Source organism: Aquabacterium sp. OR-4, assembly GCF_025290835.2.
Classification (GTDB): Bacteria; Pseudomonadota; Gammaproteobacteria; order Burkholderiales; family Burkholderiaceae_C; genus Pseudaquabacterium.
The window spans coordinates 1924391-2385763 of record NZ_JAOCQD020000001.1 but is presented as its reverse complement, the minus strand read 5'-3'; the positions used below and the strand labels follow the sequence as shown (position 1 = coordinate 2385763).

Genomic DNA, 461373 nt, shown 5'->3' with positions numbered 1-461373 from the left:
GCCGGGCTGCACCGAGATCATCGGCGCGGTGAAGGCGCCGCCGAGTGCCGCCAGCAGGATGCCGGCGGCGAACGCGCCCATGTAGACGCGCGACACGTTGATGCCCATGCTGGCGGCGATCTCCGACGAGTGGATGACCACCGTGACGATCTTGCCGATGCGTGTGCGGTTCAGGCACCACCACACCACCAGGCCCACCGCGGCGGCCAGGCCCACCAGCGCGAAGTCGTAGCCCACATAGCTCTGCTTGCCGATGTCGACATTGCCGAACAGGCCATAGGGCTCGCTCACGTAGTAGGGGTTGGCGCCCCAGATCAGCTTGGTGACGTCCTCCATGATCAGGAACAGCGCATAGGTCACCAGCACCAGCAGCACCTCGTCGCGGCCGTAGAAGAAGCGCAGCAGCCCGCGCTCGGTGAGCGGGGCCACCAGTGCGGCCACCGCCACCGCCGCCAGCAGCATGGCCACCAGGCTGAAGGCCGGTGCCCACTGCATGCTGGCCGCCCAGCCCACGAAGCTGGCCGCCGCATACGCCCCCAGCGCATAGAAGCTGCCATGCGCGATGTTCAGGATCTTCAGCACCCCGAACACCAGGGTCAGCCCCAGCGCCACGATGAACAGCCACGAGGCATAGGTGAGCGCGTCGATCAGGATCGTGATGAGTTCAGCCATGCGAGGCCCTCCCCGGGTGGATGTGCAGGTGCTGCGGCAGACCGCTCAGGGGCAGCCGCTGGCGCCCTGGAAGCCGGCCTTGATCCAGTCTTCGCTCTTCATGGTGGCCGGCGGGTTCACGCAGCTGGCCGGGAACCGCATGATGTCGTCGATGACCACCATCTTCTTGGCCGCGTCGTAGCGGGTCTTGCCGATGGCGGTGTCCTGCGTGGCCTGGTGGCCGCCGCCGTTGCTCATGCGGATGCGCCCGGCCGGCGAATCCCATTCGCTGTTGCGCAGCGCCGCGGCCAGTTGCTCGGGCGAGGGCTTCTTGCCGCCATTGGCGGCGATGGCCTTCTCGGCGGCCAGCTTCAGGCCCAGCAGGGCCTGCACCATGCGGTAGGGCGCCTGCACCGGATAGACGTTGTGCGCCTTGCTGTACAGATCCCACCACCAGTCGTTGAGCGCGCTCTTGGGCGACATCAGGCCGTAGGCGCCGCGCGCACCCAGGATCACGCCGTCGGGCATCTTGTCGCCCAGGCCCGGCAGCACATGGTCGGCCGCCGAGAACACCACCTGGGTGCGCTTGAACAGGCCGCGCGGGCCGGCCTGCAGCACAAAGGCCTGCAGGTCGCCGCCCCACAGGCTGCTGTGGGTGACGTCGGCGGTGGTCTTCATCAGCGCCGAGATCTCGCTGCCGTACTGGCCGGCGCCAAACTTGGGCAGCTGGTCCTCGCCCAGCTTGGCGGCCGGGTAGAGCTTCTCCATGGTCCAGGTGAAGTCCTTCTTCGAGTCCTGGCCCCAGGCGTAGTCCTGGTTGATCATGTTGAAGGTCTCGATCTTGACATTCTTGGCCTTCAGGTAGCGGCCCAGCGCCACGTTGTCCATCGCCGCATGGCTGGCGGTGCGGAACACGTACTGGTAGCTGCGCTCCTCGAAGATGCGCGGCGTGCCGCAGTCGTAGAGGATCAGGAACTTCTTCATCTCCTCGGCCACCGGCGCCACCGCCAGGCAGTCGCCCGAGCTCACGTAGCCCACCACGGCATCGACCTTCTCGCGGTCGTACAGGTTGCGCAGCTCCTGCACCTGCTTGGTGGCACCGCCGTTTTCGTCGACGTAGACGAACTCGAGCTTGATGCCGCCGAAGCCGGGCTTGTTGTAGGGCGCCGGCGCGGCGCCCTTGTTGAAGGCCTCGAGCAGCAGCTTGGCGCCGTTGACCGCCGGGATGCCGAAGCTCTCGGCCGCCTGGCCGGAGAGAAAGCTGACGACGCCGACCTTGAAGGTCTCTTGCGCCTGGGCGCCCGCGGCGGCGCACAGCGCGGCAGCGGCGGCCAGGCCGCGCAGCATGCGGTGGGCGGGGATGCGGATCTCGGGTCTTGCCATCGTGCGTCTCCTGCTGTTGTCGCCCCGGTCGGGCATTAGGTGGGCTGGGTGATCGGCGTGCCCATGTCGAGCCCGGCGAGCGCGAAGCCGCGTTGAAAGTCGATCATGTGCTTGTGCGTCCAGCGCTCGGCGCCGGCGGCATCGCGCTGCTCGAGCGCGGCCACGATCTGGCGATGCGCCTCGAGGTTGCGCGCCGCAGCCTGCGGCAGCTGGCCGAAGATGCGCTGCAGCGTGGGGTCGTAGAGCAGGCCCACCGGCTCGCGGGCCAGCATCAGCGGGCGGTTGCGGCTGGCGCGGCCCACCAGGGCATGGAAGGCCATGTCCAGCCGCACCAGCGCGGCGTGCGATTCACGGGCCAGGCCCAGGGCCTCGGTGGCGCGCAGGTTGTCGTGCAGCAGCGCCAGATCGGCGGCGTCGGCGCGTGTCGCGGCCAGGCGGGCGGCCAGCGGCTCGAGCGTGTTGGCCAGCTCCCAGAGCTCTTGAAACGTGGTCTGCTGCAGCAGCAGGGCGCGCGTGGCGCGCGGCGCCAGGTCGTGCACGCCGGGCAGGCACACGAACAGGCGCCGGCCCTCGCCGCGCTGCAGCAGGCCCTCGCGCTCGACCTGGCGGATGGCCTCGCGCACGGTGGAGCGGTGCACGCCGAAGCGATCGGACAGCTCGTGCTCGGTGGGCAGGGCGGCGCCGGGGGGCAGGGCGCCGTCGACGATGGCCCGTTCGATGGCCGCCGATACCGCCTTGTAGGCCGGCTCGACGACCACACGCTGGAACACCGCTGCAGGCCCCTGGGCACCCATGACTGCCTCGCCCCCGCGCCGCTGACAGGGCAACGGCGTGGCCGGATCTTTGTCCGACAAGCGGATCACCGGAACGAGACAAACCCGCAAGCGGTATGTCCACTGCGCGACAAGACGGCAGGCGCGCCAAGGCGCTGTGCAGGCTTGCGCAGGGCCCGGCCCGGCCCGGGCGGCGTGCGAGGACGGCGGGCGCGGCCAGCGCGTCGAACGCGTCGAACGCGGCCCGCGCTGCCTGCCCGGCCGCGGCTCAGGGCATGCTGGTGGCGGGCGTGGCCGTGGTGACAGCCGCCGTGTCCGCGTGCCTGTCGTGCTGGGCATGCAGGCGCTGTGCGAGCCAGCCCACGCGGGCCATGGCCTGCTGGTGCGGCAGGGTCCAGCCCTGGCCCACGCTCAGGCGCACGCAGTGGCGGTAGCGCGGGCCGGCGCTGAACATCGGCCCTGGCGCGATGCAGATGCCCTCGGCCTGGCAGTCGCGGAACAGCTGCATGGCGTCCACGCCGCTGGGCAGCTCAAGCCACAGCATCAGGCCGCCGGCCGGATCGGTGACCCGCGTGCCGCGCGGAAAGTGCTGGCCGATCAGCTGCCGTGCCTCGGCCAGGCGCTGCGCAAACACCTGGCGCAGGCGCCGCAGCTGGGGCTCGTAGCCCGGCTGCGTCAGCAGCTCGGCCATGGCCATTTCCACCACGCCGGTGTGCCCGCCCGAGCAGGCCATCTTGCGCCGGCGCAGCGCATCGCCAAAGCGCCCGCCTTCGGCCCAGCCCACGCGCAGGCCCGGTGCCACGGTCTTGGAGAACGAGGCCGCCAGCATCACCCAGCCTTCGGGGTCGAAGGACTTCACGGCGCGCCGGTATTCATCGCGCTCGGCCAGGTCGTTGTAGATCGCGTCCTCGATCAGCGGCACGCGGTGCTCGGCCAGCAGGGCGGCCAGGCGGCGGCGCTCGGCCAGCGGCATGCAGGCCCCCAGCGGGTTCTGCAGCGTGGGCACGGCCAGCACGGCGCGCACCGGCTGGGTTTGCAGGGCCAGGGCCAGCGCATCCACCGACAGGCCGTGCCGCGGATGGGTGGGGATCTCCAGCGCCTTGAGCTGCAGCGACTGCAGGATCTGCAGAAAGCCGAACGAGGTGGGTGACTCGAGCGCCACCGTGTCCCCCGGCCGCGTGACGGCCAGCAGGCACATCGTGACCGCCTCGTTGGTGCCGTTGGTGATGACGATGCGGCGCGGATCGAGCGCGCAGCCCAGCGCCAGTGCGCGCCGTGCGATGGCGCTGCGCAGCGCCTGCTCGCCATGGCCGGTGGGGTAGCGCGTGATCAGCTGGCGCTGGCGCAGCGTGGCCTGGCTCAGGGCGCGGCGCAGGCGGTCCTGGGCAAACAGCTCGGGATGCGGGCACACCGCACCGAACGAGATCACGCCGGGCGTGGCGGCCATCTCCATCACATGCTCGGAGAGATCGAACACGTCGACCTCCTGCGGCAGCGGCTGCGGCGCCGAGGTGGCGGGCTCGGGCAGCGCGGCCAGCGACCGGGCCAGCACCACATGGCCCGAGCGCGGCCGGGCCTGCACCAGCCGGGCATCTTCCAGCCAGCGGTAGGCCTGCACCACGGTGGACACCGAGACCAGCTGCTCGCGTGCCGCCTGGCGAACCGAGGGCAGGCGGGTGCCGGGGCGCAGCGCGCCTTGCTGGATGGCCAGCGTCAGGCGCTCGGCCAGCTGGCGGTACAGCGGCAGGTCGCCGCGCGAGGGGGAGTCGTCGGCAGGCGGCCCGGGCATGCGGGCATTGTGCTGCGCCGCCGCTGCCGCGCACCAGCACAGATCGGGGCGGATGCCAGCGGTACAGCCGGGCAGGCGCGGTGCGCTGTGCCGGTCGGGTGCGGTGGCCGGTGCGTCTGGCGCGCCCGGCGGCAGGCCGCCAGCATGGGGCCATGCACACCACCACCCCTGTCGATGCCCTGATCGAGCTGGCCCCGGGCCAGGCCCTCACCCTGCCGCGCGGGCACGGCCTGCTGCAGGTGCTCAGCGGCCGCGTCTGGCTGACCTGCCCGGGCGACCCCGACGATCACTTCATCGGCGCCGGCCAGGCCTGGCCGCTGCCGCGCCTTGCCGGCGTGGTGATCGAGTGCGATGGCGCCGTGCCGGCGCGCCTGCGCCTGCCGGCCGTGGCGCGGCAGCGCGCCGGGCTGCCACTCAGTGGCGGAAGTGCCGCGTGCCGGTGAACACCATCGTGATGCCGCGCTCGTTGGCCGCGGCGATCACTTCGGCGTCGCGCATCGAGCCACCGGGCTGGATGACGCAGCTGGCGCCGGCATCCACCACCACGTCCAGGCCGTCGCGGAACGGGAAGAAGGCGTCGCTGGCCACCGCCGTGCCGGCCAGGCTGAGGCCGGCGTGGCCGGCCTTGATGCTGGCGATGCGGGCCGAATCCAGCCGGCTCATCTGGCCGGCGCCCACGCCCATGGTCATGCCGTTGGCGCAGAACACGATGGCATTGCTCTTGACGAACTTGGCCACCTTCCAGGCAAACAGCAGGTCGTCCATCTGCTGCGGCGTGGGCTGCTTCTCGGTGACCACCTTGAGCTCGCTGGCGGCCACGTTCTTGGCGTCGTTCGACTGCAGCAGCATGCCGCCGCCAATGCGCTTGAAGTCGAGCGCATTGCCCAGCGGGCCACCGGCCGGCGGCAGCGGCACTTCCAGCAGGCGCAGGTTGGGCTTGGCGGCCAGCATGGCGCGCGCCTCGGGCGTGACCGACGGGGCGATGGCCACCTCGACGAACTGCTTGGCGGCGTTGATGGCCTCCACCACCGCGGCGTCGAGCGGCACATTGAGCGCCAGGATGCCGCCAAAGGCGCTGGTCGGGTCGGCCTTCAGGGCCCGGGTGTAGGCCTCCACCGCGCTGGCGCCGATGGCCACGCCGCAGGGGTTGGCGTGCTTGACGATCACGCAGGCCGGCACGTCGAAGGTCTTCACGCATTCCCACGCGGCATCGGCGTCGGCGATGTTGTTGAAGCTCAGCTCCTTGCCCTGCAGCTGCTGCCAGTGCGCCAGCGTGCCGGCGGCGGGCTTCAGTTCACGGTAGAACGCGGCGCTCTGGTGCGGGTTCTCGCCGTAGCGCATGTCCTGCGTCTTGACGAGCTGCAGCGTGTAGGTCTCGGGGTAGGCGGCGCGGGCCGGCACGGCCGCGGGCTTGTCCTCGGCGCCGGCCTGCAGCGCGCTGAGGTAGTTGGTGATCATGCCGTCATAGGCCGCGGTGTGGGCGTACACCTTGCGCGCCAGGCCGAACTTGGTGCTGCGGGTCAGGCCGCCGGCGTCGATCTCGCCCAGCACCTGGGTGTAGTCGGTGGGGTCGATCACCACCGCCACGTCCTGCCAGTTCTTGGCTGCGGCGCGCAGCATGGCCGGGCCGCCGATGTCGATGTTCTCGATGGCGTCTTCGAGCGTGCAGTCGGGGCGCGCGGTGGCCTGGGCGAAGGGGTAGAGGTTGATCACCAGCAGATCGATGGTGGCGATGCCGTGCTCGGCCAGCGCGGCCATGTGCGCCGGCACGTCGCGGCGCGCCAGCAGGCCGCCATGGATGCGCGGGTGCAGGGTCTTGACGCGGCCGTCCAGCATCTCGGGAAAGCCGGTCACCTCGCTCACCTCGGTGACGGGCAGGCCGGCATCGGCCAGCAGGCGGGCGGTGCCGCCGGTGGACAGCAGCTTGACGCCGCGCTGGTGCAGGGCCTGGGCAAATTCGACGATGCCGGTCTTGTCGGACACGGACAGCAGGGCGGTGGTCATGGGCGGAATGTCCTGGATCGAAAAAGGAGTGGGATCGGTGCGCGGGCTCAGACCCGCCGGGCCGTCCCAAGGGACTGAGCACCCCCTCGGGGGGCGGGAGCGCAGCGACGTGGGGGCGCCATCTCAGGCGGCGCGGCAGGCCGCCGGGCGCGGCATCACGGGATCAGCTTGTGTTCGAGCAGCTTGCGGCGCAGCGTGTTGCGGTTGATGCCCAGCCATTCGGCCGCCTTGCTCTGGTTGCCGTCGGCGTGCTTCATCACCACCTCGAGCAGCGGCTTCTCGACGGTGGCCACGATCATGTCGTGCACGGAATGGGGCTCGGTGCCGCGCAGGTCCCGGAAATATTGTTCCAGGCTGTCGCGGATGCACTCCTCGATCTTCTTCTTGCTCATGCGTTGGGTCAGGGTGTCGGTTCAGGCGCTGGCGAGCAGCAATTCGTCGTTGGCCGCGTGCGTGTGCGCGTCGGCGGCCGGGGCAAGCGGCAGCAGCACATGCTGCTCGGCCAGTTGGTCAAAGAAGCGGCCCACCGCGGCCACCTGGGCGTTGGTGGTGCTCAGCAGGTTCATCTCGGCGCGAAAGGCCTCGCCGCCCGGCAGCGCGCGCACGGCCCAGCCGATGTGCTTGCGCGCGCTGCGCACGCCGGCGTCCTCGCCATACAGGGCGTAGTGCTCGTGCAGATGCGCCACCAGCCAGGCGCGCACCTCGAGCACCGCGGGCGGCGGCAGCAGCTCGCCGGTGGCCAGATAGTGCTGCAGCTCGCGAAAGATCCAGGGCCGGCCCTGGGCGGCGCGGCCGATCATCAGCGCGTCGGCGCCGGTGGTGGCCAGCACCGCGGCGGCCTTGGCGGGCGAATCGATGTCGCCATTGGCCACCACGGGAATGCGCAACGCGGCCTTGACCGCGGCGATGGTCTCGTACTCGGCGGCGCCCTTGTAGCCCTGCTCGCGGGTGCGGCCGTGCACGGTGAGCAGCGTGATGCCGGCGGCCTCGGCGGCGCGCGCCAGCACCAGCGCATTGCGCTCGGTGTCGCACCAGCCGGTGCGCATCTTCAGCGTCACCGGCACGTTTCGCGGGGCACAGGCCGCCACCACCGCCTCGACGATGGCCAGCGCCAGCGGCTCGTTGCGCATCAGCGCCGAGCCGGCCCAGGTGTTGCACACCTTCTTGGCCGGGCAGCCCATGTTGATGTCGATGATCTGCGCGCCGCGGTCGATGTTGTAGGCCGCGGCCTCGGCCATCATCGCCGGCTCGGTGCCGGCGATCTGCACCGCGATCGGGCCCGGCTCGCCCTCGTGGTTGGCGCGGCGGCTGGTCTTGAGCGTGTGCCACAGCTCGCGCCGCGAGGTGATCATCTCGCTCACCGCATGGCCTGCGCCCAGGCGCCGGCACAGTTGCCGGAACGGCCGGTCGGTCACCCCGGCCATCGGGGCGACGAACAGCCGGTTCGGCAGCACGTAGGGGCCGATCTGCATGGGTGGGGGTGGGCGCGGGTGCTGAAAAAGGAGGCAGGAGTATAGCTGCGGGTCGGTGCCAGGCCGGCCGCTGCGGCGCGGCTGCGGCGGGCCCGGCCAGGGCGGCGCGATGCTGGTGCACTGATCGTGCCGCGGCGGCGCCGCAAGGCCCCGGGTCTGCCTATCATCGGCGCCGATGAATGCCTGGTTCGAGACCCACATGGCGGCCCTGCTGGCGGCCCTGGCGATGCCCAAGTACGGCCTCAGCACGGTGTTCGTGGTGGCCTTCCTGTCGGCCACTCTGCTGCCCATGGGCTCCGAGCCGGCGGTGCTGGGCCTGGTGAGCCTGAACCCGCAGCTGTTCTGGCCGGCGGTGCTGGTGGCCACCGTGGGCAATACGCTGGGGGGTGCCGTGTCGTGGTGGATGGGTTATGCCGCCGAGCGCGCGTTCGAGCAGGTCACGCACCACAGCGCGCCGGGCCGGGCGCTGGGCTGGTTGCGGCGCTTCGGCCCGCGGGCCTGCCTGATGGCCTGGCTGCCGGTGGTGGGTGATCCGCTGTGTGCCGTGGCCGGCTGGCTGCGCCTGCCGTTCTGGCCCTGCGTGGCCTGGATGGCGCTGGGCAAGCTGCTGCGCTATATCACAATGACAGCGGCCGGTCTGTGGCTTCTGCCGCAGCTCACGTGCCTGTGGCCGTGGCTGCAGTCGGCCTGGCAGCGCATCACCGGCGGCTGACGGCTGGCGGCGGGGCGCGGCAGGCGGCCCGCGCCCCCTGACCGCGATGGCAACACCCCCTGGAACCCACCCTAAGAGGGTGCCGCCGACCGGTGCACGGCGCCGAGAATCGCACCATCGCCCGCACCGGCCACCCGCCTGTTCCCCAGGCATCGACATGACCCCTGCTTCGTCCACCCCGGCCTACGACGGCCTGTCGCGCGTGTTCTCGCGCCTGCACCACCTCGATCACCTGCAATCCATCGCCTACTGGGATCAGGCCGCCAACATGCCGCCGGGTGGCGCGCCGGCGCGTGCCGCGGCGCTGGCCGAGGTGGCGGCCATCTCGCACCGGCTGCGCACCGACCCCGCGCTGCGCGTGTCGCTCGAGCAGGCGCAGGACGAAACGCTGGACGACCACCAGCGCGCCAACCTGCGCGAGATGTGCCGCGAATGGCGCAGTGCCAATGCATTGCCCGAGGCCCTGGTGCAGCGCCGGCAGATGGCCACCTCGCGCTGCGAGCATGCCTGGCGCCGCCAGCGCCCGGCCAATGACTGGGCCGGCTTTCTGGAGAACTTTCGCGAGGTGGTGGCGGTGGCGCGCGAGCAGGCCCAGCTGCTGTCGCAGACCACCGGTCTGGCGCCCTACGACGCGCTGATGGACCAATACGAGCCGGGCATGGGCTGCGCCCAGCTCGACCGCCTGTTCGGCGACCTGCGCCAGTGGCTGCCGGGCCTGATCCGCCAGGTGCGCGAGCGCCAGGCGCTGCAGCCGGTGCTGCAGCCGCAAGGGCCGTTTGCGGTGCCGGCGCAGCGCGCGCTGTGCGAGCGCGTGATGCAGTGGCTGGGCTTCGACTTCAATGCCGGCCGGCTCGACGTGAGCACCCACCCGTTTGCCGGCGGCGTGCCCGAAGACGTGCGCCTGACCACGCGTTTTGCCGAGCACGAGTTCATCACCAGCCTGTATGGCGCGATCCACGAGACCGGCCACGGCCGCTACGAGCAGAACCGGCCGCGCCACTGGCTGGGCCAGCCGGTGGCGCTGGCGCGCTCGATGGGCATCCACGAGAGCCAGAGCCTGGCCTTCGAGATGCAGCTGGGCCACCACCCGGGCTTTGTGGCGCGGCTGGCGCCGATGATCGCCGAGACCTTTGGTGCGCAGCCGGCCTTTGCGCCCGATAACCTGCAGCGCCTGATCGACCATGTGAGCCCGGGCCTGATCCGGGTGGACGCCGACGAGCTGACCTACCCGGCGCATGTGATGCTGCGCTACGGCATCGAGCGGCGCCTGATCGAGCGCGAGATCGAGCCCGAGGACATCCCGGCGCTGTGGGATGCCGGCATGGCCGAGCTGCTGGGCCTGGACACCCGCGGCAACTACAAGGATGGTCCGCTGCAGGACGTGCACTGGCCCGAGGCCATGTTCGGCTACTTTCCCAGCTATGCGCTGGGGGCCATGTATGCGGCGCAGTGGTTTGCCGCGATGCGCCGCGACCTGCCCGACTTCGACGCGCAGATCCACGAGGGCAACCTGGTGCCGATGGCCGACTGGCTGCGCGAACACATCTGGCAGCCGGCCAGCCGCTGGAGCACCGACGAGCTGGCCCGCCGCGCCAGCGGCGAAGCGCTGAACCCGGCGCACTACCGCGCCCACCTCGAGCAGCGCTACCTGGGCTGATCGGCGCTGGCTCGGCCGATCAGAGCAGGCTGGTCTGCGTGGGCTGGTCCAGCAGCAGCCGGCCGGTCAGCTCCCAGGTGCTTTCGCCCACCATCATGTGCTGGGTGGCCACGTGCACGTCGCGCAGCGCGCGCTGCAGCGGCGAGGTGCCGAACACCGCCGCCCCACCGGCCAGGCTGTAGACCCGGCCCACCACCTCGGCCGCGGTGTGGGTGAGGTGGGTGGCGGCCAGGCGCAGGTCGCGCCGGCTGGCCAGTGGCAGGGCGCCGGGCTGCTGCGCGGCGGCCCAGGCCTCGTCCACCGTGGCCAGCAGCCAGGCGCGGGCGCTGTGCAGCTGCGCGCTGCTGCGGGCAAAGGCCTCCTGCACCGTGGCCCGGCTGGCCAGTGGCCGCGTGCCGGCCTGCGGCACGCCGTGCGCCGCACTGTCGGCAAAGTGCGCCAGCGCGCTGCCCGCAATGCCGGCAGCCACCGCGGCGATGGCGATCGCCAGCAGGCCGAACAGCGGAAAGCGGGTCAGCGGCGTGGCCAGCACCGGCGCATCGAACAGGCTGGCCGCGCGGGCCGCAGGCACGAAGGCCTCGCTCACCTCGAACTCGCCGCTGCCGGTGCCGCACAGGCCCACGGCCTGCCAGTTGTCGAGCAGGTGCACCTGGGCGCGGTCGAGCAGCAGCGACAGCACGCGCGGCGTGCCGTCGGGCAGGGTTTGCGGCCGGCCGTCGGCACCGTCGACCAGGCAGCCCACGCTGATGACATCGGCGTTTGCCGTGCCCGAGCCCCAGGCCCAGCGGCCCGACACCCGCCAGCCGGCCCGGCCCGCCTGGGTGGCCGGCAGGGCGCGGCCGCGGGGCGCAAACACGCCGGCGGCCTTGAGCGCCGGGCGGCCGAACACGGCGGCCGCCTCGTCGGCCGGCAGCCAGGCGGCCAGCAGGCTGCTGGTGCAGGCGATGAAGCTGCACCAAGCGGCGGCGGCATCGGCGCGGGCCAGGCGCTCGATCACGCACCAGAAGCTGGCCGGCGGTGCCTCGTGGCCGCCGTACGCCGCGGGGGTGAGCAGGCGGTACAGGCCGGCCTCGGCCAGGGCGTTGGCAAGGTCGGCGGGCAAAGCCCGCTGCGCCTCGATGGCGGCGCTGCGGCCGGCCAGCAGCGTGGCGGCGGCCTCGGCCTGGGCCATCAGGGCCGCGTGGGCGGGCGTGTCGAGGGCGGCGATCGGCATGGCGGCAGGGGCCGTGAGGGGCGGTCGGGTGGCGACCGCCCCATCATGCCGGCTGCGCGGCTCCGGCGTCGATCAGGCTTTCCAGGGTCTGGGTGCGCACGCCGTAGAAGGCCTTCAGCTCGGCCACCTGCGTGCGCAGCGCCTGTTGCTGGGCGGCGGGCAGCGGCTGGGCGCGGCGCACGGCCAGCACCATCTTGTTCTTGGCGGTGTGCTCGGGCGAGACGAACTCGAACACCTGGGTGTCGTAGCCCACCGACTGCAGCAGCAGCGCGCGCAGCGTGTCGGTCAGCATCTCGGCCTGCTCGGTCATGTGGATGCCGTGGCGCAGCATGGGCCGCAGCGGCGCCGGGGCCAGCAGCTGGGGGCGCAGCTCTTTGTGGCAGCAGGGCGAGCAGACGATGATGGCCGCGCCACCGCTCACGCCACGGTGCATGGCCACGTCGGTGGCAATGTCGCAGGCATGCAGCGCGATCATGATGTCGATCGGGCCGCTGGCATGGCTGCGCACATCGCCGGCATCAAAGCGCAGGCCGGCCAGGCCCAGGCGCTGGGCCACGCCGTTGCACTGCGCCACCAGGTCGTCGCGCAGCTCCACGCCCACGATGTCGGGCACGCGGCCGGCGGCCACCAGGCGCTGCTGCACCGCAAAGGTGAGGTAGCCGCGTCCGGCGCCGAAATCGAGCACCCGCACCGGCTCGCCGGCCGCGCGCGCGGCCAGCGGCGATTGCGCGATGGCGTGGTCGAGCACCTCGACGAACTTGTTGATCTGTCGCCACTTGCGGGCCATCGCCGGGATCAGCCGCTGCTGGCCGTCGGTGACGCCCAGTTCGGCCAGAAAAGGCTCGCCGAGGCTCAGCGCATGCTGGCGCTGGCGGTCGTGCGCGGCAGCGGGCGCATCGGCCGGCGCCGGGTCTGCAGCCGCCGCAGCGCCGGTTTCGGTGGACGGGGCCGCCGGTGGCAGCCTGCCGACGCGCAGCCCCCACTGGCCGCGCTTGCCCATTGCCAGCTGGATGTCGTGGCTGCGCGTGACCAGGTGGCCGTGGTGGAAGGGTGCGCCGATCAGGCTGGCCACCAGCTCCACCGCCTCGGTCAGCGGCAGGTTCTTGGTGATGTCCTTGCTGCGGTGGCGCCACACCAGCGACAGGCATTCGCTGCCGCGCAAGGCCACTCGCCGCGCCAGCAGCTTCTCGAGCGTGGGCTCGCCACCCTGCGGCCGGCCCAGCGCCAGGCGCTGGAAGCTGCCGTCGTCCAGGCTGGCCTGCAGGCGGGCGACAAAACGGTCGATCTCGGTGCGCTCGCTGCGCTCGGGCGGGGCGGATCGCGCAGGGTGCTCGGCGGGGCTGGCCTGGGTCATGGCTGAAGTTCCATGCCCGGGATTGTCGCGCCTGGCTGGCCGCGGCCAGGCGCCGCCGGCCGCCTGCCGGTTTCAGCCCGGAAACTGCACCAGCTGCATCTCGTTGCCGTCGGGGTCGACCAGGGTGGCCAGCCAGCCGCCCCAGAACTGCCTTTCGGGGGCGCCGACAAAGCGCACGCCCCGGGCGGCCAGCTCGGCGTGGGCCGCCATCACGTCATCGACACCGAAGGACAAGCCGGTGAAGCGCCCGACCATGGCCTGTTCTTCGGGCGGCTCGTCGGCCGTGACCAGCTCGACCACCAGCTGCACCTGGCCGGTGTCGAAGCGGCAGAAGCCCTCGTCGGTGCCGTCGTGGCCCAGTTCGAGGCCTAGGCATTTTTCGTAGTAGTCGCGCGCGGCGACGATGTCGCGCACGAAGACACGGGCGGCGGCGAGTTGCATGGAGTCCCTCCCGATGCAGCGGTGATGCGGCAGATCTTGCCACCACCGATGGCCGCGCCGTGTGGGGGTTATCCGCGCTGGCACCCGCTGGCCTGGGGAGATCGCGCGCCGGCCGGGGGCCTGTGGCCGGTTGCTGTCCGTCACCCGGGTCGGCACCCGGGCGGGCCCTTGCGGCTAGGACCTGGCCCTGGGTTTGGCCTGGCCCTTGGCGGGCTGCGAGGCCTTGGCGGGCTTGCCGGCGGCCGGCCGTGTGGTGGCGCCGGCCTTGGCGCCCTGGCCCGCCTTGCCGGCCTTGCCTGACCGGGCGGCCGGGCCGGCCTTGGCGCCGGGTTTGCTCTTGGCCGCCTTGGCGCCCTTGGCCAGCTTGCCGCTCTTGGCGGCCTTGCCGTTGCGCCCGGTGCGGCTGCCGGGGCCGGCCTGGGCCAGCGCGGCGGTCTCGGCTGAGGCGGCCGGGTCGGTGTCGTTCGGCGCTGCGGCAGCCAGGCGGCGCTCGCCGGCCGTGCCTTGTTGCCAGGCCTGGCAGGCGCCCAGGCCGTCGGCCGTCGTGGCCGGGCGGTAGCTGGCACTGTCGCCACGCGCGCCGCTGCGAAAGCAGGGGCCCAGGCTGCTGTCGCTGAAGCCGAAGGGCACGCCGTCGTCGATGTGCCGGGCCAGCTCGCGCAGCGGCTGGTCGCCCAGGTCGCGGCGCAGCGCCGCGATCAGGCGATGCGTGGCCAGCGGTGCGCTCAGCGGGCCTTCGCGGCGCGACTGGGCGGCGGGCAGCATCAGCTTGCGCAGCGTGGCCTCCAGCCCGGGGCGGCCGGCCTGGCGCAAGGCGGCGTTCCAGTGCAGGGCCAGCCATTCGCCGCGCGCTGCGGGCAGGTCGGCCAGGGCGCGCGGGCCGGCCGCGCCGGTGGCCAGGCGCAGGTTGTCGGCGCCGCGCTCGGGTTCGGCCTGGTAGCGCCCGATCTTGCGGTTCAGGGCCTGGGCGTAATCGTCGGCCGTCCACAGGCCTTCACGCAGCAGCAGGCGATGGGCCAGGTAGTCGGCAAACCCTTCGGTGAACCAGGCGCGCAAGGGCGCGTCGCCGCGGCCCGCATGCGCCAGCGGGCCGAAGCGCTCGGGCGTCCAGCGGCGCAGCATCAGGCCGGCCAGCAAGGCGTCACTGTCGGCGCCGGGCAGGGCCAGGTCGGGCCGCGCCTGCAGCACCAGTGCGCGCTGCAGCGGCAGGCCGCCCGACACCATGCCGGGCAGCGCCATCAGCAGCAGCGGCGTGCGGTCGTCGTCCTGCCAGTCGCGGCGCAGGGCGCCCAGCAGGCGCGCGCTGCGCTCGGCCAGCGCGTCAACGCCGAAGCCCAATGCGGCCTCGCCGGGCATGGGCTCGGGCAGCACGGCGGTGAGGGTCTGGCCGGCCGCATCGGCCTGGCGCCAGGCCAGGGCGCCACCGGCATACAGCGCATGCTGTACCTGGGTGGCGCTGGCCTCGGGCAGCACCCAGCGCGCCGAGGGCCCTTCGGCACGGCCGTGGCTGGCCACCAGGCGGGCGCTGCCGGGGGCGTCGAGCGTGATGCAGGCGCTGAACGGCCGCCGGGCCAGGCCCTGCGTGGTGGTTGTGGTGGACGCGGTGGCCGCGGTGAGCGCGGCGGCCGGTGCGGCAGTAGTGTCGGGCCAGGGCAGCACGGCATCGCCGATCCAGGCAAACCAGCGTGGATTGAGGCGTGCACCCTGGCCGCTGGCAGCCTCGCCGCCATTGGCCAGGCCGGCGGGCGTGCGCCAGCGCAGCGTGATGCGCTCGCCGGCGGCATGGCGCAGCTCGCGCTGGCGCGGATCGGCCGCCACCGGCTGCAGCCGCGGGCCGCCGTCATCGGCCTGTTCAAGCAGATCCCAGCCGGCCGGCAGACTCAGGCGGGTGCTGGTGCGCGGGCCGGCATCGAAACTCAGCCGAACTTCGATCTGGCGCGCTGCGGTCGCCGGGCTGGCGGGTGCGCTGACGCCGGCATGGGCCGGTGCGGTACTGGCGGCGGCGCCAGGGGCGGCATTCGCGGGGCTGGCGTCGGCCGCCGGGCTCACCGTGGCATGCCAGTCCAGGGTGCAGGCCGGATCGCTGGACGCCCAGGCGGCAGGCAGGCCGCAGGCCAGGGCCACGGCCAGCAGGGCGCGCAGCAAGCGGGAAGGGGTTCGCAGCATCGTCAGGCTCAGGCGCGCGCGGGTTTCACCCGACTGCGCGAAGGGCGCGAGCATAGCCCAGGCCCCGGTGCGCGCCGCGCGCAGCCTGCGCCGCGGCGCGCCGCCGCGGGCAGCCCAGGCGGCAGGGCCGTGGTGAAGCGCTTGGCCAGGCCTGAACCAGGCTCAGCCAACGGGCACGGCCGATCCGCAGGTGCCAGCTTCAAGCCGATGTCTTGGCCAAAGGCGCGGGCAGGCGGCTGCCCAACGCCTGGGCGGCGAGGGTGCGGGCGGGAACCGATCAACCCGCCGCGCGGTGGTGGATCAGGACTTGCGCGCTTCAGTGCCGGCGCCGCTGTTGGCGCAGGGGCTGCCGGCACGCGAGCAGGCGCCGTCGAACACCTCGCGGGCGCAGTCGAGGCAGCAGCCGCAGGACGATGAGACGCGGGTCTCGTCTTGCAGCACTTCGAAGTTGCGCACGCCATCGCGCACCGAGCGGTGGATGTCGTGGTCAGAGACGCGGTGGCAGAGACAGACGATCATGGCGGGCATCCCAGGCGGATGCCCAAATTCTCATACAAACGAGAATGATTCGCAATGAATTTCAAGAGCCCCTGCGCTTGGCAGGTGCTCCCGCTGTCGGGCCGGGCCCTGGGCCGCATGGGCCGCATGGGCGGTATGAGCCGGATGAGCCGGATGAGCCGTTTGCGGCGTCTCGGTCGGATAGGGCGGCATTGGGCGGCATTGGGCGGCATTGGGCGGCAATAGGCCGGCTGGCCTGGGGCGCCCTCAGGCCCGCCCGGCCGCCGGCCGGGCACCCGATCAGGCGCCGACGCTGCCCATCTGGCTCTGCAGCCAGTTCTGCTCGCCGAGCTGGGCCACCAGACCGATCTGGGTTTCCAGGTGGTCGATGTGCTCCTCGGTGTCTTCGAGGATCTCGGTGAGCAGGTCGCGCGAGACATAGTCGCGCACCGTCTCGCAGTGGGCGATGGCTTCCTTGAGCACCACCAGCGAGCCGAGCTCCATCTTCAGGTCGCAGTGCAGGGTCTCGACGGCGTTTTCGCCGATCAGCAGCTTGCCGAGGTCTTGCAGATTGGGCAGGCCGTCGAGCATCAGGATGCGGTCCATCAGCTTGTCGGCGTGCTTCATCTCCTCGATCGACTCCTTGTACTCATGCTTGGCCAGCGCATCGAGGCCCCAGTTCTTCAGCATGCGGTAGTGCAGGAAGTACTGGTTGATGGCGGTGAGCTCGTTCTTGAGCTGGGCGTTCAGGTAGCGCAGAACGTCGGGATCGCCTTGCATGGGAGTGTTCCTTTTTTGTCGGTGGGAAAGGGTTGGGCAGCCCGGTGCGCGAGCACCGTGCCGCCGATGGCGGCTCAGCCCAAATGGCGGCCGAGAAAGGCAAAGCTGCGGTCCCAGGCCAATTGAGCCCAGGCGGCGTCGTACTGCGTGATCGCGATGCGCTGGTGGCCCTGCGCGGTTTCGTTGGCAAAGGCGTGGTGGGCCAGGTAGCGGTGGCCGGTGTAGCGGGTGCCGGCGGCGCGCAGCTTGTCTTCGAGCGCGTCGACGCTGGCGATCGGAAACGCACCGTCCTGCGTGGCCCAGTGGGCGATCAGCGGGGCCTTGATCTGCGTGGCATCCAGGTAGTCGAGCGGCGGCAGGCCGTACCACACCACGCCGGCATCCACCTCAGGCACCTTGGCCAGGGCCAGCAGCGTGAGCGCGCCGCCCATGCAGAAGCCGCTGACCGCCACCTTGCTGCCGCGGGCCTTCAGGTGCTGCACGGCGCCGCGCACGTCCTGGGTGGCGGCATCGGCAAAGTCCAGGCCGCTCATCAGGTGGTGGGCCTCCTCGGCCTCGACGGTGCTCTTGCCGCGGTACAGGTCGGGCACCAGTGCGGTGAAGCCGGCCTCGGCCAGGCGCTCGGCCACGCCGCGGATCTGGGGGTTGAGCCCCCACCACTCCTGGATCACCACCACGCCCGGCGTGCCGGCGCCGGCGTCGGCCAGGTAGCCGTTCACCGTCTGCCCGTCGGGGCGCTGGAATTGCACTGTCGAACCCATGGCTGGATGCTCCTCATGTCGGGCTGTTCTGCCGCGCCGATTGGGCGGCAGCCGACAGTATCGGCGCGCAGGGTAACGATCTGGCGACGGTGCAGGCCACTGAAACCTGCATGCCCGACTGCGGGGGAATGGCGTTCGAAACGCGGTGCATTCCCATTCAGTGGGCGTTTCGCCCGGCTCAGGCCAGTTTCTGCAGCAGTTCGCCCATCTTCTGGTGCACCGCATGCACGGCCTTCAGCGGCCGCACCATCACCTTGAAGTCGACGATGCGGCCTGTGTCGTCCCAGCGGATCAGGTCGATGCCGTTGACCTGGATGCCCTCCAGCTCGGTGGCGAACTCGAGCATCGCGTCGCGCTCGCCGACGATCTCGCGCAGGTAGTGGAAGGCCGGGGTGTTGAGCACCTGCATCGCGCCCATCAGGTACTTGAGCGTGATGGCCTTGCCCCGCTGCGGCGTGTGCACCACCGGCGAGTGGAAAACCACCTCGTCGGCCAGCAGGCGCTCGAGGGCGGCCATGTCGCGCTCGCGCACCACCTGGTGCCAGGCGGCCAGGGTGGCGGGTTGCTTGGCCGGGCTGGCCAGGGTGGACGGCAGGGCGGGTGAGGTCATGGCAGGCTCCGGCAGGAACGGAATGGCGGCAAGCGGCCGCCACGCGGGTGCGGGTTCGGGTTCGGGCGCTGCGTCAGGCGCCAGGTCAGCGGCGGAATCAGGCGCAGGAGGGCGTGCCGGCGGTGCTGCAGGTGGCCAGGCCGCCGGCCGCCGCGGCATCGGTATCGGCATCAGCCTGGGCATCGGCCAGCAGCACCCGGCCGCGGCCGGCCTGCTTGGCGTTGAGCAGGGCCTGGTCGGCCGCGCGCAGCAGCGCGGCGGTCTCGGCCGGCGTGGTGTGGGTGTCGGCGACGCCGGCCGAAAAGCTCAGCGGCGGGTTGAACTGCAGGCCGCCGTCCAGCGTGCAGGCGCGCCAGCGGCGCAGCAGGGCCTGCACCTTGCGTCGCGCCGCGGCGGCGCCCGAGCGCGGCATCAGCAGGCAGAACTCCTCGCCGCCGTAGCGGCAGGCCAGGTCGCTCTTGCGCAGGTTGCCGGCCAGCAGGCGGCCAAAGGCGGCCAGCAGCTGATCGCCGACCGGATGGCCCAGGCGGTCGTTGACCGCCTTGAAGTGGTCGAGGTCGATCAGCACCACCGCCAGCGGCGTGCGCGAGCGCTGGGCCATGGCCACCATGGCCGGCAGCACCTCGTTGAGGTGGCGGCGGTTGTGCAGGCCGGTCAGGGTGTCGATCACGGCCTGCTGGCGCAGCGCCTCCTGCAGGCTTTGCACCTCGGCAATGCGGTGGGCCAGCTGCTCGTTGATCTCGGCCAGCTTGGCGCGCGAGCGTTCGGTGATGCGGCGCTTGGCCTGGCTGTCCTGCAGCCGGTGGGTCAGGCGCAGCAGTTCGGTCTGCAGTGCCGCCGAGCGGTAGTGGGCGCGGTGGGCCTGGGCGTCCTGGCGCTGGTGCAGCACCTGCCAGCGGCGCAGGTCGGCCAGGGCGGCGGCGGCGTCACCGCGCTCGGCATGCAGGCTCGAGGCCTGCTGGAAATACTGGCAGCGCACCCGCAGGCTCTGGCCCTCGACGCCATCGTCGTCGGCCTGGGCCTGCACCGTGGCCAGGTGGGCATGGGCCTGTGCCAGCCGGCCCTGCATCCAGGCCAGCATGGCCAGCGCCACGGCCCGCTCGATGCGCTCGTCGGGCAGCAGCGGCGCCGGGCCGGCCAGCATGCACTGCACCAGTTCGGCACCCAGCGCATGCTCGCCGGCCGACAGCGCGGCGATCGCCAGTGGCTCGAAATGCAGCGCGTTGTGGCCGCGGCCGCTGGCATCGGTGGGCATGGCCAGCACCGCGGCAATGTCGGCCAGCGTTTCCTCGGGGCGGCCCAGGTCGGTGAGGATGATGATGCGGTTGATCAGCAGCGCGCTGCGCAGGTACGGGTTGCGCATGCCCTCGCAGCGCACCAGGCCCTGGTTGGCATGGCGCAGCGCCTGTTCGCAATCGCCCAGCTGGGTCAGCTCGTTGGCCAGGTTGCAGTGCAGCACCGCGTCGAAGCCATGGCCACGGCGCGGGCCGGCGTCGCGCAGGGCCTCGTGCATGTAGGCCATGGCCTGCTCGCTCTGGCCCAGCGCCGAGTAGCAGCCGCCGATGGCATTGAGCAGCACCGCGCGGTCATGGTGGCGCAGCACGCGCAGGCCTTCGTCGCGCACCGGCAGCACCAGATCGACCGCCTGGCGGAAGTGGCCGCCGCGCCACAGCGTGCGCGCCAGCCCCGCGGTGGCCAGGATCTCGCCGGCCCGGTCGGCCAGCGTGGCAAACAGCGAGGCCGCCTGACGCAGCTCGGTTTCAGATTCGGCCAGCGTACCGTAGTAGTGCAGGTGCAGGCCGCGGGTCATGCGGGCCCAGGCCTCGGCACGGGGGTCAGCCTCTTGCAGCGCCCGGTCGAGCGCCCGGTTGGCGGCGACGAAGGCGCGGGCCGCGTCGGTGAGCAGCGTCGACCAGGCCCGGCGGGCCTGGCGCAAGGTCGGGTGAACGGCGGCCGTCGACGGCAGAGGCGGCATGCGCTGCATTATCAGCGCAGGCCGGGCGGGCTGGAAACGCCTGTTGCGCCGCGCCGGGCCGCAGCGGCCGCGCTGGTGATCCAGGCGCAGGGCCGCCACGCGAGCCCACCCGCCAGACCCGCCAGACCCGTCACATCAGCCGAGCGTCGGCCACCTTGCGCAGCCGGCGGCCGAAGCCTGCGTTGTTGCCGCGCAGCGGCACCACGAACAGCGGCAGCGGCCAGTCGGCCGTGGCCAGGCGCTGCACGATGGCCTTTTGCCGCCCCAGGCGCCGCTGCCACCAGCCGATGTCGACGCCCAGCACCCAGCTGCCCAGCTGCGCATCGGCCGGCAGCACGCGGCGCACCAGGTACAGCGCCTGGATGCCGCGGCGGTCCAGCCGCTGCAGCGTGGCCTGGACCTGGTGCTGCACTGCCTCGTCCAGTTGCGCCGGGGCCAGCGCATGGCGGGCGTCGAAGTGCTCGGCCTGCTGGCGCCGGGCCTGCTCCATGGCCGCTCGCTCGCGCCAGCGCGTGCCGTAGGCCTCGGCGCGCTGCAGCTGGCCCTGGGCGCGGCACCAGGCATGGGCGCGCTCGCAGGCCGGCAGGGTGGCCTCGGGGTCTTGCACCATCAGGCGCTCGAGGCGATCGAGTCCGCCGGCGTCGCCGTGCTCGAGCTCGGCCAGGGCCAGCAGGTACTGGGTGGGGCCGTGGCCGGGCTGGCGCGCGGCCAGCGCGGCAAGCTCGTCACGCAGGTCGAGTTGCGGCTCGAGCTGGCCGCTGAGCTGCAGGCGCTCGAACTCCTCGTCGGCGCTGCGTTCGGCCTGGGCGCGCAGCCCGGCCAGGCGTGTGCGCTGCTCGGCGATGGCCCGGTGGCGCTGCTGCCAGCCATCGGCCACCGCGTCGTGCCACTGGCGCTGGGCCTGCTCGCGCAGCGCCGGCAGCGCCTCACCCAGCCAGCGCTCGGCGGCCGAAGGCCCCTGGCGCCGGGCCGGTGCCTGGTCGGCGTCGGCCAGGTGCTGCAGGGCCGCCAGGCGCTGGCGCAGGGTGGGGTGGGTGTCGGCCACGTCGGCCACATGATCGAGGGCCTCGCCCAGCCAGCGTGCGGCCTGGGCGTCGTCGCCGGCCGCCTGCTGCGACCAGCGCAGCGCCAGATCGGCCGGCGGCCGCGGCTGGTCGCCGATCTGCGCGAACACCGCGCCCAGAAAGGCCTGGTGCTGCGGCGTGGCCAGATTGCTGCGCTTGAGCGCATCGGCCATCACGCCCGCGCCCACCAGGTCGGCGCCGCTGCGGTCGGCCTGGTACTCGTTGGCCCGCGCCAGCACAAAGGTGTAGGCATTGAACCAGGGTGCGTAGGCGCCCACCGCGCGGCCGAGCAGGCGGCCGAAGAAGCCCTGCCACTGCTGCGCCACGCCGGCCACGCTGGACCAGCTGCGGCGCAGCCGGTAGATGAAGGCGCCGAAGCGCCCGTGCGCGCCGGCCAGGTGGCCGTACTCGTGCGCCACCACGGCCAGGGCCTCGTCGGGCGTCATCGCCTCGAGCAGCGGCAGGCCCAGGATCAGGTGGTTGCGCGGAAAACCCACCAGGCCGAACAGCGGCCGCTGCACGACGGCGGCGTTCATCTCGTCGACCAGCAGTACCTGGTGCACCTGCGGGCCACGCAGGCGACGCCGCATGTCGTCCAGCGTGGCCCACAGCGCCGGCGCCTGCGCGCGGTCGATCGGCTGGCCCTGCGGTGCCGGCAGGCGCGTGAACAGCGCGGCGATGGCCTGGCGCATCAGAAACCACAGCGGCACGGCCACCAGCACCAGCAGCTTGCCCAGCTTGAACAGCAGCAGCAGGGCGGCACCGCCGCTGGCCACCACCGCCACCACCAGGCCCAGCAGCAGCAGCAGGCCCAGGCCGGCGCTGGCCACCAGGGCGGCCAGGATCAGGAAGCCGAGCATGGCCACCAGGCCCACCTTGGCCAGGTACAGCCGCGGGTGGGCGGCGCTGTCGCGCTCCAGGCGCGCCACGATCTGCGCAAAGCGCTGCTCATCCATCGTTGAATCCCCCTTGCGCGGCAAGACATCCGGTGGCCGCACCGTCTGGCACTTTACGGGCGCGGGCTGGCGGTGCCCGGCGTGGGTGCCCGATCCGGGGGGCGGGCCATCGACTGCCCGGTGGATGTGGGATGGCCGCCCGTCACAGGCTGCGCCTATCGTGCGCGCTGCCTGCACGCCATCCCGGCGCTGCATTGCCAAGGAGAGCCGAGATGCCAGGAAACTTCGTTTGGTACGAGTTGATGACCACGGATGCGGGGGCCGCCTGCGCGTTCTACCGCCAGGTGATCGGATGGGCCGCCGATTCGGCCCAGATGCCGGGCATGGACTACACGCTGATGGCCAACGCCCACGGCCAGGTGGCCGGCGTGATGGCCTTGCCGGCCGAAGTGCTGGCGGCCGGTGGCCGGCCGGCCTGGAGCGGCTTTGTCGAGGTGGCCGATGTGGACGCCAGCACCGCCGCAGCGCAGGCGGCCGGCGGCGGCGTGTGCGTGGCGCCGCAAGACATTCCGGGCGTGGGCCGCTTTGCCACGCTGACCGATCCGCAGGGCGCGGTGTTCAATGTCTACAGCAGCAACCAAGGCGCCGAGAAGCCGCAGCCGGCCGGCGCCGCAGGCTCGGTGGGCTGGCATGAGCTGATGGCCACCGAGCCGGCCAGCGCCCTGGCCTTTTACGCCGGCCTGTTTGGCTGGGTGGCGGCCGATGCCATCGACATGGGCGAGGCCGGCACCTACCAGCTGTTTCGCAGCGCCGCCGATGGCGAGGCCGTTGGCGGCCTGATGCGCTGCATGCCCGGCATGCCGGTGCCCTGCTGGCAGTACTACATCAACGTGCCGGCCATCGACGCCGCGGTGACGCGCATTGCCGGCGCCGGCGGCCAGGTGGTCAACGGCCCGATGCAGGTGCCCGGCGGCAGCTGGATCGTCAATGCCATCGATCCGCAGGGCGCCATGTTCTCGCTGGTGGCCCCGGCGCGTTGAGTGTGCGGCACCCTGCTGCCCCGCACCGTGCGGCGCAGCGGGGTGCCGCCGGCCTGGCGCTACATGCTGCGCCGGTACTGGCCACCCACCTCGAACAGCGCGCTGGTGATCTGGCCCAGCGAGCAGCAGCGCACGGCGTCCATCAGCACCGCAAAAACATTGCCGTTGTCGATCACCGCCTGCTGCAGGCGCTTGAGCATGGCTGGCGCCTCGGCCGCGTGGCGGGCATGGAAGTCGGCCAGGCGCTGCAGCTGGCTCTGTTTCTCGTCCTCGGTGCTGCGCGCCAGCTCGATGTGCTCGGGCACCGGCTCGCCATGCGGGTTGCGGAAGGTGTTGACGCCGATGATCGGGTACTCGCCGGTGTGCTTGAGCATCTCGTAGTGCATGCTCTCTTCCTGGATCTTGCTGCGCTGGTAGCCGGTTTCCATGGCGCCCAGCACGCCGCCACGCTCGGCGATCTTTTCAAACTCGGCCAGCACCGCTTCTTCCACCAGCTCGGTCAGCTCGTCGATCACGAACGCGCCCTGGTTGGGGTTCTCGTTCTTGGCCAGGCCCCACTCGCGGTTGATGATCAGCTGAATGGCCATGGCGCGGCGCACGCTCTCCTCGGTGGGCGTGGTGATGGCCTCGTCGAAGGCATTGGTGTGCAGCGAGTTGCAGTTGTCGTACACCGCGATCAGCGCCTGCAGCGTGGTGCGGATGTCGTTGAACTGGATCTCCTGCGCGTGCAGGCTGCGGCCTGAGGTCTGGATGTGGTACTTCAGCTTCTGGCTGCGCTCATTGGCGCCGTAGCGGTCGCGCATGGCCACGGCCCAAATCCTGCGAGCAACCCGACCGAGCACGGTGTATTCGGGGTCCATGCCGTTGCTGAAGAAGAAGCTCAGGTTGGGCGCAAAGTCATCGATGTGCATGCCGCGCGCCAGGTAGGCCTCCACAAAGGTGAAGCCATTGCTCAGCGTGAAGGCCAGCTGCGAGATCGGGTTGGCCCCGGCCTCGGCGATGTGATAGCCCGAGATGCTCACCGAGTAGAAGTTGCGCACGTTGTGGTGCACGAAGTACTCGGCGATGTCGCCCATCACCTTGAGGCTGAATTCGGTCGAGAAGATGCAGGTGTTCTGGCCCTGGTCTTCCTTCAGGATGTCGGCCTGCACCGTGCCGCGCACATTGGCCTGGGCCCATTCGCGGATCTTCAGCGTCTCGGTGTCGGTGGGCGCGCGGCCGTTGTCGGCGCTGAACTTCTCCACCTGCTGGTCGATGGCCGCGTTCATGAACATCGCCAGGATGCTGGGCGCGGGCCCGTTGATCGTCATGCTCACGCTGGTGGCCGGGTGGCACAGGTCGAAGCCCGAGTACAGCACCTTCAGGTCGTCGAGCGTGGCGATGCTGACGCCCGAGTTGCCCACCTTGCCGTAGATGTCGGGGCGGACGGCGGGGTCGTTGCCGTACAGCGTGACCGAGTCGAAGGCGGTGCTCAGCCGCTTGGCCGGCATGCCCTCGCTGACCAGCTTGAAGCGCCGGTTGGTGCGAAAGGCATCGCCCTCGCCGGCGAACATGCGCGTCGGGTCCTCGTTCTCGCGCTTGAAGGCAAACACGCCGGCGGTGTACGGAAAGCTGCCCGGCACGTTGTCGAGCATCAGCCACTTCAGCAGCTCGCCATGGTCTTCGTAGGCGGGCAGCGCCACCTTGCGCACCTTGCTGCCGCTGAGCGTGGTGTGCACGAGGCCGGTGCGCACTTCCTTGTCGCGGATCTTCACCACGTACTCGTCGCCGGCATAGGCCTTGAGCATCTCGGGCCATTGCGCCAGCAGCTTGCGGGCATCGGGCGCCAGGCGCGTGCTGCGCTCGTCGGCCAGGCGCAGCACGGTGTTGCGGGCGCCGTCGCGGGCGGGGTCGTCGGCATGCAGCATGTCGGCGGTGGCGCGCAGCTGCTGGATCTCGCGCGCCAGTGCGGCCTGCTGGCGCACACGGGCCTTGTAGCCGCGCAGGCTGTCGGCAATGTCGGCCAGGTAGCGCACGCGCTGCGGCGGCACCACCGGGGTCTGGTGCGTGCTGTGGCGGGTGGCCACGCCGGGCAGGCGGCCTTCGGGCACCGGCAGCTGCAGGCCCTGGGCCACCAGGCGCTCGCGCAGCGCCTGGTACAGCGCCGTGACGCCATCGTCGTTGAAGCGGCTGGCCATGGTGCCGTAGACCGGCATCTGCTCGGCCGCCACGGTGAAAGCCTCGCGGTTGCGCTGCACCTGCTTGGCCACGTCGCGCAGCGCATCGGCCGCGCCCTTGCGGTCGAACTTGTTGATGGCCACGAACTCGGCGAAGTCGAGCATGTCGATCTTCTCGAGCTGGCTGGCGGCGCCGAACTCGGGCGTCATCACGTACATCGGCACATCCACCAGGGGCACGATGGCGGCATCGCCCTGGCCAATGCCCGAGGTTTCGACGATCACCAGGTCGAAGCCCGCCACCTTGGCCGCGGCGATCACGTCGGGCAGGGCCTTGCTGACCTCGCTGCCGGTGTCTCGCGTGGCCAGGCTGCGCATGTAGACGCGCTGGCGACTTGCGACCCCGCCGCCGCCGGGCCGCCCCAAGGCGGCGGGCGCCCCCTCGGGGGGCAGCGAAGTCCGCGCAGCGGCGAGCGTGGGGGCTGACCATTCGGAGATGGCATTCATGCGGATGCGGTCGCCCAGCAGCGCGCCGCCGCTCTTGCGCCGGCTGGGGTCGATGCTGATCACGGCCACGCGCAGGGCGTCGTCCTGGTCCAGCCGCAGGCGGCGGATCAGCTCGTCGGTCAGGCTCGACTTGCCGGCGCCGCCGGTGCCGGTGATGCCCAGCACCGGCGTGGTGCCGGCTTTCGCCTGCGCGTGCAGCTGGGCCACCAGGGCCGCATCGGCATCGCCGTTTTCCAGTGCCGTGATCAACTGGGCCAGCGCGCGCCAGTTCGCTTCGCCATGGCCCTGGATGGCCGCCAGCGTGCCGGGCGCGTGGGCCGACAGGCTCTTGTCGCAGCGCATCACCATCTCGCCGATCATGCCGGCCAGGCCCATGCGCTGGCCGTCCTCGGGGCTGAAGATGCGCACACCGCGCTCGGCCAGCGCGCGGATCTCGGCCGGCACGATCACGCCGCCGCCGCCGCCAAACACCTGGATGTGGCCACCGCCACGGGCCTGCAGCAGATCGACCATGTAGGCGAAGTACTCGTTGTGCCCGCCCTGGTAACTGCTGACCGCGATGCCCTGCACGTCCTCCTGCAGCGCGGCGGTGACCACCTCGTCCACCGATCGGTTGTGGCCCAGGTGCACCACCTCGGCGCCCATGCCCTGCAGGATGCGCCGCATGATGTTGATGGCCGCATCGTGGCCATCGAACAGGCTCGCGGCGGTGACGAAGCGCACCTTGTGCTGCGGCCGGTAGTTGGCCAGCGACTGGTACTCGGCGGACAGGTCGGTCATGCGGGTCTCCTGGTGGTGGGGCGCGTGCCGCGCGCTCTGTCGAATGCAAGGGGCGTGGCGCTGCGCGCCGCCGCCCGACGACGAGTCTAGGCCGCTGCGGCCGGTCCGGCGATGGCGGCAACGATCACCAGCCTGACGGGTTTTGCCAGAATCAGCGCATGGCCGCCGCCGCTCCATCCACCAATACCACCGTGTCCATCGCCTTCGTGCGCGGCGCGGTGCAGCGCCTGGCGCCCGGCGTGATGGCCGCCGCGCTGCACGAGGCGAACATCGACCCCGGCCTGCTGGCCCGGCCCGACGCCCGTGTGCCCGCCGCGGCCTTTGCCCGGCTGTGGATGGCCATCGCACGGCGGATCGATGACGAATTTTTCGGGCTCGACACCCGGCGCATGAAGGTGGGCACATTTGCCATGCTGTGCCACGCGCTGGCCGCCCAGGCCACGCTGGGCAAGCCGCTGGCCGCCCAGGCCACGCTGGGCAAGCCGCTGGCGGGCCAGGCCACGCTGGGCAAGTCGCTGCGCATGGCGCTGCGCGGCTTCAACCTGTTCTTCGACGACATCGATGCCACGCTGCGCCTGGCCGGCGGCCAGGCCACGGTCAGCATCGCCAACCGCATCCAGCCCCCCGAGGCGCGGCTGTTTGCCGAGGAAACCCTGCTGGTGATGCTGCACGGCCTGGTGTGCTGGCTGGCCGGCCGCCGCGTGCCGCTGAGCCGGCTCGAGTGGGCCCACCCGCGGCCGGCGCATGCCGACGAATACCGCCGCATGTTCTCGCCGCTGCTGCACTTTGATGCGCCGGCCACCGCGATGAGCTTCGATGCGCGCCTGCTGCAGGCCGCCGTGCAGGTGGATGCGGCCGCGCTGAAGGCCTTCTTGCGTGACGCGCCGCAGAGCGTGTTTCTCAAGCAGGTGGCCGCCAGCGGCTGGAGCGATCGCGTGCGCCGCCATTGCCGCGAGGCCCTGGCCCGCGCCCAGCCCGCGCCCACGCTGGACGGCCTGGCCGCCGCCCTGGGCCTGAGCCCGGCCACGCTGCGCCGCCGCCTGGCCGACGAGGGCGCCACCTGGCAGCAGCTGAAAGACGCCGTGCGACGCGAACTGGCGCTGCAGCACCTGGCCGAGGGCCGGCTCACCGTGGACGAGATCGCCAGCCGCCTGGGCTTTGAAGACGCCAGCACCTTCTACCGCGCCTTTCGCAAGTGGACCGGCGTGGCGCCCGGCGTGTGGCGCGCCGGCGCGGGCGAACACCGGCCGGCCGGCGATGCTGCGCTGGGTAGCATGGCGCCATGAGCAAAGCCTTCACCAAGGAACCCAGCGGCGATGCCGACGACGAGGACGGCGAGGGCGCCGGCCTGCCGCCGTTGCCGCCGGGCACCAAGAACTACATCACGCCGGCCGGCTACCAGCGCCTGCGCGCTGAACTGCTGCAGCTGATCGACGATGAGCGGCCCAAGATGGTGGAGACGGTGTCGTGGGCCGCCAAGAACGGCGACCGCAGTGAAAACGGCGACTACCTCTACGGCAAGAAGCGCCTGCGCGAGATCGATCGCCGCATCCGCTTTCTGACCAAGCGGCTCGACATCGCCGAGGTGGCCGATCCCAGCGTGCATCACGGCAGTGACCAGGTCTTTTTCGGCGCCACCGTCACCTACGCCAACAGCCGGGGCGACGAGCGCACCATCACCATCAAGGGCATCGACGAATCCGACGCGCTGGCCGGCGAAGTGAGCTGGATCGCGCCGATCGCGCGGGCGCTGATCAAGTCGCGCGAGGGCGACGAGGTGCGGCTGCAGACACCGGGCGGCGTCGAGGTGCTGGAGGTGATCGCCGTGGTCTACCCGGCGCCCGGCCCGGCGGCTTGACCGGCGTCAAGCCGCGCCAGAAACCACACGGCGCCCGACTGCGAGTGCAGTGCGAGCGCCGCTGGCGATGTTTCCCTGAGCAAGTGCCGTGTGAACGGTCTGACTCCAATGTAGGGAAAACTCGACATTCTGTCGTGCTGCATATTGCCGAGCGCGCTTGGCAATAAATCACCAAACCGCGCGCGGCTTCTGTGCTGGGCTGGCGTTCAGGCTTTCAGGCGGCTGGCGCGCAGCACCGGGGGTGACCGCTTGAGCGTGCGCAGCACGTCGGCCAGGTGCTGGCGGTCGCGCACAGCCAGCAGCAGGCGCAGCTCTACCGCCTCGGCCTGCGGCTCGTTGTCCATGTCGAGGTGGCTGATGTCGGCCTCGGCGCTGCTGATGGCCTGCGCCACCTGGGCCAGCGCGCCCTTGCCATTGCGCAGCAGCAGCTTGACCGAGGTCTCGAAGTGCCGCACCGGCTGCTCGGCCCACTCCACCGCCATCCAGCGCTCGGGGTCGCGCTCGGCCAGTCGCCTGCCCACCGAGCACTCGGCGGTGTGCACCATCAGGCCCTCGCCGCGGCCCAGGTAGCCGCGGATCTCGTCGCCCGGGATCGGCCGGCAGCAGGTGGCCAGCTGCACCGAGGCGCCTTCGCTGCCATCAATGACCACGCCATGCAGCGCCGGCATGGCTTCTTCGGCGGCGCGAAAACGGTTCAGCGTCAGCGTCACCGCGTCGGGGCGCCGGCCATGTTCGCTCATCAGTTGCGCCAGGCGCTTGGCCACGATGGTGGCGATCTTCTTGCCCAGGCCGATGTCGACCAGCAGATCGGTGCGGCTGCGGTTGCCGCTCCAGCGTGCCAGCTGCTGCCAGACGGCTTGTGCGGGGCTGTCGTCCAGCTCGGCCGAGGGCAGGGCCATGCCCTCGCTGCGCAGCGCCTGGGCCAGCAGCTTCTCGCCAAGCGCGCGCGACTCTTCCTGCTCCATGGTCTTGAGGAAGTGGCGGATCTTCGAGCGCGCGCGGCCGGTGCGCACAAAGTTCAGCCAGCTCGGATTGGGCCGCGCACCCGGGGCGGTGATGACCTCGACCACGTCGCCACTCTTGAGCTCGGTGCGCAGCGCCACCGGCTCGCCGTTGACCTTGGCGGCCACCGTGTGGTCGCCCACATCGGAGTGGATGGCGTAGGCGAAGTCCACCGCCGAGGCGCCGCGCGGCAGGGCCAGGATCTTGCTCTTGGGCGTGAACACGTACACCGCGTCGGGCACCAGGTCGATCTTCACGTGCTCGAGAAACTCGCCGGCGTCGCGCGTCTCGTCCTGGATGTCGAGCAGGCTCTTGAGCCACATCGCGCCCAGGCGCTGGGCATCGGCCGGGCTGCTGCTGCCGCCCTTGTCCTTTTGCTTGTAGAGCCAGTGCGCGGCAATGCCGCTCTCGGCCACCGCATGCATCTGCTCGGTGCGGATCTGGAACTCCACCGCCGTGCCCAGCGGGCTCACCAGCGTGGTGTGCAGGCTCTGGTAGCCATTGGCCTTGGGGATCGCGATGTAGTCCTTGAAGCGCCCCGGCACCGGCTTGTACAGCTGGTGCAGCGTGCCCAGCGCCAGGTAGCAGTCCATCGTCTGCGGCACCACGATGCGAAAGCCGAAGATGTCGCTCACCTGGGCGAAGCCGGCATGCTTCTCGCGCATCTTGCGGTAGATGCTGTAGACCGTCTTCTCGCGCCCCGACACCAGCACCTTGAGCTTGGCCGCGCCGAAGGATTTGTCGACCTCGCCGCGCACCCGCTCGACGATGTCGCGCCGGTGGCCGCGTGCGCGCTGCACCGCCTTGGCCAGCGCGGCGTGGCGCCACGGGTGCAGAAACTCGAACGAGCGCTCCTGCAACTCGCGGTAGATCATGTTCAGGCCCAGGCGGTGGGCGATGGGCGCGTAGATGTCCAGCGTTTCGCGGGCGATGCGGGCGCGCTTGTTGGCCGCCATCGCGGCCATGGTGCGCATGTTGTGCAGGCGGTCGGCCAGCTTGATGAGGATCACGCGCACATCGCGCGCCATCGCCAGCAGCATCTTGCGAAAGCTCTCGGCCTGGCTTTCCTCGCGCGTGGAGAACTGCAGCTTGTCGAGCTTGGTCAGGCCGTCCACCAGCTCGGCGGTGGGTGCGCCGAAGCGCTGGATCAGCTCGATCTTGGTGACGCCGCAGTCTTCCATGGCGTCGTGCATCAGCGCCGCCATCACCGCCTGGGCGTCCAGCCGCCAGTCGGCCACCAGGCCGGCCACCGCCAGCGGGTGGGTGATGTAGGGCTCACCCGAGGCGCGAAACTGGCCCAGGTGCGCCTCGTCGGCAAACTTGTAGGCCTCGCGGATCTGCTTGACCTCGGCCTTGCTGAGGTAGTGCAGGCGGTCGGCCAGGGCCGCAAACGAGGCGGCCTCGGCCTTGGTTTCGGCGCCTGCTGCGGCCGGGGCCCGCGCCCGAGGTTGCAGCGAGGCCGGCAGCAACAACTCGGCGGCGAATGATCGAATGCCCATGGCCCGAATTTAGCCTGCTTTGTGCAGGTGCAACCGCCGCTGAACCGATCTCCCCGCCGTGCCTGCGACGCATGGCCGGATCTGGTGGCCCGCGTCGGCCGCAGGGGTTGCCGATGCGGCCCCCTCAAACGCCGAAGGGCGCCCTTTGGCGCCCTTCGATCAAGCCATGGGCTGTGCGCTTACAGCGGCACGCGGCGCAGCATTTCCACGCCCACCTCGCCAGCCGCCACTTCGCGCAGCGCGGTCACGCTGGGCTTGTTCTTGCTGTCGATCTTGGGCGCATGGCCCTGGCTCAGCATGCGCGCACGGTAGGTGGCGGTGAGCACCAGCTGGAAGCGGTTGGGCACTCGGTTCAGGCAGTCTTCGACAGTGATGCGGGCCATGATGGATGCCTTGGTGAGGTGGGTGGGCGCCGGGCCGGATCAGACCAGGCCAAGCGCGGAAAACACGGTGGATTTGTTGCGCATCTGCGCCGCGTAGCGCAGCCGCTGCGAGTGCACGACGGTTTTCAGATCGAAAAGCGCCGTTTCAAACAAGCCGTTGATTATAACGAAGTCGAAATGCCGGGCCTGGGCCACCTCGTGGCGGGCGTTCTCCATGCGCTGGGCGATGACCTCGGCCTGGTCTTCGCCGCGGCGGTGCAGGCGCTGGCGCAGTTCGTCCCAGCTGGGCGGCAGGATGAAGATCAGCACCGCGTGCGGAAACAGCGTCTTGATCTGCAGCGCGCCCTGGTAGTCGATCTCGAGCACCACATCTTCGCCCTGGGCCAGACGGGCCTCGACCGCGCGGTGCGAGGTGCCGTAGCAGTTGCCATGCACCTCGGCCCATTCGATGAAGTCGCCCTCGGCCACCATGCGGCGGAACTCGGCCGTGGCCACGAACCAGTACTCGCGGCCGTCCTGCTCCTGGCCACGCGGTGATCGCGTGGTGTGCGAGACCGACACCGCCAGATGCGAGTCGAGCTCAAGCAGGGCCTTGACCAGGCTGGACTTGCCGGCGCCGCTGGGGGCGGCGACGACGAACAGGTTTCCGGGGGCGTCGGCGTTCACGTTCATCGCTTGATTTTCGCTCAGCCGCGGCCGGGCGCGACATCTCACTCGATGTTCTGCACCTGCTCGCGCATCTGCTCGATCGCCACCTTCATTTCCACCGAGATGTTGGAGAGTTCGAGCGCGGTGGATTTCGAGCCCAGGGTGTTGGCCTCGCGGTGCAGCTCCTGGATCAGGAAGTCGAGTCGCTTGCCCAGTTCGCCACCGGCGGCGAGCAGGCGACTGATCTCGTCGAGGTGGGCGCTCAGGCGCGACAGTTCTTCGGCCACGTCGATGCGGATGGCAAACGCCGCGGCTTCGTTCAGCGCACGCTCTTGCAGGGCTTCGGCGGTGATGCTGCTGCCGGCGCCGGCCGTGGCCAGGGCGTCGCGCCAACGCTCGAGAAAGCGCTGCTGCTGGCGCTGTACCACCGCCGGCACCAGCGGCGCCGCCTGGGTGGCCAGCTCGCGCAGCCGGGCGATGCGCTCGCTCAGGATGTCGACCAGGCGCGCGCCTTCGCGGGCACGGGCTTCGCGCAGGCCGGCGATGGCGGCGCGCGCGGCGGCCAGCGCGGGCTCGTCCAGGCGCTCGGCGCTGCCGCCCTGGCGGCACCAGTTCAGCACCTCGTTGACGCTGAGCGGCCTAGCCTGCGGCAGCCAGGAGGTGACGCCGGATTCCATGCGCGACAGGCGGTTGAGCTGGTCGGGCTGCGGCTGTGGCCAGGCCCCCTCGGCATCGCGGCCGGTGGCCACGCGCACCTCGATCTTGCCGCGTCGGAACGCCGCGCCGATGGCCTCGCGCAGCGCCGGCTCGAGGCCGCGCAGTTCGTCGGGCATGCGAAAGGCCAGATCGAGGAAGCGGCTGTTGACCGAGCGCAGCTCCACCGTCACCTGACCGCCGCTGGCCGCCGCGGACACCGCGCCGGCCGTGCCGGCGCTGGCATTCGCGCCCTCGGCGCCGGTGCCGGGAGTGGCGCTGGCAAAACCGGTCATGCTGTAGACTGCCATCGCCGTCCGATCCAAGACAAAACCGCGATTATGTCGAAGCCGAAACCCGCCCCGTTGCCCCAAGGCACCGTGGTCGGAGGCTACACGGTCGTCAAGAAGCTGGCTGCCGGCGGTTTTGGCGTGGTGTACCTCGCCGAAGATGCCGACCGCCGCCCGGTGGCGGTGAAAGAATACCTGCCGGCCTCGCTGGCCGAACGCGCTGCCGGCGAGCTGACGCCGCGTGTCAAGCCCGAGAAGCAGCCGCTGTACCGGCTGGGCCTGAAGAGCTTCTTCGAAGAAGGGCGCAGCCTGGCGCAGATCAGCCATCCGAGCGTGGTCTCGGTGCTGAACTTCTTTCGCGAGAACGAAACCGTCTACATGGTGATGAACTACCTGCAGGGCGACACGCTGCAGGATTTCATCGTCACCGCGCGTGACTTGAAGCGTGACAAGGTGTTTCGCGAAAGCACCATCCGCAGCCTGTTTGACGAGATCCTGCGCGGCCTGCGCATCGTGCACCAGCACAAGATGCTGCACCTCGACATCAAGCCGGCCAACATCTTCATCACCAACGACAACAAGGCGGTGATGCTCGATTTCGGCGCGGCGCGCGAGGTGCTCAGCAAAGAGGGCAACTTCATCCGGCCGATGTACACGCCCGGTTTTGCCGCGCCCGAGATGTATCGCCGCGACGGCAGCCTGGGCCCGTGGACCGACATCTACGCCATCGGCGCGTGCATCTATGCCTGCATGCAGGGTTACCCGCCGAATGACGCGCCGCAGCGCATCGAGAAGGACCGCCTGGCGCTGAGCCTCTCGCGCCTGCGCAACGTGTACTCCGACAACCTGATCGAGGTGACCGAGTGGTGCATGTCGCTCGACCCGCTCTCCCGTCCGCAGAGCGTGTTCGCGCTGCAAAAGGAGCTGGCGCGCGAGACCGAGCGCCGCTACACCAAGCTGAGCTTCTCCGAGCGCATGAAGCTGCAGTTCGAAAGCCTGAAGACCGGGGCCAAGCCGTGATCCCCGCGAAGCCGATTCGCCAGGGAGCCGCCGCATGAGGTTTTCGGTCTACCAGGTCAGCCGCAAGGGCGGCCGACCCAAGAATGAAGACCGCATGGGCTATTGCTACACGCGGCACTCGGGCCTGTTTGCACTGGCCGATGGCATGGGCGGGCACCCCGAGGGCGAGGTGGCCTCGCAGCTGGCGCTGCAAACCCTGTCGGCGATGTTCCAGCGCGATGCCAAGCCCACGCTGAAGGACCCGCTGCGCTTCCTGCACGACGCCATCCTGGCCGGTCACCATGCGCTGCTGCGCTATGCCACCGACCGCGGCCTGCTCGACACCCCGCGCAGCACCATCGTGGCCTGCGTGCTGCAAGGCCAGGCCGCCTACTGGGCGCATTGCGGCGATTCACGCCTGTACCTGGTGCGTGGCGAGAAGCTGGTGGCGCGCACCCGCGACCACAGCTACACCGAGCTGCAGGACGCCATGACCAGTGCCGGCGCGTCGGCTAGCGTGGTGCCCAACCCGCACCAGTTCAACCGCAACGTGCTGTTCACCTGCCTGGGCAGCCCCGGCAAGCCGGTGGTCGATACCGCCGGCCCGCTGCTGCTGCAGCCCGGCGACAAGGTGATGCTGTGCAGCGACGGGCTGTGGAGCAGCGTCAGCGACGCCATGATCACCGACGTGCTGCACGAGCGCCCGATCTCGGACGCCGTGCCCGAGCTGGCCGAGCGCGCCCTGCGCAAGGCCGGTGCGCGCAGCGACAATGTCACCGTGCTCGCGGTCGATTGGGAAGGCACCGAAGACGCCGACACCACGGCCGCGGTGTCCACCCGGGCGCTGGGCGACGAGGTGTTTGCGTCCACCATCCAGGCCAGCCTGGCCGCCGGCGAGGCGCCGGTGGAAATGGACGAGGCGGAGATCGACCGCTCGATCCGCGAGATCAACGAGGCCATCCGGCGCGCCTCGGAGAAGCCACAGAAACGACCCTGAAGGGGGCCCCCATGAGTGATTTTCAACGCGCCGACGGTCGCGCGGCCGATGCGCTGCGCCCGGTGGGCCTGCAGCGCCAGTTCACCTGCCATGCCGAAGGTTCGGTGCTGGTGAGCTTTGGCCGCACCCAGGTGCTGTGCACCGCCTCGGTGGAAGAGAAAGTGCCGCCGCACAAGCGCGGCTCGGGCGAGGGCTGGGTCACGGCCGAGTACGGCATGCTGCCGCGCGCCACCCACACCCGCGGCGACCGCGAAGCCGCGCGTGGCAAGCAGAGCGGCCGCACGCAGGAGATCCAGCGCCTGATCGGCCGCAGCCTGCGCGCGGTGTTCGACCTGAAGAAGCTGGGCGAGCGCAGCATCCTGATCGACTGCGACGTGTTGCAGGCCGACGGCGGCACGCGCACCGCCGCCATCACCGGGGCCTGGGTGGCCGCGCACGATGCCGTGAGCTGGTTGCTGGCCCAGGGCAAGATTGCCGAAAGCCCGATCAAGGACGCGGTGGCCGCCATCAGCGTGGGCATCGTGCAGGGCCTGCCGGTGCTCGATCTGCCCTACGAGGAAGACTCGGCCTGCGACACCGACATGAACGTGGTGATGACCGGCTCGGGCGGCTTTGTCGAGGTGCAGGGCACGGCCGAAGGCGCGCCCTTCACGCGCGCCGAGATGGATCGCCTGATGGCGCTGGCCTCCAGCGGCATTGGCGAGCTGGTGCAGTTGCAGCGCAAGGCGCTGGGCCTGGCTTGAGCGGTCTGCAGGAGTTGCCGATGCGCCTGGTGCTGGCCTCGAACAATGCCAAGAAGCTGGCCGAGCTGCGTGCGCTGCTCGGCGGCTTGCCCGGTGGTCTGAGTCTCGACATCGTGGCACAGGGCGAACTGGGCATTGCAGAGGCCAACGAGCCGCATCACACCTTCGTGGAGAACGCGCTGGTCAAGGCGCGTCATGCCGCCCGCGCGGCCGGTGGCGCGGCCCTGGCCGACGACTCCGGCCTGTGCGTGGGCGCGCTGGGCGGCGCGCCGGGGGTGATCTCGGCGCACTACGGTGGCGAGGTGGCGGTGATCGCTGGTGAAGAGCGCGAGGCGCGCCGCCGCCGCCAGGATGCGCGCAACAACGCCGCGCTGCTGGCCGCGCTGCAGGGCCAGGCCGACCGCCGCGGCCACTTCATCAGCACCCTGGTGGCCGTGCGACATGCCGACGACCCCGAGCCGCTGGTGGCCGTGGGCCGCTGGCCGGGCGAGGTGCTGGCTGCGCCGCGCGGCGACCAGGGCTTTGGCTACGACCCGCTGATGTTCATCCCGGCGCTGAACGCCACGGTGGCCGAACTGGACGCCGCCACCAAGAACGCGCACAGCCACCGCGCGCGCTCGGCCGCGCTGCTGCGCCAGATGCTGCAGGATGTGTGGCATTGGGTCTGACGTGACCGCCCCCGACCTCGTCAGCCGCTACCTGCGCCCGGGCACGCTGCGCCTCGAGGGCTCGCCGCCGCTGTCGCTGTACGTGCACCTGCCCTGGTGCATTGCCAAGTGCCCGTATTGCGATTTCAACAGCCATGCCCGGCCTGAACTGGCCGATGGCGGCCTGCCCGAGCAGCGCTACCTGGATGCGCTGATCGCCGATCTGGAGTCCGCGCTGCCGCAGGTGTGGGGCCGGCCGGTGATCAGCGTCTTCATCGGCGGCGGCACGCCCAGCCTGTTCTCGCCCGAAGCCATCGCGCGCCTGCTGGCCGACATCCGCGCGCGGCTGCCGCTGGAACCCGGCTGCGAGATCACGCTCGAGGCCAATCCCGGCAGCTTCGAGCGCGAGCGCTTCAAGGCCTTTCGCGCGGCTGGTGTCACGCGGCTGTCGATTGGCGTGCAGAGCTTCGACGACGCCATGCTCAGGAAGCTGGGCCGGGTGCATGACGGGGCCCAGGCCCGCGCTGCGGTGGCCGAGGCCGCGCAAGCCTTCGACACCTTCAACCTCGACCTGATGTATGCGCTGCCCGGCCAGACGCTGGCGCAGCTGCACGCCGAGCTCGACACCGCGCTGGCGTTCCAGCCGCCGCACCTGTCGGTCTACCACCTGACCATCGAGCCCAACACCCGCTTTGCCAGCCAGCCGCCCACCGGCCTGCCCGACGACGACCTGGCCAGCGAGATGCTGGACGCCATCGTGGCGCGCACCGCGGCGGCCGGACTGGGCCGCTACGAGGTGAGTGCCTTTGCCCGCGAGCGCCACCGCTGCCGCCACAACCTGAACTACTGGCAGTTCGGCGACTACCTGGGCATTGGCGCCGGCGCGCACGGCAAGCTGAGCTACCCGCACCGCGTGATCCGCCAGGTGCGCTGGCGTGAACCCCGCGCCTACATGGACCAGGCCCTGGCCGCCGCCGGCTGTCAGGCCATGAGCAATGACGACGAGGTGGCGCGCGCGCAGCTGCCCTTCGAGTTCATGCTCAACGCGCTGCGGCTGAAGCACGGTTTTGCGATGGCCGATTTTCTGGCCCGCACCGGCCTGCCGCCGAGCGCCATCACGCCGGCACTGGCCAAGGCCGAGGCCCAAGGCCTGGTGGAGCGCCTGGTGGAAGACGGCGCCGAGCGCGTGCGCCCCACGGCGCGCGGCTTCGATTTCTTGTCGGATCTGCAGGCGCTGTTTCTGGCGGACTGACAGCCCTGGCCTGGCCGGTGCACGCGGCTACCCGCCGGGCGGTGCTCGCGGCCGCCCGCTGGGCGGTTGGCGGCGCGGCCCGCCGTTGCGCTGCGCTCAGATCAGGCCGTGGAAGGGCAGCACGTCGACCGGTTCGCCGGCCGCCACATTGCCCTGCCCGTGGTGCAGCACCACCATGCCGTTGGCCTCGCTCATGCTGCGCAGGATGCCCGAGCCCTGGCTGCCGGTGATGCGCACCGTGAGCCGGCCATCGGCGCCCATCGACACGACGCCGCGCTGGTACTCGGTGCGCCCGGGCTTCTTGCGCAGCGGTGCCTCGCTCACCGCGCGCAGCATCGGCAGCGGGGCGGGCGTGGCGCCGCTCATGGCCAACAGGGCCTCGCGCACGAAGGCGTAGAAGGTGACCATCACCGCCACCGGATTGCCTGGCAGGCCGAACAGGATGGCTTCATGGCCCGGCTCGCCGATCCGGCCAATGGCCATCGGCCGCCCGGGCCGCATCGCGATCTTCCAGAACAGCACCTCGCCCAGCTGGCGCATGACCTGCTTGGTGTAGTCGGCCTCGCCCACGCTGACGCCGCCCGAGGTGATCACCGCATCGGCGCTGGCCGCGGCCTGGCGGAAGGCGGCTTCCAGGGCGGCTGGTTCGTCGCGCACCACGCCCATGTCCAGCAGCTCGACGCCCAGGCGCTGCAGCATGCCGTGCAGGGTGTAGCGGTTGCTGTCGTAGACGCAGCCTTCATCCAGCGGCTCGCCGATCGAGCGCAGCTCGTCGCCGGTGGAAAAGAAGGCCACGCGCAGGCGGCGCCACACCGGCACCTCGGCCTGGCCCAGCGAGGCCAGCAGGCCCAGATCGGCCGGGCTGAGGATGCGGCCGGCGGCCAGCGCGGGTGTGCCGCGCTGCAGGTCCTCGCCACGCAGGCGGCGGTTGTCGCCGGTTTTCACCACGCCAGCCGGTACGCGGATGCGGCCATCGGCCTCGGTGCGGGTGAATTCCTGCGGCACCACGGTATCGAGCCCGGCGGGCATTACCGCGCCGGTCATGATGCGCAGGCAGTGGCCGGCCGGCACGCTGCCGTCGAACTGCGCGCCGGCCAGGCCGGTGCCGGCCACGGTGAACAGGCCGTCGGCATCGGCTTGCAGCTCGCTGCCGCGCAGCGCAAAGCCGTCCATGGCCGAGTTGTCGTGCGCCGGCACGTCGATGGGCGAGACGATGTCACGCGCCAGCACGCGGCCCAGCGCGGCCCGGATGGCCAGGCTTTCCACCGCCTGCACGCGCGGCACCAGGCGGGCGATGAACTCCTGCGCCTGGGCCACCGGCAGGGCATCGGGGTCGTAGCCCGAGACGCAGGAGGCGATCTCGGCCAGGGAAGCTTGGTTTGCGCTCATGGGAACCGGAACAGAGACAGAAACAGAAACAGTCAGAGGGCGATGGTGGCCGCTCAACCGCCGATATAGCTCATCTCGACACGGCGGCCGCCCGGCGCGGCGGCGGCATCGGCGGGCTGGGCGGCGCGCAGCTCGCTGTAGCGGTCGGCGCGGCCGGCCCACACGGCGGCCAGCGCGCTGGTGATGTCAGCATCGCTGGCACCCTGGCGCAGCAGGCTGCGCAGATCATGGCCCTGGGTGGCAAACAGGCACATGAACAGCTTGCCCTCGGTGGACAGGCGCGCGCGGTTGCAGTCGCGGCAGAAGGCCTGGGTGACGCTGGAGATCAGGCCCACCTCGCCGCGGCCATCGGCGTAGCGCCAGCGCTCGGCGGTTTCGCCGCTGGCGCTGGGATCGAGCGGTTCAAGATCCCAGTGCTCGCGCAGCCGCGCCAGCACCTGGGCCGATGGCAGCACCTCGTCCATGCGCCAGCCGTTGCTGGCGCCGACATCCATGTACTCGATGAAGCGCAGCACCACCCGGCCATCGAAACGCTCGCGGAACCAGCGCGCCATCGGCACGATCTCGTGCTCGTTGGTGCCGCGCTTGACGACCATGTTGACCTTGATCGGCGCCAGGCCCGCGGCATGCGCGGCCTCGATGCCGGCCAGCACATCGGCCACCGGAAAATCCACATCGTTCATGCGCCGGAAGGTGGCGTCGTCCAGCCCGTCCAGGCTGACCGTCACGCGCTTCAGGCCGGCCGCGGCCAGCGCCTGGGCCTTCTTGGCCAGCACCGAGCCATTGGTGGTGAGCGTGATGTCCAGCGGCGCGCCATCGGGCGTGCGCAGCTCGGCCAGCTGGGCGATCAGCAACTCGAGGTGGCGGCGCAGCAGCGGCTCGCCGCCGGTGAGCCGCAGCTTCTGCACCCCATGCGCCACGAAGATGCGCGCCAGCCGCGTGATCTCTTCAAAGCTCAGCAGCGAGCTTTGCGGCAGGAACACGTAGTCGCGGTCGAACACGTCCTTGGGCATGCAGTAGCTGCAGCGGAAGTTGCAGCGGTCGGTGACCGAGATGCGCAGGTCGCGCAGCGGCCGGCCCAAGGCGTCGGCCAGCAGGCCGGTGGCGGCTATCGGCTGCGCGGGAATGGCCGGCACCGGCGCGGCGTAGCGCAGATCGGCCAGCGGGATGACGGTTTCGCCCATGGGCGGCGATTGTGCCCGGCTTGGCCCGCGTGCTGCGTCGGCGCGCCGGGCATGGCCCTGGCCGCCACTGGCCGCCCCGCTGGCGCTGCGTGGTCAGCCGCCGGCGCTGGCCATGGTGCGGCCGGTGCCGCCAAAGCCGCCGCGCCCGCGCGCCGCCTGGGCGGCGCCGGGTTTCACCATGGCGGCGTCCGGGTGCGCCGCGGTGGTGGCGTAGCGGCCCGACGGTGCGGCGTAGATCTGCCGGGGTGACAGCGACTGGCTGCGCGCATGCACGGCGCCGGGCGGCAGCTGGCGCATCAGCTCGACACGGCCGTCGTAGCGGTAGACCACGCCCGAACGGCTGAAATACGGCCCCAGCCAGCGCACCGCGCTGCCTGACGAGCCGGAGCGGAAGCTGCTGCCGCCCCCGGAACTGGCGGAGCTGCCGGTGTTGCCGCTGGCGGTGCCCTGGCCGTCCATGGCCTCGGGGTTGAAGGTGGCTTCGCAGTCCCCCTCGCTGCCCCAGTCGCGGACGCAGTCGTCTACCACCACGTACTCGGCGCGGGCCACCTGCACCGGCAGGTCGGACACATCGGCCACCTCGGGCGCGCAGCCGCCCAGGCCGCCGGCGGTGGAGATCAGGACCAGGGCCAGCGAGCCCTGGCGGCGGTGTTTGGCACGGCTCATCGCGGGCGCCGCTCAGTAGGTGAGGCTGGCCGCATTGAGCAGGCCGAGCGCCAGCGACAGGCTGCCCAGCATGATGCCCACCGACTGCCGGTCGGCCTGGATGGCCTCGCGCAGCTCGGGCACCAGCAGCCGCCGCGCCAGCAGCCACAGCAGCAGCTGCGCCACCAGGGCCAGCAGCGCCCACACCGCCAGATCGACCAGCGACACCGCATGCGCCACCAGGCTGGCCAGCGGCAGCGCCAGGCCCAGCGCGGTGCCCGACAGGCTCCAGGCCGCGGCGCGGTTGCCCTGGCGCACCAAAGCCAGCTCGGCATAGGGCGTGACGGCCATGTACAGCGCCAGCGACAGGCCCCAGGCCAGCAGGGCGGTGCCGAAGTACAGCGCGAAGTTCAGGGTCAGTGAGACGGGCATGGGCGGTGGGTCACTCGAGGTTCAGTCGGCGGTCGATCGACGTTCAATCGATGTTCAATCGACGATCAATCGAAATAGTGCGGCACGAAGTAGGCGCTGTTGCTGGTGATCGGCGTGATGTCCTCGCGCACGCACAGGCCGGCGGCCTCGTCGGCCACCACCCAGCTGCCCAGCACCGCATGCACCGCCGGCAGCGGGCCGTGCATGAACGTGGCCTCGGGGGCCGGGTAGGCGGCGATCGGCGTGTGCGCCTGGTACACATGGCGCTGCCGGCCATAGTCGCCCGGCGTGGCCAGCGTGGCCTGGCCGCCGTCCACCAGCGTGACATTGGCGCCCTCGCGCGACAGCAGCGGCTTGCTCACGTAGGGGCGCTGGCCGAAGGGTTCGGCGCTGAAGTGGGCCTCCAGCAGGTTGGGGTGGCCAGGGTGCGCCTGCCACAGCAGCGGCAGCAGGGCCTTGTTGGACAGCAGCATCTTCCACGGCGGCTCCAGCCACAGCGTGGGGTTTCTGGGGTTGCTCTGCAGGTGCGCGGCCAGCGGCTCGCCCACCAGCCACTCCCAGGGGTAGAGCTTGAAGCACGCGGCAATCGGCTGGTCGTCGCCGTCGATGTAGCGGCCGTTGTCGAGCACACCGATGTCGCCGATGTCGAGCATCGACGCATACCAGCCGGCCTGCAGCGCCACATCCATCAGGTACTCGACATTGCCCACGTCCTCGAGCGAGTCGTACTGGCACGCCAGGTGCAGGCGCGGCACGTCGAAACGCTCGCCGATCTGGCGCAGCCGCGCCACCAGGGCCTCGTGCAGGGAATTGAACTGGTCGGCCTGCGGCTGCACATCCAGCTTCCATTGCCACTGCGCCACCGCGGTCTCGATGATCGAGGTGGGCGTGTCGGCGTTGTACTCGAGCAGCTTGGGCGGGCCGCTGCCGTTCCAGGCCAGGTCGAAGCGGCCGTACAGGTGCGGATCGCGCCGCTGCCAGCTGGCCTGCACCACGGCCTGCGCGGCGGGCGGGATGTCCAGGCGGTCAAGCTCGCCGCGGGTGATCAGGCGCTCGGCCAGCGCCATGCACATGGCATGCAGCTCGTTGGTGGCCTCGTAGACCTGCTCGATCTGGGCCTCGCTGAAGCGGTAGGCCACGTCTTCGCGCCAATAGGCAAAGCGCGGCTCGCTGGCCGACAGGTCTTCGCCCTCGGGCGAGATCGAATGGAAGCGAAAGCCCTGGGCGTCGAGCCGGGCGCGCCAGTCGGGGCGCGGGGTCTGGGGGATGCGATGCACGCTGCGGAACTGCCAACGAAGCCGGGGCGCTGAGGGTAACCGTGGCCCGGCCCGGCTGGGTTGCCTCAGTGTTTCAGCGTGTCACCTGACCGGGGGAGGTCACGGCGGCGGCCAGGTCGGCACGGCGTGCGCCGGTGAAGCGGCGGGCCCAGTACGACTCGCGCATGTCTTCGATGCGCACCTCGGCACCGGCGCGTGGTGCGTGGATGAACTTGTCGTCGCCGACATAGATGCCCACATGCGAGAAGGTGCGCTTCATGGTGTTGAAGAACACCAGGTCGCCCGGCTTCAGCTCGCTGCGGTTGATCGGCAGCAGGCCGGCGGTGGTGGCCTGCTCGTCCGCGCGGCGCGGCAGCACCAGGCCCAGGCTGTTCTCGAAGATGTGGCGCGTGAAGCCCGAGCAGTCGAAGCCCGAGTCGGCGGTGTTGCCGCCGCGGCGGTAGGGCACACCGAGAAAGTTCATCGCCGTCATCACCAGATCGGACGCCGTGTCGCGCACCGATTCGCGCAGCGACTGCACCATGGCCACCGGCGCGCCCAGCGGCTTGAGCAGGCCGCGGTCGCCCAGCAGGCGCATGATGGCGTCGTCGGCCGGCGTGGTGGCGGCGGCAGCCGGCTCGGGGCCCTGCGGGGCCGCGTGGGCCACCGGCTGGGCCAGCACCAGGGCCGTGGCCAGCACCAGGTACCGCAGGTGCGGCAAGCTGGTCAGCTGCTTTGGCGCCCGGGGGTCAGGCCGGCGAGGATGGAGGGGAAACGTCGACATCTTCAAGTGGCGAGGATACCACCCCCTTTTTCGGGGGATCTACGGGGTACTGCGCATCCGGCTTCACCCAGATCAAGCGGCGCCGGCCCAGGGCGGCCGCGGCGTGGGCGGGGCCCTGACAGAGTCAGTGTCTTGTCAGTGCGGCGCCTTGCAATGCGACGGCTGCGGTGGCACCCATGGCACCGCCCTCGAATTTGTGTGGAGGAGACCCACCATGACCCGTTACGCCGACTTTCACCGCCGTTCGATCACCGACCGCGATGCCTTCTGGCGCGAGCAGGCCGCGCTGATCGACTGGGAAACGCCGTTCAGCCAGGTCTGCGACTACAGCAACCCGCCCTTTGCCCAGTGGTTTGCCGGCGGCCGCACCAACCTGTGCCACAACGCGGTCGACCGCCATGCCAAGAGCCACCCCGAGCGCAACGCGCTGATCTGGGTGTCGACCGAGGTCGACAAGGAGATCACCTACAGCTTCGCGCAGCTGCAGGCCGAGGTGCAGCGCATGGCCGCCATCCTGCTGGCCCAGGGCGTGAAGCAGGGCGACCGCGTGCTGCTGTACATGCCGATGATTCCGGAGGCGGCCTTTGCGATGCTGGCCTGCACCCGCATCGGCGCACTGCACTCGGTGGTGTTTGGCGGCTTTGCCAGCGTCAGCCTGGCCAGCCGCATCGACGACGCCCAGCCCACGGTGATCGTCAGTGCCGATGCCGGCAGCCGTGGCGGCAAGGTGGTGCCCTACAAGCCGCTGCTCGATGAAGCCATCCGCCTGGCCCAGCACAAGCCGGCCGCGGTGCTGATGGTGGATCGCGGCCTGGCCGCCTACGAGCGCGTGCCCGGCCGCGACCACGACTACGCCTCGCTGCGCGAGCAGAACCTGCAGGCCCAGGTGCCCTGCGCCTGGGTGGACAGCACGCATCCCAGCTACACGCTCTACACCAGCGGCACCACCGGCAAGCCCAAGGGCGTGCAGCGCGACACCGGCGGCTATGCCGTGGCCCTGGCCGCCAGCATGAAGCACATCTACGGGGGCAACCCCGGCGAGACCTACTTCAGCACCAGCGACATCGGCTGGGTGGTGGGCCACAGCTACATCATCTACGGCCCGCTGATCGCCGGCATGGCCACCATCATGTACGAAGGCCTGCCGGTGCGGCCCGATGCCGGCATCTGGTGGCAGCTGGTCGAGAAGTACAAGGTCACCGTGATGTTCAGCGCCCCCACCGCGGCGCGCGTGCTCAAGAAGCAGGACCCGGCCTGGCTCAAGAAGTACGACCTCAGCTCGCTGCGCGCGCTGTTTCTGGCCGGTGAGCCGCTGGACGAACCCACCGCCACCTGGATTGCCGGCGAGATCGGCAAGCCCATCATCGACAACTACTGGCAGACCGAGACCGGCTGGCCCATCCTGGCCATCTGCAACGGCGTGGAGCCGGCGCCCACCAAGTTCGGCTCGCCGGGCAAGGCGGTGTATGGCTACGACGTGCGTCTGATCGACGAGACCACCGCCGAAGAGATCACCGAGCCCGGCAAGAAGGGCGTGATCGCCGTGGAAGGCCCGCTGCCCCCGGGCTGCCTGCAGACCGTGTGGCGCGACGACGAGCGCTACGTCAAGACCTACTGGTCGAGCATCCACAACCGGGTGATGTACAGCACCTTCGACTGGGGCGTGAAGGACGCCGACGGCTACTTCTACATCCTGGGCCGCACCGACGACGTGATCAACGTGGCCGGCCACCGCCTGGGCACGCGCGAGATCGAGGAAAGCATCTCCAGCCACCCCAACGTGGCCGAGGTGGCCGTGGTGGGCGTGGCCGATCCGTTGAAGGGCCAGGTGGCGATGGCCTTCGTGGTGCTGAAGGACGCCGGCCAGGCCGACACGCCCGAGGCGGCGCTGAAGCTCGAGGGCGCGATCATGAAGGTGGTCGACGAGCAGCTCGGCGCGGTGGCGCGGCCGGCGCGGGTGCGCTTCGTCACCGGCCTGCCCAAGACCCGCTCGGGCAAGCTGCTGCGCCGCGCCATCCAGGCGGTGTGCGAGGCGCGCGACCCGGGCGACCTGACCACCATCGAGGACCCCAGCGCGCTCATGCAGATCAAGGATCTGTTCACGCCGTCCTGAACCCGCGGGCGCCGGCGCGGCCTGGCCGCGGCACACGGCGCCGGGTCACACCCGCCGTTCGGCCGTCCGTCGCACCGCAGCGGCGGGCCGCAGGGCATCGCGTGCAGAATCGACGGCGCCGTTCACAAGGCGGCGCCAACCCACTTCTGCCCACGATGCAACGCCCACTCAATGCCCTGCTGCTGGCCCTGGCCGGCGCCGCCTGCCTGGCCCCCACCCTGGCCACCGCGGCCAACCCGGACGGCCTGGCCCTGCCGCGCGACACCGGGGTCGACTTTCCGCAGTACGCCAGCGCTCAGGCGCTGAAGACGGCCTGCGACCAGGGCCTCACGGCCACCCAGCGCGCGCTGGCGCGCATCGAGCGCCGCCCGGCCGACAAGGGCTGGCTGGCCGCCTACGATGCCTTCGCCGCCGGCGTGGAAGACCGGGCCAACCCGATCACCTTCGTCTCGGCCGTGCACCCCGACAAGGCGGTGCGCGAGGCGTCCGAAGCCTGCGAGCTGCGCTGGAACGACTTCTACTCCAGCCTGGGCCAGAACGAGAAGCTCTACCGCGCCGTCCAGCGGCTCACCAGCGCCGACGAGACCGACCGCCAGCTGCTGAAGAAGCTGCGCGAAGACTTCGAGGACGCCGGCGTGGGCCTGCCGCCGGCACAACGCGCGCGCGCCAAGGCGCTGAACGACAAGATTGCCGAGCTGGGCCAGAGCTTCGATCGCAACGTGCGCGACGCCAACATCAAGGTCGTCTTCACCGAGTCCGAGCTGGCCGGTGTGCCTGAGGGGGTGTGGAAGAAGGCCCCGCGCGATGCCGAGGGCCGCGTGCAGCTGGGCCTGTCATACCCCGAGTTTCTGCCGCTGATGCAGACCGCCGAAAGCGCCGCGGCACGCGAGCGCATGTGGCGCGCCAAGCAAAACGAGGGCGGCGAGGCCAACCTGAAGCTGCTGGACGAGATCGTCAAGCTGCGCAAGGAGTACGCCGGCCTGTTCGGTGCCGGCAGCTGGGCCGAGTTCGTGATCCGGCGTCGCATGGCCGAGTCGCCGCAGCGCGTCGAATCCTTCCTGGCCGATGTGAAGGGGGCGGTGCAGGCCCGCGAGCGCGCCGAGCTCGACGAGCTGCGCCGCGCCAAGGCCGACCACCTGGGCCAGCCGGTCGACGGTCTGCGCTTCGAGTGCTGGGATCTCAGCTACTACACCGAGCGCCTGCGCAAGGCCAAGTACAGCGTCGATCAGGAGGCCTTCCGGCAGTTCTTTCCGCCGCAGGAAAGCCTGGCCTTCACGCTGCGCCTGGTGGAAAAGCTGATGGGCGTGCGCTACCAGCGCGTGCAAGCCGCCAAGGCCTGGCACCCCGAGGTGCAGACCTATGCGGTGAGTGACGCGGCCAGCGGCAAGCCGCTGGGCCTGATGCGCGTGGATCTGTACCCGCGCGAGGGCAAGTACAACCACGCCGCGGTGTGGCCGATCCGCGGCGCCAGCACGCAGTTGAAGCGCAGCACGCAGGCGCACCTGGTGGTCAACTTCGACCGCAAGGGCCTCACGCTGGACGAGCTGGAAACCCTGCTGCACGAGCTGGGCCATGCGGTGCACACCAACCTGTCGGCCACCCGCTGGGCCCAGCATGCCGGCACCAGCGTGCAGCGCGACTTTGTCGAGGCGCCGTCGCAGATGCTCGAAGACTGGGTGTTCGACGCGCGCACCCTCCAGCTGTTTGCCGAGGTGTGCCCGAGCTGCAAGCCGGTGCCCGAGGCGCTGCTGGCCCAGGCCAAGGCCGCCCACCACTACGGCAAGGGCGTGCAGGCCTCGCGCCAGCACCTGTACGCCAGCTACGACATCGCGCTGTATGGCCCTGAGCCGCGCGATGCCATGGCGCTGTGGGCGCAGATGGAAGGTGCCACGCCGCTGGGCCATGTGGCGGGCACGCGCTTTCCGGCCGGCTTTGGCCATATCGCCACCGGCTACAGCGCCGGCTACTACGGCTATCTGTGGAGCCTGGTGGTGGCCGCCGACATGCGCACCGCATTTGCCGCCGACAAGCTGGATGCCAGGGTGGGCCGGCGCTACCGCGACACCGTGCTGGCCAACGGCAGTGCCCGCCCGCCGGCGCAGCTGGTGCGCGATTTCCTGGGCCGTGATTTCAACGCCCAGGCCTTCTTCGAGGACCTGAAGAAATGAGCGCGCCGCACCCGATTCAGGCCATCGGCCGCCTGGCCGCCGTGGCGCTGGCCTGCACGCTGATCGTTGCCGCACCCGGCGCATGGGCCCAGGCCGCCGCCAAGCCGCGCATCGACAAGGCGGCCGACATGCCGCGCTTCTCGTACCCGGTGCAGGGCTCGCTCGAAGACCTGCTGCGCTCGAGCGAGCGCTTTGCACCGCTGGCCGCGGCGCTGCGCCGTGACGCCGAGGCGGTGCTGACCGGCTACGACATCGCCGACCGCGCCACCCAGCGCGACCTGCTGGCCCGCCTGGCCACGCTGGACTACCTGGACGGCCGCTACGACGCCGCCGTGGGCCGCGCCGAGCAGATGCGCGCGCTGCAGGACAAGCCGGCCGACAAGCTGCTCTCGGGCCTGCGCCTGCGCGCCATGGCCACGGCCGCCAAGACCCATGCACGCGGCAGCGATGCCTGGCGCCAGGCGGTGGTGGCGCAGATGGCGCGCGAGCTGGCGGCGATGCCGTTTGCGGTGATCGAGAACGACATCAAGGGCGCCAAGGCCAGCGCCGAGCTGATGGGCGAGGGCCTGGTGCTGGGCGGCATCCGCGAGCGCCTGCAGCCCATGGCCGACAGTGCCGGTGCGCTGAGCAGTGAGTTCGCGCCGGCCCTGGCCGGAGCCCGGCTCACGCTGCTGGATGTGCTGCCGCTGAAGGCCGATCTGGTGACGGTGTACGGCGAGCTGCTGGCCCGGCACCAGGTGCTCAAGCCCGACATCTGGGCCGCCCGCGACTTTTCACTGCCGGTGGACGGCGCCGCTGGCGCCCACCGTCCGGTCACGCTGGCGGTGTGGGACAGCGGCGTGGACACCGCGCTGTTCAAGGACCAGGTGCAGCGCGATGCCGCCGGCCAGCCGGCGCTGATCGCCTTCGACAAGTACGCGCAGCCGGTGCAGGGCGAGCTGATGCCCATCCCCGAGGCCTTGCGCAGCCGATTGCCGCAGATGCTGGCCACCACCAAGGGCCTGTCGGATCTGCAGTCGGGCATCGACAGCGCCGAGGCCAGCCAGGTCAAGCAGCAGCTGTCCAGGCTGGCGCCGGCCGACTACAAGGCCACCATCGAGGAGCTGGGCCTGGCCGGCAACTACGAGCACGGCACGCATGTGGCCGGCATTGCGCTGGCCGGCAATCCGCATGCACGCCTGGTGGTGGCGCGCATCGAGTTCGGCCACACGCTGCGGCCCGACCCCTGCCCGTCGCTCGAGCTGGCGCGGCGCGACGCGGCCAACTACCCGGCGACGGTGGCGTTTTTCCAGCGCCAGGGCGTGCGCGTGGTCAACATGAGCTGGGGCGGCAGCGTGGGCGACGTCGAGCGCGAGCTTGAGCAGTGCGGCATCGGGGCCACGCCCGAGGCGCGCAAGGCCCAGGCGCGCGAGCTGTTCGACATCCTCAAGCAGGCGCTCACCCGCGCCATGGCGGCCGCGCCGCAGATCCTGTTCGTGGCCGCGGCCGGCAACAGCAACCGCGATTCGAGCTTCGACGAGGCCAGCCCGGCCGACATCGTGCTGCCCAACCTGCTGACCGTGGGCGCGGTCGACCGCGCCGGCGACGAGGCACCCTTCACCAGCTACGGCCCCACCGTGAAGGTGCATGCCAACGGCTACCAGGTCGAGAGCTACCTGCCGGGCGGCGCGCGCGTGGCCTTGTCGGGCACCTCGATGGCGGCGCCCCAGGTCGCCAACCTGGCGGCCAAGCTGCTGGCGGTGAAGCCCGCGCTGACCCCGCCGCAGCTGATCCAGGCGATCACCGGCACGGTGGATCGCTCGGCCGACGGCCGGCGCCTGCTGATGAACCCCAAGGCGGCGCTGGCGGCGGTGCAGGCCGGCCGCTGAAGCGGCGGCCGCCAGGGCGACACGACAGGTGGCGAGGGGCCGGCGCCCGGCGCGGCCTGGCCTGGCCTACAGCACCTCGCTGGCGAAATCGGCCAGGCGCGAGCGCTCGCCGCGGGCCAGCGTGACGTGGCCGCTGTGCGGCCAGCCCTTGAAGCGGTCGACCGCATAGGTCAGGCCGCTGGAGCCTTCGGTGAGGTAGGGCGTGTCGATCTGCGCCAGGTTGCCCAGGCACACGATCTTGGTGCCGGGGCCGGCGCGGGTGATCAGCGTCTTCATCTGCTTGGGCGTCAGGTTCTGCGCCTCGTCGATGATCACGAACTTGTTCAGGAACGTGCGCCCGCGCATGAAGTTCAGGCTCTTGATCTTGATCTTGCTGCGCACCAGATCGTTGGTGGCCGCGCGGCCCCACTCGCCGGCCGAGCCGTCGCCGCGCGCCAGCACCTCGAGGTTGTCGTCGAGTGCGCCCATCCACGGGCCCATCTTTTCTTCCTCGGTGCCGGGCAGGAAGCCGATGTCCTCGCCCACCGGCACGGTGACGCGGGTGACGATGATCTCGGTGTAGCGCCGGTCATCGAGCACTTGCGCCAGGCCCGAGGCCAGGGTCATCAGCGTCTTGCCGGTGCCGGCCGTGCCGGTGAGGCTGACGAAGTCGCAGTCGGGGTCGTTCAGCAGGTTCAGCGCGAAGTTCTGTTCGCGGTTGCGCGACGTGACGCCCCACACCGCGTTCTTGGCGTGGCTGAAGTCCTTGAGCGTCTTGAGCACCGCGGTCTTGCCGGTGATCTCGGCCACGCGGGCATACAGCGGTGCCGCGCCGGGCTGCTCGAGGTAGACGAACTGGTTGACCAGCAGCACCGGCACCAGCGGCCCGCTGATGCGGTAGAAAGTGTGGCCGCCCTGGGTCCAGCTTTCCATGGTCTTGCCATGGCGCTCCCAGAAATCGGCCGGCAGCGGCAGCACGCCGGTGTAGAGCAGGTCGCCGTCTTCCAGCACCTTGTCGTTGAAGTAGTCCTCGGCAGGCAGGCCGAGGGCGCGTGCCTTGACGCGCATGTTGATGTCCTTGGACACCAGCACCACCTCGCGGCCGGCGTTTTGCTCGCGCAGCGCCCGCACCACGCCCAGGATCTGGTTGTCGGCCTTGCCCTGGGGCAGGCCGTCGGGCAGCTTGATCTCGACCAGCGTGGTCTGGAAGAACAGCTTGCCCAGCGCATCCTTGTGACCGGTCTTGGCCAGCGGGATGCCTTCCTTGGGGTCGAGGCTGCCGTCGGTGGCCAGCGCGTCGAGCTCGCGGCTGACCTGGCGCGCATTGCGCGCCACTTCGCTCATGCCCTTCTTGTGGCCGTCGAGCTCTTCCAGCGTGATCATCGGCAGGAAGACGTCGTGTTCCTCGAAGCGGAACAGGCTCATCGGGTCGTGCATCAGCACATTGGTGTCCAGCACAAACAGCTTGGCCGGGCCGGCGTCGCGGGCCTTGCGCCGTGCGCGTGCGCTGGGCAGGGTCTGCGCCTGGCTGTGCGCTGCGCTGGGCAGCGTGGCCTCGGCCGGCGCGGCGGCCAGCGGGGCATCGGCCACCACGGACGCGGCCCTGGCCACCGGTGCGGCCGGTACGGAGGCCGCTACCGCTGCCGCGCGCGGCGGTGCCACGGCGGCCGGGTTGCCCTTGCCCTTGGCCGCCAGCTTGGGTGCCGGCACGGCCGTGCCGCCATCAAACAGGTCGAGCGACGCGGCTTCGGGCTGCTCGGCGCGGGTTTTCACGCGCTGCTTGCGGTCGGTGCGCGGGGCGGCCTGGGCCTCGAAATCGGCAGACGAAAGAACGGCGGCTTTGGTGGCAGGCGGCTTGGGCAGGGGCATCGGTGGGTCCGGTCTCGTGCAAACAAAAAAGCCGCACAGACAAGGACTGTGCGGCTTCTGGCCATCAGGGGGTGAGGTCTCGGCGACCTGCGTCGCAACTCAAGGGCATGAACCCATTATGCACAGGCCGTGCCGGGCGCCGAAGACAAGTGCGTGACGGATGGCAGGCCGGGCGGCCGGGCGGGTGCCGTGGCGCCCGGGCCGGCGCTCAGGCGGTTTTCTTCAGGTCCTTGACGGCCTTCAGCACCTCGTCGACATGGCCGGCCACCTTGATGCCGCGCCATTCGGCACGCAGCACGCCGGCGCCGTCGATCAGGAAGGTGCTGCGCTCGATGCCCTTGACCTTCTTGCCGTACATGATCTTGTTCTTGACCACGCCGAACATGTGGCAGAGCTTTTCTTCGGTGTCGGCGATCAGCTCGAAGGGCAGTTCGAGGTTCTGGCGGAACTTGTCGTGCGACAGCATGTTGTCGCGCGACACACCGAACACCACCGAGCCGGCCTTCAGGAATTCCTTGTGCTTGTCGCGGAATTGCAGTGCCTCGGTGGTACAGCCGGGTGTATGGTCCTTGGGATAGAAGTACAGCACGATGGCCTGCCCCGAGAACGCATGGGGCGTGAACTTCACGCCACTGGTGGCAAGGGCTTCGAAATCGGGCAGGTGCTTGTTGAGGACAGGCGTCATGAGCGGGCGGGGTGATCAGACGTAAAGGGCCTGGCTGCCGTCTAGGCGCATCAGGGGCGCTGAGCGACCTGAACTGACGTGAGGCGCAATCGCCGATTATAAAGTTAGCCTTCCCACCCGCGCCGGGCTGCCGCGCTAGCGGTATCCCGCAGGCTGTGGGCATGGGCCATCGTGGGCCTCAGCGCGCCTCGGCCGGGGTGGGCGACAGCAGCAGCGCCGCCACCGCCGACCGCCCCTCGGCCACCAGCACGTTATAGGTGCGGCAGGCGGCCGCGGTGTCCATGGTCTCGACGCCGATGCGCCGGTCGATCAGCGCGCGCATCAGCGCCGGGCGGATGAATTGCAGGCGAGGCCCGCTGCCGAAGATCACCACCTCGGGCGCCAGCGCCAGCACGGCCTCGAAGTCGGCCTCGGTCAGGTCGGCCGGGCTGCGCGGGGCCCAGGCCTTGACCTCGCCGCGCCACGGCACCAGCAGGCTGTGGTCGAAGCGGGTGCTGCCCACCCACAGGGCGTCGGCATCGTGGCGGCTGAGCACATTGGTGCCTGCAAGCGTGTCGGGCTGAAATTTCACGGCGGTGCCTGGGGCGCGGCTGCGCCTGCAAAAAAGGGTGCCTGAGGCGCCGGCCAGCGCCAAGGCGCCGGCTGCAGCGGGGTGGTGAGGCCCTAAAATTATAGGTTTTGCGGTGCGGCAGACAGCGCATCGCGGCTTTGCCGCCCGGGCCGGGGCGGGTTCAGGAGTGCCGTGTTGAAACCGATCGCCAAGTCCAGCAAGCTTGACAACGTCTGCTATGACATCCGCGGGCCCGTGCTCGACAAGGCCAAGCAGATGGAGGACGAGGGCCACAAGATCATCCGCCTGAACATCGGCAACGTGGCGGCTTTCGGCCTGGAGCCGCCCGACGAGATCGTGCAGGACATGATCCGCAACCTGCCCACCCAGGTGGCTGCCGGCTACACCGACAGCAAGGGCCTGTTCGCGCCGCGCAAGGCGGTGGTGCACTACACCCAGGAAAAGCACATCCAGGGCGTGACCGTGGACGATGTGTACCTGGGCAACGGCGCCTCCGAGCTCATCACCATGAGCATGAACGCGCTGCTCAACGCCGGCGACGAGATCCTGGTGCCGGCGCCCGACTACCCGCTGTGGACGGCCAGCGTGGCGCTGTCGGGCGGCACGCCGGTGCACTATCTGTGCGACGAGGGCGCCGACTGGTTTCCAGATCTCGACGACATCCGCCGCAAGATCACGCCCAACACGCGCGGCATCGTCATCATCAACCCCAACAACCCGACCGGCGCGCTGTACTCCGACGCGCTGCTGAAGGATCTGGTCGAGATCGCCCGCCAGCACGGCCTGATCATCTTTGCCGACGAGATCTACGACAAGACGCTGTACGACGGCCACACCCACACCAGCATCGCCTCGCTGGCCGGCGACGTGCTGTGCCTGAGCTTCAACGGCCTGAGCAAGAACTACCGCTCGTGCGGCTACCGCGCCGGCTGGATGGTGGTGTCGGGCGACAAGCGCCATGCCCGCGGCTACATCGAGGGCCTGAACATGCTGGCCTCGATGCGCCTGTGCGCCAACACGCCGGGCCAGCTGGCCATCCAGACCGCGCTGGGCGGCTACCAGAGCATCAAGGATCTGGTGGCCCCGGGCGGTCGCCTGGCGCGCCAGCGTGACCTGGCCTACAACCTGCTGACCCAGATTCCGGGCATCAGCGTGGTCAAGCCCAAGGGCGCGCTGTACATGTTTCCGCGGCTCGACCCGAAGATGTACCCGATCGCCGACGACCAGCAGTTCGCCTACGAACTGCTGGCCGAAGAAAAGCTGCTGATCGTGCAGGGCACCGGCTTCAACTGGCCCACGCCCGACCACTTCCGCCTGGTGTTTCTGCCCAACAGCGATGATCTGGCCGAGGCCATCGGCCGCATCGACCGCTTCCTGTCGCACTACCGCAAGCGCCACGCCGTCTGAGCGGCGGCGTCCCGTCTTTCTTCGGCGCCTGCGGGCGCTTTTCCTCGAGAGTCATCGTCATGAAACCCATCCAGGTCGGCCTGCTCGGCATCGGCACCGTCGGCTCCGGCACCTTCAAGGTGCTGCAGCGCAACCAGCAGGAGATCCGGCGTCGCGCCGGCCGCGGCATCGAGATCGCGATGGTGGCCGATCTGGATGTCGAACGCGCCAAGAGCATCGTTGGCGACGGTGTGCAGGTGGTGGCCGACGGCCGCCAGGTCATCGCCAACCCGGCCATCGACATCGTGGTCGAGCTGATCGGCGGCTACGGCATCGCCAAGACCCTGGTGCTCGAGGCCATTGCCGCCGGCAAGCATGTGGTCACCGCCAACAAGGCCTTGCTGGCCGTGCATGGCACCGAGATCTTTGCCGCGGCGCGCGCCCAGGGCGTGGTGGTGGCCTTCGAGGCCGCGGTGGCCGGTGGCATCCCGATCATCAAGGCGCTGCGCGAGGGCCTCACCGCCAACCGCATCGAGTGGATCGCCGGCATCATCAACGGCACCACCAACTTCATCCTGAGCGAGATGCGCGACAAGGGCCTGGACTTCGGCACCGTGCTGAAGGAGGCCCAGCGCCTGGGCTACGCCGAGGCCGATCCCACCTTCGACATCGAGGGTGTCGATGCGGCACACAAGGCCACGATCATGAGCGCCATCGCCTTCGGCACGCCGGTGCGCTTTGACCAGGCCCATGTGGAAGGCATCACCCAGCTGGCCGCGGCCGACATCCGCTATGCCGAGCAGCTGGGCTACCGCATCAAGCTGCTGGGCATCACCAAGCGCCGCGACGATGTGGCCGGCGGCGGCATCGAGCTGCGCGTGCACCCCACCCTGGTGCCGGCCAAGCGCCTGATCGCCAACGTGGAAGGCGCGATGAACGCCGTGGTGGTGCAGGGCGATGCCGTGGGCACCACGCTGTACTACGGCAAGGGCGCGGGCAGCGAGCCCACCGCCAGCGCCGTGGTGGCCGACCTGGTCGACATCACCCGCCTGGCCACCGCCGACCCCGACCACCGCGTGCCGCACCTGGCCTTCCAGCACGATGCGCTGGCCGACACGCCGATCCTGCCGATCGCCCAGGTGGTCACCGCCTTCTACCTGCGCCTGCAAGTGGCCGATCAAACCGGCGTGCTCAGCCGCATCACCACCATCCTGGCCGAGCACGACATCTCGATCGACGCCGTGCTGCAGCGTGAAAGCGCCGATGGCGAGACCAAGACCGACCTGATCATCCTGACCCACGACACCGTGGAAGGCCGCATGCGCGAGGCCTTGGGCCAGATGCAGGCCCTGCCCACGGTGCTGGCGCCGATCGTGGCGCTGCGCAAGGAAGAGCTGAGCTGAGCGCGACCCCGCGTGACCACATGCCGAGCCAGGGCGCTGCCATGACCGAACAGGACATCGAAGACCTGCTGACCCGGTTCACCAACCGGTTGCGCTTTGAGCAGCCGCTGGACGTGTCCAAGCTCGAGGACGAAGGCCTGTACGTCACCGGCCTGCATGGCGGCACCGATGCCGTCGCGCGCCTTCGCAAGGACATCCTGCGCGTGGCCGGTGAAGGGGTGTTCCTGTTCACCGGCCAACCCGGCAGTGGCAAGAGCACCGAGCTGCAGCGCCTGCGGCGTGACCTGCTGGAGCGGCCGGCCCACGACTGCAAGGTCTACTACTGCGATCTGGAGGAATGGCTCAACCTCAATGCGCCGGTCACGCTGTCGAGCTTTCTGGTGGCGCTGTTGTCGTCATGGGTCGATCAGGTGGGCAGCCTGCAGGGCCAGCGCTCGCCGGCCGAGCGCCTGATCGACTTCTTCACGGGCACACGCCTGGTGCCCGAGAGCCTGAAGCTTGATGCGGGCGCAGGGCCGCTCAAGGCGCAGATCCAGCTTGCCTTGCAAACCGACGACAGCTTCCGCAAAGAGCTCGAGGCCAACCTCAAGAAGCAGCAGTCGCGCATCGTCACCCAGGCGCATCAGCTGGTGGCCGACCTCAAGCATGATCTTTGTGCCAACGGTGAGCGCTGTGTGCTGCTGGCCGACTCGGTGGAAAAGATCCGCGGCTACGGCGACGAGGCGGGGCAGGTCTACGAAAGCGTTCAGCGGCTGTTTGTCAGTGAAGGCGCGGCCTTGCGCATGCCCGGCCTGCATGTGGTGTATTCGGTCTCGCCCTTTTTGCTGGAGCAGAACACGCAGCTGGCTGCGTCGCTGGGCACGGGCTTTGTGGTCAACATGCCCTCGGTGCATGTGTTTGCCGAGCGCAGCCGCGCGCCCGATGTGGCGGGGCTGGCGGCCATGCAGGCCCTGGTGGCAAGGCGGTTTCCCGAGTGGTCGCAGGTGTTCACGCCAGCGCAGCTGCAGCGCCTGGCCGAGAACACGGGCGGCGATCTGCGCGACTTTCTGCGGGCCATCCGCGTGGCGCTCAGCGACGACATTGCGCAACTGCCGGTCAGCGATGCCACGGTGGATTTCGCCTTGGGCCATGTCAGCCCGGGGCGGGCCATACCGGCCGAGCATGTGCGCTGGCTGGCGCGGCTGGACAACAGCCACGATGCCGAACTGGCCGCCGACATCGATGCCAACGTGTTGCAGCGCTACCTGGCCACCAAGCATGTGCTGGCCTATCTGAACGGCAGCACCTGGTATGCCGTGCACCCGATGGCGCGCGAGTGGGTGCACCAGCGTGCCGAGCGCCTCACGGCCGAGGCCGCCGCCCAGGCGCCCGTGCGTTGAGGCCTGGCATAGCGCGCCTGGCGCCGTCCATCGGCCCATCCTGACGTGTCGTCTGCCAGCGCCGAACATTTGCTGCTGCTGCGCCGCCTGCGCCGGCTGCTGCTGCGGGGCGATCATGGCCAGGTGCTCTACCTGTGGGGCAATGACCCGCGCAGCCTCGCCTGGCTGCAGGGCGAGTTGGATCGCAGCCTGCGCGTGCGCAGCCGGCGGCTGCTGGCGCATCCGGCCGAACCCCAGGCCCCGTTCGATCTGGGCAAGGCACTGTCGGCCGCGCTCCAGCCGCTGGCCGGCACACGCCAGTTCGGCCTGTGGCTGGATCTGGGCCAGGCCACGCCTGACCAACGCCGCCAGGGCCTGGCCCGCCTGAACGAGCGCCGTGCCGCACTGCTGGCCTTGCCGCGTGCTGTGCTCCTGGTGGCGCCCCAGGGCGGTGAAGCTGACGCCGCTGGCGTGGCCCCCGACCTGTGGGCCGTGCGCAGCGCCAGCTTTGAGGTGCCGGCCTGGGTGGATGCCACCGCGCAGGCCCCTGCTGTTGAGCGCCCGAGCCTGGCGGCTGGTGTACCGGCACGTCAGCGCGGCACGGCGCGGGCGCTGTGGGCCCAGGCGCTGGGCCAGGCCCGCCCGCCGTGGTGGCGGCGGGTTCTGGGGCAGGCCAAAGGCCAGGCGCCAGGGCTGGCGCTGGCCTTTGATGCCATCGACGAGGCGCTGGCCCAGCGCCAAATGCCCGATGCCGAGCGCGTGCTGGCCGAGGCCCGGCCCTGGCTGCCCGACTTGGGGCCGGCCGCACCAGCGCCGGCCTTGCGCCTGGGCTGGCTGTGGCACTGGTGGCAGGCGCAATGGGCACTGGCCGCCCGGCGCCTGCCGGTGGCGCGAAAGGCCGCCGGCTTGGCCCAGGCCCTGGCGCTGCGGCTGGTGAAGCTGACGGGCGAATCGCCCGAGGCCTTGCGGGACTGGTCGGTGTCGCTGGAGAAAGTGGGCGATGTGCAGCGCGCGCTGGGGGATGTGGCGGGCGCGAAGGGTCGCTACGAGCAAAGCCTGGAGGTGAGTGAGCGGCTGGTGAAGCTGACGGGCGAATCGCCCGAGGCCTTGCGGGACTGGTCGATTTCCTTGAACAAGGTGGGCGATGTGCAGCGCGCGCTGGGGGATGTGGCGGGCGCGAAGGGTCGCTACGAGCAAAGCCTGGAGGTGAGTGAGCGGCTGGTGAAGCTGACGGGCGAATCGCCCGAGGCCTTGCGGGACTGGTCGGTGTCGCTGGAGAAAGTGGGCGATGTGCAGCGCGCGCTGGGGGATGTGGCGGGCGCGAAGGGTCGCTACGAGCAAGGCCTGGAGGTTCGTGAGCGGCTGGTGAAGCTGACGGGCGAATCGCCCGAGGCCTTGCGGGACTGGTCGGTGTCGCTGGACAAGGTGGGCGATGTGCAGCGCGCGCTGGGGGATGTGGCGGGCGCGAAGGGTCGCTACGAGCAAAGCCTGGAGGTGAGTGAGCGGCTGGTGAAGCTGACGGGCGAATCGCCCGAGGCCTTGCGGGACTGGTCGGTGTCGCTGGAGAAAGTGGGCGATGTGCAGCGTGCGCTGGGGGATGTGGCGGGCGCGAAGGGTCGCTACGAGCAAGGCCTGGAGGTTCGTGAGCGGCTGGTGAAGCTGACGGGCGAATCGCCCGAGGCCTTGCGGGACGGGTCGGTGTCGCTGGACAACGTGGGCGATGTGCAGCGCGCGCTGGGGGATGTGGCGGGCGCGAAGGGTCGCTACGAGCAAAGCCTGGAGGTTCGTGAGCGGCTGGTGAAGCTGACGGGCGAATCGCCCGAGGCCTTGCGGGACTGGTCGATTTCCTTGAACAAGGTGGGCGATGTGCAGCGCGCGCTGGGGGATGTGGCGGGCGCGAAGGGTCGCTACGAGCAAAGCCTGGAGGTTCGTGAGCGGCTGGTGAAGCTGACGGGCGAATCGCCCGAGGCCTTGCGGGACTGGTCGATTTCCTTGAACAAGGTGGGCGATGTGCAGCGCGCGCTGGGGGATGTGGCGGGCGCGAAGGGTCGCTACGAGCAAAGCCTGGAGGTTCGTGAGCGGCTGGTGAAGCTGACGGGCGAATCGCCCGAGGCCTTGCGGGACTGGTCGATTTCCTTGAACAAGGTGGGCGATGTGCAGCGCGCGCTGGGGGATGTGGCGGGCGCGAAGGGTCGCTACGAGCAAAGCCTGGAGGTTCGTGAGCGGCTGGTGAAGCTGACGGGCGAATCGCCCGAGGCCTTGCGGGACTTGCATGTCAGCCTGGCGCTTTTGGCAGAACTCTGCGATGCGCCAGACGACGCCCGCCACCTCTTCAGCCGCAGCCTGGCCGCCGCCCAGGCGGCTTTGCGACAATCGCCCCTCGACAAAGTTTTGCAGGACGATGTGGCGCGCGTGCAGGCCCGGTTGGATGCCCTGGCACCCACCGCAAAACCCGCCACCGGAAACGACCCAACATGAAATACATCAGCACCCGCGGCGACAAGACCGAGCGCGACTTCAGCGAGATCCTGCTCGAAGGCCTGGCGCCCGATGGCGGCCTGTACCTGCCCACGCACTACCCCAAGGTGGATGCGGCCACGCTGGCGCGCTGGCGCGGCCTGTACGGCAAGGGCCAGGCCGGTGGCTATGCGGCGCTGGCCTTCGAGATCCTGTCGCTGTACATCACCGACATCCCGGCCGCCGACCTGAAGCGCCTGGTCGACAAGACCTACACCAAGGCGGTGTACGGCACCGACGCCATCGTGCCGGTGCGCCCGTTGCAGGGTGAAGGCTCTGGCGGCCTGCTGATCGAAGCCTTGTCCAACGGCCCCACGCTGGCCTTCAAGGACATGGCCATGCAGTTGCTGGGCAACCTGTTCGAGTACGAGCTGGCGCGCCGCGGCGAGACGCTCAACATCCTGGGTGCCACCAGTGGCGACACCGGCAGCGCGGCCGAGTACGCCATGCGCGGCAAGCAGGGCGTCAAGGTGTTCATGCTGTCGCCCTTTGGCCGCATGAGCCCGTTCCAGCAGGCGCAGATGTTCAGCCTGCAGGATGCCAACATCCACAACCTCAGCGTCGAGGGCGTGTTCGACGACTGCCAGGACATCGTCAAGGCCGTGAGCAACGATCTGGCCTTCAAGCGCCAGTGGAAGATCGGCACGGTCAATTCCATCAACTGGGCGCGCCTGCTGGCCCAGGTGGTGTACTACTTTGCCGGCTACTTCCAGGCCACGCAGTCGGATGCCGACAAGGTCAGCTTCAGCGTGCCCTCGGGCAACTTCGGCAACGTGTGCGCCGGCCATGTGGCGCGCATGATGGGCCTGCCGATTGCCCAGCTGGTGGTGGCCACCAACGAGAACGATGTGCTCGACGAGTTCTTCCGCAGCGGGCATTACCGCGTGCGCGGCAGCGCCGAGACCTTCGAGACCTCCAGCCCCAGCATGGACATCAGCAAGGCCAGCAACTTCGAGCGTTTCGTATTCGATCTGCTGGGCCGCGACGCCGCGCGCACCGCGCAGCTGTTCGGGCCGGCCATCGCCAGCGAAGGCGGCTTCCAGCTCACCGCTGAAGAAACCGCGCGTTTGGCGCAGTACGGCTTCGTGTCGGGCAAGAGCACGCATGCCGACCGGCTGGCCACCATCCAGGCCACCTGGGCGGCGCACCAGGACATGATCGACACCCACACGGCCGATGGCCTGAAGGTGGCGCGCGATCACCTGCAGCCCGGCGTGCCGATGATCGTGCTCGAGACCGCGCTGCCGGCCAAGTTTGCCGCCACCATCCAGGAAGCCCTGGGCCGCGAGCCGATCCGCCCGGCCGCGCTTGAAGGCATCGAGGCCCTGCCCAAGCGCTTTACCGTGATGCCGGTGGATGCCGCTGTGGTGAAGGCCTACATCGAGCAGCACGCCAAGTGAGCGGCAGCGCCGGCGCGCCGCTGCGGCGGGTGGTGGGCTTTTGCGGCCCCTCGGGCGTGGGCAAGACCACGCTGGTCGAGCAACTGGTGGCCTTGCTGAAGGCGCGCGGCCAGCGCGTCAGCGTGATCAAGCATGCGCACAAGCGCTTCGACATCGACCACCCGGGCAAGGACAGCCACCGCCACCGCGAGGCCGGCGCCACCGAGGTGCTGATCGCCTCGGCCCACCGCATGGCCCTGCTGCGCGAGTTCGACCACGAAGGCATGCCCACGGTGCACGAGCTGCTGGCCGAGCTGTCGCCCAGCGACTGGGTGCTGGTGGAAGGCTACAAGCACGCCGCGCTGCCCAAGGTGGAGGTGTGGCGCGCCGCGCTGAACCAGGCGCCGCTGTACCCAGACGACCCGCATGTGGTGGCCGTGGCCACCGACGCGCCGGCCGCGCTGCCGCAGGTCACCGCGCGCCCGGTGTTCGATCTGGCCACACCCGAGGTGCTGGCTTCGTGGCTGATGGACACTGCCGAGCGCTTCACCTACCACCCCGACATCCATGGCTGAACCTGCTGCCCCGGCGCCCGCCAACCTGCCGCGCCCGACGCTGCTGACACTCGACGAGGCCCTGCAGCGCCTGCTGGCGGTGGCGCAGGACCGCGTGATCACGCAAACCGAAAAGCTGGCCACCTTTGACGCACTGGGCCGCGTGCTGGCGCGGCCGGTGGTCTCGGCGCTGGATGTGCCGCCGGCCGACAACACCTCGATGGACGGCTACGTGATGCGCGCCGCCGATGTGCCGGCCGCCGGCACGGTGCTGCCGGTCAGCCAGCGCATCCCGGCCGGCCATGTGGGCCAGCCGCTGCAGCCGGGCACGGCGGCGCGCATCTTCACCGGCGGGCAGATTCCGGCCGGCGGCGATGCGGTGGTGATGCAGGAGCAGTGCGAGGCCATCGCCGACGACACCGGCGCCAAGGGTTCAGAACTGGGCAGCGTGCGCGTGGGCGTGGTGCCCGCCGCCGGCCAGTGGGTGCGCCGCCGTGGTGAAGACGTGCTGCTGGGCGCCGAGGTGCTGCACGCCGGCCAGCGGCTCACGCCACAGGCGCTGGGCCTGGCGGCCTCGGTGGGCGCGTCGAACCTGCATGTGCGGCGGCGCCCGCGCGTGGCGCTGTTTTCCACCGGCGACGAACTGGTGATGCCCGGCGAGCCGCTGAAGCCCGGCGCCATCTACAACAGCAACCGCTTCACGCTGCGCGGCCTGCTGCAGGCCGCCGGCTGCGAGGTTGACGACCTGGGCATCGTGCCCGACAACCTGGCCGCCACCCGCGAGGCGCTGCGCCGCGCCGCGCAGGGCAATGACCTGATCCTCACCAGCGGCGGCGTGTCGGTGGGCGAAGAAGACCACATCAAGCCCGCCGTCAAGGCCGAGGGCTGGCTCGAGGCCTGGCAGGTGGCCATGAAGCCCGGCAAGCCGCTGGTCTTTGGCGGTGTGCGCCGCAGTGACGATGCGGGCAGCGAGGCCTTGTTCATGGGCCTGCCCGGCAACCCGGTGAGCAGCTTCGTCACCTGCCTGCTGGCGGTGGCGCCGGTGCTGCGCGCGCTGCAGGGCTGCCCGGCGGCGCTGCCGCCGGCCGTGCAGGTGCGGGCTGATTTCGACTGGCCGCGGCCCGACAAGCGCCGCGAGTTCCTGCGCGCCCGGCTCAACCCGCAAGGCGGTGTCGAGCTGTTTGCCAACCAGAGCTCGGGCGTGCTCACCTCGGCGGTGTGGGCCGATGGCCTGGTCGATCTGCCGGCCAATCAGGTGGTGCAGCGTGGCGACACCGTGCGCCTGCTGCTGCTGGCCACCTTGATCGGCGCCTGAACCGTTTCACCCCGTTTGCCCATGCCCACCATCACCGTTCGCTATTTCGCCTCGCTGCGCGAGGCCCTGGGCGCCAGCGAGTCCGTCGAGCTGGCCGAAGGCAGCACGCTGGGCGCCTTGCGCGATGCGCTGATCGCCCGCGGCGGCGCCCATGCCCAGGCGCTGGCGCGTGGCCGCGCGCTGCGCTGCGCGCTCAACCAGCTGATGGCCGACGAGGCCACCGCCGTGCCGGCCGGTGCCGAGGTGGCGTTTTTTCCACCGGTTACCGGGGGCTGATCGGCGCGTCGGGCAGGGCGGCCGCCAGCGCCGCCGCGTGCAGCGCCTGGCCGGTGGCGGGCGCTGCCGACTGCATGGGCGCGCGCAGGGTCGGGTGCAGCTCGCCGCCCAGGGCCAGCGCGGCCTTGATCGGCGCCGGGTTGGGCTCGGCAAACGCCGCCCGCGTGACGGGCGCCAGCCGCCGCCACAGGGCCCGGGCCTGCTCAAGCCGGCCCGCGCCGCGCAGTGCCGCCGCCAGGGCCACGAACTGGGCGGTGGCCAGGTGCGCGCTGGCGGTGATGGCGCCCGCCGCGCCGCGCGCCAGCTGGTCGAACAGCTCGTCGTCGTTGCCGGCCAGCAGGGCCAGGCGGCCGTCGGCCACGATGGCCTCGGCCGCCGCGCGGTCGGCGCTGCAGTCCTTCACGGCCACGATGCGCGGGTGCTCGGCCAGTGCCAGCAGCGTGGCCGGCTGGATGCGCACGCCGGTGCGCGCGGGGATGTCATAGGCCACCACGGGCAGCGGCGTGGCCTCGACCACGCGATGAAAGAAGTCGACGATGCCGGCCTGCGAGGGCTTCACATAGGCCGGCGCGGTGAGCAGCCAGCCGGCCGGTGCGCTGGCCGCGGCCAGTGCCTGCGCACGCTGGGCCACGCGCTCGGGCCGCACGCCGGCCAGGCCCATCAGCACCGGCTTGCCGCCTGCGGCGCCCAGCACCGTGGCCAGCACGGCCTGCTGTTCGGCCTCGTCCAGCATCGCGGCTTCGCCGGTGCTGCCGCAGGCCACGAAGCCGGCCACGCCCTGGGCGGCCAGGCGGCGCACCAGGCGGGCCAGGGCCGGGTGGTCCACCGCCGCAGCGTCGGCCTCGAAGGGGGTCACCAGCGGCAGCCAGATGCCCGAAAAATCAATCGCTCCATCACGCATTGCGCGCACTCCATTGCTTCGACCGCATCCGGTGCCGGCCGGCCGGGCAATCGCAAGGGGCAAGGGGTGCCTGGGCGGGGCACCCGGTGGCTGGCGTTGCGCGTCCGACGACGGCAACAGCCGCCCCGGTCAGACGAGCCGCTGTTTTTTCAAGGCTGCCCGGGCCGCCAGCGCGCGCGCGCCGCCGGCCATGCAGGGCATGGCGGGGTGCAGGGCCGGGGCGTCGAACAGCATGCGACGAGTGTAGCGGCCTTGTTCGGGCGCCCGGCCGCCGGGCCACCGGGCCACCGGGCCATCGGGCCATCGTGCCATCGTGCCATCGGGCCATCGGGCCAACCGGCCACCAGGCCCGGCCCGCCCACGCGACAGTGCGTGCCGGAGGCGGATGCGAGAATCCGCCGCCATGAACTCCTTGGCGCGCGTGCGCATCCAGACCGACGACTTTGACCTGTCCACCGAGGTGGCGGCGCTGCGCGCCGGCGATGGTGGCGTGGGTGCCGTGACCAGCTTCGTGGGCACGGTGCGCGACCGCAACGCCAGCGCGGGCGATGCCCGGGGCGCGGTGAGCGCGATGGAGCTCGAGCACTACCCCGGCATGACCGAGCGCGCCATCGAAGCCATGATCGACGAGGCGCTGCGCCGCTTCGACATCCGCGCCGCGCGCGTGATTCACCGCGTGGGCCTGCTGCAGCCGCTGGAGCAGATCGTGCTGGTGGTGGTGAGCTCGGCCCACCGCGGCAGCAGCTTCCAGGCCTGCGAGTTCTTGATGGACTACCTCAAGACCCAGGCGCCGTTCTGGAAGAAGGAAACCACGCCCGACGGCGCCCAGTGGGTGGATGCCCGGGTGGCCGACGACGCCGCGCTGGCGCGCTGGGGCATCCAGGCCAGCAACGGCGCGGGCCTGGGCGCATGAGCCCCCGGTCGCTTCCACGCCGGCCCGCCACCGCCGCGCGGCATGGCCTGCCCTGCGCGGCAGGCGGGGGCCGGGCATGAGCATCGCCATCGTCGAGCCCTCGTCGGCAGCGCTGCGTCAGGCGCTGGGGCGTTTTGCCACCGGCGTGGTCATCGTCACCTGCCGCGACGCCGCCGGCCGGCCGCTGGGCCTGACCGTCAACTCGTTTGCCGCGCTGTCGCTGCAGCCGCCGCTGGTGCTGTGGAGCCTGCGCCGCGCCAGCGCCGCCTTGGCCGCCTTCGAGGCCGCCACGCACTGGGCGGTGAACGTGCTCACCGAGGCGCAGCTGCCGCTGTCGCGCCGCTTTGCCTCGGCCGAGCCCGACAAGTTTGCCGAGGGCGACTGGGCCGACGGCCTGGGCGATGTGCCGCTGCTGGGCGGCGCGGCCGCGGTGTTCGAGTGCGGCGCCGAGACGGTGCACGATGGCGGCGACCACCGCCTGTTCATCGGCCGGGTGCTGCGCCTGGATTCGCGCACCGATGTCGATCCGCTGGTCTACCACGCCGGGCATTACCACGGCCTGAGCGGCACGCTGTAGCGCGCCGGCGCTCAGTTCAGGCTGCTGGGTGTGGGCCGGGCCGGCGGCACGGCAGCGGCAGCTTCGGCCGGCGCGGTCACCAGCCCCCATTCCGAGGCCAGCAGCGCCTTGTCGATCAGGCGCATCAGCGCGGTGGCCAGGTCGTCGTTCAGGCGCAGCTCGAGGCTGCGGCCATTGGCCTCGCGCACGCGGATGGCCAGGCCCTTGCCGCCGTCGCCATGGCCCAGATCCACCGTGTTGGGCAGCAGCGGCTCGGCGCCCAGCGGCTCGGCGGCCGGCTCGGGGTTGAACGGGGTCTTGAAATCGGCCGAGGGCAGCGGCCGCTCGCGCGCCGCCTGGGCCAGCATCTCGCGCGCCTCGGGCAGCACCGTGGTGGTGGGCGCCACCTGGGTGGCGATGCTGGCGGTGGTGACCAGCTGCGAGAACGGCGGCCACAGCCGGATCACCATGCGCCGGGTGAGCCACACCGAGAACAACTCGCCGCCACGGGTACGCACCTGCCAGATGATGCGATCGGCGTTCGGGTCGTACCGAACCTGCATTTGATGGATGTCCACCGGGCCATTGTAGGAAGCTGCGCCCGGTGTGCCCCCGCCGCCCCATGAACGCGGTGCAGCACACTCGGACATCGGCCTCGACCCTCACGCCACGTGAGGCTGGAAGATGCGCACGCCAGGCGGCGTGGGCGGCCGGCGCAGACGCAGCGAAAGGGTGGTCAATGAGGCTCAAGGTGGGTGAACTGGCGCAGCGCAGTGGCCTCACGGTGCGCGCGCTGCACCACTACGACCAGATCGGCCTGCTCAAGCCCTCGGCCCGCACCGATGCCGGCTATCGGCTCTACACCACGGCCGACGTGGCGCGGCTGCACGCCATCCAGGCGCTGCGTCACATGGGCCTGCCGCTCAAGGAGATCGGCAGCATGCTGGCCAGCGACGGCGAAGGCCTGCCCGCCATCGTGGCGCGCCAGATCCGCGCGCTGGACCACGAGATCGCCCAGGCCAGCGCACTGCGCGAGCGCCTGGCGCTGCTGATGGGCCGCTTGTCGGGCGGCGACCAGCCCGAGATGGCCGAGTGGCTGGCATCGCTGGGCTTGATGGCCGCCTGCGCCCGCTACTTCACGCCGGGCGAGATCCGCACCATCGTGGGCAACTGGCAATCGGTGCGGGCCGAATGGGCGCCACTGATGCAGCGGGTGCGCGCCTTGATGGACCAGGGGGTTGCCGCCACCGACCTGCGGGTGCAACCGCTGGCCCAGCAATGGATGGGCCTGATCCATCACTGGCTTGGCGGCGATTTCGACCTGATCGAGCGCTGGGGGCGCATGTACCTGCAGGAGCCCCTGGCCCGCCGTGACGGCGCCCCGGAACTGGCCATGGTGCGCTACATCGAGCAGGCCACTGCCTTGCGCCAGGCCGCCTGGCTGCGGCACTTCAGCCTGGCCGAGATGAGCCGCTTCCAGCGGCTGGACACATCCCAGTGGGCCGCGCTGGCCGCCGACGCCGAGGGCCTGATGGCCGCCCGGGTGCCTGCGTCGCATCCGGCGGCACAGGCGCTGGCGGGGCGTCTGCAGGCCTTGATCGCGCACGCCGTGGGCCACCACCCACCCTTGGTGCAGAAGATGTTTGCCGCCATGGCCGCCGAGCCGCTGCTGCGGGCGGGTGCCGTGCTGCCGGCTCCGACAGGCGATTACCTGCGGGCCGCCATGGCCGGAGTTGCAGGGGTGGCCGCGGCCGCCGCGGCCGCCGGAGTGGCCCCGGCCGACCTGGCTTGACCCTCACGCAGCGTCAGGGCTGACAGTGCCGGGCCATGACCCCTTCAAACCCCATCTCATCGGCCACCGGCGCCGCAACCGGCACTTCCGTCGCAGCCCGCCGCGCCGCGGCGGGCACGGTGCTGCTGGCCACGGTTGGCTCGGTCGGCGACCTGCACCCCTTTCTGGCCCTGGGCCAGGCGCTGCAACGCCAGGGCCAGCGTGTGCGGCTGCTGGCCTCGCCGGTGCACGCCGACCGCGTGCGGGCCTGCGGTCTGGATTGGCAGGCCCTGGGCAGTGCGGCCAGCTTCGAGGCCGTGGCCGACGACCCCGCGCTGTGGAACCCCCGCACGGCCATGGCGGTGTTCTGGCGCGGTCTGCGCAACAGCCTGCAGGCCCTGCCCGAGGCGGCACTGGCCCTGCCCACCGATCGGCCGGCCACACTGCTGGTGCACCCCTTGCTGTTGCCTGCCGCCGACCTGGCCCGTGCCCGCCGGCCGGGCCTGCGCGTGGTGGCCGCCTGGCTGGCGCCGCAGAACCTGCGCAGCTGCCACGACCCGATGATGCTGGGGCCGCTGCGCGTGCCGCGCTGGGTGCCGATGGCCTGGCGGCAGGCGCTGTGGCGGCGCATTGATCGCCGCTTCATCGACCCGGCCTGCCTGGCCGAGCTGAATGCCGCCCGGGTGGCCGCGGGCTTGCAGCCGGTGGCGCATTTCATGCCGCACCTGAATGCCCTGGCCGACCAGTCGATCACGCTGTTTCCGGCCTGGTTTGCCGGCACGCCGCCCGACTGGCCCCCGGGGCTGCTGCGCGGCAGCTTTCCCTTGTTCGAGCCCGCGGCCGAGGCCGGGCTCAGCACGACGGTGCAGGCCTTCCTGGCGGCGGGCGAGCCGCCCGTGGTGGTCACACTCGGCACCTTTCAGCGCCATGGCGGGCCGGTGCTGGCCCAGGTGGTGGCCGCAGCGCGGGCGCTGGGCCGCCGCACGCTGGTGCTGGCGGCCCAGCGCGCGCAGCTGCCGCTGCCCGCGGCGCCCGACCTGCTGTGGCAGCCCTATGTGCCGCTGCGACTGCTCTTGCCGCACGCGGCGGCGCTGGTGCACCACGGCGGCATCGGCACCACGGCCGAGGCCCTGCGCGCAGCGCTGCCGCAGCTGGTGCTGCCCTGGGCCTTTGACCAGTTCGACAACGCCCGGCGGGTGCTGGCCCTGGGGGCGGGGCAGACCCTGTCCTCGCGCCGCTTGCGCGTGGGTCGGCTGCAGCGGGCGTTGGGCGAGGTACTGCAGTCGCCGGCGATCGCGTCGGCATGCCAGGTCTGCGCCACGGCACTGGCGGCCGACCCGGAGCTGGACGAACTGTGCCAGCGGCTGTGGCCGGATTGCGAAGCTTGACGCCGCGCAAGCCCGGCCCGGCCGGGCCCGTCGATCGGGCTTGAAATGCCCCTGGACAGCCCAATGTCCTTGCCAATCGGAGGACATCCACCATGCGTGTCGACAAGCTCACCACCGCGTTCCAGCAAGCACTGCAAGAGGCCCAGAGCCTGGCCGTGGCGCGCGACAACCCCTACATCGAGCCCAGCCACCTGCTGGGCGCCATGCTGGCCCAGGCCGACGGCCCCAAGGCCCTGCTCGACCGCGCCGGCGCCAACACCGCCGCGCTGAAGACGGCCATGGACACGGCGCTCAACGCCCTGCCCAGCGTGCAGGGCGGTTCGGGCGTGCAGGTGGGGCGCGATCTGGTGCAGCTGCTTCAGGCCGCCGAGAAGGAGGCCGGCCAGCGCGGCGACCAGTTCATTGCCAGCGAGATGTTCCTGCTGGCGCTGGCCGACAGCAAGAGCGATCTGGGCGGCATCGTGCGCGGCCACGGGCTCACCCGCAAGGCGCTGGAGGCGGCCATCACCGCGGTGCGCGGCGGGGCCACGGTGGATTCGGCCGAGAGCGAAGGCCAGCGCGAGGCGCTGAAGAAGTACACGCTCGACCTCACCGAGCGTGCGCGCGCCGGCAAGCTCGACCCGGTGATCGGCCGCGACGACGAGATCCGCCGCGCCATCCAGGTGCTGCAGCGGCGCAGCAAGAACAACCCGGTGCTGATCGGCGAGCCGGGCGTGGGCAAGACCGCCATCGTCGAGGGCCTGGCCCAGCGCATCGTGGCCGGCGAGGTGCCCGACACGCTGCGCGACAAGAAGGTGCTGTCGCTCGACATGGCCGGCCTGCTGGCCGGTGCCAAGTACCGCGGCGAGTTCGAGGAGCGGCTGAAGGCCGTGCTCAAGGAAGTGTCGGCCGACGAGGGCCGCATCATCCTGTTCATTGACGAGCTGCACACCATGGTGGGCGCGGGCAAGGCCGAGGGCGCCATCGACGCCGGCAACATGCTCAAGCCCGCGCTGGCACGCGGCGAGCTGCACTGCATCGGCGCCACCACGCTCGACGAGTACCGCAAGTACATCGAGAAGGACGCCGCGCTCGAGCGCCGCTTCCAGAAGGTGCTGGTCGATGAGCCCAGCGTCGAGGCCACCATCGCCATCCTGCGCGGCCTGCAAGAGAAGTACGAGGTGCACCACGGCGTGGAGATCACCGACCCGGCCATCGTCGCCGCCGCCGAGCTGAGCCACCGCTACATCACCGACCGCTTTCTGCCCGACAAGGCCATCGACCTGATCGACGAGGCGGCGGCCAAGATCAAGATCGAGATCGACTCCAAGCCCGAGGTGATGGACAAGCTCGATCGCCGCATGATCCAGCTGAAGATCGAGCGCGAGGCGATGAAGAAGGAGCACGACGACGGCTCCATCCGCCGCCTGGCGCTGATCGACGACGAGCTGCTGAAGCTGCAGCGCGAGTACAACGACCTTGAAGAGATCTGGAAGGCCGAGAAGGCCGCGGCCCAGGGCTCGGCGCAGATCAAGGAAGAGATCGACCGCCTGCGCTTCCAGATGGAGGAGTTCAAGCGCAGGGGCGAGTTCAACCAGGTGGCCGAGCTGCAGTACGGGCGCCTGCCCGAGCTGGAAAAGCGCCTGAAGGAAGCCCAGGCCAAGGAGGCCGGCAAGAAGGCCGGCGGCCAGGGCCCGCAGCTGCTGCGCACCATGGTGGGCGCCGAGGAGATTGCCGAGGTGGTGTCACGCTCGACCGGCATTCCGGTGAGCAAGCTGATGCAGGGCGAGCGCGACAAGCTGCTGCAGATGGAAGACAAGCTGCACCAGCGCGTGGTGGGCCAGCAGGAGGCCATCGTGGCGGTGTCGGATGCCATCCGGCGCAGCCGGGCGGGCCTGAGTGACCCGAACCGGCCGCTGGGCAGCTTCTTGTTCCTGGGCCCCACCGGCGTGGGCAAGACCGAGCTGTGCAAGGCGCTGGCCGGCTTCCTGTTCGACAGCGACGACCACATGGTGCGCATCGACATGAGCGAGTTCATGGAGAAGCACTCGGTCAGCCGCCTGATCGGTGCGCCCCCGGGCTACGTGGGCTACGAGGAGGGCGGCACGCTCACCGAAGCCGTGCGGCGCAAGCCCTACAGCGTGATCCTGCTCGACGAGGTGGAGAAGGCCCACCCCGATGTGTTCAACGTGCTGCTGCAGGTGCTCGACGATGGCCGGCTCACCGACGGCCAGGGCCGCACGGTGGACTTCAAGAACGCGGTGATCGTGATGACCAGCAACCTGGGCTCGCACTTGATCATGTCGATGGCCGGCGAGGCCACCGAGGTGATCAAGGACGCGGTGTGGGGCGAGGTCAAGCAGCACTTCCGCCCCGAGTTCCTGAACCGCATCGACGAGACGGTGGTGTTCCACGCGCTGGATCAGGCCAACATCCAGGCCATCGCCAAGATCCAGCTGCAGCACCTCGAGGCGCGGCTGGCGCGCATGGAGATCCGGCTCGATGTCTCGGCCGAGGCGCTGGCCGAGATCGCCAAGGTCGGCTTCGACCCGGTGTTCGGCGCCCGGCCGCTCAAGCGCGCCATCCAGGCGCGCATCGAGAACCCGCTGGCCAAGCTGATCCTGCAGGGCCGCTTCGGCCCCAAGGACGTGGTGCCGGTGACGGTGGAGGCCGGGCAGTTCAGCTTCGGCCGCACGGTTCACTGACCGGGGCCGTGCCGGCTTGCCGAGCGCGCCTTCCGTCAGGGGGCGGCGGCGCGGGCGCGTCGGCGGCGGGCTACCGGCGCGCCGCCATCGCGTGGCGCGCCTGCACATAGCCGAACGCGAAGTCCACCGATTCGTGGATGTCGCGCGCGGTGGCCTCGCGCTCCTTGGCGGTGGTGAAGAAGGCCAGGTCGGCGGCGTGGCGGATGTAGCGCGGCTGCATGCGGTTGAGCGCCACGCAGGCCACGTCGGCCAGCAGGTCGGCGTTGTCGGCCAGCGCCGGGTACTGGGGTGCCATGGCCGTCACGGCTTCGTAGACGGCCTCTTCGTGCACGTTGTGCACCGAGCTGAAATCCATGGGAGCTGTCCTCTCGCGCTTCTGGGGAGTCGACACAGTATCGGCGCCACCAAGCCCATCTTGAGGCCAGTGCGATGACCGGCTGACGACGACGCCGCCAGCGGGTTTGTCAGCCCAGGCGCGAGGCGGCGTCGAGCAGCCGAAAGCGCAGCAGCGCCAGATTGGCGTGCGCGCGGTCAAGCACCGCCACGAAGCCCAGCCCCTGCTGGCCGGGCAGGCTGCGCAGCAGGCTTTGCCAGGGGCCGGCGGTGATCAGCACCTCATCGCTGGGCGGCATGTCGCCGGCCAGTGCGGCGTGGCCGCGGCGTGCGGCGCACAGGCCCTGGGTCACGGCCGCCAGGTCGGGCAGCGTGGCGGCGGCAGACTCGTGGCCCTCGGCCTGCTCGGTGGCCAGCAGGTCGCCGTCGCGCAGGTCGACGATGGCGCAGGCGCGCATGCCGTCGGTGCGGGCCAGCGGGGCCAGCAGCGCGGCCAGCGCGGCGGGCGACAGCGCCGGCCGGCGCGGCGCGGTGCCGGCACCGCCGTGCCAGGCGTCGGCAGCGGGGTGGGCGGCGGCATCGTCCAGCGCGTGGCAGGGCGCCTGTGCGCCGGTGGCCGCCGGCGCGTTGCCGGGCTCGGGTGTGTAGGCGCGCGTGGCCTCCCAGGCACCGAGCACGCTGTTCCACACGCCGGCCGGGTTGCCTTCGGCCTCGGTCACGGCCAGCACCCGCACATGGGCCGGCCAGGCCTGGGCCTCGATGCGCTGGCCCAGCGCCGCGGCCGACGGCGGCAGCACGAACACCAGCCACGGGCAGCACCAGCCGGGCGCCCGCGTGGCGGCCAGCAGCGCGCGCAGGTGGGCCAGCAGGGCATGCGGCTGCAACGTGCCCACGATCACCGCGGTGAGCGCGCTGCCCTCGGCCAGGGCGTGGGCAATCTCCTCGGCCGCGGCGCCTGGCACGCGGATGTCGGGATGCACCACCTTCAAGGGCTGCGCCCCCAGGCGCGGCACGGTGATGCGCTCGATCAGCGCCAGCGTGCGCAAGGTGGCGCGCTCGCGCAGGTTCAGGCGCTCGAGCGGGCGCGCGGCGGCATCTGACAGCGCATGCAGCACCTGCGGCGCCCACAGGCGCGAGGGGTCGAGCAGCGTGATCATCGGCCGCGTGGCCTCGCCATGGCGCTCGCGCAGCGCGGCAAAGTGGCTGCGCATGGCTTCGGCGGGCGAGGTGTCGACCACCACATCCACCACCGCGGCACTGGTGTCGGCCAGCACCGCCGTGGCGCTGTCCAGGCCGTTGTGCCGCGGCAGGCCGGCCGGGCCGCGTGCAGGGCCCGGCTCGGGCAGTCTTCGGGGGGCCAGGTCACCAAACAGGCTGTCGATCATCGCGTGCTCCCATGGGCTGTTGTGCGGCCCACTTTAGGCAGCGCGTTTGGCGCGCACGTTTCGCGATGTAGCGCCGGGGTTGCCCGCGCCCAGGGCCGCTGCCCGGCCGCGCCTACCGCTGCTTACAAGCTTTGCACGCCCATGCCCATGCCGGCACCGGCATCCGCGCCGGCACCGGCACCGGCCACCGCCCCGGCTGCCGCGGCCTGCGAGCTGGCGAAAAATCGGCTGGGCGGCTGGCCCACCGTGCGGCGCACCATGGCCGTGAAGGCGCTGGCGCTGGCATAGCCCAGCTCGGCGGCGATCCAGGCCACCGGCTGGCCGCGTGTGGCCAGCGCCAGGGCCTGGGCCAGCAGCACCTGTTCGCGCCAGCGGCCGAAGCTGGTGGCCAGCTCGTCGCGAAACAGCCGCGCCAGCGTGCGCGGGCTGGCGCCCACGCCCTGCGCCCATTGGGCCAGCGTGGCATGGCGTGCCGGCTCGTCGATCACGGCCTGGCACAGCGCCCGCAGGCGCTTGTCGCGCGGCAGCGCAATGCCCAGGCGCACGGGCCGGGCGCGCGCCAGCTCGTCGGCGATCAGCGCGGCGATCAGGGCCTGGCGGTCACGGTCTGGCGTGGCGCACGGCGCATCGTCGGGCTGGGTGTCGAGCTGCAGGGTCAAGGCGCGCAGCAGATCGCTGACCTCGAGCACGCGGCAGTGGCGCCAGGCGGCGTCGCCATCGTGGTGGCCATCGAGGTGTCCATCGTCGTGGCCGTCGCCGCTTTCGGCCGCGCCAGCGCCACCGGCCGGCGCGCGGGCCGGGTGGCGCCAGGCGGTGGGGCCGCAGCGGCCGGCGGGCTGGTGCAGGTACAGCGTGACCATCTGCACCGGCTCGAGCACGGTCACGGCATGCTCGATGCCGGGCGGAATCCACAGTGCCCGCGAGGGCGGCACCAGGTAGGTGCCGTGCTCCGCGGTGAGCCGGGTCACGCCCTCGATCGAGAAGGCCACCTGGGCCCACGGGTGGCGGTGCGGCACCACCGCCTGCTGCGGCGCGAGCCGGCGAGTCTTGGCGCGCACCGGGCGCGCCGGGGTGGGCGCGTAGAGCTGCGGCGTCAGCGGCGGCAGCTCGGTGAGGGCCGGGCGCGGCGACATGCGCGACGAAGCGCGTGGCGGATCACGCGGAGGGGGGGCAGGCTTTGGCACGATCTCGACAATGTTTGGCAGTTCATCGTAAACCTGCCGAAGCCTGGGCGCCTAGCATCCAGCGATGAATCCCGCATCGATCGACACACCGGCCGCCGTGCCCTTGCGCCAGGACGCCCGCACCATCGGCCTGATCGGCCTGGCGCATGGCAGCTCGCACTTCTTCCACATGCTGCTGCCGCCGATGTTTCCGTGGCTGATCGAGGCCTTTCACCTCAGCTACGCCGAGCTGGGTTTTCTGGTCAGCCTGTTCTTCGTGATCTCGGGCGTGGGCCAGGCGCTGTCGGGCTTTCTGGTGGACCGGGTGGGCGCGCGGCCGGTGCTGTTTGCGGCGCTGGGCTGCTTCATCGCCTCGTCGCTGGCGGCGGCCACGGCCCACAGCTATGGCGGGTTGATGCTGGCCGCGGCGCTGGCCGGCCTGGGCAATGCGCCCTTCCATCCGGTGGACTTCACCATCCTGAACAAGCGTGTGTCGGCAGCGCGCCTGGGCCATGCCTTCTCGGTGCATGGCATCTCGGGCAACCTGGGCTGGGCGCTGGCGCCGGTGTTTCTGGGCGGCATCGCGGTGGCCAGCGGCTCGTGGCGCATGGCCTACCTGGGCGCGGCGGCCTATGCCGTGCTGGTGCTGGTGGTGATGCTGCTCAACCGCGATGCGCTCGACGACCGCCTGGGCGCCTGGGCCCATGACAAGCCGGCCGCCCCCGGCAGGCCGGCCAGCGCGGGCGCACCGGCGGGTGAGCACACGCTGGCCTTCCTGAAGCTGCCCTCGGTGTGGCTGTGCTTCTCGTTCTTCTTCTGGACCACGGTGGCGCTGTCGGCGATCCAGAGCTTTGCCTCGCCGGCCTTGCGGGCCATGTACGGCCTGCCGCTGGAGCTGACCGCGCTGGTGGTCACCGGCTACATGCTGGCCGGCGCCGCGGGCATGGTGCTGGGCGGCTTCATCGCGGCACGGGCCGAGCGCCTGGAGCGGGTGATCGCGCTGTGCCTGGGGTTTTGCGGCCTGATGCTGATGCTGGTGGGCAGCGGCTGGCTGCCGGGCCCGGCCGCCCTGGTGGTGGCCGCGCTGGCCGGCCTGGGCACCGGCCTGGCCGGCCCCTCGCGCGACATGCTGATCAAGCGCGCCGCACCGCCCGGCGCCACCGGCCGGGTGTACGGCACGGTGTACTCGGGGCTCGACCTGGGCTTTGCGCTGGCCGCGCCGCTGCTGGGCCGCTTGATGGACGCCGGCCAGGCGCATGCGATCTTCTTTGTCTCGGCCGGCGCGCTGATCGCCGGCGTGGCCTCGGCGGCGCTGGTCGGGCGCGGCATCGCGGCGCTGCGTCGTTCAGTGCCGGCTACAGTGGCGGCATGACAGCCAACCAATCAAACAACGCGAGCGGGCCGGGCGCCGGGCCGCAACGTATCGCCGGACATGTGCTGGTGGAAGCCCTCATCGCCCAGGGGGTCGAGACCGTGTTCGGTGTGCCCGGCGAAAGCTACCTGGCCGTGCTGGACGGCTTTCATGCGCACCGCGAGGCCATCCGCTTCATCGCCTGCCGGCAAGAGGGCGGCGCGGCCTTCATGGCCGAGGCCCAGGGCAAGCTGAGCGGCCGGCCGGGCGTGTGCTTCGTCACCCGGGCGCCGGGCGCCACCAATGCCAGCATCGGCCTGCACACGGCCTTCCAGGATTCGACGCCGATGGTGCTGTTCATCGGCCAGGTGGCCAGTGACCAGCGCGACCGCGAGGCCTTCCAGGAGCTCGACTACCGCCAGTTCTTCGGCCCCGGCACGCTGGGCATGGCCAAGTGGGTGGGCGAGGTGCAAGACCCGCACCGCCTGCCCGAGTACGTGGCGCGCGCCTTCCACACCGCCATGCAGGGTCGCCCCGGCCCGGTGGTGCTGGTGCTGCCCGAAGACATGCTCACCCAGGCCACCGCCGCGCCGGTGCTGCCACGCGCCGAAGCCGCGCACGCCTGGCCGGCGCCGGGGCCGCTGCGCGATCTGCGGGCCCTGCTGATGCAGGCCCAGCGCCCCTTCGTGATCGCCGGCGGCGGCGGCTGGGACGCCGAGGCGGCGCGTGCGCTGCAGCGTTTTGCCGAGAACTGGCAGCTGCCGGTGGGCTGCGGCTTCCGTTTCCAGGACACCTTCGACAACCGCCACGCGTTGTATGCGGGCGATGTCGGCATCGGCATCAATCCCAAGCTGGCGCGGCGCGTGCAGGACGCCGATCTGGTCATCGCGCTGGGCGTGCGCCTGGGCGAGATGACCACCGGCGGCTACACCCTGCTGAAGGCGCCGCGGCCGCTGCAAAAGCTGGTGCACATCCACGCCGGGCCCGAGGAGCTGGGCCGCGTGTATGCGGCGGATCTGATGCTGCAATCGAGCATGGCCTGCGCCGCCAAGGCGCTCGAGGCCCTGGCCGCGCCGGTGGACGTGCCCTGGCGCGATTGGGCCGCCGCCGCCCATGCCGACTACGAGGCCAACCATGTGGCACCGACGGTCGAGCCGCTGGACATGGCGGTGGTGATGAAGACCGTGCAGCGCCTGGCGCCTGCCGACACGGTCTACACCAACGGCGCCGGCAACTTCAGCGGCTGGCTGCACCGCTATGTGCGCTACCACGGCCTGCAGCACCATGGCCGCACCCAGCTGGCCTGCACCAACGGCGCCATGGGCTACGGCTTTCCGGCGGCGGTGGGGGCGGCGCTGCTGCACCCCGAGCGCACCGTGGTCAACGTGGCCGGCGATGGCGACTTTTTGATGAACGGCCAGGAGCTGGCCACCGCCACGGGCTACCTGCCGGCCGGGCGCAGCGGCCAGCTGATCAGCATCGTGGTCGACAACGGCACCTACGGCACGATCCGCATGCACCAGGAGCGCGAGTACCCGGGCCGGGTCAGCGGCAGCGACCTCTACAACCCCGACTTCGCCGACATGGCGCGCGCCTTTGGCTGGCGTGCCGCACGGGTGGAACGCACGGCCGATTTCGAGGCCGCGTTTGCCGAGGCCCTGCAGCCCGGCGCGCCCACGCTGATCCACCTGAAGCTCGATGCCGACGTGAGCACCTCGCGCAGCACGCTCACCGCCATCCGCGAGGCGGCGCGCCAAGCCGGGCGCTGAGCCCCGGCCGCGGCCAGCGGGTTTACGCCGTTCGCGGGATGACCCTGCTGGCTGCGCAGTTCTATGATGCGCCGTTGCCGGGTTGGTGCCGTCCGCAGCTGCTTGTGCCCCTTGTGTGGGCGAGCCCTCCGGCCCGCACACACGATGGAGGTCGAGATGACGCATGCATGCCCACCCCGCAACCCGATGCTGTTACGCCAAGGCGGCATCGCCGGCGCCAGTCTGCTGCTGGCCACCCTGATGCTGCTGTTGCAGCCCGGCCAGGCCCGCGCCGACGAGCCGGTCGACCTGGGCCAGCAGGTGCCCGATGTGCAGACCATCAGCGAAGGCCTGTTCCCTGAAGACGCCTGCGAAGAGCTCAAGAAGCAGGGCTTCAAGTGCATGGGCTTCAAGCCCGCGGTGCGCTTCTCGCTGCCCACCGCCACCTTCAAGATCGGCTCGGCCGAACTGCCTGACCTGCTGCGCCAGCAGCTCGACCGTTTTGCCGAGGTGCTGCGCGGCAAGAAGGGCAGCGGCCGCGTGGTGCGCATCGAGGGCCACGCCGACGCCAGCGGTTCCGACGACGGCAACCTGCTGCTCTCGCAAAAGCGCGCCGAGGCGGTGCGCGACTACCTGGTGAAGCTGGGGGCCGACCCGGCCATGCTGCAGGCCCTGGGCCTGGGCTCGAAGGCGCCCAAGGTCGGCAACGATCCCTTCGCTGCCGAGAACCGGCGCGTCGAGATCGGCCGCCAGGCCACGCCCTGAAACCTTTGCGCTGAGCCGGCCAGGCGAGCCGCCGCGCGAACACGCCGCCGGCCCGCGGCCTGGCCTGGCCCGATACGCGCAATGCACGCATGCGCCATGGCTGGCAACCCCCACGCTCATTGGCGGCCGGCTGTTACAGCTGCTCACGCCATTGGATAGCATGGGCCGACACCGTGACCGGGCTGCCAGCGGCCCGGTTGGCGGCGCGGCACATCACCATCCCACCGATCCAGCGCTGGAGCCCACCGCATGCCTGTTGCCCCTGCGGCAGCCCACCCAGCACGCGGCTTTGCGCCGCCCGGCGCTGCCGCACCACCAGCGCCCGGGCCAAGGCCAGCGCCGGCGCTGCGGCCGACGGCCTGGGTGGCTGCGCTGGGCCTGTGGGCCGGGGCCGCGCTGGCGCAGACGCCGGCCGTGGTGCCATCCGCCGAGCAGCTGGCGCCGCGGCCGGCACTGCGTACCGACAGCGAGCAATTGCCACCACGGCCGCTGCCGCCGCGCGAGCTCGAGAAGCCGCAGGACGAGCTGACGCTGGAGGTGCGCGGCTTCACGCTGCCGCCCGGCGCCCCGCCCGAGCTGGTGGCCGCGCTGCCGGCGCTCACCGCGCCTTATCTGGGCCCGCGCCGCAGCTACGACGATCTGGTCAACGCTGCGGCCGACATCACCCGCTTTCTGCAGCGCGAGCTGGGCTTTTACCTGGGCTATGCCTATCTGCCCGAGCAATCGCCGCAGGACGGGCTGATCCGCATCGAGGTGCTCGAAGGCCGGCTCGACCGCATCGAGCTCGACTGGCCGGCCCAGCTGCGGGTGCGCCGCGAGGTGGTCGAGGCCTACCTGGCGCGGCTGCGGCCCGGCGAGATCCTGCGCGTGGAGCTGATCGAGCGGGTGGTGTTCCTGCTCAACGATCTGCGCGGCATCACGGTGCGCTTCGATGTGCAGGCCGGCGCCACGCCGGGCACGGCGCGGCTCAAGGTCAGCGGCCGGCCCGAAGATCCGTGGTCGGGCAAGGTCGATGCCGATGCCAACGGCTCGCGCTTTCTCGGCCTGTACCGGGTGGGCGCGCTGCTGGCCGGCAACAGCCTGGCCGGGCGCGGTGATTCGCTGACCCTCAATGCGCTGAGCTCCGATACCGGCGGCCTGCTGTTCGCGCTGCTGGGCTATTCGCTGCCGGTGGGCCATGACGGCTGGAAGCTCGGCAGCTCGCTGTCGATGGTGCGTTACAAGCTCGACCCGGCGCAGTTTCCGCTGGGCGTCAATGGCGACGCGGTGAGCCTGTCGGTGAATGCGCTGTACCCCTGGCGGCGCTCGCGCAACCTCAATGTGTTCATGGTCGGCAACCTCGACAACAAGCAGCACGCCGACCGGCAGGACGTGGCCCGCTCGGTGCAGCGCCGCAGCATCAACAGCCTGACGCTGGGCCTGTCGGGCGATCTGCGCGACAGCCTGGGCGGCGGCGCGGTCAGCACCTTCGAGGCCAACCTGGCCCACGGCGAGCTGCGCCACCGCGGCGGCATGCCCGGTGGCCTGGATGATGCGCCGCGCTTCACCAAGCTCGGCCTGGCCGGCAACCGCCTGCAGAACCTGGTGGATGGCCGCATGCTGCTGTATGCCGCGCTGCGCGGCCAGTGGGCGCTCGACAACCTCGACAGCAGCGAGCAGTTCCGTGCCGGCGGGCCCGATGGCGTGCGCGCCTTCGCGCCCGGCGAGGGCACCGGCGACAGTGGCGTGGTGGCCACGCTCGAGCTGCGCCTGCTGCCGCCCGAGGCCTGGCTGGGCCGCTGGGCGCGCGAGCTGGTGGCCAGCGTGTTCTTCGACCATGCCGCGCTGCAGCTGCGCCACGAGCCCGCCACCCAGGCGGCCCGCACCGACAACCGCCAGCGCCTGGGCGGCGCCGGCGTGGCCTTGTCGTGGGAGCGCCCGCGCAGCTTTGCCGCGCGCCTGAGCGTGGCCGTGCCCAGCACCGGGCAGGCGCGGTCCGACACCGCCCAACGCAATCCGAGGGTGTATGCGCAGCTCTCCTGGTTCTACTGACCGCGGCGGGCGCCGCGGCCGGCGCGGGCGCTGGGCCCTGCGCCCGCTGAGCCTGGCCGCCTGCCTGGCGGTGGCGCTGGCCGCGTCACCATCGGGTTGGGCCCTGCCGCAGGACGGCACCGTCACCGCCGGCCAGGTGAGCGTGCGCGCCGATGGCGCCAAGCAGCTCGAGATCGTGCAGAGCAGTGCCCGCGCGGCACTCGACTGGCGCAGTTTTTCCATCGCCGCGGGTGAACGCGTGCGCATCCACCAGCCCGATGCCGCGGCGGTGCTGTTCAACCGCGTCACCGGGGCCGATCCGTCGCTGATCCTGGGCCAGCTGCAGGCTGACGGGCGGGTGTTTCTGTCCAACCCGCGTGGCGTGATCTTTGGCGCCGGCTCGCGGGTGGATGTGGGCGGCCTGGTGGCCACCACGCTGAACGCCGACACCACCGCGCTGGCCCTGGGCAACGCCGGGCGCTGGCAGCTGTCGGGTGGCAACGCCGGCAGCGGCGAGCTGCGCGCCGATGGCGAAATCCACGCCCCCGCCGGCACCGTGGCCCTGGTGGGCCCGCGGGTCAGCATCGGCGGCCAGGTGCTGGCCGGCCGCCTGGGCGCTGCCGCCGTGGGCGCGGTGCAGGTGGATGTGGACGGTGACGGCCTGATCTTCTTCAACGCCCGCAGCGAAGACCTGGCCACCCGGCTCGACCTGCTGGGCTCGGCCACGGCACTGGCCGGCAGTGCCGAACTGCGCGCCACGGCGCGCGCCGGTTTTGCCGACACCGTGCTCAACCTGGCCGGCACGGTGCGCGCCAGCGGCCTGGCCCTGCGCGATGGCCAGGTGGTGATCGATGGCGGTGGCGCCGGTCTCACCCAGGTGGCCGGCACCGTGGTGGCCAGCGCCGACGCCGCCGGCACGCGCGGCGGCCAGATCAGCGTGCTGGGCGAGCAGGTGCAGCTGGCGGCCAGCGCGCGGCTGGAGGCCAGCGGCACGGCGGCCGGCGGCAGCCTGCGCGTGGGCGGCGATCTCGGCGGGGCCAACGCCCAGGCGCTGCCGCATGCGCGCAGCGTGGTGGTGCAGGCCGGCGCGGTGCTGGCGGCCGATGCCACGCAGGCCGGCCACGGCGGCAGCGTGGTGCTGTGGTCGGGCGAGCGCACCCAGTTTGCCGGCCACATCAGCGCGCGCGGTGGTGCGGCAGGGGGCGATGGCGGGCTGGTGGAGGTGTCGTCGCACGGCGCGCTGCGCTACGAGGGCACCGCCGACCGCGCCGCCCCGCTGGGCCGCGCCGGCCTGCTGCTGCTCGACCCCGCCACCCTCACCGTGCAGGCCAGCGGCAGCGGCGACAACATCCTCACCGTCAGCACGCTGCTGGCGAACCTGGCCACCGCACCAGTGCTGCTGCAGGCCGACGACCGCATCACGGTCGACGCCGCGGTCAGCAGCCCGAGCGTGGCCGGTGCCGGCTCGCTGACGCTGAGGGTCAATGGCAACCAGGCCGGCGACACGATTGCCATCAACCAGCCGATCAGCCTGGCCGGCACCGGCCGCACGCTGAGCCTCGAGGCCAGCCAGATCGAGATCGCCGATGTCAGCCTGGCAGCCGCCGGCCTGGTGCTCAACGGCGCCACCCGCTGGACCCATTCCACCTCGCGCACGCTGAGCCTGCCGATCAGCGGCAGCGGCTCGTTCACCAAGCTGGGTGCTGGCGCGCTCACGCTCTCGGGCAGCAACAGCTACCTGGGCGGCACCACGGTGGCCGCCGGCAGCCTGCTGCTGGGCGCGGCCGGCGCGCTGCCGGCCGGCCAGGCCGTGACGCTGAGCGGTGGCGCCACGCTCGATGTCAATGGCCGCAGCCCCAGCGTGGGCCTGTTCACGCTGACCGGCGGCAGCCTGATCGACAGCGCCACCAAGCCCGGCGCACTGACCGCCACCGCGTTTGCGCTGAGCGAGGGCACGGTCTCGGCCGTGCTGGCGGGCAGCAGCGCCGCGCTCAGCAAGACCGGCAGCGGCAGCGTGAGCTTGAGCGCCGCCAACACCTACGGCGGCGGCAGCACGGTCAGCGCCGGCCTGCTGCTGGCGGGGCGCGACAGTGCGCCCGGCCCGGCGCCGGCCAGCGGGCCGTTCGGCTCGGGCCAGGTCACGGTCAGTGCCGGCGGCGGCGTCGATCTTGACGGCCACGCGGTGCACAACCCCTGGCAACTGGCCGGCAGCGGCCCCGACGACGCGGGTGCGCTGCGCCAGAGCGGCAGTGGCAGCGCGCTCAGCAGCGGCAGCGTGAACCTGGCCGCCGATGCCAGGCTGGGCGTGGGCGCGGCCGGCGCCACGCTGAGCCTCAGCGGTACGGTGTCGGGGCCCGGCCAGCTGGCCAAGACCGGGCTGGGCACCCTGGTGCTGCTGGGCGATGCCGCGCCAGCCGGTGGCACGGCCATCGGGCAGGGCAGCCTGCAGCTCGGCAGCAACGGCGTCAGCGGCAGCCTCGGCGGCCACATCGCCATCGCGTCCGGTGCCACGCTGCTGGTGCAGCGCAGCGACGAGCTGGCGCTGGCCGGCGTGATCAGCGGCGAGGGCGAGCTGCGCCAGGCCGGCAGCGGCACGCTGACGCTGCTGGCCGACAACACCTACACCGGCGGCACCACGCTGGCGGCCGGCACGCTGCGCATCGGCCGAGACGGCGATTCGGCCAGCATCCTCGGGCCGGTGGTCAACCACGGTGCGCTGGTGTTCAACCAGCTGGCCGACCTGGGGTTTGCCGGCGCAATCAGCGGCAGCGGCACGCTCGAGCAGGCGGGCAGCGGCCGGCTCACGCTCACCGGCGCCGTCACGCACCTGGGTGGCACCACGGTGAGCGCCGGCACGCTGCGCATCGGCGACGGCAACCTGGCCGGCGCGCTGGACGGCAACGTGCTCAACCATGGCCGGCTGGTGTTCAACCGGGCCGGTGAGCTGGTGTTTGCCGGCACCGTGAGCGGCACGGGCCAGCTCGAGCAGGCCGGCCCGGGCACCCTGGTGCTCACCGCCAACCAGGGCCACAGCGGCGGCACGGTGGTGAGCGCGGGCACGCTGCAGCTGGGCGATGGTGGCGGCGCCGGCAACGTGGGCGGCGCGGTCAGCGTGCTGGCGGACGCCCAGCTGCAGTTTCGCCGGGCCGGCAGCCTGACCTTCGACGGCCTGATCAGCGGCGCCGGCAGCGTGAGCCAGGCCGGCAGCGGCACGCTCAGCTTCAGTGGCGACCAGCTCTACACCGGCGCCACCCGCATCGCCAGCGGCAGCAGCCTGCGCCTGGGCGTGGGCCTCAACGCCGGCAGCGTGCTGGGCGACATCGACAACCAGGGCACGCTGTCGGTGCTGCGCAGCGACACGCTCACCCTGGGCGGCACGCTCAGCGGTGACGGCAGCCTGCAGATTGCCGGCGGCCAGCTGCGCCTCACCGGCGCGCGCAGCGCCACCGGCAGCACCACGGTGGCCGCCGGCAGCAGCCTGGTGATCGAGCGCGATGCGGCGCTGCGCTGGGCCGGCAACCTCGGCGGCGACGGCCTTGTCGACAAGCGCGGCAGCGGCACGCTCAGCCTGCTGGGCGACTGGTCGCCGGGCGGTGGCACGCAGGTCAGCCAGGGCACGCTGCAGGTGGGCGAGGGCGGTGCCGGCGGCAGCCTGGCCGGCGGCGCCATCCAGGTGCAGGCCGGTGCGGCCCTGGTGTTCCAGCGCAGCGGCAGCCTCAGCCTGGCCAGCGATGTGAGCGGCCAGGGCCGCTTCGAGCAGGCCGGTCCGGGCACCCTGGTGCTGGGCGCCACGGTGGCGGTGGGCGGTGGCAACCGGGTCAGCGGCGGCACGCTGCAGGTGGGCCACGGCGGCACCAGCGGCTGGCTCGAGGGCGCGGTGCTCAACGACGGCATCCTGGCCTTTGCCCGCAGCGATGACATCAGCGTCACGTCGGTCATCAGCGGCACTGGCCAGCTCAGGCAGCAGGGCAGCGGCAGCCTGAACCTGGGCGGCGCCAACACCTTTGCCGGTGGCACCACGCTGAGCGCCGGCACGCTGGCGGCCGGCCGGGCCAGCAGTGGTGCGGCCGGCGCATTGGGCGCCGGCCCGTTCGGCACCGGCGTGGTGTCGGTGAACGGCAGCGCGGCGGTTGATCTGGCCGGCTGGCAGGTTGACAACGCCTGGTTGCTGGCCGGCAGCGGCTCGGCCGAGCTGGGCGCGCTGGGCAGCCGCAGCGGCAGCGCCAGCAGCGCCGGTGCGCTCACGCTGGCGGCCGACAGCCGCATCGGCGTGGCCGGCGCCCAGCTGCAGCTCAGCGGCAGCATCGGCGGCAGCGGTGCGCTCAGCCTCAGCGGCCCCGGCACCCTGGTGCTGGCCGGCGACAACAGCGCCAGCGGCGGCACCACGGTGGCCAGCGGCACGCTGCAGCTGCTGGGCGGCAGCAACCGCGCCGGCCTCGGCCCGCTGCAGGTGGCCAGCGGCGCGGTGCTCGACCTGCACGGCGGCGCCAGCCTCAGCGTGCCGGTGCAGCTGGCCGGCACCGTGCGCGTGGCCAGCGGCGAAGCGGCGGCCACGCTCAGCGGCGCGCTCACGCTCAGCGGCGACAGCCTGCTGCAGGTGGATGGCGCCGGCCTGGCCCTGAGCGGCGGCCTGGCCGACCTGGGCGGCGCCTGGCGGCTGGGCAAGAGCGGGGCCGGCACGCTCACGCTGGCCGGCCGCAACAGCGGCCGCGGCGGCATCGACCTGCAGGCCGGCACCCTGGTGGCCAGTGGCGGCGAGGCACTGGGCGACGCCGGCACCCTGCAGATGGCCGCCGGCAGCACGCTGCGCCTGCAGGCCGACGAAACCCTGGGGGCGCTGGCCGGTGCCGGCCATGTGCTGCTGGGCCGCTTCACGCTGGCCACCGGCGCCGATGGCAGCAGCAGCAGCTTCAGCGGCGTGCTGCAGGGCACGGGCGGGCTCAGCAAGCTGGGTGGCGGCAGCTTCGCGCTGGAAGGCGACAACCGCTACAGCGGGGCCACGCTGGTGCAGGCCGGCCGCCTGGTGATCGGTGCCGCCGGCACGGCCGGCAGTGCCAGCGCCGTGAGCGTGGCGGCCGGCGCCCAGCTCGCGCTGCAATCGGCCCAGAGCTTTGGCGCGCTGGCCGGTGCCGGCGATGTGGCGCTGAACAGCTTTGCGCTGAGCGCCGGCAGCCTGGACACCAGCAGCCGCTTCGACGGCCGACTGAGTGGCAGCGGCAGCTTCACCAAGACCGGCGACGGCACGCTGATCCTCGGCGGCGCCAGCACCCACAGCGGCGGCACCGTGGTGCTGGCCGGCACCCTGCAGGCGGCCCGCGGCAGCAGCGGCGCGGCCGCGGCGCTGAGCGCCGGGCCCTTTGGCACGGCCGCGGTGAGCGTGGCCAACGGCGCGGTGGTCGATCTGGCCGGCCAGCAGGTCGACAACCCCTGGTCGCTGGCCGGTGGCGCCGTGCTGGCCAGCAGCAGCGGCCGCGCCGCCAGCGCCGGCGCGCTGAGCCTGGTGGGCGATGCCGGCATCGCCGTCAGCGGCGAGCGTCTGAGCCTGGGCGGCAGCATCGGTGGCGCCGGGGCGCTCAACGTGGCCGGCCCGGGCACCCTGGTGATGGGCGGCGCCAACCTGGCCAGCGGCGGCACCACGGTGAGCGGCGGCACGCTGCAGCTCAGTGGCGGCGTTGACCGCGCCGGCCTGGGCCCGCTGGTGGTGGCCCGCGACGCCACGCTCGATCTCACCAGCGGTGCGCAGCTGGGCGTGCCGCTGGCGCTGGCCGGCACCCTGGCCAACAGCGCCGGCACCGGCCTGGTGAGCGGGCTGGTCACGTTGCACGGCGATGCCGTGTTGCAGGTGGCCGGCGCCGGGCTCACGCTGGCCGGCACGCTGACCGACGCGGGCGGTGCGCCAAGCCTCACCAAGACCGGCGCCGGCACGCTCACCCTCAGCGGCCGCCATCTGGGCGCGGGCGACATCACGGTGCAGGCCGGCACGCTGGTGGCCGCCGGTGGCCAGGCGCTGGGCGACGCCGGCACGCTGCAGCTGGCGGCCGGCAGCCGCCTGCGGCTGCAGGCCGATGAGGCGGTGGGCGCGCTGGCCGGCGCTGGCGAGGTGCAGCTCGACCGCTTCACGCTCAGCGCCGGCGGCAACGATGCCAGCACCGGCTTCTCGGGCGCCGTGCAGGGCAGCGGCGGCCTGATCAAGCAGGGTCGCGGCAGCCTCACGCTGACCGGCTCCAACCCCTACACCGGCGCCACCCAGGTGCTGGGCGGCACGCTGGTGCTGGGCCCGGGCGGCACGGCCGGCGTGCTCAGCGCGCTGAGCGTGGCCGCCGGCGCCGAGCTGTTGCTGCAGTCGAACCAGGCCTTCGGCGCCCTGAGCGGTGCGGGCCAGGTGGCCCTGGGCGGCCAGGCGCTGAGCGTGGGCGGCGATGACGGCAGCAGCCGCTTTGACGGCCGCTTCAGCGGCAGCGGCGCGCTCACCAAGACCGGTGCCGGCACGCTGACCCTGACCAGCGCCCAGGCCCATGGCGGCAGCACCACGGTGGCCGAGGGCACGCTGGCGCTGGCCAGCAGCCAGGCCGGTTCGGTGGCCAGCGCCTATCGCATTGAAGGCGCGGCCACGCTGGCGCTGCTGGCCGATGTGGCGATCGGCTCGCTGGCCGGGGCCGGCACGGTCGATCTGGCGGCCGGCAGCCTGCGCGTCACGCCGGCCGCGGGCAGCAGCAGCGTGTTCTCGGGCGTCTTGCAAGGCAGTGGCGGCCTGGTGCTGCAGGGGGCCGGATCACTGACCCTCACCGGTGCCAACCTCTACACCGGCCGCACCCAGGTGCTGGGCGGCAGCCTGCAGGTGCAGGGCGATGCGCAGCTGGGCCGCGCGCCCGCAGCCCTGGTGGCCGACCAGCTGGTGCTCGATGGCGGCACGCTGCAGATCCTGGCCGACACCACGCTGGCCGCCACCCGCGGCATCACGCTGCAGGCCGGTGGCGGCACGCTGCTGCTGGCCGCCGATGTGAGCGTGCTGGCCCCGGCGCCGGTGGTGGATGGCCTGGCCGCCGGCGCGCTGCGTGTGGCTGGCGGCGGCAACCTGGCCTTCACCGGCGCGCAAGACAACCGCCACAGCGGCGGCACCACGCTGCTGGGCGGCAGCTTGAGCGTGGCGCGCGACGGCCAGCTGGGCGCGGCCAGCGGCGGCCTGCTGCTCGATGGCGGCACGCTGGCGCTGCGCGACAGCCTGCGGCTGGACGAGGCCCGCACGCTGAGCCTGGGCGCCGCCGGCGGCACGCTGCAGCTGCCCACCGGGGTGCTGCTGCAGCTGGGCGGGCGCATCGCCGACGCCGCCGGCGCCAGCCAGGGCGCGCTGCGCGTGCAGGGCGGCGGCACGCTCAGCCTCGAGGGCGCGGCGGCCAACACCCACACCGGCGCCACCGCGGTGCTGGGCAGCACCCTGCTGCTGACGCGTGACGATCAGCTGGGCCTGGCACCGGCCGCGGCCCGCGCCGGCCAGCTGCTGCTGGATGGCGCCACGCTGGCCCTGCAGCCGGGCGCCACGCTCACGCTCGATGCCGGGCGCGGCCTGGCGCTGGGTGCCGGTGGTGGCACGCTGCAGGTGGCTGACGGTGCCAGCCTGAACCTGGCCGGCAGCGTGGCCGATGCCGTGCCCGCATCGCCCGGCCAGCTGCGCAAGACCGGCGGCGGCACGCTGCTGCTGCAGGGCGGCGCCGACAGTGGCACACCCAACAGCCACAGCGGCGGCACACGGGTGCTGGCCGGCACGCTGGTGATCGGCCGCGACGCGGTGCTGGGCAGCGCCAGCGCGGCGCTTGAGCTCGATGGCGGCACGCTGCAGGTGCTGGCCAGTGTGGCGCTGGATGCGGCGCGGCCGCTGCAGCTGGGCGCCGCCGGCGGCCGCATCGACGTGGCCGCCGGCCACAGCCTGGGCCTGGGCAGCCGCGTCGACGAGCTGGCCGGTGCCGCCGTGCTCACCAAGACCGGCGCCGGCACGCTGGCCTTCGAGGGCGCGGCCGATTCGGCCCGCCTGGGCGCCACCCAGGTGCTGGGCGGCACGCTGGCCATCCGGCGCGATGGCCAGCTGGGCGCCGCGCCCGCCATGGCCACGCCCGATCACCTGCTGCTCGACGGTGCCACGCTGCGCCTGGACGGCAACACCACGCTGGCCGCCACGCGCGGCATCGCGCTGGGCGCCGCGGGCGGCACGCTGCAGGTGGCCGAGGGTGTGGCCGCACGCATCGACGGCGCCTTCAGCGATGCCGGCGCCACGCCGGCCAGCCTGCGCAAGACCGGTGCCGGCAGCCTGACCCTGGCCGGCGACAACCGCCATGGCGGCGGCACCGAGCTGCACGCCGGTGCACTGGCCACCGCTGGCGACGAACGCCTGCCCGACGGCGGCGCGCTGCAGCTGGCGGTGGACACCCGCTTCACGCTGGGCGGTGCCGAGACCGTGGGCGCGCTGGCCGATCTGGGCGGTGTGGGCGCCGGCCTGCCGGCACGCCTGCAACTCGAGCGCCATGTGCTCACCGTGCGCCAGGCCATCGACACGCAGTTTGGCGGCCGCATCGACAGCAGCGGCGGCCAGCTGGTGAAAGAGGGCGCGGGCACGCTGGCACTCACCGGCCAGGGCAGCGGCAGCAGCCTGTTCCAGGTCAACTCGGGGGTGCTGGTCAGTGCCTCGGCCGATTTGCTGGGCGCCGACACCACGGTGCAGGTGGCTGCGCGCGCCACCTTGCGCCTGGACACGCCGGTCACCGTGCAATCGCTCAGCCTGGCCGGCGAGATGAGCGGCAGCGGCAGCATGCGCGTCACCCAGGCCAGCACGCTGGACGGCGCCACCCTGGGCGTGGCCCTCGACACCCAGTCGCTCATCAGCCGCCACAGCGTGCTGGTGCTGGCGCCGCTCACCGTGGGCGCCACCGCGCTGGTGGATGGCGGCACGCTCAGCCTGGGCAGCGGCGGCCTGCTGCAGGCCGCCCAGCTGCAGCTGGGCGCCGGTGCGGTGCTGGCCACCAGCGTGGCCGGCCAGCTGGGCAGCGGCACGCAGATGGCGCTGGCCGGCGCCAGCCAGCTGCAGCTGGCCGGCGCCGAAAGCGCCGCCGCGCTGGCCCTGGCCGATGGCAGCCGGGTGGCCGGTGCCGGCCGGCTGGCGCTGTCGGGCGCGCTGAGCCTGGCCGATGCCGCGGTGGCGTTGCCGGTGCAGGCCGCGCAGTTCAGCAGCCGCGGCGCCAGTGCGGTGGACGCCGCGCTCACGCTGCGCGACTCGGCCACGCTGCTCGATGGCACGTTGAGCCTGGGCGCCGCCGGCGTGATCGACAGCCCGGTGCTGCGCCTGCAGGCCGGGTTGCTGCGCAGCACTGCGCCGCAGGCCCTGGGCAGCGGCGCCACGGCGCTGCGCATCGACGCGCCGGCCACGCTGCAGCTGGGCGCGGCGGCCACGGTGGCCTCGCTCAGCCTGGCCGGCACGCTGCAGGCGCCGCCGGTGGCGCTGGCCGGGGCCCCGGTGCAGGCACCGGGCCTGCAGGCCGGGAGTCCGCAGGCTGCGGCCGCGTCAGTGGTGCATCGTCAGGCCGGCACCGGTGAAACGGCCGCGCTGGCAGTCAATGTGGCCGATGTGGCCGATGTGGCCGATGTGGCCGATGCGGCCAGCGCGCTGGTCGCCACCGATTCGGTCACGCTCGATGGCGGCCGGCTGGGCGCGCCCCTCACCACCCGCAGCCTGCTGGCCAGCGGCAGCAGCCAGCTCGGCGCCGCCGTGCAGGCCACCCAGCAGGTCAGCGTGGGCGGCACGCTCACGCTGGAGGCCGGCGCCACGCTCACCACGCCGCTGCTGGCCTTGTCCAGCGGCGCGCTGCTCACCAGCGGAGCGGGCCAGTTGCTGGGCCTGCCGCTGCTGCAGATGCAGGCCGGCACCACGCTGCGACTGGCCGGCAGCGAGCGCCTGGGCGGCCTGGTGGATGCCGAGCCCGGCGCGCCGGCCGCAGCCGCCACGCCGGCCCGCGTGCTGCTGGCCGACGCCGCCGACACCACGCTGCAGGTGGGCGCCGCGGTGCTGGATACCGCCACGGTGCAGCAGTTCTCCGGCGTGGTCAGCGGCGGCGGCAGCCTGGTCAAGCAGGGCCTGGGCACCTGGGTGCTCGGCGCCGACCAGGCCCATGGCGAGACCCGCATCGAGGCCGGCACGCTGCAGCTGGGCCAGGGCGGCCGCAGCGGCAGCCTGGGCCGCGGCGCGGTGCTCAACGACGGCCTGCTGCGCGTGGTGCGCAGCGACACCCTGGTCATCAACAACACCGTGGCCGGCAGCGGCGCGCTCGAGCAGGCCGGCAGCGGCAGCCTGGTGCTGGCGGCCAGCGGCAATGCCTACACCGGCGCCACCCGGGTGCTAGCCGGCAGCCTGGCCACCAGCGGCAACGAGCGCCTGCCCGATGCCAGCGTGCTGCAGCTGGCGGCCGCGGCCAGCCTGCAGCTGGGGGGCCACGAAACCCTGGGCGCGCTCGAGGCCGATGGCGCGGTGGCGCTGGGCGGCTCGCTGGCCGCCACCCGCGGCGGCCTGCGCCTGGGCGGGCCGGTGACGGTGACGGCCGCCGTGCCGATCACGCTGCAGGCGCCGGGCCAGGCCATCGAGGCCCTGAACGAAGGCAATCAATGGGGCCTGCAGCCGCTGAGCGTGCTGGCCGGCCAGCTGCGCCTGTCGGCCGGGCGCGTGGCCGATGGCCGCTGGCGCGACCTGGTGCTGGGCGAGCTGCGTCTGGGGGTGCCGCAGGCGGCCCCCGCCGGCGCGGCCGGCCAGCGCCAGGCCAGCGCCGCGGCGCTGGCCGATGCCATCATCGGCGGTGGCGACAGCCTGATCGAAGCCGGCCAGGTGAGCCTCGGCCAGAGCACGGTGGCCACCGGCGATGCGCGGCTCGACGGCCTGCTGCAGATCGACGGCGGCACGCTCACGCTGCGGGCCATGGCCGCGCCGGGCTACAGCCTGCTGGCGCCGCTCGATTCGGGCCGCCAGGCGGTGGACCCGCTGCAGGGCCGGCTGCTGCAGGTGGCCGACGATGTCATCACCCAGGGCGCGGCCAGCCGCATCACCACGGCCGCGGGCTCCGGCCTGGTGTTGCAGGCCGTGGCCGGAGGCTCGATCAGCCTGGGCCAGGCCGACAACCGCTTTGCCGGCACGCTGCAGGCCTTGTCGGGCGCCGAGTGGAACAGCGCCTGGGCCCCGGTGGGCCTGGACGGCGCGCGTGCCGTCGGCCAGAGCCGCATCACCCTGGCCGGGCAGGAGCTGGTGGTGGGCGGCCAGGGGCTCGAGGCCGATCTGCTGCGCCTGTCGGCCGGCCGCCTGGCCACGGTGGACAACAGCCGCATCGCCGCCCGCCTTTGGTACAACGACGCCGGCTTCGGCCTGCAGAACTCGGCGCCCGGCCTGGTGCTCGAGCTGCTGCCGCAGGCCTTTGCCGCGGCGCTGCCTTTTGGCTCGGCCGATGCGCCGATCAACGCCAACGTGGGCGGCAAGAGCCTGGGCACGCGCACCGACGGCCTGGCCGCCGGCTACGTGCAGCTGCTGCCGCGCGATGCCGCGCCGGGCAGCACGGTGGTGTTTCTGGCCGGCCCCAGCGACAGCCAGGCCGGCGACAGCGGTTACCGCTTCTTCAACGACGGGGCGGGCGATCAGAGCCGGCTGCCGCTGTTCTACAACGGCGTCTTGCCTGCCACGCCGCAGCTGAGCGGCTCGCTGTCGGCGGTGGCCGCGGTGTCGGAGAACGCGCGCCGCGAGCGCTTCGAGGAAACCGTGCGCACCGAGAACGTGGCCATCCGCCTGCGCGCCGGCGTCATCGCCGAGGTGGGCCCGGGCCGCCCGGCCACCGGCGGTGCCGAGGGCCTGCGCCTGCCGTCGTCGTGCAGCGCCGAAATCGGCCGCCTGGCCTGCCCGCCGGCCGCGGCCGCCAGCGCAGCCCAGGGTGCGGCCGCACCCGCCGCGCCGGCCGCGCCGGCAGCCCCCAGCGCCAGCCGCCCGGGCGGTGCACCATGATCAATGCGCGCCGCCGCCGCCTGTGTGGCGCCACGCTGGGCACGGCGCTGGCCGGCACCTGGGCGCCTGCGCCGGCCCAGACCCGCGACGATGCCGCGGGCTCGGCGGCCACCGCGGCGGCCGCCACGGCCGCGGCCGCTGCCGCGCCGCTGCCACCCATCGACCCCGGCCGCCTGGCGCTGGTGATCGGCAACCGCAGCTACCCCGGCGATTTCGAACTGCCGCCGATCCACAAGAACGCGCGCGATGTGGCCCAGGTGCTGCGCCAGCGCGGCTTTGCCGCCACCCTGGTGCTCGATGCCGACCCGGCGCGTGCGCGCAGCGAGGTGGACGCCTTTGTGGCCCGCGCCGCCGCGGCGCCCGAGGACGCCACGGTGCTGTTCTACTTCAGCGGCCACGGCCTGCAGCTCAATGCCGAGAACCTGCTGCTGGGCGCCGGCGTGACCCCCGAGGCCTCGCCGGCGGGCCTGCAATCGGGCAGCCTCACGCTCAACCGCGATGTGGTGGCGCGCCTGCCGCGCCGGCGCAACGGCCTGAGCATCGCCATCGTCGACGCCTGCCGCAGCCAGCAGGGCGGTGGCGGCCGCAAAACCGATGCCATGAACCAGGAGGAGCCACCACTGGGCTGCCTGATCGCCTTTTCCACCGGCGCCGGCCAGTATGCGGTGGCCCCCGACAAGCCCGACCAGAACACCTTCTACACCCGCGAGCTGGTGCGCCTGATGGGCAGCGAGCCCGACGACCTGCCGCTGCCGCTGCTGTTCGAGGCCGTCAAGCGCGAGACCGAGCGGGCCATGCGCCTGGCGTTCAACACCCCCAGCCTGCGCTTTTTTGTGCAGCGCCCCTTCGTGGCCAAGAACGTGCCGGACGAGGGCGCCTTCCGGCTGGCGCCGCGCAGCGTGCGGCTCAAGCCCGCGGCCCCGCCCGTACCCACGCGCGCCGAGGAAGAAACCGACTGGTCAGCGCTGCAGACTGCCCTGTGGCCGCCCGATGTGCAGCGCCTGGCGGCCGGCTTCCTGCAGCGCCACCCCAATGCCGAACGCAGCCGCCGGCTGGCGGCCGAGGTGGCGCAGGATGGCGCGCGCCAGGCCGCCGAGATCCTGCGCCGGCCCGAGCTGCTGCTCAACCGCAACGCCTTCGCCAGCGACCCCGCGCGCGGCGAGGCCTACGACACCGATGTGCGCAAGGCCGGCCGCGGCGACAAGGACGCCGCCGCCCGCGTGGGCCGCCTGTGGCTCACCGCCGATCGCCTGGGCGCGGCCCGCTCGCGCTATGAAGGCTGGATGCAGCTGGCCGCCGAGCTGGGCAACGGCATCGCCAGCTACGAGCTGGCGCGCCACTTCCGCCGCCAAGACCAGCCCCAGTCGGCCGCACGCTGGGAGGCCCGCGCCATCGATCTGGGCTACACGCCGCCGCCCACGCTGGATCACTACCGCAAATAGCCCGTGTTGTGGCGCCAGCCAGCCGGCCGGGCGCTGCGCGTCGCGCAGGCAACAGGCCGCCGCAAGGGCGGCGGCTATCGTCGGCGATCCACCCCGCCAGCCGAGGCGCCATGAACCCCGCCCTGATCCAGGCCTTGCACGCCGCGCCCCAGGCCCGCGCCGTTGATGACGTGGCCGCCTGGTGGCAGGGCTGGCCCGGCCTGCTGCACGGCGCGGCCGACACCGCGGCGCTGGCCCTGGCCGGCGGCTTTGCGGCCGACCGCGTGGCCTGGGCCTTTGCCAGCGGCTACCAGGCGGCGCTGCGCGCGCTGGTGCCCGATCTGCCGGGCGAGGCGATGGCCGCCTTCTGCGTGACCGAGGCCGAGGGCAACCGGCCGCGCGACATCCGCAGCCGCATCACGCCGCTGGCCGATGGCGGCTGGCAGCTCGATGGCGCGAAGCGCTGGGCCACGCTGGGGCCGGCCGGCAGCGTGCTGCTGGTGGCCGCCGCGCTGGCCCCGGCGGCCGATGCCGCAGACGGCCGGCCGCAGTTGCGCGTGCTGCGCGTGCCGGTGCCCACGGCCGGCCTGCAGGTCGAGGCCATGCCGCCCGCGCGTTTTGTGCCCGAGGTGCCGCATGCCGCGTTGCGCATGGCGGCCGTGCGCCTGCCGGCCGCGGCCATGCTGCCCGGCGACGGCTACGAGCGCTACGTCAAGCCCTTTCGCACGCTGGAAGACAGCCATGTCACGCTGGCCGTGCTGGCCTACCTGCTGCGCGAGGCCCGCGCCCGCGCCTGGCCCGAGGCCTACCGCGAGCAGCTGGTGGCCGTGCTGGCCTTGCTGGCCGATCTGGCCGGGCGCGATCCGCAGGCCGCCGCCGGCCATGTGGCGCTGGCCGGCGCGCTGCAGCTGGCCCACGGGCTGTATGCCCAGGCCCAGCCGCTGTGGGCCGCGGCCGGCTGCGCCGCTGCCCAGCGCTGGCAGCGCGATGCGGCCTTGTTCGCGGTGGCCGGCACGGCACGCCAGCTGCGCGCGGCCAGCGCCTGGCGCCGGCTGGCCGATGGCCTCAGCGCAGCGCCGGCCCCCAGCGCGTGACGCGCACCGCCGCCAGCGTGGCCAGGCCGTAGACCGTCATCGACAGCGCCACCAGGCCGAACAGCGCGTTCACATCGGGCTGGGTGGCGTGGCTGATCCAGCCGCCCACGGCCAGCACCGTGGCCAGGCGTGCCGTGCCGGCCAGCACCGGCCCGAGCATCTTGCCGGCGCCTTGCGAGGCAAAGTACAGCGTCAGCCCCAGACCGAAAAACCCGAAGGCCGGGCCGGCGATCTGCAGAAAGCTGCGCGCATGGGCCAGCACCGCCGCATCGCGGCTGAACAGGCCGGCCCACAGATCGGGCCACAGCGCCACCAGCGCGCCGATCAGGCCCAGGTTGACGCCCGAGGTGAGGCCCGCAGTCCAGGCCACGCGGCGGGCACGGGCCACGTCGCGCGCGCCGATGGCCATGCCCACCATCGGCAGCGCCGCCACGCCGATGCCGAACGAGATCGGAATCAGCAAGAACTCCAGCCGCTGGCCGATGGCATAACCGGCCAGCGGCAAGGCCCCCAGCCGCGCCACGAAGCCGGTGAGCAGCAGCACCGACAGCACGCTCTGGAACGGCGAGATCATCGACACCGCGCCCACGCGCAGGATGTCGGCAAACATCTCGCGCCGCCAGGCCATGCCGCTCAAGGTGAGCGTCAGGCGGCCCTGGCCGCTGAACAGGAACCAGGCGAAAAATGCCACGCTGGCCGCCGTGGCCACGATGTTGGCGATGGCCACGCCGGCCATGCCCAGCGCCGGCAGGCCCGCGCCGCCCAGCGCCAGCCAGCCGCCCAGCACGATCTGCAGCAGCGATGCCGCCAGGATCACCAGCGAGGGCACGCGCATGTTGCCGCTGCCGCGCAGCACCGAGGCCAGCGTATTGCTCAGCCAGATCAGCAGCGCGCCGGAAAACAGCACCTGGCCATAGCCCACGGCCGCCGCCAGCACCTCGCCCTGGCCGCCCAGCCAGCGGTAGAACAGCGGGCCCAGCGTCAGCATGGCCGCGGTGAACAGCAGGCCCAGTCCGCCGCCGATCAGCAGCGGATGCAGGGCCAGCGCCTGGGCCCGCGGCAGATCGCCGGCGCCCAGCGCCCGGCTCACCGCCGACGACACGCCGCCGCCCATGGCCCCGGCCGAGAGCTGCTGCGCCAGCATCAGAAACGGAAACACCAGCGCCATGGCCGCCAGCGGCGTGGCGCCCAGGCGGCCGATGTACACCGTCTCGGCAATGCCCACCAGCACCTGCATGGCCATGGCCAGCACGCTGGGCGCGGCCAGCGCCAGCAGCGTGCGCAGGATGGGGCCGTGCAGCAGGCGCTGCACCTCGGGCGAGGCGGCGGATGCAGCCATGGCCTCAGTCCCGCGCCGCGGTCTGCGGCGTCGATTTGTAGATGATGGTCGTCATGCAGCTGCATGATAAATACAATCCAGAAATCCCGCTGTCCCCGATGGAGCATCCGCATGGGCCACTCGCAGGCCGACAAGGCGCAAAGCCGTGAACGCATCCTGGCCGAAGCCGCCGGGCAGATCCGCGATGCCGGCCTCGAGTCGGTGAGCGTGGCGCGCCTGATGCGCAGCGCCGGCCTCACCCATGGCGGCTTCTACGGCCACTTCGCCTCGCGTGACGAACTGCTGGCCCAGGCCCTGGAACGTGCGCTGGTGGACGGCGCCGCCGCCTCGCGCGCCGCGGCCGGCCGGCGCCGCAGCGCCAGCACTGCCAACACCGCCAGCACCGCCAGCACCGCCAGCACCGTGAGCACGGCCAGCACGGCCAGCACGGCCAGCGCCGCCAGCCGTTCGACCCAGCGCAGCGCCTACGACGACTTTGTGCGCCACTACCTCAGCCGCGCCCACCGCGAGGCCCGCAAGGACGGCTGCGCCGTGGCCGCACTGGCCGCCGACGCGGCGCGTGCCGATGCGCCGGTTCGCGAGGTGATGGCGGCGCATGTCGAGCGCTTTGTTGCGCGTGTGGCCGAGCTGGCCCGGACCGATGACGACGAGGCCCTGTTCGCGGTGAGCGCGCTGGTGGGCGGGCTGCTGCTGTCGCGGGTGATCGGCGAGCCGGCGCGCGCCGACGCGCTGCTGCGCGCGGTGCGCGAAGGTCTGCAGCAGCGGCCGTCTGGGCCGCTGGCTGACGCGCCCGCGGCCAGCGCCGGCTGAACGCGGCCTCAGCCTGCGGTGCCGGCGTGGGCCGGCGTGGGCCGGCGTGGGCCGGCTGAAGGGGCCGGGTGATTGCAGGTGCCGCCGGGTGTATCAGGGTGTCGCCGGGTGCCGCGCCGTATGCCGTCGGGCGCTTGCGGGTGCTGTGACCGGGCCTGTGCGTGCCTGGTGCGCGAGACGGGAATCGAACCCGTACGCCTTGCGGCTGCGGAGTTTAAGTCCGCTACGTCTACCGTTCCGTCACTCGCGCTGAGGGTGGGGCGGCGCCGATGATAGGCGGCAATCGGGCGCTGGCGCGGGCGCTGCCGAGCCGGGTCGCCCGCTGGGGCCGAGCCCCCATTCAGCGGGCTGCTGCGCGGCGATGCGGAACCGTATTTCAGCCCGGCGGGTCGGGCAGGGTCAGCGCCTGGGCCCGCGCATCGGCCTGCACCCAGCGGCATGCGGCCTGCTGCAGCAGTGCCGGGTCGCCGGTGGCCAGCAGGCGCAGGGCGCCGGGGGGCGGCGCCTGGCCCGTGTCGTCTGCCGGCTGCTGCGCCGCAGGCGCCAGCAGGCTGGCCACGCGCCGGGCCACGGCCTCGGCGGTGTCGATCAGCTGCACGCCGGCTGGCAGGCGCGCGGCCAGGCCCGGGGCCACCAGCGGGTAATGGGTGCAGCCCAGCGCCACGGTGTCGGCGCCGCTGGCCTGCAGCTCGGCGGCAAAGCGGTCGAGCAGGCTGGCCAGGCGGGGTGAATCGGGCGGCTCGGTCTCGATGGCGTCGGCCAGGCCGGGGCAGGGCACGCGGTGCACCTGGGCGCCGCCGGCATGCTGCTCGATCAGGCGGGCCACGCGCGGGCTGGCCAGCGTGCCGGGCGTGGCCATCACCGCCACCTGACCGCAGCGTGTGGCGGCCACGGCCGGCTTGATGCCGGGCTCCACACCCACGAAGGGCCGCTCGGGCCAGCGCGCGCGCAGCGCCGCAATGGCCTGGGTGGTGGCGGTGTTGCAGGCCATCAAGACCAGGTCCACCTGCTGCTGCTCGATCAGCCAGGCGGCCAGCTGCAGGCTGCGCCCCACCACCCAGTCGGCCGGGCGCTCGCCCCAGGGGTTGAAGCGCGAATCGGCCAGGTAGGTGCAGCGCGCCGCCGGCAGCTGCTGGCGCAGCGCGCGCAGCACCGAGAGGCCACCGATGCCGGTGTCAAAGACGCCGATGTGCGGCGCCGGGCCAGCGGAGGTGTTGCGCAAGGATGTGCCGAGGGCTGCCATGGGGCGCGCAGTCTAAATGGCCCTGCGCGTCACCGGGGAGACGGCGCGCTTTGGCACAATGGCAGAAAATAGCACGGTCGTTCGATTTCTTGCCATGGCGGGTGCTGAGGGGTGGCCCTTAGAATCTTTCCAGGTTTACGTAAACGTCAATTCAACTCCCGAGGAGCCGCGTCTCATGAAGGTACTGGTGCCTGTGAAGCGTGTCGTCGACTACAACGTGAAAGTTCGCGTGAAGTCCGATGGCACGGGCGTCGACATCGCCAACGTCAAGATGAGCATGAACCCGTTCGACGAGATCGCCGTCGAAGAGGCCGTGCGCCTGAAGGAAAAAGGCGTGGCCACCGAGGTCATCGCCGTGTCCTGCGGTGTCACGCAGTGCCAGGAAACCCTGCGCACGGCCATGGCCATCGGTGCCGACCGCGCCATCCTGGTCGAGTGCGCCGACGAGTTGCAGCCGCTGGCCGTGGCCAAGCTGCTGAAGGCCCTGGTCGACAAGGAGCAGCCGGGCCTGGTGATCCTGGGCAAGCAGGCGATCGACGACGACTGCAACCAGACCGGCCAGATGCTGGCGGCCCTGGCCAAGCTGCCGCAGGCCACCTTTGCCAGCAAGGTCGAAGTGGTGGACGGCAAGGCCAAGGTCACGCGCGAGATCGACGGCGGTCTGGAGACCCTGTCGCTCAGCCTGCCGGCGGTGATCACCACCGACCTGCGCCTGAACGAGCCGCGCTACGTCACGCTGCCCAACATCATGAAGGCCAAGAAGAAGACGCTGGATGTGGTCAAGCCCGCCGACCTGGGCGTGGACGTGGCGCCGCGCCTGAAGACCCTGAAGGTGGCCGAGCCCGCGGGCCGCAAGGCCGGCATCAAGGTGGCCGATGTGGCCACCCTGGTCGACAAGCTGAAGAACGAAGCGAAGGTCGTCTGACGCTCCCCCCGAAGCGCCCAAGGGCGCCTCCCCCCAGGGGGCGCCGCCAGCGGCCCGGCAAAGCCGGCTCCGCGGCGGCCGCTGGGTTGGACTGAACCTGATTGCAAGGAGAAACTCAATGCCTGTATTGGTTATTGCCGAACACGACAACGCCAGCATCAAGGGCGCCACGCGCAACACCGTCACGGCCGCTGCGGCCATCGGTGGCGATGTGCATGTGCTGGTGGCCGGCCACAACGCCGCCGCCGCTGCGGCTGCCGCCGCGCAGATCGCCGGTGTGAGCAAGGTGCTGCACGCCGATGGCGACAGCCTGGCCCATGGCCTGGCCGAGAACCTGGCCGCCCAGGTGCTGGCCATCGCCGGTGGCTACAGCCACATCCTGTTTGCCGCCACCGCCGGCGGCAAGAACGCCGCACCGCGCGTGGCCGCGCTGCTCGATGTGGCGCAGATCAGCGAGATCAGCAAGGTGGTCTCGGCCGACACCTTCGAGCGCCCGATCTACGCCGGCAACGCCATCGCCACGGTGCAGAGCGCCGATGCCACCAAGGTGATCACCGTGCGCGCCACCGGCTTTGATGCCGCCGCCGCCACCGGTGGCAGCGCCGCGGTGGAGAGCATCGCCGCCGTGGCCGACAGCGGCAGCAGCACCTGGCAGGGCAGCGAGATCGCCAAGAACGACCGGCCCGAACTCACCGCCGCCAAGATCATCGTCAGCGGTGGCCGCGCCATGGGTTCGAGCGAGAAGTTCAACGAGGTGCTCACGCCGCTGGCCGACAAGCTGGGCGCAGCGCTGGGCGCCAGCCGCGCCGCCGTCGATGCGGGTTATGCCCCCAACGACTGGCAGGTGGGCCAGACCGGCAAGATCGTGGCCCCCACGCTGTACATCGCCTGCGGCATCTCGGGCGCCATCCAGCACCTGGCCGGCATGAAGGATTCGAAGGTGATCGTGGCGATCAACAAGGATCCCGAGGCACCGATCTTCAGCGTGGCCGACTACAGCCTCGAGGCCGACCTGTTCGCGGCCGTGCCCGAGCTGATCAACGCGCTGTAAACCGCGCCTGCCTTGCCCGGCACCCGTGCCGGGCGGGCCCCATTCCCTGAGGGCGCCCACCATGGCGCCTTTTTTTCGACCCGGAGACCTGCGAATGACCTACCGTGCCCCCGTCAAGGACATGCTCTTCGCGATGAAGGCGCTGGCCAACATCGATGCCGTGGCCCAGCTGCCCGGCTACGAGGATGCCGGCTACGACACTGCCGCCGCGGTGCTGGAAGAGTGCGCCAAGCTCAACGAGGGCGTGGTCGCGCCGCTGAACTGGGAGGGCGACAAGTACCCTTCGTCGTTCCACGACGGCAAGGTCAGCACCACACCGGGTTTCAAGGATGCCTTCCGCCAGTTTGCCGAAGGCGGCTGGCAAGGCCTGCAGCACCCGGCCGAGCTGGGTGGCCAGGCCCTGCCCAAGCTGATCCATGCGGCCTGCACCGAGATGGTCAATGCCGCCAACGTGAGCTTCGCGCTGTGCCCGCTGCTGACCGACGGCGCCATCGAGGCGCTGCTCACGGCGGCCACTGACGCGCAGAAGGCCACCTACATCCCGCCGATGATCGAGGGCCGCTGGACCGGCACGATGAACCTCACCGAGCCGCAGGCCGGCTCCGACCTGAGCCAGGTGCGCACCCGCGCCGAGCCGCAGCCCGATGGCAGCTACAAGATCTTCGGCACCAAGATCTTCATCACCTACGGCGAGCACGACATGGCCGAGAACATCGTCCACCTCGTGCTGGCCCGCGTGGCCGGCGCGCCGGAGGGCGTGAAGGGCATCTCGCTGTTCGTGTGCCCCAAGTTCATGGTCAATGCCGACGGCAGCCTGGGTGCGCGCAACGACGTGCACTGCGTCAGCATCGAGCACAAGCTGGGCATCAAGGCCAGCCCCACCGCGGTGCTGCAGTACGGCGATCATGGCGGCGCCATTGGCTACCTGGTGGGCCAGGAGAACCGCGGCCTCGAGTACATGTTCGTGATGATGAACGCCGCGCGCTTTGGCGTGGGCGTGCAGGGCATCGCGGTGGCCGACCGGGCCTATCAGAAGGCCGTGCAGTACGCGCGCGACCGCGTGCAGAGCCGCCCGGTGGATGGCTCGGCCACCGGCCCCGCGGCCATCATCCACCACCCCGATGTGCGCCGCATGCTGATGACCATGCGCGCCCAGGTGGAAGGCTGTCGCGCCATGGCCCTGGTCGGCGCTGCGGCCTACGACGCGGCGCATGCCCACCCCGATGCCGAGACGCGCGCGCAGAACCAGGCCTTCTACGAGTTTCTGGTGCCGCTGATCAAGGGCTACAGCACCGAGATGAGCCTCGAGGTGGCCAGCCTGGGCGTGCAGGTGCATGGCGGCATGGGCTTCATCGAGGAGACCGGTGCGGCGCAGTACCTGCGCGACGCCAAGATCCTGGCCATCTACGAGGGCACCACGGCCATCCAGGCCAACGATCTGGTGGGCCGCAAGACCAGCCGTGATGGTGGTGCCGGCGCACGCGCCATCGCCGCGCAGATCGAGCGCACCGAGGGCGAGCTGGCCGCGCGCGGCAGCGCCGCCTGCCAGGCCTTTGCGCAGGGCCTGGGCACGGCCCGCCGCGCCTGGCTCGACGCCATCGGCTTCATCGCCGCGCAGGGCAAGGGCAACCCCAATGCCGCCTATGCCGGCAGCGTGCCCTACCTGATGCTCAGCGGCATGGTGGTGGCCGGCTGGCAGATGGGCCGTGCACTGATGGCCGCCGAAGACGCCCTGGCCGCCGGCGAGGACGCCAGCTTCATGCAGGCCAAGGTGGCCACTGCGCGCTTCCATGCCGACCATGTGCTCAGCCGCTGCACCAGCCTGCGCGCGGCCATCGTGGACGGCGCCGACAGCGTCACCGCGCTGGCCCTCGAGGCCTTCTGAAACCCGCCCTGCGCGCGCTGCGCAGCGTGGCAGCCAGCCGGCGCAAGACTGCCGGCCGGCGCTGCGGTGCAATCCGCGCAGCCTGCGCGGCGGGCCCTGCTGTCCCCCGCGTGATAGTGATCCGCCGGCCGCCTTGCGCACACTGCGCGGCGCCCGCCACCGAACCCTTCTCCCAGGAGTAAACCGTGCCCCTGCCTCCCGTGCTTGCCAAGCTACCGCTGCCCATCATCGGCTCGCCGCTGTTCATCATCAGCAACCCCAAGCTCGTGATCGAGCAGTGCAAGGCCGGCGTCGTCGGCTCGATGCCCGCGCTCAATGCCCGCCCGGCCGCCCAGCTGGATGAATGGCTGGCCGAGATCACCGAGACCCTGGCGGCCTACAACCTGGCCAACCCGGACAAGCCGGCCGCGCCGTTTGCCATCAACCAGATCGTGCACAAGAGCAATGACCGGCTCGAGCACGACATGCAGATGTGCGCCAAGTACAAGGTGCCGATCATCATCACCAGCCTGGGCGCGCGCACCGATGTCAACGAGGCCGTGCACGCCTGGGGCGGCGTGGTGCTGCACGACATCATCAACAACTTCTTCGCCCGCAAGGCCATCGAGAAGGGGGCCGATGGCCTGATCGCCGTGGCCGCCGGTGCGGGCGGCCATGCCGGCACCAAGAGCCCGTTTGCGCTGATCCAGGAGATCCGCCAGTGGTTCGACGGCCCGGTGGCGCTGAGCGGCTCGATCGCCAGCGGCGACGCGGTGCTGGCGGCCCAGGCCATGGGCGCCGATTTCGCCTACATCGGCTCGGCCTTCATCGCCACCGAAGAGGCGCGCGCGGTTGATGCCTACAAGCAGGCCATCGTCGACAGCAACTCCGACGACATCGTCTACAGCAACCTGTTCACCGGCGTGCACGGCAACTACCTGAAGCCCAGCATCAAGGCGGCAGGCCTCGACCCCGACAACCTGCCCGAGAGCGACCCCAGCGCGATGAACTTCGGCGGCGACGCCAAGAAGGCCTGGAAGGACATCTGGGGCTGCGGCCAGGGCATCGGCGCCATCGACAAGGTGCTGCCCACCGCCGAGCTGGTGGCGCGCCTGAAGCGCGAGTACGCCGCGGCACGCCAGCGCATCGGGCTGCCGGCCGCTGCCGGCGTGGCGGCGGGCTGACGAGCCTGGCGGGGCCGATCACAATCGGCGCATGACCCGCCTCACCATCTCCGATGTCCGGCCCTTCGACAGCGTGCGCGGCACGCTGGGGCCGCTGTCCACCCTGGTCATCGAGCATGACCGCCTGGCGGCCGTGCTGCCGCACAGCGGGCAGGGCGCGCCCACGGTCGACGACGTGGCGCAGCGCATCCACGGCGGCGGCCGCGTGGCCCTGCCGGGCCTGATCGACGCGCATGTGCATGTCACGGCCGCCAGCCACGACCTCACCGCGCTGGGCCTGCAGCCGGCCTCGCTGATCGCTGCCGAATCGGGCGCTATCATGCGCGGCATGCTGCAGCGCGGTTTCACCACGGTGCGCGACGCCGCCGGCGCCGATGCCGGCCTGCAGACGGCGCAGCAAAAGGGCCTGTTCGAAGGCCCGCGCCTGTACATCGCCGGCTTTCCGATCTGCCAGACCGGCGGCCACGCCGACATGCGCCCGCGCGCGGTGCGCCAGCGCGACTGGTTCTGCAGCTGCGCCGGCCTGGGGCTGCTGGGTGCCATTGCCGACGGCGTGGGCGAGGTGCGGCGCGCGGTGCGCGAGCAGGTGCGCACCGGCGCCAACCAGATCAAGATCATGGCCGGCGGTGGCATCTCCAGCCCCGCCGATCCGCTGGAAGGCACGCAGTTCGCGCTGGATGAGCTGCGCGCCGCCTGCGAGGAGGCCGAGGCCGCCAACCTCTATGCCATGGCCCACGCCTACTCGCCGCGCGCGATCACCCGCGCCGTCGAGGCCGGTGTGCGCTCGATCGAGCACGGCAACCTGCTCGACGAAGCCAGCGCACGCGTCATGAAGCGCCACGGCGCCTACCTGGTGCCCACGCTGGCCACCTACGCCGCACTGGCCGATGAAGGCGCGCGCCTGGGCTGGACCGGCGAGATGCTGGACAAGCTGGCCCGCGTGAAGGGCCGCGGCCTCGAGGCCGTGCGCATCGCCATGGCCGAAGGCGTGCCGGTGGTCTTCGGCACCGACCTGCTGGGCCACATGCAGGCCCGCCAGAGCGAGGAGTTCACGATCCGCAGCGCGGTGCTGAGCCCGGTGCAGATCCTGCAGAGCGCCACCATCGAGGCGGCCCGCCTGATGCGCCTGGAAGGCCAGGCCGGCGAGCTGGTGGCCGGCGCCTGGGCCGATGTGCTGCTGGTGGATGGCGATCCGACCGAGGATGTCTCGATGCTCGCCCGGCCCGACACCGGCATCCGCCTGCTGATGCAGGCGGGCCGGGTGCTGCGGTCGTCGCTCGCCGCCTGAGGGCTGCGGGGCGCCCCTGGGCAGGGCGTCTTGAACAAGCAGCGAAGCGCTGTTGGCGCTTCGAACAAGCAGCGAAGCGCCGTGGGCGCTTCGTCGAGGCTTACTTGAAGTTCGTGAACCGCGCCTGCGGCCGGTCGTCCGAGCGGTGGATGGTGTCCACCGCCTTGACCATCGCCCACGGCCGGATCTGGTGGTGCAGCGGCAGCACCAGGTGCTCGTCGCGGGTGCGCACCAGGGCGTCCTTGATCAGCGCATTGCGCTTGGCCACGTCGGTCTCGACCTTCATGCCGTCAACCAGCTTGTCCAGCGCCGGATCGCTGACCCGACCGAAGTTGAAGTTGCCGTCGGCGCCGGTGGTGCGGGTGCGCACCAGCGACTGCAGCGAGTACTGCGCGTCGTAGGTGGCCACACCCCAGCCCAGCATGTAGGCCGAGGTGTCGGAGTTCTGCACCTTCTGGATGAAGGTGCTCATCGACTCGGCCGCCACCTTGGTGTTGACGCCGATCTTGGCCCACATCGAGGCCAGCGCCAGGCAGATCTTCTCGTCGTTGACGTAGCGGTTGTTCGGGCAGTTGAGCTGGAACTCGAAGCCGTTGGGATAGCCGGCCTCGGCCAGCAGCTGCTTGGCCCGGGGCAGGTTCACCGCCAGCGGCTTGTCGATGTCGGCCGTGTTGCCGTTGACGCCCGGCGCCACCAGGATGCCGGCGGGCAGCGACATGCCGCGCATCACGTTGCGCTTGATCGCCTCGCGGTCGATGGCGATGTCGAGCGCCTCGCGCACGCGCTTGTCCTTGAACGGGTTCTTGCCCTTCACGCTGCTGTGCTTGAGCTCGGCGTTGTGCTGGTCGAGCGCGATGAAGATGGTGCGCACCTCGGCGCCATCCACCACCTTGAGCTTGGGGTCGGCGCGCAGGCGGGCCACGTCCTGCGGCGGCACGTCGGTGACCATGTCCAGGTCGCCCGAGAGCAGGGCGGCCACGCGGGTGCTGTCGGCCTTGATCGGCGTGTACACCACCTGGTCGACATTGCTGGTGCGCTTGTCCCACCAGCCGTCGTGGCGGGCCATCGCCACGCGCTGCTCGGGCTGCCAGCTCAGGATGCGGAACGGGCCGGTGCCGTTGACGTTGCGCGAGGCGTAGTTCTCTTCCTTGGCCTTGTAGTCCTGGGTGTTGGCGCTGCGGTTCTTCTCAGCCCAGGACTTGCTGACGATGAAGAAGTCGACGATGTTGCGCAGCAGGATCGGGTTGGGGCCGGACAGGATGAAATCGACCGTGTGCTCGTCGACCTTCTTCACCTCGCTGATGCCGGTGACGTAGATCGACATCGTGCCCTGCGGCTGCTTGATGCGGCCGAAGCTGAACACCACGTCGTCGGCCACGAAGGGCGTGCCGTCGTGGAATTTCACGCCCTTGCGCAGCTCGAAGCGCACCTGGGTGGGCGTGACGAAGGTCCACTTGGTGGCCAGCGCCGGTTCGACCTCGTACTTGGCGTTGTAGCGCACCAGGCCCTCGTACGCGTGCATCAGGATCGCGTTGGTGGTGGCGTGGTTCTGGCTGTGCGGATCGAGCGTGAGGATGTCGTTCTGGGCACCCCAGCGCAGCGGCGCGGCATGCGCCGAGGCCAGGCCCAGGCCGGCAGCCAGCGCAAGGCTGGCCAGTGCGGTACGTACAGGGGACATGCGCATGGAAGGCAGCTCCGGTGAAATCAAACCGTCATGCTAGTGCCAGAAACGGCCGCCTGGTGTGGCGCGGGGCATGTTGCGGCCCCGTATTCACCCGAGGGGCGGGTGGACAAACTGACGGGCGATCAGTCGCGCGAACCGCCGGGCGCGTCGGCGGCGCGGCTGACCTCGGCGTCGCAGTCGCAACCGGCGCCGGCCGCGATCCAGCGCCGCGCCAGGCCTTGCAGGGCGCGCTCGGCCAGCGCCGGCAGCCGGGGCCACAGGCGCCGGGCGCCGCTCACCATGGCGCAGCGGTACTGCCGGTGCGGCGCGCTCCACCACAGCGCCCGGCAGGCGCCCTGGCGGCGGCCGGACACCAGCACGCCCAGCGGGCAGGGCTGCCAGGCACAGCACACGCCGCAGCCATTGCAGGCCGCGCCGCTGGCCGGCTTGGCCGGCGCATCGGCGTGCAGCAGGATCACCGGATAGGTGCCGGCCGCGTCATTGCCGGCCGGGCCGGTGCCGCGTGGGCCGGTGCCGTGTGGGCCGGGCGGGAGGGTCATGGCGGGCGAGTGTGCGGGCGCCGCCGCCGGCCGGTGCGGCTGAAACAGGGCGTGAGCCCGGCGCTTTTGTCAGGCTGGCAACAGCCTGCCTGAGGTTTAATGCGCTCGCCGTCGGCCATTCCAACAGTGATACAGTGCCGCCGCATGAAGTAAACACGGTCCTTTCGTGCCCCTTGCTGATCGAGCGATCGATCGAGACAACAGCAAGGCGGGTCGCAATCCGCCAACCGGTCGAGCCGGGCCGCGGAAGGTTTTTCAACCCATCGTAGCCCTGGAAACCGGGGTGAAAGGTGAGCGAGCGATGATGCAGCAACACAGGTCCAACTCGTACCTGTTCGGGGGCAACGCCCCGTATGTCGAGGAACTCTACGAGGCCTACCTCGACAACCCGGGCAGCGTGCCGGACAACTGGCGTGCCTATTTCGACAATCTGCAGAACGTGCCGGCCGTCGATGGCACGGACAACCGCGATGTCGCCCACGCCCCGGTGGTGGAAAGCTTCGCCCAGCGCGCCAAGGCCAACGCCTTCGCCCTGAAGGCCAGCTCGGCCGATCTGGCCGTGGCGCGCAAGCAGGTGCATGTGCAGAGCCTGATCGCGGCCTACCGCAACATCGGCGCCCGCTGGGCCGACCTCGATCCGCTCAAGCGCACCGAGCGCCCCAAGATTCCCGAGCTGGAGCCGGCGTTCTACGACCTGAGCGAGTCCGACATGGACATCACGTTCAGCGCCGCGAACACTTACTTCGGCAAGAGCGAGAACATGAGCCTGCGGGAGATCCTGCAGGCCCTGCGCGAGACCTATTGCGGCACCGTCGGCGCCGAGTTCATGCACATCACCGACCAGACGCAAAAGCGCTGGTGGCAGCAAAAGCTCGAGGCGATCCGCAGCAAGCCGGTGTTCAACACCGCGCAGAAGAAGCACATCCTCGACCGCCTGACCGCGGCCGAAGGCCTGGAGCGCTACCTGCACACCAAGTACGTAGGCCAGAAGCGCTTCTCGCTGGAAGGTGGCGAGAGCTTCATCGCCGCGATGGACGAGCTGATCCAGCAGGCCGGCAACAAGGGCGTGCAGGAGATCGTCATCGGCATGGCCCACCGCGGCCGCCTGAACGTGCTGGTCAACACCCTGGGCAAGATGCCCAAGGATCTGTTCGCCGAGTTCGACCACACCGCGCCCGAAGACCTGCCCGCCGGTGACGTGAAGTACCACCAGGGCTTCAGCTCCGACATCTCCACCCCGGGCGGCCCGGTGCACCTGAGCCTGGCCTTCAACCCCTCGCACCTGGAGATCGTGAACCCGGTGGTCGAGGGCTCGGTGCGCGCGCGCATGGACCGCCGCGGCGACCGCCTGGGCGACCAGGTGCTGCCGGTGCTGGTGCACGGCGACTCGGCCTTCGGCGGCCAGGGCGTGAACCAGGAAACCCTGATGCTGTCGGAGACCCGCGGGTACTCCACCGGCGGCACGGTGCACCTGATCATCAACAACCAGATCGGCTTCACCACCAGCGACCCGCGCGACCTGCGCTCGACGCTGTATTGCACCGACATCGTCAAGATGGTCGAGGCCCCGGTGCTGCACGTCAACGGCGACGACCCCGAGGCCGTGGTGCTGGCCACCCAGCTGGCGCTGGAGTTCCGCCTGGCGTTCCGCAAGGACGTGGTGGTCGACATCATCTGCTTCCGCAAGCTGGGCCACAACGAGCAGGACACGCCCGCGCTCACCCAGCCGCTGATGTACAAGAAGATCGGTGCCCACCCCGGCACGCGCAAGCTCTACGCCGACAAGCTGTCGGCCCAGGGCATGGGCGAGACGCTGGGCGACGACATGGTCAAGGCCTACCGCGCGGCGATGGACGAAGGCCGCCACACGGTCGATCCGGTCATCAGCAACTTCAAGAGCAAGTACGCGGTCGACTGGGCGCCGTTCATCGGCAAGAAGTGGACCGACGCCGCCGACACCGCGCTGCCGCTCACCGAGTGGAAGCGCCTGTCCGAACGCCTGACCACCATCCCCGCCAGCGTGAACATGCACCCGCTGGTCAAGAAGGTGTTCGATGACCGCGCGGCCATGGGCCGTGGCGACGTCAACATCGACTGGGGCATGGGCGAGCACATGGCCTTCGCCTCGCTGGTGGCCAGCGGCTATGCCGTGCGCCTGTCGGGCGAGGATTCGGGCCGCGGCACCTTCACCCACCGCCACGCCGTCATCCACGACCAGAAGCGCGAGAAGTGGGACGAGGGCACCTACGTGCCGCTGGAGCATGTGGCCGACAACCAGGCGCCCTTCGTCGTGATCGACTCGATCCTGTCCGAAGAGGCGGTGCTGGGCTTCGAGTACGGCTATGCCGGCTCCGAGCCGAATGCGCTGGTGGTGTGGGAGGCGCAGTTCGGCGACTTCGTCAACGGCGCGCAGGTGGTGATCGACCAGTTCATCGCCTCGGGCGAGGTGAAGTGGGGTCGCGCCAACGGTCTGGTGATGATGCTGCCGCACGGCTATGAAGGCCAGGGCCCCGAGCACAGCTCGGCGCGCCTGGAGCGCTTCATGCAGCTGGCGGCCGACAACAACATGCAGGTCTGCCAGCCCACCTCGGCCAGCCAGATCTTCCACCTGCTGCGCCGGCAGATCGTGCGCCAGTTCCGCAAGCCGCTGGTCATCATGACCCCCAAGAGCCTGCTGCGTAACAAGGACGCCACCAGCCCGCTGGCCGACTTCACCCGCGGCAGCTTCCAGACGGTGATCCCCGAGCAGAACGAGGCCATCGTCGCCGACAAGGTCAAGCGCGTCATCGCCTGCTCGGGCAAGGTGTACTACGACCTGGTCAAGAAGCGCGAGGAGAAGAAGGCGTCCGATGTGGCCATCATGCGCATCGAGCAGCTCTATCCGTTCCCGCACAAGGCCTTCTCGGCCGAGATGAAGAAGTATCCGAACGCCACCGACATCGTGTGGTGCCAGGATGAGCCGCAGAACCAGGGCGCCTGGTTCTTCGTGCAGCACTACATCCACGAGAACATGCTCGACGGCCAGAAGCTCGGCTACGCCGGCCGTCCGGCCTCGGCCAGCCCGGCGGTGGGCTATGCCCACCTGCACCAGGAGCAACAGAAGGCGCTGCTGGATCAGGCCTTCGCCAAGCTCAAGGGCTTCATCCTCACGAAATAGGCCCACCCCCGAAGCGCCGGAGGCGCTTCCCCCTCCAGGGGCGCCGCCTGCGGACCGGCATAGCCGGATCCGCGGCGGCCGCTGGGTGTGCTACTCCTTATTCCAAGAGTCAAAAAAATGGCAATCGTAGAAGTCAAGGTTCCGCAGCTGTCCGAGTCGGTGGCCGAAGCCACCCTGCTGCAGTGGAAGAAGAAGCCCGGCGAGGCCGTGGCCATCGACGAGATCCTGATCGAGATCGAGACCGACAAGGTGGTGCTGGAAGTGCCGGCGCCCTCGGCCGGCGTGCTGGCCGAGCTGGTGGTGGGTGATGGCGGCACCGTGGTCAGCGACCAGGTCATCGCCCGCATCGACAGCGACGCCAAGGCCGGCGCCGCCGCCCCGGCTGCGGCCGCCGCCGCACCGGCGCCCGCGGCAGCTGCCGCCCCGGCCGCCGCTGCCGCCGCCACCGGTGGCAGCAAGAGCGACGTGGCCATGCCCGCCGCCGCCAAGCTGATGGCCGACAACGGCCTGGCCGCCGGCAGCGTGGCCGGTACCGGCAAGGACGGCCGCGTCACCAAGGGTGATGTGCTGGCCGCCGTGGCCACCGGGGCTGCCGCACCCAAGGCCGCGCCGGCACCCGCCGCTGCGCCGCTGGCCGCCCCGGCCGCCAAGCCCGCGCTGCAGCAGGTGGCCGCACCGGTGGCCATGAACCTGGGCGAGCGCCCCGAGCAGCGCGTGCCGATGTCGCGCCTGCGCGCGCGCATCGCCGAGCGCCTGGTGCAGAGCCAGTCCACCAATGCCATCCTGACCACCTTCAACGAGGTCAACATGGCCCCGGTGATGGAGATGCGCAAGAAGTTCCAGGACAAGTTCGAGAAGGAGCATGGCGTCAAGCTGGGCTTCATGAGCTTCTTCGTGAAGGCGGCGGTGGCTGCCCTCAAGAAGTACCCGGTGCTCAACGCCTCGGTCGATGGCAACGACATCGTCTACCACGGCTACTTCGACATCGGCATTGCGGTGGGTTCGCCGCGCGGCCTGGTGGTGCCGGTGATCCGCAATGCCGACCAGATGAGCTTTGCCGACATCGAGAAGAAGATCGCCGAGTTCGGCCAGAAGGCCAAGGACGGCAAGCTGGGCATCGAAGAGCTGACCGGCGGCACCTTCTCGATCAGCAATGGCGGCACCTTCGGCTCGATGCTGTCCACGCCCATCATCAACCCGCCGCAAAGCGCCATCCTGGGTGTGCACGCCACCAAGGACCGCGCCGTGGTCGAGAACGGCCAGATCGTGGTGCGCCCGATGAACTACCTGGCGATGAGCTACGACCACCGCATCATCGACGGCCGCGAAGCCGTGCTGGGCCTGGTGACGATGAAGGACGCGCTGGAAGACCCGTCGCGCCTGCTGTTCGACATCTGAAGGCACGCATGGACCTGCTGCGCCTCCCGGCCTCGCGCCTGCGCTGCTCGCCGTACGGGTGTACGGCTGCGCTGCTCGGCACGGCCTCGGGCGGCTCGCGACGGTTCCTGCGACCTTCAGCCCTCTGACCAGGCTGCAACGCACAAGGCACCGCCATGTCGATCGCCGATGACCTTGCCAAGCTCGACGACCTGCGCGCCCGTGGCGTGCTGTCGGATGACGAGTTCCAGCGGGCCAAACAGCGCTTGCTCGATGGCGGCAGCGTGCCGCCCACGCCGCCTGGCGTGGCCGCGGTCAACGCCTTGCGCCGCTCGCTCGGCGACAAATGGCTGGGCGGCGTGTGCGGCGGCCTGGCCCGCGTCACGGGCCTGGACAGCTGGGCCTGGCGCCTGATCTTCGCGGTGCTGTTCCTGTGGGGCGGCGCCGGTCTGCTCGTCTACCTGCTGCTGTGGATCTTCGTGCCGGCCGATTGAGGCCGCACGCCATCCGCCGCAGCGCAACCAAACTCTCATCATGTCCAAGCAATTCGATGTCGTCGTGATCGGCGCCGGCCCTGGTGGCTACATCGGCGCGATCCGCGCCGCGCAGCTGGGTTTCAACGTCGCCTGCATCGACGATTCGCAAAACGACAAGGGCGGCCCCGCGCCCGGCGGCACCTGCACCAACGTCGGCTGCATTCCCAGCAAGGCCCTGCTGCAGAGCAGCGAGCACTACGAGCACGCGCTGCACCACTTCGGCGACCACGGCATCAGCGTGGGCGAAGTGAAGATGGACGTGGCCAAGATGGTGGCCCGCAAGGCCGCCGTGGTGAAGCAGAACAACGACGGCATCCTGTACCTGTTCAAGAAGAACAAGGTGTCGTTCTTCCACGGCCGCGGCAGCTTTGCCAAGGCGGTGGATGGCGGCTACGAGATCACCGTCACCGGCGCCGCCAACGAGACGCTGACCGCCAAGCACGTCATCATCGCCACCGGCTCCAGCGCCCGCGCGCTGCCCGGCGTCCCCTTTGACGAAGACAAGATCCTCAGCAACGACGGCGCGCTGCGCATCGGTGCCACCCCCAAGAGCCTGGGCGTGATCGGCTCGGGCGTCATCGGCCTGGAGATGGGCTCGGTGTGGCGCCGCCTGGGCGCCGAGGTGACCATCCTCGAAGCCATGCCCGGTTTCCTGGGCGCTGCCGACGAGGCGGTGGCCAAGGAGGCGCTGAAGTGCTTCACCAAGCAGGGCCTGAAGTTCCAGTTCGGCGTGAAGGTGGGCGAGATCAAGAGCGGCAAGAAGGGCGTCAGCATCGCCTACACCGACGCCAAGGGCGAGGCCCAGTCGCTCGAGGTCGAGAAGCTGATCGTCTCGATCGGCCGCGTGCCGCACACCACCGGTCTGAACCCCGAGGCCGTGGGCCTGAAGCTCGACGAGCGCGGCTGCGTCGTGGTGGACGGCGACTGCAAGACCAACCTGCCCAATGTGTGGGCGGTGGGCGATGTGGTGCGCGGCCCGATGCTGGCGCACAAGGCCGAGGAAGAGGGCGTGGCGGTGGCCGAGCGCATCGCCGGCCAGCATGGCCATGTCGACTTCGGCCTGGTGCCGTGGGTGATCTACACCTCGCCCGAGATCGCCTGGGTGGGCCGCACCGAAGCCCAGCTCAAGGCCGATGGCGTGGCCTACAAGGCCGGCCAGTTTCCGTTTCTGGCCAACGGCCGTGCGCGGGCGCTGGGCGACACCACCGGATTCGTCAAGTTCATTGCCGATGCCAAGACCGACGAGATCCTGGGCGTGCACATCGTCGGGCCGTATGCCAGCGAGCTGATCGCCGAGGCCTGCGTGGCCATGGCCTTCAAGGCCAGCGCCGAAGACATCGCGCGCATCTGCCACGCCCACCCGTCGCTCAGCGAGAGCACCAAGGAAGCCGCCCTGGCAGTGGACAAGCGCACGCTGAACTTCTGATGCGTGACGCCGCGGCGACGCCGGCTCGGGCTGGCGCGTCGCGAGAATCCCCGGGGGTGGCCAAGGCCACCCCTTCGTGCATCTGGCCTCGCTGCGGCACATGTCCATGACCAACGTCACCGAGCTTTATCACCACACCCTGGCCGAGCGCGGCTACAGCGCCGATCCGGCGCAGCTGCGCGCGGTGGCGGCGCTGCAGCGCTGCCAGGACGAATGGGCCGCGTACAAGTCGCGGCGCGGCAACGCGCTGACCAAGATGCTGGTCAAGCCGCCCATCCCGCGCGGCGTGTACATGTTTGGCGGGGTGGGGCGGGGCAAGAGCTTCCTGATGGACTGCTTCTTCCAGGCCGTGCCGCTGCAGCGCAAGACGCGGCTGCATTTTCACGAGTTCATGCGCGAGGTGCACCGCGAGCTGCAGGAGCTCAAAGGGACGGTCAACCCGCTGGATGAGCTGGGCCGGCGCATTGCGCGGCGCTTCAGGCTGATCTGCTTCGACGAGTTCCATGTCGCCGACGTCACCGACGCGATGATCCTGCACCGGCTGCTCGATGCGCTGTTCATCAACCGCGTCAGCATCGTCACCACCAGCAACTTCCACCCCGACGGGCTCTACCCCAACGGCCTGCACCGCGACCGCATCCTGCCCGCCATCGAGCTGCTGAAGGCCCAGCTGGAGGTGATCAACGTCGACAACGGCACCGATTACCGCCGGCGCACGCTGGAGCAGGTGGACCTGTACCACCAGCCGCTGGGCGCCGAGGCCGATGCCGCGCTGACCCGTGCCTTCACCGAGCTGGCCGAAGCGCACGACGAACCGGCGCTGCTGCTCATCGAGCACCGCGAGCTGCAGGCGGTGCGCCGCGCCGGTGGCGTGGTGTGGTTCGACTTCCGCACGCTGTGCGGCGGGCCGCGCTCGCAGAACGACTACCTCGAGATCGCGCAGCAGTTCCACACCGTGATCCTGTCCAACGTGCCGGCCATGCCGCCGCGCATGGCCAGCGAGGCCAGGCGCTTCACGCTGCTGGTGGACGTGCTCTACGACCGCCGCGTCAAGCTGATCATCAGCGCCGCGGTGCCGCCCGAGCAGCTCTACACCGAGGGGCCGCTGTCGCACGAGTTTCCGCGCACCATCTCGCGGCTGCAGGAGATGCAGTCGGCCGAATACCTGGCGCTCGAGCGGCGCGAGGTCGACACCCGCCTGACCTGAGGCCCGAGCCCATGTGCGATCCCCGCCTGTCCGCTCAGCCTTCACCGCGGCCAACCGCCGGGCAACCGGTGCAGCGACTGGTTCAGCAACCGGTTCAGCAACCGGTTCAGCAACCAGTGCGCCGGGCCGCTGGCCATGGCGCCGGCCTGGTGCTGGCCGGCCTGGTGGCAGGCCTGTGGGCACCGCCGGGCCCGGCCCAGGCCCAGATCCAAGCGCAGACCCAAGCGTCGGCGCAGGTTCAGGTGCCCGACGACGCCGCCGAGCGCGACCGCATCGGGCGTGAGCGCCAGGCGGTGCAGGCGCGCTTTGACCAGGCGCAGCGCGATTGCGCCGGCCGCTTCCAGGTCAACGCCTGTCTCGACGGCGCGCGCGCCGAGCGGCGCCAGGCGCTCGACCGCCTGCACCGCGAGCAGGTGGTGCTGGATGACGCGCGCCGGCGCACCCGCGCAGCCGAACGGCTGCAAGGCCAGCAGCGGCGCCAGCGTGAGCGCGAGGCCCAGGCGGCCCTGGCGGCGTCGGCCGGCGCAGCGGCTGCCTCGGCCCCGGCGCTGCGCCCCGGCAGTGCCGCCTCGGCGCCCGCCCGCGCCAGGGACGCAGCGGCCCCGGCGCCATCGACATCGGCCTCGGCCTCGGCCTCGGCCACCGCGGCGCGTCAGGTCGCCCGGGCGGCGGCCCACCAGCGTCGCAAGCAGCAGGCGGCGCGCCATGCCGAGGCGGTGCGCCAGCGCAATGCCGAGCAAGACGCCCGCCAGCCACCGGCCGCCGGCCTGCCGATTCCGGGGGGCAGCGCGCCGGCGCCGCGCTAAACCATTGGCCAGACATGCCGCACGCGGGGCGTGCGGGTTCTCTGGTCAGCCCAGGCTCTCCAGGCGCACCAGGGCCAGCGACAGGTTGTCGCCCTGGCCGTGGGCGCGCTGGCGGGCGCGGGTCACCAGCATCTCGGCGGCCTCACGCGGCGGCAGCTGGCTCACCACGGCGCCCAGCTCGCGCGGCGTGAAGTAGTGCCACAGCCCGTCGCTGCAGGCCAGCAGCGCGTCACCGGGCTGCAGCGCGTCGATGTGGTGCAGCGTGGTGGGCGGATCGGCCGGGCTGCCCAGGCAGCCGGTCAGCAGATTGCCCTGCGGGTGGGTGAGCGCCTGCTCTTCGGTGATCTTGCCTTCGTCGATCAGGCGCTGCACGTACGAGTGATCGAGCGTGCGGGTGACCAGCTCGCCACCGCGAAAGTGGTACAGCCGCGAATCGCCGGCATGCGCCACCGCGCATTCGAGCCCCGGGCCGAGCAAAAAGGCCACCGCGGTGCTGTGCGGTTCTTCTTCGGCGGTGATGGCGGTGAGCTTGATCATCAGGTGCGCCTCCATCACCAGCTGGCGCAGCAGCTCGCCACCGTCGTCCTTGGCCGGCAGATGGCGCTCGAACAGCTGGCGCGCGGTGAGGATCACCTGGTCGGCCGCCTTGCGCCCGCCGCTCTTGCCGCCCATGCCGTCGGCCAGCACGCCCAGCAGGCAGCCGGGCACACGCTCGTGGCGCAGGATCTCCACCTGGTCCTGCTGGTAGGCGCGGTCGCCACGGTGCAGGGCAGTGGCAGCAGAAAGGCGATAGGCCTGGGGCATCACGGCGCTCATGGCCGGTGATGATAAGCGCCCGGCCCCGATGAAGCGCGCCACGCCCGTGGCCTACACTGGCCGCGCGATGACCGATGACGCGCCGCTCGACCTCAATCTGCACTCGCCGCAGCGGCGAATGATCGAGCTGCGCATGGCCCACGCCGACCTCGACGCCCTGATCGACCGCACCCTGGCCGACGTGACCAGCCTCAGCCCGCTGGACGAGCTGACGCTGCGCCGGCTGAAAAAACGCCGGCTGGCCTTGCGCGACCAGATCGCCCAGCTCGAGGCGCAGCTCGATCCTCCCGAGCCGGCGTGAGCGCGTTGCCACCCGACAGCCTGGCCGGCCACGCCGCGCCCGCCGTGCCATGGGCTGCATCAGCCCCCGAGCCCACACTCACGCCCACGCCCGAGGCGCCGGGCGCCGATGCGACCGCGGCCCGTGATCCGGCTGCCCTCCCGTTCGAGCCGCCGCTCGAGCCGCCGCTCGATCCCCCGCTCGAGCCCCCGCCCTGGCCCGATATCCCCGGCAGCGGCCCCGCGCTGACCGCCGCCGCGCCGGTGGCGGCCTATGCCGCCAGCACCGACCCGCAGGCCCTGGTCGAGGCCACGCTGGCGGCCTTGTCGGCCGGTGGTGCGCTGGCCCAGGTGGATGCCGGCTTCGTGGAGCGTGAACCGCAGCGCCAGCTGGCGCAGGCGGTGGCCGAGGCCGTGGCGCGCCGCGACACCCTGGTGGCCGAGGCCGGCACCGGCGTGGGCAAGACCTTCGCCTACCTGGTGCCGCTGCTGCTGTCGGGGCGGCGCGCCCTGGTCTCCACCGCCACCAAGAGCCTGCAGGATCAGCTGTACCTGCGCGACCTGCCGCGCCTGCGCGACGCCCTGGCCCTGCCGGTGCGCATTGCGCTGCTCAAGGGCCGCGGCAGCTACCTGTGCATCCACCGGCTGCAGCAGGCCCGCGAGACCGCCACGCTGCCCGATCGTTTTGCCGTGCGTGCGCTGGCGCGGGTGGAAACCTGGGCGCCCAGCACCCGCACCGGCGACCTGGCCGAGATCGAGGGCCTGGACGACCGTTCGCCGGTGATCCCGCTGGTCAGCTCCACGCGCGACAACTGCCTGGGCAGCGACTGCCCGCAGTTCGCCCAGTGCCATGTGGTGCGCGCCCGCCGCGAGGCCATGGCCGCCGATCTGGTGGTGGTCAATCACCACCTGTTTTTTGCCGACCTGTCGCTGCGCGACAGCGGCGTGGCCGAACTGCTGCCCACGGTGGACGCCGCCGTGTTCGACGAGGCCCACCAGCTGGTGGAGACCGGCCTGCAGTTCCTGGGCACCACCTTGTCGGCCTACCAGGCCATCGACTTTGCGCGCGACCTGCTGGCCGCCGGCCTCACCCATGCCCGTGGCCAGCAGGATTGGCAGCTGCTGGCCGGCGGGCTGGAGCGCGCCGCGCGTGACTTGCGCCTGGCCTGCGCCGGCCCGCTGCGCGAGCCCAAGGGCGTGCTCAAGCTGCGCTGGGACGAGCGCGCCACCGCCAGCGCCCATGCCGAAGGATTTGGCCAGGCCCTGGCTGGCGTGGCCGCCGCGGCCGATGCGGCCTGCGAGGCCGCGCTGGCGGTGGAGGCCACCTCGCCCGACTTCACGCGGCTGATCGAGCGCGCCCGCCGCCTGGCCCAGCTGGCGCACGACTTCGAGCGCCCGGCGCCGCTGGACCGGGTGCGCTGGATCGACCTGTCGCCGCGCGACGCGCGCCTGGTGCAATCACCGCTGCACATCCGCGACCTGTTCACCGAGCAGCGCAGCGCCGCGCCGCGGGCCTGGATCTTCACCTCGGCCACGCTGGGCAGCGACGACGAACTGCGCTGGTTCAGCGAATCGGCGGCGGTGGAAGACGCACGCAAGCTCAAGGTCGACAGCCCCTTCGACTACGCCGCCCATGCCCGCACCTGGGTGCCGCGGCAGTTTCCGCTGCCCAACCAGCCCGATCACCCGGCGGCGGTGGGGGCGCTGGCGGCGCGCCTGGCCGGCCGTCTGGGCGGCCGCACCTTCGTGCTGACCACCACGCTGCGCGTATTGCCGCTGATCGCCGAGGCGCTGGAGGCCACGGCGCGCGCTGCCGGCACACCGCTCAGCGTGCTGGTGCAGGGCAGCCATCCCAAGCGCTCGCTGCTGCGCCGCTTTCTCGACACGCCCGGCAGCGTGCTGGTCGGCTCGGCCAGCTTCTGGGAGGGCATCGACGTGCCGGGCGCCGCACTGCAGTGCGTGATCATCGACAAGCTGCCGTTCCCACCGCCGCATGACCCGCTGGTGCAGGCCCGCGCCAAGGCGCTGCAGGCCGAGGGCCGCGACCCCTTCGACGACTTTCATGTGCCCGAGGCCGCCATCTCGCTGAAGCAGGGCGCCGGCCGGCTGATCCGCAGCGAGACCGACCGCGGCCTGCTGGTCATCACCGACCCCCGCCTGCGCCGCATGCCCTACGGCCGCACTTTGCGCGCCGCGCTGCCACCCATGGGCACGCTGGATACCGAGGACGACGCGCTGGCCTGGCTGGACGAGCTGGCAGCGCTGAACGCCGTGGCATGAGGTGGCTGCCGAGGCAGCCTCAGCCTAGCTGAGGTGCCGGGAGCGCCCGCGGGCCGAGTGCCGGGCCGCTCCCAAGCGCGGCCCGCCAACCCGCGCGGCGGGTGGCACCGCGTACCCGCGGTGCCGGGTGCTCCATGTCACCAGAACTGCCACCACGCCTGCTCGGGCAGGCGGATGCCGTCCTTGTAGTGGCGGCTGTCGGGAAAGTTCTTCTTCATCACGCGCTCGGCGTCGTCGCGCAGCGCGGTCAGGCCCAGGCGGTCGTAGCTCACCACCATGATGTACAGCGCCTCTTCCAGCGCCGGCGCGCCCTGGTACTCGCGCACCGCCAGTTGGGCGCGGTTGGCCGCCGCCAGATAGGCCGAGCGGCGGTAGTAGTAGCGCGCCACATGCACCTCGTACTCGGCCAGCGCATTGGCGATGTAGTCCATGCGCTGGCGCGCGTCGGGCGCGTACTTTGATTCCGGAAACTGCTCGACCAGCTGCTGGAACGACTGGAACGCATCGCGCGAGGCCTGCTGGTCGCGCTCGGACACGTTCTGCCGCGAGATGTTGCTCAGGAAGCCGGTGTTGTCGTTGAAGTTGACCAGGCCCTTGAGGTAAGGCGCGTAGTCGAAGGCCGGGCTTGACGGGTGCAGCTTGATGAAGCGGTCAAGCGTGGCAATGGCCTGCACGCGCTCGCCGCTTTTCCACTGGGCATAGGCCATGTCCAGCAGTGCCTGCTGGGCCAGCAGCGTGCCGGCGGCACGGCCCTCGACCTTCTCGAAGCCCTTGATCGCCGCGTCATAGCTGCCGGCGCGCAAGTCGTCCTTGGCATCTGCATACAATTTCTCGGCCGAACCGCGATCGTCCTTGGGGCTGCTGCTGCATCCCGACAATGCGCCGGCCAGCGCCAGCATCGACACCAGCAGCACGGTGCCGGCACTGCGGCCCAGGGCCTGCGCTGCAGGTCGCTTCATCTCGAACAGGCCGAACACGCGCAACAGGCTCATTTCTTCGCTTTCAGCCCCCGCAACGCGGCGGGCTTCCTTCCATGCAACTCGAGAAACCGGCGCGATTCTAATGGCCGACCCTGCCGATGCCATCGACGCCGCCGACGCGGCCGAAGCCGCCGACTCGCCCGATGAAGCCCAGGTCGAATGGCGCGAGGCCGCCGTGGCCCGCGACCAGCACGGCCTGCGCCTGGACAAGGCCCTGGTTGCGCTGGCGCCCGAGTTCTCGCGCAGCCACCTGCAGGGCCTGATCGACCGTGGCCATGTGCAGCTGGACGGCCAGGTGCAGGCCACCGCCTCGCGCAAGCTGCGCGCCGGCCAGCACCTGCGCGTCGAGCTGGTGCCCACCGCCGAGAGCCAGGCTTTCCGGCCAGAGCCGATGGCGCTGAGCATCGTCTACGAAGACGCCCACATGCTGGTCATCAACAAGCCGGCCGGCCTGGTGGTGCACCCGGCCGCCGGCCACTGGTCGGGCACGCTGCTCAACGGCCTGCTGGCCCACCATGCCGGCGCCGCGGTGCTGCCGCGCGCCGGCATCGTGCACCGGCTCGACAAGGACACCAGCGGCCTGATGGTGGTGGCCAAGACGCTGCCGGCCATGACCGCACTGGTGCGGCGCATTGCCGCGCGCGACGTGCACCGCGTGTACCTGGCGCTGGCGCACGGGGCCGTGCCCTGGGCGCGCAGCCGCATCGACGCGCCGGTCGGCCGCGATCCGGCCTCGCGCCTGCGCATGGCGGTGGTGGCCTCGGGCAAGGCGGCGCGCACCGATGTCGAGCGGCTGGCCGTGGTCGAGATCGACGGCCGCGCCGTCACGGCCGTGCGCTGCAAGCTGCACACCGGCCGCACGCACCAGATCCGTGTGCACCTGTCGTCGCGCGGCCACCCGCTGCTGGCCGATGCGCTGTATGGCGGGCGCCCGGTGCTGGGCCTGCAGCGCCAGGCCCTGCATGCCGCCGAGCTGGCCTTTGCCCACCCGGCCGACGAGCGCCCGATGGCCTTTGCCGCCGCGCTGCCGCCCGACCTGGCGGCCGCCTGGGCCCAGGTGCAGCCCGGTGCGCCAGCCGTGGCGCAGGATTGACGACCGGGCGCCGCGCCGGCGTGGCGCTATACTGCGGCCGCAAGCCGGTGCGCCGAGGGCGAGGGATCCACGATCCCGACAGAGCCCCCTCACTGGTGATGCCCCTCCGGCCCAGCCCCCACGGCCGCCGGACGAGCCGCCCGAACGCCGAACAACGTGCGACGGGCCCCGTCGGGTTCTGCGGCAACGGGCCGCCTCCCGGTCGACAAACGATGAAGCGCGCCACTGGCAACCGCCGGCGCTGCCACCGATCCGGCTCCCCCGGACTTTCGCCACGATGCGATTCGACATTGCCGCCGCTCACCCGGTGGCCCACGTGAACAAGGGTTCATGAACACACTTGAGGCCAAGCGCGTCCTCGAGACCGCTTTGATCTGCGCGCAGCAGCCGCTGCCCCTGCGCGACATGCGCCTGCTGTTCGACGAGCAGGTGGGTGCCGACACCTTGCGCAGCCTGCTCGACGAGCTGGTGCGTGACTGGGAAGGCCGCGGCGTCGAGCTGGTGGCCCTGTCCAGTGGCTGGCGGTTTCAAAGCCGGCCCGAGCTGCGCGACTACCTGGACCGCCTGCACCCCGAGAAGCCGCCGCGCTACTCGCGCGCCACGATGGAGACGCTGGCCATCATTGCCTACCGCCAGCCGGTGACCCGCGGCGACATCGAAGACATCCGCGGTGTCACGGTCTCCAGCCAGATCGTCAAGTCGCTCGAGGACCGCGGCTGGATCGAGAGCATCGGCTACCGCGAGGCGCCGGGCCGCCCGGCGCTGTATGCCACCACGCGGCAGTTTCTTGACGACCTCGGCCTGGCCAGCCTCGACCAGCTGCCAACGCTCGAAGGCCCGCCCACGGCCGAGGTGTTCGACCCCGGCCGTGCCGAGCTGCCGCCACCGGCGCCGGAAGACGATCCCGGCCAGGCCGATCTGCCGCTGGACGCGGCCCTGCCCGCCGAGGCCGTGGCCGTGGTGACCGACCTCGCCGAGGTTCTGGCACCGGCCGTGCCCGCTGACCTGGCGGCACCTGCCGCCTCCCTGCTTGACCCCGAGGCAACCGCTCCTGCGGCTGCCGATCCCGCCCCGGCACCGGCCGACGGCGACGCCTCCACCGACATCCCCCCCGCTGCGCACGCATGAACCCGCAAGACAACGATTCCAAGCCCTCCGACCTGTCGGGTGCGCCTGGCGCAGCCGAAGCCGAGGCCGCCGCGCCCAAGCCGCGCCGCAAGCGCGCCGTGAAGGCCACCGAGCCCGCCGCCGACGCGTCTGCCGAGCCGACCAGCCCCGCGGCGGCGGTGGTGGCCGAGCCGGTGGCCGAAGCCGACGTGGCGCCCGCACCTGCCGCCAAGCGCACCCGGCGCAAGGCCGCCGCGCCGGCAGCCGAGCCGGCTGAAGCCGCTGCGGCACCCGCGGCGCCGGCCGCCGCCGAGCCGGCCGCTGCCCCGTCGCCTGAGCCGGGCGCCGATGCCGTGGCCGACGCACCCGCGGCCAAGCCGGCCCGCACACGGCGCCGTACAGCGGCTGCTGCCGAGCCGGCAGCCGAGGCGCCGCTGGCTGCCGCCGCACCGGTGGCGGCCGCTGAGCTGCCGCAAGCGCCGGCCGCGGTGCCTGCGCCTGCGCCGGCCGCGGCCGGGCGTGCCCAGGCTGGCGCGGCCGCCGATGCCGCCAGCGCGCCCGCCGAGGCCACCGAGGCCGCCGCAGCGGCGGATGGGGCGGCAGGTGGCGAAGCAGGTGGCGAACCCGGCGGCGCAGACGCTGGCGCCGATGGCGAAAGCCGCCGCAACCGCAATCGCAACCGCCGCCGTGGCCGGCGTGGCGAAGGGCGTGGCGACGAGGGCGGTGATGCCGCCAGCGCCGGCGCGGCCGATGAATACACCGTGGTCACCGTGCAACCCGGCGCCAGCGACGATGGCGACGATGACGACGACGAACCCATGGTGGTGCCGCCCGAGGCGGCCGTGGTGGGCGACGACAACGGCGGCCCGCGCCCGGTGGGTCTGGACGTGGGCGAGGCTTTCGCCGATGTGCTGTCGGGTGCCTACGACGCCGCGGCCGGCGAAGCCCCGCCGCCGCCCGACGCCGACAAGCGTGTGCTGGCCGCCGACCCCGATGCGCCCAAGCTGCACAAGGTGCTGGCCCAGGCCGGCATCGGCTCGCGCCGCGACATGGAGCAGCTCATCGCCGAAGGCAAGGTGCAGGTCAATGGCCAGGTGGCTCACACCGGCCAGCGCATCTCGTTCGGTGACCGCATCAGCGTGGCCGGCCGGCAGATCAAGGTCCGCATCGCGCCCCTGCCGGCGCGTGTGCTGGCCTATCACAAGCCGGTGGGCGAAGTGGTCACGCACGACGATCCGCAGCACCGCCCCACGGTGTTCCGCCGCCTGCCGCGTCTGCCTCAGGGCAAGTGGCAGTCGGTCGGCCGGCTCGACATCAACACCGAAGGCCTGCTGCTGTTCACCAACTCGGGCGAACTGGCCAACCAGCTGATGCACCCGCGCTTCGGCGTCGAGCGCGAGTACGCGGTGCGCGTGCTGGGCTCGCTGGACCAGGAGCAGCGCCAGAAGCTGATCGATGGCGTCGAGATCGATGGCCAGCGGGCGCAGTTCACGTCGATCGAAGACGGCGGCGGCGAAGGCGTGAACCACTGGTACCGCGTGGTCATCAACGAAGGCCGCAACCGCGAGGTGCGCAAGCTCTTCGACAAGGTGGGCCTGGCGGTCAGCCGGCTGATCCGCATCCGCTACGGCTGCGTGGTGCTGCCGCGCGGCCTGAAGCGTGGCGTGCATGTGGCGCTCAACGTGGCCGAGGTGGCCGAGCTGCGCCGTGCCGCGGGAGGCCGCGAGCCGGTGCGCGGTGGCCGTGACGGGCGCGATGGGCGTGAGGGCCGCGATGGGCGTGACGGTCGCGATGGGCGTGACGGCCGCGATGGCCGCGAAGCACCGCGCGACGGCGAACGCGATGGCCGCCGTGGTGACGGCCCGCGTGGCAAGCAGCGCGGCCAGGACCGCGGCGAGCGCAACGACCGGCCGCAGGAGCGTGGCCCCAAGCAGGGCGGCCAGCGCGGGCAGGGCCAGCAGGGCCAGGGCCAGCCGGCCGGGCCGCAGGAGCGCCGTGAGCGCCCCGACCGTGCAGAACGTGCCGACCGGGGTGATCGCGCCGAGCGTCCGCCGCGTGACCGCGAGTCGGACGAGTTTGCGCGCATCCCGAACCCGCTGATCCAGACCTTCGACAAGCGTGCCATCCGCGAGGCGCGCCAGCCCAAGCGCGAGTACGCCGAGGACGGCCCGATCCCGAACCCGCTGGAGCAGACCTACGACAAGCGCTTCGTGCAGAAGCAGAACCCGTTTGCCCGCAAGGGCAAGGGCGGCGGCGGTGGTGGCGGTGGTGGTGGTGCTGGCGGCGGCCAGCCCGACCCGATGAAGACCTCGGTGGGCTACATCGGCGCCGATGCCTTCGTGCGCAAGTTCCAGAACGACAACCGCGGCGGCGGCGGTGGAGGTGGAGGTGGTGGTGGTGGTGGTGGTGGTGGTGGTGGTGGTGGTCGCAAGCGCGGCCGCCGCTGACCCGGTGCTTTCACCCCGTCGCGCTAGAATGCGCGGTTAACCCTCAAGTCCTTGATTCAGGAGCATTTCATGGCCATCGAACGCACCCTCTCGATCATCAAGCCTGACGCCGTCGCGAAGAACGTGATCGGCCAGATCTACGCCCGCTTTGAAGGCGCCGGCCTGAAGGTCATCGCCGCCAAGATGGTGCACCTGTCGCGTGGCGAAGCCGAACAGTTCTACGCCGTGCACAAGGCCCGTCCGTTCTTCAAGGACCTGGTCGACTTCATGGTCTCGGGCCCGGTGATGATCCAGGCGCTGGAAGGTGAAGGCGCCATCGCCAAGAACCGTGAGCTGATGGGCGCCACCGACCCCAAGAAGGCCGAGAAGGGCACCATCCGTGCCGACTTCGCCGACTCGATCGACGCCAATGCCGTGCACGGCTCGGACGCCCCGGAAACCGCCGCTGTCGAAGTGGCGTTCTTCTTCCCCGGCATGAACGTCTACGCTGGCCGCTGAGCTTGGCTCCCCCCGAAGCGCCTTCGGCGCCTCCCCCCAGGGGGCGCCGCCAGCGGCCCGGCGGAGCCGGTTCCGCGGCGGCCGCTGGGTGGGCTGCGGTGCTTGGCGGATCGGGTAGCCTTTCTCGCTGCTCTGTACCGTGAGCCTGGTCAACCTGCTCGACTTCGATCTCGACGCGCTGACGGCGTGGTGCGGGACGCTGGGCGAGAAGCGCTTCCGCGCCGTGCAGCTGTTTCGCTGGATCCACCAGAAGGGCGCGCGCGATTTCGACCAGATGAGTGATCTGGCCAAGTCGCTGCGCACCAAGCTGCAGGGCACGGCCGTCATGCGGCCGCTGCCGGTGGCCAGCGAGCAGGCCTCGGCCGACGGCACGATCAAGTGGCTGTTCGACGTGGGCGCGGGCGATGCCGTCGAGGCGGTGTTCATCCCCGAGGACGACCGTGGCACGCTGTGCATCAGCTCGCAGGCCGGTTGCGCCGTGGGCTGCCGCTTCTGCTCCACCGGCCACCAGGGCTTCAGCCGCAACCTTGGCACGGGCGAGATCCTGGCCCAGCTGTGGTTTGCCGAGCACCATCTGCGCCAGCGCCTCAAGCTGCCCGCTGGCGAACGCGCCATCACCAACGTGGTGATGATGGGCATGGGCGAGCCGCTGCAGAACTACGCTGCGCTGGTGCCCGCGCTGAAGGTGATGCTCGACGACCATGGCTACGGCCTGTCGCGGCGGCGCGTCACCGTGTCGACCTCGGGCGTGGTGCCCATGATCGAGCGCCTGAAGGCCGATTGCCCGGTGGCGCTGGCCGTCTCGCTGCACGCGCCCGACGACGCGCTGCGCGACCAGCTGGTGCCGCTGAACCGCAAGTACCCGCTGGCCGAGCTGTTTGCGGCCTGCCAGGGCTATCTGGCGGCGGCGCCGCGCGACTTCATCACCTTCGAGTACTGCATGCTCGACGGCGTGAACGATTCCCCCGAGCAGGCGCGGCAGCTGATCGCGCTGGTGCAGGGCCGTGCCGGTGCGCCGCGCGTGCCGTGCAAGCTCAACCTGATTCCGTTCAACCCCTTCCCGGCCTCGGGCCTGCACCGCTCGCCGCGCGAGCGGGTGCTGGCCTTTGCCCAGGTACTGCAGGACGCCGGCATCGTGACCACCATCCGCAAGACCCGCGGCGACGACATTGCCGCCGCCTGCGGGCAGTTGGCCGGCGAGGTGCAGGACCGCACCCGCGCCGCCGAGCGCCTGACCCGCCCGGAGGTGCAGGTGGTGCGCCTGGTGCCCGGTGCGGCCAAGCCGCCGCCCGCGGCCGGGCCCGCCGCGCCATGATGCGCGCCGCCGCTGCGGGGGTCGTCCTGGCCGCTGGCCTGCTGCTGGCGGCCTGTGCCGCCGGCCCGGAGCGCCTGCCGGCCGATGAGCCGCGCGCCATCGCCACCGCCTCCGACCAGACCGATGTCGACCGCCGCGCGCAGGTGCGGCTCGAACTGGCCAGCGCCTACTTCGGTCGCGGCCAGCTCGACACCGCGCTGGACGAGGTCAAGCAGGCGCTTGCCATCAACCCGCAGTCGGCCGATGCCTACGGCCTGCGTGCGCTGATCTACGGCGCCATGGGCGAGAGCCGGTTGGCCGAAGACAGCTATCGCCGCGCATTGGCGATCAACCCGCGCGACGGCGGCCTGCTGCACAACCAGGGCTGGTTCTATTGCCAGCAGAACCGCCAGGCCGAGGCTCAGGCGCGTTTTGCCGAGGCCCTGGCCCAGCCGCAGTACCGCGATGTGGCGCGCACCCAGCTGGCGCGCGGCATCTGCTTTGGCCGCGATTCGCGCTGGACCGAGGCCGAGGGCGCGCTGATGCGCGCCTACGAGCTCGACCCCGCCAACCCGGCCGTGGGCATCAACCTGGCCGAGGTGCTGTACCGGCGTGGCGAGCTCGAGCGCGCGCGCTTTTACGTCGGGCGTCTGAACGACAACCCGGCGCTGGTGAATGCCCAGACCCTGTGGCTGGCCGCACGCATCGAGCACAAGGCCGGCCGCATCCAGCCGGCGCGACGCCTGGGCGACCAGCTGCGCTCGCGCCATCCGCAATCGCCCGAAGCCGCGCTGTACGAGCGCGGGCAGTTCGATGACTGAAGCTTCTGTCTCGCCGGGCTTGTCGCCTGCCCATGCCGCTCAGGCCGTGACTGCCGATGCCGCGGCGGCCGGCGCCATGCTGCGCCAGTTGCGCGAGGCGCAGGGCATGCACATCGCCGCGCTGGCCACGGCCATCAAGGTCACGCCGGCCAAGCTGGATGCGCTGGAGGCCGGTCGCCTGGGCGAGCTGCCCGACCTGACCTTTGCCCGCGCGCTGGCCCAGACCGTGTGCCGCGCACTCAAGGCCGATGCAGCGCCGGTGCTGGCGCGCATGCCCGGCGCAGTGGCCAGCCGCCTGGAGCGCGTGGACGAAGGCCTGAACACGCCGATGCCCGAGCGCGGCCATGGTCTGGCCTGGGGCGCCTGGTCGACCTGGTCGGCCTGGTCCGAATGGGCGCCGTGGCGCCGGCCCGTGCCCTGGCTGGCGGCCTTGCTGCTGTTGGCAGCGGCCGCGTTCGTGCTGGTGCCACGCCAGCTGGCCGAACCGCTGGGCGCCACGCTGCCGGGCGGCGATGCCGCCTCGCCGGCGCCGGCCGTGCTGCCTGGTGCGGTACCGCCTGGTGCAGTGCCGCCTGCTGCGGCACAGACCGCTGCCGTGCCGGCCGAGCCGGTGCAGGCCGCCGCGCCGCTGGCCGCGCCGCTGGCCGAGCCGGTGCCCGCGGCGTCGGCGGCTGTGTCGGCGGCCGTGCCCGCGGCCGAGAGCCCGGCCACCGCGGTGGCTGCGCTGCCAGGGGCCGCGGCAGCCTCGGGCGTGCTGCAGATGCGCGCCGTGCAGAACACCTGGGTGCAGGTGCAGGACGCCCAGGGCCGCGTGCTGGTTGCCCGCACCTTCAGCGCGGGTGAGAGCATGGCCTTCGACGGCCCGGCACCGCTGAAGCTCAGAATCGGCAACGTGGCCGGCACCGAGCTGGTGTTCCAGGGCCGGCCGGTGGATTTGTCGAAGTTCCGCCGCGACAACGTGGCCTCGCTGTCGCTGCCCTGAGCCGCCTGTCATCCGCGCGCCCGCGGGCGCCCCTTCGCGTCGCCAACCCGATTTCGCCATGAGCCTCGAAGACGTCTTCAACCTGCCCCTGGTGGTCCCGGCCAGCCCGGCGCCGCGCCGCAGCCGCCAGGCCCGCGTGGTGTGGGGCAGCCGCGTGGTCACCATCGGTGGCGACGCGCCGGTGCGGGTGCAGTCGATGACCAACACCGACACGGTGGACGTGATCGAGACCGCCATCCAGGTCAAGGAGCTGGCCCAGGCCGGCAGCGAGCTGGTGCGCATCACGGTCAACACGCCCGAGGCGGCGCAGGCCGTGCCGCACATCCGCGAGCAGCTCGACCGCATGGGCATCGACGTGCCGCTGGTGGGCGACTTCCACTACAACGGCCACACCCTGCTGACCGAGTACCCGGCCTGTGCCCAGGCGCTCAGCAAGTACCGCATCAACCCGGGCAACGTGGGCAAGGGCGACAAGCGCGACCGCCAGTTCGCCGCCATGATCGAGGCCGCCGTCAAGTACGACAAGGCGGTGCGCATCGGCGTCAACTGGGGCAGCCTCGACCAGGAACTGCTGGCCGCCATGTACGACGCCAATGCCCGGCGCGCCGAGCCCTGGGATTCGCAGCAGGTGATGTACCAGGCGCTGATCCAGTCGGCGCTGCAGTCGGCCGACTGGGCGGTGGAGCTGGGCCTGCGGCCCGAGCAGGCCATCATCAGCTGCAAGGTCAGCGGCGTGCAGGACCTGGTCAGCGTCTACCAGGCCCTGGCGCAACGCTGCGATTACCCGCTGCACCTGGGTCTCACCGAGGCCGGCATGGGCACCAAGGGCACGGTGGCCTCCAGCGTGGCGCTGGGCCTGCTGCTGCAGCAGGGCATCGGCGACACCATCCGCGTCAGCCTCACCCCGCAGCCCGGCGAAAGCCGCACGCAGGAGGTGCTGGTGGCGCTCGAGATCCTGCAGGCCGTGGGCCTGCGCCGCTTCGTGCCCAGCGTCACCGCCTGCCCGGGCTGTGGCCGCACCACCAGCACCACCTTCCAGGAGCTGGCCAAGCAGATCGACGACTTCCTGCGTGCGCAGATGCCGGTGTGGAAGGCGCAGTACCCCGGCGTCGAGAACCTCAAGGTCGCGGTGATGGGCTGCATCGTCAACGGCCCCGGCGAGAGCAAGCATGCCGACATCGGCATCAGCCTGCCCGGCACCGGCGAGGCGCCGGCGGCCCCGGTGTTCATCGACGGCGCCAAGGCCCTGACCCTGCGCGGCGAGGGCATCGCGCAGGAGTTCCACCGCATCGTCGAGCAGTACATCGAGCGCCGCTTCGGCTCGCGCCAGGGCGCTGCCACCGACGCCCATTGACGCGCCGCGAGCCGCGCCGGCGCCCGGCGTGGCGTGCCCGGCAGCCGGGTGATGCCCCGCTGATCCACTGACATTCCCCCCGAGCTTCCATGGCCGACAAACTGCTTGCCGTCAAAGGCATGAACGACATCCTGCCGGCCGGCGTGCCGCGCAAGGAAAAGCTGCCCGATTCCGCGCTGTGGCGCTGGTTCGAGACCACCGTGGCGCAGGTGCTGGCCCGCCATGGCTACCAGTACCTGATGACGCCCATCGTCGAGCCCACGGCGCTGTTCGTGCGCGGCATCGGCGAGGCCACCGACATCGTCGAAAAGGAGATGTACTCCTGGACCGACGCGATGAACAACGACCGGCTGACGCTGCGCCCCGAGATCACCGCCGGCATCGTGCGCGCGATGGTCGAGCACAACGCGCTGTACAACGGCCCGCTGCGGGTGTGGGGCATCGGCCCGGTGTTCCGCCACGAGCGGCCGCAAAAGGGCCGCTACCGCCAGTTCCACCAGCTTGATGTCGAGGCGCTGGGCTTTGCCGGCCCCGATGTGGATGCCGAGCTGATCCTGCTGGTGCGCCAGCTGTGGCAGGCCCTGGGCCTGAAGGTCGGCAACGAGGCTGGTGCCGACGTGCGGCTCGAGCTCAACAGCCTGGGCCAGCCGGCCGAGCGCGCCGCCCACCGTGCCGCGCTGATCGCCTACTTCGAGGCCCATGCCGAGCAGCTGGACGAAGACGCCAGGCGCCGCCTGCACAGCAACCCGCTGCGCATCCTCGACACCAAGAACCCGGCCATGCAGGCCCTGGTGGACGCCGCGCCCAAGCTGCAGGAGCACCTGGGGGCCGAGAGCCGTGCCCACCTGGCCGCGGTGTGCGCGGTGCTCGATGCCGCGGGCCTGCCGTACCGCATCAACCCGCGCCTGGTGCGCGGCCTGGACTACTACAACCTCACGGTGTTCGAGTGGATCACCGACCACCTGGGCTCGCAGGGCACGGTGTGCGGCGGTGGCCGCTACGACGGCCTGTTCGAGCAGCTGGGCGGCAAGCCCACGCCGGCCATCGGCTTTGGCCTGGGCATTGAGCGCCTGCTGCTGCTGCTGCAGGAGCTGGGCGTGCCGGTGCCGGGCAGCGGCCCCGATGCCTACGCCGTGATCCCCGACGCGGCGGCGCTGCCGCAGGCCCTGGTGGCCATCGACGCGCTGCGTGCGGCCGGCGTGGCGGTGCAGATGCACGCCGGCGGCGGCTCGTTCAAGAACCAGTTCAAGAAGGCCGACGCCAGCGGTGCACGCTACGCGCTGGTGTTTGGTGGCGATGAGCTGGCCCAGGGGGTGGTGGCTCTGAAGCCGCTGCGCCAGGGCGCCGACGCCGCAGCCGAAGGGCAGGGCGGGCAAACACTGCGCCCGCTGGCCGACGTGGCCGCCTGGGCAGCCGAACTGCGCACCGCATAATCCCGGGCCACGGTCCGCGGCATGCGGACCGGCCCCTTTCCTGCCCTTGCCGGCTGTCTGACCCGAGAACCTTACGCCTCATGGCCACCGCACTCGACCTGCAGGAGCAGGAACAACTCGACGAACTCAAGGCCTTCTGGAAGAAGTACGGCAACCTGATCACCTGGGTGATCACCGCCGTGCTGCTGGCCTTTGCCGCCTGGAACGGCTGGAACTGGTACCAGCGCGACCAGGCCGCCAAGGCCGCCGCGATGTTTGACGCGCTCGACCAGGCCGCCGTGCTGGGCGACGCCGACAAGGCCGGCCGCGTGTTCAACGACCTGAAGGACCGCTACCCGCGCACCGTGCTCACCCAGCAGGGTGGCCTGATGGCCGGCAAGCTGCAGGCCGAGAAGGGCCAGACCGACGCCGCCAAGGCCACGCTGGGCTGGGTGGCTGAAAACGGCAGCGAGCTCGAGTACCGCGCCATCGCCGGCCTGGCCCTGGCCGGTGTGCTGCTCGATGCCAAGCAGCCCGATGCCGCACTGAAGGCGCTGGACGGCGTGACCGCCCCCACCTTTGCCGGCCTGGCCGCCGACCGCCGCGGCGATGTGCTGCTGGCCCAGGGCAAGCCCGCCGAGGCCAAGACCGCCTACCAGGCCGCCTGGAAGGCCATCGACGAGAAGACCGACTACCGCCGCCTGGTGGAAGCCAAGCTGACCGCGCTGGGCGCCGCCCCGGCCCCGGCCGCCGCCGCCTCTGGAGCCGCGCAATGATGCGGCGCCTGAGCCTGGCCACGCTGGCCGCACCGCTGGCCTGCGCCGTGGCCCTGCTGGCCGGCTGCGCGGCCGACAAGCCCAAGCCCACCGCGCTGGACACCGTGGCACCGCAGATCGCCGGCCGCCAGGTCTGGCAGGCGCGGCTGGATGCGGTGCAGTTTCCGCTCGGTGTGGTGTCGCGCAATGGCCAGTTCGTGGTGGCCGGCAGCGACGGCACGGTGATGGCACTGGACGCCGACAGCGGCCGCGAAGTCTGGCGTGGCAGTGCCGGCGACAAGCTCTCGGCCGGCGTGGGCAGCGACGGCCGCCATGCCGCCGTGGTGACCCGCGACAACGAGCTGGTGGTGCTCGACCAGGGCGTCAAGGGCTGGAGCAAGCGACTGGCCACGCGCGTGGTCACGCCGCCGCTGGTGGCCGGTGGCCGCGTGTTCGTGATGGGTGTCGACCGCGTGGTGCACGCCTTCGATCTGCAGGACGGGCTCAAGCTGTGGTCGGCCACGCGCCAGGGCGAGGCCCTCACGCTGGCCCAGCCCGGCCTGCTGACCGCCTTCCAGGACACGCTGGTGGCCGGCATCGGCGCCGTGCTGGTGGGCATCGATCCCACCAAGGGCAGCGTGCGCTGGGAGCTGCCGCTGACCTCGCCGCGCGGCACCAACGAGGTCGAGCGTCTGAACGACCTGCTGGGCCCGATGGTGCGGGTGGGCGACGTGGTCTGTGCCCGCGCGTTCCAGACCGCAGTCGGCTGTGCCGACCTGGCCAAGCGCAGCGTGCGCTGGAGCCGCAATGCCGGTGGCATGAACGCGGTCGGCGGTGACGCCGAATACCTGTTCGGCGCCGATGGCTCCGACCGCATCAACGCCTGGCGCGCCAGCAATGGCGACCTGGCCTGGAGCAACGAGCGCCTGCTGTACCGCAGCCTCAGCGCGCCGCTGTCGGCCGGTAGCGCGGTGATCTTCGGCGACTACGAAGGCCAGGTGCACTTCCTGTCGCGCGCCGAGGGCAAGCTGGTGCTGCGCCTGCCCACCGACGGCTCGCCGGTGGTGGCGCAGCCCGTGCTGTCGGGCGCCACCGTGCTGGTGGTCACCCGCAACGGCGGCCTCTTCGCCTTCCGTCCCGAATGATGTTCAGCCCCGCGCTCGCCTGGCTCGCTGGCCCCCGCGGGGCCGCCAGCCTGCCTTGGGGCGGCCCGGCGTCTGGCCGGCCCCTTCGATTCCTGTCCGAGCACGCCAAGTGAAGCCTGTCATCGCCCTCGTGGGCCGCCCCAATGTGGGCAAGTCCACGCTGTTCAACCGCATGACCAAGAGCCGCGATGCCATCGTGGCCGACTTTGCCGGTCTCACGCGCGACCGCCACTACGGTGACGGCCAGCACGCCGGTCGCAGCTTCATCGTCATCGACACCGGCGGCTTCGAGCCCGAGAAGCCCACCGGCATCGTGGCCAAGATGGCCGAGCAGACCCAGGCCGCGGTGGCCGAGGCCGATGTGGTGGTGTTCGTCGTCGATGCGCGGGCTGGCGTCTCGGCGCAAGACCACGACATCGCACGCTACCTGCGCACCGCCAACAAGCGCACCCTGCTGGCCGTCAACAAGGCCGAAGGCATGCTCGAGGCCCCGGCGCTGGGCGAGTTCTTCGAGCTCGGCATGGGCGATCCGAACCCGGTGTCGGCGGCGCACGGCCAGGGCATCCGCAGCCTGCTCGATGTCGCCCTCGACAGCTTTCCCGAAGACGACGAGCCCGCCGAGCCCGATGCCAACGCGCCGATCCGCCTGGCCGTGGCCGGCCGGCCCAACGTCGGCAAGAGCACCCTGATCAACACCTGGCTGGGCGAGGAACGCCTGGTCGCGTTCGACATGCCGGGCACCACGCGCGACGCGATCAGCGTGCCTTTCGAGCGCAACGGCCGCAAGTTCGAGCTGATCGACACCGCCGGCCTGCGCCGCAAGGGCAAGGTCTTCGAGGCCATCGAGAAGTTCTCGGTGGTCAAGACCCTGCAGGCCATCGCCGATGCCCATGTGGTGGTGCTGATGCTCGACGCCACCCAGGGCGTGACCGACCAGGACGCGCACATCGCCGGTTACATCCACGAATCGGGCCGTGCCGTGGTGGTGGCGGTGAACAAGTGGGACGCGGTGGATGCCTACCAGCGCCAGATGTTCGAGCGTGCGCTCGAGCAGCGCCTGGCCTTTCTGCGCTTTGCCGAGGTGCTGCAGATCTCGGCGCTCAAGCGCCAGGGGCTCACGCCGCTGTGGCGGGCCATCGCCGATGCCCACAAGTCGGCCACCACCAAGATGCCCACGCCGCAGCTGACGCGCCTGCTGCACGAGGCGGTGGAGCACCAGCAGCCCAAGCGATCGGGCATGTTCCGCCCCAAGCTGCGCTACGCGCACCAGGGCGGCATGAACCCGCCGATCGTGGTCATCCACGGCAATGCACTCGAGCATGTCACCGACGTCTACAAGCGTTACCTCGAGGGGCGCTTTCGCGCGCACTTCAAGCTGGTGGGCACGCCGATGCGCATCGAGATGCGCTCGTCGAAGAACCCGTTCGACGCCGACAAGGACTGATCCTGTCGCTTGTGGGGGCCAGCGCGGCGAGGGTCTCAGGGCTTTCCCCGATGTGTTAATGTGCCTCCTCCAGAACCCTCTCCAACACGGAGTCATATCGTGAGCAACAAAGGGCAGCTTCTACAAGACCCGTTCCTGAACCTGCTGCGCAAGGAGCATGTACCGGTCTCGATCTACCTGGTCAACGGCATCAAGCTGCAGGGCCACATCGAGTCTTTTGACCAGTACGTCGTCCTCCTGCGCAACACCGTCACCCAGATGGTCTACAAGCACGCCATCTCCACCGTGGTGCCAGGTCGTCCGGTGAACTTCCACGCCAGCGAACCGGCCACCCCGGCCTGAGCGCGCACCCTGAACCGCGGCCCAGTGCCCCGCACGCCCACTTGAGTTCCGAACACCGGGACCCTTCGACCGACGACGACCGTCCCGGCCCCGCACGGGCCGTGCTGGTGGGCGTTGACCTGGGCGACGCCAAGTCCTTCGATCCCACGCTGGACGAGCTGGCGCTGCTGGCTGAATCGGCGGGCGATGTGACGGTGGCGCGGGTGATCGCGCGCCGGCGTGCGCCCGATCCGGCCTTGTTTGTGGGCAGCGGCAAGGCCGACGAGATCAAGATGCTGGTGCAGATGCATGGCGCCCATGGCGTCATCTTCGACCAGCCGCTCTCGCCGGCCCAGCAGCGCAACCTCGAGCGCCACATCGGCGTGGCGGTGTCCGATCGCACGGCGCTGATCCTCGAGATCTTCGCTGCGCGCGCGCAAAGCCACGAGGGCAAGCTGCAGGTCGAGCTGGCTCGCCTGCAGTACATCGCCACCCGCCTGGTGCGGCGCTGGAGCCACCTTGAGCGCCAGCAGGGCGGCATCGGCGGCCGAGGCGGTCCGGGCGAGGCCCAGATCGAGCTGGACCGCCGCATGATCGGCGAGCGCATCAAGCAGGTGAAGGCGCGGCTCGAGAAGGTCAAGCGCCAGCGCAGCACCCAGCGCGGTGCACGGCGGCGCAGCGGCACCTTCCGCGTCTCGCTGGTGGGCTACACCAATGCCGGCAAGAGCACGCTGTTCAATGCCCTGGTCAAGGCGCGCACCTATGCGGCCGACCAGCTGTTCGCCACGCTCGACACCACCACCCGCAGCCTGTACCTGCAGCAGCTGGGTGCGGCGGTGGCCTTGTCGGACACCGTCGGCTTCATCCGCGATCTGCCGCACAAGCTGGTCGAGGCTTTCGAGGCCACGCTGCAGGAGGCGGCCGATGCCGATCTGCTGCTGCATGTGGTGGATGCCTCGAGCCCGGCGCTGCAGGAGCAGCGCGATGAGGTCGAGCGTGTGCTGGCCGAGATCGGCGCCGGCGACATCCCGCAGGTGCTGGTGTTCAACAAGCTCGACCGGCTGGAGGCCGCGCCGCGCGAACTGCGCGACTGGCTTGAGCGCCCGGGTGGCGTGCGCACGCCGCGGGTGTTTGTCAGTGCACGCGACGGCAGCGGGCTCGAGGGCCTGCGCGAGCTGATTGCGCAACTGGCCGGCGCGCAGGACTTGAATCCACCCGACGAGGCCCAAGATCCTCGGTTCCGCGCCGAGGCATCGGAGTCTGGCGAGCCGTCGGAAACCCTGCTGTTTTCGCCCACGGGCTCCGATTTGCCCAAGTTACCATCGGCGTCCTCATGAGCATGCACGCATCTTCTTCCACCTCGTCGCGCCACTTCGGCGTGGCTGGCTTCCGTGGGCGCCTGGGCGCCGTGGCCGTTGCCGGGCAGGCGCTGGTCAGCGCGCTGTGGCAACGCCGCCCGGACGCCGCCGCACCGCTGCAGATGGCCAACGGCCGCAACGACGGCCCGCCGGATCTCGACGAGCTGTGGCGCGACTTCAACCGCAAGCTGTCGGGTCTGTTCAACGGCAAGGGCGGCGGCAATGGCCAGCCGCCGCGCCGTGACCAGCAAGACCCCGATGGCGGCGGTGGCCCCTCGTTCCAGCCCGACATGAAAAGCGCCGGCATCGGCGTGGGCCTGATCGCGCTGGTGGTGGCCGTGGTGTGGGCCGGCAGCGGCTTCTTCATCGTGCAGGAAGGCCAGCAGGCCATCATCACCACCTTCGGGCGCTATGCGCAGACGGTGGATGCCGGTTTCCACTGGCGCTTTCCGTTTCCGTTCCAGGCCCACGAGACGGTGGGCGTGACGCAGCTGCGCTCGGTGGAAGTGGGCCGCAACAGCGTGGCCCAGACCACCGGCCTGCGTGACTCGTCGATGCTGACGATGGACGAGAACATCGTCGACATCCGCTTCACCGTGCAGTTCCGGCTGAAGGATGCCAAGGGCTACCTGTTCAACAACCGCGACCCCGATCTGGCCGTCGAGCAGGCCAGCGAATCGGCCGTGCGCGAGATCGTCGGCAAGAGCAAGGTCGACTCGGTGCTCTACGAGCAGCGCGACGCCATCGCCACCGACCTGGCCAAGTCGATCCAGAACCAGGTCGACCGCCTGGGCGCGGGCATCCTGATCGTGGCGGTGAACGTGCAGAACGTGCAGGTGCCCGAGCAGGTGCAGGCGGCGTTCAACGACGCGGTGAAGGCCGGCGCCGACCGCGACCGCTACAAGAACGAAGGCCAGGCCTATGCCAGCGACGTGGTGCCCAAGGCCCGCGGCACGGCGGCGCGCCTGAAGGAAGAATCCGAAGGCTACGCGCAGCGCGTGGTGGCGCAGGCCGAGGGTGATGCGCAACGCTTCCGCGCCGTGCTCACCGAGTACCAGAAGGCGCCTGCCGTGACCCGCGACCGGCTGTACGTCGACACCATGCAGCAGGTCTACAGCAGCGTCACCAAGGTCATGGTCGACAGCCGCAGCGGCTCGAACCTGCTGTACCTGCCGCTCGACAAGCTGCTGCAGCCCTCCGGCGCCTCGGCGCCCACCGGCACGGTGCAGGTGGTGCCGCAGTCGGTGCCGGCCGCGGCGCAGAACAATGACGCGGGTTCGGCCTCGGGCGCCGCCGCCGCCGACTCGCGTTCGCGCGACGGCAGCCGCAGCCGCGACCGCGACGGCCGCTGAACCACGCGCTGGACGACTCAGACCATGAATCGAATCGGACTCTACGTGGCTTCGGCCCTGCTGGTGGTGATGCTGCTGGCTTCCACGCTCTTCGTCGTCGACCAGCGCCAGCTGGCGGTGGTGTACGCGCTGGGTGAGATCAAGGAAGTCATCAGCGAGCCGGGCCTCAAGGTCAAGCTGCCGCCGCCGTTCCAGAACGTCGTGTTTCTCGACAAGCGCATCCAGACGCTGGACAGCCCCGAGACCCGGCCGATCTTCACCGCCGAGAAGAAGAGCCTGGTGATCGACTGGCTGGTGAAGTGGCGCATCTCCGAGCCGCGCCAGTTCATCCGCAACAATGGCGTCGACATCCGCAACCTCGAAGGCCGGTTGAGCCCGGTGGTGCAGGCCGCGTTCAACGAGGAGATCACCCGCCGCACCGTGCGTGGCGTGCTCGCCGCCGAGCGCGACAAGGTGATGCAGGACGTGCGCAAGCGGCTCGAGGACGAGGCCAAGGCCTTCGGCATCGAGATCGTCGATGTGCGCATCAAGCGCGTGGACTTTGTGGCCGACATCACCGATGCCGTCTACAAGCGCATGGAATCCGAGCGCAAGCAGGTGGCCAACGAGTTGCGTTCGCAGGGCCAGGCAGAAGCCGACAAGATCCGCGCCGAGGCCGAGAAGCAGCGCGAAGTGATCATTGCCGAGGCCTACCGCGACGCCCAGAAGATCAAGGGTGAGGGCGATGCCAAGGCCAGCGCGATGTATGCCGACGCCTTTGGCCGCGATCCGTCCTTTGCCAAGTTCTACCGCAGCCTCGAGGCCTACCGCGCCAGCTTCCGCAACAAGTCGGACGTGATGGTGGTCGACCCCTCGGCCGACTTCTTCAAGGCCATGCAGGGCAGCGGCAGCGCTGCGGCCCCGGCAGCCCCGGCCCGCGGCAAGAACTGACACGGTTCAGCGGGCGGCCACGATGGCGGATCTGCTGCTCGGCGCACTGGCGCTGATGCTGGTGATCGAAGGCCTGCTGCCCTTTCTGAGCCCGCGCCGTTGGCGCGAGGTGTTCGCCCGCGCGCTGGCCCTCAGTGACGGTCAGCTGCGCTTCATCGGCCTGGCCAGCATGCTGCTGGGCCTGCTGCTGCTGAGCCTCTGGCATTGAGCCGCACGGGCCGGCGGTGCGCCGGCCGGCGGCCTTTGATGCGTGTCGCAGGCCACCGTGCCGGCATGCCGCGCCGGTACAATGCCGTTTTCAACCCCCCCGGGTTTTCAAATGTCTTCTGCTTGGCTGCTGCCCGAGCACATTGCCGACGTGCTGCCTGCGCAGGCGCGGCGCCTCGAAGAACTGCGTCGTGGCCTGCTGGACATGGCGCGTGGCTACGGCTTCGAGCTGGTCATGCCGCCGCTGCTCGAGCACCTGGATTCGCTGCTCAGCGGCACCGGGCATGAGCTGGATCTGCGCACCTTCAAGCTGGTCGATCAATTGAGCGGCCGCACCCTCGGTGTGCGCGCCGACAGCACGCCGCAGGTGGCGCGCATCGACGCACACCTGCTCAACCGCGCCGGCGTCACCCGGCTGGCCTACTGCGGCCCGGTGCTGCACACGCGGCCACAGGGGCCGCTGGCCACGCGCGAGCCGCTGCAGTTTGGCGCCGAGATCTACGGCCACGCCGGGCTCGAGGCCGATCTCGAGGTGATGGATCTTGCGCTGGACGGTCTGCGCGCCGCCGGCCTGGGTGATCTGGTGATCGACCTGGCCGATGCCCGCCTGGTGCGTGGCGTGCTGGATGGCGTGGCGCTGGATGCCGCGGCGCTGGGCGAGGTGATCGCCGCGCTGGCCGCCAAGAACAGCGCCCGCCTCGAGGCGTTGGCGGCCGGTTTTCCGGCCGAGGCCCGCAGCGGCCTGCTGGCGCTGCCGCTGCTCTACGGTGATGGGGCCACGCTGGCTGCGGCGCGCGAGCGCCTGCCGGCGCGGCCGATGATCCATGCGGCGCTGGACGATCTGGCCTGGCTGGCCAGCCATCTGGCGCGCGTGCATCCCGATGTGCGGGTGGGTTTCGACCTGTCCGACATGGGTGGCTACAGCTACTACTCGGGCACCCGCTTTGCGGTCTATGCGCCCGGTGCGGCCGATGCACTGCTGCGCGGTGGCCGCTACGACGAGGTGGGCGCGGTGTTCGGCCGCAACCGGCCGGCGGTGGGTTTCTCCGCCGACCTGAAGGTGCTGGTGGCCTGCGCGCCGGTGCCGCCGCAGCGCCGCGCCATCCGCGCGCCCTGGAGCGAAGACCAGGCCCTGCGCCAGGCGGTGCGCCGCCTGCGCAGCGAGGGCGAGACCGTGGTCTGCATCCTGCCCGGCCATGAGCACGAAGGCCAGGAGTTCGACTGCGACCGCGAGCTGGTGGCCGCCGACGGCCCGGCTGGCAAGACCTGGACGCTGCGTGCGCTGTAAGCGCTTGCAGCGGGCCTGAAGATTCAACTGATTGTCGAGACTGCAATGCAACAGAACACCGCACCCACGCCCGGCCGCAACGTCGTGGTGGTGGGCACCCAATGGGGCGACGAAGGCAAGGGCAAGGTTGTCGACTGGCTGACCGACCACGCCCATGGCGTGGTGCGCTTCCAGGGCGGCCACAACGCCGGCCACACGCTGGTGATCAAGGGCGTGAAGACGGCGCTGCAGCTGATTCCCAGCGGCATCATGCGCGACGGCGTGCCCTGCTACATCGGCAACGGCGTGGTGGTCGATCCCAGCCACCTGCTGCTTGAAATCGAGCGGCTCGAGAAGATTGGTCTGGAGGTGCGTTCGCGCTTGTTCATCAGCGAATCCTGCCCGCTGATCCTGCCCTTCCATGTGGCGGTGGACAAGGCGCGCGAGGCGCTGCGCGAGGCCACGCCGGCAGGCAAGATTGGCACCACCGGCAAGGGCATCGGCCCGGCCTATGAAGACAAGGTGGCCCGCCGCGCGCTGCGCATGCAGGACCTGAAGCACCCCGAGCGCTTTGCGGGCAAGCTGCGCGAGCTGCTGGCGCTGCACAACGAGGCGCTGTCGGGCTACCTGAAGAGCGAGCCGCTGGAGTTTGCGCCGATCTACGACCAGGCCATGGCCGTGGCCGAACAGCTCAAGCCCATGATGGCCGATGTGGGCTATGCGCTGTACAAGGCACACAAGGCCGGCGCCAACCTGCTGTTCGAAGGCGCGCAGGGCACGCTGCTCGACATCGACCACGGCACCTACCCGTTCGTCACCAGCAGCAACTGCGTGGCCGGCAATGCCGCGGCGGGCGCAGGCGTGGGCCCGGACCTGCTGCAGTACATCCTGGGCATCACCAAGGCCTACACCACGCGCGTGGGCGGCGGCCCGTTCCCCACCGAGCTCGACATCGACGCCGTGGGCGGCGTTGGCCACCACCTGTCCACCGTGGGCCAGGAGCGCGGCACGGTGACCGGCCGCGCCCGCCGCTGCGGCTGGCTGGATGCCGCGGCGCTCAAGCGCGCGATCATCATCAACGGCGTGTCGGGGCTGTGCATCACCAAGCTCGATGTGCTCGACTCGCTGCCCGAGATCAAGGTGTGCGTGGGCTACACCCTGCGCGGCCAGGCCATCGACATCCTGCCGCTGGATGCCGACGACATCGTGGCCTGCGAGCCGGTGTGGGAGGTGTTCCCGGGCTGGAGCGACAGCACCTTCGGCGTGACCGAGTGGGACAAGTTGCCGGCCAATGCCCGCGCCTACCTGCAGCGTGTCGAGCAGTTGATCGGTGCGCCGATCGACATGGTGTCCACCGGTCCCGACCGCGAGCACACCATCTTGCTGCGCCACCCGTACAAGATCTGATCGGCGGCAGCCACGGCGCCGACGCATCATTCAAGAACATCACGAGGAGAACGCATGCTCACCGATGACGGCAAGCACCTGTATGTGAGTTGGGACGAGTACCACCTGCTGATCGAGCGCCTGGCGCTCAAGGTGGCGCACTCGGGTTGGGAGTTCGACCAGATCCTGTGCCTGGCGCGCGGCGGCATGCGCCCGGGCGATGTGCTGTCGCGGGTGTTCGACAAGCCGCTGGCCATCATGAGCACCAGCAGCTACCGGGCCGAGGCCGGCACCATCCAGGGCCGGCTGGACATGGCCAAGTACATCACCATGCCCAAGGGCGAACTGGCCGGCCGCGTGCTGCTGGTTGACGACCTGTCCGACTCGGGCGTCACGCTCAAGGCGGTGGTCGAACGCCTGCGTGGCGTGCCGGCGATCAGCGAGCTGCGCAGCGCGGTGATCTGGGTGAAGGGCGTGTCGAGCTACATGCCCGACTACCATGTGGACATGCTGCCGACGAGTCCGTGGATCCATCAGCCCTTCGAGGAGTACGACGAGTTGCGTCCCGAAGGCCTGGCCAAGAAGCTGGCGATTTGACCGATCGCGTGCCGGCCCCACTGGCCGATGCCGGAGACGGCATCGCGGGGTGGGTGTCTGGCACCGCGATGCACGCCTTGCCAAACCCGTTGCCGCATCTCGCGGCCTTTTTCTTGACGTTTCGAAAGCCCAAAGCAAAACAGCCAGCACTTGCGTGCTGGCTGTTTGCTGGTGTTGGTGCCCAGGAGAGGACTCGAACCTCCACGGAGTTACCCGCTAGTACCTGAAACTAGTGCGTCTACCAATTCCGCCACCTGGGCTTTCAGGTCATCAACTACTGAAGCTAGCAGTATAGCTACGAATTCATGCAGAACACAAATAACCACAATTTTAGTACGGCTTTAATGAGCGAGGTCGAGGGCACGGTGCTGGGTCACCGCGATGGCCACGGCTTCTTGCGCCGCGACGATGGCGCGCCCGACATCTATCTGGCGCCGCAGGAAATGCGCGCCGTGCTGCACCGCGACCGCATCCGCGTGCGTGTGGTGCGCTACGACCGCAAGGGTCGCCCCGAGGGCCGGGTGCTCGAGATCGTGGAGCGCCGCAAGTCGCCGATCATCGGCCGGCTGCTGCACGAGAACGGCACCTGGCTGGTGGCGCCTGAGGATCGCCGCTACGGCCAGGACATCCTGATTCCCAAGAACGCCACGGCCAATGCCGCGGTGGGCCAGGTGGTGGCGGTGGAACTGACCGAGCCGCCGTCGATGTATTCGCAGCCGGTGGGCCGCATCACCGAGGTGCTGGGCGAGATCGACGACCCGGGCATGGAGATCGAGATCGCGGTGCGCAAGTACGAGGTGCCGCACCGTTTTGCCGCCGAGACGCTGGCCCAGGCGGCACAACTGCCCGACCGCATCCGCCCGGCCGACCAGAAGCACCGCATCGACCTGACCGACGTGCCGCTGGTCACCATCGACGGTGAGGACGCGCGCGACTTCGACGATGCGGTGTACTGCGAGCCGCTCAAGCGCGGTCGCGGCAAGACGGCCTTCAGCGGCTGGCGTCTGATCGTGGCGATTGCCGACGTGAGCCACTACGTCAAGCCGGGCGAGCCGATCGACGACGATGCCTACGAGCGCGCCACCTCGGTGTACTTTCCGCGGCGGGTGATCCCGATGCTGCCGGAGAAGCTGTCCAACGGCCTGTGCTCGCTCAACCCCGATGTGGGGCGCCTGGCCATGGTCTGCGACATGCTCGTGCGCGAGGACGGCGAGATCGATGCCTACCAGTTCTACCCGGCGGTGATCTGCTCGCATGCCCGCCTCACCTACACCGAGGTGGCGGCGGTGCTGGGCAATACCCGCGGCGTCGAGGCCCAGCGCCGCAAGGATCTGGTGCCGCATCTGCTGCACCTGCACGAGGTCTACCGCGCGCTGCTCAAGCAACGCGGCACGCGCGGCGCGATCGACTTCGAAACCACCGAGACGCAGATCGTCTGCGACGACAACGGCCGCATCGAGAAGATCGTGCCGCGCACCCGCACCGACGCCCACCGCCTGATCGAGGAATCGATGCTGGCGGCCAATGTCTGCGCGGCCGATTTCATCGAGCGCCACGCCCATCCGGCGCTGTACCGGGTGCACGAGGGCCCGACGCCCGAGAAGCGGGTGTCGCTGCAGGCCTACCTGCGCGGCCTGGGCATCGGCGTGTCGCTCAGCGACGAGCCCACGCCGGCCGAGCTGCAGGCCATCGCCCAGGCCACCAAGGACCGGGTGGATGCGGCGCAGATCCACGCGATGCTGCTGCGTGCGATGCAGCAGGCCATCTACACCGCCAGCAACTCGGGCCACTTCGGCCTGGCTTACGAGGCCTACACCCACTTCACCAGCCCGATCCGGCGCTACCCCGACCTGCTGGTGCACCGGGTGATCAAGGCCCTGCTGCTGGCCAAGCGCTACCACCTGGTGACCGGCGAGGTGCAAAACCCGGCGCAGCCGCCGCGGCGCGCACCGCCCAAGGCCGCGGCCAAGCCCAGCGGCAAGGCCAAGACCCAGGCCAGCGCGCAGGAGATGGAGGTGTGGGAAGGCGCGGGCGCGCATTGCAGCGCCAACGAGCGCCGCGCCGACGAGGCCTCGCGCGATGTCGAGGCCTGGCTCAAGTGCCGCTTCATGCGCGAGCACCTGGGCGAGGAGTACGGCGGCACGGTCAGCGCGGCCACCACCTTCGGCCTGTTCGTCACGCTCGACGAGCTGTATGTCGAGGGCCTGGTGCACATCACCGAGCTGGGCGGCGAGTACTACCGCTTCGACGAGGTCAAGCAGGAGCTGCGCGGCGAGCGCACCGGCGTGCGCTACGCCGTGGGCTCACGGGTGCGGGTGCAGGTGATCCGGGTGGACCTGGACGCGCGCAAGATCGACTTCCGCCTGGTGCGCGAGGGCGAAGAGGCCGACCGCCTGCTGGCCCGTGGCCGCAAGCCGGCGCCGGCCAGCGCGGTGGACGAGCTCGAGGTGGTGCATGTGCGCGACCGCGAGACCAAGGCCGCCCGAGGCAAGGCCCTGGCCTCGCGCCAGGGCGCCGGCACCAAGGGCGTGGCCGGCAAGAAGGCGCGCACGGCCGGTGCCAAGTCGGCCGGCGCGGCCAAGGCCACCAAGAGCCGCACGCGGCGCTGAGCCTGCCGGGCCGGTCAGGCCCGGGATCACCCGCTGGCCCGCCCGCCTTGTTCTGAGTGCTTGGCGGCTGGCGCGGCGGCCGATACCGCAGCGGCCATGGCCTCGATCAGGTCACCGGCCCTCAGGGGCAGGTGCGGCGGGCCGGTTTCGGCCGCGCGGCCATGCCACCACACGGCGGCACGGGCGGCGGCCAGTGCGTCATCCAGGCTGGCCGAATCGCCTTGTGACCACAGGCCGCCCAGCCAGCCGGCAAGCACATCGCCCGAGCCGGCGGTGCCCAGGCGGGCATTGCCGGTCGGGTTGATCGATGGCGGCCGCCCTGGCGCGGCCAACACGCTGCCCGAGCCCTTCAGCACCAGCACGGCGCGCAGGCGCTCGGCCAGCTGCATGGCGCTGGCCAGCCGGTCGGCCTGCACCTGCGCGGCGCTGCAGCCAAGCAGGCGCGCCGCCTCGAGCGGGTGGGGGGTGAGCACGGTGGGCTGCTGGCGGGCGATCAGGGCCGCGGCCAGTCCGGCATCGGCGGCCATGGCGTTCAGCGCGTCGGCATCCAGCACCAGGCGGCCGGCGTGGGCCAGCACCGCTGGCAGCACGGCTTGCACCGGCGCGCCGCCGCCGCAGCCGCACACCACGGTGGCTCGGGCCAGGGTGTCGGGCTGCAGCAGATCGGCCGGCTCGCGCGGCATCAGCTCGGGCCGCGCGGCATCCACCGCCAGCGCATCGCCGGCCAGCCGGGCCACCCATACCCGGCCGGCGCCGGCGGTCAGCGCCGCGCGCGCGGCCAGCAGCGCGGCGCCGCCCATGCCGGCGGCGCCTCCCAGCACGATCACATCGCCAAAGCTGCCCTTGTGCTGGCTGTGGCGGCGCGGCAGCGTCGGCGGCATGCCGCCCAGCCAGGCGCTGGCAGGCTGGCCTGCGCCATCGATGCCCAGCGTGGCCAGCCACACCCGCCCGGCATGGTCGCGACCGGCGCCGGTGAACAGGCCGGGCTTCAGCGTCAGCAGCGACAGCGTGTGCTGTGCCTGCACCGCTGCGGCGCCCAGCGGGCGGCCGGTGTTGGCGCACAGGCCCGAGGGCAGGTCAACGGCCAGCACCGGCGCGCGCTGGGTGTTGAGGCGTTGGATCGCGGCGGCCAGCAGGCCCGCGGGCTCGCGCGTGGCGCCCAGGCCCAGCAGGGCGTCGATGCACAGCTCGGCGTCGAGCTGCGCCGGCAGGTCGGTGCTGATCGGCACGCCAGCCGCGCGCGCCTGCTGCCAGGCATCGGCGGCGTCGGCGGGCAGGGACTGGGCCTCGCCCAGCAGGCTGACCTGCACCTGCAGGCCCCAGCGCTGCAGGTGCAGCGCGGCCACCAGGCCATCGCCGCCGTTGTTGCCCGGGCCAGCGGCCACCCACACGCGGCGGGCATGCGGGGCGATGGCCAGCGCCAGGCGGGCCACGGCCAGGCCGGCGCGCTGCATCAGCGCATGCGCTGGCTGGCTGGCCAGGGCCGCCTGCTCGAGCGCGCGCGAGGCGGCCACATCGTGCAGCGGCCAGCCCCTGGCGGCGGGCAGGATCGGGGTGATGGTGGCCGTCGGGCCGGGCAGGGCGGACATCGGGCGCGGGCTCCAGGGGCAGGGCGTCGCCAAGGTGGCGCGGCCGATTGTGCGGGCGCGGCGCCGGCCGCGGCTGCGCTGGGTCAGCTCAGCGGCGGCGCAGGCGCGAGATATCCAGCCCTTCGGTGTCGATGGCCGGCGTGCGCCCGGCGATCTGGTCGGCCAGCACCCGCGCCGAGCCGCAGCTCAGCGCCCAGCCGCTGGAGCCGTGGCCCAGGTTCAGCCACACGCCGGGTGCGCCGCTGGCGCCCAGCAGCGGCGGGCCATCGGGCAGCATCGGGCGCGCGCCCTTCCACTGCTGCACCTGGGCCAGCTGGGCGCAGCCGGGGTACCAGTCGTCCAGCACCTTGTACAAGGTGGCGATGGCGCGCGCATCGTGGCGGTCGAGCCGGCCGCCCAGCTCGGCACTGCCGGCCACCCGCACCCGCTGCCCCAGGCGGCTGATGGCGACCTTGAAGCGCTCGTCCATCACCGCCGCGCGGGGGCCGAAATCGGGGTGCCCTTCCACCAGGCGCAGCGGCGCGCTGATCGAGTAGCCATGCACCGGCGCCAGCGGCAGGCGCAGGCCCAGCGGCTTGAGCAATGCGGGCGAGCCGAGCGCGGCGCAGACCACCACCGCATCGAAGGGCTCGCTGCGCGCGTCGAGACCGGCGGCGTCGGCATGGCGCAGCTGGGGTTGGCTGCCGGCCTCGATGGCCAGCACGCTGCGCTGGAAGCGGAACTGCGCGCCCAGGCGCTGCGCCTCGCCGCGCAGCAGGTGCGCAAACTGCCGGCAGTTGCCCACGCCATCGTCGGGCAGGTGCACCGCGGCATGCAGCGGCGTGTCGGGGTTCAAGCCGGGTTCGATGGCGCGGGCGCGGGCGCCATCCACCAGATGGAACCTGACCCCCAGTTCGGCCAGCAGCTTGAGGCTGCCGCGATTGCCGGCCAGATCACGCGGCGTGCGCAGCAGCACCAGGTAGCCGCGCGATTGCTCGTAGTCGATGCGCAGCTGCTCGCCCAGGCTGGCCAGATGGGCCTGGCTGTAGCGCGCCAGGCGGTGCATGCGCGCCCGGTTGGCCTGCCACACCGGTGCGCTGCAGGCGCGCCACCAGCGCCACATCCAGCCCAGCTGGCCGCTGGCCCAGGGGCGGCCCAGGCGCACCGGCGCGTGGCTGCCCAGCAGGTGGCGCAAGACCTTGGCCGGCATGCCCGGCGCAGCCCAGGGCGTGACATAGCCCGGCGCCACCACGCCGGCATTGGCAAAGCTGGTTTCTTCGGCCACGCTGCCGCGGCGCTCGAACACCGTGACCGCATGGCCGTCCGAGGACAGCTCAAACGCAGTGGTGACGCCGACGATGCCGGCGCCGATGACGGCCACACGCATCGCTCAGCTCCGCCGGAAGTCTGGGTGGTGCCGGGCGGCCATGGGCTGCGCGGCGACCGAGGGCGGGGCCGGCACAGCCGGCTTGCAGCAAGGTGCAGTCATGTTCAATCAGTGGCTGCCGTGGAAGGCCGCGGCCAGCGTGGTCTCGATCACCTGCGACACGCCCAGCACCGTGTCATCGGCCAGTGCCGGGCCCCAGACCATCAGGCCCACCGGCATCTGGCCCGGCGCCTGGCAGGGCAGCGACAGCGCGCAGCCGTCCAGCATGTTCACCACCGAGGGGTTGCGCAGCAGCAGCGTGTTGATGGCAAAAAAGCGCTGGTCGTTGCCCAGCAGCGGGGCCAGGGGCGGCGCCACCATCGGCACGGTGGGCGACAGCACCGCATCAAAGCTGGCCAGCCGCGACTCGACGGCGGCAATCCAGTGGCGGCGGGCGTCGATCAGATCAATGTAGTCGGCCGCGCCCATGGCCTGGCCGCGGCGGATGCGCAGCGCCACGCGCGGGTCATACAGGTGCTCGCGCGAATCAAGGCGCTGGCGGTGCCAGGCCCAGCTCTCGGCCGCGGCAAAGCCGCCCTGCGCCTGCAGGTTGGCCAGCTCGTTGAGCTGGGCCAGCGGCAGCTCCTCGAGCTGCGCGCCCGCCGCGCGCAGCAGGGCCAGCGCCTGCTCGAAGCTGCGGCCGACCTCGGTGTCCAGGCCGTCGAGCATCACCGTCTGCACCACTGCCAGGCGCAGCGCGCCCAGCGGCCGGGCCAGCGGGTGAGGCGTGCGCGCCGCCAGGATGCCGTGCACCAGTGCCGCGTCGCGCACGCTGCGGGTGATGGCGCAGGCGGTGTCCAGCGTGGTCGACAGCGGAATCGCGCCGTCCAGCGGCACCCGCCGCTGCGTGCTCTTGAAGCCCACCAGGCCCTGCAGCGCGGCCGGGATGCGGATCGAGCCGCCGGTGTCGGAGCCCAGCGCCGCCCAGGCGGCGCCGCTGGCCACGCTGACCGCGGCGCCCGAGCTCGAGCCGCCCGGAATGCGCGGTGTGGCGTTGAGCACCTGGGTCACCGGATTGGCCGGCGTGCCATGGTGCGGATTGATGCCGACGCCCGAGAACGCGAATTCGCTCAGGTTGGTGTGGCCGATCAGCGCCGCGCCGGCAGCGCGCATCCGGGCCACGGCGGGGCAGTCGGCAGCCGCGGGTTCGGCGTCGGCCATCGAGGCCGAGCCGGCGGTGGTGGGCTGGCCGCCGACGTCGAACAAATCCTTGATCGACACCGCCAGACCGGCCAGGGCCGGCACCGGCGCGCCGGCATCGTGGGCATGGTCGACGGCCATCGCCGCCGCGCGGGCCTGGGCGTCGAAGCGGCGCACGAAGGCATGCTCAGCCGCCGGCGTGTCGGCCGCGGTGAGCGACTGCACCAGCAGGGCGGTGGCGGTGGCCTCGCCGCGGTGAACGATGCCCGCTGCAGCGCACAGATCCGGACCGCGTCCGGATGCTATAATCTTCGGGTTTATCTGGAAGTCCATCTGAGCCGAGGCCGAAACTTTGAGCTCAGCGCCGGCATCACGTGCCGGCCTGCCAGATGACAGAGCGTGTGAGCAAGCAGGATTGAGCCGGATGCCGGTGACAAGCTTGCGAACACAAATTCGCGAACCGGCCATCGAACAGGTGTCGCTCCAGTGGTGTGTTGGCATGAAGCCACCCCGCTGGGCGATTCGCGCCGGATTCTAGACTCAACCTTCGGAGTTACCCCATGTCCGTCACCATGCGTGAAATGCTGGAAGCCGGTGTCCATTTCGGTCACCAAACCCGCTTCTGGAACCCCAAGATGGCCCCGTTCATTTACGGCCATCGCAACAAGATCCACATCATCAACCTGGAGAAGACGCTTCCGAAGTTCCAGGAAGCGATGGCCTTCGTGCGCCAGCTCTCCGCCCGCCGCGGCACCATCCTGATCATCGGCACCAAGCGCCAGGCGCGCGAGGTGGTGGCTCTCGAGGCCGGCCGTTGCAACATGCCCTTCGTCGACCAGCGCTGGCTCGGCGGCATGCTGACCAACTTCAAGACCGTCAAGGGTTCGCTGAAGAAGCTCAAGGACATGCAGGCCCAGCGCGAAGGCGGTCTGGAAACCATGACCAAGAAGGAAGGCCTGATGTTCGAGCGCGAGATCGCCAAGCTCGAGAAGGACATCGGCGGCATCCAGGACCTGACCGCGCTGCCTGACGCGATCTTCTGCATCGACGTCGGCTATCACAAGATTGCCGTGGCCGAGGCCAAGAAGCTGGGCATCCCGGTGATCGGCGTGGTCGACACCAACCACTCGCCCGAAGGCATCGACTACGTGATCCCCGGCAACGACGACTCGGCCAAGGCCGTGGCGCTGTACGCCAAGGCCGTGGCCGACGCCGTGCTGGAAGGCAAGGCCAATGCCGTGAACGACGTGGTGGCCGCTGTGGCCGCCGGCGGCGACGAATTCGTCGAAGTCAGCGAAGAAGCCTGATTCCACGCTGGCCCGCGGTGCGCCCTGGTGGTGCGCTGCAGCCAGCGGCATGCGACGAGGGGCTGGTTCAGCCCCTTTTTCACAACAGATTCCCAATCGGGCGCTTCAATCGGGCGCCCGAGACAGCTCAACCGGAGATTCAAGATGCCTGCAATCACCGCCAGCATGGTGGCCGAACTGCGCGCCAAGACCGACGCACCGATGATGGAGTGCAAGAAGGCCCTCACCGAGGCCGACGGCGACATGGTGCGTGCCGAGGAGATCCTGCGCGTCAAGCTGGGCAACAAGGCCGGCAAGGCCGCCGCCCGCATCACCGCCGAAGGCGTGATCGCCGCCGCGGTGGAAGGCCAGACCGGCGCGATGATCGAAGTCAACTGCGAGACCGACTTCGTCACCAAGAACGACTCGTTCCTGGCCTTCGCCAAGGCCTGCGCCCAGCTGGCCGCCGCCCATGCACCGGCCAGCGTCGAGGCGCTGTCGGCGCTGCCGCTGAGCCAGGACGGCTTCGGCCCCACGGTGGAAGACGTGCGCAAGGGCCTGATCGGCAAGATCGGCGAGAACATGTCGATCCGCCGCTTCAAGCACTACGCCAACGGCGGCACGCTGGCCAACTACCTGCACGGCACGCGTATCGGCGTGGTGGTCGAGTTCGACGGCAGCGATGTGGCCGCCAAGGACGTGGCCATGCACGTGGCCGCCATGAAGCCGGCCGCGCTGTCGTCGGCCGAAGTGCCCGCCGAGCTGGTCGAGAAGGAGCGCAAGATCGCTGCCGAGAAGGCCGCCGAGAGCGGCAAGCCGGCCGACATCGTGGCCAAGATGGTTGAAGGCTCGGTGCAGAAGTTCCTGAAGGAAGTCTCGCTGCTCGACCAGGTGTTCGTGAAGGCCGCCGACGGCAAGCAGACCGTGGCCGCCTACCTGAAGGCCGCCAACACCAGCGTCAAGAGCTTCACGCTCTACGTGGTGGGCGAGGGCATCGAGAAGAAGGTTGACGACTTCGCGGCCGAAGTGGCTGCCCAGGTGGCCGCGGCCAAGGGCCAGTAAGCCCTGCTGGCTCCCCGAAAGGGGGCCTGCATCGCAAGGGGCGCCGGCTGCAAGGTCTGCGCCCCTTAAACTTCGCCGCTGTTCTCGATCACCTCACCCTTCACGGAGCCCGCTGCATGCCGGCCTACAAGCGCATTCTTCTCAAGCTCTCTGGCGAAGCCCTGATGGGCGACGACGCCTATGGCATCAACCGCGCCGTGATCGTGCGCATGGTGCAGGAGGTCAAGGAGATCACCGACCTCGGCGTCGAGGTGGCCGTGGTGATCGGCGGCGGCAACATCTTCCGTGGCGTGGCCGGCGGCTCAGTGGGCATGGACCGCGCCACCGCCGACTACATGGGCATGCTGGCCACCGTGATGAACGCGCTGGCGCTGGCCGACGCGATGCGCGTCGAGGGCGTCACTGCCCGCGTGATGTCGGCCATTGCCATCGAGCAGGTGGTCGAGAGCTATGTGCGGCCCAAGGCGCTGCAGTACCTCGAGGAAGGCAAGGTCGTCGTGTTTGCCGCCGGCACCGGCAACCCCTTCTTCACCACCGACACCGCCGCCGCGCTGCGCGGCGCCGAGATCGGTGCCGAGGTGGTGCTCAAGGCCACCAAGGTGGACGGCGTCTACACCGCCGATCCCAAGAAAGACCCGTCGGCCACGCGCTACGCCAGCGTGAGCTTCGACGAGGCCATTGCCAAGAACCTGCAGGTGCTGGACGCCACCGCCTTTGCGCTGTGCCGCGACCAGAAGCTGCCGATCAAGGTGTTCTCGATCTTCAAGCCCGGCGCGCTCAAGCGCGTGGTGATGGGCGAGGACGAAGGCACCCTGGTTCACGTCTGACTGGAGCGCGCACACCATGACGATCGCCGACATCAAGAAGAACGCCGACGCCAAGATGGCCAAGACCATCGAGGCTTTCAAGTCCGAGCTGCAGAAGATCCGCACCGGCCGCGCCCATCCGGGCATCCTCGACCAGGTGAGCGTGGATTACTACGGCTCGCCCGTGCCGATCAGCCAGGTGGCCAACGTCACGCTGCTCGATGCCCGCACGATCAGCGTGCAGCCCTGGGAAAAGGGCATGGGCGCCAAGATCGAGAAGGCCATCCGCGAAAGCGACCTGGGCCTCAACCCGGCCTCGCAGGGCGACCTGATCCGCGTGCCGATGCCGGCGCTGACCGAAGAGCGCCGCAAGGACCTGACCAAGGTGGTGCGCCATGCCGGCGAAGATGCCAAGGTGGCCGCGCGCAACCTGCGCCGCGACGCCAACGAGCAGCTGAAGAAGCTGCTCAAGGACAAGCTGGTCACCGAGGACGACGAGCGCCGCGCCCAGGACGAGGTGCAAAAGCTCACCGACCGCACCGTGACCGAGATCGACAAGCTCGTGCAGGGCAAGGAAGCCGAGATCCTGGCCGTCTGACGTGGCGCCGATGTGCAGTGCTGTGCGCGCGGTGTCTGCCGCGCTGCTGCCGGGCCGGCTTGCGCTGGCGGCGGGCCAGGGGTCGGCCGGGGTGCCAGCCTTGGTCTTGGGCGAGGGGCGGTCATGACGCGTGATCCGGCGGTGCCGCGCCACGTGGCCATCGTGATGGATGGCAATGGCCGCTGGGCCAAGAAGCGCTTTCTGCCGCGGTTCTTCGGCCACAAGGCCGGGGTGGATGCGCTGGTCAAGGTGATCGATGCCTGCGCCGACCGCGGCATCGAGCACCTCACCGTGTTCGCCTTCTCGTCCGAGAACTGGAAGCGCCCCGAAGACGAAGTCTCCGGCCTGATGGGCCTGGTGCTGGTGGCGGTGACCAAGTACCTGGCCAAGCTGGCCAAGGACGGGGTCAAGATCGTCATCGTGGGCGACCGCGAGGCGGTCAGCGACCGCCTGCGCGCCGCCTGGGCCGAGGCCGAGCAGGCCACCCGGCACAACACCCGCATCACGCTCAGCGTGGCCTTCAACTACGGTGGCCGCTGGGACGTGGTGCAGGCCGCGCGCCAGGCCGTGCGCGACGGGCTGGCGCCCGAGGCCATCACCGAGCAGGCGCTGAGCGAGCGCATGGCCATGCGCCATGCACCCGACCCCGACCTGTTCATCCGCACCGGCGGCGAGGTGCGCATCAGCAACTTCCTGCTGTGGCAGGTGGCCTACTCGGAGCTGGTGTTCACCGACTGCCTGTGGCCCGACTTCGACGCCGCGGCGCTGGACGCCGCACTGTCCGATTACGCCGGGCGCGAGCGCCGCTTCGGCGCCGTCCTGCCCACGGCGCCCTGAGCCCGGTATCGCGATGCTGCGCCAGCGCGTGATCACCGCCCTCGTGCTGCTGGGCGTGCTGTTGCCGGCCCTGTTTGCGCCGATGGCCTGGCCCTTTGCCGCGCTGTCGCTGCTGCTGATCGGCGCCGCCGGCTGGGAATGGTCGCGCCTGAACGGCCGCGCCGGCGCCGTGGCCGTGGCCACTGGCCTGGCGGTGGTGGCGGTGTCGGTCATCCTCGGCCTCGACAAGGCCTTGCCCGAGCAGCGCGGCCTGTGGTGGCCGGCCACGCTGGCCTGGGTGGTGGCGGGCGGCCTGGCCCTGCGTGCCGGGCCGCAGGGCTGGCCGCGGCTGCCGCTGGCGCTGCGCTGGCTGATCGGCGTGGCGCTGCTGGCGGTGGGCTGGAACGCCATTGCCGCGGCGCGCGTCATCGGCATCAATTTTCTGCTGTCGGCCATGGCCCTGGTGTGGATGGCCGACATTGCCGCCTACTTCGGCGGCCGCGCCTTTGGCCGCCGCAAGCTGGCACCCGGCATCAGCCCGGGCAAGAGCTGGGAAGGCGTGTTCTCGGGCTGGGTCGGCGTGCTGCTGCTGGCCTGGCTGTGGGTCTGGGTCGACCGCCACCACGCGCTGGGCTCGGCCAGCCTGTACACCCAGCTGCTGGGCACCTTTGGCTGGTGGGCCCTGGTGCTGGGCTGCCTGGGCCTGGCCGGCCTGAGCGTGGTGGGCGACCTGTTCGAGTCGCTGGTCAAGCGCGCCTGCGGCGCCAAGGATTCCAGCGGCCTGCTGCCCGGCCACGGCGGCGTGCTCGACCGCATCGACGCGCTGCTGCCGGTGCTGCCCGCCGCCATGGCGCTGATCAGCCTCTGACCTCCGCCTGTCGGCCTACCGGATCTCTGCATGCTTGAACGTGTCTGCATCCTCGGCGCCACCGGATCGGTGGGCACCAGCACGCTGGACGTGATGGCGCTGCACCCCGACCGCTATGAAGCCTTTGCGCTCACGGCCCAGCACCGGGTGGATGACCTGGCCGCGCTGTGCCGGCGCTGGCGCCCGCGCTACGCCGTGGTGGGCACGGCCGCGCAGGCCGCGCAGCTGCGCAGCCTGCTGGCCGCCGACAGCCTGGCCACCGAGGTGCTGCACGGCCCGCAGGCCCTGGCCGAGGTGGCGGCGCACCCCGAGGTCGATCGCGTGATGGCGGCCATTGTGGGCGCCGCCGGCCTGCCGGCCTGCATTGCGGCGGCCCGCGCCGGCAAGAAGCTGATGCTGGCCAACAAGGAAGCCCTGGTGGTGGGCGGCCGGCTGTTCATGCAGGCCGTGCGCGAAGGCGGCGCCGAGCTGCTGCCCATCGACAGCGAGCACTCGGCCATCTTCCAGTGCCTGCCCGAAGACCGCCGCGCCTGGCCGCAGCGCATCGCGCGCATCGTGCTCACCGCCTCGGGCGGGCCGTTCCGCACGCGTGATCCGGCCACGCTGCACAGCGTGACGCCCGAGCAGGCCGTGGCCCATCCCAACTGGGTGATGGGCCGCAAGATCTCGGTCGACTCGGCCACCATGATGAACAAGGCGCTCGAGGTGATCGAGGCGCGCTGGCTGTTCGACCTGGCGCCCGAGCAGATCGAGGTGGTGCTGCACCCGCAAAGCATCATCCACTCGATGGTGGTGTGCCGCGACAACTCGGTGCTGGCCCAGCTGGGCACGCCCGACATGAAGGTGCCCATCGCCGTGGGCCTGGCCTGGCCCGAGCGCATTGCCTCCGGCGCCGATGCGCTGGATTTTCTGAAGCTGGCCGCGCTCAGCTTCGAGCCGGCCGATGCGATGCGCTTTCCGGGCCTGCAGCTGGCCTACGACGCGCTGCGCGGCCCCGAGGGCAGCACCACGGTGCTGAACGCGGCCAACGAGGTGGCGGTGGCCGCCTTTCTCGACCGGCAGCTGCGCTTCACCGACATCCACCGCGTCAACGCCGACACCGTGGCGGCGTTGATTCCAGGCGCCGCCGACGCGGCCACGCTCGATGACCTGCTGGCGCTCGATGGGCGCGCCCGCAGCCTGGCCCTGGCCCATGTGCAGGCCTGCTCCAAGGCGTTTGCCCGATGATCACCACCGTGTTCGCGTTCCTGCTCACGCTGGGCGTGCTGATCCTGGTGCATGAGTGGGGCCACTACCGCGTAGCCCGCGCCTGCGGCGTGAAGGTGCTGCGCTTCTCGATGGGCTTCGGCCGCGTGCTCTGGCGCCGGCAAAAAAGCGCCCAGCACACCGAGTTCGTGCTGTCGGCGCTGCCGCTGGGCGGCTATGTGCGCATGCTCGACGAGCGCGAGGGCCCGGTGGCCCCGCACGAGCTGAACCAGGCCTTCAACCGCAAGCCGCTGTGGCAGCGCAGCGCCATCGTGGCCGCCGGCCCGGTGGCCAACCTGGTGCTGGCGGTGCTGCTGTACGCCGCGGCGCACTGGATCGGCATCACCGAAAGCAAGCCGCTGCTGTCGGCGCCGCTGGCCGGCAGCGTGGCCGAGCGCGCCGGCATGCGCACCGGCGACTGGGTGCAGGCCTGGCAGGACGAAGACGGCCAGTGGGTGCCGCTGCCCTCGCTGAACGAACTGCGCTGGCAGGTCACCCAGCATGCGCTGCAGGGCCAGCCGCTGGTGCTGGAGGTCAGCGACAGCCAGGGCCGCGGCCGGCGCCATCTGCGCCTGGCGCTCGACGAACTGGGCGCTCGCGACATCGACGCCGCGGTGATGAAGCGCATCGGCCTGGGCCAGGCCTACAGCGAGCCGGTGCTGGGCGAGGTCAAGGCCGGCGGCCCGGCCGCGCTGGCCGGCCTGCGCAAGGGCGACCGGGTGCTGATGGTCGACGGCCGCCTGGTGGCCGATTCGGCCGAGCTGTTCGAGCGCATCCGCGCGTCTGGCCAGGGTCTGGACGGCGGCGACACCGCCCGCCCCATGGACTGGCGCGTGCAGCGCGACGGCCGCGAACTGAGCCTGGCCGTCACGCCGCGCCTGGTGCGCGACGGCGAGCGCCGCATCGGCCGCATCGACGCCTTCGTGGGCGGCCCGCTGCAGACCGTGCTGGTGCGGCTGGGGCCCATTGAGGGCCTCAGCAAGGGCGTGGCGCGCACGGCCGAGGTGTCGATGCTGTCGCTGCGCATGATCGGCCGCATGCTGATCGGTGAAGCCTCGTTCAAGAACCTCAGCGGCCCGCTCACCATCGCCGACGTGGCCGGGCAGTCGGTCGAGCGCGGCCTGGCCTACTACCTCGGTTTCCTGGCCATGGTGAGCGTCAGCCTCGGGGTGCTGAACCTGCTGCCGCTGCCCATGCTGGACGGCGGCCACCTGCTATATTTCTTCTTCGAGGGTCTGACCGGCCGCCCGGTCTCCGATCAGTGGCTCGCCCGCCTGCAACGGGGCGGCATTGCGATCCTGCTGCTGATGATGTCGGTGGCCCTCTTCAACGATGTGGCCCGCCTGGTGGGCCTGCACTGAAAGCGCTGATGCTTCCTTTCGCACCTGATCGCTTCTCCGATCGTCTGTTCCGTCCTGCTGCCGTGGCCGTGGCCGCCGCAGCCTTGCTGGCGGCCAGCCCGGCCGCCCGTGCGGTCGAGCCCTTTGCCCTGGCCGACATCCGCGTCGAGGGCCTGCAGCGCACCGACCCGGGCACCGTGTTTGCCGCGCTGCCCTTCCGCATCGGCGACACCTACACCGACGAAAAGGCCGCTGCCGCGCTGCGCGCGCTGTTTGCCACCGGCCTGTTCAAGGACGTTCGCATCGAGATCGACGGTCGCGTGGCGGTGGTCGTGGTCGAGGAGCGCCCGGTCATCGAGGCGGTGAGCTTCGTGGGCCTGAAAGAGTTCGACAAGGACACGCTGGTCAAGTCCCTGAAGGACGCCGGCATCGGCGAAGGCCTGCCCTTCGACAAGGCCCTGGTCGACCGCGCCGAGCAGGAGATCAAGCGCCAGTACCTGTCGCGCAGCCTGTATGGCGCCGAGGTGGTGACCACCATCACCCCCACCGAGCGCAACCGCGTCAACGTGACCTTCACGATGACCGAGGGCGACGCCGCCAAGATCAAGGAGATCCGCCTGGTCGGCGCCAAGGTGTTCAGCGAAAGCTCGCTGCTGGGCCTGATGGACCTGACCACCAGCGGCTGGCTGACCTGGTACACCAAGAACGACCGCTACTCGCGCGCCAAGCTCAACGCCGACCTCGAGACCCTGCGCTCGCACTACCTGAACCGCGGCTACCTCGAGTTCGCGATCGAGAACGCGCAGGTCACGATCTCGCCCGACAAGCAGGACATCTCGATCACGATCACCGTGCGCGAGGGCCAGCCCTACACCGTGACCGGCGTGCGCCTGCAGGGCGACTTTCTGGGCCGCGAGGAAGACTTCCGCCGCCTGGTCGGCATCAAGCCCGGCGAGCCCTACCGCGCCGCCGTGGTGACCGACACCACCAAGGCCTTCACCGACCTGTTCGGCACCTACGGCTACGCCTTCGCCCGCGTGGACGCACGGCCCGAGATCGACCGCGCCACCGGCCAGGTGGCGGTGGTGCTGGTGGCCGAGCCGCAGCGCCGCGTGTACGTGCGCCGCATCGACGTGGCCGGCAACACCCGCACCCGCGACGAAGTGGTGCGCCGCGAGTTCCGCCAGCTCGAGGCCAGCTGGTACGACGGCGAGAAGATCAAGCTCTCGCGCGAGCGCGCCGAGCGCCTGGGCTACTTCAAGGAAGTCACGGTCGACACCAACGAGGTGGCCGGCACTGCCGACCAGGTCGACCTCAGCTTCAACGTCAGCGAAAAGCCCACCGGCAGCCTGATGCTGGGCCTGACCTTCTCCAGCGCCGACCGCCTGGCGCTCACCGCCTCGATCCGCCAGGACAACGTGTTCGGTTCGGGCAACTACCTCGGCATCGAGGTCAACACCAGCCGCCTGTCCAAGAGCCTGGTGTTCTCGAGCGTCGACCCGTACTTCACCGTCGATGGCATCTCGCGCGGCATCGACCTGTACTACCGCACCTCGCGGCCGTATAACAGCCTGGGTGACCAGTACCAGATCGCCACGCCGGGCGGCGCGGTGCGCTTTGGCGTGCCGTTCTCCGAGTACGACACGGTGTTCTTCGGCATTGGTGCCGAGCAGACCCGCATCGGCGCCGGCGCGGGCATCCCGAACAGCTACTTCAACTACCGCTACCTGTACGGTGCCAATTCGCTGGCCGTGCCGCTCACGGTCGGCTGGGCGCGCGACCAGCGCGACAGCGCGCTGTCGCCTTCGGCCGGCCGCTACCAGCGCGTCAACTTCGAGTGGAGCGTGGCCGGTGACGTGCGCTACACCCGCACCAATGCGCAGTACCAGCAGTTCTTCCAGCTGTGGCCCAAGTTCAGCCTGATGGTCAACGGCGAGCTCGGCTGGGGCGCCGGCATGGGTGGCCGCCCGTACCCGGTGTTCAAGAACTTCTACGGCGGCGGTCTGGGCTCGGTGCGCGTCTTCGAGCAGAACTCGCTGGGCGTGATCGACCCCACCGGCGCCTATGTGGGCGGGGCGCGCAAGATCAACCTGAACACCGAGCTGTACCTGCCGGTGCCGGGCACCGGCAACGACAAGTCGCTGCGCCTGTTCGCCTTTGCCGATGCCGGCAACGTGTGGCGCGAGGGCGAGCGCATCACCACCGACAGCGTGCGCTCGTCGGCCGGCCTGGGGCTTTCCTGGGTCTCGCCGGTGGGCCCGCTGAAGATGAGCTGGGGCGTGCCGTTGAAGAAGCAGCCCACGGATAGAATCCAACGTTTCCAATTCCAGATCGGGACCGCGTTCTGATGATCACTCGAGTCTTCCAATCGCTGACGAAATCGCTCTCGCACGCGCTGCTGGTGGTGGCTGCCCTGGGTGGCGCGCTGGCGGTGTCGGTGCCGGCCCAGGCCCAGGAGCTGAAGATCGGCTATGTCAACAGCGAACGCGTGCTGCGTGACGCCACCCCGGCCAAGGCCGCGCTGGCGCGCATGGAAGCCGACTTCGTCAAGCGCGACAAGGACCTCAACGACCAGGCGGCCAAGCTCAAGGGCGCGGCCGACAAGCTGGAAAAGGACGCCCCCACGCTGTCCGAAGGCGAGAAGAACCGCCGCCAGCGCGAGCTGGTCGAGAACGACCGCGATCTGCAGCGCAAGCGCCGCGAGTTCCAGGAAGACCTGAACCAGCGCCGCAACGAAGAGACCGCCGCCATCGTCGAGCGGGCCAACAAGGTCATCAAGCAGATCTTCGAGACCGAGAAGTACGACCTGATCCTGCAGGACGTGGTGTTTGCCGGCCCGCGCGTGGACATCACCGACAAGGTGATCAAGGCGCTGAACGCTGCCGCGGGCAGCAAGTAAGCCTTGGCTGCCGTGCCGGGCCCGGTGCGGCTGGGTGAAGTCCGGCTGGGGGATGTGCTGGCCGCGCTCGCGCCGGCCTTTGGCGGCGAGCTGATCGGCAACCCCGATCTGCCCATCACCCGTCTGGCGCCGCTGGACGAAGCCGACGGCAGCAGCCTCAGCTTTCTGGCCAATCCCAAGTACGCGGCGCAGCTGGCCAGCACGCAGGCCGCCTGCGTGATCGTGGCGCCCGCCCAGCGCGATGCCGCCAGCGCCCGCGGTGCGGTCATCGTGGCCGACAACCCCTACCTCTGGTTTGCCCGCCTCACGCAGTGGTGGGCGGCGCGCCAGCGCTTGGCCCCGGCCGTGGGCGTGCATGCCAGCGCGGTGGTCGAGCCGGGCGCCCGCATCCATGCCAGCGCCTCGGTGGGGCCGTGGGTCTATGTGGGCGCGGGGGCCGAGATCGGCCCCGGTGCGGTGATCGGCCCGCACAGCCACCTGGGCGCCGGCGCCGCCGTGGGCGAGGGCACCCGCCTGGCCCCGCGCGTGACGTTGATGGACGCCTGCCGCATCGGCGCGCGCGGCATCGTGCATGCCGGCGTGGTGATCGGCGCCGACGGCTTCGGCTTTGCGCCCGAGGGCCGTGGCGACGAGCAGCAGTGGGTCAAGATCGAGCAGCTCGGCGGGGTGCTGATCGGTGACGACGTCGAGATCGGCGCCAACACCTGCATCGACCGCGGCGCGCTGGCCGACACCGTGCTGGAAGACGGCGTCAAGCTCGACAACCTGATCCAGGTGGGCCACAACGTGCGCATCGGCGCCCACAGCGCGATGGCCGGCTGCGTGGGCATTGCCGGCTCGGCCCGGATCGGGCGGCACTGCACGGCGGGCGGCGGCGCCATCATTCTGGGTCACCTCGAGCTGGTTGATCACGTGCACATCACGGCGCACACGGTGGTCACGCGGTCGATCCACAAGCCGGGCCAGTACAGCGGCCTGTTTCCCATCGACGACAATGCGTCGTGGGAGAAGAACGCCGCCACGCTGCGCCAGCTGCACACGCTGCGCGACCGCCTGCGCGCCCTCGAAAAGAAATTCCCGACGCCATGACCGAGACCAGCACAGCCCCCGCCGCCATCGCCACGATGGACATCCACAAGATCCTGCGCAAGCTGCCGCACCGCTACCCGATCCTGCTGGTCGACCGTGTGCTCGAGGTGGTGAAGGACCAGCGCATCAAGGCGCTGAAGAACGTCTCGATCAACGAGCCGTACTTCCTCGGCCACTTTCCCAACCGCCCGGTGATGCCTGGTGTGCTGATGCTCGAAGCCCTGGCCCAGTCTGCCGCGCTGCTGAGCTTCGAGTCGATGGGCTCCGACATCGACGACGACACGGTGGTGTATTTCGTCGGCATCGACGGTGCGCGCTTCAAGCGTGTGGTCGAGCCGGGCGACCAGCTGATCCTCGAGGCCAGCATCGACCGCGTGCGCGCCGGCATCTACAAGTACAAGGCACGCGCCAGCGTGGCCGGCGAGACGGCGGTCGAGGCCGAGCTGATGTGCACCATGCGCAAGGTGTCGTGAGCGGAGCCCAGGCATGACCCACATCCACGCCACCGCCCTGGTGGATGCGCGCGCCGAACTGGCCAGCGACGTCACCGTGGGCGCCTACACCGTGATCGGCCCGCATGTGCGCATCGGTGCCGGCAGCAGCGTGGGCCCGCATGCCGTGATCGAGGGCCACACCACGATCGGCCGCGACAACGCGATCTTCCAGTTCGCCAGCATCGGCGCGGCGCCGCAGGACATGAAGTACCGCGGCGAGCCCACGCGCCTGGAGATCGGCGACCGCAACACCTTGCGCGAGTTCGTCACCATCAACACCGGCACGGTGCAGGATGACGGCGTGACCCGCATCGGCGACGACAACTGGATCATGGCCTATGTGCATGTGGCGCACGACGTGCGCCTGGGCAACCACTGCGTGCTGGCCAACAACGCCACGCTGGCCGGCCATGTGCATGTGGGTGACTGGGCCACCATCGGCGGCCTGTCGGGCGTGCACCAGTTCGTCAAGATCGGCGCGCAGGCCATGGTCGGCTTCCAGGCCCATGTGGCCCAGGATGTGCCGCCCTACATGACCGTGGACGGCCATCCGCTGGCGGTGCGGGCGGTCAACCTCACCGGTCTGAAGCGCCGCAACTTCAGCGACACCCAGATCGCCACCATCCGCCAGATGCACAGGCTGCTGTACCGCAGCGCGCTGCCGCTGGCCCAGGCCATCGAGCAGATCGGCGCGCTCAAGGCCGCGGCCGACGAGGCCAGCCAGGCCGACATCCAGGCCATGCTCGACTTTCTGGCTGCCGCCACGCGCGGCATTGTGCGCTGACCCCTCGATGACCGACCAGCCGTTGCGACTGGCCCTGGTCGCCGGCGAGGCCTCGGGCGACCTGCTGGGCGGCCTGCTGCTGGCCGGGCTCAAGGCCCGCTGGCCGCAGCTGCAGGCCGCGGGCATTGCCGGCCCGCGCATGCAGGCCCAGGGCTGCCAGGCCTGGTGGCCGCACGAGCGCCTGAGCGTGTTCGGCTACGTCGATGCCCTGAAGCGCCTGCCCGAGCTGCTGCGCATCCGCCGCCAGCTGGGTGACCGGCTGCTGGCCGAGCGCCCGGCGGCTTTCATCGGCATCGATGCGCCGGATTTCAACTTCGGCCTCGAGACGCGGCTGCGCGAGGGCGGACTGAAGACCATCCACTTCGTCTGCCCGTCAATCTGGGCCTGGCGTGGCGAGCGCGTGGCCAGGCTGCGTGCGGCGGCCGACCATGTGCTGTGCCTGTTTCCGTTCGAGCCCGAACTGCTGCAGCGCCATGGGGTGTCGGCCAGTTTTGTGGGCCATCCGCTGGCCGACGCCATTCCACTGGAGCCGCCGCGCGCGGCGGCACGCACGGCGCTGGGCCTGGCCGATGCCGACACCGTGGTGGCCCTGCTGCCCGGCAGCCGGCGCAGCGAGATCGCCCACATCGCGCCACGCCTGCTGGCCGCCGCGGCGCTGATGCAGCGCCAGCGCCCGGGCCTGCGCTTCGTGATGCCGGTGGTGCCGGGGCTGGCCAGCCTGGTCGAGCCCTTGATCGCCCAGCACGCCAAGGGCGTGGCCATCGAGCGGCTGGATGGCCAGTCGCACGAGGCGCTGGCGGCCTGCGATGTCACGCTGCTGGCCAGCGGTACGGCCTCGCTGGAGGCGGCGCTGTTCAAGCGGCCGATGGTCATCACCTACCACCTGGCCTGGTTGAACTGGCAGCGCATGAAGCGCATGCGCTACCAGCCCTGGGTGGGCCTGCCCAACATCCTGGCCGGCAAGTTTCTGGTGCCCGAGCTGATCCAGGACGAGGCCACGCCTGAGGCCCTGGCCCGCGAAGGCCTGGCGCTGCTGGACGACGCGCCGCGCCGCGCCGCGCTGGAGCGCCGCTTCACCGAGATCCACCACCAGCTGCGCTGCAACACCGCGCAGCGTGCCGCCGATGCCATCGCGCAAGTCGTCCACGGCGCCTGAGCCGGTGCAGCTGGGGCTGCGCTGGGACGGGCCGGGCCTGATCGCCGGGGTCGACGAGGCCGGCCGCGGGCCGCTGGCCGGGCCGGTGGTGGCGGCGGCGGTGATCCTGGACGAGCTGCACCCGATTGCCGGCCTGGCCGACAGCAAGGCGCTCACCGCCAGGCGCCGCGAGAAGCTGTTCGACGAGATCCGCGCCAAGGCCCTGGCCTGCTGCATTGCCGAGGCCAGCGTCGAGGAGATCGACCGCCTGAACATCCTGCACGCCACCATGCTGGCCATGAAGCGCGCGGTGGAAGGCCTGCGCCTGCCCCCGCACAAGGTGCTGGTGGACGGCAACCGCCTGCCGGTGCTGAAGATGCCGGGCGAGGCCATCGTCAAGGGCGATGCCAAGGTGCCGGCGATTTCGGCCGCGTCCATCCTGGCCAAGGTGCATCGCGACCGCCTGTGCGAGGCCCTGCACGCCCAGCATCCGCAGTACGGTTTTGCCACGCACAAGGGCTATCCCACGGCCGATCACCTGGCGGCGCTGCGCCAGCACGGGGCCTGCCCGCAGCACCGGCGCAGCTATGCGCCCGTTCGGGCCGTGATCGAAGGCTGACGCCGGCCATGCCCGACATCCTGGAGATCACCTCGCGCGACAACCCGCTGCTGGTGAAGCTGCGCAAGCTGGCGCGCGATCCCGGCGGCTACCGCAAGGCCGGCATGCTGTGGCTGGAGGGCGACCACCTGTGCAGCGCATTGCGCGCGCGCGGCGGCCTGCCGCAGCAGGCCTTGATCGCCGAGAGCGCCTGGGTGAATCAACCCGCCTTGCGCGCGCTGGCCGAGGCCGCGCCGCAGGTGCGGGTGCTGCCCGACGCGCTGTTCGAGGGCCTGAGCGGCCTGGAGTCGCCCGCCAGGCTGGGCTATGTGCTGGCGCTGCCGGCGGCACCCGCCATTGCGCCCGACCTGGCCACTGTGGTGCTCGATCGCGTGCAGGACGCCGGCAACGTGGGCAGCATCCTGCGCAGCGCGGCGGCCTTTGGCGTGGGCCAGGTGCTGGCGCTGCGCGGCACGGCGGCGCTGTGGTCGCCCAAGGTGCTGCGTGCCGGCATGGGCGCGCACTTCGGCCTGCGCTTGATCGAAGGCCTGGACGCTGGCGATCTGTCGGCGCTGGCCGTGCCGCTGGTGGGCACCTCGCTGGCCACCGATCACGTGTTGCCCACCGCCGCGCTGCCCAGTCCCTGCGCCTGGGTGCTGGGCCATGAAGGCCAGGGCGTGGCGGCCGAGCTGCTGGCGCGCTGCGCGCTCACCGTGCGCATCCCGCAGCCGGGCGGCGAAGAGTCGCTCAACGTGGCCGCCGCGGCGGCCGTGTGCCTGTACGAATCGGCGCGGCGCTAGTCCAGTGAAACGGAGAAATCGGACGCACATCCGATTTCTCCGTTTCACTGGACTGGTGGGTGTGCAGCGGTCTCCGCCGCCAAGCCTTTGCGCGGAATCCTTGGCTCAAGCCACCTCGTTCAGCAAGGCAATCAGTGCTTCACACACGCGCTGATGCGCGGCGGGGTGCAGTTCTCCGGCAACGGTTTGAACCAAGGCCGCGCTGGCAGTGAACAGCTTGGCCGGCCGGGCATAGCTGAGCACCTGCAGGCCACCGCTAGCAAAGTCGTGCTCGGCCAGCGCCACCGCACGGGCATCGGCATAGGGCTTGCTGGTGATCTGGCACAGCAGCCAGTCGTCGCGACCGGCACTGGCCAGAACCAATGCCGGCCGCAGCTTCTGGGTCGATAGATCGGAGAACGGGAAGGGCAGCAACACCACCCGCCGGCGAGCGATGACCGGCACGCTCACCGGACGAGCCTTCGCGCGGTGCGCTCCGGGATTCGCGCTTGGGAGCGGCCCGTCACGCTCATGCCTTTGGCGGCTGCGTGTCGTTCTCAGGCTTGGCTGACTGGAGGTGTGCCCAGGCAGCGTCTTCTTCATCGCGCAGCCAGTCGACAGCCAGGCTGCGCTGGCTGAGCGCGGCACCGCTGACTGCCTCGTCCACCGGCTGCGTGAAAGTGACCAGCACGCGCTGGCTGCCGGTCAGGTGAACCGGCTCCAGAAAGTGCAATGCGCCATCGGCTTGCAGAACAGCTTCTACGGTGGTGAGCATGGTCAATCCTGTTGCAGGGCCCCGAGGCGGCGTGCGTCGATTATCAGGTGCCAGTCCATTCGGGTGGCGCGGCACCCGCATGCGCTATTGGGCGTTCTTGCGCAGCGTCGGCAGGCCCACGCCCGCTGCATCAAAACCGCCATCCACCGCCAGCACCTGGCCGTTCACATAGCTGGCCGCCGGGCTGCACAAAAAGCCCACCGCGTTGGCGATCTCCTCGGTGCTGCCGTAGCGGTTGAGCGGGATCACGTCGTGGTAGTCGGAGCGGATCGCCACGCTGTGCACCAGCTTGGCCATCTCGGTTTCCACCGGCCCCGGGGCGATGGCGTTGACGCGGATGCCGACCGTGCCCAGCTCGGTGGCCTGCTGCTTGGTCAGGTGGATCAGCGCGCCCTTGCTGGTGCCGTAGGCCACGCGCAGCGTGCTGGCGCGCAGGCCCGAGATGCTGGCGATGTTGACCACCGCGCCGCCGCCGTTCTTCTTCATCACCGGGGCCACGGCCTGGGTGCACAGGAAGGGGCCGTCGAGGTTGGTGTTGAGCACCGTCTTCCAGTCGCTCCAGCTGGTCTCGCCGATGGGCTTGAACACGGCCACGCCGGCGTTGTTGACCAGCGCGTCGATGCGGCCGAAGGCGGCCACGGTGCGCTCGGTGGCGGCCTGCACCTGCTCGGGCTGCGACACGTCCATGTGCACGGCCAGCACGCGGGCGGGGTCGGCCAGCTCGGCAGCGGTGCGGCCCAGGGTTTCGGCGTCGATGTCCCACAGCGCCACGCGGTGGCCGTGGGCCAGAAACCAGTGCGCCACGGCCAGGCCGATGCCGCGGGCGCCGCCGGTGACCACGGCCACCGGTGCAGCGGCTGGTGCGGTTGAGGTGGCGGGCTTGGGGGGGGGGGTGTTCATGGGGCAGTCTCCGTCTTTTGGGTGTTGGGTTGAAAGGGCCGTGGGCTGGGGCAGTCTAGGCAGGGTGCGGGCGCTCGCTGGCGGGCATCGGTGCAGGGCGGGTGTGCGCGTCCATGGCCTCGCCGGCCTGCAGGGCCACCAGCTCGCGGCTGGCCTGCATCAGGCGGCTGGCCAGGGTGCTGCGCCGTGCCGGCTGCAGCCGCGGCTCGATGGCGGCCAGGCTGATCGAGGCCACCGGGCGCTGGTGCGCATCGAGCACCGGCACGCCGATGGCCCAGCTGTTCTCGAGCACCAGGCCGGGGTTCAGGCAGTAGCCCTGGGCGCGGGTCTCGTGCACCAGGCGCCAGATGGCCTCGTCGGTGCAGCCGGGGTACAGCGTGGCGCGGGCCACGGCATTGCGCGCCAGGATCTGCGCCACCGCTTCGTCCGACAGCGCGGCCAGCATCGCGCAACTGCCGGCGCCCACGCCCAGCGGCCAGCGGTCGCCGGGCTTGACCAGCTGGTTGCGGATCGGGAAGTCACCCTCCACGCGGCTCAGGCAGATGCTCTCGATGCCGTGCAGCACGGTGAAGAACACCGTGTCGCCCGATTCCAGCGCCAGTGCGCGCAGCGCGGGTGCGGCCAGGCGCTGCAGCGCATAGCTGGGCTCGGCCGCCAGGCCCACGGCATAGGCCTCGGGCCCCAGGCGGTAGGCGCCCGAGGCGGGGTCGTGCAGCACGAAGCCTTCGTCCACCAGAGTGCGGGTCAGGCGGATGGCGGTGCTCTTGTTCAGGCCCAGGCGGCGGCCGATCTCGCCCATGCGCAGCCCGCCGGGGCCCACGCGGGTGAGCAGGCGCAGCACGGCCAGGCCGCGGCGCAGGGTCTGCGCGCCGGCGGTCTCGCTGCCGGTGGCCGGCAGCTCGGGCGTGAGTCCGCTGGAATCTGGCGTTAACCCGGAATCATGAGTCCACATATTGAACTGGTTTTTGCGCCACCTAGGGCAAAGGCGGGTGGTGGTGGCTGGAATGCTGCCTAGAATTTTTGCTGATTGGTGTGATGAATGGCCCAGGGCTTACCCGCCTACTGGGTGCACATGCTGAACCTACCCGCCTGGCCTGCCCAGGCACATGGAGCCTGCAAATGAGCCATGCCGCCCACATCGTCGGCTGGGGCCACACCCCCTTTGGCAAGCACGACGCGCTCGATCTCGAGCAGCTGCTGCGCGATGCCGCGCTGCCCGCCATCGCCTCGGCAGGCCTGGCGCCGGCCGACATCGACGGCGTGTTCGTCGGCCATTTCAACGGCGGCTTCGTGCGGCAAGACTTCAGCGGCGCGCTGGCCGCGCTGGCCATTCCCGAGCTGCGCCATGTGCCTGCGGTGCGGCTGGAGAACGCCTGTGCCACGGGCTCGGCCGCGATCTGGGCCGCGCTCGATGCGGTGCGCAGCGGGCGCCTGAAGCGCGCGCTGGTGGTGGGTCTGGAGAAGATGAACACCCTGCCCAAGGCCCAGATCGGCGAGGTGCTGCTGCGCTGCTCGTATGTGAAGGAAGAGGGCGACACGCCGGGTGGCTTTGCCGGTGTGTTTGGCCAGATCGCCGGTGCCTACTTCGAGCGCTTTGGTGACCAGAGCGATGCGCTGGCGGCCATCGCGGCCAAGAACCACGCCAACGGCGCGCGCAACCCGCTGGCCCACATGCGTCGCGATCTCGGCTTTGATTTCTGCCGCCAGCCCAGTGACAAGAACCCCTTCGTGGCCGGGCCGCTCAAGCGCTCGGATTGCTCGCTGGTCAGCGATGGCGCGGCGGCGCTGGTGATCTCGGCCGAGCCGTTGGCCGGTGCGAGCGTGCCGGCGGTGCGCTGGCGCGCCAGCACCCAGGTCAACGAGTACCTGCCGCTGTCGCGCCGCGATCCCACCCGGCTGGAGGGCGCGGCGCTGGCCTGGCAGCGCGGCCTGGCCGCGGCCGGCGTGGGCCTGGACGACCTGCACTTTGTTGAGACGCACGACTGCTTCACCATTGCCGAGCTGCTCGAGTACGAGGCCATGGGCCTGGCACCGCAAGGGCAGGGCGCGCGCGTCATCCTGGATGGCGTGAGCCGCTTCGACGGCCGGCTGCCGGTCAACCCCTCGGGCGGATTGAAGTCGCGCGGCCACCCGATCGGCGCCACCGGCGTGTCGCAGCATGTGATGGCGGCCATGCAGCTCAGCGGCACCGCCGGTGACTTCCAGCTGCCCGGTGCCCGCCTGGGGGCGGTGTTCAACATGGGTGGCGCGGCGGTGGCCAACTACCTGAGCATTCTGGAAGCCACCGCATGAACGCTGCGCAGACCAGCAATCTGGCGCGGCTGCTGACCCACACCGCGCGGCTGTTCCCCGAGCGGCCGGCGCTGATCCACGGCGACCGCAGCTGGACCTGGGCCGAGCTGGATGCGCGGGTGGATGCGCTGGTGGCCGCGCTCACCGCCCTGGGCATCCGCCAGGGCGAGCGCATCCTGCTGCAGTCGCGCAACAACGTGCAGATGTTCGAGAGCTGCTGGGCGGCCTTTCGCATGGGCTGCGTCTGGGTGCCGACCAACTTTCGCCTCACGCCGGCCGAGGTGGCCTATCTCGGCAGCAGCAGCGGCGCCGCGGCGATGATCGTCGAAGACCTGTTCGCCGGCCATGCCGCCGCGGTGCGCGCCGAATCGCCGGCGCTGCGCCAGGTGCTGTGGATCGGCGAGGTGCCGGCCGCGCGCCAGGGCAGCGGCGCCGACCATGCCTACGAAAGCCTGTTGGCGCAACACGCCGGCGCCGCGCCTGCCGAGGCCACGGTGGCGCACGACGACCCGCTGTGGCTGTTCTACACCTCGGGCACCACCGGCCGGCCCAAGGCCGGCATCCTCACCCATGGCCAGATGGCCTTCGTGGTGACCAACCACCTGGCCGATCTGATCCCCGGCACCACCGAGCGCGACTGTTCCATCGCTGTGGCGCCGCTGTCGCACGGCGCCGGCATCCATGCGCTGCTGAACGTGGCGCGTGGCGCGGCCACGGTGCTGATGCCCGGCGAGAAGCTGGATGTCGAGGTGTTCTGGCAGCTGGTGCAGCGCCATCGCGTGAGCAACCTGTTCACCGTGCCCACCATCGTGAAGATGCTGGTCGAGCATCCGGCGGTCGACCAATGCGACCACAGCTCGCTGAGGTTCGTGATCTACGCCGGCGCGCCGATGTACCGCGCCGACCAGCGCCTGGCGTTGCGCAAGCTCGGCCCGGTGCTGGTGCAGTACTTCGGCCTGGGCGAGGTGACCGGCTGCATCACCGTGTTGCCGGCGCACATGCACTCGCCCGACGACGCTCATCCCGATGCCCACATCGGCAGCTGCGGCCGCCCGCGCACCGGCATGGAGGTGGCCATCCTCGATGCCGAGCTGCGGCCGCTGCCCAGCGGCGAGGTGGGCGAGATCTGCGTGCGCGGCCCGGCGGTGTTTGCCGGCTACCACGCCAACCCCGAGGCCACGGCCAAGGCGCTGCGCGGCGGCTGGTTCCACACCGGCGATCTGGGCCGCCTGGATGCGCGCGGCCTGCTCTACATCACCGGCCGCGAGAGCGACATGTACATCTCGGGCGGCAGCAACGTGTACCCGCGCGAGTGCGAGGAACTGCTGCTCACCCACCCCGCCGTGGCCGAGGTGGCGGTGCTGGGCGTGCCCGACCGCCACTGGGGCGAGGTGGGCGTGGCCGTGGTGGTGCGGCGTGATCTCGGCCCCAGCGCCGAGCCCATCGACAGTGCCGCGCTGATCGCCTGGCTCGATGGCCGCCTGGCCCGCTACCGCTGGCCGCGCCAGGTGTTCTTCTGGGACGCGCTGCCCAAGTCGGGCTACGGCAAGGTCACCAAGAAGGATGTGCGCGCGCTGCTGTACGAACGTGGTGAGGTGCAGCCGCTGGCCGCCGACTGATGCCACCCCGCCACAAACGCTTTTCCCCCTGACCCCTGAGGAGACAACGATGACGATCAACCGCCGCACCCTGCTGGCCAGCGCCGGCGCCATGACGCTGCCCATGCTGCCAGCCACCGGACTTGCCCAGGGCAAGGCCGAGTTCCAGCTGAAGTACGCGAACAACCTGCCGGTGACGCACCCGATGAACGTGCGCGCCAACGAGATGGCGGCCAAGGTGCTGGCCGAGAGCAAGGGCCGGGTCGAGATCAAGGTGTTTCCCAGCAGCCAGCTGGGCAACGACACCGACACGCTGGGCCAGGTTCGCTCGGGCGCGGTCGACTTCTTCACGCTGTCGCCGCTGATCCTGGGCAACCTGATCCCCTCGGCGCAGATCAGCGGCGTGGGCTTCGCGTTCAAGGACTACGGCCAGGTGTGGGCCGCGATGGACGGCACGCTGGGCGCCCATGTGCGCAAGGAGATCGCGGCCAAGTCGCCGCTGTTTGCCTTTGAGAAGATCTGGGACAACGGCTACCGCCAGATGACCAGCAGCGCCCGCGCCATCACCAGGCCCGACGACCTGAAGGGCATGAAGATGCGCGTGCCGCCCAGCCCGTTCTGGGTGTCGATGTTCAAGGCCTTCGAGGCCAGCCCGGCCACGATCAACTTCGCCGAGGTCTACACCGCGCTGCAGACCAAGGTGGTGGATGGCCAGGAGAACCCGCTGGCCATCATCGCCACGGCCAAGTTGAACGAGGTGCAGCAGTTCTGCTCGATCACCAACCACATGTGGGACGGCTTCTGGTTCCTGGCCAACAAGAAGAGCTTCGAGCGCCTGCCGGCCGATCTGCAGGAGATCGTCACGCGCAACATCAATGCCGCGGCCCTGCTCGAGCGCGACGACGTGCGCAAGCTCAACGACGGCCTGATGGGCGAGCTCAAGACCAAGGGCATGCAGTTCAACACCACCGATGCCGAGCTGTTCCGCGCCAAGCTGCGTGCCGCCGGCTTCTATGCCGAGTGGCACAAGAAGTTCGGCGATGAGGCCTGGGCCTTGCTCGAGAAATACACAGGCAAGCTGGTCTGAGGCAGGCGGCACACCGATGACGGCATCCAGCACCTCCACGGCCGACAACCCCGACGCCTTCACGCTGCCCAACGAGCTGGAGCCGCCGCGCGCCGGCGCCTGGCTGCTGCGGCCCATCGAAGGGGTGTCGGCCGCCCTGATGCTGGCCATCGTGGGCATGCTGCTGGCCGGCGTGGCCTCGCGCTACCTGTTCGGCGCGCCGCTGACCTGGGTGGACGAGGCGGTGTCCATCGCCTTCCTGTGGCTGGCCATGCTGGGCTCGGCGATTGCCATCCACCGCAACGAGCACCTGCGGCTCACGCTCTTCGTGCAGATGCTGCCGGCGCGGCTGCAGGGCCCGGTGCAGGCCTTCGGCCTGGGCGTGGTGGCGCTGTTCCTGCTGGCGCTGCTGCAGCCGGCGCTGGAGTACATCGAGAGCGAGTCCTACGTCACCACGCCGGCGCTCGAGCTGCCCAACAGCTGGCGCGTGGCGGCCATTGCGGTGGGTGTGGTGGCCATGCTGGCGGTGCTGGCCGGCCATGCCTGGCGCACCTGCCGCAAGGCCCACCTGACCGGCGCGGCCGTGCTGCTGGCGGCGCTGGCCGCCGGCGGCTGGGCGCTCAAACCGGTGTTTGCCGACCTGGGCACGCTCAACATCCTGATCTTCCTGATCGGCCTGGTGGTGCTGGGCCTGGTGTCGGGCGTGCCGATCGCCTTTTGCTTTGGCATCGGCACGCTGGCCTTCATCGCGTTTTCCACCCAGGTGCCGGTGGGCGTGGTGGTGGGCCGCATGGACGAGGGCATGTCCAGCCTGGTGCTGGTGTCGGTGCCCATCTTCGTGCTGCTGGGCTGCGTGCTCGATGCCACCGGCATGGGCAAGGCCATCATCGACTTCCTGGCCTCGCTGGTGGGCCATGTGAAGGGCGGCATGAGCTATGTGCTGCTGGGCTCGCTGTTCATCGTTTCGGGCATCTCGGGCTCCAAGGTCAGCGACATGGCCACCGTGGCCCCGGCGTTGTTTCCCGAGATGAAGCGCCGCGGCCAGAAGCCCAAGGAGATGATCGCGCTGCTGTCCACCGGTGCGGCCATGGCCGATACCGTGCCGCCCAGCATCGTGCTGATCGTGCTGGGCTCGGTGGCCGGGGTGTCGATCGCCGGGCTGTTCCAGGCCGGTGTCACGGTGGCCCTGGTGCTGCTGCTGGCGCTGGCCGTGCTGGCGCGCTGGCAGGCCCGGCACGAGCAGATGAGCGGCGTCAAGCGTGCGCCGCTGGCCGTGGTGGGCCGCACCCTGCTGATCGCCGGCCCGGCCCTGGTGCTGCCCTTCCTGATCCGCGGCGCGGTGGGCGGCGGCGTGGCCACGGCCACCGAGGTGTCAACCATCGCCGTGCTCTACGCCATGCTGATCGGCGCCGTGCTGTACGGCGGCCTGGGCCTGCGCAAGGTGTACGCGATGCTGGTGGAAACCGCCGCGCTGTCGGGCGCCATCCTGATGATCCTGGGCACCGCGCTGGCCATGGCCTGGGCCATCACCCAGTCGGGCGTGGCGCAGGAGCTGGCGGCCTTCATGAAGGGCCTGCCGGGCGGCGTGCCCAGCTTTCTGGCCGTCACCATCGTGGTCTTCCTGGTGCTGGGCTGCATCCTCGAAGGCCTGCCGGCGCTGCTGCTGATGGCGCCGCTGATGTTTCCCATCGCCAAGAGCCTGGGGCTCAACGACGTGCACTACGCCATGGTGGTGGTGGTGGCCATGAACATCGGCCTGATGATGCCGCCGGTGGGCGTGGGCTTCTACATCGCCTGCCGCATCGGCAATGTCTCGCCCGACGAGGCCATGGGCGCGATCTGGCCCTACCTGCTGGCCCTGCTGGTCGGCCTGGTGGTGGTGGCCGCCGTGCCGGCCATCTCCACCGCCGTGCTGTAGCCAGGGCCCGCGCGCCGGCAAGCACGCCCGCACGAACGCCCCACGCCCGCACGCCCGCACCCCCGCACCCCCGCACCCCCGCACCCCCGCACGCCATGCCGCAGCTGACCCGCGAGATCCGCCACCCCGGCCCGGTGGCGGCGCAGCGCCACCAGGTGGCGCCGGCCACCCTGTGCGAGCTGGCGCTGACGCTTGAACCGGGCCGCAGCCTGCTGGCCGCGGTGCGCGAGGCACTGGACGCCGCCGCGCAGGCCCGCGGCCTGCCCGCGCCGTGCCGCTCGGCCGTGCTGCGGCTGGGCGAGCCGGGGCGTGATGCGGCGATGTTTCCGTTTGCCTGGGTGATGCCGGCACGCGCGAAGACGCCCGCCCATGCCGTCTACTTCAGCGACCGCTTCGACGCCGCGCAAGCGGTGCGGCTGCGCGATGCCACGGTCACCTACGGCCAGCGCGAGGGCCAGCCCTTTCTGCACTGCCATGCCGACTGGCTGGACGCGCAGGGACAGCGGCGCTGCGGCCATGTGCTGCCGACCGAGGCGGTGCTGACCGAGCCGATGCCGGCGCGGGCCTGGCTGCTGCAGGGTGCCGGCTTCGAGGTGCGGGCCGATGCCGAGACCGCGTTCTCGCTGTTTCAGCCGGTGGCCGATGGCGCCGCAGGCGGCCCGGGCCACGCCGCGCCCGCCGGCGCGCTGGCCGTGCGCCTGGCACCCAACACCGACGTCTGCCTGTCGCTGGAGGCCTTGTGCCGCGCGCATGGCATCCGCCGGGCCACGGTGCGTGGCGGGGTGGGCAGCACGGTGGGCGCGGTGTTCAACGACGGCCGCGTGGTCGAGCCCTTTGTCACCGAGACCCTGGTGCGCGCCGGCCGCATCGCGCCCGAGGGCGGCCGGCCCGATGGCGAGCTGCGCGCCGAGCTCGACGTGAGCCTGGTCGACCACACCGGTGGCCTGGCCGATGGCCGCCTGGCGCGTGGCCGCAACCCGGTGCTGGTGACCTTCGAGCTGGTGCTCGAGGCCGATCAGTAGATCAAACGGTCGGGCCGGATGTCGCGCAGGATGGTGGTGGCGATTTCTTCGATCGACTTGTGCGTGCTGCTCAGCCAGCCGATGCTGCTGCGGCGCATCAGCGTCTCGGCGGCGTGCACCTCGTAGCGGCAGTTGTCCAGCGCGGCGTACTTGCTGTCGGGCCGGCGCTCGTTGCGGATCTGCGAGAGCCGCTCGGGGTCGATGGTCAGGCCGAAGCACTTCTTGAGGTGCGGTACCAGCGACGAGGGCAGCTTGTTGCGCTCGAAGTCCTCGGGGATCAGCGGGTAGTTGGCGGCCTTGATGCCGTGCTGCATGGCCAGGTACAGGCTGGTCGGCGTCTTGCCGCAGCGGCTCACGCCCAGCAAGATGACATCGGCCGCATCGAGGTTGCGCGCGCTCTGGCCGTCGTCATGCGCCAGGCTGAAGTTGATGGCCTCGATGCGGTCGTTGTACTCGGTGCTCTTGGCGGCATCCGAGAAGCGGCCCACGCGGTGGTTGCTCTTGACCTTGAACTCGTCCTCGAGCGGCTCGACAAAGTGGCGGAACATGTCGAGCACCAGGCCGCGGCAGCCGGGCTCGGTGATGATGCGCCGCACCTCGTCGTTGACCAGGGTGATGAAGACGATGGGCTTGCGGCCCTCGGCGTCGGCCACCTGGTTGATCTCGCCCAGCACGGCGCGGGCCTTGTCGACCGAGTCGATGAAGGGCCGGCGCACATGCCGGGGCTTGCCCGGAAACTGCGCCAGGATCGAGTTGCCGAAGGTCTCGGCAGTGATGCCGGTGCCGTCCGAGACAAAGAACACGCTGCGGTTGGGCATGGGCGCTGCTGTAGGGGTGCGTTCAGGTGCGGTTCAGGGATGATAGGGGCATCGTCCGTAGAATCCGGCGAATTCCACCCCACCGGCCCGAAGCCCGACTTCCCTCCGACCGAGGCCCCGTCGCGATGAGCCCCTTGTGCACCCCCCGACAACTCGAAGCATCGAGTGCACTTGCGCGAGCCCGCGGCCTGTCCTGCGCCCCCCGCACGACGCCCCGTCCGAGCCGCTTTGCCCGCCGCCGGGTGGCACCGATTTCCCATCATCACGGAGTTTTCCCATGTCCACTATCCATCTGGCGACCGCCCTGGTCGTACCGTTCGAGCAGCTGAGAATGACCGACGTCGAGGTGGTCGGCGGCAAGAACGCCAGCCTCGGCGAAATGATCAGCCAGCTCGCCGCTTCGGGCGTGCGGGTGCCGGGCGGCTTTGCCACCACGGCGCATGCCTTCCGCGAGTTCCTCGCGCACGGCGGGCTCACCGAGAAGATCAACGCGCGCCTGGCCACGCTGGATGTCGACGACGTCAAGGCGCTGGTGGCCGCCGGTGCCGAGATCCGCGGCTGGCTCACCGACGCCCCGTTCCCGCCCGCGCTGGAGGCGGCGGTGCGCGAGTCGTTCGCGGCGCTCACCGCCGACAACCTCGAGGCCAGCTTTGCGGTGCGCTCGTCGGCCACCGCCGAGGATCTGCCCGACGCATCGTTTGCCGGCCAGCAGGAAACCTTCCTGAACGTGCATGGCATCGAGGACGTGCTGCACAAGATGAAGGAGGTGTTTGCCAGCCTCTACAACGACCGCGCCATCAGCTACCGCGTGCACAAGGGCTTTGCCCATGCCGACGTGGCCTTGTCGGCCGGCGTGCAGCGCATGGTGCGCTCCGACCTGGGCTCCGCCGGCGTGATGTTCACCATCGACACCGAGAGCGGCTTCGAGGACGTGGTCTTCATCACCGCCAGCTACGGCCTGGGCGAGACGGTGGTGCAGGGCGCCGTCAACCCCGACGAGTTCTACGTGCACAAGCCGGGCCTGAAGAGCGGCAAGCTGCCGATCATCCGCCGCAACCTGGGCTCCAAGCTGATCCGCATGGAGTTCGCGTCGCCTGAAGAGCGCGCCGCCAGCGGCAAGCTGGTGAAGACCGTGGACACGCCGCCCGAGCAGCGCAACCGCTATGCGCTGGCCGATGCCGACGTGATCGAGCTGGCCAAGTACGCGCTGATCATCGAGCAGCACTACGGCCGGCCGATGGACATCGAGTGGGGCAAGGACGGCAGCGACGGCAAGCTCTACATCCTGCAGGCCCGCCCCGAGACCGTGAAGAGCCAGGCCGCCGGCCAGGTCGAGTACAAGTACAAGGTCAAGGGCAGCCCGGCGCAGCGCAGTGCGGTGCTGGCCGAGGGCCGGGCCATCGGCCAGAAGATCGGTACCGGCCCGGTACGCATCGTGCACTCGCCCGCCGACATGGACCAGGTGCAGCCCGGTGACGTGCTGGTGGCCGACATGACCGATCCCAACTGGGAGCCGGTGATGAAGCGCGCCAGCGCCATCGTCACCAACCGCGGCGGCCGCACCTGCCACGCGGCCATCATCGCGCGCGAGCTCGGCATTCCGGCCGTGGTGGGCTGCGGCGACGCCACCGAGGTGCTGACCGACGGTGCGCTGGTCACCGTGGTGTGCTCGGAAGGCGATACCGGCGTCATCTACGACGGCCTGCTCGAGACCGAGGTCACCGAGGTGCAGCGCGGCGAGCTGCCGTACTGCCCGGTCAAGATCATGATGAACGTGGGCAACCCGCAGCTGGCCTTCGAGTTTGCGCAGATCCCCAACAGCGGCGTCGGCCTGGCGCGGCTGGAGTTCATCATCAACAACTACATCGGCGTGCACCCGAAGGCCATCCTCGACTATCCCAACATCGACACCGACCTGAAGAAGGCCGTCGAGTCGGTGGCGCGTGGCCATGCCAGCCCGCGCGCGTTCTACGTCGACAAGCTGGTCGAGGGCGTGGCCACCATCGCCGCGGCCTTCTGGCCCAAGCCGGTGATCGTGCGCCTGTCCGACTTCAAGAGCAACGAGTACAGGAAGCTGATCGGCGGCTCGCGCTACGAGCCCGATGAAGAGAACCCGATGCTGGGCTTCCGCGGCGCCAGCCGCTACATCAGCGGCGACTTTGCCGATGCCTTCGGCATGGAGTGCGAGGCGCTCAAGCGCGTGCGCAACGACATGGGCCTCACCAACGTCGAGATCATGGTGCCCTTCGTGCGCACGGTCAGCCAGGCCGAGCGCGTGATCGGCCTGCTGGCCGGCCGCGGCCTGGCGCGTGGCCAGCAGGGCCTGCGCGTGATCATGATGTGCGAGGTGCCCAGCAACGCCATCCTGGCCGACCAGTTCCTCGAGCATTTCGACGGCATGTCGATCGGCTCGAACGACCTGACCCAGCTGACCCTGGGCCTCGACCGCGACTCGGGCATGGCGCTGCTGGCGGCCGATTTCGACGAGCGTGATCCGGCCGTCAAGGCCATGATCAGCCGCGCCATCGCCGCCTGCCGGGCCACCGGCAAGTACGTGGGCATCTGCGGCCAGGGCCCCAGCGACCACCCCGACTTCGCGCAGTGGCTGGCCGACGAGGGCATCGTGTCGATCTCGCTGAACCCCGATTCGGTGATCGAGACCTGGACCCAGCTCGCCAAGTCCTGAGCCGCCGCCGGCACCTTGTGTGCCGCTGCCCGCCGGGCTGACCCCGGCTGTCAGCCTGCGTAAGGGACTCGGGCGCTATGCTGGCGCCCGATGCCCAGCACCGACTCCCGCGCCAGCGCCAGCTTCGAGCACACGCAGCGCTTCACGCGACGCCTGCACCGGCGCTACGGCCTGTTCACCGTGGGCGTGGTGGTGTTCGTGGGCATGCTCGCGGCGCTGGAGAAAAGCGGCTGGTCGCGCAACTGGATCGGCGCCAGCTTTCTGATCGCCACGGTGCTGGTGTATGCGGCCATCGGCCTGCTCAGTCGCACCACCGACGAGCTGGAGTACTACGTGGCCGGCCGCCGCGTGCCGGCCATGTACAACGGCATGGCCACCGCCGCCGACTGGATGAGCGCGGCGTCCTTCATCGGCACCGCCGGCGTGCTGTACCTGCAGGGCTTCAACGGCCTGGCCTACATCCTGGGCTGGACCGGCGGCTACTGCCTGGTGGCGGTGCTGCTGGCGCCGTACCTGCGGCGCTTCGGCCAGTTCACGATCCCTGACTTCATCGGCGCGCGCTACGGCGGGCGCTGGCCGCGGCTGATCGCGCTGACCGCCACCGTGCTGGTCAGCTTCGTCTACGTGGTGGTGCAGGTCTACGGCGTGGGCCTGATCACCTCGCACCTCACCGGCTTCTCGTTCGAGATCGGCATCTTCGTCGGCCTGGGCGGCGTGCTGGTGTGCAGCTTTCTGGGCGGCATGCGCGCCGTTACCTGGACCCAGGTGGCGCAGTACATCGTGCTGATCATCGCCTACACGGTGCCGGTGTTCTGGCTCAGCCAGCAGCAGACCGGCTCGTGGCTGCCGCTGCTCGACTACCGCCAGCAGCTGAGCATCGTCACCGAGCGCGAGACGGCCCTGCGGGTCGATCCGGCCGAGCTCGAGGTGCGCGAGCTGCTGACCGCGCGCGCCGCCGAGGCGCAGCGCAAGCTCACCGACGTGCCCGCGGCGATGGCCGCCGACAGCCTGCAGCGGGCCGCCGAGATCGAGCGCCTGCGCGCCGAGAACGCGCCGCTGGCGCGCATCCAGCAGGCCGAGCGTGCGCTCGAGCGCATGCCGCGCGCCGAGAGCGATGCGCGCGCCGCTTACCAGCGCGAGCTGGAGCAGTCGCGCGCGCAGGCGCGGCCGCTGGCCGGGCTGGCACCACAGGCCGAGGTGCCGGCCGACGACCCCAAGGGCAGCGGCTGGCCGCGTGCCAACTTCCTGGCCCTGGTGCTGTGCCTGATGCTGGGCACTGCCGCCATGCCGCATGTGCTGACCCGTTACTACACCACACCCACGGTGGCCGAGGCCCGGCGCTCGGTGGGCTGGTCGCTGATCTTCATCGTGCTGCTGTATGTCAGTGCGCCGGCGCTGGCGGTGATGGTCAAGTACCAGGTGTTCACCGAGCTGCTGGGCACCTCGTTCGGCAGCCTGCCCGACTGGCTGCGGCGCTGGAGCAAGCTCGACCCCAACCTGCTGGCCGTGGAAGACATCAATGGCGACGGTCTGCTGCAGCTGGCCGAGCTGCGCCTGGGTGCCGACCTGGTTGTGCTGGCCGCGCCCGAGCTGGGGGGCATGCCGCTGGTGGTGACCTACCTGGTGGCCGCCGGCGGACTGGCGGCCGCGCTGTCCACCGCCGATGGCCTGCTGCTGACCATCAGCAACGCGCTGGCGCACGACTTCTACTTCCGCATGGTCAACCCCAAGGCCTCGGCCATCAAGCGGGTGATGATGAGCAAGCTGATGGTGCTGTTCACCGCGGTGCTGGCGGCCTGGGTCGCCTCGCTGCGGCTGGCCGACATCCTGCCCTTCGTCACCGCGGCCTTCTCGCTGGCGGCGGCGGCGTTTTTTCCGGCGCTGGTGCTGGGCATCTTCTGGCGCCGCGCCAACCGCACCGGCGCGGTGGCCGGCATGCTGGCCGGCGTGGCCATGACGCTGTGGTACATGCTGCGCAACCTGCCCGGGCCGCGCGAGTGGTGGGGCCAGTGGATGGGCCTGGCCGGTGCCGCCAACGACGGCCGCTGGTTCGGCATCGACCCGATGGCCGCCGGCGTGTTCGGCGTGCCGGTGGGGTGCGCGGTGCTGGTGCTGGCCAGCCTGCTGGGCCGTCGGCCCGACGACGAGGGCCAGGCCCTGGTGGACGAGCTGCACCGGCCCCTGCCGGCCGCCGCGCGGGCCAGCCGTGGCTTTGCGCCGCCGTCCGCGCTATAATCATCGGCTTGCCCTTTTCATCCCTGCTGCACCGGCTGAAATCAGACGCCGCCGGGCAGCTTTCGTGAAGGCCTCATGCCGGACTCCATGCCGGAAGCGTGCTGCCGCGAAATCCACAAGGAGTGTTCATGCGTCATTACGAGATCGTGCTGCTGATCCATCCGGATCAAAGCGAGCAGGTTCCGGCCATGCTGGAACGTTACAAGGGTGTGGTCACCGCCGCTGGCGGCAAGGTGCACCGCGTCGAGGACTGGGGTCGCCGTCAGCTGGCCTACCAGATCCAGAAGCTGGCCAAGGCCCACTACGTGTGCCTGAACATCGAGACGACCAAGGAAATCCTGGTCGAGCTCGAGACCGGCTTCCGCTACAACGACGCCGTGCTGCGCCACCTCACCGTGGCCAAGGAAAAGGCCGAGACCACCCCGTCGGTGATGATGAAGGCGGTCGAGAAGGAAGAGGCCCGCAAGGCCGTCGTGTCCCAGGAGGCCGCGAGCTGATCGAGGCAGCAGCTGCCGCGCCCGATGCCGGCGCGCCAGGCATGAACCGCATGGTTCTGTCGGCGCAACTGCTCGAGCGAGGGGTCGTGCGCTACACGCCCGCCGGTCTTCCGGCACTCGACTGTCGATTGCTGCATGCATCGACCGTCACCGAGGACGGGCAGCCCCGCAAGGTCTCTCTCGAGATCCGCGCGGTGGCCATTGGCGAGATCACACGACCACTTGGTGCGCTGGCGCTGGGAGACCACGGCATCTTTGCCGGTTTTCTGGCCAGCATGCGCAACGGACGCGGCCTGCTCTTCCACATCACTTCGCTCAGCGCCGAGGCCTGACACATCCCTTTGTGGATTTCGGGCTCCGGTTCATCGCACATCAACGCATTCGCACAAGAGGTACACCATGGCCATGTCGCGTGGTAGGGGCAAAGGCTCCAAGGATCGCAAGCCCAAGCGCAACACGCAGTCGCTGCTGTTCAAGCGCAAGAAGTTCTGCCGTTTCACCGTCGCCAACGTCGTCTCGATCGACTACAAGGACGTGGATCAGCTGCGTGACTTCGTCGGCGAGAACGGCAAGATCACCCCGGCGCGCCTGACCGGCACCCGCGCTTATTACCAGCGTCAGCTGACCACGGCCATCAAGCGCGCCCGATTCCTGGCGCTGCTGCCGTACAGCGACCAGCACAAGGTCTGAAGGGAGCAACGACCATGCAAGTGATCCTGCTCGAGAAGGTTGCCAACCTGGGCAATCTGGGTGATGTGGTCAAGGTGAAGGACGGCTACGCCCGCAACTTCCTGATCCCCACCAAGCTGGCGCGTCGCGCCACCGAAGCCGCCATCAAAGAGTTCGAGGCCCGTCGCGCCGAGCTCGAGAAGGTGGCCGCCGAGAAGCTGTCCGTGGCGCAAGCCCTGGGCCAGCGCATGTCGGGCATCACCGTCAGCATCGGCCAGAAGGCCGGCGTCGACGGTCGTCTGTTCGGCTCGGTGACCAACGCCGATGTGGCCGACAGCCTGAAGAAGCTGGGCTACGACGTCGTCAAGTCCCAGGTGCGCATGCCCAACGGCCCGCTGAAGACCGTGGGCGAGCACCCGGTGTCGGTGGCCGCGCACACCGACGTGGTAGTTGAGATGACCGTCCAGGTCGTGGCTGCCGCCGACTGATCTCGCGTCTGCGCCGAGATTCACGTCCTTGAACGGGGCCGGTTGTACCGGCCCCGTTTTCATTGGTGGCGGCCGATTGCACGCGATCGGGCTTGTCCCCCGCTCATCCCCTGGATCTCCACAGCCTTGCCCACAGGCGCGTCGCGCCGTGCGGCTTATGATTTGCGAACGATGTCGACCGCCTTCCGCTCTGCTTCCTCCGGCCTCGCGCCGGGCCCCGATGGCGACGACGAGGTGGCGCGCCTGCGCGTGCCGCCGCACTCGATCGAAGCCGAGCAAAGCGTGCTCGGCGGCCTGCTGATCGACAACATGGCCTGGGATCGCGCCGGCGACCAGATCACCGAGGGCGATTTCTACCGCTGGGAGCACCGCGAGATCTTCATCGCCGTGGCCGGCCTGATCAACGCCAGCAAGCCGGCCGACGTGATCACCGTGTTCGAGCAGCTGCAAAGCCACGGCAAGGCCGAGCAGGTGGGTGGCCTGGCCTACCTGAACGCGCTGGCCCAGAGCGTGCCAAGCGCCGCCAACATGCGGCGTTATGCCGAGATCGTGCGCGAGCGCGCCATCCTGCGCAAGCTGATCAGCGCGTCGGACGAGATTGCCACCGCCGCCTTCAATCCGCAGGGCCGCGCGGTGTCGGCCGTGCTCGACGAGGCCGAGGGCAAGATCTTCAAGATCGGCGAAGAAGGCTCACGCAACAAGCAGGGCTTCATCGGCATCGACAAGCTGACGATGCAACTGATCGACCGCGTGACCGAGCTGGCCGAGAACGGCGCCGAAGAGGTGACCGGCGTGCGCACCGGCTACTTCGACTTCGACCGCATGACCGCCGGCATGCAAAAGGGCGACCTGATCATCCTGGCGGCGCGCCCGTCGATGGGCAAGACCGCCTTTGCGCTGAACATTGCCGAGGCGGTGGCCGTCAACGAAGGCCTGCCGGTGCTGGTGTTCTCGATGGAAATGGGCGCCTCGCAGCTGGCACTGCGCATGATCGGCTCGCTGGGTCGCATCGACCAGAGCGGCCTGCGCACCGGCCGCCTGCGCGACGACGAGTGGACCCGCCTGACCGAGGCCGCCGAGCGTCTGGGCAAGGCGCATCTGTTCATCGACGAGACCCCGGCGCTCAACCCGTCGGAGCTGCGCGCGCGTGCCCGCCGCATGGCGCGGCAGTTTGGCGGCACGCTGGGCCTGATCGTCATCGACTACCTGCAGCTGATGAGCGGCTCGTCTTCGTCGGCGGGCGAAAACCGCGCCACCGAGCTGAGCGAGATCTCGCGCAGCATGAAGGCCCTGGCCAAGGAGCTGCAGTGCCCGGTGATTGCGCTGTCGCAGCTGAACCGCTCGGTTGAAACCCGCCCCGACAAGCGGCCGATGATGAGCGACCTGCGCGAATCGGGCGCCATCGAGCAGGACGCGGACGTGATCATGTTCATCTACCGCGACGAGTACTACAACAAGGAGTCCAAGGAGCCGGGCGTGGCCGAGATCATCATCGCCAAGCAGCGTAACGGCCCGGTGGGCACGGTGAAGCTCACCTTCCTGAAGCCGCTGACCAAGTTCGACAACCTGGCCCCGGGCATGGCCAGCGGCGAGTACTGATCCGGCCTTGACCCGGCCTTGATCCGCCAGCGGCGCGTGCCGCCGCTGGACAAGCGCGATGCAGCTGTATAGATTTACAGTATGTCGCGCCGCTTCATCCCTATCCAGCCCTGCCACCCGCCGCAGGCGCAAGACCCGCTCAAGGGCCGCGGCACCGTCTGGGCCCTGCCGCACCGCTTCAACGCTGATCAGCGCGAAGGCTTCGACGACGGCTGGGGGCCGGCCAGCGACGACGACGCCTCAGGCGACGGCCCCATGCCGCCGCCCACCCAGGTGTTCGACGAGCAGGTCAAGAGCATCCTCAGCGCCAACAACTCGCCCGACATCGGCTTTGATCTGTCGATCAACCCCTACCGCGGTTGCGAGCATGGTTGCATCTACTGCTACGCGCGGCCGACGCACAGCTATCTGAACCTGTCGCCCGGCATCGACTTCGAGACCCACATCGTGGCCAAGGTCAACGCCGTGGCGCGGTTGCGCCAGGCCCTGGCCGCGCCGGGCTATGTGCCCAAGGCGCTGAACATCGGCTCGGTCACCGATGCCTACCAACCGGTGGAGCGCCGGTTGCGCATCACGCGTGGCCTGATCGAGGTGCTGGGCGAATACCGCCATGCGTTCTCGGTGATCACCAAGTCGGCCGGCGTCGAGCGCGACCTCGACCTGATCGCGCCACTGGCCGCGCAGGGCCTGGCCTCGGTGCATGTGTCGGTCACCACGCTCGACGCCGGGCTGGCGCGGCTGATGGAGCCCCGGGCAGCCAGCCCGGCACGCCGCCTGCTCACCATCCGGCGGTTGGCCGACGCCGGCGTGCCGGTGGGGGTGAGCGTGTCGCCGATGGTGCCGTTTCTGAACGAACCCGAGCTCGAACGCATTCTGGAAGCCGCGCGCGAGGCCGGTGCCAGCTCGGCCTTCTGCATCGTGCTGCGCCTGCCGTGGGAGGTGAACCCGCTGTTCCAGCACTGGCTGAATCAGCACTTTCCAGACCGTGCAGCCCGCGTGATGGCCCGCGTGCGCGAGATGCGCGGCGGCCAGGACAACACCAGCCGCTTCGGCGAGCGCATGATCGGCTCGGGCGTGTGGGCGCAGCTGCTGCGCCAGCGCTTTCACAAGGCCTGCGCGCGGCTGGGCCTGTCACGCGCGCGCGCGCCGCTGGATTTGTCGCAGTTCAGCCGGCCGGCGGATGCCGGCATGGCCAGCACACGGGCCCGGCCCGGCCAGGGCGCCAGCGCCGCCATGGCGGCGCCGCTGCAGCCGGCGCAGGGCAGCCTGTTCTAGCGATTGGCGATTGGCGATTGGCGATTGGCGATTGGCGATTGGCGATTGGCGATTGGAGGCTGCGGCCTGCTGCTGCGCGACCGGTTGTTGCAGCCTGGTCAGTCCACCGGCTCGGCCCATTCGCGGGCGCGGTCATCGGCGCTGAGCATCGGGGCCAGGTCAGGTGCCGGCGCCATGCTGTTCAGGCGCAGCACCATGCCACCGGCGCTGCGGCCGCTGCGGCGCATGCCGGCGGTCACGGTGATCGGCCGGCACACGGTGTCGCGCAACTCGTTGGCGTGCAGGCGCAGCACCATGCGCGGCGAGGCCTCGGCGTCGGCCGGTTCGGGCCCCAGCAGGTGCAGGGCCAGGTTGATCAGGCGCGGGTTCATCGTGCGCTCGGCATCGTTCAGCAGGGCCTGCAGGGCCAGGATCTCGTCGCCGTCGGGTGCGCGCTGGCGGTGCCGCTGGGCCAGCGATTCGACGGCGTCGATGCCTTTTTCAAGCAGGCGCAGCACCGGCGTGTTGCGTGCGGCCAGGCCACGCAGCGCAGCGCAGGCGGCCGGCGAGGCCGCGTGCCGCTGCGCCAGCTCGGAAATCACCCGCTCCTGGCGTGCCGCGCCCAGCTCCTGCTGCGGAAACCGGCACCAGACGGCCACCGACAACAGCGCGGCTTCGACGTCGAAGTCGGCATCGTGGCGCTCGTCGACCAGGGCATCGAGCTGCGACAGCGCCTCGTCGGCATGCATCTGCACCAGCGACACCAGCATCTCGGCGGCCGACAGCAGGCGCTTGAGCCGGCGCGAGGCCGGGTAGCGCTGCTGCATCGCCACCAGGCCCTTGCGCGCGTCGATCAGGCCCTTGGCCGCGCCGGCATCGAAGTACAGCAGGGCCAGGAACATCCAGCTCATCGCGTCGAACAGGCGCGACTGCGGGTCGATCGACCGGGTGCGTTCCAGCATGTCCAGCGCCAGCGAGTCCTGCCGCTGGTAGAAGGCCATCGCGCCGCAGGACTGCAGGCGCAGCATGCAGTAGGGCGTGAGCTCGACAGCGCGGCGGCTGGCCGCCAGTGCGGCATCGAATTCGCCGTTTTCGATGGCCAGGCCGCTGCGCACGTCCAGCAGGTCGGGGGATTCGGCGCCGCTCTCGGTCAGCGCATCGAGCTGCTGCTGCGCCACCGGCAGCTGGCCCAGCGCCAGCGCGCTGCGCGCCAGGCCCAGCCGGGCCCACATGGCGCCCGTGCTGTCGGCCTGCAGCTGGAACAGCCGGCTGGCCTCGTCCACGCGCCGGTGCCGCAGCTGCAGCTCGGCGGCGGTGCGCAGGCACAGCGTGGCGAACTGGCCCTGCTGGGCGTGGTGGGCCAGGCAGGCGGCCACCGCGGCATCCAGATCACCGCGGTTGAGGGCCTCGAACAGCGGTGCCAGCACCTGCTTGCGGTGGCGAGCGGCCTGCAGGCGGATGAGCAGGTCGTTGGCGCGGTAGGGGCGCAGCAGGTAGCTGTCGAGCGCGGCCTCGGCGGCCTCGGTCACGCGGGTGAAGGTGGCCTCGCCGGCCAGCATCAGAAACACCGTGGTGTGCGGCAGCAGCGCATCGCGGCGCAGTTCTTCCAGCAGTTGCTGGCCGTCCATGCCGCTGCCGTCCAGGCGGTCGGCGCAGAGCACGAAGTCGTAGTGGGTGCGTTCCAGCTTTTCGCGGCCGTCGATCAGGCCGCGCGCAGTGTCGACAGCGGCAATGCCGAAGTCGCGCAACTGCTGCGAGATGGTGTGCCGCATTGCGGCGCTGCACTCGATGACGAGCGCGCGGGTACCGGCAAAGGCTGTGACTTCGGACATGGCCGGCAACTGCTCCGAAAAATGGCACCCTGGCATCGCCCCCGGCCGCAGCATGCGGAGGGGGCGCCAGGTCTGCGGTTTTCGGCCGCCAGTGGCCGGATCTGCAGTGGTCCGTCGTGTTCAGCCGCTCAAGCCGGCCGGGCGTGCGACGAGGTTGACAGTTTGTGTGCCACCTCGGCCGCCGCGGCGTTTACTTGAACAGGTCCTTGACCCGGTCGGTCCAGCTCTTGGCGTTGGGCGAGTGTTTCTCGCCGCCCTTCTTGAGCGAGTCGTCCAGCTCCTTGAGCAGCTTGCGCTGGTGCTCGGTGAGCTTGACCGGGGTCTCCACCGCCACGTGGGCGTAGAGGTCGCCGGGGTAGCTCGAGCGCAGGCCCTTGATGCCCTTGCCGCGCAGGCGGAAGGTCTTGCCGTGCTGGGTGCCTTCGGGCAGCTCGATCTCGGCCTTGCCGGCCAGCGTGGGCACCTCGATCGTGCCGCCCAGCGCCACGGTGGTGAACGACACCGGCACCGTGCAGTGCAGGTCGTCGCCATCGCGTTCGAAGATGTCGTGCTCCTTGATGCGGATCTCGATGTAGAGATCGCCCGCGGGGCCGCCATTGGTGCCGGGCTCGCCGTTGCCGGCCGAGCGGATGCGCATGCCTTCGTTGATGCCGGCCGGAATCTTGACCTCCAGCGTCTTCTGGCGCTTGATCTTGCCGGCGCCATTGCAGGTGGTGCAGGGCTCGGGGATCACCTTGCCGTTGCCGTGGCAGTGCGGGCAGGTCTGCTGGATGCTGAAGAAGCCCTGGCGCATGTGCACCGTGCCCGCGCCATTGCAGGTGGGGCAGGTCTTGACGCTGGTGCCGGGCTTGGCGCCGGTGCCGTGGCAGGTGTCGCAGCTGTCCCAGCTGGGGATGCGGATCTGCGCCTCCTTGCCGTTGGCGGCCTCTTCGAGCGAGATCTCCATCGCGTAGCTGAGGTCGGCGCCACGGTAGACCTGCTGGCCACCACCGCCGCCGCCACGCCGGCCGCCGTTGAAGATGTCGCCGAAGATGTCGCCAAAGGCCTCGGCAAAACCGCCAAAGCCTTCAGCGCCCGGGCCGCCACGGCCCATGGCGCTGTTGGGGTCGACCCCGGCGTGGCCGTACTGGTCGTAGGCCGCGCGCTTGGGCGGCTCGGAGAGCATCTCGTAGGCCTCCTTGACCTCCTTGAATTTCTCCTCGGCCTTCTTGGCGTCGTCACCCTGGTTGCGGTCAGGGTGGTACTTCATGGCCAGCTTGCGGTAGGCCTTCTTGATGTCTTCGTCCGAGGCGTTCTTGGCGACGCCAAGCACCTCGTAGTAGTCGCGCTTTGCCATGGAAGTTCTCTGTCTTGATCAAGCAGGAACGCCGCGGCGGACTGGGGGCTTCGCGCCCACAGGCCCGCTCGCGGCGGTTCGGGGAGCGGTGGGCCGGTGCATCGGCACCGGGCCCGCCGCGTCCATCACTTGCGGACTTCCTTGAACTCCGCGTCCACCACGTCGTCGTCGGCCTTCTTGCCACCGGCCGAGGCACCGGCGGCACCGGCGGCTGCCGCTGCGGCGGCCTCGGGGCCGGCACCGGCACCTGCGGCACCGGCCGCAGCCTGCTGGTCGGCGTACATCTTCTCGCCCAGCTTCTGGCTGGCGGTCATCAGCGTCTCGACCTTGGCGTCGATGGCGGCCTTGTCCTCGCTCTTGAGCGATTCTTCGGCGTCCTTCAGCGCGGCCTCGATCTTGGCCTTTTCGTCGGCGTCGAGCTTGTCACCGTAGTCGGTGAGGCTCTTCTTCACCGAGTGGATCATGCCGTCGGCCTGGTTGCGCGCGGTGGCCAGCTCGAACTTCTTGTGGTCCTCGGCGGCGTTGACCTCGGCGTCCTTGACCATCTTCTCGATCTCGGCCTCCGACAGGCCCGAGTTGGCCTTGATGGTGATCTTGTTTTCCTTGCCCGAGGCCTTGTCCTTGGCGCCCACGTGCAGGATGCCGTTGGCGTCGATGTCGAAGCTCACCTCGATCTGCGGCAGGCCGCGCGGTGCCGGCGGGATGCCTTCGAGGTTGAACTCGCCCAGCATCTTGTTGCCCACCGCCATCTCGCGCTCGCCCTGGAAAACCTTGATCGTCACGGCCGGCTGGTTGTCGTCGGCGGTGGAGAAGGTCTGGGCAAACTTGGTCGGGATGGTGGTGTTCTTCTTGATCATCTTGGTCATCACGCCGCCCAGGGTTTCGATGCCCAGGCTCAGCGGGGTGACGTCCAGCAGCAGCACGTCCTTGCGGTCGCCCGACAGCACCTGGCCCTGCACGGCGGCGCCCACGGCCACGGCCTCGTCGGGGTTGACGTCCTTGCGCGGCTCCTTGCCGAAGAAGTCCTTGACCTGCTCCTGCACCTTGGGCATGCGGCTCTGGCCACCGACGAGGATGATGTCGTCGATGTCCGAGACCTTCACGCCGGCGTCCTTGATGGCCACGCGGCAGGGCTCGATGGTGCGGGTGATCAGCTCTTCCACCAGGGCCTCGAGCTTGGCGCGGGTGAGCTTGATGTTCAGGTGCTTGGGGCCCGAGGCGTCGGCCGTGATGTAGGGCAGGTTGACGTCGGTCTGCGTGTTGCTGGACAGCTCGATCTTGGCCTTCTCGGCGGCTTCCTTCAGGCGCTGCAGGGCCAGCACGTCCTTGCTCAGGTCGACGCCTTGTTCCTTCTTGAACTCGGTGACGATGAAATCGATGATGCGCTGGTCGAAGTCTTCGCCGCCCAGGAAGGTGTCGCCGTTGGTGCTCAGCACCTCGAACTGCTTTTCGCCGTCGACGTCGGCGATCTCGATGATCGAGATGTCGAAGGTGCCGCCGCCCAGGTCGTACACGGCGATCTTGCGGTCGCCCTTGCCGTGCTTGTCCAGGCCGAAGGCCAGGGCCGCGGCGGTGGGCTCGTTGATGATGCGCTTGACGTCCAGGCCGGCAATGCGGCCGGCGTCCTTGGTGGCCTGGCGCTGGCTGTCGTTGAAGTAGGCCGGCACCGTGATCACGGCCTCGGTCACTTCTTCGCCAAGGTAGTCCTCGGCGGTCTTCTTCATCTTGCGCAGCACCTCGGCGCTGACCTGCGGCGGTGCCAGCTTCTTGCCGCGCACTTCCACCCAGGCGTCGCCGTTGTCGGCAGCGGCGATGGTGTAGGGCATCAGGTCGATGTCCTTCTGCACTTCCTTCTCGGTGAACTTGCGGCCGATCAGGCGCTTCACCGCGTACAGCGTGTTGCGGGGGTTGGTGACGGCCTGGCGCTTGGCGCTGGCGCCCACCAGCACCTCACCGTCCTCCTGGTAGGCGATGATCGACGGCGTGGTGCGCGCACCCTCGCTGTTCTCGATCACCTTGGTGGTGTTGCCTTCCATGATGGCCACGCACGAGTTGGTGGTGCCCAGGTCGATGCCGATGATCTTGCCCATGTTCTTGCTCCGTGAGAGTTGGATTCGGTTGTCTTGGAGTTGTGGTTGCCGGTGGCGCTTTCAAGGGTGCGGCGCGCCGGCCTTTGCGTCAGGTCAGTGGGCGCTTCACTTCGGAGCGGCCACGGTCACCAGGGCCGGCCGCAGCACGCGGTCAGCGATCAGGTAGCCCTTTTGCAGCACGGCCACCACGGTGTTGGCGTCTTGCTCGGCCGGCACCACGCTGATCGCCTGGTGCTGGTGCGGATCGAACTTGGTGCCCGCCGGCGGCGCGATCTGCACCACCTTGTTGCGCTCAAGCGCCTGGGTCAGCTGGCGCAGCGTGGCGTGCACGCCTTCGAGCACCTGCTCCACCTTGGCGTCGGGCATGGCAATGGCGGCCTGCATGCTGTCCATCACCGGCAACAGGCTCTCGGCAAAGGACTCGACCGCGAACTTGCGCACCTTGCTCACCTCGTCCTCGGTGCGGCGGCGAATGTTCTCGGTCTCGGCCTTGGCGCGCAGGTAGGCGTCCGACATCTCGGTGTGCTTGGCCTGCAAATCGGCCAACTGCTGTTCGAGCGAGGGCTCGGCGGCGGCGGCCGCCGCGTCGAGCTTGAGTTCGGGCGCGCCGGTGGCGGCCTGGGCGGCCGCAGCGGCGGCTGCGCTCAGGGCGTCGTCATCGGGCAGGGCGGAAGACGGCTGGTTCTCCGGGGTCATCTCGGTGGCCTTGGCGGTTTTTTTGAAAGGGTTGAACACGATTGCAGGCGAGGTGGGGGGCGTTGCCCGCGTTTCAAGAGGGGTGAAATGAAACTGTGCTGCACGCGGCGGTGTCGGCGGCGGCTGCGCCGGCGGGCCGGCGCCGGGGGGCGCCTGGCGGCACCGGGTGGCCGGCGGGGCGTGCGCTCAGGCGTCGTCGAGCTCGGCGCGCCAGCGCTGCCAGCCGGGCAGGGGCGGCGCGTCGCCGGCCTGCAGGCCGTCCTGCACGCGTTCGAGGTCGCGGCGGTTGCGTTTGGTGGGTCGGCCCTGGCGGCTGGCGGCAATGGCCAGTGCGGGCTCGGCGGCCAGGCGGCGCGCCTCGGCGGCCTGCTGGCGCGCGGCCAGGCTGTCGGCGGTTTCTTCGTACAGCGCCTGCGCCACCGGGGCGGGGCCGCGCACGGCGCTCAGGGCGCGCACCACCACCGTGCGCCGCACCGGGCCCTGGCGGATCTCGAGCACATCGCCCGGGCGCAGGTTGCGCGACGGCTTGGCCGCCTGGCCATTGACCGCGATGCGGCCCTTGTCGATGTCGTCGGCGGCCAGCGAGCGGGTCTTGTAAAAACGCGCGGCCCACAGCCATTTGTCCAGGCGCAGGCCGTCGGAGGTGGACTGGAGCGTGGCGGCGGCGGAACTCATGGCGCCGGATTGTCGGCGATCACGCGCGCGTGGTGGCCTGGCGCCGGCGCCAGGGCCCCACGGCAACAGCCGGCCCGCGGGCCGGCTGGGGTGTGCGGCCCGCGCTGGGGGGCTGCCGCCGGGGTGTGGCCCGCAGGCCACAGGCCATCAGGCCATCAGGCGCAGCACCAGCGCGGCGGCCAGCAGCGACACCAGGTAGTAACCGCCGTTGATGGCCAGCAGGCGCAGCGAGAACTTCTCCCAGGCCAGGCGGTGCAGCAGCACCGGCAGCACAAAGCCCAGCCAGCTGAAACCCGAGGCCGACAGCACCTGCTCGGCCGCGCCCGGGCCGGGCACGGTCAGGCCCCAGGCCTTGGGGTGCCACACGGCCATGCTGTTGGCCAGCACCATGCTCATCAGCAGCGCGCCCACCGCGGTGAGCACCAGGCCGCGCGCCAGCGCCGCGCCACCGGGGCTGTGATCGGGCGGCAGGCCCATCTCCTGCGCCCATTGGCGGCCAAACAACGGCGTGTACCAGACGTAGCTGATCATGAAGATGGCCAGTGCGGCAGCGGCAATGGCCAGGGGATTCGGGTTGATGATGGGCATGGGCAGGCCGCAAGGGCGAAGAAGTGTGACAACGGGGGCACTTTAGTCAGCGCGTTCAGCGGCCACAATCGCCGCCGCGGCTCATTCAGACCGAACGGCAGGTTAGGAATGCAGCGCAAACCAGACGAATGGCCGGGAGGGCCTGCATGGAGAGCTTGCGGGGCATGGTGAGTTTTGTGCACACGGCGCGCGGGGGCAGCTTTGCGCGCGCGGCCGAGGCGCTGGGTGTCTCGGCGGTGGCCGTCAGCCGCAATGTGGCGCGGCTCGAGGCGCAACTGGGCGTGCGCCTGTTTGCCCGCACCACGCGGCAGCTGTCGCTCAGCGCCGAAGGGGCGGCGCTGCTGGCGGAGTGCGAGGCGCCGCTGGCCTCGCTGGACGCCGCCTTCCAGAACCTGCGTGGCGGCGTGGCCGCGGCCACCGGCACGGTGCGGGTGACGGCGGTGTCGCCCTATGTGCGGGGCTATCTGGCGGCCGGCCTGGCGGATTTTCATGCCCGGCACCCGCAGGTGGTGCTCGACATCGAGTGCAGCGAGCAGGTGAGTGATCTGGTGGCGGCGCGTTTTGACGTGGGCATCCGCATCGGGCCGCTGCGCGACGCCGGTTACGTGGCCCGGCCGCTGGGCCCGCTGGCCCTGGTGCTGTGCGCATCGCCGGGTTTTGCGGCCCGGCCCGATCTGCCCGACGAGCTGCCCGAGCTGGCGCGCCGCCATGGCCTCGGCCTGAAGCCGGCTGGCGACAGCCAGGCCGCGCCCTGGTGGCTGCAGCGCGACGGTGGCGTGCAGCCGCTGGTGGTGGGCGGGCCGCTGGTGTGCAACGACTTCAGCACGCTGATCGCCGCCTGCGCGGCGGGCCTGGGCGTGGCCCAGGTGCCGCTGGTGGCGGCGCTGCCGCAGCTGCGGGCCGGCGCGCTGCGGGTGCTGCACCCGCACTGCGCGCCGCGCGGGCTGCAGCTGTTCCTGCATTACCCCGACCGGCAGTTGCCGACGCGGGTGCGGGTGTTTGTGGACTTCGTGCTGGGCACGGCGCACAGCCACCCCGACCTGGCCCTGCTGCCCGAGCAGTTTGCGGCCCTGGCGCCAGCCTGAGGGCCGCGCGGCGCAGCCCGGCTGGCGTTGCGGCGCCGGCGCTCAGGTCGGCGGCTGGTGGGCCAGCGGCAGGCGCACGCTGGCGTCGAGGCCCAGCACCCGGGCACCGTCGAGGCGGTTGTCCAGCGTCAGGCGGCCGCCCAGCGAGGCCACGATCTCCTGGCAGATGGCCAGGCCCAGGCCGGCGCCATCGGCGGCCACCTCGTCGGTGTCGCCGCGCGCAAAGGGCTGCATCAGGCGCGGGCGCAGGCTGTCGGCGATGCCCGGGCCCTGGTCGGCCACGGTGAGCTGGGCCTGGCCGTCGGCGGTGTGCATGCGCAGGCCCAGCGCGGCGCCCTCGGGCGAGACGCGGATGGCGTTGTGCAGCAGGTTGCGCACCAGCTCGTGCAGCGCCCAGGCGTGGCCGCGCACCGGCATCGGCTGGGCGTCGAGGTGGAAGTCGAGGTTGCGCGCGGCCACCAGCGGTGCCAGATCGAGTGCCACGTCGCGCACCACCTCGGCCCAGTCGAGCACCGGCGCGTCGCCCTGCTGGCGCAGCTGCTCCACCTTGGCCAGCGCCAGCATCTGGTTGGCCAGGCGGGTGGCGCCGTCGACGGTGTGGCCGATCTCCAGCAAGGCCTCGCGCGCCGGCAGATCGCCGCGCAGCGCCGACTGCACCTGCACCCGCAGCACCGCCAGCGGCGTGCGCAGCTGGTGCGAGGCGTCGCGCACAAAGCGCTTCTGGTGGGCCAGCAGCCGGGCCTGGCGCTGCAGCGCGTCGTTGGCCGCCTCGACCAGCGGGCGCAGCTCGCGCGGGGCCTCGGCGCCATCCAGCGGCGCCAGCTCGCCGGCGCGGCGCGCGCCGATGGCGGTGCTGAGCCGGCGCACCGGCCGCGTGACCCAGTGCACCACCGCCGTCACCACCACGGCGATCACCGCCATCAGCAGGGCCTGGTGCCACAGCGTGTCCAGCAGCATCTGGCGCGCCAGGGTCTGGCGCAGCTCCAGCGTCTCGGCCACCTGGATGGTGGCGGTGCCCTGGGTCACCGGGCTGGCCACCGGCTGCAGCAGCACGGCCACGCGCACCGGCTGCTCGCGGTAGCGGTCGTCGTAGAAATCGACCAGCGCGGCGTAGATGCCGCGGTCGGGGATGCGGCCGCGCCATACCGGCAGGTCGTCGAAGCCCGACACATGCTCACCCTGGAAGCCGGTGACGCGGTAGTACATGCGGCTGCGGTTGTCGGCCTCGAAGGCCTCCAGCGCGGCATAGGGCACCTGGGCCAGCAGGCGCGGTGCGCCTTCGGGGCCGGTGACGGTGAGCAGCTCGCCGATGGCCTTGGCCGATGCCAGCAGCGTGCGGTCGTAGGCGATGTCGGCCGAGTGCAGGGCCTGGCGGTAGATCGACGCGGTGTTGAGCGCCAGCAGCAGGCCCACCGGCAGCAAGATGCCCAGCAGCAGGCGCGCGCGCATCGACAGCCGCTGCAGCGCGCGGCCCGCGCGGGCGGCCAGCGGCTCGGCCGCGCTGCGCCCGGCCGCCACCGGTTCAGCCGGCGGCGGGGCTGGTGGCCGTGCTGCCGTCATCGGCCTTCAGCAGATAACCCAGGCCGCGCAGCGTGACGATGCGTGCGCCGGTGCGCGCCAGCTTCTTGCGCAGGCGGTAGGCCACCACCTCGATGGCGTCGGGCAGCACCTCGGGCTCGTCGGCAAACACCAGGGCCAGCAGCCGCTCCTTGGCCACGGCCTGGCCGGGCCGCGCCAGCAGCGCGCGCAGCAGCGCGGCCTCGCGCGGCGGCAGCTCCAGCGCCTCGCCGCGGTGGTAGACGGCGCCGCTGTCGCCATCGACCTGCAGGCCCATGAAGCTGCCGGGTCCGTCGGCCGGCGCGCCGCCGCGCCGTGCCAGCGCGCGCAGCCGCGCCTCGAGCTCGTCCAGGTCGAAGGGCTTGGGCAGGTAGTCGTCGGCGCCGGTGTTCAGGCCCAGCACGCGGTCGCCCACGGTGCCGCGGGCGGTGAGGATCAAGACCGGCGTGCGCAGCCCCTCGGCGCGCGCATCGGCCAGCACCTGCAGGCCGTCGCGGCCGGGCAGGCCGAGGTCGAGCAGCACCACGTCCGGGCAGCTGGCGCGCCAGCGCTCGAGCGCGCGCGCGCCGTCGCCGCAGCACAGCACCTGCACGCCGCCGCCGCGCTCCAGGCTGCGGCGCAGCGTGGCTTGCATGGCTTCGTGGTCTTCGATCAGCAGCACTTTCACGGCGCGCACCTTAGCAGCGCTTTGACGCTGCGGGCGGCCGAGCGCCCGGCTTGTGGGGCCATCGTGGTTTACCCGCAGGCTGTGGACAGCGGTTTGACAGCCTGGCTGTCGAGCATGCCGGCTGGCGCCAACAGCCGCTGGCCGCACGCGCCGCCATCACGACATCCGCAGGAGACAAGACCTTGAACCCCATGATCCCCTTTGCCCCCGCCCGCCGCACCTTGCGCCACGGTGCGCTGGCCGCGGCCGCCCTCGTCGCCCTGTCGGCACCTGCCTTCGCGCAGAGCAGCGTCACGGTGTTCGGCGTGCTCGACGTCGGCGTGCAGCAGCTCACCAACGGCAGCAAGCGCGTGAACCTGATGAGCATCGACGGCCTGCAGACCAGCCGTCTGGGCTTTCGCGGCACCGAAGACCTGGGTGACGGCATGAGCGCCGGCTTCCACCTCGAAGGCGCCCTGAGCCCCGACACCGGTGGCAGCAGCCTCGACTTCCGCCGGCGCTCGACCGTCAGCCTGGCCAAGAAGGGCGTGGGCGAGCTGCGCCTGGGCCGCGACTACACGCCCACCTTCTGGAGCATCAGCCGCTTCAACGCCTTCGGCACCAATGGCGTGGGCGCGGCCAGCAACCTGCTGTATGGCTTTGATGGCCTGTCGAGCAGCGCATCGACCGTGGTGCGGGCCAACAACTCGGTGGGCTACCACCTGCCCGACACCCTGGGTGGCGTGTACGGCCAGGCGATGTTCGCCTTTGGCGAAGGCAGCCCGGGCAAGTACGCCGGTGCGCGCATCGGCTATGCCAACAAGGAGCTCGACGTGGCTGCGGCCATCTCGAGCACCGAGAACAACGCCGCCGGCGACAACTTCAAGGTGGCCAACCTGGGCGGCAGCTACCGCTTCGGCAATGCCCGCGCCATGCTGCTGCTGCACCGCAGCGAGCAGACCACGCGCGAGCAGACCGGCTGGTCACTGGGGGGCACCTACACGATGGGGCAGACCACGCTGCGCGCCAGCTACACCCATGCCAACTTCAGCAACTCGGTGGGCAAGGTCGACTACAGCGGCAAGCAGCTGGCACTCGGCACGGTGTACGCCCTGTCCAAGCGCACCTCGCTGTATGCGACGATCTCGCGCGTGACCAACAGCGGCGCCGCCAAGTACGTGATCCCTGGCGGCAGCACGGTCACGGCAGGCCAGGGCTCGCGCGGCACCGAAGCCGGTATCTACCACTCGTTCTGATCGTTCCCTTTCATGCCATGTGAGCGGCCTTCGGGCCCCGCATGGCAGCCCACACGCAGGAGACACGGCATGCGCCGCAACGACTTCCTCAAGACCCTGCTGGCGCTCGGCGCGAGCGCCAGCCTGGCCACGCGCGCCGACGCGGCCGCGGCCAATCTGAAGATGATGATCCCGGCCAACCCCGGTGGCGGCTGGGACGGCACCGGCCGCGCACTCGGCAAGGCGCTGGTGGAAGCCGGCGCGGCGGCCACCGTGAACTACGAGAACAAGGGCGGCGCGGCCGGCGCCATCGGCCTGGCGCAGTTCGTCAACGCCAGCAAGGGCGACCCGAACGCGCTGATGGTGATGGGCGCCGTGATGGTGGGCGGCATCATCGCCGGCAAGCCGCCGGTGAACCTGTCGCAGGCCACGCCGATCGCGCGCCTGCTCAGCGAGTACCAGGTGTTCGTGGTGCCCGCCGCCTCGCCGCTGAAGTCGATGAAGGAAGTCGTCGAGCAGCTCAAGAAAGACCCCGGCAGCGTCAAGTGGGGTGGCGGTTCGCGTGGCTCCACCGAGCACATCGCCGCGGCCATGCTGGCGCGCGAGGTGGGCGTGGATGCCGGCAAGATCAACTACGTGGCCTTCCGGGGCGGCGGCGAGGCCGTGGCTGCGGTGCTGGGCGGCAACGTCACGGTGGGCGGCAGCGGCTACACCGAGTTCGGCGAGTACATCAAGGCCGGCAAGATGCGCCCGATCGCCGTGACCGCGCCCACCCGCCTGAAGGGCGTGGACGCCCCCACGCTCAAGGAGCTGGGCTTCAACGTCGAGATCGGCAACTGGCGCGGCATCTACGCCGCCCCGGGCATCACGCCCGAGCAGCGCAAGGCGCTCACCGAGATGATCCTCAAGGCCACCAAGAGCGCGGCCTGGGCGCAGGCGGTCGAGACCAACGGCTGGACGCCCGCGCTGATGACCGGCCCCGAGTTCGACAAGTTCGTCGACGACCAGTTCGCCGCGCTGCGCGCGGTGATGGTCAAGGCCGGCATGATCTGATGCGCAGCGGCAGCGCACATCCACGGCAGCTGGCAGTGAGTGCGGGCGTGCTCGCACTGGCCGCACTGCTGGCCGCCGGCGCCTCGCAGATCGGCGGCGACGCCGGCTACGGTGGCGTGGGCCCGGCCTTTCTGGCCTGGGCCGTGAGTGCGCTGCTGGGCGGCTGCGGCCTGCTGCTGCTGCGCGAGGCGCTCAGCGGCGGCTTTCGCGGCATGCCGGTCGATGACGAGGCGGATGACGCCGCCGACACCGCCGCGCCCGCGCCCGCCTACTGGCCGGGCTTTGCCTGGGTGAGCGCCGGCCTGCTGCTGAACGCGCTGCTGATCACGCGCATCGGCTTCATCCTCAGCTGTGCGCTGTGCTTTGCCCTGGCGGTGCGCGGCTTCAAGGGCGCGCAGGGCCGCGGCCGCCATGGTGCGGGCGCCTGGCTGCGCGACGGGCTGATCGGCATGGCCATCGCCGGGCCGGTGTTCTGGATGTTTTCCAAGGGCCTGGCGATCAGCCTGCCGGGCCTGACCAGCACCGGCTGGATCTGACGGAGTGGCGGTGATGGATCTCTGGAACCTGCTGATGCAGGGCTTTGCCACGGCCGGCACGCCGGTCAACCTGGCGTGGGCGCTGCTGGGCTGCACCATCGGCACGGCGGTGGGCGTGCTGCCGGGCATCGGCCCGTCCACCGCGGTGGCCATGCTGCTGCCGATCACGCTGAAGGTCGACCCGACGGCCTCGATGATCTTTTTTGCCGGCATCTACTACGGCGCGATGTACGGCGGCTCGACCACCTCGATCCTGATGAACACGCCCGGCGAGGCCGGCTCGCTGATCACCGCGATGGAGGGCAACAAGATGGCCCGCAGCGGCCGCGCCGGCGCGGCGCTGGCCACGGCGGCCATCGGCAGCTTCGTGGCCGGCAGCATCGCCACGGTGGTGGTCACGCTGTTTGCACCGCTGGTGGCCACGCACGCGGTCAAGCTGGGCCCGCCCGAGTACTTTTTGCTGATGGTGCTGGCCTTCTGCACCGTGAGTGCGGTGCTGGGGCAGAGCACGCTGCGCGGCCTGACCGCACTGGGCATCGGCCTGGCGATGGGCCTGGTGGGCCTGGACCAGATCTCGGGCCAGGCGCGCTACACGATGGGCGTGCCCGAGCTGATGGACGGCCTGGAGGTGGTGCTGATCGCGGTGGGCCTGTTTGCCGTGGCCGAGGCCCTGCATGCGGTGCTGTTTGAAGGCCGCGTGGTCGAGACCCAGAACGCGATGAGCCGCGTGCACATGAGCGCGCAGGAGTGGCGTCGCTCGTGGCCGGCCTGGCTGCGCGGCACCTTCATCGGCATCCCGTTCGGCACCATTCCGGCCGGCGGCAGCGAGATCCCCACCTTCCTGAGCTACGCCACCGAGAAGAAGCTGTCGAAGCACCAGGCCGAGTTTGGCAAGGGCGGCGCCATCGAGGGCGTGGCCGGGCCCGAGGCGGCCAACAACGCGGCCATCACGGCCACGCTGATCCCGCTGCTGACGCTGGGCATTCCCACCTCCAACACCACGGCGGTGCTGCTGGGGGCGTTCCAGAACTACGGCATCAACCCCGGGCCGCAGCTGTTTGACAGCAATGCCTCGCTGGTGTGGGCGCTGATCGCCAGCCTGTACATCGGCAACGTGATGCTGCTGGTGCTGAACCTGCCGCTGGTGGGCCTGTGGGTCAAGCTGCTCAAGCTGCCCAAGGCGCACCTGTACGCCGGCATCCTGATCTTTGCCACCGTGGGCGTGTACGGCATGCGCCAGAGCGCCTTTGATCTGGTGCTGCTGTACGCCATCGGCCTGCTGGGCCTGGTGCTGCGGCGCTTCGACTTTCCCACCGCGCCGGTGGTGGTGGGCATGATCCTGGGCCCGCTGGCCGAGGCCCAGATGCGCAACGCCGTGGCCATTGGCGAGGGCCGCTGGACGATCTTTCTGCAGCGCCCCGGCTCGCTGGCGCTGCTGCTGGTGATTGCCGCGGTGCTGGTGCTGCCGCGGCTGATGGCCTGGCGGCGACAGCGCCAGCAGCGCGAACTGGCGCACCAGGGCTGACGGACTGGGCTGCCCTCCCTTGTTCTAGGGGCGGACCTGTCATTGAAATCACGGATGTGCCGGCCCACCGGATGGCTAGTGTGCAGAGCTCCACGATCAGGAGATCTCCATGCAGCGCAGCGTCTGGCAGAGCGTACTGAACCTGCGGGCCCAACACCGGGACCAACACCCGGCCGAATACCGGGCCGAATACCGGGCCGGACACCGGCCTGGACACCGGGCCGCCCCCCGTGCAGACAACAAGCGGTGGCGAGGCTGGCCCCTGACGCCGGTGGCCCTGGCCAGCCTGGGGCTGGTGGCGGCCCTGCCGGCGCAAGCGCAGTTCAGCAGCAGTGGCGCGGTGCAGGTCTACCCCGCCCTGGCCGCCGTGCCCAGCGGGCCTGGCAACGCCGACTTGGGCAATGTGGGCCTGCAGGTGGGCCACAGTGCGCCGGGCAGCTTCAATGCGCTGGGCGGCAGCCAGTTGCGTGTGGGCACGCTGGCCATCGGCCCCAGCGGCAATGGCAGTGGCCACGGCACGGTGCTGATCGACGGCAGTGGCACCGTGGTGCGGCTGGTGGGTGACGGCTTCTCTGACGGCGTGATCAACCGGCTGGGCGTGGGTGAATGGGGCCACGGTGCGCTCACGGTCTCGGGCGGCGCGGTGCTCGATGGCCGCGCCGAGGCGGCCAGCTGCCTCGGCCAGTTCCACTACTGCAACAACTTCATCGGCAACGCCGCCGGCTCGACCGGGGTGTTCACGGTCAGCGGCGCGGGCTCGCAGGCCAGCTTTCTGCGCTTTTTCGGCGTGGGCGGTCTGGCGGTGTTCCATCCGCCGGTCGACAGCTTCACCTTTGGCACGCCAGGCGGCAGCACGCGTGGCACCGTGAACGTGCTGGCCGGCGGCACCCTGATCACCGACAACGCCCACCTCGGCCTGGCGCCGGGGGGCAGCAGCCCCACCGGCAGCGAGCGCAGCTTTGCCGAGGCCTCGATCCAGGGTGCGGGCTCGCTGTGGCGCGTGACCGGCGGCACGCTGGAGCCCGGCCAGTACGCGCGCTTCCTGACCGCGCAGCACACCAATGCCTCGGTCAGCGTCACCGTGGCCGCCGGCGGCGAGATCCGCATCGAGGGCGATGGCAACGCGTTCACGGCGATGAACCTGAGCTCCGGTGGCGGCCGCACCGACATGCTGGTGACCGGGGCGGGCTCGCGCGTGCACTTCCAGGGCATGTCGGGGGTGCTCAATGTCACCACCAGCACCGGCACGGCCTTCGTCGACATCCGCGACGGCGGCGTGATCGACGGCATGTTCTATGCCGCGGTCGGGCGCAGTGGCGGGGTGGCCTCGCTCACCATCGACGGCCATGGCAGTCTCATGCGGGTGGACGGCACGGCCACTGCGGCCGCCAACGGCAGCAGCAATGTCGCAGCCATGGACATCGGCCGCAATGGCGGCCGAGGCAGCGTGACCGTCGGCAACGGCGGCCGCCTCGAACTGCTGGCCAGCACCAGCACCACCGGCGGTTTGGGTTTCAGTCTGGGGCGTGATGCCAACTCCAGCGGCAGCCTGAACATCGGCGCCGGCGGCGTGGTGTTGCTGCGCAGCGAATCGTCGGCACCCGACAGCGCGGCCGAAACCTGGAACCCCTTCATGCGCGTCGGCCGCGACGGCAATGGCACGCTGGCCATCACAGATGGTGGCCAACTGCTGCTGCAGGGCGGCGCGGTGTCGACGCCGGCCAACCGGCGCAGCACCAGCCTGTACATCGGCGGCTCGGGCGAGTTCACGGTGGGCGGCAAGGGCGTGGCCACGGTGAGCGGCAGCGGCTCCGAGATCCGCCTGACCGGCACCGATGCCTTCATCGGCGTCGGCGTGGGGCCGCAGAGCACCGGCCAGCTCGCGGTGCGCCAGGGCGGTGCGGTGCACGGCCTGGGCATCGTCGTCGGCCGCGGCGCGGGTGTCGGTCTGCTGACGGCCGACAACGGCACCTTGTCGATGAGCGGGCAGCAAAGCGCGGGCTCGCAGTCGGGCGCCTTTCTGGTGGTGGCCGATGGCGGCGGCGTTGGCGTTGCCACGCTGGCCAACGCCAGCGTGATGACGCTGGCCAATGCCGGCACGGACGGCGCCGGCTTCACCATCGGCGGCTCCAGCTACTCGGCGGGGGGCGACGGCAGCCTCACGCTCAGCGGTGGCTCACGCCTCACCGTCACGGCCGGCGCCGGCCTGGCCGGTGGCACGGTGGGCCGCGACGGCAGCGGTTTGCTGCGCCTGCGCGGCGCCAGCCAGCTCGACCTGGGCGACGGCAACCTGTACGTGGGCCGGCTGGCCGGGGGCGACGGCACGGTGATCGCATCCGAGGGCTCCACGCTTACCGCCGGCTGGGTGGGTGTGGGCGCACGCAAGACCGACACCGGCCATGAGGACGGCGGCACCGGCACCGTGGTGCTGATCAACAGCCGCCTGCACGCGCAGCAGGTCGTCATCGGCACCCATGGCTTTCTGGGCGGCACCGGCACGATCAGCGGCGGGGTCACCCACCGCGGCACCCTGGCGCCGGGCAACTCGCCGGGCACGCTGGTCATCCAGGGCGGCTTCACCGCCGAGGCTGGCAGCCGCATGGTGCTCGAGATCGAGGGCGATGCCACGCAGGGCTTCCGCACCGACACCGTGGTGTTCGGCGCCGGGCAGCCGCTCGATCTGGACGGGCTGGCAATCGAGTTCCACTTTCTCGGCAGCACCGATCCCAACGCCTTTGCGGCCAGCGGTGGCTTCGAGGTCGAGAGCTTCCTGCGCCAGCAGGACGGGCAGGGCGGCTCGGCCGAGATTGCCGCTGCGGCCCTGGCGGGCGCCAGCTTCAGCGCCCAGTCGTCGACCTACGACATCCGCAACTTCAGCTTCGATGCGGTGCAGGGTGCGGTGTTCACCGCCAACCCGGTGCCCGAGCCCGGCAGCTGGGCCCTGCTGGCCGGCGGCCTGCTGGGCCTGGCCTTGCGCCTGCGGCGGCGCCTGCGCTGACTGGCGGGGCCGCGCCGTCAGTCGCTGGCGCCCTGGGCCAGGGCGCGCTGGCGCTGGGCCGCCAGCGCCTCGCCCGTGGGCCCGCTGTCGCTGCGGGTGGGCCAGCCCTGCAGATGGCGCTCGGCCAGATCGGCCAGCGCGGCCAGGCCGTCGGCGCGGGTGTTCAGGCAGGGGATGTAGGCAAAACGTTCGCCCCCGGCGGCCAGGAAGGCGTCGCGCACCTCCATGCCCACTTCCTCGAGGGTTTCGAGGTTGTCGGTGGCAAAACCGGGGCAGATCGCATCCAGCTGCCGGATGCCTTCGCGCGCCAGGCGCTGCACCGTGGGCTCGGTGTAGGGCTCCAGCCATTGCGCGCGGCCCAGCCGGCTCTGGAAGGTGACGATGTACCCGTCGGCCGACAGGCCCAGCGCCTGGGCCAGCAGCCGCGCCGTGACATGGCATTCGCAGTGGTACGGATCACCCAGCGCGAGGCTGCGCGCGGGCACGCCGTGAAAGCTCATCACCAGCTTCTGGCCGCGGCCGTGGGCGGCCCAATGCTCGCGCACGCTGGCCGCCAGCGCGGCGATGTGGGCCGGATCGTCGTGGTAGTGGTTGACGAAGCGCAGCTCGGGCACGCGGCGGCTGCGGCGGGCCCAGGCGCCCACCGCGTCGACCACGCTGCCGGTGGTGGCCGCGGCGTACTGCGGGTACAGCGGCAGCACCAGGATGCGGGTGGCGCCGGCCGCCTTCAGTGCATCCAGCTCGGCGGCGATGGCCGGTTGCCCGTAGCGCATGGCAAAGCGCACCAGCACGGTGTGGCCGCGGGCATCCAGCAGGGCCTGCAGGCCCTCGGCCTGGCCGCGGGTGCCCAGCAGCAGTGGCGAGCCATCGGCAGCCCAGATGCTGGCGTACTTGGCGGCCGACTTGGCCGGCCGCAGGCGCAGGATCACGCCGTGCAGGATCAGCCACCACAGCGGGCGTGGAATCTCCACCACCCGCGGGTCCCACAAGAACTCGGCCAGGTAGCGGCGCAGCGCGGCCGGCGTGGGCGCATCGGGCGTGCCCAGGTTGACCAGCAGCACGGCGCTGCGCTCGGGCTGGCCGTGGCGGTAGGCGGGTTCAGGGGCAAAGTTCATCGCGGCGCATTGTCCGGCATGCGCCGCCGCCGGCCGCTCAGCCGGCCGTGGCCAGCGCCTGCAGCGCGGCGCGCACCGCGCTGGCCGCCACCGGCTTGGCCCAGAACTCGGCAAAACCGGCCGCCGCGGCGCGTGCGCGGTCGTCGGGGTCGCTGTCGGCCGAGCACATGATGGTGTGGCGCGGGCGCACGCCCGGCAGGGCCAGCAGGCGCGGCAGCAGTTCGTGGCCGCTCAGGTCGGGCAGCCAGGCGTCGAGCACCAGCACGTCGGGCGGCCAGTCGGTGGCGATGGCCAGGGCCTCGGCCGCGTCTTCGGCCAGGCGCAGCGTGATGCCAGCCTCGCCGCGCAGCATCTCGGCAAACAGCAGGGCGCACAGCCGATCGTCCTCGACATACAGCACCCGCAGCGTGGCAGGCGTTTGCGGGCGGGCCATCGGCTCAGCCCGGCTGCGGCACGGTGTCGTAGAAGGCCAGCACCTCGAAGCGCACACATGGCGCGTTAGGGTCCTTGGGCGTGCCGCCCAGGCCGATGGTGCCGCTGCCATGCAGCATGCAGCGGCCGCGGCGCAGGCTCACCACGTCGTCGCTGCTGGCGAACTGCACATAGCTGCCGTTGTAGCTGAGGTCGGTGACCTGGAAGGCGCCGCCATGCCAGTCGATGCGGGCATGCGAGCGCGACACCCGCGAGTCGTCCACCCGGAACTGCGCCTGCGGGCTGCGGCCCAGCACGATGGGCATGCTGCCGCCATCAAACACCACCTCCAGCGGGCCCCAGCTCAGGCGCACCGCCTCGGGCTCGGCCGAGCTGGGCACCGGGCCGAACTGCGTGACCGGCATGTCCAGCCCGCGCCGGCCGCCAGCCACATGCACCTGCACCGGCTCGGCCCGGCCACGCAGGTGCATCCAGTCGAGCGAGCGAAAGCGCTTCTTCTGCTCGCCCGACAGGCCGGCCAGCACCTCGGCGGTGATCAGGGTCTCGTTGTCGCTGGCGTGGTCGAGCAGGCGCGCCGCCACGTTGACGGCATCGCCAAAGCAGTCGCCGCCCATCTCGACGATCTCGCCGCGCGCCAGCGCCACCTGCAGCTTCAGGCCCCGCAGGCCCGCCGACGCGCCACGCTCGCGGCCGCGGCTGACCAGCTGATCGAGCTCGTCGTGCATCAGCAAGGCCGACTGCAGCCCGGCCGCGGGGGTCTCGAACACCGCCATCAAGCCGTCGCCCAGGGTCTTGACCACCACGCCGCCGGCCGCCGGCACCGAGCGCGTGAGCGCCGCCACGGTGTGGGTGACCACCGAGGTGGCCTCGGCGTTGCCCAGCGTCTCGTAGAGCGCGGTGCTGCCGCGCAGGTCGGCAAAAAGTACGGTGCGCTCGGCAATGCGCGTCATGCGCCGCAGTTTAGCCGTGAACCTTGCCACACCCGGCCGGCGCAGCCCCCATGAAAAAGGCGCCCCGCGGGGCGCCTTGTCAGCACGGTCTGGCGGCTTGCCGCCCTGGCCGATCACAGCGGGTCCGGCGGGGGCCCGGGCCTGTGGCATTGCCGCAAGCCGCGGTGCCGCTGCGTCGCAGTCCACTGACGCGGACCACGGAGGCAGACCACGCCGCTGGCCCGCCTTACAGGTTGTCCAGATACGTGCGCAGCTTGTCCGAACGGCTCGGGTGCTTGAGCTTGCGGATGGCCTTGGCCTCGATCTGGCGGATGCGCTCGCGGGTCACGTCGAACTGCTTGCCCACTTCTTCCAGCGTGTGGTCGGTGGACATCTCGATGCCGAAGCGCATGCGCAGCACCTTGGCCTCGCGCGGCGTGAGCGAGTCGAGGATTTCCTTGACCACGTCGCGCAGGCCGGCCTGCATCGCGGCTTCCACCGGGGCCACGTTGTTGGTGTCCTCGATGAAGTCGCCCAGGTGGCTGTCGTCGTCGTCACCGATCGGCGTTTCCATGGAGATCGGCTCTTTGGCGATCTTCATGATCTTGCGGATCTTGTCCTCGGGCATCTCCATCTTCTCGGCCAGCGTCGGTGCATCGGGTTCGAAGCCGAACTCCTGCAGATGCTGGCGCGAGATGCGGTTCATCTTGTTGATCGTCTCGATCATGTGCACCGGGATGCGGATGGTGCGCGCCTGGTCGGCGATCGAGCGGGTGATGGCCTGGCGGATCCACCACGTGGCGTAGGTCGAGAACTTGTAGCCGCGGCGGTATTCGAACTTGTCCACCGCCTTCATCAGGCCGATGTTGCCCTCTTGGATCAGGTCGAGGAACTGCAGGCCGCGGTTGGTGTACTTCTTGGCGATCGAGATCACCAGGCGCAGGTTGGCCTCGATCATCTCCTTCTTGGCATCGCGGCTGGCCTTCTCGCCCGCGTTCATCTCGCGGTTGATCTCCTTCAGGTCGTCCAGCGGCACCACGGCCTGCTGCTGCAGGTCGATCAGCTTTTGCTGCAGTTCCTGCACGGCCGGCAGGTTGCGGCCGAGGATGGCGCTGAAGGGCTTGGCCGCGGCGATTTCCTTCTCGGCCCACTTCAGGTTCAGGATGTTGGGCGGGAAGGACTTGATGAACTGCTCTTGCGGCATGCCGCAGCGGTCGACCACGATCTTGCGGATCTCGCGCTCGAAGCGGCGCACGTCATCGACCTGCGAGCGCAGCACATCGCACAGCCGCTCGATGGTCTTGACCGTGAAGCGGATGGTCATCAGGTCGGCGGTGAGCTGGCCCTGGCACTTCACGTAGCCGGCCGAGCCGTAGCCGTCCTTCTCATACGCCGCGCGCATCTTCTCGAAGTGCTGGCGCACCAGACTGAAGCGCTCGAGCGCCTGGTTCTTCAGCTCCTCGAGCTTCTTGGTCAGGGCCTTGGAGCCGCCGGCGCCGTCGTCGTCGTCTTCTTCGTCGAATTCGTCGAAGTCTTCCTCGGCCACGTAGTCGTCGGCCTCGTCTTCGGCCACGAAGCCGTCGACCACCTCCGAGATCTGCATCGCACCGGCGCCGATCTTGTCGGCGTAGCCCAGGATCTCGGCAATCGTCTTGGGCGAGGCGCTGATGGCCTGCATCATCGACTGCAGGCCGCCCTCGATGCGCTTGGCGATCTCGATCTCGCCCTCGCGGGTGAGCAGTTCCACCGAGCCCATCTCGCGCATGTACATGCGCACCGGGTCGGTGGTGCGGCCGAACTCGCTGTCCACGGTGGACAGCGCGGCTTCGGCGGCTTCTTCGGCTTCTTCTTCCGTCGCGGTGGTGGTGCTGCCACCGGCGATCAGCAGCGTGGCGGCGTCAGGGGCCTGCTCGTAGACCGCGATGCCCATGTCGTTGAGCATGGACACGATGGCTTCGAGGATCTCGTTGTCCACCAGCTTCTCGGGCAGGTGGTCGTTGATTTCCTGGTGCGTGAGGAAGCCACGCGTCTTGCCCATCTTGATGAGGGTCTTGAGCTCCTGGCGGCGCTTGGCGACTTCCTCTTCGGTGAGCGTGGTCTCGTCCAGCCCGAACTCGCGCATCAGCGCGCGTTCCTTGGCCCGCGAGACCTTCATGCGCAGCGGCTTGGCCTTGGCCTCGGCCGCACCTTCTTCGGCCACCACCGCCTCGGGTTCGGCCTCGGCCTCGAACTCCACCTCGGCCTCGACCTCGAGGTCGATCAGGTCGTCCTCTTCGGCCTTCTTGGGCTCGACAGCCTTTGCGCCCTTGGCGGCGGCCTTGGCCGTCTTGGCTGCCGGCTTGGCCGGCTTGTCGGCCTTGGCCTCCGCCTTGTCGGCCTTGGGCGCGGCTGCCTTGGCCTTGGTGGCCTTGCCTGCCTCGGGCGCCAGCGGGGCGGCGGCCACGGCGGCAGCCTTGACGGCCTTGGCGGCCTTCACGGGCGCGGCATCGGCGTCGGCCTTGGGCTCGGGCTTCGCGGCGTCGGTCTTCTTGGCGTTCATGCAGTTCCTTGAGCGATGGTCTGACGGTTGGCTCCGGCCCCTCGCGGCCCCCACCGGCCCGCATGGGCAGGCCGCAACGCCGGCCGGCCGCACGGCGTGGCCGGCGTGGCAGCCATGTCCGGCCCGATGGGCAGACACGCCGCAACGCCCGCGCATGCCGGGCCGAAGCGTCGGTGCAGGGGAGCGAGGCTCGGTCGGGCAAGCTCGCGTGGACGTTTTTTGGGTGCAGCCCTGGCGGAAGAAGGTGGCCTGATGCGCAATGCGCGCCCGTTTCGCGGGTGGCCGGGTACCGGAGGTGCTGCCGTCACTCTTGCCGATTTAACCAATCGAGCATTATACCAGCCGTGCGCTGATTTCTGCTGGGCGAGGCCTGGTTTGGCGGTGGGGATGGGCTGTTGTTGGCCCGTGAGCCGTGAGCCGTGAGCCGTGAGCCGTGGCCGAATAACTGCGGGTTGGCGGGTGGGCAGGGCGACGGGGCAGCACGCCGACCTGTTGGCCGGTCAGCGGGCCAGCTGGCCGGCGGGTCAGCGCCGCGGGCTGCTGGCCGATGCGCCGGCTGCTGCGGGGGCGGCCTTGAGCTGCTTGGTCAGCTCGATCAGCTCGCGCCGGCGTTCGGTGGCGGCCTCGGAGAGCTCGCCCGATTCGATCAGCCACTCCAGCTCTTCGGCCACGGCGCGCTGGCGCAGGCGGCGCAGCACGCTGTCGAACAGCGCGGCGGGGTCTTCGTCGTCGTCGACCTCGTGAAAGCCGGTCATGCGGTCGAGCAGCGGCGCCAGCACGTCGGCATCGTCGCCGCGCCGCATCTCGTCGAGCAGCGCCGGCAGTGCGATGCCGCCGTGCTCGTGCACGGCTCGCTCCAGCGCGGCAAAGAAGCTGTTGTAGGGCGTGCCCTGGCCGGCGAGGAAGTCGTGCACCTCGCCCGACAGTTCGAGCCACAGGCCGGCATGCCGGGCCAGCAGCCAGGCGGCGCGGTCGAGCAGCGTGGCCGTTTGCGGCGGCGTGCGGCGGCCGCCCATGGCCGGCACGAAAGGGCGGTCGCGCCGCTTGCGCCAGCCGTCGCCACCGCTGCCGCCTTCGCCATCGCGCTCTTTCCAGCGCCGGCGGCCGCTGTCGGGCGGATTGCCGTCGCGGGCGTCGGCGGCGTCGCTGGGCCAGGGCGCGCCATCGTCGGCCGGCGCGCCGGAGGGGGCCGCTTCGCGCCGGGCCGGCTCGGCCCGCCCGGCGCGGCCCTGCGCGCGCCGCGACCAATGGGCCTGCAGCGACTCCACCGGCAGGCCGCCGCGCTGCGCCAGCTCGGCCACCAGTTGCTCGCGCAGCAGGCCCTCGGGCAGCAGGGCCACCAGCGGGCCGGCCTGGGTGAGCATCTTGCTGCGGCCTTCGGGCGTGGCCAGGTCGCAATCGGCGCCGGCATGGGCGATCAGCTGGGTGGACAGCGGCACCGCGCCGGCCAGTGCCTGCTCGAAGGCCTCGGGGCCGAGCTCGCGGATGTAGGAGTCGGGGTCGTGCTCGGTGGGCAGGAACAGGAAGCGGATGCTGCGCGTATCGCTGGCATGGGGCAGCGCGGCCTCGAGCGCGCGGGCCGCGGCGCGGCGGCCGGCGGCGTCGCCGTCAAAGCTGAAGACCACCGCCTCGGTGAAGCGAAACAGCTTGACCACATGCTCGGCGGTGCAGGCCGTGCCAAGGGTGGCCACGGCGTTGGCATAGCCCCACTGGGCCAGGGCCACCACGTCCATGTAGCCCTCGACCACCAGCGCGTAACCCTTGCTGCGCAGCGCCTGGCGCGCCTCGTACAGGCCGTAGAGCTCGCGGCCCTTGTGGAACACCGGGGTCTCGGGCGAGTTGAGGTACTTGGGCTCGCCCTGGTCGAGCACGCGGCCGCCGAAGCCGATGACCTCGCCCTTGACCGAGCGGATCGGGAACATGATGCGGTCGCGAAAGCGGTCGTAGCGCTTCTGGTCCTCGCCCTCGTCGCCGCTCACGATCACCAGGCCCGACTCGGTGAGCAGCGGGTCGTCGTAGCGGGCAAACACGCTGGCCAGCGTGCGCCAGCCGTCGGGCGCGTAGCCCAGGCCGAACTGCGCGGCGACCTGGCCGGTGAGGCCGCGGCGCTTGAGGTAGTCCACCGCGCGCGGATTGCTCTTGAGCGAGGTGCGGTAATGCGCGCCGGCCTTGGCCAGCACGTCGCTCAGCGAGGCGCGCTGCGCCTTCTCGGCCTGCTCGCGCTCGCGTTCGGCCGGCGTGCTGCGGTCGTCGGGCACGTTGACGCCGGTCTGCTGCGCCAGCTCGCGCACCGCGTCCATGAAGCCCAGGCCGCCCTGCTCGGTGAGAAAACGGATCGCGTCGCCATGCGCGCCGCAGCCAAAGCAGTGGTAGGTCTGGCGCGACGGGCTGACGATGAAGCTGGGAGACTTCTCGCCGTGAAACGGGCACAGGCCCTTGTGGTTGATGCCGGCCTTCTTGAGCTCGACATGGCGGCCCACCACCTCGACGATGTCGACGCGGGACAGCAGTTCCTGGATGAAGCCTTGGGGGAGCACCCGCCGAGTCTAGCGAAGCGCACGGCGGGCGCTGCGCGCTGCCGCGCGGGGCCCGGCTGGCCGCCGGCCGCCGCCGGGTGGTGCTCAGTCGCCGGCCGAGGCGCTGGGCGGTGGGCTGGCTGCCGTGGGCGCGGCCTCGCCAGTGGGCTCGTCCGGCAGCGGCGTGGTGGCGCTCAGCGCGAACAGGCCGCGCCATTCGCGCACCCATGGCGCCACTTCGGCGGCCGGCATCGGCGAGGCGATGCCCGAGCCCTGGCCGACGTCGCAGCCCATGTCCAGCAGCATGCGTGCCTGGGCCGGGGTTTCGACGCCTTCGGCGACCACCACGCAGTCGAAGGCGCGGGCCAGCGCGATCACGCCTTCGACGATGGCGCGGTCTTGCGCATCCGACAGCATGTGCTGCACGAACGAGCGGTCGATCTTGAGCACCTGCACCGGCAGGCGCTTGAGGTTGGTGAAGGTGGAGTAGGCGGTGCCGAAGTCGTCGAGCGCCCAGCGCACGCCGAGCGTGGCGCAGCGTGCCAGCAGCGAGGAGGTGAGGCCGATGTCGCCCAGCGCCGCCGACTCGAGCACCTCGAGCTCGAGCTTGGGGCCCAGCGGCTGGGCGTGGCGGGCCAGCAGCTCGGACAGGCGCTGCGCAAAGTCGGGCTCCTGCAGGTGGCGGGCCGAGATGTTGACGCTGACCGACAGGTCCAGGCCCTGGCGCTGCCAGACCTCGACCTGGTCGAGCGCCTGCGCCATCACCCAGTCGCCGACGCGGGCCGACAGGCCGGTGCGTTCGATCAGCGGCAGAAACTGCGCCGGCGGCACCACGCCGTTTTCGGGGTGGTTCCAGCGCAGCAGCGCTTCGGCGCCCAGCACCACGCCGCGGCGCAGGTCGACCTTGGGCTGGTAGTACAGCACCAGCTCGCCGCGGTCGAGCGCCTCCTGCACGCGGCCGATGGCCATGGCGCGCTCTTCGGCGCGGCGGCTGTGCTCGGGATCGAAGAACAGGTAGCCGTTGCGGCCCGACTGCTTGACGCCGTACATGGCGTGGTCGGCATGGCGCAGCAGGGTGTCGGCGTCGCTGGCGTCCAGCGGGTAGATGGTGGCGCCGACGCTGGCGGTCACCGCCTCGGGCAGCGCACCCGAGGCCAGCACCAGCGGCTGCGAGACCACGCGCAGCACGCGTTCGACCGCGGCACGCGCTTCGTCCAGCGTGCTGGCGCGCAGCAGCAGCACGAACTCGTCGCCGCCCAGGCGCGCTGCCGTGTCCGACCAGACCGTGCCGCGTGCCCGCAGCGCGCTGCGCATGCGATTGGCCAGCTCGGCCAGCAGCAGATCGCCGGTTTCGTGGCTGTGGCGCTCGTTGATCGTCTTGAAATGATCAACGTCGAGGTAGCACACCACCAGCAGGTAGCCGTCGCGGTCGGTGGCGGCCATGGCCTCGTCCAGCAGCTGGGTGAGGCGGGCGCGGTTGGGCAGGCGGGTGAGTTCGTCGAAGTGGGCCTGGCGCTCCAGTCGCTCGCGCTGCAGGCGCTGCTCGGTGACGTCGGACACCACCATCACGTGGTAGCGCAGCGCGCCGTCGGGGGCGTGCACCGTGCTGACGGTGACGTGCAGCGCGCAGGCCTCGCCGTTGCGGCGGCGCTCGACCACCTCGCCCACCCAGTGGCCCTGGCCGCGCAGCGCCGACCACAGGCTGGCCTGCTGCGGCCGGTTGAGCACATCGGCGGCGCCGGGGCGCAGCAGGCTGGGCACGGTGCCGATCAGCTCTTCGCGCGCAATGCCGGTGATGCGGTGGTAGGTGGGGTTGGCGTCGAGCACGCGCAGGTCGGCGTCGCAGACCACCAGACCTTCGTGCAGGTGCATGAAGACGTTGGACGACAGGTGCTCGCGCTCCTCGGCGCTGCGCCGTGCGCCGATGTCGGCCAGCGAGGCGATCACGCGCAGCGGCTCGCCGGCGCGGTCGCGCTCGGCCACGATCACGTGCACGTCGAACCAGCACCAGCCGTCGCGCACCCGCACCCGCGCCTCGCGGCGCAGGCCGGCGCCGGCGGGGGTGTCCACCGCGGCCAGCGCGCTTTTCAGGGCGTCGCGGTCTTCGGCATGCACCTGGCTGAGCCAGCGCTCCAGCGTGGCGGTCTGGCCGCCGCTGGGATCGGCCATCAGCGCGCGCCAGCGCGGCGAGCTGAAGTTGGCGCCGGTGCGCAGGTTCCAGTCGGCCACGCCCAGGTCGGAGCCGTCGAGCGCCAGTTGCCAGCGTTCTTCCAGCCGTGCCAGCTCGCCCAGTTGCACATGCGGCAACAGCACCAGCGCCGACAGCGCGGCAATCAGCACCCACAGCAGCAGCTGGCCCTGCGAGGTCGGCATGGCGGCAAACGGGCCCAGGCCGGCGGCGGTGCCGCCCAGCAGCGCCAGCGCCAGCAGCAGCACTGCGGCCGAGGCCGCGCCCAGGCCGGCCCGCATGGCCAGCCAGCACAGCAGCACCGGCGGCAGCAGCAACAGGGCCAGCGCTGCCGGGGCCAGCCCCGGCGGCAGCGCCAGGGCCGAGGCGGCGGCCAGCAGGGCCAGGCCCAGCAGCCCCAGGTTGCCGGCACGTCGGCCGGGCGCCAGCGCGCGCTCGAGGCTGCGGCGGCCCAGGGTGAGCAGGGGCACGCCGGCCACCACCACGCCCATGGCGTCGCCCACCCACCACAGCAGGCTGGCGCGCGGCAGTTCGAGCACGGTGATGCGGCCGGCCAGTGCCAGCCAGGCCGTGCCATTGGCGGCCGAGACCACCGTGCCGCCCAGCACGCCGGCCAAAATCAGCAAGGCCAGATCGCGCCGCTGCTCGAGCCGGGGGTTGAATCCGTTGCGCTGCAGCCAGCGCGCCGCCAGCCAGGGCCCGCCGGTGTTGCCCACGGCCACCAGCGCCGCCAGCCACCAGCTGGCGCCGGCCGACAGCGTGACCAGCCAGGCACCGAGGGCCAGCACCGGCAGGTACAGGCTGCCGCCACGCACCAGCACGGCCAGCGCCAGGCCGGCCGCTGGCCAGAACGCACTGATGAAGGGCGACAGGCCGGCCAGCGCCAGCCCGACCTGGCCTGCAGCCCAGTAGGCCGCCAGCACCACTGCGGCGCGCAGCGCCCAGCCCGACCAGCGCGGGGACGACATGGACGGTTCGGGCGCGGCCGGGATCAAGGCGGGTCTCGGGCGTGTGAGGCAGGGTGGACGGCAACACGGCGCAAGGGCCGTTGCCGCCACGGGCAGGGGGGTGGGGCGCCGTGCCGCAATGGCGCCCTTGCAGTGGGTTGGGCCTCAGATCACCGGTGGCGGTGGCCTGGGCCCGGTGCGATCAGGGCGTGATCGCGAAGTCTTCGAGCTTGGCGCCGGAGGCCAGGGCTGCCTTCAGCCACTTGGGCTGCAGGCCGCGGCCCGACCAGGTCTCGCCGGTGGCGCCGTTGCGGAACTTCGGGGCCACCTTGCCGCCGGCCTTGGGGCCCGGGGCGGCCGCGGCACGCACGGTGGGCGTCTTGCCGGTGAGGTCGGCGGCCGTCAGGCCATGCTCGGCCATCAAGGTCTTGACCTTGGCAATGGCCACCGAACGCTCTTCGCGCTGGGCGTCAGCGATTTTCTTTTCGATTTCAGCGCGTTGGGCGAGCAGATCCTGCAATGACGACATTTTTTCTCCGTTGGATTCGAGTGGAAACCGATACCGCCCGCATGGTACCCGCCGGGCAGGCGGTATGGGATTCTCGCAGATTCAATCGCTGAAAATCAATGTAAAGAGCTTGGTGCAAGTATTCGCGCCCGTTGCGACCCGTTCAGTCGGCGGGCGGCACATAACCGGTGGGTTGATCGACGCCGCCGCCAAAGAAAAACTGCTCCATTTGCCGGGCCAGATATTGGCGGGCGCGCTGGTCGGCCAGATTCAGGCGGTTCTCGTTGACCAGCATGGTCTGGTGGCGCATCCACAGCGCCCAGGCTTCCTTGCAGACGTTGTTGTAGAGGCGCTTGCCCAGCTCGCCGGGGTAGGGCGCGAAGTCGAGGCCCTCGCCTTCCTTCTTCAGGTGGACGCATTGCACGGTACGTGCCATTGAGTTATCTCCTCGTGGGTTATCGGTTGGCCGTTCAGGCCAGTTTCTTGACCAGCACCTGCGAGCGCCGGTCCCAGTTGTACTTGCGCTTGCGTGCCTCGGGCAGCCAATCGGGGTCGACCTGCACGAAGCCGCGCTTGATGAACCAGTGCATGGTGCGCGTGGTGAGCACGAAGATGCTGTCCAAACCCATGCCGCGGGCGCGCTGTTCAACCCGCTTGAGCAGGCGTTCGCCATCGCCCTGGCCCTGCACCGCCGGAGAAACGGTGAGGGCGGCCATTTCTGCCGTGCGTGATTCGGGATAGGGATACAGGGCCGCGCAGCCGAATATCACGCCGTCGTGTTCGATGACCGTGTAGTTGGCCAGATCGCGTTCGATCTCGGTGCGTTCGCGGCGCACCAGGGTGCCGTCGCGCTCGAAGGGCTCGATGACCTGCAGGATGCCGCCCACGTCGTCGGAGGTGGCTTCGCGCAGGCTCTCGAGCTTTTCGTCGACCACCATGGTGCCGATGCCGTCGTGGGTGAACACCTCTTGCAGGATGGCGCCATCCACGGCAAACGGCAGGATGTGCGAGCGCTCGACGCCGGCCTCGCAGGCCGCCACGCAGTGCTGCAGATAGAAGGCCAGATCTGTGGGCTGCTGTGCCCGCGGCAGCGTGGCCAGCAGGCGCTTGGCATCGGCCAGGGCCATCTCGGTGTCGATGGCGCTGTCGGGATCGTCGAGGTTCTCGCGGATGCCCGGCAGCTCGGTCAGGAACAGCAGCTTGTCGGCCTGCAGCGCCACGGCGGTGGCGGTGGCCACGTCTTCCATCGTGAGGTTGAAGGCCTCGCCGGTGGGCGAGAAGCCGAAGGGGCTGAGCAGCACGATGGCACCGATGTCGATGGCACGGCGGATCGACGCGGCATCGACCCGGCGCACCAGCCCCGAGTGCATGAAGTCGACGCCGTCGACGATGCCCACCGGCCGCGCGGTGAGGAAGTTGCCCGACACCAGGCGCACCGCGGCATTGGCCATCGGCGTGTTGGGCAGGCCCTGCGAAAACGCGGCCTCGATCTCGAAGCGCAGCTGGCCGGCCGCTTCTTGCGCGCAATCGAGGGTCAGGGCATCGGTGATGCGCTTGCCGTGCGAGTGGCGCGAGGCATGGCCCTTGAGCGCCAGCTGCTCGTTGACCTGCGGCCGAAAGCCATGCACCAGCACCAGCTTGATGCCCATGGCGTGCATGATCGACAGATCCTGCGCCAGCGATTCGAGCTTGCCGGCGGCGATCAGCTCGCCGGTGGCGGCCACCACGAAGGTCTTGCCGCGATAGGCGTGGATGTAGGGCGCCACCGCGCGAAACCACGGGACGAAGGTGTGCGGAAAAACCAGGCTCATCGGGCAGCATTCATGTTGCGGCGCGATTGTGCCGCAGGGGGTGAAGGCCCGCCGGGCTGTGGCCAGGGGCGCCCGGGCCGGGTCAGTCGCTGTGCATCACCACCAGCAGCGCACGCACCGGCAGCTTGCCGGCGTTGCGCAGCGCATGCGGCGTGTCGGCGGCATAGCGTGCGGTCTCGCCCTCGGTCAGCATGGCCTGGGCTTCGCCGGCCTGCAGCGTGAGCCGCCCGGCCAGCACGCTGACATGCTCTTGCGTGCCGGGCTCGTGCGCGTCGCTCACCAGCCCGGCGCCGGGCTGCAGCGTGAGCTCGTACCACTCGAAGCGGCCGGCCAGCGCCAGCGGGCCCAGGATGCGCAGCTCGCAACCGGGGTCGCGCCCGCGCAGCGTGGGCGTGTCGTGGGCGGCCACGGTGCTGATGGCCGGTGGCGCCGGGCGCGGCGCGGCCTCCAGCAGCTCGGACAGCGGCACGCCCAGCGCATTGGCCAGGCGCCACACCACGGCCACCGTGGGATTGGCCTGCGCGCGCTCGATCTGCGACAGCATGCTTTTCGACACGCCCGCGCGGCGCGACAGCTCGTCCAGCGACAAGGCCTGCTGCTCGCGCAGCGCGGCCAGCGCGGCGCCCACGCGGGGCGGCTCGGCCGGCGTGGCCGGGCCGGTGGGGGCCGGTGCGAGGGTGGCGCGTGGGGGCTTGGCCATGGGCTTGCTCTTGAAAGTTTCGTTCAGTATAGTGCACGAGTCGTTCGATAAAACGATCAATGTTCACCAGGCCGCCGGCCGGCCAACCGCCCTGCCGGCAGCCCCAGCCCCCACCACCAGGAGACCCCTGACGTGACTGCCGAGACCTTTCTTGCCCGCCTGCACCACGAGCTGCAGGCGCTGGATGCCGCCGGCCTGACCAAGACCGAGCGCGTGATCACCGGCCCGCAGGGCGCACAGGTGCGCCTGGCCGATGACCCGCAGGGCCAGCCGCTGATCAACCTGTGCGCCAACAACTACCTCGGCCTGTCGGCTCATCCGCAGGTGATGGCGGCTGCGCAGGCGGCCATCGACAGCCATGGCTTCGGCCTGAGCTCGGTGCGCTTCATCTGCGGCACGCAAGACATCCACAAGCAGCTCGAGCAGCGCATCGCGCGCTTTCTGGGCCTGGACGACGCCATCCTGTATGCGGCGGCCTTCGATGCCAACGGCGGGCTGTTCGAGCCGCTGCTGGGCGAGCAGGACGCCATCGTCAGCGATGCGCTGAACCATGCGTCCATCATCGACGGCATCCGCCTGTGCAAGGCCCAGCGCTACCGCTACCGCCATGACGACATGGCCGACCTGGCGGCGCAGCTGCAGGCCGCCCGCGCCGCCGGTGCCCGCGAGGTGCTGGTGTTCAGTGACGGCGTGTTCTCGATGGACGGCACCATCGCGCGGCTCGACGAGATGCGCACGCTGTGCGATGCGCATGGCGCCATCCTGGCCATCGACGAGTGCCATGCCACCGGCTTCATGGGCGCCACCGGCCGCGGCACGCACGAGCACCGCGGCCTGCTGGTCGACGGCCGCTCGCGGGTGGACCTCATCACCGGCACCTTCGGCAAGGCCCTGGGCGGCGCCAGCGGCGGCTTCACCGCCGGCCCCAGGGCGGTGATCGAGCTGCTGCGCCAGCGCTCGCGGCCGTATCTGTTCTCGAACACGCTGGCGCCAGCCATCGTGGGCGCCAGCCTGGCGGTGCTGGATTTGCTGGAAGCCTCGACCTCGCTGCGCGACACGCTGCACGCCAACACCGCGCACTTTCGCGCGGCCATCGCCGCGGCAGGCTTCGAGATCAAGCCGGGCACGCACCCCATCGTGCCGATCATGGTGTACGACGCGGTCAAGGCCCAGCAGCTGGCGGCGCGTCTGCGCGAGCTGGGCATGTATGTCACCGGCTTTTTCTACCCGGTGGTGCCGCAGGGCCAGGCGCGGGTGCGGGTGCAGGTGAGCGCGGCGCACACGGTGGCGCAACTCGACCGCGCCGTGGCCGCCTTTGCCCAGGCCGGGCGCGAGCTGGGGCTGCTGCCATGAGCCGCGCCGCCCGCAGCCTGCTGAACGGCGAGGTCTGAACATGGCCCGGCTGAAGATTCTCATCATCGGCGCCAATGGCCAGATCGGCACCGAGCTGGCCGAAGCCCTGGCCGCACGCCACGGCCACGACGCGGTGGTGACCAGCGATCTGGCACCCAGCGGTCGGGTGCCCGGCGTGGCCCACGAGGCGCTGGACTGCACCGATGCCGCCGCGCTGGCGGCCGTGGTCAAGCGCCATGGCGTCACGCAGATCTACCACCTGGCGGCGGCCTTGTCGGCCAGCGGCGAGCAGCATCCGCAATGGGCCTGGCACCTCAACATGACCGGCCTGCTCAATGTGCTGGAGCTGGCCCGCACCGCGCGGCTCGAACGCATCTTCTGGCCCAGCAGCATTGCGGCCTTCGGCCCCACCACGCCGGCTCTGGCCGAACAGGCCACGGTGATGGACCCCAGCACCGTGTACGGCATCAGCAAGCTGGCCGGCGAGCGCTGGTGCGCCTGGTACCACGCCAAGCACGGCGTGGACGTGCGCAGCCTGCGTTATCCCGGCATCATCAGCTGGAAGACGCCACCGGGCGGCGGCACCACCGACTGGGCGGTGGACATCTTCCACCAGGCCTTGAAGCAGGGCGCCTACGAAAGCTTTCTGCGCGCCGACACGGCGCTGCCCATGATGTACATGCCCGATGCCATCCGCGCCACGCTGATGTTGATGGACGCACCGGCCGATGCCATCCGCGAGCGGGGCAGCTACAACCTGTCGGCGTTCAGCCTGTCGCCTGCTGATGCGGCTTTGGCTTTGAAGCGGGCGCTGCCTTCTTTCGAGCTGTCTTGTGCGCCGGACTTCCGCCAGGCGATTGCGCAGAGCTGGCCGGCTGCGATTGACGACTCGGCAGCCCGGCGCGATTGGGGCTGGTCGCCTTCGTGGTCTCTGGATGCGATGGTGGGGGACATGCTGGCGAACTTGCGGCCTTTGGTCGTTGGCTGACGCCTTGTTGGGTTGTTGCGTTGTTGCGTTGCCGCTTGTTCGCTGGCGTGCAGATGGCAGAGCAAGGCAAGCCGTGCCCGCACGGTCTCCGCATGCGGTGAACGCCGGGCGCCAGCGCCCGGCGATGGGTGACCTGCCACGCTGTCTCGGGACGAGGACGGCGGGTGACCGCCCGGCCTAAGTGAAGGTGGAGCCGAGGTGCGGGAGCACCTTGGCGGGGGACTGAGCCCGGACACAAACCGTCCTGAGGACGGTTTGTGCCTGGCGAAGGCCAAGGGCCTCTGGCCCTTGGCATGGAGCCAGCCGGTTACCCGGCGGCCTTGGCCACGCGCAGCCGGCAGCGAGCGAGCAGCGAACGCCAAACGCTCAAGCCAAAGCAGACCGCAAAGCCTCCAGCAAACCATCCGGGTCCTCGGCCATCTGCGTGTGGCCCGTCGGCAGCATCACGGTGCGCGCCTTCAGCGCCGCACCGATCTCGCGCGTGACCTTGGGTGAGGTCATCTGGTCGCGCTCACCCAGCACGAAGGTGACCGGGCAGCGCACCAGCGCGGCAGCCTCCAGCCCATGGGCATAGCGGTCGCACACGCTGAAGTCGTGGTGGAACAGGTTCACCGCGCAGCCGGTGGCGTGGGGGCCGTTGAGGATGCGGCGCATCAGCGCCCGGTTGGCGCCGTGCAGCCACATGCCCGGGCCGGGGTACGAGGGCTTGGCGGCCAGCGTGCTGATCGAGAAGCTGTTGACCATGTCGATGGCCTTCAGCGGTGCGCTGGCGGCGGTGTCGAGCAGCGCCTGCGAGACCTTCATCGGGTAGGCCGTGCCCACCATCACCAGCCGGCTGATGCGCTGGGGCGCGCGCGCCGCGCACTCCAGCGCGATCAGCGAGCCCATGCTGTGGCCCACCACCGCCACCGGTGTGCCGGGCGCGGCGCCGGCGGCGTCCAGCAGCGCCAGCACCCAGTCGGCCAGCGACTGCACATCGGGCAGCACCGGCCCGGCACTGCGGCCATGGCCCGGCAGATCGACGGCCAGCGCGTTGTGGCCGTGGTGCGCGCACCAGCGGGCCAGCAGCGTCCAGGCGCTGTGGTCGTGCAGCGCACCGTGGACGAACACCACGCTGGGCCTGGCGGGATCGAAGGGCTTGCCGCCGGTGTAGGCGTAGGCGGCACGGTCGTTGACGGTGAGCTTCATGCGGCCTTCTCCGCCGCCTTCTCGGCCACCTTCAGCGCCTTCTTCAGGTCGTCGATCAGGTCGTCGGCATCTTCCAGGCCGATCGACAGCCGGATCGTGCCCGGGCCGATGCCGGCGCGCGCCAGCGCCGCGTCGTCCATGCGGAAGTGGGTGGTGCTGGCCGGGTGGATCACCAGGCTGCGGCAGTCGCCCACATTGGCCAGGTGCGAGAAGATCTTCAGCGCCTCGATGAAGGCGACGCCCTGCGCGCGGCTGCCCTTCAGGTCGAAGCTGAACACCGCGCCGCAGCCGCGCGGCAACAGTGCTTTCGCCAGCGCTTGGCTGGGGTGCGACGGCAGTTCGGGGTAGCCCACGCGCGCCACCATCGGGTGCCCGGCCAGCATCTGCACCACCTTGCGCGTGTTCTCGATGTGGCGCGCCATGCGCAGCGGCAGGGTTTCGATGCCCTGCAGGATCAGCCAGGCGGTGTGCGGGCTCATGCAGGCACCGAAGTCGCGCAGGCCCTCGCGGCGGGCGCGCAGCAAGAACGCGCCGACCGTGCTCTCCTCGCTGAACACCATGCCGTGAAAGCCGTCGTAGGGCTCGCTCAGCTCGGGAAAGCGCCCCGAGGCCGCCCAGTCGAACTGACCCGAATCCACCAGCACGCCGCCCACCACCGTGCCATGGCCCGACAGGAACTTGGTGGCCGAGTGAAACAGCAGGTCGGCGCCGTGGTCGAAGGGCTTCAGCAGCCAGGGCGGCGTGAAGGTGCTGTCCACCAGCAGCGGCAGGCCGTGTTCATGGGCCAGGGCGCTCACCGCCGGGATGTCCAGCACATCCAGCCCCGGGTTGCCCAGGGTCTCGCCAAACAGCAGCCGGGTCTCGGGGCGGATGGCGGCGCGCCAGGCGTCCAGGTCGCCCGGCGGCACGAAGCTGGTGGCGATGCCAAAGCGGCGCAGCGTGTAATCGAGCAGGTTGTGGCTGCCGCCATACAGGGCGGCCGAGGCCACGATGTGCTGGCCGGCGCCAGCCAGCGTGGCCACGGCCAGGTGCAGCGCGGCCTGGCCGCTGGCGGTGGCGATGGCGCCCACGCCGCCCTCCAGCGCCGCCACCCGCTCCTCGAGCACCGCATTGGTCGGGTTGCTGATGCGGCTGTAGACATGGCCCGAGCGCTCCATGTTGAACAGCGAGGCCGCATGCGCGCTGCTCTCGAACACGAAGCTGGTGCTCAGGTGGATGGGCACGGCCCGCGCACCGGTGGCCGGATCGGGCGTGGCGCCCGCATGCAGGGCCAGGGTGTCGAATCCAGGATCGCTGTAACCGGGCATGGCGGGTGCGGCGCGGCGCGCCGGGCAGGCTGTCGAGGCCCGGCATTGTGTGCTATGTTGCCCTACCCGCCGTCGGGGGAGACGGGCGGAATTCGCCAGGAGAGCCAAGCCATGAAAGTCAGCGACATCCTTCGGGTCAAGGGCAACACGCTGTTCACCGTGTCACCCGACCAGCCGCTGGCCGAGGCCGTCAAGGCCATGGCCGAACATGACATCGGCTCGCTGGTGGTGATGGCCTATGGCGACCTGGTGGGCATGCTCACCTTCCGCGAGGTGATCGCCGCGGTGGTGAAGAACAACGGCTCGGTCGGCTCGCTCACCGTGCGCACCGTGATGGACGACGCCCCGCTGACCTGCACGCCCGAGACCGAGATCGACGAGGTGCGCCGCATGATGCTGGGCCGCCATGCGCGCTACATGCCGGCACTCGACGGCCGCACGCTGATGGGCGTGGTCTCGTTCTACGACGTGGCCAAGGCCGTGGTCGACAGCCAGGATTTCGAGAACCGCATGCTCAAGGCCTACATCCGCGACTGGCCGGTCGAGGAAGACGGCGCGGCGGCCGAGTCCAAGCTCTGAGCCTGGGCTTGCCAGGCCGCCAAGCCTGGCAAGCCTGGCGCAAGACAAGGGGCGATGACCGCTGCGGGGCCTCGAGCCCATGCCCTGCGGCCCGGCCGCGCGCTTCTTGCGAGAATCACGGGTTCGGCGCTCCGGCCAGCGGGGCGCCGAACCCTTTGTCATTGATGTCGGCCCTCGCGCCGCCCGCTCCATGCCCGGCTCCACCTTCGGCGAACTGTTCCGCGTCACCAACTTCGGCGAAAGCCACGGCCCGGCCATCGGCTGCGTGATCGACGGCTGCCCGCCCGGCATGGCGCTGAGCGAGGCCGACATCCAGCCCGAGCTCGACCGCCGCCGCCCCGGCACCAGCCGCCATGTCACCCAGCGCAACGAGGCCGATGCGGTGGAGATCCTGAGCGGCGTGTACGAGGGCCGCACCACCGGCACGCCGATCTGCCTGCTGATCCGCAACACCGACCAGCGCAGCAAGGACTACGGCAACATCCTCGACACCTTCCGCCCCGGCCACGCCGACTACACCTACTGGCGCAAGTACGGCCTGCGCGATCCGCGCGGTGGCGGGCGCAGCTCGGCGCGCCTGACCGCGCCCACCGTGGCCGCCGGTGCGGTGGCCAAGAAGTGGTTGCTGGCGCAGTACGGCACCACCTTCACCGGCTGGATGAGCCAGCTGGGCGATGTGGCGATCCCGTTCGAGGACGAGGCCCAGATCCCGCTGAACGCCTTTTATGCGCCCAACGCCGGCATCGTGCCGGCACTCGAGGCCTACATGGACGCGCTGCGCAAGGACGGCGACAGCTGCGGCGCGCGCATCGAAGTGCGCGCCCGCCAGGTGCCGGTGGGCCTGGGCGAGCCGCTGTACGACAAGCTCGATGCCGACATCGCCTACGCGATGATGGGCCTCAACGCGGTGAAGGGGGTCGAGATCGGCGCCGGCTTCGCCAGCGTGGCCGAGCGTGGCAGCACACACGGCGATGCGCTGACCCCCAGCGGCTTTGCCGCCAACCGCGCCGGCGGCGTGCTGGGCGGCATCAGCACCGGGCAGGAGATCGTGGTCTCGATCGCCATCAAGCCCACCAGCTCGATCCGCACCGCGCGGCCGTCGATCGACCGCGCGCTGCAGGCCACCGAGGTGCAGACCTTCGGCCGCCACGACCCCTGCGTGGGCATCCGCGCCACGCCCATCGCCGAAAGCCTGCTGGCCCTGGTGCTGATGGACCATGCGCTGCGCCACCGCGCCCAGTGCGGCGACGTGCGGCTCGAGGTGCCGCCGATCGAGGGCCCGGGCGCGCCCGGCCCGGTGGTCTGACCGCGCCACCGGCTGCGCAAACCGGCGTGGTGCCCGAGCCCACGCCGGCCGCCACATCCGCCACGCTGCGCCGCTTCGGCCTGCTGTGGTTCACCTACTTTGCCGGCATCGGCCTGTTCAACACCTATGCGCCGCTGTGGTTCAAGGCGCTGGGCCTGTCGACGCTGGCCATCGGCGCCATGTCGGCCATGCAGGCCTGGACCCGGCTGCTTGCACCCTATGGCTGGAGCTGGATGGCCGACCACAGCGGCCAGCGCACCGGCCTGATCCGCTGGGCGGCCGCGGGCGCACTGGCCGCCACGCTGGGGCTGTGGGGCCTGACCGGTGCCAGCGGCCTGTGGCCCGTGCTGCTGCCCGGCACTGCCGCGGTGACGCTGGCCGTGGCGCTGCTGTTCGTGGCCAATGGCGGCGTGGTGCCGCTGGCCGAGGCGGCGCTGTCACAGCTGCTGGTCACCCGCCAGGGCCTGGACACCGCCCGCTACGGCCGCGTGCGGGTGTGGGGCTCGATCGGCTTCATCGTCTCGGTCAGCCTGGCCGGCGTGGCGCTGCAGGCCACCGGCACCGGCCTGTTTCCGCTGGCCGTGGCGCTGCTCAATGCCGCCTTGCTGCTGGCCGCGCTGCAGCTGCCCGCCGGGGCGCCGGCCCAGCGCCACGCCGCGCCGGTGCCGCCGGTGCTGCCGCTGCTGCGCCGGCCGACGGTGGCCTGGTTCTTTGCCTCGATCTTCTTCACCGTGCTGGCCCATGTGAGCCTGTACGCGTTCTTGTCGCTGTACCTGGATTCGCTGGGCTACCGCAAGGACGCGGTGGGCGCGCTGTGGGCGGTGGCGGTGGTCTGCGAGGTGGCCTTCTTTTTCACCCAGGGGCGCTGGAGCAGCCTGCTCACGCCGCATGGCTGGTTCAAGGCGGCGGCCGCGGTCTCGGTGCTGCGCTTTGGCGCGGTGGCGCTGGGTGGCAGCTCGGCGCTGGTGCTGGTGCTGGCCAAGGTGTCGCACGCGGTCACCTTTGCCGGCCACCATGGCGGCTGCATCGCGCTGCTGTCGCGCTACTTTCCTGATCGGCTGCGCGGCCGCGGCCAGGCGCTGTACACCGCGCTGGGCTACGGCCTGTCGGGCCTGGTGGGCGGCCTGGCCGGTGGCTGGCTGATCGAATACGCCGGGTACGCCGCGGTGTTCTGGGCCGCCGCCGCCAGCGCCGCGCTGGGCCTGCTGTGCGCGGTGCTGGCCGAGCGCGCCGATGCGCGCGAATCGGCTGCCGGCCGGGCGGGCGCGCCGGGCTGAGGCCGCCGCCGCCGGCTCAGCGCGTCACCGGCTGCTGGGCCACCTGGCGCACCCAGCCGGCAATGCCGTTGAGCGCCACCACGTCGCGTGCTCCACCCAGGCGGATGGCCTCGGCGGGCATGCCGAAGACCACGCAGCTGGCCTCGTCCTGCGCAGCGGTGACGGCGCCGGCCTCGCGCATCTCGCGCAGGCCGCGGGCGCCGTCGTCGCCCATGCCGGTCATCACCACGCCTATGGCGTTGCGCCCGGCGCACTGCGCCACCGAGCGGAAGAGCACGTCCACCGAAGGCCGGTGGTGGTTGATCAGCGGGCCGTCGCGCACCTCCACCACGTACTGCGCGCCGCTGCGCTTGAGCTGCATGTGCTTGCCGCCCGGGGCGATCAATACGCGGCCGTTGATGACGCGGTCGCCGTCCTTGGCCTCCAGCACCTCCAGCTCGAGCAGGCTGTTCAGCCGCGTTGCGAACGAGGCGGTGAAGCCGCTGGGCATGTGCTGCACGATGACCATGCCGGGGCAGGTGCGGTCGAGCTGGCGCAGCACCACCTCGATCGACTGCACGCCGCCGGTGGAGATGCCGATGGCCACCACGCGGTCGGTGGTCTCGGCCATGGCGCCATGCACCGCGGCTGCCGGCGCGCGCGCCGCGGCTGGCGTGCCGGGCGTGGCGGCCGAGCCGGCGGCGGGGGCCGCGGCCCCGGCCGGGCTGCGCGGCAGTGCGCGCAGGTTGGCGCGGGCCGCGGCGCGCACCGCATCCACCAGGCCGTTGCTGCGGTCGGACAGAAACTCGCGCAGGCCCAGCTTGGGCTTGGTGACGAAGCCCACCGCGCCGGCCGCCAGCGCCTGCATGGTGGTCTCGCAGCCGCGCTCGGTGAGCGTGGAGCACATCACCACCGGCGTGGGCCGCTCGGCCATGATCTTGCGCAGGAAGGTGATGCCGTCCATGCGCGGCATCTCCACATCCAGCACCACCACATCGGGCCATTTGGCGGCCAGCTTGGGCCAGGCGAAGACCGGGTCGGCCGCACTGCCCAGCACCTCGATGCCGCCGGCCTGCAGGGTCTCGGTGAGGTGCTTGCGCACCACGGCCGAATCGTCGATGACAAATGCGGTGACGGACATTGCCTTCACTCCTTGGCCGCGCGCTGGCCGCCGCGGCGTACCTGAACCTGGCCGCTGCGCAGGCACAGCGTGACTGCGCGCGGAATGTTGTCGCCCACGTCCACCTCGTGCAGGGTGAAGCCGTGCTGCTCGATCAGGGCCCAGCCGGCCTCGATGTTGCGCTCGCCGACGTTGAACTTGGCGCCCGCGGTGTCGGGCATGGTGTCGGCGCCGCCGTAGAGGTGGGCCTCGAACTCCTGCGGCGCGATGCCGTGGCGCTGCAGGGCATGCGCCATCAACGTCACCGCCTCGTCGCCGAAACGGCCCTCCAGCGCCATGCCCGGCGTGCGCCGCCGCGAGGGCAGCAGGTAGTGGCACATGGCGCCCAGGCGCTGGCGCGGATGCCACAGCACGATGGACACGCACGAGCCCAGCAGCGTGCGCAGCTGCGCCGCATGCCGGCCCACGTGCCACTGGCCGGGCAGCAGGGTCAGGTGCTCGCCCGGGCGGCCCGCCACCATGGCGGTGGTGCCGTCCGGTTCGCGGTGCAGGCTGGGCCGCGCGGGGCGGTGCAAGGGGCTCACCTGCAGCTCAGGCCAGGGCATACACCGCCGGTCGCAGGCTGCGCAGCCCCAGGGCCGGCGCGTTCAGTGACTCGGCGTGCCCGGTGTAGAGCATGCCGTCGGGCTTGAGCTTGGCCGCCACGCGCCGCACGATGGCCTCCTTGGTGGGCGGATCGAAGTAGATCAGCACGTTGCGCAGGAAGATCTGGTCGAACAGGCCGATGTCGGGCAGTGCCTCCATCAGGTTGGCGCAGCCGAAGGCCACGCGGTCGCGCAGCTCGCGCGCCACCAGCAGCTGGCCCTCGTGCTCGCCCTGGCCCTTGCGGCAAAAGCGCTTGAGGTAGACCGGCGGCATGTTGCGTGCGCGGTCCATCGGGTAGAGGCCACGGCAGGCGGTGTCGACCACCGCGGTGGACAGATCGGTGCCCACGATCTCCCAGCCGTCGATGCCGATCTTGTCGGCCAGCAGCATGGCGATGCTGTAGGCCTCCTCGCCCGAGGAGCTGGCCGCGCTCCACACCCGGAACACGCCCGCGCCCTTGGGCCGCGCCGCCAGGCGCTGGCTCAGGTGCTCGAAGTGCTCGGGCTCGCGGAAGAAGTAGGTCTCGTTGGTGGTGAGCTTGTCGACCACGCGCACCAGCTCGGCGGGGTCGTTCTCGCTGACCAGCAGCTCGACATAGCGGTCGAGGTCGCTCAGGCCGCGGGTCATGGCCAGCTTCTGCAGCCGGCCGGCCACCAGCGCGCGCTTGCCGTCGGTCAGGCGGATGCCGGAGACGCGGTGGAACAGCCCGCTCACCAGCTCGAAGGAACGGTTGGAGATCATCGCGTGCTTCCTGGTTGCGTCGGCCCGGCGCTCAGTGCAGGCCCTGGTGCGCGTCGATCAGCGCGGCCAGCGCGCCGGCTTCGAGCACCGCGTCGAGGTTGAGCTCGGCGGTGGTCTGGCCGCGCAGCCGGGCCATGCTGCGGATGAAGGCCGGATCGATGCGCGTGCCCAGGCGCGGCACCGATTCCAGCGCGTCGGGCAGGGCATCGAAGACCTCGTAGACCGCGTCCACCAGCATGCCCAGGCGCATCGCCGGCACCTCGGCATTGCCGCTGGTCTCGACGATCACCACGCAGCTGCGGCGGCCCACGGTGGACGGGTCCAGGCCCAGGCGGGCGCCCAGGTCGATGACCGGCACCACCGCGCCGCGCAGGTTCATCACGCCGCGCACGAAGCTCGGCATCAGGGGCAGGGGCGTGGTGCGCGCCACCTCCAGGATCTCGCGCACCGCGTCGATGCGCACCGCAAAACGTTCTTCACCCACCGCAAAGCGCAGCATCTGCACGGCGGGTGCGCCACTGCTGGCCGCGGCCGCGGCCGCAGCCGCGCTGGCGGTGGGGGTGTGGGTTGTTGCCTGCATGGCTTGGGCGTCCTGATGGCCGGGTGGGCAGGTTCAGAAGCGGCCGAAGGCGGCCTCGTCCACCGCTGCATGGCCGCTGGCACGCGACCAGCGCATGCCACCCTGGCCGCTGCTGCTGCGCGCGCTGGACTGCTCGGCCATGCGCGGTGCGGCCTGACGCACGCTCTCGCTGCGGCCGGCCGCGCGCGGCGCGTGGCCACCGCCGGCGTCGCCCTGCAGCTTGAAGAAGGCCATCATCTCCTGCAGCTGGGCGGCCTGGCCCGACAGCTCCTCGGCCGTGGCCGACAGCTCCTCGCTGGCCGAGGCGTTTTGCTGCGTGGCGCTGTTGAGGTGGCCCATGGCGTTGGTGATCTGGCCGATGCTGCCGCTTTGCTCGCCGCTGGCGGCCGAGATCTCCTGCACCAGCTCGCTGGTCTTGCCGATGGTGGGCACCATGCGGGTCAGCACGTCGCCGGCCTGCTCGGCCAGGCGCACCGAGCTGCCGGCCAGCTGGCCGATCTCCTGCGCCGCCACCTGGCTGCGCTCGGCCAGCTTGCGCACCTCGGCGGCCACCACGGCAAAGCCCTTGCCGTGCTCGCCGGCTCGCGCTGCCTCGATGGCCGCGTTGAGCGCCAGCAGGTTGGTCTGGTAGGCGATGTCGTCGATGATCGAGACCTTGGTGGCAATGCTCTTCATCGCCTCCACGGTGCGCGCCACGGCCTCGCCGCCTTCACCGGCCTCGCGGGCGGCCTTGGTGGCCATGCCGTCGGTGACGTTGGCGTTGTCGGCGTTCTGCTTGACCGAGCTGGCCATCTCCTGCAGCGAGGCGGTGGTCTCCTCCACGCTGGCGGCCTGCTCTGAGGCGCCCTGGCTGAGCGACTGCGAGGTGCTCGACACCTGGCCGGCGGCCGAGGTCAGGGCCAGTGCCGCGGCATTGACATCGGCCAGCGTGGACGACAGCCGGGCCAGCGTGGCGTTGAGCACCGCCTTGAGGTCGGCAAAGGCGCCCTGGTACTCGTTGGTCATGCCCAGCGAGATGTCGCCGCCTTCCATGCGCTGCAGCACGGCCTGCAGGTCCTGCACCGGGGCCACGATGGCGTCCAGCGTGCCATTGATGCCTTCGATGATGCGGCGGAAGCCACCGCCGTGGCGCGACGCGTCGGCGCGCGTGTCGAGCTTGCCGGCCACCGCCGCCTGCGACAGCATGGTGGTGTCGTCGATCAGCGCACGCAGGTTGCTGCGCACCTGCTCGATGGTGTTGTTGATGAACACCTTCTTGCCCGGCAGCTTCTCGAGCGGGGCATCGAAGTTGCCGCGGCCGAACTCGGCGATCACGCCCATGGCCAGCTTCTTCACGCCGATGTGGGCGGCCACCATGTCGTTGATGCCCTGGGCCATGGTGCTGAAGTCACCCTGGAAGCGCTGGGCGTTGACCACCACGTCGATCTCGCCACGGTCGTGCTCGACGGCCATGTGGTTCATCTCGGCGATCAGGCCCTTGAGGTTGCCGCGCACCGTCTCGATGGTGTCGTTGATGAAGGCCTTCTTGCCCGGCAGCTTTTCGAGCGGGGCGTCGAAGTTGCCGCGGCCGAACTCGGCGATCACGCCCATGGCCAGCTTCTTCACCGCGATGTGCGCAGCCACCATGTCGTTGACGCCGCAGGCCATGGTGCGGAAGTCGCCGTCGAAGCGCTGCGGGTCGATCACCACGTCGATGTCGCCACGCGCATGCTCGGCGCTCATGTGGGTCATCTCGGTGATCAGGCCCTTGAGGTTGCCACGCACCGTCTCGATGACGTCGTTGATGAAGGCCTTCTTGCCCGGCAGCTGGGGCATCGGCGCGTCGAAGTTGCCGCGGCCGAACTCGGCCACCACGCCCATGGCCAGCTTCTTGACGGCGATGTGCGCGGCCACCAGGTCGTTGATGCCCTGGGCGATGGCGCGGAAGTCGCCGTTGTAGCGCGGGGCATCGATCACCACGTCGATGTCGCCGCGGGCGTGCTCGTCGGTCATGCGGCCCATGTCGCGCTGCATGCCCTGCAGCGTGTCGAGCAGGCGGTTGAACTCGCGTGCACTGCCGGCCAGGGCCGGCGGCACGGCCGAGGCCTGGATGCGCACGTCAAGGCGGCCGGCGGCGGCCTCGGCCATGACACGCTCGAACGAATGCTCGATGCGTTGCTGTTCGGCCTGCGCGTCTTGCATGGCCTGGCGTTGGGTCTTGATCTGGAACATGGGAGGCTCCTGTCCGGTGCGCGATGCGCCGGGTGGTCGAGAGGGAAGACGGTCGGGGAGGGGAGGGGGCGCGAGAGCGGATCAGCCCGCCTGTCGGCTGGGCAGGCGGCGCATGCCGTGGCTCGGCCGCTCGGTGGCCAGGTTCAACAACGCAGGAACATCGAGGATCAGCGCAACTTCGCCGCTGCCCAGGATCGTGGTGCCCGCCAGGCCGCGGATGTTCTGAAACACCTGGCCCAGCGGTTTGATGACGGTCTGGTGCTCGCCGTGCAGGCGGTCGACCACCAGACCCACACGGGTGATGCCGTCATGCACCACCACGAGACTGCGCCGGCCGCCGGCGGGCGGCGTGTGGCGGTAGAAGCGGCCCAGGTCGACGAAGGGCAGCACCTCGCCGCGCAGGTCGAAGTGGCCGGCCACGCGGCCACCGGCGTCGTCGTCGGGTTCGCCCAGCTGGCGGCACTCGGTCGGCACCTCGATGCACTCGGCCACCAGCTCCAGCGGCATCACGTAGCTGACTCCGCCCACGCTGGTGAGAAAGCCGTCGATGATGGCCAGCGTGAGCGGCAGGCGGATCTGCATCGTGGTGCCGGCACCCTCGACGCTGCTGATGCGGATCTGCCCGCGCAGTGCCTCGATGTTGCGCTTGACCACGTCCATGCCGACGCCGCGGCCCGACAGGTTGGTCACCGCGGCGGCGGTGGAGAAGCCGGGCGCGAAGATCAGCTGGCAGATGGCGTCGTCGTCGAGCACCGCCTCGGGGGCCACCAGGCCGCGCTCCTGTGCCTTGGCCAGGATGCGCGCGCGGTTCAGGCCGCGGCCATCGTCGCGCACCTCGATGACGATCGAGCCCGATTCGTGGTTGGCATGCAGCACCAGGTGGCCCTGCGCCGGCTTGCCGGCGGCCAGGCGCTCCTCGGCGGTCTCGATGCCGTGGTCCATGCTGTTGCGCACCAGGTGCATCAGCGGGTCGGCGATGGTCTCGACCATGCTCTTGTCGAGCTCGGTCTCGCCGCCGGTGATCTGCAGCTCGACCTCCTTGCCCAGCTGCTTGCAGACATCGCGCACCACGCGGTTGAAGCGCGAGAAGGTTTCGCCGATGGGCACCATGCGCAGGCCCAGCGCGCCGTCACGCGCCTCCTGCACCAGGTCGTGGATGCGCAGCGCGGCTTCGGCAAAGTGCGGGCTCTGCTCGGTCTCGGCCACCAGCTGGGCGCCCGAGCTGGCGATCACCAGCTCGCCGATCAGGTCGATCAGGCGATCGAGCTTGTCGGCCCGCACGCGGATGAAGCGTGCCTCCTCGCCAGCGCCGACACGGCGGTCCTTGGTGGCCCCGCGGCGCTCGGCCTCGGCGTCGCGGCGGTCGGCCGCGGCGGGGTCGGCCGGCTCGGCGCGGCGCTCGATCTGCGGCGATGGCGCGGCCACCGCTGCAGCGCTGGCGCCGCCGGCGCCGGCCGCCGGTGCCGCGGTGCGCAGCGGCAGCGTCAGGCCCATGCCGGCCCACAGCGCCAGCAGGTCGGTGTGGGCATCGGGCGTGGGGGCGCGGCGCTCGAGCAGGGCGGCGTAGTCGGCCGGGCTGGCGTCGGGCGCCAGCAGGGCGATGTCGCAGTCGTCGGCGCAGAACGCGAACACGTCCTCGATGGCGCTGCGCGTGGCGCCGCTGTCGAGCCGGATCTCCACGCCCACATGGCAGGACTCGGGGTCGAGCTGGGCCAGCGGCGGAATGGCGTCGGCCAGCAGCTGGATGGCCTGCACGTGGCCCACCGTGTCGAGGTAGCGGATGAAGGACAGCGGGTCGAGGCCGTTGCGCAGCGCATCGCCGCCAAAGCGCAGCGACAGGTGCCAGACGCCCTCGGCGCCAATGGCCGCCTCGGCCTCGGCCGCGGCGGCCGGGCCGGCGGCGGCTGCCGCGGCGGCGGGCGCATCGGCGCCCTCGCGCAGCGCCCGCAGCTCGGCGCCCAGCGACTGGCTGGTGGCGGCCAGCGCCGGGTCTTGCGTGCCCGAGCGCACCTCGTCGAGCAGGCGCTCCATCTGGTCGCGGCTTTGCAGCAGCAGCGCGGTGACCCGCTCGTTGACCGCCAGCTCGCCCGAGCGCAGCGATTCGAGCAGCGTCTCGGCCTCGTGGGTGAAGGCCACCACCGCATCAAAGCCGAACAGGCCGGCGCTGCCCTTGATGGTGTGGGCGGCGCGGAAGGCGGCGTTCAGGTTCTCGCTGTCGGTGGGGTTGACCTCCATCACCAGCAGCGCGGTCTCGAACTGCGTCAGCATTTCCTGCGCTTCGTCGAGAAAACCCACCCGGGCCGCGGCGATGATCTCGTCGTCGTCGTTGCTGTGGCTCATGCGTCGCTCGCTCGGTCGGTGGGTGTGGAGGCGGCTGCCGCGCTGCCATCGGCCAGCGCCTGCAGACCGTACACGCGCAGCGCGTCGCGCACCGGGGCGCTGCAGGCGCCCAGGATGAGCGGCATGCCGCGTTCGGCCAGGCTGTGGCGGGTGGCCAGCAGCAGTTGCAGGCCGGCGCTGTCGAAGGACTCCAGCGCCGACAGGTCGAGCGCCAGGCCATCGGGGGCGGTGTCGAGTACCGCCTGCAGCTGGTCGCGCACGGCCGCGGCCTGCGCAATGGTGAGCTCGCCGCTCAGGCTGAGGGTGGCCGGCATGGCATCACACGCACAGGCGGTTGACGGCGTCCACCAGCTGCGAGGGCTGGAAGGGCTTGGTGATCCAGGCGCGCGCACCGGCCGCGCGGCCTTCGGCCTTCTTGGCCTCCTGGCTCTCGGTGGTGAGCATGATCACCGGCGTGAACTTGTGCGCCACGCTGGCCCGCACATGGCGCAGGAAGGACAGGCCGTCCATGTTGGGCATGTTCACGTCGCACACGATCAGGTTGATCTTGGCGCCGCCGAGCTTGCCGCAGGCGTCCTGGCCGTCGCAGGCCTCCACCACGGCGTAGCCCGCCTTCTGCAGCGCCAGCTTGACCACGGTGCGGAAGCTTCCGGAGTCGTCCACCACCATCACGGTCTTGCTCATGTCAGGGCTCCTTGGGTACAGGGATTTGTTGACTGGTTGATTGAGAGGGGTTGCGCACGCGGTGCGCGTGGCGGGGCATGGGCGTGGGGCTGCGGCATCAGAAGAACTCCACGCTGCTGTTCTGGTCGACCGCGGTGGTGCCGTGGTGGCTGCTGCGCATGTCTTCCATGGTGTAGCTCTCTTCCAGGCGGGCCAGCCAGTCGGGCGGCGAGGCCACCAGCGGGTCGCGCGCGCCTTGCAGGTGGGCGCTGGCCCGCGCCATGTCGTCGGTGACCGACTCGATCATCTGGCTCTGGCGGTCCTGCGACTGCATGCCCACCAGCACGCGCTCGAGCTCGCCCTGCAGCTGCCGGCCCACGCCCTGCAGGTTGCGCGTGGCGCGGGTGGCGTCGCCCAGGCTGTCGAGCAGCGCGGTGACCAGGCTGCGCGCGCCCTGCTCGATGCACAGGCGCAGCTCCTCGTCGTCGGCCTCGACGCGGCGGGCATCCAGCTGCATCGCGGTCAGGCGCTCCTGCAGCACGGTGACGTGGCGCGACAACCGGCTGCCGGCCTCGCGCGAGTTGCCGGCCAGCGTGCGCACCTCCTGCGCCACGGCCATGAAGCCGCCGCTGCTGGTGCCGGCGCGCGTGGCCTCGACCGAGGTGTTCAGCGCCAGCAGGTGCGTCGCGCGGCCGATGTTCTGCACATCGCGGGTCAGCATGGCCATCTCGGACAGTTCGCGCGAGAACTCGTTGAGCACGCCCTGCATCGCGGTCTTGGCCGCCATGGCCTTGCGCGCCACACTCAGCAGCTCGTCGAGCTGCGGGCGGTGCGTCTCCATCAGCTCGGCATGGGCGCCGAGCTCCAGCGTCGGCGCGTTGTCCGAGATCGACAGCGCCTCGTCGAGCTGGCCGGACACGCCGGCAAAGCTCTCCAGCATCTGCGTCATGCTGCGCTCGGAGTGGCTGCGCGCCGCCTCCAGGTTGCGCCGCCAGACCGGCAGGATCTGGGTGGCCAGGCGTGCGAATTCGCTGTCGTCCACGCCGCGGTGGCGGGCGGCCTCGGCGGCGGCCACCGGCCCGGCGCGCAGCGTGGCGCTGTGGGCCCGCCACAGCGCCCAGCCGGCCAGCAGCCACGAGGGCCCCGCGGCCCACCAGCCCACCGCGTGCAGCAGCAGCGCTGGCATCGCGGTGGCACAGGCCATGATCAAGGGCATGCGCAGGCTGCGCCAGCGTTCGGTCGCCGTGGGCGTGGCCACGGTGTCGGCAAAGGCTGTTTTGACGTACTGCTCGCTCGAGGACATCGGGCGTGGCTCCGGAACATTGCAGAAGCACCGGACAGGTGCAAGGCGGAGCGACAGCACGGGATACAGCCTGATTCCCGAGGTCACGGCCCGTTATCGACCGGCGTCCGGCGAAGTTGAGCGAGGCGTGTGGCGGCTGGGCCCGGCGGCCTGCGGCACCCCATTGAGCGCCGGTTCAAGTTGTCGCGGCGCCGGCCGAAATCTCCGCAGAGCTCCCCCACCCCCCGCCTGGTCGGGTGTGCCCGTTTGCTGTTGTCGGGCCGTGGCGATCACTGATCTCTTCTACGGAAACAACAGCCGATGTCTGTACGACCGCTCCCCTCATGGTCTGCGCTGGGCGCCTCGCTGCGGCAGTGTTTGCAGATGCCCGACTGGATGCGGTACCACGGCGTGTGGGGCCCCGGCGTGCGCCTGCTGCGCAACCAGCCGCTGCGCGTCAAGGCGCTGGTGGTCAGCGTGCTGGTGCTGGGCCTGCTGGGCACCATGCTGGCCCAGCTGCTGGCGCAGGCAGCCGCGTCCTGGCACACCGCCAGTGCCGCGGTGGCGGGTGTGGGCCATGTGCGCACGCTGGCCGTGCTGGAGCGCTCGGTGCGCGACCTTGCTCGCCTGACCCTGATGGCCGAAGCCGGTGCCGACTCGCGCACACTGGATGCCGCGTTCGAGCGCGAGGCCAGCGACATGGCTGCCGTGCAGCGCCTGCTGGCCGACGATGTGTTGACCGTGCCGGCCCTGGCCGCGCAGATGCAGGAGACGCTGCAGCGCCGCAACGAGGTCACGGCCCGCCGCAAGCATGCGGTGGCGGCCGCCCAGCCGGGCATGGCCGGCGCCCGCACCCAGGCGGTGCACGACTATGCGCAGGCCGTGCACACGCTGCGCTCGGCCTATGTGGCGCACTGGACGCCCAGCGTCGACGGCGACCCCGGCAGCCGGCTGTTGCGTGACGGCTTGATCAACCCGGCCTCCGACCTGACCCTGCGCGTGGCCTTCCTGCTCGAAAGCATGCTGCTGCACTGGCCGCAGGCACCGGGCAGCGGCCTGTCGCGCGAGGTGGCCGACCGCCTGGTCGAGGCGCGCACCGTGCTGGCCATTGCGCGGCCGCAGTTCCAGCGCGCCCGCGCCGTGCTGCCGGCGCAGGCGGCACTGCTGGACGAGCAGCTGCTGGTCATCGACCGCCTGCTCGATGCCACCGGCGCCGTGGCACGCAGCCGCCACGGCAGCGGCGACATGACGCTGGCCAGCTACCGCCAGCTGGGCCAGCTGGCGCTCAACGCCGGCGCCCACATCGACACCCTGGGCCTGGGCGAGATCGAGCACCGGCTGGTGGCGCGCGAGGCCGAGCTGCGCCGCCACCTGCTGGCCGAGTGGGTGGGCATCGGCGCCGGCATCTTGATCACGCTGTATGTGCTGGTGTGCCTGTACAAGGTGATGGTGGGCGGCCTGAAATTTCTGTGCGCGCAGGTCGACGAGCTGGGCCGCGGCAACCTGTCGATCCGCCCCACCGGACATGGCCGCGACGAGATCGGCCATGCCCTCAACACGCTGGGCCAGGCGGCCACCAAGATGTCGGCCATGTTCGAGGCCGTGACCCAGGGCGTGTCAGCCGTCTCGCATGCCTCGCGCGAGGTGGCCACCGGCAATGCCGGCCTGTCGGGCAGCTCGGGTGACATCCGCACCGCCATTGGCAACGTGGTCGGGCGCACCGAGAGCTTCACCGACGCGATGGACCAGTGCGGCGTGGCCGTCGAGCGGGTTTCGGGCCATGTGGGCACCATGCGCATCGAGGCCCAGCGCAGCCGCCGCACCATGGCCGAGCTGCAGACCCGCATGCGCTCGCTGCAGGGCAAGAGCCGCGAGATCGCGCAGGTGGTGGCCATGGTCGAAGCGGTGGCCTACCAGACCAAGCTGCTGGCGCTGAATGCTTCGGTCGAGGCCGCCCGTGCCGGCGCCGCCGGCAAGGGCTTTGCGGTGGTGGCGCAGGAGGTGCGCACGCTGGCCAACCGCAGCGAGGCGGCGGCCCAGCGCATCCGCCGCATCCTGGACGCCTCGATTGACGAGATCGAGGAGGGCAGCCGCATCACCGAGCGGGCGGGTGAGCATGTGGGCCGCACCGACCGCGAGATCGAGGCCGTGAACCTGATCGTCGGCGAGATCGTGACCATGGTGCGCAGCGGCCTGGGCCAGTCGCGCGAGGTGCTGCTGATCGCCCGCGATGTCGAGGGCACGGTGGGTGGCAATGCGCGCGTGGTGGCCCAGCTGTCCGACGCCTCGGCCGAGCTGCGCGACCAGGGCGACAGCCTGAAGCGCTCGATCCAGCATTTCGTGCTCGGCTGATGGCCGCGGCAGAAGGAAACATCATGACGTCCAATCGACGCGGCTCCCGTTTGCTGCGGCCCGGCGTGCGCTGGATGCGCCGCATGCGCCTGAGCGTCAAGCTGGGCCTTGCCGCCGCCCTGGTGGCGGTGCCGCTGGTGCTGCTGCTGGCCTTGCAGGTGATGGGCCAGTTCGAGGTGGCGCGCGTCGCGGCGTCCGAGCAGCAGGGCGTGCGCGTGGTCGGCCCGCTGCAGCGGGTGAGCGCCGCGCTGCACCAGTTGGCCGCGCTGCACCAGCGCCGCCAGTCTGGCGAGGCCGGCCTGGACGACGCCCGCACCCAGGCCCGCACCCGCCTGGGCGAGGCCGTGGCCGAGCTTGATCGCCAGGTGCAGGCCACCGGCCTGTTCGATGCCGCCACGCTGTGGCAGCCGCACCGCGACGGTCTGCGCCAGCTGGCCGCCGGCCAGGCCGGCGAAGCCACCGCCGCGGCGCAGGTGGCGGCCATGATGCAGATGCTGCAGATGGTGTCCGAGCGCTCGGGCCTGATCCTCGATCCCCAGGCCGACACCTACGAGCTGATGCTGATGGCCACGCAGCGCACCGCCGCCTGGGCGGGCAACGTGGCCGGCGTGCAGGCCCGCGCGGCGCTGCTGGCCACCACCGGCACCGAGCGCGCCGAGGCGCGCACCGGCACGCAGTGGGTGGTGCATGCGCTGGAGCGGCAGCTGGATGCCATGCGCGTGGAGGTGGAGGCACTGACCCGCGCTGGCGAGCCGCCGCCCGCCAGCTGGCAGCCCGGGCGCGCCAGCAGCGAGCGCCTGGCCGGCCTGGCCACCCAGGCCTTTGCCGAAGCGGCGCCGCCCGAGGCCAGGCCGGCCTTCCTGGCCGCCGCCGATGCCGCCATGGCCGACGCGCTGCGCGTGGGTGCCGAGGTGGCCCAGCGCCTGGACGGCCTGCTCGATGAGCGCGCCGCGCAGGCGCGCCGCAATGCGCTGCTGCTGTGCCTGCTGTGCCTGCTGGCGCTGGCGGCGGTGGCCTACCTGGGCATGGCCCTGGTGCAGTCCACGCTGCAGACCCTGTCGGTGCTGGACGCCGGCATGCGCGCCGTGGCCGACGGCGATCTGGCGCACACCGTCGATGTCAAGGGGGCCGACGAATTGGCCCAGGTGGGCCAGCGCGTCGAGCGCATGAGCGAGCGCCTGTCCTCGCTGGTGGCCGAGATCCGCAGCAGCGCGGTGCGCGTGGGCCAGGCCGGCCAGGCGGTGGCCGAAGACGGCCAGGCGCTGGCCCAGCGCACCGAGCGCCAGGCCAGCAGCCTGCGCGAATCGGTGGGTGCGGTCGACCGCCTGAGCCAGGAGGCCCGCGCCCACGCCGAGGCCGCGCAGACCCTGGATACGCTCACCAACCACCTGCGCGAGCATGTCGAGGCCGGCGGCCGGGCGATGGGCGAAACGGTGGAATCGGTGCGCACGCTGGAGGTCAGCGCCCGGCGCGTGGCCGAGATCAACGGCGTCATCGACGACATCGCCTTCCAGACCAATCTGCTGGCGCTGAACGCCTCGATCGAGGCGGCCAAGGCCGGCGAGGCCGGGCGCGGCTTCTCGGTGGTGGCCGCCGAGGTGCGCAAGCTGGCCCAGCGCTGCGCCGAGGCCGCGGCCGAGGTGCGCGAGCTGATCGAGCAGACCACCACCCAGGTGGGCGATGCCTCGGTGCGCATCCAGGAGGCCAGCGGCCTGCTCGACACCATGGCCGGCAGCGCGCAGGAGGTGTCGCAGCGCCTGCGCAGCATGGCCGAGGCCAGCGTCGAGCAGAGCCACGGGCTGGAGGCGGTGAGCCAGGGTGTGGCCGCGCTGGACGACATCACGCGCGAGAACGCGGTGGCGGTGGAGCGCTCGGCGCAGGCCGCCAAGACCTTGTCGAGCCAGGCCGAGGCGCTGCGCCTGGCGGTGTCGAGCATGCGCCTGCGCCAGGGCACGGCCGACGAGGCCCGCGAGATGGTCGAGCGCGCGCTGATGCACGCGCAGGAGGTGGGCGTGGAGGTGGCGATGCAGGTCTTCAACACCGCCGACGGGCCGTGGGTCGACCGCGACATGTTCCTGTTCGTGTTCGACCGCGGCAACCGCTACCGGGTGGCCGGCGGCCGTCCCGAGCTGCTGGGCAAGGTGATGCACGAGCTGCCGGGCATCAGCTTCGTGCAGGCCGAACACTTTCTCAAGGTGGCCTGGGAGGCCTTCGACGCCGGCTCGGGCTGGATCGAGTACGAGGGCCCGCACCCGCAGGACGGCCGCCCCACGGCCAAGACCGCCTTCGTGGCCGCGCTGAGCGACGACATGTTCATCGGCTGCGGCGTCTACCGCCAGGGCAGCCAGGCCGTCGGCGCCAGCACCCCGGCGGCCCTGACCACCGCCTGAGCCGCTGCGGCGCTGCGCCGGCAGTCCGGCGCAGCGCAACGGGCCGGCCTGCAGTTCATCGTTCCCCCCAAGCGCTTCGTCGCACCGCCCCTGGTTTTTGCGGGGGGCGCTCCTACACTGGCCCCGCTTCACGAGAGCGTGGACAGGACACACAGGAGGACAACACGATGCGCAAGCCCTGGTTGATCGGCATGGGGGGGGTGGTGGCGGTGGCCGCCGTGGTGGCCACCGTGGTGGCGGTGGGTCGCACCCAGGACGGTGCCGCCGCCAAGGCCGCCCAGGCCGCCAGCGGCCCCGGGGCGGCGGCGTCGGCGCCGCTCGTCTTCCGTGCCAACGAGGTGGTGCAGCCGGCGCTGGCCAGCCTGCCGCAGCGCATCGAGTTCAGCGGCCCGCTGGTGGCGCCCAACACCGCCGTGGTGCGGGCCAAGACGTCCGGCACCCTGGTCAGCCTGAGCGTGGCCGAGGGCTCGCGCGTGGCCGCCGGCCAGGCCATCGGCCGCATCGACCAGGCCGAGCTGGCCAGCCGCCTGGCCGAGCGCAGTGCCAACATCGATTCGGCCCGCGCCAGCCTGGCCCAGGCCGAGCGCACGCACGCCAGCAACGAGCGCCTGGCGGCGCAGAACTTCATCTCGCCGGTGGCGCTGGATCAGTCGCGCGCCACGCTCGACGCCGCCCGCGCCGCGCTGCAGGCCAACCAGGCTGCGCTGGAGACCACCCGCGTGGCCGGCCGCGATGCGGTGGTGGTGGCGCCGATTGCCGGCATCGTGGCCAAGCGCCAGGCCCTGCCGGGCGAAAAGCTGGCGATGGAGCAGCCGGTGGTGACCATCGTCGACCTGGCCCAGCTCGAGCTGGCCGGCAGCGTGGGCACGCACGAGGTCACGCGCCTGGTGCCGGGCATGGCGGTGCAGGTGCAGGTGGAAGGCGTGGCCGATCCGGTGGGGGCCAAGCTGGTGCGCATCGCGCCGGCGGCCGAGCCGGGCACACGCTCGATCGGTGTCACCGTGGCGCTGGCCAATCCCAAGGAGCTGCTGCGCGCCGGCCAGTACGCGATGGCCAGCGTGCTGCTGGCCGACGACCGCCAGCGCCTGCTGCTGCCGCTGGCCGCGGTGGGCAGCACCGCCGGCCAGGCCCATGTGTGGGTGATTGACGGCGGCAAGCTGCTGCGCCGCGCGGTCACGCTGGGCCAGCGCGACGAGGCCGGTGGCCGGGTTGAGTTGCTGGCCGGCCTGGACGCGCGCGCCCAGGTGCTGGCCAGCCGCTTTGACAACCTGCGCGAAGGCCAGCCGGCCCAGGTGGGGGCGGCCAGTGCCGGCCGCGCCGCGGCGGTGGCCTCGGCCGCAGCTTCCGGCCCGTCGGCCACCGCGCTGCGCTGAGCCGCGCCACGAGCAGGAGCCGTTATGTGGATCACCCGAGTGTCGATCGCGAACCCGGTGTTCGCGACCATGGTGATGGTGGCGCTGTGCGTGCTGGGCATGTTCTCGTACGTCCGTCTGGGCGTCGAGCAGATGCCCGACATCTCGCTGCCAGGCGCCTTCATCCAGCTGCAGTACCCCGGTGCCAGCCCCGAGGCGGTGGAACGCGAGATCACCAAGCCGATCGAGGAGGCGCTCAACAGCGTCACCGGCGTCAAGCGGGTGGTGTCGCGCAGCTACGAGGGCCGCAGCGAGACCAACGTCGAGTTCAACCTCAGCACCGACATGAACCGCGCCATGCAGGACGTGCGCGACCGCCTGTCGGCCATGCAGAGCGGCCTGCCCAAGGACGCCAAGGCGCCCACCATCGCGCGCTACAACAACGACAACAACCAGCCGGTGGTGGTGCTGGCGCTGCTGAGCGCCAGCCGCAGCGCGCGCGAGCTGTCGCTGATGGCCGAGCAGCAGGTTGAAAAGCGCCTGCAGCGGGTGGAGGGCGTGGCGCGGCTGGAGGTCTCGGGCCTGACGCTGCGCGAGGTGCGCATCGATCTGGACCCGGTGCGCCTGCGCGCCTATGCCGTCACGCCGGCCGAGGTGGCCACCGCGCTGCGCGAGGCCAATGCCGACCAGCCGGTGGGCCTGCTGAGTGACCGCACGCAGGACGCCATCCTGCGCGTCGAAGGCCGGGTGCGTGATCCGCGCCTGTTCGAGCAGATGGTGGTGGCCCACCGCAACGGCCTGGCGCTGCGCCTGGCCGATCTGGGCCAGCTGGTCGAGCGCGAGAAAGAGCCCGACTCGGTGGCCCGCATCAACGGCCAGCGCGCGGTCACCTTCAACGTCTTCAAGCAGCAGGACGCCAACATCGTGGTTGCCGGCGACGCCGTGAAGGCGGCCATGGAGGAGCTGAAGAAGACCCTGCCGCCCGACGTGGAGCTGCGCCTGATCTACGCCAACAGCGACTGGGTGAAAAAAAGCCTCGAGGGCCTGAAGCGCACGCTGGTGGAGGGCGCGCTGCTCACCGTGGCCATCGTGTTCCTGTTCCTGCACTCGTGGCGCAGCACCATCATCACCGGGCTGACGCTGCCGATCGCGGTGATCTCCAGCTTCATCGCGGTGTATGCCTTCGGCTTCACGCTGAACTTCATGACGATGATGGCGCTCTCCCTGTGCATCGGCCTGCTGATCGACGATGCCATCGTGGTGCGCGAGAACATCGTTCGCCACGTGAGCATGGGCAAGGACCACCACACCGCCGCGCGCGAGGGCACCGAGGAGATCGGCCTGGCGGTGATGGCCACCACCTTTGCCATCTGCGCGGTGTTTGTGCCGGTGGCCTTCATGGGCGGGGTGATCGGCAAGTTCTTCTACCCCTTCGGCATCACCGTGGCGGTGGCGGTGGCGGTGAGCCTGTTCGTCAGCTTCACGCTCGACCCCATGCTCAGCAGCGTGTGGCGCGATCCGCCCTCGGCCCGGATGAAGCACTGGCCGGTGGTGGGCCACCTGATCCGCGGCACCGACCGCATGATGGACGGCATGCACACGGTGTACGACCGGCTGATCCGCTGGGCCTTCTCGGCGCGCCGCTGGCGCCTGCCGCTGCCGGCCTGGGGCCGTGGCTTCGATGCCCAGAACCGGCGCGACAAGCAATCGCCGCGGCGCCTGCGCCGCGCCACCATCACGCCGCGCGGCGTGGTGATGGGCGTGGGCGTGCTGTCCTTCGTGGGCGCCATCGGCCTGGCGCCGCTGGTGGGCAGCGAGTTCATCCCCGAGGTCGACCAGGGCTTCACCCAGCTGGCACTGCGCATGCCCGAGGGCTCGAGCCTGGAGCGCGGCGATGCCAAGGTGCGCCAGGTCGAGGAGATCGTGCTGGCCATGCCCGAGGTGCAGTCGCTGTCCACCTGGGTGGGCGGCGCCGGCCAGCGCAACCAGGCCTGGCTGAACATCGCGCTGAAGGAGCGCAAGCAGCGCGAGCGCAGCCAGAAGCAGATCGAGGAGGCCATCCGCGCCAAGGTGGCCAACATCCCGGGCGTGGAGTCGGCACTGGGCTTCAACCGGCCGATCTACGTGGCCATCCTGGGCAGCGACCCCGAAGGCCTGGCCAAGGTGGCCACCGACTTTGCCGAGAAGGTCAAGAAGATTCCCGGCACGGTGGACGTGGAGGTGTCGGTGCGCCCCGGCATCCCGGCCTATGCGGTGCGGCTCAAGCCGGCCGCGGTGCGCGAGCTGGGGCTCACCGCGCCGCAGCTGGCCTCGAGCCTGCGCGCCTATGTCAACGGTGAAACCGCCACCTACTGGACCACGCCCGACGGCAACCAGGTGGACGTGGTGCTGCGCCTGAACCAGAGCCAGCGCGAGCGCGTGGAGCAGCTGCGCGGCCTGCCGGTGGCCTTTGCCAAGGACGGCACGCCGATCACGCTGGAATCGGTGGCCACCATCGAGCAGGTGTTCAACCCCGAGATCATCCGCCGCCAGAACCTGCAGCGCCGCGAGGCGGTGTTTGCCGGCGTGCAGGGCCGCACCTCGGGCGAGGTGGGCAACGACGTGCAAAAGCTGGTGAAGGACACCCAGCTGCCGCCGGGCTACAGCTTCGACGTGGGCGGCCAGACCAAGGAGCAGGAAGAGGCCTTTGCCGGCATGCTGGGCGCCATGGGCCTGGCGGTGATCTTCATCTACATCGTGCTGGCCAGCCAGTTCGGCAGCTTTGTGCAGCCCATCGCCATCATGGCCAGCCTGCCGCTGGCGATGATCGGCGTGATGCTGGCGCTGCTGCTGTGGCGCAGCACCTTGAACGTGTTCTCGATGATCGGCCTGGTGATGCTGATGGGCCTGGTGACCAAGAACGCCATCTTGCTGGTCGACTTTGCCAACCACGCCCGCAAGGCCGGTGCCACGGTGACCGAGGCGCTGCTGATGGCCGGCAACACGCGCATGCGGCCGATCATGATGACCACCTTCGCAATGGTCTTCGGCATGCTGCCGCTGGCGCTGGCGCTCGACGAGGGTGGCGAGCTGCAGGCGCCGATGGGCCGCGCCATCATCGGCGGCGTGATCACCAGCACCCTGCTCACGCTGGTGGTGGTGCCGGTGCTCTACAGCTACCTGGTGCGCGAGCGCAAGCCGGGCGGGGCGCCGGCCGCCGACGCCGCCGCGTCTGGCACATCACCCGATGCACCCGCGGCCCCGGTGCTGCCCGGCGCGGCACTGCCGCCCTTTGCCGCCGCCGACCGCGACTGACGCGCGCCAGGGCCCTGGGCGGGGTCCGGGCCCAGGCCCGGGCCCAAGCTGGCTCAGGCCGCGACGGTGGATTCGTGCCGGTACACGCCGCAGCCCACCACCTGGCGACTGTCGTAGCGCAGCACGTACGAGGCCTTGGGCTGCACCACGCCGGTCTGCGGGTTGACGATGTCGTACTCGATCCAGCCGCCCTCCTCGGGCACCGACCACAGGTCGGCCACGAACTTGTCGCCGTCGATGCCGGGGATCTCGTGGATGCGCTTGCCCTCGTTCTCGGGCTTGGCGCCGTGCAGCACGTAGCGGCCCTCGCGGTCGATCACCCACACGTAGAGGTCGCGGTCGACAAAACCCTGCTCGGCCGAGTGCAGCGCGCTGGACGCGCCGGCCAGGCCCTGGCCCTTGAGCAGCTCCATCGCCCGCAGCACCAGGGTGCGCGCCTCGTCGGCGCTGCCCTGGCGCAGCCGGATCGAGGCCACCGCGCCCGACAGGCGCTGCGCGCGGTCGACCAGCTCGTGCGAGGCCACGGTGGACACCTCGACCATGGCCGCGTTCTGGCGCGTGATCTCGTCGAGCGCGTTCACGCTGGACGACATCTCCTTCAGGTCGGCACTCTGGCGGGTGCTGGCATCGGCAATCGCGCGCAGCGCGTTCGACACCTCGCGCACGCCGCTGACCAGTGACTCCAGCGCATCGCCCACCTGGCGGGTGCGAACCACCGAGGCATCGACCTGCTCGGTCGAGCGGGCGATCAGCGTGCGCACCTCGCCGGCGGCGGCAGCCGAGCGCTGGGCCAGGCTGCGCACCTCGGACGCCACCACGGCAAAGCCGCGGCCGGCCTCGCCGGCGCGTGCGGCCTCGACCGCCGCATTCAGGGCCAGGATGTTGGTCTGGAAGGCGATGCCGTCGATGGTGCCGATGATCTCGCCCACGCGGCGCGAGCCGGCTTCCAGGTCGGCCATCGAGCCGATGGCCTGGTGCATGGCCTGGCCGCCACTCTCGGCCTGGGTGCGCAGGCGCTCGGTCAGCTCGCTGAGGCGGGTGGCCGACTGGGCGTTGCCGGCCACGGCCTCGCTGAGCTGGCCCACGGTGGACACGGCCTGGCGCAGGCTGGCGGCCTGCTCGTCGGTGCGGATGGCCAGCTGCTGGCTGCTCATCGACACCTGCTCGCCCGACATGCCCACCCGCACCGCGCTGCTGCGGATCTCGGCCACCATCGCCGACAGGCGGTTGTTCATGCGCTCGACCATGCCGCCGATCTGGCTCAGCTCGTCGCGGCCCTGGATCTCGATGTGGTGCGACAGGTCGCCCTCGGCCACGGTGTTCACACCCTGGTGCAGCGTGCGCAGCGCGCCGTGGAAGCTGACGTAGAAGGCCATCGCCAGGTAGGCCGTCAGGCCGATGCCCAGCGCTGCCACGCACAGCTGCAGCAGCGTGGCGCGCTTGATCCGGCTTTCGCGGTCCAGCAGGGCGGCCTGCAGTTCTTCCTCGGCCTCGGCGTTGAGCGCGCGGGTGCTGTCGATGGCGGCGGTGAGGGCATCGAAGTACGGGCCGGGTTCGCCTTCGATGGCCTCGGCACCGAAGACCTTGCGCAGGCGCTCGGCCACGACCTTGGATTCATCGCGGGCGCCGGCCCACTTGGCGGGCTCGGCATGGCCGGTGCGCACCAGGGCGCCGATGCTGAAGGCCACGTCCTCGAGCTGGCGCTGCACCGTGTCGGCCCGGCCGATCAGGGTGGCACGCTCGCCGGCACCGGCATCGCCGCGCGCCAGCACCGCCGCACCCTGGCCGCGGGCGGTGGCCAGGCCTTCGAGCCAGGGCACCATGCGCTGCACGCACAGGTCCATCAGGTAGTAGCTGGCCGCCTCGGGGTCGAGCAGCAGGCCCGAGCGCTCGCCCACATGCAGCACGGCCTGGCGCATGGCCTCGACCTGGGCGCTGTACTGGGCAAACACGGCGTCGCGGCGCAGGTCACCCGGGCCGGCCGCCAGCGTGCGCGCGGCGTCGCGGGCCTGGGCCCACTGCGGCGGCAGCTCGAAATCGTTGTTCTGCGCGTGCACGCGGTCGACCTTGTCGAGCGCCTCGCCCAGCGCCCGTGTGGCTTCGGGCAGGCGGCTGCGGGCGGTGGTGTCGCCCGAGAGTGCGCGCATGCTCAGGTCGCGCTGGGTCTGCACGGCGGTCACGGCGTCGATCATCGTCGTCACCACCCGTGCGCCGGCCAGCTCCAGGCGCACCACGGCCAGATCGGCGACGGCTCGCTGGCCGGCGTTGAGCAGGGTCAGCAACATCGGCGCGGCCAGCAGCAGGCCCATCAGGCCCATCTTGACCGGGATGTTCAGGCGCCGCATCAGCATCACGCCGGGGCGCAGGGGGGACATTCGCCAACGCTGGGCGCTTGAAGTCATGGCCGGTCTCCAAAGGTCTTGCGGATGCCGGGCAGAAGGCCGTCCAGCATCGCCACCATTTTGGCCACCGGCCACCGGCGCAATGCGCCGATCTGGTGCCTGAACCGGGCGCAAATGGCGCCTGCCTGCGCGGCGGGCGGCGCCAGCGCCGGGTGGGCCCGCTCAGCACTCGACGATGTTCACCGCCAGGCCGCCGCGCGCCGTTTCCTTGTACTTGGTGAGCATGTCGGCGCCGGTCTCGCGCATGGTCTTGATCACCTGGTCGAGGCTCACATGGTGGCTGCCATCGCCGCGCAGCGCCATGCGCGCGGCGTTGATGGCCTTGACCGCGGCAATCGCATTGCGCTCGATGCAGGGGATCTGCACCAGCCCGCCCACCGGATCGCAGGTCAGGCCCAGGTGGTGCTCCATGCCGATCTCGGCGGCGTTCTCCACCTGCTCGGGCGTGCCGCCCAGCACCGCGCACAAGGCGGCGGCGGCCATGCTGCAGGCCACGCCCACCTCGCCCTGGCAGCCCACCTCGGCGCCGCTGATGCTGGCGTTCTCCTTGTAGAGGATGCCGATGGCCGCAGCGGTGAGCAGAAAGTCGTGCACGCCCGCATCGGTGGCGCCATGCGTGAAGCGACGGTAGTAGTGCAGCACCGCCGGCACGATGCCGGCCGCGCCATTGGTGGGCGCGGTGACCACGCGGCCGCCGGCGGCGTTCTCCTCGTTGACCGCCAGTGCGTACAGGTTCACCCAGTCCAGCACCTGCAATGGATCTTTCAGCGCGGCATGCGGGTCGGCGGTGAGCTGGCGCTGCAGGTCGGCCGCGCGCCGCCGCACCTTGAAGCCGCCGGGCAGCACGCCCTCTGTTGAGCAGCCGCGCAGCACGCAGGCCTGCATCACCTGCCAGATGCGGTCCAGCCCGGCGTCGATCTCGGCATCGGGGCGCCAGTGGCGTTCATTGGCGCGCATCAGCCGGGCAATGGGCCAGCCGGTGGCCCGGCACAAGGCCAGCAGTTCGGCACCGCTGCGGAAGGGGTGGGGCAGCACCGTGGCGTCGGGCGCGATCACGCGCTGGCGCGAGCCGTCGGCCGCCACCTCGTCGCTGACCACGAAGCCGCCGCCCACCGAGTAGTAGCGCCGCGTGTCCAGCACTGCACCGGCCGCGTCGAAGGCGATGAACTCCATGCCGTTGGCATGAAAGGGCAGGCTCTTGCGCCGGTGGTAGACCAGATCGGTGCGCTCGTCGAAGCCCAGCGCGACACCCCAGGGCAGCGGCAGGCTGCTGCCGGCGCGCACGGCGGCCAGGCGCCCGGCCATGCCGTCCACAGCCACCGTGTCGGGCTCGTCGCCCATCAGGCCCAGCAAGACGGCGGGGCCGCTGCCATGGCCCTTGCCGGTGGCGCCGAGCGAGCCGTACAGCTGGCACTGCACACGCGCCAGCTGCGGCGCCAGGCCCAGCGCCTGCCAGCGCAGCACGGCCATGCGCGCGGCGCGCATGGGCCCCACCGTGTGGCTGCTGCTGGGGCCGATGCCGATCTTGAACAGGTCGAAGACCGAGAGGGCCATGGCGTGGCTCCGGCGAGGTGGCTCAGGCCGCGGTGTCGAGCTCGCTCAGCGGCACACAGTTGCAAAACAGGTTGCGGTCGCCGTAGACGTTGTCGATGCGGCCCACCGGCGACCAGTACTTGCTGGCCTTCAGGCTGGCCAGCGGCCAGGCCGCGTCTTCGCGGCGATAGGCGTGCGTCCACTCGCTGGCGCCCACCACGGCGGCAGTGTGCGGGGCGTGCTTGAGCGGGTTGTCGTCCTGCGGCCAGCCGCCGTTGTGCTGGCCGGCCTCGACCTTGGCGATCTCGCCGCGGATGGCGATCATCGCGTCGCAGAAGCGATCGAGCTCGGCCTTGGGTTCGCTTTCGGTGGGCTCCACCATCAGCGTGCCGGCCACCGGAAAGCTCAGCGTGGGGGCGTGGAAGCCGTAGTCGATCAGGCGCTTGGCCACGTCCTCGGCGCTGATGCCCGAGCTGTCCTTCAGCGGGCGCAGGTCCAGGATGCACTCGTGCGCCACGCCACCACCCTTCAGCGAGGGCACGTTGCTCGAGTAGTGGATGTCGTAGTGCCCGGCCAGGCGGGCGGCCACGTAGTTGGCCGACAGCACGGCGTTCTCGGTGGCGGCGGTCAGGCCGGCGGCGCCCATCATGCGGATGTACATCCAGCTGATCGGCAGCACCGCGGCATTGCCCAGCGGCGCAGCGCTCACCGCACCGGTGGACTGCTCACCGCCGATGCCACCCGTCTTGTGGGCCGGCAGGAAGGGCACCAGGTCATCAACCACGCACACCGGGCCCACGCCCGGGCCGCCACCGCCGTGCGGGATGCAGAAGGTCTTGTGCAGGTTCAGGTGGCTCACGTCGCCGCCAAACTCGCCCGGCGCGGCCAGGCCCACCAGCGCGTTCATGTTGGCGCCGTCCACGTACACCCGGCCGCCGTGGCGGTGCACCATGGCGCACAGGGTCTTGACCTGCGCGTCGTACACGCCGTAGGTGCTGGGGTAGGTGATCATCAGCGCGGCCAGCCGCTCGGCATGCTGGGCGCACTTGGCTTCCAGATCGGCCAGGTCGACCGCGCCGTTGGCATCGCACTTCACCACCACCACCTGCATGCCCACCATCTGGGCCGAGGCCGGGTTGGTGCCATGCGCCGATTCGGGAATCAGGCAGATGGTGCGCTGGTGCTCGCCACGGCTGCGGTGCCAGGCGCGGATGACCAGCAGGCCGGCGTATTCACCCTGCGAGCCGGCATTGGGCTGCAGGCTGATGCCGGCATAGCCGGTGGCCTCGCTCAGCCAGCGGCACAGCTGCTCGTTCAGCTCGGCATAACCCGTCAGCTGATCGGCCGGCGCAAAGGGGTGCACCTGCGCAAACTCGGGCCAGGTGATGGGGATCATCTCGCTGGTGGCGTTGAGCTTCATGGTGCACGAGCCCAGCGGGATCATGCTGCGGTCGAGCGCCAGGTCCTTGTCGGCCAGCTTGCGCAGGTAGCGCAGCATCTCGGTCTCGCTGTGGTGGGTGTTGAACACCGGGTGCGTGAGGTAGGCCGACTGGCGCTGCAGCGCGGCCGGCATCAGCGAGGGCGTGTCGGCCAGCGCCGCCACGCTGGGCAGGCTGCGGCTGTCGTCGCTGAAGATGCGCCACAGCAGGGCGATGTCGTCGCGCGTGGTGGTTTCATCCAGCGTCACGCAGATGTACTCGCCCCAGGCACGGCGCAGGTTGGCGCCCAGGCCCACGGCGCGGGCCATCAGGCGCTCGGTGTCGGCGCCGGTGTGCAGGCACAGCGTGTCGAAGGCACCGCGTTCGAGGTGGTGGGTCTGGGTCAGCGGCACGCCCAGCTCGCGCAGGCCGGCCACCAGGATGCCGAGGTAGCGCGCCACGCGCTGGGCGATGCGCTGCAGGCCCTCGGGGCCATGGTACACGGCGTACATGCTGGCCACCACGGCCGGCAGCACCTGGGCGGTGCAGATGTTGCTGGTGGCCTTCTCGCGGCGGATGTGCTGCTCGCGCGTCTGCAGCGCCAGGCGCATGGCCGGGGCGCCGTGGCTGTCGATGCTGACGCCCACCAGGCGGCCGGGCATGGCGCGCTTGAACTCGTCGCGGCAGGCCATGTAGGCGGCATGCGGGCCGCCGGCGCCCATCGGCATGCCGAAGCGCTGGGTGCTGCCCACGGCAATGTCGGCACCCATCTCGGCGGGCGGCTTGAGCACGGTCAGCGCCAGCAGGTCGGCCACCATGATGAAGGCCGCCTGCTTGCCGTGCACGGTGGCGGCATCGGCGCTCCAGTCGTGCAGCCAGCCGCTGCTGGCCGGGTATTGCACGATGGCGGCAAAGTAGTCGTCGCCGGCCAGTGCGGCGGCCCAGGCCTCGGCCGAATCGGCCTGCCTGAGCGTCAGGCCCAGCGGCTCGGCGCGGGTGGCCAGCACCTCCAGGACCTGCGGGTGCATGTCACCGGCCACCACCAGGGTGTTGCCCTTGGCGCGCACGCTGCGCTTGGCCAGGGTCATGGCCTCGGCGGCGGCGGTGGCCTCGTCCAGCATCGAGGCGTTGGCGATGGCCAGACCGGTGAGGTCGGTGACCATGGTCTGGAAGTTCAGCAGCGCCTCCAGCCGGCCCTGCGAGATCTCGGCCTGGTAAGGCGTGTAGGCGGTGTACCAGGCCGGGTTCTCGAGGATGTTGCGCAGGATGACGCCCGGCGTGTGCGTGCCGTGGTAACCGCAGCCGATGAAGCTCTTGAGCACCTGGTTCTTGGCCGCGATGGCGCGCAGCTCGGCCAGCGCCTGGGCCTCGCTGGCCGGCTCAGGCAGGTTCATCGGCCGGCTGCGCGCGATGGCGGCGGGCATCACCGCGGCAATCAGTGCGGCACGCGAGGCGGCGCCCACGGCGCTGAGCATCTGTGCCTGCTCGGCGGCGTCGGGCCCGATGTGGCGGGCGGCAAATTCGGCGGCATGGCGGGCATGCGGCGGCGCTGGTCGGCGCCAGGCGGGCGCCAACCGGGTTCAGGTCGGTCGGGGGCGGCAGTTCGGGCACGGCGGCGTGGGCGCGGCGCCCGTGGGCTCACAGCGTCTTGAGCAGCGCGTCGTAGGCCGGTGCGTCCAGCAGGGTGTCCAGCTGGGCCGGGGCGCTGACCCGCATCTTGAAGAACCAGCCTTCGCTCATCGGGTCGCGGTTGGCCAGGGCCGGGTCGGCGCGCAGCGCCTCGTTGACCTCGGTCACCTCGCCGTCGACCGGCATGTACAGGTCGGCCGCGGCCTTCACCGACTCAACCACGCCGGCCACATCGCCGCGGGCGTAGCTGCGGCCCACTTCGGGCAGGTCGACGAACACCACATCGCCCAGCGCGTCCTGCGCGTGCAGCGTGATGCCGACGATGGCGGCCTGCGGGTTCTCGATGTTGATCCATTCGTGCTCGGCGGTGAACTTGGTGCTCATGGGTGCGCTCTCGTGGGGCCAGGGATGGGGGGGAAAGGGGTGGAAAAAATCAGCCGCGGTGGTAGCGGTGCGGCGCAAAAGGCATGGGCGAAACGCGCATCGGCAGGCGCTTGCCGCGCACCTCGGCATACACCTCGTGGTGCAGGGCGCCGTGGTTGGCGGCCAGGTAGCCCATGGCGACCGGCTGGCCCACCGTGGGGCCCAGCGTGCCGCTGGTCACGCGGCCCAGCGGGTGGCCATCGGCATCGACCAGCGGCGCGCCTTCGCGCACTGGCACGCGTTCGAGGCCCACCAGGCCGACGCGGCGCACGCCCGGCGGGGTGCCGAATTGCGGGCCGATCACGTCGGCGCCGGGGTAGCCGCCCGCACGCGCGCCACCGGGGCGGCGCACTTTCTGGATGGCCCAGCCCAGGCCGGCCTCGACCGGCGTGGTGCGCTCGTCGATGTCGTGGCCGTACAGGCACAGGCCGGCTTCCAGGCGCAGCGTGTCGCGCGCACCCAGGCCGGCGGGCTTGACCTCGGGCAGCGCCAGCAGCGCCCGCGCCAGCGCCTCGGCCTGGCCGGCCGGCACGCTGATCTCGAAGCCATCCTCGCCGGTGTAGCCCGAGCGGGTGACGAAGCAGTCGGCACCGGCCAGCGTGAAGTCGCCGCCGCTCATGAAGGTGAGACTGTCCACCCCCTCGTTGAGCCGGCGCAGCGCCGTGGCCGCCAGCGGCCCCTGCAGCGCCAGCAGCGCGCGCTCGGGCAGCGGCAGCACCGTGCAGCGGTGGCCGATGTGGGTGATCAGGTGGCGGGTGTCGGCGTCCTTGCAGGCGGCGTTGACCACCACGAACAGGTGATCGTCGCGGCGCGTGACCATCAGATCGTCGAGCAGGCCGCCGGCGGCGTTGGTGAAAAACGCGTAGCGCTGCTTGCCGGGGCCCAGGTCGCAGATGTCTTGCGGCAGCAGGGTCTCGAGCGCGGCGGCGGCGTCGCTGCCCAGCAGCTTGAGCTGGCCCATGTGCGACACATCGAACAGCGCCGCCGACTCGCGGCACTGGCGGTGCTCGGCCAGGATGCCGGCGGGGTACTGCACCGGCATCGCGTAGCCGGCAAACGGCACCATCTTGGCACCGAGTTCCAGGTGCAGGGCGTTCAGCGGGGTGGCGAGCAGCGGGGCGCTGACAGCGGTGGGCGACGGTGCGGACACGGGGCGCATTCCTTCACGGCGAGGGGTTCCGGCACCCATCCGGAAGGCCGGATGGGAAAGACCCCTCGCTGTCCGCTTTACCTGAGAGATTGGCAGCCGCGTGGATGACGCCGACCGCTTGCCCCTTCGGTGGACGAACATCGACGCGCAACGCGCCGGCCCGCCTCTCTCCAGTGAGGAACGCCCCGCTCGCGCGGCGCGCCTGCCAGTCCTTTTGCCTGAGCGTTCGAGGGGGTGCCTCTGCGCCTTCGGCGGCCCCGGGTGGGGCTCTCTCCTGGCAGGGCGCCAGTGTAATGCACGAAATCACGGCCGGCACCCGCACGCGCTGCCCCTGCGCCCGGTGGATGGGCGCTGGCGGCCAAACCGGCGATGATGCGCGTCTTCGCAGCCGTAAGCAGTCGTTTCTCCATGTCGGCCCAGTTTCCCGTTGCCCGCTCGCCAGCGTCGCGCACCGCGGCCCATGCCCCAGCACAGCCCGGCGCGCGCGCGTCGCTGCTGGCGCTGTGGCGCAGCCTCGGGCGCGGGCGGCGCGTGCTGGTGGCCAGCGGCCTGGCGCTGCTGGCGCTCCTGCTGGCGCAGATCGTGGTGCAGGTGCTGCCGCTCGACCATTGGCTGGACCGCCGCCAGGACCTGCAGGCCGCACTGCTGGCGCCGCGCGCGCCGGCCGATGCGGCCCTGGTGGTGGATGTCGACGAAGACAGCGTGCGCCGCATGGGCGCCTGGCCGCTGCGCCGTGACGCCTACGTGCCGGCCGGCCGCTGGCTGCTGGACAACGGCGCCCGCGCGGTGGCCTTCGGCCTGATGCTGGTGGACGCCAAGGACGGTGACGAAAACTTTGCCAGCTGGCTGAACCACACCTCGGCACCGGTGCTGCTGGGCGCGCGAGCCGTGCCAGGCGAGGGCGACCGGCTGGGCATGCGCATGGCGCCGCCCGGCTGCCAGCCAGCCATGCAGGCGGGCTGGCAACTGCCACGCTGGGCCGAGGCCGGTTTGCCGGGGGCCTTGCCGGCGGCACGGCTGGGGGCGCTGTCGGTGCCGGTGGACGAAGACGGCGTTCTGCGCCACCTGCCGCTGTGGCAGCAGGCCGGCGATCTGAGCCTGCCCTTGTTGCCGATGGCCGTGTGGCAGGCGCTGCACCCGGCCCAGGCCGATGCCATGCGCTGCGGCCGGCGCGAGCAGCAGTGGCTGGTGCAGACCCCGGCCGGGCCGCTGTGGGCGCTCGACGACCAACAGCGCGTGCGACCCTGGCTGGCGCGTGCCGACAGTGCGCCGGCGCCGTTGTCGCTGTGGCGGGTGGATGCGGCGGCCGCCGGGCGCCTGCCGGCCGACGAGGCCCAGGCGCTGGCCCATGCCGTGCGTGGCCGCGTGGTGTTTCTCGGCGCCAGCGCCGCGCTGGGCGGCGAGGTGCTCACCGCGCAAGGCCTGCGCAGCGCCACCACCGCGCTGGCCGCGGTCTACGACGCGCTCGAGTACGACCACATGCTGCGGCCACCCGCGGCCGGCACCGACGCCGCGCTGCTGGCGCTGTGCCTGCTGCCCTGGCTGGCGATGGCGCTGCAGGGCTGGCGCGGCGGCCGGGCGCGTGCCTGGCCGGTGCTGGGCGCGGTGGCGGTGTCCCTGCTGCTGCTGCTGGTGGTCGACACCGCGCTGGTGCTGTGGCATGGCCAGCTCAGCCGCATCGGCGCGCCGCTGGCCACCTTGCTGGCGATGGCCGGTCTGGGCCTGTGGCATGCGCAGTTCGAGGCCGCGCGCGAGACGCGCCGCCTGCGCCTGCAGCGCGCCGAGCTGGAAGCCGCCAACCAGGTCAAGAGCGACTTCCTGGCGCACCTGAGCCACGAGATCCGCACGCCGCTGAACGCGCTGCTGGGGGCCGCCGAGATGCTGGCCCAGACCCGCCTCGACGTGCAGCAAAAGCGCCACGTGGCCCTGTTCAGCAGCGCCGGGCAGGATCTGCTGCATATGCTCAACGACCTGCTCGACCTGTCCAAGAGCGAAGCCGGTCTGCTGACCCTGACCCGCCACCCGTTCTCGCTGCCGCGCCTGGTGGCGCAGCAGGTGGCGCTGTTCGAGGCCCGGGCGCAGCAAAAGGGCCTGGTGCTCGATGTCGAGACCGACCCCGACCTGCCCGAGACGGTGATCGGCGACGCCATGCGCGTGGGCCAGGTGCTGCGCAATCTGCTGGGCAATGCGGTCAAGTTCACGCCGGCCGGCACGGTGACCCTGCTGGTGGGCTACGGGCGTGACCGCCAGCACCTGCGCTTCGAGGTGCGCGACACCGGCGTGGGCATCCCGGCCGACCGCATCCACCGCATCTTCACGCCCTATGTGCAGGCCGATCCGGCGCTGGCGCAGAACCTGGGCGGCACCGGCCTGGGCCTGGCCATCTGCAAGCGCCTGGCCGAGGCCATGGAGGGCGAGATCGGCGTGGTCAGCCGCGAGGGCATGGGCTCGTGCTTCCATGTCGAGCTGCCGCTGCCGCCCACCGCCGCGGCGCCCGAGGGGCCGCGCACCTCGCCGCAGGCCACCGATTCGGGCCCGCTGCCGGGCACCGCGATGGCGCGTGGTGGCCGCAGCGTGGTGTCGGTGCTGGCGGCCGACGACAGCCCGCACAACCTGATGCTGCTGCAGGCCTTTGTGGAAGGCTCGGGTTTTCGCATCGACGGCGTGCACGACGGTGGCAGTGCGGTGCGGCGCTTCGAGGCCGACAACTACCGCATCGTGCTGCTCGACCTGAACATGCCCGCGCTGTCGGGGCTGGAGGCGGTGCGTGCGATGCGTGCCTTCGAGCGCAAGCGCCACCGCAAGCCGGCGCTGATCGTGGCCGTCAGCGGCCAGAGCGATCCGTCTGACCTGGTGGCGGCCAAGGAGGCCGGCTTTGACGCCCACCTGGGCAAGCCCTATTCGCGCGCCCAGTTGCTGGCGCTGTTGAACCGGCCGCAGCCGCAGGACGACGGCCCCACCACCCGATCACCCGACAGCACGCTGGGCACCGACCCGCGGCTCAGCGCGCTCGATGCGCTGCCCGACAGCGACCTGCCCTCGGCCTTGCAGCGCCTGGGCGGCGTGCAGCTCTATGACCGGGTGCTCGAAGCGGCCTGCGAGCCGCTGCTGAAGTTCGAGCAGCGCCTCGAGCGCTCGATCGACGCAGTGCCCTGCGACATCGACCGTGCGCAGCGCCTGGCGCACGATCTCAAGTCGCTGGCCGCCACGCTGGGCCTGCCCGGACTGGCCGAAGAATCGGCCCTGCTCGAACGCGCGCTGCGCGACACCGTGTCGCCCGGCGAAGACCCCGCCGTGCGGCGCGCGCGCAGCGCCGTGGCCTCGCGCCTGGTGGGTGTGCGCGAGGTGCTGCTGGCCGGCGGCCTGCACGGCCTGTCGGCGCGCAGCCCGCTGCACTCCACCGACCCCGGCCTGCGCCGCTGAGGGCCGGGCATGGCGGCCGAGCTCGAGCCCGATCGCGAGCGCGAGCGCGAGCGCGAGCCCAAGCCTGAACCGGCCGCTGCCCCGCCCGCGCCCGCCGGGCCCGGTGACGGCCTGAGCGAAGCCGATCTGCGCCAGATCCTGCGGGGCGCCCGCAGCATTGCGGTGGTGGGCCTGTCGGCCGAGTGGCACCGGCCGAGCTTTTTTGCCGCCAGCTACATGCAAGGCAAGGGCTACCGCATCCTGCCGGTGAACCCGCGTTATGCCGGTGGCCAGGTACTGGGCATGCCCTGCGTGGCGCGGCTGGAAGAGCTGGCCGAGCCGGTGGACATCGTCGACGTGTTCCGCAAGACCGACGATGTGCTGCCGATTGCCCGCAGCGCCATTGCGCTGGGCGCCCGTTGCCTGTGGCAGCAGCTGGGTGTGGTCCATGCGCAGGCGCATGACGAAGCCCTTGCCGCCGGCCTGGCCAGCGTGATGAACCGCTGCGTGAAGATCGAACATGCGCGCCTGTTCGGCGGCTTGCATTGGGCCGGCGTGAACACCGGCGTGATCTCGGCGCGGCGGCCCGGCTGATGCGCGGCGCCGACCTGGCCCAACGAAGAACATGAGCGACCGCGTCTTTCGCCCCGAAACCCTGGCCATCCACGCCGGCCAGATTCCTGACCGCGAGACCGGCGCGCGGGCGCTGCCGATCTACCAGACCACCAGCTTCGTGTTCGATTCGGCCGAGCACGCGGCGGCGCTGTTCAATCTGCAGACCTTCGGCAACGTCTACTCGCGCCTGAGCAACCCCACGGTGGCCGCGCTGGAAGAGCGCGTGGCCGCGCTGGAAGGCGGGCGCGCCGCGGTGGCCAGCGCCTCGGGCATGGCCGCCGAGGCCATGGCGCTGATGACCCTGCTGCAGGCCGGCGACCATGTGGTGGCGGCCGGCGCGCTGTACGGCGGCTCGGTGACGATGCTGGCGGTGAGCCTGGCCAAGTTCGGCATCGAGACCAGCTTCGTCGAGGCCACCGACGCGGCCGCCTTTGCCGCGGCCATGCGGCCCAACACCCGGGCCGTGTTTGCCGAAAGCCTGGGCTACCCCAGCCTGGTGGTGCTGGACATTGCCGCGGTGGCCGACGTGGCCCATGCCCACGGCGTGCCGCTGATCATCGACAACACCGTGCCCAGCCCCTTTCTGTGCAACCCTCTGGCGCTGGGGGCCGACATCGTGGTGCATTCGGCCACCAAGTACCTGGCCGGCCATGGCACCACGCTGGGCGGCGTGGTGGTGGATGGCGGGCGCTTCGCCTGGGACAACGGCAAGTTTCCGGGCATGACCGATCCTTCACCCGGCTACCACGGCGTGAAGTTCTACGAGACCTTCGGCGACTTCGGCTTTGCCATGCGCTGCCGCATGGAGACGCTGCGCGTGTACGGCGCGGCGCTGAGCCCGATGAGCGCCTGGCAGATCCTGCAGGGTGTCGAGACGCTGCCGCTGCGCATGGAGCGGCACTGCCGCAATGCGCTGGCGGTGGCCCGGCACCTGCAGCGGCACCCGCGGGTGAGCTGGGTCAACTACCCCGGCCTGCCCGAGCACCCGCAGCATGCACTGGTGCAGCGTCAGATGCGCAGCCTGGACGGTGCGGCGGGCGCGCTGTCCGGCGCCTCGGGTCTGCTGGCCTTTGGCGTGGTGGGGGGCGCGGCGGCGGGTGAGCGCTTCATCGGCGCAGCGCGCTTCATGAGCCACCTGGCCAACATCGGCGACACGCGCACGCTGATCATCCACCCGGCCAGCACCACGCACCGCCAGCTCAGCCAAGCGCAGCAGCTGGCGGCCGGCGTGCGGCCCGACATGGTGCGCCTGTCGGTGGGCCTGGAGCATGTGGACGACATCCTGTGGGACATCGACCAGGCGCTGGCGGCCTCGGCCGGCTGAGAGGGTGTCCCCGCAATGAGAGCTTGTGAATGAAGCGGCTGCGCGGGCCCGCGTCAAGCGGGCATCTTCAGCACACCTGACTGGAGCAGCGCATCGATGCGCGCGCCGTCGAAACCCAGCTCCTGCAGGATCTGCCGGCCGTGCTCGCCCAGGCGCGCACCGCCGCTGGCCGGCGCCATCGGCTGGCCATCGAAGCGTGCACCGGCACGGGCCAGGCGCACGCGGCCGACATCGCCATGCTCGAGCGTGACCACGGCCTGGTTGTGCAGCACCTGCGGATCGGTGAGCACCTGCGGCCGCTCGTGGATCACGCCCATGGGCACACCATGCTGGCGGCACAGGGCTTCCAGCGTGGCGTTGTCGAACTGCAGAAACAGCGGCTCGAGCGTGGCGCGCAGCGCCTGGCCGTGGCGGTAGCGCAGCGGCAGGCTGGCAAAGCGCGGATCGTCGGCCAGCGCCGGCTGGCCCAGCACCGTGCACAGCGCGCGAAACTCGGCCGGCTGCGGCACCATGGTGGTGACATGGCCGTCGGCCGTCTTCCAGGGCCGCTGCGTGGCGCCGAACTCAGGAAAGGGCGCGGGCGGCTCGTCCATGAAGACATGGTTGTACATCGCGTCGGGCCACTGGAAGGCCAGCGTGGCGTCGAGCATCGCCACCTCCACCCGCGCGCCGCGGCCGCTGCGCTCGCGCTGCAGCAGCGCGGCGGTGATGGCCTGGGCCGCGGTGAGGGCGGTGACCTTGTCGCTCACCGTGCTGGCCAGCACCACCGGTGCGCCGGTGGCGTAGTCGCGCTGCGAGGCGGCCACGCTGCCGAGTGCCTGGATCACGGCGTCGTAGGCGCGGTCACCGGCGCGCGGGCCATCGGGCCCGAAGCCGGTGACCGACAGGTGCACCAGGCGGGCAAACCGCTCGGCCAGCATCGGCGGTGCCAGGCCCAGGCGCGCCATCACGCCGGGGCGGAAGTTCTCCACCAGCACGTCGGCGCGCTCGATCAGCGCCAGCAGGATCTCGCGTGCCTCGGGCGCCTTGAGGTCGAGCGCAATGCCGCGCTTGCCGCGGTTGGCGGTGATGAAGCTGGCCGAGAGGTCGCCCTTGGCCGGGCCGATGGCGCGGGTGGTGTCGCCCTCGGGCGACTCCACCTTGATGACCTCGGCACCCTGGTCGGCCAGCAGCGCCGTGGCCATCGGCCCGGCGAACACCGACGACAGGTCAATGATGCGGATACCAGCCAGCGGCTTCATCACATCCACCCCGGCCGGTTTGTCCATCACTTGCCGTACACCTTGCCGAAGCGCACCCAGGTCTTGCCGTCGAACTTCGACAGCTGTTCCTTCTCGACCGGGTAGAAGTCGTCCGGCCCGGTCTTGATCTCCACGCCGGGCAGCAGCATCGGCACGTTCTGCATGTTCAGGTTGGCGGCCTGGCGCATGACGTTCTCGCGCGTGAGGTTGTCGCCGCACTGGCGCAGCACCTGGGCCATGGTGAGCGCGTGGGTCCAGGCGGTGACGTTGAAGGCATTGCTCAGGTCGCCGCCGGGGTAGTACTTCTTCATCCAGTCGGTCCAGGCCTTGAAGTCGGCATCGTTGGCCCAGGCCGGGTCGGTGGGGTCTTTGAGGTACTGGGTGGTGATCAGGCCCACCGCGTTGTCCAGGCCGGCCGGCTTGAGCACCGAGCCCACCGAGGCCGACACGCTGTTGAGGTAGTGCGCGTCGAGCTTCCAGCCCACCTCGGGGATCTTCTTGATGGCCTGCGCCGCGAACTTGGGCGTGGTGATGTTGAAGAAGACGTTGGCGCCCGAGTTCTTCAGCGTCAGGATCTGGCTGTCGATGGTGGGATCGGTGACCTCGTAGCTGACCTTGGACACCACCATGCTGCCCTTGGCGCCCAGGCCCTCCTCGAAGCCCTTGAGGTAGTCTTTGCCGTAGTCGTCGTTCTGGTAGAGGATGGCCACCTTGGCGTTGGGCATGGTCTCCATCAGGTGCTGGGCATAGATGCGGCCCTCGCCGGTGTAGGCCGGCTGCCAGCCCATGGTCCAGGGAAAGTTCTTCGGGTCGCCCCACTTGGTGGCGCCGGTGGCCACGAACAGCTGCGGCACCTTCTTCTGGTTCATGTACTTGTGGATCGCGCTGTTGGGCGGTGTGCCCAGCGGCGCAAACACCAGCAGCACTTCTTCTTCCTCGACCAGCTTGCGCGCCTGCTCCACGGTCTTGGCCGGGTTGTAGCCGTCATCGACCGTGATGAACTTGACCTTGCGGCCGTTGATGCCGCCCTGGGCGTTGACCATGTCGAAGTAGGCGCCCATGGCCTTGCCGATCACGCCGTAGGCCGAGGCCGGGCCCGAGTACGGCATGATGTTGCCGATCTTGATCTCCTTGTCATCGGCGCCGGTGTCGTACTTCTTTTGCGCCAGCGCGGCGCTGCTGAACGCCGTGGCGGCAAGCACCACGGCGGTGGCCTGGATCACGAAGCTTCTGCGGGCGGATGTCATGGATCGAGTTCTCCTTTGCGGGGATCGGTCAGTGGGTGGCGGTGCGTACGTGCAGGCCATGTCTGCAGGTTCGCGCCGCCTTCATTGAAACGCGCCGGCAGCGGCACGCGCGACAGGGTCAACCCCGAGCCGGTGCCGGGCGCAGGCGCAGCCACAGCGTGCGCAGCAGGCCCATCACGCCGCTGGGCATCAGGTACATCAGCAGGATCAGCACGGCGCCGTAGATGGCCCACGGGGCCGACTTGGACAGCTCGTCGGCGATGTTGGGCACGAACTGGATGAAGGCCGCGCCAAAGATCGCCCCCGGGATCGACGCCAGCCCGCCCACCACCACGCCCACCAGGAAGGTGATCGACAGGAACACCGTGAAGCTGTCGGGCGAGACGAAGGCCACGCAGATCGCGCCCAGGCCGCCGGCCACGCCGGTGAAGGCCGCCGATACACCAAAGGCCATGCTCTTGAACAAGGGCAGGTTGATGCCCATGGCGGTGGCGGCGATCGGGTGGTCGCGGATGGCGATCAGCGCACGGCCGATGCGCCCGCGCAGCAGGTTCCAGGCGATCAGGAACATCAGCGCGGCCACCACCAGGGTGAAGAAGTACAGCCAGCGGTCGGCCGACAGCGGCTGGTCGAGAAAGCGCATCTCAAACGGTGCATCGGGCTTGTTCAGCACGATGCCCTGCACGCCACCGGTGTAGGTCTCGATCTTCTTGTACTTGAGCAGCTGCGGCACGGCCAGCGCAAAGGCAAAGGTGGCCAGCGCCAGGTAGTGGCCGCCCAGGCGCAGTGCCGGAAAACCCATCAGAAAGCCGAGCACGAAGCACACCACGGCCGAGATCGGCAGCGTGGCCCAGTAGGGCCAGCCGGCCATGCTCATCAGCATGGCGGCCACGTAGGCGCCCACGGCATAGAAGGCGCCATGGCCCAGCGAGATCTGGCCATTGAAGCCGGTGAGCAGGTTCAGCCCCAGCACCGCCACCGCGTACACCAGCACCAGGTTGAACTGGAACACGCGGTAGTTCTTGAACAGGAAGGGCAGCACCAGCAGGCCGGCGGCCAGCAGCAGCACCAGGGTGATCTTGAGGGTCTTGTTCATCGTGTGTCTCGCGTCGTGGTGCGGGCGGTCTCAGTGCCGCCGGGCCGCCCCAGGGGGCCGGGCACCCCTCGGGGGGCAGGAGCGTGGCGACGTGGGTTCTGCGTCAGACCCGGGTGACCACGTGCTTGCCGAACAGGCCGTTGGGCCGCAGCGTGAGCGTGCCGACGATCAGCACCAGCGCCACGCTGAGCTTCAGCTCGGTGCCGATCACGTAGGCGCCCAGCAGGTTCTCGAGCACGCCGACGATGAAGCCGCCCAGCACCGCTGCGCCGGGGTTGTCGATGCCGCCCAGCAGCGCGGCGGCAAAGCCGTAGAGCAGGATGCCGCTCATCATGTTGGGGTCGAGGTAGACCACCGGCGCCACCATCATGCCGGCCACCGCGCCGATGGCCGCTGCCAGGCCCCAGCCCATGGCCAGCATCCAGCTCACGCGGATGCCCACCAGCCGCGACGACTCGGGGTTCTGCGCCGCGGCGCGCATGGCCAGGCCCACCGGCGTGAAGCGGAAGAAGGCGTACAGCGCCGCCAGCACCGCCAGCATCACCAGGGCCGAGCCCATCTCGTGTGCGCTGAACAGCTTGTTGGCCAGCGGCCCCTTTTGCTCGAAGGGGCTGGGAAAGGACTTGATGGTGTGCTCGAAGATCCAGCCGGCCAGCGAGTTGAAGATCACCAGCAGGCCGATGAACACGATCACGTTGGTGAGCACCGGTGCCTTCTCGACCGGCCGCAGGATGATGCGCTGCACCGCCACGCCGGCCACGAAGCTGATGGCCACCGTGGCGAAGAACGCGCCCCAGTAGGGCCAGCCGGCCTGGATCAGCGCCCAGGCGATGAAGGTGGAGAACGTGGCCATCTCGCCCTGGGCGAAATTGATGTGGTGCGTGGCCTGGTAGATCATCACCAGGGCCAGGGCCACGCTGCCGTAGATGCAGCCGTTGGCCAGGCCCGAGGTGATCTGGTGGAGAAAGGCTTCCATGCGGGTCGGTACCTCTTGGAGATGTGCTCAATAGCCCAGATAGGCGCGGCGCACGGACTCGTCGCGCTTGATCTCGGCGGCCGGGCCCGACAGCGCCACCGTGCCGGTCTCCAGCAGGTAGGCGTGGTGGGCGAGGTCGAGCGCGAGGTTGGCGTTTTGTTCGACCACCAGCATGCTGACGCCGTCTTCCTCGTTGATGCGCCGCATGATGCGGAAGATCTCGGCCACGATCAGCGGGGCCAGGCCGAACGAGGGTTCGTCGAGCAGCAGCAGGCGCGGGCGCAGCATCAGTGCGCGGCTGATGGCCAGCATCTGCTGCTCGCCGCCCGACAGCGTGCCGGCCTGCTGGTGGCGGCGCTCGGCCAGGCGCGGAAAGCGCTGGTAGGCCTTGTCGATGTCGCCGGCCACCTCGTGGCGGTCACGCCGGGTGTAGGCGCCGAGCTTGAGGTTGTCTTCGACGCTCAGCGCCGTGAAGGTGCCGCGGCCATCGGGCACATGGGCCACGCCCATGCGCACCACGCTTTCGGTGCCCTTGCCGATCAGCGACTGGCCGTCGAGCGTGAGGCTGCCCGAGGTCTTGACCATCTGGCAGATGGCGCGCAGCGTGGTGGTCTTGCCGGCGCCGTTGGCGCCCAGGATGGCGGTGATCTGGCCCGGTTCGAGCGAGAAGTCGATGCCGAACAGCACCTGGGTGGCGCCGTAGCTGGCGCACAGTTTCTGGGCTTCGAGCAGCTTGGCGGCCATCACACGCTCTCCGCCGGTGCGCCGAGGTAGGCGGCAATGACGTCGGGGTGGCGCTGGATCTCGGCCGGCGTGCCCTCGGCGATCTTGCGGCCGAAGTTCAGCGCCACGATGTGGTCGGACACGCTCATCACCAGGCTCATGTGGTGCTCCACCAGCAGCACGGTCATCTTCAGGCGATCACGCACGTCGGTGATCAGGCGGCCAAGGTCGGCCAGCTCTTCGTGGTTGAGGCCGGCAGCGGGTTCGTCCAGCAGCAGCAGCTTGGGATCGGCGGCCAGCGCGCGGCCCATCTCCACCCGCTTTTGCGTGCCGAAGGGCAGATCGCCCGCCGGGCGGTCGGCCACGCTCGAGAGCTCGAGGTAATCCATGATCTCGTCGGCACGGCGGCGCAGCCGGGCCTCCTCACCACTGACCGAGGGCAGGCGCAGCGCGCTGGCGATGAAGCCCGCCGACGAGCGCGAGTGCGCGCCGATCATGATGTTGTCGCGCACCGGCAGGGTGCGGAACATGGCCAGGTTCTGGAAGGTGCGGCCCATGCCGAGCGCCGCGATGCGGTGCGTGGACATGGCCGTGATCGACTCGCCGTCGAAGCGGATGTCGCCGGCCTGGTAGGCATACAGCCGCGACAGGCAGTTGAACAAGGTGGTCTTGCCGGCGCCGTTGGGGCCGATCAAGCCGCAGACCTGGTGGCGCGTGACGTCGAAGCTCACGCCGTCGAGGGCGACGATGCCGCCGAAGCGCACGGTCACGTCTCGCACGCTGAGCAGGGGGGCACCGGTATCTGCCATCTGTGGGTGTTCCATCGTTGCAGAGGTCGGGCTGCGGCAGCCCGTCCGACGCCGCGTTTATAGGTGTCCGCCCCCCGCTGGCGATAGCGGGGCTTGCCCTGACACACGCGCGACATTCAGTCAGCTGGAAGGGGGGCTTCGTGTGCGACGATTGCCCGCACCGCCCATTGCAGGGGCGTTGACGCCGGTTGACGCCCATTGAAGGATTCACCCATGAGCATCTACGACCAGCATCTGGACAAGACCGCGGCCAACTTCGTGGCGCTGTCGCCGGTGAGCTTCGTCGAACGCAGCGCCGAGGTGTTTGGCGACCTGACATCCGTGCTGCACGGCCAGCGCCGCTACACCTGGGCCCAGACCCGCGAGCGCTCGGCGCGCCTGGCCGCGGCGCTGCGCGCGCTGGGCGTGCAGCGCATGCACACGGTCAGCGTGATGCTGCCCAACACCCCCGAGATGGTGGAGGCGCACTACGCCGTGCCGGCGCTGAACGCCGTACTCAACACCCTGAATACGCGGCTCGATGCCGCGCTGATCGCGTGGCAGATGGCCCATTGCGAGGCCACGGTGCTGATCACCGACCGCGAGTTCGCGCCGGTGATGGCCCCGGCGCTCAAGCTGCTGCGCGAGCAGCATGGCCGCACGCCCATCGTCATCGATGTCTGCGACAGCGAGTACACCGGCAGCGGCGATCGCCTGGGCACGCACGAGTACGAAGCCCTGCTGGCCGCCCACGCGCCGCTGGCCCGTCTGGACGGCCCGGCCGACGAGTGGGATGCCATTGCGGTGAGCTACACCTCGGGCACCACCGGCGATCCCAAGGGCGTGGTCACGCACCACCGCGGCGCCTACCTCAATGCCGTGGGCAACGCCGTCACCTGGACGATGAAGCAGTTCCCCACCTACCTGTGGACACTGCCGATGTTCCACTGCAATGGCTGGTGCTTTCCGTGGACGGTGGCCATGCAGGCCGGCACCCATGTGTGCCTGCGCCGCGTGGAGGCCAGGGCCATCCTCGAGGCGATGCGCCTGCATGGCGTGGACCATTACTGCGCCGCGCCCATCGTGCACAGCCTGATCTACAACGCCCCGCCCGAGCTGCTGGCCGGCCTGGGCGTCGCTGTCGATGCGGGCCGGGCGGTGAACAGGATTCGCGGCATGGTGGCCGGCGCCGCGCCACCGGCGGCCATGATCGAGGGCATGGCGCAGATCGGGTTCGACATCACGCATGTGTACGGCCTGACCGAGGTCTACGGGCCGGCCGGCGTGGCGGCCAAACGCGCATCGTGGGCGGCAGAAACCTTGAGCGAGCAGACCCGCCTCAACGGCCGCCAGGGCGTGCGCTATCCGCTGCAGGAAGGCATGACCGTGCTGCACCCCGAGACCCTGGCCGAGGTGCCGGCCGATGGCCAGACCATGGGCGAGATCATGTTCCGCGGCAACGTGGTGATGAAGGGCTACCTGAAGAACCCGGCCGCCACCGCGGCCTCGCTGGCCGGCGGCTGGTTCCACACCGGCGACCTGGCCGTGCTGGAGCCCGACCGCTACGTGAAGATCAAGGACCGCAGCAAGGACGTGATCATCTCGGGCGGCGAGAACATCAGCTCCATCGAGGTCGAGGACGCCCTCTACCGCCACGCCGCCGTGGCCGCCTGCGCGGTGGTGGCCCGGCCCGACCCCAAGTGGGGCGAAACCCCGGTGGCCTATGTCGAGCTGAAGGCCGGCGCATCGGTCACTGCCGAAGCCCTGGTGGCGCACTGCAAGGGCCTGCTGGCCGGCTACAAGGTGCCGCGCGAGATCCGCTTCGAGGAGATCCCCAAGACCTCCACCGGCAAGATCCAGAAGTTCCAGCTGCGCGAACGGGCCAGGTCCTCGTCCGCCATCGAATGACCCCCGGGAGACCCGCGATGCTGACCACCGACGAGCCGTTGCTGCTGCGCCATGACGATGACCAGGGCGTGATCACGCTGACGCTGAACCGGCCGCAGGCCTTCAACTCGCTCAGCGAGGCCATGCTGCTGGCGCTGCAGACCGAGCTGGATGCGGTGGCCGGCGAGGCGCGGGCGCGGGTGGTGGTGATCGCCGCCGCGGGCAAGGCCTTTTGCGCCGGGCACGATCTGAAGGAGATGCGAGCCGCGCCCTCGCAGGCCTACTACGAGGGCCTGTTTGCCCAGTGCGGCCGCGTGATGCTGAGCCTGCAGCGCCTGCCGGTGCCGGTGATCGCCCAGGTGCAGGGCATTGCCACCGCTGCCGGCTGCCAGCTGGTGGGCATGTGCGATCTGGCGGTGGCGGCCGACGACGCGCGGTTTGCGGTCAGCGGCGTCAACCTGGGCCTGTTCTGCGCCACGCCCAGCGTGGCGCTCAGCCGCAACCTGCCGCGCAAGCAGGCCTTCGAGATGCTGGTCACCGGCGCCTTCATCAGTGCTGCCCAGGCCTGCGAGCGCGGCCTGGTCAACCGTGTGGTGCCACCCGCGCAGCTGGCCGCCGAGGTGCAGGCGCTGGCGGCCAGCATCGTGGCCAAGCCGCGCGTGGCGCTGGCCATGGGCAAGGCCTTGTTCTATCGCCAGCTCGAAACCGGCATTGCCGCGGCCTACGACGACGCGGTCAAGACCATGGCCTGCAACATGATGGACGACAGCGCGCTCGAGGGCGTGCAGGCCTTCATCGACAAGCGCCAGCCCCGCTGGGGCTGAGCCTCGTGTGAACAGGCGCTAGGTGCTGGTGCCGACGCGCTGGCGCATCAGCCGGCCCTGCTCGCGCTTCCAGTCCTTGTCCTTCTGGTCGTCGCGCTTGTCATGCTGGGCCTTGCCCTTGGCCAGCGCGATCTCCACCTTCACCCGCCCGCCCTTGTAGTGCAGGTTCAACGGCACCAGCGTGAAGCCGCGTTGCTCGACCTTGCCGACCAGGCGGCGGATCTCCTGCTTGTGCATCAGCAGCTTCTTGGTGCGGTCGGGTTCGGGCACCACGTGGGTGGAGGCCGAGCGCAGCGCGTTGATGCGGCAGCCGATCAGGAACAGCTCGCCGTTCTTGATGACCACATAGCCGTCGGTGAGCTGCACCTGGCCGGCGCGGATGGCCTTGATCTCCCAGCCATCGAGCACCATGCCGGCCTCGTGCCGCTCTTCGATGTGGTAGTCGTAGCGGGCACGGCGGTTCTCGGCGATCGGCGCCGAGGGCTTCAGATCCTTGGGATTCACCCGAGGCTGGTCTTGGCGCGCGCTGGTGCGGTAGGGGGTGGGCAGGGACATGTTGGCCAATGAACAGGGCCGCGCGACTGTGGCGTCGGGCGGCCCCTAGAATTTGCCCCATTGTATGAAGCACGTGAAGAAGTCGGTTCTGTTGTGGTACTCGGCCAGCGAGATGTATGCGCTGGTGACCCAGGTGGAGGCCTATCCGGCCTTTTTGCCCTGGTGCGAGCGTGCCGATCTGCTGTCGCAGGACGCGCAGGGTCCCACCGTGCGTCTGCACCTGCAGTTTGCCGGCCTGCGCCATGCGTTCACCACGCGCAACATCCATGTGGCCGACCAGCGGGTGGACATGAAGCTGGTGGACGGCCCGTTTTCGCTGCTCGATGGCCAGTGGCGGTTTGCGCCGCTGGGCGCCGAGGGCCAGCCACCGGCCTGCAAGGTGGAGTTCGAGCTGACCTACGCCTTTGCCAACCGCGCCTTCGAGAGCGTGCTGAGCCCGGTGTTCGACAAGGTGGCCAACACCTTTGTCGATTCGTTCGTGCGCCGCGCCGAGCAGGTCTACGGTGAGCGCTGAGCCGGCCGTGCCGGTGGGCGGCGAGATCGGCGTGCTGCTGGTCCACGCCGCGGCGCCGCACGATGTCTGGCGCCTGGCGCTGCGCCTGCCGGCAGGCGCCACAGTGGCCGATGCGCTGCGCGCCAGCGGCTGGGCCGGGCGCCTGGGCGCTGACGGGTTGCTGGCGCTGGCCCTGAGCGTGTGGAACCGCGCGGCGCCGCTGGATGCGCCGCTGCGCGACGGCGACCGCATCGAGCTCAGCCGGGGGCTGACGGTCGATCCGAAGGAGGCGCGGCGCCTGCGCTACCGGCGCGATGGCCTGAAGCGGGCGCAGCGGCGCCTGAAGGCGGGCTGAGCGCGCGCCAGGCGCTGGCTTGGGCCGGGCGCTGGCACGGCCAAAGCCTGGGCTCAGCGGCAGTTGGCCTCGGCGGCGGCGCGGGCGCGCTGCAGGTCGGCGGCCCGCATGTTGTCGTCGATCACCACGCGCTCGCCCTGGGGCGTGATGCGCACCATGCGCTGGCCGCTGTCCAGCGTGGCGATCTGCTGGCGGGCCTGGCTGCAGTTCTCGGCGCGCAAGCGGGCCTGGCGCTCCTCGTCGGCGCGCTGCTGGTTGCGGCTGTCCTGCTCCTGCTTCTTGCGGCGCGCTTCCAGCTCGGGGTCCAGCGCCTGGCGTGCCGGCGCCGAGGCGGCCGGTGCGCTGGCCTCGGCGGCCGGTGCGGCCGGCTGGGCCTTGCCGTTGCGGCTGGGCGGGCGCTGCAGGATGTCCTTGTCGGGCACCTCGCGCGGCGGCGGCCGGTCGCTCACATGCACCTGGCCGCGGCTGTCCTTCCACTTGTACTGAGCCTGGGCCGCCGGGGCCAGCAGCGCCAAGCTCAGGGCCCCGAGCAGCAGCAGGGCAGGGCGGTGACGGGCAGGACTCACGGTGGGGCGCTCCTCTGGCGGGGCGGTGGCAGAACGGATGGCGCCGCAGTGTAGCGGCGGCCCCCGGCCGCAGGCACCGGGGAGAGCCCTGCCCGGCGCGCGCCGTGTGCGTTGCTGGACAGAACAGGGCTCCGCACGGGTGGCCAGTGGCCGGTGTGGCGCGGCTCCGTATAATCCGCTTTTGCGTCTGGAGCTTCTCCCATGCGCCTTCTCGGCAAAGCGCTCACCTTCGACGACGTGTTGTTGGTGCCGGCTTACTCTCAGGTGTTGCCCCGCGACACCAGTCTTGCGACCAACCTGTCGCGCAACATCCGCCTGAACCTGCCGCTGGTGTCGGCCGCGATGGACACCGTGACCGAGGCGCGCCTGGCGATCGCCATCGCCCAGGAGGGCGGCATCGGCATCGTGCACAAGAACCTCACGCCGCGCCAGCAGGCGGCCGAGGTGGCGCGGGTCAAGCGCTATGAATCGGGCGTGCTGCGCGACCCGATCACCATCAGCCCCGGCGTGCCGGTGCGCGAGGTGATCGCGCTGAGCCGCCAGCACGGCATCTCGGGCTTTCCGGTGGTGGAAGACGGCCGCGTGGTCGGCATCGTCACCGGCCGCGATCTGCGCTTTGAAACGCGCATGGACGCCCCGGTGCGCGAGATCATGACCCCGCGCGACCGCCTGATCGTCGTGAAGGAAGGCGCCACCATCGAGGATGGCAAGGCGCTGATGCACCAGCACAAGCTCGAGCGCGTGCTGGTCGTCAACGACGCCTTCGAGCTGCGCGGCCTGATGACGGTGAAGGACATCACCAAGCAGACCAGCTTTCCGAACGCCGCGCGCGATGCCCAGGGCAAGCTGCGCGTGGGCGCCGCGGTGGGCGTGGGCGAGGGCACCGAAGAGCGCGTCGAGCTGCTGGTGCGTGCCGGGGTCGATGCGCTGGTGGTCGACACCGCGCATGGCCACTCGGCCGGCGTGATCGAGCGTGTGCGCTGGGTCAAGAAGCACTACCCGCAGGTGGACGTGATCGGCGGCAACATCGCCACCGGCGCCGCGGCGCTGGCGCTGGTGGAAGCCGGCGCCGATGGCGTCAAGGTGGGCATCGGCCCGGGCAGCATCTGCACCACCCGCATCGTGGCGGGCGTGGGCGTGCCGCAGATCACCGCCATCGACAACGTGGCCACCGCGCTGCGCGGCAGCGGCGTGCCGCTGATCGCCGATGGCGGCATCCGCTACTCGGGCGACATCGCCAAGGCCGTGGCCGCCGGTGCCAGCACGGTGATGATGGGCGGCATGTTTGCCGGCACCGAAGAGTCGCCGGGCGAGGTGTTCCTGTTCCAGGGCCGCAGCTACAAGGGCTACCGCGGCATGGGCTCGATCGGCGCCATGAAGGCCGGCTCGGCCGACCGCTACTTCCAGGAAAACGACGAGACCACCAACCCGAACGCCGACAAGCTGGTGCCCGAGGGCATCGAAGGCCGGGTGCCCTACAAGGGCTCGATGATCTCCATCGTCTACCAGATGGCCGGCGGCCTGCGCGCCAGCATGGGCTACTGCGGTTGCGCCACGGTCGAGCAGATGCACGACCAGGCCGAGTTCGTCGAGATCACGGCCGCCGGCATCCGCGAAAGCCATGTGCACGACGTGCAGATCACCAAGGAAGCGCCGAACTACCGGGCGGAGTGAGCCAGGCCTGCAATGACTGAGCGCGAGAGCGGGCCGACCGCCGTACCCGGCGGGCGGGGGGCCAGCATGGCCTTCATCATGATCACGGTGCTGATCGACATGGTGTCGATCGGCCTGATCATCCCCGTGCTGCCGCTGGTGGTGGGCACCTTCACCAGCTCGCCCACCGAGCAGACCTGGTGGTACGGGGTGGTCACCATCACCTTCGGCCTGGCCAACTTCTTTGCCTCGCCGGTGCTCGGCGCGCTGAGCGACGCGTTTGGCCGGCGGCCGGTGCTGCTGTTGGGCTTCTCGGGCCTGGCGCTGAGCTTCTTCGTCACCGGCCTGGCCACGGCGCTGTGGATGCTGATCGCGGTGCGGGTGTTCTCGGGCGCCATGCAGGCCAATGCCGCGGTGGCCAGTGCCTATGTGGCCGACATCTCGGCGCCCGAGGAGCGTGCGCGCCGCTTCGGCATGCTGGGTGCGATGTTCGGCATCGGCTTCATCCTCGGGCCGGCCAGCGGCGGCCTGCTGGGCGCCATCGACATCCGGCTGCCGTTTTTTGCGGCCGGCACGCTGGCGGTGCTGAACTGGCTGTACGGCTGGTTCGTGCTGCCCGAATCGCTGCCGCCTGAAAAGCGCCAGCCCTTCGCCTGGCGCCGTGTGCACCCGTTCGCGGCCTTGTCGGGCCTGGCCCGGCTGGCCGATGTGGGTCCGCTGGTGTGGGTGGTGGCGCTGGCCGCGCTGGCGCAGTTCACGCTGCACACCAGCTGGGTGCTGTACACGCACTTCAAGTTCGGCTGGGGGCCGGCCGAGGTGGGCTGGTCGCTGTTCACCGTGGGTGCCATTGCCGCGCTGGTGCAGGGCTGGCTGCTCAAGCACATGCTGGTGCGCTTCTCGACCCGCGTGCTGGCCACGGTGGGCCTCACCGCCAGCGCCCTGAGCTACCTGGGCTTCGGCCTGGTGACCGAGGGCTGGATGATGTACGTGGTGATCGTGCTGGGCGGCATCCTCGGCGGTGGCGCGCAGGCGGCCATCCAGAGCCTGATCTCGAATGCCGCGCCGGCCCATGAGCAGGGCGCCACGGCCGGCTCGGTGGCCTCGCTGAACGGCCTGATGGCGGTGCTGGCGCCCATGGTGGCCACGCCGCTGCTGGGCGTGGTGTCGCACCTGCAGGCCGGCGACGTGCTGATGGGCCTGCCCTTCTTCTTCTGCGCTGCGCTGCAGGCCGTGGGTGCCACGGTGGCGTACCGCTTCTTCCGCCGCCGCGCGCTGCAGGCTGCCGCGGCTTCTGCCTGAAAGTGGCCGCCGGTGCGGCCTGAGAGCTTTGCCATGCAACACGACAAGATCCTGATCCTCGATTTCGGCTCGCAGGTCACCCAGCTCATCGCGCGCCGCGTGCGCGAAGCCCAGGTGTATTGCGAGATCCATCCGAACGACGTGTCGGACGAGTTCATCCGCAGCTATGGCGCCAAGGGCATCATCCTCAGCGGCAGCCATGCCAGCACCTACGAGGACCACGAGCTGCGCGCGCCGCAGGCCGTGTGGGACGCCGGTGTGCCGGTGCTGGGCATCTGCTACGGCATGTTCACGATGGCGGTGCAGCTGGGCGGCCAGGTGGAAGCCAGCGACCACCGCGAGTTCGGCTACGCCGAGGTGCGCGCGCACGGCCACACCGAGCTGCTGCAGGGCCTGCAGGACTTCAGCACGCCCGAAGGCCACGGCATGCTCAAGGTGTGGATGAGCCACGGCGACAAGGTGACCGCGCTGCCGCCGGGCTTCAAGCTGATGGCCAGCACGCCCAGCTGCCCGATCGCCGGCATGGCCGACGAGAGCCGGCGCTACTACGCGGTGCAGTTCCACCCCGAGGTCACGCACACGGTGCAGGGCGCCGAGCTGCTGACGCGCTTTGTGCGCGGCATCGCCGGCTGCCGCGGCGACTGGATCATGGGCAACTACATCGACGAGGCGGTGCAGAAGATCCGCCAGCAGGTGGGCGACGAGGAGGTGATCCTGGGTCTGTCGGGCGGCGTCGATTCGAGCGTGGCCGCGGCGCTGATCCACCGCGCCATCGGCGACCAACTGACCTGCGTGTTCGTCGATCACGGCCTGCTGCGCCTGAACGAGGGCGACATGGTGATGGAGATGTTTGCCGGCCGCCTGCATGCCAAGGTGATCCGCGTGGATGCCTCCGAGCTGTTTCTCGGCCAGCTGGCCGGCGTGAGCGACCCCGAGAAGAAGCGCAAGATCATCGGCGGCCTGTTTGTCGATGTCTTCAAGGCCGAGGCGGCCAAGCTCAAGGCCGGCGATGGCGGCCACCAGGGCGCCACCTTTTTGGCCCAGGGCACCATCTACCCCGACGTGGTGGAAAGCGGCGGCACCAAGACCAAGAAGGCCACCACCATCAAGAGCCACCACAACGTGGGTGGCCTGCCCGAGCAGCTGGGCCTGAAGCTGCTGGAGCCGCTGCGCGAGCTGTTCAAGGACGAGGTGCGCGAGCTGGGCGTGGCGCTGGGCCTGCCGCACGACATGGTCTACCGCCATCCGTTCCCTGGGCCGGGCCTGGGCGTGCGCATCCTGGGCGAGGTGAAGAAGGAGTACGCCGACCTGCTGCGCCGCGCTGACGCGATCTTCATCGAGGAACTGCGCTCGACCATCGAGCCGCTGTCGGGCAAGAGCTGGTACGAGCTCACATCCCAAGCCTTCACGGTGTTTCTGCCGGTCAAGAGCGTGGGCGTGATGGGCGACGGCCGCACCTACGAATGGGTGGTGTCGCTGCGCGCCGTGCAGACCAGCGACTTCATGACCGCCGACTGGGCCGAGCTGCCGTATGCGCTGTTGAAGAAGGTGAGCGGGCGCATCATCAACGAGGTGCGCGGCATCAACCGCGTGGCCTACGACGTGAGCAGCAAGCCGCCGGCCACCATCGAGTGGGAATGACGGGCGGGACAAAAAGTCGTTGAAAATCAATAGGATAAGTTCCCCTATTGATGACGCGGCCGCATCGTCAACGAGCGTCGAGACCTTCACCGTGCAGTATGGGTTGCGGCGGCGCGAGGCATTGAACGCCTACTCGATCGACCTCGGCATCTGTGGAAACCGCGGCCGTCGCTTTGTGCGCCGCGATGGTGGCAGCAGGGCAGAGCGTTTGGCTCGGCGGCACATTGAACAATTGTTCCTGCAGGGGGGGGGCCACTGCGGGGCCACTGCCGGACTCGACCCGTGCGAGTCGACCGGCCTGACGTTCCGAATGACTCCATTTCGGCATGACGACCCCATGCTGCGCGACGCCCACGGAACGGATGGCAATACGGCGGCTGGGCCACGTCCATAACCTGCTGGACGGACGAGGGCGTCGATGGATGCCGTGGCTGAAGCGGTCGCCAAAGGCACTCCAGCAGCGCTTCGTCAAGAGTTCGTGCAGCGCATCGGCGTCTGGCCCTCATCGAGGCGCACTGGCTCCGCAAGCCATGGGCGGTGTCAGAGCCGCAGCCTCATACTCACGCCTGGCGCGCCGACGGCGCGACGGTCTCGGCCAGGTACTGCACGAAGGCCCGCACCCGCGCCGAGAGGTGGCGGTTCTGCGGGTACAGCACATGGAACGGCCGCGACCGGCCTCCGTGGCCCTGCATCAACTCCACGAGCCGGCCCGCCTTCACAGCCTCGCGCGCCACGAAGTGGTAGATCTGGAACAGCCCGCCGCCCGCCGCGGCCCAGCCCACACCGGCCAGTACGTCCTCGTGCACGCGCTGGCGGCTCTTGAAGTTGAAGTCGATGTCCTCGCCTTCGGGCGTGCGCAGGATCCAGGGCATCGGCCGCCCGGTGCTGGGCACGACGAACTGGATCAGGTCGTGCTGCCGCAGTTCGTCCAGCGTCTTCGGCTTGCCGTGGCGCCGCAGGTAGGTCGGTGAGCCGAAGATGCCCACGGTGGCCTCCTCGAGCTTGCGCGAGACCAGGCGCGAGTCGCGTGGCTCACCCAGGCGGATGGCCAGGTCGTAGCCGTCCTCGACGAAGTCGACATTGCGGTTGGAGACATTGAGCTCGATGTCCACGCCGGGGTAAGCGGCCATGAAGCCCGGCAGCGCCGGCACCACGCGGTGGTGGCCGTAGACGGTGCCCACGCTCACGCGCACCAGCCCCTTGGGCTCGGCCTGCTGGCCGGTGAGGGCGCGCTCGGCCTCGGCGATCTGCTCCAGCGCCTGCTGGCACTGCGCGTGGTAGAGCTCGCCACCCGCGGTGAGCCGCACGCTGCGCGTGGTGCGGTTGAACAGCCGCACGCCCAGCCGCGCTTCGAGCCGTCCGATGGAGCGGCTCACCGAGGCCGGTGTCAGGCCCAGCGCCTCAGAAGCGCCGGTGAAGCTGCCGAGTTCGGCGGCCTTGCAGAAGAGTTCGATGCTGCCCAACTGCACGGGCTCAAAGGTGCGTGCCATTTGTTCATCCAGGTAATCAACATAGTTCCATGGCGCCAGTTTATTGGCAGGCGACGAATCAATACAGTTCTTTCCATCGCGCCGCTTGGCGCATTCACCGAAGAAAGGACTCTCCATGACTTCCCGCATCCTGATGATCGTCACCTCCAACGCCCGCATGGGTGCCACCGGCAAGCCCACCGGCCTGTGGGCCGAGGAGCTGGCGGTGCCGTACTACGCGCTCGCCGATGCCGGCGTCGAGGTGACGCTGGCCTCTCCGGCCGGTGGCCCCGCGCCCGTCGACCCGGGCAGCATCAAGCCGGTCGGCCAGAACGACCCGGTGGTCGAGCGCTTCCTGGCTGATACCGCCCTGCAGGCGCGCATCGCGGCGACGCCCAAGGCTTCGGAGTTCGACGGTGCCCAGTTCGACGCCATCTTCTTCCCGGGCGGCCACGGCACGATGTGGGATCTGCCGGTGGACGCTGGCGTGACCCGTGCCGTCGAGCGCGCCTTCGCGGCCAAGAAGCTGATCGCCTCGGTCTGCCACGGTGCTGCCGGCCTCGTGACGGCCAAGCGCCCCGATGGTCAATCCATCGTGAAGGACCTGCGCGTCAACTCGTTCACCGATGCCGAGGAGGTGGCCGTCGGTCTGGAGAAGGTGGTGCCCTTCATGCTGGAGACGCGCCTGCGTGAGCTGGGCGGCCGCTTCGAAGGCGCGGGCAACTGGCAAGCGTTCGCAGTCCGCGACGGCCAGCTGATCACGGGCCAGAACCCGCAGTCATCGCACCTGGTGGCGCAAGAGCTGCTCAAGGCGCTGAGGCAAGCATGAGCGCGAAGGACGCCACCATGATGCACAGCCCCCAGATCGGCACCGGCACCGGCATCGGCATCAGCGAGCAAGACCGCGTCGCCATCGCAGAAGGCCTGTCACGGCTTCTGGCGGACACGTACACGCTCTACCTGACCACGCACAACTTCCACTGGAACGTGACGGGTCCGATGTTCAGCAGCTTGCACGCGATGTTCCAGACCCAGTACACCGAGTTGTGGAATGCCGTCGATCCCATCGCTGAGCGAATCCGCGCACTGGGGGCCAAGGCGCCCGGCAGCTACGGGCAGTTCCAGGCGCTGACTTCGGTGCCCGACGCCCCGAGCCAGTCGCCCAAGGCGCTCGAGATGGTTCGCATCCTGATGCAAGGCCATGAAGCGGTGGCCCGCACCGCGCGCGGCATCTTCTCCGTGGTTGAGAAGGCCGGTGACCAGCCCAGCGCAGACCTGCTGACCCAGCGCCTGGACAGCCACGAGAAGACCGCGTGGATGCTGCGCAGTCTGCTCGAGACGTGAACTCGGGCTCGGCGTTCGCGCCGAGCCTCGGGTGATCGACTCAACCACGTGCCTCGGGTCACCAGCCGGACCGAGGCCGACACCAGCGATGACCGCCATGAAAGCACTGCTCCTGCTCAGACCCGGCGACGACCATGCGTTGACGCTGGCCGACGTACCCACGCCAAGCCCGGGCCCCGGCGAAGTCCGCCTGCGCGTGCGCGCCTCCAGCATCAACCCGGTGGACCACAAGTTCGCGCGCAGCGGGGCGGGCTTGACGCTGCCCCATGTCCTGGGCATTGATGCGGCCGGCGAAATCGACGCGCTCGGTCCGGGCGTCCATGATTGGAATCTGGGCGACCGCGTGATGGCGCTGACCAACCTGTACCGATGGGGCGGCTTTGCCGAGCAGGTCATCGTCGATGCGCGCGTCCTCAGCCGCTTGCCTGAGTCGTTGTCGTTCGAGCGGGCCGCCGCCATCCCGTGTGCAGGCCTGACGGCTTGGCAAGCGGTGCACCTGAAGTTGAATCTGCGGCCCGGCCAGACGGTCCTCGTTTCGGGTGCGGGCGGTGGTGTTGGCGGGTATGTTGTGCAGATGGCCCGGCAACAGGGTGCGCGCGTCATCGGCACCACGGCACGGTCGGGCGAGCGCGTTCGAGCGCTTGGCGCCGAGGCCGTCATCGACTATCGGCAAGGTGACGTGGCGGCGCAGGCCATGACCCTCACCCAGGGGCGGGGTGTGGATGCCGTGATCGACCTGGTATCGGCAGTGTCGGCCACGTCCTTGCTGCCGCTGCTGCGCCACAACGGGGCCATGGTGTGCGTGGTCGGTCGCCCCAAGGAGGCCGATCTGCCGGCCTGGGGCAAGGCCATTTCCCTGCATGACGTAGCCCTGGGCTTTGCGTACCAGCACGGGGACGGCGAGAGCCTGCACGACATCGGTCGCGCCGGCGAGACGGTGGCCGCGTGGGTGGCCGACGGGCGCCTGGACCCGCAGGTGACGCGTGTGATCTCGCTGGCCGAGACACCCGACGCGCTGCGAGACACCGGCGCCGGACTGAACCAGGGCAAGGTGGTGATCCGCCTCTGAGCAGGCTGTCGACACAGCCACCCCTGCCCACCAACACTTGGATTTTTCATGGCATTCCTCTTTGAACCCCTGCGCTTGAAGGACGTGGTCCTGCGCAACCGCATCGGCGTGCCCCCGATGTGCCAGTACATGGCCCAGGACGGCCTGGCCAACGACTGGCACCAGACCCACTACGCCGCACTGGCCCGCGGCGGTGCCGCGCTGGTGACGGTCGAGGTCACCGCGGTGTCGCCCGAAGGCAGGATCACGCCGGCTTGTCTGGGCCTGTGGAACGACGCCCAGGCCGAGCCCTTGGCGGCCATCGCACAGTCCATCCGCCAGGCCGGTGCCGTCCCCGGCATCCAGATCGGGCACGCGGGCCGCAAGGCCAGCGCCCATCGCCCCTGGGAAGGCGATGACCACATTCCCGCGGGTGACGCCACCGGCTGGCAGCCGATCTCGCCGTCGGCGATCGCCTTCGGTGCCCACCTTGACCGCGTGCCGCGGGCGATGAGCCTGGACGACATCCAGCGCGTGCAGCAGGACTTCGTGGCCGCGGCCCGCCGCGCGCGCGATGCCGGCTTCGAATGGCTGGAACTGCATTTCGCGCACGGCTACCTGGGCCAGAGCTTCTTCTCCACGCATGCCAACGCGCGTGACGATTCCTACGGCGGCAGCCTCGAGAACCGAAGCCGCTTCTTGCTGGACACGCTGCGCGCGGTGCGCCGCGTCTGGCCCGAGCGGCTGCCGCTGACCGCCCGCTTCGGTGTCATCGAGTACGACGGTGACGACGAACGCACCTTGGCCGAATCGATCACGCTGACCCGCCAGTTCAAGGCGGAAGGGCTGGACCTGCTCAGCGTCAGCGTCGGCTTCTCCACGCCGAAGGCGCAGGTGCCCTGGGGCCCTGGCTTCCTGGGCCCGGTGGCGGCCCGCATCGGCCGCGAGGCGAGCATTCCGGTGTCGTCGGCTTGGGGCTTCGAGGACCCGGCGGTGGCGGAAGCAGCCATCGCCCAGGGTCAGCTCGACCTGGCGCTCGTCGGCCGCGCCCACCTGGCGAACCCGCATTGGCCCTATGCCGCGGCGCAGGCGCTCGGCCAACCCCAGGCCGCCTGGGTGCTGCCGCCACCCTATGCCCACTGGCTCGAGCGCTACCGCCCCAGCGCTGGCCGGTGATCCCTCCCTTCATCACCCACGCCGCCATCGCCACACCCCGATGGCGCTCAACCCTCCCTCCTGAACCTTCGACGTCAACCTGCCATCATGAACCTTCGACAATTTGCCTCTTCGGCGGCTTGGAGCGCCGTCAGCCTGTTCGCGCTGCTCAGCGCCACGACCCTCGCGCTGGCGCAACCCGGCGCGCCCCTGCCCACCGTGGAGGTGCGCCACGCCTGGACGCGCACGCAGTGGGACTTCCCCACCCCATTGCAAGCCGATGCCTACAACGCCGCGCGGCTCTACACCAAGGCGCCGCTGTACGGCATCAAGGTCGATCGCCGGGGCCGTGTGTTCGCCAGCGTGGCCCGCATCTTGGACCCGCGCGTACCGGCCACGCTCAATCTCGTGGTGACGAAGAACGGCCAATCGGTGCTGCAGCCTTTCCCGACCTGGGAGGCCAACGACGCCACCCGGCCCGAAGGCTTGCGCAGCGTGCTCGGCTTCACCATCGACAGCCACAACCGCCTCTGGGCGCTGGACATGGGCTACACCGGCGGCGAGACGCGCGCCGCGGCGGGTGGCCAGAAGGTGGTGGTGTTCGACCTCGACAGCGGCCGCGAACTGCGGCGCTTTGCGCTGCCCGATGCCGTGGCCGATCCCGCCACGAGCTTCCTGAACGACATCGCCCTGGATGAGCGCCGTCAGGTGGCCTACCTCAGCGACAGCGGCAGCCGCGCCGAAGGCGGCGTCGCTGGCGGCATCATCGTGCTGGACCTGAAGACCGGCGCCGCCCGCCGCGTGCTCGACCGCTCGCCGCTGACGGGCGACGACCCGGAGCGCCCGTTGCAGGTCAATGGCGAGCCGGCCCTCCCCGGCGTGGCGCTCAAGGTCGGCGTCAACGGCATCGCGCTCAGTCCGGACGGCCAGCGCCTGTACTGGTCGATCACCACGGGCGATGCGGTCTACCGTGTCGAGACCCGGCACCTGCTCGATGGCGCGCTGCGCGACGCTGATATCGCCAAGCGGGTCACGGGCCCGATCCGGATCGGCGGTGGCTCGGACGGCATCGCGGTAGGTCGTGATGGCGCCGTCTACGCCACCAACGTGACGCTGAGCCGTGTGCAGCGCATCGACCCCCGCAGCCTGGCCGTGAGCACGGTGGCCGAAGGCCCCGAGTGGATCTGGCCCGATACGATGGCGTTCGACCATGAAGGCGCGCTCTGGGTCTCGACCAACCACCTCAACCATGCCTTCTCGGGCCGCATGGACTTCGACAAGGCCGAGCCCAACTTCCGCATCATGCGCATCCGCCTTGGAAGCAAACAGACCGCTCTTGGCAGGGCGGGCAATCCTGTGAACTGACAGAACGCCATGCTCCAGCTCTGCCGTATCCACCATGTCGCCATCATCTGCTCGGATATCGAGCGGTCGAAGGCCTTCTACGTGAACCTGCTGGGCTTGCGCGTGGTGGCCGAGCAACACCGCGTGGAACGCCAATCGCACAAGCTCGATCTGGCCATGCCGGATGGCAGCCAGATCGAATTGTTTTCGTTCCCGTCCCCACCCCCACGCCCATCGCGCCCGGAGGCGCAGGGGCTGCGGCACCTGGCGTTTGCCGTCGACGACGTGGCGCATGCCAAGGCCTGGCTCGAGTCGAAAGGGGTTGCGGTCGAGCCCGTACGCGTCGATGAATACACCAGTCGGCGCTTCACGTTCTTCGCTGATCCCGATGGACTGCCGCTCGAACTCTGCGAGTCGCACGTCGGGTCCACCACGAGCACGCGTTCGTCTGACTGGAGCTCCACGCCTCCCGCGCCGTGGCCCGATACCGCAGGTGGCCGCCTCATGTGGCGCAATTGCGATACACTGAATTGGTGAAGACGACCACCATCCCATCCATCCGCGTCGAGCCCGACTTTCGTGCCGAGGTAGAGGCGGTGCTGGCCGAAGGCGAGACCCTCACCCAGTTTGTCGAAGCCTCGATCCGCGCGACGGTCGAACGGCGTCGCATGCAGGCCGAGTTCATTGCGCGCGGGCTTCGCTCACGTGACAAGGCTCGGCGTACGGGTGACTATGTCGATGCCGACGTGGTGATCGACAACTTGCAACGCAAGCTCGACGCCGCGCGTTCGCGCCAGGCGAAGAAGGGGAAGTGACGTTCAAGGTTCGGCTGACCCGGGACGCCGTGGCGGACTTGGATCGGCTCTTCGACTTCCTGTTGGAGCGTGAGCTGTCCCGCGAGGGCGGCGATCTCACCTTGCCGACGCAGGCCATCGCGGCCTTGCGGTCCGGCATCGCCACGCTGAAGACGTCGCCGTTCACGTGCCGCAAGGCCGGGCAGAGTCCCTTCCTGCGGGAGCTGATCGTTCCGTTTGGACGATCGGGCTATGTGGCGTTGTTCGAGATCCAGGACGAGACCCACGTCGCCGTTCTTGCCGTGCGCCACCAACTCGAAGACGACTACCATTGACGCAGTCTTCTGCTTGTGTAGCGCTCGGGCAGGCACAGCGCCGATACCGTCACCCAGGCAGCGAATGCCGTCATCGGGTCGCGGAACAAGCGGGTCGATACCGTCAATGTCGTCTCGTTCGATCCCAAGCGATCCACGTGGCTGTACAAAGGCCGGCCCTGATGACCAAGGTCGACGAGACGAAGGCCTGGCATCGGCCAAAGCAGCGACGGTAAAGATGTCGGTATCTCGCTCGCGGCGGGCTAACCAAGCGCCCGATCTACCTACGAGCCGCTCCCTGCTGTTGACAACAGAGTGGGAATGATCTGAGCTGTTTTCAGCCCGCGCCGTGCGGGCTGGCTGTGACCGGATTCGCGAACATCGCGCCGGGCCAGCTGATGTTGACCTGAGGTCAAAGCCCGGCAGCACAGGCCCGGGGCTTCACAGACCAGATGCTGTCGGCCGGGCCGAGCCATGCGCGTCGTTGGGTCAAACGGGCCAAGCCTGCAAAGCACAGGCCGCCGGCCAGGGCCACGAGGTCGACGCCCAGGCTCACCGCGCTGCCGTGCGCCCACAGGCCCAGCTCAGGCTGCAGCCGGCCCAGCAGGCTGGTGGCCGGAATGGCCAGCGTGAAGGCGGCTGCCAGCCACAGCAGGTGGATGGCGGCGCGCGCGGCCCCGTGCCAGAAGCTCCAGCCCAGCGCGGCGAAAAACGCGCCGTAGTAGACCCACTGGTGCGCAACGGCCATGTTGTCCACATGGGCCTGCAGCCATTTGGCTGAGACGATGCTGAGCGAGAGGCCGCACACGCAGCCCAGGCACACACCCACGCAGGCATTGGCCATGCGCTGCACATGGCGCCGCTGTGCAGGCGGGGCATCGCTGTCTGATGCGCCTCGCGCGGGCTTGACGCGGCGAGATTCCACCCACAGCAGGTTGCCGCTGTAAAACAGCCAGGCGCCGGCCAGCCCCATCACGAAGTACATCCACTGCACGGGCGCCCCCCCGAAGGCGCCCATGTGCAGCGCGAACAGGCTGTGGATGACCAGCGCGGGTGCTTCCTGTCTGCCAGGCATGCGATCGCTGCTGGTGATCTTGCCGGTATAGGGGTCGACGCTCACGAAGCCGCCCCGGGGCCGCGGCATGACGCCCGCCGCGTCCTTGCCCCACACCCGGACTTCGGCGCTGGCTTCGCCAACCCGTCGGTACTGCAGGAAGCTCGGCTCGAACGACGGCGCAAAGGTCTTGACCGCGTCGACCAGCGACGCCGGCGGCACCATGCTGGCGGGGTCACGTTTGGCCGCGGCCTTGCCGGCTGCGCGCTCGCGTGGGCCGCCGGCCGGTTTGGCGCCTGCGTGGATGGTGCTGTCCTGCACCGCATAGATCGGGTCGTGGAAGGCAAACACGACGGCCGTCACCGCGATGACGATGTGGAACGGCAGGCTGACCACCCCCACCACGTTGTGCGTGTCGAGCCACATGCGCTTGAGGTTCTTGCCGATGCGCAGCGCGAACAGATCCTTGGCCAGCGAGGGCAGCAGGATCACCACGCCGGAGAACAAGGCCAGGGCGTACAGCGTGGCGAACACGCCCATGATCCAGCGGTTGGCGTCGTTGTCGACAGGCAGGCCGACCACCCGGTGCAGGTGGTCGATGAAGGTGGCCAGACGATGGCCCTGGAAGGGCTCCACCTGCGCCTGACCCTGAGCGTCCAGGCTGGCGATGTGGGTGACCGGGGCCGATGCGTTGTCCTCCCCATCACCCGGGCCTCGCACGCGCCAGGCCATCCGCGCCGGGATGTGCTCGGCGTCTTCGAGGTAGATCACGAAGCCCTTGGCCGCCGCCGGGGCGCGGGCCAGGGTCTGGGTGATCAGTTGCGGGGTATCGGCCAGCGGGGTGAGCGCTTGTTCCAGCCTGGGCGGCGCGGCCCAGCGGTTCAGCGGCTCTTTGAAAATGCCCAGCGCCCCGGCATAGAACGCGATGAACAAGGCCATCCCGCTGACGATGCTGACCCAGGTGTGCACCGACTTGTAGATGCGGACGTACTCGGTTTTCATGCCGGTTTCAAAGAAGGTCAGGCGCTGCGCAGCAGATGGAAAGCCGCCGTCAGCAAGGCTGCCGCGCCGCCCAGCCACAACCAGGCCCGCAGCCCGCTGGAGAAGAAGTAGACCGTGCCCAGCACGCCCAGCCAGATCGGGGGCACCAGCCAGTTCGCCAATTGGCGGCGCGCGCCGAAGGGCACGCCGTCGATGAGTTGGGCAAACACGCCACTGACGGCCAGGGCCAGCACGCCGCCCAGCAACAGCCCGGCGAGGGTCTTGGACCACCAGTCCCGTTGAATGGGCGGCGGCTTCTTGTCGGTCATCTCATGCATCCTTCGGCCGCTTCAGCAGACCCAGCAGGGCACCGGTGCATGGCAGCACCACGAAGCACAGCATCAGCGCGGTGTAGAGCAGCAGCGTGGCCGTCAGCGCCTGTCGCGCCTGGGCAAGACAAAGCCAGGCCATCACCCACAGGGCCACGCCGCCGGCCCGCGCCAGCCGCGCGGGCACTGGCTTGGCCAGCCAACGCTGGTTGGGCGAGGCCAGATAACAGGCCAGGCAACCCGCAAAGGCCAGCGCCAGTCCGATCAAGGTGCTTGTTTGCATGGCGCTGGCAGGCATGGTCAGAAGTCCAGCGTGGCCGAGACTGACACCACACGGCCCTGGCCCAGGTTCGCCACGGGTCGGGTGTCGCGGAACGAGCTCGAGTAGTAGTGGCGGTCCGATGCGTTGCTGACCGTCAGGCGGGTGGTCAGCTTCTTGCCGGCCACCTGCATGCTGTAGCGCGCGCCCAGATCCAGCACCGTCCAGCTCGGCAGGGTCATGACGTTGGCCGAATCCAGGTACTGGCTGCTGGTGGTGGTGACCTGGCCACTGAAGGTCAGGCCCGGCACCCAGGGGGTGTCCCATTCGGCACTGAGATTGCCTTGCCATTGCGGCACGCCGACAGCGTCCTTGCCGTCGTACTGCCCGCCTTGGGTGCGGGTTTGCACACCCTCGGTGTAGGCCACGCCGCCCAGGAGTCGGACATGGGGCATCACCGTGCCAAAGCTGTTCCATTCCAGTCCGCGCACGCGCTTCTCACCGTTGATCGTGGCGATCATGTTGGGGCGCACGCCGGTGGCGATCAGCATGGGCTGGGAAATCTGGAACAGGCTGACGGTGTGGGCAAAGCTGCCCAGGTTCCACTTGACCCCCAGCTCGTGTTGCGTGGACTTGTAGGGCTCGAAGGTGAAGTCCTGCACGTAGCCGGCAACCTGGGTCACCTGATCGCCCTTGCTCAGCGCTTGCACATGGTTGGCATACAGCGACAGGTGATCGCCCCAGGGCTTGACCACCACCCCCACCGACGGGGCCCACGCGCTCATGTCGTAGTCGGCGGTGACGGCGCCGGTCGCGCTGAAGCTGGTGGTCTCGATGCGCTGCCGGCGCATGGCCAGCGTCAGGTGCAGCTTGTCGTTCCAGGTGGACAGCGTGTCGGCCAGCGTCAGGCCCGACCACGTGGTCTGCGCGGTCTTGGGCGCGAACGTGGGCATGACCGGCATGTCGGCATAGGTCGGGTTGTAGATGTTCGTGCTGGCGATGGCCTTGGTGACGCTGGCCGACCGCGTCTCGTTTTCCAGGCGCGACACCTGCAGCACCAGGTCATGCAGCACCGGGCCGGTGGTCAAGCGCCCGCGCAGGCCGGCTTCTGTGCTCCGGTTGGTCTGGCTGCCCAGCGTGGCCCCGGTGGTCGTCGTGGTGCTGGTGCCACTGGCGGAGATGGCGTTGACGATCGAGCCGCCGGTGAAGCCTGCGTTCTTGGACTTCGACAGGCCGGTGGCGGCAAAGGCTGAAAAGCCCGGAAGAATGTCGTACTCGGCCCTGGCGATCACGGCATTGGATTCCAGCACGCCGTTGGCACTGGGAAACTGATTGATCGATGGGTCTGGGGCGGCCGGAACGACCGCGTTGGTCGGAAACTCGAACATCGCGCCGACGCCACCGGTGACGACTTCCTTGCTGGTGTACGCGTCGAGCGAGGCCTTCAGCGCCTTGCCCCGGTAGTCGAGCGCGACGGAGAAGGATTCGCGCCGCTCGTCCTGGCCCTGCAGGGTGGTTTCGCCATCGGCGAAGCGCCCGTTGATGCGCAGGCCCAGCGCCTTGTCCTCACCAAAACGGCGGCCGACATCGACGCTGGTGCCCAGCTGGCTGGCACTTTGCGCGTCAACGGTCACCCGGTTGATCGGTTCGTCGCTGGCGCGCTTGGGCACCATGTTGATGATGCCGCCCACCCCGCCGCTGGGGGCCATGCCGGTAAACAGCACGCCCGGGCCCTTCAGCAGTTCGACCCGTTCGAACATGTCGATGGCGCTGTTGCTGTTGCCGCTCATGCCGAACAGGCCGTCGATGGCGAAGTCACCGCGGCTGATGGTGAACCCGCGCACCTTGAAGTTCTCGTACTGGTGCCCGGTCGTCACCGAGTTGCGCACCGAGGGATCACTGGTCAGCACGTCGGCCACGGTGCGTGCGTGGCGGTTTTCCATCAGCTCGGCGGTGTAGCTGGTGATGTTGGCGGGGGTGTCCATCACGCTCTGGTTGCCCAGCACACCCATCCGCGCGCCCGTGGCGACCTGGCCGCCGGCAAAGGCCGCGGGCAGATCGCCTGGGCGCAGAACCGAGGCCACGACGCGCACCGTGGGCATTTCCTTCAAGGCGACGGCGCCCGCCGGCAGCTCTTTCACGATCACCGAGTGGCCCTCCACCGCGGCGGTCAGCCGGCTGCCGGCCAGCAGCCGATCCAGTGCCTGCTGCACCGTCAACGGCCCCGTCACCGCCGGCGCCTGCTTGCCCGCCACCAGCGCCGCCGGAAACGTCATCGCCAGGTTTGCCTGGCGCGCCAGCTCGTTGAGCGCCTGCCCCAGCGGCAGCGCCGGGATGGTGAGGGCGATGGGCGTGGCGACCGCCGTTGCCGTGCCGCTTTGGGCGTGGGCCAGCGGCGCATGGCCGGCCGCCATCGCCAAGGCCAGGAAGGCGGCCTGGGCCAGGGGTGCAGGGGTGAAGCGCTGGTGCAGCGGCATCGTTCGCATGGGTGAAAACTCCTCGGTCGGTGGCTGATTTGCCGGGCCGGCGCCTTGCGGACCGGCCCTGCCTCCCGAAGAAGACGCAGCACCCCTGCGGTTTCCTCATGTTGCGAATAAGAATTCTTCTTGATGTCTGCGGCGGCCGGTTTCGCCTCACTGCGCCACCACCTCCGTGACCTGGCCCCGGCGCACCAGGCGCACCGGCAGCACCTGCGGCAGGGTCTCGGCAAAGCGCTGCCACTGCGTGAGGCTGTAGCTGCCACCCACCGGCAAGGCAGCCACGGCGGGGTCGTGCACCACCAGCCCGGTGCGGCCGTAGCGCTCGAACTCGGCAATGGCCTGGGCCAGTGGGGTGTGGTCGAAGCCGAGGCGCCCGCTTCGCCAGGGGGCGATGGCATGGGCCGGCAGCGCGACGACCGGGCCCACCTGGCCCTGGGCGTTGGCCACCACCATCTGCCCAGCGCTCAGCTCGACGCGGTGCTTGGCCGGTGCCAGGGGCGCCGCAACGCCCGCCGGCGCTGCGGCGTCGCCACCGGCGGAATGCGGGTGTGCTTCAACGCGCACACGGCCCTCTTCCACTGCCACCACGGTCTGGCCTGCATCGAGCCCGGTGCCTGTATGCCGCACCGAAAAGCGGGTGCCGACGACCGTGATGCGAAGCGCGCCGGCGTACACATGGAAGGGGCGCTGCGGGTCGGCATGCACCGCAAACATGGCCTGACCGCTTTGCAGGTGCACTTCGCGCCGGTCGCGAAACAGGCGCACCTCGGCCCGGGTGGCGGTGTCGAGTTGCAGCGTGCTGCCGGCGGCCGGGGCGGTGTCGGCGGTGTCGGGCAGGGTGGCCTGCAGTTGTTGGCCGCGTTCGGTGGCGTAGGCCTGCGCGAACACAGGTTGCTGCTGCCAATGGCGCCACCCCAGCCAGGCACCGCACACGGTCGCAAATGCCATGGCCGCGGCGGCGCCATGGGGCACCAGCGGGCGCAGCCAAGCCAGCAGGCCGGGCAGGACGAAACCCCAGCCGGTGGTGAGGCCGCGTTGTGGCCGCCTGGGCCCGCTGGGCGCGAGCCCGGCCCGGGCGGCGGCCTCTTGCTCCGGCAGCCAGGCGCGCAGCTGCGCCACGTCGTCGCCAGGCAGCTGCTGCACTTCGCCGAAGGTGGCCTCCATGTCTTCAAGGGCCTGCGCGTGCTGCGGGTCGGCGTCCAGCCAGGCCTGCAATTCGGCTTCGCCTTCGGCACTGAGGCCGCTGCGCTTGCGCGTCACCCAGGTGGCGGCCGCCAGGTCCAGCGGATGCTGCGCCTGGGCGAAGGCTTCGAACTCGCGTTCGTCGGCGCCTTCTTCCGCCAGTCGGCCGGCGCTGGCGCCGGCTGGCGGGTCTTGCGCGATGGCATGGGCGCGATCAGCGCGCCAGGAAGGCGGGGTGGTGGGCATGGCGGTGCGGCAAACGGCTGGCTCTGGTCAATGTAGACGCACGAGGTGAGCCCAGCCTCACCCGGGCAGGCTCAGTCTGGCGCCTTGGCCTGCTGGCCGGTCAGGCCTTTCCGGCCTGGATTCGATTCGCCCTCGCCGCGCAGGCGGCGCTCACACAGCTTGCAGGCCACCATGGCGCGCACGATGTGCTTTTCCACCATGCTGGCTGAAATGCCCATGTGCTGGGCAATCTGGGCGTGGCTGCAGTCGTCGAAGACATGCAGCACGAAGGCTTCCCGACAGCGCGCGGGCAGGGCCTCGATGGTGGCCAGGTACGCGCGGATCACCTGCTGCGAGGCCAGCAGCTCTTCAGGCTGCAGGTGCCTGGGCGCCGGCGGGTGCTGGTCTTCTGGCAGGGCGTCCAGATCGCAGGACCGGCGCACCTCGTTGCGCCGGTGCTGGTCAATCACCAGGTTGCGGGCGACGCGGTAGAGCAGGGCGCGCATGTCCAGCACGGCCTGGCCCGACGACTGGGCTGACAGCACGCGCACAAAGCTTTCCTGGGCGATGTCGGCCGCGGTGTCGCGGTCGTTCACCTGGCGCGCCAGGAAGTTCAGCAGTTCGCGGTGGTAGCGCTCCAGCACAAGAAGACTCTGGAAGTGAAAGACGCACGCCCGGGCCTGGCCATGGCGACTGGCATCGGCCGGCCTGTGGCGCAAACGTAATAAGAATAAATCGCATTATCAATCAAGCCACTGCAGCCGCAACACGCCAGAACGCCAGCAAGAGGTCGGCGCGCTGCCGTTGGCCTGCAGCAGTGCGCATGCAAGCGGCGCGGGCGCGCCGGATCGCCGGGCTTGCCTGCGAACGGCACCCGCTGGTTGGCAATCGGGTGGGGATGGACCCCGGCGCGCGCTCAGCGCGCCAGCTGAACCCGCCGCTGCGGCCGTTTCAGCGTGGACTTGGCCTGGCCCTGAGGGCCGGCCAGCTGCACGTCGATGCGCTGCAGGCGCTGGAAGACCTCGAACAGGCCGATGTCCAGCTTGCGCAGGGCGGCCGGCTGGGCACAGCTGTAGGTGTAGCTGGCGTCCAGGTCGGCGTGCTCGCTGCCGGTGGCGGAGGCGGTGGCGCCCCTGGGCCGCGTGGGTTCATGGCCGGCCGGCACCAGCACCGGCGCGTTCACCTCGGCCCGGGCCAGCGTGCACTGCGCGGCGGCGTCGGGCGCGAACAGGGCCGGGCCCTGGCCGGGCGCGCGCAGGCGCGCCAGCAGCTCGCCGGCGGCCTTGCGCTCGGCCTCGTTGCGCGGTGCGCGCTCAAAACCCAGCAGGTTGTCCAGCGGCACCTCCAGCGCCACGCTGAGCTGCGCGCCGTCGATGGCCACGTCGAGCTTGAGCGTGCCGTGTTCGTGGGCCTTGCCAGCGGCCAGGGCCGGCTGGGTGGCCAGCATCGGCGCGATGAGCAGCGCCGCGGCCCATGGGTTCAGCAGGCGGTGGCTCATGGGGCAGGGCTGGCCGGCAGGGCGGCGCAATCGCTGCAGCGGCCGTACAGCACGAGTTCGTGGTCGTCCACCGTGAAGCCCGGTGGTGCCAGGCGTGCAAAGTCGCCCGGGCAGGCATGCACGTCGAACACCCGCTGACAATGGCGGCACTGGAAGTGGTGGTGGTGGCGGTGCCCCACCGGCTCGTAGCGCTGGTTCTCGCCGGGCAGGCTCACCACGGTGAGCTCGCCTTCCTCGACCAGCACCTTGAGGTTGCGGTAGACGGTGGCAATGCCCAGGCCCGGCGCCTCGTGCTGGGCGGCGTCGAGCACCTCGTGCGGCAGCAAGGGCCGCTCGGCACGGGAAATGGCCTCGCGGATGGCGCTGCGCTGGCGGGTGTTGCGTTCCATGCCGGCAGGTTACCGGATCTGGCGTGACGCTGTCCTGTCTGCGGCGCTTGCGTGCAGGTGCTTGCCGGTGGCGCCCAGCTGCAGCCGGTGCTCGGCCACATGCGCGGCCAGTGCGGCGTCGTGGGTGACCAGCAGCAGGGCCGTGCCCTCGGCGTCGAGCTGGGCCTGCAGCAGCTGCAGCACGTCGCGCTGGGTGATCGGGTCGAGCCGCGAGCTGGGCTCGTCGGCAAACAGCAAGGCCGGCTTCAGCAGCATCACGCGCAGCAGTGCCAGGCGCTGCAGCTCGCCGCCCGACACCGCCTGCGGCAGGCGCTGCAGCAGGGCGGCCGGCAGGCCCAGGCGCTCGCGCAGCGCGTGCAGGGCCGCGGCGGGCAGGCGGTGCAGGCGCAGAAAGTCGGCCAGGCCGGTGCCCAGCGTGATGTGCGGCGCAAAGGCCGCCAGCGGGTCCTGGTAGAGCTTTTGCAGGCCCAGGCGCGGCAGCTGCGGGGCGCGCAGCACCTGGCCCGCGCTGGGCCGCAGCAGGCCCAGTAGCACCTGGCCGAGCGAGGTCTTGCCGGCGCCGCTGGGGCCCTGGATGGCCCAGCGCTCGCCGGCCCGCACCGCCAGGTTGACGCCTTCAAACAGCTGCTGGCCGCCCCGCTGCAGCGCCAGGCCGTGCGCCTGCAGCAGCACCGGTCGGCCGGTGTCGGGCCGGGCCGCCGGGCGTGCGGCCCAGGTGGCGGGGTCGGCCGCCAGCAGGGCGCGGGTGTAGTCGTGCTGCGGCTGGCGCAGGCGCTCGCTGGCCGGGCCCTGCTCGATGACCTGGCTGCCACGCATCACCAGCAGCTGGCCGCCCAGGGCCCGCGCCACCGCCACGTCGTGGGTGATGGCCAGCACCGCGGCGCCGGCGGCCATGGCGGCTTGCAGCAGGGCCAGCACCTGGTCGCGGCGCTCGGTGTCGAGGCCCTTGGTGGGCTCGTCCACCACCAGCAGCGGCGTGCCGCCGGCCAGCGTGGCGGCCAGCGCCACGCGCTGGGCCATGCCGCCCGACAGCTGGTGCGGGTGGCGTTGCTGTGCCGCTGCGGGCAGGCCCAGGCGGGCGAGATCGGCCTGCGCCTGCTGGCGCGCGGCGGGCGCGGCCAGGCCGCGCAGCCAGCGGTACACCTCGGCCACCTGTGGCCAGGCGCGCATGCTGGGGTCGAGGGCGGCCGAGGGTTCCTGCGGCAGCAGGGCGATCTGCCGGCCCCAGGCGGCGCGGCGGGCGGCTTCGTCGTGCACACGGCCCTGCAGGCGCACCTCGCCGCTGGACCGCAGGCCCGCCGGCAGGCTGGCCATCAGCGCCTGCACCATCAGCGACTTGCCGCTGCCGCTTTCGCCCAGCACACACAGGGCCTGGCCGGCGCCCAGCTCGAAGCTCACGCCCTGCACCAGCGTGGCGGCCCCGGCGTGCACCGCCAGCTCACGCACCTGCAGTGCGGCGCTCACGGTGCATGCCCCCGGCGGGCCAGCAGCATGAAGCCGGCCGTGAGCAGCACCAGGGCCGATACCGGCGGCAGCAGCAGCCAGGGGGCTTCGCGCCAGTAGGGCAGCAGTTCGATCAGCATCAGGCCCAGCTCGGCGGTGGGTGGCTGCAGGCCCACGCCCACGAAGCCCAGGGTGGCCAGGGCCAGCACCGCGGCGGCGGCGCCAAAGGCCGCCAGCGTGAGCAGCACCGGGGCCAGCTCGGGCCACAGGTGGCGCCGCACGATGGCCAGCGGGCCGAAGCCGAGCAGGCGCGCGGCCTCCACCGGCGCGCCCTGCAGCACGCCGCGGCCCATCAAGCGCACCACGCGGAAAAATTCGACCCACAGCGCCAGCGCCAGCCCGGCATACAGCGGCCCGAAGTCGCCCGGCGAGATGGCCGCCACCAGCAGCACCAGCAGCAGGCCGGGCAAGGCCTGCACGGCATCGGCCAGCGTGGTGGCCAGGCGGTCGGGCCAGCCGCCGCGCCAGGCTGCGGCCAGGCCCAGCGCGCTGCCGGCCAGCGCGGCCATGGCCACGGTGGCCAGCGCCAGGCCCAGCGACAGGCGCAGCGCCAGCGCCAGCCGGGTGAACTGGTCGCGGCCCAGGTGGTCGGTGCCCAGCCAGTGCGCGGCCGAGGGCAGGGCGCGCACCGCGTCGAGCTGCTGCACGCGCGGGTCGTGCCCGCTCAGCCAGGGGCCCAGCACGGCCAGCAGCGCCAGCGCGCCAAGCAGGGCCAGGGCCAGCGGCCGGGCCAGACCGCGGCCGGACGCTGCGCACGCACGGGCCGGGGCGAGCGGCGGTGCGGGCGACAGGCCGTGCGGCGGGCCGGGTGTCTGGGAAGAGTCTGCCGGGTTCATTCAGCGGCCTCGTCGCGGCGGCGCGGGTCGAGGGCCAGGCAGGCGGCGTCGACCAGCGCGTTGAAGCCGACAAACAGCGCGCCCAGCAGCAGGGCGGTGCCCTGGATCATCGGCACGTCGCGGCCGAACACCGCATGCACCATCGCATGGCCCAGGCCGGGGCGGGCGAACAGGGTCTCGACGATGACCACGCCCTCCACCAGCAGCACGGCCTGCACGCCCAGCCAGGCCACCACCGGCAGCGCGGCATTGCGCAGACCATGGCGCCACAGCAGCACGGCGCCGGGCAGGCCCTTGCCCCGGCCGAAGGCCCAGTAGGCCGAGGCGGCCACCGCGGCCACCGCTTCGCGCACCACGCGCGCGGCGGTGGCGGCCAGCGGCAAGGCCAGGGTCAGTGCCGGCAGCAGCAGGCTGGCGGCGTCCCCATGGCCGGCGGCCGGCAGCACCGGCAGCTGCACCGCAAACAGCAGGATCAGCACCAGGCCCAGCGCAAAGGGCGGCAGGGCGCGCAGGGCCACGGCCAGCGCCAGGCTCAGGCGGTCGAGCCGGCCGCCGGGGCGCAGCCCGCAGGCCAGGCCCAGCGGCAGGCCCAGCAGGGCCACCAGCGCCAGCGTGGCAGCGGCCAGGCCCAGGCTGGGCAGCAGCTCGTGCAGCAGCTCGTGCCACACCGGCTCGCCGCTGACCACCGACACGCCCAGCCGGCCCTGCGCCAGATCGGCCAGCCAGCGGCCCAGCGCCGGCAGCCAGTGGCCATCCAGGCCCAGCTCGGCGCGCACGGCGGCGGCGGCGGCGCCGTCCACCAGGTCGTAGCCGTAGCGCGCGGCGGCGATGCGGTAGGCCGCATCGCCTGGCAGCGCGCGCATGATCAAAAAGCTGAAGACGCCCACCAGCAGGGCCACCAGGCCGGCCTGCAGCAGGCGCTGCGCCAGGCTGCGCTGCCAGCGCGTCATGCCCGGCCCCCGGGCCAGGGCATGCGGCTCAGGCGCCAGCTGCGCTCGAGCGGGTCGAGCGCCAGCTCGGCCAGCGCCGGGGCCAGCGCGGCCGACTGGCGATACCAGGCAATGGGGATCACCGGCAGCTCGTCGTGCAGCACGGCCATGGCCTGGGCGCGCAGGGCCGGGGCGTCGCCCTGGCCACGCGCCAGGCCGGTCAGTGCCTGCTGCAGCGCCGGGCTGTGCCAGCCCATCGCGCCCCAGTCGCCGCCCTGGCCGCCGGCTGCCTCACCGGCCCCGGCCCCGAAGTCCTGCAGCAGGGTGCCCAGCGGATCGGGCACCAGGGCGTAGTGGCGTGCGGCCAGCGCCAGCTCAAGGCTGCCGTCGCGGTGGCGCAGCGGCACCTCGCCCGAGTTGCCGATCAAGACCCGGCAGTCGATGCCGGTCTGGCGCAGCTGCTCCTGCACGGCGGTGGCCACCAGCGGCAGTTCGGGCCGGTCAGGAAAGCTGCGCAGCGTCAGGCGCAGGGTGTCGCCATCGCGCTGCAGCAGGCCGTCGCGCCCGCGCTGCCAGCCCAGCTCGGCCCACAGCCGCGCCGCGGCGGCCGGATCGAAGCGCAGCGGTGCCAGCCCCGGCTGGTGCCAGGCCGCCAGCGTGGGCGGCAGCAGCTGGGTGGCGGCCAGCTCGCCGTCGCGCAGCAGGCCGCGGGCGATGCCGCCGCGGTCGAGCGCCAGCGACAAGGCGCGCCGGGCGCGCGGGTCGCGCAGCCAGCGGTGGCCGGCGTTGAGCTTCATGATCAGCGTGCGCGGCACCGTCACCTGCGCCACGCGCAGGCGCGACAGGCGGCCCAGGCGCTGCAGGCTGGCGGGGTCGAGCGCCAGCGCCATGTCGGCCTGGCCGGCCTCGGCCATCAAGGCCCGGGTTTCGGCGCGCGACACGTTCAGGTAGTGCGCCTGTTGCACCGGCAGCCCGGGCTGCATGGCCTGCACCTGCACCTGCTGTGGCGGCGTCAGCGCATGGATGCGGTAGGGGCCGCTGCCGATGATCGTGCCCAGCCGGCCGTCAGCGCCGCGGCTGGCAGCGCCCAGCACCAGGGTGCTGCTGTGCGCCAGCAAGGCCGGCAGCAGCGCAAAGGGTTCGCGCAGGCGCAGCAGCAGCGCGTTGCCGGTGGCGCCGGCGGCGGGCTCGATGGCGGCCAGCGGTGCCAGGCGCAGCAGGCCGGGCTGCTGGTGGGCACGCTGCAGCACCTGGGCCACCTGGGCGGCGGTGACGGGCGTGCCATCGTGAAAACGCGCGCCCTCGCGCAGCCGAAAACGCCAGTGCAGGCCGTCGTCGGCCAGCGTCCAGGCGCTGGCCAGGCCGGGCTGCAGCCGGCCCTGGTCATCGGCTTCGACCAGGGTCTCGCAGACCTGCAGGCGGGTGAAGAAGTGGCCGGCGATGGCCGGCTCGAGCCCGGTGATCTCCCACGGCCCGACGATGCGCAGCGGCCGGCCGGCCGGCGCGGCCTGGGCGCCGGCCATCCGCGCCAGCGCCGGCCATCCGGGCAGGGCGGTCACAGCGGCCGCGGCGGCCAGCGCCGCACGCCGCGTGCAGGCGCCGGACGCCGCCGCAAGGGCCGGGTGAGCGCTCAAAAACGGGCCTGCACGCCCAGCGTGAGGTTGCGCGGCGTGCCCGGTGTGACCCACAGGCGGCTGTACGAGCTGGTCTCGTAGCGGGTGTCGGCCAGGTTGTCCACGTCGAGCGAAAAACGCAGCGCGGGCGTGGCCCGCCAGTAGGCCACCAGCTTGGCCGTGGTGTAGGCCGGCAGCATGAACGCGGCACTGCCGGCGCGCGCCTCGGCCGCGGTGTAGGCCTGGCCCACGCGGGCGCCCACATGGGTGAGGCCGCCGCCCAGGCCGAAACGGCCGCCGCCGGGCAGCAGGCCCTCGTAGACCGCCAGCGCGCTGGCGTTGAGCCGCGGCACGTTGAGCAGGCGGCCGCCGGGCTGCAGCGTCTGGTCCTTCTCGACCGTGGTGTCGTAGTGGCCCAGGCTGGCGCTCAGGCGCCAGTGGCCGCCGATCTGGCCGGCCAGGTCGAACTCGATGCCGCGGCTGCGCACCTCGCCGGCCACGGCGTTGTTGCCGCTGCCGTTGTTGTAGACCACGTTGCGCTTGCCGATGTCAAACAGCGCCAGCGTGGCGCCCAGGCGCTTGTTGGCCGCTTCCCACTTGGCACCCAGCTCGGCGGCGCGGCCCAGCTCGGGCGCGAAGGGCTGGCTGTTGACATCCACACCCGGGTTGGGCCGGAAGCTGCGCCCGGCGTTGGCAAACAGCGCCCAGCCGCGCGCCGGCAGCCAGGTGATGCCCAGGCGCCGGCTGGTCTCCTGCGGCTTCTGGCTGCTGCCGACGGCGCTGCTGCGGTTGAGCAGGTCCTGCGCCACGGTTTCGCTGCGCAGGCCGGCCACCAGGCGCCAGGTCGGGGCCAGCTGCACGGCATCCTGCAGCGTGAGGGCGCTGCCGCGCTGCGTTTCCAGCGTGTTGGTGATCAGCGTGGTGGGTGTCGGCTGGGCCTGGCCGTACACCGGCGCCAGCAGGTCGATGGCATAGCCGGCCGTGCCCGCCGCCGGGCGGTAGCGCAGCTGGCGCTGATCGAGCTCGAAGCGGTAGGCCTCGAGCCCGGCCAGCAGCTCGTGCTGCAGGCCGCCCAGGGCCAGGCGGCCGTGCAGCTCGGCCTGCAGCGCCAGATCGTCGGAGGCGTAGTCGCGCTCGCGGCGCTGGCGCGACAGCGTGCGGCCATCGCTGAGCAGCTCGTTGGGCTCGGTGGAGAAGCCGCGCAGCGTCGTCTCGCGCCACGACAGCGCGCCGCGCAGCCGCCAGTCGGCCGCCAGCTCATGCTGCAGCACCAGCTGGTGGCCCTGGTTGGTGACGGTCACGTCGCCATCGGCCGGCTCGCCCGGAAACTGCGTGCGCGGCACCGCGCCCAGCTGGCCCTGGATGGCCTGCACGCCGCGGTCCAGCGGCGTGGCGTGGCGCAGCCACTGGCCGCTGTAGTCCAGCGTGGTGGTGCTGGCCAGGCGCCAGCTGAAGGCCGGCGCCAGCACCTGGCGGCGGCTGTGCACGTGGGTGCGGAAGCTGCCCTTGTCTTCCACCGCCAGGTTCAGCCGGTAGGCCAGCTGCGGGCCCAGCGGGCCGGTGGTGTCGAGCGCCAGGCGGTAGGCATCCCAGCTGCCGGCGTAGAACTCGGCCGAGCCGGCGCGCTGCCACAGCGGCTTCTTGGTCACCAGGTTGACCGTGCCGCCGGGCTCGCTGGCGCCGTACAACGCGGCCACCGGGCCCTTCAGGAACTCGATGCGCTCCACATCGGCCAGGTCGCGCGGGGCGTTGAAGCCGCGGTTGGCGGCCAGGCCGTTGAGCAGCATGGCCATGCCCTGGTTCTCGTTGCCGGCCAGTCCGCGGATGGCGATGTTGTCCCACAGGCCGCCAAAGTTGTTCTGGCGCGAGACACCGCCCACGTAGTCGAGCACATCGTCCAGACGCACGGCGCCCAGGTCGTCGATGGCCTGGCGCGAGATCACGCGCAGGCTTTGCGGCTGCTCCAGCAACGGCAGGCTGCTCTTGCTGCCGTCCACCTGCCCGGCCTCGTAGGCGCCACCCTGGCGACGGCCCACCACCTCCACCGCGGCGGGCTCGGCCGGCGGGGTCTGGGCCTGGCTGCCCAGGCTGGCCAGGCAGGCCAGGCAGGCCAGGGTGATGGCGTGTCGACGCGGTGCGCGCATGCAATGTCTCCGGAGATCCCAACGTATGGGGTCGAAGTGTATTGCAATCGCGTTATCAATAACGACGTGCATCCCGCGGCGAGTCACGCAGGGTCGCCATGTGCCCGCGCGGCAGATTCTTCACAGCTTGTCAGCCGCGCCCAGCAGGTCGCGGCCCAGGGCCTCGGCCACCTCGATGCCGTCCACCCCCGCCGACATGATGCCGCCGGCATAGCCCGCGCCTTCGCCGGCCGGGTACAGGCCGCGGGTGTTCAGGCTCTGGAAGTCGTCGCGGCCGCGGTTGATGCGCAGCGGCGACGAGGTGCGCGTCTCCACGCCGGTGAGCACCGCATCGGCCATGTCAAAGCCGCGGATCTGGCGCGCAAAGGCCGGCAGGGCCTCGCGGATGGCCTGCAGCACATAGGGTGGCAGGCTGGGCCGCGCGGGGTCGTTCAGGTCAGTCAGCGTGACGCCGGGCGTGTAGCTGGGCAGCACGCTGCCGAAGCTGCGCGACACTGCCTCGCCGTGCCGGCCGGCCACGAAATCACCCACCAGCTCGCCGGGGGCGTGGTAGTTGCCGCCGCCCAGCTCGAAGGCGCGGCTCTCCCAGAAGCGCTGGAACGCAAAGCCGTCGAGCGGCGAGACCGGGCCGTCGCCGGCGCTCTGGCGGTAGTCTTCGGGGTCGATGTTGACCACGATGCCGGCGTTGGCGTTGCGCTCGTTGCGCGAGTACTGGCTCATGCCGTTGGTCACCACGCGGCCCGGCTCGGAGGTGGCGGCCACCACCGTGCCGCCCGGGCACATGCAGAAGCTGTACACCGCGCGGCCGTTGCTGGCGTGGTGCACCAGCTTGTAGTCGGCCGCGCCCAGCAGCGGGTTGCCGGCGGCCGGGCCCAGGCGGGCGCGGTCGATCAGGCCCTGCGGATGCTCGATGCGAAAGCCCACCGAGAAGGGCTTGGCCTGCATCGCCACGCCGTGGCCATGCAGCATGGTGAAGGTGTCGCGCGCGCTGTGGCCCACCGCCAGCACCAGGTGGCTGCAGGCCAGGCGGCTGCCGTCGGCCAGCACCACGCCGCGCAGCTGGCGCTGGCCGCTGGCGTCGGTGTCGATCTGCAGGTCGGTGACATGCTGGCGAAAGCGGATCTCGCCGCCCAGCGCCTCGATGTCGGCGCGCATCTTCTCGATCATGCCCACCAGGCGGAAGGTGCCGATGTGCGGCTTGCTGACCCAGGCGATCTCCTCGGGCGCACCGGCCTTGACGAACTCGGCCAGCACCTTGCGGGTGAGGTGGCGCGGATCGCTGATCTGGCTGTAGAGCTTGCCGTCGCTGAAGGTGCCGGCACCGCCCTCGCCGAACTGCACGTTCGATTCGGGATCGAGCTGGCCCTGGCGCCACAGCGCCCAGGTGTCCTTGGTGCGCTCGCGCACCGGCTTGCCGCGCTCCAGCACGATGGGCCGCAGGCCCATCTGCGCCAGGATCAACGCCGCGAACAGGCCGCAGGGCCCGAAGCCGATGACCACCGGCCGCGTCCGGGCGTGCGGCCCGGCAAAAAAGTCATCCGGCGCCTGGCCCACGAAGCGGTAGCGCATGTCGGGGCTGGGCCGCACATGCGGATCGCCGGCGCAGCGCGCCAGCACCTCGGCCTCGAGCGCCGGGCTGGCCAGGCGGCAGTCGACGGCGTAGATGAACTGGATGGCCGACTTCTTGCGCGCATCGGGGCTGCGCTTGTGCAGCGTGAGCTCGGCCAGGTCGGCGTCGGCAATGTTCAGGCGCTGCAGCAGGGCGCTGCGCAGCGCCTCGGGCGGATGCGCCAGCGGCAGCCGCAGTTCGGTGACTCGGATCATGCGAAGAATGTGGGCGAGGGTGGGGCGCGGGCAAGGCGCCAACATCGGCCGGCCGAGATTAGGCCACAGAAGGCCCGCCGCACGCGCTGCGCCAGCACCGCCGCCCGCCCGGGCCGGCCGGCCGCGGCAAGCAGCGACAATGCCCGCACGATGACGCCGCGCAACCCACCGCCCACCGCATGAGCCCCGCCGAAACCGACGAGTACGGCATGCGCCTGGCGCTGGACCAGGCGCTCAATGCCCAGCTGGCCGGCGAGGTGCCGGTGGGCGCGGTGCTGCTGCGCCGCAGCGACCGCGGCGTGCAGGTGGTGGCCACCGGCTACAACCGGCCGATCACCACCCACGACCCGACGGCCCATGCCGAGATCGTGGCGCTGCGCCATGCCGCGCAGCTGATGCAGAACTACCGCCTGCCCGACCTGGAGCTCTACGTCACGCTGGAGCCCTGCGCGATGTGCGCGATGGCCATGATGCACGCGCGGCTCAAGCGCGTGGTGTTCGGCGCGATCGATCCCAAGACCGGCGCCGCCGGCTCGGTGACCGACCTGTTCGCCGATGCCCGGCTGAACCACCACACCACGCTGGTGGGTGGCGTGCTGGCCGCGCCGGCCGGTGCGCTGCTGCGCCAGTTTTTTGCCGAGCGCCGCGCCCGCCAGCGCGCCGAACGCGATGCGCAGCGCGCCCTGGCGGTGGATGCCTCGCTGGCCGACAACAGCATCCCGGCCGGCGAGGCGCTGGAGCTCGACGGGCTGCTGCGCGGCGACACCAGCGGCCGCCCGCTGCACAAGCCGGGGCCTGAATCGACATGAACGATCTGCACATCCTGGCCCCGGCCGGCGTCGAGCTGCGCACGCCGGCGCTGAAGCTGGCGCGCCAGCGCCTGTCGGCCCTGGGCTACACCGTGACGCTGGACCCCAGCACCCGCGCGCGCCACCAGCGTTTTGCCGGTGACGACGCGGCGCGCCTGGCCGCGCTGTACCGCGTGGCCGACGCGGCGCCGTCGATCGCCATGGCCTGCCGCGGCGGCTACGGCATGACCCGCCTGCTCGACCAGATCGACTGGGCGCGCATCGGGCGCAGCATCGAGCGCGGCACGCGCTGGGTGGGCTACAGCGACCTCACCGCCTTGCAGCTGGGTCTGCTGGCCCACCTGGGTGCCAAGCCCGCGGCGCGCACCTGGCAGGGCCCGATGGCCGCCGACGACTTTGGCCGCGACGACACGCATGGCGGGCTCGACGACGTGACGCGCGACTGCTTTGCCGAGGCCATGTCGGGTGAGCTGGAGGCGGTGGGTTTTCGCACCGAGGCCGGCTTTGACGGGCTCGAGGCGCGCGGCACGCTGTGGGGCGGCAACCTGGCGATGGTGCTGTCGCTGCTGGGCACGCCGCACTGGCCGCGCATCAAGGGCGGCATCCTGTTTCTTGAAGACGTGAACGTGCACCCCTACGCCATCGAGCGCGGCCTGCTGCAGCTGCACCAGGCCGGTGTGCTGGGTCAGCAAAAGGCGGTGCTGCTGGGGCGTTTCAACCAGTGGCGCGCCAGCGCGCTGGACCGCGGCTACACCCTCAAGACGGCCATCGCACGGCTGCGCAGCGAATGCCAGGTGCCGCTGCTCACCGGCCTGCCGTTCGGCCACCCGCCCGGCCCGGCCGTGGCCGGCGCAGTGAGCGAACCCAAGCTCACGCTGCCGGTGGGCGCCCGGGTGCAGCTGGTGGTGCAGGGCCGCGACGTGCTGGTGGGCTGGTAGGCAGGGCACCCGGCCCCGCGCATACACGGGGCCACCCGCCGGGCGGGTGGGCGGGCCGGCTTGGGGCGGCCCGGCGCTGGCCCGCTGGATGGGACACCCGGCCCCGCGGGTACACGGGGCCACCCGCCGGGCGGGTGGGCGGGCCGGCTTGGGGCGGCCCGGCGCTGGCCCGCTGGATGGGACACCCGGCCCCGCGGGTACGCGGGTGGGCGGCCTTTGCCACTTGTCTAGGGGAGTGCCCCGAATCCGGGGCAACCCGCGGCAGGGCTGGCCCGACACCTGCTTAGAATCTGCCTTGCGCCTCGATGGGGCCGGCCACAAGCTGGTTCTGTCGAGGCGCCATTGTTTTCGCTGGCTGCCCGATGACCGAACGGGCGCCGTTCAGGCCGCAGGCCGGGGTTCTATCCGACCCCGGTGCGCGCGGTGTGTCAGCAGGAGTATCCGCATGCGCGGAATGTCGATCGCTCGCTTGGCGGCGCTGGCCTGGCGCCGGGGTGCGGCCGCGGCCGCAGGGCTGGCCCGGGTGGCCGCCTCGGCGCTGCCCGCGCAGGCGCCGCGCACGCTGCTGCTGCCGGCCCTGGTGCTGGCTGGTGGCCTGGCCGGCTGCAACAACAGCCCATACCCGGTGAATGCCGAGCGCGAGAACACGCTGTTCTACTCGTTCGACGAGCGCTCGCCGCGCTACCTCGACCCCACCGCCTCGTACTCCAACCCCGAGAGCGCGTACACCTTCCAGATCTACGAGCCGGCCTACGGTTACCACTACCTGAAGCGCCCGTACACGCTGGAGCCCAAGGCGGTGCAAGCGGTGGTCACGCCGCGCTACATCGACAAGGCCGGCAACACGCTGCCCGACGACGCGCCGGCCGACCAGATCGCCGAGAGCGTGTATGAGCTGAAGGTCAAGCCCGGCATCCGCTACGCGCCGCACCCGGCCTTTGCCAAAGATGCGCAGGGCAAGTACCGCTACCACAGCGACCATGCGCTCACCCGGGCCGAGCTGGGCGACAAGCGCTCGCCGCTGGCCTTTGAGCACCAGGGCACGCGCGAGCTGGTGGCCGAGGACTTTGTCTTCGCGCTCAAGCGCCACGCCACCACCCGCATCGAGACGCCGGTGCTGGCCATCTTTGCCGACTACGTGATCGGCCTGCGCGACTATGCCGAGCTGGTCAAGCGCGAGGACGTCAAGCTGCTGGCCGGCCTGCCAGCCGACATGCAGGACAAGCCCTTTCTCGACTTCCGCCGCTGGCCGCTGGCCGGTGCCACGGTGGTTGACAAATACACCTGGCGCATCCGGCTGAAGGGCAAGTACCCGCAGTGGAGCTACTGGCTGGCCATGCCGTTCACCGCGCCGATGCCGTGGGAGGCCGACGCGTTCTACGCCCAGCCCGGCATGGCCGCCAACGGCCTGAGTCTGAACCAGTGGCCGGTGGGCACCGGCCCGTACATGATGACCGAGTTCGTGCGCGACCGGCGCCACGTGATGAAGCGCAACCCGCACTTCCGCGGCGAGCCCTATCCCTGCGAGGGCATGCCCGGTGACCGCGAGGCCGGCCTGCTGGCCGACTGCGGCAAGACCATGCCCTTCATCGACACGCTGTACGTCACCATCGAGAAGGAGAAGGTGCCGCGCAAGGAGAAGTTCAAGCAGGGCTACCTCGACGTGCCCGAGATCGAGCGGCCCGAGTGGGCGGTCGACTTCCGCGCCGATGCCGAAGACTCCGATGCCGTGAAGAAGCTGTTCGACCAGCGCGGCTTCGGCCTGGCGCTGTCGGTCGACGCCACCAACTGGTACCTCGGCTTCAACATGCTCGATCCGGTGGTGGGCCGCGGCGCCACGCCCGAACAGCAGGCCCGCAACCGCAAGCTGCGCCAGGCCATCGCCATTGCGGTCGACTGGGAAGAAGGCTATGGCCGCATCTTCAAGCACAAGGGCGGCGTGGCCGCGCACGGCCCGGTGCCGCCGGGCCTGTTCGGCTCACGCGAGGGGCAGCCCGGCTTCCACAACCCGGTGACCCATCGCTGGGTGGACGGCAAGGCCCAGCGCCGCCCGATCGACGAGGCCAGAAAGCTGCTGGCCGAGGCCGGCTACCCCGACGGCCGCGACGAGAAGACCGGCAAGCCGCTGGTGCTGAGCTACGACTTCCAGCGCGCGATCACGCCCGAGTTCAAGAGCGAGAACGACTGGATGGTCAAGCAGTTCGCCAAGCTCGGCGTGCAGCTCGAGATCCGCGCCACCGACTTCAACCAGTACCAGGACAAGACGCTCAAGGGCAAGCACCAGATCTTCTGGGGCGGCTGGCTGGCCGACTATCCCGATGCCGAGAACTTCCTGTTCCTGATGTACGGGCCGCTGGCGCGATCGAAGAGCCACGGCGACAACTACGCCAACTACGAGAACCCCGAGTACGACCAGCTCTACCGCCAGCTGCAGGCGCTGTCGGACGGCCCGGCCAAGCAGGCGGTGATCGACCAGATGGTCACGCTGGTGCAGCAGGACTCGCCCTGGTGCTTTGGCTACTTTCCCTGGGGCGGCCAGGCCTACCAGTCCTGGGTGCACAACGGCAAGCACAGCATCATGATCCGCGACATGGCCAAGTACTACCGCATCGACCCCGCGCAGCGCGCCCAGGCCCAGGCCGAGTGGAACGCGCCCACGCGCTGGCCGCTGGCGCTGCTGCTGGCCGGCGTGCTGGCCCTGGTGTGGGTGGCCCGCCGCGGCTACGCGGCCCGCGAGACCGCCACCGCCCGCCGCGCGCTGCCCGGCTCGCAGGGCGCCTGAGGAGAACCGCGCGATGTTCCGCTACATCCTGCGCCGCATCGGCTATGGCCTGCTGATCCTGCTGGGCGTCAACCTGCTGACCTTCTTCCTGTTCTTCACCGTCAACACGCCCGACGACATGGCGCGCCTGAACATCGGCGGCAAGCGGGTCACGCAAGAGCAGATCGACAAGTGGAAGGCCGAGCGCGGCTACGACCGGCCGCTGTACTTCAACGCCCAGGCCGAGGGCAGCGACAAGCTCACCCGCACCGTGCTGTGGGAGCGCTCGGTGTCGCTGCTGGCGCTCGACTTCGGGCGCAGCGATTCGGCGCGTTCGGTCGACATCGGCCACGAGATCAGGACGCGCATGGGCGTGAGCCTGCAGCTGGCGGTGCCGCTGTTCGCGCTGCAGCTTCTGGTGAGCATCAGCTTCTCGCTGCTGCTGGTGTTCTTTCGCCACTCGCGCATCGATTTCTGGGGCGTGGTGCTGTGCGTGCTGATGCTGTCGATCAGCAGCCTGTTCTACATCATCGTCGGCCAGTACCTGTTCTCGCGCGTGCTGCGCTGGGTGCCGATCTCGGGCTTTGCACCGGGGCTCGATGCGGTGCGGTTTCTGGCCCTGCCCATCGCGCTGAGCCTGCTGGCCCGCCTGGGCGGCGAGGCCCGGCTGTACCGCGCGATGTTTCTCGAGGAGATCGGCCGCGACTATGTGCGCACCGCCCGCGCCAAGGGCCTGACCGAGAGCGTGGTGCTGTTTCGCCACGTGCTGCGCAATGCGCTGGTGCCCATCATCACCAGCGCCGGGGCCTACCTGCCCTATGTGTTCATGGGCAGCCTGGTGTTCGAAAGCTTCTTCGGCATTCCGGGCCTCGGCGCCTTCGTCATCGAGGCCATCAGCGGCCAGGATTTCGCCATCGTGCGCTCGATGGTGTTTCTGGGCGCGGCGCTTTACATCGCCAGCAATGCCTTGATCGACATCGCCTACACCTGGGTCGATCCGCGGGTGCGGCTGTCATGAGCCGGCGGGCGATGGCATTTGCGGCCACCCCCGCGGCGGCTGCCGGGGCCTGCACACCGGACGAGGGGCATTGACTGCCATGGGATTCAAGTTCGTCATCCTGGCCACCGACCTGGCCCTGTGGGCCCTGTTCGCGGCGATTGCCGGTTATGCCTGGCGCGTGGCGCACCACGACACGCTGCGCGCCACCTGGCTGAAGGTGCTGCGTGACCCGGCCGCCTTGAGCGCGGCGCTGGTGCTGGGCCTGTTCGTGCTGCTCACGCTGGCCGACAGCGTGCACCTGCGCCGCGTGCTGCCGGCCAAGCCGGGCCAGCCCGCCGGCACGGTGTTCTACGACACGCGCACCGAGTCCTTGCTGGATGTGCTGCTGGCGCGCCAGCTGGCCATGCGCGAGAGCACCTACTCCGAGCCGCTGGCGGCGCATGCCCTGACCAAGCAGAACATCCTGCGCGACGGACAGAGCGTGCGCGACTACCCGCGCCTGGCCCATGGCGGCGCCCACCTGGCCAACCCGGCCACCGAGCGCCTGCCCGACATCGCACGGCGCGCGGCCACCGGCGCGGCCGCCGGCCTGCTGCTGGCGGCGCTGGGCGGCCTGGGCCTGGCCTGGGCGGTGCGGCGCCAGCATGGCGGCACTGGCGCGGCCTGGCGCGCAATGCTGGCCGACCGCACCGATCTGCCGCTGCGCGCGCTGTGGCTCACCTTGCTGGTGGTGTGCCTGCTGGGCGGTGCGGTGCTGGCGCTGATGGGCCACTACCATGTGTTCGGCACCGACCGCACCGGCAACGACGTGCTGGTGCAGACGCTCAAGAGCGTGCGCACCGCCTTCGTCATCGGCCTGCTCAGCACCGTGGCCACGCTGCCGATCGCCGTCACGCTGGGCATCCTGGCGGGCTGGTACCGCGGCTGGGTGGACGAGCTGGTGCAGTACCTCTACACCCTGCTCAGCTCGGTGCCCAATGTGCTGCTGATCGCCGCTTGCGTGCTGATGGTGCAGGTGGCGCTCGACAAGCACCCCGAGTGGCTGGACACCGGCGCCGAGCGCGCCGACGTCAAGGTGTTCCTGCTGTGCGTGATCCTGGGCGTGACCGGCTGGGCCACGCTGTGCCGCCTGGTGCGCGCCGAGACCCTGAAGCTGCGCGAGCTCGAGTTCGTGCAGGCCGCCACCGCCTTTGGCGTGGCGCCGGCCCGCATCATGAGCCGCCACATCCTGCCCAACGTGGTGCACCTGGTGCTGATCACCACCGTGCTCAGCTTCAGCGACCTGATCCTCTACGAAGCCGTGCTCACCTACGTGGGCGTGGGCGTCGATCCCAGCACCAGCAGCTTCGGCGGCATGATCAACCTGGCCCGCAGCGAGATGAGCCGCGACCCGGTGGTGTGGTGGAGCTTTGCCGCCGCCTTCACCTTCATGGTGGCGCTGGTGCTCTCGGCCAACCTGTTTGCCGACGGCGTGCGCGACGCGTTCGATCCCCGTGCCCGCGCCCTGCGCCCGCGCCTTGGCCTGCGCAAGGCCACCGGAACCTGAGCCCATGCTGACCATCGACCAGCTCCACGTCGCCCTCGATGCCGAAAGCGGCATCGTGCGCGCCATCGACGGGCTCAGCCTGGCCATGCGCCGTGGCGAGACCTTTGCCCTGGTGGGCGAATCGGGTTGCGGCAAGAGCATGACCGCGCTGGCCCTGCTGCGCCTGCTGCCCGAGAGCGGCGCCGTCACCGCCGGCGAGATCCGCCTGGCCGGTGCCCAGGGCGGTGGCATGCAAGACCTGCTGGGCCTGCCCGAGGCCGCGATGCGCCGGGTGCGCGGCGGCCGCGTGGGCATGATCTTCCAAGAGCCCGGCACCAGCCTGAACCCGGTGCTGACCGTGGGCACCCAGATGGCCGAGGCCATCGAGGCGCACACCGGGCTGCGCGGCGCCGCGGTGCGCACCAAGGCCATCGACTGGCTGCGGCGGGTGGGCATCCCCGAGCCCGAACGCCGCATCGACGACTACCCCTTCCGCATGAGCGGCGGCCAGAAGCAGCGCGTGATGATCGCCATGACGCTGGCCTGCGAGCCCGACTTTCTGGTGGCCGACGAGCCGACCACCGCGCTCGACGTGACGATCCAGAAGCAGATCCTCGACCTGCTCAAGGACCTGCAGCGCGAGCAGGGCATGGGCCTGCTGCTGATCACCCACGACCTGGCCGTGGTGGCCGGCATGGCCCACCATGTGGCGCTGATGTACGCCGGCCAGATCATCGAGGTGGCGCCGGCGGCACAGTTTTTTGCCCAGCCGCAGCACCCCTATGCGCTGGCCCTGCTGCAGGCCCTGCCCGACGCCCAGCGGCGCGGCGAGCCGCTGGCCGCCATCCCCGGCACCGTGCCGCTGCTGACCCAGGCCTTCGCCGGCTGCCGCTTCGCGCCGCGCTGTGCCCATGCCCAGCCGCGTTGCAGCAGCGAGCAGCCACAACTGCAGGCCGGCCCCGCGGCCGCAGGCCAGGTGCGCTGCCTGCTGCTGGCGCCCGATGCCCAGGGCCGGGTGCCCGGCCTGGGCCCGGCCCAGCGGCCGCTCCTCACCGAGCTGGCGGTACGCCCGCCCGCCAGCGCGGCATCCAGCGTGCCAGCCGGCGCGCCGCAGGGTACGCCGCACAGCTTGACCGACTCTGCCGCACCGGCAGCGGTGGCCGCCGCCGCCAATGCACAAGCCGAAGCCGCCGGCACATCGCCCCTGCTGCAGGTGCGCGATCTGCACGTCAGCTTCCAGCTTGGCAAGGGCTTGCTGCAACGCGCTGCGCCGCAGTTTCACGCCGTGCGTGGCGTCAGCTTCGAGGTGCCGGCCGGCCGCACGCTGGCCCTGGTGGGCGAATCGGGCTGCGGCAAAACGACCACCGGCAAGGCCATCGTGCAGCTGCTGCGCGGCCAGGCCCTGGTGCGCGGCGAGGCCCTGCTGCAGGGCCGCAACCTGTTCGACCTGAGCGGCGCCGCACTGCGCGAGGCGCGCAAGGCGGTGCAGATCATCTTCCAGGACCCGTTCTCGTCGCTGAACCCGCGGCTGCGCGTGCTCGACATCCTGGAAGAGGGCATCGGCGCCCTGCAGCCCGAGATGCCGGCCGAGCAGCGCCGCCAGCGTGTGACCACCATTGCCGAGCAGGTGGGCCTGCGGCGCGAGGCGCTGGCGCGCTTTCCGCACGAGTTCTCTGGCGGCCAGCGCCAGCGCATCGCCATCGCCCGCGCCCTGGCCCTGAGCCCGCGCCTGATCGTCTGCGACGAGCCCACCTCGGCACTCGATGTCTCGGTGCAGGCGCAGATCCTCAACCTGCTGCGCGAACTGCAGCGCGAGCTGGGCGTGAGCTACCTGTTCATCACCCACAACATCGGCGTGGTCGAGTACATCGCCGACCACATCGCGGTGATGCAGGCGGGCCGCATCGTCGAGCAGGGCTCCTGCGCCGACGTGCTTGAACGGCCGCAGCATGCCTACACCCAGGCCTTGCTGGCCGCGGTGCCGCGCATTTAGGTGGCGTGGGGGGCCAGCCGTCGAGCAGGTGTTGGCGGGCCGCTACAACCCCATCTGGACGCGGGGCTGTGTTTTCCCGAGTTCGACGCCGTTCTATGCCCAGCATTGGGGCGGACACACAGGCATCGGCAAGTTAAATGGCCTGGAAATGACCGACGATGCCGGCCGTAAAACAATATTTGCACCGTTCTAGGATGTAAACACCGTGTTTCGCACTTTTTTGGATTTGTAGTGCAGTAGACGTCATTCCTTCACACTGGCGGGTCTGTGCAGTGCCCACCGACAGGTCTACAGACTTGGCGATGTAGGGGATTGCACAAGCGAGGAAATCAACTCTTCCAGTCATTGCAGAGGAATCCGAATGTTCAAGAAGTCCAAACTTTCGCTGGCTGCGGCCGTGGCCGTGTCTGGTGTTGCGCTGCTCCCGCAGGCGTTGTTCGCGCAAGAGGCGGCACAGCGCGTGGAGATCACTGGTTCGAGCATCAAGCGGATCAATGCCGAGGGCGCGCTCCCGGTGCAGGTGATCAACGCAGAGCAGATCCAGCGATCAGGCGCCACGTCGGTGGCGGATCTCATCCAGAAGCTGCCTGCCATGCAGGGCTTCTCCATTGCCGACACGGCCGTCGGCAGCAACTCGGGTGGCATCGTCACGGCGAGCATCCATGACATCGGCGAGGACTACACCCTGGTGCTGCTGAACGGTCGACGCATTGCGCCTACTGGTTCGGGCAGCCGCATCAATCTGAACTCGATTCCGATGAGCGCCATTGAGCGAATCGAGGTGCTGACCGACGGCGCCTCTGCGCTGTACGGCTCAGACGCCATTGCCGGTGTGGTGAACTTCGTTCTCAAGCGCAACCAGCAAGGTGGCAACGTGACGGTGCGTACCGAGAAGCCTCTGGAAGGCGGCGGCGAATCCACCAATGCGAGCGTGACCTACGGCTTCGGCAATCTGGACAAGGATCGCTTCAGCCTGGTGGCGACCTACCGTCACGACCAGAACGAAGCGATCAAGGCCACCCAGCGCGACTTTGGCGCAACGGCCTATCTGCCGTTCGAGTACAACGGCAAAAAGTACATCTACGACCGCACCAGCACGTCGGCCGTGCCGGCCAACGCCACGGTGACCTTCAAGCGGCTCACCGGCGAGACGACCACCCTGCCCACCTACGCGTTCAATCCGTACCAGAAGGCCAACGGCAAGTGCGCGCCGATGAACTTCTACAGCCTGAACAATGCCGTGTCGGCCACGTCGGTGACCGAGAACTGCGCGTTCGATTTTGTGGCCACCATTGAGGCGTATCCGGAGTCGGCGCGCGATTCGTTCTTCGTCAGTGGCCAGTTCAAGATCAACGACAAGTTCTCGCTGTTCAGCGATGTGGCCTACACCCGCCTGGACCTGACGGCGCGCATCGCGCCCAACCCTGTGCCGGTTCCGGTCACGGTGGGTTCGGCGCAGTACAACACCTATGTCGCGCCCTACCTGAGCGCGGACCAGTTGGCGCATGTCAATACGGTCACGGCGGCCTACCGCGCCTCTGACTTCGGTACGCGCGACTCGCAGACGCTGACCGACGGCAAGCACTTCGTTCTGGGTGTTGATGGCGAGGTGGGGACCTGGTCGCTCAATTCGGCCTTTACGTGGTCGCAGAACGCCCTGGACGAGCGCTACGTGGGCGGCTACTTCAAGACGGCCGAGTTCAATTCGCTGCGCACCAGCGGCAAGATCGATCCGTTCGTGGAGGCGGGAAAGCAATCGGCCGAGACCCTGAAGCTGATTCAGGACTCGATCTTCAATGGCTCGATCCGCACCGCGTCGACCACCCTGACCGGCCTGGACATGCGTGCATCCAGCGAGATCTTCAAGCTGCCGGCCGGCGCTGTGAGTCTGGGTCTGGGCGCCGATCACCGCAACTACCACTACAAGCAGTCGCCGTCGTCCGCTGCGGTCAACGGCGAGATCTACAACTTTGCCGCGCCGCCGGCGTACGACATGGAGCGCACGGAGTCCGGCGCGTTCGCCGAACTGCTGGTTCCGGTGATCAAGGGGCTGGAGCTGACGGGGGCACTGCGCTATGACCACATCAGTGCCATCAACAGCAGCGGTAAGACTGTCGGCAAGGCCATGAGCGCATCGACCTACAAGCTGGCTGCGCGCTACCAGCATTCGTCGTCGCTGCTGTTCCGTGGGTCGTACGGCTCAGGCTTCAAGGCACCGTCGATGCTCGACATCGCGCAGCCCCTGGTGAGCAACGGCGTGACCGCAGCCTCCTACGATTGCCCGTTCCCCACCAGCGATTACTGCAAGCCGGGCAAGCTGCAATACAGCCAGATGAGCGGTGGCAATGCGCAGTTGCGTCCTGAGAAGTCGACCCAGGGCACGCTTGGCATCCGCTTCGAGCCCACCAGCGACTTCAGCGTCGGTGCTGACTACTGGCAGGTGAAGCTGAAGGACGCGGTGACTGCCGTGTCGGCCAACCAGGCCTTTGGCAGCCCGGGCAAGTACAGCGATCTGTTCATGCTGTATTCCACCCCGGCCGAGGCCCTGCAGAACCAGCAGTACTGGGCCTTCATCAGTGCGTCCACCAACATTGGTCAGCAGATCAACAAGGGCGTTGACTGGGATGTGTCGACCCGGATGAAAACCGCAATGGGTCGCCTGACGCTGGGACTGTCGGGTACCTACCTCATCCAGTCCTCGTACACCCGTCCGGGCACCAGCAACGAGTTCATCGACAACATGAGCCACTATGGTGAGAACGCGGAGGTGTCCTTCCGCAACATCGGCCGCGCCACGGTCACGCTGGATACGGGGCGGTTCTCCCACACGCTGACCGCCAAGTACCGCTCGGGCTACGCCGACCAGAATCAACTGGTTCGTGACGTGGCAAGCAACACCAACGTTCGTGTCTCGATGCAGATCGGCGACTACACCACGTTCGATTGGCAGACTGTGTTCCAGGCCACCAAGGCGCTGGAGTTCCGGGCAGGCGTCAAGAACCTGTTGAATAAGAAGCCGCCGTTGACTCTGCGAGATTCGTCGGGGCACCAGGTCGGTTTCGACCCGCGTTACGCCGACCCGATCCTGCGCTCGGTTTACCTGCAAGGTTCCTACAACTTCTGATCTGTCAAAGTCCGTTGCAAGCAAAGGGGCCGCACTGCGGCCCCTATTTTCATTTCGTTTCGTCGCGTGAGTTCGACGGTGGGCGATGTGCAGTGAGCGTCTGGCCGTCCCATCTTGACGAGTGGACTGGCCCCGTTGCTATGGCCTGGGCTTGACCGCCCCGACGAAGGCAACACACTCCACCAGGTTGAGCGCGCCCAGCATGAGGTACTTCTCCGCCTCGGTGCGAACGCCCATCAGGTCGTGTTCGTCGAGCCAGCCGTATACGAAGGCCAGCAGGTAGCGCTCGGCATGTTCAGTGTGGAACTGTTCGACGACCTTGGTCGCCAGTTCCTGCGGCAAGCCTTCGTTGAAGCGCGCACGGGCCGTCAGGCGCTGCAGGCAGCCGTCCTGGATGTCCTCGGTGATCAGCGGCCACTGGTGCCCGCTGAGCTTCATCGCCTGGAAGGTGACCAACAGGACGTGCAGCGCCACCTCCAGCTGCGACATGTCCGCCCCCATGCCCGGCAGCGCCAGGATCGAGGCGAGCATGTTGGGCTGCTGGGCGTAGATCTCGTCGGCCAGGCGCACCTTCTGGTCGTGGCTCATGCGGCGCACGGCGACGTCGGCCTCGATCACCACCCACTGCGCGAGCCGTCCCATCAACTTCAACTTCAGTCAGGCCGGCCGCCAGCGATGCGGCAGCAGTTCGTCCAGCCGGTGGCTGGGGTGCAGGTGGATGCGCGCCAGCACGTCGCGCAGGTAGGCCCACGGATCCAGGCCATTGAGCTTGGCCGACTGAACCAGGCTCATCACCACCGCCGCGCGCTGCCCGGCCAGCGCGCTGCCGGCGAACAGCCAGTTCTTGGCGCCCAGCTTCCACGGCTTGATCTGCCGCTCGATGAGGTTGTTGTCGATGGCCACCGCCCCGTCGTCCAGGTGCAGCGTGAGCGCCTTCCAGGCGTTCAGGCTGTAGTCGATGGCCTCGGCGATCTTGGTGCCGTCCGGCACCTGCGTGCGCTGCAGCTTCAGCCACACCTCGAACTCCTCCCACAGCGGCCGGCTGAAGCCCTGACGTGCGTGCCGACGCTCCTCGCAGCCCATCTCGGCGAAGGCGGCCTCGGCCCGGTAGATTCGGCTCCAGCGCAGCATCGCCTCGGTGGCCACCACGCTGGCACTGTGGCCGCCGCGGCTGAGTTCCTCGAAGCGGCGCCGGGCATGCGCGGCGCAGGCCGCTGCCTTGCGCTGCGGGTAGACCTTGGCATCGAGTACGCCGTTGTAGCCGGCGTACTGATCGGTGATCAGGGTGCCGTTCCACACTGGCTCAGGCGATGGCGGCCCCTTGCCGCCCAGGAAGGCCACCGGGTATTGCGCCCCGCGTCCCAGGCAGAACTCGTAGATCACGCCCGGGTGCGGATCGTGGTGGCTGCGCGCCCAGGCCCAGACGTAGACCTTCTTCGTCTTGCCTGCGCCCGGGTCCAGCAGCGGCAGCGGCGTCTCGTCGGCGTGCAGCACCGTGCAGCTGAGGATGAAGCGCCGCTGCAACTCGAACAGCGGCTCCAGCGATACGCCACCGGCGCCGCCCCAGGATGCCAGCGTCGAGCGCGGCGTGTGCACGCCCGAACGTGCGTTGATCGGCGCCTGCCGGTAGTACGGCAGGTGGTCGACGAAGCGGCTGATCAGCGTGTGCGCCACCAAGCCCGCAGCCGGGATGCCACCGTCGACCACGTCCGGCTCGGCCGGCTCCTGGTGCAGTTGCTGGCAGCACTTGCAGGCCCACTTGCCGTAGATGTGCCGGTGCACGAAGAACTTCGCCGGGATGATGTCCAGCTTCTCGCTGACGTCCTCGCCGATGCGCTGCATCGGCCGGCCGCAGTCGGTGTTTGGGCAGGTGGTGTCCTCGGGCTCGTGGCGGTGCTCGACGCGCTCCAGGTGCTCGGGCAGTGCCCGGCGACGGGGCTTGCGGGGTGGCGCCTTCGGGGCCTTGGGTGTCTCGGGCAAGCCGCGCTGCAACTCGGCCAGCTTCGCCCTCAGGCTGGCCTCGTCCTCGGCCATGACTTCAGCGAACAGCAGCCGCTGTGCGGCCGTCATCGACTCGGTCTTGGCGTCGAACTTCCAGCGCTTGAGCCGCGCGAGCTCGAAGTTGAGCTTGTCGATCTTGACTCGGGCCAGCGCAATCTCGCGCTCGCGCCGGGCCAGCTCATGCGCATCGGCCTGGGCCTGCTGCTTCAATCGCTCAATCAGTGCGGCCACCTCGGCCGGCAGGCTCGTCACATCGATGGCGTCGGCAGATTCACCCGGCATGCGCAGCATGGTGCCGCGCCTGCCGCCACGGCACCATTGGCACTTGTGCTGTCAACGGCCCCCGGCCGTCGTATTGCTCGATCAGCAGCGGCGTATGGTGGCCAGTTCGCCCAGGCGCTGCCAGGGCAGGCCCAGCGTCAGCGCCTCGAACTGCTGCGTGCTGAGCTGCAACGCGCAAGCTGCCGAGCCCGCCTCGGCCGTGTGCCTGACGAAGCGGCCAGCATGCAGCCGGCGCGTGGCGCACCACACGCCGAAGCCGTCGTGCACGAGCAGCTTGAGCCGGCTTGCGCGCGCATTGGCGAAGAGGTAGCCGTGGTGCGCGCGCGCCTCGCCCAGCGTGTTGACCACCACTGTCAGCAGCCGGTCGGCACCGGCACGCATGTCCTGCGGCTGGGTGCACAACCACAGCGTGTCGATACGGATCAACGCAGCCACTCCCGCAGCCAAGCCCCGCACTCGCTGGCGGCCTGGCCGGGCCAGATGATGCTCACGGTGGTCGCGCCACGGCGCAGCTCGATGCGGATGTCCGGCAGCGCGCCGGCCGTGCTCGGCGGCAGCGGCAGCGCGATGAACTGCGGGGCTGGAGTCGCAGCATTCGCGTCCTGTGCGGCCGCTGCAACCCGTTCCTGCCGGCGCCAGGCATGCACCATGTTCGCGTTCAGACCGTGCGACTGCGCCACACTGGCCACCGATGCGCCGGGCTGCTCGCATTCCGCCAGCACCTGTTGCCTCAGCGCGGGGGGATGCTGGCGCACCTTCTTGCGTGTCGAGTGTTCCATCGTGTCCATGACAGAGTTGTCGTGGACACGAGACTGGCGCGACGATCGCTGTCGTTCAAGATGGGATGGCTAGCCGCTCACGATGTGCATGCAGGCGCGCCGCTTCACATGGCCGACCCATGTTCCGTCAGGTGCAACCGTTGCTCTGTCACAGTGGCTTCGGCGTCGTCGCCCTGGGCAGGGTCATGTGCTGGCTGCTTCGCTCCGTGCGGGTCGTTCGTTGCTATTCACCAACGCCTGATGCCGCAAGAATAGAGAGTTCCCCCTAGTCACTGGCTCGGTGGCGGGTCAACGGAGCACGTCGACAAGGTGTTTGGTTCGGCCTGATTTCCATGGTGGTGCCAAGCTGGATGCGTCGTGCACTGAGATCGGGCGCTCGAGCTTCGAGCCGCTACGTAGTGACTTTCCCGAGGCTGGTTCGAGCGAAACGATGAACCAGAATGGGTTCACATGTTTTCGCTACCGGTTCACCTCGGGTTCACAAAACCCGCGCGCGACCGGGCGATTCACGGTCCATCCAGCCTTTGCAAATTTTGCGACAGAGGAGCACTCATGTTCAAACAATCCATCCTGACTCGAAGCCTGGTTGCCGCTTTCGGCAGCGGCCTGGCCCTGTTCGGCGCGTCTGCGCTGGCCCAAGAGACACAGCGCGTCGAAATCACCGGTTCGGCCATCAAGCGCATTGACGCCGAGACCTCTGTGCCCGTTTCTGTCATCAAGATGGAGACGCTGAAGGCGCAAGGCGTTACCAGCATCGAGCAGATCATGTCCTCGATCAGCGCGGTGCAGATGACCCAGAGCTCGAGCCAGCAGGTAGGCGCTGGCACCGGCGGTGCTGCCTTTGCCGACGTGCGAGGCATTGGTGCGAGCAAGACCTTGGTGCTGTTGAACGGCCGCCGCATCGCGAACAACGCGATCGACGGCGCGGCGGTCGACCTGAACATGATCCCGTTTGCCGCGCTCGATCGCGTTGAAGTGCTGCGTGACGGCGCCTCGTCGCTGTACGGCACCGACGCCATCGGTGGCGTGATCAACTTCATCACCCGCAAGGATCACGCGGGTGGCAGCATTACCCTCGGTGTGGATCGTCCGCAAAGCAAGGGCGGCAACGCTGAATCCGCAAACGTCGGTTTTGGATTTGGCGACCTGTCGAAGAATGGCTTCAATGTCTTCGGCTTCATTGACGTGGCGCGCACCCAGCCCATCGCGGGTGATGAGCGGCCGTTCAATGCGCGCTTCCCCGGTGGTCTGTCGCCGACGCCCTTCCCGGCCAACTACTACCAAGATGGCTCGGTCACGGGCAACCCTGCGGCACCGGATTGCAATGATCCCAGTTACCTGGTGCAGGCGGGCGACGGCACCTCGTGCTTCATTGCAACGTCGAAGTTCGTCGACTACACGGCCAAGACCGAGCGCAAGTCGGCCATGCTTCGCGGATCGCTGGCACTCGGTAGCGATCACACCCTGGCGATGGAGTGGTTCGGCACCCAGAACAAGGCGACAACCCGCATCGCGCCGGTGCCGTACGGCACCTTGTGGATGAATCGCACCAACGCCGATGGTTCGTTGAACCCGTACTACCCGGGCAACGGCACGGTGGCCTCGAACATCACGCTAGACCCGAATTACACGGTCGCGAACATGAACCCGCGCACCGGCGTTGTGCTGCGTCCGGGCTTCATCATCGTCAAATGGCGTGCCTTGGCTGGTGGTCAGCGCACCAACATCTCCACCAATGACCAGCAGCGTCTGCTGGCCAGTTTGGATGGCACCTTCGCCAACTGGGATTACCAGACGGGCGTGAGTTACAACGAGAACAAGATCAAGGAGGACGTCACCGGCTACAGCGATGGCAACGCCATCGCAAAGGCCATGGCTGATGGCTTGATCAACCCCTTCGGTGCGCAGTCGGCGGCCGGTGCAGCAGCCATCCAGGCGGCGCTGCTGGGTGGCAACCTGCAAAACCACAAGGGCAAGGTGACCACTGTCGACGCCAAGGCCAGCCGCGAGTTGGGCGACTGGCTGGGCAGCGGCCGCAAGGTGGCGCTGGCAATCGGCGCTGAGGCACGGAAGGAAGATTTTCTGTCCGCCTCCAATCCGCCAGTGGCTGAAAAGCTGGTGGCCAGCACCGGTGTTGATCCGACGGCAGTTTCAGCCGGAAGCCGGAATGTCACCGCGCTTTTTGCCGAAATCAACATCCCGTTGCTCAAGACGTTGGACGTGACTTTGGCAGGTCGCTACGACAACTACAGCGATTTCGGCAGCACCACCAACCCGAAGGTCGGTATCCGCTTCCAGCCGACCAAGGAACTGTTGATTCGTGGCAGTGCCTCCACAGGTTTCCGCGCGCCGTCGCTGTATGAACTGAATGCCTCGCAGTCGTACACCAACACGGGTACGGTCAGTGATCCGATCAACTGCCCGGACGGCAAGACCGCGATCAGCGGCAAGTCGACCGCGCTGAACTGCAAAGTGCAGTTCCAGCGTCTGACGGGTGGCAACACGAACCTCAAGCCGGAGAAGTCGAAGAACATGACCTTCGGCTTGGTGTTCGAACCCACCGCGAACTTCTCGGTCGGGGCCGATCTGTGGTGGGTTCGCCTGCAGGACACGATCGCGGCGTTGTCCGAAACCACCGTGCTCGGGGACGCAGCCACGTTTGCCCAGTACATCAAGCGCAATTCAACGGGTGACCTGTCGATCGATGGCTTTTCCTGCCCTGGTGCAACCTGTGGTTACCTGGATCTGCGTCAGCAGAACCTCGGCGGGACCAACACCAACGGCGTTGACATCAGTGCCAGCCTGAAGCTCAACCTTGGCGCGTCGGGTAACCTGAATCTCGGCTTGAATGGCACCTACGTTACCAAGTACGAGTACCAGGATTTCGCCAAGGGCCCGTGGAACCAGAACGTGGGCGTTTACGTCGGCCTGGCCCCCATCTTCCGTTTGCAGCACACGGCCACGGCCCGTTGGGCGGTGGGTAACTTCACTCTTGGTGGTGCAGCGCACTACAAGAGTGGCTACGTGGATCAGGACCCGTCCAATACGGTCAATGCGTATGCGACGCTTGATCTGTTCATGGGTTGGAAGCCGATGAAGGGCCTGGATCTCACGATTGGCGTGAACAACGCGACGGATCGTGAGCCGCCGTACTCGAATCAGGGTGAGGTCTTCCAGGCCAACTATGACCCGCGTTTCGCCGACCCCACCGGCCGCAAGTACTACGCTCGCGCAAGCTATTCGTTCTGATGACGCAGGCAGGTGGGCGACGCCCACCTGCTCTGCTTCTCAACACTGTGGCGCAGCGGGCGCTGCAAAAAAGCCCCGGCTTGCCGGGGCTCGTGGCGTGGCCATCAACTGAGGTTCAAGCCATGTCAGCCCCATGGCCTCACTTCGGCGCCAACCGTATCGCCCCATCCAGCCGGATCACCTCGCCGTTGAGCATGTCGTTCTCGACGATGCTCTTGACCAGCTTGGCGTAGTCGGCCGGGGCGCCCAGGCGGCTGGGGAAGGGCACGCCGGCGGCCAGGGCGTCCTGTACGGCCTGGGGCATCGAGAACAGCATCGGGGTGCCGAAGATGCCCGGGGCGATGGTCATCACGCGGATGCCGTTGCGGGCCAGGTCGCGGGCGATCGGCAGGGTCATGCCGACCACGCCGCCCTTGCTGGCGGCGTAGGCGGCCTGGCCGATCTGGCCGTCGTAGGCGGCCACGCTGGCGGTGTTGATGATCACGCCGCGCTCGCCGGTGGGCTCGGGCGCGTTGGCGCACATGGCCTCGGCGGCCAGGCGGATCATGTTGAAGCTGCCGATCAGGTTGACCGTGATGGTCTTGGTGAAGGTGTCGAGCGGGTGCGCGCCGTCCTTGCCCACGGTCTTCACGGCCGGTGCGATGCCGGCGCAGTTGACCAGGCCCATGAACTGGCCGCCCGGTGTGGCCAGCGCCTGGGCGGCCGCCACGGCGGCACGGCCGTCGGCCTCCTGGCTGACGTCGCAGCGCACGAAGGCGGCGTTGCCCGCGCCCAGCTCGGCGGCCAGGGCCTGGCCCTTGTCGGCCTGCAGGTCGGCGATGACCACCCTGGCGCCTTCGCGCACCAGCATGCGCACCGTGCCTTCGCCCAACCCCGACGCGCCGCCGGTGACGATGAAACTCTTGCCTGCGATGTCCATTCGGTTGCTCCTTGCGGGTGATGTTGGTTGACGTTGACGTTAACGTCAATCAGCGGATGCAAAAAAGCCGCCCGCAGGCGGCTGGTGGCAGGTGTGGCGCTCAGGCCTGCAGTGCGGCCAGGGCGCGGGCGGTGATCTCGTCAACCTCGCCCAGGCCGCTGATCTTGCTGTAGCGCGGTGCGATGGCGTCGCCGCTGGCGGCCCAGCCCGAGTAGTAGTCGACCAGCGGGCGGGTCTGGCTGTGATAGACATCGAGGCGCTTGCGCACGGTTTCCTCGCGGTCGTCGTCGCGCTGGATCAGGTCTTCACCGGTGGCGTCGTCCTTGCCGGCCACCTTGGGCGGGTTGAACACCACGTGGTAGGTGCGGCCCGAGGCCGGGTGCATGCGGCGGCCGCTCATGCGCTCGATGATCGAGCTGTCGGGCACATCGATCTCGAGCACCGCGTCCAGGCGCACGCCGGCGGCCTTCATGGCGTCGGCCTGCGGGATGGTGCGCGGGAAGCCGTCGAACAGAAAGCCCTTGGCGCAGTCGGCTTGGGCGATGCGCTCCTTGACCAGGCCGATGATGATGTCGTCGCTGACCAGACCGCCGGCGTCCATCACCTTCTTGGCGGCCACACCGAGCTCAGTGCCGGCCTTGACCGCGGCGCGCAGCATGTCGCCGGTGGAGATCTGGGGGATGCCGAACTTCTGGCAGATGTAGTTGGCTTGGGTGCCCTTGCCTGCGCCAGGCGGGCCCAACAGGATCAGTCTCATCCGTGCCTCGGGAGTCTTTGTGGAAGATTCAGGCGCGCGGCGGATGCGATCTTGCGGCCCTACCGCCGGGATCGGTGCGCCGTGCAATCGATGTTGAGAATATCACGCGCCCCCCTGCACGAAGCTGACGCGGCGCCCCGGGGAAGACACGGGGTAGCGCGGCTGGCCACAGCCTGTTCTGCGCCATCGCGCCACGCCGGATGCCCCGCTGGGGCCACACCGGCGCGTCAGGCGCGGCCGCTGCTCAAGCCTCGAACAGTGCGCGCACGCGGGCCAGGTCGTCCGGGGTGTCGACGCCGGGGCCGGGGCGCTCGGTGCTGACATGCACCGCGATGCGTTCGCCATGCCACAGCACGCGCAGCTGCTCGAGCGACTCCAGCGTTTCGAGCGGCGCCACCGGCAGCTGCGGAAAGCGGCGCAGAAAGCGGGCGCGGTAGGCATACAGGCCCACATGGCGCAGCGGTGCTGGCAGGCCCGGCGCGGCGGGCAGGGCGCTGTCCGGGCCCAGGCCGTTGGCAAAGCCGTCACGCCACCAGCCGATGGGTGCGCGCGAGAAGTACAGCGCACGCTGCTGCGCGTCGAGCACCACCTTCACCACATTGGGATTGATGAACTCGGCGCTGTCGTCGATGGCATGGGCCACGGTGGCCATCACGCAGTCGGGCCGGCTGTCGAGCAGGTCTGCGCAGGCATCGATCATGGCCGGTGCGATCAAGGGCTCGTCGCCCTGCACATTGACCACCCGGGCGTCGCCGTCCAGGCCCAGCTGCTCGCAGGCCTCGGCCAGGCGGTCGCTGCCGCTGGGATGGTCGCTGCGGGTCAGCACGGCGGCCACGCCGTGCTCGGTGCAGGCTGCCACGATGCGGGCGTCGTCGGCCGCCACCACCACCTGCGTGGCCTGGCTGCGGCGCGCGGCCTGGGCCACGCGCACCACCATCGGCACGCCGCCCAGGCTGGCCAGGGGCTTGTCGGGCAGTCGGGTGCTGGCCAGGCGGGCCGGGATCAGGACGGTGAAGCTCATCGGGAGATTGGGTTCAGGCGCGGCAGGCGGGTGGCGCAGCTGCGCCGGTGCGTGCGGGATGGCAAGTGCCGCAGCGGAGCGGGCAGCGGGGGAGGGGCTGGTTCAGCCCAGGCGGGGCAGGGCCGTGGCGGCCGGCGGCTCGCCGTCGAGCACGCGCGCTTCGGATTCCAGCATCACCGGTATGCCGTCACGCACGGCAAAGGCCAGGCGGTCGGCCGGGCATTGCAGCTCGTGGGCCAGGCCGGCCTCGCTGCGGGTGAGCTGCAGCGGGCCCTTGCACACGGGGCAGACCAGCAGGTCGATCAGGCGGTGATCCAGGCTCATCGGGATGGGGCAGAAGAGGGTTGGGGCGCCGCGGCGGCCGCCCGCGCCGGGCGCAGGCGGGTGCACAGCGTGCGCAGGGCGGCATCGAAACCGGCGTCAGGCTGGAAGTCTAGCGCCGCCACCCACACGCGGGCCTGGCCGGTGCGGCCGGGGCGCAGCTTGACCGCGTCCTTCTCGGTGACGATCACGTCCAGCTCGGCATCGGCATCCCAGGGCAGGGGGTCGAAGCCATGGTGGTCGGCCAGCGGCAGCCGGGTGATCTGCAGGCCACGCGCCTGCAGCATGGCAAAAAAGGGCTCGGGCCGGGCCAGGCCGGCCGCCGCCAGCACCGGGCGGCCGCGCAGCTGCATCCAGCCATCGGCTGTGGGCGTGCGGCGTGCCGTCGCGTCGTCGGGGCCCTGCCACCAGTCGGCCAGCGGCCGCAAGCTGCCCAGCTGGCGTTGGCCGCAACTGCCGGGCAGTGCCGTGCTGGGCCGCGGCGCGGTGTACAGCACGGCCGCATGTGCCGGCAGCACGGGCGGCACCGCCTGGCGCAGCGGGCCGGCGGGCAGCAGCAGGCCGTTGCCGGCGCCGCGTTCGTCAAACACCCACAGTTCGGCCTGGCGTGCCAGGCGGTGGTGCTGCAGGCCGTCGTCGGCCACCAGCAGATCCAGCTCGGGGTGGGCCGCGCACAGCGCCTGCGCCGCGGCCACGCGGTCGGCCCCCACCATCACTGGCACACCGCTGCGCAGATGGATCAGCAACGGCTCGTCGCCCACGGCGGCGGCCGGGCTGTCGCGCTGCACCTCGCGCAGGGCGGTGTCGCGGCGGCCGTAGCCGCGCGACACCACGCCCGGCGTGAAGCCCAGCGCGCGCAGCCTGGGCAGCAGGGCCAGCACGGTGGGGGTCTTGCCGGCGCCGCCGGTGATCAGGTTGCCCACCACCAGCACCGGCACCGGGGCGTGGCGGGCCTGGCGCCGGCCGTGCCAGCGGTGCAGGGCGGCCAGCGCGCCGTACAGGACCGACAGCGGCTGCAGCAGGCGCGCGGCCAGCGTGGGTTGCGGCTGCACCCACAGGCGCATCAGCGCCGCGGCCAGGCGCATGGGCCGGCCTCGGCTCAGCGGGCGCCGCCGTCGGCGGGCAGCTGGGTGGCGAAGGTCAGGCGTGGCAGGCCGGCCCGGCGCGCGGCGTCGAGCACGCCGATCACGCTCTGGTGCGCGGCCAGCGCGTCGGCCGAGACGATGACGATGGCCTGCGCGCCATCGGCGCCGGCGGCACTGCGCAGTGCGGCGGCCAGGGTCTCGATGTTGCGGCCATCCACCGGCTGGCGGTTGATGGTGTAGCGGCCATCGGCGCTGACGCTCACCAGCACCTCGCCCGGGCGGTCCTTCAGCTGCTCGGCGGCGGCCACCGGCAGGTTGATCTGCAGCTCGGAGTAGCGGCTGTAGGTGGTGGTGAGCATCAGGAAGATGATCACCACCAGCAGCACGTCGATGAACGGGATCAGGTTGATCTCCGGCTCTTCGGGGCCCGAGCGTCCGCGGCGGAAGTTCATGCCTGCTGCCTTGCTGTGCCGGCCGGGCTCATTTGCCGGCCGGCGCCTGGCGCACGGCAAAACGCATCAGCTGCGGCACCATGCGCTCGGCGGCGAGCTCGAGGCCCAGCAAGTGGCGGTCGATCAGGCCGCGGAAGTAGCGGTAGAACATCAGCGCCGGGATGGCGATGATCAGGCCGAAGGCGGTGTTGTACAGCGCGATGGAGATGCCCTGCGCCAGCGTGGCCGGGTTGCCCACGCCGCTGGCCGGCTGCGAGCCGAAGATCTCGATCATGCCCACCACCGTGCCCAGCAGGCCCAGCAACGGCGCGGCCGCGGCAATGGTGCCCAGCGTGTTGAGGTAGCGCTCGAGCTGGTGGGCGGCGGCGCGGCCGGCAGTCTCGAAGGCCTGGCGCAGCGCGGCCTCGCTGATGCGCGGCTCGGCAATCACCGCCCGCAGGCCCGACGCCAGCACCATGCCCAGCAGCGAGTTTTCGGCCAGCTTGCCCACCACGTCCATCGACGGCAGGCTGGTGCGGCTGACGGCCATCACCTCGTCCAGCAGGGTGGGCGGCATGATGCGGCGGGCGCGCAGGCTCACCATCCGCTCGATGACCAGGGCCAGGCCCACGATCGAACACAGGATCAGGGGCCAGATCGGCCAACCGGCGGCTTGGATGATCGACAGCAAGAAGAGGCCTTTGCAGTGGTGACGGGGGCAGGTGGGCAAACGCGGCGCCGGGCCGGGCCAGCGCCTGCAGGCACCTGCGCAGCAAAGCCAGTGGCGGCAGACACCTGCGCGGCGAATTATGGCTTGGCCGGCAGCGGGGGGCCTGGTCAGCCGTTGTCGGGTGTTGCCGATCGGGCTGCGACAATCCACCGCTTCTGTGGACAAGTTTGTGGGCAACCGGTTGGGCGGGCCGCCAAGCCCTTGAAACCACGTGCTTCGGCTTAGATTGCTGTTTTTTTGTGCAGGTAAAAATGCTGGTGAATCAATCACTTGCACGAAAGAGTCATTTTCGTGACGGTGCGGTGGCGGCTGCGGCGCGCTGCGCACCGGGGGCCGCGGGCTGTGGAATTCATGCGCGCGGCTCATGGTTTGCCGCAGCCCGGGAGCGCTGCTGATGGCCGCGCTGGGCGGCGGCGGCCCCCGTGCCTGGAGCGTTGGCGCGCTGCTGCTGGCGGTGTCGGATGCGCTGCAGGCCCGTCTGGGTGCCGTGGCGGTGCGTGGCGAGCTGTCGGGCTTTACCCGCGCGGCCAGCGGCCATTGCTACTTCACGCTCAAGGACAGCGAGGGCAACGCGGCCGCGCTGCGCTGTGCGATGTTTCGCCGGGCCGCCGGCCTGCTGGATTTTTCGCCAGCCGACGGCCAGCAGGTCGAGTTGCGCGGCCGCATCACGGTGTACGAGCCGCGCGGCGAGCTGCAGTGCGTGGTCGAGTCGCTGCAGCGCCTGGGCGCCGGCTCGCTGTACGAGCTGTTCCTGAAGCTCAAAGGCCGGCTCGAGGCGGCCGGGCTGTTTGATGCCGCGCGCAAGCGGCCCTTGCCGCCCTATCCGCGCACGCTGGGTGTGGTCACCTCGCTGGGGGCGGCGGCGCTGCACGACGTGCTCACCGCCATCGCCCGCCGCGCGCCGCAGCTGCGGGTGATCGTCTACCCCAGCCTGGTGCAAGGGCCCGAGGCCCCGGCGCAGCTGGCCCGCGCCATCGCGCTGGCCGGCCAGCGCGCCGAGGTCGATGCGCTGATCGTGTGCCGCGGCGGCGGCTCGCTGGAAGACCTGTGGGCCTTCAACGACGAGGCCGTGGTGCGCGCCATCGCCGCCAGCCCGCTGCCGGTGGTGTGCGGCGTGGGCCACGAGACCGACACCACGCTGGCCGAGCTGGCGGCCGATCTGCGTGCGCCCACGCCCACCGCGGCGGCCGAGCTGGCCACGCCGGTGCGTGCCGACGAACTGCAGCGCCTGCAGGCCTTGCAGCAGCGCCTGCAGCGCGCCGCGCACCGCCGGCTCGACACCCAGGCCCAGCGCCTGGACCGGCTGGCGCTGCAGATGGGCCGGCCGGCGCGCCTGCTGGCGCGGCAGGGTGCGCGGCTCGATGCCCTGGCGCAGCGGCGTGGCGCCGCCCTGGCGCTGGGGCTCGAGCGTGCCCGGCGCACGCTGGCGCAGCTGTCGCCCCGCCTGGCCCAGGCCACACAGGCCCAGCAGCACCGCCACGGTGAGCAGCTGGCACGGCTGGCGCTGCGCCTGGCAGCGGTCGATCCGCACCAGGTGCTGTCGCGCGGCTACGCCTGGCTGACCGACGGCGCCGGCCGGCCGGTGACCCTGGCCGCCGGCCTGACGCCCGGTGTGCAGCTGGCTGCGCAATGGGCCGATGGCCGTGCCGAGGTGGCCGTGCTGGGCGTGACGCTGGGGCCGGCCGATGCCGGCGCGGCGGCGGCTGGGCCGGCGGCTGGACCGGCTGTGGGCCCGGCCGCCTCGCCCGACGACGGCAGCAGCGGCCGCGCCGCGCGCCCCGGCCGGCGCAAGCGCTAAACCGAGGGCGCGAGCAGGTTTGGTGGGCGCTGCCTACAATCGTGCGCAGCATCCGCTCCCGTTCAACCCCGGCGCATCCCGCGCCGTACAGACGCAAGGACTCCTGCCATGAACTTCACCCTCCCGGCCCTGCCGTACGCCCCCGACGCCCTGGCGCCGCACATGTCGGCCGAGACCTTTGAATACCACCACGGCAAGCACCACCAGGCCTACGTCACCAACCTGAACAACCTGGTGGGCGGCACCGAGTTCGCCGGCCTGTCGATCGAGGAAGTGGTCAAGAAGAGCAGCGGCCCGATCTTCAACAACGCCGCCCAGGTGTGGAACCACACCTTCTTCTGGAACTGTCTGAAGCCGGCCGGCGGCGGCGAGCCCTCGGGCGCCCTGGCAGCGGCCATCAATGCCAAGTGGGGCAGCTACACCGCCTTCAAGGAAGCCTTCACCAAGAGCGCGGTGGGCAACTTCGGCTCGGGCTGGACCTGGCTGGTGAAGAAGCCCGACGGCTCGGTGGACATCGTCAACACCAGCAATGCCGCCACGCCGCTGACCGGCGCCGACAAGCCGCTGCTGACCATCGACGTGTGGGAGCACGCCTACTACGTGGACTACCGCAACGCGCGCCCGAAGTTCGTCGAGACCTTCCTCAACAGCCTGGTGAACTGGTCGTTCGCCGAAGCGAATTTCTGATCCCGCCCCGAAGCGGCCGCGCTGCGGCCGCTGGGTGAAGGCCCGCGGTCGGCGGGCACCGTGACTTGAATGCAAGGGCCGCCCGGCCATGCCGGTGCGGCCCTTGCTGCTTGCGGGCGGCGCTACCATCGCGGCACTATGAGGATCTTGCTGGTCGAAGACGATGCGGCGCTCAGCCTGGGCATCAGCCGGGCCTTCGAGCGTGAGGGCTGGCGCGTGGACATGCTCAGCGATGGCCAGCAGGCGCTGGCCGCGGGCCTGGAGGCACCCTACGACGCCGCGGTGCTCGACCTCGGCCTGCCGCGGCGCGATGGCATGGAGGTGCTGCGCCACTGGCGCGCGCGCGGTGCCAGTCTGCCGGTGCTGCTGCTGACCGCCCGCGATGAACTGGGCGACCGCGTGCAGGGCCTGGACGCCGGCGCCGACGACTACCTGACCAAGCCCTTCGACCTGCCCGAGCTGGTGGCGCGCCTGCGCGCCCTCAAGCGCCGCGCCGACGGGCGCCTGCACGAGAGCCTGGTGGTCGGCCCCTTGCGGCTGGACCTGGCCCACCGCGAGCTCACCTGCCGCGGCGAGCGCGTGCACCTGAGCCCGCGCGAACTGGCGCTGACCCAGCTGCTGATGCAGCGCGCCGGCCGCGTGGTGCCCAAGGACAGCATCGTGCAGGCCTTGTCAAGCTGGGAGTCGGACTTCAGCGAGAACTCGGTCGAGGTGTATGTGCACCGCCTGCGCAAGCGCTTCGGCGAGCTGGGCGTGGTGATCAAGACCGTGCGCGGCTTCGGCTACGTGATGGAGCTGGCCGAAGCCGACGACGGCGACGCGGCCAGTGCCGCCGCGCCACCGGGCTGAGATGGCGCCGCCATGTCGCTGCGCTGCGGCCCCCGCGGCTTCGCACGAGGCCGCCGCGCGCCCCTGCGGCGCTCAGCCCCTCGGGGCGGCCCGGCGGGGCTGAGGGGCTGAGGGGCTGAAATTCCGGTGACTGGGCACACTGCCAATCCGCGCCGCCACGGCCCCAGCCTGCGCCGGCAGCTGCTGCAGCCGCTGGTCTGGGTGTGGGGCCTGGGCCTGGCGGTGGCCGTGGTGGGCGCGCTGTGGCTGGCGCGCACCGCCACCAACCGCGCGTTCGACCGCGGCCTGCAGGACGAGGTGAGCGCGCTGGCCTCGCGCGTGGTGTGGAGCGAGCGCGGCCCGCTGCTCGACCTGACCCGCCAGGCCATGGAGCTGATCACCTGGGACCAGGCCGACCGCAATGCCTTTGCGCTGGTTGACCTGGACGGCAACGCCCTGGCCGGCAGCGCCGAGGTGCCGGTGCCGCATGCGCCGATGCGGCGCGAGGCGCGTGGCCAGCCCCTGCTGTTTGACGACGAGATGCAGGGCCACGCGGTGCGCGGCGCGGTGTTCTCGATCATGTCGCCGATGCTCGACCGCATGGTCACGGTGATCGTCGTCGAGACCACGCAGCGCCGGGCCGAGACCGTGCGCGAGCTGCAGATCAGCATGCTGCTGCCGGCCGCGGCGATGGGCTCGCTCACCTTCGGTCTGCTGGGCTGGGGCATCCGCCGCGGCCTGCAGCCGCTGCGCGATGTGGCCGCCGAGGTCAGCGCCCGCGGTCCGCAGGACTGGCAGCCGCTGTCGCTGATGCGCGTGCCGGCCGAGGCGGTGCCGCTGATCGAGCGCATCAACCGCCTGCTGGACGATGTGCAGCAGTCGGTGGCGGTGCAGCGGCGCTTCATTGCCGACGCTGCGCACCAGCTGCGCACGCCGGTCTCGGGCATGCGCGTGCTGCTGCAGGCGCTGGAGCAGGAGATGGCGGCGCTGCCGCTGCCCGCGGCCGATGCCGGCTGGCGGCCGATCCTGCAGCAGCTGCGCGGCAGCAGCGACCGCATGGCGCGCCTGATCGGCCAGCTGCTGAGCCTGGCGCGGGCCGAGTCCACGCTGACCATCGATGCCGACCTGGTCAGCCACGACATCCTGCCCACCGTGCGCGAGGCCTGCGAGCCGCTGGTGCTGCGCGCGCTGGCCGCCGAGCGGCAGATTGCGCTCGAGGTGCTGGCCGCGCCGGGCCAGGCCGAGCCGTCCAGCGTGGTGGCGCGCATGCACCCGCTGTGGCTGGGCGAGGTGCTGGTGAACCTGCTCGACAACGCGCTGCGTTATGGCGGCCAGCACATCGTGGTGCGGGTGCGCGCCGGCACCGTGGTGCAGGGCGGCGGCGCCGAGGTGATCGTCGAGGACGACGGCCCGGGCGTGCCGCCCGACCAGCTGCCGCGGCTGTTCGAGCCCTTCTGGCGCGGCGAGCGGGCCGACCTGCGCAACGACGGCGGCACCGGCCTGGGCCTGGCCATCGCGCGCGAGATCGTCACCCGCCTGGGCGGCACGCTCGAGGCCGCCAGCCGGCCGCAGGTGGCCGGCATGCGCCTGACGATCCGCCTGCAGGGCTGAATCAGGCTGAAGCGGGTGCGCCCACGGCGGGCGCGCTGGCGGCCTGCCTAGCGCGCGCCGCCCTGAAACGGCGCGCCACCCAGCTTGAAGCCGGCCTGGATGCCGCGCTTGGCAAACCAGCCCTGGTTCATCTCCAGCACATAGCGCACCGGCTTGGCCGAGCAGTGCGAGTTCTCGTCGAAGGGCTTCATGTCGGCCAGGTTGACGATGGTGCCGTCGTCGGCCAGAAAGGCGATGGTCAGCGGCGTGGGCGTGTTGCGCATCCAGAAGCACTGCGGCGCCGCCGCCTCGAAGACGAACAGCATGCCCTCGTGCTGCGCCAGGTCGCGGCGGTACATCAGGCCCATCTGGCGCTGCTCGTTGGTCAGCGCCACCTCGGCGCGGATGGCATGCATGCCGGCACTCAGCGGCACCGCCTGCAGGCGCTGCGGTGCCGGCTGGGCCAGGGCCGCGGCACAGGCGGTCAGCCAGGCCAGCAGTGCCGGGCCCCAGACGCCTGTCTTGACATAGATCATGAACGAACCTCGGGGGAACCACTAGATTAGCGTCACGCGCCAAAGGGCCCGCCGGTCGCTTTCTGTGGCCGGCCAGCCTGCTGGCGCGGCGCCATTTCACCATGACCCATCCGCCCACCGCTGCCGCCCTGCCGTCCGATCCGGTGCCGCGGCGCGTGCCGGAAGGGCCGGGCCACAGCGGTGCCGCCAGGGCCTGCGCAGCCGGCCGCGCGGCCGACGACGGCTTGGCGGTGCTCGACGATCCGGTCGAGCAGCGGCGCTTCACGCGCTACCTGGCCGCGGCCGATGGCCAGGCGCAGGCCGAATCGGCGCTGCGCATCACCGGCATGCACTGCGCGGCCTGCGCCGCCCTGATCGAACAGGCGCTGGCCGGCGTTGACGGCGTGCTCGAGGCCAGCGTCAGCGCCGCCGGCGAGCGTGCGCGGGTGCGCTGGGTGCCCGGCCGCACCAGCGTGGCGGCCATCGTGCGGGCCATCCGCGCCGCGGGCTACGACGCCGCGCCCGATGCCGCGCTGGCCGCACGCGAGCAGCGCACCCAGGAGCACCGGCAGGCCATCTGGCGGCTGTTCGTGGCCGCCTTCTGCGCCATGCAGGTGATGATGATGGCCACGCCCAGCTATGTGGCCCAGGGCGATGACCTGGCGCCCGACCTGCGCCAGCTGCTCAACTGGGGCAGCTGGCTGCTCAGCCTGCCGGTGCTGGTGTTTGCGGCCGGGCCGTTTTTTCAGGGGGCCTGGCGCAGCCTGCGGGCACGGCGCATCGGCATGGATGTGCCGGTGTCGCTGGGCCTGGCGGTCACCTTCGTTGCCAGCACCGGCGCCACCTTCGACCCGCAGGGCATCTTCGGGCACGAGGTGTACTTCGATTCGCTGACCATGTTCGTCAGCTTCCTGCTTGGCGGCCGCCTGCTTGAAACCCGCGCCCGCCACCGCGTGGCCCAGGTGCTCGAGGCCGCGCTGCAGGGCATGCCCGAAACCGCCGAGCGCCTGCGCGCCGACGGCCAGTCTGAGACCGTGAGCGTGCAGCGCCTGGCGGTGGGCGACGAGGTGCGGGTGCCGGTGGGCCAGGCCTTTCCGGGCGACGGCCTGGTGCTGGAAGGCGACACCCGCGCCGACGAGTCGCTGCTCACCGGCGAAAGCGTGCCGGTGCCCAAGCCCTGCGGCGCCGCCGTGGTGGCCGGCAGCCTGAACCTGGGCGCACCGGTGCGCGTGCGCCTGCTGGGTGTGGGCGAAGACACCCGGCTGGCCGGCATCGTGGCGCTGATGCGCGATGCCATGAGCCAGCGCCCGGCCCTGGCGCGTGCGGCCGACCGCTGGGCCGGGCCATTCCTGTGGCTGGTGCTGGTGCTGGCGGCCGGCGCGGCCGCGGTGTGGAGCGTGATCGATCCGTCGCGCGCGGTGTGGGTGGCGGTGTCGGTGCTGATCGTCACCTGCCCCTGTGCGCTGAGCCTGGCCGCGCCGGCGGCCATGCTGTCGGCCGCCAGCGCCCTGGCCCGGCGCGGCCTGCTGCTGCAGCGCCTGGACGCGCTGGAGGCGCTGACCCGCGTGAGCCGCCTGTACATGGACAAGACCGGCACGGTCACCGAGGCCGAGCTGCAGCTGCAGTCGGTGCACCTCGAAGCCGTGCCGCAGCAGCCGGGCGTGGCCCGGGCCGCCGATGCCGCCGATGCCGCCAATGCCGCCAATGCCGCAGACAACGCCGATGCAGCCAGCCTGCAGGCGCGTGCCGCGGCGCTGGCCGGCTGGTCGGCGCACCCGCTGTCGCGGGCCCTGGTGGCGGCCACGGCGGCCGCACCGGCCGCGCCGGTGGCCACGGCCTGGCAGGCGGTGCAGGAGCTGCCGGGCCAGGGCTTGCAGGCGCTGGACGCGCAGGGGCGCTGCTGGCGCCTGGGCTCGCGCCAGTTCGTTGCGGCTGACGCTGCAGCGGTTCGCGCAGCACCGGCTGGGCACGCGATCGAAGCCGCCCAGGCCGCGGCCCAGACCGATGCGGTGCAGGGCGCCGAGGTGTGCTTCGGCCATGGTGGCCATGTGCTGGCGGTGTTTGGCTTCGATGAGGCGCTGCGCGCCGATGCCGTCCAGGCCGTGGCCGCGCTGCGCGCCGACGGCGTGGCCGTGGTGCTGCTGTCGGGCGATCAGCCGGCGCGCGCCCGGCGCATGGCCGAGCGGCTGGCGGTGGACGCCGTGATCGGCGGCGCCACGCCCGAGGCCAAACTGGCCGAGGTGGCGCGTGCCCAGGCCCAGGGCCTGACGGTGGCGATGATCGGTGACGGCATCAACGATGCGCCGGTGCTGGCGCGCGCCGATGTCTCGTTTGCGATGGGGCAGGGCGCACTGGTGGCGCGGGCCCAGGCCGATGCGGTGGTGGCCTCGGGCCGGCTGGCCGATGTGGCGCTGGCCCGGCGCCTGGCCCGGCGCACGCTGGCCGTGGTGCGCCAGAACATCCTGTGGGCCGTGGCCTACAACCTGACCTGCATTCCGTTGGCGCTGGCCGGCTGGCTGCCACCCTGGGCCGCCGGCCTGGGCATGGCGCTGAGCTCGCTGCTGGTGATCGCCAACGCCCTGCGCCTGGCGCGCTGAAACGGGCCGCTGCGGCGATGGACATCCTCTACCTGCTGATTCCGCTGTCGGCCGTGCTGGTGCTGGCCATCATCGCGATGTTCGGCTGGGCCGTGCACCGCGGGCAATTCGACGATCTCGAGCGCGAAGGCGAGCGCATCCTGGCCAACGATCCTGAGGCGGTTGACACGGATCAATTGCCGTCTAGGGGTCAGCCCGAACAATCCCCTGATCGTCAGTCTGGTCATTCTTGAATCCTGGAAGGAGGAGTCAATGGCAAGTAACTCCACAACAACAGCCGCACCGGTCTACAGCGACGGCGTGGTGCGGGCATTCGCACTCGTCTCCGTGGTCTACGGCATCGTGGGCATGCTGGTCGGCGTGATCATCGCCGCCCAGCTCGCGTGGCCCGAGCTCAACATGGGCATCCCGTACCTCAGTTACGGGCGGCTGCGGCCGCTGCACACCAATGCGGTGATCTTCGCGTTCGGTGGCTGCGTGCTGTTTGCCACCAGCTACCACGTGGTGCAGCGCACTTGCCAGACCCGGCTGTTCCTACCCTCGCTGGCGTGGTTCACCTTTGCACTGTGGAACCTGGTCATCGTGGCCGCGGTGATCACGCTGCCGCTGGGCTTCACCAGCGGCAAGGAGTACGCCGAGCTCGAATGGCCCATCGACATCACCATCGCGGTGTGCTGGGTGTCGTATGCGGTGGTGTTCTTCGGCACCGTGGGCACGCGCAAGGTGCGCCACATCTACGTGGCCAACTGGTTCTTCGGCGCCTTCATCATCGCCGTGGCCCTGCTGCACATCGTCAACTCGGCGGCCGTGCCGGTGAGCCTGACCAAGAGCTACAGCGCCTACGCCGGCGTGCAGGACGCCATGGTGCAGTGGTGGTACGGCCACAACGCGGTGGGCTTCTTCCTGACCGCGGGCTTCCTGGGGATGATGTACTACTACATCCCCAAGCAGGCTGGCCGGCCGGTGTACAGCTACCGCCTGTCGATCGTGCACTTCTGGGCGCTGATCTTCACCTACATGTGGGCGGGCCCGCACCACCTGCACTACACCGCGCTGCCCGACTGGGCGCAGTCGATCGGCATGATCTTCTCGCTGGTGCTGCTGGCGCCCAGCTGGGGCGGCATGATCAACGGCATCATGACCCTCTCGGGTGCCTGGCACAAGCTGCGTGACGACCCGATCCTGAAGTTCCTGATCGTGAGCCTGTCGTTCTACGGCATGAGCACCTTCGAGGGGCCGATGATGTCGATCAAGACCGTCAACGCGCTCAGCCACTACACCGACTGGACGGTGGGCCACGTGCACTCGGGTGCGCTGGGCTGGGTGGGCCTGATCTCGATCGGCTCGTTGTACCACCTGATTCCGCGCATGTTCGGCAAGAAGCAGATGTACAGCACCAAGGCCATCGAGCTGCACTTTTGGGTGGCCACCATCGGCATCGTGCTGTACATCGCCGCGATGTGGATCGCCGGGGTGATGCAGGGCCTGATGTGGCGCGCGGTCAACCCCGACGGCACGCTGGTGTACAGCTTCGTCGAGAGCGTGAAGGCCACCTACCCGTTCTACGTGATCCGTGTCGGCGGCGGTCTGCTGTACCTCGGCGGCATGGTCATCATGCTCTGGAACGTGATCAAGACGGTGCAGACCGGGCAGGCCGTTGCGGCACCGATCCCGCTGGTGGCGGCCCACGCCTGAGCACAAGGAGAACAAGATCATGGCAACCCATGCACCCAGTGGTCACGAGAAGATCGAGACCAGCAACTTCCTGATGATCGTGCTGATCCTGCTCACCGTGGCGGTGGGCGGGCTGGTGGAGATCGTGCCGCTGTTCTTCCAGCGCTCGACCACCCAGCCGGTGGAGGGCCTGAAGCCCTACACCGCGCTGCAGCTGGCCGGCCGTGACATCTATCTGCGCGAGGGCTGCTACAACTGCCACTCGCAGATGATCCGTCCGTTCCGCGCCGAGACGCTGCGCTACGGCCCGTACTCGGTGGCCGGCGAGTTCGTCTACGACCATCCCTTCCAGTGGGGCAGCAAGCGCACCGGGCCCGACCTGCACCGCGTGGGCGGCAAGTACAGCGACGAGTGGCACCGCATCCACCTGGTCAATCCGCGCGACGTGGTGCCCGAGTCGAACATGCCGGCCTACCCGTGGCTGAGCGCGGCCACGGTCGACGCCGCCGGCATGGCGCCGCGCATGAAGGCGCTGCGCGTGGTGGGCGTGCCCTACACCGACGACGAGATCGCCAAGTCGGCCGACGACGTCAAGGGCAAGACCGAGATGGAGGCGCTGATCGCCTACCTGCAGGTCATGGGCACCGCCCGCAAGTGACATCCACCGGACGCAAACCATGGAACTGATCGTTCTGCGCAGCGCGGTGACGCTGTTCTCGTTTCTCGTCTTCCTGGGCATCGTGGTCTGGGCCTGGAAGGGCCGGCGCCGCGAGGCCTTTGATGCGGCGGCGCAGCTGCCCTTCATCGACGATGAACCCTCGGGCGCCGCGCAGCGTTCTCAAGGAGCCAAGCAATGAGCGACTTCATCAGTGGGGGCTGGGCGGTGTTCGTGTCCGTCGCCACCATCCTCTCCCTGGTCTTCTGCATTGTGGTGCTGGTGATCGCCAGCAAGCGCAAGCCGATGGCCGACGACAACAGCACCGGGCACATCTGGGACGAAGACCTCAAGGAGATGAACAACCCGCTGCCGCGCTGGTGGATGTGGCTGTTCGTGATCACCGTGGTCTTTGCCGCGGCCTACCTCACCTTCTACCCGGGCCTGGGCACCAACCCCGGCACCTTCAAGTGGAGCAGTGCCGGCCAGTGGGAAACCGAGCAGCAGAAGGCCCACGCCGCCATGGCGCCGGTGTACGACAAGTTCAAGGCCATGCCGGCAGCCGAGCTGGCCAAGGACGCGCAGGCCCTGGGCATTGGCGAGCGCCTGTTCGTCAACAACTGCGCCCAGTGCCACGGCTCTGACGCACGTGGCAGCAAGGGGTTCCCGAACCTGGCCGACAGCGACTGGCTGGGCGGCACCGGCCCCGAGTACATCGCCAAGACCATTGCCGCCGGCCGCCAGGGCATGATGCCGCCGATGGCCGCCGCCGTGGGCACGCCCGAAGACGTCAAGAACGTCGCCAACTATGTGCTCAGCCTGTCGGGCAGCCCGCACAACAACGTGGCGGCGCAGCTCGGCAAGGCCAAGTACGCGGCCTGCGCTGCCTGCCATGGCGGCGACGGCAAGGGCAACCAAGCCCTGGGCGCGCCCAACCTCAGCGACAAGGTGTGGCTGCATGGCTGGGGCGAGGAGGCCATCGTGCACATCGTGGGCGCCGGCAAGACCAATGTGATGCCGGCCTTCGACAAGCGGCTGACGCCCGAGCAGATCCATGTGCTCTCGGCCTATGTCTGGAACCTGTCGCAAGGCACCGCCGTGGCGGTCAAGTAAGGCCTGACGCCAGCCCATGAGCGAGACCACCGGCACCACGGCCAGCGCAGGCGCAACGCTGGCCGAAGACAGCTCCACGGCGGTGGTCTCGCTGTACCAGAAGCAGCGCAAGATCTACCCGCGCGCCGTCAGCGGCCTGTTCATGCGCTGGCGCTGGGGCCTGGTCTGGTTCACCCAGCTGCTGTTCTACGGCCTGCCCTGGCTGAGCTGGAACGCACGCCAGTTCGTGCTGTTCGATCTGGGCGCGCGGCGCTTCTACATCGGGCCGCTGGTGCTCTATCCGCAGGACTTCATCTTCCTGACGGCGATCCTGATCATCTCGGCCTATGCGCTGTTCCTGTTCACCGCGGTGGCCGGGCGCCTGTGGTGCGGCTATGCCTGCCCGCAGACGGTGTACACCGAGATCTTCATGTGGGTGGAGCACAAGATCGAGGGTGACCGCATCGCCCGCATGCGCCTCGACGACGGGCCCTGGAACTTCAACAAGCTCTGGCGCAAGAGCGCCAAGCAGATCGCCTGGGTGGTGATCGGGCTGTGGACCGGCTTCACCTTCGTCGGCTACTTCACCCCCATCCACACGCTGCTGGGCTCGGCGGCCACGCTGGGCCTGGGGCCCTGGGAATGGTTCTGGGTGCTGTTCTACGGCTTTGCCACCTATGGCAATGCCGGCTTCATGCGCGAGCAGGTGTGCAAGTACATGTGCCCCTACGCGCGCTTCCAGAGCGCGATGTTCGACAAGGACACGCTGATCATCAGCTACGACAGCGAGCGCGGTGATCCACGCGGCTCGCGCAGCAAGAAGGCCGATCCGCGCAAGCTGGGCCTGGGCGACTGCGTCGACTGCGGCCTGTGCGTGCAGGTCTGCCCCACCGGCATCGACATCCGCAAGGGCCTGCAGTACGAGTGCATCGGCTGCGCCGCCTGCGTGGACGTGTGCGACGAGGTCATGGGCAAGATGGGTTATGCCAAGGGCCTGGTGCGCTTTGACACCCAGAATGGCCTGGCCCAGCACCTGAGCCGCGGGCAGAAGCTGCGCCGCATCTTCCGCCCGCGGGTGCTGGTCTACACCGCCATCCTGGGGCTGGTGGTGCTGGCGCTGCTGGCGGCGCTGGCGCTGCGCCACCCGTTCCGCGTGGACGTGGTGCGCGACCGCGCCACGCTGGCCCGCATGGTCGAGGACGGCCGCATCGAGAACGTCTACCGCTTGCAGATCATGAACGCCACCGAGCAGCCGCAACGCCTGAGACTGGCGGTGCAGGGCCTGCCGGGCATCACGCTGGGCGCCGTGCCCGAGCTGCACCTGGCCTCGGCCGAGGCGCGCTGGGTCACGGTGTCGGTGCAGGTGCCCGCCGAGGCCGCGCAACAGGCCGGGCCGGGCGCCCACCCGATCCACTTCGAGATCGGCCTGATCGAGGCCGACCGCCGCGGTGCCGACGCGAGCGGTGCCGCCCTCAGCGAAAAATCCACCTTTGTCGTGCCGCGCTGACGCGGCCACCGGAGACCGAGCATGAACGCATCGAACCCAGGCCACCCCGCAGGCACCGCGCCCACGCCCTGGTGGCGCATCGGCATGGTGTGGCTGGTGCTTGGCGGCCCCGCCGCCGTGGTGGTGGCCAGCATCTTCACCGCCGTGGTGGCCTACCGCGGCGCCGACGAGGTGCTGGTCGAGACCCCCTCGGCGCGCACGGCGCCGGTGCAGCCCACCGGCAACATGCCGGCAGTACAGGCCCGCAACCATGCCGCCACCGCGGCGCCGCGCTGAAGCGCGCGCCAGAGAAGCCCATGTCCACCGGGCGCTTCACCCTGCGGGCCCTGGCCGTGCTGTGGCCGGCCTTCCTGATGGCCGGCGTGCTGGAGATGCTGGTGTTCGCGCTGGTCGATCCGGCCACGCTGCACTGGTTTGGCGGGGCCCCGGTCGAGCTGGCACCAGCGGGCGTCTACACGCTGGCGTTTTTCGTGTTCTGGGGTGTCATCGCCACGGCAGGCGCGCTGACGCAGCTGCTGCACCAGACGGCCGATGAGCTGAACCAGGCCGAATCCGGCCCCGGCCGCCCGCGCTGGCCGGCCTGAGCAGCCGGCCGCAGTGCCTCAGCAGGCGGCGCCGTTGACCAGGCTTTGCAGCATGTCCTGGTCGATGATGCGGATCTGCCGCTGCTTGACCTCGAGAATGCCGTCGTCCTGGAACTTGCTGAAGGTGCGGCTCACCGTCTCGAGCTTCAGGCCCAGGTAGCTGCCGATCTCTTCGCGCGTCATGCGCAGGATCAGCGCCGAGGCCGAAAAGCCACGCGCCTTCAGGCGCTGGGTCAGGTTCAGCAAGAAGGCCGCCAGACGTTCCTCGGCGCGCATGCTGCCCAGCAGCAGCATCACACCATGGTCGCGCACGATCTCGCGGCTCATGATCTTGTGGAACTGGTGCTGCAGCTCGTTGAACTCGCGCGACAGGTCTTCGAGCTGGCGGTAGGGGATCACGCAGACCTGCGAATCCTCCAGCGCCACCGCATCGCAGGTGTGGTTGTCGGTGCTGATGCCGTCCAGCCCCAGCAACTCGCCGGCCATCTGGAAGCCGGTGACCTGGTCGCGCCCGTCCTCCGACGACACGCAGGTCTTGAAAAAACCGGTGCGCACCGCGTAGAGCGACTGGAACTCGTCGCCGGCCCGAAACAGCATGTCGCCCCGCTCAACGGTGCGGCGCGTGGCCACCAGGGTGTCAAGGCGCTCGAGGTTTTCGCGCGTCAGCCCCACCGGCAAGCACAGCTCACGCAGGTTGCAGCTGGAGCAGGCCACCTTGAAGGCATCGGGGCGGACCCGGTTGGCGTCGGCAGCGGCGTTCATGTCAGGCATTGTCAATGCGTCTCCGCGGTTGTTCTGGCGCAAGGTCCAGTGTCTGTGCCCTGGGGTCGTCTGACCGGGCGCAAGCATGGGATCATTGTTTTCCCCCGGCGTAAAGCGCGACTTGAGCCAGATCAAGGCCCGGTTCGGGCGCTTGGGCACAGTGCGGATCATGGATCAATCCGCCATCGACCAGGTGCCTGTGCTCACCGAAGCCATGCTGCGCCGACTGGACCGCCCCGGTCCACGCTACACGTCCTATCCCACCGCCGACCGCTTTGTCGAGGCCTTTGGTGCCGAGGCTTATGTCGGTGCGCTCGCGCAGCGCGCGTCGGGCGCCACCGTGGGCGGGGTGCCACCGCTGTCGCTGTACCTGCACATCCCGTTCTGCGAATCGGTGTGCTACTACTGCGCCTGCAACAAGGTCATCACCAAGCACCATGAGCGCGCGGCCGAGTACCTGGAGGTGCTGGCCCAGGAGGTGGCGCTGAACGTGGCCGTGCTCGGCCGCGGCCAGGCGGTGTCGCAGCTGCACCTGGGCGGCGGCACCCCCACCTTCCTGAGCGACGACGAACTCACCGGCCTGATGGCCATGCTGCGCGAGAACTTTCGCATCGCGCCGGGCGCCGAGGTGTCGATCGAGGTCGATCCACGCACCGCCTCGCCCGAGCGGCTGCGGCACTTCGCGGCGCTCGGTTTCAACCGGCTGAGCTTCGGTGTGCAGGATTTCGACGCCGCGGTGCAGCAGGCGGTGCACCGGGTGCAGCCCTTCGAATCGGTGCGAGAGCTGATGCGCGCGGCGCGCGAGATCGGCTTCGAGTCGATCAATGCCGACCTGATCTACGGCCTGCCCAAGCAGACCCCCGAGTCCTTCACCCGCACCGTGTCGCAGATCGCCGAACTGCGCCCCGACCGCATCGCGCTGTACTCGTACGCCCACCTGCCGCAGCGCTTCAAGCCGCAGCGGCGCATCGTGGTCGAGCAGTTGCCGCCGCCCGAGCACCGCGTGGCCATGCTGGGCGGTGCGATTGCCGGCTTCATCGGCCACGGTTACGCCTACATCGGCATGGACCACTTCGCACTGCCCACCGACGCACTGGCGGCCGCCAAGCGGCAGGGCCGGCTGCACCGCAACTTCCAGGGCTACAGCACCCAGCCCGATTGCGACCTGATCGGCCTGGGCGTGTCGTCGATCGGCCGCATGGGCGCCACCTACAGCCAGAACGCCAAGACGCTGGACGAGTACTACGACGCGGTGCGCCAGGGCCAGTTTCCGATCGTGCGCGGCTTGGCGCTCACCCGCGACGACCTGGTGCGCCGCGCCGTGGTGATGGCCCTGATGTGCCAGGGGCGGGTGGAGTTCGAGTCGATCGAGCTGGCCCACCTGATCTCGATGCGCGAGTACTTCCGCGCCGAACTCGACGAACTCACCGAGTTGCAGGAGATGGGCCTGGTGGCGCTGGAACCCGGGGCGGTGCAGGTCACCGCCACCGGCTGGTTCTTCGTGCGTGCGGTGGCCATGGTGTTCGACAAGCACCTGCGCGCCGACAAGGTGCGCGAGCGCTTCTCGCGCATCATCTAGCCACCGTGGCTGCGCACGCTGCCGGCGTTGATCGAGGGCCCGCCGCGTCCCGCCCGCTGGCCACCGCATGAACCAGGCCTTGCTGCTCAGCGCGCTGCTGATGGGCCTGGCCGGCACGCCGCACTGCCTGGCCATGTGTGGTGCCGCCTGCGGGGCGGCGGGCGGTGTCGGTCGCGGCTTGCTGCCGTTTCACCTCGGCCGGGCCCTGGCCTATGCGGCGGCCGGTGCGGTGGCGGCGGCCAGTGTCGGCAGCCTGGCGGCACTGGGCCAGGCCGTGTCCGCGCTGCGGCCCTTGTGGACGCTGGTGCATGTGGCCGCACTGGGCCTGGGCCTGTTTCTGCTGTGGCGGGGCCTGCAGCCAGCCTGGATGGAGCGCCTGGGCACGGCACGCGGGCCGGCGGCGGTGTCACACCGTGGCGGCACCTGGCAGGTGCTGCGCTTGCCGGCGCAACGCCTGGGCGCCGGCCTGGCCTGGGTGGCCTGGCCCTGCGGCCTGCTGCAATCGGCACTGCTGGTGGCGGCGCTGGCCAACACCGCCTGGCAGGGCGCGATGGTGATGGCCGTGTTTGCCATGGCCTCGGCGCTGGGCCTGGTGCTGGGCCCGGCCCTGTGGTGGCGGCTGTCGGGCGGCCGCGCGCTGCGCTGGCTGACGCCCACGGCGGCTGTGCGGCTGGCCGGTGCCTCGCTGGCGCTGGCCTCGGCCTGGGCGCTGGGCCACGGCCTGTGGCTGAAGGTGGCCGCCTGGTGTCTGAGCTGATCGGGTGCGGTCACGCCACACCATGAAAAACGCCCGGTCGAGACCGGGCGTTCAGGGTTTCAGACGGTGGCCGTTGCCGGCCACCGGGTCTGGCACCAGATTACTTCTTGGCCGAAGCGGCGGCAGCCGGCTTCTCAGCCTTGGGAGCAGCGGCCTTGTCAGCCTTGGCAGCCGAAGCGGCGGCGGCGGGCTTCTCAGCCTTCTTCTCTTCCTTCTTGGCTTCGGTAGCGTAGGCACCGGCGGTGGCGAAAGCGGCGGCGATCAGGGCGGCCAGGAGCTTGTTCATTTTTCAGTCCTTTCGAAAGTTTGAAAATGCCGCCCTTCGATGGGGCAGCCAGCACGTAACGCATCCCGCAGTCAGTCGGTTGACAGCCCGGGTGTCCTAGAATTTGACGTTCTCTCAACCGAGCGCAGCGCGCGGAGCCACAAGCACATGTACCAGCACATCAAGGTGCCCGAGGGCGGGCAGAAGATCACGGTCAATGCGGATTTCTCCCTGAACGTCCCTGACCAGCCGATCATTCCTTACATCGAGGGTGATGGCACCGGCATGGACATCACCCCGGTGATGCTGAAGGTGGTGGATGCCGCAGTCGCCAAGAGCTACGGCGGCAAGCGCAAGATCCACTGGATGGAAGTCTTCGCCGGTGAAAAGTCGACCAAGGTCTACGGCCCCGATGTCTGGCTGCCGCAAGAAACCCTGGACGTGGTGCGCGAGTACGTCGTCTCGATCAAGGGCCCGCTGACCACCCCGGTGGGCGGCGGCATCCGCAGCCTGAACGTGGCGCTGCGCCAGGAACTCGACCTGTACGTCTGCCTGCGCCCGATCCAGTACTTCAAGGGCGTGCCCAGCCCGGTGAAGGAGCCCGAGAAGACCAACATGGTCATCTTCCGCGAGAACTCGGAAGACATCTACGCCGGCATCGAGTACGAGGCCGAGACCGACAAGGCCAAGAAGCTGATCAAGTTCCTGATCGAGGAAATGGGCGTCAAGAAGATCCGTTTCCCCGACACCTCGGGCATCGGCATCAAGCCGGTCAGCCGCGAAGGCACCGAGCGCCTGGTGCGCAAGGCCATCCAGTACGCCATCGACAACGACAAGCCCAGCGTGACCATCGTGCACAAGGGCAACATCATGAAGTTCACCGAAGGTGGCTTCCGTGACTGGTCGTACGGCCTGGCCCAGCGCGAGTTCGGTGCCGAGCTGATCGACGGCGGCCCGTGGTGCAAGTTCAAGAATCCCAAGACGGGCAAGGACATCATCGTCAAGGATTCGATTGCCGACGCGTTCCTGCAACAGATCCTGCTGCGCCCGGCCGAATACTCGGTGATCGCCACGCTGAACCTGAACGGCGACTATGTCTCCGACGCGCTGGCGGCCCAGGTGGGTGGTATCGGCATTGCGCCGGGCGCCAACCTGTCGGATTCGGTGGCCATGTTCGAAGCCACCCACGGCACCGCGCCCAAGTACGCCGGCAAGGATTACGTGAATCCGGGCTCGGAAATCCTGTCGGCCGAAATGATGCTGCGCCACATGGGCTGGACCGAGGCGGCCGACCTGATCATCGCGTCGATGGAACGCTCGATTGCCAGCAAGAAGGTCACCTATGACTTCGCCCGCTTGATGGACGGCGCCACCCAGGTGTCGTGCTCGGGCTTCGGTCAGGTCATGATCGACCACATGTAAGCGTGCGCAGGGCTCCGCTGCTGGAGCCCGCCCCACGTCAAGCCCCCGTGAGCGCCCTGCGCACGGGGGCTTTTTCACGCCTGGCGGATGCAGCGAGGTGGGCGCCAGAAGCGACAAAGGCCCGCGCGTGCGGGCCCGTGTCAAAAGCAAGCCAAACGGGCTGCTGTGCGCCCGGCGACGCTCAGGCCGTGACTTCCTGTGCCACCACCGTGCGGATGTTGCGCGCCAGATTGCCCTTCGGGCCCTCGACCAGTTCAAAACTGACCTTGCTGCCTTGCTTCAGCGTGCGAAACCCGTCCATCTCGATGGCCGAAAAATGCGCAAAAACGTCTGAACCGCCAGTATCGGGCTCAATGAATCCAAAACCCTTGGCGTCGTTGAACCACTTGACCGTGCCTGTTGCCATCAACCGCTCCTCAATACACCCACAACATGAGGGTGAAGAGATTGTCTGGATTGATGCAAAAAGCCGTCTAGCGGGAGCCCTAGGCGAAGCGTGATCGCACTTTCCCCACAAACTGTGCGGGTTAGGCGATGGCCGGTGCCGTTGCGCTTGGCCGGATTGGGCACGCTGATGGCCGGGCACGGCATCTGCTCGGTCTGGCATGAGCGGGCTCCGGCTGGCGCTTTTCGCGACTTGCGAACGCGCCATCTGGCGCAACATGGCTGACAGAACGACGGCCTTTCGTGCGACTCAGTAGAATGATTTCATGCCCCAGGACGAACCGCCCATTCCACCGCTTCAGCCCCCCATCACCCCCCGGCGGGACGATGCTGGCGCCGTGGTGGCAGAGCGGAAATCCGCGCGCACCAAGCCGCCGCGGATGTATCAGGTGGTGCTGCTCAACGATGATTTCACGCCGATGGAGTTCGTCGTGATGGTCTTGCAGCAATACTTCAAGCTGGAACTGGAAGCGGCCACGCTGATCATGCTGAAGATCCACCACGAGGGTCGTGGGGTCTGCGGCGTCTTCAGCAAGGACGTTGCCGCCACAAAGGTTGAACTCGTGCTTGCCGCGGCGCGCCGCGCCGGGCATCCGCTGCAGTGCATTATGGAGGCCGCATGATTGCGCAAGAACTGGAAGTCAGCCTGCACATGGCGTTCGTTGAGGCGCGCCAGCAGCGCCACGAGTTCATCACGGTCGAGCACCTGCTGCTCGCCCTGCTGGACAACCCGTCGGCTGCCGATGTGCTCAAGGCCTGCGCGGCCAATCTCGACGACCTGCGCAAGAGCCTGACCACCTTCATCAAGGAAAACACGCCCACGGTCGGTGGCACCGAAGAGGTGGACACCCAGCCCACGCTGGGTTTCCAGCGTGTGATCCAGCGGGCGATCATGCACGTGCAGAGCACCGGCTCGGGCAAGAAGGAAGTCACCGGCGCCAACGTGCTGGTGGCGATCTTCGGCGAGAAGGACTCGCACGCCGTGTACTACCTGCACCAGCAGGGGGTGACGCGCCTCGATGTGGTGAACTACATCGCCCACGGCATCAAGAAGAGCGAGCCCCCCGAACCGGCCAAGCCCAGCGAACCGGGGCAGGAGGCCGAGAAGGAAGAGGCGGCTGAAGGCGGTGGCAAGGGCTCGCCGCTGGAGCAGTTCACGCAGAACCTGAACCAGATGGCCCGCGACGGCAAGATCGATCCGCTGATCGGTCGCGAGTCCGAGGTTGAGCGCGTGATCCAGGTGCTGTGCCGCCGGCGCAAGAACAACCCGCTGCTGGTGGGCGAGGCCGGTGTGGGCAAGACAGCCATTGCCGAGGGTCTGGCCTGGCGCATCACGCAGGGCGACGTGCCCGACGTGCTGGCGCAAAGCAATGTTTACTCGCTGGACATGGGCGCCTTGCTGGCCGGCACCAAGTACCGCGGTGACTTCGAGCAGCGCCTGAAGGGCGTGCTCAAGCAGCTGAAGGACAACCCGCACGCGGTGCTGTTCATCGACGAGATCCACACGCTGATCGGTGCCGGCGCCGCTTCGGGCGGCACGCTGGACGCCAGCAACCTGCTCAAGCCCGCGCTCAGCAACGGCCAGATGAAGTGCATCGGCGCCACCACTTTCACCGAGTACCGTGGCATCTTCGAAAAGGATGCGGCGCTGTCGCGGCGCTTCCAGAAGGTGGACGTGGTCGAGCCTTCGGTCGAGCAGACGGTCGAGATCCTCAAGGGCCTGAAGAGCCGTTTCGAGGAGCACCACAGCGTCAAGTACGCGCTGGGCGCGTTGCAGGCCGCAGCCGAGCTGTCGGCCAAGTACATCAATGACCGCCACCTGCCGGACAAGGCCATCGACGTGATCGACGAGGCCGGTGCCGCACAGCGCATCCTGCCCAAGAGCAAGCAGAAGAAGACCATCACGCGCAACGAGGTCGAGGAGATCGTCGCGAAGATCGCACGCATCCCGCCGGCCAGCGTGTCGAGTGACGACCGCGACAAGCTCAAGAGCCTGGAGCGCGATCTCAAGAGCGTGGTGTTCGGCCAGGACAAGTCGATCGAGGCCCTGTCGGCCGCGATCAAGATGGCACGCTCCGGCCTGGGCAAGCCCGACAAGCCGATCGGCGCTTTCTTGTTCAGCGGCCCCACCGGCGTGGGCAAGACCGAGGTGGCCAAGCAGCTGGCCTACATCCTGGGCATCGAGCTGATCCGCTTCGACATGTCCGAGTACATGGAGCGCCATGCGGTCAGCCGCCTGATCGGCGCGCCCCCGGGCTATGTGGGCTTTGACCAGGGCGGTCTGCTGACCGAGGCCGTGACCAAGAAGCCGCACTGCGTGCTGCTGCTCGACGAGATCGAGAAGGCGCACCCGGACGTCTTCAACGTGCTGCTGCAGGTGATGGACCACGGCACGCTGACCGACAACAACGGCCGCAAGTCCGACTTCCGCAACGTGATCATCATCATGACCACCAACGCGGGCGCCGAGACCATGAACAAGTCGACCATCGGTTTCACCACCAAGCGCGAGCTGGGTGATGAGATGGGTGACATCAAGCGGCTGTTCACGCCCGAGTTCCGCAACCGGCTCGACGCCATCGTCAGCTTCCGCGCGCTGGACGAAGAGATCATCCTGCGGGTGGTCGACAAGTTCCTGCTGCAGCTTGAAAGCCAGCTGGCCGAGAAGAAGGTCGACGTCACCTTCACCGACACGCTGCGCAAGCACCTGGGCGCCAAGGGCTTTGATCCGCTGATGGGCGCACGCCCGATGCAGCGCCTGATCCAGGACTTGATCCGTCGTGCCCTGGCCGACGAACTGCTGTTCGGCCGCCTGGTCGATGGTGGCCGCCTGACGGTTGATCTCGACGACAAGGGCGAGGTGACGCTGGACATCCAGCCGCTGAAGAAGACCGACAAGGGCGACAAGACCAAGTCGGAGGCCGCGCCGGTCTGAGGCCGGCGCCGCGGCAGCCTGTGCGTCAAACCCCGCCGAAGGCGGCGGGGTCTTGCCGGAAGTAGCGCGCCAGCAGCCCGTACAAGTCGGGGTGCTCGGCGCGCATGTCATTGGGCGTGACGAAAAAGCTCTCGGACGCCACGGCGAAGAACTCGTCCACACCCGTGGCGCCATAGGGGTCGAGCAGGGTGTCCTGCCCGGTCTCCACCTGCGCGCAGAACTGCTCGTAGGCGGCGTCGATCACGGTGATCCAGGCCTCGCGTTCGGCGCTGCTGCCAAGCGGCGGCACGCCGTCGGCCTCGCCATCGCCCATGTCGAGCACATGGGCGAACTCGTGGATCACCACGTTGTAGCCCCAGTCGGCCGACTCGCCCGATTCGGCCACATCGCGCCAGCTCAGCATCACCGGGCCGCCCTGCATGGCCTCGCCGGTGAGCACCTCGTGGTACTCGTGCACGATGCCGTCCTCGTCGACATGGCTGCGCGGCGCCACCACCTCGTCGGCATGCACCACGATGCCCACAAAACTGTCGTAGGGCGCCAGGCCGAAGCGCAGCACCGGCAGGCAGGCCTGGGCGGCAATGCACACGGCCATGTCGTCGCTGATGGCCAGACCGGCGATGCCGGTGAACTCCTTGGCATCGAGAAACAGGCTGGTGAGCCGTCGCAGTTCGGCCAGGTCGGCGGCCGGGCGGCGGGCCAGGAAGGGCAGGCGGGCCAGCGTCAGGTCCCACACCGCATCGGGCACGGCGCGGCGGTTCAGGGCACGCTGCTCACGGTGCGCGCGCCAGCGCTCCAGCCAGGCCTTCATGCGCCCAGGTCGAGGGTGTGCAGGCCGTCGCGCGTGAGCCGCAGGATGCGGGCGCGCGGGGCCGGGCCATGGTCGAAGTCCCAGTCGCCCAGCACATGGCGCACGCCACCGCCAGGCAGCGCATGGCGGCCCGGGCGGTGGGTGTGGCCGTGGATCAGGGCGGTCGCATCGGCCGCTGCCAGCCACTGTGCGGCGGCGGGGTGGTCCACCTCGCCCCAGTCGGCGGCTGTCTGGCTGGCCTGACGCGCCGCACTGGCGTCGCGCATCGCACGCGCCTGGGCCTGACGTTCGGCCAGTGGCTGGCCCAGAAAGCCGGCCTGCCAGCTGGCGCCGCGCACCAGGGTGCGAAAGCGCTGGTACTCGGTGTCGGCCAGGCACAAGGCGTCGCCGTGGCTCAGCAGCCAGCGCTGGCCCCAGGCCTGCAACACGGTGGGGTCAGCCAGGCGCTGCATGCCGGCTTCGGCCAGCAGGGCGTCGCCCACCAGAAAATCGCGGTTGCCGGGCAGAAAAGCCAGCACGCGCCGGGCGCTGGCCTGCTGCAGCACGGCCAGGCATTGCGCCTCGAAGCCGCTGTGGCGGGCGTCGTCGCCCACCCACACCTCGAACAGGTCGCCCAGCATCAGCACCGCCTGGGCCGGCGTGTGCAGCAGATGATCGCGCCAGGCCGCGAAGGTGCGCGGCATGTCGGCGTGCAGGTGCACGTCCGACAGCAGATCGATGGCCGTCCAGGCCGGATCGGCCGCCCACACCGGCCAGGTCTCGGGCAGAGCCACCGGCGTGGTGCCGCTCACCTGCGATGTCAGGCCGTCACTTCCACGGCCTTGAGGATCAGCACGTCTTCCTTCGGCACGTCGTCGTGGAAGCCCTGGCGGCCGGTGGCCACCTTCTCGATGGCGTCCACCACCTCGATGCCGCCCACCACCTTGCCGAACACGGCATAGCCCCAGCCCTGCGGCGACTCGCTCTTGAAGTTGAGGAAGTCGTTGTGGGTGGCGTTGATGAAGAACTGCGCGCTGGCCGAATGCGGCGCATTGGTGCGCGCCATGGCCAGCGTGTACTTGTCGTTCTTCAGGCCGTTGTTGGCCTCGTTCTGGATCGGCTCCTGCGTGGGCTTTTGCTTCAGGCCGGGCTCGAAGCCGCCGCCCTGGATCATGAAGCCCTTGATGACGCGGTGGAAGATGGTGCCGTCGTAGTGGCCGGCGTTCACGTAGGCCAGGAAGTTGGCCACGGTGGCCGGCGCCTTCACGTCGTCGAGTTCGATGCGCACGGTGCCTGCGCTGGTGGTCATTTCAACGGTCTTGGTCATGTCATTTCTCCGAGAGGATGGTGGCTTGCTTGATCAGGATGGGGGTGCTGGGCACGTTCTGGTGGCCGCCCTTGTTGCCCACCGGAACGGCCCGGATGCGGTCGACGACATCCATGCCTTCGACGACCTTGCCGAACACCGCGTAGCCGCCGCCGTAGCTGTCCAGGCGCTGGTTGTCGGCCACGTTGATGAAGAACTGCGCGGTGGCCGAATCGGGCACGCCGGTGCGTGCCATGGCCACCGTGCCGCGCAGGTTGGACAGGCCGTTGCCGGCCTCCAGCGGGATGGGCGGGCGGGTGGACTTCTCGCCCATGTCGGGCGCCATGCCGCCGCCCTGGACCATGAAGCCGTCGATCACGCGGTGGAAGATGGTGCCGCTGTAGTGGCCGGCCTTGGTGTACTGCACGAAGTTGGCCACGGTCTTGGGCGCCTTCGCGGCATCGAGCTCCAGCACGATGTCGCCCATCGAGGTGCTCAGGCGGACCTTCTGGGCCCAGGCAGGTGCGGCCAGCAACAGGGCGGCGCTCAGGGTAAGGGTGAGTCGTTTCATCGGTGGCGGTGGGTCACGGGGGGCAGTTCAGCGCGGCTGGCCGGCCGCAGCGGGCAGGCTGCGCGCCAGGTCGCGGGCAAGTTGCAGCTTGCGCTGCAGCGCGGGTTCGGGGCGGGCGGCATCGGCCGCGGCGGCATAGGCACGCGCGGCCAGGCGCACGTACACGTCGCCCAGGTTCTCGTGGGCCGCGCGGTAGGCGGGGTCGAGCTGCAGGGCGGTTTCGAGCGCGGCGCGCGCGGCGTCCAGCCGGCCGGCTGCGGCGTGCAGCACGGCCAGGTTGTTGTGCGGCTCGGGCAGGTCAGGAAACTCCTGGGTCAGGCGCTCGAAGGTGGCTGCGGCCTGGCTCGACTGCCCGCCTTCGGCCAGCAGCACGCCTTGCAGAAAGCGCAGCGCCGCATCGCCCGGGCGCGCCGCCAGCGCAGTGTTCAGGCGCTGCAGCGCCTGCGCCGGGTCGCCATGGCGGTACTGCTGCTCGATGGCGCGGGCGTCGGCCGGGCCTTCAGTGGCCTGGGCGGCCGGGCTGAGCAGTGCGGCCAGCAGGGGCATGGCCAGCGCAGCGCAAGCCACGGACCATGCACGGTGCGGCCACCGGCTGCGGCTGGGCACGGCGACGTCGGCGGTGGTTGACTTGGGCAAGGCGGAAGGCGGCACGCGTGGGGGAGGGGAGATGCGGGTGGGGCAGGGCGCCGGCCGGGTGGCGCGGGCAAAGCAGCAGTGGCGGGCCGGGGCAGCGCCGCTATACTGATTTGATTGTATCGACCGCCCTGGCCGGGTGGTGCCAGCGGCGCAACAGGTGCCGCAGCCGCGGGCAGCGTGCCGGCGGGGCAACCAGGCCGCGGCAGCTGTCTCCCACCACCTTTCTTGCAGCGCAGCGCGTGCCTTTTTCAGGGCCCGCCTGCGCCCGCTGGCCGATGTCCCTGCGCCTGTACAACACCCTGAGCCGTCGGCTCGAGCCTTTCGCCCCCCTGCAGCCGGGCCATGCCAGCATGTACGTGTGCGGCATGACCATCTATGACCTGTGCCACATGGGTCATCTGCGCATGATGATGGCGTTTGATGTGGTCTACCGCTGGCTGCGCGCCAGCGGCCTGCAGGTGACCTATGTGCGCAACATCACCGACATCGACGACAAGATCATCCGGCGCGCGCTGGAGCGCGGCATCACCATCCGCGCGCTGACCGACGAGATGACCGCCGCGATGCACCAGGATTTCGCTGCGGTGGGCGTGCTGCCGCCCACACACGAGCCGCGGGCCACCGAGTACGTGCCGCAGATGCTGTCGCTGATCCGCACGCTGGAGGGCAAGGGCCTGGCCTACCGGGCCGGCAATGGCGATGTGAACTACGCCGTGCGCAGCTTCGACGGCTACGGCAAGCTCTCGGGCAAGAGCCTCGACGACCTGCGCGCCGGCGAGCGCGTGGCGGTCGACGATGGCAAGCACGATCCGCTGGATTTCGTGCTGTGGAAGGCCGCCAAGGCCGAGGAGCCGGCCGACGCCAAGTTCGACGGCGAAGGCTATGGCCCGGGCCGGCCGGGCTGGCACATCGAGTGCTCGGCGATGAGCTGCGCGCTGCTGGGCGAGCGCTTTGACATCCACGGCGGCGGCATGGATCTGCAGTTTCCGCACCACGAGAACGAGATCGCGCAAAGCGAGGGCGCGTTCGGCCACCAGCATGTCAACGCCTGGATGCACAACGGCTTCCTGAATGTCGACAACGAGAAGATGTCCAAGAGCCTGGGCAACTTCTTCACCATCCGCGATGTGCTGGCCAATTACGACGGCGAGACGCTGCGCTTTTTCATGCTGCGCACGCATTACCGCAGCCCGTTCAACTTCAGCGACGGCCTGCTGGACGAGGCGCGCACCGCGCTGCGCCGGCTTTACACCGCGCTCGATGCGGTGAGCCTGCCCGCCGAGAACATCGCCATCGACTGGGCCCAGCCGCAGGCCGCGGCCTTTCGTGCGGCGATGGACGAAGACTTCAACACGCCGCAGGCGCTGGCGCAGCTGTTCGAGCTGGCCGGTGAAGTCAACCGCAGCCGTTCGCCCGAGGCGGCGGCGCTGCTGCGGGCCCTGGGCGGCGTGCTGGGCATCTTGCAGCAGGCGCCCAAGGCCTACCTGCAGGGCGGGGCCTCGCCGGCGGCGCAAGATCAAGGCGCACGCATCGAGGCGGCCATCGCCGCGCGTGCGGCGGCCAAGGCGGCCCGAAACTTTGCCGAGGCCGACCGCATCCGCGATGCGCTGCTGGCCGAGGGCATCGTGCTCAAGGATTCGGCACAGGGCACCACCTGGGTGCGGACCTGAACGTGCCCAAGACCCCTGCCGCGCCAGCGGCGGCCTCGGCCGCCGCGCCCGAAGGTTTTACCCCGGCCTACTGGGACGACGCCTGCCGCCACCTGGCCAAGCGCGACCGGGTGATGAAGAAGCTGATCCCGCAGTTTGGCGAGGCCCGTCTGCAGAGCCGGGGCGATGCCTTCATCACGCTGGCGCGGTCCATCGTCGGCCAGCAGATCTCGGTGAAGGCCGCGCAATCGGTGTGGGAGCGTTTCGTGGCCGCGGCAGGCGGCCCGGTGGCGCAGCTTTCGCCCACCGCGGTGCTGGCGCTCGACACTCCCGCGCTGCGCGGCGCCGGCCTGTCGGCGCGCAAGGCCGAGTACCTGTGCGACCTGGCCCGTCACTTCGACGCCGGCCAGGTGCATGTGGCGCAGTGGCAGCAGATGGATGACGAGGCCATCATCGACGAACTGGTGGCCATTCGCGGCATCGGCCGCTGGACGGCCGAGATGTTCCTGATCTTCCACCTGATGCGGCCCAACGTGATGCCGCTCGACGACGTGGGCCTGATCAAGGGCATCTCGCTGAGCTACTTCAGTGGCGAGCCCGTGTCGCGTGCCGAGGCGCGCGAGGTGGGCGAGGCCTGGGCCCCGTACCGATCGGTGGCCACCTGGTACCTGTGGCGCAGCCTCGACCCGCTGCCGGTAGACTACTGACCTGTACCGCAACGGCGGTTTGATCCACCCACCCGACCCCGCGGATGAGCAAACGACACTTCCTCGAATTCGAGCAACCGATCGCCGAACTCGAGACCAAGATCGAAGAACTGCGCTACGTGCAGTCTGAATCGGCGGTTGACATCTCCGACGAGATTGAACGGCTCGACAAGAAGAGCCAGCAACTCGCCAAGGAGATCTACAGCAACCTGTCGCCCTGGCAGGTGACGCAGATTGCCCGCCACCCGCAGCGCCCGTACACGCTGGACTACGTGAACGAGCTGTTCACCGATTTCCAGGAGATGCACGGCGACCGCCACTATGCCGACGACCTGTCCATCGTCGGTGGCCTGGCGCGCTTCAACGGCCAGGCCTGCATGGTCATCGGCAACCAGAAGGGCCGCGACACCAAGGAGCGCGCCGCGCGCAACTTCGGCATGCCGCGCCCCGAGGGCTACCGCAAGGCGCTGCGCCTGATGAAGCTGGCCGAGAAGTTCGGCCTGCCGGTGTTCACCTTCGTCGACACCCCCGGCGCCTACCCCGGCATCGGCGCCGAAGAGCGTGGCCAGAGCGAGGCCATCGGCCGCAACATCTTCGAGATGGCGCAGCTCGAGGTGCCCATCGTCACCACCATCATCGGTGAAGGCGGCTCGGGCGGCGCGCTGGCCATCAGCGTGGCCGACCAGCTGCTGATGTTGCAGTTTGCGGTGTACTCGGTGATCTCGCCCGAAGGCTGCGCCAGCATCCTGTGGAAGACCTCCGAGCGCGCCAGCGATGCCGCCGAGGCCCTGGGCATCACCGCGCACCGGCTCAAGGCCCTGGGCCTGATCGACAAGGTGATCAGCGAGCCGGTGGGCGGCGCGCACCGCGATGTGCGCCAGATGGCCTCGCAGCTCAAGCGTGGTCTGGCCGAGGCGCTGCGCCAGGTGTCCGACCTCAAGACCAAAGAGCTGCTGCAGCGTCGCTACGACCGCCTGCAGGCCTACGGCCGCTACAGCGACACCAAGGAGCGCTGACCGCGCAGCGCATGGCCCGCCGGCCTGCGACTTCGCCGCCTGATGCCGGTGCCGTGCCCGCAACCCGGCGCGGCAGCCCGCCTGGCGTGCTGGCCGTGGCCTACAGCGGCGGGCGCGACTCGTTGGCGTTGCTGCACTGTGCCTGCCGCGTGGCCTCGGCGCTGGGGCTGCAGGTGGTGGCACTGCACATCCACCATGGCTTGCTGCCGCAGGCCGATGCCTGGCTGCGCCAGGCGCAGCAGCGCTGCCGGCGCTGGCAGGCGCTGGGCTGGCCGCTGAGCCTGCGCTGGGCACGCCTGCAAGGTGCCCCGGCGCCGGGGCAGAGCATCGAGGCCTGGGCGCGTGCCGGCCGACATGCCGCGCTGCAGCGCCTGGCCGGCGAGGCCGGCGCCACTTTGCTGCTGCTGGCCCAGCATCGGCGCGACCAGGCCGAGACGGTGCTGTTGCAGGCCTTGCGCGGTGGTGGCCCGGCCGGGCTGGCGGCCATGCCGCCGGCGGCGCTGCGCCATGGCCTGGTGTGGGCCCGGCCCTGGCTGGCCCAGCCGCGCCAGGCCATCGAGGCCTATGTGCAGCGCCACCGGCTGCGGCCGGTGGACGATCCGTCCAACAACGACCTGAACCTGGCCCGCAATCGCCTGCGGGCCCGGGTCTGGCCGGCCTTGAGCGCGGCCTTTCCCGAGGCCGAGGCGGCGCTGGCCTTGTCGGCCCGCCGTGCGCACGAGGCCGATGCGGCGCTGGCCGAACTGGCGCAGATGGATCTGGCCACCTGCGCCCTGGCCAGCGACGCAGCCGCAGGCACTGCGCTGCAGGTGGCCGCCTGGCGCAGCTTGTCAGCCGCCCGGCAGGCCAATGCGCTGCGGGTCTGGCTGGGCCGGCAGGCCGGCCAGGGTGCGGCCGAAGCACTGCTGCAACGCCTGCTGCTTGAACTGCCCGGCGCGGCATCGTCCACATCCGGGCGTGCCACCCGATCCACTGGCCGTTGGCCGGCTGGTGGTGGGGCCGAGCTGCGGCTCTACCGCGGCCTGCTGCACTGGCATGCGATGGCCGCCGCGGCCGCCACGGCAGCCGTGGAGCCCGTGGCGCTCGGGGATCAGGTGATCGACCTGTCGCAGCCGGGGCACTGGCCGGTGCCGGCCTGGCGCGGCCGCTTCGAGGTGAGCCAAGATGCCCAGGGCGTGCCGGCCGACGAACTGCGCCATGCCTGTCTGCGCGCCCGCGCCGGGGGCGAGCAGTTCCAGCGCACCGCGGGTGGTTTGCCGCGCAGCCTGAAAAAGCAGTACCAGGCGGCCGGCGTGCCGGCCGACCAGCGGCAGGGGCCGCTGCTGTGGGGCGCCGGCGCGCTTTTGTATGTGCCGGGCCTGGGCATGGACGCCCGGGCGCTGGCCCGGCCGGCGCTGCTGCGCTGCCGCGTGCAGTGGCGCGCCGACCCGTGCTGAACGGGCTGTTGCAGCGCAGCAGATAGAATGGCGGGTTGCGCACCGGGGCCGCGCAGCCCCGATCCGCCGCCTGTGGGGCCAGCTGGCCATGCGGGCCATGCCGCCGGTGCCCCGTGCCCGCGTGGCGCGGATCGGGCACCGATGGCGCCCCACCTGCTCTCTGGCTTTGCAGCAACCATGGCATTGATCGTTCACAAGTACGGCGGCACATCGATGGGCTCCACCGAGCGCATCCGCAACGTCGCCAAGCGCGTGGCCAAATGGGCCCGTGCCGGCCACCAGATGGTGGTCGTTCCGTCCGCGATGAGCGGTGAAACCAACCGCCTGCTCGGCCTGGCCAAGGATTTGCAGCCCGGCGCGCTGGACGACGCCGCGATGCGCGAGCTGGATGCCATTGCGGCCACCGGCGAGCAGGTGTCGGTGGGCCTGCTGGCGCTGGCGCTGCAGGCCGAAGGCCAGCCGGCCGTGAGCTATGGCGGCTGGCAGGTGCCGATCAAGACCAATTCGGTGTTCACCAAGGCGCGCATCGAGTCGATCGACGACGCCCGCGTGCGCGCCGATCTGGCCGCCGGCAAGGTGGTCATCATCACCGGCTTCCAGGGCGTGGACCCCGAAGGCCATGTCACCACGCTGGGCCGTGGCGGCAGTGACACCTCGGCGGTGGCCGTGGCGGCGGCGATGAAGGCCGACGAATGCCTGATCTACACCGATGTGGACGGCGTCTACACCACCGATCCACGCGTGGTGCCCGAGGCCCAGCGCCTGACCACGATCAGCTTCGAGGAAATGCTCGAACTGGCCAGCCAGGGCAGCAAGGTGCTGCAGATCCGTTCGGTCGAGTTCGCCGGCAAGTACCGCGTGCCGCTGCGCGTGCTGTCGAGCTTCACGCCCTGGGACATCGCCATCGACGAAGAGGCGAAGTCGGGCACCCTGATCACTTTCGAGGAAGACGAGAAGATGGAACAAGCCGTCGTGTCGGGCATCGCGTTCAACCGTGACGAGGCCAAGATCACCGTGGTGGGCGTGCCCGACAAGCCGGGCATCGCGTACCAGATCCTCGGTGCCGTGGCCGAGGCCAACATCGATGTGGACGTGATCGTGCAGAACGTGTCGCACGACGGCCGCACCGACTTCAGCTTCACCGTGCATCGCAACGACTATGCACGCACGATGGATCTGCTGAAGAACACCGTGCAGCCGGCCACCGGCGCGTTGAACCTGATCGGCGATGCCAAGATCTGCAAGGTGTCGATCGTGGGCATCGGCATGAAGAGCCATGTGGGCGTGGCCAGCACCATGTTCAAGGCGCTGTCCGACGACGGCATCAACATCCAGATGATCACCACCAGCGAGATCAAGACCTCGGTGGTGATCGCCGAGAAGTACATGGAGCTGGCCGTGCGCGCGCTGCACCGTGCCTTCGGCCTGGACGCGGCCGAGACGCCGGCGGCCTGAACTGCACCGCCGGACGCGGCCTTGTCGGCGTTTTGACAGGGCTGCGCAGCCCGGGAACCGACCCATGGCTGTGCTACAGTCACGGTCTTCGCCGGAGACGTGACCGAGTGGCCGAAGGTGCTCCCCTGCTAAGGGAGTATGCGCGCTAAAACGTGCATCGAGGGTTCGAATCCCTCCGTCTCCGCCAGCAAGAACATCGACTCAGATCGATCGCTGGCCCGGCAAATCATTCAAGGCCCTGCATGCAAGTGCAGGGCCTTTTTGTTGTGCCCTGTTGTTGCGCACTTTTTTTCGCGCTCTTTTGTTGCGCCTGGGTCTGCCCCTGGCACCTTGCCCGGCCCGGCACCATGCTCAGGCCTGCAGCAGGCCCCACTGCAGCGCCACCAGGGTCAGCTCGCTCTGGTTGGACACGCCCAGCTTCTGCTTGACCTTGTAGAGGTGGGTGCCCACGGTGCTGGCCGAGATCTTCAGCGCCTCGGCGATCTGCGCCACGTTCTGGCCGCGCGCCAGCTGGATGAACACCGAGAACTCGCGCTCGCTCAGGGCCTGGGCCGGGCTGGTGTCGCCGCGGATCTGGGCCAGCGCCAGCACGCGCGCCGTGGCGGCGTCCACATAGGGCTGGCCGGCGGCCACGGCGCGTACCGCCGCGATCAGAGCCTCGGGCGCACCGCGCTTGCTCAGGTAGCCCAGTGCGCCGGCGCGCAATGCGCGCTGCGGATGGGCCGTGTCTTCGTGCGCCGACAGCACCAGCACGCGGGCCTGCGGCTCCACCGCCAGCAGGCGGCGCAAGGCCTCGAGGCCGCCCATGCCCGGCATCGATAGATCGAGCACCACCACGTCGGGCTGGTGCTTCTGCCAGGCCGGCACCAGGCCGTCGCCGTTGTCGAGCTCGGCCAGCACCTGCATCTGCGCATCGGCCAGCAGCATGCGAAAACCCATGCGCACCAGCGCATGGTCGTCGACGAGGATCACGCGGGTCATGCGGCGGGCGGTTGGGTGGAGGGGGATGGACGGGTGGGTGGGCGGCCGCTCGGCGGCCGGCGCGGGCAGGGCGGCCGCGCTGGCCTGCGGCGGCAGCTGCATGCGCAGGCGCGCACCCTGCACGGCGCCAGGCTGCAACTGCAGCGTGCCGCCGAGCGCCTGCGCGCGCTCGGCCAGCCAGTGCAGGCCGTGGTGACCGTGATGCCCGTGATGGCCATGGGTTTGGGCACCTGTCGCGTGGTGTGCGGCCGGCAGGCCCAGGCCGTTGTCGCTCACTTCCAGCGTCAGGCCATCCGGGCCCGATTGCAGGGCCACCACCACCGCGCTGGCCTGGCCATGGCGCAGCGCATTGGTCAGGCCTTCTTGTGCGGCGCGGTACAGGGCCAGGGCCGGCTCGGGGGCGATGGCCAGGTCCGACAGCGCCAGCTCGAGCTGCAGGGCCAGCGCGGGATGGGCGCGGCGCGTGCGTTCGGCCAGATCGGCCAGCGCCTCGGCCAGGCCGAAACGGTCGAGCACCAGCGGCGTCAGCCGCGGGATCATGCCGTGCATGGCGTCGTACAGGCGCGAGGCCTCGTCGGCAATCAGCTGCGCCGCCTGGGCGCTGCCCGGGTCGACGGTGGCGCTGCGTTGCGCGATCGACAAGGCCATGCTGCGCATCGCGGTGACGCTCTGGCCCAGCTCGTCATGCAGCTCGCGGGCGATGTGCTTGCGCTCGGCCTCGATGTGCTGCTCCATCCAGCGGGTGAGCGCTCGGTGGTCCTGCAGCTGGCGCTCGGCCAGCACGGCGCGCTTCTCGGTCTCGATGTGCTGGTGCAGCTGGGCCGTCATGCGATTGAAGGCCTGGCCGATGGCGGCTGCCTCCTGGCCGGGCAGCGGCGGCAGCACCACATCCAGACGGCCGCCCTGCAGGCTGTCGAGCGCCTGCACGATCTGCCCGAATGGCCGCACCGCGCTGGCCACGCCCCAGGCCACCAGGCCGTTCACCACCACCAGCAGGGCCAGCGCACCGCCGCCCATCCAGGCCAGTTCGTCCCAGGCATCGAGCACGGCGCGCGAGGCATTGGCATGCACTTCCATGCGGCCGTCTGGAAACTGGAAGGCGCGCATCGTCGGCGGCGGGCTGATCAGGCGGCTGAACCAGGCCGGCGCGTCGCGGCCGGGCTTGTAGGGCGAGGGCGGCGAGCGGTAGAGCTCGCGGTTGGCGGCGTCGTACAGCAGGATGTCGTTGCTGCGCACGCGGCCCACGCCCTGCAGAAAGCTCAGCATCGCCGGAGTGCCCTGGGCGGCATAACGCCAGGCGGTGCGGTCCAGCAGCTGGGCGGCCACCCGCGTGGCGGCGGCTGTTTCCTCGTTGACGCTGTCGCGTGCCGCGCGCAGCTCCAGCCCGATCATCGTGGCCACGAACAGCAGGGTCAGGGCGCCGACGATGAGGTTGATCTTCAGGCGCAGGGTCATGTTGCGGCCGCATCGGCGCAGGGCAAGACGTCGGGCCAGGCCTGGTGCTGCGCCCAGTGGTCGAGCGCAATGCGCTGCAGCCCGGCCATGGCCGGATGCAGCGGGCCGTGGCCCGCGCCACGCGCCCAGGCCAGTGGCGGCGGCGGCCGGCCCGGGCGCGTCAGCGCTTGCTGCAGGGCCAGGGCGCCGGCCGGCGGGCAGATGGCATCGTCGTCGGCATGCAGCAGCAGCGTGGGCACCTCGGGCACCCGGGCGGCGCGCTGCAGCAACGTGGGGCTCAGGTCGCAGCCGCGGGCCAGATGGTGGGCCTGGACGCGGTAGCGCTGGCGCAGCGCGGGCAACTGGGCGGGTTCCAGCAGCGGCTGCGGGCCCTGGCCGGCGCGCAGGGCTTCCCAATGCAGCCAGGCGAGGGCAGCGCGGTTTTGCTCGGGCAGCGCGGCGTGCTGGAACAGGCGGTTCAAAGCGGCGGGCAGGTGCTGCGGTTCGGCCGTGCCGGCCGCATCGGCCAGCGCCTGCCAGGCGGCCTGGGCGGTCGGGCCGCCGGCAACAGGGCCGGCCGCGGGGTGAGGCGGCAGGCTGGCGAGATCGAAGAAGGCCGCGATGTCGTCGGGTCGGCCCAGGAAACTGGCGCGCAGCAGCAGGCCGGCCACGGCCTCGGGCAGGTCGGCGGCATGCGCCACCGCCAGCGTGGCGCCCCAGCTGCCCCCCACCACCAGCCAGCGTGGCCGGCCCAGGTGGCGGTGCAGCGCGCGCAGGTCGGCCAGCAGCTCGGGCAGGGTGTTGCGGGCCGTGTCGCCCGGTGGCGTGCTGAGGCCGCAGCCGCGCTGGTCAGGCGCAATGATGTGGAAGTGCCGCCCATCGAACGGCCGCCGCAGCGCCGGCGACTGCCCCGTGCCCGGGCCGCCGTGCAGCAGCAGCACCGGCAGGCCACCGGGCGTGCCGGCATGGGCGATGTGCATGCGCTGGCCATCGGCCAGGGCCAGCCACTCGGTGTGGAACAGCGGCGGCTCGCCGGCCGGCGGCATGGGCAGGGGCGCTTGGGAAAGGGACGGCGGCGCGGGCACGGCGGCATGGTATCGGCTGGGTCTGGTGCGCCCCCCGGCAAACACCCGCAGCCAGGCTCATGATTTTCATGAGCCGCAAATCATGGCCCCGGGGCTGGCCGGCCCGGCCGTGCCGCGCGACCATGGATTCCCGAGGCAGCACCTGCCTCCGCAGCCGCCACCGGGTGGCCGCGCAACCCTGGAAGGAGACCTCTGATGACCTGGACCACCCCGACCGCCACCGACATCCGTTTCGGCTTCGAAATCACGATGTACATCGCCGCGCGCTGAGCGCTGCGCGGTTGCCGCTGCACCGCCATGGCAGTGCAGCGGCATTGGCCTGAACCTGGTTCTTTCGCTGTCGCGACGCATCGCCGCGCTGTCTACCGATGCAGATCACTCTTCTGGGCACCGCCGCCGGCGGCGGCTTTCCGCAGTGGAACTGCGCCTGCCGCAACTGCGCCGGCCTGCGCGCCGGCACGCTGCGGGCCACGCCGCGCACGCAGTCGTCCATCTTTGTGCAGGCCGATGCCGGCGGGCCCGGCCTGCTGGTCAATGCCTCGCCCGACATCCTCACGCAGATCCAGCGCCAGCCGGTGCTGTGGCCCAAGTCGGGCCAGCGGCCCGAGGCCCTGGTGGCCGGGCTGCGCGACACGCCGATCGCCGGCGTGCTGTTGTGCGATGGCCAGGTGGATCACACCACCGGCCTGCTGATGCTGCGCGAGCGCGGCCGGCCGCTGCCGCTGTGGTGCACCGACCCGGTGGCCGAGGATCTGAGCCAGGGCTTTCCGCTGTTTGGCGTGCTGGGCCACTACTGTGGCGTCCAGCGCCACGCCATCCCGCTGGACGGGCGCAGCTTCGCCATCGACCGGCTTGACGGCCTGCGCATCCGCGCGCTGGCGCTCGACAGCAAGGCCGCACCCTATTCACCGCACCGTGACGCACCGGTGCCCGGCGACAACATCGGCCTGCTGTTCACCGACACCCGCAGCCAGCGCAGCGCCTTTTATGCGCCTGGTCTGGGCCAGATTTCGCCGGCCGTGGCCGACGCCGCCGGCAGCGCGCAGCTGGTGATGGTGGACGGCACCTTCTGGACCGACGACGAGATGCCGGCGCTTGGCATCAGCCGCAAGACCGCACGCGAGATCGGCCACCTGCCGCAGATGGATGCAGCCGACGGCACGCCCGGCATGCTGCGCTGGCTGGGCACGCTGCCGGCAGCCAGCACCCGGCTGCTGCTGCACATCAACAACACCAACCCCATCCTCGACGAAGACTCGCCGCAGCGTGCCACGCTGGCGGCCCACGGCGTCACCGTGGGCGAGGACGGCATGCAGTTCAGCCTGTGAGAGGCCACGCATTGTGACCAGCCCCAGCCAGACCCCCAACCACACCGCCAACCACACCGCCAGCCACACCCTGGCGCAACCGGCCTGGAACCGCGCCGAGTTCGAGCAGCAGCTGCGCGAACGTGGCCGCGCCTATCACATCCACCACGCGTTCAACGTGATGCTCAACACCGGCCGGGCCACGCCCGAGCAGGTGCGCGGCTGGGTGGCCAACCGCTTTGCCTACCAGGCGGCGATTCCGCTCAAGGACGCGGCCATCCTCAGCAACTGCCCGGTGCAGGCGGTGCGCCGCGAGTGGGTGCAGCGCATCCTCGACCACGACGGCTTCGAGATCGGCGGCGTTCGCGACCCCGGCGGCATCGAAGCCTGGCTGCGCCTGGCCGAAGCAGTGGGGCTGAGCCGCGACGAAGTGCTGGACGGCCGCCATGTGCTGCCCGGCGTGCGCTTTGCGGTCGACCACTACGTGCACTTCGCGCGCAGCGCGCCGTGGCAGGAGGCGGTGTGCTCGTCGCTCACCGAGCTGTTTGCGCCCGAGATCCACAAGCAGCGCCTGGCCACCTGGCCCGAGCACTACCCCTGGATCGCACCCGAGGGGCTGGGCTACTTTCGCAACCGCATCAGCCAGGCCCGGCGCGACGTGGAGCAGGGCCTGCAGGTGACGCTGGACTTCTTTGTCACCCGCGCGCAGCAGGAGCGGGCACTGCAGGTGCTGCAGATGAAGCTCGACATCCTGTGGGCCATGAACGACGCCATGGCCCTGCGCTACGGCACCAACGGCGTGCAGGGGGCCATGGCATGAACCCGGTGCAGCAAGCCGCCACGTTGTCGTGCGTGCCGCGCATCGGCGCGGGCTTTCGCCTGCAGTGGGAGCCGGCGCAGAACGCCCATGTGCTGCTCTATCCCGAAGGCCTGGTGAAGCTCAACGGCAGCGCCGGCGAGATCCTCACCCGATGCGACGGTGCGCGCAGCGTGGCCGAGTTGGTGGCGCTGCTGGAAGCCGCCTTCAGCGCCCAGGGCCTGGCGCCCGACGTGCTGGCCTTTCTGGACATGGCGCGCGCCCAGGGCTGGATCAGCCTGGCGCGGGCCTGAGGCGGCGCGGCCATGAGCTGCCCTCCCGGCCCCGGCCCGGCCAGTGCGGCGGTGTCCGCAGGCACGGCCACGGTCCATGCCCCCGGCCCGCCGCTGTGGCTGCTGGCCGAGCTGACCTACCGCTGCCCGCTGCACTGCGTGTTTTGCTACAACCCGGTCGACTATGCCGCCCATGCCGACGAGCTGGGCACCGACGACTGGCTGCGCGTGCTGCGCGAAGGCCGTGAGCTGGGCGCGGTGCAGTGCGGCTTCTCGGGCGGCGAGCCCTTGCTGCGCGACGATCTGGAGCTGCTGATCGCCGAAGCGCGGCGCCTGGGCTACTACACCAACCTGCTGACCAGCGGCGTGGGCCTGACCGAGGCCCGCGCCGCCGCGCTGAAGGCGGCCGGGCTCGATCATGTGCAGCTGTCGTTCCAGGACAGCACGCGCGAGATGAACGACTTTCTCTCGCACACCAAGACCTTTGCCCTGAAGCAGAAGGTGGCCGGCCTGCTGCGCGCGCAGGGCTGGCCGATGGTGATGAACGTGGTCATCCACCGGCTCAACATCGACCACATCGACCGCATCATCGCGATGGCCGCCGACTGCGGTGCCGAGTACCTGGAACTGGCCAACACCCAGTACTACAGCTGGGCCCTGCTCAACCGCGACCAGCTGCTGCCCACCCAGGCCCAGCTAACGCGGGCCGAAGCCATCACCAACGAGTGGCGCGCCCGGCTGGGCGAGCGCATGCGCATCTTCTTCGTGGCGCCTGATTACCACGAGGGCCGCGCCAAGCGCTGCGTCAACGGCTGGGGCAGCACCTTGCTCACCGTCACGCCCGATGGCACGGCCTTGCCCTGCCACACCGCGCGCATGCTGCCGGGCGCGGATTTTCCGAATGTGCGCAGCCACTCGATGGGCGAGATCTGGCTGCAATCCGAGGGCTTCAACCGCTACCGCGGCACGGCCTGGATGAAGGAGCCCTGCCGCAGCTGCGAGCACAAGGAACAAGACCTGGGCGGCTGCCGCTGCCAGGCCTGGCTGCTGGCGCAGGATGCGGCTGCGGCCGATCCGGTGTGCGTGCACAGCCCGCAGCACGAGGTGGTGCGCGCGGCCGTGGCGCAGGCCGAGGCACGCGCCGTGCGGCCGCCAGGCGAGCAGCTACTGGTGTTTCGCAGTCGCGAAGAATCGCTGCGCCTGCAGGCTGCTGCCTTGCCCATCGGGCCTTGAATCGGGCCTTGAGGCGGCCGCCGCGCGCGCGGCTCAGGTCTCTTGCTGCTCGTCGTCGGCCGGCGGTTCGGCGTCGGGATGCCAGTGGCCCATGCGCTCGGCCTTGGTCTGCAGGTAGGCGCGGTTGTGGCGGTTGGAGGGCGTGCGCAGCGGCACACGCTCGCTCACCTCGATGCCCAGCGCCTGCAGTGCCGTCACCTTGGCCGGGTTGTTGGTGAGCAGCTTTACCCGCTGCACGCCCAGCTTGCCCAGCAGCGTGGCGGCCACCGCGTAGTCGCGCGCGTCATCGGGCAGGCCCAGCAGGCGGTTGGCTTCCACCGTGTCGGCGCCGGCCTGCTGCAGCGCATAGGCGCGGATCTTGTTGACCAGGCCGATGCCGCGACCCTCCTGCCGCAGGTACAGCAGCACGCCGCGGCCCTCGGTGGCGATGGCGCGCAGGCCGCCTTGCAGCTGCGGGCCGCAATCGCACTTCAGGCTGAACAGCGCGTCGCCGGTCAGGCATTCGCTGTGCACGCGGGTGAGCACCGGCGCGCCGTCGGCGATGCTGCCCATCGACAGGGCGGCATGTTCGTGGCCGGTGGCGGCATCCACCAGGCCATGCAGCTCGAACTCGCCCCAGGCCGTGGGCAGGCGGCAGCTCACCAGTTCACCGGCCGGCAGCGGGCCCTGGGCACGCAGCGGTTCGAACAGATGGCCAGGCAGGGGTTGCAGGGCGGCGGGGGCGAGCTTGGCAGTCATCGACAGGGGCATCGGCACCGCGGGCACCGGGCCTGCGGCACGGTCGCGGTGATCAGGAACAGGTGGCGATTGTCGGTGATCGCCCGCCGGGCCGCTGTTCACCTGCGCGACGCCCCAGCGTGCAGCGGTTTTAAAGCCGGCAAGCCGCTAAGGATGCTGGGCCCGGCCGGCTGCGGCGGCCAGGCCGCGGCCCAGCAGCAGCGCGATCAGCCAGCCGGCCAGCGCGCCGAGGCCGTCGGCCACCAGATCGGCCAGTTCGCCCTGACGCCCGGGCACGACGCTCTGGACGAGCTCGATCAACGCGCCATAGGCCAGCAGCGCGCCCAGCCCCGGCGCCATGCCGCCGCACCGCGAACGGCTGGTGCAAAAGGCGAGGGCGGCAAAGGCGGCGGCATGGTTGAGCTTGTCCCAGCCCAGGTTGGCGCTGGGCGGCGGCATCGGGTTCAGTGCCAGCCACGACACCAGCAGCAGCAGCGCGCACAGCAGGCTGCGCCAGAGCGGCGTGGCGTTCCAGAGCCTGAGCAGCGGGGGCACAAACATGCGGGGCGATCCGGCCGGCGTGGCGATGGGCAGATGCAGGGAAGGGGGCAGGTGCGCCGCAGCGGCCGGCGGAAAACAGGGGATAACGGCCGGCGGCACAAAGACGAAGGGCCCTGCAAGTGCAGGGCCCTTCAAGAAAAAAGTGGTGCCGGTGAAGAGAGTCGAACTCCCGACCTTCGCATTACGAATGCGCTGCTCTACCAACTGAGCTACACCGGCACGACAGCCCGCGAGTATAGCCTGAGTTCGGTGCCTGGCCCGGGTTTCGGGCGCTGATTTGACGGTGGGCCTTGGCGCCCTCCGGTGGCCTGGGCGGCCCGCCCGGGCGCGTGTACCCGGGCCGCGGCAACGCCGGGCAGGCGGCCTCAGGCCCTGTGGCACACTCGCGCGCTTTCGCGTCGACGTCGGCCCCGCAGCCGGGGCCCGCCCCCATCTTGGACAAGATTCTTCTGCAGATTGCGGCCGAACTGAAGGTCGCCCCGCGGCAAGTGAATGCCGCGGTCGAATTGCTCGACGGCGGGGCCACCGTGCCCTTCATCGCCCGCTACCGCAAGGAGGCCACCGAAGGCCTAGACGACATCCAGCTGCGCGAGCTGGAAGCGCGGCTTTCTTATCTGCGCGAGCTGGAAGACCGGCGCGCCGCGGTGCTCAAGAGCATTGCCGAGCAGGGCAAGCTGACGCCCGAGCTGCAGGCCGCCATCGAGGCGGCGCCCACCAAGCAGGAACTGGAAGACCTGTACCTGCCCTACAAGCAAAAGCGCCGCACCAAGGGCATGATTGCCCGCGAGGCCGGCATCGAGCCGCTGGCCGACCGGCTGTTTGCCGACCCCACGCTCGATCCGCATGCCGAGGCGGCGGCCTTCATCGCCGCCCATCCGGGCGGTGCCCCAGGCTTGGCCGAGGCCGGTTTCGCCGATGCCTTCGCGGTGCTCGATGGTGTGCGCGACATCCTCTCCGAGCGCTGGGCCGAAGATGCCGCGCTGGTGGGCAAGCTGCGCGAATGGCTGTGGGAAGAAGGCCTGTTCCAGAGCAAGCTGGCGGATGGCAAGGACCCGAACCACCCCGACCACTCGAAGTTTCGCGACTACTTCGAGTACGACGAGCCGATCAAGACCGTGCCCAGCCACCGTGCGCTGGCGGTGTTTCGCGGCCGCACGCTGGAGATCCTGGACGCCAAGCTGCTGCTCGATGAAGAGCTGGTGCCGGGCAAGCCCGGCCTGGCCGAGGGCCGCATCGCCATCCACCTGGGCTGGAGCCATGCCAAGCGCGCCGCCGACGAGTTGATCCGCAAGAGCATCGCCTGGACCTGGAAGGTCAAGCTCAGCCTGAGCCTGGAGCGCGACCTGTTCAGCCGCCTGCGCGAGGCCGCCGAGGCCACCGCGATCAAGGTGTTTGCCGAGAACCTGCGCGATCTGCTGCTGGCCGCGCCGGCCGGCAAGCGCGTGGTGATGGGTCTGGACCCCGGCATCCGCACCGGCGTGAAGGTGGCCGTGGTCAGCGACACCGGCAAGGTGCTGGCCACGCACACCGTCTACCCGCACGAGCCGCGCTGCGACTGGGAAGGCAGCCTGCACACCCTGGGCCGCCTGGTGGCCCAGCATGGCGTGAACCTGATCGCCATCGGCAATGGCACGGCCAGCCGCGAGACCGACAAGCTGGCCGCCGACCTGATCAAGCGCGTGAAGGACCTGGCGCCCGACATGGCCATCGAGAAGGTGGTGGTCAGCGAGGCCGGCGCCTCGGTCTACTCGGCCAGTGAATTTGCCAGCAAGGAGCTGCCCGATCTGGACGTGAGCCTGCGCGGCGCGGTGAGCATTGCCCGCCGCCTGCAGGACCCGCTGGCCGAGCTGGTGAAGATCGAGCCCAAGAGCATCGGCGTGGGCCAGTACCAGCACGACGTGAACCAGAGCGAGCTGGCCCGCACGCTGGACGCCGTGGTGGAAGACTGCGTCAACAAGGTCGGCGTCGATCTCAACACCGCCTCGGCGCCGCTGCTGGCCAAGGTGTCGGGCCTGAGCCCGGCGGTGGCCGCCAGCATCGTGCGCTGGCGCGATGCCAACGGCGCTTTCCGCAACCGCCAGCAATTGCTGGATGTGAGCGGCCTGGGCCCCAAGACCTTCGAGCAGGCGGCGGGCTTTCTGCGCATCCGCGGTGGCGACAACCCGCTCGACCTGACCGGCGTGCACCCCGAGACCTATCCGGTGGTGCAGCGCCTGCTCGACAAGCTGGCGCGGCCGGTGGCCGAGGTGATGGGCAAGAGCGACGTGATCCGCACGCTCAAGCCCGAGCTGTTTGTCGACGAGAAGTTCGGCGCCATCACCGTGAAGGACATCTTCACCGAGCTCGAGAAGCCCGGCCGCGATCCGCGCCCCGACTTCAAGGTGGCACGCTTCAACGACGGCGTCGAGGACATCAAGGACCTGCAGCCCGGCATGACGCTGGAGGGCACGGTGAGCAATGTGGCGCAGTTCGGCGCCTTCGTCGACCTGGGCGTGCACCAGGACGGCCTGGTGCATGTGAGCCAGCTGGCCAACAGGTTCGTCAACGATGCGCGCGAGATCGTCAAGACCGGCGACATCGTCAAGGTCAAGGTGCTCGAGGTTGACCTGGCACGCGGCCGCATCTCGCTGACCATGAAGCTCGACGCGCAGGCGCCCAAGGGCGGCCCGGGCGCTGCGCGTGGCGACAACAGCTACCGGCCGGCCGGGCGCGACCAGCGCGCGGGCGGCGGTGGCCGCGGCGCGCCGCAACCCTCGGCACAGGGCGCGATGGCTGCGGCCTTTGCCAAGCTGCAGCCCAAACGCTGAGCCCGCCGTGACGCTGCGCCGGCCGCTGTGCTGGGCCTGGCTGGCCGCTGCCGGGCCGCTGTGGGCCCAGGCGGTGCTGCCGGGCAGCGCAGCGGCGCCGGCTGCGGCCCCGGCCTCGGCCCCGGGCAGGGCAGCTTCGGCCCCGACCGCCACCGCCACCGCCACCGCCACCGCCACCGCCACCGCCACCGCGGCCAAGGCGGCCTCGGTGCCCAGCGGCCAGCAGGTGGTGATCGAGGGCCGCACCGACGATGCCGCGCTGCGCCGCCGCCAGGCCACCGTGGCCGGCTCGGTGATCGGCCGCGAGGAGCTCGAGGCCTTTGGCGACAGCTCGGTGGTTGATGTGCTGCAGCGCGCCGCCGGCGTGAGCATGGACGGCGACACGCCGCGCCTGCGCGGCCTGGGCGCGGGCTACACGCAGATCCTGCTGAACGGCGAGCCGGCGCCGCCCGGCTTCTCGCTGGACACGCTGGCGCCCAGCGAGATCGAGCGCATCGAGATCGTCAAGGGCCCCACGGCCGAGTTCGGCGGCGCGGCCGGCACCATCAACGTGATCCTGCGCAGCCCGCCGCGCCAGCAGCAGCGCGAGTGGCGCGGTGCGCTCGGCTACCGCATGGCGCAGCCGCAGGGCTCGAGCGGGTTTCACTGGGGCGACCGCTTCGGTGCGCTGGGCGTGTTCTTGCCGGTCAATGTGTACAGCTGGGCCAATGGCGCCGAGGTCTGGCAGGCGCGAGTCTCGCGCGCCAGCGATGGCACGGTGGCGCGCCAGCAGGTGCAGGGCTGGGACCACTGGCTGGGCCGCGGCCTGAACCTCGGCCCGCGTGTGGACTGGAAGCTCAGCGACACCGACACCCTGCAGTGGCAGGCCTTCGTGCAGCGCAACTGGCATGACAACCAGGGTGAGCGGCAAACGCGCAGCCTGGAAGGGCCGGCGCCCGGCCTGGCCGACGACCGCTCGGCCAGCTGGGGCGGCTGGCGCATGGCACGCAGCCAGGTGCAGTGGGTGCGCAAGCAGGTTGATGGCGAACGCCTGGAACTCAAGGCCAGCCTGCAGGGCAGCCGCTGGACCGGCACCGGCCGCGCCCAGGGCCACACGCCGGCCGGCGCCGAGGGCACGCTGCGCAGCTGGGACGGCAACCACCGCGAGCGCAGCCACACGCTGGGCCTGCGCTGGCGCAAGCCCTGGGCCGAGAGCCACACGCTGGCGCTGGGCGCCGATCACGACGAGCGCCAGCGCCACGAGCTGAACCGCCGCTTCGACAACGGTGCCGAGCAGCTCACCGGCGCGATCGGCGTGCCCTTCGAGGCGCAGATCCGCAAGCAGGTGCTGTTTGCGCAGGATGAGTGGGCCATCGGCGACGACTCGTCGCTCAACGCCGGCCTGCGTGCCGAATCGCTGTCGCAGCAGCTGTCCAGCCCCAGCCGCCGCGAGCACAACCGCCACAGCACGCTGGCGCCCACGCTGCAATGGCGTCTGGCGCTCGACCCCAAGGGCCGCGATGTGCTGCGCGCCGGCCTGGCCCGCACCGTGCGCGCGCCCGATTTGGGCCTGCTGCTGCCGCGCTACAGCCTGAACGGCGCCTACGACCGCGACACCGCCAACACCCCGATCGCCGCCGACTCGGCCGGCAACCCGCAGCTGCAGCCCGAGCGGGTGTGGGCGCTCGACCTGAGCCTGGAGCATTACCTGCCCGGCGACGGCGTGTTCAGCGTCAGTGGCTTCCATCGCCAGGTGCAGAACCTCATTCGCCGCCGCATCGGGCTGGAGACGGTGGCCGAGGCCAGCGTGCCGCGCTGGGTGTCGCGGCCGATCAACCTGGGCGCGGCGCGCAGCTCGGGCCTGGAGCTCGAGCTCAAGGGCCAGGCCGCGCCGTGGTTCGGGGTCTGGTGGCCTCAGGCGCCCAAGACCTTGCAGCTGCGCGCGGCGCTGTCGGTGTACCGCTCCAGCGTGGAGCAGATCGACGATCCCGATGCGCGGCTCGAGGGCCAGCCGCCCTGGCAGGCCACGCTGGGCCTGGACTGGCGCGAGCTGTGGCCAGGCTGGAGCCTTGGCGCCAGCCTGGCCCACACGCCGGCCTATGGCACCGCGCAAACCGATCGCCAGCATGTCTGGCGCGGCCAGGCGCAGCGCCTGGATGCCTACCTGCTGTGGCGCATCGAGCGCGGCACCAGCCTGCGCCTGGCGGTCCACAACCTGCTGGCGCCCGACAGCCTGGCGCGCAACAGCGTCACCGACCTGGACGGTTTTGCGGCCGGCGCCGAAACGCGACGCAGCATGCCGGCGCAGTTCAACGCGAGCTTTCAGTGGCGGTTCTGAGCGTCAGCCCCGGGCCGCGCGCGCTGCGCGTGTTTGCCGGCCCGCGCGCCCTGCAGCATTTGCGCGCGCAGGGCCTGCGGCCGCACGATGTGCGCGTGATCCCGGCCGCGGCCGGCGGCCCCAAGGGCCTGATCCTGGGCCCGCTCGACCGTTGGCTGTTCGGCCACTGGCTGGCCGGCAGCACGCACACGCTGCACCTGCTGGGGGCCTCGATCGGTGCCTGGCGCATGGCCGCGGCGGCCCAGCCCGACGCCGATGCCGCGCTGGCCCAGCTGAGCGAGGACTACATCGGCCAGACCTACGAGCACGCCCCCGGCCAGCTGCCCTCGGCGGCGGTGGTCAGCCGCGTGTTCGGCGCCAACCTGGCGGCGCGCTTTGCGGCCGGCGGGCCGGGGCCGCTCGAGCATCCCACGCGGCGGCTGCATGTGTTCACCAGCCGAGGCAAGGGCCTGCTGCACCGCGAGGGGCGCTGGTGCACGCCGGCAGGCTATCTGGCCGCCTATGCCGCCAACCTGGTCAGCCGCCGCGCCATGGGGCGCTGGCTGGAGCGTGTGGTGTTTGCCGATCCGCGCGATGCCTTGCCCTTTGCGCTGCACGACTACCCGGCGCACCAGGTGGCGCTGCGGCCCGACAACCTGGCCACGGCCATCCAAGCCAGCTGCTCGATCCCGTTCTGGCTCGAGGCCGTGCAAGACGTGCCCGGCGGCCCGCCCGGCGCCTACTGGGACGGCGGCATCACCGACTACCACCTGCACCTCGACTACGCCTCGATGGCCGAGGGCCTGGTGCTGTACCCGCACTTCCAGCGCACGCTGGTGCCCGGCTGGCTGGACAAATCGCTCCGCCACCGCCACCGCGCCAGCCCGTGGCTGGACAACGTGATCGTGCTGGCGCCCGATCCGGCCTGGATCGCCCGCTTGCCGGGCGGCAAGCTGCCCGACCGCGGCGACTTCAAGCGCTTTGCCTCCGACGAGCCCGAGCGCATGCGGCGCTGGCGCCAGGCCGTGGCCGCCGCACAGCAGCTGGCCGACGAGGCCGCACTGTGGGCCGCCGACCCGGCGCGCGACGCGCTGCCGCTGTAGCCGGCCCTGGCCGCCGGCCGGCCTGAGCCCGGCGCCGCGCCGACGCGTTGGGCACCGGCACCCTCATCGTTTCAACCGCGCCTGCATCCAGCGGCGCCAGGCTTGCGTAAGCCTGGGGGAGACCTGAGCAGCGGATTTCATTTTTAGCACTTAAAGGGTTTGTCCGCATGCTCGGCGGCGTGGCGGGGCCGATATCGGCATACGCCGGCCGTGTTGTTTGTTGTGGTGGTCTCGCGAGTCCCCCGTCCAACGACCCAGGAGCCCAATCCGTGAATTCGTTCCTCGCCTCCAGCCGCCTGCGGCATGCCACGCGTCCCGTCCTGTCAGCCTGCGCCGCCGCGGTGGCGCTGCTGGCCGCCGTGCCCAGCTGGTCGTCCAGCCACCGCGAGGCGCCGGGCATCACCGCCACGCCCAAGGTCGATGCCGCCGACTTCTACCTGTTCAACAGCTACGAAAGCGGCCGCAGCGAGTTCGTCACGCTGATCGCCAACTACCTGCCGCTGCAGGACCCGTATGGCGGCCCGAACTACTTCTCGCTCGACGCCAATGCGCTGTATGAGATCCACGTCGACAACAACGGCGACGGCAAGGAAGACATCAGCTTCCAGTTCCGCTTCAAGAACACGCTCAAGGGCACCACGCTGGCCATCGGCGGCAAGAACGTGGCCATCCCGCTGGTGCAGGCCGGTGCCGTGACGGCCCCCGGCGCTGCCACGCTGAACCTGCAGGAAAGCTTCAGCATCGACGTGGTGCGCGGCGACCGCCGCAGCGGCACGCGCGCGGCCGTCACCGCCAGCGGTGGCGGCACCAGCTTCGCCAAGCCGGTCGACAACATCGGCAGCAAGACCCTGCCCGACTACGCGGCCTACGCCGCGCAGCATGTGCACAGCATCAACATCCCGGGCTGCAGCGTGGCGGGCAAGGTCTTCGTGGGCCAGCGCAAGGACCCGTTCGCGGTGAACCTGGGCACGGTGTTCGATCTGGTCAACGCACCGCTGTCGGTGATCACCAACCCGGCGCTGATCAATGCCGCGCCCAACACCATCGACGACAAGAACGTCACCACGCTGGCGCTCGAGGTGCCCAAGGCCTGCCTGCTGGCCGGCACCGAGACGGTGATCGGCGGCTGGACCAGCGCCAGCCTGCGCCAGTCGCAGCTGCTCAACCCCCTGCCCAAGGCCGGCCACCAGACCCAGGCCGTGGTGGGCGGCGCCTGGGTGCAGGTGTCGCGCCTGGGCATGCCCCTGGTCAACGAGGTGGTGATCGGCCTGCCCGACAAGAACCGCTTCAACGCCAGCAAGCCCAAGGACGACGCGCAGTTTCTCGACTACGTGACCCACCCCACGCTGCCCAAGCTGCTGGAGATTGCGCTGGGCATCGACGGCACCTCGCCCACCAACTTTCCGCGCAACGACCTGGTCACCACCTTCCTCACCGGCATTCCCGGCGTCAACCAGCCCAAGGGCGTGGTGCCCTCCGAGATGCTGCGCCTGAACACCGCGATCGCCGCCGTGCCCTTTGCGCAGCAGAACCGCCTGGGCGTGGTGGGCGAGATCCTGCGCGTCGGCGGGCCGGCCAACCTGGCCCAGGCCGTCGATCTGGCCGGATTTCCCAATGGCCGCCGGCCCAAGGACGACGTGGTCGACATCGCGCTGGTGGCGGTGATGGGCGGCCTGTGCGTGGCCAATGGCGATGGCGATGCGCTCAAGTTCGGCGCCGCCTGCAAGCCATCGGCCGTGCCGCTGGGCGCCACCGCGTTCAGCCTGCACGACGCGGTCGACCAGGCGGTGGTGCCGCTGATGAGCAGCTTCCCCTACCTCGCCACCCCCCTGGGCGGCACGCGCTGAACCCGCCGGAGCCGATGATGAGACAAGCAAGCTCGATGGCCGCGCCGCTGGCGCGCCCCCAGGCGGCCCTGTGGCCGGCCCTGCTGCTGGGCGCCGCCCTGCTGGCCGGCTGCGGCGGCGGCGACAGTGGCAGCAGCGCCGAAGCGCCCAAGGCCGACCCGCTGGCCGCCGTGCCCGGCAGCGCCAGCCAGACCACCCAGGGCGCGGTGGACTACCAGCTCGCACTGGCCCAGGCCAGCAGCGACACGCGCGAGCCACTGGACGTCAGCACCGTCACGCTGGCCAGCTCGGACACCGACGAACCCAAGTCGGTGGATTGATGCGGCCGCGCAGCGCGCCCTGGCGCCGCGGCGCCAGTCCGGCGCGGCGGGCCGCCAGGCTGGCCGCCTGGCTGGGCCGGCTGGCCCTGGCGGGTGCCTGCGCGGGGCTGCCTGTGGCCCAGGCTGGCCAGCCGGTGCTGCCCAGCCACGACGGCCAGGTGCTCGAGCGCCTGCCGGCGCGCATGGCGCTGGGCGCCAGCCGTGATGCGCAGGCCGCCCGCGCCGACGCCCGCCAACTCCTGGAGCAGGCCCGGGCGCTGGGCGATCCCCGCCCGGCCGGTCAGGCGCTGGCCAGGCTGGCGCCCTGGCGCCACGACGCCGGCGCGCCACCGGCCCTGCTGGTCACGCTGGCCGAGGTGGAGCAGTACCTGCACCGCTTTGACGACGCCGTGCGCCGGCTCGACGGCGTGCTGCAGCGCGATCCGGCGCAGCCGCAGGCCTGGCTGATGTTGGCCGCCCTGCACCGCGTGCAAGGCCGGCTGGCCGACGCCGAGCGTGCCTGCCAGGCGCTGCAGGCCTTGCGCGCCCAACCCTGGGCGGCGGCTTGCGCTGCCGAAGGGCAGGGCCTGCGCGGCGAGTTCGACGCCGCGCGCGAGCGCTTCAACGGCCTGTTGCAGCGCAGCAGTGATGCCGGCACCCGCGGCTGGCTCTACACCTCGCTGGCCGAGCTGGAGCAGCGCGCCGCCCGCCCCGAGGCTGCCGACTCTGCCTGGCAGCAGGCCGTGGCGACCGATGGAGCGCTGTACGCCCGCATCGGCCGAGCCGACTTCCTGCTGGATCAGGGCCGCGCCGCCGAGGCCTGGGATCTGCTGCGCGATGCGCCCGATGCCGACGGCGTGCTGCTGCGCCGCGCCATCGCCGCCCAGCGCAGCGGCCGGCCCGAGGCCGCGCGGCTGGCGCGCACGGTGCGCGAGCGCCAGGCGCAGGCCGATCAACGCCCCGGCGGCAACGGCCACGAGCGTGAACGCAGCCTGCAGTTGCTGGCGCTCGAGCGCCAGCCCTGTGCGGCCTGGCAGGCGGCACAGCGCAACGTGGCACTGCAGCGCGAAGCCATCGACCTGCTGCTGCTGCACCGTGCCGCCCAGGCCTGCGGCCGGGCCGAGGCCCTGGCCGAGGCGCGCGCCACCGCGCAGCGCACCGGCCTGGTCGATCTGCGGCGCGAGGCGCTGTGACACACGCTGTCGCCATGTTCTGGCGCTGGCTGGGCCTGCTCGGCCTGCTGTGCCCGCTGGCCGCGCCGGCCCACCAGGCCAGCGACGCCTATCTGCAGGTGCAGGCCGGCGCCGAGCGCAGCAGCCTGCGCGCCGATGTGGCGCTGCGCGATCTGGACCTGCTGCTGCCCACGCTGGACGCCGACGGCGACCGCCAGCTCACCTGGGCCGAGGTGCGCCGCGCCCAGCCGCTGATCGCCGCCACCGTGCTGGGCGCGCTGCAGCTCGGTGACTGCCGCTTTCAACCGCTGGCCGGCGAGCAGGCGCTGGAGCGCCGGGCCGATGGCGTGTATGCCGTCGTGCGCGCCGATGCCGCCTGCCGGGTGGCGGCCGGCACCCCGGCGCGCTGGCACCTGCTGGCCGGCATCGACGACACCCACCGCGCGCTGCTGCGCCTGAACCTGGCCGAGGCCGGCGCGCCGCACCTGCGCGTGCTGGTGCCCAGCCCGGCACCGCGCCCGGGCGAAGCGCTGTCAACCGGCCCGGGCCAGGCGGCGGATGCGGCCGGTCCATCCGATCCGGCCACGCGCGCCAGCCAGGCGGCCGTTGGCGCCACTGGCTCCTCGTTGGTGTCGGGCGTGGCATCGGCATCGGCATCCTTGGTCAACCCCGTCGTGCCCGCCACCGTCGTCGCCGGCCCGGCCAGCGCCGCCGTGCCGACGCAGCCGCCGGCCGCCGAGCATGCGTCCTTCATCGTCGAAGGCGCGGTGCACCTGCTCAACGGCTGGGATCACCTGCTGTTTCTGGTGTGCTTGTTGCTGCCCGCAGTGCTGCAGCGTGGCGGTGCAGATCGTTCTGGTGGTGCCGGCGGTGCAGATCGTTCAGCTGCTGCCAGCGCGGCCGCCAGCAGCGCCAGCCACGGCTGGCGTCCGGTGGCCGATCTGCGCGGTGCCGTGGGGCCGGTGCTGCGCACCATCACGCTGTTCACGCTGGCCCACTCGATCACGCTGGCCTTGTCGGCGCTGGGGCGCTGGCAGCCGCTGCCCTGGCTGATCGAGCCGGCCATCGCACTCACCATCCTGGTGGCGGCGGTGGACAACCTGCGCCCGCGCCTGTGGCGCTGGCGCGATGCGCTGACCTTCGGCTTCGGCCTGGTGCATGGCTTCGGATTTGCCGGCGTGCTGGCCGAGCTCGACCTGCCCGGCGCCACCTTCGGCTGGGCGCTGCTGCAGTTCAACCTGGGGCTCGAGGCCGGCCAGCTGGCCGTGGTGGCACTGCTGCTGCCCTTGCTGATGACCTGGCGCGTGCGCGCGATGTACGTGCCCGCCGTGCTGCGTGGCGGCTCGGGCGTGGCGGCCGCGGTGGCCGCGTTCTGGTTCGTCGAGCGCTGCCTGGGCGCAGCGGCCCTGGTGTGAGGCGGCATGCGCCCGGCGCAGCCGGCGCCGGCTGCGTGCCGGCGCGGCGCGGCGCGGCGAAATGGCCCGATCGGCGGCCGCAGTTCGGCGCCTGCCGCATGGCCGCCGCCACGGCGTTGCGCCGTACAATCGCGCGCAGTTCATCCGAACCACCCCCGAAACACCCTGAACAAGAGCGAGAAAGGCACCTGGTTGTGACACCGCGAACTCAAATCGCCACCGTCACCGGCCCCTGAGCCGGCCGCGCCGTCACGCCTGTTCGACCCTTTCTCCCTGAACAACGACAAGCGCGGCTCACCACCGCGCTTTTTTGTTGCCCGCACGCCTGCCCATTTCCGGAGCCTTTTGCCATGGTCACGATCACGCTTCCCGACGGTTCGAAACGCGAGTACCCGCAGCCGGTCACCGTGGCCGAGGTGGCCGCGTCCATCGGCGCCGGGCTGGCCAAGGCGGCGCTCGGCGGCAAGATCGACGGCCGGCTGGTCGACACCAGCCACCGCATCGACGCCGACGCCGCGCTGGCCATCGTCACCGAGCGCGACGCCGACGGCCTGGAGCTGATCCGCCACTCCACCGCCCACCTGCTGGCCTATGCGGTCAAGGAGCTGTTCCCCGAAGCCCAGGTCACCATCGGCCCGGTCATCGAGCACGGCTTCTACTACGACTTCTCGTACAAGCGCCCGTTCACGCCCGACGACCTGGCCGCCATCGAGAAGAAGATGGCCGACCTGGCCAAGAAGGACGAGCCGGTGCAGCGCCGCGTGCTGCCGCGCGACGAGGCCGTGGCGTATTTCAAGTCGCTCAACGAGCACTACAAGGCCGAGATCATCGGCAGCATCCCGGCCGGCGAGGACGTGAGCCTGTACCGCGAGGGCAGCTTTGAAGACCTCTGCCGCGGCCCGCACGTGCCCAGCACCGGCAAGCTCAAGCACTTCAAGCTGATGAAGGTGGCCGGCGCCTACTGGCGCGGCGACCATCGCAACGAGATGCTGCAGCGCGTCTACGGCACCGCCTGGGCCACCAAGGACGACCTGCAGAAGTACCTCACGATGCTGGAAGAGGCCGAGAAGCGCGACCACCGCCGTCTCGGCCGCGAGCTCGACCTGTTCCACATCGACGAGCACAGCCCCGGCACGGTGTTCTGGCACCCCAAGGGCTGGACGGTGTGGCAGGGCGTCGAGCAGTACATGCGCCAGGTCTACCGCGACAACGGCTACCTGGAGGTCAAGGGCCCGCAGATCCTCGACCAGGGCTTGTGGGAGAAGACCGGCCACTGGGACAAGTACCGCGAGAACATGTTCGTCACCGAGAGCGAGAAGCGCGACTACGCGCTCAAGCCGATGAACTGCCCGGGCCACATCCTGATCTACAAGCAGGGCATCAAGAGCTACCGCGACCTGCCGCTGCGCTTTGGCGAGTTTGGCCAGTGCCACCGCAACGAGCCCACCGGTGGCCTGCACGGCATCATGCGCGTGCGCGCCTTCACCCAGGACGACGGCCACATCTTCTGCACCGAAGACCAGATCCAGGCCGAGGTGGTGGCCTTCACCACGCTGTTGCAGCGCGTGTACAAGGACTTCGGCTTCAGCGACATCATCTACAAGCTGTCCACCCGGCCCGACAAGCGCATCGGCACCGAGGAAAGCTGGGACCGCGCCGAGGCCGCGCTGGCCGAGGGCCTCAAGGCTTCGGGCTGCGACTTCGAGTACCTGCCGGGCGAGGGTGCCTTCTACGGCCCGAAGATTGAATACACGTTGAAAGATGCGCTGGGCCGCCCCTGGCAATGCGGCACGATCCAGGTCGATCCGAACCTGCCCGAACGGCTGGACGCAGAGTTCGTGGGCGAGGATGGAGCCCGCCATCGACCCATCATGCTGCACCGCGCCATCGTGGGCAGCCTCGAGCGTTTCATCGGTATTCTGATCGAGCAGCATGCTGGCGCATTGCCTGCCTGGCTGGCTCCAGTGCAGGTGGTGGTGGCCAGCATCACCGACGCGCAAGCCGAATACGTTGCAGACGTCGTGAAAACGCTGCAAAAACAAGGAGTTAGAGTTCAGGCCGATTTGCGCAACGAGAAGATCACGTATAAAATCCGCGAGCATTCGTTGCAAAAGGCCCCGTACATCCTCGTCGCAGGTGACAAGGAGAAGGCAAGTGGGGCCGTTGCTGTGCGCGCCCGGGGCAACCAAGACCTCGGCGTCATGTCGGTGGCCGACTTCGCTGCGAAGCTCGCCGCCGACATCGCCGCCAAGGTTTGACGTCCAGCCTACAGGCGCGCACTTTTTGCGTTGATTTCCGCCCGTTGCTTGCCTTGGGGCATGGATCCACGTTGATCCGAAGGGGTTTGCACCATCGCTACGTTTCTTGATCGCCGGATGCCCAATGTCGAGCGCAAGCATCGACTCAACCGCGAAATCATGGCGCCCATGGTCCGTCTGAACGGGGTCAACAACGAGCCGCTTGGCATCGTCCCGATCATGGATGCGCTGCGCCTGGCCGGCGAGGCCGATGTCGACCTGGTCGAGATCGCTGCCACCGCCGATCCCCCGGTGTGCCGGTTGATGGACTACGGCAAGTTCAAGTACCAGGAGCAGAAGAAGGCGGCCGAGGCCAAGTCGAAGCAGAAGGTCATCGAGGTCAAGGAAGTCAAGTTCCGGCCCGGTACCGACGACGGCGACTACAACATCAAGATGCGCAATCTGCGTCGATTCATCGCCGAGGACGGCGACAAGGGCAAGGTCACCTTGCGCTTTCGCGGCCGCGAGATCACGCACCAGGACCTGGGCATGAAGATGCTCGAGCGCATTCGCGAAGAACTGGCCGATGTGGCCGTGGTTGAGCACATGCCCAAGCTCGAAGGTCGCCAGATGATCATGGTGCTGGCGCCCCGCAAGAAGCAGTGAGCGCCGCGGCGGTGTGCCGCGCGTTTGGCGAGAGAACAGGTTTCACGAATTCCCCGCGCTGGTTTGGTCACCAGCGCACCCTTGGGGAACAGCTGCTGCAGGCAGTACAAGCGTCGCGCCACAACGGGCGGCCGCCTGCAGGAGCAACTTAGAAGGAGCAGTCATGCCCAAAATGAAGACCAAGAGCAGCGCGAAGAAGCGTTTTCGCGTCCGTCCGGGTGGCACCGTCAAGCGCGGTCAGGCGTTCAAGCGCCACATCCTCACGAAGAAGAGCACGACCCGCAAGCGTCAGCTGCGCGGTGCCGTGAACGTGCACGAGACCAACATGGGGCACATGGCACAAATGCTGCCCTTTGCCGGCCTCTGATCTTCTGACGGACTGAAAAGGAGCTACTCATGCCTCGCGTCAAACGTGGTGTAACCGCACGCGCCCGCCACAAGAAGATCCTGGCTCTTGCCAAGGGTTTCCGTGGTCGCCGCAAGAACGTCTTCCGCATCGCCAAGCAGGCGGTGATGAAGGCGGGCCAATATGCCTACCGTGACCGCCGCACCCGCAAGCGCGTCTTCCGCCGTCTGTGGATTGCCCGTATCAACGCCGCCGCGCGTGGTCTGGGCATCACCTACAGCAAGTTCATGGCCGGCCTGAAAAAGGCGTCGATCGAGATCGACCGCAAGGTTCTCGCCGACATGGCTGTCAACGACCCGGCTGCCTTTGGCAGCATCGTTGCCAAGGTGAAGGCCCAGCTCGCCTGATCACGGTTGCATGCCCCGTGCGCGGCTCGCGTGTGGGGCGTCGCCGACATCAGCTTCGAAGGCCGTCACCTAGCGACGGCCTTTTTTGTTTTCTGAAGTTTCTCCATGAACGATCTCGACGAACTGGTGGCGCAGGCCGGCCGCGATTTCGCCGCCGCGGCCGCGCCCGCTGCGCTGGAAGATGCCAAGGCCCGCTTCCTCGGCAAGTCTGGCCAGCTGACCGAGCTACTCAAGGGCATGGCCGCGCTGCCGCACGAAGAGAAGAAGACCCGCGGCGCCGAGATCAACCAGGCCAAGCAGGCCATCGAGGCGGCGCTGGCCGCACGCCGCCAGGCGCTGGCCGATGCCGAACTCGAGGCGCAGCTGAAAGCCGAGGCGCTGGATGTGACCCTGCCCGGCCGCCAGCGGGGCGCCGGCGGTCTGCACCCGGTGTCGCGCACGCTCGAGCGCATGGAGGGCATCTTCGGCTCGATGGGTTTCGAGGTGGCCGACGGCCCCGAAATCGAGACCGACTGGATGAGCTTCACGGCCTTGAACAACCCGGAGAACCATCCGGCGCGGTCGATGCAGGACACCTTCTACGTCGACATGAAGGACGCTGAAGGCCGCTGGTACAACCTGCGCCCGCACACCAGCCCGATGCAGGTGCGCTATGCGCGGGCCCATGCCGCAAAGTACGCGGCCGAGCTGGCGGCCGGCCAGGCCATGCCCGAGATCCGCGTCATCGCACCGGGCCGCACCTACCGGGTCGACAGCGACGCCACGCACTCGCCGATGTTCCACCAATGCGAAGGCCTGTGGATCGGCGCCAACGTGAGCTTCAAGGATCTGAAGTCGGTGTTGACCGACTTTTTCCGCCGCTTCTTCGAGAGCGACGACCTGGTGCTGCGCTTTCGGCCGTCGTTCTTTCCGTTCACCGAGCCTTCGGCCGAGGTCGACATCGCCTTCGAGTCCGGGCCGCTCAAGGGCAAGTGGCTCGAGGTGGGCGGTTGCGGCCAGGTGCATCCGAACGTGGTGCGCAACTTCGGCCTGGATGCCGAGCAGTGGATCGGCTTCGCCTTCGGTCTGGGCCCTGACCGGCTGACCATGCTGCGTTACGGCGTGAACGACCTGCGCCAGTTCTACGACGGCGACCTGCGCTTTCTGAGCCAGTTCCGCTGAACGGCCCCGCCGTCGCCTTGAACCGAACGAATTTTCGCGAGTTGCACGATGCAGTTTCCTGAATCCTGGTTGCGCGAGTTCTGCAACCCCCCGCTCGATACCGCGCAGCTGGCCGAGCTGCTCACCATGTCGGGCATGGAAGTGGAAGACATGCGCCCGGTGGCGCCACCGTTCACGGGCGTGGTGGTGGCCGAGATCGTCGAGGCCGATCAGCACCCCAATGCCGACCGCCTGCGCGTGTGCCGGGTGGATGCCGGTGTGCACAGCAAGGACGGGCCGCTGCAGATCGTCTGCGGCGCGCCGAACGCCCGCGTGGGCATCAAGGTGCCACTGGCGCTGGTGGGTGCCGAGCTGCCGCCCACCGAGGACGGCGGCGCGCCGTTCGCCATCAAGCTGGGCAAGCTGCGCGGCGTGGAAAGCGCCGGCATGCTGTGCTCGGCGCGTGAACTCAAGCTGAGCGACGACCACGGCGGCCTGCTGGAGCTGGCCGCCGATGCGCCGCTGGGCGCCGACATCCGCGGCCACCTGAAGCTCGACGACACGGTGTTCACGCTCAAGCTCACGCCCAATCTGGCGCACGGCCTGTCGGTGTATGGCATCGCGCGCGAGTTGGCGGCCCTCACCGGCGCGCCGCTGCGCACACCCGAATTTGCGCCAGCGGCAGTGGCCCACGCCGACGTGCTGCCGGTGCAGGTGCAGGCGCCCGATCTGTGTGGCCGCTTCTCGGGCCGCATCGTGCGCGGCGTCAACACCCAGGCCAAGACGCCGGCCTGGATGATCGAGCGCCTGGCGCGCTGCGGCCAGCGGCCGGTGAGCCCGCTGGTCGACATCTCGAACTACGTGATGTTCGAGTACGGCCGGCCCTCGCATATTTTTGACCTCGACAAAATCCACCAGAAACTGGTGGTGCGCTGGGGTGTCGAGGGCGAGACGCTGAAGCTGCTGAACGGCAACACCGTGACGCTGGACACGACGGTGGGCGTGATTGCCGATGCGCAGGCGGTCGAGTCACTGGCCGGCATCATGGGTGGCGACGCCACTGCCGTGAGCGACGAGACGAAGAACATCTACATCGAGGCCGCGTTCTGGTGGCCGCAGGCGGTGGCGGGGCGCTCGCGCCGCTACAACTTCTCGACCGATGCCGGTCACCGCTTCGAGCGGGGTGTCGATCCGGCGCAGACGGTGGCCCACATCGAGCACATCACGCGCCTGGTGCAGCAGGTGTGCGGCGGCGATGCCGGCCCGATGGACGACCAGACACTGAGCCTGCCTGCGCGCGCCCCGGTCACGCTGCGCGTCGAGCGCGCGGCCAAGGTCATCGGCATGCCGGTCACGCAGGCGCAGTGCGCCGACGTGTTCCGCCGCCTGGGGCTCGAATTTTCCGAGGCGCCGGGCAGCCTGGTGGTCACGCCGCCGAGCTGGCGCTTCGACCTGGCGATCGAGGAAGACCTGATCGAGGAGGTGATCCGCGTCATCGGCTACAACGCGCTGCCGGCCACGCCGCCGCTGGCGCCGGTGACAGCGCACCTGCGCACCGAGGCGCAGCGCAGCCGCCATGCCGTGCGCCACAGTCTGGCCGCGCTGGGCTACCAGGAGACGATCAACTTCAGCTTCGTGGAAGCGCGCTGGGAGCATGAGCTGGCCGGCAATGCCGACCCGATCCGCGTGCTCAACCCGATTGCCGCACCGCTGGCGGTGATGCGCTCCAGCCTGATCGGCAGCCTGGTGCAGGTATTGCGCCACAACCTGGCGCGCAAGGCGCCGCGGGTGCGCGTGTTCGAGCTGGGTCGTGTGGCCCTGCGCGATGCCGGCGTGGCCGACAGCGACACCACGGTGGCCGGTGTGCACCAGCCGATGCATGTGGCGGGCCTGGCCTACGGGCCGGCCGAGATCACCCAATGGGGCGTGGCCGAGCGTGCGGCCGACTTCTTCGATCTGAAGGGGGATGTCGAGGCCTTGCTGGCGCCCGGCCCGGTGCGCTTCGAGCCGGCGAGCCATCCGGCGCTGCACCCGGGCCGCAGCGCGCGCGTGCTGCTCGATGGCCAGGCCATCGGCGTGATCGGCGAGCTGCATCCCAAGTGGCGCCAGGCCTACGAGCTGCCGCAGGCGCCGCTGCTGTTCGAGCTGAGCCTGGACGCCGTGCAGCAGCGTGTGGTGCCGGTGGGCCAGCCGATTGCACGGCATCAGGCGGCGCTGCGCGACCTGGCCCTGGTGGTGGGCGAGCAGGCCAGCCACGACGCGCTGCTGGGCGCCTTGCGCGCCGATCCGTCGGGCCTGGTGCAGACGGTCACGCTGTTTGACGTCTACCGCCCGGCCAAACCGGTGACCGACATCGCGGCCGGCGAGCGCAGCATGGCCGTGCGCATCGAACTGCTGGATGCCGAGGCCACGCTGACCGATGAGCGCATCGATGCCGCCGTGGCCGCAGCGGTGGAACGCGCCACCCAGGCCGTGGGCGCCCGCCTGCGGGCCTGAAGCCCGATCAGAAAACACGCCTGTCGTACCGAGGACAACACCATATGAATACCGAGGACACGAAGCCCGACCGCGTGATCCTGCCGTCGTTGGAGACGCCCACGCTGACCAAGGCCGAACTGGCCGAGCTGCTGTTCGAGCGCCTGGGCCTGAACAAGCGCGAATCGAAGGACATGGTCGAGGCCTTCTTCGAAATCGTGCACCAGACCCTGGTGGACGGCAGCGACGTCAAGCTCTCCGGCTTTGGCAACTTCAACATCCGGCGCAAGGCGCCGCGCCCGGGGCGCAATCCGCGCACCGGCGAGGCGATCCCGATCAAGGCGCGCAACGTGGTGACGTTCCATGCCAGCCACAAGCTCAAGGCGATCGTGCAAGGCGACACCCCGCTGGGTGAAGAGTTCGAGTAGAGTCTGAGCTCGCTCGCTCACCGCCTTGATTCATATGGAGAATTCGCTCCCCGCGATTCCCGCCAAGCGCTACTTCACCATTGGTGAGGTCAGTGAGTTGTGCGGCGTCAAGCCATATGTGCTGCGCTACTGGGAGCAGGAGTTCACCCAGCTCAAGCCGATGAAGCGGCGCGGCAACCGGCGCTACTACCAGCATCACGAGGTGCTGCTGATCCGCCGCATCCGCGACCTGCTCTACGACCAGGGTTTCACGATAAGCGGCGCGCGCAACCAGCTCGGCGAACTGGCCGCGGCCGCGCGTGCCGTGGGTGTGACCGGTCTGCCGCCCAGCCTCGACGACATCGATGGCCCGGACGACGGCGCCGTGCTGGGCGTTGACGGCCTGCCCGCCGGCGCCGATGTGCATGCGTTTGCCGACGAGGCCATGCCGCTGCCCGAGGTGCGTGAACTCGCGCCGTCGCAGCTGCGCGCTGAGCTGATGTCGATTCGTGCGTTGCTGGCCGTCTGAACGGCTGATTTTCTGTCTATAATGCGAGGCTTCGTCGGGGTGTAGCGCAGCCTGGTAGCGCACTTGCATGGGGTGCAAGGGGTCGCGAGTTCGAATCCCGCCACCCCGACCAAAGAACGGCAGAGCCTGGTGTCCACAAGACACCAGGCTTTTTGCTTTTCAGCGGCTGTGGCGCGGCTTTGGGCTTTGCGCCGTGTTGTCGCCGGTCTGTGCCAGCCTCTCATTTCGGGGACATCCTCTCAGCCCGGACGAGGCATGAAAAAAGCCAGCCCGGGGGCTGGCTTGGCTGGGGCACCACGCCATGCGCGATGGCGCCGGTGCTCAGGCGCTCACTGCGAGGCCGCCGAGGCTGGCACCGACGCCGCAGACGCCGCGGCCGGTGCGGTGACGGCCGCGGGTGCCGTGGCGTGGTTGTCGGCGGCCTTGGTGCTGGCCGACATCGGCAGCAGCGGCACGATCAGCAGGGCCACGATGTTGATGATCTTGATCAGCGGGTTGACGGCCGGTCCGGCGGTGTCCTTGTAGGGATCGCCCACGGTGTCGCCGGTGACGGCCGACTTGTGCGCATCGCCGCCCTTCTTGTGCAGCACGCCGGCTTCGTCCTTGAAGCCTTCTTCGATCAGCTTCTTGGCGTTGTCCCAGGCGCCGCCGCCGGTGCACATCGAGATGGCCACGAACAGGCCGGTGACGATGGTGCCCATCAGCAGGCCACCCAGCGCGGCCGGGCCCAGCAGCATGCCCACCAGGATGGGCACTGCCACCGGCAGCAGCGAGGGCACCACCATCTCCTTGATGGCGGCGGTGGTGAGCATGTCGACCGCCGCGCCGTAGTTGGGCTTGCGCTTGCCGGCCATGATCTGTCCGTCCTGGAACTGCTTGCGCACCTCCACCACCACGGCGCCGGCGGCGCGGCCCACCGCCTCCATCGCCATGGCGCCGAACAGGTAGGGGATCAGGCCGCCGATGAACAGGCCGATGATCACCATGTGGTCGCTCAAGTCGAACGACACGTGCATGCCGCGCGCCTCGAGTGCATGGGTGTAGTCGGCAAACAGCACCAGGGCGGCCAGGCCGGCCGAGCCGATGGCATAGCCCTTGGTGACTGCCTTGGTGGTGTTGCCCACGGCGTCCAGCGGGTCGGTGATGTCGCGCACGCTGGCCGGCAGCTCGGCCATCTCGGCAATGCCGCCGGCGTTGTCGGTGATCGGGCCGTAGGCGTCGAGCGCCACCACGATGCCGGCCATGCTGAGCATGGCGGTGGCGGCGATGGCGATGCCGTACAGGCCGGCCAGCTGGAAGGACGCGACGATGGCCATGCAGACCATGATCACCGGCCAGGCGGTGGACTTCATGCTCACGCCCAGGCCGGCGATCACGTTGGTGCCGTGGCCGGTGGTGCTGGCCTGCGCCACATGCTGCACCGGCTTGTACTGGGTGCCGGTGTAGTACTCGGTCACCCACACCAGGCCGGCGGTGAGCAGTAGACCCACGGCGCAGGAGCCGATCATGCGCATCTGCGTGCCGGCGCCCAGGGCGTCGGGCGGCATCACCAGGTAGGTGACGCCGATGAAGGCGATGAACGACAGCACGCCGGCGACGATGAGGCCCTTGTAGAGCGCCGGCATCACGTTCTTCATGCCGGGGCTGGCCTTCACCACGCTGCAGCCGACGATGCTGGCGATGATCGACACACCGCCCAGCAGCAGCGGGTAGACCACCGCGGCCATCGGCGCCGCGGTGACCATCAGCGCGCCGAGCGCCATGGTGGCGATCAGGGTCACGGCATAGGTCTCGAACAGGTCGGCGGCCATGCCGGCGCAGTCGCCCACGTTGTCGCCCACATTGTCTGCAATCACCGCCGGGTTGCGCGGGTCGTCCTCGGGGATGCCGGCCTCGACCTTGCCCACCAGATCGGCGCCCACGTCGGCGCCCTTGGTGAAGATGCCGCCACCCAGGCGGGCAAAGATCGAGATCAGGCTCGAGCCGAAGGCCAGGCCCAGCAGCGGCTTGAGCACGGTGGACAGGCTCTTGTCGTTGGCCGCCGTGCCGTTGCCGGTGATGTAGAGGAAGAAGGCGCCCACACCCAGCAGGCCCAGGCCCACCACCAGCATGCCGGTGATGGCGCCGCCCTTGAACGCGACATTCAGCGCCGGGCCGATGCCGCGGGTGGCGGCCTGCGCGGTGCGCACATTGGCCTTGACCGACACGTTCATGCCGATGAAGCCGCAGGCGCCCGACAGCACTGCACCGAGCACGAAGCCGGCCGCCGTGGTGCCGTCAAGGAACCAGCCGATCAGCACTGCGAGCACCAGGCCCACGATGCCGATGGTGCGGTACTGCCGCGCAAGGTACGCGGCCGCACCTTGCTGGATCGCCTCGGCGATTTCCTGCATGCGGGCGTTGCCCGCGTCCTGTTTCAGGATCCAGCCCCGCTGGATGAAGCCATAAGCCACGGCGATGACGCCGAACAAGAGCGCGATGTAGAGCGCCTGCATGGTGGAAATCAAGGTTTCTCCTTCCTCGTTGATTCAGGCCCTGTGATTTGCGCCGCGGATTTGTTTGGCACCGGTTCAACCGGCCATGGCAGCGGTCGCCAATTCAATGTAAGGGAAGCGTCATCCATCCGACCCCGTGTTTTCCTGCGGTAACGCAAGGCGGGTGTTGCGGGGTGTGTGGTGCGGGCGTCAGGGCGGGGTCATGCGGCATCCGTAGAATCGGGGTTTCCCCGAAAACCGCACCGGCACTGCCGCAACGAGCACCACCATGAGCCTGCACAACGTGACCCCCGGCGCCAAGGCGCCCGACGAGTTCAACGTGATCATCGAGATCCCGATGAACGGCGACCCGATCAAGTACGAGGTCGACCATGAATCCGGCGCCCTGTTCGTCGATCGTTTCATGAGCACCTCGATGCACTACCCGTGCAACTACGGCTACATCCCCAACACGCTGGCCGACGATGGCGATCCGGTCGATGTGCTGGTGATCACGCCGGTGCCGCTGATCCCGGGCGTGGTGGTCACCTGCCGTCCGCTGGGCATGCTGAAGATGGACGACGAGGCGGGCGGCGACAACAAGCTGCTGGCCGTGCCCATCGACAAGATCCTGTCGGTCTACAGCCAGTGGAAGAAGCCTGAAGACCTGAACCCGCTGCGCCTGAAGACCATCCAGCACTTCTTCGAGCACTACAAGGATCTCGAAGTGGGCAAGTGGGTCAAGGTGGTGGGCTGGGAAGGCACCGACGCCGCCAAGGCCGAGGTGTCCGAAGGCATGAAGCGCTGGGCCGTCGAAGGCAAGAAGTAAGCACGGCCTGCCCGGTGCCGCGCTGCGGCGCGGCCAGGCACAAGGATCAACGGGCCCTGCGGGGCCCGTTGTCATTGGCGCAGCGCACCGGGCTGGGGCCTGGGCTACAGCGCCTTGCTCACCAGCTTGAAGTCCGGGTCTTCCGGGAAGCTGCGCGTGGCAAAGCCCAGGCTGGTCATCAGGCGCAGCATGTTGGGGTTGTTGGCCAGCACCAGGCCGTCGATCTCGGCCAGGCCCTTGGCGCGGGCAAAGTCCATGATGCTGAGCATCAGCCGCGAGCCCAGGCCCTGGCCCTTGTAGGCGTCGCTCACCACCAGCGAGAACTCGCAACTCGTCTGGTCGGGGTTGGTGATGTAGCGTGACACGCCGATGATCTGCTCGCGCTCGACAAACTCGCCGTCTGCGCCGGCCTCGCGGCTGCGGTGCACGGCCACCAGGGCCATCTCGCGGTCGTAGTCGATCAGCGTGTAGCGGGCCAGCATGCGCGCCGGCAGCTCCTGGATGGCGCTGGCAAAGCGGAAGTAGCGGCTTTCTTCCGACAGGCTGCGCACAAAGGCCTGCAGCATGTCGGCGTCGTCGGGCCGCACCGGGCGGATGGTGTACAGGCCGCCGCCCTTCATCGGCCACTCGCGCTCGTAGGCGCTGGGGTAGGGCAGGATGGCCAGGTGGGTGTACTCGCCCACGCTGGGCTGGGCATGGTCGATCACCACGCGGGCATCCACGGCCACCGCACCGCTCTCGTCGACGATGATCGGGTTGATGTCCATCTCGCGCAGCTGCGGCAGCTGGCAGACCATCTCCGACACCCGCAGCAGCACCTGCTCGATGGCGTCCAGATCGGCCGCCGGGTGGCCGCGCCACTCGCCCAGCATGGCCGCCACGCGCGAGCGCTCGATCAGCCGCCGCGCCAGAAACTGGTTCAGCGGCGGCAGCTCCATCGCGCGGTCGGCGATCAGCTCGATCATGGTGCCGCCGGCGCCGAAGGTGATCACCGGGCCGAAGGGGTCGTCGGTGGTCAGGCCGATGTAGATCTCGCGGCCACGGCGCTTGGCGGCCATGGGCTGGATGGTCACGCCGTTGATGCGGGCCGCGGGCAGTGCACGCTTCACCGCGGCCAGCATGTCGTTGTAGGTGTCGCGCACCTGGGTGGCGGTGCTCACGTTCAGCGCCACGCCCTGCACATCGCTCTTGTGGCTGATGTCGGGCGAATCGATCTTCAGCGCCACCGGGTAGCCCAGCTGGCTGGCGATCAGCATGGCCTCGTTGGCGCTGCGCGCCAGCATCGTGCGCGTGACCGGGATGTGGAAGGCGGCCAGCAACGCCTTGCTTTCCATTTCGGTGAGCACCTTGCGGCGCTCGGCCAGCACGCCCTCGATCAGCAGGCGCGCGCCTTCGGTGTCGGGCTGGTTCAGCGCCGACAGCGGCGGCGGCGTCTGCTGCAGCAGCTGCTGGTTCTGGTAGAAGCTGGCGATGTTGCCGAAGGCGTCCACCGCCGCCTCGGGGGTGCGGAAGTTGGGGATGGCGGCGGCGTTGAGCACCTCGCGTGCCTCGCGCACCGACTCGTCGCCCATCCAGCAGGCCAGGACCGGCTTGGCCACCGGGCGAAACACCTCGACGATGGCCCGTGCCACCGCGGCCGCATCGCTGTCGGGTTTGGGGCTCAGGATCACCAGCACGCCGTCGATGCCGCGGTCCTTGCCGCAGGCCTGCACGGCGGCCTTGAAATGCTCGGGGCGGGCGTCTTCACCCAGGTCGACCAGCGACTGCAGCGTGGCCCCGTCGGGCAGCAGCGGCGCCAGACCCACGCGCGTGGCGTCGCTGAAGGCCGCCACCTCGATGCCGATCTCGTTGGCCCAGTCGGCGGCCAGCACGCCGGGGCCGCCGCCATTGGTGATGATGGCCATGCGCTTGCCTACCGGGCGGTAGCGCGAGGCCAGGCACTTGGCGGCCGAGAACAGCTGCGTGAACACCCGCACCCGCACCGCACCGGCACGCCGCAGCGCCGACTCGAACACGTCGTCCGAGCCGACGATGGCCGCCGAGTGGGTCAGCGCGGCATGCGAGCCGGCCGGCTTGCGCCCGGCCTTCATCACCACCACCGGCTTGACGAAGGCCGCGGCGCGCAGCGCGCTCATGAAGCGCCGCGCGTGGCGGATGCCTTCCATGTAGACCAGGATGCTCTGCGTGCTGGCGTCGTTGGCCAGAAAGTCGAGCACCTGCGGCAGGTCGACCGCGGTGTTCGGGCCCAGCGACACCACGGCCGAGAAGCCCACGCCGTTGCGGCCGGCCCAGTCGATGATCGACGAGGTGAGCGCGCCCGACTGCGACACCAGCGCCAGCGGCCCCGGCGTGGCCAGCGGCCCGGCCGCCGCGGCGTTGAGCTTCAGGTGCGGGCGCTGAAAGCCCAGGCTGTTGGGCCCCAGCAGGTGCACGCCATGGCGCTTGGCAATGGCCAGCAGGTCGCTGCACTGCGTGGCCGACATGCCGGCGCCCAGCACCAGGGCCGCGCGGCAGCGGATGCGGCCGGTCACCTCCAGCGCGGCGGCCACCTGATCGGCCGGCAGCGCGATCAGCGCCAGATCGGCACGCGAGTGCGCCAGATCGGCCAGCGTGCCGGTCATCGAGATGTCGAGAAAGGTGATCGGCCCGCTGAAGCCGTGGCTTTGCAGTTCAGCCAGCAGGGCACGGGCGTGGGCGGTCTGCTGTGCCGGCTGGTCGGGATCGCCGGCAAACACCACGATGGATTCGGGCGAGAACAGCGGGGTGAGGTAATGCTTGTCCATGAACGCGGCAAGGCGCGCGGGGCGCCTGATCAGGGTTTGTCCGAGCATAGGCCCGGCCAGCGGCCGCCCCGGCGCCCAAGGCCTCGGTGCTTGCCCTGCATCAAGCGCCAGGGTGGCGGAACGGGCTGTGTTCGTGCAGTTCGTCGATGTAGGCGGCGATGCCTTCGCCCTCCTGCGCCAGGTAGTCGGCCACCGCACGGTTGAACTCGGGGTGCGCCAGCCAGTGCGCCGAGCGCGTGGGCGCCGGCATCAGGCCGCGCGCCATCTTGTGCTCGCCCTGCGCGCCGCCCTCGAAGCGCGTGTAGCCGTTGGCCAGGCACCAGGCCAGCGGCTGGTAGTAACAGGCCTCGAAGTGCAGGCAGGGGATGTACTCGGTGGCGCCCCAGTAGCGGCCGAAGGCCGCGCCGCGGGCCTCGTCCAGCGCCACCAGCGAGGCGGCGATCGGCGTGCCGCCATCACCACCGCGCCGCGCCACAAACAGCAGCCAGTGGGCTGGCATGGCACGGCCCATGGCACGAAAGAACTCAAGGTTCAGGTAGGGCTTGGAGTGGTGCAGCCGGTAGGTGCCGGTATAGCAGCCGTGAAAGAAGCGCCACAGCTCGTCGCTGATCTCGTGGCCGCGGTGGGCCGTGAACGTGACACCGGCCTCGGCCACGCGCCGGCGCTCTTGCTGGATCTTCTTGCGCTTCTCGCGCGCCAGGCTGGCCAGGAAGGCCTCGAAGTCGGGCCATGGCGCAACGGCCTGCTGCTGCCAGTGGAACTGCACGCCCTGGCGCACCAGGCCCGCGGCGTCGGCCACCGCGCCTGATTCAGCCTCGGGGTGAAACAGCACATGCAGGCCCGAGGCCTTCTCGTGCGCGGCCACGGCCTGCAGGCCTTGCAGCAGGGCGCCGCGCGCGGCTGCGTCGGTGGCCAGCAGCCGGCTGCCAGGCACCGGAGTGAAGGGCACGGCCACCAGCAGCTTGGGGTAGTAGCGCAGGCCGTGGCGATGGTAGGCATCGGCCCAGGCCCAGTCGAACACGTACTCGCCGTACGAGTGGGTCTTCAGATAGGCCGGCGCGGCGGCCACCAGCGCGCCGTGGCGCGTGACGGTGACAAAGCGCGGCGCCCAGCCGGTGCTGGCCACCGCGCAGCCGCTGGCATGCAGCGCCGCCAGGTAGGCGTGGCGCATGAAGGGCGTGGGCTGGGCCTGGGCCGCCAGCAGCGTGTCCCAGGCCATGGCGTCGAGCGCCGACGGATCGTCATGCACGCGGATAACATGGTCGTCCTGCCCCGCGATGGCGCCCTGTGCGGCGCTGCTCGGATGGGGGCTGCCACTGCCTTCGGTCAACAAATGTCCACTCCTTCTGCCGTGCCCGCCGTTCGTGTGGCGCTGGCCCAGATCAATGCCACCGTGGGCGACCTGCCGGGCAACGCCCGCCGCCTTGCCGAGGCCGCCCGCCAGGCCCATGCGGCCGGTGCCGCGTTGCTGCTGGCGCCTGAACTGTCGCTCACTGGATATCCCCCTGAAGACCTGCTGCTGCGTCCGGCCTTCATGCAGGCCTGTGCGCGTGAACTGGCGGCACTGGCCGCTGAACTGGCGCCGCTCAAAGGCCTCAGCGTGGTGGTGGGCCACCCGCACCAGTCCGGCGAGCAAGGTGACGAGCGCTCGCGCTCGCATGCCGTGCAGCGGCGCTTCAATGCCGCCAGCGTATTGGCCGATGGCCGCGTGCAGGCCACCTATTGCAAGCGCGAACTGCCCAACTACCAAGTGTTCGACGAACGGCGCTACTTTGCCTCAGGACGCGACGCAGGGCAGGGCGCGGTGGTATTCGAGTCCGGCGGCCGGCGCTTCGGCCTGCTGATCTGCGAAGACGCCTGGTTCGACGAACCCGCGGCCAGCGCCCGTGCGGCCGGTGCCGAGGTGCTGTGCGTGCTCAACGCCTCGCCCTTCCACCTCGACAAACCCGACGAGCGCGAGCAGCGCATGGCCCAGCGTGTGCGCGACACCGGCCTGCCGCTGCTGTACGCCCACCTGGTGGGCGGCCAGGACGAGGTGGTGTTCGACGGCGCCTCGTTCGCACTCGATGCCCAGGGCCAGGTGGCGGCGCGTGCGGCCTTTTTTGCCGAGGACCTGCTGCTGGTTGACCTGGCCGCCGACGGCAGTGCCAGCGGCACGCTGGCGCCGGTGCCCGAGATCGAGGCCCAGGCCTGGGCTGCGCTGGTCACCGGCGTGCGCGACTACATCGGCAAGAACGGTTTTCCGGGCGCCCTCATCGGCCTGTCGGGCGGCGTCGATTCGGCCCTGGTGCTGGCCGTGGCCGTCGAGGCGCTGGGTGCCGAGCGGGTGCGCACGGTGATGATGCCTTCGCCCTACACGGCCGACATTTCGTGGATCGACGCGCGCGACATGGCCGCGCGCCTGGGCGTGCGCTACGACGAAATCGCCATCGCGCCGATGTTCGACGCCTTCCGCGCCAGCCTCGCGGCCGAGTTTGCCGGCCGGCCCGAAGACGCCACCGAAGAGAACATCCAGGCCCGCATCCGCGGCACGCTGCTGATGGCGCTGAGCAACAAGTTCGGGTCGATCGTGCTCACCACCGGCAACAAGAGCGAGATGGCCACCGGCTACTGCACGCTGTACGGCGACATGGCCGGCGGCTTTGCGGTGATCAAGGACGTGGCCAAGACCCTGGTCTACCGCATCTGCGCCTGGAAGAACGCCCAGCCCACCGTGCGTGCCGACGGCAGCACCGGCCCGGTGATCCCCGAGCGCATCCTTACCCGCGCGCCCTCGGCCGAACTGCGCCCCGACCAGACCGACCAGGACAGCCTGCCGCCCTACGAGGTGCTCGACGCCATCCTGGCGCGCTACATGGAAGAAGACCAGTCGATCGAGCAGATCGTGGCCGCGGGCTTTGCGCCGGCCGATGTCGAGCGTGTCACCCGGCTCATCAAGATCAATGAGTACAAGCGCCGCCAGGCGCCGGTGGGCATCCGCATCACCCACCGCGCCTTCGGCCGAGACTGGCGCTATCCCATCACGTCGAAGTTCCGCGCTTGATCGCGGGCACGTTTAAACTCGTCACAGTTCTCGCCCTATTTGTCTGGAGCCCGCCATGAAGCAGATCACCGCCATCATCAAGCCTTTCAAGCTCGAGGAGGTGCGCGAATCGCTGGCTGACGTGGGCGTGTCCGGCCTCACCGTCACCGAGGTCAAGGGCTTCGGTCGCCAGAAGGGCCACACCGAGCTGTACCGCGGCGCCGAGTACGTGGTCGACTTTCTGCCCAAGGTGAAGGTCGAGGTGGTGGTCAAGGACAGCGATGTCGACCGCTGTGTCGAGGCCATCGTCAAGGCCGCCAAGACCGGCAAGATCGGCGACGGCAAGATCTTCGTCACCCCGGTCGAGCAGGTGGTGCGCATCCGCACCGGCGAGACCGACGAATCGGCCGTCTGATCCGGCAGCCGCCTGGCCGGCCGCCACCGACCAACGGGCCCCGCGGGGCCCGTTTTTCATGGCTGCGCGGCGGCGCTCAGATGCGTTCGAGCGTGTCGTCGCCGCGGTGGCTGCGCTGCGCCAGCAGCCTGTCAAGCAGGCTGTCGATGTCGCCCGCCTGGCTCAGCATCGCCATCTGCCCGTCGTCCATGAAGCCCTCGGTCACCGCGTGCCGCAAGAAGGCCAGCAGCGGGTTCCAGTAGTCCTCGGCGCCCAGCAGGCCGATGGGGCAGTCGTGGTAGCGCAGGTTGCGCCAGGTCCACACCTCGAACAACTCCTCGAAGGTGCCGATGCCGCCGGGCATGGCGATGAAGGCATCGGCGCGCTCGGCCATCAGCTGCTTGCGCTGGTGCATGGTCTGCACCACATGCAGCTCGTGCAGGCCGGCATGGCCCACCTCCAGCCGCATCAGCGACTCCGGGATCACGCCCACCACGCGGCCGCCGGCGGCCAGTGTGGCGTCGGCCACCGCACCCATCAGCCCGGCACGACCTCCGCCGTACACCAGCTGCCAGCCGCGCTGGCCGATGGCTTGGCCCAGCGCCTGTGCCAGCGCCAGGTAGGCCGGGTGGGCGCCGGGGCGCGAGCCGCAGTAGACGCAGACGCTGAACGGGGCGGGCGAGGGTGTGGACATGGCAGCAGGCGCAAGCAAGGTGCAGCGTGACGAGCGCGCCATCAGGCCAGGCGCCCGCCACGCGGGGGAGGGATCGAACCCCGGAGTGTGGCTCAGCCGGCCAGCAACAGCCGGTGCGTCAGCGCCGCCAGCCACACGCCACCGCACCACAGCAGCGACAGGAACACCGCCGCGCTGCCGTAGTCCTTGGCGCGCTTGCTCAGCGGATGCAGCTCGAACGAGATGCGATCCACCGTGGCCTCGATGGCCGAGTTCAGCAGCTCGACGATCAGCACCATCAAGACCGAGCCCAGCAGCAGCGCACGCTCGATCCAGTCGGTGCCCAGCCAGAAGGCCGCCGGCAGCAGCAGCAGGCCCAGCAGGGCCTCCTGACGGAACGCGCTTTCATGGCGCAGCGCGCTGCCGAAACCCTGCATCGAGTACACAAACGCATGGGCCACGCGCGACAGCCCGGTGCGCTGCTTGTGCGGGTTGGTGCCGGGTGCGGCCGGCGCGGCGGGCGCCGGAGCCGGCGAATCCTTGACCGGGGTCACGCGACTGGCTGCGAGCCGGTGGACGGGCTGACAGCGCCTGGCCGGGCCGGGCGCCAGTCGATCACCCGGGTGCCGCACACCGCGTCGTGCCAGTACTGGCCGTCGGGCCGCAAGAAGGCCAGTGCGGCGTAGCCCAGCACGCCGGCCAGCAGCATGCCAAAGCTCACCCCGCCGCCGTGCAGGCCCGACAGCCACAGCGCCAGCAACGCAGGCACGAACCACAGCCAGCTCAGCAGGTAGCGGGTCAGCGCGCGCAGCAGGCCCAGTGGCGCGCCCTGGGCATCTACCAGGCGCAGGTGCCAGGCCTTCATGGCCACCGTCTGGCCGCCATGCGTCCAGAACCAGACGAAGTACAGGCCCAGCACGGCAAACACGAACAGCTGCAGGCCCACGCGGCCCTGCAGCGCATGGCGTTGCTGGGTCAGGCTGCCGTAGACCAGCCCGGCCATCATCAGCACGCCAAACAGCAGCACGCCCTCGTAGACGAAGGCCGCCAGACGGCGCCGCAGCGCGGGCGCGCGCAAGCCGGGCAGAGGCACGGCCGGGCCGGCCGCATCGGGCGGTGCAGTGGCGCTCACCGGCTGGCGGCTCAGGGTTGGCCGGTGCTGCCCGGCACCGAGGCCGCCGCCTGCGGCCCGGTCTTGGGCAGCAGGGTGCTGCGATCCACCTGGCTGGCCCGCGCGGCGATCTTGGGTTGACCGGGTTGCTGATGCGCAGGCGGCGTGGGCGTCTTGGTCATCAGCGTGGTCGTGGCGCCGGGCTTGGCCTGCACGACGGTCGGGGCCACCGGCTTGACCAGCGGCGCCGAGGCCGGCGCGCGCGGCGGCACCAGGTTCTGCTTGGGTTGCGCTACGTCAAGCGCCTGTGCCGCAGCGGGCACCGGGCGGGCACGCTCGGTGGCGGCGGGGCTGGAGCGGTCGGCCAGGGCCTTGCGCTGCTCGGGCGGCAGGGCCTGGTAGGCCTCCCAGCGCGCCTGCTTTTCCTCGCGCGGAATCTGCTTGGTTTCCTGGAAGCTCAGGCGCGCCTGGGTGCGTTCGGCTGGCGACAGCCGGGTCCAGTCGGCCATGCGGGCCTGCACGCGCTGCTGCTCGTCGGCCGGGATCTTCGGGAAGCGCGCCGCCACCTCGAGCCACTTGGCCTTGTGCGCCGGGCCGATGCCGGCCCAGTCGCGGGCCAAAGGCGCCAGCGCGGCGCGCTGCTGCGCACTGAGGCTGGCCCAGGACGGGCCCTCGGCCACCGGCGCTGCCGTGCCCGGCCTGGCCGTTGCGGCCGGCTGGGTCGCCGGGGCGATCGAAGTCACCGGGGCCGCAGGGGCCACCGGAGCCGGTGCCTGGGCCTGCACCTGCAGTGCGGCCAGACCCATCAGGCCGGCGCACACGCTGCGCAACAGCGCTTGGCGCGGGAAGGGGGAAGGCGGGGGCTCAAGGCGGGGCCGTGGGGCGGTGAGGCCGGGGCCTCAGGGCAGCTCGGCGCCGCGCAGGAACTCGACGAAACCGGGGTCGCCATACGCGCCGGGCGGCAGTTCGTCGGCCAGCAGCGCGCTGTCGATCTCGGCCGCGGCGTGGATCTGCTCGGTGTCGTGGTGGTGCTCGATGAACACCAGGCCCACCAGCAGCAACATCAAGGGCAGCACCGAGGCCATGCGCAACCACACCGGCGTCGGGCTGCCCAGCGCAGCGCTGCGGCCGGATGCCACCACCAGCGGCGCAGCCACCGCCGCGGCGACCGTGGCCCGGTGCTGCCGCGCGGTCGCGATGGCGCGTTCACGCGCGAAGCGCAAGCGCTCGGACACGTCGTGCGGCAGCTCTTCGGCGCCCCGGCTGAGGTGCGACGTCAGGCGCAGGGCCACCTGGCCCTGCAGGCCTTCGGCGGCGGGCCGCGGCGCCGGCGGAGAAAAAGTCTGGTTGATGTCGTTCACGGCGCGATTCCCTTTGTCCGAAGTGCTTTCGCCAAGGCATGCACGGCTCTGGAGCAGTGTGTCTTGACGCTGCCTTCGGAACAGCCCATGACGGCCGCCGTCTCGGCGGTGTCGAGCTCCTCCCAGTAACGCAGCAGGAAGGCTTCTCGTTGACGCGCCGGAAGCTCGGCCACTTCGTGTTCGATGGCAAGCAGGATCTGGGCCCGTGACACCGAATCGGCGGCGCTCTCGGCGCCGAGCATGCCGTCGGCGGTTTCCAGGCTTTCGAGCAGGTCGAAGTCGTCGGAATCGCCGTCGCCTTCGAAGTCGGACATGTTCTGCATCACCGCATTGCGCACGCGCAGGCGGCGGAACCAGTCCATCGTGGCGTTCGACAGGATGCGCTGGAACAGCAGCGGCAACTCGGCCAGCGGCCGGTCGGCGTACTTCTCGGCCAGGCGGATCATCGCGTCCTGCACGATGTCGAGCGCGGCGTCTTCGTCACGCACGGTGTACACCGTGCGCTTGAAGGCCCGTTTCTCGACGCTCTTGAGGAAATCCGAGAGTTCTTTGTCGCTCGCCAAGGTTCACCCGGCCCCCGGTGCGGAGGCGGCCAAAACGGCGCGGATTATGTCACCCGCAGATCGCTGCACCCGGGCAGGCCGCGGTGGGGGCGGGCGCTGATGCAATAATGCTGCTTCGCACAAAGCGATCTGGGTCTCAAGCCGGCCCGCCGACCCCGGCGGGCGAGTTGTTTTTGATCGCGCAGGTTCCGAGTCCGCCTCACGAGGGCGCGAGAAGGGGCACCGATGGTTTTTCGTCAGAGAAATTCACAAAGGTTCGAAATGGACATGTCTGCCGCGGAAGTCAAGCGCGCCACCTCGTTGTCGGCGCAACCGCAAAATTCTCCCTCCTCCTCCCAGCACCCCGAGATCAATGGCTCGGAAATCCTGGTGCGCTGCCTGCAGGCAGAAAACGTCAAGTTCATGTGGGGCTACCCTGGCGGGTCGGTGCTCTACATCTACGACGCGCTGTACAAGCAGGACACCATCCAGCACGTGCTGGTACGCCATGAGCAGGCCGCCGTGCATGCCGCCGATGGCTATGCGCGCGCCACCGGTGAAGTGGGTGTGGCCCTGGTCACCAGCGGCCCGGGCGTGACGAATGCCGTGACCGGCATTGCCACCGCGTACATGGACTCGATCCCGATGGTGGTGATCACCGGCCAGGTGCCGACGCCGGCGATCGGGCTGGATGCCTTCCAGGAGTGCGATACGGTGGGCATCACGCGCCCGATCGTCAAGCACAACTTCCTGGTCAAGGACGTGCGCGACCTGGCCAGCACGATGAAGAAGGCCTTCCACATCGCGCGCACCGGTCGTCCGGGCCCGGTGGTGGTCGACATCCCGAAGGACGTGTCGCTCAAGACCACGCCCTTCCACTACCCCGAGCGCGTGGAAATGCGCTCGTACAACCCGGTGAAGAAGGGCCATGGCGGCCAGATCCGCAAGGCCATGCAGCTGCTGCTGGCGGCCAAGCGGCCCTACATCTACACCGGTGGCGGCGTGATCCTGGGCAATGCGGCGGCCGAGCTGCGCGAGCTGGCCGATCTGCTGGGCTTCCCCTGCACCAACACGCTGATGGGCCTGGGCGCCACGCCGGCCAGCGACCCCAAGTTTCTGGGCATGCTGGGCATGCACGGCACCTACGAAGCCAACATGACCATGCAGCACTGCGATGTGCTGCTGGCCGTGGGCGCGCGCTTCGACGACCGCGTGATCGGCAACCCGAAGCACTTTGCCTCGGTCGAGCGCAAGATCATCCACGTGGACATCGACCCGTCGTCGATCTCCAAGCGCGTCAAGGTCGACATCCCGATCGTGGGCGACACCAAGGATGTGCTGCAGGAGATGATCGCGCACATCCGCGAGACCCAGGCCAAGCCCGACAACCAGGCGCTGGCCGCGTGGTGGAAGCAGATCAACGACTGGCGCAAGCGCGAGTGCCTGGCCTACAAGAAGAGCGACGAGGTCATCAAGCCGCAGTACGTGGTGGAGACCCTGGCGCGCCTGACCAAGGGCAGCGATGTCTACGTCACCAGCGACGTGGGCCAGCACCAGATGTGGGCGGCGCAGTTCTTCCCGTTCGAGGAGCCGCGGCGCTGGATCAACAGCGGTGGCCTGGGCACCATGGGCGTGGGCCTGCCCTATGCCATGGGCATCAAGCTGGCCAAGCCCGACAGTGATGTGTTCTGCATCACCGGCGAAGGCTCGATCCAGATGTGCATCCAGGAACTCAGCACCTGCCAGCAGTACAAGACGCCGGTCAAGGTGATCGCGCTGAACAACCGCTACCTCGGCATGGTGCGCCAGTGGCAGGAGCTCGACTACGGGGGCCGCTACTCGCACAGCTACATGGACGCGCTGCCCGACTTCGTCAAGCTCGCCGAGGCCTATGGCCACGTGGGCCTGAAGATCGAGAAGCCGTCGGATGTGGAGCCGGCGCTCAAGGAGATGATCCGCCTGAAGGATCGCACGGTGTTCCTCGATGTGCGCACCGATCCGACCGAGAACGTCTGGCCGATGGTGCAGGCGGGCAAGGGCATCACCGAGATGCTGCTGGGCTCGGAAGACCTGTGACCGCCTGAGGGCCGCCGGGCGCCTGCCGTTACCGCGGCCGGCGCGGCAGGCGGCCCGCACGGCGGGCACGGCTTTCGCAGCCGATTTCTCCAACGCTTTTTGACGGTGCGGCCAAGGGCCGGCGCTTACCGGCGCCGTCTTGAAGAACCGCGCTGCAAGGACGAACCATGAAACACATCATTGCCGTGCTGCTCGAGAACGAGCCTGGCGCGCTGTCGCGCGTGGTGGCGCTGTTCTCCGCCCGCGGCTACAACATCGAGAGCCTGACGGTGGCGCCGACGGAAGACCCGTCGCTGTCGCGCATGACCATCGTCACCACCGGCTCCGACGAGGTGATCGAGCAGATCACCAAGCACCTGAATCGCCTGATCGAGGTGGTGAAGGTGGTCGATCTGACCGAAGGCAGCTTCACCGAGCGCGAGCTCATGCTGATCAAGGTGCGCGCGGTGGGCAAGGAGCGCGAGGAGATGAAGCGCATGGCCGACATCTTTCGCGGCCGCATCATCGACGTCACCGAAAAGAGCTACACGATCGAGCTGACCGGCGATGCCGGCAAGCTCGACGCTTTCATCGAGGCCATCGACCGCACGGCGATCCTCGAAACCGTGCGCACCGGCACCAGCGGGATCGGTCGCGGCGAACGCATCCTGCGTGTCTAACCAACCCATCCCGCAAGAACAACTGGAGAACCCCATGAAGGTCTACTACGACAAGGACGCCGATCTGAGCCTGATCAAGGGCAAGAACGTCACTATCATCGGCTACGGCTCGCAGGGCCACGCCCATGCGCAGAACCTGAACGACAGCGGCGTGAAGGTCACCGTCGGTCTGCGCAAGGGCGGCGCCAGCTGGGCCAAGGCCGAAAAGGCCGGCCTGAAGGTGGCCGAGATCGCCGACGCGGTGAAGAGCGCCGACGTGGTCATGATCCTGCTGCCCGACGAGCAGATCGCCAGCGTCTACAACGCCGACGTGCACGCCAACATCAAGCCTGGCGCCTCGCTGGCCTTCGCGCACGGCTTCAACGTGCACTACGGCCAGGTCGTGCCCCGCGACGACATCGACGTGTGGATGGTGGCGCCCAAGGCCCCCGGCCACACCGTGCGCAACACCTACAGCCAGGGTGGCGGCGTGCCGCACCTGATCGCCGTGCATGCCGACAAGACCGGCAAGGCGCGTGACCTGGCGCTGAGCTATGCCGCGGCCAACGGTGGCGGCAAGGCCGGCATCATCGAGACCAACTTCCGCGAAGAGACCGAGACCGACCTGTTCGGCGAGCAGGCCGTGCTGTGCGGCGGCACGGTCGAGCTGATCAAGGCTGGTTTCGAGACGCTGGTGGAAGCCGGCTACGCGCCCGAGATGGCCTATTTCGAGTGCCTGCACGAGCTCAAGCTGATCGTCGACCTGATCTACGAAGGCGGCATCGCGAACATGAACTACTCGATCTCCAACAACGCCGAGTACGGCGAGTACGTCACCGGCCCGCGCGTCGTGACCGAGGAGACCAAGAAGGCCATGAAGCAGTGCCTGAAGGACATCCAGACCGGCGAATACGCCAAGTCCTTCATCCTCGAGAACAAGGCCGGCGCACCCACGCTGATCAGCCGCCGCCGCCTGACCGAAGAGCACCAGATCGAGCAGGTGGGCGAGAAGCTGCGCGCCATGATGCCCTGGATCAAGGCCAACAAGCTGGTGGACAAGAGCCGCAACTGATCGCGCCTCGTGCCATCGAAAAGGGCCGCCTCGTGCGGCCCTTTTTCATGCCGACCCCTGCGTTATGCTCCCGACCATGACCGATCCCCAGGACAGCGCGCTCGAGCCGCACGATGGCGCCGACGCCGCTGACAACCCGCCCGAGGCGCCGCCGCGCCCGCGCCGCAAGGGCATCTATGTGCTGCCCAATCTGTTCACGCTGGCCGCCCTGTTTGGTGGCTTCTATGCCGTGGTGATGGCGATGAACGGCCGCTTCTCCGATGCGGCCATCGGCATCTTCTGCGCCATGGTGCTCGACAGCCTGGACGGCCGCGTGGCGCGCATGACCAACACGCAGAGCGCCTTCGGCGAGCAGATGGACAGCCTGTCGGACATGGTCAGCTTCGGCGCCGCGCCGGCGCTGATCGTCTACGAATGGGCGCTCAAGGGCCTGGGCAAGGCCGGCTGGGCGGCGGCCTTCGTCTACTGCTCCTGCGCGGCACTGCGCCTGGCCCGCTTCAACACCAACATCGGCGTGGTCGACAAGCGCTTCTTCCAGGGGCTGCCCAGCCCGGCTGCGGCCGCGCTGGTGATCGGCTTCATCTGGATCATGGACGACGCCGGCTTTCGCGAGGGCGTGAAGGACATCCCCTGGCTGGTGTGGTGCACCTGGACGCTCACCATCTACGCCGGCCTGACCATGGTCACCAACGTGCCCTTCTACAGCTTCAAGGATTTCGGGTTGAAGAAGTCGGTGCCCTTCGTCACCCTGGTGGCCATCGCGCTGGGCATGGCGCTGATCAGCCAGCACGTGCCGGGCATGCTGTTCGGCCTGTTCATGCTGTATGGCCTGTCGGGCTATGCGATGTACGTGTACCGCCGCATGAAGGGCAAGCATGTGAGCGTGATCGCCACCTCCACCGACGAGCCCGACGAGAAGGGCCTGCACCACTGAGCGTGCCGCTGGCCAGGGTTTCTGGCCAGGCCGGCGGCGCCAGGCCCGTGCTACATTCAGCCCCCATGTCGACGAACCCCAAGCGCATTGCGCTGCAGCTACTAGGCGTGCCTCTGGCGCGCTGATCGTCCACGACCCGGTTTCACACTACCCCTTTCCCGGACAAACGGCCCGCCAGCAACGCTGCAGCGGGCCGTTTGTTTTTCTGGGTTCATCCCGCCCACCGCTGCGGTGACATCACCACCCCCGATGGAGCGATTCCGATGACCCTGCTCGCCAACCCCGCCGCCAAGTACCGCGCTTTCGCACCGGTGCACCTGCGTGACCGCACCTGGCCCGATGCCGTGCTGAGCCGCGCGCCGCTGTGGCTGTCGACCGACCTGCGCGACGGCAACCAGGCGCTGATCGAGCCGATGGACGGCGAGCGCAAGCTGCGCATGTTCGAGATGCTGGTGAAGATCGGCTTCAAGCAGATCGAGGTGGGCTTTCCGTCGGCCTCGCAGACCGAGTTCGATTTCGTGCGCCGCCTGATCGACGAGCACCGCATCCCTGACGATGTGACGATCCAGGTGCTGACCCCCGCGCGCGACGAGCTGATCCGGCGCAGCTTCGAGGCGCTGCAGGGCGCGCCGCGGGCGATTCTTCACCTCTACAACGCCATCGCGCCGGTGATGCGCCGCGTGGTCTTCGGGCTCAGCGAGGACGGCGTGGTCGATCTGGCCGTGCAGCATGCGCAGCGGGTGAAGGAGCTGGCCGCCGCCCAGCCCGACACCGACTGGACCTTCCAGTACTCGCCCGAGACCTTCTCGGATGCCGAGCTGCCGTTTGCCAGGCGGGTGGTCGACGCGGTCACCGCCGTGTGGCAGCCCACGCCCGAGCGGCCCTGCATCATCAACCTGCCCACCACCATCGAGCACAGCACGCCCAACATCTTTGCCGACATGGTGGAGTGGATGCACCGCCACATCGCGCGGCGCGAGGCGGTGATCCTGTCGGTTCATCCGCACAACGACCGCGGCACCGGCGTGGCCACGGCCGAGTTCGCGCTGATGGCCGGGGCCGACCGCATGGAAGGCTGCCTGTTCGGCAACGGCGAGCGCACCGGCAATGTCGATCTGGTGAACCTGGCGCTGAACCTCTACACCCAGGGCGTGCATCCGGGCCTCGACTTCAGCGACATCGATGCCATCCGCCGCACGGTAGAGCATTGCAACCAGCTGCCGGTGCATCCGCGTCACCCCTATGCCGGCGACCTGGTCTACACCTCGTTCTCGGGCTCGCACCAGGACGCCATCAAGAAGGCCTTCGCCGCGCGGCGCGAGGGCGATGTCTGGGACATGCCCTATCTGCCGATCGACCCGAAGGACCTGGGCCGCAGCTACGAGGCGGTGATCCGGGTCAACAGCCAGTCGGGCAAGGGCGGCATCGCCTACCTGATGGACGCCGAGTACGGCCTGGCGCTGCCGCGGCGCCTGCAGATCGAGTTTGCGTCGGCGGTGCAGGCGGTGATGGACGACCAGGGCCGCGAGCTCAGCGCGGCCGATCTCTGGCAGCTGCTGGCCCAGACCTACCGCCTGGGCGAGCAAGAGATCGGCATCGACCATCTGCACATCGACGACCGGCCCGACGGCCATTGCCGGCTGAGCCTGCGCCTGCGCCTGCAGGGCCGGGTTGTGGCACTGCAGGGCGAGGGCCGCGGCCCGGTGGACGCGCTGGTGCAGGCCTTGCGCGCCGTCACCGGCGTGGCCATCGAGGTGCTCGACCTGCACGAGCACGCCGTCACCGGCGGGCCGCTGGCCGCCGGGCAGGGCGCGCAGGCGCAGGCCGCGGCCTACCTGGAATTGCGCATCGCCGATACTCGCACGCTGTTCGGCGTGGGGCTCGATGCCAGCATCGTCACCGCGTCGATGAAGGCCGTGCTCAGCGGCCTGCTGCGCGCAGACATTGCCATCGCGCCGCGCCGCGAAGCGGCTTTCAACGACTGAACACCGATACAACGACAAGGAGCCACCACCATGTCCGACCAACTCATCATCTTCGACACCACCTTGCGCGATGGCGAGCAGTCGCCCGGCGCCTCGATGACCAAGGACGAGAAGCTGCGCATCGCGCGCCAGCTCGAGCGCCTGCGCGTCGATGTGATCGAGGCTGGCTTTGCCGCCTCGAGCAACGGCGACTTCGAGGCCGTCAAGGCGATTGCCAGCCACATCAAGGACAGCACCGTGTGCTCGCTGGCGCGCGCCAATGACCGCGACATCGGCCGCGCCGCCGAGGCGCTGCAGGGGGCCGCGCGCTCGCGCATCCACACCTTCATCGCCACCAGTGAACTGCACATGGAGAAAAAGCTGCGCATGACGCGCGACCAGGTCTTCGAGCAGGCCAGGCTGGCGGTGCGCTTTGCCCGCAACCTGTGCGGCGATGTCGAGTTCAGCCCCGAAGACGGCTACCGCAGCGACCCCGACTTTCTGTGCCGGGTGCTCGAGGCGGTGATTGCCGAGGGCGCCACCACCATCAACGTGCCCGACACCGTGGGCTACGCGGTGCCCGAGCTGTACGGCAACTTCATCAAGACGCTGCGCGAGCGCGTGCCCAACAGCGACAAGGCGATCTGGAGCGTGCACTGCCACAACGACCTGGGCATGGCGGTGGCCAACTCGCTGGCCGGGGTGAAGATCGGCGGCGCACGCCAGATTGAATGCACCATCAACGGCCTGGGCGAGCGGGCCGGCAACACCAGCCTCGAAGAAGTGGTGATGGCGGTGAAGACCCGGCGCGACTACTTCGGCCTGAGCGTGGGCATCGACACCGCGCAGATCGTGCCGGCCAGCCGCATGGTGAGCCAGACCACGGGCTTCGTGGTGCAGCCCAACAAGGCCGTGGTGGGCGCCAATGCCTTTGCCCATGCCTCGGGCATCCACCAGGACGGCGTGCTGAAGGCGCGCGACACCTACGAGATCATGCGCGCCGAAGACGTGGGCTGGAGCGCCAACAAGATCGTGCTGGGCAAGCTGAGCGGCCGCAACGCGTTCAAGCAGCGCTTGCAGGAGCTGGGCATCGAGCTCGAAAGCGAGAGCGAGACCAATGCCGCCTTCGCCCGATTCAAGGATCTGGCCGACCGCAAGGCCGAGATCTTTGACGAGGACATCCTGGCGCTGGTGGGCGACGAAAGCGTCACCCGCGAGCAGGAGCACTACCGCCTGGTGTCGCTGCAGCAAAGCTCCGAGACCGGCGAGCGGCCGCAGGCCAGCGTGGTGTTTGCGGCCGGTGAGGTGGAGCAGCGCGCCAGCAGCGACGGCAACGGCCCGGTGGACGCCAGCCTGAAGGCGATTGAAAGCCGCGTGCAGAGTGGCGCCGAAATGCTGCTCTATTCGGTCAATGCGATCACCAGCGGCTCGACAGAATCGCAGGGCGAAGTGACCGTGCGCCTGCAACTGGGTGGTCGCGTGGTCAACGGCGTGGGGGCCGATCCCGACATCGTGGTCGCGTCGGCCAAGGCCTATCTGGCGGCCCTGAACAAGCTGCATGCCAACACCGACCGGGTGGCCGCGCAAGGTTGAATGCGGCACAGCTGAACGCTCTTTAAGAAACGCACGCAAGCTTTTGATCTTGCGTGTGTTTCCGGCCTAACCTACACTCGCCACGCACGACCAATACCGATTATTCCGTTGGGCTCCACCCCCTTGAACATGAAGCTTCCCCTGCCGTCGTTGCTGCTCGCCCTTCTGGTGGCCGTTTCAGTGGCTGCGCCGGCCAGTGCGCGTGAGTCGTCGCGCAAGCCTGCCGCCAAGCCGGCCAGCAGCGCAGCGGCCAAGGCCAAGCGCTCGTTCAAGGCCGAGGTCAAGCCCGAGCCCCGGTTGCGCGCCAAGGCCGCTGGCAAGCTGGCCGGCGGCAAGGGCCTGCGCCGGGCCGCGGTGCTGGGCGCGGCGGGCGTTGCGGCGGTGGCTGCGGCCGAGCCGCTGCGCGCGTCGTTCGGCCAGATGCAGGGCCTGCATGCCAACAACGACCCGCTCGAGCTGAAGTCCAGCGTGGCCCTGGTGATCGACCAGGACACCAACGAGGTGCTGTTCAGCAAGAACCCCGACGCGGTGCTGCCGATCGCCTCGATCACCAAGCTGATGACCGCCCTGGTGGTGGTGGAAGCGCGGCAGTCGCTCGACGAGGTGCTCACCGTCACCCAGGACGACATCGACACCGAGAAGGGCAGCCGCTCGCGCCTGGCCGTGGGCACCCAGCTCACCCGCCGCGAGATGCTGCACCTGGCGCTGATGTCGTCCGAGAACCGCGCCGCCAACACGCTGGGCCGCCATTACCCGGGTGGCCTGGTGGCGGCCGTGGCCGCCATGAACCGCCGTGCCGACAGCCTGGGCATGCGCGACACCCAGTTTGCCGAGCCCACCGGGCTGTCCAGCCGCAACCAGTCGAGCGCACAGGATCTGGCCAAGCTGGTGCGCGAAGCCCACCACGTGCCGCTGCTGCGCGAGTTCTCCACCTCGCAGGAAACCCAGGTGGCCGTGGGCAAGCGCGTGATGCAGTTCCACACCACCAACGGCCTGGTGCGCAGCCCCAACTGGGACATCGGCCTGCAGAAGACCGGCTACATCTCCGAGGCCGGCCGCTGCCTGGTGATGCAGGCCCAGCTGGCCGGGCGCAAGCTGATCATGGTGCTGCTGGATTCGGCCGGCAAGTACTCGCGCATCGGCGATGCCGAGCGCCTGCGCCGCTGGCTCGACAACGCGCCCATTGCGGTGGGTGGCGCGCGCCGGCCGGTGTCCTGATTCAGCGCCCGGGCGGCCAAGGCCCGATGGCCGCTTGGCCCATTCGACCGACGGCCGCCTTGTGCGGCCGTTGTGCTGTCGGGCTGGCCCGTTCTCTCAGCCGCGAAAGCCCAGGGCCGACGAGATCTGCGCGGCCGTGGCCTTGACCCGCTCGGCCCAGCCCTCCTCGATGCGGTCGGCCGGGGCCGACACCGACAGCCCGGCCACCAGCCGGCCCTGGTCATCGAAAATGCCGGCGGCGATGCAGCGCACGCCCAGCTCGAGCTCTTCATCGTCGCGCGAGACGCCGGTCTGGCGCAGCTGCGCCAGCTCGCGCTCGAGCCGGCCGATCTCGGTGATGCTGTTGCGGGTGTGGCCGGCCAGGCCGGTGCGGGTGGCATAGCCGCGCACGCGCTGCGGGTCGTCGTGCGCCAGGAACAGCTTGCCCACCGATGTGAGGTGCAGCGGCGCGCGCCCGCCCACCGCGCGCACCACCTGCATGCCCGAGCGTTCGCTGTAGGTGCGCTCGATGTAGACGATCTCGTCGCCCTGGCGCACCGACAGATTCACCGGCTGGTGGGTGAGCTTGTGCAGCTCGCGCATCGGCGCCAGCGCGGCGTCGCGCACGTCGAGCCGCGCCTTCACCAGGTTGCCCATCTCGAGCAGGCGCATGCCCAGGCGGTAGCTGCCGGCCTCGGGGCGGTCGACATAGCGGCCGATGGCCAGGTCGTTGAGGATGCGGTGCGCGGTGGACGGGTGCAGGCCGGTGCGCTCGCTCAGTTCTTTCAGCGACACCGGATCCTGGTGTGCAGCCAGCACGTCGAGCAGCGAGAACATGCGCTCGATCACCTGGATCGCGGGCGTCTGACCTTCTTTCTTCGTGCTCATGGGGGTCTCGGAGAGTTGCCCTCATTTTTGCATGGCGAAACCCTGCGTGCCGGCGCTCAGCACAGCTGCCGCGCCGCTGCCAGGCCGGCGCGCACCGCAGCTTCCAGCGTGGCCGGGTAGGGGCCCTGCACATAGTCGCCGGCCGCCACCAGGCCGGGCGCCACCGCGGCCGGTGGCCGCTGCAGGCCGGGCGTGCAGGCAAAGGTGGCGCGCCGCTCGGCCGCGATGGCGCGCTGCACCTGGGCCTGCGGGCCACTGAAGGCCCCGGGGAAGGCCAGGCGCGCCTGGGCCAGCACGGCCGCGCCGGTGGCCGACAGGCCGTGCGCCACCCACGGCGCGGCGCCACTGACGACAAAGGCGAACTCGCCGGGCGCCAGCCCCAGCGCGCCCAGATCGAACACGAACTGCGCCGGCGCCTGGGCATCGGCGGCCAGCGCCAGCATCGGCTGCGGCAATTGCAGGCCGGCCTGGTGCAGCCACACGGTGATGATCGGCTCATGCGGCAGCGCCGCGGCGGCGGCCGACCACGGTGGCGCCAGCGTGGCGCACAGGCGGGCCGCCTCGGTGCTGTTGCAGGCCAGCACCACGCCATCAAAGGCCTCGCCGTCCACCTGCCAGCCGGCGCCATCGGCCGCCAGCGCCTGCACGCGCCGGCCCAGGTGCAGCGTGGCGCCCTGGGCCTGCAGCCAGGCCAGCGCCGGCGTGGGCAACAGGGCCGACAAGGGCGCGCGCGGCAGCAGCAGATCGGCCCCGCCGGGCCCCGAGAACAGCGCGTCGCGCAGCACGCGCAAGAACACCGTGGCGCTGGCCTGGGCCATTGGCGTGTTCAGCGCGGCCACGCACAGCGGCTCGATCAGGTCGTGCTGGATGCTGGCCGGCAGGCCGCGGCACAGCGCCGACACGCTGGTGCCCGGCGCGCAGCGAAAGCCGCGCAGCAGCCAGCCGCCGGCGGCGCGCAGCAGGGCCAGGCGTGCGGCCAGCGGCCAGCCGCGCGCGGCCAGCACGCCGCGCACAAAGGCCGGCACCGGCGCGCCGGCCGGCAGGCGCAGGCCGTGCCCGTCGGGCGTGCACAGCGCCAGCGGGCCGCGCCACAGCAGGCGCTCGGGGTCGGCACCCACCCGGCGCATCAGCGCCAGGGTGTCGGTGTAGGCGCCGATCAGGATGTGCTGGCCGTTGTCGCGCGGGGTGGTGCCGGCCTGCGCTGCGGCGCCGGCCGCACTGCGCGCGCGGCCACCGGCGGCCGGGGCCATCTCGTACAGCGTGACCTGCGCGCCGCGTGTGCGGGCTTCTACCGCGGCAGCCAGGCCGGCCCAGCCGGCGCCCACCACGGCCACGCGGCGGCAGGGCGGCCGGCGTTTTGGCGCAGGCACTGCCGCCGCTTGGGTTTCAGCGGCCACGCCAGTGCGTGAGCATCGCGATCCACAGCTTGCGCAGCGGGGTCAGCGAGGTGCGCTGGTGCAGCACCTGGAACTGGTCGGCCTCGATCTCGCGCAGCAGGGTGCGGTAGATGTTGGCCATCATCAGGCCCGGTTTCTGCGCCTGGCGGTCGGCAGCCGGCAGCAGGGCCAGCGCGTCGTCGTAGCAGCGGTGGGCGCGCTCGGCCTGAAAGCGCATCAGCGCGGTGAACCGCTCGCTGTAGCCCCAGGGCGAATCGCGCTTGAGCAGCTCGTGCGCCTTGACGTCGAACTGCTGCAGCTCGCTCATCGGCAGGTAGATGCGGCCGCGGCGAGCATCGTCGCCGACGTCGCGGATGATGTTGGTGAGCTGCAGCGCCAGGCCCAGGCGGTGCGCGTACTCGATGGTCACCGCTTCGGTGTGGCCGAAGATGCGCGCGGCCACCTCGCCCACCACGCCGGCCACCAGGTGGCAGTAGCGGCGCAGGCCGGCAAAGTCGAGGTAGCGGGTCTGGGTGAGGTCCATCTCGCAGCCCTCGATCACCGCGTTCAGGTGTTCGGCGCGGATGTCGTAGCCGGCCACCAGCGGCATCAGCGCCTGCATCACCGGGTGGCTGGGCTGGCCGGCAAAGGCCCGCGCCACCTCCTGGCGCCACCAGGCCAGCTTGGTGGCGGCCACGCCGGGGTCGCTGACCTCGTCGACCACGTCATCCACCTCACGGCAGAAGGCGTAGAAGGCGGTGATCGCGGCGCGGCGCGGCGGTGGCAGGAACAAGAACGCGTAGTAGAACGACGAGCCGCTGGCGGCGGCCTTGTCCTGCACATACTGCTGCGGCGTGGTGGTGGCGGGCGTGTTCACCGGGCGGTCACTCCCGCGGCGGGCGGCGTGGCCTGCATGCGCCAGGCGCGCCACAGCAGCAGCGGGCCATCCAGCGGGCCCAGCACCGGACGCTGGTTCAGGCAACGAAACTGCATGGCCTCGATTTTCTCCAGGATGCGCAGCCCGCCCTGCACCACGAGCCGCAATTCCCAACCCAGGCGGCCCGGCACGCGCAGCGCCAGCGGCGCGCCCTGGTGCATCAGCGTGCCGGCCCAGGTGCACAGCTCGCGCCACAAGGCCTGGCTTTGCGGCGTGTGGCGGCCGGCCGCGGCCAGCTGGGCCAGGTCGTCCAGGCGCAGGCCGTGGCGCTGCGCATCGGCCTCGGGCACGTAGTGGCGGCCGCGCGGCAGGTCGCGGCTGGGGTCTTGCCAGAAGTTGATCAGCTGCAGCGCGGTGCAGATGGCGTCCGATTGCGCCAGCGAGCGCGCGTCGTGCACGCCGGCCAGGTGCAGCATCAGCCGGCCCACCGGGTTGGCCGAATGGCGGCAGTAGTCGAGCAGGGCGGTGCGGTCGGGGTAGCGCGGGTTGTGGGTGTCGCGCTCGAAGGCGCTGAGCAGGTCGTTCAGCGGAGCCAGCGGCAGCCGGTGGCGGGCCATGGCCTCGGCCAGCGGGTTGAACACCGCCGGCCAGTCGGCGGCCTGGGTGGTGCCCAGCGCGGCCCGGTGCAGGGCTGCGCGGTAGCGGGCCAGCTCGCTGCGGCGCTGGGCGGCCGGGGCATCGCCCTCGTCGGCCATGTCATCGGCGCTGCGCGCGAAGTGGTAGATGGCCACCACCGCGCCGCGCATGGCCGGCGGGCACAGCCAGCTGGCGACCGGAAAGTTTTCGTAATGATTGACGCTCACCCGTCGGATTGTCCGCTGCCGGCGGCCTTGCTTGCCGGCCGCCTTCGGGTTTGACACAGGTCAGTTGGGGCTCGTACATTACTGACCGGTCAGTCATTAATGCGATGTGTGCGCCAAGTGCATGTCGACCAAGCAATGCCCCACGCCCTGCGCCCCTTGCTGCTCGCCCTTGTCACCCTGCCGCTGTTGTGGGCCTGCAGCCCGCCGCCGCCGGCCGACGCCCCGCTGCGCGCGGTGCGCACCATGACCGTGCAGCCGGGTCAGGCCGGGCTGACGCACGACTACGCGGCCGAGATCCGCGCGCGCACCGAGTCGCGGCTGGGCTTCCAGGTGGGTGGCAAGCTGGTCGAGCGCATGGTCAACCTGGGCGACCAGGTGGCCGCCGGCCGCGCGCTGGCGCGCATCGACACCCGTGACCTGGCACTGGGCCAGCAGGCCGCCAGGGCCTCGGTGCAGGCGGCCCAGGTGCAGGTGGACCTGAACCAGGCCGACTACCAGCGCTACAAGGAGCTGCGCGACAAGGGCTTCATCAGCGGTGCCGAGCTCGAGCGCCGCGAAACCACGCTGAAGGCCAGCCGCGCCGCGCTGGAGCAGGCGCGCGCCCAGGCCGGCGTGCAGGACAACCAGGCCGGCTACGCCGTGCTGACGGCCGGCGCCGCCGGCGTGGTCACCAGCGTGGATGCCGAACCCGGCGCCGTGCTGGCCGCCGGCACCAGCGTGCTGCGGCTGGCCCACGACGGGCCGCGCGACGCGGTGTTCAGCGTGCCCGAAGACCGCGTGGACAGCGTGCGTGCGCTGCTGGGCAAGGCCGGCGCGCTGGCGCTCAAGCCCTGGGGGGCGGCCGACAAGCCGCTGCCGGCCACGGTGCGCGAGGTGTCGGCGGCGGCCGATCCGGCCACGCGCACCTTTCTGGTCAAGGCCGACATCGGCAGCGCCGCGCTGCGCCTGGGCCAGACGGCCACGGTGGCGATTGCCGCGCCGCTGGGCAGCGCGGTGATCAAGCTGCCGCTGCAGGCCTTGTTCGAGCGCGGCGGCAAGCCGATGGTCTGGCGCGTCGACCGCGCCAGCATGGTGGTGCAGGCCCGCCCGGTGACGGTGGCCGGCGCCGAGGGCAACCTGGTGCTCATCGGCCAGGGTCTGGCGGCCGGAGAGTCGGTGGTCACGGCCGGCGTGCACACGCTCAACGAGGGCCAGAAGGTGCGCTGGTACCAGGAGCCCGCGGCCGCCGCAGCCCCGGCCACCGCCCATGCGATTGCCGCAGCTTCGGCACCCGCGGCATCCGTGGCCGCCTCGGGCACCCGCTGACGCGCCCGCACCGCCACAGGCTGCCGACATGAACACCACGCCGACCGCGGGCACCGAGCCCGCCCGCTTCAACATCTCGCGCTGGGCGCTGGAGCATCCCGACCTCACCCGCTACCTGCTGGTGGTGATGCTGCTGCTGGGCTTTGCCGCTTACTTCCAGCTGGGCCAGGACGAAGACCCGCCGTTCACCTTCCGGACCATGGTGGTGCAGGCCTACTGGCCCGGGGCCACCGCGCAGCAGGTGGCCGAGCAGGTCACCGACAAGATCGAGCGCACGCTGCAGGAGGTGCCGCATGCCGACATCATCCGCAGCTACACCAAGCCTGGTGAATCGCTGACGCTGCTGAACGTGAAGGACAGCGCGCCGCCCAAGGAGGTGAGCAACACCTGGTACCAGGTGCGCAAACGCATCGGCGACATGCGCAGCACGCTGCCGCAGGGCGTCATCGGGCCGGTGTTCAACGACGACTTCGGCGATGTCTACGGCTCGATCTTCGCGCTGTCGGCCGATGGCTTCTCGAACGAGGAGCTGCGCGTCTTCGCCGAGAGCCTGCGCTCGCAGCTGCTGCAGGTGCCCGACGTGGCCAAGGTCGAGCTGTTCGGCGTGCAGGCCGAAAAGATTTTCATCGAGATCCCCGGCAAGCGCCTGGCCCAGCTGGGCCTGGACATGAATGCCGTCCTGGCCCAGCTGGCCGCGCAAAACGCGGTGGAAGGCGCCGGCCTGCTCGACGCCGGCAGCCAGAACCTGCAGGTGCGCGTGGCCGGCGCCTTTGGTTCGGTGGCCGAGCTGCAGCGCTTTCCGATCCGCGGCGTGAACGCCGCCACCGGCCAGGCCAGCACCCTCCGGCTCGGCGACATTGCCGAGATCCGCCGCGCCACCATCGACCCGCCGGCGGTGAAGGTGCGCCACCAGGGCAAGCCGGTGATCGCGCTCGGCGTGTCGATGGCCAAGGGCGGTGACATCGTGGCCCTGGGCAAGGCCTTGCGGGCGCGGGCCGAGGCCATTCGCGCCGACCTGCCGGCCGGCATCACGCTCGAGCAGGTGCAGGACCAGCCCAGCGCCGTGACGCGCTCGGTCAGCGAGTTCATCCGCGTGCTGGTCGAGGCCGTGGTGGTGGTGCTGGCGGTCAGCTTCATCAGCCTGGGCCTGCACACCAAGCCGCTGCGCATCGACGTGCGCCCCGGCCTGGTGGTGGGCATCACCATCCCGCTGGTGCTGGCCATCACCTTCGTCACCATGTACTACTGGGGCGTGGGCCTGCACAAGATCTCGCTGGGCTCGCTGATCATCGCGCTGGGCCTGCTGGTGGACGACGCCATCATTGCGGTCGAGATGATGGTGCGCAAGATGGAGGAGGGCTACGACAAGCTGCGCGCCGCCACCTTTGCCTACGAGGTGACCAGCATGCCCATGCTGACCGGCACGCTGATCACCGCGGCCGGCTTCCTGCCCATCGGCCTGGCCAAGTCGACCACCGGCGAATACACCTTCGCGATCTTTGCCGTCACCTCGGCCGCGCTGGTGATCTCGTGGCTGGTGTCGGTGTACTTCGTGCCCTACCTCGGGGCCTGGCTGCTGAAGGTCAAGCCGCAGGTCGACGGCGAGGCCCACGAGCTTTTCGACACGCCCTTCTACAACCGCTTCAGGCGCCTGGTGAACGCCTGCGTCCGGCACCGCTGGATCACGCTGCTCATCACCGTGGCGCTGTTCGGCGCCGGCATCGTGGGCATGGGCAAGGTGCAGCAGCAGTTCTTCCCCGATTCAAGCCGGCCGGAGATCCTGGTCGACCTGTGGCTGCCCGAAGGCAGCACGCAGCGCGAGACCGAAGGCGTGGCGCGCCGCTTCGAGGCCCGCATGCAGGCCGAGCCGGCGATGGAATCGGTGACCACCTGGGTGGGCAGCGGCGTGCCGCGTTTCTACCTGCCGCTGGAGCAGCTGTTTCCGCAGACCAACGTGGCCCAGCTGATCCTGCTGCCCAAGGACCTGGCGGCGCGCGAGCAACTGCGCAAGACCCTGCCAGCCCTGCTGGCGGCCGAGTTTCCCGAGGTGCGGGCGCGGGTCAAGCTGCTGCCCAACGGCCCGCCGGTGGCCTACCCGGTGCAGTTTCGGGTGATGGGCCCCGATGCGGTGCAGGTGCGGCGCTATGCCGACCAGGTGCGCAGCGTGCTTGCGGCGCATCCGTCGATGCGCGGCGTCAACGACAACTGGAACGAGTCGATCAAGGCCATCCGGCTCGACATCGACCAGGACAAGGCCCGCGCGCTGGGCGTCACCAGCCAGTCGATCGCGCAGGGCTCCAAGGCGGTGTTCTCGGGTGCCACCGTGGGCCAGTACCGCGAAGGCGACAAGCTGGTCGACATCGTGCTGCGCCAGCCGGCCGACGAGCGCAACGCCATCACCGACCTGGGCAATGCCTATGTGCCCACGGCCAGCGGCAAGGCCGTGCCGCTGACCCAGGTGGCGCAGATCGGCTTCGCCTTCGAGCCCGGCGTGATGTGGCGCGAGAACCGCCGCTACGCCATCACCGTGCAGGGCGACGTGATCGAGGGCGTGCAGGGCCCCACGGTCACCAAGGTGGTGTGGCCGCAGCTGGCCGAGCTGCGCAAGCAGATGCCGCCCGAGTACGAGGTGCGCATCGCCGGCACGCAAGAAGAAAGCAGCAAGGGCCAGGGTTCCATCGCCGCCGGCCTGCCGGTGATGCTGTTCATCATCTTCACGCTGCTGATGCTGCAGCTGCACAGCTTCTCGCGCGCCATGCTGGTGTTCCTGACCGGACCGCTGGGCATTGCCGGCGTGGCCGGCGCGCTGATGCTGTTCGACCGGCCCTTCGGCTTTGTGGCGCTGCTGGGCGTGATCGCGCTCAGCGGCATGATCATGCGCAACTCGGTGATCCTGATCGACCAGATCGAGCACGACCGTGCCCGCGGCGTGCCGGCCTGGCATGCCGTGGTCGAGGCCGCGGTGCGGCGCTTCCGGCCCATCGTGCTGACGGCCGCGGCCGCGGTGCTGGCCATGATCCCGCTCACCCGCAGCGTGTTCTGGGGGCCGATGGCGGTGGCCATCATGGGCGGCCTGATCGTCGCCACGGCGCTCACGCTGCTGGCCTTGCCGGCCATGTATGCGGCCTGGTTCCGGGTGCGGCAGCCGGTGCCCGGCCATGCGCCGGTATCCGCTGCGCTGCCGCCCGGCTAGAATCGCCGGTTTACCGGATCGCCCGGGAGGTCGGCTTCGCCAGTTTGTATGGCTGGAGCCGGTTTCCCTCGTACGTTTTGACCGGTGCCTCGGCAGCCCTCGCGGGTTGCCCGGGCAGCGGCGAAGAGACAACCCGCGCGGGTGGCGAAATCGGTAGACGCACCAGGTTTAGGTCCTGACGCCTTCACGGGCGTGCCGGTTCGAGTCCGGCCCCGCGCACCAGAAACGATTCATTTGCGAGTCTCCACCATGGCTGTCACTGTAGAAACCCTCGAAAAGCTCGAACGTCGCATCACCCTGACGATTCCGGCCGATTCGCTCAACACCGAAGTCGAGTCGCGGCTGAAGAAGCTCTCGCGCACCGTCAAGGCCGACGGCTTCCGCCCGGGCAAGGTGCCGATGTCGGTGGTGGCCCAGCGCTACGGCTGGTCGGTGCAGAACGAGGTCATGAACGACCAGCTCGGCCGTGCCTTCGCCAGCGCCGCCAACGAAGCCCAGCTGCGCGTGGCCGGCACGCCGCGCGTCACGCCCAAGGAAGACGCGCCCGAAGGCCAGCTGGCCTTTGACGCCACCTTCGAGGTCTACCCCGAGGTCAAGCTCGGCGAGCTGTCGGCCGTGGAAGTCGAGCGGGTCACCAGCGAGGTGACCGACGCCGCGATCGACCGCACCGTCGACATCCTGCGCAAGCAGCGCCGCACCTTCGCGCAGCGTCCGGCTGCCGAAGGCGCCGCCGAAGGCGATCGCGTGACCATCGACTTCGAAGGCAAGATCGACGGCGAGCCCTTCGATGGCGGCAAGGCCGAGGGCTTCCAGTTCCTGATCGGCGAAGGCCAGATGCTCGAGCAGTTCGACAAGGCCGTGCGCGGCATGAAGGTCGGCGAGAGCAAGACCTTCCCGCTGCAGTTCCCCGAGGATTACCACGGCAAGGACGTGGCCGGCAAGGAAGCCGACTTCCTGGTCACCACCAAGAAGATCGAAGCCCAGAACCTGCCCGAGGTGGACGAGGCCTTCATCAAGAGCCTGGGCCTGGAAGACGGCACGGTCGACGCGCTGCGCGCCGACGTGAAGAAGAACCTCGAGCGCGAGGTCAAGTTCCGCGTGCTGGCGCGCAACAAGTCGGCGGCCATGGACGCGCTGGTCAAGGTGGCCGAGCTCGACCTGCCCAAGGCCCTGATCGACAGCGAGCTCGAGCGCCTGGTGGCCTCGGCCCGTGAAGACCTGAAGCAGCGCGGCATGAAGGACGCCGACAAGGCGCCGATCCCCACCGAGATCTTCACGCCGCAGGCCGAGCGCCGCGTGCGCCTGGGTCTGGTGGTGGCCGAACTGGTCAAGTCGAACAACCTGCAGGCCAAGCCCGAGCAACTGCAGGCCCACATCGAAGAGCTGTCGCAGAGCTACGAGAAGCCGACTGAAGTGGTGCGCTGGTACCTCAGCGACCGCCAGCGCATGGCCGAGGTCGAGGCCGTGGTGATCGAGAACAACGTGGCCGAGCACGTGCTGGCCAATGCCAAGGTGGTCGAAAAGGCGCTGCCCTTCGACGAGCTGATGACGGCCTGATCCAGGCGCTGCCGCGGTCCGGCTGGCCCTGTGCCACACCGGATCCCGGCCCGACGGGGCGAACGACTAGCAGGGTCGTCGCCCCGTTTTTCATCGCCTGCAGCCCTTTCGCATGCGGGTCATAATCGACGCAGACCGTTTTTCGAGGACTTTCATGAGCGCATTGGAGACGCAAGCCCTGGGCCTGGTGCCCATGGTGATCGAGCAGTCGGGCCGGGGTGAGCGTGCTTACGACATCTACAGCCGCCTGCTGCGTGAGCGCATCGTGTTCCTGGTGGGCCCGGTGAACGACGCCACGGCCAATGTCGTGGTGGCGCAGTTGCTCTTCCTGGAGAGCGAGAACCCCGACAAGGACATCTTCCTGTACATCAACAGCCCGGGCGGCAGCGTCTCGGCCGGCCTGTCGATCTACGACACGATGAACTTCATCAAGCCCGATGTCTCCACGCTGTGCATCGGCATGGCGGCCAGCATGGGCGCCTTCCTGCTGTCGGCCGGCGCCAAGGGCAAGCGCGTGTCGCTGCCCAACAGCAAGATCATGATCCACCAGCCGCTGGGCGGCGCCCAGGGCCAGGCCACCGACATCGAGATCCATGCCCGCGAGATCCTCAAGACCCGCGAGCAGCTCAACAAGATCCTGGCCGAGCGCACCGGCCAGCCGCTTGAAAAGATCCAGGCCGACACCGAGCGCGACTACTTCATGTCGGCCGATGACGCCAAGAGTTATGGCCTGATCGACCAGGTGATCGCCCAGCGCGGCTGACCGGCCGCGCCTTATCATCGGCTCGCGGCTTCCGCAATCCTCCCGCCCTCTCTCCGCACACGATTACCCACCATGGCCGAAAAGAAGGGCGCCTCAGGCGAAAAAGTCCTGTACTGCAGCTTCTGCGGTAAGAGCCAGCACGAGGTCAAGAAGCTCATCGCCGGCCCGTCGGTGTTCATCTGCGACGAGTGCATCGAGCTTTGCAACGACATCATCCGTGACGAGGCTCCGGCCGAAGGCGCGGCAGCCAAGCCCGGCAAGAGCGAACTGCCGGTGCCGGCCGAGATCAAGAGCACGCTCGACAACTACGTCATCGGCCAGGATGCGGCCAAGCGCACGCTGTCTGTGGCGGTGTACAACCACTACAAGCGGCTCAAGCACATCGGCAGCGGCAAGGACGAGGTCGAGCTCACCAAGAGCAACATCCTGCTGATCGGGCCCACCGGCTCGGGCAAGACGCTGCTGGCCCAGACCCTGGCCCGCCTGCTCAACGTGCCCTTCGTGATCGCCGACGCCACCACGCTGACCGAAGCCGGCTACGTGGGCGAGGACGTCGAAAACATCATCCAGAAGCTGCTGCAGAACTGCAACTACGACGTCGAGCGCGCGCAGCGCGGCATCGTCTACATCGACGAGATCGACAAGATCAGCCGCAAGGCCGACAACCCCAGCATCACCCGCGATGTCTCGGGCGAGGGCGTGCAGCAGGCCCTGCTGAAGCTGGTGGAAGGCACGATGGCCAGCGTGCCGCCGCAGGGCGGGCGCAAACATCCCAATCAAGACTTCCTGCAGATCGACACGACCAACATCCTGTTCATCTGCGGCGGCGCCTTTGACGGCCTGGAAAAGGTCATCCAGAACCGCACCGAGAAGTCGAGCATCGGCTTCTCGGCCAGCGTGCACAGCAAGACCGAGAAGCGTGCGGCCGATCTGTTCCGTTCAGCCGAGCCGGAAGACATCATCAAGTTCGGCCTGATCCCCGAGTTGGTCGGCCGCCTGCCGGTGGTGGCCACGCTGGGCGAGCTGACCGAGGACGCCATGGTGCAGATCCTCACCGAGCCCAAGAACGCGCTGGTCAAGCAGTACCAGAAGCTGTTCTCGATGGATGGTGTCGAGCTCGAGATCCGCCACTCCGCGCTCAGCGCCATCGCGCGCAAGGCGCTCAAGCGCAAGACCGGGGCGCGCGGTCTGCGCTCCATCATGGAACACGTGCTGATCGACACGATGTTCGATCTGCCAACGCTGGACGGCGTGGCCAAGGTGGTGATCGACGAGCACATCGTCGAGGAAGGCGCCAAGCCGCTGCTGGTCTATCGCGAACACAAGGCCAGCGCCTGAAAGCGGGGGCGCTTTGCTGCTGCGCCCACCGATCTCGGTTCTGTGCTGCTCGCCGTACGGGTGTACGGCTGTGCTGCTCGAACCGACCTCGGCGGGCTCACGACGCAATTCGCTCCCCGCTTTCTGTGACGAAGCCATCCGAGGCTTGCGTTTGACCTGTTCACTTGCATTCCCCTGCTCGGGCCCCATGTCGGTCTGAGAAAGAGAGGTCTCCCATGTCAGGACATCCTGTTCTCCCCCCTGAACCGATCACGCTGCCGCTGCTGCCGCTGCGTGATGTGGTCGTGTTCCCGCACATGGTCATCCCGTTGTTCGTCGGGCGTCCCAAGTCGATCAAGGCGCTCGAGGCCGCGATGGAGGCCGGCCGCCAGATCATGCTGGTGGCGCAGAAGGCCGCCGGCAAGGACGAGCCCAAGCCCGAGGACATGTTCGAGATCGGCTGCATCTCCAGCATCCTGCAGATGCTGAAGCTGCCCGACGGCACCGTGAAGGTGTTGGTTGAAGGCGTGCAGCGCGCCGAAACCCGCGAGATCCACGACGGTGCCGAGCACTTCACCGCCGAGGTGGTGCCGGTGCAGCCCTCGGCCGAGACCAGCCCCGAGGTCGAGGCCCTGCGCCGCGCCGTGACGCAGCAGTTCGACCAGTACGTCAAGCTGAACAAGAAGATCCCGCCCGAGATCCTCACCAGCATTGCCGGCATCGATGATCCGGGCCGCCTGGCCGACACCATTGCCGCGCACCTGCCGCTCAAGCTCGAAGCCAAGCAGTCGGTGCTCGACCTGTTCACCGTCGCCAAGCGCCTTGAGAAGCTGCTCGAGCTGCTGGAGCACGAGGTCGACATCCTGCAGGTGGAAAAGCGCATCCGTGGCCGCGTCAAGCGCCAGATGGAGAAGAGCCAGCGCGAGTACTACCTGAACGAGCAGGTCAAGGCCATCCAGAAGGAACTGGGCGATGGCGAAGAGGGCGCTGACCTCGAAGACCTTGAGAAGAAGATCAAGGCCGCGCGCATGCCCAAGGATGCGCGCAAGAAGGCCGAGGGCGAGCTGAAGAAGCTCAAGCTGATGTCGCCGATGTCGGCCGAGGCCACGGTGGTGCGCAACTACATCGACACCCTCGTCAACCTGCCCTGGGCCAAGAAGAGCAAGATCAAGCACGACCTGCCGCATGCGGAGGATGTGCTCAACGAAGACCACGCCGGCCTCGAGAAGGTCAAGGAACGCATCCTCGAGTACCTCGCGGTGCAGCAGCGAGTCGACAAGGTCAAGGCGCCCATCCTGTGCCTGGTGGGCCCCCCGGGCGTGGGCAAGACCTCGCTCGGCCAGAGCGTGGCGCGTGCCACCGGACGCAAGTTCGTGCGCATGGCGCTGGGCGGCGTGCGCGACGAGGCCGAGATCCGTGGCCACCGCCGCACCTACATCGGCTCGATGCCGGGCAAGGTGCTGCAGAGCCTGACCAAGGTGGGCGTGCGCAATCCGCTGTTCCTGCTCGACGAGATCGACAAGCTGGGCATGGATTTCCGCGGCGACCCGTCGTCGGCCCTGCTGGAGGTGCTCGATCCCGAGCAGAACCACACCTTCAGCGACCATTACGTCGAGGTTGATTTCGACCTGTCGGACGTGATGTTCGTGGCCACCAGCAACTCGCTGAACATCCCGCCGGCCCTGCTCGACCGCATGGAAGTGATCCGCCTGTCGGGTTACACCGAGGACGAGAAGGTCAACATCGCCCAGGTCTACCTGCTGCCCAAGCAGCGGCAGAACAACGGCGTGAAGGACGAGGAGCTCGAGGTCACCGAGGCCGCCATCCGCGGCGTGATCCGCTACTACACCCGCGAAGCCGGCGTGCGCTCGCTCGAGCGCGAGATCAGCAAGATCTGCCGCAAGACCGTCAAGGGTCTGCAGCTCAAGCAGTACCCGGGCAAGGTGGTGGTCAACGACGAGAACCTGAACGACTTCCTGGGCGTGCGCAAGTTCGACTTCGGTCGCGCCGAGAAGAAGAACCAGGTGGGTCAGGTGGTGGGTCTGGCCTGGACCGAGGTGGGCGGCGATCTGCTGACCATCGAGGCCGCGGTGATGCCCGGCAAGGGCGGCATCATCCGCACCGGTTCGCTGGGCGACGTGATGAAGGAGTCGGTCGAGGCGGCCCGCACCGTGGTGCGCAGCCGCGCCGCGCGGCTGGGCATCAAGGACGAGCTGTTCGAGAAGCGCGACATCCACATCCACGTGCCCGACGGCGCTACGCCCAAGGACGGCCCCAGCGCAGGCATTGCGATGACCACCGCCTTCGTCTCGGCACTCACCGGCATCCCGGTGAAGGCCGATGTGGCGATGACCGGCGAGATCACGCTGCGTGGCGAGGTCACGGCCATCGGCGGCCTGAAGGAGAAGCTGCTGGCGGCCCACCGCGGCGGCATCAAGACGGTGCTGATCCCGGAAGAGAACGTCAAGGACCTGCAGGACATCCCCGAGAACGTCAAGAACAGCCTCGACATCATGCCGGTGCGCTGGATCGACCGGGTGATCGAACTGGCGCTCGAGTCGATTCCGAGCGCGCTGCCCGAAGACGAGGCCGCGGCCGCGCCGAAGGTGGACGCACCCAAGCCCGAGGTGGCGGGTGGTGCGGTGGGCGTCGACGGCCTGCCGCACTGAGCTTGGCTGGCACCGGCGCCGTGCGATTTTTTTCGCGCAGCGCTTGTGCGGCAGGCTTTGGTCTGTATAGAATGCGAGCTTCGCTGAACAGCAATGCGACGCGAAGCAGTTGAAACGCACGATCACCAAGCGTTTCAGCCATGCGGGAGTAGCTCAGTTGGTAGAGCGCAACCTTGCCAAGGTTGAGGTCGCGAGTTCGAGCCTCGTCTCCCGCTCCAGGTTCTTGAAAACGGGAAGCCCAGGCTTCCCGTTTTTGTCAGAATGGTCAGCGCGGCCTGCGCTTCTGGCGCACCCCGCTCCGCACTGAACATCGGCGCGATAGCAAAGCGGTTATGCAACGGATTGCAAATCCGTCTAGTCCGGTTCGACTCCGGATCGCGCCTCCAGTCCAATCGAAGCCCCGCCGATGCGGGGCTTCGTCGTTCTGGGCTGTGCTTCACGATGCGTCGTTGCCGCGCGCACCGGTTACAGCTTGCTTGCAAACTTGAACCGGCCTGCGCGCAGGAATCCGCGCGTGCCCGCCGTTCGGCGCGGTGGTGTCTTGGCCCGCGGCCGGTGCGTCGCTACAGTGCGCCGCAACCCTTCCCGCAAACCATGCGAAAGCGTGGGACGCAAAGCCTCCGGCCTAACGCCGTGATCCGACGATCACGGCCACGGTAGCGGGGCTGCCGGCCGATGTTCATTGGCTGGCCTCGATCGAACCGAGGCATGTTTCCATGACTGTTTCTTCTGTGCATCCGCACCGGCGGATCTCGCTGGCGCTCGCCTGTTCGGCGCTGATGGCCGCCGCGCCTGCGGCGCTGGCCTTCCAGGGGGCGGCCAGTGTCGCCGAGCAGGATGGGCCGGGCACCGACCGGCTGATCATCAAGTACAGCAAGGCCAGCGGCCTGATGCCCAGCACGCGTGGCAAGCAGCTGGCCGACAACGCCGGCCGTCGCCATGGCGTGCAGCTGAACCATTGGCGCCAGACGGCTGCCGGCGCGCAGGTGTTCAAGCTGAGTCGCCGCATGGGCCATGTCGAGGCCGAATCGCTGGCGGCCAGTCTGCGCTCGGCCGATGCCACGATCGAGTACGCCGAGCCCGACCGCCTGCTGCAGCCGCTGTTCGTGCCCAACGATGCGCTGTACAGCCAGCAATGGGCCTTGTTCGATGCCACCGGCGGCGTGCGCGCGCCCGCGGCCTGGGACCGCGCCACCGGCGCGGGCGTGACCGTGGCAGTGATCGACACCGGTGTGCGCCCGCACGTCGATCTGGCGCCCAACCTGCTGTCGGGTTATGACTTCATCACCGACACCCTGGTGTCGGCCGATGGCAACGGCCGCGATGCCGACGCGCAGGACCCTGGCGATGCGGTGGCCGCCGGCTTCTGCGGCACCGGCACGGCGGCCTCGCGCAGCTCGTGGCATGGCACGCACGTGGCCGGCATCGTGGCGGCGGCGGCCGGCAATGCGGCCGGCGTGGCGGGCGTGGCCTTCAACGCCCGGGTGCTGCCGCTGCGCACGCTGGGGCGTTGCGGCGGCTACACCTCGGACATTGCCGACGCCATCGCCTGGGCGGTGGGCACGCCGGTGGCCGGCCTGCCGAACAACGGCACGCCGGCGCGGGTGATCAACCTGTCGCTGGGCGGCATCGGTGGCTGCGGCACCACGACCCAGAACGCCATCAACACCGCGCGCGCCGCCGGGGCGGTGGTGGTGGTGGCCGCGGGCAACAGCGCCATCGATGCCACCCGTGCCACGCCGGCCAATTGCAGCGGTGTGGTGGTGGTGGCGGCCACCGGCAAGAGCGGCGGCAAGGCCTCGTACTCGAACTACGGCAGCAATGTGAGCCTCGCGGCACCCGGTGGTGACAGCGCGGGCGGCATCTTGTCGACGCTGAACACCGGCACCTCGGTGCCGGCCGCCGACAGTTACGCCGCCTACATGGGCACCTCGATGGCCACACCGGTGGTCAGCGGTGTGGCCGCGCTGATGCTCAGCGCCAATCCGAAGCTCACGCCCGACCAGGTGGCCAGCCTGCTCAAGAGCACGGCGCGCGCGTTTCCGGCCACGTGCAGCGGTTGTGGCGCGGGCATCGTGGATGCGTCGGCCGCGGTGGCGGCCGCGGTGGGGGCCCCCACCGTCACGCCGGTGCCGGTGGTGACTGTGGCCACGCTCAAGGAAGTGGAGCCGAACAACACGCTGGCCACAGCCCAGGTGGTGGCCAGCCTGCCGGTCAATGTGAGCGGCAGCGTGGCCAGCAATTCCGACCTCGACCACTACCGGGTCACGCTGGCCGCGGGCCAGTCGATCACCGCCACGCTGACCGCCGGCAGCAATTCGGGCTTCGGCCTGGCGGCGCTGAGCAGCAGCGGCCAGACGATCTACAGCGCCACCGGCGTGGTTGGCCGCAGCCAGCAGGTGACCATCCGCAACAGCGGCAGCAGCGCCACCACGCTGGTGCTGCGGGTGCTGCGCAGCACCGGCACCACCGGGGCCTACGCCTTGGCACTGAAGAACTGATGCTTCAGGCTGCCGGGCCGCCTGCCCGGGCGGCCGGCGGCCCAAAACGACAACGGCGGCCCGCGGGCCGCCGTTGTGCTTTGCAGGGCCGCCGCGGCCATTGCCGCAGCGTCTGCCGCTGCTGGGGCTTACTTCAGCGCGTCGCTCAGGCGGGCGATGATCTGGCGCGCGGCGTCGCCGGTTTCGGCTTCGCCGGCGCTGGTCAGCACGCTCACCCGGCTGGCATTGCCTTCGGACTTGACCAGCACGCGGTAGCGCACCGGCTTGGCTTCGGCGCCGCCGCCAAACAGCTTGGCAAAGAAGTTGGGCTCTTCGCGGCCGGCGAACTTGGGGTCGATGTAGCGCACGAAGTAGACGCCGGCGCTGCGGTCGCGGTCTTCCACGCTGAAGCCGCTGCGGTCGAGCGCCAGGCCCACCTGACGCCAGGCGCGGTCGAAGCCCTCGGGCAGGGTGATCGCGGTCTCGGTGCCTGCCGAAGGCGCGGGCCGGGCGCCGGCGGGCGGCGCGGCCGGCGTGGCGGGGGCGGTCTTGGCCGCGGCCACCTGGGTGGCCTCGTCCTTGCCGCCCAGGCGCAGCATCATGCGGTTGAGAAACTCGGCCTCGAGGTCGCGGTCCTGGGCCCGCGGGCGCCAGGCGGTCTGGCCTTCGCGGGCCTCGAGGTAGACCTCCTCCAGGCCGCGGTGGGTGAGGTAGACCTCGCTGCCGCCTTCGGCGCTGCGCTCGATGCGGACGCGGAAACGGTCGCGCGTGCCTGTGTCGTACAGGTTCTCGAGCACGCGGCCCAGGGTGCGGCGCACCAGATCCTGCGGCAGCTTGGCGCGGTTTTCAGCCCAGTCGGTTTCAAGAATGCCCAGCTGTGCGTCGTCGACCACCAGCGTGAAGCCGCGTTCCTGCCAGAAGCTGCGCAGCAGCGGCAGCACCTTCTCGGGCGCCTGGCCGGTGGCCAGCCAGCGCTCGCTGCCCTGGCGCACCAGGCGCACATCGCCCACCGCGGCCGGTGCCACGGCGGGGGTGCCCGGCGCGGCGGTGGTGCCGGCAGCAGGCGCGGTGCCGGCCGGCTGGCGCATGGCGGCGGCGCTGACCACACCGCCTTGCGGCTGGTAGCGGCCGTCGCGGGCCAGCTGGGTGAGGTCGGGCGGAATGTCCAGCGGCTGGGTCTTGGCGCTCTGCGAGCGGTAGTCCACCTTGTTGTCGCCACCGAGCGAGAGCGAGCCATCCAGCGTCGAGCAACCGGCAAGCGCCCAAGCCAGCGCCAGGGTGGCGCAGCGCAGCGGGGTGACGGCAAAGGGGGCATTCACGTGGCAGGTCTCCTGGGGCGATTCGGCGCATTGCGGCGCCGGCAGAACCGCGCGGCGCGCGGTGGAAGAAGTAGGGTGCGGCATGCGGCCGGGGCGCGTCACAGCAGGCCGGCGTCGCGCAGCGCGGCGTCAACCAGGCCCTGGCCGGCCGGCGTGAGCGGCGTGATCGGCAGGCGCACCACGGTGTTGCCCAGGCCCAGCCGCGACAGCGCGTACTTGGTGGGCGCCGGGCTCGGCTCGCAGAACAGCTGCTTGTGCAGCGACAGCAGGCGCAGGTGGATCTCGCGCGCCTTTTGCACCTCGCCGCCGATGGCCGCCATGCACAGCTGGTGCATCAGCCGCGGCGCCACGTTGGCGGTGACGCTGACGTTGCCGTGGCCGCCCAGCAGCATCAGGGCCACGGCGGTGCCGTCGTCGCCCGAGTAAATCGAGAAGCCGGCCGGGGCGTGCTTGATCAGCTGCGCGGCGCGCTCGATGTTGCCGGTGGCTTCCTTGATGCCGATGATGCCGGGCACGCTGGCCAGGCGCAGTGCGGTCTCGGGCGCCATGTCGGCCACGGTGCGGCCGGGCACGTTGTAGAGCACCACCGGCAGATCCACCGCCTCGGCGATGGCCTTGAAGTGCTGGTAGATGCCTTCCTGCGACGGCTTGTTGTAGTAGGGCACGACCTGCAGAGTGCAGTCGGCGCCCACGTCCTTGCTGAAGCGGGTGAGCTCGATGGCCTCGCGCGTGCTGTTGGCACCGGCGCCGGCCATGATGGGCACGCGGCCCGCGGCATGCGACACCGCCACGCGGATGATCTCGCAATGCTCTTGCACCGAGACGGTGGGCGACTCGCCGGTGGTGCCGACGACGCCGATGCAATCGGTGCCTTCGGCGATGTGCCAGTCGATCAGGCGGCGCAGGCCGGGGTAGTCGACGCTGCCGTCTTCATGGAACGGCGTGACGAGCGCGACGATGCTGCCAACAATGGGTCTCATGCGGATTCCTCGAGAACGGGCGATTTTAGCCGGCCGGGCGGGGGCTTCCGGCCCGACCGACCCGGGTTTGTGCCAGGGCCCGCGCCCGCGGGTGGCGCTGGCGCGCGGGTCGGCGGGTGTTCAGGCGGCTGGAGCCTGCAGGGCGTGGCGTTCAGGGGCCGCGGCGGGCGCGGCGTCGGCGCTGGGGGTTGCGGCGTCGCTGGTGGCGGTTGCGGCGTCGCCGGTGGCGGTTGCTGCGTCGCTGGTGGCGTGTGCGGCGTCGCCCGTGGCGGTTGCGGCCATGGAGGCCCGGGCCACGATGCGCTGCACAAAGCGCGGCGGGCCGTCGAGGAAGCCATCTTCGTAGGCCACGGTGCGCAGCGCGCTGCAGCGTTCGAGCAGTTCGCCGGGCTGCAGCAGAAAGTCGGGCCGCGAGGGCTTGCCCACCGTCTCGTTGCCGGCGGCGAAGGTTTCATACACCAGCCAGCCGCCCGGGGCCAGCGCGGCCAGGATCTGCGGCCACAGCGGGCGCCAGAGGTAGTTGGTGACCAGCACCAGATCAAACCGCCGGCCGGCCAGCGGCCAGGGGCCATTCTCGATGTCGGCCAGCAGGCATTCGGCCGCCGCGCCCAGATCGGCCAGCCCGGCCAGCGCCGCGGCGTCGCGGTCCACGCCGGTGCAGCGCAGGCCGCGGCCGGCCAGCCAGCGCAGGTGGCGGCCGCTGCCGCAGGCCAGGTCGAGCGCGCTGGCGCCGGCGCCGGGCAGCAGGTGGGCCCAGCGCAGCAGCCAGGGCGATGGGGCCGGGCTGGCGTGCGGGCGCGGAAGTGGCGTGAGGGGCGTGGCGGGCGTGAGGCGCGCGGGGGGCGTGAGGGGCGCCTCGGGCGCGCGGGAGCGGGTCATGCCTAGAAACACGACCACAGCTGGTTGGCCAGATCCACCGCCAGGTGCGGGTTCTGGTAGGCCAGCAAGACGGTGGCCAGCAGCAGGCCGGCAACAAACCACAGGGCCAGGCGTGTCATGCGTCGCATCGCGGTTGCGGGTGGGATGGGGCGGAAGGAAGGGGGCGGGCGAAGACGCTGCGGGGGGCGTGCAGCGTGGTGCGTGGTATGCGGTACGCGTTGCAGGGTGACGGGTGCCGGGTCGGCCGGGCGGCTGCTCAAGCCGCGGCCGGCTGGGGCGTGCGCGCAATGGCGGTTTCACGCACCGGCAGGTTGGCCAGCGCGGCCAGCACGCCCAGCACCACGGCGATCCACCACACGATGTCGTAGCTGCCGGTGGCGTCGTACAGCTTGCCACCCAGCCAGACGCCCAGGAACGAGCCTACCTGGTGGCTGAAGAACACGAAGCCGCCCAGCATCGACAGGTACTGCACGCCGAAGATCTGCGCGATCACCGCATTGGTGGGCGGCACGGTGGACAGCCACAGAAAGCCGATCGCGCTGGCGAACAGGTACACCGACCACGGCGACAGCGGCGCCCACAGGAACAGCACGATGACCACCGAGCGCAGCGCATAGATGGCGGCCAGGATGTGCCGCTTGGCCAGGGTCTGGCCCAGCGTGCCGGCGGTGTAGGTGCCGAACACGTTGAACAGGCCGATCAGCATCAGCGCGGTGGTGGCCACCGACGGGTCGAGGCCATGGTCCTTCAGGTAGCTGGGCATGTGCACGCCGATGAACACCACCTGGAAGCCGCAGACGAAATAGCCGGCCATCAGCCAGCGAAAGCTCGGGTAGGCAAAGGCCTCGCGCAGCGCCGCGCCCACGCTCTGCTGCTGCGCCACGGCCTGGCGCGGCGGCTCCTTCAGGCCGCGGGCCAGCGGCAGCATCAGCAGGGCCAGCGCGCCCAGCACGAACAGCGCCTGCTGCCAGCCCACGCCGCGGATCAGCCCGCTTTCCACCGGCACCATCAGGAACTGGCCGAACGAGCCGGCGGCGGCGGTGATGCCCATGGCCCAGCTGCGCTGGTCGGCCGGCACGTTGCGGCCGATCACGCCGTAGACGATGGCGTAGGTGCAGCCGGCCTGGGCCGTGCCCACCAGCAGGCCGGCGGCGCCGGTGAACGCCAGGCCGCTGGTGGCCAGGGCCATCAGCACCAGGCCGGCGGCGTACATCGCCGCCGCGGCCAGCAACACGCGGTAGGCGCCGAAGCGGTCGGCCAGCAGGCCGGCCACCGGGCCGGCCACGCCCCAGGCGATGTTCTGCACCGCCATGGCAAACGAGAAGGTCTCGCGCGTCCAGCCGCGGTCCATGGTGATGGGTTGCAGCCACAGGCCGAAACCATGGCGGATGCCCATGCTGAGGGTGACGATGGCCGCGCCGCAGATCAGCACCTGGGCCATCGACAAGCTGGGTGGCGTGGCGGCGCCGCGGGCCGCTGGGTTCGGTTCTGACATGCGGCCACTGTACCGACAAGTGCCCGGGCCCTGCTGTGCGGGGGTGATGGCGGACCGCCGGCCCGGGCACAGCGCACCCGCACCATCCGCGCACCGGCCAGGCCTCCCCCCTGGCCCGGCCGCTTGTGCCCAAGGGCAGCGAGGCGGTGCACAGGATGCCGGCCATGGAAGTGGGCCGCCCCCTGGGCCGTGGGCGGCAGGCCCGCCGCGGTGCCTAGAATCCCGAGCCATGGCAACCCCACCCAAACAAGGCAGTTACGGCGAAGCCTCGATCCGCGTGCTGAAGGGCCTCGAGCCCGTCAAGCAGCGGCCGGGCATGTACACCCGCACCGACAACCCCCTGCACATCGTGCAGGAGGTGATCGACAACGCCGCCGACGAGGCGCTGGCCGGCTACGGCAAGCGCATCGCCGTCACGCTGCACACCGACGGCTCGGTGAGCGTGGACGACGACGGCCGCGGCATCCCCTTCGGCCTGCACCCTGAAGAAGGCGTGCCGGTGGTCGAGATCGTGTTCACCCGCCTGCACGCCGGCGGCAAGTTCGACAAGGGCGCCGGCGGCGCCTACAGCTTCTCGGGCGGCCTGCACGGCGTGGGCGTGAGCGTGACCAACGCGCTGGCCAGGCGCCTGCAGGTGACCGTGTGGCGCGAGGGCCAGGTGGCCACGCTGGCCTTCAGCGGTGGCGACGTGATCGAACCGCTGGTGGTGCGCAAGGCCAACCCGGGCGAGCGCAAGCAGGGCACCCGCGTGCAGGTGTGGCCCGATGCCAAGTACTTCGAGGCGGCCGAGCTGCCGCGCAACGAGCTGACCCACCTGCTGCGCAGCAAGGCGGTGCTGATGCCCGGTGCCACGGTGACGCTCACCACCGAGAAGCCCGGCGACCGCGAGGCCGAGGTGCAGACCTGGCTCTACAAGGGCGGCCTGCGCGACTACCTCAGCCAGGGCCTGGCGGCCGACCCGGTGATTCCGCTGTTCGAGGGCGAGGCCTATGCCTCGGGCAACGAGAGCGAGAACTTTGCCGAAGGCGAGGGCGCGGCCTGGTGCGTGGCCTTCACCGAGGAAGGCGGCACGCTGCGCGAAAGCTATGTGAACCTGATTCCCACGGTGGCCGGCGGCACGCACGAGAGCGGCTTGAAGGATGGCCTGTTCGGTGCCATCAAGGCCTTCATCGAGCTGCACAGCCTGCTGCCCAAGGGCGTGAAGCTGATGCCCGACGACGTGTTCAGCCGCGCCAGCTTCGTGCTCAGCGCCAAGGTGCTCGACCCGCAGTTCCAGGGCCAGACCAAGGAGCGTCTGAACAGCCGCGACGCGCTGCGCCTGGTCAGCAGCTTCACCCGTTCGCCGCTCGAGCTGTGGCTGAACCAGCATGTCGACCATGGCAAGAAGCTGGCCGAGCTGGTGATCAAGCAGGCGCAGACCCGCCAGCGCGCCGGCCAGAAGGTGGAAAAGCGCAAGGGCTCCGGCGTGGCCGTGCTGCCCGGCAAGCTGACCGACTGCGAAAGCCGCGACACCAGCCTGAACGAGGTGTTTCTGGTGGAGGGCGACTCCGCCGGCGGCTCGGCCAAGATGGGCCGCGACAAGGAAACGCAGGCCGTGCTGCCGCTGCGCGGCAAGGTGCTCAACGCCTGGGAGGTCGAGCGCGACCTGCTGTTCAAGAACAACGAGATCCACGACATCTCGGTGGCCATCGGCATCGATCCGCACGGCCCCAATGACACGCCCGATTTCTCGGGCCTGCGCTACGGCAAGGTGTGCATCCTGAGCGATGCCGACGTGGACGGCTCGCACATCCAGGTGCTGCTGCTCACGCTGTTCTTCCGCCACTTTCCCAAGCTGATCGAGCGCGGCCATGTCTACATCGCCAAGCCGCCGCTGTTTCGCATCGACGCCCCGGCGCGCGGCAAGAAGCCGGCGGCCAAGATCTATGCGCTCGACCAGGGCGAGCAGGACGCCACGCTCGACAAGCTGCGCAAGGAAGGCGCCCGCGAGGGCAGCTGGAGCATCAGCCGCTTCAAGGGCCTGGGCGAAATGAGCGCCGAGCAGCTGTGGGAAACCACGCTCAACCCCGACACCCGCCGCCTGCTGCCGGTGGCCTGGGGTGTGCTGAGCTTTGACGAGACCGTGGGCTCGTTCAACAAGCTGATGGGCAAGGGCGAGGCCGCGGCGCGGCGCGAGCTGATGGAGATCAACGGCGACGCGGTCGAGATCGACATCTGAGGCACGGCCGCCGCGCGACGCGGCGGGCCGCCTGCCGGGCGCCGTGCCCGGCCCCGGCGCTCAGACCGAGATGCCGACCACCGCGTCGATCACATAGCCGGCACTGAGGCTGCCGCTCACCGTGGCCATCTGGCTGGTGACGCCGTCACTGAAGACGTTGTCGCTGGCCAGGCTCACGCCGTTCAGCGCGGTGAGGCTGCTGCTGTAGCCGCTGGCCGAGCCATACACGGTGCGGCACGCGTCCTCGGGGATCGCGATCTGCGAGACCTTGGTCCAGTCGCCCACGCTGCCGGCGTCGATGGCCGCCGTCTCGCTGGGGTAGACCTCGTAGTGGATGTGCGGCCAGCGGCCGCTGTAGGCACCCGGAAAGATGGTGGTGAAGCTGACCTCGCCGTTGGCGTCGGTCACCTGCACGCCGCGCAGGTAGTTCTGACCGGTGTGGCCGCTGGAGTACAGCGAGTAGTTGCCGTCGCGGGTGCAGTGCCACACATAGATGGCGTAACCGGCCAGGTTGGCGCAGCCGCTGTTGGCATTGACCAGCTTGATCTTGAGCGTGGCCACCACACCGGCGGCGGTACCGCTGGCGCTGGCCACGCTGGTGCGGATGTCGCTGCGCACGATGCCCGACAAGGCCAGCGCATTGAGCCGCTGGCTTGAGGCCAGCGTGCCGTCGGCCGGGTAGGGCCCGTTGGTCTCGGTGGGCACCGCGGTGCACGAGGACACGGTGGTCGAGCCGCTGCCGGTGGTGGTGCCGCTGCCGGTGGTGCTGCCAAAACCCGCGGTGCCGGCGTCGCCACCGCCACCGCCGCATCCGGCCAGGGCCATCGGGCCGGCCGACAAGGCCACGCCGGCCGACAGCCAGCGCAGCAGGCGGCGGCGCTCGGGGCTGGCGTCGAGCATGCGCTCCAGATCGGTGGAAAGTACGTGGCGTCGTGCTGCGTTCATGGGGTTGCCTCCTGTGTCCGGCGTCCAGCCGGGATCCTGCCCAATGCCGTGCGCATTGGGCCGCGGCCAGGTTTCGCGCGCTGTGCGTGCAGGTAAATCTGTGTGTCGGCCGGCGCGCCTGGGGTGGCGCCGGCTGCTGCGCCAGTGCCCGGGCGGCGGGCCGGCCGCGTGGCCGGCCGGGCGTGCCGACAATGACACAATGCCCGCAGCACCCGGCACCGCCGCTGGCGGCGGCGGTCGGCCCTGCGGGCCCATGCCGGCGCTGCGGCGCGCCGGCCCCGCCGCCTGACAGCCTGCACGCGGCGTGCCTGGCTGGCCCGGTGCCGGCTTTCGAACCACTTGTCCTGACAGCAACGGCTCCCCCGGCGGCGGGTGCCGCCAGCCGCGACCCATGTCCTCAGACCAACTCTCCCTGCTCAACACCCCGCCCGGCGAACCGGGTGATGCCATCACGCTGGCGCATTACGCCGAGCGGGCCTACCTCGAATACGCGCTCAGCGTGGTCAAGGGCCGCGCCCTGCCCGATGTGTGCGACGGTGCCAAGCCAGTGCAGCGGCGCATCCTGTACTCGATGCAGCGCATGGGCCTGGGCTGGGGCGCCGCCGCCGGTGGACCCAAGCCGGTGAAGAGCGCGCGCGTGGTGGGCGATGTGCTGGGCCGTTTTCACCCGCACGGCGACCAGGCCGCCTACGACGCCCTGGTGCGCATGGCGCAGGATTTTTCGCTGCGCTACCCGCTGATCGACGGCCAGGGCAACTTCGGCAGCCGCGACGGCGATGGCGCGGCGGCCATGCGCTACACCGAGGCACGGCTGTCGCCGATCTCGCGCCTGCTGCTCGACGAGATCGACGAAGGCACGGTCGATTTCGTGCCCAACTACGACGGCAGCTTCGAGGAGCCCTCGCTGCTGCCCGCGCGCCTGCCCTTCGTGCTGCTCAACGGCGCCTCGGGCATTGCCGTGGGCATGGCCACCGAGGTGCCCAGCCACAACCTGCGCGAGGTCTCGGCCGCCGTGGTGGCGATGATCCGCAACGACCTGCTCAGCGACGACGAGCTGTACACGCTGATCCCCGGCCCCGACTACCCGGGCGGCGGCCAGATCATCAGCCCCGAGGCCGACATCCGCGAGGCCTACCGCGGCGGCCGTGGCAGCCTGAAGGTGCGCGCGCGCTGGAAGATCGAGGACCTGGCGCGCGGCCAGTGGCAGCTGGTGGTCACCGAGCTGCCGCCGGGCGTCAGCACGCAGAAGGTGCTGGAAGAGATCGAGGAGCTCACCAACCCCAAGGTCAAGAGCGGCAAGAAGGCCTTGACCCAGGACCAGACCCAGCTGCGCCAGAGCGTGCTGAGCGTGCTGGACGCCGTGCGCGACGAATCGGGCAAGGACGCCCCCGTGCGCCTGGTGCTCGAGCCCAAGAGCCGCGCCGTCGAGCAAGGCGAGCTGATCACCACGCTGCTGGCCCACACCAGCCTCGAGACCAGCAGCTCGATCAACCTCACGATGATCGGCCGCGACGGCCGGCCGGTGCAAAAGGGGCTGCGGCAGATCCTCACCGAGTGGATCGACTTCCGCCAGGTCACGGTGGCGCGGCGCACCCGCCACCGGCTGGACAAGGTGCTCGACCGCATCCACGTGCTCGAAGGCCGGCACCTGGTGCTGCTGCACATCGACGAGGTGATCCGCATCATCCGCGAGAGCGACGAGCCCAAGCCGGCGCTGATCGCGCGTTTCGGGCTCAGCGAGCGGCAGGCCGAGGACATTCTCGACATCCGCCTGCGCCAGCTGGCGCGGCTGGAGTTCATCAAGATCGAGCAGGAGCTGGCCACGCTGCGCGACGAGCAGGCCCGGCTGGAAGAGATCCTGAACAGCCCGGCCGCGCTCAAGCGCCTGCTGATCAAGGAGATCGAGGCCGACACCAGGGCCCATGGCGACGATCGCCGCACGCTGATCCAGGCCGAGAAGCGCGCGGTGGCCGAGATCAAGGTGGCCGACGAGCCGGTGACCGTGGTCGTCAGCCAGAAGGGCTGGGTGCGTGCGCTCAAGGGCCATGAGGTCGATGGCGCCACGCTGCAGTTCAAGGCCGGGGACGCCTTGTGCGCCACCTTTGCCTGCCGCAGCGTGGACACGCTGCTGGTCTTTGGCACGCCCTCGGGCGGCGATGGCCGGGTGTACTCGGTGGCCGCGTCCAGCCTGCCCGGCGGCCGTGGCGATGGCGTGCCGATCACCACGCTGATCGATCTGGCCCCTGGCACGCAGCCGGCGCACTACTTTGCCGGCGCGGCCGAGACCACGCTGCTGCTGGCCAACAGCGGCGGCTACGGCCTGCTGGCCAAGGTGAGCGACATGCAGGGCCGCAACCGCGCCGGCAAGGCCTTCCTGACGCTGGGCGACGCCGACCAGCTGCTGCCACCCGCGGTGGTGCTGCCGGCGCACCGCCAGGTGGCCACGCTGGCGCAAGATGGCCGGCTGCTGGTGTTTGCGCTGGATGAGCTGAAGCTGCAGCCCAACGGCGGCAAGGGCCTCACGCTGATGGACGTGGATGCGCAGTGCCCGCTGATCGCCGCCGCCACGGTGGGCGAGGTGGTCACGGTGCTGGGCCAGGGCCGCGGCGGCAAGGCCAAGGACGAGGTGCTGCGGCCGGCGGCGCTGGCCGCCTACCTGGGCAAGCGCGCGCGCAAGGGCAAGAAGATCGACGGGTTCGTCAAGCCGCAGCGCGTGGCGTGAGCGTGCCGGCCGGCCCTGGCGCACAGGCGGGCCCCGGCGCCGGCCCAGGCAACGCCGCCGTTGCCGCCGCGCTGCGCCCGCTGTGGCGCCAGCCCGATTTCATGCGCCTGTGGACGGCCCAGGTGGTGGCCAACCTGGGCGGCCAGGCCAGCGGCATTGCCTATCCGCTGCTGGTGCTGGCGCTCACCGGTTCGCCGCAGCAGGCCAGCTGGGTGGTGGTGCTGCACATGCTGCCCTTCTTGCTGCTGAGCCTGCCGGTGGGCGCGCTGGTCGACCGCTGGGACCGGCGCCGCCTGATGCTGCTGTGCCTGGCCGGACGCGTGCTGGCGGTGGCCAGCCTGGCCCTGGCCCTGGCGCTCGACCGGCTGGGCCTGCCGCACCTGTACGCCGTGGCCATGCTGGAAGGGCTGTTCCACGTCTTCGTCAACATCGCCGGCACCGCGGCCTTGCCGCGCGTGGTGACACCCGGGCAACTGCCGGCGGCCACGGCGCAGAACCAGGCCGGCTATGGCGCCGCCGCCGTGCTGGGGCCGGCGGTGGGTGCGGCGCTGTACCAGGGTGTCGGCCGGGCCGCGCCCTTCGGGCTGGACGTGCTGTGCCACGGTCTGGCCTGGTGGTCGGTGTGGCGCCTGCGCACCCCGCTTGCGCTGGCCACGCGCAGCCCGCCGCGGCGCCTGCGCACCGAGGTGGCCGAGGGCCTGCGCTGGCTGTGGCGCGAGCGCCTGGTGCGCGACATGGCCTTGATCACCTGCGTGGTCAACGGCGTGCAGGCCGCGGTGCCGCTGCTGCTGATCGTGCTGGCCCACCAGCATGGCGCCAGCGATGCGCAGGTGGGCTGGATGCTGTCATGCGGCGGCGTTGGCGCGGTGCTGGGGGCCGTGGCGGGGCCCTGGGTGCAGCGGCGGGTGCAGTTCGGGCCGGCGGTCATCGGCCTGCTGTGCGTCGAGGCCGCGGTGTTTCCGCTCTACGCCCTGGGCACCGGGGTGTGGAGCCTGGGCCTGGTGTATGGCGTGATCATGTTCTGCGCCCCGATCTACAACGTGGTGCAGTTCAGCCACCGGCTGGCGATGATTCCGGACGGGTTGCAGGGCCGCGTCAACAGCAGCTTCCGGCTGGTGGCGATGGGCCTGATCCCGGTGGGCGCGGCGGCCTGCGGCTGGCTGCTGGAGCACCGCGACACCGGCACCGCGCTGGCCGTGTTCAGCACGGTCTGGGCAGCGGCCGCGCTGGCCGCGGTGATCGACCCCGCCGTGCGGCGGGCGCGCCGCCACGGCGACTGACACCGATCACACGCCACGCAGCCCAACACCCGTGCGGCGCCTCGCGCAGGGCCGCCAGGTGCCTGCGCGGCAGGGGCAGCCGCAGCGGGTCAGCGCCGCGGGCCGCTGAACAGCCGCCCGGCCGCGCGGTCGCGCAGCGCGCGGGCCCAGGCGGGCAAGGCGGGCAGCGGTGGCAGGGGCGGCAGCGGTGGCAGCGGTGTAAGTGGGCCAAAGGCCGGCGGCCGGCCGGTGAGCTGCGCGGTGATCGCGGTCTTGATCACCGCCGCCAGCGGCGGCACATGCTCGGCGGCCCCCAGCACGGCGCGGCGCGCCAGCCGCGCGGGGCCGCGCGCGTCGGTGAACAGGCCGACGATGGCATTGGTGCCCAGGTACACCGGGCGGGTGACGCGGCGGTGCTCGGCCTCGTAGGGCTGCAGCACCGCCAGCTGGCCGATGTCGCGGCCGGCGCGGTGCGCTGCGGCCAGCTGGCGCGCCAGCACCTGCACACCGTAGAGGCCGAAATTCCAGCCATGTGCGGTGACCGGGTGCATGCCCACTGCGGCATCGCCCAGCAGTGCAAAACGCTCGGCCACGAACTGCTGCGCATACACGCCCACCAGCGGGTAGTGGTGGCGCGGCCCGGCGGCCTGCAGCGCGCCCAGGCGGCCGCCGCTCTGGCCGTGGATGCGCGCGGCAAAGGCCGCATCGTCCAGCGCCAGCCAGGCGGGGGCCTGGTCGCTGGGCACGGTGACCACCGCCGAGCACTGGCGGCCGTTCATCGGCAGCAGGGCCAGCGTGTTGTCGTAGCCAAAACACTCCCAGGCCGTGGCCTGGTGATCGCGTTCGTGCTGCACCCGGCCCACCACCACGCTGCGGCCGAAATCGCGCATGGCCGCGCCAATGCCGGCCAGGCGCCGGGTGCCTGAAAAGCGGCTGTCGGCGGCCACCACCAGCGGCGCGTGCAGCGTGCTGCCGTCGGCCAGGCTCACGCGGGCCAGCGGGCCGCTGCGATCCAGCGCGGTGACGCGCGCCTCGCAGCGCAGCCGCACCGCCGGGCGGGCCAGGGCGGCTTCATAGGCGGCGCGGCGGATGCAGTGGTTGGGCACCAGCCAGCCCAGCGGCTCGCCTTGGCCGCTGGCAAAACGCAGCGGGCCGGTGCTGTGGCCGGCAGTGTTGCCGTCCAGCACCGCCGCCTGCTGCAGCGGGGCCATGCAGTCGGCCGGCAGGCGTGCCCACTGGCCCAGCGCGTGCATCACATCGCGCGCGCGGTGGGTGAGGGCGATGTCGCGGCCGTCCTCGGCCGGCTCGGCCACGGCGGCCAGCGCCTGCTGCTCGAGCAGCCAGGGGCGCAGGCCGGCATCGGCCAGGGCGGTGGCCAGGGCCAGGCCGGCGGGGCCGGCGCCAACGATCAGCACATCGGCATCGGCGGCCGGGTCAGTGGGGGTGGGCATGGCGGCCATGCTGCCCGAGTGGCGCCCGGGCCGGCTTGACCGGGGTCAGCCGAAGAAGCTGTGGCGCCGCAGCAGCTGCAGCGCCGCCACCGCCAGCAGGCCGAACAGGCCCAGGCTCCAGAACTCGTAGGCCAGGCCCAGCAGCGGCGCCGAGGCATCGGCGCAGTTGGCGGTGGCCGAGAACAGCAGCGGCAGCTGCCGGTCGAGCGTGCTCAGCTCCATGATGCGGTCGGCCAGCGTCAGGTTGCACGAGGCGCTCTTGCTGGCCACGAAGTGCTGCCACAGCGCCGCGGCCATGCCGCAGGCGGCCAGCAGCAACACCAGCACGCCGGTGCTGCGCCGGCCGGCGGGTGCCCGCACCACCACCAGGCCCAACACGGCCACCACACCGATGGCCACGAAGATCAGGCGCTGCAGCACGCACCAGGGGCAGGGCTGCATGCCCCAGGCCACCTGGGTGAACAAGGCCGCGCCCACGGCGCCAAAGCTGGCCAGCGCGGCCGCCAGCAGCAGCCGCGCCGGGCGAACCGCCGGGCTCACTTCAGCTCGGCGATGAGTTCGATCTCGACGCAGGCGCCCAGCGGGATCTGCGCCACGCCAAAGGCGCTGCGGGCATGCGCGCCGGCCGCGCCGAACACCTGGCCGATCAGCTCCGACGCGCCATTGGTCACCAGGTGCTGCTCGGTGAACGTGGGCGTGCTGTTGACCAGGCTCATCAGCTTGACGATGCGCGCCACCTGGTTGAGGTCGCCCACCGCTGCATGCAGCGTGCCCAGCAGGTCGATGGCCACCGCGCGCGCTGCGGCCTGGCCCTCGGCGGTGGCGATGCCGGCGCCCAGCTGGCCCACCCAGGGCTTGCCGTCCTTCTTGGCAATGTGTCCCGAGAGGAACACCAGCTTGCCGGTTTGCACGAAGGGCACATAGGCGGCGGCGGGCACGGCCACCGGCGGCAGCGTGATGCCCAGTTGCGAGAGCGTGTCGTAGACGGACATGGCGGGGTCAGGCGGGTTGGAGAACAGACAACGGGCCATCCTACACTGGGCCCCATGGCCAAGCCTGCGCCCCCCGGCGGCGCCGCGGGCCTGGCCAGCTGGCAGGTGGCTTTGCCGGGCCTGGCCTGGCTGGGCGGCGTGGCGCTGCAGTTGCAGCAGGCAGCGTTGTGGCCGCAGCCCGGCCTGCGGTGGGCGCTGGCCATCGCGCTGGCCCTGGTGGTGCTGGCGGGCCTGGCCTGGCGCCACTGGCCGCAGCGGGCCGCGGTGGCCTGGGGCCTGCTGTGTCTGGGCGTGGCGGGCCTGGCCTTTGCCGGCACGGCGCTGCGCGCGGCCGACCGGCTGGCCGAGCGGCTCGACCCGGCGCTCGAAGGTCTGGATCTGATCGTCACCGGCGTGGTGGCGGTCATGCCGCAGCAGGACGCCGCGGGCGCACGCTTTGCCTTCGAGGTGGAGCAGGCCTGGCACCGCGGCCGGCCGGTGCGCCTGCCTGCGCGGCTGACCCTGGGCTGGTGGTCGGGCTTTGACGAGAGCGCCTGGTTCGACGAGCCGCGCGCCGCGCTGCAGGCCGGCCAGCGCTGGCGCCTGCCGCTGCGCCTGAAGGCCCTGCACGGCGCGATGAACCCGCACGGCTTTGACGTGGAGCTGTGGTGGTTCGAGCAGGGCCTGGGGGCCAATGGCAGCGTGCGGGTGCAGCGCGGCGGGCCGCCGGCGCAGCTGCTGGCCGAGACCGGCGCGCACCCGGTGGAACGCCTGCGCGGCCAGCTGCGCGACGCCATCCGCCGCCAGGTGCCCGATGGCCGCGTGGCCGGCGTGCTGGCGGCATTGGTGGTGGGCGACCAGGCGGCCATCGAGCGCGCCGACTGGGAGCTGTTTCGCGCCACCGGCATTGCCCACCTGGTATCGATCTCGGGCGTGCACGTCACGATGCTGGCCTGGCTGGCCGCGGCCGGCGTGGCCTGGCTGTGGCGGCGCTGGCCGCGCGGCATGCTGGCCGTGCCGCTGCCGGTGGCGGCGCGCTGGGGCGGGCTGCTGCTGGCCACGGCCTATGCGCTGCTGGCCGGCTGGGGCGTGCCGGCCCAGCGCACCGTGCTGATGCTGGCCATGGCCGCGGCGCTGCGCAGCACCGGTGTGCGCTGGCCCTGGCTGCTGGTGCTGCTGCTGGCGGCGGTGGTTGTCACCCTGGCCGACCCCTGGGCGCTGCTGCAGGCCGGCTTCTGGCTGAGCTTTGCCGCGGTGGCGCTGCTGCTGCTGTCGGAGCCGGTCACGCGCGGCCTGCACCGGCCGCGCGACGCGGCGGCTTTGCCCGACACCCGACGCACACGCCTGCACCGGCTGGGCGGGCGCCTGGGCGCGGCGCTGGCGGCGCATGGTCGCGCCCAGCTGGTGGCCACGCTGGGGCTGGCGCCGCTGTCGCTGGTGTTTTTTGGCCAGGTGTCGCTGGTGGGCTGGGTGGCCAACCTGGTGGCCATTCCGCTGGTCACCCTGCTGATCACGCCCTTGGCACTGGCCGGCGTGCTGCTGCCGCCGCTGTGGAGCCTGACCGGCGCCCTGGTGCAGGCCGGTGTGGCCGGCCTGGGCTGGCTGGCCAGCGCCCCGGTGGCCCAGTGGACCACCGCGGTCGCACCGGCCTGGGCCGTGGCCAGCGGCCTGGCCGGCGCGCTGCTGGGCGTGCTGCCGCTGCCCTGGCGTCTGCGCGGCCTGGCCCTGCCGCTGGTGCTGCCGCTGCTGTGGCCGGCTAGCGAGCGGCCGGTGCCCGGGCAGATGCAGATCCTGGTGGCCGATGTGGGTCAGGGCACGGCGGTGCTGGTGCGCACGCACGCGCACCTGCTGGTCTATGACACCGGCCCGCAGATCAGCCGCGACAGCGATGCTGGCCAGCGCGTGCTGCTGCCGCTGCTGCGCGCGCGTGGCGAGCGCCACATCGACCGCCTGATGCTGAGCCACCGCGACGCCGACCATGTGGGCGGCGCCGCCACGCTGCTGGACGCGCTGCCGGTGGCCGATGTGTGGAGCTCGCTGCCCGACGAGCACCCGCTGCGCGCCCGGCCGCTGCCGCACACCCGCTGCCAGGCCGGCCTGGGCTGGGTGTGGGACGGCGTGCAGTTCGCGCTGCTGCACCCCACGCCGGCCGACTACGCCAGCGCCGTGAAGCCCAACGCCGTGTCGTGCGTGCTGCGCATCACCGATGCCAGCGGCCGCAGCGCGCTGCTCACCGGCGACATCGAAGCGCAACAAGAGGCGGCGATGCTGCAGCGCCTGCCACCCGCCGCGCTGGCCAGCCAGGTGCTGCTGGTGCCGCACCACGGCAGCCGCACCTCGTCCACCGCCGCGCTGCTGGACGCCGTGGCACCACGTTGGGCCGTGGTGCAGGCCGCTTACCGCAGCCGTTTTGGCCATCCGGCACCCGAGGTGCTGGCCCGATATGCCGATCGCCGCATTGAAGTGGTGCGAACCGATCAATGTGGTGCGTGGAAGTGGCAGGATGGTGCGGTGGAGTGCACTCGTGAAGTGCGGCGCCGCTACTGGCATTGGCAGCCATCAGCGCCGCTCGTGGAAACCCTGGTTCGATAGTTGCTAAATCCCCCTCGTCAGGAGCCCCCAACGCATGAAACCCGCATTCGACGAGATGCATGAAGGCGCCGGCACCGTCCGCGCCCATTACGGCGGTTTCGACCGCTGGCTGGCCGAGCAACCCGCCGATCGCATGGCGGCACGGCGCGAAGAGGCCGAGATGATCTTCCGACGTGTCGGGATCACCTTCGCGGTCTATGGCGCCAAGGACGAGGACGGCGCCGGCACCGAGCGGCTGATCCCGTTCGACCTGATCCCGCGCATCATCCCGGCCGACGAGTGGCAGCGCATGCAGCAAGGCCTGGTGCAGCGCGTCACGGCGCTCAACCGCTTCCTGCACGACGTCTACCACGGGCAGGAGATCCTCAAGGCCGGGCTGATCCCCGCCGACGAGATCACCCGCAACGCGCAGTTCCGGCCCGAGATGATGGGCGTGGACGTGCCGCGCCAGATCTACTCGGCGATTGCCGGCATCGACATCGTGCGCGCCGCGCAACCCGATGGCAGCGGCACCTACTACGTGCTGGAAGACAACCTGCGCGTGCCCTCGGGCGTGAGCTACATGCTCGAGAACCGCAAGATGATGATGCGGCTGTTTCCCGAGCTGTTTGGCCGGCACCGCATCGCCCCGGTGGCGCACTACCCCGACCTGCTGCTCGAAACCCTGCGCGAGGTGGCGCCGCCAGCGGTGAACGAGCCCACCGTGGTGGTGCTCACGCCCGGCATGTACAACAGCGCCTACTTCGAGCACGCGTTCCTGGCCCAGCAGATGGGTGTGGAGCTGGTGGAGGGGCAAGACCTGTTCATGCGCGACGGCTTCGTCTACATGCGCACCACGCAAGGCCCCAAGCGCGTGGACGTGATCTACCGGCGGGTGGACGACGATTTTCTCGACCCCCGCGCGTTCCGCCCCGACAGCACGCTGGGCTGCGCCGGCCTGCTCGAGGCCTACCAGGCCGGCAACGTGACGCTGGCCAACGCCATCGGTACCGGCGTGGCCGACGACAAGAGCATCTACAGCTACGTGCCGCAGATGGTCGAGTTCTACCTCGGCGAGAAGCCCATCCTGCAGAACGTGCCCACCTGGCGCTGCCGCGAGCCCGAGTCGCTGAAGTACGTGCTGGCCCACCTGCCCGAGCTGGTGGTCAAAGAGGTGCACGGCGCCGGCGGCTACGGCATGCTGGTCGGCCCCGCTGCCAGCCAGGCCGAGATCGAGGCCTTCCGCGCGGCGCTGGTGGCCAACCCCTCGAACTACATCGCGCAGCCGACGCTGGCGCTGTCGAGCTGCCCCACCTTCGTCGAGAGCGGCATCGCGCCGCGCCACATCGACCTGCGGCCCTTCGTGCTGTCGGGCAAGACGGTGCAGATGGTGCCCGGCGGCCTGACCCGCGTGGCGCTGAAGGAGGGCTCGCTGGTGGTCAACAGCAGCCAGGGCGGCGGCACAAAAGACACATGGGTTTTGGAGGCTTGAGCATGCTGTCGAGAACCGCTGACCACCTGTTCTGGATGGCCCGCTACATGGAGCGGGCCGAGAACACCGCACGCATGCTGGACGTGCACTACCAGACCTCGCTGCTGCCGCAGCACAACCACCGCGCCGAACTGGGCTGGGCCGGTGTGCTGGGCATCTCGGAGCTGACCCACGCCTTCCACCAGAAGCATGCCGAGGTCAATGCCGCCAATGTGCTGGACTTCATGGTGCGCGACGCCGGCAACCCGTCCAGCATCGTGGCCTGCCTGCAGGCGGCGCGCGAGAACGCCCGGGCCGTGCGTGGCGCGCTGACCACCGAGCTGTGGGAAACCACCAACCAGACCTGGCTCGAGTTTCAGCGCGTGCTGCGCGACCCCAGCTTCGAGCGCGACCCCTCGGCCTTGTTCGAGTGGGTCAAGTTCCGCTCGCACCTCAGCCGCGGCGTCACGGTGGGCACCATGCTGCAGGACGAGGCGCTGCACTTCATCCGCATCGGCACCTTCCTGGAGCGCGGCGACAACACCGCGCGCCTGGTGGATGTGAAGTTCCATGCGCTGGCGCGCGACTACTTCGGCAACTGGGGCGACGACGATGCGCCCGAGGTCGACTTCTACCACTGGAGCGCGATATTGCGCTCGGTGAGCGGCTTCGAGATCTACCGCAAGGTCTACCGCAACGTCATCCGCCCCGACAAGGTGGCCGAGCTGCTGATCCTGCGCCCCGACATGCCGCGTTCGCTGGCAGCCTGCATGGACGAGGTGGTGGCCAACGTCGACAAGGTGGCCAACGAGCAGAGCACCGAGACCCGGCGCCGTGCCGGCCGCCTGCGCGCCGACCTGCAGTTCGCCCGCATTGACGAGATCCTGGCCACCGGGCTGCACGCCTTCCTGACCCAGTACCTCGACCGCATCAACGACATCGGTGGCGGCATCAGCCGCGACTTCCTTCTTCCAACCTGAGTTCTCGATGAGCGCACCCAACACATCGTCGAAGCGGGGCGGGCCGAGCGCCGGGCCGCTCCCAAGCCGGCCCGCCATCCCCCCGGGGGATCGACCGGCGTATTCGCCGGGCGAGGGGTACACATGAGCATCCATGTCGCGCTGAACCATGTCACGCACTACCGCTACGACCGCCGGGTGAGCCTGTCGCCGCAGGTGGTGCGCCTGCGCCCGGCACCGCACTGCCGCACGCCGATCCTGAGCTACTCGCTCAAGGTCGAGCCGGTTGATCACTTCGTCAACTGGCAGCAGGACCCGTTCTCCAACCACCTGGCGCGCCTGGTGTTTCCGGGCCAGACCAGCGAGTTCAAGGTCACCGTCGATCTGGTGGCCGAGATGTCGGTCTACAGCCCGTTCGACTTCTTCCTGGAGCCGGGGGCCGAGAACTATCCCTTCGCCTACAGCGAGGTGCTGGCGCAGGAGCTGGCGCCCTACCTGGCGGTGGGCGAGGCCACGCCGGCCATGGCCGCCTTTCTGGCCACCATCGACCGCAGCGAGGTGCGCACGGTCGACTTTCTGGTGGCGCTGAACCAGCGCCTGCAAAAGGACATCCGCTACCTGATCCGCATGGAGCCGGGCGTGCAGACGCCCGACGAAACCCTCACCAAGGCCAGCGGCTCCTGCCGCGACACCGGCTGGCTGATGGTGCAGGCGCTGCGCCACCTGGGCCTGGCCGCGCGCTTCGTCTCGGGCTACCTGATCCAGTTGAAGCCCGATGTGAAGGCGCTCGACGGCCCCAGCGGCACCGAGATCGACTTCACCGATCTGCACGCCTGGTGCGAGGTGTTCCTGCCCGGCGCCGGCTGGATCGGCTTCGACCCCACCTCGGGCCTGCTGGCCGGCGAGGGTCACATCCCGGTGGCCTGCACGCCGGTGCCCAGCAGTGCGGCGCCGATCAGCGGCGCGGTCGACGAGTGCGAGGTGAGCTTCGAGCACCACATGCAGATCACGCGCATCTACGAGTCGCCGCGCGTGACCCAGCCCTACACCGAGGCCCAGTGGGCCGAGGTGCTGGCCCTCGGCGAGGTGGTGGACGCCACGCTCAAGGCCGGCGACGTGCGCCTGACCATGGGCGGCGAGCCCACCTTCGTCAGCGTGGACGACCGCGACGGCGCCGAGTGGAACACCGATGCGCTGGGCCCCACCAAGCGCATGCTGGCGCAAGACCTCACGCAGCGCCTGCGCGCGCACTATGCGCAGGGCGGCTTCCTGCACTTCGGCCAGGGCAAGTGGTATCCGGGCGAGCAGCTGCCGCGCTGGGCGCTCAGCATCTGCTGGCGCAGCGATGGCCAGCCCTGCTGGCAAGACCCCGCGCTGTTTGCCGACGAGCGTGGCGACCACCACTACACCCAGGCCGACGCGCAGGCCTTCATGCAGGCGCTGACCCGCCGCCTGGGCGTGTCGGCCGAGCATGTGCAGCCCGGCTACGAGGACACCTGGTACTTCCTGTGGCGCGAGCGCCGCCTGCCGGTCAATGTCGACCCCTTCGATGCCCGGCTCGATGACGAGATGGAGCGCGTGCGCCTGCGCCGCGTGTTCGGCCAGGGCCTCGACCAGGTGGTGGGCTATGCGCTGCCGCTGCGGCGTGCCGAGGGCGGCGCGGCACTGGCCGGTGCGCGCTGGGAGACCGGCGCCTGGTTCTTCCGCGACGAGCGCATGTACCTGTACCCGGGCGATTCGCCGATGGGCTACCGCCTGCCGCTCGATTCACTGCCGTGGGTCAGCGGCACGGATTACCCGTACCACATCGAGCACGACCCGTTCGCGCCGCGCGACGCACTGCCGTCGGCAGCCGCCATCCGCAGCCAGTACGCCGCGCATGTGGTGGGCGGCGGTTTTGCCGAGGGCGGCGTGGTGGCGGTGCAGGGGCAGGGCCATAGCGGTGCCGGCGCCCTGCCGGTGGGCGGTGCGGCCACCGCACCCGGGGCGGCGGCGCTGGCCGCCGGCCGTGGCCCGGGCGATGCGGCCGGCACGGCCGTTGACCTGGGTCGCTCGCCCGGCCGCTTCGAGTCGGCCTCGTGGATCGTGCGCACGGCGCTGGTGGTCGAGGTGCGCGATCCGGCGCGCGTCAACGGCCCCAAGGTCGAGGCGGCGGCGCTGGCCAGCGGCCAGCAGCGTGGCGTGCTGTATGTCTTCATGCCGCCGCTGCAGCGCCTGGAAGACTATCTCGAGCTGCTGGCCGCGGTGGAGGCCACGGCGCTGGACCGCGGCGTCAAGCTGGTGCTCGAAGGCTACCCGCCGCCGCGCGATCCGCGCCTGAAGCTGCTGCAGGTCACGCCCGATCCCGGCGTGATCGAGGTCAACATCCACCCGGCGCACGACTGGAAAGAGCTGGTCGAGCACACCGAGTTCCTGTACGAAGCGGCCTGGCAGACCCGCCTGTCGAGCGAGAAGTTCATGCTCGACGGCCGCCACACCGGCACCGGCGGCGGCAACCACATCGTGCTGGGCGGCGCGCGGCCCGAGGATTCGCCCTTTTTGCGCCGGCCCGATGTGCTGGCCTCGCTGCTGGCCTGCTGGCACAACCACCCCAGCTTGAGCTACCTGTTCTCGGGCCTGTTCATCGGCCCCACCAGCCAGGCACCGCGGGTGGACGAGGCGCGCAACGACCAGCTCTACGAGCTGGAGATCGCGCTCGGCGAGATCGAGCGCAACAAGGCCGTCTATGGCCCGAGGGCCGCCGGGCCGTCCCAAGGCCCGAGCGCCCCCGCGGGGGGCAGCTCGCCGGCAGGCGGGCGTGGGGGCTCGGGGTTCATGCCGCCCTGGCTGGTGGACCGCACGCTGCGCAACATCCTGGTGGACGTGACCGGCAACACCCACCGCAGCGAGTTCTGCATCGACAAGCTCTACTCGCCCGACAGCGCCACCGGCCGCCTGGGCCTGCTGGAGCTGCGCGCCTTCGAGATGCCGCCGCATGCGCGCATGAGCGTGGCCCAGCAGCTGCTGCTGCGCGCGCTGGTGGCGCGCTTCTGGGTCGAGCCCTTCCGCGCGCCGCTGGTGCGCTGGGGCACGGCGCTGCACGACCGCTTCCTGCTGCCCACCTTCCAGTGGATGGACTTCGAGGACGTGCTCGACGAGCTGCGCCAGGCCGGCTTCGACTTCAAGCCGGAATGGTTCGCGCCGCACTTCGAGTTCCGCTTCCCCAAGATCGGCGGCCATGTGGCGCGCGGCGTGCAGCTGCAGCTGCGCACCGCGCTCGAGCCCTGGCATGTGATGGGCGAGGAGGGCGCCACCGGCGGCACGGTGCGCTATGTCGATTCGTCGGTCGAGCGGCTCGAGCTCAAGGCCAGTGGCCTGACCGATCCGCGCCACGTGGTCACGGTCAACGGCGTGACCGTGCCGCTGCAGCCCACCGGCCGGGCCGGCGAGTATGTGTGCGGCATCCGCTACCGCGCCTGGCAGCCGCCGAGTGCGCTGCACCCCACCATCGGAGTCGATGCGCCGCTGACCTTCGACCTGGTCGACCGCTGGAGCCAGCGCTCGCTGGGCGGCTGCCAGTACCACGTGGCCCATCCGGGCGGGCGCAGCTACGACAGCTTCCCGGTCAACGCCTACGAGGCCGAGAGCCGGCGCCTGGCGCGCTTCTTCAACATCGGCCACACCCCCGGCACGATGCGCGTGGGCCCGGCCGAGCACAGCCTGGAGTTCCCCTTCACGCTGGACCTGCGCACCGCGCGATGAGCCCGGCCGCGCCCGGGTGCTGGCCACCGGGGGCGGGCGGCAAGGCATGATCGGGCCATGTCCGAAGCCCAGCCGTCGCCCGATGCCGCCGTGAGCCCACCCGAGCGCAACCGCAGCGCGCTGGCCACGCTGGTGCGCCGCGCCAGCGCCGGCGCCTGGGACGAGTGGCGCGCCGCCGGCCCGGGCCACAGCAGCAACGTGCCGGTGGCGCACTGGCAGCGCTTCGTCGAAACCCTGGGGCCGGCCGGCTGGGCCGACCTGGCCGTGCGCCACCACCGCGTGGGGCAACGCGTGCAGGAGGACGGCGCCACCTACAACGTCTACGCCGACGGCGACGAGGTCGCACGGCCCTGGCCGCTGGCGCTGCTGCCCTTCATCGTGGGCGCCGACGACTGGGCGCAGATTGAGCGCGGCGTGGTGCAGCGCGCGCGCCTGCTCGAAGCCACCATGGCCGATCTCTACGGCCCGCAGCAGTTGCTGCGCGACGCGCTGCTGCCGGCCTCGCTGATCTACGCCCATCCGCAGTACCTGCGCCCGGCGCGCGGCCTGCAGCCGGCCGGCGACCAGTGGCTGCACCTGGTGGCCTTCGACCTGATGCGCGGCCCCTCGGGGCGCTTCAGCCTGCTGGCGCAGCGCGCGCAGGCGCCCTCGGGCCTGGGCTATCTGCTCGAGAACCGGCTGCTGATTCCGCCGCAGTTCCGCGAGCAGTTTGCCGAGCTCAATGTGCAGCGCGTGGCGGCCAGCTTTCGTGCGCTGCTCGATGGCCTGCTGCGTGCCAGCCCGGCCGGCGCGCGCAGCCGCATCGTGCTGCTGACGCCCGGGCCGCTGAACGAAACCTACTTCGAGCAGGCCTTCCTGGCCCGCTACCTGGGTGTCACCCTGGTCGAGGGCGGCGACCTCACGGTGCGTGGCCAGCACCTGTTCCTCAAGACCATGCATGGCCTGGAGCCGGTGCATGTGGTGCTGCGCCGGGTGGACGACGTGTTCCTCGATCCGCTCGAGCTGCGCGCCGATTCGGCGCTGGGCGTGCCGGGCCTGATGCAGGCCCTGCGTGCCGGCACCGTGGTGCTGGCCAATGCGCCCGGCGCCGGCGTGCTGGAAAGCCCGGGCCTGGCGGCCTTCTGGCCCGGCGTGGCCGAGCGCCTGCTCGACGAGCGGCTGGTGCTGCCGGCCGCCACCAGCTGGTGGTGCGGCGAGGGCACGGTGTGGGCCGAGCAGCGCGAGCACCTGGCCGACTACGTGGTCGCCCCCACCTTCCCCGACAGCGGCTTCGGCCCGGCCGTGGCCGGGGCGCTCACGCCCGAAGAGCGCGCGCGCCTGGCTGCGCGCATCGACGCCAACCCCGCCGCCTACACGCTGCAGGCCCGCGTGCGCCTGTCGGAGGCGCCGGTGTGGGCCGGTGGCGAGATCCAGCCGCGCGCGGCGGTGCTGCGCGTGTTTGCGGTGGCCGATGGCACCGGTGGCTGGCGGGTGCTGTCTGGCGGGCTCACCCGCGTGGCCGGCGGCGCACCGGCCGGGGGTGTGGCCGGTGGTGCGTCCGATCCCTGGCTCAGCATGCAGCACGGCAGCGCCAGTGCCGACACCTGGGTCATCACCCGCGGCGCGGTCGACGACAGCACCCTGCTGCCACGCCCGCTCAGCGCGGCCGACCTGCAGGGCTGGCACCGCAGCGTCACCAGCCGCGCCGCCGAGAACCTGTTCTGGCTGGGCCGCTACACCGAGCGCGCCGAGAACACGGTGCGCCTGGCGCGCCTGGTGCTCGAGGCCCTGCCGGGCGCCAGCGCGCCGGCGCTGCGCCTGCTGGGCGATCTGGCGGTGTGGCATGGCCTGGTGCCGCCGGGCGTGCCCTCGCCGCAGCAGTCACCGCGGGTGTTCGAGCGGGCGCTGCTGGCCGGCCTGCGCGGCGAGGCCGGCGCCGGCGGCGTTGGCCACAACCTGCGCCGCCTGCGCCACTGTGCCCTGGCGCTGCGCGAGCGCCTGTCGCCCGAGCACTGGCGCCTGATCCACGAGGTCGACCGCCACTTCGACCAGCACCTGGGCCATGCGCTGGCCGGCCGCGAGGGCCGGGCTCTGGTGCCCGATGTGCAGGGCGTGCTGGCCCGCGCCGCCACGCACCTGTCGGCCATCACCGGCGCACAGACCGACCGCATGACCCGCGACGACGGCTGGCGCCTGCTCAGCGTGGGCCGCCAGATCGAGCGCCTGGACATGCTGGCCCATGCGCTGGCGCTGGGCTTCGAGCTCCGCGTGCACGAGCCCGACGACGGTTTTGCGCTGCTGCTGGGCCTGTTCGACAGCCTGATCACCTACCGCGCGCAGTTCCAGGCGCGGCGCGAGGTGCTGCCGCTGCTGCACCTGCTGGTCTTCGACACCGACAACCCGCGCTCGCTGGCCTGGGTGGCGCGCACCATGCGCGACCGCCTGCGCAAACTGGCGCGCGGCATCGACGCCGACTGGGCCTTCGCCGTCACGGCCGACTTTCCGCAGCCCGCCAGCTGGGATCTGGCAGCCTGCGGCGAAGCCGATGCCGACGGCGGCCATGCCAAGCTGGTGGCCGCGCTGCGCCAGTGCTGCAGCGCGGCGCGTGCGCTGTCCGACGAGATCGGCCGGCACCTGTTCGTGCACGTGGCCTCGTCACCCGAGCACCGGGTGTGGCAATGAGCCCGCCCACAGCGCCCGAGGGCGCGGCGCCAGAGCCCTTGCCCGATGACCAGACCCGGGCCGACGAGGCCAGGTCAGACGCGGCCGTGGCCGACGAGGCCTTGGGCGGATTGACCGAATCCGCAATGGCCCCGGCCGCCGACGCGCCTGAACAAGGCCCACCCGATGCCGGCCCAGCCGATGAAGGCGAGCCGCCCGATGAAGGCGCGGCGGCCCTGGCCGATGCGGCCATGGACACCGCGCCGGTGTGCCTGGCCGTCGAGCACGACACCCGCTACCGCTACGACACGCCGGTGGAGGTGGCGCTGCACAGCGCCCACCTGCGCCCGCGCGACACCGAGGTGCAGCGGGTGCTCGACTGGCAGCTCGACATCGAGCCGCCGCCCGACGGCGCAGTGCAGCAAAGCCTGGACGCCTTCGGCAACTGGCGCCATGGCTTCGGCCACGCGCAGGTGCACGCCACGCTGCTGGTGCGCTCGAGCTTTCGCGTGTGCCTGCACCCGCCACGGCCCTGGCGCGCCGCCGACAGCCTGCCCTGCGAGGCCGTGGTGCGCGCGCTGCTGTACGCCGCGGGCGAGCAGCAGCCCGAGGCGGTGGAGTACATGCTGGCCTCGCGCTTTGCGCCGCACGATGCCCGCCTGGCGGCCTTTGCGGCCGACCTGTTCACGCCGCAGCGCCCGCTGCTCGAGGCCGCGCTGGCGTTGATGCACCGCGTGCACCAGCGCATGCGCTACCGGCCACTGAGCACCGATGTGGCCACCGATGCGCCCAGCGCGCTGGCCCGCGGCGAGGGCGTGTGCCAGGATTTCGCCCACCTGATGATCGGCGCGATGCGCTCGCTGGGCCTGGCCGCGCGGTATGTCAGCGGCTACCTGCTCACCCATCCACCCGAGGGCCAGCCGCGCCTGGTGGGGGCCGATGCCAGCCACGCGTGGGTGGCCGTGTGGTGCCCGCGCCAGGGCTGGGTGGCACTCGACCCCACCAACAACTGCCGCGTCGGCACCGACCATGTCACGCTGGCCTGGGGCCGCGACTATGGCGATGTGGCACCGCTGCGCGGCGTGATCCGCGGCGGCGGCAGCACGCCACCCGACGTGGCCGTGACCGTGATGCCGCTGCCGGCGGCGGCCGCCGGGGCCTGAGCAGGCCCGAAAAGCACAACGCGGTGGCACCGCTTCCGCAGTGCCACCGCGTGGCCTGGGGGGCGGGCGCCCGCGGGCACCCGCCAACGCTGGCGAATTACTTCTTGGTGGCTTCGCCGACCGGCAGCGTGCCAGCCTTCTCGGCGGCCGCGGCTTCCTTCTTGACTTCGGCGCGGGCCTTGGTCGACTTGGGCTTCTCGACGGCGCCAGCGCCCTCACCCTTGGGGGCGGTGCCAGCCTTCTCGGCGGCCGCGGCTTCCTTCTTCACCTCGGCGCGGGCCTTGGTCGACTTGGCCGCGTCCTTGGCGCCAGCGTCTTCACCCTTGGGCAGCGTGCCGGCCTTCTCGGCAGCAGCGGCTTCCTTCTTGACTTCAGCGCGGGCCTTCGGCGCTTCCTGGGCCATGGCGGCCTGGCTGGCGAACACGGCGGCGATGACGGCGGACAGGGTGATCAGCGATTTCTTCATGGCTTCTTCCTCAAACTGTGGTTTCGAACTGTGGACATGCCACCGATGCCGGGACGATCCCGGCGGGCTCGCCGTGACTGTCACGTCGAACACTGCTTGCAGCAACGCGCGCCAGGCGCTGGCCGTTGACCCGGGTGCCGATCACGCGGATCGTTGGGCCCGTCGCCACCACAGCAGCCCATGAATTATGCCCGCCGGCCCTTCGGCGACCGGCGCTGTCGCGCTGGCGCAACGGCGGCAAAGCCCGGGCTTCAGCGGCCCTTGATGCCCAGCAAGTCGATCTCGAAGTGCAGCGTCGCATCGGGCGGAATCACGCCGCCGGCGCCGCGGCTGCCGTAGGCGATGGCCGGCGGGCAGGTGAGCTTGGCCTTGCCGCCCACCTTCATGCGCTGCACGCCTTCGGTCCAGCACGGGATCACGCGGTTCAGCGCAAACTCGGCCGGCTGGCCGCGGCTGTGCGAGCTGTCGAACTCCTTGCCGTCGGGGAAGGTGCCGCGGTAGTGCACCCTGACCATGTCGGTGGCGGCAGGGCTGGCGCCGCTGCCTTCCTTGAGCGTGTGCATCACCAGACCGGTCTGCGTGGTCACGGTGCTGCCGTTGGTGCTGGTGGCGGCGGGCGCGGCGGCCGGCGTCGGTGCCTGGGCATGGGCCGGGGCCGGGGCCGCGCCGAGCAGCGTGCTCAGGGCCGCGAGGCACAGGGTGGCGGGCAGGATGCGGGAAGTCATGGTCATGGTCATGGCATAGGGCTCCATCGTCGGGGCCGGCCGGAGGGCCGGCCGTGGCGGGCGCGATCATCGCATCGCCCGGCCTGCGCTCGGCACCGCACCGCACCGCATGCCGGCGCCGGCCACCGCCCGGGCCACGCCGATGCGGCGGCGGCCGGCGGATACACTTGCCGGTGGCGTTCGGCCGTGACGGATTTCCGTGACGTCCGGCGCGTTGTTTCATCTGCCCTTGCATCGCCTGCGCCTTGCCTGGCGCACCACTCCCGCCCCATGCCCTCTGCCGCCCCGGCCAAAGCTGCGTTCGACCTGAAGAGCACCGCCTGGACGCTCACCGCGCTGCGTCTGCAGACGGCCGACGTGGCCGAACTCACCCAGGCGCTGGACGCGCGCTTCGCCGACACGCCGGGTCTGTTCGACGACGACCCGGTGGTCATCGACCTGAGCCCGCTGCGCGACAGCGGCGCCCGCATCGATTTCGCCGCGCTGCTGCCGGCCATCCGCCGCCACCGCCTGGTGCCCATCGCGGTGCAGGGCGGCAGCGCGGCGCAAACCCGCGCGGCACGCGCCGCCGGCCTGGCCGAGGCGCTGGACGCCGCGCCGCACGGTGCCGCCGAGCTGCCCACCATGCACCAGGAGGTGCAGGTGCGCGAGGTGGTGCGTGAAGTGGTGCGCGAGGTCGAGGTGCTCAAGAAGGTGGAGGTGCTGCGCGAGGTGCCCGCCGCCACCGGCGCGCCGACCATGGTGCTCGACAAGCCGCTGCGCTCGGGCCAGCGCGTCTATGCCCGCGGTGGCGATCTGGTGGTGCTGGCGGTGGTGAGCTTCGGTGCCGAGGTCATTGCCGACGGCCACATCCATGTCTACGCGCCGCTGCGCGGCCGGGCCATTGCCGGCGCGCGCGGCGACACCACGGCGCGCATCTTCAGCACCTGCCTCGAGCCGCAGCTGGTGTCCATCGCCGGCATCTACCGCACCATCGAGACGCCGCTGGCGCCGGCGGTGTGGGCCAAGCCCGCGGTGGTGCGCCTGGACGGCGAGCGCATCCAGGTCGACCCCCTTTCGGTCTGAGCCCGGCCATCACGCCGGCCGCCTGACCCTCACCACAGACTTTCACGCACAAGGAACACCACCCGATGGCCAAGATCATCGTCGTCACCTCCGGCAAGGGCGGGGTGGGCAAGACCACCACCAGCGCCAGCTTTGCATCGGCGCTGGCACTGAAGGGCTTCAAGACGGCGGTGATCGACTTCGACGTCGGCCTGCGCAACCTCGACCTGATCATGGGCTGCGAGCGCCGCGTGGTCTACGACCTGATCAACGTGATCCAGGGCGAGGCCAACCTCAGCCAGGCGCTGATCAAGGACAAGCACTGCGACAACCTGTTCGTGCTGGCCGCCAGCCAGACGCGCGACAAGGACGCGCTCACCCAGGAAGGCGTGGAGAAGGTGCTCAACGACCTGGGCACCCAGGGCTTTGACTACATCATCTGCGACTCGCCGGCCGGCATCGAGACCGGTGCGCTGATGGCCATGCACTTTGCCGACGAGGCCCTGGTGGTCACCAACCCCGAGGTCTCGTCGGTGCGCGACTCCGACCGCATCCTGGGCATCCTGGGCAGCAAGACCAAGCGCGCCATCGAGGGCGGCGAGCCGGTGAAGGAGCATCTGCTGATCACCCGCTACAACCCCAACCGCGTGCTCGACGGCCAGATGCTGTCGCTGCAGGACGTGCAGGAGATCCTGCGCATCCCGCTGATCGGCGTGATCCCCGAGAGCCACAGCGTGCTCGACGCCAGCAACCAGGGCACGCCGGCCGTGCACCTGAAGGGCAGCGACGTGAGCGAGGCCTACCTCGACGTGGTGGCGCGCTTCATGGGCGAGGAGCGCCCATTGCGCTTCACCGAGGCCGAGAAGCCCGGCTTCTTCAAGCGTCTGTTCGGCGGGAGGTGAGCGGCATGTCGTTCCTGTCCTTCCTGCTCGGCGAGAAGAAGAAGTCGGCCAGCGTCGCCAAGGAGCGCCTGCAGATCATCCTGGCGCACGAGCGCTCGGGTCTGGGCCGGCGCCCCGACTACCTGGCCGATCTGCAGAAAGACCTGGTGGCGGTGATCAGCAAGTACGTGCAGATCTCGCCCGATGACATCAAGGTGAGCCTGGAGCGCCAGGACAACCTCGAGGTGCTCGAAGTCAAGATCGAGCTGCCCGACGGCGCGAAATAGGCTGCAGGCCACGGTGACGCGCCGCGCCGCCATCGGCCCGCGCCGCAAAACAACGCTGAACGCCTCACACAGTGGCGGTGACCGGCTGCACCGTGCTGCGTGAGACGGCCGCCAGCGCGCCGGCCGTGGCCGGGTCGGCGGCCGGGTCGGTGGCCTCTTGCGCCTCATCCGCCCCTTCGGCGGGCAGCCAGCGCAGCACGGCGGCGTACAGCATCTCGGGCTCCACCGGCTTGGCCACGCGGCCGTTCATGCCGGCGGCCAGGCAGGCCTGGGTGGATTCGTCGAGTGCATTGGCGGTCATGGCCAGGATCGGTGTGTGGGTGCCGGCCGGCAGTGCGCGGATCTGGCGCGTGGCGGCCAGGCCATCGAGCACCGGCATCTGCATGTCCATCAGGATCAGGTCGTAGCGCTGGCGCTGCACCTGCAGCACGGCCGCGGCGCCGTCGTCGACCACGTCCACCGTCACCCCGGCGGCCTGCAGCAGGGCCACGCCGACCTCCTGGTTCACCGCGTTGTCCTCGGCCAGCAGCACGCGCACGCCCTGGCGCTGGCGCAGCCGGCGTTCGGCCTCGCCGGCGGCCGGTGTGGCGATGGGCAGCAGCGCGGCGCCGCCGGGCGGTGGCGCCGACCACAGCTGCGCCGGGGCCGGCAGCGCTGCGGCCAGGCTGGGCGCCGGGGCCGGGGCGGCCACCCCCAGCGGCAACTCGATCCAGAAGCGGCTGCCACGACCAGGGGTGCTGTACACGCCCACGTCGCCACCCATCAGCCGGGCCAGCCGGCGCGCAATGGCCAGGCCCAGGCCGGTGCCGCCTGCGGGCATGGCGGCCGCACCCTGCTCGAAAGGCTGGAACAGGCGCTGCTGCTGCGCCGCGTCGAGCCCGGGGCCGGTGTCCACCACGCCCAGGCGCACCACGCTGCGCTGGGCATCCTGGTAGACGGTGTGGCCCTCCAGGCGCACCTGGCCGATCTCGGTGAACTTGACCGCATTGCCGACGAAGTTCAGCAGCACCTGGCGCAGCCGAGTGGCGTCACCCATGCAGCGCGCGGGCAGCGGCTGCAGGTCGATCACCAGCGCCAGGCCCTTGCGCGCGGCGGTATCGGCCTGCATGTCGTGCACCTGCTGGATCACCTGGTGCAGCGCGAACGCGGCGTGCTCGCACTGCATCTTGCCGGCCTCGATCTTGGAGAAGTCGAGCACGTCGTCCACCAGCGCCAGCAGGTGCATGCTGGCGGCCTGCAGGCGGTCGAGCTGCGGCTGGCGCGCGTCGCCCGGCTGGCCGCTGCGCGACAGCAGGTGGCTCATGCCGACGATGGCGTTGAGCGGCGTGCGGATCTCGTGGCTCATGCTGGCCAGGAACTCGCTCTTGGCCTGGCTGGCGCGCTCGGACGCCTGGCGTGCAGCACCAAGCTCGGCATTGGCCAGGCGCAGCGCGGCCGTGCGCTCGACCAGCAGCGCCTCGAGGTGGTGGCGGTGCTGGGCCAGCTCGAGCGCGCTGTGCTGGCGCTCGGTGATGTCGTCCACCACCACGATGCGGTGGCTGATGGCGCCGGCGCGGTCGTGCAGCGCATGCAGGCTGAGCCAGGCGGTGTAGTCGCGGCCGTCGGCGCTGCGCAGCGCCAGCTCGCCCGACCAGTCGTGCCGGGTCTGCAGCTGGGCCGTCAGCCGGGCTTGCACGCCCTCGGCCAGGCCCTGGCCCAGCAGCTCGAGCACCGGGCGGCCGGGCGCCTGATCGGGGCGCTGGCCGGTGAGGGTCTCGAAGGCCGGGTTGACGGTGAGCACGCGGCCATCGGCGCCGCACACCACGATGGCCTGGGCGCTCTTGTCGATCACCCGGCCGGCCAGGCGCAGCTCGAGGTTGCGCTGCTGCAGGTCGTGCACCAGCGCCACCAGCGAGCGCGCGTAACGCGCCACCTCGCCCTGGCCGGGCGGCACCGGGATCGGGGAATCGAGCGCGCCCAGCCGCGCCTGCTCGGCGGCATGGCCCACCCGGCGCAGGGGTTCGAGCAGGCGTCCGAGCACGGTCCACAGCAGGGCCGCAAACAGCAGTGCGCACAGCACGCCCAGGCCCAGCATCACCGCCGCCAGGCGCTGCGCGGGGGCGAACACCTGGGCCTCGTCGGCACTGGCCACCAGGCGCCAGCCCAGGCCGGGAAAGCGGCCATGGCCCTGGCCCGCCACCACCATGCCCAGCAGCGGGCGGCCCAGGCGGTCGGTGTAGCGCAGGGCCTGTGGCTGGCTGGCCGCGGCGGCCAGGGCCTGCGCGGCGGTCTGCAGCCCGGTGCTCGTGTTGCCGGCTGGCGCCGAGGCCGCGGCCAGGGCCACGAAGGGCGTGCCCAGCGGCCCGCCCACCAGCAGCTGGCCCTGGTGGTTGGTGATGAGCAGCTCCACCCGGTCGGCGGCCAGGCGCTCGGTCAGCCGACCGTGCAGCTGGGCGGCCCAGTCGAGGCTCAGGTGGGCGGCCAGCACGCCCTGGCTCAGGCCACCGGGCCCGCGCACCGGCGTGGCCAGGTCGAGCAGCCGCAGCGGCGCGGCGCCCGGGCGGGGCGGTGGCAGCAACCGGGCCAGCAGCATGGCCTCGTGGGCATCGCCGAAGTGCAGGCCGCGCAGGCCTTGCGCAAACCAGTCGCGGTGCGCCACGTTGGCGCCCTCGAGCATGCCGCCGGTGGCGGCCAGCACCAGGCCCTGGGCATCGGTCAGGCCGATCCAGGCCAGCTCGGGGTGGCTGCGCTGCACGGCCTCGAGCAGCTGGCGGCGCTGCTCGGGGCTGGCGGTGGGGTTGCGCAGGGCCTCCAGCTCGGCCAGCATCGTGAGCTCGCCGGCGCGGGCATCGAGGTCTTGGGCCAGTTGCGAGGCCAGGCTGCGGGCGGTGTTGGCCAGCAGGCGCTGCTGGTCGGTCTCGATCTGCCGCTCGTTGAGCAGGCTGGCCGACTGGCTGAGCGTCAGCGCCGCCACCAGGCCCATCAGGCCGATCACTGCGGTGAGCTTCAAGCGCAGGCTGGCGGACGAGAACATGCGACGACACCACTCCCAACGGCCCGCGCGCTGCCGCCGCGTTGTCGTTGCCCCGGTGGACGCTGTGGTTCCGGATTAGCGGTGCGGCCGCTGAGCGGCAAGGCTCGGGGTCATTCTGGGCGCCGCCATGACCGGCTGTCCATGCGCGTCAGGGCCCAGTCGAGCATCCCTTACAGACGGTGTCGAACCGTTCCGTCGTGACACTGCCGACTCGGTCACACGCCGGCTGTTGGGCGGCGCTCAGGCCGCGTCGAACAGCGGTTGCAGCTGGTCTTCCCACCCTTCAAGCTCGTCGGCGCCGACGGCCAGCCAGTCGAGCGCGGTGCCGGCATGGTCGTGCCAGTCGCGGTCGGGCGGCATCTGCTCGGCGCGGCGCATCAGGTGCTCGGCCACCAGGCCGGCCGCCACCAGGGTGTGCACCTCGTTGTCGGCGCCGCCATCGCCCAGGTGGGCCAGCTCGTGGTGCAGGCGCACCGAGGCCACCAGGGTGGGCGAGAAGCGCCACAGCTTGCACACCAGCGCACCGGTCACGGCGTGGTCGGTGCGGTGGTTGGCGTTTTCGGTGGCCAGGCCGCTGCGGTCGTGGCGCATGTCGGCCTCCATCAGCGTGGCGCTGTAGCCGCGCACGCACTGCAGCAGCACCGGCAGGCCGACATGGCAGAACAGGCCGTGGGCATGCGCCACATCCACCGGCAGGCCCGGCAGCTGGCGGGCGATGAAGGCCATGGCCACCGCGCGGCGGCGCGAGCGCTCCCAGAAGCGGTCGAGCTGGGCATTGCGCACCGGCAGCGCCTTGGCCACCAGGAACTCGGTCATCGACCGGGCGGTCTCGTCGAGGCCCAGCAGGGTCATGGCCTGGCCGACGGTGGACACCGCATGGCCGTTGCCGTGCACCGGGCTGTTGGCCAGGCGGATCAGCGCGGCCGACATGGCCACGTCGTGCGAGGCGATGTGCGCCACCTCGCCCAGATCGGGCTCGCGCGGGGCCAGCGCGTCCTTCAGCCGCAGCAGCAGCGTGGGGCAGGGCGGGATCGTGATGTGCTGCAGCGGACCGCTGCGGCGCGCGCGGTCGATCTCGTCCTGCACGGCGGCGGTGGTGGCGCGAGGCGCAGCGGTGGCGGCAGGGGGGCTCATGGCGTCCAGGTTCGGGCTTGGTCGGCTTATCGGCCGCGGCCGCGCAAACTGAAGCGCTGACCTGCGCGGGCCCCTGGCCGCCCTGGATGCCCAGGCCGCGCCGGACGCCCAGGCCGGGCCGGACGCTCTGGGCGCCCTGGACGGGCCGCTCGCGGGCCCACAACCGGTCAGCCGGCCGGGCCGGGCGCAGCGGGCGCGGCGGGTGAGCTGGTGCTGCCTGCAGCGCTGGACGCACTGCCGGCTTGCGACGGCCCGGCCGCGGCACGGGCATCGTCGCGGCACTGCTGCTGCAGGGCGGCCCAGCCGGCCGCGCCCAGGCGACGCAGCGTGTCGATGTTGGTCTCGTAGATCGTCTCGGCCTCGGGGAAGGCCTCGACGGCGCGGTCGATGCTGCTCTCGCGGATCAGGTGCAGCGTGGGCCAGGGCGAGCGGTTGGTGGCATGCGAGATGTCGTCTTCCGGCGCATCGGCAAAGCGGTAGTCGGGATGGAAGCTGGCCACCTGCAGCACGCCGTCGAGGCCCAGCGCGCTGACGGCGGCATCGGCCACGTCGAGAAAGTCGTTGTAGTCGTCGAAGGCCTGCAGCACCTGCGGATGCACCAGCACCGTGGTCTCGATCGTGTCCACCGGCGTTTCGGCCAGGCGCTGCAGCTCGGTGATCAGCACCTCGGCCAGGGCGTCGGTGTCGGTGGCGCCGGTGTGCACGTAGCGGATCAGGCCCTTGGTCTGCACCGCCTTGGCAAAGGGGCACAGGTTCAGGCCGATCACCGCCCGGTCGATCCAGGCGCGGGTTTCGGCCAGCACGCGTGCGGCATCGGGCGGCGTGTTGCTTGGCGTGTCGGTTGGTGCGTCGGCGGGCTGGGCCGGCAAGGCAGAGGGCGTGATGGGCATGGCGGTGCGGCGGCGAGGGGGCTGGGCTTCGGTGGCGGTGCGGGCGGGCGGTGCGGGCGGCGAGGCGCGGGGTGGCGCGGGGTGGCCGCGCTGGCCCGGCAGCCGGTGCGGCCCGGCATTGTGCGGCTCCCTAGTTCGAGGCACCTGTGAGTGAATGTGCAGGCAACGCGGCCTGTACAACGCGCCTGCGGGTGGCGGGGTGCTGCGCGCAGGCGTGGCCCGGCACCGGCGCGGGCGCGGCAGCCAGACAGCCGGTGCAAGGGAGACGGGCCACATGTTCACCAGACCTTCATCGACGATGGCGGGCGCCAGGCCCGGGGCACACCGCGCCGCGGCCCTGGCCGTGCTGCTGCTGCTGGCCAGCGCCGGCGCACAGGCGGCCAGCCTGGACGAGGCCACCGCGGGCGATTTTTCAGGCAACTGGCTGAACCCCACCGACTGGGCGCTCACCTGGGGCGTTGATGGCAGCAACCTGCTCAGCGGCAGCGTGGGCAACTCGGTGGCCGCCGGGGTCGACCGCGACTACATCAGCTTCACCGTGCCGGCGGGCCATGTGCTGGGCGCCTTGCGCGTGGGCCTGGCCACCACGGTGGGCAACAACGGCTCGTTCCTGGGGCTGGGCGCCGGCCGCGGCATCGCCATCGACCCGACCCTGGGCCCGGGCAGCGCCGCCGGCCTGCTGGGCTACCGCATCTACGGGCTGGCCGACCGCGGCAGCGACATCCTGGACGACCTGGCCGTGCCGCTGAACGGCAGCAGCGGCTTCAGCCCGCCGCTGGGCGCCGGCAGCTACACGCTGTGGGTGCAGGAGACGGCGCGCGCCGGCCCCTATGCCTACCAGTTCGAGCTGCAGCTGAACGCGGTGCCCGAGCCCTCGGCGCCGGCCATGCTGGCGGCCGGCCTGCTGGCGCTGGGCCTGCTGCGCCGGCACCGGCAGGGGCGTTAACAAGGGCGTTAGCAAGGGCGCAGGCAAGGGCGCCGAGGCCCGCCCGGCGAGCCGCCACCCGCCCGCCCGGCCACCTGGCCCGCCCGCGCGCCGCCCCGTGCGGCGGCGCGTGGCGGCGCGCGGCGCGCACAGTGCCTACACTGCGCGCCCATGATTCTTCTCGCGCCCATGGAAGGGCTGCTCGACCACAGCCTGCGCGATGCGCTCACCCGAGTGGGTGGCATCGACCGCTGCGTCACCGAGTTCATCCGCGTCACCGACCGGCTGCTGCCCGACCGCGTGTTCCTGCGCGTGATGCCCGAGCTGTTGAGCGGCAGCCGCACGGCGGCCGGTGTGCCGGTGCGCGCGCAGCTGCTGGGCAGCGAGCCGGCGGTGCTGGCCGACAACGCCGCGCGCCTGGCCGAACTGGGCGCCGAGGGCGTGGACCTGAACTTCGGCTGCCCGGCCAAGTGCGTGAACCGCCACCGCGGCGGCGCGGTGCTGCTCGACGAGCCCGAGCTGGTGGGTGAGATCGTGGCCACGGTGCGCCGCGCCGTGCCCGCTGGCGTGCCGGTGTCGGCCAAGATGCGCCTGGGCAACCGCGACGAGGACACCATGCTCGATGTGGCTCGCGCCATCGCCGCGGCCGGTGCCAGCGAGCTGGTGGTGCATGGCCGCACCAAGCTGCAGGGCTACAAGCCGCCGGCCTACTGGGACCGCATCGCCCACATCCGCGCCGCCGTGCCGGGCCTGCCGGTGGTGGCCAATGGCGAGATCTGGAGCGTGGCTGACGCGCTGCGCTGCCGCGCCGAATCGGGCGGCCAGGCGCTGATGCTGGGCCGCGGCATGGTGGCCGACCCCGGCCTGGCGCTGGCCATCCGCCATGGCGCCGAGCAGGCGCCCGACTGGGCGGCGGTGCCGCCGCTGCTGTGGCGCTACTGGCAGCGCGTGGCCCTGCATGTGGATGCGCGCCACCGCGCCGGCCGCATCAAGCAGTGGCTGAACCTGCTGCGGCGGCGCTTTCCGCAGGCGCAGGCGCTGTACGAGCGCATCCGCACGGTCAACGACACGCGCGAGGTCGAGGCCTTGCTGTTCGCTGCTGACGCCTAGAAACGGGGCTGAAGCCGGCCCCGGCTTGCCCGCCTCGCACGCAAGCCGGCAGCCGCCGCGGATCGGCCTGGGCGCTACTTGCCCCAGCTGTCCTTCAGCGTGGTGATGCGGTTGAACACCGGCGCGCCGGCCTGGTGATCCTTGCGGTCGGTGACGAAGTAGCCGTGGCGCTCGAACTGCAAGCGCGTGTCGGCCGGCGCCACGGCCAGCGAGGGCTCGACATAGCCGGTGACCACGGTCTTGCTGGCCGGGTTGAGGGCGTCGAGGTAGTTGCCGTCGCCGGCATCGGGCTGGGCCAGCGTGAACAGGCGGTCGAACAGGCGCAGCTCGGCGGCGATGCCGTCGTGCCGGCCCACCCACGTGATGGTGCCCTTGACCTTGACCGCATCGGCGCCGGGCGTGCCGCTCTTGGTGTCGGGCACCACGCTGGCCAGCACGCGGGTGACGCGGCCATCGGCGTCCTTCTCGCAGCCGGTGCACTCGACCACCATGCCGTACTTCAGCCGCACCTTGTTGCCCGGTGTGGTGACGCCCGCCGCGTCGCTGCGCGGCGGATAGAGCCGGAAGAAGCCCTTGGGCGGCACTTCGGCAAAGTCGTCGCGGTCGATCCACAGCTCGGGGCCGAGCGAGAAGCTGCGCTGGCCCAGCTCGGGCAGCTGCGGATGGGCCGGCGCGCCGCAGGGCTCGCGGTGCTCGGCGCCGTACAGCTCGGCCCAGTTGGTCAGGGTGAGCGGCAGCGGGTCGATCACGGCCATCGCGCGGGCGGCCTGGCCTTCCAGGTCGGCGCGCAGGGTGCCTTCGAGCACGCTGTAGTCGATCCAGATGTTGGACTTGCTGGCGCCGGTGTCCTCGGCCATCTTGCGGATGGCGGCCGGCGTGTAGCCGCGCCGGCGCAGGCCGGCCAGCGTGGGCATGCGCGGGTCGTCCCAGCCCTGCACATGGCCGTCGTCGACCAGGGCCTTGAGCTTGCGCTTGCTGGTGACCACATAGGTCAGGTTGAGCCGGCCGAACTCGTGCTGCTTGGGCGCCGGGGCGTTCAGCAGGCCGGGCAGCTGGCGGCCATCGGCCAGCGTGGCGGGCTCGCTCAGCCGCGCCAGCAGCCAGTCGTAGAACGGGCGCTGGTCTTCGAACTCGAGGGTGCAGATCGAGTGGGTGATGTTCTCCAGCGCGTCCTCGATCGGGTGCGCATAGGTGTACATCGGGTAGATGCACCACTGATCGCCGGTGGCGTGGTGGTGCGCGTGCTTGATGCGGTAGAGGGCCGGATCGCGCAGGTTGATGTTGGGCGAGGCCATGTCGATGCGGGCGCGCAGCACCATGGCGCCGTCGGCATGCTTGCCGTCGCGCATCTCGCGAAAGCGCGCCAGGTTCTCGGCCACGCTGCGGCTGCGGAACGGGCTGTCGGTGCCGGGCGTGGTGAAGTCGCCGCGGTTGGCGCGCATGGCCTCGGGCGTCTGCTCGTCCACATAGGCCAGGCCGCGCTCGATCAGGCGCTCGGCGGCGCGGTACATGAAGTCGAAGTAGCCGCTGGCCCAGTACAGGTGCTCGGTGCCCTGGAAGTTCCAGTCCCAGCCCAGCCACCGGACCATCTCGATGATCGCGTCGACGTACTCCTGCTCCTCCTTCTCGGGGTTGGTGTCGTCAAAGCGCAGGTGGCACACGCCGCCGTGGTCGCGCGCCAGGCCGAAGTTCAGGCAGATGCTCTTGGCATGGCCGATGTGCAGGTAGCCGTTGGGCTCGGGCGGGAAGCGCAGGCGCACGGCCGCGGGGTCGGCCGGGCCGGCCTGGTGGTGGGCCGCGTCACCCGGCGTGCCGCCCCATTGCCGCTGGGCGTAGACGCCGTCCTGCAGCTCGCGCTCGATCAGGGTGCGCAGGAAGTTGGCGGGCTTGGGGGCACTGTCGGTGGCGGACATCGGTCGGGACCAGGGCAAAACCCTGATTCTAGGAGCCGGTGCCGCCTACATGCCCTTGAACAGGTGGGCGTACAGCCGGCTGGCGCTGAGCTTCTCGGTCCGGCCCCGCAGCGTGAGCAGCAGCTTGCCGCTGTCTTCGCGCTGCGCGGTGGTGATGGCGGTGGCGCGCACCACCAGGCTGCGGTGCACCTGCCAGAACTGCGCCGCGTCGAGCTGCGGCAGCAGTTCGCGCAGCGACAGGCGGATCAGGTGCTCGCGTTCGGCGGTCACCACGCGCAGGTACTTGTCGGCGGCCTCGAAGTACAGCACCTCGTCCACCGGCACCAGGTGCACGGTGCTGCCGACGCCGGCCTGGATGACGCTCAGCCGCGGCTGGCTGCCGGCGGCCGGTGCCGTGGCACCGAGCAGGGCGCGCAGTTGCTGCAGGGCCTGCTCGAGCCCCGCGGCGGCCGGCGCGGTGGCGTCGGCGCCGGCCGTTCCAGCGGCTGTGCCCGCAGCCGTGCCTGCGGCGGTGGCTGGGCCCGGCGCCGCCTCGGCGGCCAGCCGCTGCTGCAGCCGCTGCACGCAGGCCGCCAGGCGCTGTGGCTGCACCGGCTTGACCAGGTAATCGACCGCCTGGGCCTCGAAGGCCGCCAGCGCGTACTGGTCGTAGGCGGTGACGAACACCAGCAGCGGAAACGGCGCCACGCCCGGGCCGGCGGCCGGCCATTCCTCGGCCAGCGCCTGCGCGGCCTCGAGCCCGCTGAGGCCGGGCATGCGGATGTCGAGAAAGCACAGCCGGGGCTGCTCGCTCAGGGCCTGCTGCACCGCAGCGGCGCCGTCGCCCACCGCGGGCAGCAGCCGCAGTTCGGGCCACAGGCGCGCCAGCTCGGCCTGCAGGCCGGCGGCCAGCAGCGGTTCGTCTTCGGCGATCAGGGCGGTGACAGGCATGGCAAGGCGTGGCGTGGCGGAAGTTTGGCGAGGGTGGCCGGCGTCGTGCCAGTGGCCAGATGGGCAGATGGGCAGCTGGGCGGGTTGGCGGGTGGGCCTCTCAGCCGGGCGCGGGCCAGGGCAGCAGCACCGTGGCATCGGTGCCGCCATCGGCGCCCGGGCCCAGCGTGAACTGGGCCGCGTCGCCAAACAGGCTGGCCAGGCGCTCGCGCACCTGGCCGGTGCCGAAGCCGGTGCCGGCGGTGGCCGCGGGCTGCTCGCTGGCGGGCAGGCCGGCGCCGTTGTCGCTGACCCGCAGGCACAGGCGCGGGCCCTGCGGCGTGTGGATGCGCGTGGCGCTGACGCGGATGCAGCCGCCGGCCAGGTGCGGCTCCAGGCCGTGCTGGATGGCGTTTTCGACCAGCGGCTGCAGCAGCAGCGGTGGCACCGGCAGCGGGCGCAGCTCGGCCGGCAGATCGAGCTGCACGCTCAGCCGCGGGCCCATGCGGATGGCCATCAGCGCCAGGTAGTCGTCCACGCGCTCGAACTCGGCCGCCAGCGCATGGCGGTCGGCCCGCGAGGCGTTCAGCGTGGCGCGCAGGTAGGCGATCAGGTGGTCGAGCATGGCCTGGGCGCGCTCGGCGTCCAGGCCGATCAGGACGCGCAGGTTGGCCAGGGTGTTGAACAGCATGTGCGGCTCGAGCTGCGAGCGCAGCAGCTTGAGCTGGGTTTCGCTGGCCAGGCGCTGGGCGGCCTCGGCGGCGGCCTGCTGCCGCGCCGCGCGCTCACGCTGGTAGAAAAACAGCGTGGCGCCCACGGCGGCCAGCAGGCTCATCAGCACCGGCTGCAGGCTTCTGAACGACTTGTGCAGCGACAGGCCGGTGACCGCATCGCCGGCCAGCGTGCCCAGCGCATAACCGGCTGCCGTGCCGGCCAGCACGCAGAACACGATGCCGGCCTTGCCGGGCCAGCCGGTGTCGCGCGGGTCGAGGGCGGGCCACTGCGCGATCATCAGCTTGCGGCCGCCGTCGATGAACAGCCAGCACAGCATGCCGATGCAGTTGGCGTACACCGCGATGTGCCAGAGCTCGCCCTTGCTGCCCGGCATCAGCCACATCATGGCGGTGACGAACTGGCACAGGCACAGGTTGACCAGGCCGCGCCGGGCCAGCCGCAGCCACCACGGGCCCGGGTCGGCGACGCTGCTGCGGCTGGGCAGCTCGGGTTGGGGCGTCTTGGGCGGGGTGCTGGGGGTCGGCATCGGTGGCGTCACGGGGGCCAGGTCATCGGTGGCGGATTGTCGGGTGCGGCGGCGCGCGTCAGAACGCCATCGAGGCCGCCAGCAAGGCGTTGCGCCGCGTCGGCAGTTGGGCCAGCAGCGCGCTGCCGGGGCCGCCGTACTGGCGCCAGCTGGCGTTCAGGCGCAGGCGGTCGCCCTGCCACTGCAGCCCGGCGGTGACGATGCGGCCCCGGTCGGCCGGCTGCCACAGGGTGTCGAGCGTCAGTTGCCAGGGGCCGGGCTGCCAGGCCAGGCGCACGAACAGGTTGTCGCGGCGCAGGCTGGCGGCGTCAAAGGGCGAGGCCTGCCAGGCCAGGTTGCCGGCGGCGCCGGCCAGCGCCTCGGCCGGCAGGCCCGGGCGTGTGGCCCAGGCGGCCAGGGCCTGGTTGCGGTTGGCCCAGGCATCCCAGGCGGCATCGGGCAGCGCGCTGCCGTCGTGCCAGGCTTCGACCATCAGGCTTTGCTGCAGCTCGCCGGTCCACTGGCCGCCGATCAGCCACTGCCTGGCGCGGCCCAGCGTGGCCCGCTGCCAGGGGTTGTGGCGCAGCAGCGCATCGGGCGCGGCCGCGGCCTGGCGCCAGCCGTCGTGGCGCTGCAGCAGGCGGGCCGAGGCGTGCAGCTCCAGCGCGTCGGTGGCCACCCAGGCGGCGGCGGCGCCCAGGCTGCTGCCGGTGTGGCGGCCCTGGCGGGCCAGGGCGTGCAGGTCCCAGCTGCCCTGGCGGCCATACCAGCGTGCGGCCAGTGCACTTTCGCGGCCACCGCGCTGCTGCTCGGGGGCGACGTTCCAGCGCTGCGGGTTGGCCCAGACGAAGGACCACGCGGTGTCGGCGCCAAAGTGCTCGGCCATCAGCAGCGGCCGGCCCTCGGGGGTCTGGCCAAACTGGGTGCGGCGCTCTTCTTGCTGCACCACGTCGTTGGGGCGAAAGCCGTAGCCCACGTCCCAGCCCAGCACCTTCTTGCCGGCCGCCAGCTGCCAGGCGCCCAGGTCGAGGCTGGCCTGCAGCTCGTTGACCCGGCTGTGCCCGCGCGCGCTGCGCTGGCGCCGCCACTCATGCGCCAGCAAGGCGTTGGCCTGCAGGGCCAGGCCGTGGCCACCCAGGCGGCCGCGCAGCGCATGGCGCAGTTCGGCCTGCAGCGCCAGGCCATCGGTCACCGGCGCGGCGGTGCCGGGGGCCAGGGCCTGGGCGGTGGCCAGCGGGCCGTGGCCGCCGGGCGTGCGGCCATCGGCGCGAAGCGTGATCTCGGCGGCGCTGTCGGGGTGGTGGGCCACCGGCGCCTCGCTGGCCAGGGCCGGCAGCGTGCCGGCGCACAGCGCCAGGCCCAGCAGGCACGGTGAGCGGCGGCTCATTCGAGAGCCGGGTTCTTGGCCAGGAACATCGGGTTGAGCCAGGTCTCGGGCACCTGGCGGTTGGCACGCGAGAGGTAGCGCACGCGGGTCTCCTTGTGGTTGCTGAGCTGGTCGCGCAGCACCATCTCGCTCACCTGCGTGGGCGCCGCGGTGACGGATGCCGGCTGGTCCATCACGAAGCGCGCCTGCTTGGCCAGCTTGTCGCTCTGCACATAGAGGTCGGCCGCCACCGGCTCGTGGCGCGCCTTGCCGATCCACAGCGTGATGCGCTGGTAGCTCACGCCCTTGCGCGTGGCGTTCAGCGCCAGCTGCAGGCAGGGCTTCTTGTCGTCGGGCGCCGGGCAGCGGCCTTCGGCCGCCAGCTGGCCGGCATAGTCGTCGGCCCAGCTCAGGGTGGCGATGTCGCCGGTGGAGGCATCGCCCAGCAGCTTTTGCGAGGGCGTGATGCGCACCGGGCGCTGGCTGCCGGGCAGCAGCAGCCAGAAGTCGTCGCCC

The 461373-nt window shown here is 70.5% G+C and carries 373 protein-coding genes, 8 tRNA genes, 3 pseudogenes and 3 riboswitches (2 of these 387 only partly in view); of the genes and pseudogenes, 218 read left to right on the top strand and 166 right to left on the bottom strand.

Going from position 1 to position 461373, the window contains the following annotated elements:
- From N4G63_RS10300 to N4G63_RS10285, 4 genes are all read right to left on the bottom strand, one after another.
- On the bottom strand, positions 1 to 672 hold the 5' portion of the coding sequence (locus N4G63_RS10300) for a branched-chain amino acid ABC transporter permease (protein WP_260788308.1). The gene continues 225 nt to the left of window position 1, outside the view; 672 of the gene's 897 nt are visible here — the first part of the coding sequence; it begins with the start codon at positions 670 to 672; its stop codon lies off the left edge, out of view.
- A 45-nt stretch (positions 673 to 717) separates the two neighbouring features.
- Positions 718 to 2034, bottom strand: a complete 1317-nt coding sequence (locus N4G63_RS10295) for an ABC transporter substrate-binding protein (RefSeq protein WP_260788306.1) — start codon at positions 2032 to 2034, stop codon at positions 718 to 720.
- Between the two features lie 35 nt (positions 2035 to 2069).
- A complete protein-coding gene (locus tag N4G63_RS10290) occupies positions 2070 to 2804 on the bottom strand; it encodes a FadR/GntR family transcriptional regulator (RefSeq protein ID WP_314599641.1) in 735 nt (244 codons plus the stop codon).
- Positions 2805 to 3075: 271 nt separating this feature from the next.
- Positions 3076 to 4596 (bottom strand): aminotransferase-like domain-containing protein, encoded by a 1521-nt coding sequence (locus N4G63_RS10285; protein ID WP_260788301.1) that lies wholly within the window; start codon positions 4594 to 4596, stop codon positions 3076 to 3078.
- Positions 4597 to 4748: 152 nt separating this feature from the next.
- Between N4G63_RS10285 and N4G63_RS10280 the strand changes: the two genes are divergently transcribed.
- The gene (locus N4G63_RS10280; RefSeq protein ID WP_260788299.1) at positions 4749 to 5039 is read left to right on the top strand and encodes a DUF2917 domain-containing protein; all 291 of its coding nucleotides are present in this window, start codon (positions 4749 to 4751) and stop codon (positions 5037 to 5039) included.
- On the opposite strand, the gene purH is transcribed toward N4G63_RS10280, so the two are convergent.
- From purH to dusB, 3 genes are all read right to left on the bottom strand, one after another.
- Positions 5011 to 6600, bottom strand: a complete 1590-nt coding sequence (gene purH, locus N4G63_RS10275) for a bifunctional phosphoribosylaminoimidazolecarboxamide formyltransferase/IMP cyclohydrolase (RefSeq protein ID WP_260788297.1) — start codon at positions 6598 to 6600, stop codon at positions 5011 to 5013. The genes N4G63_RS10280 and purH overlap by 29 nt on opposite strands.
- 155 nt (positions 6601 to 6755) lie before the next feature.
- Entirely contained in the window at positions 6756 to 6992 is a 237-nt protein-coding gene (locus N4G63_RS10270; protein ID WP_260788294.1) for a Fis family transcriptional regulator, read from the bottom strand.
- Positions 6993 to 7013: 21 nt separating this feature from the next.
- On the bottom strand, positions 7014 to 8072 hold the full coding sequence (gene dusB, locus N4G63_RS10265; protein WP_260788293.1) for a tRNA dihydrouridine synthase DusB: 1059 nt from the start codon (positions 8070 to 8072) through the stop codon (positions 7014 to 7016).
- A 175-nt stretch (positions 8073 to 8247) separates the two neighbouring features.
- Here dusB and N4G63_RS10260 point away from each other — a divergent pair, with 175 nt between their 5' ends.
- Complete coding sequence (locus tag N4G63_RS10260) at positions 8248 to 8784, top strand: YqaA family protein (RefSeq protein WP_260788291.1); 537 nt, start codon at positions 8248 to 8250, stop codon at positions 8782 to 8784.
- 157 nt (positions 8785 to 8941) lie between these two features.
- Positions 8942 to 10441 (top strand): carboxypeptidase M32, encoded by a 1500-nt coding sequence (locus N4G63_RS10255; protein WP_314599640.1) that lies wholly within the window; start codon positions 8942 to 8944, stop codon positions 10439 to 10441.
- Positions 10442 to 10460: 19 nt separating this feature from the next.
- Here N4G63_RS10255 and N4G63_RS10250 read toward each other — a convergent pair whose 3' ends face one another.
- The 10 genes from N4G63_RS10250 to N4G63_RS10205 form a co-directional block, all read right to left on the bottom strand.
- On the bottom strand, positions 10461 to 11654 hold the full coding sequence (locus N4G63_RS10250; RefSeq protein ID WP_260788287.1) for an acyl-CoA dehydrogenase family protein: 1194 nt from the start codon (positions 11652 to 11654) through the stop codon (positions 10461 to 10463).
- A 43-nt stretch (positions 11655 to 11697) separates the two neighbouring features.
- Positions 11698 to 13008, bottom strand: a complete 1311-nt coding sequence (locus N4G63_RS10245; protein WP_260788286.1) for a class I SAM-dependent methyltransferase — start codon at positions 13006 to 13008, stop codon at positions 11698 to 11700.
- Positions 13009 to 13080: 72 nt separating this feature from the next.
- Entirely contained in the window at positions 13081 to 13449 is a 369-nt protein-coding gene (locus N4G63_RS10240; RefSeq protein ID WP_260788285.1) for a VOC family protein, read from the bottom strand.
- A gap of 174 nt (positions 13450 to 13623) precedes the next feature.
- Positions 13624 to 15615, bottom strand: a complete 1992-nt coding sequence (locus N4G63_RS10235; RefSeq protein WP_314599639.1) for a M61 family metallopeptidase — start codon at positions 15613 to 15615, stop codon at positions 13624 to 13626.
- A 300-nt stretch (positions 15616 to 15915) separates the two neighbouring features.
- Positions 15916 to 16134, bottom strand: a complete 219-nt coding sequence (locus N4G63_RS10230; RefSeq protein WP_260788279.1) for a (2Fe-2S)-binding protein — start codon at positions 16132 to 16134, stop codon at positions 15916 to 15918.
- 279 nt (positions 16135 to 16413) lie between these two features.
- The gene (bfr, locus tag N4G63_RS10225) at positions 16414 to 16893 is read right to left on the bottom strand and encodes a bacterioferritin (protein ID WP_260788277.1); all 480 of its coding nucleotides are present in this window, start codon (positions 16891 to 16893) and stop codon (positions 16414 to 16416) included.
- Between the two features lie 74 nt (positions 16894 to 16967).
- Positions 16968 to 17654: a dienelactone hydrolase family protein gene (locus tag N4G63_RS10220; protein ID WP_260788276.1), complete on the bottom strand. Its 687-nt coding sequence runs from the start codon at positions 17652 to 17654 to the stop codon at positions 16968 to 16970.
- Positions 17655 to 17832: 178 nt separating this feature from the next.
- Entirely contained in the window at positions 17833 to 18264 is a 432-nt protein-coding gene (locus N4G63_RS10215) for a nuclear transport factor 2 family protein (protein ID WP_260788275.1), read from the bottom strand.
- A 97-nt stretch (positions 18265 to 18361) separates the two neighbouring features.
- Positions 18362 to 20239 carry a diguanylate cyclase gene (locus tag N4G63_RS10210; RefSeq protein WP_260788274.1) on the bottom strand — a complete coding sequence of 626 codons (1878 nt, stop codon included), beginning with the start codon at positions 20237 to 20239 and terminating at the stop codon, positions 18362 to 18364.
- Between the two features lie 130 nt (positions 20240 to 20369).
- On the bottom strand, positions 20370 to 22259 hold the full coding sequence (locus N4G63_RS10205) for a M48 family metalloprotease (RefSeq protein WP_260788272.1): 1890 nt from the start codon (positions 22257 to 22259) through the stop codon (positions 20370 to 20372).
- Positions 22260 to 22471: 212 nt separating this feature from the next.
- Here N4G63_RS10205 and N4G63_RS10200 point away from each other — a divergent pair, with 212 nt between their 5' ends.
- A complete protein-coding gene (locus tag N4G63_RS10200; protein ID WP_260788271.1) occupies positions 22472 to 23239 on the top strand; it encodes a VOC family protein in 768 nt (255 codons plus the stop codon).
- A gap of 59 nt (positions 23240 to 23298) precedes the next feature.
- Here N4G63_RS10200 and icmF read toward each other — a convergent pair whose 3' ends face one another.
- Positions 23299 to 26682, bottom strand: a complete 3384-nt coding sequence (gene icmF, locus N4G63_RS10195; RefSeq protein WP_260788269.1) for a fused isobutyryl-CoA mutase/GTPase IcmF — start codon at positions 26680 to 26682, stop codon at positions 23299 to 23301.
- A 158-nt stretch (positions 26683 to 26840) separates the two neighbouring features.
- Between icmF and N4G63_RS10190 the strand changes: the two genes are divergently transcribed.
- Entirely contained in the window at positions 26841 to 27968 is a 1128-nt protein-coding gene (locus N4G63_RS10190) for an AraC family transcriptional regulator ligand-binding domain-containing protein (protein ID WP_314599638.1), read from the top strand.
- Positions 27965 to 28540, top strand: coding sequence for a transcription elongation factor GreB (greB, locus tag N4G63_RS10185; protein ID WP_260788266.1), 576 nt, complete (start codon positions 27965 to 27967; stop codon positions 28538 to 28540). The genes N4G63_RS10190 and greB overlap by 4 nt, the downstream gene beginning before the upstream one ends.
- A gap of 206 nt (positions 28541 to 28746) precedes the next feature.
- Here greB and N4G63_RS10180 read toward each other — a convergent pair whose 3' ends face one another.
- The 4 genes from N4G63_RS10180 to N4G63_RS10165 form a co-directional block, all read right to left on the bottom strand.
- Positions 28747 to 31041, bottom strand: coding sequence for a RelA/SpoT family protein (locus tag N4G63_RS10180; protein WP_260788265.1), 2295 nt, complete (start codon positions 31039 to 31041; stop codon positions 28747 to 28749).
- Between the two features lie 179 nt (positions 31042 to 31220).
- Positions 31221 to 31424 carry a DNA-directed RNA polymerase subunit omega gene (rpoZ, locus tag N4G63_RS10175; protein WP_260788264.1) on the bottom strand — a complete coding sequence of 68 codons (204 nt, stop codon included), beginning with the start codon at positions 31422 to 31424 and terminating at the stop codon, positions 31221 to 31223.
- 39 nt (positions 31425 to 31463) lie between these two features.
- A complete protein-coding gene (gmk, locus tag N4G63_RS10170; protein WP_260788263.1) occupies positions 31464 to 32096 on the bottom strand; it encodes a guanylate kinase in 633 nt (210 codons plus the stop codon).
- A gap of 38 nt (positions 32097 to 32134) precedes the next feature.
- The gene (locus tag N4G63_RS10165) at positions 32135 to 33076 is read right to left on the bottom strand and encodes a YicC/YloC family endoribonuclease (RefSeq protein ID WP_260788262.1); all 942 of its coding nucleotides are present in this window, start codon (positions 33074 to 33076) and stop codon (positions 32135 to 32137) included.
- A 30-nt stretch (positions 33077 to 33106) separates the two neighbouring features.
- Between N4G63_RS10165 and N4G63_RS10160 the strand changes: the two genes are divergently transcribed.
- From N4G63_RS10160 to hemW, 5 genes are read left to right on the top strand one after another with little or no spacing between them, the layout of a single operon-like run.
- Complete coding sequence (locus N4G63_RS10160) at positions 33107 to 34075, top strand: serine/threonine protein kinase (protein WP_260788261.1); 969 nt, start codon at positions 33107 to 33109, stop codon at positions 34073 to 34075.
- A gap of 34 nt (positions 34076 to 34109) precedes the next feature.
- Entirely contained in the window at positions 34110 to 35051 is a 942-nt protein-coding gene (locus N4G63_RS10155) for a PP2C family protein-serine/threonine phosphatase (RefSeq protein WP_260788259.1), read from the top strand.
- Between the two features lie 11 nt (positions 35052 to 35062).
- Positions 35063 to 35794: a ribonuclease PH gene (rph, locus tag N4G63_RS10150; protein ID WP_260788258.1), complete on the top strand. Its 732-nt coding sequence runs from the start codon at positions 35063 to 35065 to the stop codon at positions 35792 to 35794.
- Positions 35795 to 35814: 20 nt separating this feature from the next.
- Entirely contained in the window at positions 35815 to 36462 is a 648-nt protein-coding gene (locus N4G63_RS10145; protein ID WP_260788703.1) for a non-canonical purine NTP pyrophosphatase, read from the top strand.
- A complete protein-coding gene (gene hemW / locus N4G63_RS10140) occupies positions 36443 to 37693 on the top strand; it encodes a radical SAM family heme chaperone HemW (RefSeq protein ID WP_260788256.1) in 1251 nt (416 codons plus the stop codon). Before N4G63_RS10145 ends, hemW begins: the two co-directional genes overlap by 20 nt.
- Positions 37694 to 37864: 171 nt before the next feature.
- Here the strand turns inward: hemW and moeA are convergent.
- The 6 genes and pseudogenes from moeA to N4G63_RS10110 form a co-directional block, all read right to left on the bottom strand.
- A pseudogene (moeA, locus tag N4G63_RS10135) lies at positions 37865 to 39082 on the bottom strand (molybdopterin molybdotransferase MoeA); the annotation flags it as partial.
- A 53-nt stretch (positions 39083 to 39135) separates the two neighbouring features.
- Positions 39136 to 40266: a GTP 3',8-cyclase MoaA gene (gene moaA, locus N4G63_RS10130; RefSeq protein WP_260788253.1), complete on the bottom strand. Its 1131-nt coding sequence runs from the start codon at positions 40264 to 40266 to the stop codon at positions 39136 to 39138.
- Between the two features lie 93 nt (positions 40267 to 40359).
- Positions 40360 to 40932, bottom strand: coding sequence for a hypothetical protein (locus N4G63_RS10125; protein ID WP_260788252.1), 573 nt, complete (start codon positions 40930 to 40932; stop codon positions 40360 to 40362).
- Positions 40933 to 40944: 12 nt separating this feature from the next.
- Entirely contained in the window at positions 40945 to 41343 is a 399-nt protein-coding gene (locus N4G63_RS10120) for a DUF350 domain-containing protein (RefSeq protein WP_260788251.1), read from the bottom strand.
- A gap of 65 nt (positions 41344 to 41408) precedes the next feature.
- Positions 41409 to 42620, bottom strand: a complete 1212-nt coding sequence (locus N4G63_RS10115; protein WP_260788250.1) for a glutathionylspermidine synthase family protein — start codon at positions 42618 to 42620, stop codon at positions 41409 to 41411.
- Positions 42621 to 42693: 73 nt separating this feature from the next.
- Entirely contained in the window at positions 42694 to 43311 is a 618-nt protein-coding gene (locus tag N4G63_RS10110) for a C40 family peptidase (RefSeq protein ID WP_260788702.1), read from the bottom strand.
- 286 nt (positions 43312 to 43597) lie between these two features.
- Between N4G63_RS10110 and N4G63_RS10105 the strand changes: the two genes are divergently transcribed.
- The 3 genes from N4G63_RS10105 to N4G63_RS10095 all read left to right on the top strand — a co-directional run bounded on the left by N4G63_RS10105 (position 43598) and on the right by N4G63_RS10095 (position 49532).
- Positions 43598 to 45496 (top strand): propionate--CoA ligase, encoded by a 1899-nt coding sequence (locus N4G63_RS10105; RefSeq protein WP_314599637.1) that lies wholly within the window; start codon positions 43598 to 43600, stop codon positions 45494 to 45496.
- Between the two features lie 155 nt (positions 45497 to 45651).
- Positions 45652 to 47664, top strand: coding sequence for a M3 family metallopeptidase (locus tag N4G63_RS10100; protein WP_260788248.1), 2013 nt, complete (start codon positions 45652 to 45654; stop codon positions 47662 to 47664).
- Positions 47661 to 49532, top strand: a complete 1872-nt coding sequence (locus N4G63_RS10095; protein WP_260788247.1) for a S8 family serine peptidase — start codon at positions 47661 to 47663, stop codon at positions 49530 to 49532. The genes N4G63_RS10100 and N4G63_RS10095 overlap by 4 nt, the downstream gene beginning before the upstream one ends.
- A 66-nt stretch (positions 49533 to 49598) precedes the next feature.
- On the opposite strand, the gene N4G63_RS10090 is transcribed toward N4G63_RS10095, so the two are convergent.
- From N4G63_RS10090 to N4G63_RS10080, 3 genes are all read right to left on the bottom strand, one after another.
- A complete protein-coding gene (locus tag N4G63_RS10090; protein ID WP_260788246.1) occupies positions 49599 to 51380 on the bottom strand; it encodes a PhoH family protein in 1782 nt (593 codons plus the stop codon).
- Positions 51381 to 51588: 208 nt separating this feature from the next.
- Complete coding sequence (locus tag N4G63_RS10085; protein ID WP_260788245.1) at positions 51589 to 52065, bottom strand: peroxiredoxin; 477 nt, start codon at positions 52063 to 52065, stop codon at positions 51589 to 51591.
- A 178-nt stretch (positions 52066 to 52243) separates the two neighbouring features.
- Positions 52244 to 52636 carry an Mth938-like domain-containing protein gene (locus tag N4G63_RS10080; RefSeq protein ID WP_260788244.1) on the bottom strand — a complete coding sequence of 131 codons (393 nt, stop codon included), beginning with the start codon at positions 52634 to 52636 and terminating at the stop codon, positions 52244 to 52246.
- Positions 52637 to 52810: 174 nt separating this feature from the next.
- Between N4G63_RS10080 and N4G63_RS10075 the strand changes: the two genes are divergently transcribed.
- From N4G63_RS10075 to N4G63_RS10040, 8 genes are read left to right on the top strand one after another with little or no spacing between them, the layout of a single operon-like run.
- On the top strand, positions 52811 to 54043 hold the full coding sequence (locus N4G63_RS10075) for a pyridoxal phosphate-dependent aminotransferase (protein ID WP_260788243.1): 1233 nt from the start codon (positions 52811 to 52813) through the stop codon (positions 54041 to 54043).
- A gap of 59 nt (positions 54044 to 54102) precedes the next feature.
- Entirely contained in the window at positions 54103 to 55425 is a 1323-nt protein-coding gene (locus tag N4G63_RS10070; RefSeq protein ID WP_260788242.1) for a homoserine dehydrogenase, read from the top strand.
- 41 nt (positions 55426 to 55466) lie between these two features.
- The gene (locus N4G63_RS10065) at positions 55467 to 56804 is read left to right on the top strand and encodes a P-loop NTPase fold protein (RefSeq protein WP_260788241.1); all 1338 of its coding nucleotides are present in this window, start codon (positions 55467 to 55469) and stop codon (positions 56802 to 56804) included.
- A gap of 45 nt (positions 56805 to 56849) precedes the next feature.
- Positions 56850 to 59261 carry a tetratricopeptide repeat protein gene (locus N4G63_RS10060; protein ID WP_314599636.1) on the top strand — a complete coding sequence of 804 codons (2412 nt, stop codon included), beginning with the start codon at positions 56850 to 56852 and terminating at the stop codon, positions 59259 to 59261.
- Positions 59258 to 60700, top strand: a complete 1443-nt coding sequence (gene thrC, locus N4G63_RS10055; protein WP_260788239.1) for a threonine synthase — start codon at positions 59258 to 59260, stop codon at positions 60698 to 60700. The genes N4G63_RS10060 and thrC overlap by 4 nt, the downstream gene beginning before the upstream one ends.
- A complete protein-coding gene (gene mobB, locus N4G63_RS10050; RefSeq protein WP_260788238.1) occupies positions 60697 to 61254 on the top strand; it encodes a molybdopterin-guanine dinucleotide biosynthesis protein B in 558 nt (185 codons plus the stop codon). The genes thrC and mobB overlap by 4 nt, the downstream gene beginning before the upstream one ends.
- Entirely contained in the window at positions 61247 to 62548 is a 1302-nt protein-coding gene (locus tag N4G63_RS10045) for a molybdopterin molybdotransferase MoeA (protein ID WP_314599635.1), read from the top strand. The genes mobB and N4G63_RS10045 overlap by 8 nt, the downstream gene beginning before the upstream one ends.
- Before the next feature lie 21 nt (positions 62549 to 62569).
- Positions 62570 to 62824 carry a MoaD/ThiS family protein gene (locus tag N4G63_RS10040; RefSeq protein WP_260788236.1) on the top strand — a complete coding sequence of 85 codons (255 nt, stop codon included), beginning with the start codon at positions 62570 to 62572 and terminating at the stop codon, positions 62822 to 62824.
- On the opposite strand, the gene N4G63_RS10035 is transcribed toward N4G63_RS10040, so the two are convergent.
- Entirely contained in the window at positions 62811 to 63725 is a 915-nt protein-coding gene (locus N4G63_RS10035; RefSeq protein WP_314599634.1) for a dihydrodipicolinate synthase family protein, read from the bottom strand. The two genes, N4G63_RS10040 and N4G63_RS10035, sit on opposite strands and share 14 nt — an antisense overlap.
- A gap of 403 nt (positions 63726 to 64128) precedes the next feature.
- Here N4G63_RS10035 and N4G63_RS10030 point away from each other — a divergent pair, with 403 nt between their 5' ends.
- Together N4G63_RS10030 and N4G63_RS10025 are read left to right on the top strand one after the other, a co-directional pair.
- Complete coding sequence (locus N4G63_RS10030) at positions 64129 to 64638, top strand: molybdenum cofactor biosynthesis protein MoaE (protein WP_260788235.1); 510 nt, start codon at positions 64129 to 64131, stop codon at positions 64636 to 64638.
- A gap of 76 nt (positions 64639 to 64714) precedes the next feature.
- On the top strand, positions 64715 to 65215 hold the full coding sequence (locus N4G63_RS10025; RefSeq protein WP_260788234.1) for a flavin reductase family protein: 501 nt from the start codon (positions 64715 to 64717) through the stop codon (positions 65213 to 65215).
- A gap of 11 nt (positions 65216 to 65226) precedes the next feature.
- On the opposite strand, the gene N4G63_RS10020 is transcribed toward N4G63_RS10025, so the two are convergent.
- Positions 65227 to 65772 carry a hypothetical protein gene (locus tag N4G63_RS10020; protein ID WP_260788233.1) on the bottom strand — a complete coding sequence of 182 codons (546 nt, stop codon included), beginning with the start codon at positions 65770 to 65772 and terminating at the stop codon, positions 65227 to 65229.
- Between the two features lie 161 nt (positions 65773 to 65933).
- Between N4G63_RS10020 and N4G63_RS10015 the strand changes: the two genes are divergently transcribed.
- From N4G63_RS10015 to clpB, 3 genes are all read left to right on the top strand, one after another.
- Entirely contained in the window at positions 65934 to 66986 is a 1053-nt protein-coding gene (locus N4G63_RS10015) for a MerR family transcriptional regulator (protein WP_260788231.1), read from the top strand.
- A 35-nt stretch (positions 66987 to 67021) separates the two neighbouring features.
- Positions 67022 to 68353, top strand: coding sequence for a glycosyltransferase (locus N4G63_RS10010; RefSeq protein ID WP_260788229.1), 1332 nt, complete (start codon positions 67022 to 67024; stop codon positions 68351 to 68353).
- Between the two features lie 92 nt (positions 68354 to 68445).
- A complete protein-coding gene (clpB, locus tag N4G63_RS10005; RefSeq protein ID WP_260788228.1) occupies positions 68446 to 71037 on the top strand; it encodes an ATP-dependent chaperone ClpB in 2592 nt (863 codons plus the stop codon).
- 70 nt (positions 71038 to 71107) lie between these two features.
- On the opposite strand, the gene N4G63_RS10000 is transcribed toward clpB, so the two are convergent.
- The 3 genes from N4G63_RS10000 to N4G63_RS09990 form a co-directional block, all read right to left on the bottom strand.
- Positions 71108 to 71392 carry a late competence development ComFB family protein gene (locus N4G63_RS10000; RefSeq protein WP_260788226.1) on the bottom strand — a complete coding sequence of 95 codons (285 nt, stop codon included), beginning with the start codon at positions 71390 to 71392 and terminating at the stop codon, positions 71108 to 71110.
- Between the two features lie 109 nt (positions 71393 to 71501).
- On the bottom strand, positions 71502 to 72755 hold the full coding sequence (locus tag N4G63_RS09995) for a hypothetical protein (RefSeq protein ID WP_314599633.1): 1254 nt from the start codon (positions 72753 to 72755) through the stop codon (positions 71502 to 71504).
- 122 nt (positions 72756 to 72877) lie between these two features.
- Positions 72878 to 73888, bottom strand: a complete 1011-nt coding sequence (locus tag N4G63_RS09990) for an AraC family transcriptional regulator (protein ID WP_260788224.1) — start codon at positions 73886 to 73888, stop codon at positions 72878 to 72880.
- Positions 73889 to 74003: 115 nt separating this feature from the next.
- Between N4G63_RS09990 and N4G63_RS09985 the strand changes: the two genes are divergently transcribed.
- The 7 genes from N4G63_RS09985 (at position 74004) to N4G63_RS09955 (ending at position 94326) form a co-directional block, all read left to right on the top strand.
- Entirely contained in the window at positions 74004 to 75290 is a 1287-nt protein-coding gene (locus tag N4G63_RS09985; RefSeq protein WP_260788223.1) for an MFS transporter, read from the top strand.
- Positions 75287 to 77038 (top strand): thiamine pyrophosphate-binding protein, encoded by a 1752-nt coding sequence (locus tag N4G63_RS09980; protein ID WP_260788222.1) that lies wholly within the window; start codon positions 75287 to 75289, stop codon positions 77036 to 77038. Before N4G63_RS09985 ends, N4G63_RS09980 begins: the two co-directional genes overlap by 4 nt.
- 186 nt (positions 77039 to 77224) lie before the next feature.
- Entirely contained in the window at positions 77225 to 77782 is a 558-nt protein-coding gene (locus N4G63_RS09975) for an OmpA family protein (protein ID WP_260788221.1), read from the top strand.
- A gap of 249 nt (positions 77783 to 78031) precedes the next feature.
- Positions 78032 to 79813, top strand: coding sequence for a ShlB/FhaC/HecB family hemolysin secretion/activation protein (locus N4G63_RS09970; protein ID WP_314599632.1), 1782 nt, complete (start codon positions 78032 to 78034; stop codon positions 79811 to 79813).
- Positions 79788 to 91811, top strand: coding sequence for an autotransporter-associated beta strand repeat-containing protein (locus tag N4G63_RS09965; RefSeq protein WP_314599631.1), 12024 nt, complete (start codon positions 79788 to 79790; stop codon positions 91809 to 91811). The genes N4G63_RS09970 and N4G63_RS09965 overlap by 26 nt, the downstream gene beginning before the upstream one ends.
- Complete coding sequence (locus tag N4G63_RS09960) at positions 91808 to 93253, top strand: caspase family protein (protein WP_314599630.1); 1446 nt, start codon at positions 91808 to 91810, stop codon at positions 93251 to 93253. Before N4G63_RS09965 ends, N4G63_RS09960 begins: the two co-directional genes overlap by 4 nt.
- A 110-nt stretch (positions 93254 to 93363) precedes the next feature.
- Positions 93364 to 94326 carry an acyl-CoA dehydrogenase family protein gene (locus N4G63_RS09955; RefSeq protein ID WP_260788214.1) on the top strand — a complete coding sequence of 321 codons (963 nt, stop codon included), beginning with the start codon at positions 93364 to 93366 and terminating at the stop codon, positions 94324 to 94326.
- Here the strand turns inward: N4G63_RS09955 and N4G63_RS09950 are convergent.
- Positions 94298 to 95665, bottom strand: a complete 1368-nt coding sequence (locus N4G63_RS09950; RefSeq protein WP_260788213.1) for an MATE family efflux transporter — start codon at positions 95663 to 95665, stop codon at positions 94298 to 94300. The genes N4G63_RS09955 and N4G63_RS09950 overlap by 29 nt on opposite strands.
- Positions 95666 to 95776: 111 nt before the next feature.
- On the opposite strand from N4G63_RS09950, the gene N4G63_RS09945 reads away from it, so the two are divergent.
- Positions 95777 to 96475 carry a TetR/AcrR family transcriptional regulator gene (locus tag N4G63_RS09945; RefSeq protein ID WP_260788212.1) on the top strand — a complete coding sequence of 233 codons (699 nt, stop codon included), beginning with the start codon at positions 95777 to 95779 and terminating at the stop codon, positions 96473 to 96475.
- A 166-nt stretch (positions 96476 to 96641) separates the two neighbouring features.
- Here N4G63_RS09945 and N4G63_RS09940 read toward each other — a convergent pair.
- Together N4G63_RS09940 and murI are read right to left on the bottom strand one after the other, a co-directional pair.
- Positions 96642 to 96725: transfer RNA gene (locus tag N4G63_RS09940), tRNA-Leu, on the bottom strand.
- A 126-nt stretch (positions 96726 to 96851) separates the two neighbouring features.
- Complete coding sequence (murI, locus tag N4G63_RS09935) at positions 96852 to 97718, bottom strand: glutamate racemase (RefSeq protein ID WP_314599629.1); 867 nt, start codon at positions 97716 to 97718, stop codon at positions 96852 to 96854.
- A gap of 175 nt (positions 97719 to 97893) precedes the next feature.
- Here murI and N4G63_RS09930 point away from each other — a divergent pair, with 175 nt between their 5' ends.
- The 5 genes from N4G63_RS09930 (at position 97894) to N4G63_RS09910 (ending at position 104030) form a co-directional block, all read left to right on the top strand.
- Positions 97894 to 98643 carry an electron transfer flavoprotein subunit beta/FixA family protein gene (locus N4G63_RS09930; RefSeq protein ID WP_260788209.1) on the top strand — a complete coding sequence of 250 codons (750 nt, stop codon included), beginning with the start codon at positions 97894 to 97896 and terminating at the stop codon, positions 98641 to 98643.
- Between the two features lie 118 nt (positions 98644 to 98761).
- Positions 98762 to 99694, top strand: a complete 933-nt coding sequence (locus N4G63_RS09925; RefSeq protein WP_260788207.1) for an electron transfer flavoprotein subunit alpha/FixB family protein — start codon at positions 98762 to 98764, stop codon at positions 99692 to 99694.
- Positions 99695 to 99788: 94 nt separating this feature from the next.
- Positions 99789 to 101579 carry an acyl-CoA dehydrogenase gene (locus N4G63_RS09920; RefSeq protein ID WP_260788206.1) on the top strand — a complete coding sequence of 597 codons (1791 nt, stop codon included), beginning with the start codon at positions 99789 to 99791 and terminating at the stop codon, positions 101577 to 101579.
- 185 nt (positions 101580 to 101764) lie between these two features.
- Positions 101765 to 102742, top strand: a complete 978-nt coding sequence (locus N4G63_RS09915; protein ID WP_260788205.1) for an NAD(P)H-dependent flavin oxidoreductase — start codon at positions 101765 to 101767, stop codon at positions 102740 to 102742.
- A gap of 31 nt (positions 102743 to 102773) precedes the next feature.
- Positions 102774 to 104030 (top strand): metal-dependent hydrolase family protein, encoded by a 1257-nt coding sequence (locus tag N4G63_RS09910; protein WP_260788204.1) that lies wholly within the window; start codon positions 102774 to 102776, stop codon positions 104028 to 104030.
- Positions 104031 to 104130: 100 nt separating this feature from the next.
- Here the strand turns inward: N4G63_RS09910 and N4G63_RS09905 are convergent, their stop codons facing one another.
- Together N4G63_RS09905 and N4G63_RS09900 are read right to left on the bottom strand one after the other, a co-directional pair.
- Complete coding sequence (locus N4G63_RS09905; protein WP_443112045.1) at positions 104131 to 105708, bottom strand: ABC transporter substrate-binding protein; 1578 nt, start codon at positions 105706 to 105708, stop codon at positions 104131 to 104133.
- 128 nt (positions 105709 to 105836) lie between these two features.
- The gene (locus tag N4G63_RS09900; protein WP_260788202.1) at positions 105837 to 106253 is read right to left on the bottom strand and encodes a hypothetical protein; all 417 of its coding nucleotides are present in this window, start codon (positions 106251 to 106253) and stop codon (positions 105837 to 105839) included.
- A gap of 301 nt (positions 106254 to 106554) precedes the next feature.
- Between N4G63_RS09900 and N4G63_RS09895 the strand changes: the two genes are divergently transcribed.
- The 6 genes from N4G63_RS09895 (at position 106555) to N4G63_RS09870 (ending at position 114762) form a co-directional block, all read left to right on the top strand.
- Positions 106555 to 109410, top strand: a complete 2856-nt coding sequence (locus N4G63_RS09895; protein WP_260788201.1) for a 2-oxoglutarate dehydrogenase E1 component — start codon at positions 106555 to 106557, stop codon at positions 109408 to 109410.
- 117 nt (positions 109411 to 109527) lie between these two features.
- On the top strand, positions 109528 to 110808 hold the full coding sequence (odhB, locus tag N4G63_RS09890; RefSeq protein WP_260788200.1) for a 2-oxoglutarate dehydrogenase complex dihydrolipoyllysine-residue succinyltransferase: 1281 nt from the start codon (positions 109528 to 109530) through the stop codon (positions 110806 to 110808).
- Between the two features lie 155 nt (positions 110809 to 110963).
- A complete protein-coding gene (locus N4G63_RS09885; RefSeq protein WP_260788199.1) occupies positions 110964 to 111281 on the top strand; it encodes a PspC domain-containing protein in 318 nt (105 codons plus the stop codon).
- A 40-nt stretch (positions 111282 to 111321) separates the two neighbouring features.
- Positions 111322 to 112749 carry a dihydrolipoyl dehydrogenase gene (gene lpdA / locus N4G63_RS09880; RefSeq protein ID WP_260788193.1) on the top strand — a complete coding sequence of 476 codons (1428 nt, stop codon included), beginning with the start codon at positions 111322 to 111324 and terminating at the stop codon, positions 112747 to 112749.
- Between the two features lie 106 nt (positions 112750 to 112855).
- Positions 112856 to 113956 carry a cell division protein ZapE gene (gene zapE, locus N4G63_RS09875; protein WP_314599734.1) on the top strand — a complete coding sequence of 367 codons (1101 nt, stop codon included), beginning with the start codon at positions 112856 to 112858 and terminating at the stop codon, positions 113954 to 113956.
- A 116-nt stretch (positions 113957 to 114072) separates the two neighbouring features.
- Positions 114073 to 114762 carry a hypothetical protein gene (locus N4G63_RS09870; RefSeq protein WP_260788188.1) on the top strand — a complete coding sequence of 230 codons (690 nt, stop codon included), beginning with the start codon at positions 114073 to 114075 and terminating at the stop codon, positions 114760 to 114762.
- A 45-nt stretch (positions 114763 to 114807) separates the two neighbouring features.
- Here the strand turns inward: N4G63_RS09870 and N4G63_RS09865 are convergent, their stop codons facing one another.
- Positions 114808 to 115566: a PP2C family protein-serine/threonine phosphatase gene (locus N4G63_RS09865; RefSeq protein ID WP_260788700.1), complete on the bottom strand. Its 759-nt coding sequence runs from the start codon at positions 115564 to 115566 to the stop codon at positions 114808 to 114810.
- 79 nt (positions 115567 to 115645) lie between these two features.
- Here N4G63_RS09865 and N4G63_RS09860 point away from each other — a divergent pair, with 79 nt between their 5' ends.
- The gene (locus N4G63_RS09860) at positions 115646 to 115879 is read left to right on the top strand and encodes an HP1242/YdcH family protein (protein WP_260788699.1); all 234 of its coding nucleotides are present in this window, start codon (positions 115646 to 115648) and stop codon (positions 115877 to 115879) included.
- A 278-nt stretch (positions 115880 to 116157) separates the two neighbouring features.
- The gene (gene yoaA, locus N4G63_RS09855) at positions 116158 to 118137 is read left to right on the top strand and encodes a DNA repair helicase YoaA (protein ID WP_260788698.1); all 1980 of its coding nucleotides are present in this window, start codon (positions 116158 to 116160) and stop codon (positions 118135 to 118137) included.
- Positions 118138 to 118274: 137 nt separating this feature from the next.
- Here the strand turns inward: yoaA and N4G63_RS09850 are convergent, their stop codons facing one another.
- Complete coding sequence (locus N4G63_RS09850; RefSeq protein WP_314599733.1) at positions 118275 to 119096, bottom strand: outer membrane protein assembly factor BamD; 822 nt, start codon at positions 119094 to 119096, stop codon at positions 118275 to 118277.
- Positions 119097 to 119199: 103 nt separating this feature from the next.
- Here N4G63_RS09850 and N4G63_RS09845 point away from each other — a divergent pair, with 103 nt between their 5' ends.
- The 20 genes from N4G63_RS09845 (at position 119200) to N4G63_RS09750 (ending at position 140887) form a co-directional block, all read left to right on the top strand.
- Complete coding sequence (locus N4G63_RS09845; RefSeq protein ID WP_260788187.1) at positions 119200 to 120210, top strand: RluA family pseudouridine synthase; 1011 nt, start codon at positions 119200 to 119202, stop codon at positions 120208 to 120210.
- 330 nt (positions 120211 to 120540) lie between these two features.
- Positions 120541 to 121338: an SMC-Scp complex subunit ScpB gene (gene scpB / locus N4G63_RS09840; RefSeq protein ID WP_260788186.1), complete on the top strand. Its 798-nt coding sequence runs from the start codon at positions 120541 to 120543 to the stop codon at positions 121336 to 121338.
- Complete coding sequence (locus tag N4G63_RS09835; protein WP_443112023.1) at positions 121335 to 123764, top strand: pseudouridine synthase; 2430 nt, start codon at positions 121335 to 121337, stop codon at positions 123762 to 123764. Before scpB ends, N4G63_RS09835 begins: the two co-directional genes overlap by 4 nt.
- 69 nt (positions 123765 to 123833) lie before the next feature.
- Positions 123834 to 124262, top strand: coding sequence for a nucleoside-diphosphate kinase (gene ndk / locus N4G63_RS09830; protein WP_260788185.1), 429 nt, complete (start codon positions 123834 to 123836; stop codon positions 124260 to 124262).
- 139 nt (positions 124263 to 124401) lie between these two features.
- A complete protein-coding gene (gene rlmN, locus N4G63_RS09825; RefSeq protein ID WP_260788184.1) occupies positions 124402 to 125577 on the top strand; it encodes a dual-specificity RNA methyltransferase RlmN in 1176 nt (391 codons plus the stop codon).
- Complete coding sequence (gene pilW / locus N4G63_RS09820) at positions 125574 to 126377, top strand: type IV pilus biogenesis/stability protein PilW (RefSeq protein ID WP_260788182.1); 804 nt, start codon at positions 125574 to 125576, stop codon at positions 126375 to 126377. Before rlmN ends, pilW begins: the two co-directional genes overlap by 4 nt.
- Positions 126370 to 127359, top strand: coding sequence for a helix-turn-helix domain-containing protein (locus N4G63_RS09815; protein WP_260788179.1), 990 nt, complete (start codon positions 126370 to 126372; stop codon positions 127357 to 127359). The genes pilW and N4G63_RS09815 overlap by 8 nt, the downstream gene beginning before the upstream one ends.
- A 58-nt stretch (positions 127360 to 127417) precedes the next feature.
- A complete protein-coding gene (ispG, locus tag N4G63_RS09810) occupies positions 127418 to 128713 on the top strand; it encodes a flavodoxin-dependent (E)-4-hydroxy-3-methylbut-2-enyl-diphosphate synthase (RefSeq protein WP_260788178.1) in 1296 nt (431 codons plus the stop codon).
- Between the two features lie 89 nt (positions 128714 to 128802).
- Entirely contained in the window at positions 128803 to 130146 is a 1344-nt protein-coding gene (hisS, locus tag N4G63_RS09805; RefSeq protein ID WP_260788176.1) for a histidine--tRNA ligase, read from the top strand.
- An 80-nt stretch (positions 130147 to 130226) separates the two neighbouring features.
- Complete coding sequence (locus N4G63_RS09800) at positions 130227 to 130901, top strand: YfgM family protein (protein ID WP_260788175.1); 675 nt, start codon at positions 130227 to 130229, stop codon at positions 130899 to 130901.
- On the top strand, positions 130898 to 132025 hold the full coding sequence (gene bamB / locus N4G63_RS09795) for an outer membrane protein assembly factor BamB (RefSeq protein ID WP_314599628.1): 1128 nt from the start codon (positions 130898 to 130900) through the stop codon (positions 132023 to 132025). Before N4G63_RS09800 ends, bamB begins: the two co-directional genes overlap by 4 nt.
- A 109-nt stretch (positions 132026 to 132134) precedes the next feature.
- Positions 132135 to 133469 carry a ribosome biogenesis GTPase Der gene (gene der, locus N4G63_RS09790; RefSeq protein ID WP_260788172.1) on the top strand — a complete coding sequence of 445 codons (1335 nt, stop codon included), beginning with the start codon at positions 132135 to 132137 and terminating at the stop codon, positions 133467 to 133469.
- Positions 133470 to 133568: 99 nt separating this feature from the next.
- Complete coding sequence (gene hfq, locus N4G63_RS09785) at positions 133569 to 133811, top strand: RNA chaperone Hfq (protein WP_260788170.1); 243 nt, start codon at positions 133569 to 133571, stop codon at positions 133809 to 133811.
- 41 nt (positions 133812 to 133852) lie between these two features.
- The gene (hflX, locus tag N4G63_RS09780; RefSeq protein ID WP_443112022.1) at positions 133853 to 135127 is read left to right on the top strand and encodes a GTPase HflX; all 1275 of its coding nucleotides are present in this window, start codon (positions 133853 to 133855) and stop codon (positions 135125 to 135127) included.
- Positions 135128 to 135270: 143 nt separating this feature from the next.
- On the top strand, positions 135271 to 136500 hold the full coding sequence (hflK, locus tag N4G63_RS09775; RefSeq protein ID WP_260788694.1) for an FtsH protease activity modulator HflK: 1230 nt from the start codon (positions 135271 to 135273) through the stop codon (positions 136498 to 136500).
- Positions 136501 to 136524: 24 nt separating this feature from the next.
- On the top strand, positions 136525 to 137430 hold the full coding sequence (hflC, locus tag N4G63_RS09770) for a protease modulator HflC (RefSeq protein WP_260788153.1): 906 nt from the start codon (positions 136525 to 136527) through the stop codon (positions 137428 to 137430).
- 22 nt (positions 137431 to 137452) lie between these two features.
- Complete coding sequence (locus tag N4G63_RS09765) at positions 137453 to 137638, top strand: DUF2065 domain-containing protein (protein ID WP_260788150.1); 186 nt, start codon at positions 137453 to 137455, stop codon at positions 137636 to 137638.
- Positions 137639 to 137749: 111 nt separating this feature from the next.
- Entirely contained in the window at positions 137750 to 138925 is a 1176-nt protein-coding gene (locus N4G63_RS09760) for an ATP phosphoribosyltransferase regulatory subunit (protein WP_260788148.1), read from the top strand.
- Positions 138926 to 138970: 45 nt separating this feature from the next.
- Entirely contained in the window at positions 138971 to 140311 is a 1341-nt protein-coding gene (locus N4G63_RS09755) for an adenylosuccinate synthase (protein WP_260788146.1), read from the top strand.
- A 54-nt stretch (positions 140312 to 140365) separates the two neighbouring features.
- Complete coding sequence (locus N4G63_RS09750) at positions 140366 to 140887, top strand: phosphoribosyltransferase (protein WP_260788143.1); 522 nt, start codon at positions 140366 to 140368, stop codon at positions 140885 to 140887.
- Positions 140888 to 141062: 175 nt separating this feature from the next.
- On the opposite strand, the gene N4G63_RS09745 is transcribed toward N4G63_RS09750, so the two are convergent.
- Positions 141063 to 141147: transfer RNA gene (locus N4G63_RS09745), tRNA-Leu, on the bottom strand.
- Between the two features lie 84 nt (positions 141148 to 141231).
- On the opposite strand from N4G63_RS09745, the gene rnr reads away from it, so the two are divergent.
- Entirely contained in the window at positions 141232 to 143496 is a 2265-nt protein-coding gene (gene rnr, locus N4G63_RS09740; RefSeq protein WP_443112021.1) for a ribonuclease R, read from the top strand.
- Positions 143497 to 143522: 26 nt separating this feature from the next.
- Here the strand turns inward: rnr and N4G63_RS09735 are convergent, their stop codons facing one another.
- The 3 genes from N4G63_RS09735 to N4G63_RS09725 all read right to left on the bottom strand — a co-directional run bounded on the left by N4G63_RS09735 (position 143523) and on the right by N4G63_RS09725 (position 147963).
- On the bottom strand, positions 143523 to 145085 hold the full coding sequence (locus N4G63_RS09735; protein ID WP_260788137.1) for an NAD(P)H-hydrate dehydratase: 1563 nt from the start codon (positions 145083 to 145085) through the stop codon (positions 143523 to 143525).
- Between the two features lie 88 nt (positions 145086 to 145173).
- A complete protein-coding gene (locus N4G63_RS09730) occupies positions 145174 to 146451 on the bottom strand; it encodes a D-amino acid dehydrogenase (RefSeq protein WP_260788135.1) in 1278 nt (425 codons plus the stop codon).
- Between the two features lie 108 nt (positions 146452 to 146559).
- The gene (locus N4G63_RS09725; RefSeq protein ID WP_314599627.1) at positions 146560 to 147963 is read right to left on the bottom strand and encodes an amidase; all 1404 of its coding nucleotides are present in this window, start codon (positions 147961 to 147963) and stop codon (positions 146560 to 146562) included.
- A gap of 227 nt (positions 147964 to 148190) precedes the next feature.
- Between N4G63_RS09725 and rpsB the strand changes: the two genes are divergently transcribed.
- From rpsB to N4G63_RS09645, 16 genes are all read left to right on the top strand, one after another.
- Positions 148191 to 148937: a 30S ribosomal protein S2 gene (gene rpsB, locus N4G63_RS09720; protein ID WP_260788133.1), complete on the top strand. Its 747-nt coding sequence runs from the start codon at positions 148191 to 148193 to the stop codon at positions 148935 to 148937.
- 144 nt (positions 148938 to 149081) lie between these two features.
- Positions 149082 to 149978 carry a translation elongation factor Ts gene (tsf, locus tag N4G63_RS09715; protein WP_260788131.1) on the top strand — a complete coding sequence of 299 codons (897 nt, stop codon included), beginning with the start codon at positions 149082 to 149084 and terminating at the stop codon, positions 149976 to 149978.
- Between the two features lie 116 nt (positions 149979 to 150094).
- The gene (gene pyrH, locus N4G63_RS09710) at positions 150095 to 150805 is read left to right on the top strand and encodes a UMP kinase (protein WP_260788128.1); all 711 of its coding nucleotides are present in this window, start codon (positions 150095 to 150097) and stop codon (positions 150803 to 150805) included.
- Between the two features lie 16 nt (positions 150806 to 150821).
- Positions 150822 to 151382 (top strand): ribosome recycling factor, encoded by a 561-nt coding sequence (frr, locus tag N4G63_RS09705; RefSeq protein ID WP_260788127.1) that lies wholly within the window; start codon positions 150822 to 150824, stop codon positions 151380 to 151382.
- A 123-nt stretch (positions 151383 to 151505) separates the two neighbouring features.
- Positions 151506 to 152219 (top strand): polyprenyl diphosphate synthase, encoded by a 714-nt coding sequence (gene uppS / locus N4G63_RS09700; RefSeq protein ID WP_260788125.1) that lies wholly within the window; start codon positions 151506 to 151508, stop codon positions 152217 to 152219.
- A 13-nt stretch (positions 152220 to 152232) separates the two neighbouring features.
- Positions 152233 to 153066: a phosphatidate cytidylyltransferase gene (locus tag N4G63_RS09695; RefSeq protein WP_260788123.1), complete on the top strand. Its 834-nt coding sequence runs from the start codon at positions 152233 to 152235 to the stop codon at positions 153064 to 153066.
- Positions 153067 to 153096: 30 nt separating this feature from the next.
- On the top strand, positions 153097 to 154293 hold the full coding sequence (gene ispC / locus N4G63_RS09690; RefSeq protein ID WP_260788122.1) for a 1-deoxy-D-xylulose-5-phosphate reductoisomerase: 1197 nt from the start codon (positions 153097 to 153099) through the stop codon (positions 154291 to 154293).
- Positions 154290 to 155672, top strand: a complete 1383-nt coding sequence (rseP, locus tag N4G63_RS09685) for an RIP metalloprotease RseP (protein ID WP_260788121.1) — start codon at positions 154290 to 154292, stop codon at positions 155670 to 155672. The genes ispC and rseP overlap by 4 nt, the downstream gene beginning before the upstream one ends.
- A gap of 8 nt (positions 155673 to 155680) precedes the next feature.
- On the top strand, positions 155681 to 157999 hold the full coding sequence (gene bamA, locus N4G63_RS09680) for an outer membrane protein assembly factor BamA (RefSeq protein WP_314599626.1): 2319 nt from the start codon (positions 155681 to 155683) through the stop codon (positions 157997 to 157999).
- Positions 157999 to 158550 carry an OmpH/Skp family outer membrane protein gene (locus N4G63_RS09675; RefSeq protein ID WP_314599625.1) on the top strand — a complete coding sequence of 184 codons (552 nt, stop codon included), beginning with the start codon at positions 157999 to 158001 and terminating at the stop codon, positions 158548 to 158550. Before bamA ends, N4G63_RS09675 begins: the two co-directional genes overlap by 1 nt.
- Before the next feature lie 3 nt (positions 158551 to 158553).
- Positions 158554 to 159639, top strand: a complete 1086-nt coding sequence (gene lpxD, locus N4G63_RS09670) for a UDP-3-O-(3-hydroxymyristoyl)glucosamine N-acyltransferase (protein WP_443112020.1) — start codon at positions 158554 to 158556, stop codon at positions 159637 to 159639.
- The gene (gene fabZ / locus N4G63_RS09665; protein WP_260788103.1) at positions 159636 to 160112 is read left to right on the top strand and encodes a 3-hydroxyacyl-ACP dehydratase FabZ; all 477 of its coding nucleotides are present in this window, start codon (positions 159636 to 159638) and stop codon (positions 160110 to 160112) included. The genes lpxD and fabZ overlap by 4 nt, the downstream gene beginning before the upstream one ends.
- Positions 160113 to 160125: 13 nt before the next feature.
- Positions 160126 to 160917 (top strand): acyl-ACP--UDP-N-acetylglucosamine O-acyltransferase, encoded by a 792-nt coding sequence (lpxA, locus tag N4G63_RS09660; RefSeq protein WP_260788102.1) that lies wholly within the window; start codon positions 160126 to 160128, stop codon positions 160915 to 160917.
- Between the two features lie 7 nt (positions 160918 to 160924).
- Entirely contained in the window at positions 160925 to 162073 is a 1149-nt protein-coding gene (lpxB, locus tag N4G63_RS09655) for a lipid-A-disaccharide synthase (RefSeq protein WP_260788100.1), read from the top strand.
- The gene (rnhB, locus tag N4G63_RS09650) at positions 162042 to 162671 is read left to right on the top strand and encodes a ribonuclease HII (RefSeq protein ID WP_260788099.1); all 630 of its coding nucleotides are present in this window, start codon (positions 162042 to 162044) and stop codon (positions 162669 to 162671) included. Before lpxB ends, rnhB begins: the two co-directional genes overlap by 32 nt.
- Positions 162672 to 162679: 8 nt before the next feature.
- The gene (locus N4G63_RS09645; RefSeq protein WP_260788097.1) at positions 162680 to 163450 is read left to right on the top strand and encodes a TrmH family RNA methyltransferase; all 771 of its coding nucleotides are present in this window, start codon (positions 162680 to 162682) and stop codon (positions 163448 to 163450) included.
- Positions 163451 to 163555: 105 nt separating this feature from the next.
- Here the strand turns inward: N4G63_RS09645 and N4G63_RS09640 are convergent, their stop codons facing one another.
- The 4 genes from N4G63_RS09640 to N4G63_RS09625 all read right to left on the bottom strand — a co-directional run bounded on the left by N4G63_RS09640 (position 163556) and on the right by N4G63_RS09625 (position 166056).
- A complete protein-coding gene (locus N4G63_RS09640) occupies positions 163556 to 163900 on the bottom strand; it encodes a type II toxin-antitoxin system PemK/MazF family toxin (RefSeq protein WP_260788096.1) in 345 nt (114 codons plus the stop codon).
- A gap of 58 nt (positions 163901 to 163958) precedes the next feature.
- Positions 163959 to 164204 (bottom strand): hypothetical protein, encoded by a 246-nt coding sequence (locus N4G63_RS09635; protein WP_260788095.1) that lies wholly within the window; start codon positions 164202 to 164204, stop codon positions 163959 to 163961.
- Positions 164205 to 164288: 84 nt separating this feature from the next.
- Positions 164289 to 165104 carry an SDR family NAD(P)-dependent oxidoreductase gene (locus N4G63_RS09630; protein WP_314599624.1) on the bottom strand — a complete coding sequence of 272 codons (816 nt, stop codon included), beginning with the start codon at positions 165102 to 165104 and terminating at the stop codon, positions 164289 to 164291.
- A 55-nt stretch (positions 165105 to 165159) separates the two neighbouring features.
- On the bottom strand, positions 165160 to 166056 hold the full coding sequence (locus N4G63_RS09625; RefSeq protein ID WP_260788093.1) for an IclR family transcriptional regulator: 897 nt from the start codon (positions 166054 to 166056) through the stop codon (positions 165160 to 165162).
- Between the two features lie 167 nt (positions 166057 to 166223).
- Here N4G63_RS09625 and N4G63_RS09620 point away from each other — a divergent pair, with 167 nt between their 5' ends.
- From N4G63_RS09620 to N4G63_RS09600, 5 genes are all read left to right on the top strand, one after another.
- Positions 166224 to 167396 carry an acetyl-CoA acetyltransferase gene (locus N4G63_RS09620; RefSeq protein ID WP_260788091.1) on the top strand — a complete coding sequence of 391 codons (1173 nt, stop codon included), beginning with the start codon at positions 166224 to 166226 and terminating at the stop codon, positions 167394 to 167396.
- The gene (locus tag N4G63_RS09615; RefSeq protein ID WP_260788090.1) at positions 167393 to 169015 is read left to right on the top strand and encodes an acyl-CoA synthetase; all 1623 of its coding nucleotides are present in this window, start codon (positions 167393 to 167395) and stop codon (positions 169013 to 169015) included. Before N4G63_RS09620 ends, N4G63_RS09615 begins: the two co-directional genes overlap by 4 nt.
- Before the next feature lie 49 nt (positions 169016 to 169064).
- Positions 169065 to 170081 carry a TRAP transporter substrate-binding protein gene (locus N4G63_RS09610; protein WP_443112019.1) on the top strand — a complete coding sequence of 339 codons (1017 nt, stop codon included), beginning with the start codon at positions 169065 to 169067 and terminating at the stop codon, positions 170079 to 170081.
- 16 nt (positions 170082 to 170097) lie between these two features.
- A complete protein-coding gene (locus N4G63_RS09605; protein WP_314599623.1) occupies positions 170098 to 171978 on the top strand; it encodes a TRAP transporter large permease subunit in 1881 nt (626 codons plus the stop codon).
- A gap of 95 nt (positions 171979 to 172073) precedes the next feature.
- The gene (locus N4G63_RS09600) at positions 172074 to 173000 is read left to right on the top strand and encodes a PCC domain-containing protein (RefSeq protein ID WP_260788088.1); all 927 of its coding nucleotides are present in this window, start codon (positions 172074 to 172076) and stop codon (positions 172998 to 173000) included.
- On the opposite strand, the gene ppsR is transcribed toward N4G63_RS09600, so the two are convergent.
- The gene (ppsR, locus tag N4G63_RS09595; protein ID WP_260788087.1) at positions 172994 to 173818 is read right to left on the bottom strand and encodes a posphoenolpyruvate synthetase regulatory kinase/phosphorylase PpsR; all 825 of its coding nucleotides are present in this window, start codon (positions 173816 to 173818) and stop codon (positions 172994 to 172996) included. The genes N4G63_RS09600 and ppsR overlap by 7 nt on opposite strands.
- Before the next feature lie 277 nt (positions 173819 to 174095).
- Here ppsR and ppsA point away from each other — a divergent pair, with 277 nt between their 5' ends.
- The 8 genes from ppsA (at position 174096) to N4G63_RS09555 (ending at position 183267) form a co-directional block, all read left to right on the top strand.
- Positions 174096 to 176504, top strand: a complete 2409-nt coding sequence (gene ppsA, locus N4G63_RS09590; RefSeq protein WP_314599622.1) for a phosphoenolpyruvate synthase — start codon at positions 174096 to 174098, stop codon at positions 176502 to 176504.
- 90 nt (positions 176505 to 176594) lie between these two features.
- Entirely contained in the window at positions 176595 to 178739 is a 2145-nt protein-coding gene (locus N4G63_RS09585) for a sodium:solute symporter family protein (protein ID WP_314599621.1), read from the top strand.
- 128 nt (positions 178740 to 178867) lie between these two features.
- On the top strand, positions 178868 to 179236 hold the full coding sequence (gene rpsF, locus N4G63_RS09580; RefSeq protein WP_260788084.1) for a 30S ribosomal protein S6: 369 nt from the start codon (positions 178868 to 178870) through the stop codon (positions 179234 to 179236).
- A gap of 41 nt (positions 179237 to 179277) precedes the next feature.
- On the top strand, positions 179278 to 179568 hold the full coding sequence (priB, locus tag N4G63_RS09575) for a primosomal replication protein N (protein ID WP_260788083.1): 291 nt from the start codon (positions 179278 to 179280) through the stop codon (positions 179566 to 179568).
- Between the two features lie 67 nt (positions 179569 to 179635).
- Positions 179636 to 179926, top strand: coding sequence for a 30S ribosomal protein S18 (rpsR, locus tag N4G63_RS09570; RefSeq protein WP_260788080.1), 291 nt, complete (start codon positions 179636 to 179638; stop codon positions 179924 to 179926).
- Between the two features lie 14 nt (positions 179927 to 179940).
- The gene (gene rplI, locus N4G63_RS09565; RefSeq protein WP_260788079.1) at positions 179941 to 180393 is read left to right on the top strand and encodes a 50S ribosomal protein L9; all 453 of its coding nucleotides are present in this window, start codon (positions 179941 to 179943) and stop codon (positions 180391 to 180393) included.
- A 171-nt stretch (positions 180394 to 180564) separates the two neighbouring features.
- Entirely contained in the window at positions 180565 to 181992 is a 1428-nt protein-coding gene (gene dnaB, locus N4G63_RS09560) for a replicative DNA helicase (RefSeq protein ID WP_260788078.1), read from the top strand.
- Positions 181993 to 182073: 81 nt separating this feature from the next.
- Entirely contained in the window at positions 182074 to 183267 is a 1194-nt protein-coding gene (locus N4G63_RS09555) for a PA0069 family radical SAM protein (RefSeq protein WP_260788077.1), read from the top strand.
- A gap of 98 nt (positions 183268 to 183365) precedes the next feature.
- Here the strand turns inward: N4G63_RS09555 and N4G63_RS09550 are convergent, their stop codons facing one another.
- The 6 genes from N4G63_RS09550 to N4G63_RS09525 form a co-directional block, all read right to left on the bottom strand.
- A complete protein-coding gene (locus tag N4G63_RS09550; RefSeq protein ID WP_260788075.1) occupies positions 183366 to 185078 on the bottom strand; it encodes a response regulator in 1713 nt (570 codons plus the stop codon).
- A 190-nt stretch (positions 185079 to 185268) separates the two neighbouring features.
- On the bottom strand, positions 185269 to 186414 hold the full coding sequence (gene dnaJ / locus N4G63_RS09545; protein ID WP_260788074.1) for a molecular chaperone DnaJ: 1146 nt from the start codon (positions 186412 to 186414) through the stop codon (positions 185269 to 185271).
- Between the two features lie 125 nt (positions 186415 to 186539).
- On the bottom strand, positions 186540 to 188504 hold the full coding sequence (gene dnaK / locus N4G63_RS09540; protein WP_260788073.1) for a molecular chaperone DnaK: 1965 nt from the start codon (positions 188502 to 188504) through the stop codon (positions 186540 to 186542).
- Positions 188505 to 188609: 105 nt separating this feature from the next.
- A complete protein-coding gene (gene grpE / locus N4G63_RS09535) occupies positions 188610 to 189200 on the bottom strand; it encodes a nucleotide exchange factor GrpE (protein WP_260788071.1) in 591 nt (196 codons plus the stop codon).
- 186 nt (positions 189201 to 189386) lie between these two features.
- Positions 189387 to 189875 (bottom strand): Hsp15 family ribosome-associated heat shock protein, encoded by a 489-nt coding sequence (locus tag N4G63_RS09530; protein WP_260788070.1) that lies wholly within the window; start codon positions 189873 to 189875, stop codon positions 189387 to 189389.
- Between the two features lie 147 nt (positions 189876 to 190022).
- Entirely contained in the window at positions 190023 to 190463 is a 441-nt protein-coding gene (locus N4G63_RS09525) for a DUF1761 domain-containing protein (RefSeq protein ID WP_260788069.1), read from the bottom strand.
- 146 nt (positions 190464 to 190609) lie between these two features.
- Here N4G63_RS09525 and N4G63_RS09520 point away from each other — a divergent pair, with 146 nt between their 5' ends.
- Complete coding sequence (locus tag N4G63_RS09520) at positions 190610 to 191548, top strand: LysR family transcriptional regulator (RefSeq protein ID WP_260788068.1); 939 nt, start codon at positions 190610 to 190612, stop codon at positions 191546 to 191548.
- Positions 191549 to 191590: 42 nt separating this feature from the next.
- Here the strand turns inward: N4G63_RS09520 and N4G63_RS09515 are convergent, their stop codons facing one another.
- A complete protein-coding gene (locus N4G63_RS09515) occupies positions 191591 to 192997 on the bottom strand; it encodes a sensor histidine kinase (RefSeq protein WP_260788690.1) in 1407 nt (468 codons plus the stop codon).
- A 73-nt stretch (positions 192998 to 193070) separates the two neighbouring features.
- Positions 193071 to 193772, bottom strand: a complete 702-nt coding sequence (locus N4G63_RS09510; RefSeq protein WP_314599619.1) for a response regulator transcription factor — start codon at positions 193770 to 193772, stop codon at positions 193071 to 193073.
- Between the two features lie 191 nt (positions 193773 to 193963).
- Here N4G63_RS09510 and N4G63_RS09505 point away from each other — a divergent pair, with 191 nt between their 5' ends.
- From N4G63_RS09505 to N4G63_RS09485, 5 genes are all read left to right on the top strand, one after another.
- The gene (locus N4G63_RS09505; protein WP_260788689.1) at positions 193964 to 195007 is read left to right on the top strand and encodes a porin; all 1044 of its coding nucleotides are present in this window, start codon (positions 193964 to 193966) and stop codon (positions 195005 to 195007) included.
- Between the two features lie 69 nt (positions 195008 to 195076).
- Positions 195077 to 196039 (top strand): Bug family tripartite tricarboxylate transporter substrate binding protein, encoded by a 963-nt coding sequence (locus tag N4G63_RS09500; protein ID WP_260788066.1) that lies wholly within the window; start codon positions 195077 to 195079, stop codon positions 196037 to 196039.
- Between the two features lie 47 nt (positions 196040 to 196086).
- A complete protein-coding gene (locus N4G63_RS09495; RefSeq protein ID WP_314599618.1) occupies positions 196087 to 196575 on the top strand; it encodes a tripartite tricarboxylate transporter TctB family protein in 489 nt (162 codons plus the stop codon).
- 13 nt (positions 196576 to 196588) lie between these two features.
- On the top strand, positions 196589 to 198100 hold the full coding sequence (locus N4G63_RS09490; RefSeq protein WP_260788064.1) for a tripartite tricarboxylate transporter permease: 1512 nt from the start codon (positions 196589 to 196591) through the stop codon (positions 198098 to 198100).
- Between the two features lie 271 nt (positions 198101 to 198371).
- On the top strand, positions 198372 to 201098 hold the full coding sequence (locus tag N4G63_RS09485) for a beta strand repeat-containing protein (RefSeq protein ID WP_260788063.1): 2727 nt from the start codon (positions 198372 to 198374) through the stop codon (positions 201096 to 201098).
- 17 nt (positions 201099 to 201115) lie between these two features.
- Here the strand turns inward: N4G63_RS09485 and hemH are convergent, their stop codons facing one another.
- The 10 genes from hemH to N4G63_RS09435 form a co-directional block, all read right to left on the bottom strand.
- Positions 201116 to 202213, bottom strand: a complete 1098-nt coding sequence (gene hemH, locus N4G63_RS09480) for a ferrochelatase (protein WP_314599617.1) — start codon at positions 202211 to 202213, stop codon at positions 201116 to 201118.
- Positions 202214 to 202250: 37 nt separating this feature from the next.
- Entirely contained in the window at positions 202251 to 202646 is a 396-nt protein-coding gene (locus N4G63_RS09475) for a response regulator (protein WP_314599616.1), read from the bottom strand.
- A 4-nt stretch (positions 202647 to 202650) separates the two neighbouring features.
- Complete coding sequence (locus N4G63_RS09470; RefSeq protein ID WP_314599615.1) at positions 202651 to 203595, bottom strand: adenylate/guanylate cyclase domain-containing protein; 945 nt, start codon at positions 203593 to 203595, stop codon at positions 202651 to 202653.
- A 226-nt stretch (positions 203596 to 203821) separates the two neighbouring features.
- Positions 203822 to 206113 carry an RNA polymerase sigma factor RpoD gene (gene rpoD, locus N4G63_RS09465; RefSeq protein ID WP_260788060.1) on the bottom strand — a complete coding sequence of 764 codons (2292 nt, stop codon included), beginning with the start codon at positions 206111 to 206113 and terminating at the stop codon, positions 203822 to 203824.
- 524 nt (positions 206114 to 206637) lie between these two features.
- Positions 206638 to 208650: a DNA primase gene (gene dnaG / locus N4G63_RS09460; RefSeq protein ID WP_260788059.1), complete on the bottom strand. Its 2013-nt coding sequence runs from the start codon at positions 208648 to 208650 to the stop codon at positions 206638 to 206640.
- 84 nt (positions 208651 to 208734) lie between these two features.
- Positions 208735 to 211785 (bottom strand): bifunctional diguanylate cyclase/phosphodiesterase, encoded by a 3051-nt coding sequence (locus N4G63_RS09455; protein ID WP_314599614.1) that lies wholly within the window; start codon positions 211783 to 211785, stop codon positions 208735 to 208737.
- A gap of 181 nt (positions 211786 to 211966) precedes the next feature.
- Complete coding sequence (locus N4G63_RS09450) at positions 211967 to 212293, bottom strand: H-NS histone family protein (RefSeq protein ID WP_260788056.1); 327 nt, start codon at positions 212291 to 212293, stop codon at positions 211967 to 211969.
- Between the two features lie 142 nt (positions 212294 to 212435).
- Positions 212436 to 212708: an oxidative damage protection protein gene (locus N4G63_RS09445; protein WP_260788055.1), complete on the bottom strand. Its 273-nt coding sequence runs from the start codon at positions 212706 to 212708 to the stop codon at positions 212436 to 212438.
- Positions 212709 to 212742: 34 nt separating this feature from the next.
- Positions 212743 to 214083, bottom strand: a complete 1341-nt coding sequence (gene argA / locus N4G63_RS09440; RefSeq protein WP_260788054.1) for an amino-acid N-acetyltransferase — start codon at positions 214081 to 214083, stop codon at positions 212743 to 212745.
- 82 nt (positions 214084 to 214165) lie between these two features.
- Positions 214166 to 214783 (bottom strand): helix-turn-helix domain-containing protein, encoded by a 618-nt coding sequence (locus N4G63_RS09435; protein WP_260788053.1) that lies wholly within the window; start codon positions 214781 to 214783, stop codon positions 214166 to 214168.
- A gap of 132 nt (positions 214784 to 214915) precedes the next feature.
- Between N4G63_RS09435 and kbl the strand changes: the two genes are divergently transcribed.
- Entirely contained in the window at positions 214916 to 216136 is a 1221-nt protein-coding gene (kbl, locus tag N4G63_RS09430) for a glycine C-acetyltransferase (protein WP_260788052.1), read from the top strand.
- A 40-nt stretch (positions 216137 to 216176) separates the two neighbouring features.
- The gene (locus tag N4G63_RS09425; RefSeq protein WP_314599613.1) at positions 216177 to 217124 is read left to right on the top strand and encodes an NAD-dependent epimerase/dehydratase family protein; all 948 of its coding nucleotides are present in this window, start codon (positions 216177 to 216179) and stop codon (positions 217122 to 217124) included.
- A 366-nt stretch (positions 217125 to 217490) separates the two neighbouring features.
- Here N4G63_RS09425 and N4G63_RS09420 read toward each other — a convergent pair whose 3' ends face one another.
- Positions 217491 to 218312, bottom strand: coding sequence for an alpha/beta fold hydrolase (locus N4G63_RS09420; protein WP_260788050.1), 822 nt, complete (start codon positions 218310 to 218312; stop codon positions 217491 to 217493).
- Positions 218309 to 219619, bottom strand: a complete 1311-nt coding sequence (locus N4G63_RS09415; RefSeq protein WP_260788049.1) for an O-acetylhomoserine aminocarboxypropyltransferase — start codon at positions 219617 to 219619, stop codon at positions 218309 to 218311. Before N4G63_RS09415 ends, N4G63_RS09420 begins: the two co-directional genes overlap by 4 nt.
- A gap of 111 nt (positions 219620 to 219730) precedes the next feature.
- Here N4G63_RS09415 and N4G63_RS09410 point away from each other — a divergent pair, with 111 nt between their 5' ends.
- The 3 genes from N4G63_RS09410 to N4G63_RS09400 all read left to right on the top strand — a co-directional run bounded on the left by N4G63_RS09410 (position 219731) and on the right by N4G63_RS09400 (position 222781).
- Positions 219731 to 220198 carry a CBS domain-containing protein gene (locus N4G63_RS09410; protein WP_260788048.1) on the top strand — a complete coding sequence of 156 codons (468 nt, stop codon included), beginning with the start codon at positions 219731 to 219733 and terminating at the stop codon, positions 220196 to 220198.
- A 190-nt stretch (positions 220199 to 220388) separates the two neighbouring features.
- Positions 220389 to 221504, top strand: coding sequence for a chorismate synthase (aroC, locus tag N4G63_RS09405; protein ID WP_260788047.1), 1116 nt, complete (start codon positions 220389 to 220391; stop codon positions 221502 to 221504).
- 29 nt (positions 221505 to 221533) lie between these two features.
- A complete protein-coding gene (locus tag N4G63_RS09400) occupies positions 221534 to 222781 on the top strand; it encodes an MFS transporter (RefSeq protein WP_260788046.1) in 1248 nt (415 codons plus the stop codon).
- Positions 222782 to 222797: 16 nt separating this feature from the next.
- Here the strand turns inward: N4G63_RS09400 and N4G63_RS09395 are convergent, their stop codons facing one another.
- From N4G63_RS09395 to N4G63_RS09355, 9 genes are all read right to left on the bottom strand, one after another.
- Positions 222798 to 223901, bottom strand: coding sequence for a protein-glutamate methylesterase/protein-glutamine glutaminase (locus N4G63_RS09395; RefSeq protein ID WP_260788045.1), 1104 nt, complete (start codon positions 223899 to 223901; stop codon positions 222798 to 222800).
- A 5-nt stretch (positions 223902 to 223906) separates the two neighbouring features.
- Complete coding sequence (locus N4G63_RS09390; RefSeq protein ID WP_260788044.1) at positions 223907 to 224464, bottom strand: chemotaxis protein CheD; 558 nt, start codon at positions 224462 to 224464, stop codon at positions 223907 to 223909.
- A 7-nt stretch (positions 224465 to 224471) separates the two neighbouring features.
- Complete coding sequence (locus N4G63_RS09385; protein ID WP_260788043.1) at positions 224472 to 225266, bottom strand: CheR family methyltransferase; 795 nt, start codon at positions 225264 to 225266, stop codon at positions 224472 to 224474.
- Positions 225267 to 225297: 31 nt separating this feature from the next.
- Entirely contained in the window at positions 225298 to 225846 is a 549-nt protein-coding gene (locus tag N4G63_RS09380) for a chemotaxis protein CheW (RefSeq protein WP_260788042.1), read from the bottom strand.
- Between the two features lie 33 nt (positions 225847 to 225879).
- Complete coding sequence (locus N4G63_RS09375; protein ID WP_314599612.1) at positions 225880 to 228057, bottom strand: methyl-accepting chemotaxis protein; 2178 nt, start codon at positions 228055 to 228057, stop codon at positions 225880 to 225882.
- 81 nt (positions 228058 to 228138) lie between these two features.
- Positions 228139 to 230397 (bottom strand): chemotaxis protein CheA, encoded by a 2259-nt coding sequence (locus tag N4G63_RS09370; protein WP_314599611.1) that lies wholly within the window; start codon positions 230395 to 230397, stop codon positions 228139 to 228141.
- Positions 230394 to 230711, bottom strand: coding sequence for an STAS domain-containing protein (locus N4G63_RS09365; RefSeq protein ID WP_260788039.1), 318 nt, complete (start codon positions 230709 to 230711; stop codon positions 230394 to 230396). The genes N4G63_RS09370 and N4G63_RS09365 overlap by 4 nt, the downstream gene beginning before the upstream one ends.
- A gap of 4 nt (positions 230712 to 230715) precedes the next feature.
- Positions 230716 to 231081, bottom strand: a complete 366-nt coding sequence (locus N4G63_RS09360) for a response regulator (RefSeq protein WP_260788038.1) — start codon at positions 231079 to 231081, stop codon at positions 230716 to 230718.
- Positions 231082 to 231178: 97 nt separating this feature from the next.
- Positions 231179 to 232363: a methyl-accepting chemotaxis protein gene (locus tag N4G63_RS09355; protein WP_260788037.1), complete on the bottom strand. Its 1185-nt coding sequence runs from the start codon at positions 232361 to 232363 to the stop codon at positions 231179 to 231181.
- A gap of 363 nt (positions 232364 to 232726) precedes the next feature.
- Here N4G63_RS09355 and N4G63_RS09350 point away from each other — a divergent pair, with 363 nt between their 5' ends.
- The 4 genes from N4G63_RS09350 (at position 232727) to N4G63_RS09335 (ending at position 241730) form a co-directional block, all read left to right on the top strand.
- The gene (locus N4G63_RS09350) at positions 232727 to 234694 is read left to right on the top strand and encodes a methyl-accepting chemotaxis protein (RefSeq protein ID WP_260788036.1); all 1968 of its coding nucleotides are present in this window, start codon (positions 232727 to 232729) and stop codon (positions 234692 to 234694) included.
- A 23-nt stretch (positions 234695 to 234717) separates the two neighbouring features.
- Complete coding sequence (locus tag N4G63_RS09345; protein ID WP_260788035.1) at positions 234718 to 237084, top strand: methyl-accepting chemotaxis protein; 2367 nt, start codon at positions 234718 to 234720, stop codon at positions 237082 to 237084.
- 167 nt (positions 237085 to 237251) lie between these two features.
- Positions 237252 to 238457, top strand: coding sequence for an efflux RND transporter periplasmic adaptor subunit (locus N4G63_RS09340; RefSeq protein ID WP_314599610.1), 1206 nt, complete (start codon positions 237252 to 237254; stop codon positions 238455 to 238457).
- A 24-nt stretch (positions 238458 to 238481) separates the two neighbouring features.
- Entirely contained in the window at positions 238482 to 241730 is a 3249-nt protein-coding gene (locus tag N4G63_RS09335) for an efflux RND transporter permease subunit (protein WP_314599609.1), read from the top strand.
- Between the two features lie 53 nt (positions 241731 to 241783).
- Here N4G63_RS09335 and N4G63_RS09330 read toward each other — a convergent pair whose 3' ends face one another.
- The 5 genes from N4G63_RS09330 to gcvT form a co-directional block, all read right to left on the bottom strand.
- Positions 241784 to 244105, bottom strand: a complete 2322-nt coding sequence (locus N4G63_RS09330) for a methyl-accepting chemotaxis protein (RefSeq protein WP_314599608.1) — start codon at positions 244103 to 244105, stop codon at positions 241784 to 241786.
- 189 nt (positions 244106 to 244294) lie between these two features.
- On the bottom strand, positions 244295 to 245686 hold the full coding sequence (locus tag N4G63_RS09325; protein WP_314599607.1) for an L-serine ammonia-lyase: 1392 nt from the start codon (positions 245684 to 245686) through the stop codon (positions 244295 to 244297).
- 22 nt (positions 245687 to 245708) lie between these two features.
- The gene (gene gcvP, locus N4G63_RS09320) at positions 245709 to 248657 is read right to left on the bottom strand and encodes an aminomethyl-transferring glycine dehydrogenase (RefSeq protein WP_314599606.1); all 2949 of its coding nucleotides are present in this window, start codon (positions 248655 to 248657) and stop codon (positions 245709 to 245711) included.
- A gap of 64 nt (positions 248658 to 248721) precedes the next feature.
- On the bottom strand, positions 248722 to 249096 hold the full coding sequence (gene gcvH / locus N4G63_RS09315; RefSeq protein WP_260788031.1) for a glycine cleavage system protein GcvH: 375 nt from the start codon (positions 249094 to 249096) through the stop codon (positions 248722 to 248724).
- 49 nt (positions 249097 to 249145) lie between these two features.
- On the bottom strand, positions 249146 to 250285 hold the full coding sequence (gene gcvT, locus N4G63_RS09310; RefSeq protein ID WP_314599605.1) for a glycine cleavage system aminomethyltransferase GcvT: 1140 nt from the start codon (positions 250283 to 250285) through the stop codon (positions 249146 to 249148).
- Positions 250286 to 250343: 58 nt separating this feature from the next.
- A riboswitch (glycine riboswitch) is annotated at positions 250344 to 250469 on the bottom strand.
- 12 nt (positions 250470 to 250481) lie between these two features.
- Positions 250482 to 250572, bottom strand: a riboswitch (glycine riboswitch).
- Between the two features lie 121 nt (positions 250573 to 250693).
- Here gcvT and N4G63_RS09305 point away from each other — a divergent pair.
- From N4G63_RS09305 to N4G63_RS09295, 3 genes are read left to right on the top strand one after another with little or no spacing between them, the layout of a single operon-like run.
- A complete protein-coding gene (locus N4G63_RS09305; protein WP_260788029.1) occupies positions 250694 to 253708 on the top strand; it encodes a hybrid sensor histidine kinase/response regulator in 3015 nt (1004 codons plus the stop codon).
- A 9-nt stretch (positions 253709 to 253717) separates the two neighbouring features.
- Positions 253718 to 254281, top strand: coding sequence for a CoA-binding protein (locus tag N4G63_RS09300; protein ID WP_314599604.1), 564 nt, complete (start codon positions 253718 to 253720; stop codon positions 254279 to 254281).
- A 31-nt stretch (positions 254282 to 254312) separates the two neighbouring features.
- Positions 254313 to 255626 (top strand): O-acetylhomoserine aminocarboxypropyltransferase/cysteine synthase family protein, encoded by a 1314-nt coding sequence (locus tag N4G63_RS09295; protein WP_260788028.1) that lies wholly within the window; start codon positions 254313 to 254315, stop codon positions 255624 to 255626.
- A gap of 53 nt (positions 255627 to 255679) precedes the next feature.
- Here the strand turns inward: N4G63_RS09295 and N4G63_RS09290 are convergent, their stop codons facing one another.
- The 6 genes from N4G63_RS09290 to N4G63_RS09265 form a co-directional block, all read right to left on the bottom strand.
- On the bottom strand, positions 255680 to 256894 hold the full coding sequence (locus N4G63_RS09290; protein ID WP_260788027.1) for a CaiB/BaiF CoA transferase family protein: 1215 nt from the start codon (positions 256892 to 256894) through the stop codon (positions 255680 to 255682).
- Entirely contained in the window at positions 256894 to 258114 is a 1221-nt protein-coding gene (locus tag N4G63_RS09285; RefSeq protein WP_260788026.1) for an ABC transporter substrate-binding protein, read from the bottom strand. Before N4G63_RS09285 ends, N4G63_RS09290 begins: the two co-directional genes overlap by 1 nt.
- Positions 258115 to 258232: 118 nt before the next feature.
- Positions 258233 to 259210 (bottom strand): branched-chain amino acid ABC transporter permease, encoded by a 978-nt coding sequence (locus N4G63_RS09280; protein WP_260788025.1) that lies wholly within the window; start codon positions 259208 to 259210, stop codon positions 258233 to 258235.
- Between the two features lie 103 nt (positions 259211 to 259313).
- On the bottom strand, positions 259314 to 260186 hold the full coding sequence (locus N4G63_RS09275; protein ID WP_260788024.1) for a branched-chain amino acid ABC transporter permease: 873 nt from the start codon (positions 260184 to 260186) through the stop codon (positions 259314 to 259316).
- Between the two features lie 27 nt (positions 260187 to 260213).
- On the bottom strand, positions 260214 to 260930 hold the full coding sequence (locus N4G63_RS09270; RefSeq protein ID WP_260788023.1) for an ABC transporter ATP-binding protein: 717 nt from the start codon (positions 260928 to 260930) through the stop codon (positions 260214 to 260216).
- Positions 260930 to 261718, bottom strand: coding sequence for an ABC transporter ATP-binding protein (locus tag N4G63_RS09265; RefSeq protein WP_260788022.1), 789 nt, complete (start codon positions 261716 to 261718; stop codon positions 260930 to 260932). Before N4G63_RS09265 ends, N4G63_RS09270 begins: the two co-directional genes overlap by 1 nt.
- A gap of 213 nt (positions 261719 to 261931) precedes the next feature.
- Here N4G63_RS09265 and N4G63_RS09260 point away from each other — a divergent pair, with 213 nt between their 5' ends.
- Positions 261932 to 263605 (top strand): AMP-binding protein, encoded by a 1674-nt coding sequence (locus N4G63_RS09260; protein WP_260788021.1) that lies wholly within the window; start codon positions 261932 to 261934, stop codon positions 263603 to 263605.
- Positions 263606 to 263622: 17 nt separating this feature from the next.
- Positions 263623 to 264408 carry an enoyl-CoA hydratase gene (locus tag N4G63_RS09255; protein WP_260788020.1) on the top strand — a complete coding sequence of 262 codons (786 nt, stop codon included), beginning with the start codon at positions 263623 to 263625 and terminating at the stop codon, positions 264406 to 264408.
- Positions 264409 to 264426: 18 nt separating this feature from the next.
- On the opposite strand, the gene smpB is transcribed toward N4G63_RS09255, so the two are convergent.
- On the bottom strand, positions 264427 to 264963 hold the full coding sequence (gene smpB, locus N4G63_RS09250; RefSeq protein ID WP_260788019.1) for an SsrA-binding protein SmpB: 537 nt from the start codon (positions 264961 to 264963) through the stop codon (positions 264427 to 264429).
- A gap of 64 nt (positions 264964 to 265027) precedes the next feature.
- On the opposite strand from smpB, the gene N4G63_RS09245 reads away from it, so the two are divergent.
- Both N4G63_RS09245 and N4G63_RS09240 read left to right on the top strand, forming a co-directional pair.
- Positions 265028 to 265477: a type II toxin-antitoxin system RatA family toxin gene (locus N4G63_RS09245; RefSeq protein WP_314599603.1), complete on the top strand. Its 450-nt coding sequence runs from the start codon at positions 265028 to 265030 to the stop codon at positions 265475 to 265477.
- A complete protein-coding gene (locus N4G63_RS09240) occupies positions 265467 to 265811 on the top strand; it encodes an RnfH family protein (protein ID WP_260788018.1) in 345 nt (114 codons plus the stop codon). The genes N4G63_RS09245 and N4G63_RS09240 overlap by 11 nt, the downstream gene beginning before the upstream one ends.
- Positions 265812 to 265864: 53 nt before the next feature.
- Here N4G63_RS09240 and N4G63_RS09235 read toward each other — a convergent pair whose 3' ends face one another.
- Positions 265865 to 266377, bottom strand: a complete 513-nt coding sequence (locus tag N4G63_RS09235) for a DUF4124 domain-containing protein (protein WP_260788017.1) — start codon at positions 266375 to 266377, stop codon at positions 265865 to 265867.
- Between the two features lie 201 nt (positions 266378 to 266578).
- Between N4G63_RS09235 and guaB the strand changes: the two genes are divergently transcribed.
- From guaB to guaA, 3 genes are all read left to right on the top strand, one after another.
- Complete coding sequence (gene guaB, locus N4G63_RS09230) at positions 266579 to 268051, top strand: IMP dehydrogenase (RefSeq protein WP_260788016.1); 1473 nt, start codon at positions 266579 to 266581, stop codon at positions 268049 to 268051.
- 66 nt (positions 268052 to 268117) lie between these two features.
- Complete coding sequence (locus tag N4G63_RS09225; RefSeq protein WP_260788015.1) at positions 268118 to 269329, top strand: MFS transporter; 1212 nt, start codon at positions 268118 to 268120, stop codon at positions 269327 to 269329.
- A gap of 33 nt (positions 269330 to 269362) precedes the next feature.
- Complete coding sequence (gene guaA / locus N4G63_RS09220; protein ID WP_260788014.1) at positions 269363 to 270970, top strand: glutamine-hydrolyzing GMP synthase; 1608 nt, start codon at positions 269363 to 269365, stop codon at positions 270968 to 270970.
- Positions 270971 to 271530: 560 nt separating this feature from the next.
- Here guaA and N4G63_RS09215 read toward each other — a convergent pair.
- Positions 271531 to 272460: a LysR family transcriptional regulator gene (locus N4G63_RS09215; protein WP_260788013.1), complete on the bottom strand. Its 930-nt coding sequence runs from the start codon at positions 272458 to 272460 to the stop codon at positions 271531 to 271533.
- Positions 272461 to 272575: 115 nt separating this feature from the next.
- Here N4G63_RS09215 and N4G63_RS09210 point away from each other — a divergent pair, with 115 nt between their 5' ends.
- The 8 genes from N4G63_RS09210 to N4G63_RS09175 all read left to right on the top strand — a co-directional run bounded on the left by N4G63_RS09210 (position 272576) and on the right by N4G63_RS09175 (position 278459).
- Positions 272576 to 273268: a type 1 glutamine amidotransferase domain-containing protein gene (locus tag N4G63_RS09210; protein WP_260788012.1), complete on the top strand. Its 693-nt coding sequence runs from the start codon at positions 272576 to 272578 to the stop codon at positions 273266 to 273268.
- Complete coding sequence (locus N4G63_RS09205) at positions 273265 to 273783, top strand: Dps family protein (protein ID WP_314599602.1); 519 nt, start codon at positions 273265 to 273267, stop codon at positions 273781 to 273783. Before N4G63_RS09210 ends, N4G63_RS09205 begins: the two co-directional genes overlap by 4 nt.
- 97 nt (positions 273784 to 273880) lie before the next feature.
- Positions 273881 to 274852 carry a zinc-binding dehydrogenase gene (locus tag N4G63_RS09200; protein WP_314599601.1) on the top strand — a complete coding sequence of 324 codons (972 nt, stop codon included), beginning with the start codon at positions 273881 to 273883 and terminating at the stop codon, positions 274850 to 274852.
- Between the two features lie 48 nt (positions 274853 to 274900).
- A complete protein-coding gene (locus N4G63_RS09195) occupies positions 274901 to 276007 on the top strand; it encodes an NADH:flavin oxidoreductase/NADH oxidase (protein ID WP_314599600.1) in 1107 nt (368 codons plus the stop codon).
- 87 nt (positions 276008 to 276094) lie between these two features.
- Entirely contained in the window at positions 276095 to 277351 is a 1257-nt protein-coding gene (locus N4G63_RS09190) for an L-dopachrome tautomerase-related protein (RefSeq protein WP_314599599.1), read from the top strand.
- Between the two features lie 9 nt (positions 277352 to 277360).
- Positions 277361 to 277867, top strand: coding sequence for an SMU1112c/YaeR family gloxylase I-like metalloprotein (gloA2, locus tag N4G63_RS09185; RefSeq protein WP_314599598.1), 507 nt, complete (start codon positions 277361 to 277363; stop codon positions 277865 to 277867).
- On the top strand, positions 277864 to 278145 hold the full coding sequence (locus N4G63_RS09180; RefSeq protein ID WP_260788007.1) for a YlcI/YnfO family protein: 282 nt from the start codon (positions 277864 to 277866) through the stop codon (positions 278143 to 278145). The genes gloA2 and N4G63_RS09180 overlap by 4 nt, the downstream gene beginning before the upstream one ends.
- A complete protein-coding gene (locus tag N4G63_RS09175) occupies positions 278142 to 278459 on the top strand; it encodes a type II toxin-antitoxin system RelE/ParE family toxin (RefSeq protein WP_260788006.1) in 318 nt (105 codons plus the stop codon). Before N4G63_RS09180 ends, N4G63_RS09175 begins: the two co-directional genes overlap by 4 nt.
- Positions 278460 to 278850: 391 nt before the next feature.
- Here N4G63_RS09175 and N4G63_RS09170 read toward each other — a convergent pair whose 3' ends face one another.
- From N4G63_RS09170 to N4G63_RS09105, 14 genes are all read right to left on the bottom strand, one after another.
- A complete protein-coding gene (locus N4G63_RS09170; RefSeq protein ID WP_260788005.1) occupies positions 278851 to 280494 on the bottom strand; it encodes a PepSY-associated TM helix domain-containing protein in 1644 nt (547 codons plus the stop codon).
- Positions 280495 to 280511: 17 nt separating this feature from the next.
- On the bottom strand, positions 280512 to 280802 hold the full coding sequence (locus tag N4G63_RS09165) for a hypothetical protein (protein WP_260788004.1): 291 nt from the start codon (positions 280800 to 280802) through the stop codon (positions 280512 to 280514).
- 1 nt (position 280803) lies between these two features.
- Positions 280804 to 281100, bottom strand: coding sequence for a hypothetical protein (locus N4G63_RS09160; protein WP_260788003.1), 297 nt, complete (start codon positions 281098 to 281100; stop codon positions 280804 to 280806).
- Positions 281101 to 281102: 2 nt separating this feature from the next.
- Complete coding sequence (locus N4G63_RS09155) at positions 281103 to 283547, bottom strand: TonB-dependent siderophore receptor (protein ID WP_260788002.1); 2445 nt, start codon at positions 283545 to 283547, stop codon at positions 281103 to 281105.
- Positions 283548 to 283694: 147 nt separating this feature from the next.
- A complete protein-coding gene (locus tag N4G63_RS09150; RefSeq protein WP_260788001.1) occupies positions 283695 to 284969 on the bottom strand; it encodes a FecR family protein in 1275 nt (424 codons plus the stop codon).
- Positions 284970 to 285040: 71 nt separating this feature from the next.
- Positions 285041 to 285592, bottom strand: coding sequence for a sigma-70 family RNA polymerase sigma factor (locus tag N4G63_RS09145; protein WP_314599597.1), 552 nt, complete (start codon positions 285590 to 285592; stop codon positions 285041 to 285043).
- Between the two features lie 272 nt (positions 285593 to 285864).
- Positions 285865 to 286446, bottom strand: coding sequence for a DUF2796 domain-containing protein (locus N4G63_RS09140; RefSeq protein WP_260788000.1), 582 nt, complete (start codon positions 286444 to 286446; stop codon positions 285865 to 285867).
- A complete protein-coding gene (locus N4G63_RS09135) occupies positions 286443 to 286835 on the bottom strand; it encodes a Fur family transcriptional regulator (protein WP_260787999.1) in 393 nt (130 codons plus the stop codon). The genes N4G63_RS09140 and N4G63_RS09135 overlap by 4 nt, the downstream gene beginning before the upstream one ends.
- 9 nt (positions 286836 to 286844) lie before the next feature.
- A complete protein-coding gene (locus N4G63_RS09130) occupies positions 286845 to 288299 on the bottom strand; it encodes an ABC transporter ATP-binding protein (RefSeq protein WP_260787998.1) in 1455 nt (484 codons plus the stop codon).
- On the bottom strand, positions 288296 to 289174 hold the full coding sequence (locus N4G63_RS09125) for an ABC transporter permease (RefSeq protein ID WP_260787997.1): 879 nt from the start codon (positions 289172 to 289174) through the stop codon (positions 288296 to 288298). The genes N4G63_RS09130 and N4G63_RS09125 overlap by 4 nt, the downstream gene beginning before the upstream one ends.
- Positions 289171 to 290124 (bottom strand): ABC transporter permease, encoded by a 954-nt coding sequence (locus tag N4G63_RS09120; RefSeq protein WP_260787996.1) that lies wholly within the window; start codon positions 290122 to 290124, stop codon positions 289171 to 289173. The genes N4G63_RS09125 and N4G63_RS09120 overlap by 4 nt, the downstream gene beginning before the upstream one ends.
- Positions 290121 to 291662, bottom strand: coding sequence for an ABC transporter substrate-binding protein (locus tag N4G63_RS09115; protein WP_260787995.1), 1542 nt, complete (start codon positions 291660 to 291662; stop codon positions 290121 to 290123). Before N4G63_RS09115 ends, N4G63_RS09120 begins: the two co-directional genes overlap by 4 nt.
- A gap of 71 nt (positions 291663 to 291733) precedes the next feature.
- On the bottom strand, positions 291734 to 293860 hold the full coding sequence (locus N4G63_RS09110; RefSeq protein WP_260787994.1) for a TonB-dependent siderophore receptor: 2127 nt from the start codon (positions 293858 to 293860) through the stop codon (positions 291734 to 291736).
- A gap of 120 nt (positions 293861 to 293980) precedes the next feature.
- A complete protein-coding gene (locus N4G63_RS09105; RefSeq protein ID WP_260787993.1) occupies positions 293981 to 295684 on the bottom strand; it encodes an NAD(P)/FAD-dependent oxidoreductase in 1704 nt (567 codons plus the stop codon).
- Between the two features lie 179 nt (positions 295685 to 295863).
- Here N4G63_RS09105 and tadA point away from each other — a divergent pair, with 179 nt between their 5' ends.
- The 7 genes from tadA (at position 295864) to N4G63_RS09070 (ending at position 307834) form a co-directional block, all read left to right on the top strand.
- Entirely contained in the window at positions 295864 to 296493 is a 630-nt protein-coding gene (tadA, locus tag N4G63_RS09100; RefSeq protein ID WP_260787992.1) for a tRNA adenosine(34) deaminase TadA, read from the top strand.
- Positions 296490 to 297431 (top strand): LD-carboxypeptidase, encoded by a 942-nt coding sequence (locus N4G63_RS09095; protein WP_260787991.1) that lies wholly within the window; start codon positions 296490 to 296492, stop codon positions 297429 to 297431. The genes tadA and N4G63_RS09095 overlap by 4 nt, the downstream gene beginning before the upstream one ends.
- Positions 297432 to 297885: 454 nt before the next feature.
- Positions 297886 to 300213 (top strand): ABC transporter substrate-binding protein, encoded by a 2328-nt coding sequence (locus N4G63_RS09090; RefSeq protein ID WP_443112044.1) that lies wholly within the window; start codon positions 297886 to 297888, stop codon positions 300211 to 300213.
- 13 nt (positions 300214 to 300226) lie between these two features.
- Entirely contained in the window at positions 300227 to 301210 is a 984-nt protein-coding gene (locus N4G63_RS09085; protein ID WP_260787989.1) for an ABC transporter permease, read from the top strand.
- Between the two features lie 79 nt (positions 301211 to 301289).
- Positions 301290 to 302738, top strand: coding sequence for an ABC transporter permease (locus N4G63_RS09080; RefSeq protein WP_260788686.1), 1449 nt, complete (start codon positions 301290 to 301292; stop codon positions 302736 to 302738).
- A gap of 4 nt (positions 302739 to 302742) precedes the next feature.
- Positions 302743 to 304710: an ABC transporter ATP-binding protein gene (locus N4G63_RS09075; protein ID WP_314599596.1), complete on the top strand. Its 1968-nt coding sequence runs from the start codon at positions 302743 to 302745 to the stop codon at positions 304708 to 304710.
- A gap of 361 nt (positions 304711 to 305071) precedes the next feature.
- Positions 305072 to 307834 carry a TonB-dependent receptor gene (locus N4G63_RS09070; protein ID WP_314599595.1) on the top strand — a complete coding sequence of 921 codons (2763 nt, stop codon included), beginning with the start codon at positions 305072 to 305074 and terminating at the stop codon, positions 307832 to 307834.
- Between the two features lie 138 nt (positions 307835 to 307972).
- Here the strand turns inward: N4G63_RS09070 and N4G63_RS09065 are convergent, their stop codons facing one another.
- The 4 genes from N4G63_RS09065 to tnpA form a co-directional block, all read right to left on the bottom strand.
- Entirely contained in the window at positions 307973 to 308476 is a 504-nt protein-coding gene (locus N4G63_RS09065; RefSeq protein WP_260787986.1) for a hypothetical protein, read from the bottom strand.
- A gap of 15 nt (positions 308477 to 308491) precedes the next feature.
- The gene (gene tnpC / locus N4G63_RS09060; RefSeq protein ID WP_260787985.1) at positions 308492 to 310126 is read right to left on the bottom strand and encodes an IS66 family transposase; all 1635 of its coding nucleotides are present in this window, start codon (positions 310124 to 310126) and stop codon (positions 308492 to 308494) included.
- Between the two features lie 72 nt (positions 310127 to 310198).
- A complete protein-coding gene (gene tnpB, locus N4G63_RS09055; RefSeq protein ID WP_260787984.1) occupies positions 310199 to 310543 on the bottom strand; it encodes an IS66 family insertion sequence element accessory protein TnpB in 345 nt (114 codons plus the stop codon).
- The gene (tnpA, locus tag N4G63_RS09050; RefSeq protein ID WP_260787983.1) at positions 310540 to 310905 is read right to left on the bottom strand and encodes an IS66-like element accessory protein TnpA; all 366 of its coding nucleotides are present in this window, start codon (positions 310903 to 310905) and stop codon (positions 310540 to 310542) included. The genes tnpB and tnpA overlap by 4 nt, the downstream gene beginning before the upstream one ends.
- A 543-nt stretch (positions 310906 to 311448) precedes the next feature.
- Between tnpA and N4G63_RS09045 the strand changes: the two genes are divergently transcribed.
- On the top strand, positions 311449 to 314145 hold the full coding sequence (locus N4G63_RS09045; RefSeq protein WP_260787982.1) for a TonB-dependent receptor: 2697 nt from the start codon (positions 311449 to 311451) through the stop codon (positions 314143 to 314145).
- 139 nt (positions 314146 to 314284) lie between these two features.
- Here N4G63_RS09045 and N4G63_RS09040 read toward each other — a convergent pair whose 3' ends face one another.
- The 7 genes from N4G63_RS09040 to N4G63_RS09010 form a co-directional block, all read right to left on the bottom strand.
- Entirely contained in the window at positions 314285 to 315064 is a 780-nt protein-coding gene (locus tag N4G63_RS09040) for a 3-hydroxyacyl-CoA dehydrogenase (protein WP_260787981.1), read from the bottom strand.
- Positions 315065 to 315164: 100 nt separating this feature from the next.
- Positions 315165 to 315821 carry an adenylate kinase gene (gene adk / locus N4G63_RS09035; protein ID WP_260787980.1) on the bottom strand — a complete coding sequence of 219 codons (657 nt, stop codon included), beginning with the start codon at positions 315819 to 315821 and terminating at the stop codon, positions 315165 to 315167.
- Between the two features lie 244 nt (positions 315822 to 316065).
- A complete protein-coding gene (gene kdsB / locus N4G63_RS09030) occupies positions 316066 to 316842 on the bottom strand; it encodes a 3-deoxy-manno-octulosonate cytidylyltransferase (protein WP_260787979.1) in 777 nt (258 codons plus the stop codon).
- A 102-nt stretch (positions 316843 to 316944) separates the two neighbouring features.
- Positions 316945 to 317160, bottom strand: coding sequence for a Trm112 family protein (locus N4G63_RS09025; RefSeq protein WP_260788685.1), 216 nt, complete (start codon positions 317158 to 317160; stop codon positions 316945 to 316947).
- A 2-nt stretch (positions 317161 to 317162) separates the two neighbouring features.
- Complete coding sequence (lpxK, locus tag N4G63_RS09020; RefSeq protein WP_260787978.1) at positions 317163 to 318248, bottom strand: tetraacyldisaccharide 4'-kinase; 1086 nt, start codon at positions 318246 to 318248, stop codon at positions 317163 to 317165.
- 14 nt (positions 318249 to 318262) lie between these two features.
- A complete protein-coding gene (locus N4G63_RS09015; RefSeq protein ID WP_260787977.1) occupies positions 318263 to 318700 on the bottom strand; it encodes an ExbD/TolR family protein in 438 nt (145 codons plus the stop codon).
- 28 nt (positions 318701 to 318728) lie between these two features.
- Complete coding sequence (locus N4G63_RS09010; RefSeq protein WP_260787976.1) at positions 318729 to 319370, bottom strand: MotA/TolQ/ExbB proton channel family protein; 642 nt, start codon at positions 319368 to 319370, stop codon at positions 318729 to 318731.
- A 403-nt stretch (positions 319371 to 319773) separates the two neighbouring features.
- On the opposite strand from N4G63_RS09010, the gene xseA reads away from it, so the two are divergent.
- From xseA to N4G63_RS08990, 4 genes are all read left to right on the top strand, one after another.
- Complete coding sequence (gene xseA, locus N4G63_RS09005; protein WP_443112018.1) at positions 319774 to 321207, top strand: exodeoxyribonuclease VII large subunit; 1434 nt, start codon at positions 319774 to 319776, stop codon at positions 321205 to 321207.
- 108 nt (positions 321208 to 321315) lie between these two features.
- Positions 321316 to 321894 carry a superoxide dismutase gene (locus N4G63_RS09000; protein WP_260787974.1) on the top strand — a complete coding sequence of 193 codons (579 nt, stop codon included), beginning with the start codon at positions 321316 to 321318 and terminating at the stop codon, positions 321892 to 321894.
- A 138-nt stretch (positions 321895 to 322032) separates the two neighbouring features.
- Positions 322033 to 322743, top strand: a complete 711-nt coding sequence (locus tag N4G63_RS08995; protein WP_260787973.1) for a response regulator — start codon at positions 322033 to 322035, stop codon at positions 322741 to 322743.
- Between the two features lie 126 nt (positions 322744 to 322869).
- Complete coding sequence (locus N4G63_RS08990) at positions 322870 to 324333, top strand: sensor histidine kinase (RefSeq protein WP_260787972.1); 1464 nt, start codon at positions 322870 to 322872, stop codon at positions 324331 to 324333.
- 47 nt (positions 324334 to 324380) lie between these two features.
- On the opposite strand, the gene N4G63_RS08985 is transcribed toward N4G63_RS08990, so the two are convergent.
- A complete protein-coding gene (locus N4G63_RS08985) occupies positions 324381 to 324848 on the bottom strand; it encodes a DUF192 domain-containing protein (RefSeq protein WP_260787971.1) in 468 nt (155 codons plus the stop codon).
- Positions 324849 to 324949: 101 nt separating this feature from the next.
- Between N4G63_RS08985 and N4G63_RS08980 the strand changes: the two genes are divergently transcribed.
- The 9 genes and pseudogenes from N4G63_RS08980 to N4G63_RS08940 all read left to right on the top strand — a co-directional run bounded on the left by N4G63_RS08980 (position 324950) and on the right by N4G63_RS08940 (position 332936).
- On the top strand, positions 324950 to 327424 hold the full coding sequence (locus N4G63_RS08980; RefSeq protein WP_260787970.1) for a heavy metal translocating P-type ATPase: 2475 nt from the start codon (positions 324950 to 324952) through the stop codon (positions 327422 to 327424).
- 17 nt (positions 327425 to 327441) lie between these two features.
- Positions 327442 to 327576 (top strand): annotated as a pseudogene (gene ccoS / locus N4G63_RS08975) (cbb3-type cytochrome oxidase assembly protein CcoS); the annotation flags it as partial.
- A 100-nt stretch (positions 327577 to 327676) separates the two neighbouring features.
- On the top strand, positions 327677 to 329119 hold the full coding sequence (ccoN, locus tag N4G63_RS08970; RefSeq protein ID WP_260787968.1) for a cytochrome-c oxidase, cbb3-type subunit I: 1443 nt from the start codon (positions 327677 to 327679) through the stop codon (positions 329117 to 329119).
- A 19-nt stretch (positions 329120 to 329138) separates the two neighbouring features.
- Positions 329139 to 329756, top strand: coding sequence for a cytochrome-c oxidase, cbb3-type subunit II (gene ccoO, locus N4G63_RS08965; RefSeq protein WP_260787967.1), 618 nt, complete (start codon positions 329139 to 329141; stop codon positions 329754 to 329756).
- 19 nt (positions 329757 to 329775) lie between these two features.
- Positions 329776 to 329955 (top strand): cbb3-type cytochrome oxidase subunit 3, encoded by a 180-nt coding sequence (locus tag N4G63_RS08960; RefSeq protein WP_260787966.1) that lies wholly within the window; start codon positions 329776 to 329778, stop codon positions 329953 to 329955.
- Complete coding sequence (ccoP, locus tag N4G63_RS08955) at positions 329952 to 330866, top strand: cytochrome-c oxidase, cbb3-type subunit III (protein ID WP_314599594.1); 915 nt, start codon at positions 329952 to 329954, stop codon at positions 330864 to 330866. Before N4G63_RS08960 ends, ccoP begins: the two co-directional genes overlap by 4 nt.
- A 16-nt stretch (positions 330867 to 330882) precedes the next feature.
- Positions 330883 to 332352, top strand: a complete 1470-nt coding sequence (gene ccoG, locus N4G63_RS08950; RefSeq protein ID WP_314599593.1) for a cytochrome c oxidase accessory protein CcoG — start codon at positions 330883 to 330885, stop codon at positions 332350 to 332352.
- Between the two features lie 21 nt (positions 332353 to 332373).
- Positions 332374 to 332628 carry a hypothetical protein gene (locus N4G63_RS08945; protein WP_260787964.1) on the top strand — a complete coding sequence of 85 codons (255 nt, stop codon included), beginning with the start codon at positions 332374 to 332376 and terminating at the stop codon, positions 332626 to 332628.
- Positions 332629 to 332648: 20 nt separating this feature from the next.
- A complete protein-coding gene (locus N4G63_RS08940; RefSeq protein ID WP_260787963.1) occupies positions 332649 to 332936 on the top strand; it encodes a hypothetical protein in 288 nt (95 codons plus the stop codon).
- A gap of 18 nt (positions 332937 to 332954) precedes the next feature.
- On the opposite strand, the gene fnr is transcribed toward N4G63_RS08940, so the two are convergent.
- Positions 332955 to 333698 (bottom strand): fumarate/nitrate reduction transcriptional regulator Fnr, encoded by a 744-nt coding sequence (fnr, locus tag N4G63_RS08935; protein ID WP_314599592.1) that lies wholly within the window; start codon positions 333696 to 333698, stop codon positions 332955 to 332957.
- A 169-nt stretch (positions 333699 to 333867) separates the two neighbouring features.
- Between fnr and hemN the strand changes: the two genes are divergently transcribed.
- Together hemN and N4G63_RS08925 are read left to right on the top strand one after the other, a co-directional pair.
- Positions 333868 to 335277 carry an oxygen-independent coproporphyrinogen III oxidase gene (hemN, locus tag N4G63_RS08930; RefSeq protein ID WP_314599591.1) on the top strand — a complete coding sequence of 470 codons (1410 nt, stop codon included), beginning with the start codon at positions 333868 to 333870 and terminating at the stop codon, positions 335275 to 335277.
- A gap of 67 nt (positions 335278 to 335344) precedes the next feature.
- Positions 335345 to 336034: a sulfite exporter TauE/SafE family protein gene (locus N4G63_RS08925; RefSeq protein ID WP_260787960.1), complete on the top strand. Its 690-nt coding sequence runs from the start codon at positions 335345 to 335347 to the stop codon at positions 336032 to 336034.
- 100 nt (positions 336035 to 336134) lie between these two features.
- Here the strand turns inward: N4G63_RS08925 and N4G63_RS08920 are convergent, their stop codons facing one another.
- Positions 336135 to 336320 (bottom strand): hypothetical protein, encoded by a 186-nt coding sequence (locus N4G63_RS08920; RefSeq protein WP_260787959.1) that lies wholly within the window; start codon positions 336318 to 336320, stop codon positions 336135 to 336137.
- 147 nt (positions 336321 to 336467) lie between these two features.
- On the opposite strand from N4G63_RS08920, the gene icd reads away from it, so the two are divergent.
- A complete protein-coding gene (gene icd, locus N4G63_RS08915) occupies positions 336468 to 337721 on the top strand; it encodes an NADP-dependent isocitrate dehydrogenase (RefSeq protein ID WP_260787958.1) in 1254 nt (417 codons plus the stop codon).
- Between the two features lie 181 nt (positions 337722 to 337902).
- Here icd and N4G63_RS08910 read toward each other — a convergent pair whose 3' ends face one another.
- Positions 337903 to 338127, bottom strand: a complete 225-nt coding sequence (locus N4G63_RS08910; RefSeq protein WP_260787957.1) for a cold-shock protein — start codon at positions 338125 to 338127, stop codon at positions 337903 to 337905.
- 304 nt (positions 338128 to 338431) lie between these two features.
- Between N4G63_RS08910 and clpS the strand changes: the two genes are divergently transcribed.
- Both clpS and clpA read left to right on the top strand, forming a co-directional pair.
- Complete coding sequence (clpS, locus tag N4G63_RS08905) at positions 338432 to 338788, top strand: ATP-dependent Clp protease adapter ClpS (protein WP_260787956.1); 357 nt, start codon at positions 338432 to 338434, stop codon at positions 338786 to 338788.
- Positions 338785 to 341100 (top strand): ATP-dependent Clp protease ATP-binding subunit ClpA, encoded by a 2316-nt coding sequence (gene clpA, locus N4G63_RS08900; protein ID WP_260787955.1) that lies wholly within the window; start codon positions 338785 to 338787, stop codon positions 341098 to 341100. The genes clpS and clpA overlap by 4 nt, the downstream gene beginning before the upstream one ends.
- A 25-nt stretch (positions 341101 to 341125) precedes the next feature.
- Here the strand turns inward: clpA and N4G63_RS08895 are convergent, their stop codons facing one another.
- From N4G63_RS08895 to N4G63_RS08875, 5 genes are read right to left on the bottom strand one after another with little or no spacing between them, the layout of a single operon-like run.
- Positions 341126 to 341911 carry a M90 family metallopeptidase gene (locus N4G63_RS08895; protein WP_260787954.1) on the bottom strand — a complete coding sequence of 262 codons (786 nt, stop codon included), beginning with the start codon at positions 341909 to 341911 and terminating at the stop codon, positions 341126 to 341128.
- Entirely contained in the window at positions 341908 to 342702 is a 795-nt protein-coding gene (locus N4G63_RS08890) for a UDP-2,3-diacylglucosamine diphosphatase (RefSeq protein ID WP_260787953.1), read from the bottom strand. Before N4G63_RS08890 ends, N4G63_RS08895 begins: the two co-directional genes overlap by 4 nt.
- 8 nt (positions 342703 to 342710) lie before the next feature.
- Complete coding sequence (locus N4G63_RS08885; protein WP_260787952.1) at positions 342711 to 343217, bottom strand: peptidylprolyl isomerase; 507 nt, start codon at positions 343215 to 343217, stop codon at positions 342711 to 342713.
- 1 nt (position 343218) lies between these two features.
- On the bottom strand, positions 343219 to 343767 hold the full coding sequence (locus N4G63_RS08880) for a peptidylprolyl isomerase (protein WP_260787951.1): 549 nt from the start codon (positions 343765 to 343767) through the stop codon (positions 343219 to 343221).
- Positions 343768 to 343794: 27 nt separating this feature from the next.
- Positions 343795 to 344313, bottom strand: a complete 519-nt coding sequence (locus tag N4G63_RS08875) for a tetratricopeptide repeat protein (protein ID WP_260787950.1) — start codon at positions 344311 to 344313, stop codon at positions 343795 to 343797.
- A 365-nt stretch (positions 344314 to 344678) separates the two neighbouring features.
- Between N4G63_RS08875 and cysS the strand changes: the two genes are divergently transcribed.
- The 6 genes from cysS (at position 344679) to N4G63_RS08845 (ending at position 350853) form a co-directional block, all read left to right on the top strand.
- Positions 344679 to 346073, top strand: a complete 1395-nt coding sequence (gene cysS / locus N4G63_RS08870; protein WP_260787949.1) for a cysteine--tRNA ligase — start codon at positions 344679 to 344681, stop codon at positions 346071 to 346073.
- A 2-nt stretch (positions 346074 to 346075) separates the two neighbouring features.
- The gene (locus N4G63_RS08865; RefSeq protein ID WP_260787948.1) at positions 346076 to 346759 is read left to right on the top strand and encodes a DNA-3-methyladenine glycosylase family protein; all 684 of its coding nucleotides are present in this window, start codon (positions 346076 to 346078) and stop codon (positions 346757 to 346759) included.
- Positions 346760 to 346803: 44 nt separating this feature from the next.
- Positions 346804 to 347775 (top strand): acetyl-CoA carboxylase carboxyltransferase subunit alpha, encoded by a 972-nt coding sequence (locus tag N4G63_RS08860; protein WP_260787947.1) that lies wholly within the window; start codon positions 346804 to 346806, stop codon positions 347773 to 347775.
- Positions 347776 to 347828: 53 nt separating this feature from the next.
- A complete protein-coding gene (gene tilS, locus N4G63_RS08855) occupies positions 347829 to 349211 on the top strand; it encodes a tRNA lysidine(34) synthetase TilS (protein ID WP_260787946.1) in 1383 nt (460 codons plus the stop codon).
- Positions 349212 to 349388: 177 nt separating this feature from the next.
- On the top strand, positions 349389 to 350666 hold the full coding sequence (locus N4G63_RS08850) for an aspartate kinase (protein ID WP_314599590.1): 1278 nt from the start codon (positions 349389 to 349391) through the stop codon (positions 350664 to 350666).
- 93 nt (positions 350667 to 350759) lie between these two features.
- Positions 350760 to 350853 (top strand) — tRNA-Ser (locus N4G63_RS08845).
- 164 nt (positions 350854 to 351017) lie between these two features.
- Here N4G63_RS08845 and N4G63_RS28310 read toward each other — a convergent pair.
- A complete protein-coding gene (locus N4G63_RS28310) occupies positions 351018 to 353102 on the bottom strand; it encodes a response regulator (protein ID WP_443112017.1) in 2085 nt (694 codons plus the stop codon).
- Positions 353099 to 354127: an alpha/beta fold hydrolase gene (locus N4G63_RS08830; protein WP_260787944.1), complete on the bottom strand. Its 1029-nt coding sequence runs from the start codon at positions 354125 to 354127 to the stop codon at positions 353099 to 353101. The genes N4G63_RS28310 and N4G63_RS08830 overlap by 4 nt, the downstream gene beginning before the upstream one ends.
- Positions 354128 to 354361: 234 nt before the next feature.
- On the opposite strand from N4G63_RS08830, the gene pqqA reads away from it, so the two are divergent.
- From pqqA to pqqE, 5 genes are all read left to right on the top strand, one after another.
- On the top strand, positions 354362 to 354436 hold the full coding sequence (gene pqqA, locus N4G63_RS28305; protein WP_443112043.1) for a pyrroloquinoline quinone precursor peptide PqqA: 75 nt from the start codon (positions 354362 to 354364) through the stop codon (positions 354434 to 354436).
- Positions 354437 to 354534: 98 nt separating this feature from the next.
- The gene (gene pqqB, locus N4G63_RS08825; RefSeq protein WP_314599589.1) at positions 354535 to 355494 is read left to right on the top strand and encodes a pyrroloquinoline quinone biosynthesis protein PqqB; all 960 of its coding nucleotides are present in this window, start codon (positions 354535 to 354537) and stop codon (positions 355492 to 355494) included.
- Between the two features lie 70 nt (positions 355495 to 355564).
- Positions 355565 to 356293: a pyrroloquinoline-quinone synthase PqqC gene (gene pqqC, locus N4G63_RS08820; protein WP_260788683.1), complete on the top strand. Its 729-nt coding sequence runs from the start codon at positions 355565 to 355567 to the stop codon at positions 356291 to 356293.
- Positions 356290 to 356583, top strand: a complete 294-nt coding sequence (gene pqqD / locus N4G63_RS08815; protein ID WP_260787942.1) for a pyrroloquinoline quinone biosynthesis peptide chaperone PqqD — start codon at positions 356290 to 356292, stop codon at positions 356581 to 356583. Before pqqC ends, pqqD begins: the two co-directional genes overlap by 4 nt.
- 12 nt (positions 356584 to 356595) lie before the next feature.
- Complete coding sequence (gene pqqE, locus N4G63_RS08810; RefSeq protein ID WP_260787941.1) at positions 356596 to 357795, top strand: pyrroloquinoline quinone biosynthesis protein PqqE; 1200 nt, start codon at positions 356596 to 356598, stop codon at positions 357793 to 357795.
- A 33-nt stretch (positions 357796 to 357828) separates the two neighbouring features.
- Here the strand turns inward: pqqE and ribA are convergent, their stop codons facing one another.
- The 3 genes from ribA to N4G63_RS08795 form a co-directional block, all read right to left on the bottom strand.
- Positions 357829 to 358533, bottom strand: a complete 705-nt coding sequence (ribA, locus tag N4G63_RS08805; RefSeq protein ID WP_260787940.1) for a GTP cyclohydrolase II — start codon at positions 358531 to 358533, stop codon at positions 357829 to 357831.
- A gap of 147 nt (positions 358534 to 358680) precedes the next feature.
- Positions 358681 to 359073: a VanZ family protein gene (locus tag N4G63_RS08800; RefSeq protein WP_260787939.1), complete on the bottom strand. Its 393-nt coding sequence runs from the start codon at positions 359071 to 359073 to the stop codon at positions 358681 to 358683.
- Positions 359074 to 359216: 143 nt separating this feature from the next.
- Positions 359217 to 359292: transfer RNA gene (locus N4G63_RS08795), tRNA-Thr, on the bottom strand.
- Between the two features lie 215 nt (positions 359293 to 359507).
- On the opposite strand from N4G63_RS08795, the gene N4G63_RS08790 reads away from it, so the two are divergent.
- The 16 genes from N4G63_RS08790 (at position 359508) to N4G63_RS08715 (ending at position 378331) form a co-directional block, all read left to right on the top strand.
- Positions 359508 to 361880: a Tex family protein gene (locus N4G63_RS08790; RefSeq protein WP_314599588.1), complete on the top strand. Its 2373-nt coding sequence runs from the start codon at positions 359508 to 359510 to the stop codon at positions 361878 to 361880.
- A gap of 7 nt (positions 361881 to 361887) precedes the next feature.
- Complete coding sequence (locus N4G63_RS08785; RefSeq protein WP_260787937.1) at positions 361888 to 364197, top strand: TonB-dependent receptor plug domain-containing protein; 2310 nt, start codon at positions 361888 to 361890, stop codon at positions 364195 to 364197.
- The gene (locus N4G63_RS08780) at positions 364185 to 365279 is read left to right on the top strand and encodes a patatin-like phospholipase family protein (RefSeq protein ID WP_443112016.1); all 1095 of its coding nucleotides are present in this window, start codon (positions 364185 to 364187) and stop codon (positions 365277 to 365279) included. The genes N4G63_RS08785 and N4G63_RS08780 overlap by 13 nt, the downstream gene beginning before the upstream one ends.
- Before the next feature lie 269 nt (positions 365280 to 365548).
- Positions 365549 to 367126, top strand: a complete 1578-nt coding sequence (locus N4G63_RS08775; protein ID WP_443112015.1) for a DUF4331 domain-containing protein — start codon at positions 365549 to 365551, stop codon at positions 367124 to 367126.
- A 17-nt stretch (positions 367127 to 367143) separates the two neighbouring features.
- Complete coding sequence (locus N4G63_RS08770) at positions 367144 to 367446, top strand: hypothetical protein (protein ID WP_260787936.1); 303 nt, start codon at positions 367144 to 367146, stop codon at positions 367444 to 367446.
- Positions 367446 to 368618 carry a tetratricopeptide repeat protein gene (locus N4G63_RS08765; protein WP_260787935.1) on the top strand — a complete coding sequence of 391 codons (1173 nt, stop codon included), beginning with the start codon at positions 367446 to 367448 and terminating at the stop codon, positions 368616 to 368618. The genes N4G63_RS08770 and N4G63_RS08765 overlap by 1 nt, the downstream gene beginning before the upstream one ends.
- A 14-nt stretch (positions 368619 to 368632) precedes the next feature.
- Positions 368633 to 370012, top strand: a complete 1380-nt coding sequence (locus tag N4G63_RS08760) for a HupE/UreJ family protein (RefSeq protein WP_314599587.1) — start codon at positions 368633 to 368635, stop codon at positions 370010 to 370012.
- A gap of 350 nt (positions 370013 to 370362) precedes the next feature.
- Entirely contained in the window at positions 370363 to 372270 is a 1908-nt protein-coding gene (gene thrS, locus N4G63_RS08755) for a threonine--tRNA ligase (RefSeq protein WP_260787933.1), read from the top strand.
- 117 nt (positions 372271 to 372387) lie between these two features.
- Complete coding sequence (gene infC, locus N4G63_RS08750) at positions 372388 to 372915, top strand: translation initiation factor IF-3 (RefSeq protein WP_260787932.1); 528 nt, start codon at positions 372388 to 372390, stop codon at positions 372913 to 372915.
- 163 nt (positions 372916 to 373078) lie between these two features.
- On the top strand, positions 373079 to 373282 hold the full coding sequence (rpmI, locus tag N4G63_RS08745) for a 50S ribosomal protein L35 (protein ID WP_260787931.1): 204 nt from the start codon (positions 373079 to 373081) through the stop codon (positions 373280 to 373282).
- Positions 373283 to 373311: 29 nt separating this feature from the next.
- A complete protein-coding gene (gene rplT, locus N4G63_RS08740; RefSeq protein ID WP_260787930.1) occupies positions 373312 to 373668 on the top strand; it encodes a 50S ribosomal protein L20 in 357 nt (118 codons plus the stop codon).
- Positions 373669 to 373773: 105 nt separating this feature from the next.
- Complete coding sequence (gene pheS, locus N4G63_RS08735; protein ID WP_260787929.1) at positions 373774 to 374829, top strand: phenylalanine--tRNA ligase subunit alpha; 1056 nt, start codon at positions 373774 to 373776, stop codon at positions 374827 to 374829.
- A 48-nt stretch (positions 374830 to 374877) separates the two neighbouring features.
- Complete coding sequence (gene pheT / locus N4G63_RS08730) at positions 374878 to 377304, top strand: phenylalanine--tRNA ligase subunit beta (protein ID WP_314599586.1); 2427 nt, start codon at positions 374878 to 374880, stop codon at positions 377302 to 377304.
- Positions 377305 to 377348: 44 nt separating this feature from the next.
- On the top strand, positions 377349 to 377711 hold the full coding sequence (locus N4G63_RS08725; protein ID WP_260787928.1) for an integration host factor subunit alpha: 363 nt from the start codon (positions 377349 to 377351) through the stop codon (positions 377709 to 377711).
- Positions 377712 to 377745: 34 nt separating this feature from the next.
- Positions 377746 to 378219: a MerR family transcriptional regulator gene (locus N4G63_RS08720; RefSeq protein ID WP_260787927.1), complete on the top strand. Its 474-nt coding sequence runs from the start codon at positions 377746 to 377748 to the stop codon at positions 378217 to 378219.
- Between the two features lie 35 nt (positions 378220 to 378254).
- A tRNA-Pro gene (locus N4G63_RS08715) sits at positions 378255 to 378331 on the top strand.
- Between the two features lie 217 nt (positions 378332 to 378548).
- On the opposite strand, the gene N4G63_RS08710 is transcribed toward N4G63_RS08715, so the two are convergent.
- Positions 378549 to 380723 carry a sodium-translocating pyrophosphatase gene (locus N4G63_RS08710; protein WP_260788680.1) on the bottom strand — a complete coding sequence of 725 codons (2175 nt, stop codon included), beginning with the start codon at positions 380721 to 380723 and terminating at the stop codon, positions 378549 to 378551.
- 259 nt (positions 380724 to 380982) lie between these two features.
- Between N4G63_RS08710 and ppa the strand changes: the two genes are divergently transcribed.
- Positions 380983 to 381522: an inorganic diphosphatase gene (gene ppa / locus N4G63_RS08705; protein ID WP_260787926.1), complete on the top strand. Its 540-nt coding sequence runs from the start codon at positions 380983 to 380985 to the stop codon at positions 381520 to 381522.
- A 104-nt stretch (positions 381523 to 381626) separates the two neighbouring features.
- On the opposite strand, the gene N4G63_RS08700 is transcribed toward ppa, so the two are convergent.
- Both N4G63_RS08700 and N4G63_RS08695 read right to left on the bottom strand, forming a co-directional pair.
- Positions 381627 to 384305: a bifunctional acetate--CoA ligase family protein/GNAT family N-acetyltransferase gene (locus tag N4G63_RS08700; RefSeq protein WP_314599585.1), complete on the bottom strand. Its 2679-nt coding sequence runs from the start codon at positions 384303 to 384305 to the stop codon at positions 381627 to 381629.
- A 100-nt stretch (positions 384306 to 384405) separates the two neighbouring features.
- Positions 384406 to 385524: a GNAT family N-acetyltransferase gene (locus N4G63_RS08695; protein ID WP_260788679.1), complete on the bottom strand. Its 1119-nt coding sequence runs from the start codon at positions 385522 to 385524 to the stop codon at positions 384406 to 384408.
- 114 nt (positions 385525 to 385638) lie between these two features.
- Here N4G63_RS08695 and N4G63_RS08690 point away from each other — a divergent pair, with 114 nt between their 5' ends.
- Entirely contained in the window at positions 385639 to 387348 is a 1710-nt protein-coding gene (locus N4G63_RS08690; protein WP_260787925.1) for an NAD+ synthase, read from the top strand.
- Positions 387349 to 387403: 55 nt separating this feature from the next.
- On the top strand, positions 387404 to 387742 hold the full coding sequence (locus N4G63_RS08685; protein WP_260787924.1) for a P-II family nitrogen regulator: 339 nt from the start codon (positions 387404 to 387406) through the stop codon (positions 387740 to 387742).
- A 76-nt stretch (positions 387743 to 387818) separates the two neighbouring features.
- On the opposite strand, the gene N4G63_RS08680 is transcribed toward N4G63_RS08685, so the two are convergent.
- From N4G63_RS08680 to N4G63_RS08655, 6 genes are all read right to left on the bottom strand, one after another.
- Positions 387819 to 388415 (bottom strand): LOG family protein, encoded by a 597-nt coding sequence (locus N4G63_RS08680; protein ID WP_260787923.1) that lies wholly within the window; start codon positions 388413 to 388415, stop codon positions 387819 to 387821.
- 92 nt (positions 388416 to 388507) lie between these two features.
- Positions 388508 to 388948 (bottom strand): diacylglycerol kinase, encoded by a 441-nt coding sequence (locus N4G63_RS08675; protein ID WP_314599584.1) that lies wholly within the window; start codon positions 388946 to 388948, stop codon positions 388508 to 388510.
- The gene (locus N4G63_RS08670; RefSeq protein WP_260787922.1) at positions 388945 to 389526 is read right to left on the bottom strand and encodes an RDD family protein; all 582 of its coding nucleotides are present in this window, start codon (positions 389524 to 389526) and stop codon (positions 388945 to 388947) included. The genes N4G63_RS08675 and N4G63_RS08670 overlap by 4 nt, the downstream gene beginning before the upstream one ends.
- Positions 389527 to 389537: 11 nt before the next feature.
- Positions 389538 to 390326: a DUF3106 domain-containing protein gene (locus N4G63_RS08665; RefSeq protein WP_260787921.1), complete on the bottom strand. Its 789-nt coding sequence runs from the start codon at positions 390324 to 390326 to the stop codon at positions 389538 to 389540.
- A 78-nt stretch (positions 390327 to 390404) separates the two neighbouring features.
- Positions 390405 to 390866 (bottom strand): DUF3619 family protein, encoded by a 462-nt coding sequence (locus tag N4G63_RS08660; protein ID WP_260787920.1) that lies wholly within the window; start codon positions 390864 to 390866, stop codon positions 390405 to 390407.
- Positions 390863 to 391429: an RNA polymerase sigma factor gene (locus N4G63_RS08655; protein ID WP_260787919.1), complete on the bottom strand. Its 567-nt coding sequence runs from the start codon at positions 391427 to 391429 to the stop codon at positions 390863 to 390865. The genes N4G63_RS08660 and N4G63_RS08655 overlap by 4 nt, the downstream gene beginning before the upstream one ends.
- Positions 391430 to 391690: 261 nt before the next feature.
- Between N4G63_RS08655 and N4G63_RS08650 the strand changes: the two genes are divergently transcribed.
- The 7 genes from N4G63_RS08650 to pbpG all read left to right on the top strand — a co-directional run bounded on the left by N4G63_RS08650 (position 391691) and on the right by pbpG (position 400903).
- The gene (locus N4G63_RS08650; protein ID WP_260787918.1) at positions 391691 to 393484 is read left to right on the top strand and encodes an acetolactate synthase 3 catalytic subunit; all 1794 of its coding nucleotides are present in this window, start codon (positions 391691 to 391693) and stop codon (positions 393482 to 393484) included.
- Between the two features lie 167 nt (positions 393485 to 393651).
- Positions 393652 to 394143, top strand: coding sequence for an acetolactate synthase small subunit (ilvN, locus tag N4G63_RS08645; protein ID WP_260787917.1), 492 nt, complete (start codon positions 393652 to 393654; stop codon positions 394141 to 394143).
- Between the two features lie 34 nt (positions 394144 to 394177).
- Positions 394178 to 395194: a ketol-acid reductoisomerase gene (gene ilvC, locus N4G63_RS08640; protein WP_260787916.1), complete on the top strand. Its 1017-nt coding sequence runs from the start codon at positions 394178 to 394180 to the stop codon at positions 395192 to 395194.
- A 76-nt stretch (positions 395195 to 395270) separates the two neighbouring features.
- Complete coding sequence (gene pssA, locus N4G63_RS08635; RefSeq protein ID WP_260787915.1) at positions 395271 to 396128, top strand: CDP-diacylglycerol--serine O-phosphatidyltransferase; 858 nt, start codon at positions 395271 to 395273, stop codon at positions 396126 to 396128.
- Between the two features lie 269 nt (positions 396129 to 396397).
- Positions 396398 to 398113, top strand: coding sequence for a 2-isopropylmalate synthase (gene leuA, locus N4G63_RS08630; RefSeq protein WP_260788677.1), 1716 nt, complete (start codon positions 396398 to 396400; stop codon positions 398111 to 398113).
- Between the two features lie 30 nt (positions 398114 to 398143).
- A complete protein-coding gene (locus N4G63_RS08625; RefSeq protein ID WP_260787914.1) occupies positions 398144 to 399685 on the top strand; it encodes a 2-isopropylmalate synthase in 1542 nt (513 codons plus the stop codon).
- A 129-nt stretch (positions 399686 to 399814) separates the two neighbouring features.
- Positions 399815 to 400903: a D-alanyl-D-alanine endopeptidase gene (gene pbpG / locus N4G63_RS08620; RefSeq protein WP_260787913.1), complete on the top strand. Its 1089-nt coding sequence runs from the start codon at positions 399815 to 399817 to the stop codon at positions 400901 to 400903.
- A gap of 96 nt (positions 400904 to 400999) precedes the next feature.
- Here the strand turns inward: pbpG and N4G63_RS08615 are convergent, their stop codons facing one another.
- The 4 genes from N4G63_RS08615 to hpnC are packed head-to-tail and all read right to left on the bottom strand — an operon-like array spanning position 401000 to position 404886.
- Positions 401000 to 401770 carry an IclR family transcriptional regulator gene (locus tag N4G63_RS08615; protein WP_260787912.1) on the bottom strand — a complete coding sequence of 257 codons (771 nt, stop codon included), beginning with the start codon at positions 401768 to 401770 and terminating at the stop codon, positions 401000 to 401002.
- A gap of 56 nt (positions 401771 to 401826) precedes the next feature.
- Positions 401827 to 403140 carry a hydroxysqualene dehydroxylase HpnE gene (hpnE, locus tag N4G63_RS08610; protein ID WP_314599583.1) on the bottom strand — a complete coding sequence of 438 codons (1314 nt, stop codon included), beginning with the start codon at positions 403138 to 403140 and terminating at the stop codon, positions 401827 to 401829.
- 16 nt (positions 403141 to 403156) lie between these two features.
- Positions 403157 to 404023, bottom strand: coding sequence for a presqualene diphosphate synthase HpnD (gene hpnD / locus N4G63_RS08605; RefSeq protein ID WP_260787910.1), 867 nt, complete (start codon positions 404021 to 404023; stop codon positions 403157 to 403159).
- Positions 404020 to 404886: a squalene synthase HpnC gene (gene hpnC / locus N4G63_RS08600; RefSeq protein ID WP_260787909.1), complete on the bottom strand. Its 867-nt coding sequence runs from the start codon at positions 404884 to 404886 to the stop codon at positions 404020 to 404022. The genes hpnD and hpnC overlap by 4 nt, the downstream gene beginning before the upstream one ends.
- A 156-nt stretch (positions 404887 to 405042) precedes the next feature.
- Here hpnC and N4G63_RS08595 point away from each other — a divergent pair, with 156 nt between their 5' ends.
- From N4G63_RS08595 to N4G63_RS08550, 10 genes are all read left to right on the top strand, one after another.
- Entirely contained in the window at positions 405043 to 406191 is a 1149-nt protein-coding gene (locus tag N4G63_RS08595) for an efflux RND transporter periplasmic adaptor subunit (protein ID WP_314599582.1), read from the top strand.
- A gap of 28 nt (positions 406192 to 406219) precedes the next feature.
- Entirely contained in the window at positions 406220 to 409384 is a 3165-nt protein-coding gene (locus tag N4G63_RS08590; RefSeq protein ID WP_260787908.1) for an efflux RND transporter permease subunit, read from the top strand.
- A gap of 135 nt (positions 409385 to 409519) precedes the next feature.
- Positions 409520 to 409606, top strand: a tRNA-Leu gene (locus N4G63_RS08585).
- A gap of 27 nt (positions 409607 to 409633) precedes the next feature.
- Complete coding sequence (tig, locus tag N4G63_RS08580; RefSeq protein ID WP_260787907.1) at positions 409634 to 410941, top strand: trigger factor; 1308 nt, start codon at positions 409634 to 409636, stop codon at positions 410939 to 410941.
- A gap of 154 nt (positions 410942 to 411095) precedes the next feature.
- Positions 411096 to 411704 carry an ATP-dependent Clp endopeptidase proteolytic subunit ClpP gene (gene clpP / locus N4G63_RS08575; protein ID WP_260787906.1) on the top strand — a complete coding sequence of 203 codons (609 nt, stop codon included), beginning with the start codon at positions 411096 to 411098 and terminating at the stop codon, positions 411702 to 411704.
- Positions 411705 to 411776: 72 nt separating this feature from the next.
- Entirely contained in the window at positions 411777 to 413042 is a 1266-nt protein-coding gene (clpX, locus tag N4G63_RS08570; protein WP_260787905.1) for an ATP-dependent Clp protease ATP-binding subunit ClpX, read from the top strand.
- A 215-nt stretch (positions 413043 to 413257) separates the two neighbouring features.
- Positions 413258 to 415690 (top strand): endopeptidase La, encoded by a 2433-nt coding sequence (gene lon / locus N4G63_RS08565; protein ID WP_260787904.1) that lies wholly within the window; start codon positions 413258 to 413260, stop codon positions 415688 to 415690.
- A gap of 142 nt (positions 415691 to 415832) precedes the next feature.
- Positions 415833 to 415908: transfer RNA gene (locus N4G63_RS08560), tRNA-Gly, on the top strand.
- Between the two features lie 94 nt (positions 415909 to 416002).
- Positions 416003 to 416076: transfer RNA gene (locus N4G63_RS08555), tRNA-Cys, on the top strand.
- Positions 416077 to 416266: 190 nt separating this feature from the next.
- Positions 416267 to 416363, top strand: a riboswitch (cyclic di-GMP riboswitch).
- 43 nt (positions 416364 to 416406) lie between these two features.
- A complete protein-coding gene (locus tag N4G63_RS08550; protein WP_314599581.1) occupies positions 416407 to 418191 on the top strand; it encodes a S8 family serine peptidase in 1785 nt (594 codons plus the stop codon).
- A 128-nt stretch (positions 418192 to 418319) separates the two neighbouring features.
- On the opposite strand, the gene bamC is transcribed toward N4G63_RS08550, so the two are convergent.
- The 5 genes and pseudogenes from bamC to N4G63_RS08525 form a co-directional block, all read right to left on the bottom strand.
- Entirely contained in the window at positions 418320 to 419489 is a 1170-nt protein-coding gene (gene bamC / locus N4G63_RS08545) for an NlpB/DapX family lipoprotein (RefSeq protein WP_260787900.1), read from the bottom strand.
- Between the two features lie 98 nt (positions 419490 to 419587).
- Positions 419588 to 420469, bottom strand: coding sequence for a 4-hydroxy-tetrahydrodipicolinate synthase (dapA, locus tag N4G63_RS08540; RefSeq protein ID WP_260787899.1), 882 nt, complete (start codon positions 420467 to 420469; stop codon positions 419588 to 419590).
- Positions 420470 to 420760: 291 nt separating this feature from the next.
- Positions 420761 to 421348 (bottom strand): annotated as a pseudogene (locus N4G63_RS08535) (class I SAM-dependent methyltransferase); the annotation flags it as partial.
- 2 nt (positions 421349 to 421350) lie between these two features.
- Entirely contained in the window at positions 421351 to 421476 is a 126-nt protein-coding gene (locus tag N4G63_RS08530) for a hypothetical protein (RefSeq protein WP_260787897.1), read from the bottom strand.
- Between the two features lie 128 nt (positions 421477 to 421604).
- The gene (locus N4G63_RS08525; protein WP_260787896.1) at positions 421605 to 422843 is read right to left on the bottom strand and encodes an MFS transporter; all 1239 of its coding nucleotides are present in this window, start codon (positions 422841 to 422843) and stop codon (positions 421605 to 421607) included.
- Between the two features lie 229 nt (positions 422844 to 423072).
- Between N4G63_RS08525 and N4G63_RS08520 the strand changes: the two genes are divergently transcribed.
- A complete protein-coding gene (locus N4G63_RS08520) occupies positions 423073 to 425061 on the top strand; it encodes a DNA topoisomerase IV subunit B (RefSeq protein ID WP_260787895.1) in 1989 nt (662 codons plus the stop codon).
- Positions 425062 to 425121: 60 nt separating this feature from the next.
- On the opposite strand, the gene N4G63_RS08515 is transcribed toward N4G63_RS08520, so the two are convergent.
- A complete protein-coding gene (locus tag N4G63_RS08515; RefSeq protein WP_260787894.1) occupies positions 425122 to 426006 on the bottom strand; it encodes a dioxygenase family protein in 885 nt (294 codons plus the stop codon).
- A 391-nt stretch (positions 426007 to 426397) separates the two neighbouring features.
- Here N4G63_RS08515 and parC point away from each other — a divergent pair, with 391 nt between their 5' ends.
- Together parC and N4G63_RS08505 are read left to right on the top strand one after the other, a co-directional pair.
- Positions 426398 to 428728 (top strand): DNA topoisomerase IV subunit A, encoded by a 2331-nt coding sequence (gene parC, locus N4G63_RS08510; RefSeq protein ID WP_260787893.1) that lies wholly within the window; start codon positions 426398 to 426400, stop codon positions 428726 to 428728.
- Positions 428725 to 430008: an MFS transporter gene (locus N4G63_RS08505; RefSeq protein WP_260787892.1), complete on the top strand. Its 1284-nt coding sequence runs from the start codon at positions 428725 to 428727 to the stop codon at positions 430006 to 430008. Before parC ends, N4G63_RS08505 begins: the two co-directional genes overlap by 4 nt.
- An 89-nt stretch (positions 430009 to 430097) precedes the next feature.
- On the opposite strand, the gene ubiM is transcribed toward N4G63_RS08505, so the two are convergent.
- Genes ubiM through N4G63_RS08490 form a run of 3 tightly spaced genes read right to left on the bottom strand, consistent with a single transcriptional unit; the run spans position 430098 to position 432430 of the window.
- The gene (gene ubiM / locus N4G63_RS08500; RefSeq protein ID WP_314599580.1) at positions 430098 to 431438 is read right to left on the bottom strand and encodes a 5-demethoxyubiquinol-8 5-hydroxylase UbiM; all 1341 of its coding nucleotides are present in this window, start codon (positions 431436 to 431438) and stop codon (positions 430098 to 430100) included.
- Positions 431439 to 431483: 45 nt separating this feature from the next.
- Positions 431484 to 431978 carry a disulfide bond formation protein B gene (locus N4G63_RS08495; RefSeq protein ID WP_260787891.1) on the bottom strand — a complete coding sequence of 165 codons (495 nt, stop codon included), beginning with the start codon at positions 431976 to 431978 and terminating at the stop codon, positions 431484 to 431486.
- Positions 431975 to 432430: a RidA family protein gene (locus N4G63_RS08490; protein ID WP_260787890.1), complete on the bottom strand. Its 456-nt coding sequence runs from the start codon at positions 432428 to 432430 to the stop codon at positions 431975 to 431977. Before N4G63_RS08490 ends, N4G63_RS08495 begins: the two co-directional genes overlap by 4 nt.
- Positions 432431 to 432484: 54 nt before the next feature.
- Between N4G63_RS08490 and N4G63_RS08485 the strand changes: the two genes are divergently transcribed.
- The 6 genes from N4G63_RS08485 (at position 432485) to N4G63_RS08460 (ending at position 444954) form a co-directional block, all read left to right on the top strand.
- A complete protein-coding gene (locus N4G63_RS08485) occupies positions 432485 to 435001 on the top strand; it encodes a DNA internalization-related competence protein ComEC/Rec2 (protein ID WP_260787889.1) in 2517 nt (838 codons plus the stop codon).
- Positions 435002 to 435035: 34 nt separating this feature from the next.
- Entirely contained in the window at positions 435036 to 436472 is a 1437-nt protein-coding gene (locus tag N4G63_RS08480) for a circularly permuted type 2 ATP-grasp protein (RefSeq protein ID WP_260787888.1), read from the top strand.
- Between the two features lie 2 nt (positions 436473 to 436474).
- Positions 436475 to 437431 (top strand): alpha-E domain-containing protein, encoded by a 957-nt coding sequence (locus N4G63_RS08475; protein WP_260787887.1) that lies wholly within the window; start codon positions 436475 to 436477, stop codon positions 437429 to 437431.
- Positions 437432 to 437554: 123 nt separating this feature from the next.
- Entirely contained in the window at positions 437555 to 441151 is a 3597-nt protein-coding gene (locus N4G63_RS08470; protein WP_314599579.1) for a transglutaminase family protein, read from the top strand.
- 57 nt (positions 441152 to 441208) lie between these two features.
- Entirely contained in the window at positions 441209 to 443812 is a 2604-nt protein-coding gene (locus N4G63_RS08465) for a circularly permuted type 2 ATP-grasp protein (RefSeq protein ID WP_314599578.1), read from the top strand.
- Positions 443809 to 444954 (top strand): transglutaminase family protein, encoded by a 1146-nt coding sequence (locus tag N4G63_RS08460; protein ID WP_260787884.1) that lies wholly within the window; start codon positions 443809 to 443811, stop codon positions 444952 to 444954. The genes N4G63_RS08465 and N4G63_RS08460 overlap by 4 nt, the downstream gene beginning before the upstream one ends.
- A gap of 97 nt (positions 444955 to 445051) precedes the next feature.
- Here the strand turns inward: N4G63_RS08460 and N4G63_RS08455 are convergent, their stop codons facing one another.
- Together N4G63_RS08455 and N4G63_RS08450 are read right to left on the bottom strand one after the other, a co-directional pair.
- The gene (locus N4G63_RS08455) at positions 445052 to 445513 is read right to left on the bottom strand and encodes a DUF4148 domain-containing protein (RefSeq protein WP_314599577.1); all 462 of its coding nucleotides are present in this window, start codon (positions 445511 to 445513) and stop codon (positions 445052 to 445054) included.
- Between the two features lie 158 nt (positions 445514 to 445671).
- Complete coding sequence (locus N4G63_RS08450) at positions 445672 to 446157, bottom strand: FKBP-type peptidyl-prolyl cis-trans isomerase (protein ID WP_443112014.1); 486 nt, start codon at positions 446155 to 446157, stop codon at positions 445672 to 445674.
- Positions 446158 to 446415: 258 nt separating this feature from the next.
- On the opposite strand from N4G63_RS08450, the gene minC reads away from it, so the two are divergent.
- From minC to minE, 3 genes are all read left to right on the top strand, one after another.
- On the top strand, positions 446416 to 447210 hold the full coding sequence (minC, locus tag N4G63_RS08445) for a septum site-determining protein MinC (protein WP_260787882.1): 795 nt from the start codon (positions 446416 to 446418) through the stop codon (positions 447208 to 447210).
- Positions 447211 to 447275: 65 nt separating this feature from the next.
- Positions 447276 to 448091, top strand: a complete 816-nt coding sequence (gene minD / locus N4G63_RS08440) for a septum site-determining protein MinD (protein WP_260787881.1) — start codon at positions 447276 to 447278, stop codon at positions 448089 to 448091.
- 5 nt (positions 448092 to 448096) lie between these two features.
- On the top strand, positions 448097 to 448357 hold the full coding sequence (gene minE / locus N4G63_RS08435) for a cell division topological specificity factor MinE (protein WP_260787880.1): 261 nt from the start codon (positions 448097 to 448099) through the stop codon (positions 448355 to 448357).
- Between the two features lie 64 nt (positions 448358 to 448421).
- Here the strand turns inward: minE and N4G63_RS08430 are convergent, their stop codons facing one another.
- The 3 genes from N4G63_RS08430 to N4G63_RS08420 form a co-directional block, all read right to left on the bottom strand.
- On the bottom strand, positions 448422 to 451370 hold the full coding sequence (locus tag N4G63_RS08430) for an ATP-binding protein (protein ID WP_314599576.1): 2949 nt from the start codon (positions 451368 to 451370) through the stop codon (positions 448422 to 448424).
- A gap of 240 nt (positions 451371 to 451610) precedes the next feature.
- Positions 451611 to 452504: an HDOD domain-containing protein gene (locus N4G63_RS08425; protein WP_260787878.1), complete on the bottom strand. Its 894-nt coding sequence runs from the start codon at positions 452502 to 452504 to the stop codon at positions 451611 to 451613.
- A gap of 167 nt (positions 452505 to 452671) precedes the next feature.
- Positions 452672 to 453394, bottom strand: a complete 723-nt coding sequence (locus N4G63_RS08420) for a DUF1415 domain-containing protein (protein WP_314599575.1) — start codon at positions 453392 to 453394, stop codon at positions 452672 to 452674.
- Between the two features lie 274 nt (positions 453395 to 453668).
- Here N4G63_RS08420 and N4G63_RS08415 point away from each other — a divergent pair, with 274 nt between their 5' ends.
- Together N4G63_RS08415 and N4G63_RS08410 are read left to right on the top strand one after the other, a co-directional pair.
- Positions 453669 to 454340, top strand: coding sequence for a PEP-CTERM sorting domain-containing protein (locus tag N4G63_RS08415; RefSeq protein ID WP_260787877.1), 672 nt, complete (start codon positions 453669 to 453671; stop codon positions 454338 to 454340).
- Positions 454341 to 454490: 150 nt separating this feature from the next.
- Positions 454491 to 455429, top strand: a complete 939-nt coding sequence (locus tag N4G63_RS08410) for a tRNA dihydrouridine synthase (RefSeq protein WP_260787876.1) — start codon at positions 454491 to 454493, stop codon at positions 455427 to 455429.
- 74 nt (positions 455430 to 455503) lie between these two features.
- On the opposite strand, the gene N4G63_RS08405 is transcribed toward N4G63_RS08410, so the two are convergent.
- The 5 genes from N4G63_RS08405 to N4G63_RS08385 form a co-directional block, all read right to left on the bottom strand.
- Positions 455504 to 457342 carry a glutamine--tRNA ligase/YqeY domain fusion protein gene (locus tag N4G63_RS08405; RefSeq protein ID WP_314599574.1) on the bottom strand — a complete coding sequence of 613 codons (1839 nt, stop codon included), beginning with the start codon at positions 457340 to 457342 and terminating at the stop codon, positions 455504 to 455506.
- 45 nt (positions 457343 to 457387) lie between these two features.
- The gene (locus tag N4G63_RS08400; RefSeq protein WP_260787875.1) at positions 457388 to 458272 is read right to left on the bottom strand and encodes a LytR/AlgR family response regulator transcription factor; all 885 of its coding nucleotides are present in this window, start codon (positions 458270 to 458272) and stop codon (positions 457388 to 457390) included.
- A 100-nt stretch (positions 458273 to 458372) separates the two neighbouring features.
- Positions 458373 to 459512 (bottom strand): sensor histidine kinase, encoded by a 1140-nt coding sequence (locus tag N4G63_RS08395; RefSeq protein ID WP_260787874.1) that lies wholly within the window; start codon positions 459510 to 459512, stop codon positions 458373 to 458375.
- A 58-nt stretch (positions 459513 to 459570) separates the two neighbouring features.
- Entirely contained in the window at positions 459571 to 460878 is a 1308-nt protein-coding gene (locus N4G63_RS08390) for a hypothetical protein (protein WP_260787873.1), read from the bottom strand.
- Positions 460875 to 461373 carry the 3' portion of an outer membrane lipoprotein-sorting protein gene (locus N4G63_RS08385; protein ID WP_260787872.1) on the bottom strand. Its footprint extends 263 nt past the window's final position, so 499 of the gene's 762 nt are visible here — the last part of the coding sequence; its start codon lies off the right edge, out of view — the gene reads right to left on this strand; its stop codon occupies positions 460875 to 460877. The genes N4G63_RS08390 and N4G63_RS08385 overlap by 4 nt, the downstream gene beginning before the upstream one ends.

What these genes read in the sequence shown, in the direction of transcription:
- N4G63_RS10295 (WP_260788306.1), bottom strand. Translation starts at nt 2,034, where the DNA reads ATGGCAAGACCCGAGATCCGCATCCCCGCCCACCGCATGCTGCGCGGC.
- N4G63_RS10285 (WP_260788301.1), bottom strand. Translation starts at nt 4,596, where the DNA reads ATGCCCGGGCCGCCTGCCGACGACTCCCCCTCGCGCGGCGACCTGCCG.
- N4G63_RS10280 (WP_260788299.1), top strand. Translation starts at nt 4,749, where the DNA reads ATGCACACCACCACCCCTGTCGATGCCCTGATCGAGCTGGCCCCGGGC.
- purH (WP_260788297.1), bottom strand. Translation starts at nt 6,600, where the DNA reads ATGACCACCGCCCTGCTGTCCGTGTCCGACAAGACCGGCATCGTCGAA.
- N4G63_RS10270 (WP_260788294.1), bottom strand. Translation starts at nt 6,992, where the DNA reads ATGAGCAAGAAGAAGATCGAGGAGTGCATCCGCGACAGCCTGGAACAA.
- dusB (WP_260788293.1), bottom strand. Translation starts at nt 8,072, where the DNA reads ATGCAGATCGGCCCCTACGTGCTGCCGAACCGGCTGTTCGTCGCCCCG.
- N4G63_RS10260 (WP_260788291.1), top strand. Translation starts at nt 8,248, where the DNA reads ATGAATGCCTGGTTCGAGACCCACATGGCGGCCCTGCTGGCGGCCCTG.
- N4G63_RS10255 (WP_314599640.1), top strand. Translation starts at nt 8,942, where the DNA reads ATGACCCCTGCTTCGTCCACCCCGGCCTACGACGGCCTGTCGCGCGTG.
- N4G63_RS10250 (WP_260788287.1), bottom strand. Translation starts at nt 11,654, where the DNA reads ATGCCGATCGCCGCCCTCGACACGCCCGCCCACGCGGCCCTGATGGCC.
- N4G63_RS10245 (WP_260788286.1), bottom strand. Translation starts at nt 13,008, where the DNA reads ATGACCCAGGCCAGCCCCGCCGAGCACCCTGCGCGATCCGCCCCGCCC.
- N4G63_RS10240 (WP_260788285.1), bottom strand. Translation starts at nt 13,449, where the DNA reads ATGCAACTCGCCGCCGCCCGTGTCTTCGTGCGCGACATCGTCGCCGCG.
- N4G63_RS10235 (WP_314599639.1), bottom strand. Translation starts at nt 15,615, where the DNA reads ATGCTGCGAACCCCTTCCCGCTTGCTGCGCGCCCTGCTGGCCGTGGCC.
- N4G63_RS10230 (WP_260788279.1), bottom strand. Translation starts at nt 16,134, where the DNA reads ATGATCGTCTGTCTCTGCCACCGCGTCTCTGACCACGACATCCACCGC.
- bfr (WP_260788277.1), bottom strand. Translation starts at nt 16,893, where the DNA reads ATGCAAGGCGATCCCGACGTTCTGCGCTACCTGAACGCCCAGCTCAAG.
- N4G63_RS10220 (WP_260788276.1), bottom strand. Translation starts at nt 17,654, where the DNA reads ATGGGTTCGACAGTGCAATTCCAGCGCCCCGACGGGCAGACGGTGAAC.
- N4G63_RS10215 (WP_260788275.1), bottom strand. Translation starts at nt 18,264, where the DNA reads ATGACCTCACCCGCCCTGCCGTCCACCCTGGCCAGCCCGGCCAAGCAA.
- N4G63_RS10210 (WP_260788274.1), bottom strand. Translation starts at nt 20,239, where the DNA reads ATGCCGCCTCTGCCGTCGACGGCCGCCGTTCACCCGACCTTGCGCCAG.
- N4G63_RS10205 (WP_260788272.1), bottom strand. Translation starts at nt 22,259, where the DNA reads ATGGATGAGCAGCGCTTTGCGCAGATCGTGGCGCGCCTGGAGCGCGAC.
- N4G63_RS10200 (WP_260788271.1), top strand. Translation starts at nt 22,472, where the DNA reads ATGCCAGGAAACTTCGTTTGGTACGAGTTGATGACCACGGATGCGGGG.
- icmF (WP_260788269.1), bottom strand. Translation starts at nt 26,682, where the DNA reads ATGACCGACCTGTCCGCCGAGTACCAGTCGCTGGCCAACTACCGGCCG.
- N4G63_RS10190 (WP_314599638.1), top strand. Translation starts at nt 26,841, where the DNA reads ATGGCCGCCGCCGCTCCATCCACCAATACCACCGTGTCCATCGCCTTC.
- greB (WP_260788266.1), top strand. Translation starts at nt 27,965, where the DNA reads ATGAGCAAAGCCTTCACCAAGGAACCCAGCGGCGATGCCGACGACGAG.
- N4G63_RS10180 (WP_260788265.1), bottom strand. Translation starts at nt 31,041, where the DNA reads ATGGGCATTCGATCATTCGCCGCCGAGTTGTTGCTGCCGGCCTCGCTG.
- rpoZ (WP_260788264.1), bottom strand. Translation starts at nt 31,424, where the DNA reads ATGGCCCGCATCACTGTCGAAGACTGCCTGAACCGAGTGCCCAACCGC.
- gmk (WP_260788263.1), bottom strand. Translation starts at nt 32,096, where the DNA reads ATGAACGTGAACGCCGACGCCCCCGGAAACCTGTTCGTCGTCGCCGCC.
- N4G63_RS10165 (WP_260788262.1), bottom strand. Translation starts at nt 33,076, where the DNA reads ATGGCAGTCTACAGCATGACCGGTTTTGCCAGCGCCACTCCCGGCACC.
- N4G63_RS10160 (WP_260788261.1), top strand. Translation starts at nt 33,107, where the DNA reads ATGTCGAAGCCGAAACCCGCCCCGTTGCCCCAAGGCACCGTGGTCGGA.
- N4G63_RS10155 (WP_260788259.1), top strand. Translation starts at nt 34,110, where the DNA reads ATGAGGTTTTCGGTCTACCAGGTCAGCCGCAAGGGCGGCCGACCCAAG.
- rph (WP_260788258.1), top strand. Translation starts at nt 35,063, where the DNA reads ATGAGTGATTTTCAACGCGCCGACGGTCGCGCGGCCGATGCGCTGCGC.
- N4G63_RS10145 (WP_260788703.1), top strand. Translation starts at nt 35,815, where the DNA reads ATGCGCCTGGTGCTGGCCTCGAACAATGCCAAGAAGCTGGCCGAGCTG.
- hemW (WP_260788256.1), top strand. Translation starts at nt 36,443, where the DNA reads ATGTGTGGCATTGGGTCTGACGTGACCGCCCCCGACCTCGTCAGCCGC.
- moaA (WP_260788253.1), bottom strand. Translation starts at nt 40,266, where the DNA reads ATGGGCGAAACCGTCATCCCGCTGGCCGATCTGCGCTACGCCGCGCCG.
- N4G63_RS10125 (WP_260788252.1), bottom strand. Translation starts at nt 40,932, where the DNA reads ATGAGCCGTGCCAAACACCGCCGCCAGGGCTCGCTGGCCCTGGTCCTG.
- N4G63_RS10120 (WP_260788251.1), bottom strand. Translation starts at nt 41,343, where the DNA reads ATGCCCGTCTCACTGACCCTGAACTTCGCGCTGTACTTCGGCACCGCC.
- N4G63_RS10105 (WP_314599637.1), top strand. Translation starts at nt 43,598, where the DNA reads ATGACCCGTTACGCCGACTTTCACCGCCGTTCGATCACCGACCGCGAT.
- N4G63_RS10100 (WP_260788248.1), top strand. Translation starts at nt 45,652, where the DNA reads ATGCAACGCCCACTCAATGCCCTGCTGCTGGCCCTGGCCGGCGCCGCC.
- N4G63_RS10095 (WP_260788247.1), top strand. Translation starts at nt 47,661, where the DNA reads ATGAGCGCGCCGCACCCGATTCAGGCCATCGGCCGCCTGGCCGCCGTG.
- N4G63_RS10090 (WP_260788246.1), bottom strand. Translation starts at nt 51,380, where the DNA reads ATGCCCCTGCCCAAGCCGCCTGCCACCAAAGCCGCCGTTCTTTCGTCT.
- N4G63_RS10085 (WP_260788245.1), bottom strand. Translation starts at nt 52,065, where the DNA reads ATGACGCCTGTCCTCAACAAGCACCTGCCCGATTTCGAAGCCCTTGCC.
- N4G63_RS10070 (WP_260788242.1), top strand. Translation starts at nt 54,103, where the DNA reads ATGAAACCCATCCAGGTCGGCCTGCTCGGCATCGGCACCGTCGGCTCC.
- N4G63_RS10065 (WP_260788241.1), top strand. Translation starts at nt 55,467, where the DNA reads ATGACCGAACAGGACATCGAAGACCTGCTGACCCGGTTCACCAACCGG.
- thrC (WP_260788239.1), top strand. Translation starts at nt 59,258, where the DNA reads ATGAAATACATCAGCACCCGCGGCGACAAGACCGAGCGCGACTTCAGC.
- N4G63_RS10045 (WP_314599635.1), top strand. Translation starts at nt 61,247, where the DNA reads ATGGCTGAACCTGCTGCCCCGGCGCCCGCCAACCTGCCGCGCCCGACG.
- N4G63_RS10040 (WP_260788236.1), top strand. Translation starts at nt 62,570, where the DNA reads ATGCCCACCATCACCGTTCGCTATTTCGCCTCGCTGCGCGAGGCCCTG.
- N4G63_RS10035 (WP_314599634.1), bottom strand. Translation starts at nt 63,725, where the DNA reads ATGCGTGATGGAGCGATTGATTTTTCGGGCATCTGGCTGCCGCTGGTG.
- N4G63_RS10030 (WP_260788235.1), top strand. Translation starts at nt 64,129, where the DNA reads ATGAACTCCTTGGCGCGCGTGCGCATCCAGACCGACGACTTTGACCTG.
- N4G63_RS10025 (WP_260788234.1), top strand. Translation starts at nt 64,715, where the DNA reads ATGAGCATCGCCATCGTCGAGCCCTCGTCGGCAGCGCTGCGTCAGGCG.
- N4G63_RS10015 (WP_260788231.1), top strand. Translation starts at nt 65,934, where the DNA reads ATGAGGCTCAAGGTGGGTGAACTGGCGCAGCGCAGTGGCCTCACGGTG.
- N4G63_RS10010 (WP_260788229.1), top strand. Translation starts at nt 67,022, where the DNA reads ATGACCCCTTCAAACCCCATCTCATCGGCCACCGGCGCCGCAACCGGC.
- clpB (WP_260788228.1), top strand. Translation starts at nt 68,446, where the DNA reads ATGCGTGTCGACAAGCTCACCACCGCGTTCCAGCAAGCACTGCAAGAG.
- N4G63_RS10000 (WP_260788226.1), bottom strand. Translation starts at nt 71,392, where the DNA reads ATGGATTTCAGCTCGGTGCACAACGTGCACGAAGAGGCCGTCTACGAA.
- N4G63_RS09995 (WP_314599633.1), bottom strand. Translation starts at nt 72,755, where the DNA reads ATGATCGACAGCCTGTTTGGTGACCTGGCCCCCCGAAGACTGCCCGAG.
- N4G63_RS09990 (WP_260788224.1), bottom strand. Translation starts at nt 73,888, where the DNA reads ATGTCGCCGCGCCCGGCCCTCACCGAGCTGCCGCCGCTGACGCCGCAG.
- N4G63_RS09985 (WP_260788223.1), top strand. Translation starts at nt 74,004, where the DNA reads ATGAATCCCGCATCGATCGACACACCGGCCGCCGTGCCCTTGCGCCAG.
- N4G63_RS09980 (WP_260788222.1), top strand. Translation starts at nt 75,287, where the DNA reads ATGACAGCCAACCAATCAAACAACGCGAGCGGGCCGGGCGCCGGGCCG.
- N4G63_RS09975 (WP_260788221.1), top strand. Translation starts at nt 77,225, where the DNA reads ATGCTGTTACGCCAAGGCGGCATCGCCGGCGCCAGTCTGCTGCTGGCC.
- N4G63_RS09970 (WP_314599632.1), top strand. Translation starts at nt 78,032, where the DNA reads ATGCCTGTTGCCCCTGCGGCAGCCCACCCAGCACGCGGCTTTGCGCCG.
- N4G63_RS09965 (WP_314599631.1), top strand. Translation starts at nt 79,788, where the DNA reads ATGCGCAGCTCTCCTGGTTCTACTGACCGCGGCGGGCGCCGCGGCCGG.
- N4G63_RS09960 (WP_314599630.1), top strand. Translation starts at nt 91,808, where the DNA reads ATGATCAATGCGCGCCGCCGCCGCCTGTGTGGCGCCACGCTGGGCACG.
- N4G63_RS09955 (WP_260788214.1), top strand. Translation starts at nt 93,364, where the DNA reads ATGAACCCCGCCCTGATCCAGGCCTTGCACGCCGCGCCCCAGGCCCGC.
- N4G63_RS09950 (WP_260788213.1), bottom strand. Translation starts at nt 95,665, where the DNA reads ATGGCTGCATCCGCCGCCTCGCCCGAGGTGCAGCGCCTGCTGCACGGC.
- N4G63_RS09945 (WP_260788212.1), top strand. Translation starts at nt 95,777, where the DNA reads ATGGGCCACTCGCAGGCCGACAAGGCGCAAAGCCGTGAACGCATCCTG.
- murI (WP_314599629.1), bottom strand. Translation starts at nt 97,718, where the DNA reads ATGGCAGCCCTCGGCACATCCTTGCGCAACACCTCCGCTGGCCCGGCG.
- N4G63_RS09930 (WP_260788209.1), top strand. Translation starts at nt 97,894, where the DNA reads ATGAAGGTACTGGTGCCTGTGAAGCGTGTCGTCGACTACAACGTGAAA.
- N4G63_RS09925 (WP_260788207.1), top strand. Translation starts at nt 98,762, where the DNA reads ATGCCTGTATTGGTTATTGCCGAACACGACAACGCCAGCATCAAGGGC.
- N4G63_RS09920 (WP_260788206.1), top strand. Translation starts at nt 99,789, where the DNA reads ATGACCTACCGTGCCCCCGTCAAGGACATGCTCTTCGCGATGAAGGCG.
- N4G63_RS09910 (WP_260788204.1), top strand. Translation starts at nt 102,774, where the DNA reads ATGACCCGCCTCACCATCTCCGATGTCCGGCCCTTCGACAGCGTGCGC.
- N4G63_RS09905 (WP_443112045.1), bottom strand. Translation starts at nt 105,708, where the DNA reads ATGTCCCCTGTACGTACCGCACTGGCCAGCCTTGCGCTGGCTGCCGGC.
- N4G63_RS09900 (WP_260788202.1), bottom strand. Translation starts at nt 106,253, where the DNA reads ATGACCCTCCCGCCCGGCCCACACGGCACCGGCCCACGCGGCACCGGC.
- N4G63_RS09895 (WP_260788201.1), top strand. Translation starts at nt 106,555, where the DNA reads ATGATGCAGCAACACAGGTCCAACTCGTACCTGTTCGGGGGCAACGCC.
- odhB (WP_260788200.1), top strand. Translation starts at nt 109,528, where the DNA reads ATGGCAATCGTAGAAGTCAAGGTTCCGCAGCTGTCCGAGTCGGTGGCC.
- N4G63_RS09885 (WP_260788199.1), top strand. Translation starts at nt 110,964, where the DNA reads ATGTCGATCGCCGATGACCTTGCCAAGCTCGACGACCTGCGCGCCCGT.
- lpdA (WP_260788193.1), top strand. Translation starts at nt 111,322, where the DNA reads ATGTCCAAGCAATTCGATGTCGTCGTGATCGGCGCCGGCCCTGGTGGC.
- zapE (WP_314599734.1), top strand. Translation starts at nt 112,856, where the DNA reads ATGACCAACGTCACCGAGCTTTATCACCACACCCTGGCCGAGCGCGGC.
- N4G63_RS09865 (WP_260788700.1), bottom strand. Translation starts at nt 115,566, where the DNA reads ATGCCCCAGGCCTATCGCCTTTCTGCTGCCACTGCCCTGCACCGTGGC.
- N4G63_RS09860 (WP_260788699.1), top strand. Translation starts at nt 115,646, where the DNA reads ATGACCGATGACGCGCCGCTCGACCTCAATCTGCACTCGCCGCAGCGG.
- N4G63_RS09850 (WP_314599733.1), bottom strand. Translation starts at nt 119,096, where the DNA reads ATGAAGCGACCTGCAGCGCAGGCCCTGGGCCGCAGTGCCGGCACCGTG.
- N4G63_RS09845 (WP_260788187.1), top strand. Translation starts at nt 119,200, where the DNA reads ATGGCCGACCCTGCCGATGCCATCGACGCCGCCGACGCGGCCGAAGCC.
- scpB (WP_260788186.1), top strand. Translation starts at nt 120,541, where the DNA reads ATGAACACACTTGAGGCCAAGCGCGTCCTCGAGACCGCTTTGATCTGC.
- N4G63_RS09835 (WP_443112023.1), top strand. Translation starts at nt 121,335, where the DNA reads ATGAACCCGCAAGACAACGATTCCAAGCCCTCCGACCTGTCGGGTGCG.
- ndk (WP_260788185.1), top strand. Translation starts at nt 123,834, where the DNA reads ATGGCCATCGAACGCACCCTCTCGATCATCAAGCCTGACGCCGTCGCG.
- pilW (WP_260788182.1), top strand. Translation starts at nt 125,574, where the DNA reads ATGATGCGCGCCGCCGCTGCGGGGGTCGTCCTGGCCGCTGGCCTGCTG.
- N4G63_RS09815 (WP_260788179.1), top strand. Translation starts at nt 126,370, where the DNA reads ATGACTGAAGCTTCTGTCTCGCCGGGCTTGTCGCCTGCCCATGCCGCT.
- ispG (WP_260788178.1), top strand. Translation starts at nt 127,418, where the DNA reads ATGAGCCTCGAAGACGTCTTCAACCTGCCCCTGGTGGTCCCGGCCAGC.
- hisS (WP_260788176.1), top strand. Translation starts at nt 128,803, where the DNA reads ATGGCCGACAAACTGCTTGCCGTCAAAGGCATGAACGACATCCTGCCG.
- N4G63_RS09800 (WP_260788175.1), top strand. Translation starts at nt 130,227, where the DNA reads ATGGCCACCGCACTCGACCTGCAGGAGCAGGAACAACTCGACGAACTC.
- bamB (WP_314599628.1), top strand. Translation starts at nt 130,898, where the DNA reads ATGATGCGGCGCCTGAGCCTGGCCACGCTGGCCGCACCGCTGGCCTGC.
- hflK (WP_260788694.1), top strand. Translation starts at nt 135,271, where the DNA reads ATGGCCAACGGCCGCAACGACGGCCCGCCGGATCTCGACGAGCTGTGG.
- hflC (WP_260788153.1), top strand. Translation starts at nt 136,525, where the DNA reads ATGAATCGAATCGGACTCTACGTGGCTTCGGCCCTGCTGGTGGTGATG.
- N4G63_RS09765 (WP_260788150.1), top strand. Translation starts at nt 137,453, where the DNA reads ATGGCGGATCTGCTGCTCGGCGCACTGGCGCTGATGCTGGTGATCGAA.
- N4G63_RS09760 (WP_260788148.1), top strand. Translation starts at nt 137,750, where the DNA reads ATGTCTTCTGCTTGGCTGCTGCCCGAGCACATTGCCGACGTGCTGCCT.
- N4G63_RS09755 (WP_260788146.1), top strand. Translation starts at nt 138,971, where the DNA reads ATGCAACAGAACACCGCACCCACGCCCGGCCGCAACGTCGTGGTGGTG.
- N4G63_RS09750 (WP_260788143.1), top strand. Translation starts at nt 140,366, where the DNA reads ATGCTCACCGATGACGGCAAGCACCTGTATGTGAGTTGGGACGAGTAC.
- rnr (WP_443112021.1), top strand. Translation starts at nt 141,232, where the DNA reads ATGAGCGAGGTCGAGGGCACGGTGCTGGGTCACCGCGATGGCCACGGC.
- N4G63_RS09735 (WP_260788137.1), bottom strand. Translation starts at nt 145,085, where the DNA reads ATGTCCGCCCTGCCCGGCCCGACGGCCACCATCACCCCGATCCTGCCC.
- N4G63_RS09730 (WP_260788135.1), bottom strand. Translation starts at nt 146,451, where the DNA reads ATGCGTGTGGCCGTCATCGGCGCCGGCATCGTCGGCGTCACCACTGCG.
- N4G63_RS09725 (WP_314599627.1), bottom strand. Translation starts at nt 147,963, where the DNA reads ATGGACTTCCAGATAAACCCGAAGATTATAGCATCCGGACGCGGTCCG.
- rpsB (WP_260788133.1), top strand. Translation starts at nt 148,191, where the DNA reads ATGTCCGTCACCATGCGTGAAATGCTGGAAGCCGGTGTCCATTTCGGT.
- tsf (WP_260788131.1), top strand. Translation starts at nt 149,082, where the DNA reads ATGCCTGCAATCACCGCCAGCATGGTGGCCGAACTGCGCGCCAAGACC.
- pyrH (WP_260788128.1), top strand. Translation starts at nt 150,095, where the DNA reads ATGCCGGCCTACAAGCGCATTCTTCTCAAGCTCTCTGGCGAAGCCCTG.
- frr (WP_260788127.1), top strand. Translation starts at nt 150,822, where the DNA reads ATGACGATCGCCGACATCAAGAAGAACGCCGACGCCAAGATGGCCAAG.
- uppS (WP_260788125.1), top strand. Translation starts at nt 151,506, where the DNA reads ATGACGCGTGATCCGGCGGTGCCGCGCCACGTGGCCATCGTGATGGAT.
- N4G63_RS09695 (WP_260788123.1), top strand. Translation starts at nt 152,233, where the DNA reads ATGCTGCGCCAGCGCGTGATCACCGCCCTCGTGCTGCTGGGCGTGCTG.
- ispC (WP_260788122.1), top strand. Translation starts at nt 153,097, where the DNA reads ATGCTTGAACGTGTCTGCATCCTCGGCGCCACCGGATCGGTGGGCACC.
- rseP (WP_260788121.1), top strand. Translation starts at nt 154,290, where the DNA reads ATGATCACCACCGTGTTCGCGTTCCTGCTCACGCTGGGCGTGCTGATC.
- bamA (WP_314599626.1), top strand. Translation starts at nt 155,681, where the DNA reads ATGCTTCCTTTCGCACCTGATCGCTTCTCCGATCGTCTGTTCCGTCCT.
- N4G63_RS09675 (WP_314599625.1), top strand. Translation starts at nt 157,999, where the DNA reads ATGATCACTCGAGTCTTCCAATCGCTGACGAAATCGCTCTCGCACGCG.
- fabZ (WP_260788103.1), top strand. Translation starts at nt 159,636, where the DNA reads ATGACCGAGACCAGCACAGCCCCCGCCGCCATCGCCACGATGGACATC.
- lpxA (WP_260788102.1), top strand. Translation starts at nt 160,126, where the DNA reads ATGACCCACATCCACGCCACCGCCCTGGTGGATGCGCGCGCCGAACTG.
- lpxB (WP_260788100.1), top strand. Translation starts at nt 160,925, where the DNA reads ATGACCGACCAGCCGTTGCGACTGGCCCTGGTCGCCGGCGAGGCCTCG.
- rnhB (WP_260788099.1), top strand. Translation starts at nt 162,042, where the DNA reads ATGCCATCGCGCAAGTCGTCCACGGCGCCTGAGCCGGTGCAGCTGGGG.
- N4G63_RS09645 (WP_260788097.1), top strand. Translation starts at nt 162,680, where the DNA reads ATGCCCGACATCCTGGAGATCACCTCGCGCGACAACCCGCTGCTGGTG.
- N4G63_RS09635 (WP_260788095.1), bottom strand. Translation starts at nt 164,204, where the DNA reads ATGCTCACCACCGTAGAAGCTGTTCTGCAAGCCGATGGCGCATTGCAC.
- N4G63_RS09630 (WP_314599624.1), bottom strand. Translation starts at nt 165,104, where the DNA reads ATGAACACCCCCCCCCCCAAGCCCGCCACCTCAACCGCACCAGCCGCT.
- N4G63_RS09625 (WP_260788093.1), bottom strand. Translation starts at nt 166,056, where the DNA reads ATGTGGACTCATGATTCCGGGTTAACGCCAGATTCCAGCGGACTCACG.
- N4G63_RS09620 (WP_260788091.1), top strand. Translation starts at nt 166,224, where the DNA reads ATGAGCCATGCCGCCCACATCGTCGGCTGGGGCCACACCCCCTTTGGC.
- N4G63_RS09615 (WP_260788090.1), top strand. Translation starts at nt 167,393, where the DNA reads ATGAACGCTGCGCAGACCAGCAATCTGGCGCGGCTGCTGACCCACACC.
- N4G63_RS09610 (WP_443112019.1), top strand. Translation starts at nt 169,065, where the DNA reads ATGACGATCAACCGCCGCACCCTGCTGGCCAGCGCCGGCGCCATGACG.
- N4G63_RS09605 (WP_314599623.1), top strand. Translation starts at nt 170,098, where the DNA reads ATGACGGCATCCAGCACCTCCACGGCCGACAACCCCGACGCCTTCACG.
- N4G63_RS09600 (WP_260788088.1), top strand. Translation starts at nt 172,074, where the DNA reads ATGCCGCAGCTGACCCGCGAGATCCGCCACCCCGGCCCGGTGGCGGCG.
- ppsR (WP_260788087.1), bottom strand. Translation starts at nt 173,818, where the DNA reads ATGCCCAACCGCAGCGTGTTCTTTGTCTCGGACGGCACCGGCATCACT.
- ppsA (WP_314599622.1), top strand. Translation starts at nt 174,096, where the DNA reads ATGTCCACTATCCATCTGGCGACCGCCCTGGTCGTACCGTTCGAGCAG.
- N4G63_RS09585 (WP_314599621.1), top strand. Translation starts at nt 176,595, where the DNA reads ATGCCCAGCACCGACTCCCGCGCCAGCGCCAGCTTCGAGCACACGCAG.
- rpsF (WP_260788084.1), top strand. Translation starts at nt 178,868, where the DNA reads ATGCGTCATTACGAGATCGTGCTGCTGATCCATCCGGATCAAAGCGAG.
- priB (WP_260788083.1), top strand. Translation starts at nt 179,278, where the DNA reads ATGAACCGCATGGTTCTGTCGGCGCAACTGCTCGAGCGAGGGGTCGTG.
- rpsR (WP_260788080.1), top strand. Translation starts at nt 179,636, where the DNA reads ATGGCCATGTCGCGTGGTAGGGGCAAAGGCTCCAAGGATCGCAAGCCC.
- rplI (WP_260788079.1), top strand. Translation starts at nt 179,941, where the DNA reads ATGCAAGTGATCCTGCTCGAGAAGGTTGCCAACCTGGGCAATCTGGGT.
- dnaB (WP_260788078.1), top strand. Translation starts at nt 180,565, where the DNA reads ATGTCGACCGCCTTCCGCTCTGCTTCCTCCGGCCTCGCGCCGGGCCCC.
- N4G63_RS09555 (WP_260788077.1), top strand. Translation starts at nt 182,074, where the DNA reads ATGTCGCGCCGCTTCATCCCTATCCAGCCCTGCCACCCGCCGCAGGCG.
- N4G63_RS09550 (WP_260788075.1), bottom strand. Translation starts at nt 185,078, where the DNA reads ATGTCCGAAGTCACAGCCTTTGCCGGTACCCGCGCGCTCGTCATCGAG.
- dnaJ (WP_260788074.1), bottom strand. Translation starts at nt 186,414, where the DNA reads ATGGCAAAGCGCGACTACTACGAGGTGCTTGGCGTCGCCAAGAACGCC.
- dnaK (WP_260788073.1), bottom strand. Translation starts at nt 188,504, where the DNA reads ATGGGCAAGATCATCGGCATCGACCTGGGCACCACCAACTCGTGCGTG.
- grpE (WP_260788071.1), bottom strand. Translation starts at nt 189,200, where the DNA reads ATGACCCCGGAGAACCAGCCGTCTTCCGCCCTGCCCGATGACGACGCC.
- N4G63_RS09530 (WP_260788070.1), bottom strand. Translation starts at nt 189,875, where the DNA reads ATGAGTTCCGCCGCCGCCACGCTCCAGTCCACCTCCGACGGCCTGCGC.
- N4G63_RS09525 (WP_260788069.1), bottom strand. Translation starts at nt 190,463, where the DNA reads ATGCCCATCATCAACCCGAATCCCCTGGCCATTGCCGCTGCCGCACTG.
- N4G63_RS09520 (WP_260788068.1), top strand. Translation starts at nt 190,610, where the DNA reads ATGGAGAGCTTGCGGGGCATGGTGAGTTTTGTGCACACGGCGCGCGGG.
- N4G63_RS09515 (WP_260788690.1), bottom strand. Translation starts at nt 192,997, where the DNA reads ATGCGCGCGCGCCTGCTGCTGGGCATCTTGCTGCCGGTGGGCCTGCTG.
- N4G63_RS09505 (WP_260788689.1), top strand. Translation starts at nt 193,964, where the DNA reads ATGATCCCCTTTGCCCCCGCCCGCCGCACCTTGCGCCACGGTGCGCTG.
- N4G63_RS09500 (WP_260788066.1), top strand. Translation starts at nt 195,077, where the DNA reads ATGCGCCGCAACGACTTCCTCAAGACCCTGCTGGCGCTCGGCGCGAGC.
- N4G63_RS09490 (WP_260788064.1), top strand. Translation starts at nt 196,589, where the DNA reads ATGGATCTCTGGAACCTGCTGATGCAGGGCTTTGCCACGGCCGGCACG.
- hemH (WP_314599617.1), bottom strand. Translation starts at nt 202,213, where the DNA reads ATGAACTTTGCCCCTGAACCCGCCTACCGCCACGGCCAGCCCGAGCGC.
- N4G63_RS09475 (WP_314599616.1), bottom strand. Translation starts at nt 202,646, where the DNA reads ATGGCCCGCCCGCAAACGCCTGCCACGCTGCGGGTGCTGTATGTCGAG.
- N4G63_RS09470 (WP_314599615.1), bottom strand. Translation starts at nt 203,595, where the DNA reads ATGACGCGCATTGCCGAGCGCACCGTACTTTTTGCCGACCTGCGCGGC.
- rpoD (WP_260788060.1), bottom strand. Translation starts at nt 206,113, where the DNA reads ATGAACGCCAAGAAGACCGACGCCGCGAAGCCCGAGCCCAAGGCCGAC.
- N4G63_RS09455 (WP_314599614.1), bottom strand. Translation starts at nt 211,785, where the DNA reads ATGTCGTCCCCGCGCTGGTCGGGCTGGGCGCTGCGCGCCGCAGTGGTG.
- N4G63_RS09450 (WP_260788056.1), bottom strand. Translation starts at nt 212,293, where the DNA reads ATGTCGTCATTGCAGGATCTGCTCGCCCAACGCGCTGAAATCGAAAAG.
- N4G63_RS09445 (WP_260788055.1), bottom strand. Translation starts at nt 212,708, where the DNA reads ATGGCACGTACCGTGCAATGCGTCCACCTGAAGAAGGAAGGCGAGGGC.
- argA (WP_260788054.1), bottom strand. Translation starts at nt 214,083, where the DNA reads ATGAGCCTGGTTTTTCCGCACACCTTCGTCCCGTGGTTTCGCGCGGTG.
- N4G63_RS09435 (WP_260788053.1), bottom strand. Translation starts at nt 214,783, where the DNA reads ATGGCCAAGCCCCCACGCGCCACCCTCGCACCGGCCCCCACCGGCCCG.
- N4G63_RS09425 (WP_314599613.1), top strand. Translation starts at nt 216,177, where the DNA reads ATGGCCCGGCTGAAGATTCTCATCATCGGCGCCAATGGCCAGATCGGC.
- N4G63_RS09420 (WP_260788050.1), bottom strand. Translation starts at nt 218,312, where the DNA reads ATGAAGCTCACCGTCAACGACCGTGCCGCCTACGCCTACACCGGCGGC.
- N4G63_RS09415 (WP_260788049.1), bottom strand. Translation starts at nt 219,619, where the DNA reads ATGCCCGGTTACAGCGATCCTGGATTCGACACCCTGGCCCTGCATGCG.
- N4G63_RS09410 (WP_260788048.1), top strand. Translation starts at nt 219,731, where the DNA reads ATGAAAGTCAGCGACATCCTTCGGGTCAAGGGCAACACGCTGTTCACC.
- aroC (WP_260788047.1), top strand. Translation starts at nt 220,389, where the DNA reads ATGCCCGGCTCCACCTTCGGCGAACTGTTCCGCGTCACCAACTTCGGC.
- N4G63_RS09395 (WP_260788045.1), bottom strand. Translation starts at nt 223,901, where the DNA reads ATGTCCGTCACCGCATTTGTCATCGACGATTCGGCCGTGGTGCGCAAG.
- N4G63_RS09385 (WP_260788043.1), bottom strand. Translation starts at nt 225,266, where the DNA reads ATGATCTCCAACCGTTCCTTCGAGCTGGTGAGCGGGCTGTTCCACCGC.
- N4G63_RS09380 (WP_260788042.1), bottom strand. Translation starts at nt 225,846, where the DNA reads ATGCAGGCAACAACCCACACCCCCACCGCCAGCGCGGCTGCGGCCGCG.
- N4G63_RS09375 (WP_314599612.1), bottom strand. Translation starts at nt 228,057, where the DNA reads ATGTTCCAGATCAAGACCCAACGCCAGGCCATGCAAGACGCGCAGGCC.
- N4G63_RS09370 (WP_314599611.1), bottom strand. Translation starts at nt 230,397, where the DNA reads ATGAGCCACAGCAACGACGACGACGAGATCATCGCCGCGGCCCGGGTG.
- N4G63_RS09365 (WP_260788039.1), bottom strand. Translation starts at nt 230,711, where the DNA reads ATGCCGGCCACCCTCAGCCTGAGCGGCGAGCTCACCATTGCGCAGGCC.
- N4G63_RS09360 (WP_260788038.1), bottom strand. Translation starts at nt 231,081, where the DNA reads ATGAGCAAGACCGTGATGGTGGTGGACGACTCCGGAAGCTTCCGCACC.
- N4G63_RS09355 (WP_260788037.1), bottom strand. Translation starts at nt 232,363, where the DNA reads ATGTCCTCGAGCGAGCAGTACGTCAAAACAGCCTTTGCCGACACCGTG.
- N4G63_RS09350 (WP_260788036.1), top strand. Translation starts at nt 232,727, where the DNA reads ATGCCCGACTGGATGCGGTACCACGGCGTGTGGGGCCCCGGCGTGCGC.
- N4G63_RS09345 (WP_260788035.1), top strand. Translation starts at nt 234,718, where the DNA reads ATGACGTCCAATCGACGCGGCTCCCGTTTGCTGCGGCCCGGCGTGCGC.
- N4G63_RS09340 (WP_314599610.1), top strand. Translation starts at nt 237,252, where the DNA reads ATGCGCAAGCCCTGGTTGATCGGCATGGGGGGGGTGGTGGCGGTGGCC.
- N4G63_RS09335 (WP_314599609.1), top strand. Translation starts at nt 238,482, where the DNA reads ATGTGGATCACCCGAGTGTCGATCGCGAACCCGGTGTTCGCGACCATG.
- N4G63_RS09330 (WP_314599608.1), bottom strand. Translation starts at nt 244,105, where the DNA reads ATGTCCCCCCTGCGCCCCGGCGTGATGCTGATGCGGCGCCTGAACATC.
- N4G63_RS09325 (WP_314599607.1), bottom strand. Translation starts at nt 245,686, where the DNA reads ATGGCCCTCTCGGTCTTCGACCTGTTCAAGATCGGCATCGGCCCCAGC.
- gcvH (WP_260788031.1), bottom strand. Translation starts at nt 249,096, where the DNA reads ATGAGCACCAAGTTCACCGCCGAGCACGAATGGATCAACATCGAGAAC.
- N4G63_RS09305 (WP_260788029.1), top strand. Translation starts at nt 250,694, where the DNA reads ATGTCGGCCCAGTTTCCCGTTGCCCGCTCGCCAGCGTCGCGCACCGCG.
- N4G63_RS09300 (WP_314599604.1), top strand. Translation starts at nt 253,718, where the DNA reads ATGGCGGCCGAGCTCGAGCCCGATCGCGAGCGCGAGCGCGAGCGCGAG.
- N4G63_RS09295 (WP_260788028.1), top strand. Translation starts at nt 254,313, where the DNA reads ATGAGCGACCGCGTCTTTCGCCCCGAAACCCTGGCCATCCACGCCGGC.
- N4G63_RS09290 (WP_260788027.1), bottom strand. Translation starts at nt 256,894, where the DNA reads ATGGACAAACCGGCCGGGGTGGATGTGATGAAGCCGCTGGCTGGTATC.
- N4G63_RS09285 (WP_260788026.1), bottom strand. Translation starts at nt 258,114, where the DNA reads ATGACATCCGCCCGCAGAAGCTTCGTGATCCAGGCCACCGCCGTGGTG.
- N4G63_RS09280 (WP_260788025.1), bottom strand. Translation starts at nt 259,210, where the DNA reads ATGAACAAGACCCTCAAGATCACCCTGGTGCTGCTGCTGGCCGCCGGC.
- N4G63_RS09275 (WP_260788024.1), bottom strand. Translation starts at nt 260,186, where the DNA reads ATGGAAGCCTTTCTCCACCAGATCACCTCGGGCCTGGCCAACGGCTGC.
- N4G63_RS09270 (WP_260788023.1), bottom strand. Translation starts at nt 260,930, where the DNA reads ATGGCCGCCAAGCTGCTCGAAGCCCAGAAACTGTGCGCCAGCTACGGC.
- N4G63_RS09265 (WP_260788022.1), bottom strand. Translation starts at nt 261,718, where the DNA reads ATGGCAGATACCGGTGCCCCCCTGCTCAGCGTGCGAGACGTGACCGTG.
- N4G63_RS09260 (WP_260788021.1), top strand. Translation starts at nt 261,932, where the DNA reads ATGAGCATCTACGACCAGCATCTGGACAAGACCGCGGCCAACTTCGTG.
- N4G63_RS09255 (WP_260788020.1), top strand. Translation starts at nt 263,623, where the DNA reads ATGCTGACCACCGACGAGCCGTTGCTGCTGCGCCATGACGATGACCAG.
- smpB (WP_260788019.1), bottom strand. Translation starts at nt 264,963, where the DNA reads ATGTCCCTGCCCACCCCCTACCGCACCAGCGCGCGCCAAGACCAGCCT.
- N4G63_RS09245 (WP_314599603.1), top strand. Translation starts at nt 265,028, where the DNA reads ATGAAGCACGTGAAGAAGTCGGTTCTGTTGTGGTACTCGGCCAGCGAG.
- guaB (WP_260788016.1), top strand. Translation starts at nt 266,579, where the DNA reads ATGCGCCTTCTCGGCAAAGCGCTCACCTTCGACGACGTGTTGTTGGTG.
- N4G63_RS09225 (WP_260788015.1), top strand. Translation starts at nt 268,118, where the DNA reads ATGGCCTTCATCATGATCACGGTGCTGATCGACATGGTGTCGATCGGC.
- guaA (WP_260788014.1), top strand. Translation starts at nt 269,363, where the DNA reads ATGCAACACGACAAGATCCTGATCCTCGATTTCGGCTCGCAGGTCACC.
- N4G63_RS09215 (WP_260788013.1), bottom strand. Translation starts at nt 272,460, where the DNA reads ATGGCACGCACCTTTGAGCCCGTGCAGTTGGGCAGCATCGAACTCTTC.
- N4G63_RS09210 (WP_260788012.1), top strand. Translation starts at nt 272,576, where the DNA reads ATGACTTCCCGCATCCTGATGATCGTCACCTCCAACGCCCGCATGGGT.
- N4G63_RS09205 (WP_314599602.1), top strand. Translation starts at nt 273,265, where the DNA reads ATGAGCGCGAAGGACGCCACCATGATGCACAGCCCCCAGATCGGCACC.
- N4G63_RS09200 (WP_314599601.1), top strand. Translation starts at nt 273,881, where the DNA reads ATGAAAGCACTGCTCCTGCTCAGACCCGGCGACGACCATGCGTTGACG.
- N4G63_RS09195 (WP_314599600.1), top strand. Translation starts at nt 274,901, where the DNA reads ATGGCATTCCTCTTTGAACCCCTGCGCTTGAAGGACGTGGTCCTGCGC.
- N4G63_RS09190 (WP_314599599.1), top strand. Translation starts at nt 276,095, where the DNA reads ATGAACCTTCGACAATTTGCCTCTTCGGCGGCTTGGAGCGCCGTCAGC.
- gloA2 (WP_314599598.1), top strand. Translation starts at nt 277,361, where the DNA reads ATGCTCCAGCTCTGCCGTATCCACCATGTCGCCATCATCTGCTCGGAT.
- N4G63_RS09170 (WP_260788005.1), bottom strand. Translation starts at nt 280,494, where the DNA reads ATGAAAACCGAGTACGTCCGCATCTACAAGTCGGTGCACACCTGGGTC.
- N4G63_RS09165 (WP_260788004.1), bottom strand. Translation starts at nt 280,802, where the DNA reads ATGACCGACAAGAAGCCGCCGCCCATTCAACGGGACTGGTGGTCCAAG.
- N4G63_RS09160 (WP_260788003.1), bottom strand. Translation starts at nt 281,100, where the DNA reads ATGCCTGCCAGCGCCATGCAAACAAGCACCTTGATCGGACTGGCGCTG.
- N4G63_RS09155 (WP_260788002.1), bottom strand. Translation starts at nt 283,547, where the DNA reads ATGCGAACGATGCCGCTGCACCAGCGCTTCACCCCTGCACCCCTGGCC.
- N4G63_RS09150 (WP_260788001.1), bottom strand. Translation starts at nt 284,969, where the DNA reads ATGCCCACCACCCCGCCTTCCTGGCGCGCTGATCGCGCCCATGCCATC.
- N4G63_RS09140 (WP_260788000.1), bottom strand. Translation starts at nt 286,446, where the DNA reads ATGAGCCACCGCCTGCTGAACCCATGGGCCGCGGCGCTGCTCATCGCG.
- N4G63_RS09135 (WP_260787999.1), bottom strand. Translation starts at nt 286,835, where the DNA reads ATGGAACGCAACACCCGCCAGCGCAGCGCCATCCGCGAGGCCATTTCC.
- N4G63_RS09125 (WP_260787997.1), bottom strand. Translation starts at nt 289,174, where the DNA reads ATGAACCCGGCAGACTCTTCCCAGACACCCGGCCCGCCGCACGGCCTG.
- N4G63_RS09120 (WP_260787996.1), bottom strand. Translation starts at nt 290,124, where the DNA reads ATGACGCGCTGGCAGCGCAGCCTGGCGCAGCGCCTGCTGCAGGCCGGC.
- N4G63_RS09110 (WP_260787994.1), bottom strand. Translation starts at nt 293,860, where the DNA reads ATGCGCGCACCGCGTCGACACGCCATCACCCTGGCCTGCCTGGCCTGC.
- N4G63_RS09105 (WP_260787993.1), bottom strand. Translation starts at nt 295,684, where the DNA reads ATGATCCGAGTCACCGAACTGCGGCTGCCGCTGGCGCATCCGCCCGAG.
- tadA (WP_260787992.1), top strand. Translation starts at nt 295,864, where the DNA reads ATGAGCCCCGCCGAAACCGACGAGTACGGCATGCGCCTGGCGCTGGAC.
- N4G63_RS09095 (WP_260787991.1), top strand. Translation starts at nt 296,490, where the DNA reads ATGAACGATCTGCACATCCTGGCCCCGGCCGGCGTCGAGCTGCGCACG.
- N4G63_RS09090 (WP_443112044.1), top strand. Translation starts at nt 297,886, where the DNA reads ATGTCGATCGCTCGCTTGGCGGCGCTGGCCTGGCGCCGGGGTGCGGCC.
- N4G63_RS09085 (WP_260787989.1), top strand. Translation starts at nt 300,227, where the DNA reads ATGTTCCGCTACATCCTGCGCCGCATCGGCTATGGCCTGCTGATCCTG.
- N4G63_RS09080 (WP_260788686.1), top strand. Translation starts at nt 301,290, where the DNA reads ATGGGATTCAAGTTCGTCATCCTGGCCACCGACCTGGCCCTGTGGGCC.
- N4G63_RS09075 (WP_314599596.1), top strand. Translation starts at nt 302,743, where the DNA reads ATGCTGACCATCGACCAGCTCCACGTCGCCCTCGATGCCGAAAGCGGC.
- N4G63_RS09070 (WP_314599595.1), top strand. Translation starts at nt 305,072, where the DNA reads ATGTTCAAGAAGTCCAAACTTTCGCTGGCTGCGGCCGTGGCCGTGTCT.
- N4G63_RS09065 (WP_260787986.1), bottom strand. Translation starts at nt 308,476, where the DNA reads ATGGGACGGCTCGCGCAGTGGGTGGTGATCGAGGCCGACGTCGCCGTG.
- tnpC (WP_260787985.1), bottom strand. Translation starts at nt 310,126, where the DNA reads ATGCTGCGCATGCCGGGTGAATCTGCCGACGCCATCGATGTGACGAGC.
- tnpA (WP_260787983.1), bottom strand. Translation starts at nt 310,905, where the DNA reads ATGGACACGATGGAACACTCGACACGCAAGAAGGTGCGCCAGCATCCC.
- N4G63_RS09045 (WP_260787982.1), top strand. Translation starts at nt 311,449, where the DNA reads ATGTTCAAACAATCCATCCTGACTCGAAGCCTGGTTGCCGCTTTCGGC.
- N4G63_RS09040 (WP_260787981.1), bottom strand. Translation starts at nt 315,064, where the DNA reads ATGGACATCGCAGGCAAGAGTTTCATCGTCACCGGCGGCGCGTCGGGG.
- adk (WP_260787980.1), bottom strand. Translation starts at nt 315,821, where the DNA reads ATGAGACTGATCCTGTTGGGCCCGCCTGGCGCAGGCAAGGGCACCCAA.
- kdsB (WP_260787979.1), bottom strand. Translation starts at nt 316,842, where the DNA reads ATGAGCTTCACCGTCCTGATCCCGGCCCGCCTGGCCAGCACCCGACTG.
- lpxK (WP_260787978.1), bottom strand. Translation starts at nt 318,248, where the DNA reads ATGCGCCTGGCCGCGGCGCTGATGCGCCTGTGGGTGCAGCCGCAACCC.
- N4G63_RS09015 (WP_260787977.1), bottom strand. Translation starts at nt 318,700, where the DNA reads ATGAACTTCCGCCGCGGACGCTCGGGCCCCGAAGAGCCGGAGATCAAC.
- xseA (WP_443112018.1), top strand. Translation starts at nt 319,774, where the DNA reads ATGGTTTGCCGCAGCCCGGGAGCGCTGCTGATGGCCGCGCTGGGCGGC.
- N4G63_RS09000 (WP_260787974.1), top strand. Translation starts at nt 321,316, where the DNA reads ATGAACTTCACCCTCCCGGCCCTGCCGTACGCCCCCGACGCCCTGGCG.
- N4G63_RS08995 (WP_260787973.1), top strand. Translation starts at nt 322,033, where the DNA reads ATGAGGATCTTGCTGGTCGAAGACGATGCGGCGCTCAGCCTGGGCATC.
- N4G63_RS08985 (WP_260787971.1), bottom strand. Translation starts at nt 324,848, where the DNA reads ATGATCTATGTCAAGACAGGCGTCTGGGGCCCGGCACTGCTGGCCTGG.
- N4G63_RS08980 (WP_260787970.1), top strand. Translation starts at nt 324,950, where the DNA reads ATGACCCATCCGCCCACCGCTGCCGCCCTGCCGTCCGATCCGGTGCCG.
- ccoN (WP_260787968.1), top strand. Translation starts at nt 327,677, where the DNA reads ATGGCAAGTAACTCCACAACAACAGCCGCACCGGTCTACAGCGACGGC.
- ccoO (WP_260787967.1), top strand. Translation starts at nt 329,139, where the DNA reads ATGGCAACCCATGCACCCAGTGGTCACGAGAAGATCGAGACCAGCAAC.
- N4G63_RS08960 (WP_260787966.1), top strand. Translation starts at nt 329,776, where the DNA reads ATGGAACTGATCGTTCTGCGCAGCGCGGTGACGCTGTTCTCGTTTCTC.
- ccoP (WP_314599594.1), top strand. Translation starts at nt 329,952, where the DNA reads ATGAGCGACTTCATCAGTGGGGGCTGGGCGGTGTTCGTGTCCGTCGCC.
- ccoG (WP_314599593.1), top strand. Translation starts at nt 330,883, where the DNA reads ATGAGCGAGACCACCGGCACCACGGCCAGCGCAGGCGCAACGCTGGCC.
- N4G63_RS08945 (WP_260787964.1), top strand. Translation starts at nt 332,374, where the DNA reads ATGAACGCATCGAACCCAGGCCACCCCGCAGGCACCGCGCCCACGCCC.
- N4G63_RS08940 (WP_260787963.1), top strand. Translation starts at nt 332,649, where the DNA reads ATGTCCACCGGGCGCTTCACCCTGCGGGCCCTGGCCGTGCTGTGGCCG.
- fnr (WP_314599592.1), bottom strand. Translation starts at nt 333,698, where the DNA reads ATGAACGCCGCTGCCGACGCCAACCGGGTCCGCCCCGATGCCTTCAAG.
- hemN (WP_314599591.1), top strand. Translation starts at nt 333,868, where the DNA reads ATGGATCAATCCGCCATCGACCAGGTGCCTGTGCTCACCGAAGCCATG.
- N4G63_RS08925 (WP_260787960.1), top strand. Translation starts at nt 335,345, where the DNA reads ATGAACCAGGCCTTGCTGCTCAGCGCGCTGCTGATGGGCCTGGCCGGC.
- N4G63_RS08920 (WP_260787959.1), bottom strand. Translation starts at nt 336,320, where the DNA reads ATGAACAAGCTCCTGGCCGCCCTGATCGCCGCCGCTTTCGCCACCGCC.
- icd (WP_260787958.1), top strand. Translation starts at nt 336,468, where the DNA reads ATGTACCAGCACATCAAGGTGCCCGAGGGCGGGCAGAAGATCACGGTC.
- N4G63_RS08910 (WP_260787957.1), bottom strand. Translation starts at nt 338,127, where the DNA reads ATGGCAACAGGCACGGTCAAGTGGTTCAACGACGCCAAGGGTTTTGGA.
- clpS (WP_260787956.1), top strand. Translation starts at nt 338,432, where the DNA reads ATGCCCCAGGACGAACCGCCCATTCCACCGCTTCAGCCCCCCATCACC.
- clpA (WP_260787955.1), top strand. Translation starts at nt 338,785, where the DNA reads ATGATTGCGCAAGAACTGGAAGTCAGCCTGCACATGGCGTTCGTTGAG.
- N4G63_RS08895 (WP_260787954.1), bottom strand. Translation starts at nt 341,911, where the DNA reads ATGAAGGCCTGGCTGGAGCGCTGGCGCGCGCACCGTGAGCAGCGTGCC.
- N4G63_RS08885 (WP_260787952.1), bottom strand. Translation starts at nt 343,217, where the DNA reads ATGACCAAGACCGTTGAAATGACCACCAGCGCAGGCACCGTGCGCATC.
- N4G63_RS08880 (WP_260787951.1), bottom strand. Translation starts at nt 343,767, where the DNA reads ATGAAACGACTCACCCTTACCCTGAGCGCCGCCCTGTTGCTGGCCGCA.
- N4G63_RS08875 (WP_260787950.1), bottom strand. Translation starts at nt 344,313, where the DNA reads ATGCCCCTGCTGGCCGCACTGCTCAGCCCGGCCGCCCAGGCCACTGAA.
- cysS (WP_260787949.1), top strand. Translation starts at nt 344,679, where the DNA reads ATGTCCCTGCGCCTGTACAACACCCTGAGCCGTCGGCTCGAGCCTTTC.
- N4G63_RS08860 (WP_260787947.1), top strand. Translation starts at nt 346,804, where the DNA reads ATGAGCAAACGACACTTCCTCGAATTCGAGCAACCGATCGCCGAACTC.
- N4G63_RS08850 (WP_314599590.1), top strand. Translation starts at nt 349,389, where the DNA reads ATGGCATTGATCGTTCACAAGTACGGCGGCACATCGATGGGCTCCACC.
- N4G63_RS28310 (WP_443112017.1), bottom strand. Translation starts at nt 353,102, where the DNA reads ATGACCCTGCGCCTGAAGATCAACCTCATCGTCGGCGCCCTGACCCTG.
- N4G63_RS08830 (WP_260787944.1), bottom strand. Translation starts at nt 354,127, where the DNA reads ATGCCGCCGGCCGGCGAGCCGCCGCTGTTCCACACCGAGTGGCTGGCC.
- pqqB (WP_314599589.1), top strand. Translation starts at nt 354,535, where the DNA reads ATGCAGATCACTCTTCTGGGCACCGCCGCCGGCGGCGGCTTTCCGCAG.
- pqqD (WP_260787942.1), top strand. Translation starts at nt 356,290, where the DNA reads ATGAACCCGGTGCAGCAAGCCGCCACGTTGTCGTGCGTGCCGCGCATC.
- pqqE (WP_260787941.1), top strand. Translation starts at nt 356,596, where the DNA reads ATGAGCTGCCCTCCCGGCCCCGGCCCGGCCAGTGCGGCGGTGTCCGCA.
- ribA (WP_260787940.1), bottom strand. Translation starts at nt 358,533, where the DNA reads ATGACTGCCAAGCTCGCCCCCGCCGCCCTGCAACCCCTGCCTGGCCAT.
- N4G63_RS08800 (WP_260787939.1), bottom strand. Translation starts at nt 359,073, where the DNA reads ATGTTTGTGCCCCCGCTGCTCAGGCTCTGGAACGCCACGCCGCTCTGG.
- N4G63_RS08770 (WP_260787936.1), top strand. Translation starts at nt 367,144, where the DNA reads ATGAGACAAGCAAGCTCGATGGCCGCGCCGCTGGCGCGCCCCCAGGCG.
- N4G63_RS08765 (WP_260787935.1), top strand. Translation starts at nt 367,446, where the DNA reads ATGCGGCCGCGCAGCGCGCCCTGGCGCCGCGGCGCCAGTCCGGCGCGG.
- N4G63_RS08760 (WP_314599587.1), top strand. Translation starts at nt 368,633, where the DNA reads ATGTTCTGGCGCTGGCTGGGCCTGCTCGGCCTGCTGTGCCCGCTGGCC.
- thrS (WP_260787933.1), top strand. Translation starts at nt 370,363, where the DNA reads ATGGTCACGATCACGCTTCCCGACGGTTCGAAACGCGAGTACCCGCAG.
- infC (WP_260787932.1), top strand. Translation starts at nt 372,388, where the DNA reads ATGCCCAATGTCGAGCGCAAGCATCGACTCAACCGCGAAATCATGGCG.
- rpmI (WP_260787931.1), top strand. Translation starts at nt 373,079, where the DNA reads ATGCCCAAAATGAAGACCAAGAGCAGCGCGAAGAAGCGTTTTCGCGTC.
- rplT (WP_260787930.1), top strand. Translation starts at nt 373,312, where the DNA reads ATGCCTCGCGTCAAACGTGGTGTAACCGCACGCGCCCGCCACAAGAAG.
- pheS (WP_260787929.1), top strand. Translation starts at nt 373,774, where the DNA reads ATGAACGATCTCGACGAACTGGTGGCGCAGGCCGGCCGCGATTTCGCC.
- pheT (WP_314599586.1), top strand. Translation starts at nt 374,878, where the DNA reads ATGCAGTTTCCTGAATCCTGGTTGCGCGAGTTCTGCAACCCCCCGCTC.
- N4G63_RS08725 (WP_260787928.1), top strand. Translation starts at nt 377,349, where the DNA reads ATGAATACCGAGGACACGAAGCCCGACCGCGTGATCCTGCCGTCGTTG.
- N4G63_RS08720 (WP_260787927.1), top strand. Translation starts at nt 377,746, where the DNA reads ATGGAGAATTCGCTCCCCGCGATTCCCGCCAAGCGCTACTTCACCATT.
- ppa (WP_260787926.1), top strand. Translation starts at nt 380,983, where the DNA reads ATGAGCCTGCACAACGTGACCCCCGGCGCCAAGGCGCCCGACGAGTTC.
- N4G63_RS08700 (WP_314599585.1), bottom strand. Translation starts at nt 384,305, where the DNA reads ATGGACAAGCATTACCTCACCCCGCTGTTCTCGCCCGAATCCATCGTG.
- N4G63_RS08695 (WP_260788679.1), bottom strand. Translation starts at nt 385,524, where the DNA reads ATGGCCTGGGACACGCTGCTGGCGGCCCAGGCCCAGCCCACGCCCTTC.
- N4G63_RS08690 (WP_260787925.1), top strand. Translation starts at nt 385,639, where the DNA reads ATGTCCACTCCTTCTGCCGTGCCCGCCGTTCGTGTGGCGCTGGCCCAG.
- N4G63_RS08685 (WP_260787924.1), top strand. Translation starts at nt 387,404, where the DNA reads ATGAAGCAGATCACCGCCATCATCAAGCCTTTCAAGCTCGAGGAGGTG.
- N4G63_RS08680 (WP_260787923.1), bottom strand. Translation starts at nt 388,415, where the DNA reads ATGTCCACACCCTCGCCCGCCCCGTTCAGCGTCTGCGTCTACTGCGGC.
- N4G63_RS08650 (WP_260787918.1), top strand. Translation starts at nt 391,691, where the DNA reads ATGGACATGTCTGCCGCGGAAGTCAAGCGCGCCACCTCGTTGTCGGCG.
- ilvN (WP_260787917.1), top strand. Translation starts at nt 393,652, where the DNA reads ATGAAACACATCATTGCCGTGCTGCTCGAGAACGAGCCTGGCGCGCTG.
- ilvC (WP_260787916.1), top strand. Translation starts at nt 394,178, where the DNA reads ATGAAGGTCTACTACGACAAGGACGCCGATCTGAGCCTGATCAAGGGC.
- pssA (WP_260787915.1), top strand. Translation starts at nt 395,271, where the DNA reads ATGACCGATCCCCAGGACAGCGCGCTCGAGCCGCACGATGGCGCCGAC.
- N4G63_RS08625 (WP_260787914.1), top strand. Translation starts at nt 398,144, where the DNA reads ATGTCCGACCAACTCATCATCTTCGACACCACCTTGCGCGATGGCGAG.
- pbpG (WP_260787913.1), top strand. Translation starts at nt 399,815, where the DNA reads ATGAAGCTTCCCCTGCCGTCGTTGCTGCTCGCCCTTCTGGTGGCCGTT.
- N4G63_RS08615 (WP_260787912.1), bottom strand. Translation starts at nt 401,770, where the DNA reads ATGAGCACGAAGAAAGAAGGTCAGACGCCCGCGATCCAGGTGATCGAG.
- N4G63_RS08590 (WP_260787908.1), top strand. Translation starts at nt 406,220, where the DNA reads ATGAACACCACGCCGACCGCGGGCACCGAGCCCGCCCGCTTCAACATC.
- tig (WP_260787907.1), top strand. Translation starts at nt 409,634, where the DNA reads ATGGCTGTCACTGTAGAAACCCTCGAAAAGCTCGAACGTCGCATCACC.
- clpP (WP_260787906.1), top strand. Translation starts at nt 411,096, where the DNA reads ATGAGCGCATTGGAGACGCAAGCCCTGGGCCTGGTGCCCATGGTGATC.
- clpX (WP_260787905.1), top strand. Translation starts at nt 411,777, where the DNA reads ATGGCCGAAAAGAAGGGCGCCTCAGGCGAAAAAGTCCTGTACTGCAGC.
- lon (WP_260787904.1), top strand. Translation starts at nt 413,258, where the DNA reads ATGTCAGGACATCCTGTTCTCCCCCCTGAACCGATCACGCTGCCGCTG.
- N4G63_RS08550 (WP_314599581.1), top strand. Translation starts at nt 416,407, where the DNA reads ATGACTGTTTCTTCTGTGCATCCGCACCGGCGGATCTCGCTGGCGCTC.
- dapA (WP_260787899.1), bottom strand. Translation starts at nt 420,469, where the DNA reads ATGAGACCCATTGTTGGCAGCATCGTCGCGCTCGTCACGCCGTTCCAT.
- N4G63_RS08530 (WP_260787897.1), bottom strand. Translation starts at nt 421,476, where the DNA reads ATGCGACGCATGACACGCCTGGCCCTGTGGTTTGTTGCCGGCCTGCTG.
- N4G63_RS08525 (WP_260787896.1), bottom strand. Translation starts at nt 422,843, where the DNA reads ATGTCAGAACCGAACCCAGCGGCCCGCGGCGCCGCCACGCCACCCAGC.
- N4G63_RS08520 (WP_260787895.1), top strand. Translation starts at nt 423,073, where the DNA reads ATGGCAACCCCACCCAAACAAGGCAGTTACGGCGAAGCCTCGATCCGC.
- N4G63_RS08515 (WP_260787894.1), bottom strand. Translation starts at nt 426,006, where the DNA reads ATGAACGCAGCACGACGCCACGTACTTTCCACCGATCTGGAGCGCATG.
- parC (WP_260787893.1), top strand. Translation starts at nt 426,398, where the DNA reads ATGTCCTCAGACCAACTCTCCCTGCTCAACACCCCGCCCGGCGAACCG.
- ubiM (WP_314599580.1), bottom strand. Translation starts at nt 431,438, where the DNA reads ATGCCCACCCCCACTGACCCGGCCGCCGATGCCGATGTGCTGATCGTT.
- N4G63_RS08490 (WP_260787890.1), bottom strand. Translation starts at nt 432,430, where the DNA reads ATGTCCGTCTACGACACGCTCTCGCAACTGGGCATCACGCTGCCGCCG.
- N4G63_RS08485 (WP_260787889.1), top strand. Translation starts at nt 432,485, where the DNA reads ATGGCCAAGCCTGCGCCCCCCGGCGGCGCCGCGGGCCTGGCCAGCTGG.
- N4G63_RS08480 (WP_260787888.1), top strand. Translation starts at nt 435,036, where the DNA reads ATGAAACCCGCATTCGACGAGATGCATGAAGGCGCCGGCACCGTCCGC.
- N4G63_RS08475 (WP_260787887.1), top strand. Translation starts at nt 436,475, where the DNA reads ATGCTGTCGAGAACCGCTGACCACCTGTTCTGGATGGCCCGCTACATG.
- N4G63_RS08470 (WP_314599579.1), top strand. Translation starts at nt 437,555, where the DNA reads ATGAGCATCCATGTCGCGCTGAACCATGTCACGCACTACCGCTACGAC.
- N4G63_RS08465 (WP_314599578.1), top strand. Translation starts at nt 441,209, where the DNA reads ATGTCCGAAGCCCAGCCGTCGCCCGATGCCGCCGTGAGCCCACCCGAG.
- N4G63_RS08460 (WP_260787884.1), top strand. Translation starts at nt 443,809, where the DNA reads ATGAGCCCGCCCACAGCGCCCGAGGGCGCGGCGCCAGAGCCCTTGCCC.
- N4G63_RS08450 (WP_443112014.1), bottom strand. Translation starts at nt 446,157, where the DNA reads ATGACCATGACCATGACTTCCCGCATCCTGCCCGCCACCCTGTGCCTC.
- minC (WP_260787882.1), top strand. Translation starts at nt 446,416, where the DNA reads ATGCCCTCTGCCGCCCCGGCCAAAGCTGCGTTCGACCTGAAGAGCACC.
- minD (WP_260787881.1), top strand. Translation starts at nt 447,276, where the DNA reads ATGGCCAAGATCATCGTCGTCACCTCCGGCAAGGGCGGGGTGGGCAAG.
- minE (WP_260787880.1), top strand. Translation starts at nt 448,097, where the DNA reads ATGTCGTTCCTGTCCTTCCTGCTCGGCGAGAAGAAGAAGTCGGCCAGC.
- N4G63_RS08430 (WP_314599576.1), bottom strand. Translation starts at nt 451,370, where the DNA reads ATGTTCTCGTCCGCCAGCCTGCGCTTGAAGCTCACCGCAGTGATCGGC.
- N4G63_RS08425 (WP_260787878.1), bottom strand. Translation starts at nt 452,504, where the DNA reads ATGAGCCCCCCTGCCGCCACCGCTGCGCCTCGCGCCACCACCGCCGCC.
- N4G63_RS08420 (WP_314599575.1), bottom strand. Translation starts at nt 453,394, where the DNA reads ATGCCCATCACGCCCTCTGCCTTGCCGGCCCAGCCCGCCGACGCACCA.
- N4G63_RS08415 (WP_260787877.1), top strand. Translation starts at nt 453,669, where the DNA reads ATGTTCACCAGACCTTCATCGACGATGGCGGGCGCCAGGCCCGGGGCA.
- N4G63_RS08410 (WP_260787876.1), top strand. Translation starts at nt 454,491, where the DNA reads ATGATTCTTCTCGCGCCCATGGAAGGGCTGCTCGACCACAGCCTGCGC.
- N4G63_RS08405 (WP_314599574.1), bottom strand. Translation starts at nt 457,342, where the DNA reads ATGTCCGCCACCGACAGTGCCCCCAAGCCCGCCAACTTCCTGCGCACC.
- N4G63_RS08400 (WP_260787875.1), bottom strand. Translation starts at nt 458,272, where the DNA reads ATGCCTGTCACCGCCCTGATCGCCGAAGACGAACCGCTGCTGGCCGCC.
- N4G63_RS08395 (WP_260787874.1), bottom strand. Translation starts at nt 459,512, where the DNA reads ATGCCGACCCCCAGCACCCCGCCCAAGACGCCCCAACCCGAGCTGCCC.
- N4G63_RS08390 (WP_260787873.1), bottom strand. Translation starts at nt 460,878, where the DNA reads ATGAGCCGCCGCTCACCGTGCCTGCTGGGCCTGGCGCTGTGCGCCGGC.